Genomic DNA, 451,201 nt, shown 5'->3' on the forward strand with positions numbered 1-451,201 from the left:
AACGGCAACCGGCCGGTCCCTGACGAAGGAGCTAAGAGGGCGACGCCGACAGTGTGAACCCAATGGAGACGACCCACCGCGTCTTCGTCGGTGACTCTCGAGATCTCGCCGCGATCGACGACGCCTCCGTCGAACTCGTCGTCACGTCCCCGCCGTACCCAATGATCGAGATGTGGGACGAGCTCTTTACGGCGCTCGATCCGGCGATCGGCGACGCACTCGAGTCCGGCGACGGCCGCGCGGCGTTCGACGCGATGCACGCCCAGCTCGACCGCGTCTGGGCGGAGCTCGAGCGCGTACTCGTCGACGGCGGTATCGCGTGTATCAACGTCGGCGACGCGACGCGAACGGTCGACGGAAGCTTTCGCGTCTACCCGAATCACGCGCGCGTGCTCGAGGCGTTCGAGTCCCGCGGCTTCGATCCCCTGCCGGACGTGCTCTGGCGAAAGCCGGCCAACAGCGCGGCCAAATTCATGGGCAGCGGGATGATCCCGCCGAACGCCTACGTGACCCTCGAACACGAGTACGTCCTGCTCTTTCGGAAGGGCGGCGAGAGCCGCGGGTTCGAGCCGGGTGCCGACCGGCGCTACGAGGCCGCGTACTTCTGGGAGGAGCGCAACCGCTGGTTTTCGGACGTCTGGACGGAGGTCCAGGGCGAACTGCAGGCCCTCGGCGGCGGGAACGGCGGGGAGGACCTCCGCGACCGCTCGGCCGCCTACCCGCTCGAGATCCCCTATCGGCTGATCTGTATGTACTCGGCCTACGGCGACACCGTCCTCGACCCCTTCTGGGGGACCGGGACCACGACGCTCGCGGCCATGTGCGCCGGCCGTCACTCACTCGGCTCGGAACTCGAGGAGCCCTTCGTCGAACTGTTCGACGACCGCGTTCCCGACATCCCGGCGCTGTCGCGCTCGGTCGGCCGGACGCGCCTCGAGCGTCACCGCGAGTTCGTCAGCAGCCGGCGCGAGGCGGGGAAGGGGTTCGAGTACGAAGCCGACTACTACGACACGCCGGTCGTGACCAAGATGGAGCGCGGGATTCGACTGCGAGAAGTCGAGGCGATCGAGGCGCTCGAAGCCGCCGACGGCGACGAGTACGGCTATCGAGCCGATCACGTCCCGCTGAGCCGCGAGTGACGTCGCTCGCCGGGTTCGAGTGGCTACGTTTTTTGAAGCGTACCACGAACGGGCAGCTATGGCGCTCGACGAATACGCGACGGCAGTGACGGACCTCGAGCCGGCCGACGGCGAGATCGAAACGGCGGAACTGGTCGTCACCGACGACGTGCTGGTCAAGGCGTTCGCGCTCGGTCCCGACGCCGAGCTCGAAGCCCACGAGCACGCCGACAGTACGAACGTCTTTCACGTGCTCGAGGGGACGGTGACGGTCGTGCAGGGCGACGAGAGCGAGCGTATCGACGCTCCCGGCGTCGTCCACCACGAGCGCGGCGCGGTCCACGGCGCGCGAAACGAGACCGACGAGACGGTCGTGTTCACGGCGAGCCTCTGTCCGCTACCGTCGTGATCGCGAGCGGCGTGCCGCTACCGTCGTAACTTAGTCGCGGAGTGCGTAGGTCGAGTGTGAACGACGATATCGATCTCGACCGATTCGACTCGAGACGGTCGACGGTCTACGGAAACCGAGGGATGGTCGCGACGAGTCAGCCACTCGCCGCAGAGGCGGGCCTCTCGATCCTTCGCGACGGCGGCAACGCCTTCGACGCCGCCGTCGCGACGGCGGCCGCGCTCAACGTCGTGGAACCGACGTCGACCGGACTGGGCGGCGACGTGTTTGCGCTCTACCGGACCGCCGACGGCGAGGTCGGGGCGATGCGTTCGTGCGGTCCCGCGCCGGCCGACGCGACGATCGAGAACGTGACGCGCGCGCTCGAGGATACCGACGACGAGACGTTCGAGAGCTACTACCCCGAGTCGCGAGGCTACGCCGTCGATAGCGGGGCGGACGCCGACGACCTGGGGATGCCGTTCCTCGGCCCGCACGCCGTGACGGTTCCCGGCACGGCTCGCGGCTGGGAGGCGACGGTGCAGGAACTGGGCCGACGGTCGCTCTCCGAGGTCCTCGAGCCGGCGATCCACTACGCGACGGAGGGGTATCCCGTCTCGCCGATCATCGCCCACCACTGGGCGGGAGCGGAGCGACTGTTCACCGACGACCACGCGCGCGAGGCGTACCTCTTCGACGGCGAAAGCCCGGCCCCCGGCCAGACGGTCACGCTCCCGCGGCTGGGTGAGTCCCTGCAGCGGATCGCCGAGAACGGCGCGGACGAGGTGTACGAAGGCGATATCGCGGACGCGATCGTCGACGAGATTCAGTCCGCCGGCGGCTTTATGACTCACGAAGATCTCGCCGACTTTGAACCCGAGTTCGTCGACCCCGTCAGTACGATCTACAACGGCGCCGAGGTCTACGAACTGCCGCCGAACAACCAGGGGCTCGTCGCGCTCGAGGCGCTGAACATCGCCGAGGAGATCGGTGCCGGCGAGCACGCGTACGACTCCCCGGAACGGATCCACGCGTTCGCCGAGGCGACGAAACTCGCGTTCGTCGACGGCCACCGCTACATCACCGACCCCGAGTACGAGACGATCCCACCCCTCGAATCGAAATCGTACGCGCGCGAGCGTGCGACGGCGATCGGTGACAGTCCCATTCAGAATCCCGCGGTCGGCGTGCCGAACGCCAACGCCGAGGACGCCGACACCGTCTTGCTGACCGTCGGCGACGAGGAAGGGAACCTCGTCTCCTACATCAACTCCCGCTTCGCCGGCTTCGGCAGCGGCCTCGTCGCGGGCGAAACCGGCATCGCCCTGCAGAACCGCGGCGCGTCGTTCTCGCTCGAGGCGGCCCATCCGAACAGTCTCGAACCCGAGAAGCGGCCGTTCCACACGCTCGTTCCCACCGTCGCGAAACTCGACGAGGACGACTGGATGGCATTCGGCGTCATGGGCGGCTACATGCAGCCCCAGGGTCACGTCCAGGTGCTCTCGAATCTCGTCGACTACGGGATGACGCCGCAGGCGGCGCTCGACGCGCCGCGCTGGCGCTACCGAGAGAGCGGGTCACTCGGCATCGAGGAGCGCCTCCCGAACGCGGCCAAACTCGCACGGATGGGCCACGACGTCGGCGTCCTGCCGCCGGTCGTGTTCGGCGGCGCACAACTCGTTCGCCGCCGGGGCGAGACGCTCTCCGGTGCGACCGAGCCCCGAAAGGACGGTGTCGCGATCGGCTTCTGAGTTCGCACGGCGGATCCGGAACTCGAGCCTGGACCCGCGAGTAACACGAGATTTTTACCCACGCCGGTTCCATCGGAGGTATGAATCGCGGTCTCGAGGTCCCCGAGACGGCCCAGGTTCGAGTGCTCGCAGTCGGTTCCTCGTCCTGGCTGCAGACGGCGACGAGCGAACTCGAGGACGGTGATTTCACCGTCGACGGGCCGTTCGACAGCGGGTCCGAACTCGACGCGGAACGACTGGACGCGACGGATTGCGTCCTCACGGACGAACGCGAGGTTCTCACGTCGCTCGAGACGTCTCCGGTCGTCTACGCCATCGATTCGGCGGCCTCCAAGTCGATCGATCAGTTTCGGGCCGACGGTGCGACCGACGTGATCGTCAAATCGACGACGGGTGAGTCCGAGACGGAGCTTCTCAGCCACCGACTACGGCAGGCGGCGCAGTTCGCTGCCGCCCGCCGAACGGCCGCGCGACGGGAAACGTGGTATCAGGCGTTGCTCGAGCAGTCGTCGGATCTGGTCGTCGTCACGGACGCCGACGGGACGGTCACCTACGTCGGACCGTCGGTCGAAGGAGTCGGCGGCTACGATCCGGAGACGTTGCTCGGCGGTCACGTCACGGAGGTTGTACATCCCGAGGACACCTCGACGGTCCGTGCCGCGTTCGAGGAACTCCGCGAACGAGGCCCTGAAGCGACGACTTCCATCACGTACCGGTGTCAGCACGCCAACGGCTCCTGGTACGTTCACGAAGCCGACCTCACGAACCGGCTCGAGGACGACGTGGGCGGTATCGTCGCGTCGATCCGCGATATCACGGAGCACCACCAGGTCGAACAGGAACTGGACGACGCGCTCGAGCGCGTGACCGACGCGTTCTTCGCGCTCGATTCCGAGTGGCGGTTTACGTACGTCAACGATCGGGCCGCGGCCCTTCTCGATACCGAGCCAGCGGCGATCCTCGGGCGAAAGATACACGATCAGTTCTCGGAACTTCGGGGAACGGAGTTTCAACGGGCGGCGATCGATGCGATGGAGACGCAGGAATCGGTCACCCTCGAACGATACTACGAACCCACGGACGGCTGGTATAACGCACGAATCTATCCCTCCTCGTCCGGCATCTCAGTGTACTTCACGGACGTCAGCGATCGGATCGAACGCGAACGGGAACTTCGGGAGCGAACGGAGCGGCTGGAGACGCTCGTCCAGAACGTCCCCGTCGTGCTCTTCGTGCTCGACGCCGACGGAACGATTACGCTCGCGGAGGGACGCGGTCTCGAACGGATCGACCGTCCCTCCGACGACATCGTCGGCGAATCGGTGTTCGACGTCTTCGAGGAGTACCCCGACGTTCGCGCCGATAGCAGGGCTGCACTGGAGGGGGAGACGGTCCACTCGTCGGTTCGACTCGAGGGGAGGGTGTTCGAATCGTGGTACCGACCGATCGTCGACGACGGGTCCACCGACCGCGTCATCGGCATCGCCGTCGACGTCACCGAGCGCGCCCAGTATCAGGACGCACTGAACGCCCTGCACGAGGCGACGAGCCATCTGCTGACCGTCGAATCGAAACAGGCCGCCTGTGAGTACATGGTCGACGTCGCGGCGGACGTCCTCGACATCGAGAGCGTCGTCTACCGATTCGACGACCAGCACAACGAACTCCTGCCAGCCGCCTACTCCCAGCAGTTCGAGTCGACCTTCGGTCGGCCACCTCGCGTCCGCCCCGACCAGAGCTCCGTCTGGCAGACGTTCGTTAGCGGGACCCCCTCACGCCTCCACGACACGCGGGAAGCGGATCGATGCTGTGAGGCGGCCGTCACCGCTCGCAGTGGCCTCTACGTTCCGATCGGCGAACACGGGACGCTCGTCGCTCTCGATCCCGAACCGGCGCGGTACGACGACGACACGTTCGAACTCGCCCAACTGTTCGCGACGACGGCCGAGGCCGCCCTCGACCGAATCACCCGGACGCGCCGACTCCACGGTCGCGAACGGGAACTCCAGCAACAGAACATCCACCTCGAGCGGTTGAACGCCGCCAGTCAGGTCCGCCAGGACATCGAGCAGTTACTCCTGATGGCCGACTCCCAGAGCGAGATCGAACGCGGCATCTGTGATCGCCTCGCGGACCTCGAGGCCTGCTCGTTCGCCTGGATCGGCGAACCCGACCCGAGCGGCAATCAACTCGGCACACAGGCACAGGCCGGACGCGAGCGCGAGTATCTCGACGCCGTCTCGGTGACGACCGTCGACGACTCCGCAGCCGAGCCGACGGGCCGGTCGGCACGGACGCAAACCCCGACGTACGTCGAAAACGTCGCCGATTCGATTCGCGACGGGACGTGGCGCGTCGAAGCCCTCTCGCGAAGCTATCAGTCGGTCTACGCCGTGCCGCTCGTCTACGACGGGTTCCTCTACGGCGTCCTGTCGATCTACGGCGACGACCGCGACGCGTTCGACGACCCGCTTCGTGAGACCCTCGCGGAACTCGGCGAAACGATCGCGTACGCGATCGACGCGGTCAAACGGAAGGCTGCACTGCGCGACGACGACGTCTCGACCGCCGAGGTCGAACTCGAACTCACCGGCGAGTCGTTGCTGTGCCGACTCGCCGACCGATTGGGCACGCGCGTCGCGTTCGAGGGAGCGACGATACGCGAGGACGGACCACCGATCGTCTTCGCCGTGACCGATACCGCCGTCTCCCCCGATCAGACGGCCGATCTCGCGGAACTCGACGGGATACACAACGTCACGGTCATCGCCGAGACCGAGGACGAAACGCTGTTACAGCTCCAGTGTACGGAGCCGTTTTTCGGTACGGTCGTCGACGCCCACGGCGGAACGCTCCGGTCGTTCGTCACCGACGAGTCGACGACCCGCGCCATCGTCGACGTGCCGGAATCGATCGAAATCAGGGAGCTTCTGTCGGGACTCAACCGCCGCGGGTTCTCGGCCTCGATGGTCGCGCGCCGCGAACAGGCGACTGCGGATCGGTCGACGATCGACGCCGCCGCGCGCAACTCGCTCCTCGAGCAACTCACCGATCGGCAACAGGAGGTCGTCCAGACGGCGTATCACGGCGGCTTCTTCGAGTGGCCGCGCCAGACGAACGGCGAAGAGCTCGCGGACTCGCTCGACATCTCCTCGCCGGCCTTCCACAAGCACGTGAGAGCCGTCGAACAGAAGCTCTTCACCACGCTTTTCGACGAGACACTACTCCGGGGTTAACTGATTAACCCTTCTTTCGAAGGGGAGGCTATACAGTTAACGATCAGGCTCTTCAGTGCTACTCGTGAACTGGGATTTGTCTTCCCACAGACCGCACTGGGGGTGCGCAGAATTACATGACCGAGATGACTTCACGATCACCGTCCGTTCCAACGGAGGAACAGTACGCTGTGCAGTACGATAGACTCGACAACGAACCACTGAGCGTCGCCGTCGTCGATGCGGTTGCGACGTTCAGTAACGAAGACGTAACCGAGCTCGAGCCGCTTCACTACACGATCAACGCCGACGCGCTCGAACGGTTGTTCGAACCGCGAGCGGACAGACTCCGATCCGGTGGCTCAGTGACGTTCGAATACAACGACTGTCTCATAACCGTCGGCGCCGACGGAGAAATTCAGGTGAAATCGGCGTAGCTCGATCGACGCGCCGACCGTTCGATACGGGGGGCCGAAAATTGACCTCTCTCTGATTTCGGCTTTCCTTTCGTCTGTTTTTTCTACGCAATCGTCAGGACCGTCGGTACTGAGCAGTCCGAGCGCACAGTCGGCACGCCCGCTCTCAGGAGCACTCGTCCGCCAATCGATCGGCAGTTCGATTCACGCGTGGCTCACGACGTCGAAGCGAGACGGCTCCCGCCGATATCAGTCGCCGTGAGATTCCTCCGTCGAATCGCTGGTCGAACCGGAACGGTGGTCCGTCGCAGTCAGCTCGACAGCGCCCGTGCTATCGACCCGGATGAGATACCCCCGATAGGGAAACTCGACCGTCACCACGTCGTCGGTCGAGCGGAATCCGCTCGATTCGACCAATCGATCGAGCGCGTCGGGATCGACGACGTCGTGAAGCGGCGGCTCGAGGTCCGTCGGTGAAACGCCCTCGGACGATGCGACCTGCGTGAGTACTTTGTGACTCGGTGAGACCCCCGTCCCCATAGCATGCCATGCTATCGTGTGTCGCATAAAACTAGCGAAGCGCTCGCGAAAGAATTAGTTGCCGCGCGGGCGCCTCAATCGCAAGGCAGCGAGTCGCTCAAGCACCCGATACCCGGTGCGATCGACGGGACAGCGGGCGGTTTCGGGCTACAGTGCGATGACGGCTCGTCCAGGCGACGGCGTCGAGGCGGCCAGTACATTTAATCGGCGATGGTCGAATATCCATCCGGCGAGGGGAGGAATACTGTCGTTGCCGATGGTATCCGGTCGCTCGAGACGGCCGGACCTCGCCAGTGATCGAGATCGGTTTCCCGTCGACTGTTTCAGTCGACAGCCGATCACCGATCGACCTGTCCACTGACACACCACAGCGGATGGAGTACGTTGGCGCCGGCCGCTGGTCGGCGTTTTTCGAGTGAGTATCGATCCGTCGAGAAGTAGCGAGACTCGAGCAGCGTCGCCGGTAGGGTCCCTTCGGAACGCTAATACAACGTTACTGGAATGTCTGGCGCATGAGCGCACGACGATACTCTCACTTCAGACGGAAGACCTTCGAACTGTTCGAACCGGAGTTAGGCGACCGGATCGGGCACTACGTCGACTGGTTCATCATGTCCTTGATCGCCGTCAACGTCGCAGCGGTCATCCTCGAAACGGTCGACGCACTGGGGACCACGTACGCGACGGCGTTCTACTACTTCGAACTCTTTTCGGTCCTCGTATTCACGATCGAATACGTCTGTCGCGTGTGGTCGTCGGTCGACAACCCGCAGTTCGACGGCCCGATCACGGGTCGCCTCGAGTTCGCGTCGCGACCGCTACTGATCGTGGACCTCCTGGCGATTCTCCCGTTTTACCTGACGGTCGGCGGCGTACAGGCGGACTTGCGGTTCCTCCGTGCGCTGCGTTTGATCCGGCTCTTTCGGTTGCTCAAACTCGCACGCTACTCGACGGCGATGCAGTCGTTCGTCCTGGTGATCGAGGAGAAAAAGGAGAAGTTGGTGCTGGCCTTTTCGGCCAACCTGCTGTTGCTCGTGATCGCATCGAGCGCGATGTACTACATCGAGAACCCGTACCAGCCGGAGGCCTTCTCGTCGATCCCACGGTCGTTCTGGTGGGGCGTCGCAACGCTGACGACGGTCGGCTACGGTGACGTCCATCCGATCACTCCGCTGGGCCAGTTCGTCGGCTCGATCGTCGCGATGCTCGGTATCGGACTGTTCGCACTGCCGGCATCGATCCTCGCCTCCGGGTTCATCGAGCACGCGGAGGACGATACTGCGAAGCAGTACTGTCCTCACTGCGGGGAGAAACTCGAGTAGTCACTACGGGTATCTCGGTCGTTCGCTCGAGTTTATGAGGAACTAGGAGGAGGGCTCCGAACCTACGAGAGAGCAAAGCTCTCTCGAGCCTTCGTTTGCTCGCTGTGCTCACGGCTCCGCCGTTCGCATTTCCGAGGCGCTCCCTCTGGTCGCGCCTCGCCTCACTCACTCGCGAAGACCACCGGGTTCTCCGCCTCCCCGGGCATTTTCAGACTCGTCACTCACTGCGTTCGTGACTCGTCGTCGAAAAATGCCCGGGAAGAGGTTCGAACCTAAGGTTCCGGTACCCATATATAATACCCGCCCGTTGCTCGAAGTATGCCGGATCGCGACTACCGGACGGTGATCGAAACCCATCGCGAGCGTGCACGCTCTTCCGATGACATCAGCGATGAAGACGGCGAACTCCTTCTCGAGTTCAGCGACACGATGGATCTTCTCCGCTCCGAGTACGGCGATGCCCGACACAAGAAGTTGCTCGGCAATTGCGTCCGCCTCGCCGAAGAAGTCGGCGGCCTCGCTGACGCACTCGAGGACCGTGATGCCGCCGAAGAAATTGTCCGTTACATCAACCGAACGTACGAGAACGAAGAATCGAACCGGGACTATCGAATCGCCTTCCGTATGTTCGGTGAGCGCGTCACCGATGGCAACGGGAAGCCCGATAGCATCGATTGGGTCCCGAGTACCTACTCGAGTGATTACAATCCCGTCCCCGATCCGAACAAGATGCTTCGATGGGAAGAGGAAGTCCTGTCCATGATCGACGAGACACGTAACTCGCGTGATGCTGCGATCATTGCCGTCGCCTGGAACCTCGGGGCGCGCCCATTCGAATTTCAAGACATCACCATCGGAGACATCACCGACAGTAGATACGGTATGCAGGTCACCGTCGACGGTAAACGGGGCCAACGATCCCCGACGCTCATCCTCTCGGTCCCCTACCTCCAACGATGGCTCGACGATCATCCGGATCGCGATGACGGCGAGGCTCCCCTGTGGTGCAAGCTCAGCAAACCAGAGCCGATCAGCGACCGAATGTTCCGAAAGATCCTGGAAACGGCCGGCGATCGCGCCGGTATCACCCGTCCGGTCACGCTCTCGAACTTCCGCAAGAGTTGTGCGAGCTATCTCGCCAATGAGAACGTGAATCAGGCTAATCTCGAGTCTCATATGGGATGGAAACGCGGCAGCGACGTCGCCGGCCGATACATCGCCGTCTTCAGTGGCGAGAGTGAACGGGAGATCGCGAAGGCCTACGGTGCCGACGTCGAAGAGGACGAACCCGAACCGCTCGTTGGGGTGGAATGTCCTCGGTGTACTCGAGAGACACCGCGGCACAAAGATCGATGTATGTGGTGCGGTCAGTTGATGGACCCCGCTGCGCAGGACACCATCCGCGAGAACGAAAGCGAGGTCCGAAGTGCTGCCCTCCAACTTGTCCAGCAGGATCCCGAGACCGTCGACCGAATCGAACGATCGGAACGACTGATGGACCTTCTCGAGGATCGTCCGGAACTCGAGGAGGAGGTTTTTGAGCTTGCCGAAGAACTCACTGGCGACTAACTGCATCGTTCCACCTCCCGCTTCACTTCTTCAACATCTCGTTCAGTTCCGCCGTGTTGTAACAGAACGAGCGCGCAAGCTCGAGCGTACGGCGCCGGTCTCGAGGAGTGACTTCCCGACCTCGAGCCGACCGAACGGTGGGGCGGCGTGGACATCCAGGGAGAGAAGCGGCCAAAAGCGTCGACGGATGACCTGCAGCTCGCCTATGACTCACAAGAGGACGTCGATCTAGACGCCATCCTCGAGGGATGGCAGCCGGGGCGTACACCACAGGAGCGGCAGGCCCGCCATGAGAGTGGGCGTGCCGTCCTCGAGTGGATCCGAGAGCAGCCCGAAGCCGTCCGCGCCAGTCACGTCAAAGAAGCGCTGTACGACGACCACGCCCTCGAGGAACAGAGTGAGGCGACGTGGTGGGAGCAGACCGCGCGGCCAACTCTGAATCACGCCGCCGATCAGGGATATGTCGACAACTCCGGGCGGACCTACGAGTGGGCCGGCGACGAGTGACCCCACATGCCTAACAACTCAGATTGTAACGATATGTTTCATTAGAATTATATTGTGGGGTGTTGTCACACACCACATGGTTGGAAGAATTGTAGCCTTGATTGTCACAGCGTTATTCGCGGCATTTCTCGTATTTGGACCAGTAGTTGCCGAAACAACAGCAGCAGGCGTGTGCGGCCTGTTTGAATCGATCACATGCTGAATTTGAGAATCCAGTATCCTCGCAGAACGTCACTTCATAGCCTGCCTTGGGGAGGGGTGCGAAACATTAACAAGCACAGAGGTGGACTGACGGACTGACGGGACCATACTGGGTCATCCGTCATGTTCCACGAGGACGATCGCCGGGACGTATCGCGGCCCAACTGACACAGTCCGGCGGTCCTGTCCTCTCGTACCGCTCGGCGGCCTAAACGGCTGCTGTGACTACCGCGGGTAATTCCTGCTCGCACCAGAGGGGCGTCTGTCCCCTCCCCCACCCCGACTGCTTTCGGCGCTGATTGTAGTTTAAGTACGAACGGTACTCGTCAAGTATCGCGCCGGTCATCACGATTACCGATGGGTCGGCAAGTAGCGCAGCCGGCTATCGCCGACTATTAACGCCTTTCCAATAGGCTTGGATCACCCGACGTCGCCGGCTCGTGTGACGACCTTGATCACGGAACGTGGACACTCGTATAACACACTTTAAATCCGTCGTTGCAGTTGGATTTTGATTTAAGTAGTAGTTGGATGGATGTGGATTCTACCCCATCTGTTTTATAGGCCTCCAAAAGGTAGAGGATTGTGAGATGGAATGACTCATGATGACACTGAACACCATTTTGAGTATTTAGATGAATCAGCCTCGGTAGCAATTGTCCAAGCCGTCGCTACGCTGTCCGATAGTGATCCGATGGGCCTGCCTCCATTGGAGGAGACGATCCCGTGTGACGAACTCGAGACTCTTCTTGACTCTGGGAATGATGTTACAGTGACGTTTTCCTATGAAGAGATGTCAATCACTATCCACAGTGACGGTCAGTTCGTGATTCGCGATCGGAGATAGGTCAGTCAGGAAGGTCCTGCGACGCACAATGGTCGAGACACATCTCGACGAGATCGGGCGCCCCGCGGAACACGACCATCTTGGAGCGAGCGTCATATTCAACGATCTTCGCCTCTCGCAACTTCGGGAGATGGTTGTGATACAACCGAATCTTGTAGGTAGCGGTCGTCTCCTCTGAAATGTCGTCGACAGAACACTTGTGTTCCCACGCAGCAATCTGCTGGGCGATGGCGGTCAGCGAGGCTTGATTCTCGTCCTGTAGATAGTAAAGGATATACCGTCGCCGAATGTCGGAGAGGGCAGTCAAAATCTCGTCAAAACTGCGACCACCGTCAAATGCGATATTATTTAAAAATCTCTTCTCTTTGCATCGGCAGTGGCAGTCATCATTTGACATATGTTATCATAGAATCACGGACAATAAATATGTGAGGCATTGGCTAACAAATCTCCCTGTGCTTTTCTTCGGGTAAAGAGTGATTCGCGGCGCTCTCAAGGCACTTCTACCGGAAGGACGGCGTCGAACCCACCCCCTCATCACCAGTTCGGATAGTCACAGAATATAACTATCACCGAGTTACGGCCCGGCCGGTCGGAAGAGTCGCTCTCGAGTGGCCACAGCCGGCCTATCGAACGATCCGATACCCGACGCTATGCTAACATAGCGTGAGTCCGGCCCGGCTGGATCGGCCACTGACGCGCTCACGCGACCTCGTAGACCCACTCCACGGCCCACTTAGAATGTGCGAAATATTAACAACCATGGGCGTGGACTGCCGAATTGACGGAGCCCCGATGGCCATCCGTCACGCTCCAAAGGACGACCGCCGGACGGTATCGTGCCCAACTGACATAATCCGGCGGTCATGCCATCTCGTACCGTCGGCAGCCTGCGACGGCTGTTGTGAATACAGAGAACATCCCCACCATTGTTCGCCGTTGAGGGGTCTGTCATGTCCCCCTCACCCCACTCTGCTTTCGGCGCTATTTTGCCTGAGGACGGGCGAGTCCTATCAGATATTGCCAGCCATTAACATGGATCGGTGTGAAAGGTAACCTATGCCCCATTGTAGCGACTGTGACGCGTTCGTCACGCGTGACTTCATTCGGGTATTCGGTGTCAACGGCGAAGTCAACGGTTGCCCAAGTTGTATGACATACCGAAAACTGCACCAAGGGAGGGGGATACCGTCAGACTTCGCGTAACCTGTCCGATCAGGGCTATTACGTCTCTCCCAGAATACGGGGACACGCCAATCAGATCACACTGTCTTGAGTCAGTCGTCGGCCGTCGACGGCCGGGGCCACGGATCCGATCGCTCTCGGTCGCCTCGAGACTCCCCGATCGCCACGAGCGTCTGGTAGTGGCCGCCGGATCCATGATCGCCGCCGACGCCGTCGCCGTCACACCGCGGGCAGGGCGACAGCCCCCACCCGATCGCCGTCTCGAGGTCCCACTCTCGGAGGGTCGATCGGACCGCCGGACACCCACTCGAGACGTGAAAGACCCTGTTGCTGCTCTGACTGCCGGCGACCAACACCGTCTCGAGGTCGTCGACGTCGGTCATCGGTTCGGTGCCGCTCTCGCCGCATGTGGATTTACGTGTCATGAGTGGCTTCGTGGCCAACCGCTAGGTTTTAGTCTAGCGCCTTGCAAATGCAAGTGTGGCCTACGAGGGCGGCCACTGATTGCTGCCTCCTGGGACAGAGGCACCACCCACCATTCTGCTCTCAAATCTCCTGCGCGTAGATGGACGACTGCAGGTGACCGGTATCGACGGGGACGTCCCCTTTGTAACCGGCCTCGATGTCGAGAGCGATCAACTGGATTAGTTCGTCGCCGGAGTCGGCCTGCTCAGCAAGGCTATCGAGATTACCCATCGTCGCGTCGATGGCGTTTTGCAGCGCGGGCGTTCCTTGCATCCTCGAGGTCCCCATCTCGACGAACACCGCGTAAGAGGCGCTCGCACCCACAGCATAGCCCGTCGTAAACTCCCAGTCCTCGAACTCCTCCTCGAGCGCGGCGGCCAGTTTGTCGGCGCCCTCGACGTTTGCCCCCCAGCCGCCATTGCCACCGGAGAGTTTATCGAGAGCACCGAGGGCCTTTGTCAGGCCTTTCAGTGGACCCGGCATTAGGCCATACCTCCGGTTTCGTAGGGATAGTCGATCGTCGATACATCCACAGAGTGTGTTGCGATAGTCATGATGAGTTAGTATTCGCGGTACTCGTCTAGGTAGGCCGGTTTCTCGGTGTCCGATCGCGACGTCTGTGCGTTCGATCGGCTACCGGAGGGGGCCGTCTGTTCGGTGCCACGGTTCGCATAGCCGCCGGTCGGGATACTCGAGTCGCCGGTCTGGTCGCCGTCGCTCCGCTCTTGGTAGCTGTCGTGACCGGCGCTCGGAACGTCCAGATCCTTCTGACTTCGCTCGGTGAGGCGGGCGTTCTGCCGTTGCTTGCGCTGGTCGGCTTCGTTCGCTCGAGTGCGCTTGCGTTCGCTCCGCTGTCTCGCGTAGTAGCTCTCACCGTGTTCGGCCTTCTTCTGGCGATACTCGTCGTACGAGTGGCCGAAAGAGGTGGTCGCGTTCGCTTGATCGCCACCGGAACACTCACAGCCCGCTGCGTTCTGGCGACTCCCCTCGTCGCGGTCCTTGACGTCGGCTCTCGAGAGGTCGACGAATCCGCCGGCGTTGATCCGCATTCCGGGGACCTCGTCGTGCGTGAATCCTGCCTTTCGAGCGGTCGTACTGTGGAGTTCGACGCCCTGAGCGGCGACGAGTTTCTTCTTGTCCGTGAACGAGAGCGGCGAGAGGTCGGCAGTGACGCCGTTCGCTCGGAGTTGGTTGTCGAGAATGGCGTGAGCTTGGTCGTCGGGCTGTGCGGTCGTCTGTGGTGGGTTCGATTGCATGGTATCAGTCTCGCAGGGACGGTCGGAGGTACAGTTCGCTCTGCCAATGCCACATCCCTCAGATAATGAACAGCGGGCGTGGCCGTTGACGATCAGCCCCACGTGATCCAACGAGGGGGATTTCTGGACCGCGGCGTAGCGCTCACCCGACTGGGTTCGGCCTGACGTCGGGTCGATCTCGGGGTTATATCCCGGCGAGGTCTCGACTTCCCCGCCGTTCTCGAGCGTCTCGAGGGCATCAGCGTAGCCGGGGTAGAGATCCCGCTTCGACGTGTCGAGCCAGTACTCGCCGACAACGTGAGCGCCGTCAGTGTCGTCGACGACCGCGGCGTTCCGGAACTCGCCGACCACGTCAGGCGAGGCACCGGGAGACGAGACGCCGACGAACTGGCCGTTCGCGACGGGGTGATCGAGAACGATTGGGGCCTCGTCAGTCAGTCCCTCGAGTTCCTCTGGTGGGAGCAATTCGCTTCCGTGATCGTATTCGTAGACGTGGGGGGCGCGGGCGGGCACGCCGTTGACGACGAGGTACTCGATGCCGGCCTCGGTCTCATGCCGGACGTCGTCGCTGCGGAGGGACCCGGTGGCGTGGGTTCGGAGAGTGGAGGGCGCCATCGAATCACCACCAGACGTGATGCTCTGGCCCGTCGCCGGCGACGGGTTTCGATTGGACGGTGATGTTTCTCGAGACGTTAGCCCGGTCAGTGGCGGCCTCGAGGAGTTCGAACGCCGTCTCGAGGTCGACGCCTAACTCGTCGGCCACCTCTCCCGTCGTGATCGCCGGGTTCTCGTACTTGTGCCATTTCTGCTTGACTGCGCTTCGGGCATCGTCCGGAGTCGGTGCATCGTCGCTCGGGCGGTCGGGTTTTGCTGTCATAGTCTGAGTTGCGTATCGAAAATAGGCGGCTCGAGATCGACACCGGACGGAATACCCGCCCGGCGAAATGGGGTCCAGTGGACCCGCTGACCTTGCCTCCGTGCAATGTACCGCTTTGTGCTCGCGCCAGTGGCGGGCGGTCATCACACGCCGGGGTCAGTCTTCGGCCAGCGCGTCGATGATGTCCGCCGGGTCGTCGTTGCCGTCGACGCCGTCTTTCTCCGAGAGGGCGGCGACCACGCGCAGGTCATCGTCAGTGAGTTTCTCGAGGTGGGCTCGAGGGTACAACTCATCACCGGGATCGCAGAACGGACACGGGGCGTCGTCGCCACCGAGTGTGATCGGATCGAACTTATGCCCGAAGTTCTCGAGGGCGGTTTTGGTCGGGACGATTACGTCGCCCTTCTTGTGGCCAGCATGGTTCGAGCCGACCATGATGTACTTCTCGTCGGCGTAGTCGTCGTCTTCGAGCAGTTCGTCGAGGTCGTCGTCAGTGGTGTCGGATTCAGTCATCGTCCTCCTCGTAAATGTCCTTGATCGCCGAGGCCAGCGTCGTCCCCGACCGGTTGTACGTCCAGTCACACGCGATTTTGATGATCTCTCGCTGTGTCCCCCAGTCGTACTCGTCGAACTTCTCCAGGTCGTAGCCAAAGCCATCGAGCGAGGGGGAATCGCCGGCAATATCGTCTAGCCGACGCTCGAGTTCTCGGGGGGATTTACGAGTCATTCAACACTCCATTCGGCAGTGTCCGGGTCAATCTCGTGATCGACGTCGAACTCTAGTTCCTCGGTGTGCCACTCATCAGATTCGTCGCGCCACCTCCGGAACCCCGAGACCACATGTACGTCGCCGTTCTCGTCGACAACATGGTCTCGGACTACGACCTCGAGGTCGTCGGTGTCGTCGCCATCCTCGAGTTGGTCCAGGGACGCCTCGATCTCGCGCTTTGACTTACGAGTCATCGGCCCACCCCACAGCGAAGTCGAAACCAGTTGGGGCCTCGCCGGGCATCCGTTCGCGTCCCTCGTCTGACCTGTAAACGCCAGCAACGTCGTCCCACCTGTAGCGCTCAGTGCGCTCTGTCCGCGTCCCACCTGTCGCGTCGATTTCCACGACGACAAAATCGTCTCTGTGCCCCTCACCCTCGATTTGGGCGAGGGCGTGCTCGAGTTCTCGCTTCGATTTGCGAGTCATCGGCCATCACCCGCCCACCGATCACGGTACTCCTCGAGCGAGAGGTTCCCGCGAAGGAACTGACGCCAGTCCTCGACCTGATCGCCGGTCGGGGCGTCTAGATCGTCGAGGCTCGACTCTATCTCCCGGGCCGATCGGCGGCGAGTCATCGATCCACCCCACGGGCGTCCTCGAGCTGGTCGATCCGCTCGCTCAGTTCCTCGAGCGTTCGATCGTTGGTACACTGCCGGCGGACGTTGACCGCGTAGGCCAGCGCTCGAATCCATTTGATTCGGACCTTCTCGTTCTCGGCGTCGTAGACGCGACCGTTCTCGACTTTCCGTTTCGCTTCGTCGATCGCGACGTCGAGAACCTCGAGCATCGCGTCGTACTCGTCGACGTCGTTGGACGAGTCCCGCGCGCCCGCACTCGCGTCGGGGGTCATCGAGCGGGCACCCCGGGGGTAGCTGGCAATATTTGGGCGTCTCGGGTCGCCAGGAGGATAGTTTCCGTCATCACGTGATTGATTAGAATCGGTATAGGTGCGGTCTGTGAACGATCACTTCTTGGAGTCATCCTCATCGCCCCGGACACGAGCGGCGAACGCGGCGTCGGTAGCCGCCCCGCCACGGACGATGTGGGCCATATCCGAACAGGCCGGACAGGCGTAGACGACGTGGGCATCGTCCCCGAACACCGCCGTAAAACGTTCGCTGACGTGTGCCCCACAGTCCTCACAGGCCGGCATCGGCCTTCTCATCTCGATCGCGCTCTCGCTCGAGACGTTCGTGAGCGAAGCGTTCGACGTCGTCTGCGATCGACTCGGCGAGGATCACACGGGTTCGGTCGGCTGACATGGTCACTTGTCGGCCTCGAGAAGCCGCCTCACGACGGCGTCGTAGGTGTCCCCCGGACCACGTTTACGATTGTATAGTTCGTCGCGGACGTCGGGTTTGACCGGGACGTTCGTGTACTCTGTTCCGGACTTCTCGGAGTCGTGGCTTTGGCTCATAGTTTGGATTAGTCAAGGTCATCGGCCCACTCACGGCCGAGACGGATGGCGTTCTCGAGGATTTCGTCGTCGTTGCCACCGGCCTCCCCGGCCTCGCGGTATTTGTCGACGAGGATCTGTGCCGCACCCGACGAGTGAGCGAGGCCGGCCTCGGCGAGTCGATCGGAGAGGTTCACGACCGCCTCGAGCAACTCGTCGACGGTTCGGTCATCGGTCGGATCGACGTCGACGACACCGCACTCACAGACGACGTGAGGCCGAGCGGGATCGACGACGTCGCCCCGTTCGTCCGTTCGCGCCGGGACGGTCTCGTGCGATGCACTCGGATCGACGTCGCGATCAGGGAGGCCGGCGCTCGGATGGGACGGCGAGTAGTGACAGCGCCGGCCGAAACACCACCGGCAGATGCCGTCGGCGTCGGTGAGGGCTTCGAGGATGGTTTCAGCGTCGTCGGTCGTGTTAATGTCGAGATCGATGCTACTCGAGAAGGTGGTGACAGGTTCGGTCGACATGGAAAAGGGCAGACTCCCCCCGGATGTGATCCGGACGCGCCCTCGTTTTCGAGGACGGCCGCCGATCCCGACCACCGACAGTTGCCGGCGATATAGGGGGCGGGGTATCTACTCTGGTCTAGTTCAGACTGACATATAGAAGTTTCCACTTCATAACTCTCCCACTGGGGTAAGACCACTAAATCTTCTTTTTAACACTCATATTTTGATAGTTATCGGTGGATCCGCAGACCCATCTCCTTAGCCTTAGACGGACTGATGGGGCCACGAGATCGACCAGCCCCCCGATCGAGTGGTGACTACCCCTACGCCGTCTAAATATTAGTTGGGAAATAAATTAAATCTGTTAGGACCTATAGCGGAGTTCGTGAGTGACAACTCTCGGAAATCAGATACCTCTGCCATAACAGTAGCTCGTGATAGCGTTTCTTTACTCAGAACCAGGCGTTACTGGAACTCGCGGTTCGATAACTACGTATGCGAACTGATCACCGAAATTTCGATCAGGTAGAGATGACGTTCGTTGAGACGTGCTGAAGAGAAGGCGCAAGTAATCTTCAGTGCCAACTACTAACACGCTCCGTTGCGTATTCTGACATAGGAGGGTTTGACACGAATGAATGATACTGACGGTAACGAGAAAGAACCGACGACAGTCCACTTCATCGATGGAACAACGGAGGTGTATAACGTCGTTGTACGGCGATACGACTCGAATTGGCTCTACGCATTGCGCCCGGACACGGCAGCGAATCACTGCATACTAAATAGTGAGAACGTAATCCGCATTGAGTCCCAGACTGTTATCCAAGTTGACGAGGGCATCGGGTACTGTGATTTCGACTGGCGTGACAATGTCGAGACGTGGGTTGAGCAGGAAAACTGGATTGCCACGCCGAATGATGGCGATTGATCGTCGGTCGTCGATCGAAGATAAGGCGGCGAGTTCGGCGACCTCCACGTGAAAGACGAACAGGAATCCACATCACTCGTGAACACATTCTCTCTATTCAGCACGCCGCTCTTGACGGATGACGGATAACAAGCCGGTCGGCGCGCTACATCGTTCGTCTGTACTGAGCGCGAGTTTTACAGCCAGTTCTGAAAAAACCGTACTACTATCTACCGATAGCAGCTGCCGTGACGGTGCCATCGCTCATCGAAGGCATACAACCGGACCGGAGAGTGCGTCAGTCAGACGGAGAGGGGTGGGATTTCCAGTCCCACACCTCCGTTGAGGGCCTGTCGTGATCGTCACTCACTGTACGAGCAGCGGCGGTGGAGGGGCTGGGGTCACGAATCGCCAACGCCCACCTACTAGAGTCCCTATAGGGTTCAGTTGGCGATTCCTCCAGATCCACAAACCCGGTGGAAGGAAGCCCAGACTCACTGTACAGCGTCGCTCCGTGGGATCCGGCGCCTTCGGAAATGTGGACCGCGGACTCGCCGAACTCACTATCGGACAACCGCTCGAGCGTCTGGCGGACGTGCTCTTTCGAACAGCCGACCGCTTCAGCGATTTCTCGCACCGTCTTCGAACGCTTGCTCGAGCGAAGTTCCTCGACGATTTCCTCTTGGAGGTCGGTGAAAACCCACTCGACACCAGGCGTCTGGACGTCGGCGAATCCCGCGGGCATCGCATCGGTCCGAACGAACACCGTGGCGGTGACGTCGGGGTCGGACGGATCCCGCGCATACCGACCGGCGGCCTGAGCGATGTGGTTCTCCCGCACCGAGGCGAGGATCTCGTCAGCGGCGTCTGCATCCTTGCCCTCGAAGCCGCGGCCACGGGCCCGGTACTCCTCGCCGGCGTCGTCGACGGCAGTCTCGGCTTCGGCCTCGAGGTCGAGTTCGGCGAGGAGATCGAGGACGTAGTCGTCGCCCGGGTCCATACAACCGTTGACCAGACCGATGCGCTCGTTCTCGAAGTCGTTGCGCGACTTCTCCTCTCCGAAGTGCATCAACTCCGGCCGGTGGACACCGGCTTCCGCCATGAGCTCCTCGAGCCGGTCCTCAACCTGCGCGGTCGTGATCGCTGTGCGGAACTGCGGGCCGTACTCGTCGACGAGGTGCTCGAACAGCGCCTCGAGTTTGTCCTCGTTGAGCCACTCGAGGGCCTTGTCACCGGAGAGGGGACGGGTCGCGTCGCCGACCTGGACAACGCGGAGGCCGCGCTCGTAGCGGCGCCAGAGCTGGCGCTGCTCGGGCTCGAGGATCTGTGTAGTCTTGATCCACGGGAGCGTATTCGCCTGCCACAGCGGCACCGCGGGGTGAGCGTCCATCCCGATAACCGACCGCGCAGAACCGAAGTCGGGGACGACCCGGACCGAGCGGACGTCGTTCGACTCGTCGAGGACGATCGAGACCCACTCGCGGTTCCAGTCGTCGTCATCGCGAACAGTCGCCTCGAGGCGCGGCGGTTCGTGCATCGTCTTCCCGAACCGGCGCCCGTTCGCGCGGTCTTCGGCGCGGAAGATCGCCCGCGCCAGTGCCGGCGCGAGGGTGTGGGCGTCGGGGTTCTCGAAGTACCAGTCGTGATCGGGCTCTTCGTAGAGGACGTCCTCAAGGGCGTCGCGTTCCTTTGCGGCGTCGCCCTGATAGTCGTCGTGGCGGGACAGCTGGATGAACGCCTCCCAGGTAGTGACGGGGGCGTCGATCTCGTGGAGGTACGCGCCGACTGCCCGGCGGATGCGGTCGGTCGAGAGGTCGGTCTCGAAGTTCGGCTGTTCGTCAACGACGACGTTGTTGTGCATCCGCAGCCCGGGCGCGTACGCGAAGTTGTGCGTCGCGATGACGAGCGGCCAGTACTCGAGTTCTCCACCTGGTCCTTCGCGATACTCGTCCCACTGCTTGGTCGCCGTACAGTGGCCCTCTTCGGTACAGGGAAGGTGGATCCCCTGGTCGTTGTGCTCCTCGAGGTAGCGGTGGGCAGCACTGAAGGCCATGCCCTTCCCGTCGCACTGGGAATCGAGCCAGTCGCTCGCCGGCGTCCCGTCAATCGTGATCTCGTCGTCATGCTCACCGCCCGCGACCGGACAGGCCTCGTGGCGCCCGAGGAGAACGTGGTACTGGCCGCCGTGCTCTTCGGCGACGTCGACGGCCTCGTCACGGGCGTCACGCGTCTCGAGGAGGTGGACGACCGGGCGGTCGCCAGTGATGTCCTGGCGGGCACCCCAGCGTGTTGACGCGATCGTGTAGGACTTCCCGAGCGACGTCGGCGCATCGATAATCCAGTTGTCTTCGTACCGGATCACCTCGGCGATCGCGTCGAAGAGGTCTTCGCGAGCGTCGTCCGTCGACGGCCACTCAAGGCCGCGTTTTTTCGCCGCCCGCCGGCGTTCTGCGGGTGAGAGCGCATCGAGTTGTTCGATCGGGAGGGCCGAGACTGCCCCAGCATCGTCGCTGGCGGGGTCGAACTCCGGGATGTGCGCGCCGCGATCGCGAAGGGCGTCGACGGCATTCCAGAAGCCCTCGCTGGTCGGGTACTCGTCGACGTGCGAGATGATGCGCTCCTCGAGGGCGACGAGCTGGAGTGCGTCGAGGCCGTGCATCCCCTTCCGGTAAACCCAGCCGTCGTCGACCTGTGCGAGACGCGTCCCGCTATCGGAGTTCGCCCAACTCGGGTCGAGTGATTTCGTCCCGTCGGCGCGCTCGTGCGTGACCGTCGATCGAAGCCGGATGTCGTGGGGTCGGACGTGCTGTATAGCGTCGAGGACGTCCTGAATGTCAGTCGTCGTCTCGACGTTTACGATCTCGTCGCGGGATTTCTCAGGTTCGCGGGTGAGTTCATCGGGCGTCCCCTCAGCGACCGTTGCGTACTCGTCGGCGAGGTCATCGATGAGATCCTGCGCGTCGGTCGTCCGGCGTGGCGAGGCGGCGATGTGAGCGCCCGTCATTGCCGAGTAGCGCGCCGAGTCGTAGACTTCGATCTCGGCCTCTCCGAAACCGTCGACCGCCGGGAGCGCTGCCTCGATCGCCTTCACGCCGTCCGGGAGCGCGCCGCGAGCAAAGATGTGGACGCCGGTCCCCGACGTCGAGACGTCGGCGTATGACTCGGCGCGCTTGATGTGGTCGCGAACCGTCGGGTGGACCTCACGGGTCTCCGGGTCGCGAACGTTGTCGTAGTCGATGAGGACGAACGGGTCGTCAGAGTACTCGTCGGCGTCCGGGATATTGAACGCGAGGCCGTAGTCACGCCGGTCAGCGACCGCCGTTGACGCGGTCTCGAAGTTGGTCCAGACGTCAGGGTCCTGTGCCGAGACGAACTTATCGGGCCAGTCCGGGTTTGCGTACGGCGCTCGCGGAACCTTTCGCCCGTCGTCGGTCGGCTTCCACGTCAGCCATCGATCAACATCGAGTAGGTCGCTCGGGTAGACGTCGAGTTCGACGTCGAGAATTGCCTCGGGGTCGATCGAGTCGGCGTCGGGCTGGTCTGGTGAGCATGTATCCCGGCTTGGGCTTACGGGGTCTGAGTCGTCTTCACCTGTGTCTTCGCCGATTGGGATGCACTCGTCGCAGAGATAGCCGTTGCCGAACGACTCCGTCGCTTCGCCCCCGCAACGGAAGCATTCGGCCGTCACGGCGAACACCTCCTTTGAGAAGAAACGGTAGACCCCGCTCTCGGGGCCTTATTCTTGGGCACCGGAACGAATAGTTTTATGCCCGGGGAGGGCTCCGAACCCTCGATCTCCGCATGTCCCAGGTCCGAGGCTCGGCATGAGTCCTCGTGGGGACACGGAGGCTTCCAAGGCGAAACCGCACCGAATCTCTGAACCCTATGAGTGCGGCGCTATGTCCAGCTAAGCCACCCGGGCTCACTCTCAGATAGCGCGGTGTGTTTCTTTAACCTTCTCATTCGGCCCCGGCGTGTAACGCCGACCCACGGATTTATGGCACGGCCTTCCCAACTACCCGCGCATGAGCGTTCCCGGCATCGTCCAGTCTACTCTCAACGGCGAGGAAATCGCGGCGCGCGTCTCTCTCGGCGGCGAAGACGAACTCTTCATTACGCCCTCGAGCACGCTCGTCTACAGCTCCGAAGGCCTCCTGAGCGACGAATCGATCGACGAATACCCCCACGAGGCGGACCGCCTCACCCTCTCTGCGGGGCGACGCAAGACGAAGTTCACGCTCGAGTACCCCCTCGAGGGAACGAAATCGTTCAGCATCCCCAGCGGCAAGACCGACGCGGTCTTGCACCCGGTGCTGGCCGGCGTGCTGAACGGCAACGGGATCACCGATCCCGGCGAGACGGTCGTCCAGACCTACCGCTTCAGCGAACTGACGCTGATCATCACGAGCGACCGGCTCGTCAAACACATCGGCGCGGCGGTCTGGGACGGCGACTACGAGGAGTACCACTTCGGGGACGTCACGAACCTCGCGTTCGAGGACGGCAGCGTCGCCACGCAGATCGTGCTCACGGCCGACGGCCGACCGCAGCGGATCAAGGCCCCCAACGAGGAGGCGAACGACCTCCGCGAACGGCTCAAACGGGCCCTCTTCGAGTACCACGACGTCGGCTCGCTCGAGGAACTCAACGAGACGGTCGGCGGTGACGACGATGCCGACCCGACCCAGCGCAACGCGTCGGTGGACTTCGGTGAGGGAGTCGATCCCCTCAACGCCAATCCGCCGTCGCTGGACGATCACGACGACGTCGATGAGGCGGTCGGTGGGACGGCTGAACCGGCACAGACGACCGATCCGCTCGCAGACGAGCCGACCGTCGCTGGCCCGGAGACGAGCGGGTCTCAACCGGCGGCGGACTCGAGCGCGAGCGAGACGCAACCCTCTCAGGAACCCCAGCAAGCGTCCCGGCAACGACAGCAGACCGAGACGCAGTCGGCGACGCAAGCGCCGGCCCGGACCGATCCGGTCCCGACCCAGGAGTCCGAGCCGGCGTCCGACGAGACCGAAACCACGTTCGAAATGTCGACCGACACCGTAACCGAACGGGACCCCGATCTCGAGCGAACCGAACCGGCCGAGGTCGACGCGGAGCCGGCCGAGATCGAGACGGAGCCGAGCCGGGACGACGGCGGGCTCGGGGCTGGGTCGACGCCGCTGCTCGGCGCCGAACCCGACGGCGAGTCCGAACCCGACGACGTCACCGCCGAACTGCTCGAGCGCGTCGAGTCACTCGAGGGCGCCGTCGAGCGACAAACCGAGATAATCGAACGCCAGCAACAGACGATCGAGCAACTGATCGCCGAACTCCGCAAGCAACGCTAACGGCGGTTCAATCCTCTCGGCCGGTCACCTTCCGAATACACGACGAGCCGAAGGGTCCCAGTTCGCCGGCGTCGAGATCGATGAAGTAGCCCGTCGAGACGCCGGTCCCACAGCGCTGGCAGGAAAAGTCGCCCTCTTTCGTAATGACGTCCTGTTCGAACCGAACGTACTGCCGGCTCTTCGGTCGGATGATCCCGTCCTCGCGCTCGATGATGCCGCGGAGTTCCGCCTCGTCGAGAATCGTCCGCGCCACCGTCGGGTCGGTCGTCACCGTCTCGATCCGGTCGACGACCTCAGGCAGGGGCAGCGACTCGTGCTCGAGTCGCTCGAGCAGCGCCAACCCGAGCGCGACCCGGTCGTCGCTGGCGTCGACGGCTGTGTCGGGTCCGGTCTCGTCGCGATCCATCGATGAGTGCTGTCGGCTGCGAGCGAATAAACGTTGTGTCGTCCGCCATCGACGGCGACGGGTCCCACCCGTCGAGACACAAAAGTTTCAACACTCGAGGGGAAACTGGGACCGATGTCGCTGTCGTCGGTGAAACGCCGCGCGCTCGTCGGGACGGTCGTGATCGGTGCGATCGTCGCGATGGGCGTGCTCGTCTCGCCGTCGACGATACTCGGCGCCGTCGAGTCGGTCTCGGCGGACCCCTATCTGTTCGGACTCGTCGTCGGCGGTCTCTACCTCGTGCGACCGCTGCTCGTCCTGCCGACGACGCCGCTCGCCGTCGTCGTCGGCTACGGCTACGGCGTCGCGCTCGGGCTCCCGATCGCGCTCGTCGGTGTCGTGACGACCGTGATCCCCGTCTTTCTCGTCGCTCGCTGGCTCGCGGGGACCGAGACGAACACCGCGAGTGGGACGCACGCCGACTCCGCCGCGGAGTCGGCCGGCGGGACGTTCGAGTCCCTTCTCGAGCGGGCCGGTAGCGTCGGTACCCGGTATTACGATACTGCCGGACCGACCCGAGGCGTCGTCGTCTCTCGATTGGCGCCGATCCCCTCGGACGTCTCGACGTGTGCGGCGGCGGTCAGCGGCGTGCGACTCCGACAGTTCGTGGTCGGCACGGTCGTCGGTGAACTCCCGTGGACGGTCGCTGCCGTCGTCGTCGGCGCGTCGGCGGCGACCGTCACCACGGACGGCTTCGGCGAATTCGGTGCCACGCTCACCGTCGCCTGTCTCGGTGCTGCCGTGATACTGCTCGCGGGCCCCGCCTATCGCGTGGTTCGGATGCACAGGCGGGCGCGGAACGCCGGGCGGTCGGCAGAGAGCTAGCTCGAGGGCCCGCAGTTACGCTCCGTCTCCGTTCTCGACCAGCGAGTCGCTCAGTTCCTTCAGGTCGGACTCCAGTTGCCGGTAGGCGTCCGTCTCCTCCAGTTCGCTCGCCGACTGTTCGTCCTCGAGCGTCTCCATCTTGTTCGAGAGCGCGGCGAGTTCGCGACGACCGCCGTTGCTGAACTTGGCCTGCACGCGGAGGTTCTCGATGATTCGCGTCAGTTGGGTCCGCGTCACCGGTTTGGTGACGTAGTCGTCGATATCCAGTTCGACGATATCGAGTCCGGGGTCGACCGCCGTGACCATGATCACCCAGCAGTCGTGGCCGACAGCCCGAATCCGGTTGAGGACTTCGTCGCCGGTGATATCCGGCATGTGGCGGTCGAGCAGGACGACGTCGACCGCCGGACTCATCGCTTCGAGAGCCGATCGGCCGTCGTAGGCAGTTACCACCTCGTACTCCCCGTCGACCCACATCGCGTAGAGGTCGGCGAGTTCGCGCTCGTCGTCGACGACGAGGATCGTCGGTTGTGTAGACATACAGGTCGCTTGCTCGAAAGGAGAACGCGTCGGCTTGTATCAGTACCGGGCAACTCACACCCTGAGTCGGGTGCTGAGTCGCGATCACAGGAAGGGGTCCGAACAATCGATTATGGGACCGTGCTGGGGACAGACGTACTTGCAGTGGCGTTTGTACAGGGGGGCATCACAGTGAGGGCAGGTCGGTGCGCCACTCGAGTCGGCACCGAACCCGCCCGTCGGGTCCGCCCCGGCCCCGTCTCCATCGTCGTCGGCAGCCATACCTCACGATTCCGTCCCGAGCGTGCTAAGTGTTGCTGGTCCGCTCGGAACGGCGCACGGTTTTACGAGGCGCCGCTCGAGTGTCCCCTCCCTGTCTGATCGTTTAGTGTCTGGCGCGCTCGAGATCGACCGCTACCGATTCGCTCTCCCAAAAAAGATGACGCATCCGTGAGTCGACGTCGAACGCTGCGTGACTGTGTCCGTCAGCTCAACATTCCGACCAGCCACAGCCCTCGCACGTTTTGCAGCCTTCGGAGAAGTACAGCGTCATCGAGCCGCAGTCGGGACACTCCGGCGATTCGCCGGCGTCGATGAGGTCCTGCGTGGCGTCGTCCGCGTTGGAGCCACCCTGAGCGGCGGCCGCACCGCCGTCGGTCTGCGGGCCGTCGTACTCGACTTCCGTGTCCGCGTCGGCGGACTCCTCGAGCGTCTGCTGTTTGGGGTACGGCTTGTCGATCTCGTCGTCGAGATAGCGGCGCATCGCGGTGCCGATGGCGTCCGGAATCGACTGGATCTGCTCGCCCTTGTCCCAGGCGACCTTCGGACTGCGCGTGCCACAGAGTTCGTCGACGATCTCCTCGGGGTCGACGCCGGAGCGCAGCGAGGTCGAGATGACCTTCGCGAGCGCCTCGGTGAAGGAGTTCGTGAAGCCGCCCGAGTGGCCGATGTTCGCGAACAGTTCGAACGGCTGGCCGGTCTCGGGATCCTCGTTGATCGTCACGTAGACCTTGCCGTAGCCGGTGTCGATGCGCTGGCTCACGCCCTGCAGGGCGTCGGGTCGCTCGCGCTTCTCGGTGAAGTCGACGGTGACGTGGTCGTGATCGCCGGCGGTCAGCGAGCCGACGTCCTCCTCGAGCACGTCTCGAACCTCGTCGCTTCCGAGGAACGCCTCGAGGCCGCCGAAGATCTCGTCGATCTGTTCGACGAGCGCCTGCGCGGCTTCGGTCTCGTCGGCGAAGTCCGCGTTGTCGGCGCGCGTGGTCAGCACCTGCTTCGAGCGGGTGCCGTCGCGGTAGTAGGTGACGCCCTTGCCGCCGTTCTCGTAGACCCACTCGAAGACCTCCTTGGCGTCCTCGAGCGTGGAGTCGTTCGGCGCGTTGACCGTCTTCGAGATGGCGGAGTCGACGCCGTTCTGTGCGGCACACTGGACTGCAGCGTGCTGTTTCGCCGAGAGGTCGCTCGTGATGACGAACAGTTCGCCGATGGCGTCGGGAACCGTCGAGAGGCCCTCGACGCCCTCGAACTGGTTCGTGGCCATCTGCTCCTGAGCCTCCTTCTTGACGGCGTCGACGTCGATGTCGTTGTCCTCCAAGGTGCGCAGGAAGTAGTCGTCGAACTCGACGAGCATTTCGTCGCCCTGCACGTCGTCGGTGACGTTCTTGTAGTAAGCGACGTTGTAGATCGGCTCGCAGCCGCCCGTCGTGTTGCCGACCATCGAGGTCGTGCCGGTCGGCGCGATGGTCGTCACGTTGTGATTGCGGATGGGGAAGCCGTCCGCCCAGTCGTCGGCGTCCTCGCCGGTCTGGTGTTCGAACCACTCGCGGTACTCGGTCGGGTCGGCGTACTTCGAGTCGTCCCAGTCGTTGAACGAGCCGCGTTCGGTCGCGAGGTCGTGGCTCTTGGCCTTCGCGCCGTGGTTGATGTGGGTCATCAGCTGGCGGGCGACCTCGTTGCCCTCGTCGCTGCCGTACTTGATGCCGAGCTGGATGTACAGCTGTGCGAGGCCCATGACGCCGAGCCCGATCTTGCGCATGTTCCGGACCTTCTCCTCGATCTCCTCGACCGGGAAGTCCGACATCGTGACGACGTTCTCGAGGAATCGGGTACCGTACTCGATGCGCTCGTCGAACTCCGCGTAGTCGATGGCCTCCTCGAGGAAGGCGTCGACGGCTTCGGCCTGGGAGTCGTACTCGTCGCCGTGGTTCTCCGACCAGACGCGCCAGTCGGGCGCCTCCTGGTCGGCGAGCGTCGAGAGGTTGATGTGGCCGAGGTTGCAGGCTTCGTACTCCTCGAGCGGCTGCTCGCCACACGGGTTCGTCGCCAGAATCTGGTGGTCCTCCTGCTTTTCGACGTCGAAGGAGTGCTGTTTGTTCACCCGCTCGAGGTAAATGACACCGGGCTCCCCGTTCTCGTGGGCGCCCTCGACGATGCGTTCGAAGATGAGTTCCGCGGGGATCGAGAGCGGCTCGCCGACCTCGACGTGCTCGCCGAGGTCGTACCGGCTGTACATCTCCTTGGTCTCCTCGGTGGCGATGTGGGGCTCCTCGGTCCGCGGGTTGGTGAAGGTGTACTCCTCGCCGTTCTGGACGGCCTCCATGAAGTCGTCGGTGACGCCGACGGAGATGTTGAAGTTAGAGAGGTGACCCTCGACGGCGTTGCGCAGGTGTTTGGGGACGCGGCCGTCCTCGTCGATGAGGCTGCGAGCTTCCTCGAGCGCTTCGGAGAAGGTGGTGTAGGTGTAGTCGTCCGGATCGTTCAGCCGGAGCGTGTGCGCCAGCGAGACGTCCTTGTTTTTGGCGTGGATGAACTCGATGACGTCCGGGTGGGAGACGCGCATGATGCCCATCTGAGCGCCGCGGCGGGTCCCGCCCTGGGCGATCGTCTCACAGAGCTGGTCGTAGGTCCGCATGAACGTGATCGGACCCGAGGCGATGCCGCCGGTCGAGCCGACGCTGTCGCCGAAGGGACGGAGCTGCCAGAAGCCGTAGCCGACGCCGCCGCCGGACTGGAAGACCTCCGCGGCCTTCTTCGCAGTCTCGTGGATATCCGAAAGGTCGTCGTCGGGCGACATAACGAAACAGGCGGAGAGCTGCTGGAGTTCGTCGCCGGCGTTCATCAGCGTCGGCGAGTTCGGCATAAAGGAGAGCTCCGACATCCCTTCGATGAACGTTTCCGCGACGTCCTCGACGTGTGCGCGCACCTCGTCGGGGAGTTCGGGGACGATGGTGTCGTAGGCGAACTTGTTGACGTTGCGTTCGGTGAGAACGGTTTCCACGTCGTCCGCAGCCGTGGTTCCCTCGCCGAAGACTTCCGCGGCGAGTTCGTCCCGGCGCGGGTGGTCCGGCTTGAGCTGGTCGGGCGTGACCGTGATCTCGAGGTCGCGCTTCTCGGCCTCGTAGACGGCTTCGGCCAGCGCGATGTTCGTGCCGACGCGTTCGAAGAGATCCTCCTGGGTCTCGACGAGGTCGCCGTCGGCATCCTTCCGCAGGTAGCGTGCGGGGAGGATGTTGTGATAGGCGTTGTCGGTCATGCGCTCCTCGAGCGTGTTGCCGTCGGTGCGCTTGATCGGGAGTGTCAGTTCTTCCGCGGAGAGCTCCGATTCGCTCATGCGCGGGTCACCTCGTGACGATCGTGCCGCAAGGTGGCGATTCTGTCGTGGGTCCGGGTCCTGCATTTCATCGTTCGTGACGAAGGTTCGGTAGTCATCGATACATCTTAAAACTGGGTGTTGTTGTCCTGCTTTTCTTGTATTAGGACAACTGTGGTTGTATAGATGCCTCTGTACGCTATGGTTTCGTGTTCGACCACGACGTTCGAGACGGCCGTGATCGGTGCTGTCTGGGACTACAACGGCAACGCTCTTAACGATTTTCAGACCGGACTGAAAGTAGCGTTGAGTCGGACAGTTCGCCGCGCTATCTGGTGATTTCCAGTTTCGGACCGGTGATTATTCGCTCGAGCGGAATGGATCGCATCGATAGCAGTCAGGAATCGAATTCTGTCACGATATCCAGAAAGATTACGTCCCTGTAGTACGGGGAGTCGATATGGTCGAACCATTGACTTCATCAACCGTCCTGATCGCGCTCGCAGGACTGGCTGCCGTCGCGGTCGCCATCATTGCGATCCGTATCGCGATCAAACTGGCAATTCGAGTCGGAATCGTGTCCGCCGTCGTTCTCGCCGGCCTCTATACGGCCGGCGTCACGGACCTGTCGTTCATCCCGTTCTTCTAGCCTGTCCGAGAGCCGGGTTTCTCGGCTACTGATCCGCGACGTGTGCATCCCTTCTCCGGAGCGGTCCGGCGTATTCGGGACCTCGGCCAGCGTGCGACAGCACGCGCTACTGACGGAGAGAGCCGAGACGGACGCCGCTGGGAGCAAGAACGTTCAGTTATCCGCGACCGACTCGAGGAAGTTTTCGATCACGTCGTGACCGGGCGCCGTGAGCACGCTCTCCGGATGGAACTGCACGGCCTCGATCGGATACTCGCGGTGGCGCACGCCCATGACGAGCGTCTCGTCGTTCTGCGATTCCGCGGCGACGTCAGCGGAACGGATCGAAAATCGTCCCCGACGATTTTCATCATCACGAGAGACGGCGTCGCCGTCTCTCGAACGACGCCGTTCCGCGCTCCCGTGTTCGGCCGTCGCCGACACCTCGAAGCAGTCCGGAACCTCCGTCGCGACCAGCGAGTGGTACCGACCCGCCCGGAACCCTTGCTCGAGCCCCGCGAAGACGCCCGTCTCGTCGTGATCGACGGCGGAGGCCTTCCCGTGGATCGGGTCGGGCGCCCGGCCGACGGTGCCCCCGTACTCGTAGACGGCCGCCTCGAGACCCAGACAGACGCCGAGCGTCGGCACCTCCGGACTCAATTCCCGAAGAACCTGCATCGTGACGCCGACGTCGCGGTCGTTCTTCGGGTGCCCCGGCCCGGGGCTGATGATGATGGCGTCCGGATCGACCGCGCGCACGTCCTCGAGCGACGCGGTGTTCTTCAGCACCGCGGTCTCGGTGCCATCCTGCTGGCTGACGTACTCCACCAGGTTGTACGTGAAGGAGTCGTAGTTGTCGACGAACAGGACCGTCAGCGGCGCCGTCTCGCCGTCTCCGTTCGCGTCCGCCGCGCGCTCCTCGGCCGTCGAACTCATCGGCTCACCTCCGGGGTCTCGAGGGACTCGTCTGCCGGTCCGCTACCGTCCGTATCGGCGGATTCTTCGATCTCCTCGAGCGCAGCGAGCACGCCACCCATCTTCTTCTCGGTCTCCTCGTATTCGGCTTCGGGATCGCTGTCCGCGACCAGTCCCGCACCGGCGCGAACCGTGATGCGATCCCGATCGCCTTCGTCTTCGACTGTGGCCGTCCGGATCACGATCGCGAAGTCCGCGTCGCCACACCACGAGTAGTAGCCGACGCCGCCGCCGTAGAGGCCGCGCGGTTCGGCCTCGAGGTCGTCGATGATCTCCATCGCTCGGATCTTCGGGGCCCCCGAGAGGGTGCCGGCGGGGAAGGACGCGCGCGTCGCGTCGAAGGCATCGGGAGACTTCGTCTCCCGGCTTGCCGAACGTGGTTCGGCAACATCGGCGTCGCTCGCGAGGTCGCCCGTCACCGTCGACTCGATGTGCTGGACGTGGCTGTACTTGAGGACGTTCATGAACTCGTCGACGCGGACCGAACCGGCCTCGGCGACCCGGCGCACGTCGTTTCGGGCCAGATCGACCAGCATCGTGTGCTCGGCGCGCTCCTTCTCGTCGGCCAGCATCTCGCCCGCGAGCCGCCGATCCTCGACGGGTCCGGTTCCTCGGTCGCAGGTGCCGGCGATCGGATTGGACATGATCTCGCGTCCGCGCACGGACACCAGCGTCTCCGGACTCGCGCCGACGACCGTCAGGTCGTCGTGCTCGAGCAGGTACATGTACGGCGAGGGGTTCACGTCGCGCATCGCCTCGTAGAAGCCGAGCGGGTCGACGTCGCCGTACAGCTCTCGCGTTCTGGAGATAACGCCCTGGTAGATGTCGCCGTCGAGGACGTGCTCTTTGGCTCGGTCGACGCTCTCCTCGTAGGCGTCTTTGGGTCCGGCGATCTCGTTCTCCTCGACGAATCCGCCCGTCTCGGGCGGCTCGGCCCCGCGCAACGTCGCCGCGACCGCACTCGCCTCCTCGAGGAGCGCGTCGTAGACCGCGTCCGGATCGTCCTCGGCCTCGAGGATCGGCGTGCAGACCAGCGAAATCGTCCCGTCGCGCTCGTCGAACGCGAGCGTCTTCGTCGTCAGGACGAACTGGGCGTCCGGGAACCGCGACTCGGGCCGTTCGAGGCCGACCTCCTCGAGCCAGAGGTCGTAGACCGCGTCGTAGGCGAGGAAGCCGACGAGACCGCCGGTCAGGTGCTGGCGGTCGTGGTCGGGCGCGTTCGCGAACCGAACGTCCGGCATCGCCGCGCGGAGGGCGTCGACGGTATCGCCGTCGTCCGTCGTCTCGACGAGGTCGAGCGGCACGTCGTCCCGGAGCGCCTCGACGGTCGTGCCGTCCGGTTCGACCGTGACGACGGCGTCCGGATCGTAGCCGACGTAGGAGTAGCGGGCGTGGCGATCCGTCTGGGCCGAACTCGGCCGGAAGGCACCGTCCGGGTCGCTCGAGGCGGTCTTCTCCGCGCTCTCGAGCAGGAAGGCGTAGGGGGAGCGCTCGCGATCGCTCGAGGACGAGCGACCGGTGAGCGCGGCGTACGCTGCGAGCGGCGTCGTCTCGACGTCGAGCGTCGCGACGGCGCGGACGACCACTGGCTGCTCGTCGCGGTCACCCGCGTGCTCGCGGAAAGTTTCGCGGTCGAGGTCGAGCGTCGGCATCACGTCGGATGGGGGAGCTGAGTCATTCATACTGGAATCGGCTGGTCAGAGTTCCGCGGGTCGGCGGGCGTTCTTGGCTCGGTCGATGAACGATCGGACGGCGTCGGGATCCTTGACGCCACCGTTCGCCTCGACCCCGCTCGCGACGTCGACGGCGAACGGTTCGACCGTCCGCACCGCGTTCTCGACGTTGTCGGGGGTGAGCCCGCCGGCGAGGATTAGCGGGGACTCGAGGTCGGCGGCGGCCAGTCGGGTCCGGTCCCAGTCGTGCGTTTCGCCGGTGCCGCCACCGCCGTCTTCGCCCGGCGTGTCGACGATGAGGCCGTCGACCACGTCGTCGTAGGTCTCGGCGGTCGCCGCGTCGTCGGCGTCGACCGCGAGCAGGAGCTGCGAGTCGATTTTCACCCGGAGATATGAGAGGTCGCCCGGGCCGATGCTGCCGTGGATCTGGACCGCGTCGGATTCGATCGCCGCGGCCAGTTCGATCGCGTGCTCGGGTCCGGCGGGCATCGTCACGAGCACGGTCGTCACGAACGGCGGGGCAGCGGCGACGAGTTCCTTCGCTCGCTCGATCGTCACCTCCCGGGGTGTATCGACCGGCACGTCACAGATGATTCCGAGGGCGTCGGCCCCCGCTTCGACGGCCGTCCGGAGGTCGTCCTCGTTCGTCAGGCCGCAGATCTTGACGCGGGTCATCGCCGTACCTGCTTCGCCGTTCCCGAACGGAGTTGCTCGAGTTTCGTCGCCGCCGCGCCGGAGTCAATGGCCTCGCGTGCGGCGTCGGCACCGGCCTCGAGCGAGTCGGCTTCGCCGGCGACGTAGATCGCCGCGCCGGCGTTCGCGAGGATGACGTCCCGTTTCGCGCCCGTGACGTCGCCCTCGACGATGCCTCGCATGTCGGCCGCGTTCGCTTCCGGTGTGCTGCCAGAGATGTCCTGGATGTCGTGTTTCTCGAGACCGAGATCGGACGGCTCGAGCGGATATTCCTCGACGTCGGATCCGGTCACTTCCGCCGCGACGGTCTCGCCGTGGATGGCGATTTCGTCGGTGCCAGCGCCGTGGACGACCAGCGCGCGGTCGACGTCCATTCGCGCGAGGGCGTCCGCGAGGACGGGCACGAGGTCGGGGTCGTAGACGCCGACGACCTGTGCGTCCGCGCCGGCGGGGTTCGTCAGCGGTCCGAGGACGTTGAACACCGTCCGCATGCCGAGTTCCTTGCGCGGACCGATGACGGCCTTCATCGCGGGGTGAAACACCGGCGCGAGCATGAAGCCGATGCCGTCGCGTTCGATCGCCTCCTCGACGGCCGGCGGTTCGGCCTCGACGTCGACGCCGACTTCCTCGAGGACGTCCGCGCTGCCCGACGAGGAGGAGACGGAGTAGTTCCCGTGTTTGGCGACCGGAACGCCGGCGCCGGCGGTGACGATCGCGCTCGTCGTCGAGACGTTGATCGTGTCGTAGTCGTCTCCGCCCGTGCCGCAGGTGTCGACCAGCGGCTCTCGGTCCGGCGAGATGGTCCGGGCCGCCTCGCGCATGCCTTCGGCGAAGCCGGCGATTTCGGCTTCCGTCTCGCCTTTCGCGCGCAGCGCGGCGAGCAGCGCACCGATCTGTGCCTCCGTCGCGTCCTCGAAGACGGCCGTCGAGGCCGCTCGAGCGCCGTTCTGTGTGAGATCCTCCCCGTCAGTTACCCGTTCGACGTACTCCTGCATAGTGAACACCAATGTACGTAGTTGTCTTACAATGTCCAAATGAGTACATCAACTTAAGCGTATCGGCGGGGTGCGTGGGTGCGAGTCGCGTACGGCGGTCGATTCGAAACCTTCAATTACGGTGGTGGCCAATCAATGAGTGCAGACGAGATGGCGACGGAGGCCACGCAAGCGAAACCAGGCGGGTTGGTGGTCTAGTCTGGTTATGACACCTCCTTGACATGGAGGAGGCCGGCAGTTCAAATCTGCCCCAACCCATTTCCCTCACGCTGTTATCCTAACCAGCCGACGCCGTCGGGTTCTTTATCAGTAGTCGCATTGCGTGGGTGAATCACTTCGACTGGAAGTACACCTGCCAGGGTTGGTCTCGGGCGTTCATCTCGTGTGTCTGTTCTGTACACAACGGGATAACAGTCGTACTTGATGTACAGATCTTGTACATCTACTTCGCGGTTGTCTGTAGCGACACCAAGGACGAACTCTCGAGAGTCAGTCGATTCCCGCGTGGACCTCGGTGTACATCGAAGGTCGAACATCCGATCAGTGGCAGAAACTCCAGACGGGCGAACTTGATGAAGATCCCGACCCAGAGCTGGTTGATGCGGTAGAAGATCGATTGCGGGAGGAGGGCGTACTAGCCGGCGGTTCTGACGCGACGGAACAGGTGGACTTGTCCGGTGCCGTGTCGCCGCCATCGGCTAGTACGACAGGCTCAGTCTCTGTGGAAGACGTGATGGAAGTTCGGGAGAAACTGGAGTTATTGTTAGAGCAAGCCGAGTACACGGATGATCAGCGTGCTGAATTCGTCGCGAAAAAGGGAATCGAATGGATTGACGGGCTTGTTGAGTCGGCTATAGTAACAACTGAAACGATTTACACACTGATCGCACAGCCGTTGTGCGATCAGGTGTGCATTGACTTTCAATGGCTACTATAGTTAACAGTAGATAGTAGTACGCTTTCTTTATTCAGAATTGCTCGTGAAACTCGCGCTCAATACAGGGTGTGCAGTGGCTCTTCGCCTTGTGTTTTGTACAGTCCCATTTAAGTTCTCACTCCTATTTAGTCCGGTAAGACGGGTAACGAGGGGAATTCCACGTGGGATGGGTTTATAAGTGACTTAGGAGGACACCCGATAGTGATTACTCTTGTTCCCCAGAGGGGAGTAATGCGTCACCGATAAGGTTTCGATTGCCGCGTCGGAGGCGCTCCGAGACTGCCCGATAAGAGATGTCAAACTGTTCGCCAAGTTCTTCCTGTGTTGTTTGCCGCGGCTTCTCATAATAGCCATCTTGATAGGCAGCTATCAATGTCTCCCGTTGTTCTGGTGTTACTGACCGATGGTTTCCTTCTACTACCTCTGCAAGGTCATAGAGGCGATTCAGACTAATAGAGATTCCTTGTTCATCAAATATTCGTTGGAAGTCAGTAAAGGCATCTTGCTCTTGTGTTCGCACTTCAAAGCGCCAATGTTCGGATGTGCCGACTGCTTCAATAATGGTTGCATCCAGACGTCTAATACCTCTAATTAATTCTGCATTCGGTGACCATTTTGCCCGAAACAATGCTCCGTCCTCGACATGGTCTAATAGATGGACGTTTGCGACATTTGGTTCAGCTTCAGCAGCGTCCATAAATGCCTCTGGTTCACTCCCCCAAACCCAAAAGAACGGGAACGCTGATTCCTGCGTCGGAACGATTCGTTCGACTTCTATTCTTGTATTCGGTGCCTCTACAAGCGTGTCGCCAAATGGCAGCGCTTCCGGCGGAATTGTGAACTCAGCTATGATGCTCATGGTAGAGTCTACAACACGTTCTTACAAGGAATCCGGGGTTGGACGTCACATTGAATTGGTATCCAGATAATACCCTTTATTGATACTCTTCTGAATAACAGAAGTAACAAAGTGTCTATCATCACAAGGCCGTTCCTACTCATATATACCCCCCTCCACATGGAACCTTAGATGTTACCCGCATGAGGAGGATAACGAACTTGTTGACGCCCCATCATCGACTACAGAACGAAACTCGAAATAACACTACTACTGAAATACCACTATTGAGGTTTCTCCTATGAGTTGCCTCGATGTACCGGTTGACATTCTGCTCGTTGAGGACAATCCCAGGGACATTCGTCTCACACATGAGGCATTCAAGGAAGCAGACCTCGATACATCACTTCAGGCTGTCAGGGATGGGCACGAGGCACTTGAATTCCTCTTTCAACAGGGGGAATATGAAGCAGCCTCCTATCCAGACCTCGTCCTGTTAGATTTGAATCTACCGAGGAAAGATGGTCACCAAGTTCTCAAGGAGATTAGAGATGACTCTGAGCTATCCCCTCTTCCGGTACTCGTATTAACCAGTTCTGAAGCTGAAGAAGATATACGCGAAAGTTACGAGTTAGCAGCAAATGCGTATCTTACTAAACCGTCTAACCCTGATGAATTTGTCTCGTTGGCGCAGGCCGTTGCGAACTTTTGGCTGAAGTCCGTTCAGCTTCCACCAGTTTCAGCGTAGAAGCACTTGACAATAACCCGACGACTCAATATTGTATGACTGAGTATCGCAGATTTGGCATCTTCGCCACAGCTATCCGCTTGGCAAATTGGGGTGGCTGTAAGATTCTGGGCAACGACGTGCACGGAAAGAAGGGAAATGGATAACACGCCCTCCAAAAGGCTTCTCAACAGACGATGGGTACTTGCGACCAATCATCGATCCCGACTATAATGGGGCGAAACCGGATTTTGGGATATGGTTGTGGCAATCGAGACGATCGAGGCTGGTGAATCCTACCGGGCTGTGGCTACGGACACACCGAATGTGACACGACAGATACTCTCTACAATAATGGGCGATGATGGGCGGAAGGGCCGTATCTGTCGCAGGAATCGGATGATAAACAGGCTAGACTAAGCAAAGGGTCGCTCTTCTTTGCAGCGATTTCCGGTCAAAATACCGTGTTCAGTACAGAGAATGAGTTCAACAACCAACGAACTAGTTGCTCAAGCGGGCTTTATTCGACTCCGTGCTATACCACCAGATATGGTATCATTTGACGAAGAGCAGGCCGAAGCTGAGGCTCTCAACCGATTACAAGATCTCGGGTTGTCCCAGTACGAAGCCCAGACACTGATCAACCTCCTTCGGCTCGGTACAGGAACCACACAGGACATTACTCGCGTCAACGGTGTGCCCCGCACTCGCGTGTACGAAGCGACTGATCGGCTCCACGAACTGGGCTTCATCGACATCCAGCACACAACGCCACGGGAATTCACGGTGATCTCAGAGGAGACGATCATCCGGATGCTCAATGTGAGACGTAAAAACACGATTACCGAACTTGCGGAGTGTCTGGAGGTGATCGGGCCAGCCCAACCACAACGCGAACAGTTCGGCGTCTGGACGGTGACTGGACGGGAGGCGGTCGCGTCTCGTGTCGGCGAGTTCATCGCCAACGCAGACGAGCAAATCGTCTATATGACCGTCGATGAACTACTCACCGACGACCATCTCGATCAGCTCCAGGCCGCCGATGACCGTGGAGTAGACATTTATCTCGCGGGAATTTCAGACGATGTTCGAGACCAGATTCAGGAAACGGTACCGTCAGCCGAGCTGTTCGAAACCTTGTGGGAGTGGCGAGATACGCCCGCCGGGAGCCTGTTGATCATTGACGAAGAGACGGCACTCGTGAGTGCTCTCGTGGACGGTTCCGGCGGCGCTGATGAGATCGAAGAAACGGCAATCTGGGGCGCAGGTGATCGAAATAGCCTCGTCGTCGTTCTCCAAGCGATCTTCACGTGGCGACTCAATGGAGAGCAAGCAGCGTAAATACACATCGGCAGTCACTCAGAAAATTACAGTACATTTATGAGAATCATTAGCATAGGCTGGCTATGGGTGGAGACACTCAAGCAGGCGATGGGCGCGGGTCTGATTCAACCGCTATTCACTTCCACAGAGCGAGAATCGGCCAGAATTAGTCGTTGTTGATTGATCGGTCTTCTAGTCGTTGTTCTGCACGGGTACGTTCCTCTCGTAGTCTCTTCATTTCTTCCGAATTCTCACTATGGTAATCAAGCGCAACATGCACTATCCCCTCCGAGACATCAGCATATGCCCTTGAAATCACCTCTGGCGGCATATCGGAACGGAGGACTAGATCGTGGATTTGCAACACACGCACCTTCGCCCCCTCCAAAACCGGGACACCTCGGTCGTTTTTCGTGATCATCGAATCCCAGCGGCCTTGTTTAGATGCGAAGCAACAGCCTGTTCCTTTCGCTAATGGTATCCCCTGGGCCAACACCGGACGTGACAATAGATGATATCCGGGGGTTCTTCAGCCAAACAAGCCAGCCGTTGACACCAGTCTTCACTGAGGAAGTCGCTGAGGCGCTGGAGTGCCCCCGTCAAACCGCACGTCACTGTCTGGAGGACCTCGCTGAACAGGGAGAGATACAAACCAAACAAGGAGACGATTCGAACAGGATCTGGTGGAAGTCCGAGGAAAACCGCTCAGATGACCAGCAGCAAGACGAAGCGCAGTTCAGCGCCCTTGTGAGTGCTGTCAAAGATTACGCTATCTTCATGCTTGATCCTGAAGGGACGATCGTCACTTGGAACGAGGGGGCCGAGCAGATCAAAGGCTATTCGGAAGAGGAAATCGCTGGCGAACACTTCTCGACGTTCTATACCGAGGACGATATCGCCGACGACGTGCCCGATCAGAATCTCGAAATCGCTGCGGCAGAGGGCCGTATCGAAGACGAGGGGTGGCGGGTCCGCAAGGATGGCTCGACGTTCTGGGCAAACGTCACGATCACCGCTATCCGCGACAGCGAGGGCACGCTCCAAGGATTTACCAAGGTCACACGTGACATGACCGAGCGGCGCGAGTACGAACAGCAACTAGAGGAGCAGGCTGAACTGCTCGAACGGCAGCGAGACGAACTTGAGCAGGAACTCGATGATATCTTCGAGCGAATTGACGACGCATTCTATGCTCTTGACAACGAGTTACAGTTTGAATATGTGAATGAGCGCGCCGAGGCTTATCTCGGCAAGTCGGCAGGGGAACTTCTTGGACGAAAACCCTGGGAGGTGCTCAATGTCGATGAATCCAACCCGCTCTTCGAGAAGTTCGAGACGGCGATGGCCACTCAGGAACCGACGAGTTTCGAACGGAACTCTGACCCATTGGGAATCTGGGAGATGGTCCGGGTCTACCCCTCAGAATCCGGTCTCTCCGTGTATTTCCGTGATATAACAGATCGCAAGAAGCGCGAAGAGGAACTCGAACGGACGCATGAACTATTGGAGAAGGCCGAACGCATCGCGGACGTCGGCGGCTGGGAGATCAACACAGAGACTCGTAGGGTGTTCTGGACCGAGCATCTCTTCGAGATTTTGGGGATACCCGACGACGAAGAACCCCCACTAGACGAAGCCCTCAACGTCTACCACGAGGAGGACCGACCGATCATCGAGAACGCCGTCGAGGAGGCACTCGACTCCGGCGAGTCGTTCGACGTAGAGGTTCGATTCATAACACCCGATGGCGAGGTACGCTGGCTTCACGTCAAGGGTGATCCCGACGTAGATGACGGAGAAGTCGTCTTGCTTCGTGGCGCAGTCCAGGACATCACCGAGCGGAAAGAACAGGAACAGGAAATCCAGCACGTCCGAGACCAGATGGAGTTTGCCCTCAATGCTACCGATGCGATCGTCTGGGACTGGGACGTCGGGGACGATGAAGCCGCGTTCTATCCCTCGGCGGAGTCGCTCTATGGGACTACAGTCGAAACGTGGGAGGAGTTCATCGATGTAATTCACCCAGAAGATAGACAAAGAGCACAACAGAGTATCGAAAAGGTTCTCGAAACGGGCGAGCCGAAGCATGAAGAGATTCGGATCATTCGAGACGGGGAAGTACGGTGGATCGAAGCCCCTGGGCACCCTGTACAGGATGATGACGGTTCGACGCGAGTGGTTGGTGTCGCTCGTGATATTACTGAACGGAAAACGTACGAGCGCAAACTGAAGGAGTCGAACGAGCGCCTCGAACAGTTTGCCTATGCGGTCTCGCATGATCTCCAGGAACCTCTGCGCATGATCACCAGCTACCTCCAGTTGCTCGAAAAACGGTATAGTGACGCTTTCGACGAGGACGGCGAAGAGTTTCTTGAGTTCGCCGTGGACGGCGCTGTGCGCATGCGCGACATGATCGATGGACTCCTTGAGTACTCCCGTGTCGAGATGCGAGGCGATCCGTTTGCTCCCGTGGATCTGGATGCGGTGCTCGAGGACGTGCTTGCGGATCTCCAAGTACAGATTGATGAAAGCGACGCCGAGATCACCTCTGAGTCGCTCCCTCACGCTGAGGGTGATGCCAGCCAATTACGCCAGCTCTTTCAAAACTTGCTGTCGAATGCGATCAAGTACTCAGGCGACGAACCACCACGCATCCATATCACTGCCGAGCAGAGAGGGACAGAATGGACGATTTCAATCGAGGACCAGGGGATCGGAATCGACCCCGATGCGACTGACCGTATCTTCGAGGTCTTTCAGCGACTCCACACGCAAGACGAGCACGCTGGAACCGGTATCGGCTTGGCTCTCTGTCAGCGCATCGTCGAGCGTCACAGCGGCGAGATCTGGGTCGAATCGACCCCTGGCGAAGGGACCACATTTTCATTTACCCTGCCAGCAATCACTGACCGCGATCCATAATCCTCAGTACGAGCATTCGACCCGCGCCCGTACTGCTTGTGTCAAAGAAGGGAAACGTCGTGTCGTTCCCGGCCTCCTGCTAGAGGGGATACAGGATTCTCTGGTCAACTGGATCAAGATCAACCATGTACAGCGTGTCATAGAACGCTTCTCGTACCCGTCGAAGTGATAAATACTGAGTGTGTATGTATCACCGCAGTGATTCAACTACCAAGACCAATTAGAGTACTGTAAACTGAATACGGTAGGGTGAAAGGTTGTCAGAGGCACCCTTTACCGCAGTATAGGTGTCCTGATGATTAAGTAAAAGCCCTTGGTATCTATTCACAGTCAAGACCCAAATATTGATGAAACATTCATGTGATACATAAACACATGCCATTCGCGAACCATTACTCATGTTTCAGCCAATCACAGACGGATTCTCGTAATCAGTACAGATGACATACGTATCGAGAGAGAGAGAGTTGTGAAGACACCAATTGATGAGGGCAGAGTAAGATAGCTTGTTAGGTACCGATACAGGTTTTTATCCCTTGGCTCGTCGAAGAGCTATGAATCCAACGAGGCCTTCTACATCTTCTAAAGGAGCGCTATTACCAACATTAGCTGGATACGCAGCCTGCGTATGGGCATTCCTTTTTGGTGTTGTACATATATACTGGGCAATCGGTGGGACTGTCGGTTTGCAAGGTAATCCCATGACCGGAATGTTATTTCTCATAAACTTGGCCGCGATACCTCTTTGTTTCGTCGCTGCGGTCGTTGCATTGGGGCTTGTAAGATCTTGGACTCAATACCTGTCTCATTGGATGTGGCTCACCGCAACTTCCGGGGCAGGTCTCCTGCTGACTCTCCGAGGGGGAGTAGGTCTCCTTCAAACCATGCTTTCAGAAAATCACGTGCCACTGTTGCTCATGGCTTACGATTCGTGGTTCTTGCTTGGAGGAATCCTATTTGGAACGGTTTCAATAGCGAGATGGCGTGAATGACCTATCGTGACCTTCCTTCTCCTGAGCTATTGGCGAACGTTCGTAACCCGGTTAGTAAGCAGGCTAGACTACGCACAGGGCCGCTCTTCGTTGCAGCCAGTTCGGCAGAATACCGTGTTCAGTACAGGGCACAGGCTAAGCATCCAACCATATTCACCAAAATCATCTCACAATCATTATGGTATCAGAAGTTTAAGGATCAGCACAATGCCGAATGGGGAGCGTGAAAGAACGGTCGCCATGTGTCAATCCTGCGGTTCCGCCTATGCTGCTGAGTTCTGGACTGATGGGACGATTCAACCGATTGGAACAGGAACTGGCTGTGATTGTGGGTCAACGAAGTTTTAAGTCGTCAAAGATTCGGCAGACACTGGTCTCCAAGAGGAGAAAATCGATTAAGCATTGCTGTATTGCTCAATGCACAGACTATATGCAGCAAACGAACGAGGGCCGTTTCGAATAAAGATGGACGAAACAGCTGATCCGTTGAGCCTGCATGTCGCGGTGATGTTTCATGGGTAAGTCCCGAGAGCTACATGTTGCGCTTGCTGTTGCATTTAATCGTAAACGCCGACATCGAGTGTCTGTTGCAACTTCTACGGATCGATAGGATCTGTATCGGTTGATGCTGGAGTGAATGAACCACCACGCGACCGAAGGATAACGCTATTATCTCATGCGGCGATATACCTTGGGTCAAAATGAACAAGTACAAATGGAACGCACGGATAGCGGGAGCACTAATTATTGCCGGGTATGTCACCTACGGAATCCCGGATGTAGCTATTTTACAGCCTCTGTTCGGTACTTCGGATGTCCTGACCAGCATCTCGGAAAATGAAATCCAAGTGACAATGGCGGCTCTCATTATGGCGATAAATTGTGCTGCTGTTGTAGTCATCAGCTTGGCTCTGTATCCGGCATTGAAAGAATACAGTGAACCGATTGCTCTCAGCTACGTTGTAACCAGAGTCTTCGAATCCATCGTCATGGCTGTAGGTATCATATGCCTCCTATTGTTGGTACCATTAAGCCAAGAATACGTTCAAGCGAATGCTGCTGCTACGTCATCTCTTCAGGCAGTAGGAGTTCTGGCTATACAGGGCAATTTCCTGGCATATCATGTTGCTATGATTGGTCTTGCCGTAGGAAGCCTCCCATTCTGTTACTTGCTGTATCGGACAGAACTTGTCCCGAGAATCATCCCTGTCCTCGGCTTGATCGGCTACCCGGCGTTATTGGCCCTCATGGTGGTTGAGATATTCAATCCAGGTGTGGACCCGATGATATATGTACTCTATGTCCCTGGCGCGATATTCGAACTAGGACTCGCCGTGTGGCTCATCATGAGAGGCTTCAGTTCACCGGTAAGCGTTTCCAAGGATGAATCGCCAGTCGTACCCGAACCCCAAAATAGCACTCGATAAGCGCTATCTATTCAGCACGGCTCTCTCAACACCCCTATTATATGATAGAAGTATTCGCGTTAGGTTCACATGCCCACATACTGACTAGTTCATCGAAAAGTGGATAAAACCAATCCTTGGGAACAGTTCTATGACACCCTCCGCCAAGCTGTGAAAGCGGAAAGGCGCAATAGTGCCAAGGCGCTTTAACGCCAGTTAGCCGTCCATCCCGAACTCGTCCCGCCGAAGTTTGCGCTTCTCGGCTTCAGAACGCTTGTCGTAATGTTCTTCCATCGTGCGTACTGAAAGGTCCACTCGATCCGCCACCAACTCCTTTCGATGGCCTTCATCCAGCAGGTACGTTACACTGGATCGGCGTAGATCGTGTGGTGCGATAGAGCTTGGACAGCGTGCGGCGTGCAGCCGTGTTGTGGCTTCGCAATTAGTGATTTCTCGGTCATGTGGGCACTCACGCGTGTAGTCGCACGGGCGTGTGATCTGATTGATATGGTCTCGAACGTTGGAATGGCTCACCCTTCCTTGTTCGGTGGTGAATAGCGGAGTGCGGTCATAGTTGTCTGTGACATCGTGGCGTCGTCCTTCGATGTAATCATCGAGGATCGAACAGCACCAGAGAGCCAGGTTCACTTCTCTCTCGCTGTACTCCTTGTTCTTCAGTGGCGTCCCAGTTTCAGGGCGGTGATGCAGCTCGACATAGTGTTCTTTGGGGTGGAAATCCTTGAGATCGATTGCGCGAAGAGCGCCGAGACGCATTCCTGTATGCCAAAGGAAGGCGAACACGACATGTCTGAGGGAGGGGTACTCGTACTTTTCCAGATAGGACAGGATTTGCTGTGCAGTAATCGAGTCGATCTTTGTGTTGCGGCTAGCGTCGTCGGGCTGTGCGACGACCATCCCATCGGCGAGTCCGTTCGCGACGAGCCCGCGGCTCTGTAACCAGCGCGTGAACACACGCAGGACGGTCATCTGGTTGTACAGCGTGACTTCACCGACCTCCATCTGCCGGTCAAGTCGGAAGTATGCGAGGTCGAATCCATCAATGTCGTTCACGTACTCGATATCCTGGCTCTCGCACCACTGCCACCATTGTTTGAGGAGCGAGCGATGGTTGTACAGTGTAGCGCGTGCGACGTCGGGCTCTCGTTCTCTGAGGTAGCGTTGCGCGGCTTCTTTCGGAGTCAGCTTTCGTGTCATAGTGGTCGTGCGACCACGAGACTGTGAGTCCCACGGGGCGACGGCCTGGTCCAATTACCCACATGGGTCGGCCCTACTGAGTGCACACCCGCAATGGCGTGATCGCCACGGAGTCGCGATGGCCAGATGGTTGGTCAGCCCGCGATGGTGGATACCTCCTTTTAGGAGGCCGGCAGTGAGGGGTGCAGCGAGCGGAGCGAGCGAACCGCGAACGTTAGAAAAGGCGTGAAATGCGGTTTATTTCACGTCTTTTCGAGCAGTTCAAATCTGCCCCAACCCATTTTTGGCGACACAATGACGACGAGCGTAGCGAGGAGTCCGTGTCATCAAAATTGGTACGGGCAGATTTGAATCAGGAAGTGAAGCGAAGCGGAACGACCGTGGTTCAAATCTGCCTCGATCCATTTCTGACGGAACAATACCGACGAGCGGTGCGTGGCGCGTAGCGCCCCGATACTGCGAACGGCGAAGCCGTGAGCGAAGCGAGTCGCTCGTCGCTGAACAGTCGTTACGAGGGATTCGAATTAGACCGAGGTTCTGCGCCTGTGGCGCAGGTTCACGGACGTAGTTCAGATCTGCCCGCCTCGTTTCGACTACGCTGGTATTCTACTGAGACGACGTGGCCAGAATCGATAGTTCATCAGTCAGCCGAAAGCGCCGGTCCGCGCCCGTCGATGGCTCTCGAGACGCGATGGAGGAGCTGTTCGAGCCGCGGGCGCTCGAGTTCCCACCACGTCGGCGAGTGATGGTACTCCGCGAGGATCGCCTGGATCGCGTCGAGCTGTGCGATCGTAAAGCGAGTGTGGCCCGCGTCGAGCGTCTCGAACGCCTGGAACACCTCGACTGGCGGCGGATCGACGGTCGTCGGATCCGTCGCCGTGAGCTCTCGTTCGATACGATCGAGGAGGACGTGATGGAGCGTCCACTGTTCCTCGAGCGGCAGCGATAGCGTGACGGACTGGGTGTGTTCTGAATTCTCTGGCATGGCCACCGATCTCTCGTCGGCTGGATGTACTCTATACCGTGTGTAGTGTTAACTCTTACCATGAACGGGCTCGACGTCACTCCGATAGACGCTCAGTGGCATCACGGCCACGTCGAATCGCAACTCGTCGAGGCCCGTTCGGACCACTCCTCGTCGAGCGGACGATCCTCGCATCGGGCGGACGACCGCAAGCACTCGAGCGGCCAAAAGGATCGCTTCTTCACGGTGGGTGAGATCGTCGATCCGCGAGTGCGCCGTCTCGAGCCCGCCCCACCTCAATCATCGGCAATCACCGCATCCGGCCGGTACGTCTCGCTGATCGATTTCCACTTATCGGTGTGGAACCGCCAGTAGTTGATCGCGGCCGGAACGGTCGTCTCCGCGACGAACGCGAGGTAGAGTCCCCAGTAGCCCAGCCCGGTCGTCGCGCCGAGGTACGCCAGCGGGATGGAGCCACAGAACATCCCGACGAACTGGCTCGCGAACGGCACCTTCGTGTCGCCGCTGGCGTCGAGCGGCCCGGCAGCGGCACCCGCGACCCCCTGAAAGACGACCGCGACGCAGGCGGCGTACACGAGGCTGACCGCAATCGGAATCTCGGGGCTCGTCGGATCGTCCGCGAAGAGCACGACGATCTGTTCGGCGAACACCGCGATGAGAACCGCGCTCACGACGTAGGTCGCGACGGCGAAGCGAATGATGTCGCGGCCGTAGGCCTCGGCCGTCCACTCGTCGTTCTGGCCGAGCGCCTGGCCAACCAGACTGGAGGAGGCCAGCCCGAAGCCCCAGCCGGGCGTGTTCATCAGCCCCCAGATACGCCGCGCGATGACGAACGCGGCGACGGTGTTCTCGCCGAAGATATCGAGAATCCCCAGCATCGGAAACTCGGCGACGGTCCAGACGAGGTTCCGACCGCCGACGGGGAGTCCGATCGTCACGATGTCGCGAAGCGTGGCGGGATCGAGGTACGGTCCCAGCGGATCGACCTGTACCGGAAGGTCGCCGATGCCGGGGAGCCGACCGGCGGTGATCCCGAGCGCGAACGTGGCGGTGACGGCGACGTTCGCGAGCACCGTGCCGAGTGCGGCACCGGCGACGCCCCACCCCAGCCCGAAGATGAACAGGGTGTTCAGCCCGATGTTGATGATCGCGCCGCCGGCGCGGATCTGCATCGCGATGTAGGAGTCGTCCGCGCCGACGAGCGTCCGACTCCCGACGAGGTTGAGTCCCGCGAAGGGGATGCCGAGCGCGACGACCTGCAGGTACGTCGCGCCGTAGTCGATCGCCGATTCGTTGCTACTGAGCAGCGAGATGAGGTCGTGCGAGAAGACCCAGAAGCTCGCCGCCACCGGGAGGCTGATCGCGACGACCAGCACGGTACTCGAGCGAACGGCCAGCCCCAACTCGTCGTACGCCTCGGCTCCGAACCGCTGTGAGACCAGCGCGATGGTGCCGCCGGCGACGCCGCCGCCGATGGCGAAGGCGAGTCCCCAGAACGGCCCCGCGAAGCCGACGCCCGCGACGGCGGACGTCCCGACCGCGACGCCGACCATCGCGACGTCGACGGCGCTCTTGGACATCCGCGCGATACCGGTGACGATGCGAGGCCACGCGAGGGCGGTCGTCTGAACGGCGCGTTCGCGGTCGATCAGCCCGAGACGAGCGAGCGCAAGACCGATGTAGAGGATCGTTAGACGCAGTGGATTTGGAACCCGACTCACGGAATATCGGTCCATTATCGAACAGGTTCAAAGGGCTTCGCGACCCGGCAATCCGCAACGAAACGCATCGATTGATCGATTCGTTCGAGCAGCCGCTCGAACCGTGTCACACCCTCACACTGTCTGCGGCAACCGAACAGTAGAAAAGTCCGAATCGACTCGAGACTCCTATGGAAGTCCTCGGTCGGCTCGCGGCGTTGCTCGTCGTGCTCCTGCTCGGAACGGGACTGCGAGCCTCCGGTATCCTCGACGCCGGCCGAACCGCGACGCTGAACGCGGTCGCCTACTACCTCGCGCTGCCGGCGCTGATCTTCGTTTCGACCTACGATCAGGCGGTCGCCGAGTTGCTATCGGTCGCGCTGTTCGGCGGGCTGTTGGTCGTGCTGTTCGCGACGGCGGGGCTCGCGTGGCTCGTCCACCGCCATCGGCACTCGAACGGACAGCAAAGCGTCGCCGTCGTTCAGTCGTATCACTCGAATCTCGGCTACCTCGGCCTGCCGCTCGTCGCGGCGACGTTCGGCGCGGAGGTGACCGCGATCGCGAGCGTCGTGCTCGGCGTGGTCACGCTCGTCCAGCTCCCGCTGACGGTGCTCCTCCTCTCGACGTTCAACGGCGCCGACGCGGCGCTCGGCGACGAACTGCGAGGACTGGCGCGGAACCCCGTTCTGGCGTCGCTGATCGCGGGGCTCGCGATCGGCTCGAGCCCGGTCTCGGTTCCCGGACCCGCTGCGACCGGACTCGACGCCGTCGGCTCGTTCGCCCTGCCGCTCGCCTTGCTCTGCGTCGGCGCGTCGTTACAGATCGACCTGCCGGCGATCGATTTCGGCGCGACCAGCTCCGTGATCGCGCTGAAGATCGTCTGCATGCCGGCGCTCGCGTGGCTCGTCTTCGCCGCGTTGCCCGTCGACGCGGCGACGCTCACCGCGGTGGTCGTGATGTTCGGGACGCCGACCGCCGTCTCGACGTACGTCTTCGCGGCCGAACTCGGCGGCGACGAGGAGTTCGCGTCGCTGAACGTCTTCGCTACGACGCTCGTCTCGATGCTGACGCTGTTCGTGCTGATCACGGTGGTCGGCTGACTCGGTATCGCAGCGAGCGAAAGAGGCCGCGAGTCGCTACCCGCCGAAGAGCCGTTTGAGTCGTCCGAACAGTCCGGCGGACTCGCTCTCGTCCTGACCGTCGTCGCTCGAGTCGCCGTCGTCGCGCTGGATCGACCCGGCGAGCGGCCCGGCGTCGTCTCCGAGGTCGGCCCCGCCGGCACTCGATCCGCTGTGGCCCGACTGGGCCTGCGTCGTCTCGAGGTCGTCCATCGAAAGCTCGATCTCGTCGACGTCGGGCGTCGACTCCCGACCCTCGCCCGCTTCGGCGGCTCGGACGTCCGCGCCGGTGACGCTGCCGGTTTCGATGCGAGCGGCCAACTCCTCGATCGAGGCGTCTTCGTCGTCGGCACGGGCCGTCTCCGCCTGGAGTGAGGAAGCAGCCGAGTCGACCGAGGCCGCGGTGTCGATTTCGGCGTCCGTCTCGTCGCTCGAGTCGGCATCCGCGGCTTCGACCCCCGACCGCACGTCGGTGTCGTTGGGTTCGCCGGTGCTGTCGGCCTGTCCGTCGTCGTCCGACTCCGCATCGGTACCGTCTTCGACGGCCGCCTCGGCGTCGGTCGCCGCCTCCTCGGCTGCCGGGACCTCGTCCTCGTCGAACTCGACCGCCACGGACTCTTCAGTTTCGGTCGAATCGGTCGATTCCGTCGCGTTCGCTTTCGTCTCACCGAGCGAGTCGAGGATGTCGTCGACGCTCTGGTCGGAGACGACGCGCCGGGGGCCGCCGCTCGGCTCGAGAGCGTCGGCGGCGTCGCCGTCCGCGTCGTCGGCTGACTCGCTCGCGTCGGCACTCGAGTCAGCGGTGGCGGACCGCTGTGACTGTTCGTCGCTCATTGTGCAGGTCTGTCCGTGCCGGAACCATAACTGTTCCCCACGGGCTCGAGGCGACACCCGACTCGCGGTGTCGCGTTTTCGGCCACCTACTCGGCGAGGGACGGCTTCGAGAGAACCACGTTGAGCACCGCGCCGAACAGGATGAGCATGCCGGCGAAGTAGAGCCAGGTGACGAAGAGGAGGACGGCACCGACGGCGCCGTAGGCCTGATACTGCCCGGCGTTCGCCGCGTACAACTGGAAGCCGGCCTGAAGGATCGTCCACCCGACGGCGGCGAAGACGGCACCGGGAAGGATTTCGATCGCGCCGACCGGAATCGGCGGCAACACGTAGTAGATCGGCAGGAAGACGAGGACGAGGCCGACCAGCAGCGTGACCCAACTCAGCAGGCCGGCGAAGGGAACGACGTCGGCCGCGAGGCCGATCACCGTCCCGACGACGATCATGAGCGCCAGCGCTCCCGCGCCCGCGAGGATCACGGTGACGCCGTCTCTGAGCTGGTCGACGAGCGTGTCCTCGACGACCTCGTCGTAGACCTTGTCGAAGGCCAGACTGAGTCCGCGAAAGACCTTGAGCGCACCCCACGAAGCGACGCCGAGCGCGACGACCGTCGCCTCCGCGCGACCGGATTCGGTCGTCAGTGCTTCGACGACGAGGTCTTCGCCCGCTTCGGGAAGGAAGTCGCCCGCGACCAGAATCAGCCGTTCGGCGGCGTCTTCGCCGCCGAGGAACGAGCCGACGACGAGCGCGAGGATCACCAGCGGAATCAGCGAGACGAACGCGTAGTAGGCGAACCCGGCCGCGAGAAAGGAGATGTCGCGGTCGCTTGCCGTTCGATAGACCGACGTAGCCGTCTCGGAGACGTCCATACTGGAACCCGGCGGTCCAGCCCCAAAGCTCTGTCAATCTCCCTCAGATTCCGTACCGCGTGTATGTCGTCTCAGCTACCACTCGTGGCAGAAATTGTGTGACGCGTAGGCCTCGCCGTCGTCCGTGAGGTAGACGCCGACGCCGGCCCGGTCCCAGTCGGGGACCTCGTCCTCCTCGAGGATCGCCTGTCGGTGGGGCGTCGAGTTCATCCACTGGTCGACGAGTCCGGTCGCGAGCTCCTCCGCGGTCTCGTGGCGCTCGGTCTCTCCGGTATCGGGGTTCTCGACCGGGCGGTCGATGTAGGTCAACGCGATGTTTTCGCCGTACCCCTGACAGTAGTCGTCGACGTCGTTGAAGCGGCCCATCGGCTCCTCGCCGTCGGGGTTGACGTGATCGAAGTAGTCGCGCTGGGCCATGTCGTAGCTGTGGGCGCGTGAGACGGAGGCGACCGTGGCGTCCCACTCGAGCGGCTCGAGGCCGTGCTCGGCCCGCCGGTCGTTGACCTCGGCGTGGACGAAGTCCTCGACGGTCTCCGAATCGATCGTCTCGACGTCGGCTTCGTACGTCGATTCACCGGGGTCGTCCGGATCCGTAACGTCCGGATCGCGCTCGCCGGCCGGTGGCGGGTCGGAACTCGGCGACGGCTGCGTGCCGATGTCGACGCTGTCGGGGCCCTCGAACTCGTCGCCGCCGAGATCGTCGACGACCGTCGGGGCGAACAATACAGCGCCGAACGCGAGCGCGCCGACCAGCGCGACGGCGACGAACAATCGCAGAATCCCTCGAATCAGGGCACGATCGGTGGGATCGCTGTCGTTCGGATCGGTCGACGGACGCCGGTCTTCCATCGCCCGTACGGTCGTGAGGCCGGGATAAGACAGTCGTGGTCCATTGCAGCGACTGACACTCGAGTGTCAGCCCGTAGGTGGCGACTACTCGTCGCCGAAGAGCGTCTCGTGGAAGCCGATGACGAGTCCGGGCACGACCGCCATGAAGAGGTGTTCCTCGAGCGGGATCCCCGCGATATCGATCCCGGTCCGGAGCTTGATGTCGAAGACGCCGACGGCGAGGGTGTAGCGGTCCCAGAGGTAGGCGACGGGGTAGAGTGCGAGGATCGTGACGCCGGCCTTCCGGAGCGCGTTCGCCCGGTGGAGCAACAGCACGGCGACGCTCCCCCAGAACAGCTCCGTTGCGAGGTAGGTGTACCGACCGAGGACACTGATATCGAGTGCCATGGACCTAGTACGAGTGCGACTCCCAAAACGGTCGACCCTGCTGCCACCCGGCTAGAACGTGCGGTATGTTCAAAAGCCCGGCGACAGTATACCCAGATAGAACGATGAATATCGCTGATATCGCCACCAGGGACTACATCGAAGTCGACGTCGGGCAGCGTATGGGGAAGGTTCGTTCTACGTTCGAGAACGGTAACCCCAAGGGAATTATCGTCACGGACGACGGGGCGTACGAGGGCGTCATCAGCGAGCGGGAGGTCCTCCAGTCGCACGTCGAAGACGACGCGAAGGTGGCGGCGCTGATCAAACCGAGCCGGAACGACCCGGCACCCAAGGTCGACCGCGACGAAGACGTCCGGGAGACCGCACGGCTGCTGATCGAGAGCAACTCGAAGGTCGCACCCGTTTTCGAGAACGACGAACTCTGGGGGGTTATCACCGACGACGCTATCCTCGAGGCGGTGATCGACAACCTCGATGCGCTCTCCGTCGAAGACATCTACACGGACGATCCGGTCACGCTCCAGGAGGACGACGGGATCGGCAAGGCGATCAACCATCTGCGGGAGCACGGGATCTCGCGGCTGCCCGTTCTCAACGAGAACGGCTTCCTCACCGGGGTCGTCACCACTCACGACATCGCGGACTTCGTCATCCGGGAGAACCACACGACGACGACGGGCGACCGCGTCGGTGACACCCAGCGACTGCTCGACGTGCCCGTCTACGACATCATGAACAGCCCCGTCGAGACGACGACGCTCGACGTGACGGCCGAGGAGGCCGTCGAAACGATGCTCGAGAAGGACTACGCGGGCCTGATGGTCACCCCCGAGGACGACGACCGCGTCGTCATCGGCGTCATCACCAAGACCGACGTGCTGCGCGCGCTCACCTTCACCGAAGAGGAGCACATGGACGTCCAGATCACCAACATCTCGATGCTCGACACCATCACCCGGGAGTCGATCGTTCAGAGCATCGAGGAGGTCTCGGACAAGTACGCCGACATGCAGGTGATGCACGCCCACGTCCGGTTCCACGAGCACAACGAGAAGCTCCGGGGCACCCCGCTCGTCCAGTGCCAGATCCGGCTGCGAACCAACAAGGGTCAGGTCGCCGGCACCGGCGAGGGCTACGGCGCCGAGAACAGTTTCCGCGTCGCCATCGACAAACTCGAGCGCAACGTCTTAGAGGTCAAAGGCGTCACCAGCGACGAGGAGTACCGCGGACAGCTCCTGCGGAAGCTGAACGAGCTGTAACGCCGCGCCCACTGCCGCTTTTCGACACCGATTTCAGAACGTGCGGGCCGGGCCATCTTACAACCGCGCCGACTCGTCGCCGCCCTCGAGTCCGCGATCCGTAATTCGGAACTGGACGGACTCCCCGACGGCTTTCGAGCGGTGTTTCTCGAGCGTGGCCCGCCGGTTGCCGCCGCGGAAGCGCTCGAGACGGAGGACCACGCCGGTCCAGTGCTCTAAGGTATTTCCTCCGAGCGCGCGCGTGCGATCGGCGTCGGGGTCCGCGAAGACCTGATTCGTCAGGACGACCGCGAGGTCGTGTTTCCGGGCGAGCGAGAGCAGGTGCGTCACCTGTCGGGTGACGCTGCGAAGCGCCTCGCCGTCGTCGCTGTCGCCGGTGCGCTCGAGTCGGTAGAAGCCGGTCGCGCTGTCGAGGACGATCAGGTCCGCCCGTTCGGCGAACTCCTCGGCGTCGCGGACGGCTTCCGCCTGTTCCTCGAAATCGAGGGCGTCCTCGACGACGATTCGGGAGGCGACGGCCTCGACGTCGTCCTCGTCGACGTGCGCCGAGAGCAACTGCTGAAAGCGGTCGACGGAGACGCCTTCGGTGTCGATGTAGACTGCGGTCCCGTCGTCGACGGCCGTCTGGACGGCCGCCGAGAGCGCGAGGTTCGTCTTCCCTGCGGCCGGCGGGCCGTACACCTGCGTGACGGTCCCGCGTTCGAATCCCCCACCGAGTAACTCGTCGACCGGGGCACAGCCGGTCGGGATCGCCTCGTCGTTCACGGTTCGAGTTGGCAGGTTACGTGCAAAAAGCCCCCGGAATACGTCGGTGATCGGCCGAATCGCGATCTGCCGGCGATTTTCGATCGGACTCGAGCGGCCAGCAGCTCGCCCCCACCCTCTTCGGACCGATCGAACCACGAATCGGTTGGGGAGGACGTGGCAACCCTAGTCGCCACGAGACGCAGAAGACTCCACTTCCTTTGTTCTCTCGAGTCACAACTGGTCCGTCCGAAGGTGAACGGAACGCTCGAGTGTATCGATTACTGACAGCGACGACGATCGCTCTACAGTTACTGGCAACAGGGATTTCCACGTCCTCCCCAACCGATTCGTTCACTCCGTTCACTCATCCCTCGCACGGCAACGGACCGCGTCTCACTTCACGTTCGCCGCGATCCGGCGCGCGCCACCGCACGCCGGCTTATCGGGCCAAATTGACACACGTTTATTCCCGACGAGGGCGAAGTCGACACGTGATCGTCGTCGCCACGTCAGATTTCGAGGTGTACCACGGCGTCGTCAACGAACTCCGAGACCGCGGCTCCGAGTTCACGACCGTCGAACCCGACGCCGCGCTTCCCGAGCACACTGCGGTCGTCGTCACCGGGGCTGACCACGCCGACGAGTTCGAAGGCGTAACGACGATCGTCGCCGATCCGGACGATCCCCGACGCGCGGTCGACCAGGCGCTGACGGCGGTCCGCGGGGACGGGGGTCGAACCATCATCGGCGTCGATCCGGGCCGCAAACCCGGCATCGCGATCCTCGCGGGGGAGATGGTCGTTGCGGCCTTTCAGGTTCCCTTGTCCGATGCCGTCGACGTGATCCAGCGCGAGGCCGACGAGGCGACGTCGCCCGTCGTCCGCGTCGGCGACGGCTCCCGACTCGAGAGCGCGAAACTCGTCAACGACCTCGAGGACGTGACGGTCGAACTCGTCGACGAAACCGGGACGACGCCCTACCTCGGCACGGGCTCGAGAGGGATGGGCGACGTGCTGGCCGCGGTGAACATCGCGCGCCTCGAGGGCGAGGTGGTCGACACGCGCGAGATCGAACCGACCGCGGGCGAGTTACAGGTGATCAAAGATCGGTCGCGCGAACGGAGCGAGAACAATCGGGCGATCGACGAGTTACTGGCTCGACGGGTCGCCTCCGGCGAATTGACGGTCGACGAAGCGCTCGCCGAACACCGTGACGCGGACGACGATCCCGACCCGTCACCGGACGACGATCCCGGCTCATCGGGCGCCGACGACACGACCGACTGAGCGCTCGAGTACACCGGCGTCTCGCGGTCGAAGTGGTCGCGCTCCGGCGGCACCGCTCTCGGTGGCGGATACGCGCGGAGAAAATGAAACGCTGAAGTTGAATCGCCGAACTCTCGCGGTCAATTCCGACCGGCGCTAGTTCGTCGGGAGCAGTGCTCAGTGCTGCCCGAATCGGGCGAACAGTGCGGCGGCGAGCACTGCGACGAGCGCAACGACGACACCGAAGCCGGGCACCGAGTCATCCTCCTCTTTCTGCTCGTCGTCGTCAGAGTCGGATTCGGACGCTTCGATAGTGGACTTGTCATCGTCGTCGGTCTTCTTCTCGTCATCGTTCTCGTTCTCGGCCTTCTGGTCCTCGTCGTCGGTCTTCTTCTCGTCCTCGTCGCCCTCGTCGTCGACTGTGCCTTCGTCGACAGCCGTCGATTCGGCGGACGTGAACTGGACGTTCTCGTTCTCCTGGATGGTCATCTGGAACGCGAAGGCGTCGCCCTCGTCTTCGGCGATCGCGAGCGCGTTGTTCGACTGCAGGTTCGTCTGTGCGACCTCCTGGCTCTGTTCGATCTCAGCACTCGAGTGCTGGTGGACGTCGTTGAGCTGGTCGTTGTCGCCGTCGTAGTCGAACGTCGTACGGTCGGCGTCTTCGACGCTGTCACCGTTGACCATCGCGGTCGTCGTCGAGGTCTTGACCGCACCCTCGTACTGGTCCTTCGTGTCTTCGTAGTCGATGTCCTCGCCTTCCAGGAAGACGTTCAGCGCTTCGGCGGAGCCGATCTGCGCGTTGATGTTCTGCTGGAAGGTCAGCTGAACCGCTTCAGCCTCGCTGCCGTCCGTGGCGATCGCCTGGGCCGAGCTATCGAGGTTGATGTTCACCTGCTCGACGCTCTGGTACTGCGTGACGCTGGCCTCGGCGGTCTGGTTCACGTCGTCACCGTCGTCCTGTTTCTTCTCGGTGGAACTGTACTCCTCGTCGGCGTCCTGGGTCATGACTTCGGTAGCGCCGTCGGCGCTCGCGGTCGCGACGTGCATCCCTGCGGAGTCCATCAGGACGTTCATGGCTTCGGCGGTTCCGAGCTGTTCGTTCAGGTTCGTCTGCTCGGAGATCTGGACCGCCGTTGCCGACGAGTCCTCACCGACTGCGATCGCGATCGCACTGCCCTGTTCGATGCTGTTCACCTGCTCGACTTCCTGGGCCTGTTCGACGGTCGAGTCAGCGTCCTGGTCGACGCTCGGAGCGGTGTCGTCACCGCTGGATTTCTTGTGTGCGTCGTGTGCGTCCTTGTCTTCGTCGAGGTCAGCGCCGTAGACGTTCGTGGCGCTCGCGTAGCCTTCCTGAAGGTTGATGTTGGACTGCTCGGTCAGCTGAACCGCGGTGGCCGAGCTGTCGTTCTCGGCGAACGCGAACGCGGTGTTGTTCTGAATGATGTTCGCCTGGCCGACGGCCTGTGCCTGACTGACCGACGCTTCGGCCGTCTGGCTGACCGTCGTTTCGCCGTCGTCGCCGACGGCTCCCCAGCCGTTGTACTCCTGCCCGTTGTCGTTGCCCATGATGACGTAGACGTCGCCGACCTCTTCGAGCGTCGTCTCGTGGCTGACGCCGGCGGAGTTGTCCGCGCTCGCGTCACCGACCTGGGAGTTGGTGTTGTCCTGGCTCGCTTCCTGGATCGCCGTCGCCTCGCCGCCACCCATCGCGATGGCGACCGCCTCACCTTGCTCGTTGATGTTGACTTGGCCGACGTCCTGGTACTGGATCACTTCCGAGTCGCTATCCTGTTCGGCCGTAGCGACTCCGGGATCGTCCGATACGTGGGCGTCGATATACTCCTCGAGTGATTGTTCACCGAGATCCGCACCGAAGACGAGGTAGACGTCCTCCCCGTCCTCCATCGTGTGCACTGTCTGGTCCGAAGCGGTACCTCCGTTCGCGCCGACGGTGCCGGCCATCCCGACCATCGAGATAGCCACCATCGCGGCGACGAGAACTGCCGTAAGCTGTGATCGTCTGTTCATGGTTATTGTCGCATCAGCTTTGAAATTCCCTGTGAGGGTCTTTCGTCGCTGAATGTCTGCGACGCAAACCGGTCTTCCCCGAAGAACGTCTTTGTTATCTGTTGGTTGCTTGGAAGAAGAAGGTGACTAGAGATCGATTGCGACTTCATTATGTCCGCTAACTGGGTGTTATCTCGACGGACCGAGAGCCGGTCGATCGTGGGACGGATATCAGCGATAACACAGTGAAACCGCAGTACGTAATCGGTGTGAAACGATTCGATCTCGGATCGGTGCGAGTCGTGAGACCGTTTTGGACCGATTACTTCCAATGAATGTCAGTATCGAGAGACCGAATCGCCGGTGGGACTGCTGCTCTCCACCTCACCTCGCTTCGTCCGCCGCCGCCATCGAGCGTGCTCGTCTCGAGGTCCGATCGTGGCCAGTGCTCGAGGTCGATCGCCCCGCGCTTCGCTCCTCGTGGTGTTTCGCTGGACGCACTGCTCGGCGCGTCACGGTCCGTTCACCCCGCTGCGAGAACGCCGGACGGGGTGGTTCCTCCCGACCACTGATCGCCCGCGCGGGAGTCACTGCGTCACGGCTTTCCAGGCGTTCCGAACCGATCGTCGGGTCGTCAGCCACCAGCCGACCGCCCCGCCGACGCAGCCGACGAACGCCAGCCACCCGTCGGTGGCACCGCCGCTTACCAGGACTGCGGCGCTGCCGAGCAACGCGGCACCGGCGAACGCCGCCCTCGGTTCGCGCCCGGTGAGCCGTTCCGCGAGCAGGAGGTACCCGACCCCGAACCCGACGGACGCGAGCACGTCGACGAGATAGTGCACGCCGAGTGCGAGCCGCGAGAAGCCGACGAGTCCGATCAGTATCGCAGCCAGCCCGAGCCGTCGCCGACGCGTGAATCGGCCGCTCCAGAGCGCAAGCGCGCCCCACAGAATAGTTGCGGCCATCGTGTGACCGCTCGGGAACCCCTCTCCCTCTCGAGGGATCGCCTGCAGCGACGCCGGCGGACGCGGGAATCCGAGCGTCGCCTTCACCACGAACGTGAGCGCCAGGCCGCCGAGGACGACGGCCGAGACGAACGCGACCCGATCCGAAACGAGGCGATCGGATCTGCGCCGGACGGCCCCGTACATATCCGCCGTCACGAACAGCAGTAGTACGCCGACGACGACGAGTTCGTCACCGAACAGGGCTGCGAGTTCGAAGAGCCGGACGGTCCACTCCGGGAGGACGCTTCGTATCAGTTCGGTAGCGCCGACGGATCGATCCATAGCGAGGTGTGACAGCATCATTGCGGGCTAACCAACGGGCCGGGAGTCGACTCGTTACGTTCGTCGTCGTGCACCCTCTCGAGGAATAACCTTTCGACCGGCGACGGCTATCGCGGGGCTCGCCGCCGCGGAGCGACACCCTTCGACGGCGCGTTCCGCACGCTCGCCGAGGGCAGTGCGGTGTCGGTCACGCGGATTCGACCGTCGGCAGCACCCGATCGAGGACGTCCTCTTCGCTGAGTTCTCCCGCCAGGTACGCCTCCGCCCAGTCGGATTCGACGTGCCAGTAGGCCTCGTCGCTGTCGTCGTCCTCGTCGACTGCGGTGACGTCCATTCGATCGGACTCGAGGCCGCCTTCGACGATATCGATGTAGGCACCGATGAGCGTCCCTATCTCACTGGTGACTTCCTCCTCCGTCTCTCCGCCGACGTAGTATTCGACGGTGAACGTGTCGTCCACCATCTCCGTCGATATCACCTCGACGCCCCACTGTGACGCGATCGTCTCGAACAGTACGAGCAGCTCCGCCTCCGAGATGTCCTCGTCGATCGACTCGTCAGCGGGTCCCGTCTCGTCGATAGTAGCGGCCGGATCGGATTCGGCACCGTTCGATTCGGATTCGGCACCGTTCGGTTCGGACTCGGCACCGAGGTCGACGTACAGCATCCCGCTCCACAGTATCACTCCCCAGAGTGCAAGCGCGTAGAGCCCGGCGGCGAAGCCGGTTTGCACGCCGCCTCCGGAATCGATACCGGGGAGCCCCGACAGCCTTCCCGCGACGTTCCGATAGTTCGATTCCACGGCCCACACGGCGAGCAGCGGGAAGAGAACGACGACGATCGGGAGCACGACGAACACGTATCCGATCCCCACCACGGTATTCCGGAGCCGGTGTCCGGCTTTCATGCCCGGAAATCGGGCCACCCATCTCATGCTCTCCGGTGGTAGACGCCGTCATATTGTTAATGGTGAAGCCACCGTTCGATAATTTGCTATTAGCCGTGAATTATGCTGGCGGCGTCCTGGGTGGCCGACGCCTCGCAGACGGCCCGACGACTCACCACGCGAACGGCTCACCGACCCCTCACAGAGGGGCATCGGCTCACTACGCGGACGGCCCGACGACTCACCCCACAGACGGCCTCCCGACTCAGTACACGGACGACAGTCGACGGCGTCTCGATCCGCGGCGGATTCGTCGGACGGTTCCGTAACCACCGCCCATCGGCGCGTTGTCACATTCCGCGATCGCTGTACGCTGCTCATATATAGGGTGATCGAGGTGGAGGGACAGTCCGATGGTGACGCTCCTCACCCCGAGTGATCGTCCGGTCGAGGCCGGACACGGTGGTCCGCCGTCGACCAGTGACGAACTCGCAGGCCGGACCGGTACCGAACCCGAGACGCGACCCGCGGCAGCCGCGTGGGCGCTCGTGCCAGCGCCCACGGTCGGTTCCCGATCGCTCGAGACCGAAACAGCCGTCTCGAGCGGATAGCCATGGGATCGTCGAGCACAACACTCGGCAGCCTCGGTCGCCGCGCACTCCTCACCGGCATCCTCGTCGGCGCCGTGCTCGCGGTCGGTGCGCTCGCGGGACTCACGATCGGTGGCGGAAGCGACGGGGGCGGTCCGGCACTCGAGAGCGGGGTCGCCGCTCAGGACGACGTGTCCGAAGACGCGTACGAGGAACCGGTGCCCGAGGAGGGGGACCTGTACCACGAGGAGACCGCCGACGACGGGAGCTGGATCAGCTACGTCAACCCGCGCGACGAGTATCGCGATCCGTATCTCGATGACGGCTCGGGGAAGATTTGCGTGACGCTGGTCAACGAAGCCGGCGAGCCGGTCGTCGGCGAGAGCGTCCCGAACACGAGCGTCACGATTCCGACCGGCGAGCCGCTGGACTGGCACTCGGAGGCCGATCCGTTCGTCGTCGAGTTCCCGATGACCGACCACTACACCCGGCCGCTCGACGCCGACCAGTTCGGGACGAATCCGGACCTGCCACACGGGGACGGCACCCTCGACTCCCACTGCCTCGAGTGGCACGGGCTGCCGGAGGACGAGACCGTCGAGTACGGCGAGGCCGAACTCGAGGGCGCGCACGCGGACGATATCGAACTCGTCGGCTACGTACAACAGACCCACGAGGCCTGGGATGCGGACGTCGATCCGATAGCCGACGCCGAGTCCTACGACGCGACGGAGGGCGGGTGGACCTACCACCCCGACGGCTCGCACGGCCAGACCGTCGTCGTCTTGCAACTGAACGAAGAGCTGGCCGGCGAGCGGAGTCACAGCGATGGCGAGGACGACGGCGTGCTCTCCGATCGCAACGGCGTGATCGGCGTCGGGGCGATCGCCGCACTCGTCGCGCTGGCGGGGATCGGGGTCAGTCGATACCGCCGGTGAGAACCCGTGTCGCGGGCGCCGGTGCCGTCATCAGCGGACTGGTCGGTCGCCCCGATCGATCTCCGTCGTCAGACCGGGCGTAGTCGTCGCCTCGAGCGCCGTTAACGTTCCATTCAACCCGACGTCCGGCGATTCCGGCGGCTACTGTTTTCCCGAGTAAACTCTCCAATACCATACAGAAGCCCGACAGTATAGTTGTACGAATCCGTGTATTTGTTGTTTCACTGAAAAAACTATATCGGCCGGGTCGAGGATTGTTGGCGTGAACTGTCGCTCCGACGAGGTTGCAAATGAGTCAGTCACCATCATCAACAGGAGAACCACGTGAGCGTAGCACCACCGTCCCGCGAGCGGTCATTCACAAGAAAATCCTCGACGTCGCAGAGTCGCGGCCGACGGCCTCGATGGAAGCGATCGCGGACGACGTCAGCGGTGCCACCGTCGCGATCGTCGAACAGGTCCTCGAGGAGTACGGCGATCCGGGGACCGCCGACGGCGACGACTCGACCGGCGACACCGACGGCGACGAGCGAGAGGAGTCATTTGCAGCCGATTCGACGGACGCGGAGAGCGTCACAGCCGTCTCAGACGAAGCCGAATCAGCCATGAGTGAACACGATAGCCGATCCGACGCGCGTCTCGAACTGTCGCTCGAACCGGCGGACGTAACCGAAAAACAGCTCGAGACGCTCGAGGAGATCTACGATCGCCCGGACGCGACGCAGGCGGCGCTCGCGGACACGCTCGGTGTCAGCAGTGCGACGATCAGTCAGCGGGTCAACGCGATCGACGGGTTCAGCTGGTCGAACCGTCGCGAGTTCGTCGAGGTGCTTTTCGACGACGGGGCCTGGTTCGAGGAGACCGACGGAACGGTCGACGAGACCGACCGAACGGATTCGGAACCGGAGTCGGATCTCGTCGCCGACGGAACGACGACTGAGGAACCAGCGACGGACGGTCCCGAGACCGACGGCGAGGTCGCTCTCGAACGGACCGAATCGAACGCTGGAAGTGATACCGAGAGCGCCGAATCCGATGGTGAGCGCACCGCTGTGCAGACCGAGCCAGGTGGCGAGCGAACCGCTGTGCGGACCGAATCCGGTGGTGAGGGTACCATCGAGCGGACCGAGGCTGACGGTGAGAGCACGATCGAGCGGACCGAAGCTGACGGTGAGAATACCGTCGAACGGGACGAAGCCGACGGTGGAGACACCGTCGTGCGGGCCGAATCCGACGGTGAACGAGCCCCGAAATCCCACGCCGATGGCGGCGTCGACGCCCGCGCGCCGGTCCGGTCGACGGAGTCGGACACCGGCGAGATGTGTCTCGCTGCCAGCGAGTCGGTCGGGGAGCTCTCCGAACGACTCGAGGCGGTCACGCAGCGACTCGAGTCGCTGGAACGACGGCTCGCGGACGACGCCGCGTCGTCCGGCGGGGTGCTCTCCGACCCGGAGCTCGCGCACAAAGTCGTCCACGCGTGTCTCACCGCCGACCACATCTCCGAGGAGGAAGAGCTGCAGCTCCTGAAGGAACTGACGACGGCCGACGCCACCTAGCCGTGTCGTCATTCGGGCACTAGGACGGACTAGTACCGTTCTCGGCGTCGATCGATCGACGCACTACTAGTAAACACGGGTCTCGGTTGATCGACGGCCGATCGGTGTGATGGTCGATACTAGTACTAGGACGACGCTGCTCGAGAGACGCCGATCGGCGAGGCGATCGGGAACGGCTGTCGATCGGCCGAACTGTCCCGCCGCATCGCGGGAGGCGGTTCACGACTCCGCCTGTCGACTCCGCTCCCCCGCTCGATTTTGGGATGGGGAGGCCGACCGCCCTCGCGACCGGCCGTGGTGGATCGGTCGGTCAGCCGCGAAGGATCGGTCGGGAACCGCCTTCCACGGGGCTGTAGCGGACGTTCGTACTAGCGGCCGCGAGTACAGGGGACAGTTATTTACCGGCGTTCGAAGTGTGCGTCGCACATGCAAGCTGTTGTCTTATCAGCAGGAAAGGGCACCCGACTCCGCCCACTGACCGAGGACAAACCGAAGACCCTCGTCGAGGTCGACGGGCGTCCGATCATCGAGGACGTGTTCGACAATCTGCTTGAGGCCGGTGCCGACGAGCTGATCGTCGTCGTCGGCTACCTGAAAGAGAAGATCATCAATCGGTACGGGGATTCCTACAGGGGCGTCCCGATCACGTACGCCCACCAGCGCGAACAGCTCGGGCTCGCACACGCGATCCTGCAGGTCGAGTCGCTCATCGACGACGACTTCATGCTCATGCTCGGCGACAACGTCTTCCGGGGGAACCTCGCGGACGTCAGGAACCGCCAGCAGGAGGATCGCGCCGACGCGGCGTTCCTCGTCGAACAGGTCCCCTACGAGGAGGCCTCTCGGTACGGGGTCCTCGACACGAACGAGTACGGCGAGATCGTCGAGGTCGTCGAGAAGCCGGACGAGCCGCCGTCGAACCTCGTGATGACGGGGTTCTACACGTTCACGCCGGCGATCTTCCACGCCTGCCACCTCGTGCAGCCCTCGGATCGCGGGGAGTACGAACTCTCGGACGCGGTCGACCTGCTCATCCAGTCCGGTCGCACCATCGACGCGATTCGGATGGAGGGGTGGCGAGTCGACGTCGGCTACCCCGAGGATCGAGACCGCGCCGAGGAACGACTGCGGGACGAAACGGGTCGGCTCGCCGATCCGGGGGCGGAGACCGACCAGGCGTCGCAGTCCACGACCGACTGATCACCAATGACACACGTACTCGTCACTGGCGGTGCGGAATTCATCGGTTCACACAGTGCTATCGGACTTCTCGAGCACGGATACACCGTTCTCAAGGGGTATGAATCGCTTGCGGGAGTGTCCCCAGGCGACTCGCTCGCCGTTATGAAATTATTATCGGACTAAGAAAAACGATGAAAAAATACAACCCACGACATCTGAAACCTAGCTCTATAGATGGGATTCGAAAGCATGTTAAAAAACTAAATTCGCGGATCGACGGATATCTTGCTCCCCCAAAACAAAGCAGAATAGATACCTACAAAGCAATACTTTCTGGCATAAATTTTTCTAAGGCGCTACATTTTGGATCAGGGAGAGATAAAAGAGGGATAAGTACACAACTCGGATCGCGTGACAGCGAAGTTGTTTCAATCGATCCAGATATGAACGGTCTGGAACAAAATCAGATGGACATGAAAGTAAGAGGTGACGGACAACGACTCCCTTTTGAGGATAACTCGTTCGATTTGGTTTTCTCAGAATATGTTTTCGAGCATCTGCCGGACCCCCAATCGGCGTTGGAAGAGATTGATCGGGTATTACGACCTGAAGGATCATTCGTCGTCCTCGTTCCGAATCCTAGACACTACTACGCCCGAATTGCTGATATTACCCCGTTTTGGTTTCATAAGTTCTGGTTCAGACTACAGGGCATCGAATCCGCCGAAGACGATCGCTTCCCGACGCAGTTCGAATGGGGAACATATGCGGATGTGAAATCTTCTAAATTCGATTGGTCCCTAGAGCACTTCTATAGTTTCCCGGGCCCAACAGGATATACGAAAATATTACCGGTCCACTTTATATTCACGCTATTTGCTCGAGCAATGAGTGGACATCCTGAGTTCCATGTTTCTTATATTGCACATTATAGAAAAGGAATTGAGTCTGATGATCGTCCACTAAGGGAGGATGCCATGAATATTAGAATGTAAGTGGTTCCAAAATAGGATAGTTCAACAGAACTCTTCTTTTAGAGTAGAGATCGAGAAGTAATTCAGTCCGAGTACAGTGCACTATCGAGACAGTTCACTAGTGGTGTTACCACTTTTGGATAAATAATGAATACACCGGTTTCTGACAGACCATGTATGTTCTCTATCGCTTAACTTCTATCTGAAAGCGAGTATTCGCTCGCAGTCTTTATCCTATCACACATAGACGTACGCCGCAATGGCCGACAAACCGGATCCTGCTAAAGTCGCTGACACGGCAGTTACCTTCTGCAAGGAATACGATAACGGGGACGATGCCCTCAGGACTGTCCTCGCGGTCGACGCCGAACACGACAGCTGGACCTTCGACGAACTGCCGCTCGACTCGGGGACGTTCGGCGAACTCGTCTCGCGCGACATCGTGACGAAGGTCGACGGCGAATATCGGGTCTCCAGTCGGCGGGGCATACAAGCGGGGCTTGAGGACGAAGAAATTTCCGCAGACAGGTCTGTGTTTGACCGCGAGTTCTCGAGTCCGATCGCGTTCGATCCGCGTGCCGCTGTGGGGCTCGTCGCCGCGCTCGGCGTGCTGTTCGCGATGCGACTGTGGAACTATCGGTCGGTGTTTCGCGGCGACGAAGTCGTTTCGCCGGCGAACGATCCGTACTACTACCGTTACTGGACGGAAGCGCTGCTCGCAGAGTCATCGGGGGTCACGGACACGAGCGTGATCACGACCCTGCCTACGGGGGCGATTGAGCGACGCCCACTTTCGCACTCGACACACTGGTTTCTCGCCGAGTTGCTCGGCGGCGACCAGTGGGCCGCGGATACGGTCGCCGCGTGGCTGCCCGTCGTCGGGACGGTGCTCCTCGGCGTCGTCGTCTACTGGCTCGCCTTCGTCGCCACCGATGACGTTCGTATCGGTATCGCGTCAGTCGGCATTCTCGCGCTCACGCCCGTTCACGCCGTCTATACGCAGGTTGGTTTTCTTGAGCACCGCCTCCACCAGTACCTCTGGCTGGGTGTGACGCTATTGACGCTCGCCTGGTTGGCCGTCGACCTCCAGCGGCGAACGCTCGAGTCGACGTCGCGATCGGCGGTTACCGATCATCTGCGGAGCCCGTGGACGTGGCTCGCTGGCGTTGCGTTCGGGATCGCGCTCACCCTATCGATGTTCGCCTGGGGCGGCTCGATACTGATGCTCATGCCCGTCGCGGCGTACGTCGGGTTAAAGGTCACCGTCGACGTTCGAGCAGGTCACCCACCCGTACTGACAACCGTGCCGATTCTGGTCGGACTATGTGTGACTGGGTTGTTCGCCGCGTTTCTGCACTTTCATTGGGGCTGGCACGCTCGGTTTACCGCAATTGTTTCCCTGCTCGTCGTGTTCAGTGCCGTGACCGTCACTGGATTCGGAGAGCTGTGGCGACGGCTCGAATGGTCTGTCGGACTGTTCGTTGGACTCCAAGTGATTGTAGCCGGCGTCGGTCTCATTGCGTTTCGTTACGTACGTCCAGAGGATTGGATGAGGCTTCGAACCCGGGCCGACGACCTGTTTTTCAGAGAGGGGTTCGCAGAATCGAAGTCGCTATTTGCAGTAGATAACGCGATAATCTTCGGACCGTTGTCGCAGTTCGGACTCAGTTTTTATCTCGCTATCCTCGTTCTAGGTTGGGCCTGCTGGGTCGCGTACCGCCGCTACGAACCCGGCTGGCTGTTGCTTGCCGTCTACGTCGTCTTCTGGCTCGCGCTGGCGGCGATTCAGGGGCGCTTCGCGGCGCAATTAGCGGTTCCGCTCTCGGTGTTCGGCGGGATGGGGCTCGTCTGGCTGCTGTCCTGGGCCGATCTAGCCCGAGATCCGGTGCCGTTCCGCGAGCGCGGGGTGGGCGAGCGCGACGGCGGGTCGAGGGGCGCTCGAGGCACCGCGGCGGACGGCGGCGAACGCCGGCCGAGTTTCGTCGTTCCCGGGGACGCCAAGACGCTCGTCGCGCTGGTCTGGATCGTGCTGTTGGTCTGTGGCATGAGTCTGTTCTTCGTGCCGTCGATGCTCGGCCAGACGACACACAGCGACGCACAGTTCGAGGCTACAGCGGTCATCGACGACCACGCCGAGAACGTCGACCGGGAGTACCCCGAGACCTTCGTCCTCAGCGAGTGGGGCGACAACCGGATGTACAACTACTTCGTCAACGGGGAGTCGGAGCTCTACGTCTACGCGCAGGCCACTTTCGAGGAGTTCGTGACCGGTAGCGATCCGGACGGCTGGTACGAGGAGTTCGCGGAGAACGACGTCGGCTACGTCGTGACGACCGATTTGAGCGACGAGTACCCGGAGACGAGCACGCAGGCACAGCTCCACGACGATCGCGGTGCCGGCGGGGACGAGCACGAGCCGCTCGAGCACTACCAGGCGATCTACCTCGGCGACGATGCGACGGCGTTCGCCGTCGTCCCCGGAGCGACCATCGCGTCGACCGGCGAGCCGGGCGAGACCGTCGTTGTCGAGACCGAGGTGACGGTCTCGGGTGAGACGATCTCCTACGAGCGAGACGTGACGGTGAGCGAGGACGGCTCGCTCGAGGTGACGGTGCCCTACGCCGGCGAGTACGCGGTGGGCGACCGGACTGTCGACGTGACGACGGCAGCGGTCGAAAACGGCGAGACGGTTCAGGTCGAGTGATCGACCACTCGGGCACCGTGACCGTTCGGCCCGTGCGAGCGACCCGTTCCTCGCGATCGGTTCCGCACGCGTGACCGATCTGGAACGGCCGCCGCGCACTCCGACGGGCGGCGGAACGGGTGTGCATTCGGTTGGTTTTCGGCGGGTTATCGACGAATTTTCGGCGAGTTTCGGGTATTACGTCGATTTTTCGGCGGGTTCTCGAGGGAGTGTTCGCGTTCGACGACCTCGATATGGACACTAATTTAAATGTGGTGTCAGGTGTACAATTAACGTTCCGGGAACAAATGTTCATGAAATAACATAAAATACACTATGTAACCCCCGGTCGTGTCAGGTAATGAATGTTCACGGGATGGAAGTACCGCACGGTCAGCGTTTTCGGCGTGATCTCGCTGACCGTCGGCGCGGTGCTCGTCGCGAACCATCAGCTGTCTCAGGCGGCGTTTACGACGCACGTGCCGCTGTTCAATCGGCTCGAGGTAATCGTTCTGTCCGGCGAATCGCTGTACTGGGCCGTTCTGCTGAGCGTCCTCGCGGTCGGCGGGAGCCTCGTTCCGCTGTACAAACCCCAGCCGCGGCGCGTCCTCGACACGATCTTTCTCACCCAGCGGCGCGTGATCGTCGGCGGACTCGCGCTCGCCACGCTGGGCTACTTCAAGTGGTCGCACCGACTGCCGCGAGCGACGCTGGTCATGACGATCGGGGTTCTCATGCTCGCGGTCCCCGCGTGGTTCGTCTGGATCCACCGCCGCCCGGCCGGCGATCCCGGCCGGACGCTAGTGGTCGGCGACGACTTAGAGCAGATGGAGCGGATCACCCCCGCGATCGACGTGCCAGTACTAGGGTATCTGTACCCCTCCGTGCTCGGCGTCAGCGACGACTCCGTCTCCGTGCGGACCGTCGCGGACGGCGGCGTCGCCGCGGTCACTGACGGCCTCGAGGGCAGCGTTCAGGACGACCTCGAGGCACTGGAGCGCCTCGGGGGATTGTCGCGCCTCGAGAACGTGCTGCTGGCGTACGACGTCGACACGGTCGTGCTGGCGTTTCGCCACCCCGACCGGGCGGAGTTCTTCGGCGCGCTCGACGTCTGTCACAAGCTCGGGGTCGACGCGAAGCTCCACCGGGAGTACGCGGATAGCGTGTTGGTCGCGGAGGACGACATGGGCGGGATCGTCGACGTTGACCTCGAGCCGTGGGATCCGCTGGACCACCTGTACAAGCGACTGTTCGATATCGGGTTCGCGCTCGTAGGGTTGCTCGCGTTCGCGCCGGTGTTGATCGTGATCGCCGTCGCGATCAAACTGGACAGTCCCGGCCCGGCGTTGTACAGCCAGGACCGCACGGCCGGCTTCGGCGAGACGTTCCCCGTCTACAAGTTCCGGACGATGATCCCCGAGGGCGAGTCCGCGGTGCCGTCTTCGGACGAGGAGAACGACCGGATTACAGCCGTCGGGAAGCTGTTGCGGCGGACGCACCTCGACGAACTGCCCCAGCTGTGGTCGATCCTCGTCGGGGACATGAGCGTGGTCGGGCCGCGGGCCGCCTGGACGGAAGAGGAGGTGTTGCTCGAGGAGGACGCGCCGGCGTGGCGCAAGCGGTGGTTCGTGAAGCCCGGGTTGACCGGGCTGGCGCAAGTGAATGGCGCTAAAAGTACGGATCCGAGTGAGAAGTTGCGGTACGATCTGGAGTACATTCGGAAGCAATCGTTGTGGTTCGATCTGAAGATCGTTATTCGGCAGGTTTGGGGGGTTCTCGAGGATGTGTGGGTGATTTTATGGCGGTAGTGAAAAGCAGACGAACCGTCGTTCGGTAGTGAGATTCGGGTATCGTCTGCCGTTGTTGGAGGGCATTTCTCGTACTAGGACGACACATACGGTAGTGCAAATATTTCTCTTAGCCGAATTCAAACACCAGATAATTAACTGTATACCTGATCCCTACGCGTACGTGGATACCAAATGACGGACGATACTGACTCGATTCTCGTCGTAACACAGTACTTCCCACCGGAAACAGGGGCCTCTCAGACGAGATGGGACGAGTTATCTAAACGTTGGTCTGACGACGCTTCTGTGACCGTTCTCACATCGGCACCCGATTATCCGGAGGGAGAAATTTACGACGGTTACGATAACCGATGGCTGCGACGCGAACAACGAGATGGCGTCGACGTCATTTACACGAAAACGATCACCTCGCCCAGCGGAAACTTGATCCGACGCAGTCTGAAGTTCGTCTGGTTCATGCTTATCTCGATGATCGTTGGAATTCGATACACGTCTCCGACAGCAGTCGTCGCAACATCGCCACAGCCGCTCACTGGGGTTTCTGCCTGGGTAATTGCTCGTGTTCGTCGTGCGACGTTCGTATTCGAAGTCCGCGACCTGTGGCCCGAGTCGATCCTGGCAGTCAGCGACTTCGATAATCAGCTTGTGATCTGGGTTTTGAATCGAACGGTGACGTTTCTGTACCGACGGTCTGATCACCTCGTCGTCGTTTCGCAGGCGTTCATCGACCCGATCGTCGACTGTGGAGTTGATCGATCGAAAATCGCGTTTCACCCCAACGGGATCGACCTCGAGTTCTATCAAAGCGAAGACGGCGGCTCTCCAGTTCTGGACGAGTTTGACGACGAATTCACGATCTCGTACGTCGGGACGATCGGTCGGGCACACGGGTTAGCAGTCGTCCTCGAGGCCGCTCCGAAGTTAGACGACGTCCAGTTCGTGCTGGTTGGCGATGGGGCTGAACGCGAGGAACTCGAAGCCCGAGCGACCGATCTCGACAATGTCGTGTTCACCGGACGTCGACCGAAAGAGGAAGTGCCAGATATTCTCCGAGAGTCTGAAGTTGCACTCGTCCACCTGAAGCCACGTCAGGTCTTCGAGACGGTGATTCCGTCGAAGCTACTCGAGTCGATGGCGGCGGAACTTCCGGTTATTTTGGGAGTTCACGGAGAGGCCGAACGGATCCTCACGGAGGCAGAGGCCGGGATCGTTATCGAACCGGGTGACAGCGATGAGCTGGTTACGGCAGCTAGACAACTCCAGAGTAATACAGACGAACGACGGGAACTCGCTGTCTCTGGGCGGGAGTACGTCGTCGAGCACTTTAACTGGGAAACGATCTCCAATGAGTATTTAGCGACCATCACTAGGAATTCGGGTCGTTCGTAACGAATACGAGTTTTTAAGTCCGGTCGCAGAATTCACACACCTGACGAAAGACCAAGACGATGTCTTCTACCCTATGTTTCGTACTAGGAACGAGACCGGAGATAATTAAACTCTCTCCGGTTATTCGTGCCTGTCAACGACGGAATGTATCGTTCTCGATCATCCACACCGGTCAACACTACTCCGACGAACTCGATTCGGTATTCTTCGACCAACTCGCACTCCCGACACCGGAATATAATCTGGCGGTGGGATCGGGTGACCACGGAGAGCAAACCGGGAAGATGATCGTCGAGATCGAATCAGTTCTGGAGGAAGAACGTCCTGAAGTCGTACTCGTTCAGGGTGACACCAATTCGGTGCTCGCCGGAACGATTGCGGCGACCAAAATGGACGGAATCGACGTCGGTCACGTCGAGGCAGGACTCAGAAGTTTCGACCAAGACATGCCGGAGGAAGTTAATCGTCGGCTCGCGGATCACGCTGCCGATTATCTGTTTCCCCCGACCGAGACGTCGCAGGATCAGTTACTCGAAGAGGGACTTTCAGAAGAGTGGATCACGGTTACCGGAAATACGATCGTCGATGCCGTAATGCAGAATGTCGAAATCGCTCACGAACGAAGTGACGTTCGCTCTAGGCTGGGCGTAGAAGATCGATTCGCACTGCTGACAGCTCATCGTGCAGAGAACGTCGACGACAGAGAGCGGTTCGTTTCCTTACTCAATGGGGTAGCGACGGCCGCCGAAGAGGACGATCTTCCCGTCGTATACCCGATTCATCCTCGGGCGAAAAAGCAGATCGAGGCATTCGAAATCGACGTACCCGAATCCATCCAACTCGTGGAACCCCAGGAATTTCTCGACTTCCTCGTTTTGGAAGACGATGCTACGATCGTCTTCACCGATTCAGGAGGTGTTCAAGAGGAGAGCTGTATCTTGCAAACTCCCTGTGTGACTTTACGAGACAACACCGAACGACCGGAGACGGTGGAAGTTGGCGCGAATAAGATCGTTGGCGTAGAGGCAGCAGGGATCACGGATGGGACTCGAGAAATGCTTTCGATGAAATCAGATTGGGAGAACCCCTTCGGTGACGGAACGGCAGGAGAACGAATACTCGACACTCTCGGATACGAATGACAGACAACAAACCACGCATTTGTGTACACGGACTCGGATACGTTGGGCTTCCGACAGCAGCCATCCTCGCGAATTCCGGCTACGAAGTATACGGATTCGACGCGGATCCACAGCACCGTCAAAATCTCGAGAACAGGGATTTCACGTTCGAGGAGCCGGACCTCGAGCGGTTCGTGAGTCGAGCCCTCGACGATGATTTGTCGATCGTTGAGGATCCCCGGCCGGCGGAATTTCACATAATTTGCGTACCGACACCGTATGATACGGATCTCGATCGAACGGACCTCTCGTACGTAGAGGTTGCTGGAGAGACAGTCGCCGGATTATTACGTCCGGGTGACACTGCCATCCTCTCCTCAACGGTACCGCCAGGGACAACGGCTGAGAGGCTCCGAGAAATTATTGAACGAGGAGGGCTCTCGGTGTCAGAGGATATTGTACTTGGATACAGTCCGGAGACGGTGTTACCCGGAAATACGTTGAGAGAGCTTCGGGAGAACGACAGACTCGTCGGGACGGTTGGCGGTCAGCCTACGGACAAGATCGTCGCACTGTACGACTCGTTCGTTTCGGGGGATATCAGGACGACGGACGCCACTACAGCAGAATTCGTCAAACTTATTCAGAACGCCTACCGAGACGTGAACATCGCGTTCGCGAACGAGATAGCAAAGTTATCTCAGGAGTTCGGTATCGATTCTCGAGACTCGATAGCACTTGCAAACGAGCACCCGCGCGTGGAAATCCTGCGTCCGGGTCCGGGTGTAGGAGGGCACTGTATCCCGATCGATCCACTGTTTTTGAACCACGGAAACGATATTCCGATGCTGATTGAGACTGCTCGGACAGTTAACGACGAGATGGTTGCATTCGTCAGACAACTTCTCTCGGCTGCGCTTGGGGAGGTAGCGGGTTCAACGATAACAATACTCGGAGTCGCCTATAAAGGAGGTGTCGCAGATACGAGAGAAAGTCCAGCGTTCGCACTGGTTGATCGTCTCGTGGAGTCAGAGGTCGGGGACATTCGGCTCACTGATCCCTACGTGAAGGAGAAGATACAGAATATAGAGTTGTCGTCGCTGGAAGAGAGCCTCGACAGGAGCGATGCTGCCGTAATTGTGACCGATCACCCGGAGTACGGGGCACTCGACCCAGACACATTCGCGGATCGAATGAAGGGGCGCGTGATCGTCGACACACGAGCAATGTTGGACACGGACCGCTGGGAGGCCGCCGGTTTCGACGTGTATCAAGTGTAGTTCTCATGACCGACTATTTAACGCTCTTCGGCACTGCGATCAACAGGCGTCCCGAACAGCTTGCCGGGGTTTTTAAGCGATCACTCAAGGCGGAGTTGCTTCCTCGACTTCCCGTAGACATCAATCAACGATACGAACAGCGCGTTCCTGAGGATCCAACAGCAGTTGTTGGACCAATTCGGGAAAACACGGTACAACTCCAACAGAGTACGGTGTCGCAAAGCGGAATGTGCCGGGAGAAGGCAGCGGAATCTGCAAACGGAACCCTGACGTTTCTAAACGAGTCTGTAGAGTGCCCTGACGGCGAACACGTATCGTTATTGCCTGACAGGCTGGAGAACCAATCCCTGCATTGGAAACTGAAGTGCTGGGGATTCGAGCATTTGCAATGGGTCTGGCTTGGGTATTCGGAGCCGGAGTCGCTTCCCGACGAACAGCAGCGAGTTCACCGCCACTGGCTCAACGAGTGGATCGACGGCCATCCGGTCGCGGCAGAACCGGGCTATCTCCGGCAGGAGTGGATGCCGCATTCGGTCTGCCTACGTATCTGTAACTGGAGTCGGTACGAAGCGGCGTTCAGTGAACAATTGTCACCGGAATTCTCTCGAGACATCCGAAGATTCGTATACAAAAATGCGGCGTTCCTCTCGGACAACGTCGAATACGGTGTCGGTGGAAACCACCTGATCGAGAACGCGGTTGCCCTCGTGATTGCAGGCGTCTATCTCGACGAGGGTAGATGGCGCCAGCAGGGTCGGCGACTGTTTGAACGAGCGGCCTCGAATCAGTTCTTTGAAGATGGTGGCCACTTCGAGCGGTCCCCGATGTATCACGCAATCGTCTGTCAGCGGTATTTGACTGCGCACTCACTATTGGCCATGATTGGTGAGGCGTCGAATGAGATTTCTAAATGTGCTGCCGAAAGTGTACGCTTTCTGGAACGGTTACGGCCGCCGGACGGTCGGATTCCACTCCTAAACGACTCCGCGTTCGGTGAGGCGCTTGCTCTGGATAACTGTTTGACGTACGCTCAGGAAGTCGGAGTGATTGATTCCCCTGCTGAGGCAGAGACGGTGCGGATGGATGACTCCGGGTTCTACTGGCTCGGTGACGGGGATGACAGAATGCTCGTGGCGGCACACGAGATCGCAGTTCCACATATCCCCGCCCATGCCCACGCTCATCCCGGACAGATTTGCTTGTGGATCGATGGGCAGCGAGTGTTTACCGACACGGGGGTTTATGAGTACGCAGCGGGAGCTCGTCGCCAACGTTCTCGAAGTATTCGAAGCCACAACACGGTACAGGTAGGTAAGGATGAGCCAGTTCGAATGGCCTCGTCGTTCTGGCTCTGGGGTCGCCTCGATCCGACAGTGGTATTCAATGAGTCGACAGAAACAGTAGAGCTTTCTTATTCAGTAAATGGGATCGGTCGTCCGAGCTATAAGCACAATCGGAAGATCGAGCATGAGTCTGGCGTCTGGACAATAGCCGATCGGATCGACAGCGAGGATTCTCTAGTAATAAGTCGGTTGCATGTGCATCCGGAGTTCGACGCGCGGATGGTAGATAATCAGATTGAAGTTATGAATTCGACAGAGGAATCAGTGGTTTCGGTAGTACCGTTCGGACACGAAAAGGTTACCGTTGAGACAGCTCCGTATTATCCTGAGTACGGCAAAGAAATGTTACGGAATGTGATTATTATCTCCTCGTCAAGGTACGAAAAATTCGGGGCTCGTTTCCTATAGTCAGATAGATAATGATATTGGTTTGAATGATCTGATAGAGGTTCACAGCAACGACTTATAAATGGAAGTGAGTTTTTCTGCTTCTTGTTCCCAGTTATATTCTTCTACGACTTTCTTTCTTGCTTTTTCTCCCATATTATCGAGTCGCTCCCGATCTGAATTGAGATTTTGTATTATATCTGCCTGGATATTAACATTTGATTGACTCACAAATTGACCTGTCTCTTCTGTAATGAAAGAGCGCGTTCCAGTGGCGTCAGTCGCGAGTACAGGGGTTGAGGCATACATATACTCAAATATTTTTGTTGGAATAGCATGTTCAAAGCGTTTTTCATCCACCAAACAAAGACCAATATCTGAGGCTTCTAAATACGAAAAAATATCTTCGTATGGTACGTGTCCAAAAAGCTGGACATTGTTCTCGATATTGTGCTTCTCTATGAATTCTTTTGCACTTTCCTCGTTTTGTTTATTTGAAAATGTTCCAAGTAACCATAGTTTGACATCTTCATTACGATCAACGAGTTCACGTACGAGTTTGAGCATTGGTAGAAGACCACGCATTTGATCAAGGCTTCCTACGTAGACTAATGAAATGTCACTAGTTGGTAATTCTGGTGGGTCTCCTATTGCAATATCCTTTGTTCGAGGATAGTTATGAATTACTTCAACTCGTTCATGCCCGAGATCACGGAATTGTTGCGCGATTGACTCAGATGTTGTAATAACGGTATCTAGACGGTTTGCAAGCGCGGATTGAATAACTGGAAACGACTTAGCTATGGCCGGGCGAATCGGCGACGGAATCCAATCCCGAAATTCGAGAGCATTGTATCCATAATCTTCATGTGCATCGTAAATGACGCTTGCATCGGTTTGCCGCTGTAACAACACTCCGACGGGAAGCAATTCAGGGTCATGAAAATGATATATATCCGCATCTATTTTCCGTGCAAGTTTGTATGCGCGGGGTAAATGTGACCATCGATGAATACGGCTATTTTCTTGACCTAGTGAGCGAAAGCTAACTTCCGTATCAACATTCGTAGGTGGATCATGGACTACCATAGAAACGGCAAATCCGCCTTCTACTGCTGCTTTTATCTCTTTATGATAGACTCGCGAATTCAGTGCAGGATGAACTGTCGTAATCACACAGATTGATGGCATATATGTTCTGTAAGTTTGTAGGTTTTATTCGGCGAGATACCCAAGCTGTTTGAGTCTCTCTTTTTGTTCATCAGAAAGTTCGACAGAGGAAATAACTTTATCGGTATCTTTCACTTGTTCAAGATGATTTTCGATTACAGATTTCAATCTATTGAACTTTCCGTCTGATATTTGTTCCGGAATTTTTTGGTAGTTGTCATCTGTTCCATCAAAGATGACTCTAGTATTGTTTGTTCGAATGGAACACGCGGGAGCGGCTGGATCGACATCAGTTAGCCAATATTCGCCAAATACATGCTCTTTTTTGCCACCTTCAAGCACAGAGGTGCCTTTCCAACTATCAGGAGTAGCGATATTTGCAATGTCCGTTATCGTTGGTGGGAGGTCGATCAAACTCACGAGCCTATCATCAATTGTTGTTTGATTATCATTACTTGACGGAATGATGATGAGCGGAACATGAAGAAGTTCATCTCGCAGTTTCGATGCCTTTCGAGCAGATGGGCCAGCATGTAAGAAATCACCATCTTCTTTGAATTCTTCGCCGTGATCAGATGTTACGATCATAGCAGTATTATCTAGCAAGCCCCCATTTTCTAATTTCTTATATATATTTCCAATTTCCTTATCAACATAACGAATTTCACCATCATATAAATTTTTCAGTATTTCTATATCTTTATCAGATATGTCTTTAGGATTAGAAAGGATCTTATTATTTAGTTCAGATCTCTTTTTTACCCCTATGTGGTCTCCCATGATATGCTCATCTGGAGGATCATACGGAGAATGTACATCCATATAATGAATCCATAAAAAGAATGGTTCAGAAGGGTCATTTGAGATCCATCTCTCTATATTTTTATTCACTGATTTTGAATTAGGAAAATGATCTGTATTTGTAATCGACTCAAAATATCTCTTCGATTTCCGCAAGGTGTTGTATAAATGTCCTTTTTCGTCCACATATTTCTTTAATTCCTTCCCAATCTTTGTTGTATATGACGTATTATCTTGTGAATCGTCAAATTCATCAAATCCTCTGTCATATCCATAAGACGTTGATAAATACGGGTTTGAATGGAATCCTGCTGTGAGATAGCCTTCTTGTTTGAATTGCTCTGCTATTGGTGTGTGATTTTCTGTAAGCTCTGTAGTTGTTCCAAATTCTAGAGGATATCGGCTGGCAAGAATAGATTGAAAGGATGCTGATGTACGGGGGCCATTTGCATATGCCTTAGTATATTTTATGCCGGTTTGAGCTAGGTTATCAAGGAATGGAGTAGTATTTTTAGAAGAATTATAGCATCCCACGTGGTCCGCTCGTAGTGAATCAACAGTTATTAGTATGATGTTTTTTTGAGTCATATCCGACGTTTGTTTGTCCACCAGTATATATATTCGGATACTGGAAGTGCCTGTCGCTAGTAGTCTGTTTGGCTATTGTCTCTATCAATTTTTCAAATACTGGGAATGGAGTCAATAGTTCTTTTGGCACATCTTGATCTCTCGTTTCTCACTAATTGCCCCTATTCACGTATTTGTTCGTGTTGAGCGTCGCGAGTACGACATTAGCATGGTTGCGAAAGCGCGCTTTGGAAGGTAACGCCAACTACTGGTAGAACCTTACCCGCAGAGAGTAACTTGTCCACTGTAGAGTTATATCTTTGCTTGAAGGAACTGATCATCAGTCTTGCCTACGAGAAACCCGGTCTGATGAAAATACTTTAATTTGTAGTCAGTCAATATGGTGTGTGGCTAATAAGACGCACTCTTGGAGTCTACGACAGATCTTGTCATTTGAAGCAATTTTTATAGCGTTTCTCTTCTCAGGCGCTTATAAAACCCATCCTGTATTGACTTGGATTCCAGTCGATATTACAATAATATTGTTGGCTCTTTCAGGATCGATCGCCATTCTCCTTTGGTTTCGAGATGATTGGAAAATAAGTCCTATATTACAGATATTTATTATGATCTATTTGATATTTATACTATATGTGGTCCTATCAACCACTTGGTCAAATAGTAGTACCTATGCACAATTTAAATTATTAAGATTATTTACTGTAGTCCCTGGGTCGATTGGTGGAGCATTAATTATTGCCCAATCAAATGTCCGGTTTGCTCGCTTTCTTCGGCTTATTGTAACATTTGGGATTTTATTATCAACTCTAGTCATTTTTCAGTACATATCAGGAACGCTTAATGGAGGATTTTCCATTGGTGAGGGAGCGTATCTACTTCCAAGCCGGATAATGGGGATTGCTGGTCTAATATTCATCTACTGGTTGAGTAAAACTCAAAATTTCTATAAACGGATAGTACTTATTATTTTAACCAGCATTCATATACTGGGAATTTTCTTAAGCAGTTCCCGCGGCGCTCTAGTAGCTCTCTTCGCTGCTATTGGGTTGTTCGTACTATTGCAGATGTGGTACAACCGGTATCATATACAATTACCACATGAGGTTCGTGATCTGGGACTTACCGGACTTATTGGAGGAACTGGAGTAGCTATTGCTATTTCCGCAGGTGTGGTTGATTTGACTTCTTTCCGTATTGTTCGACGAACACTTCGTCTATTTTTACCCAATCAGACAGAAACTTCGTTATTAGCGCGGATAGAACACTACCAATTCTCGTTTGAACAATGGTTGCAATCTCCTCTTTTTGGCCATGGTATTGGATCCTATGGAGTTTTACGGACAGGAGAAGACATTATACTATATCCACATAATATCATCCTAGAAATACTAATAGAGCTAGGGCTTATTGGATTTGGTTTAATGAGTTCTCTGGTATTTATAGGGATAATTCGCATATACCGATATAAGCAGGCTGCGTCAGATTCGACTTACTCATTCTTAATTGCTTTTGCCTTCTTTTGGTTTGTATCTGCTCTTTTTTCGTTCGATATTACCGGGAATAGACATTTTCTGATGAGCGTTGCGTTACTATGTGTATCAAGTGAAATACTAGAAGTCAATGGAAAGACAGAATGATGGCAACATCTATAGTAGCAGTTAGAACTTTTTGTTCAGAGGGCACTGTCTAGTTAGGCCAGTTTGAGAGGTGAGCAGGTCATAGATTAGGTTTGGAATAATGCTCACAGACCTGCTCAGCGAGTGCTACGCGGCGGAATTTGACAAACCTTGGGAGCGGACGGCGAACACCCTGACGGGCGTCGCCGTCCGCCTCCACGCGACCAGATGTTCACTTTGAGAGACACAAACAATTCTCCGCTTGATCCCCGTCAAACGTTCTCATCAAGCGATCAGTCACTGGGTATATCGGCTGGCTGATAGCGCCCCAGACCCGCCGACGGCGAAGCCGTCGTGGGTCGCTATTGATGAAACCGCTGTCAGGATAAACGGGAACGGGTCTTGGGTATATACTGCAATAGACGTAGGCTCTATACTAATTCTCGATGTCGCAGTCTTTGGACGACGAGGAACTGATCCAGCAGCTGCATTCCTTCATTGACTGGCCGAGAAACACGATCTCTCCGTCACCGTGTTTCTCGTTGATGGCTACGGCCATCTGACTGCCCTCTCTCGATTAAGACTGAGCGGTCAACTCGACTACGTCAATCAAACTACGTCAAAAAATGGATTTACACCCTCAAAGCTTGAGTTGACCGCTTCCATAACTTCTAGGTTGACAGTTGAGCAAGCGTTGGAGAAGGCTTTGTCCAGTTCGCACACACTGCTATAACGTCCAGCAGCCGCATCAATCAGCAAATATATAGATCCAGCGGTTATCAATCTATACAATACCGGTTGAATTTACTCATTCAAAAATCGCCTTTTTAATATCCCTACTAACTCGTTTCAGTGTATCTATGATTCCTCTTTTACTTATTGAGCTAAAGAACCGTCCACGATATGTATAATGTTTCTGTTCTTCAGTAAATATTGTCCGCAGGTAAAAACGGATACTTGGAGAACTAGTGTCAATTCGAAGTGGGTAGCATTTATATGAAAAAACCCGCATTCCAGATTTTGAATTCAGTAGTTTTGCGATCTCTGCTAGGTTCTCAGGGTGACGACCATGTACAATTTTAACGTCTGATGTGAGGAACCCTGTGGAACCACCGTATCGAACCCGGCAGTTGTATTCGTTAGATAATGTAGCTATTTGGACATCACTGTGATAAAGCGCCTCTCGAAATGCTGGTTGGTTGAGTGCGCTCTCTGTTTTAGAAACATGCTCTTGATAGATTGATTTCCAATTCGTTAACAGATCGAAAACAGATTCATTTCGTTTAAGAACTAATACCCCTGTATTATAAAGGGGAAAAGATTCTGGGACGTTCTGAGCAGGATATCCTCTATCTTCTGAAGTTGTTCTGTTTCCTGGATTATGTGCTGCAGCAACATCAAACACATCCAATAAGCAAAATAGTTCAGAAATATCATCAGTGATGTATGTATCTGTATCGATAAAAAGTGTTCTTTCATAGCAAACCATTTCGGGTTGAAGAATGGAATCACCATAATCACCTCTTGTATCTTCTATTAGATGAATTTCATCAAAATATTCTATATCCATATAAACATCAGTGAATAATGAAATCTTGATATTTGGCATATGGTCTTTCAAACTCTTTGCAGACATAGTGGCCTCTCTAACGTATTCTTCGCCAGTAGCAATATACACGACACCTTTACTTGGTTTCATATCGGCTATTCCGAACTCCTCCTGTTGTGGTCTTAAACTCTTTCTCTTGTATCAGTTACTCCAAGATGTACTCGGTGGTTGCACCGTAAGGTCCAGAGAGATTTCTTCTAAACAGATCTCACCATTCTCTAAAGTCTTCCGTGAATTCGCTGGTAAAAGCATTAGCAAGAAGATCAAAAACCTGATTTCATGAATTACATTACTACTCACTATAGCTTACTATGATATTTGTGCTAGATGAAAGATTCATTTTTCCGAAGGACTAAAACTATTGGGACACGATAGCACAAAGACTGTAGTCTTTTATTGATCCATCTCTTATATACTATTACGATGATCGATATGGTGGAGTTCAGGGAGTTTGAACGTGATTATTCTTTATTCAATCTCAAAATAGATGGAGTCCCCATCTGGGAGCGACTTCGATTTAGCACCTACCAAGAAATCAAACAGCAATCTGGTACCGGACAAGCACACACTTCGGTAAATCTAGATAACAATGACCACGTCAAAGGTGCAAAAATTTGGCTTCGGAATTTGTTCCATCGGAATCCATTTCTAACATCGAAAAGCGACGTGATTTTCGTCGGACATCAACGGCGAAAGAAGAAATTAGACGGGTACTGGTGGGACATCTACTGTGATCCGATTCACGAAGAGGGATCGCTCAATAGCGTCCACTTCGAAAAACCGTACCTGTTAAAACATCGAACACCAGCGAAAACGGAGTCACTACGATATCTTGAATTCATAATCTACGGAGGGACAATCCAGCGTAAACTCGGCTTGCATAATATCACTCTCTCTCCCGAGGAAAAGGACTACCTTAATGACGTTCAAGAGGGGATCCATCAACGATTTAATACTGAAATCAAACTCTCAAATAAGGTACAACGTCTTTTGCGGAACAGACGATGCAGGCTCTGGTTGTACAAACGGTTGCTTGACAAAATAGACCCAGAAGTCGCTGTCGTCGTCGTCAGCTATGGAAAACATATGTTCATCGAAGCCTGTAAGCAGAAGGGCATTCCTGTTATCGAACTACAGCACGGCGTGATATACCCAGATCACCTTGGGTACTCATACAGTGGTGATCGGACAAAAACAACATTTCCTGATTACCTTCTAACTTGGGGTGAATTTTGGGGAAAAGATATTGAGTTCCCTATACCGGACAATCGCGTCATTCCTGTTGGGTATCCACATCTGGATCAATCCACGAACCAATATGAGAACGTTCGTCCTCGAGACCAAATCCTCTTCATCTCACAGGGGACGATCGGCAAGCAGCTCTCTAAATTCGCAATGGAACTTGATCAACATCCGGGGGTCGATTACAAGATTGTGTACAAACTCCATCCCGGTGAGTATGACCGATGGGAAACAGAGTATCCATGGTTGCTCGAGGCTGACTTCGAGATCATAGATAATTCGGATCGTCAGCTGTACAAACTGTTCGCCGAATCAAGCGTCCAAATTGGCGTCGGTTCTACAGCCGTCTATGAGGGATTAGCGTTTGGACTCGAGACATACGTTTACGACTGCCCAGGATCGTCAATACTGCAGCCACTAGTTGATGATGGTGCAGCTACTATTATCTCATCAGCGGACAAACTTGCCTCGATACTTGGAAGTGGCAGTTCGTCCTTTGATCGGGAATACTACTTTGCATCTGGGTCAACTGAACGCGCGTGCACCGAAATCGAACGTTTAGCTAACGAGGGGACACCATATAGAGTGCGAGAAACCGACTACCCCAACTAGCTGAGAAAGATTTCGACTATTGTCGTCACGATATTTCTATAAACTTTACATCTCTGTTCACATATAACCCAGATCTTTCAGACGTTCTTCCGTCTCCTGGGATGGACGCGTTGCAGATGCAGATGACTCATCTCGCCCTTTAACCTCCAACTTTGCAAACTCTTCGGCAATCCGTTCTAAATCAGATGCATTCGACGGATTGTCGAGCTCCGAAAAGTTTCCTTTTCGGATATCTTCGAGATCATAGAACTCTGCTAAGATTGGACCGGCGTCAATTACATCGGCTGTAGGCCGGTCGGGATATCCGGAGCCGTACGTAAAGATTGCTTTGATACCATCTAACTCGACGGCAACATTGTATCGTTCAGGCGTGATTCGCTCAGTTATCCGAGGCTCTGAATCGTCATTTTTGGTCTGTAGAGGCTCACCAGCACAGTGTTCCGGTACGTCTACACCTATTTCGTGGGCGATCGTCGGCAAGAAGTCGATCGTGTCGACGGCGTCAGGAACGGACCATTCAGCAGATGCTGGTGGTTTGATTGTCATGAATGGACGAATGTTCCGATCGTATAGTGAATTATGAGTGAAGAATCCTCGCTCACCGAACTCTTCGCCGTGATCGCCAGTGATGATGATCAATGCATCATTGAATAGGTCAACTGACTGGAGATAATCCACAAATCGGGAGACCTGTTCAGCAGTATACTCAATCGACTGCGAATGATAGCGTTCCATCTCAGCGGCTAGTTCAGGATCTACGTTGTGGTCGTCCTCGTACATACGGAAGTAATCGCCTGTCTCTCCACGGGCAGTATCGAATTGTTCGCGGTACTGAGATGGTTTGGAGAGATCCAAATTATCGTCTTCAAGTCGCTCGAGCGGCGGAAGATACGGATAGTGAGGATCGAAGACGTGCATGAAATAGAACAAGCTGTGATCTCTCACCTGCAGGTCAGCGTCAATCCACTCGATCACCTGAGAGATACTCTTGCGGGAATCGTGGGTTCTGGTTATCCAATCACTGTATCCCATCACATCTGCGTGATATCTGTGACATGCCCGGCCAAATCCAAACTCGGGAAGAAGACGTGTGTGACTGACTAGGCCAGAGCATTTGTACCCATTGTCAGTCAGCAGTTCAGAAATCGTTGTTCGATTAGGGTTGATTGGTCGTTCGTCACCTGCTGCTTTTCCGTGACCAACGTAACCATGATCCCCTGGATGTGTTCCTGTAACCATAGACGCGTGTGATGGTGGTGTCCAGTGTGCTTGTGTTCGTGGTTCAGTTGGCACTGCTGCATCTGGTCCGAGGGCATTCACAATCGGCTGTAGGGACTCGTGTTCAGAATACGGAAGCGTATCGATAGAGATCAAGAAGATTGGTGGTTGATGTTGTTCTGGACGAATAGCAGGTAGCCCTACGCGAGTACCGGTATCAGTATTGTTACCGATGGGAAACCGACCGAAAAGACCCTTTTCGGTTGTAGATCCGGTTGACGACACTTGCAGCGGTACACTATCCATTGACTCGGATACATCAATTACTTTCCATATATGTAATGGGTAATCATATGTGTCATCAATAGCTATTCGGTGATTCGTAGTTGGTGTAGAAATCGTCACTGAATGGCTGTTTTCGGCACCAACAACTGGCACTTCAATCGCATCTACATCCGACGTATCGATTTTCAGCTCAATATCTTGGTTAGCTTGTGTTTGAGCGATCATATATTCAGTGTTGTCGAAACAATAAGAGTTTAGATCCATATCAGATGAAATCCATACAGGCTTATTGACATTGTGAAGACTACGGAACGGATTAGCAAATACTGATGAAATTTTTTCCCCACCTTTTTCGGCAACTGCTGAGAACCCCTGCCTTCGCAACAACGAAAGTACAGCCTTGAATGTCTGGAGAGCCATTAACACTGGCCTGCTACTATCCGTGCCTACATTTCTGTTTTGACTGTCCGTTAGATTGAATACATTATGCATGTTTGATGTATGGTTGCTACACCTATACCTTGTAGTACCAATAGTAGTAAGATACCTCCCCCGGTATTTCCTCACCAATGACTGACGTGACTGCCGTAATACAGGCTCGAGTGGGTTCCACTCGCCTTCCTGGAAAAGTCATGTATCCACTCGATGGCCGACCAACACTTGAGCACGTCACAAAGCGCGTTGCCCAAGCTGACAGCGTGATCGATGTCGTGGTCGCAACTTCCACAGTGCCTCAGGATGACGTTATTGAACAGTGTGTACCGGAGTTCGGAGCCGAGGTCATACGCGGAAGCGAATCGAACGTGCTGAGTCGGTTCGACCAAGTCATCAATCAGTACGATCCCACGGTTATCGTTCGTGTGACCGGTGACTGTCCGCTTATCGATTCACAGACTATTGATACGGTCGTCGAACGTCTCGAGAGATCTAACGCCGACTACGCGACTAACACATTGGACCGTACCTTTCCGCGCGGTCTCGACGTCGAAGCGTTCACAGCAGAAGCGTTCAAAGAACTCTCCCAGAAGGCGACGAGATCCCACCACCGAGAACACGTTACCCCGTACTATCGGGAGAATCCTGACCAGTTCACGCTCGTCAACGTGACTTCCGAGCAGGTCTTTGACGAAGAGTGGATGCAAAATCGCTCGGATCTCCGATTGACTCTCGACGAGTCTGAAGACTACGAAGTCATTCGACGTATCTACGAAAACGTTCCGTACAAAGACACCCTTCCGGTTCGTGATGCAATTCGCTACGTCGACGACAACAATTTAATGACGATCAACGAGTCAGTTGAGCAGAAAGAGGTATAATGGACGTTACGATACGTGCAGACGGTAATTCGGAAATCGGATACGGACATCTCTTCCGCAGTAGTGCGATAGCAGAGGAATTGCTCAGGCGTGGTCACCGGGTGAGATACGCGACTACGACACCGGAGAGCGTTACATCAGTGTGTCCGACGACCGTGGATATTATTGAACTTCCCTCGCGAACTAATGCTGGACAAGTTGTTGACCAGTTAGGCAAAGAAGTCGATGTCATACTCATCGATTCGTACGCAGCAGATGCTGACTACCAGCGAGAAATTCGAGACGAGGTTCCAACCGTACTCGTTTCAGATGATACACGGTACCAGGTTTGTACGGACGTCGTTGTTAATGGAAATCTGTATGCACCGACACTCGAGTACGAAGTACTCGGTGACGAACCTGTCTGGTGTCTTGGTCCGGATTACCTCTTACTCCGACAGTCGATCACGGAGCAAGCTGTGCAGGACCCACCGTGGCGCGAACAGCCCGAGCGAACCCTCATAACGATGGGCGGAAGCGATTTGTGCGAACAGACGCCTAAAGCGATTAGGGCGTTCGATGGAATCGATATACGTGTCGATGCAATCGTCGGCCCGGGATTCTCCGAAAGACAGGAACGGGATATCCACCGCGCTGCTGAAGAAGTCTCCACTCCTGTTCGACCGATCCGCGATCCCGACGATCTGTCACAGCGGATGTTCCAGGCCGATTTCGCCGTGAGTACGGCGAGCACTACCACCTACGAACTTCTCGCACTTGGAACACCGATTGTGAGTCATCCAGTCGTAGACAATCAAGAACGTATCGCGTCGGCCCTCCACGACCGTGATATCGCAACCGTCCTCGAGCGTGAGGCTGGAGAAAGCGCCTTTCGGCGTGCGATCCAAGAGTATATGTCGAATGCTAGGCTCCGACGAGAGCGCCAGAAATTCGGTCGAGAACTCGTCGATGGTCGAGGTACAAAGCGGATTGCAGATGTTATTCAGGACATTGCCGACTCGTAATCCTTTCTGAAACGTGGTGTCTTTGCAGACACTCGACGGACAGCACCTCTCATTTGCTTCCGAGTGGACATTCGAGAGATCGAATTCATTTAGCAAAATCCAGTAAGATGATGAATACGTATTTTGCACCGGGCGTGTCTCGTTCATATGATGACTACCTGTGACGACTGTCGACTCCCAACCGAAGCCAAACAGGCCCACGATGGGGACGAAACACGCACGCTCTGCAAGCCCTGTGCAACACTCGTTGATAGCGATCGTTCGATCTACGTTTCGCCGCTCGAACACGACGATCTGGAACTCATTTTGGCATGGCGATCAAACCCTAAAGTGTACCGTCACTTCCGCTTACAGGACGGTCCTCTTGATTGGGATGAGCACGTTGCTTGGTTTGAGTCGAGAGGACCTGACCGCCACGACTTCGTTATTCACTACGACGGACGCCGGGTCGGAGTTGTTAGCATAGACGGAGAGAATGAAGTCGGAATCTATCTCGGCGATTTCTCTGCGCATAGCCATGGAGTGGCAACGATGGCCCTCAACTGGCTCTGTAACCGCTTCAATGAACGCACACCACTGACTGCGGAGATCCACGAGCAGAATGGCGCATCAAAACAGCTGTTTACCAGGTGTGGATTCCAACAAGAGAGTATCGACAACGAGTGGCTTCAGTATGTTTACGACCCATAATTGACGAGGTCATCCCACTGAATGCCGTCACCTTTCTGTATGTCGCGAGCAGCAGTTGCTCCGAGTATTTCGTCGTAGAATTTCGGATCAAGACCTGTCTCATGCTCACCGGGACGTAACACCTTCATATTCTCTGTCGTGAACTGCTCTCCAGCGTCAATGTCGGAGACGGCATGAATAGCGCGACGTGCCTTTTCATAGAGTTCCTCCTCGATCTCGAGGACATGTTTCTCACCGGTGCCGAGTGCAGTCTCAGTATCACGGATAGCCGAGACCATCTGATATAGCTCACCTGGTTCAAGCGCATATTCGTGATCTGGCCCTTCCATCGAATTATCGAGTGTAAAATGCTTTTCAACGACACTTGCACCTAGCGCGACGGCAGTAGTTGGTGCTGTAACAGGATCAAGCGTATGATCAGAAAGTCCTGAAAGGACGTCAAACTCTGCTTGGAGCGTTTCAACGACACCGACGTTAATTTCTGAGAGTGGAGTTGGATACGCAGCTACACACTGCAGCAAGACCAAATCTGACATACCTGCTTCTCGAAGTGCGTCTACGGATTCGGCAATCTCTTTGAGTTCGTGCGCTCCCGTAGACATAATCGTCGGCTTATTAGTTTCTGCAAGGTATTCAAGAAACGGAATATGACTACTTGTATAAGAGGCGACTTTCCACGCCGGAACATAGTCTTCCAGTTCCCGTGCAGATTGTTTATCAAATGGAGTAGACATGAATTGAATATCCTGATCGTGACAATAGTCGTGTAATTCGGGAATCCACTCGTAAGGCATCTCCATTGATTCGATAATTTCGTAGATACTACGGTCGTCCTCAATATATTCAACTTCACCACTTTTTTCTATATAAAGATTCTCTGCCCGAAATGTTTGGAATTTCACAGCATCCGCGCCGGCATCAGCAGCAACGTCAATAAGTTCTTTTGCCGTCTTGAGATCACCGTTGTGGTTCGAACCAGCTTCGGCTATAATATACGTTGGACAATTCCTACCGATTTGTCGACTTCCAAGTTTGAATCGGGACATAATATTGTGTACTTTTGGACTTGGTAACTACTACGGAAGGCTATTTAAAAAAGGTTTCATTGACTTTTCATAAGTTGAATCAAACAATTCAGGGACTGTGCTATAACTCGAAAAGTCATTTTGCATTTCTTGCTGCAGAAATCGGCGGATTTTATTGGGAACAGTCATATCTTGGGGAGCGATCGCTTGTCTGAAAGGGTTTGGGCTGTTGAACTTTGTCTGCAGGATACTTCGGACACCTTTCCCAAGAACTGACGCAGAAATTCTCCTAACAGTAGAAGCGGCTCTTGGACCAATTCGTCTCTCAGTGGCTTGGAACCCTCCCACGCCAAGGGTCGCATTGAATCCATTTCCTCGACCGTCTTCTCCAATAAGAACAGACGGAAGCCGCCGTCGTAGGAAGCTTAAGTGACCATGTAATCGGTATCCAACATGTAAGTCACATTCATCATAGAACGCTATGTTATCAGTGTCGTGACTCGCTAAAACAATCTCAAAACCGTGTTCTTCAGCTGACGTTCGCAGCTTTTTATCAGAGTCTGATAATGAACTGTGAAATGAACATGTCAATGTTGCATTCGGGAACTCATCAACGAGCATATCCATAAGAGCCTCTGCTTGATCAAAGTAATGTGAATTATGAGGCGTTGTCATAACTACGTGATCAATAGTTTCTGGAACACGCATTGATTCCCCCATATAGTCTTCATGATACCAAGCAAGGTCACCAACTAGTGTTACGTTATTGAAACCATGGCGCTCCAATATCTTCTTTGTATAGATATCACGTGTCGTTAGTTTTTCGAGAGAATCTTGTTTATTGAGATTCTGAATGAATGAGACTGTTTCAGGATGATAGGTATACGTAGAATTTCCTATCCTTCCACCGGGATAGTGTGACCAATTAGCTGCTAGAGGAATTATGGGGACATCAATGTCATTTAAGTTTTCTACAAGAGCGTACGTGTTAGGATGAATTGGCTCTCGAATCGCAAAAGCTGGTAATATAATCGCATCTGACTTATTTAGGTCATCAATAGTTGATGAGAAGTCCCGACTACGGAATGCAATGTTAAAATCGTCTTTCCCGGTTTCTTTTTTAATTAGGCTCTGCGTTTGCTCTTCAAGAAGTTTATCCCCTACATTGCCACTAGCATGCGGTGGAAATGTTGACAGAATCGTGTACATAACTCACTGTGTTAACCTGAAGTGGAATAAATGCTCCTACTTAAGATGATATTCGTAAAGTGTCTTGACAGCAGTCACAACATCCTTAATATCCTTTCTATCCATCTCGGCATGTAACGGGAGACTCACTAGTCCGTCGTACACTCGTTCCGTCTTGGGAAATGCACCCGGTGCGTATCCGAACTCTTCCTGGAAGAGCGGATGGTAATGCAACGGCACGTAATGCACTTGCACGCCAATGTTCTCGGCGTGCATCGCGTTCACGAACTCCGTCCGGTCGCAGCCAAACGCTTCGGTTACTTCAATCGCATAGAGATGGTACATCGGATCCGATTCAGTTGATTTAGGCGGTGTCCGGAGTCCCTTGATCTCGTTTAACGCTGAATCGTATTGCTCGATAATCTCATCACGTCGTTGCTTGAACGCCTCCAGTCGATCGAGTTGAGCGAGTCCAAGCGCCGCCTGCAAGTCTGTGACATTGTAGTTGTGGCCCACCCCTTCGGTCACCTGATACCACGGCTCGTCATCATGGTCTTCGAGGTCGTAATTCATGTCGAACGATCGCAGTCGACGAAGTCGGTCCGCCAGTTCGTCGTCGTCGGTCACGACCATGCCACCCTCACCCGTCGTGATGCTCTTCACTGGGTGAAAACTGAAAACGGCCATATCTCGTTGTGCCCCGATCGGTTCGCCACGCCACGAGCCGCCGAAAGCGTGACACGCGTCCCAAATCACCGTCAGATCGTGTTCGTTGGCAACCTTGAGTAGTCCATCAATATCGGCTGGGTGTCCTGCGTAGTGCATCGGGACGAGTCCAGCAGTCTCCTTGGTTACGTGCTCTCGAACTGCCTCAGGGTCCAGTGTGCGACGGTGGGGGTCGATATCTGCGAACACCGGCTCAGCATCATTATATGTCGCCGCATGAGCTGTCGATACGAACGTAAGTGGCGTCGTGATCACCTCATCCCCGGAACCAAACCCAGCCGCGTGGCCCGCCAAGTGCAACGCCGTGGTCCCCGAGGTCGTTGCTATCGCATGCTCGACGCCAACATGCTCTGCTACGCGTTCCTCGAACTCCTCTACGGTCGGACCACGGGTAATATAGTCGCTCTCGAGTGCTTCTAGTACGGCTTCCTTCTCGTGGTCGGTGATACTCTGAGCACCGTATCCCAAAACATCGTCCCGAATGGGTTCACCGCCGTAACGAGCCGGTAGTCCTTCTGTCACACTTAATCACCCCTGTTCTGTGTACGAAGCCAGTCCCGCAAGTGATCGACACCTTCCTCAAGAGAAACATCTGGTTCCCAGTCTAACAGTTCATTTGCCTTGCTAGGATCGCAACGGAGTTTTTGAACTTCGCTCTGAGGATGGTGATGCTCTACGTGACGAATGTCGGTTCCGTCAGTTGCAATCAACTCTGCGAGATCGTTGATAGAAATATCTGTGCCGGTACCGGCGTTGAATACCTCTCCGACCGCGTCATCGCTGAATGTTCCATCAACAATGAACCGAGCGCAGTCAGTTGCGTACAGCAAGTCCCTCGTTTGAGTTCCGTCACCGAAAATTTTCAGTGACTCCCCCTGCAGATCGCGGTTAGTAAAGATCGATACTACACCGCCTGCCATCCCGGTCTTCTGGTACGGGCCGTACGTGTTGAACGGACGTAGAAATGTGATCGGAAGGTCGTATCCGTGATAGTAGCCTTCCGCGACATTCTCCGCACCAATCTTCGATCCGGCGTACGGCGACGCAGGCTTGACAGGGTGACTCTCGTCGATACCGTCGCCAGAATCTACCATGTCGTAGACCATACACGTACCAACGAGTCCGAGACGAGTGTCCGTCCGGCGGCACGCTTCCAGAATGTTCTGGGTGCCAACGACGTTGGCATCGAAATGGGACTGTGGATCGTCAAGGCTTTCTTGGACATCGATCTCCGCCGCAAGATGGATACAGGCGTCGGTGTCTTCATGGAGAAGGTCATCAACTACCTCTTCGTCACATATGTCGCCAATCTCGAGCGTAAACTGGTCAGAAGTACTGAACTCTTCTACGTTACGACGAGATCCGTTCGAGAGATTGTCGAGACCGTGAACAACGTAGCCACGATCTAGTAGCTCCTTGACAACCCATCGACCGATGAAGCCAGCAGCGCCGGTTACTGCAACTGTCCCTCGAGTCATTGGATGATCCCTCCTTGAGACTCCGATTGTAGCAAGGCAACGATCTCTTCGCGCGTCAGTTTCTCCGCGTCCTTCGAAGAGTGCACGATCTCGTCTACTGGTTCAAACTCTTTGATTCCGTCGTGCGTGAGATACCCCTTCTCACTAGCCTGTTCGGGGGGCACAGCGTACAGCGAATCGTTCTCGATAGTTCTGGTAATTTCTCGTTCAGTCATGATCTCTTCGTGGAACGTTTCAGCCATCCGGCGGCCTGTCTGCTGGATTTCGATATCCTTGGGATCGTGGCTGAATTGGGGTGCGAGCGTTTCGATCATTGCCTCCGCGAGATCCTCAATTCGGATCGCATCCATCCGCTGAACGAACACTTCACCACCCTCAGTGTATTCCATTGCGCCGACGACCAGATCTGCAACGTCCTCGTACGTGAGGAAAAACCGCGTCATACGCGGATCCGTTAGCGTAACTGGTCCTCCCTGTTTGATCTGCTCTCGAAAGACAGGGATTACCGATTTCGAGGAGTTGATGACGTTTCCGAAACGGACAGATGCCAGTCGGATATCGTGCTCGCCGCTGTACTTGTTCGCTGCAGTCACGAGTTTCTCGCCGAGGAGTTTCGTCGTTCCCATGGTGTTCGCTGGATTGACCGCTTTATCGCTACTGGTGAACACGAACCGTTTGACGCCAGCGTCGATCGAAGCATCAATCAGGTTCTGCAGCCCCATCACGTTCGTTTTCACGGCCTCGAACGGATTGTATTCGCAAATATCCACATGCTTCATGGCTGCTGTATGAATGACGATATCGATCCCATCAACGGCTCTGGCGAGCCGATCCGTATCGCGGACGTTTCCAGCGAGGAACCGACATCGATCGTCGTTGAGTTCTGCTTTGAGCGCTGCTAGCCCTGGTTCACTCTGATCGAAAATTCGGATGACGTTCGGATCTCGGTCAAGTAACCGATGTGTGAGGAGTCGTCCTACGGATCCGGTACCGCCGGTGATGAGAACGTTCTTATCAGCAATCATTACGTCGGCCTCCGTCGGAGTGTGTGAAAGGAACCATACATTGCTATTATCTCTGGGACTGAATGGTATACAGTTCGGCATACTGTCCGGCCTTATTTACCAGTTCCTGATGCGACCCTTTCTCGATGATCTCACCGTTATCGACAGTGTAGATGCGATCCGCGTTCTCGACGGTCGACAGTCGGTGAGCAATCGCGATCATCGCGTAATCGCGGTCCATCTCTTCGATCGCGGCCTGTACCTCTTGCTCGAGGTTTGAGTCTAGATCACTAGTAGCCTCGTCTAATACTAGTAGATCGGCATCCTGTAACAGGGCTCGGGCGAGTGCAACACGCTGTTTTTGTCCACCCGATAACCTGACACCATCGTCACCGAGCATTGTCTCGTAGCCGTTTGGCAACTCGTCGAAGAACTCGTCAACCTTCGAAATCTCACAGGCGCGCTCCAGTTCGGTACGCGTTACGTCTCGATTGCCAATCGTGAGGTTATACTCGAGTGTATCGTTGAATATGAACGGATTCTGCCGAACGATAGCGATTCGTTCGCGCCAGTCATCGATATCCATCTCGTCGATCGGAACGCCGTTTGCTCGAATCTCGCCATCGTCGAGTTCGTACAATCTTGCAAGTACTGAGACGATCGTCGATTTACCGGCACCCGACTGTCCGACGAAGGCGACGAACTCGCCCTTGTCGACCTCGAAATCGATCCCAGACAAAACCTCTTCTTCTTGATCGTACGAGAAATGAACGTCGTCAAACTCGACATAATCGACGACATCAGGTACGTCACTGGTCGGGTCATTTGGCTCTTCTCGAGCCTCAAGTTCCTTGATGAATTCCTGTGTCCGAACGAGGTGCGGAAGATCGTTTTCAACCTTGTAGAGTAACTTGTTTACTTGGCTCACTTTCGGCCCAAGCTGGAACATCGCAAAGAGGAACACACCGAGTGCACCGATCGAGAGATCAGCGAACGTCAGTGCGAGATAGATAAGTACGAACACGGAAACAGCGACACCGAGATTGTAGAAGTTATTGATCGCAGCCTCGTTACGCCGGAGCGTAATCCGTGCGCTAGTGAACTGGTCAATCGCGTTGACAAAGTCCTGACGAAGCTCATCAGCAAGCCCGAAGATACGAACGTCACGGATCCCTTGGGTTCCCGCCTGTGCAGCTTCCTGTCGCCGTTCGTTGGCGTCAGCGACGAGATCACCGACTTCGTAGCCCGGTTCGACGACACGCCGAAGGAAGATCGTCAAAAACCCGAGTACACCTGCTGCAAAGAGTGTGAGCAATGGCGAGATGACAAGTGCGATCAGCAGATAAACGAGCGAGAGAAACAGTGACTCGAGTAATTGAACAACCCGTTGGATAACTCGACCCGCATAGGTGGTCTGTGTAACGATCGCATTTAGAATGTCGTCAGACCCCTCCTCGTCAAAGTATTCAACACGCGCGTCAAGCGCGTTGTCGTAGGCCCGAAGCTGTAGGTCACGAATGTAGTAGGTTCGCAGGGCTTCACGGAACCATGCAACCACAAAACTCGTCGTGTAGCGGACGGTCATCACGACGGCCACACCGACGACGACGTAGCCAAGTGTGAACGGAACGCCAAGGGTCGCGTAGGCCGTTACGAACGCACCCATCAGTCCGTCAGCCTCGGCTGTGGGGTCATCCAACTGCACGATCTCGATGACCGGTAAAATAAAGCTCAGTCCGACACCCTCGAGTATTGCCGCAGCAAGCCCCAGCACGACGATTAATGCTGTGAACTTCGGATTGAAGCGAGCGACGTCGAGGAGGGCATCTAGTTTTTCGCGCCGAGAGACGGAATCGGGTTTAGATGAGGACATGCGGTGACTGGTTAGGTAGTAATTTGGCAGAGTGTAATAACCTCGGCGGTCTGATGCGGTAGCAGAACTCTGTTACTGTATATGCACGGTATCATAGCCTAGTTACTATTCTATTTGTTGGCAAAAACTGGAGTACTACAGTCAGTCTCGCTATCACTACAGGATTGAATTGGCACTAGTAGAAATTGACATAGTACTAGTGGCTGTCCAGCAAGGCATTCTCAGTGCCTCGTAAAACAACTTACTGCTGACGAACGTCGGCATCACAATATAGAGAGTACAGCGAACCGCAGTTCACTACCTCATCAAAGCTTCCTCAATAACTCCCAAAACGGGCAATTCCAGCAGTTAGAGATCGCACTATTGATCCATCTCGAGTTCACTCACATCGAGCTCACCCTCGAGATACGCAAATCCACGATCTGTAATCCTGTAGTAGCCCCGCTTCTCGTCGATCTTCTCGAGCAATGCTGCGTCCGAAAGCATGTTCATACGCCGCGAAACGGTATTCTGGCTCCGATCTAACACCTCGAGTTCCTCGACAAGATTGTACCAGACGACGGTAGGGTGGAGCGAGATCCGATGGCCCGTGTCTGTCTCGAGTCTCCGCCCGAAGATACCGACCGTCCGCAACCGACACCTGATTATTGCGCCTCCCGAACGAAGCACCTTTACAGGACTCTCCGAAAGCCTGAAGTAATGTGGCCGTGAGGACGCTTACTGTCACGTATCTTCTCTATTCGATCTACCGGCACCTTCACAACGATCGTTCGCCGCGAGCGCTTCCGGTGATCGTCCCGGTGATCGGGTCGCAGTTCCCAATCTGATCGACATGCCTCTTGCCTGGTCGAAGGTCCGTACGAGTGGGCTCAGTTCGGACTGGCTAACGTCATGCTGATGGTCTAATACCGGGATTTCGGCAACGTAGAGCGGATCGCCACCAAAGCGGCGTGAGAACGCCATCGCGAGGTCCGTTGCAGTCACACGGCGGACCTCTCGGGAGTTAACTTGAGCCTCGAGTCACGGATTCCGTTCGAAAGTCGATACCATCTATTCGAGGCTCATAGCGAGCAGCCCTCCGTCGGACGACTGTACGCCCGTACTGCCAGTTCGGTGAGGCAGAGTCGGTGTATCCGCGACGTGGGTAATGCAGTTGAGCCGAGACGACCGCCGACGAGAACCTCCGTCGTCCCGAGCGTCGGCGACTGAATCGTAGCGGGCGAATAGCCGTGACAAAACAGACGCGGAACGTTCCACTGCACCGACTCGGCACAACGATACGCGTACGCGAACACAATGTCCGTCTCGTAGAGCGCCGCATAGCAGCCAATGCAGACCATGTTTCTGGGTACGGACCAACGGGATGACCCGCCAGGACCTGTTGTGGCGTCGCGATGACAACCGGACTGTCCTCGAAAGTGACCTCGTCAGCCGAGGGAGGCTAACAGGCATCATTATTATCGAACCGATTCAAATAACCGATATGTCTTGGCAGACGTTGAAGATCCCAAGACGCATGCTCTGATCATCAAACTATCGCGAATGCAAGGGTGTCGCGATCGAGGTTCGAAACAACGTCTACGTGGATGGAGCAAGGGGGCAGCGAAACCTCACAGAGTGAACTCTTGAGCACCGACGAAATACCGGTTCACTGTAAATATCTACGTCTCTTGATCATTGTTCTCTCGAGGATCACTAACGAGTTCGAACAGTCGTGTGCCGTCGTGAACACAGTTGATGTGTCCGGCAGCCTCAAGCACCTCAAGACGGTTGTAAATCGTATTTCTCGAAAAATCCGTCCAGTCGACGAGTGCACCTTTCGTTGCTCGTCCCTCCCGGAGCTTATCAAGAATTTGTTCATCTGCCGGTCTGAGATCTTCGGGCCCCATCGGTTTGCTGACCTGTGGAGTGGCCATATGCATATATCCCATCAGTACGCACTTAGAACTATACATGTGACTATTTGATCTGCATATGCAGTATGCACAATCACTAAGGGAGAAGAGAGCGTACTCGATAGTAGCACGGACTACCTCGGTAGATCCGAGGCCGGTGTTTCAGGCACCGACCCCGTGCTGGAGCAACCAGCGATGTCGAATACACCACCTACTACAGTAGATGTTTCGGACGGAGATCAGAACAATATCGTCCTCGAGCGATCGGGAAGCTATTACGGCTATCTCGGAAAAGACGGCGAGGGCTTCCATCATCACGTTGACGAGCGTACGAACACCATCTACGTGACACAGCGTCGCGCCGAGCGATTTCTTCCTGACGATGCAGGTCTGTACTGGTTCCGCATCCGAAGTCCGATCGACCACATCAAAAATCTCGAGCAGTACGATGACCGTGATATCGATCAGTGGATCGCCTACGTTGACTCGATCCGAGGTTGGACGGCCCGTCCGCTCGAGCTGCAGGCGATCCTCGACGAGGTTCTCAGAACGCGAGGTGGGCTCCGATGAGCGATGAGCGCCGAGTCACGATCTCGCTCGAACTCGAGCGCCCCGTTACGTCAGGTGATCTCGAGCGCGCCTACTGTGAACTACTCGAGCAGGTGGATCGATGAAGAGCAAGATCGTCGTCAAATGGACGCCCGTCCATGGCCGGTCGCGAAAACTCGTCTTCGAGCCTCGACCGGACGGCGACTGGGCGCGTCTCGAGTTCGAACTTCGCGAGTCACAGTGGCGCGAAGTCGGGTTCGAATCCGTAACGGAGGTTTCGGTCACCACTCCTGCTGACACAGACTCCGACCAGCCCGTCTCCGAAGAGGGTGACGCCGATGAGTAGCCTCGCTGGCGGGGACGTCGATATCCAGACGCTCGCTCGAGCGATCGACCAGCTTCGCGAGCAAAACGAGCGACTCACCGAGCGGGTCGACGAGCTCGAGTGCCACCTCGAACGGACCGAAGCCAACCTCGTGACACTCGAGAGCGAGAATCGGATACTCCAGGCGACGAACGACCAGCTTCGTGATCGTCTCGAGGAGTGTGAACGAGCGATCACTCGCATCGACGCACTCACGGATGCTGCGCGCAAGCGAACGGGCGTGAACAAACAGCGGATCGAAGAGATCCAGGCACGCGAACTCGAGAAAGGGGCTCACCTCCTCGCGGAGACGATCGACTGTTGCGAGATCGACATCGACGGCGATCGGCTCGAACAAATCACGAAAGACGACGGACGGACCTACTATCGCGTCCCCCAATCTGCGGATCCACTCGAACGCGGCGGAAACGTCACGCTCGCGCACGGCGACTTGCTCCCGATCCAGCAACTCGCCCGGATGGACGAAGAGATGCTCCGGTCAACATAAAATTCGCTGCCGACGCGACTCGCCGCAAAGTTGTGGAAAGCGCGTACCGACTCGACCGTTGGCGACAATCCGTGGGAGGCAGGCTGTAAGGGGATCAGGGAGTACGTCAAAGCGAGCGATCTGAAACACTGGATCCGTCGACAGGAACCCGGGACGAGCGAGACCTACGCAAAAAAACTCGTCTCACGGATGATCGACGCCATGCTCGAGTTGTCGAAGAACCGAGTCGCGATCCGCAAACGAACCCAGCGCAAGAACGGCCTCGAGTACACCGAACGGCGATTGATCCTGCCCAAGGATGCAGCGATTCCGGGTGAACGCACGGCGCCACCCTCAGCACAGCCGGGGACAGCCGACGTCCACAGCTAACCACCGAGCGGTTCGTACCGCTCCCGCGAGAGCGGGCCCATCTCACTGACGCAAGCCACACGCATCCCAGAACGCGGGTATGGTCACAGTTGGATAGCTGGTGGTGTATCCCTCGAACAGTCGTCGACAGTCTACACAATGGACGGGGGTGGAGTGGGTCTCCGAAGACGACAGGTGTCTCCGGAGGAGAGTCGCTGCGGGAGATCCACCCTCGTTTCCGCATCGTTTCACAACGTGTGGACTGAGCCGTCGGTCGCTGCAGTCGGGGTTGCTGAGATGGGGGCACTTGATCATCGAGATGTCCGCTGTGGTGGCGTCTCCGCAGTCGTGGGGCTGAAACCCCTCGAGTACGACCCGCTATCCACACTACCTCGAAGGCGTGTGGGGCGTACCGACCGACTGTCGCCGGTGCAGCGATCACCACGACCACCGGCGTTTCGCGGGCGCCACCTCGTTGGGGCTCTTTAAGCTAATCGCCCTTCCGTGAATGTGCCACACGGGCGTTGAAGGGGGCGCTAAAAGTCAGCACTGGTGACGATTGCGGCCACACAGTTGGTGACGCCCTCGCAAGTGACGGCCGCTGGGTTCGGAGGCGTGTTTGTCTTCGAAACACCGCCCCACTTCAGATGGAATCTGCGAGTTCGTCGATCGTTTTATCAGTCCCCGAGAGTGCCGTTTTGATATCTGATTCGAGCAGTCGGCGCTCGAAATTGAGTGCCCGATTGATCTCCTTGCGAATCTTCCGTTCTTGAGTGATATCCTCATCATCGCGCGCCTGATCCGCAAGTTGCTGGAGCTGTTGACGGTTCGCACGGAACTCTAACAGCAAGGCAAACCCACTCATGTCGCGGAACTCGTCGAGCCGTGGTAACCAATGAGTGATCGACTCGAAGTCCTCGTGTATCGTCGCCTCATCAACGTCGAATTCGGCTGCAATTTCCGTAACGACCTCCTCACGCGGCTCACCCCGGAGTATGAAGCGTTCCCAAATGCGGGTCCGTCGAGCACGGTCTGATGGTGTCATGATTGAACGCGAGTTGGTGTGTGTTAGCTATACACGCGATAGGGGAACATAGGTGTTACATTATGCTCTTAGTTATCGCCGATCAGTCCGCAGTGAGTGATGCTAGATAGGTTGACTCCGTCGTATAGGGATCGATTGCTTCGTGAATCAACTGTGGATCAAACGTCGTCTTCAGTTGCTTTACTCGCCCCTCCCGCCCGCGGGAGTCGATCCACGTCTCGACGAGGCCCATTGTCTCGAGGTCAGTAACCACATCCCGAATCGCCCGCTTGCCGAGGCGTAACTCGTCGGGAAGATCGGTGGTATGGAGGACCTCATAGACCTCGGCCGTCGTCACGGGTTGCTTGATCTCGGGACCCTCTGTCCAGCCAGTGAGACCCGTCAGAACCACAAAATGGTTGACCGGCAGGTCGAGCAGTTTCTCGATGGTCGCTTCCTGTTCGGTCGCCTCGAGATTCGCGTCGATACAGTCGTTGGTGAGCTGCTCGAGACCTTGTTCGGTCGCCGTCTCTCCCGCTTGGCGAAACAGCGTCAGCGCCTTCCGGGCATCCCCCCAACGTCGGGCCGCTTCGCGAACACCGAACGCCCGCACGTCGTCGGGCACCGCCCCTTCGCGGAACGCCCGCTCGAGGCGCGGCGCGACCACCGCATTCAACGCCTCAACCCCATACGGCGGGAAGAACACCGCTTCGTCGCTCATCGCGCTCTCGACGCGGCTATCCAGTCGCAGATCCACCTCGAGCAACTCGTTGCTCACCAACCAGACCGACAGCTGGATCCCACGTGAGAGTTTCCCCTCGCCACGCAGCAGACGATAGAAGAACTCGTTAGGATCGTAGTTCGTGTCGTGACAGACGTGGTCGATCTCGTCTAACAGGAGCACCGTCCAGTCGGGGTACCTCTCGAGTGCGTCCCAAATACCGTCGAAGACACCATCTAGACCCTCGTAGGCGCCTTTCTTCGCCCCCGTCAACTCGAACAGGATCTCGTTGGCGGCGCTGAATAGCGTACGACACTCCTTGAGATTCACGTACTCGACAGCGATTCGCTCGTGACGGGCAGCAAACTCCCGACAGAGCCGCCGAGTCGTGAGCGTTTTACCAGTACCTGGCGGCCCGTAGATCGAGACCGTCGGTGGAAGGTAGCCGTCGTGGATGCCATTTAAGATGGTCGCGAGCGCGCGTTCCTGGGACTCACGTGCGTGGATCTCGTCGGGTTCGGCGAGTGGGTCGAGCGCGCCCTTCTCTAGGAAGACGCTGTTGGTGGGCGCGGTGTCATCGAAGAGGTCGTCGTATTTCGTCATAAGCGTGATCGCACCGGCTTCCAGCGGAACTACGAGTATGTATGGGTACGATCGCTAAAGCGATTACGGACCTCGAAACCCGTACTCGAAAGTTAGACAACGATGACAAATCGAAACCGGACTGATCGAACGACTACCGAGCGAGTCTGTGAATCCTCGTGTCACCTACGGAAGCCATTTGACCGCCTACCACCCGTTTGGATGGCGTTCCATCACGTGGCTCAGACCGCACCTGAGCCACCGAAGGCAAGCTTCCCCGTGTGGGTACTCCGGTTTACGGGGTTCTCGTTGGTCGAGTGATCCCGGCGTTGCCACCGGTGATCGTCCCACTCGAGACACGGCACCGAACGGTGTCCGTCCCCACGCCTGTTCTGCCGTGGGGCCGCGGGCCGGGCCATCGGCCCATCTTCATCAACGTTGTCGGCAAGCAAATTCTCAGACGCCACGAGATCGGCGTGGCCCTCGAAACCACAGTCAGAACACTGGAACGCATCGCCCCGTCGGACTACTGTCCGTCCCCTACACCGGGGACACGTCGACGAGGAGCCACATTCCGCCACCTCGCGGACTCGGATACTGTATTCGCCGTCGAGGACCTCACGGAGTCGACGGCGGAACCGACCGTGAGCCCAGAATTGGTGGGTATTCTCGTTCACTTCGGCCGCCCAATGCGGAGCGAGGACGTCATCGAGGTCGCCGACGATCACCTCCGTTACGGTATGATTAGTGAGCCAGTCGGCGAGATCACGAACGAGTGCGTCCTGCAGGTGATTTCGATGTAGATTGCGTTTCCGGTAGAGAGTTCGGATCCGTTCGCTCGACCAATCCCCCTCCTCGAGACAACGTTGCAGGTCGGCGATCCGCTCCGTGGTACGGCGAAATTGGTGGAACGCGGGTCGCCCGTGGTATATGCGTTGATCGCCGGTTGTAGTGGTGACGGCGGCGAGATTGTTCGCGCCGATATCCAAGGCGGCTACCGCACCGCTGCCGCTCGGTGTGGTGGCCAGTGAGTCGTCCCGTCGAAGATGTGCATCCGAGACGGGTTGTCGTGCCCTGAACGCATCGGCGCTCTCGTCGTACACCAGTTCCAATCGACTCTGATCGCCCGTCCACCGAGGGTTCCCGCGGGCTTCTAGCCGTAGGCGCTCGTTGTACCCGAGGCCGTACGCATCCTTCAACTCCAATCCAACCGCGATCTCGAGGCGACTTCGATTGCCCCATTCCAGGGTGTAGTGGTCGTTACGAATGAGTGTCTGCAACTCGCGTTGATCGTCGTCTTTCCAGTATCCAGGTGGGGATGGCTCCTCGCCGGCTTCGAGGAGAGCAAAGAAACTCCGCCATGCCCCATCATTGCGGCGAATAAGTTGCTGGGCGGTCGCCGAGCCGAGGATCCCTTTGTACTGAACGCGATACTGGTCGGCGTCGACCGCCCAGACGTCTTGCTCCTGGAAGAAGGACTGGCGGCGGGCGTAGGTGAGTTCGTTCCAGAGCGCAGCAGACGCATCCAACACTTCGAGGAGTAACAACTTGTCTCGCGTCGACTGCGGTCGTACCTCGAAGGTATTGGTGCGCCGCATATTAACTCCTACGTGTCTAATAATCATAAAGGCTGCGATTCGGGTGGTGAACTGTTACGACCGTTGCCTCTCTAGTGGTAGATATGACCGATGAAGCCGATCGCGGTCGGCCACCTGCGGTGAGCGATGAGGAGTTACTCGACATCTTCTACGAGTCGGAATTACCCGTTCTCACTGTCGGCATGATTGAGGACGAGGTCTCTATCGGTCGGAAGGCCGTCCACCAACGTCTCCAACAGCTCCACGATGCTGGCCGGGTAGAGCGGTTAGAGGTCGGCGCCCGGGCAGTCGTCTGGTGGCCCAGCGAAGACAAGTAGCAAAGACATTCTCCGCAAATTCATCCCACTCACGGTCTCCGAGAGAGAATAGCCAAGACCGATATTTTCGAGTCCCAGCTCGCCGCCCTCACCGACCGCATCGAGCGACTCGAGGCCGAACTCCGGCGGAAGGACGAGCGGATCGCCGCTCTCGAGGCACGCTTCGACAGCCACGACGACCGCCTCGATAGCCACGCCGACCGCTTCGACGATCACACCCAACGTCTCGAGGACCACGAGACGACGCTCGAGGACTGCCAGACCAACAGTACAACCACGGCCAAGCAAACCAAAGCAGCCCTGAAGAAGGCGAACACCAACAAGACGCGGCTCCGCGAACTGCAGTCGCGCGAACTCGAGAAGGGAGCCCACCTCCGGGCCGCCACCGTCGACGAACACGAACTCGACGTCCGGGGCGATCGCCTCGAGCGGATCACGAAGGACGACGGCCGTCCGTACTTCCGCCTACCCGAACACACCGATCCCCTCGACCGAAACGACGTCTCGCTGGCGTACGGCGACCTGCTCCCGATCCAGCAGCTCGCGCGCATGGACGACGACATGCTCCGGTCGACCACGAACGCGCTCCCGACGAGATTAGCCGCGAAGCTGTGGAGAGCACGGACCGACTCGAGCGTCGGCGACGATCCCTGGAACACGGGCTGCAACAGCATCCGAGAGTACGTCAAGGCGAGCGAACTGAAACATTGGATCCGCAGACGGGAGCCAGGGACGAGCGAGGCCTACGCCAAGAAGTTGGTCTCGAGGACGATCGATGCCATGCTGGACCTCTCGAAGCATCGCGTAGCGGTCCGCAAACGGACCGAACGGAAGAACGGCCTCGAGTACACCGAACGAAGACTGATCGTGCCGCAGGACGCCGAGATTCCCGGCGAAACGACTCGCACCGACGAGGGGTCGCCGGAGACGGCTGACGTCCTCGGGTGACCGTGGACGGGACGTAGCTAACCGCCCTCGAGAGAGGTTCCCCTCTCACAACGAACCCTGAAACGCCTCGCGAAGCGGGTGGGTGATCGGTCGGGTAGCCGTCGGTCTTTTCCTCGAGCAGTCGTTCGGCAGTCTAGAGCGAGGACAGGTATGTATCCGTTCCCGACGACGACAGCTGTCTTCGGTCTCGTCGAACGGCACCCGTCCCGAAGCCGGAATCTCGCGCCCCTCGTCGAAACGCTCCGGGATCGTCGCCCGACCCGTTTCGGTGACGGCTCGCTCCCGGCCACCGCGCGGTTGGGTGGGACTGAAAGAAGCGGGGGCTTTCGAGGTGTGCGTCTCTTCGAGAGCCGTGCCGACTCCATCTCGACGATTAAACTACTCCCGGATCGTCACCGAGTATCTTCGCCATCCTGTCGCGACTCGCTCTCGACTCCCTCCGGCGGCTCCGGCGGTTCGAACGCCGCCACGAGCACCCGTCCGACTCGAGTCTCGAGCAACTCCTTCAAACTCGATCGCGACCGAAGCCCGAGCGTGGCAAGACCGGCGACGAGCAGCTGCGCGAGAAGAATCGGTTCCGAAGCCAACCCGCGACTCACGACCAGCGCTAACGAGGCGATCACCGCAGACAACACGACTGCACTCACCGCCCGGATCGGCCGCGCCCGGACGACCGAGACGAACCGCCTCACACAACTGACGACGGTCGAGGTCGTACTCCGTGCCTCGAGTTCGCTCCCCACCCGATCCACGGCTCGAATCACCGGTCCGACGGCCCGGGTCTCGCGGAGGTCGATGACGATGACCTCCGGATCGGGTTCAGAGGTGAGCCACTGGTAGGCGAACGACGACTCCAGGACGTCTCTCCCCTTCGTCCCGAAATCCACGAGCCGCGAATCCTCCCACCAACGACCGATCCGCGTCCCGATAGTCAACCCACCGGCGACCAGTGTGCTTCCCGCGATCAGTGCGATCAATCGTGAGTTCGTACGCGCGCGCTCGAGACGAATCCCACCGGCAGACTCGTCCGCTGCTCGAGCGCGAAGCCTCGAGAACCAATCAACTCCCAACTGCAGGATCGCGGATCCTCCGACTGCCGCTCGAATCCGGTTACGAGCGTCGCTCACCAGACCCACAACCATCGATCGATCCCGTGCAGAATCGAACATAGCTGACTAGTTACTCAACCTCGGACACCTCTCCCTGGACGTTCATCCCGTCGAAGTTGAGGACGATGGACGAACCGACGCCGAGGCGCTCGCCCCGGAACTCCACGCCGGTCTCGGTTTCCGTCGTCTGCAACTCGACGACGATCGTCACGTCCCGGTTCTGCGGATGCTCGCGCTCGTAGATGTTGCCGTCCTCGCTTTGTAAGACGACGGACGCCGGCTCGCTCTCCACGTCCTCGACGGTCGCGACCGTCTCGCCGCGCATCGTCTCGGTCATGCCCTCCTCGAGCCCGTCCGCGACGGCCGGTCGGACGTTCTCGAGTTCGACCGCTGCCCGCGTGGTGGAGGTCGCCTCGGCGTCCGAGAGCGTTTCGGCGTCGCCCCCGAGATCGGTCACCGTGCCGGTCGTGGTGTACGTCCCCATATCGAGCCGAATCTCGTTGCCGAGCATGAGCGGATTGCCGGCGACCTGGAATCGGTCTTGCTCCCGGCTATCGTCCTCGATGCGTTCGCCGTCGACTTCCGCCCGGATCGTCACGTCCGGCTGGCTGCTGTTTCCGCCGTCCGACGCCGACGGAGTGATCTGGACGTCCGTTACGGTGATGGAGTCCTCGGAGCCCTCGAACGTCGCGACGTCGCCCTCGTCGATCCGCTCGACGACGTAGTCGGGTTGATTCTCGAGTTCGATCGTCGCGTATCTCGTCTCCGATTCGCCGCTGTCCAGGGCCGCGACGACCGCGATGCCCGCGACGACCACGGCGAGCAACACGACGACGATGAGCGCGTCGATGACGTTGATAGCCCCGAAGAGGTTCCCGTCCTCGTCGATCAGCGGCATGGATCACTCGAGAGACGGCCGAATCGGCCGAACGACTGCGTCACTGGCGTTCCGCGCAGCTGGTGGTGAGTGATCGCGCTCGCCGCGAGTGACGGCGTACTCACCTGCGCGCTGCAACGTCTAAAAGACGAAATACCGCCGATCTCGGCCGGTTCGTTTCTCCCGCCGTCTATCGGCGGTCGCAAACGAGTGCCGGATCTCGGTGCGAGTCGGAGTCGGTGCATGCCACGGGCCACAATCTGGGACCACATAATTAGCAATTCCTTACGTGCCTGCAAGAAACATTCGCCGTTCGCTCCTCGCCGTCGGACTCTGATACCCACCGGGGCGAGTCCCGTCACTCAACATCGTATCGACGTATCGATTCCGATGCCGCCCTCCCGGAGCGTCATGACCGTCCGGGACTCCTCGCAGTCGGCACTCGGTCGCGTGATCGAGGCGGTGCTCCGCGCCGTCTCGGACTCCACGGTCGTCTCGTAGGTCCCCGGATCGGCCAGGACGACCTCGAGGTACCCCTCGGCCGGAATCGTTTCGGTTCGCTCGAGCACGGTCTCCTCGTCGTGGTCGATGTGAATCGTGGTCGACCGCTCGTCCGCCGTCCCGTTTCGGATGTAAAGCGAGTAGGATGCGGCCGTCTCCGACTCGTCGCCGATCGTGAGCCGCTCGACTGGCTCGTCTTCCGACGACTCCCGCTCCGACGTGTTCCCCTCGTCACTCCGCGCGTCGGTACCCTCGTCGGTCCACAGCGACGCATCGTCGGACTGATCGGCCCCGGGACCGGCGCTCCGACCGAAACAGCCGGCCGTAACGCTGGCACAGACCCCGGCACCGAGACTGATGATGTCGCGTCGATTCATACCACCGATCACACGACCGAGCCGCAAACAATTTTTTCACGGAAACCGGACGGTCACAGCCGCGGCAACGTCGTACGGCGGCGGTCGCGGCCTGCTCGGGACTCTCGAGACTCGAGAATCGGACCTAACTGCCGCAACAGTCTCGAAAGCGATCATCAATTCGAGTCGACATCGGTTCTGCTCGAATCTGTCACAGACCGGAGACCTGAACCTCCTGTTCGCCGTTCGAACGCGCTGTCGCTCCGGCTGACGATGATCTGGCGACCAGTGACGGATGGTGAGGAGACGCCGCGTAATAGTCAACTAACGCACCGTTTCACGCTGGTTCGTGGGACTCTCTCAGTTCGCGTCCGGAGCAAGGATCTTGAGCCGTGAGAACAGTGAACGGGGACTACTGAAGCGCGAATCAGCGACGTGCCGGATCGTGGCGATAGGATAATGATAACTGAACTCACACGAAGAGCGGCTATTCACTCGTACTAACCAAGGTCGTTGTTTCGCGCCTTTAATCCACTAATTTCCTCGAAACTGTTCTCCGGCTATAAGTGAGACACAGTGATGTACCTCAATCGGGCATCGCGTCACATGCATCCGACGAGGGCTTGCCATATCAGTGCCTTCGTCTCCCATCGGGAGTGAGTGTGACGAACGGTCCATGAAATCACGTGACTACCATGGAAATGAAACGAACGCTTGCGCTCACGCTTACAGTAGCAATGGTCGGCGGACTCATGTTTATGGGGTTCGCAGGAACAGCAGCGGCACAGGAAGCGGGCGTCAACGACGATGACGGTGGGTTCGACTTCGGCATCGATATCGGAGAAATCGACCAGGAGACTGGCGATGCCGAGGCAGGAACGAGTGTTTCCGTTGACCAGAACAACAACAACGCCCAGATAGGCGAGTCGGTTGCAGTCGCGGACAGCACTAGTGACGATGGCACTGCCTCATCGGCAGCTGATGCTACCTCTACGGTCACTCAATCTCAGGAAGTCGGTCAGTCTAACACTGCCGACGTAGACGCGGTCTCGTACGCTGAGTCCGGTGACAACAGTGTCGACGTTGGCGGAACGTTCGACTTCGACCTCGACTTCGATGACGGCGACGACGGCGATGACGGCGACAACGGTGACGAATAACCGCTCTCTGTAGCGGTTCTCTACGCCTTTGACTGATTTTTATTTGCGAATGATACATTGGTCCACAGCAGAGATATCTCCGTACACTACGCAGCCGTCACTGCTGTACCACCCGTGATTGGACACAGTGGCGTGGCAGTCCAGAGACCGCGGACCGCATAATCCCGAACCCACTCTATCGTGCGCTGGGTGGTCGCCCGTATCAGATGACTCGACTTCGATCCGGCAGCTACAGCAGCACGTCTTTCTCGCTCGGAGCAATACCTCGCCGTCGTTGCCGGCGATTTAGTGAGCGGTATGTACCGTCCGCAAGTTCCTTCGAGGCAGTCGTCCCGAGCGTCAGCTTCCGTAATCCACCGGGAGGATTCCACGTCTCTCGACGCCGAAGTTTTCGCCGTTCTGCGATCGCAACTGAAGGAGGGTTACAGCGATCTGACGACTGGCCATGCAGTGACGGTCAGTGTACGATCGGTTCTGCAGCCGTAGCCCCCTCGTTGACGGTGGAACTGTCTCGAGCGGTGGTGCCCCCCGTGCTCGCCACCGGATGAAAGCCGAACCCGGAGTGTTCTGGATTTCGTCACTGGGACTCGTCTCGAGCGCCACGAGTGCGTGCAGCGAACGGTCCCGCCGTCTTCACCGCGCCTTCCGTCGTATCGATCCATCGGTTTGGCGATCAGTAACTGATCCCGGACGGCGATCCCGGTATCGCTCGGCTCCGCAACGGGTCGTCTCCGTTGAAAGAGTCGACGATGCTCGCACCTGTGCGTGCGATTCGTCGAGGGTGGGCTCTCCACTTCCCACAGCAGTATCGCCTGAGAATCCGCTGCAGTGAGCGTATCCGTCCGTCGCCTCGACGACCCAGTCGGGCACAGTCCGATGCGTACGGCGCACCCGCGGGCGGTGTCGCTGACCGGGTGGGACGACGTGGCGGTACTGCGTCGTTGTGCGGACGATTCTAGACGCTGTAAATCCGGTTTGGCACCCCTGTAGGCCGACCATTGTCTCTCCGAGCGGCGTTCCGGGAGCTGTTGTACGGAGAAACGTTCGCCAACTCGTGAAAGTCGGGTGAACGACGAACCGGATAGTGGCAACGTACCGACGACAGAAAGAGACGCACGAGCGACTGACAGTCACTCGAATCGATCAATGGGACCGTTACAGCGTTCTAATCCGCTGATTCCCCCGAAACTGTTCTCCGGGTATAAGTGACAAGCAATAATGTGATCCGACTGGGCATTGCGTCACAACGCCAATCGGTGCGAAATGAGTCGTACCCTGCAGCCAGGTGCTGCACTAAGGGGGCACGTGTGATGCAAAGCGTCCGAATCAGTTCGATGTGACAAATCATGGAAATGAAACGAACACTTGCACTCACACTGACAGTAGCGATGGTCGGCGGACTCATGTTTATGGGATTCGCAGGAACAGCCGCAGCACAGGACGCGGGCACTAACGTCGGTGATATCGACTTCGGCATCGACATCGGCGAAATCGACCAGGAGACTGGCGACGCCACGGCGGTAACGGACGTTAACGTCGATCAGGATAACAACAACGAACAGGTCGGTGTCTCTAGCGCAACCGCCAACGCGGACGCGTACAGTGCCGGTTCGAACGACGATCCGAAGGACCACGGCAGTGCTTCGGCCTTCGCTGATGCTACTGCTGCGTCCTCGGTGAACCAGGATCAGACCGTCGTCCAGAACAACGATGCGGACGTGGATGCGGCCTCGTACGCTGAATCCGGCGACAACTCCGTCGACATCGGTAACGACTTCGACGTCGACGTCGGCTTCGGTGACGGCGACACGTAACCGCCATCCGTCGCAGTTCTATCCTTTTATTTCGGCGACGACAGGGAACCCGAGTAGCGGCTGGGCTCTCCCCATCGCCCGGGCGAAGCCCGACGGATCCCGCGTCCCGTAATCGGTAGTCAAACGTTCGTATCGGTGACCCGGGGCGCCCGGTTCCGACTCGTCTCTCGTCGATCCGCGCCGGTGTTCGCTGACCGACCGCCAGTATCCGTTCTCCACCGCCGATCCGACAGGAGCATCTCGCCCGCCGTGCGCCCGACTCGAGAGTCGGTTGTCATCGCTAGTGTCGATCCCATCCCGCTGTACTGTGGACCCGAGAGAAGTCCGCCGGTTTTGGTTGCCGTCACCGATGGAAGAAGCCCGATTGTTTTCGCGATCGGTTCATTCCCTGAGGTTGCCGTCCGACGCACCCGGTCCGTCACCGCTCGTGGAATCGACTGAATCTTACGCACTGACGGTTCCTCTCAGTTTCGGACGAGCGGCCAGTGGCACGCTGTAGGCCGACCATTGTGGCTCCGTCCAGTTACTGTTACGGAGGGAAACGTTCAGCAACGACTAGAGAGTGACAGTACGCCGACGGCAGGCGGACGCACACGAGCTGTTGAAAGTCACGTAAATCGGTCAAAGAGTACGTTACAGCGTTCTAATCCGTTAATTCTCTCGAAACTGTTCTCCGTCTATAAGTGCCAGGCAATAATGTGATTCGACTGGGCATTGCGTCACAGCACCAGGGGTGCGAAATGTGTCGTCTCTCTGCAGCCGTTTGCAGCACTCAGGCGATATGTATGATGCAACCGTCCGAATATACCAATGAACCGAACGCTTGCAATCACACTGACAGTAGCGATGATCGGCGGACTCATGTTTATCGGGTTCGCGGGAACAGCAGCGGCACAGGACGCGGGCATCAACGTCGGAGATATCGACCAGGAGACTGGTGACGCCACGGCGGTAACGCAGGTTTCAGTCGATCAAAATAACAACAACGCACAGGTCGGTGAGTCGGCCGCAGTCGCAACCTCCTACTCCGACTCCGACTCTGGCAGTGCGACGTCCGTCTCCGATGCGACGTCCTCGGTGACGCAAGGTCAGAGCGTCGGCCAGAGTAACAGCGCCAACGTGGACGCTGTCTCGTACGCTGAGTCCGGCGACAACACCATCGATATCGGACATCTGTTCGATATCGATCTCGATCTCGGTAACAACATCGCATAACCGCTCCCCGTAGCGGTTCCAGAACGATTCTATTTCGGGTCTTGCGTCGAGTCAGCGCAGCGGCTAGACTGAGATCGATCGAAAGCCGGTCAGACACCGTATCCGGTCCCGATGCTCGGAGAGCCGTGCCGGCACCCAGTACGTGCAACTCGGCAGTTTTTCTCTGATTCGTGTGGACCGATCGCCGGTACCAGACGTATCGAGTCGACGAGACCTGCAGTAACACCGTCCATCAGGTCACCAGCTGCTGACCTGCAGTGCTGGCGGTTTCCGAGATCGGTCTCTCCCGCGCACCGTCATGCATCGAGACGACACCCCGATCAGGCCGTGACTACCGACGAAACGATTCTAGGCGTTCAAAACGAGTCAGGTAGACGATCAGTTCGGCGATGGAACGACGGATCGCTCGCAGGAACGGAGCCGCCGAGACGGAGCTCCAGCCGTCGATCGTACTGGTCCGTAACTGGCGATAGCGAGTCTCGGTACCAGTCGCTCGAGGAGTGTCCCTCTCGCGGCCCACTGGTCCGTCGATGACGACCGTTCGAACGATGCGACCACGCCCCGGAAATACCGATGACAACGACCGAATTCCCGTGGGGAACGGTGACCCACACGACCGATCCCGAGACCGGCGACACGACCGTCGAAATAACCGTCGAGACCGAGGGGAGCACCTCACTCTCGGTGACGACGGCTCCCGACGCAGCGAGCGACCGGCTGGACGAGGTGGCCGACACTGAACCGGACACTGAGACGGCGACGTTCCCGTGGGGTGCAGTGATCCACGCGGTCGATCCCGACGCGGGGACCGCGGATCTCGAGGTACTCACCGATGCCGAGGCCGACGTCTCCGTCTCAGTAAGAGCAATCTCCGACGGCGAGACGCACTCGGAGTCGACGACAGTCGTCCAGTCGTCGGGTGAGACGGAAGCGAACGCGAGCGTCACGCGGTCCGTCGCGTCCGCGACGAGTTCGACCGCCAACTCGGTGGTCACTACCAGTTCGTCGAGCCACTCGCAGTCGACGAGTGGCTCGTCCGGAACGTCGATCGATATCGACGACGAAGACGACGACTGACGAGGAGTTGCCACCGAATTCCGTTGGAGAGCACGAACACCGAACAGTCACCACCGTCACTGTCGCCGGCTCCGCATCTCGAGCATTTCGATCGCGGCGGAGCCGGTAGTGCCGTCGAGATATCAGCGATCTACTCGCCGGTAGTACTATCTGACAAAGAAATTGCCCGGGAACGATGCAGCGAAGATTCCCGAACACGCCGTCGCCCGCAGTATCGAATTACACGTCAACCGATTCCGCTGGGGAGAGGTCCGGCATCGGCGGGGTCTCCGGCGTCACTGGCGTCACTGGATCGACGTCGAACTCGTCGGATACTCCGGACTCGTCCGGTAACTCGACCGTCTCCTCCTCAACTTCGGTGGTCTCCTGTTCGGAAATCTCGTTGAGTTCGTCTTCTTCGACGACGTCGGCGATCGATTCTTCCACTGCGTCGCCGGTCTCCTGTTCGACGACGGCGGACTGGGCCGCTGCTGTTCCGACGCCACCGCTCAACGCGAGCAGACCCGCTGCGATCGCGACGACGAATACTGTTCGGCTGACCGTTCCGTACCGCTGTCCTGTCCGTCTCATTAGTAGTCTCACGGGGCACGAACACGTCACCCGTATCGGACAATAAATCGACAGAACCGTTCGCCGGTCGAACGATCGATTTCGTTGCGGAAACCGATCCGAAAAGCGGCATCCGAGCGAGGGGTCTCTGGGGTGGCTACGGTCGTTCGAACCGTGCGAAAGTGATCGCCGAGCGGCCCACGGAACGAAGGGGATACGAGACGAATAGGCCGCAACTACCCGCTTCCCTCGAGGCAATCGACTCCGGCGATTCGGCCAGTTGAAGCCGCGAATAGCCGCCCGCTCTTCGACGTCGCTCAGCTACATCCGCGATCGCTGCTGGCCGTGATCTACCACGGGCGCCGAGCGGTCGTTTCAGCCGGTGGATCATCCCGCGTATCCACGAACTGGACATGCTACCCTGTAACCTAGTAGGTACTGTTCCACTCCACCCTCATCGCCTGGCGATGTCGGATCGACGATAGAGAACGAAGCCGTGTCCCGCGGAGCGATCACTCGATTTCGATGGTCCACTCCGCAACAGCGTCTACAGTAACGTAGCCGACACCGTCGGTGTGAACGGAGGTTACGCCACCAAACGCACCGATTGCATCGAACACCAACTCCGTCCCGTTCCAGACGAAGTCGTTGTTCTCGACTTCTTGTGGAACGATATCGACGCGAAAGAACGATTCGGCCTCGTACGCCGCTTTGACGGTCGTGTCGCCGTCGAACAGGATCGGACCAATCCAATCCGTCCCGGAATCGGTAATCGAGAGAGGCGGCTCTTCCGCCTCAGTTTCAGACACGCGCGATTGTCGGACGACCAGTTCCCACGGTCCATCGGCGTCGACGTAGAACACGTACGTTCCCTCCTCGATATAGGCGCCGGTCGATCCGTCGAACGATCCGGTTTGACTGAAAAGTGAATAGTCTTGCCCGTCTTCACTCGGAACGGCCCGCACGTCGAACGTCGACTCTCCCTCGTGGATCGCGTCGATAAGCGTCGGCCCTCCTTCGGTTTCGAACTCCTCAGTCACCGTTACGCCGTCGCCGACGAACTCGACCGGATCCGGTTCTTCGCTTTCGTCGTCACTATCGTCTTGTAGCATAGCGGTGGCTAGGGGCGTTCCGAGGACGATTCCACCACGCTCTAACAGCTTTCGGCGACGCATAGTTGTGCATCCCCGAATGTGGTATTTAGTTCGCTATGATCGCTAGGAGGGTACAATCGAATCCAAACTCCGCTCACGTCTGTTTACTCGGTGTATCGGCGACTAAATTATTTCCGGTGTTACCATTCTCTGACTAATGTGAACGTGGACGGAAAGAACCGTCGGTAATTGGTCTCCATTAATTAACACCGCGAATACAGAAAGTGCGTGAATTCGACACTAGGGCTGGGTCGTCGGGGCAGGGTGACGGTCAACTATCGAATAGCTGTTACAAAGCGTACGGCGGACCCGAAATTGACGCTTTCTTCGCTCCGTCTCTCGACGCGTAATCGGTGCTATCGAATTGTCAGGTTCCACTCACACGTGGGCAGTACATACAACTAAACAGCTCTTTCGTGCTATCTCATCGAGCGAATACATCCGGCCGTTCAAGACCCGCAACGATATCTTTCGTCAAATGATGGTCGTAGCGTCTGTGCAACTACATCGTGTACCGAGACAGAACGTTCAATCAGAACGCATTTTTGTGACTTCGGGCCGTTCATCTAGTGCCAGATCGAGGTGTACGTACTTGTCTTCGCCAATTTTGACCGTCAGTAGGTCAGGAGCGTCCCCGGAGCGAACGTGGACGTCGCTGACCGTCCCTTCCCGATAACCGAGTCCTGTCGAATTGTTCGAATCATCGACGTACGGCACCACGACGCGCTCTCCGAGAAGGTCGTGATTATCGTCGCGCTGCGCGTCTCGGAGCCGATATCGGACTGGAGACGTCGTCAAGGAGAGGCCGATTCGACCCATACAGAGGAAACAACAGTCGCTCAATCGTTCATAGTAGCAGCCACTTCGATATGCCGGAGCATGGAGTTTCCCCTCCGGGCCGCGTTCGAAAACCATAGTAATTTTCCTTCTTGGAGATCTATAAATATAACGTCCGTATAAGAGAGTAATCAATCTGGAAACCTATATGTTATGAGGGGTCATGGCGCTATATTTGTACATTTGGTAAACGGATATTCTGCCGAAAACGTGACTGAAAAAGTGGATCTCAATAGATTCGGCTGGATGTGTTTTCGACGCAAGTCCCCCGAAAGGTGGAGACGTCTCCCTACTCGATCAACGAACTCCGACGAGTAACTTCTGCGTCCATCGGACACGATCACTCGTTCGGACTACAAAAGATACGTATCACAGGTGCGACTATTCAGGCGTCCCAGCTAACGACAAGCGACCTCGTTCAGGTCGTGACGAATCCCGCCCCTTTCCGTTTGTTCTCCGACTCTCTCGACTCAGTGCGGTTATCTCGACTGTCGGTACGCATTCGGTGAGACGGAGTGAATTACCCATCGAGGAACGCAGAATATCGTATCGTTGAACTCATCTCATTTCTCGCAAACCATAATATTTCGATAACTTATTGCAGGATACCGAGCGCAGAGATGATCGAATAGTTGTTCAGTAAATGAAAGCTCAGAATCCACGCCACATCCGACAACACGGCGTACCGCGAAGCCGTGTTTTCTCAGCGTCTTTCGGAACAGTTTGAGGGTGAGTATGTTCACTCGCTCTGCCGTCATCTCAGTTCCTAATCCGTGCTCGTAATAACAACAATCGAACTCGGGTCGTAGCAGGAACGGCATCTCTCCTCTCAACAAAGCGACTCGATTGTGGAGTGATGCCAGGTTAGGAAAGGAAATGATAAAAATCCCGCCCGGCTTCAACACGCGGTAGATTTCTCGAAAGTAATGACTATCGTTTTTGATGTAATCAAACACCTCTCCGGAGTGGATGCTGTCGAAGGTCCCGTCTCTGAACGGAAGCCCTTCGTGGTCAATATCCAGAAGTACTGCATTCACACCTCGGTTTTGAGCCGATTTTACGCTACCTCTGGAAATATCGACTCCGAAAATGTCGAAAGCACCACACGACTTTCCGATTCGCATCGTGAGTTCTCCGTCTCCACATCCGACGTCCAAGATCCGGTCGAAGGTATAGTCGGAGTACACAGTAAGGAGCCTCGGTTCGCGATTTGTTTGAGCAATATATTCGTGTATTTTACCCATAGCTGACATGATTATGGGTGGCTATTCTCGACTCCAAGCTTAAACACGTACCTAAGGTTATCCACGTAATTCGCTGAATACGAGGCGAACGGTAATAAATATCCGATATTATACAAGCGTCTCGAATATTACAAATTAAACGTATTGTTGGGGGTGTGAAACGTATCTATTGTATTTCTGAATTAGTTCATTCGGCGAGATTTCGGTCGGTGAGTGTGAGAAGTGGAGAATATCGTGTCCCCCGTGACAGATATTGAACGTAGTGATAGAACGGTTAGCGACAGAAATAGTGACGATGATTCCGGTTAAACACGCTTTTGTTGTCAGCCGCTACGGTACTGTAGGCGATGTCACCGGTACGATCCGAACTTTTCGAACGAGCTGTGCTAATGGCATCAGCGGCGATTGCTCTACCGTTCCAGATAATTCGCTGCCCTTCTCTACATATCAGTTCGTCGCGGACGCTTCACTCACCCCGTCTCTCCCCGCGACGACTCGTTCCGACGCTATCCGCACGTACTCGTCGGACCCATATCCAGTATATTCCGACGTCGCGTTCGAGCGTAACGACGGCGACACCGACAACGGTCACGGCCGACCACTGATCGATGCTGCGATACAGTCCGACCGTCGGCAGCCGATACTCCATCAGTGGCCGCTGGACCGCAGAGGACTGAGAGGCTGGCTGGACTAACAGAGGCGCCTGTGTAGTCGTACGCTCGAGACGCTCCTCGCTTCGGATAGTCCGAACGGCGTCCGGGTATCTCTCCAATCGGTCGCGTGGCGGCTACGGTATCTGTTGTCACAGTAGCGCGGTAATCCATGGTGGCGTCCTACTATGGTGACGCTAACAAAGCAGATCCTCGGCTCGTCTCCTGTCGCCGTCATGACCTCCCTCGAGAACCTGCGCACAGCTGCCCGTTCGTCGCCAGCGTCGAACGCCGAGACGACTGTGCCACACGACCCGCCGTCGGTCACGAACGTCCTTTCGTTCGATCTGGAACACTGGTACACTGCGACCTTGATTCGGGACGAGGTCAGCGCGCCGACCGATCGACTCGAAGAATCCGTCCGCATCGTTCGGGAGCTACTATCCGCTCACGACGTACGGGCGACGTTTTTTGTCGTCGGCGAGGTCGCAGCCGAGTATCCGGAGGTCGTTCGAGCGCTCGCCGACGACGGCCACGAGATCGCGACGCACGGCCACACTCACACGCCGCTATTCGATCTCACCCCCGGCGAGTTCGAGGCCGAACTCGCCGATAGTGCTGACGCGATTGCCGACGCGATTGGGACCCGTCCAGCAGGGTTCCGTGCTCCGAACTTCTCGGTAACGTCGAAGACCCGATGGGCGTTCGACGTTCTCTCGAAGTCGGACCTCCGGTACGACTCGAGCGTCTTTCCGGTTCGAACGCCGATGTACGGCGTCTCGAGCGCGCCGGTTCGACCGTACTACGTCGATATCGACGACCCGTTTTCGACGGAGGGACGCGGTGAGGCCGGACTGCTCGAGTTTCCCCTGGCGACGTTTCATCCGACACTTCGAATGCCGATAGCGGGCGGGTTTTATGCGCGTCTGCAGCCGACGTGGCTGTTGAAACGCGGCATCCAAAATCTCAATCGGCGGGAGATCCCGGCGACGTTATACTTTCACCCGTGGGAGTTCAACCCGGCCGTCGCGACGACGGAAATCCCCGCTCACAAGCGGTTCGTCAGCTTTCGCGGAATCGAGACGTTAGGACGGAAACTCGAGGCGTTGCTCTCGACCCACGAGTTCGGCACGTTCGAGCAACTGCTGTAGCGAGTCGATCGTTAAACTCGGCCGACAGTTCGGATCTGCGGTCCCGCGATCGAGCGTTACCCCGCTGTTTTGATCAGCTCCATCGCGACGATCCCTCGACAACAGCCGCTCTCAATGCCGATCGTACGGGCCGATAATCGGCCCCGTCCGTTCGAGCGATGGCTGCTCTCGGTTGGCCGCGACGCCGCCGTCTCGAGCGAAGGCGCCAATCGGCTACTACGTCCCCGGGTCATCACGAGGAGTGCCGATGCGATTTCGATTACGCGACCGGGGATATGAGGCGGTATCGTGATCGGCGAGAACTCGTATAGTAAAACGTGAAAGTCAGTACGAGCATCTATTCGGAGAGACCGTAGTATTCGAATTGTACAGCCGACTCCCCTGAAACAGCTGATATTGACGGTTTGGAACGGAAATTCACCGCTACAGATACGACAACAAGACTGAGATTATCGATACGCTCACAGGGGCTGTCGCCACTGGCCGCACGAGACTCGCGCGTTCCGACTGAGTAGCTACCTAAAATATTGTATTTATTACTTCCACACAACATGGTGGTGGATTTGTTAGCTGTCTATCGGCCGGGCTTTCCGACCAATTTAATGAAGTATCCATTCTTTCGGCATATTACAAAAAAGATCTATAAGTAATCGTTTCTATCTGTTGACCGCGACAATGGCACGCGAACGAAGTTCCGGAGAACGAGAACGTATCGACGAAACGTCCCGAATCGGACGACGAGACTGGCTGAAGACGACTGGGGCAGGCGTCGGAGTAGCGCTCGGCGGACTGTCGTTAGGCACAAGTTCTGTTGCGGCGAACAACGACGGTGGACCCGTGGATCCCGAGAACTGGGAGCTCGCGTTCGAAGATCGATTCGAGAACGGTACCCTGGACTCCGATAGCTGGGGAATCGGTTTCGGATGGGGAACGACCGCCAGCAACGACGACGCGACGGTCGCCGACGAGGACGTCTACATCGAGAACGGCGAACTCGTCCTCGAGATCAATCACCACGGCGGCGGCGAGTTCACGCAAGGAGCGGTGAATACCGGATCTCCCGACGCGGTCGATTATCCTGTTTCGCGTCCCAACGAGGGCGTTCAGATCGGTCCGGGGATGTATATCGAGGCGCGGATGAAACCGGCCACCCGGAACGGAGTGCTTCCAGCGTTCTGGTCCAAGCCCGACAACGAGAACTGGCCTCCCGAGATCGACTTCGTCGAAGTCTTCCACTACGGGAACGCGAGCGACTCGGAGGTGGCCCACGGGGAACTTCACTACTCGGAGAGCGGCCAGTGTAACGACGAGAGCACCCACACGGCAGCGGGGATGGGATCCTACGACGCCGGCCACGACCTCAGCGAGGAGTGGCACGTCTATGGCTGCGAGTGGCAAGAGGACGAGATCCGCTTCTACTTCGACGGCGAGTTATACGATTCGACGGACGATTCGGACATCCTGAGCGCGTTCAACAACCAGGGCTGTCTTCCGCACTACATGATGTTCTCTAACCACGTCAACCGACTCGGAACGGCCGACGAGTCGACGACGTGGTCGGACGAAACGCGGGTCGACTGGTGCCGTGTCTGGGAACACGCGCCGGGATCCGGGTCGCCACCCGAAGACGAGGATGAGGAGCCGGACGAGACGGACGACGGATCCGAGGACGTACTGGTGGACGACTGCAGCAATCTCGAGACCTTGCATCCGTCCTCCGATAGCGACGCGCTGTTCGTCGACACGTCGAATAGCCAGCACTTCAAGCGGAACGACGGGAACTGTTCCGACGACGATGCTCGAATCGCTCGCTCGGGATCGACCGACGACGCGTCGATGATCTACGAGCCGGGAGGATCGATCTCCGACTTCCGTGTCGAAGCACACGATCACGTAGAGTACGGGGGATCGTTCGCGTTTTACGCTTCCACTGACGGCGGTGACTCCTGGACGGAGCTCTCGCCCGAACGGACCGAGTACTGTGACGTCCAAGCGGGATGGCGTCACCTCGAGTACGCCGCGCAGTCGGTGCCGTCCGGCACCGATCGACTGCGCATCGTCCTCAGCGGCGCCAGTGCCAACTGGACGGGGCAGGTCGGACACGTCGAAATCGAGTACGGTGAGGAATCCGAGACCGACCCTGATACCGGAGACGACTCGGAACCGGACGACGAGGACGATCACGACGAAGAGACCAGTGAACCGGACGGCGAGGACGACAACGATGAAGAGACCGGTGAACCGGACGACGAGGACGACAACGATGAAGAGACCGGTGAACCGGACGACGAGGACGACGAAGAAGGTGATGACGATCGAGAGGAGGAAACCGATGACGGGTCCGACGACGCCGACAGTGAGCCAGTAATCGAACACTCTCTGGTCCGCTGGAACACCAACGGTCGATGGAACCGCGCTCGCGTCAGTTGGATCGTCTCAGACAAAGGGAGGGACCTGAAATCCGTGACAACCGAACTGCTCGCCGACAGGGACGTCCTCGAGACGGAGACGTCGTCGGTTGACGGGTTGATCGAATCGGGCGAGCACAGGGTTCGCTCGGACGAGGACGTCTCCGCGGTTCGTATTACCGTTATCGACGAAGCGGGTACCGAAGAACGTACGATAGAGACGTACTGATACCAAATTCGGACGGGTTCCCACCAATTCCGTCCTTCTTCCGGAGGATAGCTCGGCGAGGTGATGCGCGTTCGCACCTCCCGATAACGTGCGCTACTGCCAGACGTTTACTCGATCGATTCGCATTTCCGCCGGAAAGGAGTCCGCGTTCGGTTCGTCTATAAAGTCCGCTCCGATCCCGAAGTTAAGGACGATCGATATCTCCACGTCGGAGACGTACGATCCGTCGTATCGAAACTGCTCCTCGCCGTCGATGAACCAAACGATTCGGTCGGTGCTCCAATCGACGGCGTACTCGTGGTAGTCGTCACTGAACCGTTCGTCGCAGACCTCCGCGTTTCGCTCTTGCTCTTCTCCATCCGAATCTTCGTAGTGGTATGTCAATACGGCGCACGGGTCACTTCCGAAAAACTCGAAGATATCTATCTCCGGGAATATCCGCTCCGGCTCGGTGGGCGTAAGCCAGAAGGCGGGCCAAAAACCCGGTTCGGTCGGCGGGATCTGTATGCTTGCCTCGAAGTAACCGGTTTCGAACGATTCCTGGGATGAAGCGACCCCGGTCGTGTACGAAAGTCCGTTCTGTGGCCGGTCCTCGCCCTCGAGAACGAGGGTTTCGTCGTTGACGTACGCGTTCTCCGCTGACACGTACGCGTCAAAGTTGTGGGTTCTGGCATCCCAGGGGAACTTGGTCTGCCACCGGTCGTGGTCGAGGCGGTCGCTCTCGAAGTCGTCCGAAAAGATACGGTTCAGCTCCGAGGTGTCGACCGGTCCGTCCGTTTCCGCTGGGTCGTCGCGATCCGGTTCCGGGGTGAGACAACCCGCAACGACGCTGCCGAGACAACAGGCACCGAGCCGTAGCAGGTCACGTCTGTCTACTCGTGATTCGTCTGGGCCCGATGCCGGCCGTTCGTTCATCACCATACGATTTCTCACCGCTGACCCTAATGAAACGAGTGTTGGAATTTGCTTACCAGTGCTTCTCTCCAATGTGTCTCGTACGGACCAATTGCGGCCGATACCCTGTGCCGGAACCGACGATAGTCAGAGACCGTCGGAACGGTTGCTAGCATCCGTGGAACGTATCGAACCCGACCTACTCTCGCAAGAACGCGATCGGTGGACCTGCCAGTCGTCTGGTCCGACCCGACGACGGACAGATCAGGTCAAGACTTTGATACCGGGCACGATTATCTGTTCCCTGAGGGTCGGGAACGCCACAGCGAGCAACACGTACACAAAAATTCCAAAGAGTAGCTGCGACAGTAGCAGGGGGACGCTGTAGACCGGGACGATCGCCTGACTAATCAGGAGTGCTCCCGCCATGAGGACCGACGTCAAAACGCACAACGAGAGGAGACGATACGGGACTCGAAAGGAGATAATAGTCGAGAGATAATATCCCTGGAGGAGCGTGTGGACGATCGCTGCAGTCGTCGTAGCGATCGCCGCCCCTATCAGTCCGATCGACAGCACGAGTACGACGTTCAAAACGATATTGAGGGCGATCGCAACCGACATCGCCCTGGCGGAGAGGTTCGGATAGTTCAACGCTTGCAACGCACCGCCCAGAACGTCGTTGACCGATTGAAAAACCTTCTCCACCATCAGGACGAACAGGACGAGCGACGCGGCGGCGTACTCGGGGCCGAACACGAGCTGAAGGATGTCGTTCCCGAGCACAACCGCGCCGAGCAGCGCAGGGATCGAAACGAACAGTGTGACGCCGACGGCTTGAGAGACGACGCGCTCGATCCGGTCAGTTGCGTTCTCGGCGTCCCACTGACTGAGCTGCGGAAAGAGGGTCGTCGAGATGGCGTTGCTCGCGAGGAGGACGAGCAACGTCACCTGCCACGCGATCTCGTACATCCCCACGTCCGCGTACGTCAGAAACAGTCCGATGATCGCAACGTCCATCCACTGGTAGACTTTCCCGCCCAGCGAAGAGACGAAATAGTACTTCGCGTACGAAAATAACGATACCGCGTAGTCTCGTGACGGCCGACCGACACTCGTTTCGACCTTGACGACCGACCAGCACAGTGCCACGACCTCGCCAATGATCAATCCGTAGACGAGTCCGATAACGCCGAAGTCGGCTAGTATCAACACTGCACTGACGACAACCCAGACGAAGTGACGTGAGAACTCGATTACCGCCGTTTCGCCGACCCGCAGCTCGCCGCGAAGCGTCTGAATGAATACGTCCGCTGCCTCACGAAGTACGAGCGCAAGGGCGAGATAACCTGCGAAATCGCCACCGAGGTACTGGTTGAGCGGATCGCGGACGGCGAGAATACCGCCGCTCATGAGCACGATCGCGATGAGCTTGATCAGTATCGCAGAACCGAGCGTTTCGGACGGATCGAGCCCCTGGCTCAGACGCTTCTCGAGCCCCCCGCGAATGCCGATGTCGGCGGCGATCGTCGTCAATCCCAACACCGTCTGAAACAGAAAGAAGATCCCTATCTGGGAGGGGCCGAGTTCTCGAGCGAAGAACGTGATACCGAGGAAGAACAGGACCGCCCCCGCCGACTTCGCGAAGAAGATTCTGAGTGCCGACTGGGAGAGATTCATCACCAGACCTACGATGTAATTCGGCTTATGTTCACGACTCGATTCGACGGCGAAGTACCGTATTTACCGGCGATTCGACCCGACGCTACCGCGGTAACGCGTCCGCTGTGATCGGTCTCATCTCTCCTCCGCCGGAGTTCGGACCGTAGCAACGGGTGCGTGATCAGTGACATCGGAGACCAGTGTACGGATCTTCCCGAGCGTATTCTTGTACTGATACCGGACATAATCGACGGCGTTCGGAGCGGTGTGTACCGGACCGAGCGACTCGAGTCGCTCGGGCTCGAACGACTCGTCCTCGAACCGTTCGATCGCGGCTGCGAGGAATGGCACCGAATGGACGTACTGTCGCCGCTGGACCTCCCGCCACGTCGGCGCGTCCGACGTATCGACCTCGTCGTAGACGACGATTTGCCCGGCGTCCAACGTTTCGGTCAACTGCTGTAACAGTATCCCCGCGGTATCCGCTCCGTCGAGAAATTCCCAGAAGCCGGCCGGACCGCCGCGGTAGGCCGTCGGATCACCGTGGTGAAAGCTGACGACGCCGTGTTCTGTCACAGTTAGAATCTCCCCTTTGATGACGTTGAACCCCTCACGGAAGACGATATCGGCGTTTGCTCCAACCATCTTCACGACGTCGTCCGGTAGCTCGTTGCCGAACCCGTCGGTCGGAGTCGGTGTACAGTACACGCGGGGAACCCGCTCGAGCCCGTCGATTTCGTCGATCGGTCGTGGTTTTCGGTACCCTGGTTCGCCGAGAAGTCGATCTATGAGCAGTTGTCCACCGGTGATCCGCGCCCAGTGTGGGCTCTCAACGGACCGTTTCAGCAGTTCGCCGGGAGTTCGATCGGGTTCATCATTTATTACCAGCAGCGTAATTTCGGCGTCGGTTTCATCGAGCATCCGTTCGATCGCTCTTGCGACCCACTCACTGATCGTTTCCCCGTCGAACAGCACACAGACTCGCATCGACTCGTCCTCAGTGTTTACATTCATCAGTGTTGGTATCGGTTACCGTGAGTTCGTCCAGCGTTCGAACGGTTACGTCGTTATTTCGGCTGGCAGTTCCCACGTTCTCGAGAAATGGGCCGACGAGCGACCACTGATCGTCGTTCGAAAGGTCCCAGAGATGGGTCCACAGGTGGACGTTCGATCCCGTTCGCACGGCGTCGAGCGCGCGCTCGAGATACCGACGATGAACTCGCTTTCGGACGGCTTTCGGCAGGATGCGAAAACCCGGATGGGGGTCGAGCTGTCCCATCGGGAGCGTCACCGCTGTCAGCGACGGCGAGTGCGTCGTCGAAACGCGCGTCAGACCACCGGTGTTTTCGGGATCCGCTCGCGGGGGATCCCGTGTAAAGTGCCATCCAAACCGCCGTACGATGTTTCTCTCCGACGGATAGGTGCCGTCGGGCATTCGAATCACGTCGATCCCGTGGTCGCACAGCACGTCGACCGGTGGCTCTCGGTGCATCGGCGGGACCAGCGTGGTCGGCCGCTCGAGGCCGGCCCGTTCGTGAGCAGTTCGAACGTTCGAGATCTCCCAGTCGACCGTCTCGGTCGACACCGTGTCGCAAGGGACGTGTGAGAACGTGTGTGTGCCGAGTTCGTGGTCGACGTCTGCATCGATGATATCTTCGACCAGGTCCGGCGCGTAGAACAGCGGGTCCGTCCGGACGTCCGTCCCGGGATCGGCGTCGAACCATCCCGCTTCGTGTGGGCTGAGACGGTGCCCGTCACACGACTCGAGCAGGAGATGGCCGACGATATCGAACGTGATTGGGATGTCGTAGCGGTCACAGACCTCGAGAACGGCCTGTAAGGTTTTCGACTCGCGCGTCCGTTGGCGATCGCTGAACGCGTCGAGGCGACGGGCGGGTGGCTCCATTACCCGTCCCCACCCGAGTTCGATTTCGATGCTCAGCGACAGAGAGTTCATGAGCGCCCGTACCGACCACAGAGATGCAATTAAATCCCCGCTGTCCGACCGGTCCGGTTTTGCCGCGTTACTCGACTCAACGACTAGTTGACATCCTTCCCGCGTTGAATGCGGGCGTCGCGTCCGTTTCAACGTACGGACCGAACCGTCTCGAGGTCACGCATCTGACTACGCATCGGCCCGATACTCGTAGATCTGCATCTCCCCGTTGTCGAAGAGCATCTCCGTCCGCTCGTCCTGAGCGATTCGTTCGCGCTCTCGTTCGGAGAGTTCACCGCCGGCTCCATCGTCGCTGACGGAGCGCTCTCTGATAACGATGTATCCGTCGTCAAACGCGGTGTCGTTACCGACTGCGGTCGGAATTGGATGCATCTCTATCTCGTAGTAATCGGGTGGCACGACCGACCTGAACAGCTGGGTCGTGTGCCTATCAGTGTAGACAGTGACCGAATCGCCGCCCGTTTCATCGATTCGATCGACAGCGACTCGCTGATCGAACCATTCGACCCCTTCGATCTCCTCGTCCGTGTACGCGAAGTCGGAGACGTCGTCGTCGAACGTGAAATCGGTGGGTTCCCCGACGAGTTGCGGAGCAGCCCCCACGTTGATGACGAAGACCGTCAACAGCAGCGCCGCGAGTGGCGACCAGCCGAGGGATCGCTGGACTCTCCGAGCGTTCGAGTGAAGAACACCGTATCCGAGGACGACGAACGGAGCCAGAACGACCATCGAGATCTGGAAGACCCGATCGGCGTCCAGGTTGTGGATTGCGACGACCGAAAATCCGAGGAAGCCGTACAGCGGGATGGCGAGACAGACGAGCGAACTGGCTGCAACCGAAGACGATCCGTTCCACAACTCGGCACGAGCTCGACTCGCCAATCCGATTCCGGCGAGAGCGATCATACCGGCGTAGAGAACCGTCGTCAGTCGCCCGAGGGTGGTTTGTTGCTGTTGAACGATGCCCGCCCCGGTGCCACCGGAGAGGTATTCGAACTCGAGTGCGACGAGGTGCGAGAGCTGTCGAGCCATCGATTCCGGGACCAGTGCCAGTACATCTATCAACGCGGGTGAGATAACCCAGTACCACCCGATCGTGATCGCAAACAGTATACCGACGAACGGGAGGGTGATCGTCCTGTCGGCCCGACGGTGATCGATGCCCGGTGCCAGTCGTAACAGTATCGCACAACCGGTCAGCGCGATAATGAAGATAAACGACGTCGCGTAGTGTGACATGACCATTCCGAGACCGAACAGTAGCGCAAAAACCGTCGCTCGAGGCCCCGAGCGGTCGCTCACTAGTACGAGTAACATGAGAACGACGAATAGTTCGGAGACGTGTTCTTTACCGGGCGTAAAGTAAAACGTCCCGTGATAAAACAGAAAAAAGAAACTGCCGAAGTACGCCGGTGCCGTTCCGAATGAGTCACGAACGAGATAGTAGATTCCCACGGGAAGCAACGCGACGATGAGTGAGTAGACGACTGTGAAGGTGACCGTGAGATCGATCCCCATGATGGTGGTAAAGACGGTCGGTGCGACAGTGACGAGTGGAACCGACGCAGACTCCCCCGCCAATTCGACGTTCCAGTATCCCGTCTCCTGAGACGTCGCTGCGAGATAGTAGTGTAACTGTACGTCCGCCCCGACCAGCGAAGGGGTAGCCAGGTTACGGTGAAGAAACGTCGCGAGAGCAACCGATCCGATCACGAGGGGGTAACGCCGACGTGAGAGTAGCGGGTAAGAAAGGACGGCGACACCGATCGCGATTACGAGCACGTACATGAGTTCGTTCCGTCGATAGACCGCCCACACGCGAGCGGCGACGACGGCAAGCACCGGGAGTGCGCCGAGCAAAACGGCAGTCAATACGTCACCGCGGGTGGCGGGTATCGACGGGAAACGGATCGATCGACGACCGCGAGTCGACAACAGCGTCAGTGCAATCACCGACACGCTCATTCCGCCCAGTAAGACGAATGGAGTCAGTGGCCGAACGAACTGGCCAACCGTCCACTGGAGGACTACTAGCAGGACGGAAACGAATACGAGGCCGAGTCCGATCGAATACAGAACGAACTCGCCGAACCCGTCAGATCGGTCGAACAGTTCGTAGAGCAATATGCCGGGTACGACTACCAGTAGTACCCCCCCGGTCACCGCCTGAAGGAAGCGGACGTGGACGTCGAAGGCCGCTCCGAGAACGCTCACCCAGTAGACGACCAGTAGAACGGCAACCGTGGTTCTGATAGTTCGCCCCGAGAGTGCGGTCGGTCCATCGGAACCGATGTCGTCGACGATACGGAACACTCGTGACGGAAATACGCTCGAGTCGTCAGCTTCGGTACCGTCTGTCATCGGAGAATCGGAGCCTCGAGTTCGCTCTCTTTCATTTCTGCGTTCTATCGATTCCCCCCGTTATGAATCTGGTTTCAGTGAGAACGATAATACACATTGGTGTGAACGATCCGCTCCGTCGAATGCGGTATCAACTATCGATTTACCGGATCTGTGCGGTCCCATCGATTCGTCGAGTCGACTGTTATCTGGTGTGTGACCGTTTATCCAGGGAACGGTCATCAGTGTATATGACCGCCACTGTCGGAAGCCATCGACATGAAGGTTGAACACGTTGAGCAGCCGGAACGATGGAATCAATTCGTCACCCGGCACTCAGGACCGGTATTCGATCTGTGGGAATGGGGACAACTCTGTGAACACTACGGGCACGAAACCACGTATCTCGGTGCGATCGAGAACGACGAACTCCTCGGTGTGGTTCCGCTCGTGTTTATGCGGAGTCGACTGTTTGGGGACAAACTCGTCTCGATGCCCTACAGTGAGTACGGATCGATCGTCCTCGCCGATCGTGCGCCCGCTGAGACAACGGCCCACTTACTCCGACGAATCCGTGAGATGGCAGACGAGTTGAACGTGGAGTTCGTCAGTCTCCGTGGCCGGGATATCGATACGACCGCTACACCCGCGTTTACACGAGAGCGTCGGTTCGTCACGTTTGAGATCCCGCTCGAAGACGGCGATCCCGACACCGTCTGGAATGCACTGGATAGCTCTCGTCGAGGACACATCCGGACCGCGAGGAAAAACGAGCTTACGATACGGAAAGCAACATCCGTCGACGACCTGCGTCGTTACTACGATCTCTTTCTCAACAACATGCAACACTTTGGAACACCACCGCACTCGTTCGGGTTCTTTGAACGGCTTTGGGAGGAGTTAGGAGACAATGTCGTCGTCGACCTCGTCGAATACGACGGGTCGCTCATCAACGGGCAGATCGTGCTCTTTTCCGAGGACACCGGTTTCCACTGGGGTTCCGTTTCTGACCACGAATATCGTGATCTTCAGGGAGGGAGTCTACTCCTGTGGAATTCGATCGAAGAGGCCACCCGTGATGGATACTCGACCTATTCGCTCGGCCGAACGCGAGAGGGAACCGGGGTCTACTCCTTCAAGAAAAGTTGGGGCGGAGAGAAGGTCTGGTTCGACGACTATCACTACTTCCCTGATGACGAGATCACGCTTCCGAATCCGGACGACGACAAATACGATCGTCTCAAAGACGTCTGGCAGAGACTGCCAAGGCGGGCAACGCGAGTGATCGGGCCGCCGATACGAAAGAATATCAGCCTGTGATTATCGCGCTTCGAGCACCCGCTCGTAGAGATCGACGTGTTTCGCCGCGATAGCATCCCACGACAGGGACACAGCCTGCTCGGCGCTTCGGTCGCCCATCCGCCGACGGCGTTCGTCGTCCTCGAGAAGCGTTACGATGGCATCGGCCAACTCCTGCGGATTTTCCGGCGGTACGGTCAGCCCACAATCGGCATCCTCGACTAGTCGCGGAAAATCGCCCGCATTCGTCGCGACGACCGGCTTCCCGAACGAGTACGCGGTCGAAAGCACGCCGCTATGTCCTTTTTCGCCGCCCTCGCGGTCCCGGTACGGAAGCGCCACGAGCGCCGCACGGGAGAAGTATTCTCCCACGCGTTCGTTCGGAATGAAGTAGTCGTGGATCTCGAAGTGGTCTTCGTATCGGTCGATAACCCGTCGTGACCGCTTCGAGAGTCGGCCGTCGCCGGCGATGGTCAGCGTCACGTCGGGAACGCGGCGCCGGACGATCGGAATCGCGTCGATGAGCGTGTCGACTCCCTTTTCAGGGATGACGTTGCCGAAAAACAGGATCGAGTTTCGTTCCACCGGTCGGTCGTCGTAATCGTAGGCGGTAAAGAGGTCGTTCGCCCCGTGTGGGACGACGTCGACGGGCGTCCCGGGGTGTAACCGCGTTGCCGTCGGCACCTGATTGTTTCCGTGGACGATTACCTGATCGAGTCGGAGGTCCGGAATTACTGACTCGATGACGTTCTCGACGGTTTCAACGGGCCGAGAAACGGCGAACCGTCGATCGTCGACCTCGTGGTACGTGACGACGAACGGGTAGTTCCTATCGACGCCGTACAGTTTCGAGAAGAACTTCACCTGTGGAAAGAGATCGGTCGGATCGTGGACGACGTCCGGATCGAGGCGATCGATCAGTTTGAGGTGTCGGTAGGAGTACAGCCCTCGCAGATTTCGTCGGACGGGGACGTTGAATCGGTAGAAATCGGGTAACGAGAGGTCCATCGATCGGAACGCGTCGACCGTTCGAACCGTCTCTTCGAAGACGTCGTCTGCAGACGTTTCGTCCGGCTTGAAGACGGTCACGTCCGCGTGCTGTGCGACAGCATTTGCGAGTTGGGCAGCATAATGTGGTAGACCTCCCTTGTTCTGTGAGAGAACGTACGCGATCTTCATGGTTCGTACGACCGGTGTCGGTGACTGTTAAACGGACAGTCAGTTCACGTGAACACCGCTACGTTAATCTCGAGGCTGGTCGACCTGCGAGCGACGTTCGCGGAGAAACCCGTTTTTGAACGTCTCCAACGACGCTTCGTCGGGGAGATGGCTGCCCGCGCGCCACGTTCGGTACGGTCACTGTGAGAGTGCGTTCCGCAGTGGTGTCACGAGCGTCGAACCGACCAAGAATACCGTACTCCCGACTAATCCGATCACTGGATACGGAGAGAGACCCATCTCCAACGACCGCACGTAGTACGTGATCGCCCGACGGTACTCCCTATCCCGATGAAAGTACACTCCTGCTGCGAAGTACATTCGTCTGTAAAAGACGGACAGAAACGGTCTCGCCTCGGGAACCCGGTCGAATGCGAAGGCGAGGTATCGTTTCCCCTGTTCCAGGTAGTACGACGGGTCGAGGCCGCCAGCGGACATGCTCTTCTCGTGGTACCGAACTCGAAACGTATCCCGACTGAAACAGACGCCGGCGGTCGACGCCTCGAGCGCGAAGAGATGGTCTTCCCATCGACCGAGCCGTTCTTCGAACCTGGCACCGACTTGCTCCGTGTCGACGACGACCGACGACATAATCTCGTTGAGGTCGCCGAGCAGCAGTTCGTACACGAAGTCGTCTCTCGTCATCTGCGGCGCATCGAGACAGAGGCCCGCACCGGTGGATCGCATTCGGGCGAGTTGACGCGACAGTTTGTCGTCGACCCAGATATCGTCCGCATCGAGAAAGGCGACGTATCTCGTGTTCGCTCGCTCGAGACCGATATTTCGGGCCGCGGCGGGACCCTGCTGCTTCCGATCTTCGACGACGATGATCTCCGTGGGTACCGACTGCCGGGAAGCGGATCGTTTCGCGGCCTCGAGCATCGTCTCCGGCGTATGTGCCGGACTATACGGGATGACGACGGATACGGTCGGTTTCGAGTGACTCCTCGGGGAGTCGTCGATCGACGCGGTCGTCCGGAGGCGTTTCGTCAATCCGTTCACCGCTGATCGAGCGACGGGTATTCGATCCATGACACTCGTCACTCGTCGCTCGACCAGCAGCCGTGTATCTTGAACACGAAAATGAGAACTGCGGTGAGGGAAGCGAAGATCCCGAACCAACCGAATGCCACGGAGCCGACGAATACCGTGGTCCACACGACCTCGCTTCCGTTCGACTGCATCAGAAACGTCGTACCGAGCCAGAGTCCGAGGATGACGCTCACGAATCCCGGTGTGGCGAGGCCGAGGAGTGGGCGCTGATACGCGGTCGTTTTCAGGATATTCCCGACGAGGGCCGCCCCGTGAGCGATCGGGTGCTGGCTGCTCGGGTTCTCCACATCGTAGGAGATACTGGTACCGATCTCTTCGATGCCGTAGCCGCACTTCCGTGCGTGATAGAGAATATCCGTGCTCGCGCTCATCTGGGTCTCGAGGTCGTGATCCTCGCTGAGCGAACGGATCGCTCGATCGCTATACGCACGAAACCCGCTCTGTGTGTCCGTGATGCGATTGTGCGGTCGAACGTAGCCGAGACTCGCGTTCGTCAAGAGGTTGATCGCCCAGACTCCGAAACGACGAACTGGTGAGATATCCGTGTTCGCCCCGTCGGCGAACCGGCTGCCGATTACGACGTCTACGGTAGGCGTTTCGAGCGTCTTTCGCAACGCCGGTATGTCCGACGGATCGTGCTGTCCGTCGCCGTCGATCGTAACGAGAGAGCTCGCACCGCGACGAGCAGCCTCGTCGAACGCCGTCTTGATCGCTGCCCCGTATCCCTGGTTGTAATCGTGTTGGATGACCGTTGCCCCGGCCTCGCGTGCTCGAGCTGCCGTTTCGTCGTCGCTTCCGTCGTCGATCACGAGTACACGGTCGGCGTAGGCGCGTACCTCCTCGATGACGGTTGCGATCGCTCCTGCTTCGTTGTAGGCCGGGATGGCGATGATATCTTTCGCCGGTCCATCAGTCGATCGTTCTGTCGCGATCTGCGTGGCGTTCGACGGGGTGGTCGTATCGGTACAATCGATCGATTCTCCGATCGTGCCATCGCGATCGGGGAACACGATTCGTGAGTATCCCTTCCGTCTGGCAACGAACGCGAGCACGTCTCGGAGCGCGTCCTCGTCGAGTTCGATATCGTAATCGAGATCGACGACCTGTGCGCCGATGGTTCGAGCGACTTTCGCCAGTTCGGGCGATCGGTCGCTCGAGAGCGCGACGAGAACGTCGTACCCTTGGGCCTTCGCGCGGTGTATCTGGTTGATCTCTTCGAGCGATTCGTCTGCTGCTGTCGTGACAACACCAGTTACTGTCCCGCCGTGAGGTTCGTGCTCTCGTCCCGTCCTCCACGCGTTATGGCTCTGATCACTCATGATATCTCTCGACACTCCCGATTGTTGGTTTGACCGCCGAATCCCTCTGCTCTACACTCGCTCGATGCCTCCGCGGACTCCAGTCGTTGCGACCGAAAGTGACGGGCGTTCTCACTCGAGATAGCAGGTGAGCGTACGCGTTCGATACTAGTAGGAAGGCAACATATGTAGACTCGACATCGTCACAGACGACGGTAGCCCCTAAAAGGAGATAATACCGTTTCATTCACACACCCAACCATTGTGTCAGACTAGACCCTATTATATCGAACAGAATCACGATAGTATTAGCGTGCGCGTCCCGGATTATTCGCGATGCGATACCCGTGCCGACGGTCAATTTCTCCGGGCAGGGTATCGATCAAAACACGTATTAAACGGACCTGTCCTCGGTGTAGGGTGCACAAACCCGACGTATCCCCTCGTGAAACTCGATTTCCGGTTTCCAGTCCGTCGCCGCTCGAATCTTCGAGATGTCCGCGCAGGTGTCGTGGACGTAGACGTCATCCGGAATCGGATTCTCGACGTACCTGGGTTCGACGTCGGTCCCCAATTCGTTGTTAATCAGTTCGACGACAGTGTTGAACGCGTACCGATCGCCGGTTCCGAGATTGTAAATGCCGTCTAGACGGTGATCCGCGGCCAGTTCGAGGCCGCGAACGATATCATCGACGTGGGTAAAGTCGCGCGTCTGCGTGCCATCACCGTACAGGTCCGGGGATCGGCCGTTCGCGATATCGTCGGCGAACTGCGAGACGATATTCGCGTACTCACCTTTGTGTTCTTCCGCCCCCCCGTATCCCTGATAAACCGAAAAGAAACGCATGCCTGCCACCTGCACGTCGTAGTGATTCGAAAAGTACTCGCCGTAGTGTTCGCGTGCGAGCTTCGACGCCTCGTAGCCCGTCTTCACCTCCACGGCCATGTCTTCCGTCGACGGCTCAGTCTGGCTTCCGTAAATCGAGGACGTTGAAGCGTACACGACCGTATCGCAACCGTTGTCTCGCGCCCGCTCGACGACATTAACGAACCCCTCGACGTTGACTCTCACGCCCCGCTGTACGTCCGCTTCGTGCATATCGTACGACGAAAGCGCGGCAAGGTGAAAAACGACGTCTACGTCCGACGGAAAGTCCGAGTCGAGCACGTCCGTTTCGACGAATTCGACGTCCGACGAGAGGTGAGCTGGCGTACCGAGATAGCAGTTGTCGACCGCAATAACCTCGTTATCGGTTGCCAGTTTATTGGCGAGGTTCGAGCCGATAAATCCGGCACCGCCCGTCACGAGGACACGTTGACCCTGCATGCGCCTTACGTCCCCCACTCGCGGCTAAAGTAACCACTTCCGTTGCAGACGGTAATCGGTATTTTAGCGCAATTAGGTGCGGTAATTAGCAACTGTATCCGACTTACAGGACCGCTTATCCATCGGCGACCGATCGCCACTCTGATGAATACGCGGATAGCTGCTTCGGCATCATCCGTACGGTTCTGCTGTGCGTTTGCGAGCGACATTACCTGTGAGACTCGGCGTGGTTCACGACGAGGTCGATGAATCGGTTCCCCTCGATGCATTCGAAGTCGATCCGGCCGTCTCTCTCCTGACGAGACGCTCCGCCCGGTCGAGGACGTCTCGAACGGCGAGGTTCGTCCTGCCGGCGACTGCCAACGCGTCGTCGTACTCCGCGCTCACGTCGTACACCTGATCGTCCGCGTCGCTGGCGATCTTCACGGTCACCTCGTAGATCTCTTCGTCGACCTCGAGCTCGACCGTCTCGAATTCCCGGTTCGCGATCCACCGGTGGGTTGCCCCCGCGTCTCGAACCCCGAGCGTCCCGGTCTCCTCGGCCAGCGCTCGAGCCACTCGCTCCCGATCCGCGGGCTTGCAGATCACCTTCACGAGATGGCCCGGTCGGGACTTCTTCATCGTGGCCGGCAGTATCGAGACGTCTCTCGCGCCCGCGTCCGAGAGCGTCTCCTGGAGCCCACCCAGGACCTCCGGCGTCGCGTCGTCGAGGTTCGTCTCGAGGACGGCGATATCGTCCTTCACCAGCTCGCCGCGACCGTCGCCGTCGCCGATCAGCGCCCGGAGGACGTTCGGGTGTGGATCGAGGTCGTAACCGCCGGCTCCGTAGCCGGAGGCCTCGAGGTCGAGCGACGGCAGCGACGCCACGCCGGCGGCGAAGTGGCCGAGGATCGCGGCCCCCGTCGGCGTCAGCAGTTCGGTCTCGACGGGACCGCCGCGGAGCGACCAGTCGGCGCGCTGGGCGATCTCCACGACCGCCGGCGTCGGGACGGGGTACTCCCCGTGGCTCATCGAGATGCTGCCACCGCCAGTCGTGAGCGGCGTCGTGACGATTTCGTCGGGCCCGAGATCGTGACACAACAGCACGGCCCCGACGATGTCCGCGATGGCGTCGTCGGCCCCGACCTCGTGGAAGTGAATCTCCTCGAGCGACTCCCCGTGGACGCTGGCTTCGGCCTCGCCGAGCAGTTCGAAGATCGCGAGCGCGTCGCGCTCGACCGCCGGGTCGAGTCCCATCTCCTCGACGATCTCGCGGACCTCGAGGTAGCTCCGGTGGGGGCCGTGGCCTTCGGCGTGAACGTGGTCGTGGCTCTCCTCGCTCGCGCGGCCGCGTTCGTGATCGACACCGTTCTCGTGGCCGTGTTCGTGGTCGTGACTGTGGCCGTGTTCGGCCGCGTGATCGTGGCTGTGTTCACTCCCATCGTGGCTGTGACTATGTCCGCCCGCGCGCTCGTGGCCGTGATCGTGGGTGCAGTCCTGCTCGTCACCGTCGACACCGTCCCGATCGGTCAGGTAGACGTCGACGGTCGTCGAGGAGATGCCGCACTTGACCGTCTCGTCGATTCGGTACGCCACCTCGAGGGCGTCGGTGACGGGCTCGAGGACGTCGGGGTCGGCACCGGCATCGAGCAAGGCGGCGAGGATCATGTCGCCGCTTGCGCCCATGCGGCCGTCGAACGCGAGGATGCTCATGGTTAGGAGGCAGGGTGGCACGGCCAAAAAGGCATCTGTTCGCCGCGAGGCACACGACCGTGTTCAAAGACGAGAGACGGTGTCGGTAGCACCAAAACCAACCGATGCCGGTACATCTATGTAGTTTCCAGCCCCAGGTACAAATGGTAGCATCTAGCATACCGTGCGGTGAAGGCTAGCAAAAAACCTATCCGCTCACGAAGCGGAGTCATTGACATCACCGTCTACCCCGAATCATGAATGAAGTTCAACTGGAGGTTGCGAAGGCGTACCCGAACGACTCGGGTCGTGGTATCGCCCGACTCGACCCGGACACGCTGTTGCATCTGAAGCTGAGTCCGGGCGACATCATCGAGATCGAAGGTGCAGACACCACCGCGGCGAAGGTGTGGCGCGCCGACCGGCAGGACTGGAACACGGATACGGTCCGGATCGACGGCTTCACCCGCCAGAACGCCGACGTGGGAATCGGCGAACGCGTGACGATCCGCAAGGCGGAGGCGACGAAGGCGGACAAACTCACCCTCGCACCCCCCGAAGAGGCGTCGGTTCAGTTCGGCTCCGACGCGGCGGGCATGGTGAAACGCCAGATCCTCAAGCGGCCGGTCGTCGGCCGCGACATCGTCCCGGTCATGTCCTCGACGAATCATCCATTCATGCGGTCGCCGGGCCAGGCGATTCCGCTCATCGCCGTCGAGACGGAGCCGGAGGGTGTCGTGCTGATCACCGAGGATACCGACGTCGAACTCCGCGAGGAGCCGATCAGCGGCTTCGAGAAGACCGGAGGCGGGATCACCTACGAGGACATCGGCGGTCTCCAGGGCGAAATCCAGCGCGTCCGGGAGATGGTCGAACTCCCGATGAAACACCCGCAGATCTTCAAGAAACTGGGGATCGAGCCGCCACAGGGTGTCCTGCTCCACGGGCCGCCGGGTACCGGGAAGACGCTGCTCGCGAAAGCGGTCGCCAACGAGACCTCCGCGAGCTTCTTCTCGATCGCGGGGCCGGAGATCATCTCGAAGTACTACGGCGAGTCCGAACAGCAACTCAGGGAGATCTTCGAGGACGCCAGCGAGGAGTCGCCGTCGATCATCTTCATCGACGAACTCGACTCGATCGCACCCAAACGGGAGGACGTCACCGGCGAGGTCGAACGCCGCGTCGTCGCCCAGTTGCTGACGATGATGGACGGCCTCGAGGCTCGAGGCCAGGTCATCGTCATCGCGGCGACCAACCGCGTCGATTCGGTCGACCCGGCGCTGCGCCGGCCCGGCCGATTCGACCGCGAGATCGAGATCGGCGTGCCGGACGAGGTGGGTCGCGAGGAGATCCTCCAGATCCACACGCGCGGCATGCCCCTCTCGGACGACGTCAGCCTCGGCCACCTGGCCGACGAGACCCACGGCTTCGTCGGCGCCGACATCGAGTCGCTGACGAAGGAGGCCGCGATGAAGGCCCTCCGCCGGTACTTACCGGAGATCGACCTCGACGAGGAGGACATCCCGCCGAGCCTGATCGATCGGATGATCGTCAAGCGGGAGGACTTCCGCGGCGCGCTCAACGAGGTCGAACCCTCGGCGATGCGCGAGGTGCTCGTCGAGTTACCGAAGATTTCGTGGGACGACGTCGGCGGTCTCCACGACGCCAAAGAACAGGTTCAGGAGTCCGTCGAGTGGCCGCTGAACAACCCCGAGCGGTTCGACCGGCTGGGGGTCGATCCGCCGGCCGGCGTCCTGCTCTACGGGCCGCCCGGCACCGGGAAGACGCTGATGGCGAAAGCGGTCGCCAACGAGACCAACGCGAACTTCATCTCGGTGCGCGGCCCGCAACTGCTCTCGAAGTGGGTCGGCGAATCGGAGAAGGCCATCCGGCAGACCTTCCGCAAGGCGCGACAGGTCTCGCCGACGGTGATCTTCTTCGACGAACTCGACGCGCTGGCACCGGGCCGGGGCGGCGAGACCGGATCGAACGTCTCCGAGCGGGTCGTCAACCAACTCCTCACCGAACTCGACGGCCTCGAGGAGATGGAGAACGTAATGGTCATCGGCGCAACCAACCGCCCGGACATGATCGACCCCGCACTCCTGCGCTCGGGTCGATTCGACCGGCTGGTCATGATCGGCCAACCCGACGTCGACGGCCGCGAACGCATCCTCGACATCCACACGGAGGATACGCCGCTCGCAGCCGACGTCACGCTCCGCGAGATCGCCGAGATCACGGACGGCTACGTCGGCAGCGACCTCGAGTCGATCGCTCGCGAGTCGGCCATCGAGGCCCTGCGCGAGGATCACGACGCCGACATCGTCGAGATGCGTCACTTCCGACAGGCCATGGAAAACGTCCGGCCGACGATCACCGACGACATCCTCGAGTACTACGAGCAGATCGAAGAGGAGTTCCAGGGCGGCGGCTCGGGCGGACCGGGTCCGTCGGGCCGTCGCGGCAGCCGCATCGGCTTCCAGTGAACTGACGCGCTCCCGAAGAACCCCAGCGGTCGCTCGATTTCGACGCGACGACACCAGGTTCGCGGTTCGGTACCGATGTCCCTTCGACCGACTATTGTCACTCGCCGATCAACTACCGAGTGAGACGTGGCCGTAACCGGATCTTAGAGACCGGAGAATCAGCTTACACCGCGGCGTACCGCGGACCGCCTCGGCTACCGATTGGCCGCTCTGCGTACCGAAACCGAAGGTGTTCGTTCAGGACGATCCTATCGCCGGTGAATCTCACGTAGCGTTGTCAAACGGTCTCGCCGTTATATGTGCTGGTCATCGGATATGTGATACGTACCCGCTCAGATCAATGTCGAAACCCTCCACTGCTCGCGACCCGGCCGACACGGAGCCGACCGACGACGAGCAGCGCGGCGACCGTGAGCCGTTCGACGAATGGGATAGCGGTGATCGCAGGTCGGAGACCGACGGGTGGGCGCTCGAGGACGTCGCTCCGTCTCTCGCGAAACCGATCCGCGTAACCGGGTTCTGGGGTGCGATCGTGCTGCCGGTTTTCTACGTGCCGTTGCTCGCGAACGGGCTGTCGACGGCCCTCGAGGCGTTGCTCTTTTGCGGACTGATCGCGCTGAACCTCGTCGCGCTGTACGTGGGTCACGCGCACCGCCGGTAGGGTCGAACGACCGGAGGCTCGTCTCCCGTCGGTTCGGATCGGTCACTCGCTCGAGCGCCACTGCTCGAAGTGATCGAACTCCTCGCGCAGGGCCTGACGCTTGACGAGGACGAAGCCGACCGCGATGAAGCCGAAGCCGACGACGGTCGTCACGTCGATGACTTCGCCCAGATAGAGCCAGCCGACGACCGCGGCGAAGATCGGGGCGACGTAGGAGACCATGTTGATCTCGACGGCCCCCAGGCGCTCGAGGAGGTCGAAGTACAGCAAGAAGCCCACCGCGCTCGCGACGATCGCGAGGTAGCCGAGCGCGCCGAGCGCTTCGGGGTGGGTCCACGTCGACGGCTCGATCGGTTCGCCGAGCCCGAGGCTGACGAGGTGCATGAGGATCGCGCCGCCGATCATCGACCAGGCCTCCATCGTCTCGATCGGAAGCGCGGCGTCGATGGTTCGCGTGAGGACGCTCCCCAGCGCGAACGCGGCCGCCGCACAGAAGACGAGCAGCGTCGCGACGACGTTGGCCGTCAGCACGTTCGAGGGGTCCGGTCGAGCGATGATGGCGACGCCGACCAGTCCGATGAGCAGGCCGGCGACGCCGACGGTCGAGAGCGCGTCCGAGGGGGCGAACACGCGTGCGAACCCCGTCGTCAGCACGGGCGAGAGACTCACGACGATCGCCGCTGCGGCCGCGGTCGTGTGTTGCTGGCCGACGAACAGGAACGCGTGATAGGCCGCGATCAACAGAACGGCGCCGGCGGCGACCAGTAGCCACTCGCTACGACCCCGTGGATGCCAGTCGTCGACGGCGAAGGCCGCGTACGCGAGCATGAACACCCCCGCGATGTCGTACCGGAGGGCCGCGAACAACACCGGCGGGAAGTGCTCGAGGCCTGCACTGATCGCGACGAACGCACTGCCCCAGATCGCTGCGAGGGCCAAAAAAAGTGCGAGGTTTCGGTATCGGCTCACAGGGAACGTCTCGCCAGTACGCTCCTACGTGTTTCGATTCGCCGTGGGGCACGCTGGACCGCGAGCGCCGACCCGGACTCGAGTGCGTGAAGAATCGCCGACCTCGAGGTCAGTAAGCCGCCGAAAACGGTGGTGATGCAGAGTCGCTAGAACAGCTCGGATCCGGCTTAGAGCGGTGGGAGTTCCCGAATCTCGGGCTCCTCTTCGGTCTGCTTGAACTGCTCTAACAGCGGCTTGATATCCTCGAACCCTTCGGCGAGTACGATGTCGCCGCTTCGCAGGTCGTACTCGATGATGTCGTAATCGGCGAGTCGCGGCAGGTGGTTGTGCACCAGCGAGACGTAGACCCGCTGTCTGGTTTCCTTGTCGATCTGCGCCGGGCGTACGTCGACCTCCCAGGCGGCAATCCCGGTGACGACGTCCTCGAGGTTCGCGTCTCGGTGCTCCACCAACTGGTAGAGCAGGAACCGACGCTCGGACTCGGCGAGGAGAGAACAGGCAGCTTCCATTCGGCTGGCGTTCGCGTCGTTCATACCTTACGAAGAGTCCGGGTGATATTACACCTGCTGCCAACACAGATTGGCTCCCCGATCCGGACGGTCGTCTCTCCGTAGGCGCCAATTTCGGGTACGACGGCCGTTTCAAGGGCTGGTACCACCAGATAATGATTCGTGTACGCTCCCCATTCGACCGCTCGATACTCACGAAAGCCGTCACGTCCAGGAATCCGGCTCGCCGGTCCGCTCGCTGGCCTCGCCGTGAAGGTGGCAGGCGACCGGATGGCCGCCGTTCCCGAGTCCCGGATGCTCCCGCTCGCAGACGCTCTCGTACGTCTCGCGCAGTCGTTCGGCGGCGGCGTCCCAGTCTTCGTCGGCCAGTTCCGCCAGCGCTTCCTCGAGAACCTCGTCGTGACGCGGCGGCAGGGCCTCGTCGAGCAATCGGTCCTTCACCGCCGCGACGAACTCGGGAACGTCTGCGGCGGGAATGCCGCCGTCACCGCGTTCGAACTGATCGTCGTCACCGACCGACTCGAGGGAGATGTCTCGGTCCTCGATCCGCTGCCGAACGGTCATGAGTTCGCGGTACGTATCCTGTTCGATCTCGAGGTCCGCCGGCGGGATCACCATCGGACACCGGGTCCGGAACCGACAGCCGCTCGGTGGATCCCGCGGCGACGGCACGTCACCGGCCAGCGTCTCTCGTTCGCGCTCGCGCTCCTGGGTCGACGCCCGCGGGACGCTCTCGAGTAGCGCCTGCGTGTAGGGGTGTTTCGGGTCGCTGAACAGGTCGTCGACGGGGCCGATCTCGACGATCTCCCCGAGGTACATCACGGCCACGCGGTCGCAGACGTGGCGAATCACGGAGAGGTCGTGGCTGATCAGCAGGTAGGTCAGATCGAACTCGTCTTGCAGGTCGTCGAGCAGGTTCAGTACCTGGGCCTGCACCGAGACGTCGAGCGCCGACGTCGGTTCATCCAGGACGATGAACTCCGGTTCCAGGGCCAGCGCGCGGGCGATCCCGATCCGCTGGCGCTGCCCGCCGGAGAACTCGTGGGGGTATCGATCCAGCTGGTCGGCCGAGAGGCCGACGCGCTCGAGGAGGTCGCGAACCCGCTGCTGGCGCTCGTCGCCGGTCCCGACCCCGTGAATGTCGAGCGGCTGTCTGACGATCTCGCCGATCGTCATCCGCGGATCGAGACTCGAGAACGGGTCTTGAAAGACGACCTGTGCCTCCCTGCGGAAGTCCGTGAGTTCGGTTCCGTCCAGTTCGTAGACGTCGTGACCGTCGAACTCGACGCCGCCGCCGGTCGGCTCCTGCAGTCGTAACAGGGTCTCCCCCGTCGTCGACTTGCCGCAGCCGGATTCGCCGACCAGTCCGAGCGTCTCCCCTTCGTAGATGTCGAAGCTGACACTGTCGACGGCGCGAACGGGGACGGGCTCTTCGCCCAGCAGTCGGTCGAGGATGGAGTCGTTCTCCCAGAAGTACTTCTCGAGGTCGTCGACGCGAACGAGCGGCCGATCGGCACTCATTGGTGCTCACCTCCGCTGGTCTCGGCGTGCGGAGCGGTCCGATCGTCCGGGTGCGTGTCATCGGTGCTGTCCGAGTCGACGTGCTTGTCTCCGGCCGGCCGCTCCGTCTCGCCGAAGTAGCCGTCGGGCAGCGCCTCCGTTTCGTCGTACTCCGTCTCGGCGAGGACGCACCGAGCCGTGTGGTGGTCGCTCCCCTGGGCCGGGTACTCGGGCGGATGCTCGAGACAGCGTTCCATCGCCTTCGGACACCGGTCCGCGAAGTGACACCGATCGCCCATCTCGTGATCCAGCAGGCTGGGAACGTTCCCCGGAATCGGCTCGAGTCGGCCGCCCGCGGCCTCGAGGTCGGGAACCGATCCGAGTAATCCGTCCGTGTAGGGGTGGACGTGGTCGTCGAACACGTCCTCGAGGGTGCCGCGTTCGACGATCTCGCCGGCGTACATGACGCCGACGCGATCGCACATCCGTGCGATGACGCCCAGGTTGTGCGTGATCAGGAGGATCGTCATGCCGGTTTCCCGCTGAAGTTCGTCGAGCAGGTCCAGAATCTGGGCCTGGATGGTCACGTCGAGCGCGGTGGTCGGCTCGTCGGCGACCAGCACGTCGGGCTCGCCCGCCAGCGCCTGGGCGATCATCGCCCGCTGAAGCATCCCGCCCGAGTACTCGTGGGGATACTCGTCGGCTCGTTCGACCGGATCGGGAATGCCGACCAGCTCGAGGAGTTCGACGGCTCGTTCGCGACTCTCGTCGCTGACGTATCGCTGGGACGGGACCACCGTCGAGAGGAGGTACGAAGCGAACGAGTACTCGGATGACTGCGTCCGTGCCCGCGTCGACCGAGGGTTCGCACTCGCTCGTCGCTGGACCTCGACCGCCTCCGCGAGCTGTTCGCCCACCGTGAGACTCGGGTTAAAACTGCTCTCGGGATCCTGGAAGATCATGCTGAAGGAGGTCCCGCGGAGCGCGCTCCGCGTCCGTTCGGGAACCTCGAGGAGGTCGACGAACTGGTCGTCGACCGCATCGGGATGATCGTCTCGAACGGCCTCGGCCAACTCGGCGTCGTTGAACCAGATCTCCCCGTCGGTGATCCGGCCCGGCGAGTCGACGAGGTCCATGAGCGACCGAGCGGTCACGCTCTTGCCGCTCCCGCTCTCGCCGACGATGCCGAAGACCTCGCCGCGTTCGATCCGCAAGTCGAGGTCGTCGACGGCGTTTACCTGCCCCTGTTCGGTGAAGAATCGAGTCGAGAGTCCGTTGACGCGAATGATATCGTCTGTCACGTTAGACACCTCCCTCTCCCTCGATGTTCGGGTCGAGGGCGTCCCGTAGCCAGTCGCCGAGCAGATTGATGCTGATCACGGCGAGCACGATCGCGACGCCGGGAATCGTCGAGATCCACCAGGCGCTGCGCAGGTAGTCCTGCCCCTGGCTGATCTCGTACCCCCACGAGAGCGTGGTCCCCGAGAAACCGAGGTACGACAGGGAGCTCTCGAGGAGGATGATCGCCGCGACCTGAATCGTCGCGAGCACGATGATCGGCGTGAGGCTGTTCGGAAGGACGTGTTTGCGGAGAATCGTCCAGTTGCTCGCGCCGAGACTCTTGGCCGCCTTGACGTACTCCTCGTTGCGGATCGAGAGCGCTTCGCCGCGAGCGACGCGGGCGAACCAGACCCAGTTGACGAGCGCGACGACGAGCGTCACGGTGCCCGGGAGGACGGCGTACTCGGGCATCCCGTCCGCGATCCCCGCCAGCACGATCGGATCCGGAATGTACTGGACGCTCCGGCCGAAGACGCCGATCAACGCGATCGCGAGCACGAGCGACGGGAACGCCAGCATGATATCGGCGATCCGCATCATGGAGTCGTCGGTCCGGCCGCCGAAGTAGCCCGCGACCAGTCCGAACGGAACGCCGACCGCCGCGGCCAGTCCGGTTCCGACCAGCCCGACCAGCAGCGACGTTCGGGCACCGTAAAGCACCCGCGAGTAGACGTCCTGTCCGAGGTTGTTCGTTCCGAGGACGTGCTCTCCCGTCGATTCGACCGTGTGGGGAACGCGCTCGCGGTCGCCGTTACTCTCCTCCCACGTGTGGGTTTCGTAGGTGGTTCCGATCGGCGGATAGGAGCTTCCCTCTTCGTCGAAGTGACCGGTCGTGCTCGGGTTGTGCGTCGCGAGGATCGGTGCGAACGTCGCGACCAGGATGATGACGATCGCGATCGAGAGCCCGATTTTCGCCATCAGACTCCGATCGAACTCCCGCTTGAGACTCGATTTGAGTCGGTCCGAAATCATTCGTCGACCACCCGCGGGTTGAGGGACGCGTACAGCGCGTCGACGACGATGTTGATGAGGACGAACCCGACGCCGACGAAGATGAGGATGCCCTGAATAACGGGCCAATCACCCGCGTACAGTGCCGATATCAGCCTCGTTCCGAGCCCGGGCCAGTCGAACACCTGCTCGGTGATGACCGCACCGCCGATCAGCGTCCCGAGCTGGAGGCCGAGCACCGTGATGATCGGGATCATCGTGTTACGCAACACGTGTTTGAACCGGATTAGAACGTTCGGTAATCCCTTCGCCTCGGTCGCCGTCACGTACGGTTTTCCGAGTTCGTCGATCATTCCGCTGCGAGTCAATCGTGTGATCAAGGCCGTGAAATACGTCCCCAGCGTGATCGCCGGGAGTGTGACGTGTTTGAACCACGTGATAATATCGTTGAAGTAGCCGGTCGTCACCAGCGCGACTATCGCGTCCGTGAAACTGACCGGTCGTTGGCTCACGGGAAAGAGCCCGAACTGTACCGACAGCACCAGTATTAACATGATCCCGAGCCAGAAGTTCGGCGTACTGATCCCGACCAGCGAGAACGTCGTCGCGCCGTAATCCGCCGGATCGTGACGCCGCGTGGCGCTGACCACGCCCAGCGGAATCGCGATCACGACCGCCACGACGGTCGCGGCGACCGCCAACTCGAGCGTCGCCGGAACGCGTTCGAGGACCATGACCGAGACGTCGCGACGCGACTGATAGGAGAACCCCAGATCTCCGACGAGAATTCCCTGGAGGTAGTCGAGATACTGAACGTAAATCGGTTCGTGTAAGCCCATCTCTTCGCGGATCCGGTCGCGGAGTTCGGGTGACGTCGAGGGATCGACGATCAGGTCGACGGGGTCACCCGGGGCGATCGCTCTGAGGCCGAACGTCACCGTGACGACGCCCCAGATGACGAACACACCCTGGAGAATTCGTTTAATAAGGAACTTGCCTGTAGACATCTGATACGTGTGCGTTTTGCTGCTGTAGTGAATGAATATTGGACTGCTACGTCACCGACCCGACGTAGCGATACTGTACCCTCGAATCGTTACCTGCTCATCTCGTCCAGGAAGATACTCTCGTCGGCACGGGGGTCCCAGTCGACGTCGGATCGGATCCCGTAGATGCTCTCCTCGCGGTGGAGGTAGACCCACGGTGCCGCCTCGTGCAGGTCGGCGTTGATCTCCTGGAGCAGTTCCTCGCGTTCGTCGGGCTCGGCGGTCTGCTGGCTCTCGAGGATTTTCTCCTCGATATCTTCGTCCTCGAAGTTGTACGCGGCCTGTCCGCTGACGAACCACGGAGCCAGTCCGTAGTCCGAGTCGTACGTCGGGTTCCCCCAGCCGATGAGGAAGAAGTCGGGAGACGTCGACGGATCCGCGTCGAGCGACGACTCGGTGAGGCTCTCGAAGTCGGTGATCTGGAAGTCACAGGAGACGTTGTCGAGTTCGTCGATCTGTTGGGCCGCAGTCTCCGCGACCTCGGTGTCGTTGAGGTAGCGTCCCTCGGGGGACTCGAGCGTGATCTCGACGTCCGCGTAGCCGCTTTCCTCGACGAGCGCTTCAGCCTCGTCGGGGTCGTGGGGGTACGGGTCGAGTTCGTCGTTGTAGCCGAAGATCCCTTCCGGAACCGGCTGCGAACTCGGTGCGCCGAACCCGTCGAGCACGTTGTTGATGATGGCGTCGACGTCGACGGCGTAGTTCATCGCCTGCCGGAACTCCTGGCTGTCGAACGGTTCGTCGTCGTTCGGCATGACCAGGAAGATGTTTCGAAGGCTGGTGACCGTCCGAATTTCGGCGTCGTCGGTCTCGTCGATGGTGGCGACGTCGGACGGCGGAACGTTGACGATCAGGTCGCTCTCGCCGGTCTCGAGTTCCGAGACGCGGGTGCTCGCCTGATCGGCGCCGCGGAACCGGACCTGTTCGATATCGGGAACCTCTCCCCAGTAGTCGTCGAACGTCGTGAGCGTGATCTCCTCGCCCGGCGTGTACTCTTCGACCTGGTACGGACCGGTGCCGTTCAACTCCTCGTTGGCCGGTTGTTCGTCCAGACCTTCCATCCACTCCTCGCTGGCGACGGTGGCGACGGTGGCGACGTTGAATTCGACGATCGACGGAACCGACTCGTGTTCGATCAGGACCGTCGTCTCGTCTTCGGCCTCGGCCCCGGTGACGCCGGGGTATCGGTCGGCCTGTTCGCTGACGATGCCGACCTCCTCGTCGACGGCCCGGTTGATCGTGTAGGCGATGTCGGACGCGGTCATGTCCTCGCCCTCGTGGAAGACGACGTCGTCGCGGATGGAGAGCTCCATCGTGTTATCGTCCGGATGATCCCACTCTTCGACGATCCGTGGCTCGAGTTCGCCGTCGGGCGTGATGTTCCACAGCGGCTCGTACACCTGATCGAGGACGTTGTACGTCGGCGAGTCGTTGTGACCGTTCGGATCGACGGTCGAAGCGAACTCGCCTTGCGTGACGACGAACTCGCCGTCGCCATCGCTACCTGAGTCGTCGATACAGCCTGCGATGGCCGCGAGACCGGCGATACTCGTCGCTGCACCAGTACGCCGGAGAAGCGTTCTACGATCGAGCGAATGATTGGCACCCTGCATACCCCATAGCAAACAAGGAGATTATTTATAAATACTGGTGTCTCGGGAGCCATATACGTCGATACGTACACTGGTGTATAATTTTGTACAGTGAATGGGAAGTATTAAAATCGCCTCGGTCTGTCGCACGGACCGATTTCTGGGATAAGTTTAAGAAACCTTCAACTCGTAGTACGGGTATGGCCGCTCACGGCCGGTCCGCACTGCGGGACCTGTTCGACGAGTCGCCCACACCCCACATCGCCCACCCGCCACGGACCCATCATCGTGACTTCTACGTCGCTACCGACGGGTCCTTCCGGCAAGCGGGCGGTGGACTGGGCGCCGTAATCGAAACACGCGACGGCACCCGTGTCGCCCGCGTCGCGACCACGGATACGCCGCCCGACAACAACGTCGCGGAGTATCGAGCGCTGCATCTCGGACTCGACGTACTGGCTGCCCGTGCGCCACGAGACGCCCGTGTCGGCGTCCTCATCGACCACGACGCACTCGCCAGCAACGTCAACAGCGCCATTCTCGCGACGAATCACCCCGACGGGAAAGCACCGCGTCCCATCTCCGTCCCGTCCGCCACCCGGTATCACTGGCGGGGCATTCAGGCGCGGCTCAACGGCTTCGGAGAGGTCCGGGCCGCGCGCATCGACAGCGACCAGAACCCCGCCCACCCCCTCGCGAACGCACCCGATCAGTATCGGCACGTCAATCGGGAACCCGACCGCTGCGTCCTCCCGGAGACGCCCGAACCGACCGCGACCGAGTTCCCGCCGCCGTCTCGAGCCAACCGCAACGGCGGCGGTCGAGCCTCGGACTGAGGGCTAACCCAACCGATCTCCATCCCCGAGGATCGCACACCTCGACGCCGCTCGAGCGGGGACCGAACCGATCCGGCTCCCCCGAGTGAGACTCGAACCGACCCGTCCAGCGGTCGGAACCGCCACCGTTATCTCGTCGTTCCGGCCATCACAGTGCATGAGCCTTCGCGTCGCGATCGCCGCGCCGTTCGTTCAGAACGGGAGCCGGCAGCTGCAGGAAAACGAACTCGTCGTCGCACTCTCGCTCGACCGCGACTGGTTCTCCCCCGACCAGTCCAAACGGCTGATCGACGTCGCGACGCGCGAGGGACTTCTCGAGCCGACCGACGACGGTCTCGAGGTCACGTTCGACCCCGCCGAGGTAACGGTCCCCGACGAGTTCGTTCCCGACGACGACCTCCTCAGGGAACGCTCCGCGTTCGAGCGCGTCCTCGATGCGCTCGTCGCGGAAGGAGTGGAGAAACACGAGGCCGTCGGCGCGATCAACACGCTGCAACGGGACCTCGGCGTGACGATCGAAACCGCCGCCGTCGTCTACGCCCGTCGGGAGGGGATCGACGTCTCCGACCTGGTCCCCGTCGCGCGGTCGGCGTTGCGAGACGAGTCGGAAGCCGAAGGGCGTTAATCCCCGGCCGCCCGAGCGAGTGGCATGGTCGAAGAGCGGATCACCGACGGCCGCCGGATCGCCGAACTGCTCGCCTCCGAACTCGACGGCCGCGAGGACGGCACGCTCGAGTCGACGCGCGTCACGAACGCGGATCGCGACGTCGAATCGACGGCCGACGGCGCGCGTGCGTACGACGTGGAGTTCGCGGCCGAGCGGCTCGCCCGGGTGTTCGTCCACGAGGAGCGGGCGCGTCTCGAGTTCGAGACCGGACAGGACGTCGCAGCCGAGACGGCCGACGACCTCGAGTTACGCGTGCGGCCGAAGGCGACGGAACCGCCGCGGACGCTCGTCTTCGTCGAGAGCGGCGCGGCGGTAAAGCGAGCGACGGACATCGTGCAGGCTGTGAGCCGGTCGCTGTAGCAGGGTTGCGCGCTCAGAATCAGCCGACACTCGCGGTCAAGCGAGAGACGGAGACGACGTTATCCGATCAGGTTGGGCATATCCTCGTCCCACAACAGGCGAATCCCTGCGTAGACGACGGCAAATGCGAAGCCGACCGTCACGGCGAGCGCTATTGCATCCATACGCCGACTTGTTTTTCACGCAACATATACGTTGTGTGTCAGTCACGAACGTCCCGACACCGCGAGTAGCCGAACGCGTCGAAAATCTGCAAACGCGAAAACGGGTGGACCGGTGTCGTCTCAGTAGTCGTCGGGCGAGATACGGTCGGAGTCGGCGTAGACGAACGCCGAGCCCTCCTCGAACGAGAGGTCGGTGATCGAACCGGCGTAGCGGAAGCGCTGGTAGCCGGTTTCGATCTCGCCGCTCACCGTTCGGTCCGACTCCACCGTCGCGTGCCGACTGGAGGCGTCCCAGGCGATCGTCTCGATCCGACCGTCGACGCTCACTTCGTAGGAAGCGGACGAGCCGTTACTGACGATCGTCAGAATGTGTGGCAGTTCGTCGCCGTACTCGCTGGGGTCGATCCGCTCGCCGTCGAGCGAGACGCGAGCCGAGCCGTGAATCGTGATCGACTCGAGATCGCCGCTGAAGCTGAACGCGTCGCGCCAGCCCTTGAGAGAGCCGGAGACGTGTCCGCCGTCGATCTCGGTGTCGTCGTTGATCGACGCGGCCTGATCGGTCGTCGGTTCGACGTCGCCGCCGACGACGAATTCGTACTTGGTCTTGCCCGAGGTGCCGACACCGTCGATCAGCAGCGTCCGATCGAGTTCGTCGCCGCCGTCCTCGTCATCGTGCCACGGCATGCCGCCCTTCCAGTCGTCGCCGGTTGCACCGGACCGCGGATAGCGACTGAGGTACGACTGCTGGTCGTTGACGATCGGTTCGGCCGGCCCCTCGACCGTGACGTCCACGAGCATCGTGTCGAACTCCCAGGCGTGGCGGCCGTCGACGACGCGACCCGCGGCGCGGGTGCCGTCGTCGCTGACCCACATGTAGTCGTCCTCGATCGTCGCGCCGTTGTACGTCGAGGGCTCGATCGGCCCGTTTTCGATCTCGAAGTAGTAGTCGGTCGGCTCGTCTTCGCCTTCGGCGACGAACTCGTAGGTGTGTTCGAACTCGTGTTCGTCCTCGTCGTCCTCTTCGGGTTCGTCGTCGGCGTCCTCCTCGTCGTGCCACGGCATGTTCCCCTTCCAGCCGTCGCCGGTTGCGCCGGAGAGCGGGTATCGGTCGAGGTTCGAATCGACGTCGTTGACGACCGCGTGGGCCGGCCCCTCGACGGTGGCGTCGATGATGTTCGTGTCGAACTCCCAGGCGTGGCGGCCGTCGACGACGCAGCCCGCGGCTCGCGTGCCGTCGTCGCTGATCCACATGTAGTCGTCCTCGACGGTCGCGCCGTTGTACGTCGAGGGCTCGATCGGCCCGTTTTCGATCTCGAAGTAGTAGTCGGTCGGCTCGTCCTCCCCTTCGGCGACGAACTCGTAGGTGTGCCGGAGGTCCTCGTGGTCCCCGCGGGGTTCGCTCGAGCCGCCCGAGCTACCCGACGCGGCCGCTTCGGCCGAGGTGGGGACGCCGTCGGGGACCGAGAGGTCGGGGGTGGAGCCCGCCCGAGACGTGTCGACGCTTCCTTGCGTTCCGCCGGAGATGTTCCCGCCGTCGAGGACGATCGTGCCGCTCTCGTGGGTGATCGCCGCGGCGCCGTACGATCCGGCGGCAAAGTTGCAATCCGTGGCGGTCATCGTCTGGTTGCCCCAGTGCCACAGCGGCCGACCGTGACTCTCGGAGTAGTTCCCCCAGCCACCGTAACTCGTCGAGTAGTCGGTGTCGTCGTTGTACGCGACGCAGTTCTCGAGCGTGTCCGACCCCGACCCCGTTCGGAACGTGGTGACGCCGTTGTTCTTCCCGTAACAGTCGGTCCAGTGGACGCTCCCGCCGTGGGCGGTGTTGGAACAGTAGAACCCGTTGTTCGGGTAGCCCTGGACGTTCATCCGCTCGAACTCGACGCGGCAGTTGGCGCTCCGGTGGTAGAAGACGGCACCGGGGCCGTGGACGAAGCTTTCGCCGCTCTTGTTCGCGCCGTCGCCGATGTAGACGTTCTCGAAGGTGACGGTCCCGCCGGTGTTCGTGATCGAGAAGATGAAACTGCTTCCCTGGTAGAGCCCCTTGACGCCGACGTTGCGGATCGTGGCCGCGCCTTCGACGATCATGGTGATGCTCCCGCCGCCGGTGACGTCGATGAGTTTGTTCTCCCACGTTTCGTTACCGATCCGAATCGTCTGTCCGCGCGCTCTGATGACGTCGTAATCGTCACCGCTCGCACTCGCGGTACCGACCGCTGCGGTCGCCGCCACCGTCGTCGCACCCGCAAGCTTCAGGTACGAACGACGGTCAAGCAACGTGTTATTATCTTCAATATCTCCGTTAAAGCCCCGTTTACCGCCATTTTCACCGTCATCCGGTTCTGCAAGATCGCGTGCCATACGATCCTGTAATTCTCCGTTTCCTATATAAGCTTTCTCCTTAAAATGAATAAAATAAGAAGAATATCATAGTATCGTGACTGGATATGAAATTATGATTGTATCTGATTCACTATTTTTTATATACCGGCGGCGTCTAACAGGGCGGACGCTTCTCGAGTCGTGACGGCCCGACGCAGGCGGTCGACTTCGGTGAGTGAAGTCGGTAGACGAAGGTGAACGCGTTGGACCGGTCGGCGACCGCGTCGTAGCTGTCTTCCTCCTCGGAATCGACGGCGAAGAGCGAGCGCTGACGGACAGTCTCTCGACTGGCTTCCTAAAACGGTAGTGAAGCCCCGAAACGAGGCGTCGTCCCCTACGCGACCGGAGAATCGCGCGCTTCGAGGATCGACGGCAGTTCCGCGGCGATGGTCGACTGGTCGACGTGATCGATGGCCCGCGGATCGGGCTCGGGGCCGTCCTCGAGGACCACCTGTACGGCGTCCAGTCCGGCGTCCGTTGCCCCGTGGATGTCGGCCCGAACCTCGTCGCCGACGTAGACGGCGTCCTCGGGGTCGACGTCCAGTTCGTCGACGATGGCCTCGAACGCGCGACGGTCCGGTTTTCCGGCCTCGAGTTCGCCCGTCACGAGCGCCGCGTCGAAGGCGCGTTCCCAGCCCAGCGTCGCGATTTTGTCCCGTTGGGCTCGGACCGGGCCGTTTGTGAGCAGTCCGACGCGGTACTCCCCTCGGAGGCCCTCGAGCATGGCTTCGACGCCCGGCAACGGCTCGAGCGACGCCGCGATCGTCTCGCGGTAGGCGTCGGCGACGGCGGCCGGGTCTACGTCCGTCTCCCGATCCTCGAGCAGGTCGGCGAAGATGGGCTCGCGCGTCTCGCGGGTGAGGTTTCGCCGGTGGGCCTCGAGGTAGGCGTCGCGGCTCAGGGCCGGCGCGCCGGCTTCGGCCGCGGCCTGCTGAAGGATCGTGGATCGGTCCTGCGTGGGCACGGCGAGCGTGTAATCGAGGTCGAAGACGACCGCCCGTGGCATGGAAGTCACGGGGTGCTCGAGGAGGTTGAAGCTATCCCTTCTGTGCGAGCAGCGAAAACGGGGCTGTCGTCACCGAAACCGATACCGTCGGCTGCGTCCGCCGGTCAGTCGTCGCTCGGCTGTGGCGTCGCGTCGGAGCGACCTTCGAGTCGCGGCACGACGACGGACTCGATCTTCCCGGAGTACTGCATGAACGTGGTGCCGAGAATGCTCATGAACAGGACGTAGCCGACGGCGAAGGCGTAGATATCGTTGGCGACGCCCTCCGCGAGTCCGGTGCCCGCCCCGGCGAGTGCGATACTCGCGATGATGAGCGAGAACTCGCCGCGGGTGGACATCCCGAGTCCGACCCGGAGCGATCGACGTTCGTCGAGGTCGTAGATCCGGCCACCGAGGTAGCCGCTGACGAACTTCGTCGGGGTCGTCGCCACTACCGCGACCGCGATGAGGCCGGCGACGCCGAAGAACAGCGACGGATCGGTGCCGAGACCGATCCAGAAGAAGAAGATCGCCGCGAAGGTGTCCCGGACCGGCTCGAGCAGATTCTCCAGGTCGTGGACGTGTTCCGTCGAGGAGAACGCCATGCCGACGAAGAAGGCGGCGACGGCCTCGCTGACGCCGATGGAGAGCGCTACACCCGAGATCAGCACCGTGATCCCGAGCGCCCGTAACACGATGAACTCGTGCGTGTCGGTCTCGAGGCTGCGCTGAAACCACTCCGTGCCGAAGTAGACCAGCACGAGGAGGACGAGGATGAAGCCGATCGAGACGCCGATCTGGCCGAGCGCCTCGGCGATATTCCCGCCGCCGAGAACCAGCGCAGTCGCGATCGCGAGGTAGACGGCGATAAAGAGGTCCTCGAAGACCAGCGTCCCGAGCATCGCGTCGGACTCGTTGTTGGCGATCCAGCCGAGATCGATCAGCGACTTCGTGATGATCGCGCTCGAGGAGATGTAGACGATTCCGGCGGTGAGGAAGGCCGGGAGGAACGACCCGAAGAGCGCCCACCCGAGGACCAGTCCGGTCCCGAAGTTGATCGCGAGGTCGACCGCTCCCGCCTTCCCGATCCGCTCTTTCGACGCGATGAGTCGGTCGAGGTTGAACTCCAGGCCGAGGAAGAACAGCAGGAGGACGATCCCGATCTCGGCGCCGGCGTGGATGAAGTCGGTTCCGGCGAGCGACAGCGCCGCGAGTTCGGCGAAGAGATCGGAGCCGAGGACCGTGATTTCGGATTCGAGGACGAGGTCGAAGCCGACGAACGCGGCTCCGTCCTCGAGAACGGTCGCGATACGCTCCGCGATCGACGGGAGCGCGCCGAGGACGTGTTCGCCGAGGAGCATACCGATCACGATATAGAACGGGATCACCGATTGGCCGATCCGGTTCGCGACGAGACCGGCCAGCGCGACGGCCGCGAAGAGGACGCCGACGTCGATCAGGGCGGTCGATTCAGCAGCGGCCACTCGCGGTCACCTCCGACAGAATACTCATCGACCGACTACGCTCCGTTATCGGCTCCGAGAAGGGTTTCGAACTCCGCACAGTCCTCGCGATCCCCGATGACGACGAGCGTATCGCCGACCTCGAGGACCGTCTCCGGTCCCGGCGACGAGATCAGGTCGCCGTCGCGCTGGATCGCGACGATCGAGACCCCCGTCCGTTCCCGAACCTGCGCGTCAGCGATGCTCAGACCGGCGATCTCGGCGGCATCGGTGACGTTGTACCACTCGAGGTAGGTCTCGTCGGAGAGCATCGTCTCGACCTGCTCGGTCTGGACGGGCTGGAAGTACGCACCCTCCAGAATCGTCCCGATCTTTCGAGCGAGTCGGTCGGACGCCTCGAACACCTTTTCGCTGTCGGCGTCCGCGTCCGCTTTCGTGTAGACTTCCCGTTTCCCCGTGTTGTGGGTCACGATGACGAGTCGCTCCCCGTTCTCGAGTTCGACCTCGTACTTCTTTCCGACGCCGGGGAGGTCGCTCTCGTAGATAGTCATACTCGAACCGTCGGAGGCGGCGATAATAAATGGCGTGACACGGGTCGTGACGACGAGCGGTGTCAGTCCGCGAGTCCCTCGATCAGAAACTCCGCGGAGGCGAGGTTCGTCGCCAGCGCGGTGTCGTGAACGTCACAGATCCGCAACAGCGCCGAGATGTCGGGTTCGTGGGGCTGGGCCCGAAGCGGATCCCGGAGGAAGACGATTCCGTCGAGGATCCCCTCGGCGACCTCCGAGCCGATCATCAGATCGCCGCCGAGCGGTCCGGACTCCTTGCGTTCGATCTCGAGGTCGGTCGCCTCCATCAGTCGCTTGCCGGTCGTCCCGGTCGCGATCAGGTCGTACTCGCGCAGTTGCCTCTCGTGAGTCCGTGCGAACTCGATCAGTTCCGACTTCTTCTCGTCGTGGGCGATGAGTGCGACGCGAGTCATACCCGACCATCGATTTGGACGGGGATAACGATACTCCCCCGAATCCGTCGGGTCGACCACACAGCCGCTCGCCTCGAGCGTCGGCCGAACGTTTTTCCTGCGTGCTCGCCCGATTGCTTCCCATGGCAAACACGGAACTCAGTGCCCACCACGTGGGGATCACCGTCAGCGACCTCGAGGAAACGCTGCCGTTCTATCGCGACGTGCTCGGTCTCGAGGTCGCCGACCGGTTCAGCGTCGGCGGCGACGCGTTTTCGGAGGCCGTCGGCGTCGAGGACGCTCGCGGCGAGTTCGCTCACCTCGAGGCGGACGGGATCCGGATCGAACTCGTCGAGTACGACCCCGAAGCGCGCGGTTCGCCGGCCGCGGGGCTCAACCAGCCCGGGGCGTCACACGTCGGCCTCTCCGTCGACGATCTCGACTCCTTCTACGCGGCCCTGCCCGACGACGTGTCGACGATCAGCGGGCCGCGAACGACGGAGACCGGGACCTCGATCGCGTTTCTTCGTGACCCGGAGAGTAATCTGATCGAAGTACTCGAAGCCTGATCCGGACGCCGCGCTCGCGGGGCTGCGATCGAATCGAGAGGATCGCGGTCCGAACGGACGGGTGGACGTCAGTCGCGGCCGACGCTAGGGACGAAGGGGCGAGGATTCGAGCGTCGACGACACCTGCTCGACGTCCTCGTCACAGCTCGTACAGCTGTTCTTCTCGGAGTCGATGTAGACGTTTCCGCACGTCGAGCAGTGAAAGAGATTTCCGGGCGCGTCCGGATTCGTCGGTCGCTGCTCGGCTGCCGACTCGTGCTCGGCGGCGTCGTCCGCCGTTGCGTTCCGTCCGGCGAACAGCGTCGAACGGATCCGATCTCGAAGACGACCGAGACGCGAGTTAGATTTTTCGTTGGTTCGAATAGCCATACTGTAGTCGACGATTATAGTACCGAAGTACCTGATGTCTAAAGTATTTGGAGGTAGCTCGCCTCGGGATCGCCCGGTCTCGAGTGGCAACTGGCTACTGCGCTCGAGTGAACCCGTATAACGCCTGAATTGGGCGTATCAGTTGCTGTATGTGGTGCCTGTTAACAGGAGAGCCCACTCCGAAACGGGAGAACCTACTCCGAACTATCAACGCTCTGACTCCCTCGGGGATAGCAACCTTTTCGACCACCGCAGAACCACTCGGAGGTATGAACTTCTTCGATCGGCTGCACGACCGCATTCGGACGGTTGACAGCGTCGTCAGCGTCGGTCTCGATCCCGACCCGTCGCGTATCCCAGACCACCTCCAGGACTACGACCTCCCACGCTGGGCGTTCAACCGGCGGATTATCGACGCGACGCACGAACACGCCGCGATCTACAAGCCAAACGCCGCATTCTACGAGGACCCCGACGGCTGGCGTGCACTCGAGGAGACCATCGCGTACGCGCACGGAAAAGGCGCCCCGGTCCTTCTGGACGCCAAACGAGCCGATATCGGGAATACGACCCGTCAGTACGCCCAGATGCTCGACACGGTGGACGCGATCACGGTCAACCCCTACATGGGTCGTGACTCCCTGCAGCCGTTCCTGGCGGACGAGGAGTCCGGCGTGTTCGTCCTCTGTCGGACGTCGAACCCCGGCGGTACCGACCTGCAGGACCTCGAACTCGAGACCGGCGAACCCCTGTACGAGCGAGTGGCCGCGCTGGCCGACCTGTGGAACGAGAACGACAACGTGGGCCTCGTCGTCGGCGCGACGAAACCCGAAGAACTCGAGGAGTTGCGCGAACGGGTTCCCGACCTTCCCTTCCTCGTCCCCGGCGTGGGTGCTCAGGGCGGCGACGCCGAGGCCGCGGTCGAGTTCGGTCTCGCGAACGGCGTCGGCCTGATCAACTCCTCGCGCGGGATCATCTTTGCGGGAGAAGACGACGGAGAACAGTTCGCGAACGCGAGCGGGCAGGCCGCAAAGCGACTGAAAAAGCGGCTCAATCGGTATCGCGACTGATCGCGGCTGCTACTCAGTCGGTGCTTTCCCCCGTCGTCCCGCCACAGTCGAGACCGACGACGCGTCCGGCGATCCGTCCCTCCACGGACCGACCGAGCAGTTCGACTTCGACGGGGTCGGTCGGCGGTCGCTCCTCGAGTAACGCCAGTCCCTCGACGACGGCGACGTCCATCGGACTCGAGTCGCGCGGGTGCTCGGCGACGAGCGTTCCGTCCCGCTCCTCGAGCCGAAGACAGAACTGCTCGCCGACACCGAGCGCTTCGTCGAGGAAGTTGCGGATGGACGTCACGGGAGCTCAGAACCGGTGGATGTCGACGTCGTCCGACTGGCGACTCGGATCCGCCTGTGCGGCGCACTCGACGCACAGCTCCTTCGGATCCTCGAAGTGAACGTCACACGCGAGCGTGCCGCAGTTCGCACACCGTTTCTGGGCCGGCCGTGACTCACAGATCTGACAGAGGCCACTGACGCTCATAGGAAATATAGCGCCTCGAGTGACTTGAAACCGAGGCTGGAACGATCCAGCGTCGCCGGAGCCGACGCCGGCGCGTTCACGAGTAGCGACCGATCCGTTCACTTCCAGGAGTAAGTCGTTGTAATTCGAAGATCGCCCCTTTCGGTATCGATGGAGTTTCGCTATTCGACACAGTCGTGATGTATGTTAACAATGTACGGGAAGGTTTTTGCCATGTGAGCAGCTACCGGACTACATGAGCCGTGACCGGGCTCTCCTCGAGCGAGCCCTGGACCGTGGTGAACAGGACGGTGGCAACGTCGAGTTCAAGGAACGACTGTCACGTGACGTTCACCTCGAGGGTGGGCGCCGAGAGAGTTTGGCCGCGCAACTGCGCCATCGGCTGCTCTCCGGAGACGGCGAGGCGACGTACGTCCTCGGCGTGACGGACGACGGCGGACTCGCCGGCATCGATCCCGACACCTTCTCCGAGACGATGGACGTCCTCTCCTTGCTGGCCGAAGAGGCCGACGCACACATCGACGACGTCCAGACGTGGGGTATCAACGACGGGCTGGTGGGCCTCGCCCAGGTGCAGGAGGGCGGCGTCCTCGAGACGGACGACGAACACGTCGTCGTCGGCACGGCGGGCCACGTCGACCACGGGAAGAGCACGCTGGTCGGCTCGCTCGTGACCGGCAAACCCGACGACGGCGACGGTGCGACGCGCGCCTATCTCGACGTGCAACCCCACGAAGTCGAGCGCGGACTCTCCGCGGACCTCTCCTACGCCGTCTACGGGTTCGAGGACGACGGTAGCCCGGTTCGGGTCGGCAACCCGAACCGGAAGGCGGACCGTGCAGCAGTCGTCGAGGAGGCCGACCGGCTCGTTTCCTTCGTCGACACCGTCGGCCACGAGCCGTGGCTCCGCACGACGATCCGCGGCCTCGTCGGGCAGAAACTCGACTACGGTCTGCTCGTCGTCGCCGCGGACGACGGTCCGACCCGTACCACGCGCGAACACCTCGGCGTCCTGCTCGCCACGGATCTCCCGACGATCGTCGCGATCACCAAGACCGACGCCGTCGACGACGAGCGCGTCGAGGAGGTCGAACGCGAGGTCGAACGCCTGCTGCGCGAGGTCGAGAAGTCGCCGCTGCGCGTCGCTCGCCACGGCATCGACGCCGCCATCGACGAGATCGGCGAACGGGTCGTCCCGATCGTCGAGACGAGCGCCATCACGATGGACGGCCTCGACACGCTGGACGAACTGTTCGACCGACTGCCGAAGACCTCCCAAGACACCGGCGAGTTCCGGATGTACGTCGATCGGAGCTACTCGGTGACCGGCGTCGGCGCGGTCGCCTCCGGGACGGTGATGTCCGGCGAGGTCGAGGCCGGCGACGAACTCCTTCTCGGACCGATGCCCGACGGCCGGTTCCAGGAGGTCGAGGTCCGCTCGATCGAGATGCACTACCACCGCGTCGACAAGGCCCAGGCCGGCCGCATCGTCGGCATCGCGCTGAAAGGCGTCAAGGAGAGCGCCATCGAGCGCGGAATGGTCCTCTTACCCCGCGACGCCGACCCCGATCCGGTTCGGGAGTTCGAGGCCGAAGTCATGGTGCTCAACCACCCGACTCGGATCGGCGACGGCTACGAACCCGTCGTCCACCTCGAGACGATCGGCGAGGCCGCCGCATTCCACCCCGACGACGGCCGCCTCCTGCCGGGCGATACCGGCGAAACCACGGTCCGATTCAAGTTCCGGCCGTACCTCGTCGAGGAGGGCCAGAAGTTCGTCTTTCGCGAGGGTCGGAGCAAGGGCGTCGGGACGGTGACCGAGGTCCACCCGATGGACTGATTGGTTCCGTTTTCACTCGGATTCGGCGCTCGAGATCGTCCCCACCCCGATCGGCGACGAGCCGGTGATCGTTCCGCCCAGCGTGACCGCGTCGGGTTCCATGAACAGCACCGTCTCGTCCGGCATCGAGACGTCCGTTCGAATCTGCCGGTCGAGAAAGTCCATGGACGCGGCTTCGGGGCCGTACTCGACGAGTCCGCGTTCCATCTCGCGGCGGGTGTTGAGACTCATGTAGAACTCACAGTTCGCGTGATCGGTGTGGTTCCCGAGGCGACGATACACTGCCTGACAAACGTCGACGGGATCGGTTCCGGTCGCGTTGACGATCGTGGTCGATTCGGCGGTCGACTCCTCATCGCTGCGTATCGACGCGACGATTGCTCGAAAGTTGAGCGCGCGGTCGGTCATCGAGTACGACGTCGAGCGCGAGCGGGTAAAATCGGCCGGTCGAGCCTCGAGCGGCCGCGGACCGGCAGTCGTTTCGCGAGACCGGTGATACCGGCGCTAAAATTCACGCCTGCGGGCGTTTCGTCCGAGAAGAAAGTACAGGACGAGTCCCAACAGCGGCGCGAGGAAGACGACGATCGCCCAGAGAAACGCGGGGTGGTCGCTGTTTTGCTCCGCGTCAGTGTACACCCACACGACCATTGCGAGAAAGATGACCGTGAAGACGATGAAGAAGAGAAAGGCGAACGCGGCACCACCTTGTTGTAGTACGACATTCTCGAGCATAGGATAATGCGGGAAAGCGACTACAAAATACTTTTTGGTACCCAATCGCGACCGCAAACTACCTCGAAAACGGGTTGTCGACGGCGTCGCCGGACGAATTCCCCGTCGAGTCGGTACACCCGCTCACGAAACCGGAGGATGCCAGGCGGGCCATCAACTCCTCGCGGGGAAACAGCCTCTCCGACTCCTCGTGGAGCGTTACCAGTGGCCGGGTGCACCGAAGCGGAACCTGCAGTGACAGCTACCTGTACCGACCGTCGTCGGTTCGTTCTCCGAGTCCCAACAGCGCCGCCCACTCGAGCAGACGGTGGACGCGAACGCCGTCATCGAGCCGATTTCGACCGACGTTGCTCCGACGGTCGGAAGCGGTCGACTGCTGATGAAATTCGGCAACGACCTCCTCGGTGGACAACGGCGTCTCGGCCCGCTCGAGTATCTCGAGTACCGAATCCACCCCGTAGACGCGGGCGCGAAATGCCCGCTGGAGTCGGTCTGAATCCGGCGACGCCCCGTCAATCACACCTTCAGCGCCCGAACACCGACGATAGCCCGCCGGGTCCGCCGTCACGAGTTCGAGCGCTCGCAGAAAGGTGAGCCAGGTCTCGGCCTCGCTTCGGGTCTCGAGGTGTGTCTCCGCTAAGAGATGCTGACAACAGTCGTCGACGGCTCCGGCCCTCGTGGGAACGGCCTCGAGAATCGGCCGGATAGCCTCGATATTGCTCGGCGGTTCGGGAACCGGTTTGAACTGCACGGTTACAGGTCGAACGACTCGACGAGCAGTTCCTCGTCGGTTTCACCGTGGACGTACGTCGGTCCGCCGATCACGTCGACCGTCACCTTCGCGGGCGCGAAGAGATCCGAGGGGACCTCCGAGAACTCCCACTCGAGGTCGTCGAAGATCTCGCCGAACGGCCGCCCGTGACCCTCTGCGGCCGTCGACGGCACCGAATCGAAGACGTCGGCGTCCTCGCGGACCGTGAGGTGGGCCGTCCCGCCGTAGGCGATGGCGTCGTTCGTGCGGGCGATCGCCGTCTGTTCGTCCTCCGCGACGGGGGCGACCGGCGCTCGGCCGGTCGCCGAAACGACGTCCAGCGGGTCGTAGCCCAGTTCCGAGAGGCGGAACGTCGCCAGTTCGGCCGTCCGGGCGGCGTTCGTCACGCTCCCGACCAGACTCGCGGTCGGATAGGCCAGCAGGAAAACGCCGCTGGTCTCGACCTCCGCGAGGTCCGCGACGTGTTCGGCCGCGGCTTCGGTCGGATCCTGATCGGTCTCGACGGCCAGCGCCGTCAGATCGAAGGCGTCCGTGTAGCCGACGCGGTGGAACTCCTCCTCCTCGGCGACGAGCGCTCGGGCGGGGCCGCTGCCCAGCCCCTCGAAGTCCTCGGTCATCACTTCCCAACCCGCCTTCTGCGAGCAGAGCAGCGACAGGGCCGGCTGATCGGTCGACAGTTCGACGAACGGGATCGGCGCGTCACCGATCTCGCCGAGTCGGTGACTCGGGGTCGCCATCCCCGCCGTCTGAATCTCCGTCAGCAACAGTCCGGCTTCGATTCCGCCGTCGAATTCGAGGCCGAAGTCGAGTACGGACGCCTCGTTCTCGAGATCGTAGCCGCCGATATTCAGCTCCTCGGCGTACTCGAGGGCCTCGTCGACCAACTCGATCGCCATCCGGTTGAGACTCTCCATAGCCACTGGTTCGCTCTCCGTCGTAAAACAGTTTGGTAGTTCGCGCTCCCGGCTATCGGAACCGCTGCCGGCGTCTCTCAGGCGGCGACCTCGTAGCCGGCCTCTTCGATCGTCCCGCTGATCGTCGCCTCGTCGACGGTCGCCTCGTCGTGTTCGACGCGAACCTCGTTCCCCTCGTGGTCCGCCGTCACGGACGAGACCCCCTCGATCGCTTCGAGCGCCTCGGTTACGTTCGCCTCACAGCCGTCACACGCCATGCCGGTGACCTCGAGTGTCGTTTGTTCCATACGTGTACATAGGCTCCCGTAACGAGTAGAACGTTCCGACTTCTTCTCCCCGCACGGGTTTCGACGGGTGGTTTGATATGTGACCGGGCTGTTCGTTTCGCCATGTACACCGTACTCGTCCCGATCGACGACCACGCGGAACGAGTGAACGCACAGGTCGAGGCCGTTCTCGATCTCCCGAACGCGGCGGACGACGTTACGGTCGAACTCCTGCACGTCCGAACGGAACTCGAGTTCGCCGACAGCGACGACGACGTGGAGATCGGGACGATCCGATCCGATATCGGGGCCGACGAGATCGACGACCTGGTCGAGACGGTCTCGCTGGCCGTCGACGAACTGGCGGACGCCGGCGTCGACACCACGGTACACACCGCGACCGGCAACCCCGCCGCGGCCATCGTCGACGTCGCCGACCGGTTCGGCGTCGACGAACTCGTCGTTGGCGCCCGCCGCCAGTCACCGGTCGGCAAAGTCCTGTTCGGCAGCGTCGCCCAGTCCGTCATCCTCGACACCGATCGCCCGGTCAAAGTCGTTCCCGCCTGAGACGACGTCTTCGCTCGCCGACTCGCTCGAGCACTGGATTGCCGACGTATGATCTTTGCCGTTACTCGTCTTTGTTCGTCGCCGGCCGACCCAGTTGTTCCTCGACGGCCTCGACTTTCTCCGACGCAGCCGTGTCTCGATTCCGTTTGTCGTCGATCTTCAACACGGTGCTGACCCGATCGTGGTCGACCGCCTCGTGGGCAGCCTGCGCGGCCGCGAAGAGTTCCCCGATGTCGTCCGTCTCGATTACCGTGCCCATCGGATTCGTCTCGTACTCGACGTCGTACGCCTCGAGCGCGTCGACGGCCTTCGCGATCTCGCCAGCCATGCTGTCCTCGGTCACCGGTGCGACGCTCAGTAGTCCGATTACCGTCATGAGTACGCCGACGACGCGAAGGCCCCTAAATTCGTTCCATGCGGATTTCGGGTCTCCGGTCCGTCGGCGTGTCGCGAGTCTCCGCGTTTCGGCGGCTCACGGCGTTCCGGAACTGTGGCTCTCGAGCGTGGAAAAACGGGGAGTAGAGATCAGGGACCGGAACGGACAGGAGCCGTGATCAGTTCGGCTGGCCGGGACGGCTCGTCTCCGTCGGCGGGTAGACGATAACGTCGCCGTTCGCGTAGACGTACACCTCGTGCTCGAGTGCGGTGAAGGCGACGTGGCCGCCCGAGCGTTCGGTGCCGTCAGCCTTCTTGCTGAACAGGCGGTCGAGGGCGTCCGGGTCGACGCTGTCGTAGAGGGAGAACTCGCCCTGGGAGACGTCGGTGTCCGCGATCGAGGCGATGGCGTGGACGATCGTCGTCGTAATCGTCGCCGTGCCGTCGCCGTCGTGGTGGAAGACGTAGCGATCGTTGGTCTGGTCGTACTGGAGGTCGTTTGCGTCGTCGGTGGTAGGGAGTTCAGTTTGCATTGCTAAATCACGAGTTCAATTGTCCATTGCCCCGTAGCAAGCCACGCTATAAAAGCCAATCGCAGGCGGTATTGGTTACTGATTTTGACCCAAAAGCCGTGATAACTGTCCGTGCAGTCGAATAGTGAGCTTAAACGATCATTCAGCTATTCGAATAGCTCTGTTCCCCTGCCAGTCCAATCACCTGTTACCGATCGTCAGGGGGACCATATCGAGCCCAGTGTCGAACGTCGTGCCGGTGTTTTCGGCCCTGTCACAGGCTGGTAGTGCTCTCGGGCCGATTCGAAATCTCGACGCTACGTCCCCGCTTGCGTGACTCACAGCGACGCAGTAATTGGTCGTTCACGGTCTCGATGGCCGCGTTCGTCCGTCGATTGCGTTCTCGAGGTGTCGGGTTGGGCTTGAGGATCGGTCGTCAGAGATTGGCGCTGGCTGGGATTTGAGCCGCGCCTGAGGACCTGTTCGCTTCGCTCGCAGAACCTCAGTCTGACTCGAATTCAGGGCGACTTCACGGTCCACGGGTGACGAGCGCACGCTACGCGGTGCTCGTCGAAGTTGTTCGCCATAGCAGTATGTTGGCTGGAATTTGAACCACGGTCAGACGTTCGCCTCGCTTCGCTCGGCGCTGCGACTGACCTAATTCAAATCCAGGGCGACTTTCTGAATTCAATACGTACTCGCAACACGCTATCGCGGTTGCTCGTGGATTTAAATTCAGAGAAGTGCGCTGGCTGGGATTTGAACAACGCGAAGACACTCCGGGTCGCTCACTCCGTTCGCTTCGCAGTCGTCGGCGCTTTGCGCCGACTGCTCGAGGGATCGGAGATCCCTCGCTGGCTGTGACTTCTCTCGTTCGAATCCAGAACAATTTTTGGGCGAACGGACTCCTCGCTTCGCTCGTCGTCGTTGTTTATCGAAAAATGCGCTGGCTGGGATTTGAACCCAGGTTGTGACCATGGCAAGGTCACGTGATACCACTACACTACCAGCGCCCTGCTGCACTCTATTCTACACCCGGAGGGATGTATAAGGGTTGCGAATCGACCCGGCATCGGCATGCCGGCACATAACGATGACCGACCGCCTGCTATCGGTTCTCGAGTCCACGCAGGCAACCCAACTAGCCCGTTATCCCCGAAACCAGTATATAATTATCACCGATCACGAGTGTGTCGCTGTAACACACGAATTCGAGGGTGTGAGCCGTTCACAGCCGGAATCGAATCCGCTATCCTTTTAAGACCTTGACCGCAACACATCGCTACAGTCTAGTGACGCGGCGCCGAAGCGTTTCGGCATGACCGTCAGCATACTCGTCCCGTCGTCGCTCACCCGTGAAGCCGAGGACAAACGCGAGGCAACTCGCAAACTCGGATACGTCGCCCGCGCGGCGACGATCTTCCGGGCCGATCGCCTCGTCGTCTACCCAGATCGGGAGGGCGAAACCGGGCGATTCGACGGCGGGTTCGTAAGCACCGTCTTGCGGTACGCCGCAACGCCGCCATACCTCCGCAACGAGGCATGGGGGATGCGGGACGAACTGGAGTATGCGGGCATCCTGCCGCCGCTCCGCGCCATGTCACAGACCGGCTCCGAATCTACCGGTTCGGGGTCGTCAAGACAAGGAATCGTGACCGAGGTCGGACCTGAAGGGCGCGTCCGGGTCAATTGCGGCTTGCAACACCCGATCTCCCTCAACGTTCCTCCAGCAATGGAGGTCGAGGAGGGGGAGCGCGTGACCGTCAGGATCTCTTCGCGACGACCGGTCCGGGCGAAACTCGTCGACGATCCCCTTCCGGGACTGTCGGTCGAGCGGACGGACCTCTCCGCAGCACTCGGCCGTGAGGACGCCGGCGTCTGCATCGCCGCCTCCCGATTCGGTGAAGAGCTCACCGTCGGGCGGCTCGAGACGCTGGCCGGACGCACCGAACGCGATGGGATGACCGTCGCGTTCGGGGCGCCCGAACGAGGGCTGCCGGATATCCTCGACATCGAGGCTTCCGCCGTCGCCCCCGCGGATGGAACGGGCGACGCGGACGACGGAGTCGAACCCACTGCCGATCCGGGGTTCGACCTCTGGCTAAATACGGTTCCGGACCAGGGAAGCGAGGTCGTGCGAACGGAGGAGGCTCTGTTCGCGACGCTCGCTCCCCTCTCACTGAGAGAGTGATAGAATGCCACAAGCAAACTCACCACGCAAAGGCTCACTCGGGTTCGGCCCACGACAGCGTGCGACCAGCGAGGTCCCACGCTTTAACTCGTGGCCGGACGACGACGGACAGCCAACGCTCCAGGGCTTCGCGGGCTACAAGGCCGGCATGACCCACGTCGTCATGGTCGACGATAAAGCGAATTCGCCGACCGAGGGGATGGAACAGACCGTTCCCGTGACGATCGTGGAGACGCCGCCGATGCGCGCGGTCGCACTGCGAGCGTACGAAGCAACGCCATACGGCATGAAGCCGGTCACCGAGGTTTGGACCGATGAGTTCGTTTCCGAACTCGATCGCGTCCTCGACGTCCCCGGTGATGATTACGACGCCGACGCCGCCGAAGACGAGCTTCGGGGCTACCTCGAAGAGGGACGCGTCGACGACGTTCGCGTCATCACGCACACGGTTCCGGGGGACGTTCCCTCGATGCCGAAGAAGAAACCGGACGTGATGGAAACGCGAGTCGGCGGCGGCTCCGTCGAGGACCGCGTCGACTTCGCGCTCGAAACCGTCGCAGACGGTGGCGAACACGTCATGAACGACGTGTTCCGCGCGGGCGAGTACGTCGACGCAAGCGGCGTCACCAAAGGGAAAGGGACCCAAGGCCCCGTCAAACGCTGGGGCGTCCAGAAACGCAAGGGCAAACACGCCCGGCAAGGCTGGCGCCGCCGCATCGGGAACCTCGGCCCCTGGAACCCGTCCCGCGTTCGGTCGACGGTCCCCCAGCAGGGGCAGACCGGCTACCACCAGCGGACGGAACTGAACAAGCGCCTCGTCGACATCGGCGACGGCGCAGACGCGACGGTCGACGGCGGCTTCGTCAACTACGGCGAAGTCGACGGGCCGCACGCGCTGATCAAGGGCTCGCTCCCCGGGCCGAACAAGCGTCTCGTACGCTTCCGCCCGGCGATCCGACCCGGAGACCAGCCGCGCCTCGATCCCGAGGTACGCTACGTCTCCACCGCATCTAACCAGGGATAACACATGGAAGCAACAGTACGAGACCTGGACGGCGACGACGCGGGCTCGATCGAGCTCCCGGCGGTCTTCGAGACCACGTACCGCCCGGACCTGATCGCCCGCGCCGTTCGCGTCGCCCAGGCAAACCGAAAACAGGCCTACGGTGCCGACGAGTTCGCTGGCATGCGCACGCCCGCGGAGTCGTTCGGTAGCGGTCGCGGGATGGCTCACGTTCCACGTCAGGACGGACGCGCACGACGCGTTCCCCAGGCGGTCAAAGGACGGAAGTCGCACCCGCCGAAGGCCGAGAAGGACCAGTCCGAATCGATCAACACGAAAGCGAAGAAACTCGCCGTTCGCAGCGCCATCGCGGCGACGACGGACGCCGACCTGGTCGCCGAACGCGGCCACCAGTTCGACGACGGCGCGGAGATTCCCGTCGTCGTCTCCGACGAGTTCGAAGACCTCCAGAAGACGCAGGAAGTCGTCTCGTTCCTCGAGGCCGCCGGCCTCGCGGACGACATCGAACGCGCCGACGAGGGTCGGAGCGTCCGATCCGGACAGGGGAAAGCCCGCGGCCGGAAGTACAAGACGCCCACGTCGATTCTGTTCGTCACCTCCAGTGAATCCGGCCCGTCCCGTGCGGCCCGGAACCTCGCTGGCGCCGACGTGACGACGGCTGCAGAGGTCAACGCCGAAGAGCTCGCACCCGGTGCACAGCCGGGTCGACTGACCGTCTGGACCGAGAGCGCACTCGAGGAGGTGGCCGACCGATGAGTTCGATCATCGAACACCCCCTCGTGACGGAGAAGGCGATGAACGACATGGACTTCGAGAACAAGCTCCAGTTCGTCGTCAACCCCGACGCGGCCAAACCCGAAATCCGGGAGGTCGTCGAGGAGCGCTTCGACATCACGGTCGACGACGTCAACACGCAAGTGACGATGAAAGGGAAAAAGAAAGCGATCATCAAGCTCTCCGAGGACGACGACGCGCAGGAAGTCGCCTCGCGAATCGGGGTGTTCTGAGAATGGGACGACGCATTCAAGGACAACGACGCGGTCGCGGTGGCCCGACGTTCCGCGCCCCGTCGCACCGATACAAGGCGAACCTCGAGCACAAGAAACAGGAAGACACTGACCTCGTTCGCGGGACGGTCGTGGATATCGAACACGACCCAGCGCGATCCGCGCCGATCGCGGCCATCGAGTTCGAGGACGGCGACCAGCGCCTCGTCCTTGCACCCGAAGGTATCGCCGTCGGCGAGGAGATTCAGGTCGGCGTCTCCGCGGAGATCAAGCCGGGCAATACGCTGCCCCTCGCTGAGATCCCCGAAGGGATTCCGGTCTGTAATATCGAGTCGAACCCAGGTGACGGTGGCCGCTTCGCCCGAGCCTCGGGGACCAACGCGGACCTGATCACCCACGACCGCAACGCTGCGGTCGTTCAGCTTCCGAGCGGCGAGGTCAAACGCCTCGATCCGCAGTGTCGAGCCACCGTCGGCGTCGTCGCCGGCGGGGGTCGAACTGAGAAGCCGATGGTCAAGGCAGGGAACAAGTATCACAAGATGAAGGCACGAGGCACGAAGTGGCCTCGCGTCCGCGGTGTCGCGATGAACGCCGTCGACCACCCGTTCGGTGGCGGCGGCCGACAGCACCCGGGCAAACCCAAGTCCGTCTCGCGGGATGCCCCGCCGGGACGGAAGGTGGGTGACATCTCCTCGCGTCGTACCGGCCGAGGTGGAAACAAATGAGTCAGGAGTACCGAACCGGCCGCGAAGGTGAGTTCACCTACCGCGGCTACACGCTCGAGGAGTTGCAGGATCTGGACATCGACGAAGTTGCAGAACTGCTGCCCGCTCGAAAGCGGCGAAGTATCGAACGCGGTCTCTCCGTCGAAAAGCAGAAGCTGCTCGAGGAAGCCCGCGAGAAAGAAGAGGAGCAGACGGCGAACGCGCCGATTCGAACGCACCTGCGGGATATGCCGATCCTGCCGGAGTTCGTTGGCCTGACCTTCGAGGTCTACAACGGACAGTCGTTCGAGCGCGTCCGCGTCGAGCCCGAGATGATCGGACACTATCTCGGCGAGTTCCAGCTGACCCGAACGTCCGTCGAGCACGGACAGGCGGGGATCGGTGCGACTCGCTCCTCGAAGTTCGTCCCACTGAAGTGATCATCGTATGGGAATCAACTACTCAGTCGACGCCGACCCGGACGCCACCGCGAAAGCGATGCTTCGGGAGCGTCACATGAGCCACAAGCACAGTAAAGAGGTCGCTCGCGAACTGAAGGGCCGAACCGTCGCAGACGCACAGGCCTTCCTTCAGGACGTCATCGACGAAGAGCAGTCCGTTCCGTTCAAGTCGCACAACACCGGTGCGGGTCACCGCTCCGACATCGACGGCTGGGACGCAGGAAAGTACCCCGAGAAGGTCTCGGGCGAGTTCCTCGACCTGCTCGAGAACGTCGCGGCGAACGCGGACCACCAGGGCTTCGACGGCGAATCGATGGAGATCGTCCACATCGCCGCCCACAAGGTCGGCGAATCGGTCGGTCGCAAGCCCCGCGCAATGGGGCGTGCCTCGGCCTGGAACACGCCGGAAGTGGACGTCGAAATCGTCGTCGAGGAAGTCGACGAAACAGCGGAGGACGATAACTAATGGCTGACGAACACCAATTTATCGAAAACGGCCTTCAGCGGTCCCAGATCGACGAGTTCTTCCAGGAAGAGCTCGGCCGCGCGGGCTACGGTGGTATGGACGTCGCCAAGACGCCGATGGGTACGCAGATCGTCCTCAAGGCCGAAAAGCCCGGGATGGTCATCGGCAAAGGCGGCGAGAACATCCGGAAGGTCACGACGGCGCTCGAGGAGAAGTTCAACCTCGAGGACCCGCAAATCGACGTGCAGGAGGTCGACGAACCCGACCTCAACGCACGCATCGTCGCGGACCGACTGGCCAACGCGCTCGAGCGCGGCTGGTACTTCCGGAAGGCCGGTCACACGACGATCGACCGGATCATGGAAGCCGGCGCGCTGGGCGCCGAGATCGTCCTCTCCGGGAAGGTCACGGGTGCACGCTCACGCGTGGAGAAGTTCAACCGTGGCTACATCAAACACAACGGCGAACCCGCCGAAGAGGTCGTCGACCACGGACAGGGCGTCGCAGTGATGAAACTCGGTACCATCGGGGTCAACGTCAAGATCATCCCGCCGGGTGCCGAGCTGCCCGACGACTTCGGTGTCCACGAAGATATGGACCCCGCAGAGGTCGTTCCCGACGCCGTCGAGGCCAACGAGGCCGAGGGTGTCGAGGAGCTCCTCGAGGGCGAACCCGACGAGGCCGAGGCCGCCGACGAGGGCGTCGAAGCGTCCGCCGAGGACGCCGTCGAGCCCGAGACCGATCTCGAGGAAGAGGACGTCGAAGAGGTCATCGAAGCGGAAGTCGAGGCCGACGAGGAAGATGTCGACGTCCCCGACGAGTCCCCGATCGAAGAGGACCTCGACGAACTCGAGGAAGACGTCGAGGCCGAAGCCGAAGAACTCGTCGCGGAGATGGACGAGGAAGAAGCGGACGAAGACGAGGGAGGTGACGCCTGATGGCGATCCTCCACGTCGAAGAAGTTCGCGACATGACGCCCGCCGAACGCGAAGCGGAACTCGAGGAGCTCGAGACGGAACTGCTGAACCAGAAGTCCGTCCTCGCCGCCGGTGGTGCCCCGGAGAATCCGGGTCGCATCGGCGAACTGGGCCGGACGATCGCCCGGGTCAAGACGATCCAGCAGGAAGAAGACGACCTCGAGAGCGAGACGTCGGAGACATCTCGAAACGAAGGCGGCGAAGCCGCCTGAGACGAAGCGTAATTCAACAATGGCACTGACACCCGAGACCCTACCGCGACACGAACTCAACGGACTGCCCGTCCGCGTCGTCGAGAGCGACGACGCCTCACGGGTCGGCCTCGAGGGCCGCGTCGTCATCGAGACGACGAACACCCTTTCGATAGAAGTTCGGAACGACGGCGAGTCTCGGGTGCTGATGGTGCCGAAGTCGGGCTCGACGTTCGAGTTCGCGATCACAGATGAAGCCGCCGACCTCGAGAAGGGGTCGGGGACTGCGTCCAAACTGGCCGATACTCAACCTGGGGCAGCCGAGCAATCGGATGGCCCGGACAGTGCTGGCGAGGATGTAGCCTACGTTACGGTCGATGGATCGCGGCTGCTCTCACGACCCGCCCGACGCACGGAAACGAATGGTGACTCACCATGGCAATAGGACTAGACGTTGAAACCCCTCCGGAACCCGAAAACCCGGAGGAATACGACTACGAGACGTGTCCGTTCTACGGCGACCTCCCCGTTCGAGGACAGATCCTCGAGGGACAGGTCGTCTCGACGGACATGGACAAGACCGTAGTCGTCGAGCGAGAGTACGACGTGACGGTTCCGAAGTACGACCGTCAAATGAAACGTCGCTCGCGCATTCCGGCACACGTGCCGGGCGTGCTCGAGACGCTCTCGGTCGGTGACACGGTCAAGATCGCAGAGACCCGACCACTGTCGAAGACGAAATCGCACGTGGTCGTCGAAGTAACCGAAGAAGCGACTGCAGAAGACGTCGCTGAACTCACTGGCGAAGCGGAGCCAGACCCACAGCTCTCGGCTGAAGACCTCAGTAACGAGAACGACGAGGGTGATGAGTGATGGAGGCACTGAAAGCCGACGTCACGCAGGGACTCAAGAAGGGGTCGCTGGTCACGTGTGCCGACAACACCGGCGCACGTGAGCTGAAGATCATCAGCGTCGCGGGCTACCACGGCACCAAGAACCGCCAGCCGAAGGCGGGGATCGGTGACAAAGTGACCGTTTCGGTCACCAAGGGTACCCCCGAGATGCGCCGCCAGGTCCTCGAGGCCGTCGTCGTCCGCCAGCGGAAGTCGATCCGCCGGCCCGACGGCACGCGCCTGAAGTTCGAGGACAACGCGGCGGTCATCATCGACGAGAACGAAGAGCCCCGCGGCACGGAGATCAAGGGGCCGATCGCCCGCGAAGTCGCAGAGCGCTTCGGAGCAATCGCCTCTACCGCAACGATGATCGTATAGAACTATGAGCGAACAACCAACCAAACAGCGAAACGAGACTGCGCGTGCGCCGCTGCACAAGCGGCAGAAGCAGCTCCACGCGACGCTGTCCGACGAACTCCGCGAGGAGTACGACACCCGTCGAACCCGCGTCAACGCGGGGGACACGGTCGAGGTCATGCGCGGAGACGACGCCGGCGAAGAAGGCGAAGTCCTCCGTGCGATCCTCGAGGATGGAACCATCCACGTCGAGGGTGTGACGGTCGAGACGGCAGACGGCGAAGAAGTGCCGCGGCCACTCGCCCCCTCGAACGTCCGTATCACGGACCTCGACCTCGAGGACGAGCGTCGTGAAGCACGCCTCGAAGGTGATAGCGAATGACGAAACACCAGAAACGACTGTCAGTACCGAAGTCCTGGCCGGTCGAGCGCAAGACGGAGACCTTCACGGTCAAAGCCGGCGCTGGACCACACGGTAAGGACGGCGTCCCGCTCGTCGTCTTGCTGCGGGACGTACTCGGCTACGTCGACTCGAAGAAAGAAGCACGATACGCCCTCTCCGAGGACGCGATCCTCGTCAACGGGGAACCGATCAACGACGAACAGCGCCCGATCGGCATGTTCGACATCGTTGCGTTCCCCGGCCGAGAGGAGTACTACCGCGTCTTCCCCGACGAAGGCGGTCGGCTCGCGCTGACCGAAATCGACGAGGACGCCGCCGGAAGCCGCCTCGGCAAGATCGAGGGCAAACAGCAGGTCCCCGGTGGGGACACGCAGCTGTCCCTCCACGATGGCACGAACGTCATCGTCGACGACGGCAACGAGTACAACTCGAGTGACTCGATCGTCGTCGACAACGAGGACAAGTCCATCGTCGCTCACTTCCCGTTCGAAGAGGGTGCGCTCGTGACGGCCGTCCGTGGCAACCACGGCGGCAAGATCGGCGAGATCGACGCGATCGACATCACGCCGGGCAGCGGCCCGAACACGATCGGTGTCGATACGGACGACGACGGCTTCGAAACCATTCAGGAGTACGTCGTCGTCATCGACGAGAACTTCACGGGCGACGCGGACGCGTCGGAAGACGCGACCGGTGAAACCGCGAGCACGGGTGATGACGAATGAGCGAAGCTGAAGCCGGCGAGTTCCACGAGATGCGCGAACCCCGCGTCGAGAAAGTCGTCGTCCACATGGGCGTCGGCCGCGGTGGCCGCGAACTCGGGAAAGCCGAAGACATCATCGAGGCGGTTACGAACCAGCAGAGCGTTCGAACCCAGGCCAAACGGACCGAACCCGACTTCGGTATCCGTCAGGGCGATCCGATCGGGACGAAGGTCACCCTTCGTGGCGAGGACGCCTACGACTTCCTCGAGAAGTCCCTGCCGCTCTCGGAACTCTCCGCGAAGCAGTTCGACGACACCGGCAACTTCAGCTTCGGTGTCGAGGAACACACGGAGTTCCCGAGCCAGGAGTACGACCCGAACGTCGGGATCTACGGGATGGACGTTACCGTCAACCTGGTCCGTCCGGGCTACCGCGTGGCCAAGCGCGACAAGGCCAACCGGTCGATCCCGTCGAACCACCGACTCACCCCCGAGGACGCCATCGCGTTCCTCGAGGCGAACTTCGACGTGAGCGTGGAGGAGGCAGACGATGAGTGAAAGTGAAACTGACGTAGAACGCGAGCGCACGGGCGAACACGCCGCAAAGCGCACGGGACAGGAAGCGGCCTGCCAGCGCTGCGGCCGCAAACAGGGGCTTGTCGGCAAGTACGACATCAACCTCTGTCGCCAGTGTTTCCGCGAGATCGCTCGTGACATGGGATTCAAGAAGTATCGATAACATGACCGGAAACGATCCACTCAGCAACGCGCTCTCGGGGCTCGACAACGCCGAGAGTGTGGGTCATCTTACCCACGAGGTAACGCCCGCCTCGAACGAGATCGGCAGCGTACTCGAGGTCTTCTACGACCGCGGGTACATCGACGGCTTCGAGTACGTCGACGACGGTAAAGCCGGTCAGTTCGAGGTCGAATTGAAAGGAGCGATCAACGAGTGTGGCCCCGTCAAGCCCCGCTACGCCGCAGGTGCCGAAGACTTCGAGAAGTGGGAGAAACGCTATCTCCCCGCTCGGGACTTCGGTGCGCTCGTCGTGACGACGAGCAGCGGTATCATGAGCCATTACGAGGCTCGTGAGCAGGGGATCGGCGGCCAGGTGATCGCATACGTCTACTAACCATGCGAGTCGAACTGGAAATCCCCGAAAACGTATCCGTCGAGATCGACCACCTCGACGTGACCGTCGACGGTCCAGAGGGTAACGTCACGCGACGTCTCTGGTACCCCGACGTGTCCGTCGAACTCGAAGACGACACTGTAGCGATCGAAAGCGACAACGAGGACGCGAAAACGAACGCGACCGTTGGCACCTTCGAGAGCCACATCCGCAACGCCTTCCACGGCGTGACCGAGGGCTGGGAGTACAAGATGGAAGTCTTCTACTCTCACTTCCCGATGCAGGTCCGCGTGGAGGGTGACGACGTCGTCATCGAGAACTTCCTCGGCGAAAAGGCACCGCGACGTACGACTATCCACGGTGAGACCGACGTCTCCGTCGACGACGAACGGCTCGTCCTCTTCGGTCCGAACAAGGAGGACGTCGGCCAGACGGCGGCGGACATCGAGCAGCTGACGCGCGTCAGCGGCAAGGACACCCGCGTCTTCCAGGACGGGGTCTACATCACCGAGAAACCCGCCAAAGGAGGTGCCTGATAGATGGCAGACGAAACCAACGCGGCCGAAGACGAGCCCCAGGAGCTCGAGGACATCAGCGGTGTCGGCGCGAGCAAGGCGGAAGCCCTGCGCGACGCCGGCTTCGAGTCCATCGAGGACGTCAAAGAGGCTGACCAGGACGACCTGGCCGAAGCCGAAGGTATCGGGAACGCACTCGCGGCCCGTATCAAAGCCGACGTCGGCGATCTCGAGGTCTCCGAGGAGACCGACGCCGAGATCGAAGACGAAGGCGTCGACGAAGAAGAGCCGGACGAAGACGTCGAGACCGAACTGCAGCCCCGCGGGCTGACCGAGAAGACGCCCGAACTCTCCGACGACGAGGAACGACTCCTCGGCCGACGGAAGAGCGAAGGGAAACCGCAGTTCAACCGACAGGACTACCACAAGAAAAAGCGGACGCCGGAATCCTGGCGCCGCCCGCGTGGACAGCTGTCGAAGCAGCGTCGCGGTGTCAAAGGCAAGGGCCCGAAGGTCCAGGCCGGCTTCCGCACGCCCGAAGCCGTGCGAGGGAAACACCCCAGCGGCTTCGACGAGGTCTACGTCGAGAACACGAACGACCTCGAGGGCGTCGACGGCGACCGCGAAGCGGTCCGAATCGCCTCCTCGGTCGGCGCGCGAAAGCGCGAGCGGATCGAAGAGGAAGCCGAGGAACAGGGCGTTCGCGTCCTGAACCCGACCTACGAAGAAGTCGAGGTGGAATCAAATGACTGATCTGAGCGCACAGAAGCGACTCGCAGCCGACGTCATGGACGTCGGTCAGAACCGCGTCTGGCTCGACCCCGACGCCCAGTCAGAGATTGCCGAAGCGATCACCCGTGACGAGATCCGCGAACTCGTCGACGAGGGTCGCATTCAGGCCGACGACGCCTCCGGTAACTCTCGCGGCCGCGCCCGTGAGCGCAACGAGAAGCGCGCGTACGGCCACCAGAAGGGCCCGGGCAAGCGCCGCGGCAAGAAGGGCGCACGCCAGAACGAGAAAGATGAATGGCAGAACAAGATTCGCGCACAGCGACGGAAGCTGCGTGAACTCCGCGACAAGGGCGAGCTGACGCCCACGCAGTACCGACAGCTCTACAATAAGGCTGGCGGTGGGGAGTTCCGGAGCGTCCAGTACCTGTTGAACTACATCGACGAAACCTACGGTGACCAATAATGGCGACAGGACCACGATACAAGGTACCGATGCGGCGTCGCCGTGAGGTCCGGACGGACTACCACCAGAGGTTGCGCCTGCTTAAATCGGGAAAGCCCCGCCTCGTCGCTCGCAAGAGCAACAAGCACACTACGGCGCAGCTGATCACTCCCGGACCTCAGGGAGACGAGACGCTCGCAAGCGCACACTCCAGCGATCTCGAGGAGTACGGCTGGGAAGCCCCGACAAGCAACATCTCCGCGGCCTATCTGACCGGCCTGCTGGCCGGTAAACGAGCCGTCGACGCCGGACTCGAGGAAGCGGTCCTCGACATCGGTCTGAACACGGCCACGCCCGGAAACAAGGTGTTCGCAGTGCAGGAGGGCGCGATCGACGCCGGTCTCGAGATTCCGCACAACGATAGCGTGCTCGCAGACTGGTCGCGTACCCGCGGCGAACACATCGCCGAGTACGCCGAACAGCTCGACGAGCCGCTGTACAGCGGGGAGTTCGACGCAGCGGATCTCCCAGAACACTTCGACGAGGTACGAGAGGCGATTCTCGAATGAGCAACTACAACGACAGCGGATGGGAACCCGTCACCCGTCTCGGTCGGAAGGTCCAAGAGGGCGAAATCGACGACATGGAGACCGCCCTCGCCTCGGGACTCCCACTGAAGGAACCCGAGATCGTCGATCAGCTCCTTCCGGGGCTGGACGACGAAGTGCTGGACATCAACATGGTCCAGCGGATGACCGACTCCGGACGACGCGTGAAGTTCCGGTGTGTCGTCGCGGTCGGTAACCGCGACGGCTACGTCGGCTACGCGGAAGGCCGAGACGATCAGGTCGGCTCCGCCATCCAGAAGGCGATCGGTATCGCGAAGCTGAACATCATCCAGGTGCCACGCGGCTCCGGTTCCTGGGAGGACCGTTCGGATCGGCCACACTCGCTGACCCGGAACACGACCGGCAAAGCCGGTTCCGTCGAGGTCGAGGTCATCCCCGCCCCCGAAGGGCTCGGACTGGCCGCGAGCGACACCGTCCGTCACGTCCTCGAACTGGCCGGCATCGAAAACGCCTGGACCAAGAGTCACGGCAACACCCGAACGACCGTGAACCTCGCGAAGGCGACGTTCAACGCACTCGAGAACGCTTCGCAGTCGCGCCAACCCCAGCAACACGGCCGAGAAGACGAAGCCGAGGTGGCTGATCAATGAAAGCGATCGTGCAGGTACGCGGTGAGGTAAACCGCAATACCGATATCCAGGACACCCTGGAGATGCTCAACATCCACAGCGTCAACCACTGTACGCTCGTCCCCGAGACGGACGCCTACCAGGGGATGATTTCGAAGGTCAACGACTACGTCGCCGTCGGCGAACCGGACGCCGACGTCCTCGAGACGCTGCTCGAAAAGCGAGCGGAGCCCCTCGAGGGCAAGCAGGCAGACGTCGACGAGGAGTGGCTCGCCGAGAACACCGACTACGACGAGTTCGGTGGACTCGCCGAGGCACTGCTCGACGAGGAGACGACGCTGCGCGAGCAGGGTCTGTCGCCGACGCTTCGACTTCACCCACCACGAGGTGGCCACGAGGGCATCAAGAAGCCGACTGCCGAAGGCGGCCAACTCGGAAAGCATACAACAACGCAGATTAACGACCTGCTAGAATCGATGCGATAACCATGACGAGTAAAAAACGACGCCAGCGCGGATCGCGCACGCACAGCGGCGGCTCCCACAAGAACCGACGTGGTGCGGGCCACCGCGGTGGCCGCGGCCGTGCCGGACGTAGCAAACACGAGTTCCACAACTACGAACCGAAGGGCAAACACGGCTTCAAACGACCGCAGGATATCCGCGAAGAGGTCGCGGAGATCGACGTCCAGAAACTCGACGAGGACGCGATCCTGTACGTCGCCGACGATCTCGCCGACGAGACCGACGGCGGCTACGCGATCGACGCTCGCGACGTCGTCGAGGACGGTCACGAGGTCGACAAAGTGAAAGTTCTCGGCTCGGGACAGGTTCGAAACCAGCTCGAGATCACGGCAGACGACTTCTCCCAGTCCGCTCAGGAGAAACTCGAGGCTGCCGGCGGCGAGGCCGTGCTCACGGAACGAGCACAGGAGGCTGCAGAAGCTGAGGACGCCGAAGCCGACGACGAACAGAACGAGGACTAACATATGGGATGGAAGGAAGCCGCCGAACCGGTCTTGACGCGGATGCCCGCAGTGCGCCGTCCGGAGGGACACGTTCCCTTCAAGCGCAAGCTGATGTGGACGGCCGGCATCCTCGTGTTGTACTTCTTCCTGACGAACATCGCCTTGCTCGGGTTGCAAGGCGGAGAGGCGAACGACATCTTCGGTGAGTTCCGCTCGGTGCTCGCCGGCGAGATGGGGTCGTTACTGCAGGTCGGTATCGGACCAATCGTCACCGCCAGCATCGTCTTGCAGTTGCTCGGCGGTGCGAACCTGCTCGGTCTCGACACGGACGACCCACGAGACCAGGTGCTCTATCAGGGGCTGCAGAAGCTACTCGTCATCATCATGACGGCGCTGACTGCGCTCCCGATGGTGTTCGCCGGTGGCTTCCTGCCAGCCCAGCAGTCGCTGACGCTCGGCGGACTCGAGTTCGGCGCGACGCAGGTCCAGATGCTGATGTTCACCCAGATCTTCATTGGCGGGATCCTCATCCTCTATATGGACGAGGTCGTCAGTAAGTGGGGGATCGGCAGCGGGATCGGGCTGTTCATCATCGCCAGCGTGAGCCAGCGACTCGTCACCGGGCTCATTCAACCCAGCGATGGCGGGTTCTTCTACGACTGGTACCGGATCTTCACCGGGCGGATCGAGACCGGCTCGCTCGTCTCCGGTGACGGGCTCTACACGCTCTTGTTCAACGAAGGCCAGATCGTCGCCCTGTTGACGACGCTGTTGATATTCGGAATCGTCGTCTACACGGAATCCGTGCGGGTCGAGATTCCGCTCAGTCACGCCCGCGTCAAGGGTGCTCGCGGTCGCTTCCCCGTGAAGCTCATCTACGCGAGCGTCCTGCCGATGATCCTCGTTCGCGCGCTGCAGGCGAACGTCCAGTTCATGGGTCAGATCCTCAACAGTCAGTGGGCCGGAATGCCCACGTGGCTCGGTGTCTATTCGGGCGAGGAACCCGTCAGTGGGTTCTTCTACTACACCTCGCCGATCTACTCGCCACAGGACTGGATGTGGTGGACCGGTGCCGTCACGCAGGACGCGTGGATGGTGTTGATCCGTATGTCGATCGACCTGACGTTCATGGTCGTCGGCGGTGCGGTCTTCGCCATCTTCTGGGTCGAGACCACCAATATGGGTCCCGAAGCCACCGCGAGGCAGATCCAGAACTCCGGGATGCAGATCCCCGGCTTCCGACAGAACGTCGGCGTCATCGAGAAGGTCATGGAGCGGTACATTCCGCAGGTGACCGTCATCGGTGGTGCACTCGTCGGCCTGCTGGCCGTCTGGGCGAACATGCTCGGGACGGTCGGTGGCGTCACGGGGACCGGGCTGCTGCTGGCCGTCTCCATCACGTACAAACTGTACGAGGAGATCGCCGAGGAGCAGATGATGGAGATGCATCCGATGATGCGCCAGATGTTCGGCCGAGAGTAACGAACTCTCCCTTCTCCGTTATTTTCGACAGTACAGAGACATCTGCATCGGTATCCCCGAGTCCACTACACGAGGTGGAGACGGTGACCGTCCGGACGTTTCTACGGGGTCGACGGCTATCTGCATCGCTCATCTGACGGTCTGAGGCCGTACGACACGCTCACTGCTGTTCGGAGACTCGTGACTGACGAAGGAAGATCACGCGGTACCGTCGACTCTGGAACGATTCGGTCCGCCCGTCTCAAGGACGGTGACCGGTCGATCCTCCCGCGGGATGATCCATCCGATACCCTCGACATGGCATATCTGCCCTTCAGCGCACCGTCTATCGATATCTGGGGACAAGATCGACCATCGAACAGATCGTCGACCGTTCCCATCCCCGTTGCCAACTCGAGAGGCTAGTAACGAGTACCCGAAGAATGCAACTGTCGACTCAGACGACCGGCAGCGACGGCCGTTCGAGCTAATCAACTGGTCACTCCAGAGAGCGAACGGTTCCGCCTAACTGGCTGAAGGCGTGGTGGCTATCAGAGGACGATGCTCTTCTTGCGGAGCATCGAGTGGATCGAGGCGTCGAGCCCCTCGCGACCGATTCCTGAATCCTTGTTGCCGCCGAACGGAACATCACCGAGTCCGTGGCTCGGCGCACCGTTGATACGGACGCCACCGGCGTCGATTCGGTTCGCCATCTCCATTGCGCGGCCGTGGTCCCCGCTGAAGACGGCGGCGTCGAGCGCGAGGTCGGAGCTGTTGGCGATATCGATGGCCTCCTCCTCGTCTTCGAAGGTGGTGACGACGGCGACGGGGCCGAACTGCTCTTCGTCGACGATGCGGGCGTCGCGAGGGACGTTTGCCAGGAGCGTCGGTTCGAAGAACTGGTCGCCGAGTTCGTCTGGAACGCCCTTGGGTGCGCGCCGTTCGCCCCCGCGGACGAGGTCTGCACCCTTGTCGATGGCGTCCTCGACGAGTTCCTCGACCCAGTCGGCCTGCGCTTCGCTGATGAGGGGTCCGACAGTGGTGCTCTCGTTGAAGAGATCGCCAGCCTGCCAGGCGTCCACCTGCTCGTCGATCAGGTCGACGAGGTCGTCGTGGACCGACTCGTGAGCGAGCACGCGAGACACGGCCGAGCAGCGCTGGCCGGCGTACTTGAACGAGCCCTTGGCACAGTTGCCCGCGACGTCGGTGAGATCGGCGTCGTCGAAGACGATCGCGGGCGCGTTGCCGCCCAGTTCCATGTGCAGGTTGACCATCCCGCTCTCGCGCGCGACGTGTTTCCCAGCGCCTGAGGAGCCCGTCATGGCGACGGCGTTGATGCGGTCATCGCCCGACAGGAGATCGCCGATCTCGCTGGCCTCGCCAGGAACGAAGTTGAAGGCACCGGCAGGGATGCCGTCGACGTCGCTGATGACGTCCGCGAGGATCGCGGCCGAGATCGGGGTCTTGCTCGCGGGTTTGAGCAGGACGCTGTTACCGGCGGCGAGTGCAGGGGCGACCTGCAGTACCGTCGTGGCCAGCGGGTAGTTATACGGCGTGATACAGAGCACCGCACCGATCGGCTCGTGTTTGACGATAGCCTGCCAGCCCTCGTGGCCCTCGGTCGACCCCTCGCGATATTCGCCCTTGCTGACGATGTTTCGGGCCTCCTCGGCCGCCCGATCGAACCGTTCGGCCGCACTCCCAACCTCGCCGCGGGCCGAGGAGATCGGTTTCCCAGCTTCTCGGACGATGGTGTCGGTGAGCGTCGCTTCGCGCTCGCGAAGCCCCTCGGCGATCGCCTCACACCACGTTGCGCGTTCGACGACCGTCGTCTCGCGCAGTTCGGGCTTGATCCGGTGGGCCGCCTCGAGCGCGGTCTGTACTTCGACCGGGCCCGCTATCGCCATCTCGGCGACGGTTCCGCCGTCAGCGAGGTCGGATACCGAGAGCGTGTGACCCGTGTCGACCCACTCTCCGTCGATATAGATCCGTCTGTGTTGTATCTCTGCGTTCATTTCCATGGTTCTACGTATTAGTTTTCGTATGAGTTATTCGGACGTCGTTTCTAGCTGTTCTTCTAGTACACTGATCAGGTCAGTATCCCCAAAGTAAGCCGGAACGCGTTTATGGAGGTCCTCAGGAGTGCTGTCCAGAATCGATTGCTGACCGGTCGAAGAGTGCCCGCCGGCAGTCTCGACGAGGTGTGCAATCGGATTGGCCTCATACTGGAGTCGGAGATCACCGCGTGGGCTGGACGAACGTTCGGGATATCCGAGCAGTCCACCATCGGCGAGAAGATGATCGACATCACCGACCATCGCTCCGGTATACCGAAGTTTGTACTCGTGGTTCAAATCCTTCCAGAACTCCTGAACCGGGTCCGACCACTCGTTCGTCGCTCCGGCGAACCCACAAATTCCGTTCTCCGTGGGGAACGCCAGCGGGTCGGAGTCGACGACCTCGCCATCGTCGATCACGTATCGGGTGACCTCGCCATCAGTGGCAGCCGTCATCGTTGTCAGCGGTCCGTACGTGAGGAAGGCACTGGCGACCAAATCGCGGCCGCTGGCTGGAAGCGGGGCTTCGTATACGCCCACGACCGTACCGACGATATTGTTCGAACGAAGGTTCGACGATCCATCGAGCGGATCGACGGCGACGCTGACTCCCTCACCAACGTGTTCGACGGTCTCGCGCTCCTCACTGGCAAATGCACCAACAGCGTCGATTGAGACGATCCGGTCGTGGATCCGGCGGTCAATTCCGAGGTCCGCGGCCGATTGGGCGTCGCCGCTGGGGTTTTCCGTCGTGGTTTTTCCGTGAGCCTGCCGTAACTCCTCGCGGATCGAGGGTGTTACCGCCACCAGGGCGTCCAAGATCGGCTGCACGTTAGTCATCGGTTCTTCCCTCTCCCGGTCTCGGCCGGCTTCGCGCTGTCACTCCGTGTCGTTGCACCTGCATCACGAGAACAGCCTCTTCAGACGGGCGAACAGTCCTTTTGACGGATCTCCGCCGAGCTGCTCGGGGGCAGATTCGCTCGAGGAGCCCGTACTGTCCTCCTGTGCCGCCGTGCTGTCAGTACCGGTCGTCCCGCCGGCCTCGATGACGCCTGCGTCGCCGGCTTCAGCGCCTTGGACTGCCTGATCGATCAGCCCTTCTGGATCGTTGACCGCATCTTTCACGGTTCCCTTGACGAGCGGCTTTCCGTCGAACCGATCACGGCTGACTGACGTGTCCGCGGCGATGACGACCGCCGCTGCAGCCTCGATATCGTCGGCGGTCAACTCGTTTTCGGCACCCATCGCACCTTGGACTTCGACCTTGATGTCGTGGCCCTGGGCTTCGGCGGTTGTCTCGAGGTTCTCTGCTGCCATCTGGCTGTGAGCGATACCGGTCGGACATGACGTGACTGCTACGAGTTTCATGGGTTGTTGTGGTTCTGAATCCGTTCGAGTACCTGTTCTCTGGTGGCCGCTTCGAGCGCTTCGGACGCCTGTTCGACCGCCTGGGCGGTACCGATCGACTGGACGGCCGCTTTCACTTCCGGCACGGTGACCGCGCTCATGCTCAGTTCGTCGAGTTCGAGCCCGAGGAGCAGTTCGGTCAGCTCGGGGTCGCCCGCCATCTCCCCGCACATACCGATCCACGCGTCGTTCTCGTGGGCCGCCTCGACAGCCCGTGCGATGGCCCGCAATACGCCCGGTCGGCGGGGGTCTCGGAGATCGGCAACGCGTTCGTTTTCGCGCGCCGCGGCCATCGTGTACTGAGTGAGATCGTTGGTCCCGATGCTGAGGAAATCCACTCGGTGGGCGAGTTCCGGAGCGGCGAAGACGGCACCGGGCGTCTCGATCATGACGCCGAGTTCGGGAACGGCGTAATCGACACCGTCCGCCTCGAGCGCGTCAGCGACCGCGTCGACCGTTTCGAGCGCACTGTCGAGCTCTTCGACCGTTGCGACGAGCGGGAACATGATCGAGAGCCGACCGTCACCATCGGCGGCTGATCGGAGCAGTGCCCGCAATTGCGTCTCGAAGAGCTCCGCGTCCGGACCGAGCGATCGACGGATCCCCCGTTCGCCCAAAAACGGGTTCTCCTCGTCGGGAAGATCGACGTAGGGAATCGGTTTGTCGCCGCCGACATCGAGCGTTCGGACGACCACGCGGCCGTCCGGGAACGTGTCGAGCGCTTCCACGTACGTCTCGTACTGTTCGTCCTCGTCGGGTGGCGCCTCGCGGTCGAGGAACAGAAACTCCGTGCGGTAGAGACCGACGCCGTCGGCACCCTGTGCCTTTGCGCCCTCGAGTTCGGCGGGTTGACCGACGTTTGCGGCGACCTCGACTGCGATGCCGTCAGTGGTCGTCGCCGGCTCTTCGTGGATCTCCACCTCGTGGGTGGCTCGCGCCGTCTCCTGGCGCTCGTCGCTTGGATCGACGATGAGCTCACCCTCCTCTCCGTCGACGACGACGGTCGTGCCCTCGTCAACGTCGTACAGTTCCTCGTCGACGCCCACCACGGCAGGGAGCGCCAGCGATCGTGCAAAGATCGCCGCGTGTGATGTACGACCGCCAGTAACAGTGGCGAATCCAGCGATATGATCGGAATCGAGTTGGGCAGTATCACTGGGTGTGAGGCGCTCGGCGAGTACGACCGCCCCCTCGGGCAGGTCGCCGAGGTCGATCCGCTCGCCACCGGTGAGCAGTCGGACCAGTCGATCGCGGACGTCGCGAAGGTCGTCGGCCCGCTCGGCCATCCGTCCCTCCATGCCCTCGAACTGTTCGATCGGGTCGGCAAACGCCCGCTGGACGGCGTGCTCGGCGGGCAGCCCGTCCTCGGTCGCACTCTCGACACCGCTCTCGATCTGGGGATCACCGAGGAACTGCAAATGGGCGTCGAATATTTCGGCCTCTTGCTCGCCGATGCGCTCTGCAGTCCGCTCGCGCTCGGCCTCCAGCTCCGAGCGGGCAGTTTCGCGAGCAGCCTCGAAGCGATCGCGTTCGGCTGCTGGATCGACGTCCACCCCGTGGGGGTCGGGAAGATCCGCGTCCGGACTGTACCAGACGACCGTCCCGACGCTCGAACGGGGCGTCGCACCGGTGCCGGTGAGAGTTCGTTCGGCCATCTGCTCAGTTGCTAGCGTCAGCGAGTTCGTCCTCGGGAGTGGTCAGCACCCGTTCGAGAGCGCCCAGCGTCGTCTCCTCGTCGGGACCGTCCGCGACGATCCGGACCGCCTCACCGCTTTCGACGCCGAGGCTCGTGACGGCGATCATGCTCCCTGCGGGGGTAAGGTCGTCCTCGTCGACGTGACCGATCTTGACGTCAGACTCGTGGTCGTTCACCGCCTCGACGAACTTGGCGGCTGGACGAGCGTGGAGGCCTGCTTCGGGCACGACGGTAACGGTGCGCTCGAGACTCATGCTACCGCCTCCGCGATCACGGCCTGTACGTCTCCGGGGGTCTCCGCATCGAAGAGGTCTTCCCGGACCTCGTCGTGCATGAGCGCCCGTGAGAGAGTGCTGAGAATCGTGAGGTGATCATCGGCGCCCGACTCGGGAACGAGGATCATGAAGATGAGTCGTGCTGGCTCGTCGTCCATCGATCCGAAGTCGACGCCGTCCTCCGAGCGTGTGAACGCTACTGACGGTTCGGCGACGGCATCGGTCTGGGCGTGTGGAATCCCAATCCCCATTCCGACGCCGGTCGTCGTCTCCTCTTCGCGTGCGAGCAGGGCCTCGAGAGCCACCTCGCGATTCTCGACGCGTTCCGCGTCGACGAGCAGGTCCAGCAGGTATTCGATACAGGCTCGCTTGTCAGCGGGCGGTGGATCCAGTGTGATGTGGTCGGTCGGGACGAGTGAGTCGATGCGAACTTGATTGAGTGTATCTGCCATAGTATACGTTTGATCTGTGTTCGTAAAGTTGAGTGGGATCAACTTCCAGTGTTTAGTCGTTAGTCTGTGTCGCCGCCTGTGCGCCCGTGTTAGCCCCGGTTTCGACATCGGCGACAGTCTTCTCGAAGTCGGGTTTGATGGCCGTCGCGACGGCCCCGGTCACGAGCGTCCCGAGTGCGATACAGCCGAGGAAGAGTAGCGCGTTGCTCGACAGCAGGAACACGAAGATACCGCCGTGGGGTGCGGGCATCGTGACACCGAACCACAGCGCGGTCGCTGCGGCGGTCGCACTACCGATCATACAACTGGGGATCACGCGCAGCGGGTCGGCCGCCGCATAGGGGATCGCCCCTTCGGTGATGAACGACAGGCCCAGCGGCACCGCGGCCTTCGCGTTCTCGTACATCTCGGCGGAGTACTTCTGCGGTGCGATGAAGTTCGATAATGCCATCCCCAGTGGCGGTGTCATGCCGGCGATCATCACGGCTGCCATCGGACCGTAGATTTGGTCCGCTACGAGCGCGACACCGAATACGTACGCAACCTTGTTGACGGGGCCGCCCATGTCGACTGCCATCATCGCACCGAGGATCGCACCCAGCACGAGGGCGTTGGCACCCTCCATCCCCTCGAGGAAGGTCGTCAACGCATCGTCGACGATTGCGATCGGCACGCCCAATCCGAGGATTACGACCGGGGCCAACAGCGCTGTCGTAAGAACCGGAATAATCAGTACCGGCATCATCGGTTCGATAGGGCTCGGAACCGACCAGTTCTTCATCCATCGGGCGACGTACCCTGCGAATAGGCCGGCTACCAGTGCACCGAGGAATCCGGCGACGGCACCGTCGGCGGCAAAGCCGACGATCGACCCCGCGGCTTCGATGATCTGTTCTTGTTGGATTGCCCACGAGAGGATGAAACCGGGTGCTAGTCCGGGTCTGTCCGCGATAGCGTAGGCAATGTACGCCCCCAAGATAGGGACCATCATTGTGAGGCCGAGCAGGCCGACCTCGGCCAGGTACCACGCGAGCGTTCCCTGCTCATCGAATACCGTTTCAGTGGTTGCAGCGGTGAACGGGAGCTCGGCGACCATGAATGCCACAGCGAGGAAAATCCCCCCGATCGTGACGAACGGGATCATGAACGACACACCGGTCATTACGTCCTCCTTGACGGTGGTGACGTGTGACCGAAGTGCGCTCTCTGCTTTGTCTGATCTTGCCATGCTTCGGGTAGAGTTCCCATCCATTATTCAAAGTAGTTTTCGAACACGATTATTTCTAACCGTATGTTCCGAATTATAAATCGAGGTGTTCACAGTGATCAGTAACATATCGTGTTAATAGTGGTAATATTGCGCTTAGATCGGTAAGGGGGTGTCTGCACGATCAAGGGAGACGATCAAAAATAAAACCAGATAAACAGCAGCTACGCACCCCAATCACAACCAGTCACACGGAAACGACTCATCGCGTCGAGACAGACACTCGTTTAGTCGTGTTCGCCACGTCGTCAAGCGGCGGAATATCTGTGCCCGGTACCGAGACGACTCGCGAGGCGACGGCCACTCCTGACTGTAGTGCTTCCTCATCCGTCGCACCACGGTTGAGCGCGGAGAGAACGCCTGCCAACAGGGAGTCCCCAGCACCGACCGTATCCACGACATCGGTATCTACCGCCGCCGCATGAAGGAGGCCGTCCGGTGTCGCCATGAGAGCACCGTCAGCACCGAGCGAAGCGACCACTCGGTTGTAGCCCATTTGGCGGAGTTGTTCGGCCGCCTCGTAACAGTCTTCCACGGAAGTGACCGGATGTCCTGTTGCCACAGCGAGTTCCTCGCGGTTCGGCTTGCACAATGCGTAGGACGCGTTCAGATCGCGGAGGACGTCTCCGCTGACGTCGACGACAGTCTTCCAGTCGCCGGTTTGTGCGATTCGATCGATCACAGTTGAACCGAGGCCCGGCGGAAGGCTACCCCCTATGACGACGATCTCTGGATTATTGCGTGCTATTGTGTCGAGGAGATCATCGCTCACGTTTCTGTCGACCGTCGGACCGGTATGATTAATCTTGAACTCAGCGTCGTCAGTCAATATTGTGGTGTTTAGGCGTGTTCGGCCCTCGATTTCGACGAAGTCGTTGGCGATTTCCTCATCACTCAAACTATCCCGAACGAATCGTCCGAGGAAGTCGCCGACGACACCGGTCGCGACCGTCGCCGTATCGAGTTCGACGAGATACTTCGAGACGTTGATTCCCTTTCCACCGGGGTCGACGCGCGCGGCATCGGTCCTTGCGACTCCGCCAGAATCGGGGAGATCGTCGACTTTGAGCGTGTGATCGACTGCGGGGTTGAGAGTGACGGTCAAAATCACTGTTCGATCCCCTCGACGATTTCCACGTCAGCGGTTTCGAGCGGTTCGCGCTGGTCGTTCGACAGTGTGGTATCGGTGATGAACACGTCTATATCCTCGAAATCAGCGAATTTTACGAAGCTCTGTTTGCCCAGTTTGGAGCCATCGGATACGAGTACGACACGTTCCGAGTTCTCGATCATGAGCGATTTTAACCGCGCTTCATCCTCATTAGGGGTCATCAATCCCTCGGATGGCTCGATTGCGTTAGTACCCAAAAACAGCAAGTCAAAATTCGTGCGCTCCATGAATCGCTCCGCACTGGGCCCGGTTAGCGCGCGGGTTTCGTGACGGAGTGACCCACCGGTGAGTTTCACGTCGTCGTTCCGTTTCCCTAGTTCCAAGGCTAAGACCGGAGAGTTAGTGACTGCGAGAAACGATCTCTCTCGAGGCACGTTTTTGGCGACCTGCATCGTCGTCGATCCCGAATCGAAAAACACTACCTGGTTCTCGGTGATCTCCTCGACGGCCCGCTCACCGATCGCCATCTTTCCGTTGAGGTTCTGCACCTCCTTCTGGCCGTAGGTCTGTTCCTCCCCGACAGTCGTCGCCGGCACCGCACCGCCATGAGAGCGTTCGATCAGTTGTCGCTCTTCGAGATTGGTGAGGTCGCGACGGATCGTCGCCTTCGAGCAGTTCATTTCCTCGGCGAGTTCGGCGACGGAACACTCGCCTCGTTTGGAGACCAGCTCGACAATCTCGCGTTTTCGCATTGCCGGTAACATAGATGTTTGTTCACGAACGGATAGTACGCCATTGTTCATATTCTTATCTGAGTGTGATCGTTTTTGACCGCCTTTTGTGTAACAACCGATGAGACGAGTTCGACGAGTGCGCGACCGACATCGTATTTCGACCACCAATCACGCCATTCGACGGAAGCCGAGTCTCGACATCGTCTCAATTGTCGAGCGCCTCGTTTGCGGTCGCCCCGTCGAAAACGATCGCCTCGAGGGCATCGAGGATTCGCTCGGGATCGTCTCGCTGCCAAACGTTGCGACCGACTGCGAGGCCACTCACTCCCGCGTTCATCGCTGTCTCCACTAATGACAGGAACTCGCCATCGTCGGTTTTGGAACCTCCGCTCAAGACGACGTTCGTGTCACCTGCCGCGTCCACCGCCTCGGCCATCGCGTCGCCGCTGCGCGGGTACTTCACTTTCGCGATGTCCGCACCGAGTTCGAGCGCGATCCGAGTGGCATACGAGATTACCTCGGGCTTTCGGTGTTCTTTCAGCGCCTGTCCACGCGGGTACGACCACATTGCCACTGGAACGTCGTGTTCGCGGGCCGACTCCTGGACCTCTCGGAACTCGTCGAACATCTCCGGTTCACGGTTGGTGCCTGGATATACCGTGTATCCTACTGCGTCAGCGCCGAGTTCGAGCGCGTACTCTACTGAACACGTCTGCGGTGAGTACGGTTCGCCCATCCAGAGGCTGCTGCTGCCATTGAGCTTCGCCAGCAGATTCACGTCATCGGCATAGGAGGGGTAGTACGCCTCTGCGAGCCCTTTTTGGACTGCGAATCCAGTCACGGCATCGTGAGTCGCCATCTCGAACACCGTCTCCGGGGCAAGTCGTTCGGGAACGTCTGCGAAAGCGGTCGGTCCGTGCTCTAACCCATGATCGTGCGCGAGGATGATCGACTTGCCGTCCCGTACAACCGGTGAGTCATTGAGTGATCGCATTCAACCAAAACTGAACACAGACAGGGGCAAAATATTACTGAAACCGATTATTTCCAATTGTATGTGCCTGAAACGTACGTCGGTCGAACACGGAAAACGACCGGCGATCATTCTTCGAGTCCGCCTACGTAAAACGAATCGAGTATACGGTACGGAACTGACTCGAGAACGACACCTCACTTACCCGGTACCGCTGTTATGGGGCTGCACGATGGTGATGGAAGCGTACAGATACGAAAACGACTCTATGATACTGTTGGATAAAACGGTTCACACACCGATCGCACTCGAGAAGCCGTCGCCGGTGGCGACAGGCTTCGAGACGCGATCGGGTGTTCACGGACGTTTGTCCGACAGTATACCTCCCCGGCCACCCGCGCGGCCCCGGCGGCTCGAAGCAGGTGGAAACGATCGATCTGAGCGCGTACACCGCAGCGGTCGCCACCTGGATGACCTCGGCCGCGACGCCGCCGGGCGTGCGGGAACCGAACACGCTCGCGATCGGCGAATTCGACGTGGACGACAAGCCGGTCCGAGCGATCGGGCGGGCTACGAGCGACGAGGTCGAAACCGGCGACGAAGTCGAACTGATCTCCGTCGACGAACTGCGCGAATCAAAGGAGTAGCATCCGCGAACCCGAGAGCCGGCGGTAGGACGTTATCGGTTCGACTCGATCTACCGTGGTCGGATCGTGGACGGCCGTCTCGAGAACCGAGATCACTTCAGGCTCCGATGCGGTCACGCTAAACAGGGTGGAGAACAGAAACGGACGCTCAGAGCGTTCGGAACGACGATCGGAAAACGGTGACGAGACGAGCGATTACTGGATGGAGTACCCTGCAGCGATGGTTAGCAGGAACACCATGAACACGGCGGTGAGCATCAGGTAGGTGATCGAACGCGGTTCCTCCCGCAGGTGCTGGAAGTAGCCGGCGATCAACAGCGACTTGACGACCGCCAGAAAGACCGTCGCTCCGATCGCGATCTGTTCTGGGATGTCGATGCTGAAGAAGACGAACTTGGCGGTCCCTAACACCAGCAGTACGACGTATATGAGGGCGTATGTCCGAACGTCAGCCATTGGTGTACAATGTGGAAGACGGCCACTTATACCTTCCTCATGCGACCGGCACCGGTAGTTCGACGACGGCCTGTAGCGCACCTGAACGCAGGGTTCGGCGAACACCTTCGGGCTCGTCGTCATCCAAAACGACACGTAGATGGGGCCACAGCCTAACGCTCGAGCAATGAGTAGACGTTCGGCCCTCCTTCGCCGGACCGGCATCGCCGGCGCGTTCGTGCTCGCCGCGCTCGCCGTCGGCGCTGGTATCGTCGCAGCGAGTAACGTCGCCGCCGGTCTCTCGGGGCAAAGCGGCGAAACGACGGTCCCGACGTGGCTGTATCTCGCGACGGGCGCCGGCGTCATCGGTGCGTCGGCGCTGATGACGATGCTCGTGACCGATCGCGAGGTCATCGATAGCTTTCACGACGATTCACTTGCGTTCGCGATGGCGCGTCTCCGAGCGGCCGGATCGCTGTTGCTCGGTACGATCGGCGTCGCTGCGCTCGTCTTCATCGTCGTCGTCGGATTCCTCGGCCCCCGACTCGGCAACTTCAGTGCGGCCGTCCTGTTGACGTTCGTCGGTGGCCGCGCGCTGTTGACGATCGTCGCGTACACCGTGGGCAGTCCGTGGCGCGCGGTCAACCCGTGGCGTCGGATCGCAACTGCGCTCCCGAACGGTTACGCCACCTATCCCGCGTGGCTCGGCTCCTGGCCCGCCGTCGGCACGCTCCTGGCGCTCATCTGGCTCGAGTTAGTCGCGCCGTTGAGCAGTTCTGCACGAGCCCTCGCGGTCGTCGTCCTCGCGTACTCCGCGTTCACGATCGCCGGTGCCGTCGCCTTCTCTCCCGAAACGTGGTTCCGGAACGGGGACCCGATCTCCGTCTGGTTCCGGCTCTACGGCGCGGTGGCGCCCATTCAGCGGACCGACGACGGACTCGAGTTTCGCTATCCCGGCTCGAGACTCGGCGACGACGACGTAGTCACCGACGTCTCACTGATCGCGTTCGTCCTCGTGCTCATCTGGGAGTTGACCTACAGCGGATTCGTCGTGACCGAGCCGGGGATCCGAACCGTCGAAGTGCTCGTCTCTATCGGTGTTCCAGCTCAGGTCGTCTATCTGGCGCTGTTGCTGGCCGGCTTCGCGCTCTTCTGGAAGATCTACTGGCTCGCGGCCGCCAGAACTCGCGCGCGTGCTGAGACGTACCTCTCACGGCGCTATCTCGCCCTCCGATTCGCACCGCCGCTGCTCGCCATCGCGGCCGGCTACCACTTCGCCCACTACGTCGGGTTCTCGATCTCGCTGTGGCCGTCGCTCGTCGATACGATGGCGTCCCCCCTGAACCCGCCCGAGAACCCGACACAGTACGCGCTGACGTCGTGGTTCGGCTACGTCGAGATCGCCGGAATCCTGATCGGTCACATTCTCGCCGTCTGGATCTCCCACGCCGTCTCGTTCGAACTGTTCCCGGGAAAGCTGCAAGCGATCCGGAGCCAGTATCCGTTCGTCGTCGTCATGATCTTCTTTACGATAGTGAGTCTGTATCTCGTCTCGATGCCGTCTATGGAACCCGCCTACGTGCCGGGCTGAGTCGTCTCGTGTCACCACCGCTCGTCGTCGATCGAACACCGACATACACATTATCGAACCGCCGTAAGCCACGACCAACGAATGCGCCTCGAGCACCACACGGACGTCGAGTTGTATCCGGAAGCCGTCACGGAGTACGAGTACGACGTGCCGGCGGACGAGACGACTGCGACGACCTGTCCCTACTGTGGGCGCCCGTTTCGCACCGAGCGGTACGCTACGTTCCACCTCGGCGTCTCACATTCCGACGAACTCACGGCGGACGAACGGACGGCGTTCGAGGACGAACGCGACGACGAGAAGCACGATCTCTTCACGTTCCACCTCAAAGCGGCCGTCACCGTCTTTCTGACCTATTTCATGTTCACCTTCCTCTACGCGCTCGTCTGGGCCGGCTGAACGAACGAGTTCGTTCTCCAGAATCTCTTTATCGGGTGACTACCCAGTTGGCGTATCATGGCGGTTCACCGTGCGGTCTCGAGTGCAGGGGCCGTCCGAACGCTCACCGTTGCAGTCGTCTGTCTGTTGCTAACGACGGCACTGCTCACACCGGCGTTGGCTGCCAGCAATGAACTCGAGCGTGACACCGCGGACAGTGGCGGAGCAGACCGTGAGTACACCGCGGACGATACTGCCGAGAATACGACCGCTCTCGAGATCGACGAGTCACTCGCGTCGGCCGACGGAACGATCGAGGTCGTCCTTCGCCTCGAGGAAGCGACCGTCCCCGCCGACGCGAGCGAGGCGGAGACTGAACGGCTCCTCGAAGAGCACGCCGAGGAGACACAGGAATCACTGGTCGAGTACGTCGCGAACACGCCCGGACTCAGCGTCGAGTCGGAGTTCTGGGTGACTAACGCCGTCCTCCTCGAGGTCGATATCGAGCGGGTTGACCTCGACAGCTTCGAAACCAGCGCGGGGTTCGAACCCGTCGAAGCCGTCCACGAGAACTTCGAACTCTCGGTTCCCGAGGAACCGGCGGTCGACGAGACGACGAGCACCGCGGAGACGCCGATCGGTGGCGACGAGCTCGCGGGCGTAACCCAGCCGACGACACCGGGTATCGCGCAACTGAACGCCCCCGGCGTCTGGGAGTCGTACGACACTCGCGGGGACGGCGTCAGGGTTGCAGTTCTCGACACCGGGATCGACGCCGATCACCCGGCGCTCGATCTCTACACGGAGGATCCGTCGGATCCGACCTACCCGGGCGGGTGGGCCGAGTTCGACGCGACGGGCGAGCGCGTCGAAGGATCGACGCCGTACGATTCCGGCACCCACGGCACCCACGTCAGTGGAACGGTCGCGGGCAACGCGGCGAGTGGCACACAGATCGGCGTCGCACCCGATGCGGAGTTGCTCCACGGACTCGTCCTGAACGGGACCAGCGGCTCGTTCGCACAGATCGTCGCCGGCATGGAGTGGGCGCTCGAGGAGGACGCGCACGTGATCAGCATGAGTCTCGGGACGTCCGGCACGCACGGTCAACTGATCGGTCCGGTACGAAACGCCGTAGATAGCGGTGCCATCGTCGTCGCGGCGATCGGTAACGACGGGGAAGAGACCTCTAACACGCCCGGAAACGTCTACGAGGCGATCAGCGCCGGTGCCGTCCACGCGAACGGAAACGCCGCCTCGTTCTCCGGTGGTGAAACGATCGACCGAAGCGAGTGGACCCACGCACCGGAGACGTGGCCGTCGTCGTACGTCGTCCCCAGCGTCGTGGCACACGGGGTCGCCGTTTTCAGCGCGGTCCCGGGCGGTGGCTATCGGGCCATGCCGGGCACGTCGATGGCGACGCCACACGTTTCGGGAACGGTCGCGCTGATGCTGTCGGCCGAACCCGACGCCGCTCCCGAGGAGATTTCGACGGCGCTCTACGAGACCGCCTGGAAACCGGACGGCGAGGACGAAGCCACGATGGATGCGCGCTACGGGCACGGGATCGTCGACGCCGAGGCTGCGACCGACGCACTCGTCGGCGCTCGCGAGGAAATAAATACGGCGACGGCGGACGGAGCGAGCGAGACGGGTTCCACATTACCCTACAGCGGCTTGTTCGCCGGTTCCGTCTCGGTCCTCGTGCTGCTCGTCGGTACCGGGGCACTGTTCGCTGCGCGTTCGCTCTCTCGAAAGACCGAGCGCTGAGACCGTCGGGTTCCGTCGGATCGGAGGGGCGATCCCGATCGCCTCGGCAGCTGGATACAGCAGAACGTGGTGGTTAGTGCTTCGTCCGGCGTTGTGTACCGATGCATCCGCCGGTGAGCGACGAGCACCCGGACTACGTACTGTCTGGTTCGAGTCGCGGCTCGCCACGCCGTCGGTGCTCGCCACCCGCTGAAGCGGTCGCAGGTAGTGGGAGAATGCAGTGTCTCGTTTGCTCGAGTCCGGCGAGGTGCCGGCGAATTCGCCCGGCGTGACGCCCGGTGTTTCTGACTGGCTGTCGCTCGAGGCGTACTGTGATTCCAAACCGCAAAAACGAACCCCGTGTAGCGGGAGGCCGCTACATCAGGTAGAACAGCGGGAACAGGAAGACCCAGACGATATCGACGAAGTGCCAGTAGAGTCCGAAGAACTCGACCGGCCGGTTGTCCTCGAGATAGGCGTCGACGCTGATGATCCGGTAGATCATGAAGACGGCGATGAGCAGCCCGAGGATCACGTGCAGAGCGTGTAACCCCGTCGTGACGAAGTAGACGGAGTACTCGATACCGTTCCACCACCAGTCGCCGTGGGAGAACTTCACGCTGTACTCGTAGGCCTTCACGCTCATGAACGCCAATCCGAGCAGGAGCGTCGCGCCCATCGCGCCGAGCAGCCCCTTCTTGTTCTGGCGCTCGGCGAACGCCAGTGCCAGGACGACCGTGAAACTCGAGGTGAGCAGGATGTAGGTGTTGAGCAGGCCGGGCCAGGAGGCGAACGGAACTTTCGTCCAGCTACCCCAGCCCATGTGCAAGCGCATGAAGATGAACGCGCCGATCGCGGCCCCGAAGACGACGACGTCCGACGCCAGGAACACCCAGACACCCATTTTGGTGTTTCCGACGCCCTCGAACGGCCAGCGCTCGGCGATGGCCATCTTGGGGGCGTTGAACTCTTCGACGCCGAACTTGAACAGCGAGGCCCCGAGGATCGTCGCTCCGAGCGCCGTGATGACCGGGTACATGATGTTCGGCTCTTCAACCGCGTGGCTGACGTTCTCGAGTCCGCGCTGCGTGGCGAAATCGATCATGTACGGCGTCAGACCGGTGAGTCCGAGGAAGAACACGAACATTCCGAGTCCGATACCGAGCGGCCAGATACTGGCGTGGTCGGCGTGTTCCTCTTCGTGACTCGTGTCGGCCGCCATCGCTTCACCGTGGCCGGTGGCGACGCCGCCGTCGGTGGCTGCCTTCGAGTCCTCGACGAACTCGAGACGGCCGCTCGCGTAGCTCGGACGGCCGTCCCAGTTTTCGAGCGGCGGGGGCGAGGGGATCGCCCACTCGGCGGTGCGGGAGAATTCCCAGGGGTTGTCGGGTGCGTCGGGGCCCGAGACCCAACTCTTCGCGAACGTGAAGAACATGAGCAGGAACGACGCGCCGAGGACGAACGCTCCGACGGTCGCCATCTGATGGTAGATCTGCACCCCTTCGCCGTAGTTGAAGACGCGGCGTGGCGTCTCCCAGGCGAGGAACATCGGGAAGTACAGCAGGTTGAACCCGATGAAGTAGACCGCGAAGTTGATCTTACCGAGGGTTTCGGAGTACATCTTTCCGCTGATCTTCGGCCACCAGTAGTAGAGGCCGGCGACCAGCGCGGTGACGCCCGAGACCATCACGTAGTGGAAGTGAGCGACGACCCAGTAGGTGCCGCGGAACTCGTAGTCCAGCACCACGGCGCCGAGGAAGACCCCCGTAATGCCCCCGAGGATGAACAGCACGAGTGCACCGAGACTGAACAGGAACGGTGTCGTGAACCGAACCCGCCCTTTGACCATCGTGTAGATCAGCGCGAAGACCATCAGGTCGAACGGCAGCGAGATCCCGATCGTCGTCGCCATGAACAGCGTCTTGATCTCGAGGTTGATCGTCGTCAGGAACATGTGGTGCATCCAGACCAGGAAGGACTGGACGGCCACGAGAACCATCGCGATGATGACCCACTTCCGACCGACGAGCCGTCGACCACAGAAGGTCTGGAACGTCTCGAACATGATCCCCAGCGCGGGGAAGAAGACGATGTACACCTCCGGATGGCCGAAGAACCAGAACAGGTGCGCCCACAGCAGGCCCGATCCCTGATCGGTTGCGAAGTACTGGGTCAGGAAGATGCGGTCGATCGACAGCAGTAGCAACGCCGCAAGCAGTGCGGCGAACGCGAACAGCATCATCCAGACGGTCAGCAGCCACGACCAGGTGAACATCGGCATGTTCCAGAGGCCGAGCCCCTCTGCGCGCGAGCGGTGAATGGTAACGAGGAAGTTCACCGTCCCGATCGTGATCGAGAAGACGAACAGCAACAACGCGACAACCGTCGCGTTGCTGCCGGTCGTCGCCTCCATCGCGGGCGTGTACGTCGGCACGTTCAGCGGTGCGTACATCGTCCACCCGCCGGCGAACGATCCGCCCTGGAAGAACGAAATCGCGACGAGGATGCCCGAGAACAGGTAGAACCAGTAACTCAGGGCGTTCAGCCGCGGGAACGCGAGGTCCTTCGCACCGATCTGTAACGGAACGAGATAGTTCGCGAAGCCGGTCGCGATCGGCGAGAGGAACCAGAAGACCATCAACAGTCCGTGCATAGAGACGGACTGGTTGAACTCGTTGCCCGAGAGAAGCCCCGTTCCACCCGCTTCCCACAGGTGTGCGCGGAACACCAGCGCGAGGACGCCGCCGAGTAGGAGGAAGAACAGGGACGTCGTCAGATAGAGAATCCCGACGTCCTTGTGGTTCGTCGTGACGAGCCACCGCTTGACGGACGTCATCGGAGGGAGATCACTCATCAGTTCTCACCTCCATCGTCACTGTCGTTCGCTTCTTCATCGTCGTCGTTTTCATCTTCTTCAGTTTCCTCTTCGTCCGACTCACCGAGCGTGTAGGTTTCGCTCGTCGGACTGGTAACGCTGATTTCGTCCTCGACCGTCTCGAACTCCTCGTTTTCGAACTCGATCGTCAGATTGTAGTCGCCGCCCTGCTCGATATCCTCGATGGAAATCGTGTTGTTTTCGAAGTCCTCGTCCGTGTACGAGTACTCGAGGTCTTCCTCGTACTCGTCGTTGTCCACGTGGACGAGTTCGAGTTCGAGTTCGAGTTCACCAGTCTCGTTGATGGGTTCTCCATCGGGGTCTTCGAATTCGATTTCGACGTTGAGTCGTTCGTCGAGCCAGCCCTCGAACTCGTCTTCGGGCAGTACCTGAACGGTGCCGTCCATCTGCGTGTGCTGGTCACCGCAGAGCTCGAAGCACTGGATTCTGTGCTCTGCATCGGCGTCGTCCGCGATGAACCACGTTTCGTCGTACTCGCCCGGGATCGCGTCCGCTTTCACGCGGAGATCGGGGACCCCGAAGCTATGCCAGACGTCGCCTGATGTCACCTGGATTGCAACCGGATGATCCTCAGGAACGGTCATCGTTCCTCTCTCTACAGCACCGTTCTCGTATTCGAAGGACCAGGCGAAGCCGTTACCGACGACTTCGATGTCGACCGGCTCTTCTTCGAAGTCCTCCTGTGGATCTTCGACGTACAGCAGCATTCCGTACGTCCAGATTACCAGCGAAATAACGATAATGGCGCTGATACCGAACGATAGGAATAGTTTCTTTCCACCCTCTCCACCTGTCGGTAACTCTCCGAGTGTGGGCAGCGAATCGTCGGCTTTCGCGTCGTCACTGTCGCGATACTTGTACGCGTTGTACAAGGTGTACGCGATGACGACGACACCGACGAGCGTTCCGAGTGCGAGAAACACCTGAAAGATGCTCTCGAACACGTCTACGCGCGTCTGCACCTGCATCGGAGTCGTAAGTGCGCTGAAGATTGTATTCACCTCGTTTGTATACCGCTTATATGTCGGACGATGATGGCCGGGGCCACTTATCTATTTGGAAACGGCCCGACTGAATCGGTCTCATACGCTGCTACCGCCAGTATTACTGCTCCGGGCAGTGACCCTTGCCATTAGTTCTCAGTCCCTCACCATCCGCTTCGGGGGAGAGACCTTTTTTCTATCGCTGTCGCTCGGAAATCGTGTCTTCAATCGGACAGCTATCCGCGGAATTTTCGCACGGAAGCGAACGTGTTCGGACCACCGCCGTCGTCGGAACTGCGACGACGACTCGACCCCCGTCGTACCACGGGGGAATACGCTCGCGCGCGGTTGGCACCCACCGCAGGATGCACGCGGACCGCGGCTTCAACGTCCGTTCTGCGGAACGTTCTATACCCTTCGTCCCGTTCGGTTACATATGCCAGAAGAAGTCCTTTTCAAATTCGAACAGCGGATGGACCGCACCGACATCGCTGACTACCTCCGATCCGTCGCTGACAGCCTCGAAAGCGGCAATTCGATCTCGCTCGAGGCGGGCGGCGAGTCGGTGACGATGAACCCGCCGACCCGTCCGACGTTCGAGATCAAAGCCGAGCGAGAAACCTCGAGTTCGGCGCCCGACGGCCCGGGCGAACTGGGACTCGAGTTCGAACTCGAGTGGGACGAAGACGAAGATGGAGACGGGGCCGGTGACGGCACGCTCTCGATCGAGTAGCCGCCAGACCGCCCTTCCAGCGCAAGTCAGTCGGTTTCTCGCTCGGCTTTCGAACGATTTTCACCGAGCCAGAGTCACACCTCGACGACCCAGATCCGAACGTCGGTCGGGAGGTCGTAGACCCGCTGGAAGATCGCGTCGAGACACTGGGCGATGCGGTTGGGATCCGCCTTCGCGCTGACGCGGACGTTGACCCCCTCGGCATCGTCCGGTCGACTGATCTCGTCGATCTTGAACGCCGGGAACTCGCCGAGGACGGTCTTGAGCGTCTCGAGTTCCGCATCGGTACAGTCGACGTTGATCGTCCCGTCACCGAACTGGATCCAGGGGAGACCGAGTTCCGGATCGAGGCCGCCGCCGTCACCGTTTTCGTCACTCTCGACGTCGTCGAACGTCGCGTCGTCGCTATCGGCCTCGAACACCTCCTCGTCAGCCTCGAGGGTCAGAAACCCGCTCCCTCGGTGTCGGTGAGCCGTGATGGCATCGACGTACAGTTTCCGCCGCTCCGCCGGTTCGGCCGCATCGAAACGCGTCATACCGTATTCGATGTGAGCGTTTCTTTAAGCCTTTATGTGACGCCGGTGAACGAGCGAGTATGGCACAGCCACGAATTCTGATCCTGGGGGCACCCGGGGCAGGCAAGGGGACCCAGAGTGCAAAGATCACCGAGGAGTTCGACGTCGAACACATCACCACCGGCGACGCGCTCCGAGCGAACAAGGACATGGACATCTCGGATATGGACACCGAGTACGACACGCCACGAGAGTACATGGACCAGGGCGAACTCGTCCCCGACGACGTGGTCAATGCCATCGTCGACGAAGCGCTGTCCCAGGCCGACGGCTTCGTCCTCGACGGCTATCCGCGAAACATCGAACAGGCCGAAGAACTCGAGGACATGACCGATCTGGACGTCGTGCTCTACCTCGACGTCGGCGAGGAGGAACTCGTCCACCGGCTTACGGGTCGGCGCATGGATCCCGAAACCGGCGAGATCTATCACGTCGAGTACAACCCGCCGGAGGACCCCGAGGTCGAGGAGCGACTCGAACAGCGCGACGACGACACCGAGGAGACGGTCAAGGAACGACTGCGCGTGTTCCGCGAGAACACCGAGCCGGTTATCGAGTACTACGAGGACGAGGGATCGCTCGAGCGCGTCAACGGTGAGCAGGCACCCGACGAGGTCTGGGAAGAAGTGAAGGCGACGATCGAAGACGCAGCGTAAGAAGCGTTGTAGCAGTTTTTAGTCACCTACGACGTCGACCTGATGTTCGGCGACGTTGAGGTAGGTGAGCTGTGGTGGAAGTGCGTCTGGATCCGGATAGATCGAGAGATCTGCGTCCTTGAGACGGTCGTCGTAGTCGAAGTCGATGCTTCCTTCACCACCCTTTAGGTAGACGGAGGAAGCGACTAGCGACCCATAGAAGTTCGGGTTCGAATGGATACAGATTTGTTCGTCACAGGAACTTTCACTCTCCCAATCCTCGTTAGCTCCGCCTGCATAAATTACACCCTCGAATCGGGAATTACCACCCGGTCCAAACTGAATCCGTGATTCAGAGGAGGCAACTAGCTGAATCACCGTTCCATCCTCGTTCTCTTCACACTCCATCTCGTTAGCAACACATGTGTTTCCACCGTTGCTGGCGTCGTAGTCACCCGTCATGTAGATGCTCAGATCGTTTCCACTGGCGTATTCGCTCACTGTGATCGTGTCGTCGTTTGCATCGATGTTACCATCGACTACGAGCGTTGCGTTACCATCCGAAAGGTTGAAATCGAGGTGTCCAGACTCGGTTATCCCTTCGGCAACGTAAATACCATCCCTGAGATCTTCGCGCTCGGTCACTGTTCCGAGGTCCGTTACGTTCTCACCTTCGTAATCCTCATTAGATGGATCCGTCTCGTTTACGTACTTCTCAATTTCGTCGTCCAGCGCTGGATACGTAGCTTTCTCTGTCAGATCTTCGTCGAGATCGTAGTTCCCCTCTATATCGGTTGCATAGATAGCACCGGTCCTGAACGCATCAGATACCTCCTGGAATCCGAACTCGGCTGTCACAGTCCCACTTTTTTCGTCGTGGATCTCGATACTTTGAACGGTCGTCGCACCACCCTGTTGTTCGAAGTAATCTTCCCAGCCACGATAGTATTTGCTCGTCACCTTGATCGTCACAGTATCGTTCTCAACGAGACTCGTATTTTGCATCGAGTTGGTGCTATGATGGGTTACAGTAATGTCGCCGGAATTAAGCTCTGCTTCGTCCCGGGTCTTCACGATTGGAAAGGAGAGTGTCTCGGATTCCGCATCGTACTGAATCGGCGGGGCAGAGACGACTCGAGTTTCAGAACCTGTTTCACGGAAGACACCACCCGACTGATACGCGATTTTGGTCCCGTCGTCGCCGGTGTACTCGATCGCACCGATCGAGATATTCTCGTCGACGTCACCGCCCTGGATCCGGATGTTTCCAGTATCACTCATGATGATGGCACCACTTTCTCCAACGTCCATATTCATCGAGCGTGGGACGTCCCCGTTCGTCGATGCCGACGCCATCTGCTGACTCAGTTCGACGAACGCACCTTCGACACGGTCGTGTTCGGACTCCTGTTCGACGTCACTGATCGCATCACTGGCAACGAGCAATACGCCGATGCTGCCAGCCGCAACCATCCCGATCAAGAGGACGATTCCCAGTACCGTCGATTGCCCTCTCCGTGACGGTGTCGTTGACCCGTCCCCGAACGGAACACTCATGCGATGAATCTGCACAATCAGTATAATAGTAATATCGGTAGATCAAATACTTCTGAATAGTTTATATTAGTTCACAGACGCTATTTTCCACGAGTAGAGCCATCATCGCAACAATGTCGAACCGAGAGCGGAAACTGTCATTTTCCTTAGCACTCGAGCCATCGCGTGATTGTGAGCCGATCACTCGGGCGCCAGCCGAAGATAAACACTTGTATACCGAACGTACCCTAGCCCAACACAGATGACGCGTACAGCGGAGAAGATCAACGACCTCGTCCGCGAAGATTCTTCGATGACGGACGCTCTCGAGGCCATCCGCGAGGCGGCCGATCGAAACGGCGGTGAGGTCGAGTGGGCCGACGTCCGCGAGGAGCTTACGAGCGGACAATGGGGCCGACTGATCGAAAAAGGAGTACTAGTCGACGGCGACGAAGGGTTCGAAATCGCCGATCGCGAGGCCTACGACGAGGCCCTCGACGGCGATGGCGACGCCGAGAGCTACGACAGCGACGTCGATATCGACGCCGAAGAATCCTCGTGGTCACAGTGGGACAAATTAGCTGGCATGGGCTCGCTCCTGTTGATGTTCGGCTACTGGATCGAGTCCGTCCGAGATACGGTTGGTGCAGCGCTCAACACGGCACTGGGCCCGCTCGACGCTGCACTACCGTTTTACGCGGTGATTCTTTCGGTTGCGCTGCTGACGGGGCTGTACTCGACGCTCCTGCAGGCGAACCTCATGAACCCCGAAATCATGGGGAAATACCAGGAGCGAATGAAGGCCATGCAGCAGAAACAGAAAGACGCCCAAGAGCGCAAGAAAGAGGCCGAAGAGCGCGGCGCCAGCGAGGCCGAAATCGAGCGTCTCGACGACGAACTCGAGGCGGTCCGCGAAGAGCAGATGGAGGCCATGGCGGAGAACCTCGGGATGTTCAAAGAGCAGTTGCGGCCGATGGTCTGGATCATGCTCTTTACCATCCCGTTGTTCCTCTGGATGTACTGGAAGATCCAGAGCGTGGGCATCGACGGAACCGTCGTCATGCCGCTGGTCGGCGAGACGGACTGGAACTCCGGACTACTCGGTCCGATGCAGGCCTGGATCGTCTGGTACTTCCTGTGCTCGATGGGCTTTACGCAACTGTTGCGCAAAGCGCTGAACATCGATATGACGCCGTCCGGGGCCTGAGACTCGACGGTCTATCGACTTCGATCGACCCGTTCCGAGCCGATTCAGTGACTGATCGTTCGCTCGACGCCGCCGTACTCGTCCTGTCGATCGATTCAAAACCCATTTTACCGGTCACCGCACAGTTCGACTATGTTACTCACCGTCTCCGGCCCGCCAGGGAGCGGGAAGAGCACGACTGCGGAGTTGCTCGCTGACTCGTTCGATCTCGATCACGTCAGCGGCGGCGACATCTTCCGGGAACTGGCCGACGAACGCGGATACACCCCGCTCGAGTTCAACAAACTCGCCGAAGAGAACGACCAGATCGACCGTGATCTGGACCGTCGGCTTCGCGAAATCGCCGTCGAAGAGGAGGATCTGGTCCTCGAGTCCAGACTCGCGGGCTGGCTGGCCGGCGATCAGGCCGATTTCCGTTTCTGGCTCGACGCGCCGGCACAGGTACGCGGCGAGCGGATCGCCGAACGTGAAGAGAAAGATCCCGACCGCGCCACCGAAGAGACGAAAGCGCGCGAAGCCAGCGAGGCGAAACGCTATCAGGAGTACTACGGGATCGACATTCAGGATCTGACGATCTACGATCTCTCGGTGAATACGGCTCGCTGGGAACCCGACGCAGTGCTCGATATGCTCGTCACCGCCGTCGGCGAATACGACGCCGCCGGTGACGAAGGGCAGGCACCAATCCCGATCGAGTACGAGTTCTAACTCCCATGGCTGATCGCCCTCGTCTCCGTGGCCCGCCCGACGACCGGTCACCCGTAGAACTGCTCACGTTCGGCGTCGTCAACCTCGACAAGCCGCCCGGCCCCTCCTCACACCAGGTGAGCGGCTGGTTGCGCGATTCCGTCGCCGAGACGCTCGCCGACCGCGGCGCCGACGCCACAGTCGAGCAAGCAGCCCACGCCGGGACCCTCGACCCCAAGGTGACCGGCTGTCTCCCCCTCATGCTCGGCGAGGCGACCCGACTGGCACAGGTCTTCCTCGAGGGATCGAAGGAGTACATCGCCGTCCTCGAGTGTCACGCACCGGTCCCGGCCGACGTCGAATCGGTCGTCGCCGAGTTCGAGGGCCCGATCTACCAGAAGCCACCGCGGAAGAGTGCGGTGTCGCGACGCCTGCGCGTCCGCGAGATATACGACCTCGAGGTGCTCGAGACCGACGAGCGGCAGGTCCTCTTGCGGATCCGCTGTGAGAGCGGTACCTACGTCCGCAAACTCTGTCACGATCTGGGGCTCGCGCTCGGAACGGGCGGACACATGGGCCACTTGCGTCGATCCGCGACCACCCCGTTCGACGACACCGACCTTCACAGCACGTCCGACTTCCTCGACGCGCTCGCGTTCTGGGTCGAGGACGACGACCCCGCCCCGCTCTTCGAGGTGGTCGATCCGGCCGAACGGATTCTCGAGGGGATCCCGTCGGTGACGATTGCCGAGAACGCGGCTCGGGAGGTGGCTAATGGGGCACCCGTCTACGCGCCAGGCGTACTCGAGGTCGACGACGGGATCGATACTGGTGGACTGGTCGCCTGTTACACGCCGAACGGGGCTGCCGTGTGTCTCGGCGAGTTCGTCGGCGAACCGGATGCTGAGGAAGGGGTCGTGGTCGACCTCGAGCGGGTGCTAGTTTAGCGGGTGACAGCCTGCGTTCGCTCGCGTGACTCGCTCGGAAATAGACTCGTAATCGGCACAAAGCGGTCAATATCTCCTGTCGTGTTTACGTGTTAACCTTCCACTCTTTGTTGCTATCATGATATTATACTACACAGTATGCCACGATCTACCACGCGGCGAAGCGTCCTCAGACGGTCGAGTGCACTCGCGGTAGTCGGAACCGGTGCACTCGCAGGCTGTGTCACCGAAGACGGCAACGGAGATCCGGACGAACAGACCCTCCGGATCGGTGCGTTCCAGCCGACGTCCGGCGACCTGGAATACTACGGTCAGACGGCCCTGCAGGGGTTCTACGGCGGTCTGGCCTACAAATACGACGACGTCGATCCGATCGACGGACTCACCGTCGGTGAGTATACGGTAGATCCCGACGACGGGCCGACCTACGAGATTATCGTCCAGGATACGGAGTTCAGCCCGGACACCGCACAGCGCGTCGCGGAGGATCTGGTCGTCGACGACGAAGTCGACGTGCTGTTCGGCGGAACGTCATCCGACAGTGCGCGACGGGTGATCGACACCGTCGTCGCACAGACTGACGTGCCCTACCTCTGTGGACCGGCGGCAGACGGGGACATTACGCTGTCAGACGAGTACTGTCACGAGCAGGTCTTCCGCGCGAGCGAACACACCGCGATGGACGCCCGATCCGGCGCCACGTACGTTGCCGAGGAGATGGACGTCGAGAACATCGCGATGTTCGGATCGGACAACTCGTTCGGCCGAGGTGGCGTCGAAAACTATCAGACGGTCTTCGAGGAGTACGACCACATCGAATTTCAGGAGCCGCGGTTCACCGAGGTCGGCTACGCCGAATTCGAGGGACTTCTGGACCAGGCCATCGACGACGGCGCTGACGCGGTTGCTGGCGTCTATACGCTCGCGACGCTTCCGAGTTTCATCCCGACCGCGATGGACTACGACGTCGACATCTTCGGCGGGTTCGCCGAAATGCTGACCGTCGGGGCGCTCGGGGGTGCCGTACAACAGGCCCTCGGGGCGGAGTCCACTGCCGAAGACATCGAGGACGCAGGGCTCGGGCCGTTCACGACGCGGTACCACTGGAATCAGTTCGACAACCCGATCAACGAACAGTTCATCGACATGAACATCGAGGCGTACGATCAGGTGCCGGATCTGTTCCACTCGGGGACGTTCACCCTCGCGTCAGCCCTCGTGCAGGCGATCGACGAATCCGGTTCGGTCGACACCGACGATATCATCGACACGATGACCGGGATGACCGTCGAAGACACCCCCAAGGGCGAAAACGGGTACGAATTCCGCGAGGCGAACAACCAGGCAGCATCGGAGATGGCGATCGCGTATCCGGTACCGACGAGCGACGAGTGGGAAGACACCTGGGATGCAAGCATTATGCCCGGCGAACCGATCCAGTTCATGTCGGCCGAGGAGTCGATGGTACCGGAAGACGAGATGAGCTGTAGCCTCCGATAGCACCAATGTTACTCTCGACGTCCGGATTGACGAAAACGTTCGGTGGCATCACTGCCGTCGATGGAGTCGATTTCAGCCTCGAGGAGGGAGAGCTCTGTTCGGTGATCGGTCCGAACGGGGCCGGCAAGACGACGTTTTTCAACCTGATCACGGGGGAACTCGAGCCGACGAGCGGGATGATCGAGTTCGATTCCTCCACGGCGGGGCGCACCGAGATCACGAACGCCGACCCGGCGACGACGGCGCGGTTGGGACTTCATCGATCGTACCAGATAACGAATGTCTTTCCAACGATCTCCGTGCTGGAGAACGTTAGAATAGCGGTACAGGCCCACAGCGGGACAGATTCGTGGCAGTTCTGGCGAAACGTCAACAGTTTCAACGATCACTTCGAGGAGGCCTACGGAATTCTGGAGCGAATCGGCCTCGCCGAAGACGCCGAGACCGACGCCCAGAACCTCAGTCACGGCGAAAAACGGAGCCTCGAGATCGGTATCGCACTCGCCGGGGAGCCGGACCTGTTACTGCTCGACGAGCCGACCGCCGGCGTCTCGAGCGAGGACATTAGCCGACTCACGACGCTCATCGACAACGTCGCCACGGATCACTCGATCATGCTGATCGAGCACAACATGGACATCGTGATGGACATCAGCGATCGCGTCATCGTTCTCGACAGCGGCGAACTGATCGCGGACGGCGTCCCAGCGGAGATTCGTGATAGCAAGCGGGTCCAGCAGGCCTATCTCGGCGGTTACGGGGACGACGCGACCGATACCGACGACGGTACCGAATCGGGGGTGGCGAGCGGATGAGTTTCCTCGAACTTGAGGACGTCCACACCTACTACGGTGAGAGCCACGTGTTACAGGGCGTCACCCTCGAGGTCGAAGAGCAGGAGATCGTCGCGCTGATCGGTCGCAACGGCGTCGGGAAGACGACGACGCTGCGCTCGATACTCCAGTTGACGCCGCCTCGAAAGGGGACGATCCGGTACAAGGGTGAGGACATCGTCGGCAAAAGCACCCACGAAGTCGGGAACGACGGGATCGGCTGGGTTCCCGAAGAACGGCGCATGTTCGGCTACCTCACCGTCGAAGAGAACATCCGGGTAGCGGTCAAACCCGGCGGCGACTTCGAGGGGCAACGCGATTACGTCTACTCACTGTTCCCCGCACTGGAAGACCTCCGGGACAAGGAGGCACGGAACCTCAGCGGGGGGCAACAGCAGATGCTCGCGATCGCACGCGGAATGGTCGGTGAGAACGACCTGTTGCTGGTCGACGAACCGAGCGAGGGACTGGCACCGATGATCGTCGAGCAGGTCGTCGACGCGCTCGAAACCGCCTCGGCGGAGACGACGATGATTCTCGTCGAGCAGAACTTCCCGCTGGCGATGGAGCTCGCGGACCGGTTCTATCTCATCGACCACGGGACGGTCGTCGAATCCGGTTCGACGGAGGGAGTTACCGCGGACGACGAACGGATCCAGAGGTACCTCAGCGCATGATCTGGAGTAGAGACGACGGAGAGCGGAAGTACTGGCGGACGACCACAGCGCTCGGGAGGGATCGTCGGCAATGACGGTGGAGTTGACTACAGAACTCCCGCTGGTAGTCGAGACGCTCGGCCGACTCTTCCAGCCGGATACGCTGGCACGAATCGTCATCGAGGGTCTCGGGAAAGCCGCCGTCTACTTCGTTCTCGCGGTCGGGCTGACGCTCGTCTTCGGACTGATGGGCGTGCTCAACTTCTCTCACGGTGCGATGGCGATGCTCGGTGCGTACATCGGGGGGCTAATTATTGTGCTGTCGGTCTCCGACGGAACGGGAACGATAACGCGGATCCTCCTGTTCTTCGTCGCTGCTGCCGTGGTGTTCGCCCTCCTCACCGCGTTCGGAGGCGCGCTCGAGTACTCGCTGATTCGGCCGATCTACGACCGGACGCCGATGTATCAGATTCTCCTGACGTTCGGGATCGCACTGATCTTAGAGGAGGTAACGCGCATCGTCGTCCTCTCTCAGGGTATTCAGCCGGAACCACCGTGGTCCGGCGCGATGGCGACGGCACCGGCCGTACTGACCGAGCGATACGATCTCCTGGGCGCCCCGATCCGGGGGCTGTACGCGTTCGAGATTGTCCTCGGCGTTCTCGCCGTCGTCGGCGTCTGGTTGTTCCTCAACAGAACGCTGTACGGGCTCTACATCCGGGCCGGTAGCGAGGATCCGGAGATGGTCGAAGCGCTGGGCGTCGACGTTCGCCGCGCGTTTACGATCGTGTTCGGTCTCGGAACGGGGCTCGCCGCCGTCGGCGGCGTGCTCCTGATGTGGGATCCGCTCTGGGGGCCGAGCGCGCTGCTCGCCATCGACGTGCTGTTGTACGCGTTCGTCGTGGTCATCATCGGCGGACTCGGCTCGTTCAAGGGGACCGTGGCCGCGTCACTTCTCGTCGGCATCACCGACTCGTTCACGACGTGGTTGTTCTCGACCGGGATCGTGACGTTCACCGGGCTCCCCGAACTGACGATATTCGGATTACTCGTAATCATGCTCATCATTCGTCCACAGGGACTGTACGGCGTAGCGGAGGTGGGTGGCCATTAGCCCCGCCGACCGCGAACCGACGGCGGACGGCGGGGTCGATGCGACCACCGAGGAGTCGACCGACCGGCGATCCGTGGGGGATCGGGCGGTCAGCGACGAACACTGGAGCCGGTCGTACGTTCGCGACCACATCGCCCACGTGCTGGTCGTCCTCGGCTTCGCACTGTATCCGATCCTTCTGGGCGTGCTCAACCGAACGCCGCTCGCGTCCGAGGCGTCCGCGTTCCTGCCGGGGCTGACGTTCATGATTATCGTCCTCTACATGGGGCTGTTCGCGATCAGCTTCGACTTCATCAGCGGCTACACCGGCTATCTCTCGTTCGGTCACGCCGCGTTCTACGGAACCGGCGCCTACTTCGTCGTCCTCGCTGCGAACGGGCTCGTCCTGGGCATCAGCGAGGGAACGCCGTTCATGATCACCATGTTCCTAGGTGCGACGCTGGCGTTCCTCGTGGCACTCGCGATCGGTGCCGTCTCGTTCCGCCTCACCGGGGTCTACTTCGCGATGATTACCCTTGGATTCGCCCAGGTGATGTACGAGTTCATCCGCCACTGGGGGTACGTCGGCACGAATCCCACGGAGGGGGCGACGATCCGCGGCTCGGCGGACCTCTCCATCGGCATTCCCTACATCGACTCGCTCAACTTCGCCGTAGGCCGGCTTGCCGGGGATAGCTTCGAGAACGTTCTCGGACTGGGCATCGACGTCTCGGCGACGATGACCTCCTACTACGCACTGGGCGTCGTCGTCCTCGTCTCCTACTTCGCGATGCAGCGGATTCTGCACTCGCCGTTCGGCAGGGTGATGATCGCGATCCGCGAAAACGAAGAGCGCGCGCGGGCGATCGGCTACAACGTATTCTGGTACAAGATGGGCGCGTTCGCGGCCAGCGCCTTCTTCGCCGGCATCGCGGGTGCCCTGTTCGCCGCGTACGCGGGTGGTGCCTCGCCGGACAATTCCTTTTACTTCCTCGTCACGGCGGACGCACTCATCATGGCGATCATCGGCGGGATCGGGACGCTTGCTGGCCCGTTTTTCGGCGCGCTGTTCCACGAGTGGCTCGAGGACATCCTCTCGACAGAGAGCGACGGCATCTCGACGTATCTCGAGCAACTCCTCCCGGACTCGGTGCTCACGGCGGAGGTCGCTGGGCTGTCGCTCAACGATTTCCTCGGAACCGTCTTCACCGGTCGGGCACCGCTGTACCTGGGGATTATCTTCGTGCTGTTCGTGCTCTTCGTCCCCAACGGACTGCTCGGATCGGTTCGCGACCGGCTGGGCGGTCCCGTCAGCAAGCGGCTCCCCGACGTCCTCGAGCGCTACCGTCGGTAAGTCGGGGACTCGACGGTATTCTCTTCGGGTTCGTATCGAGGCGTCGCTCTCGAGAGCGACGGTTTGGGAAGGGTGTTCCGTCTCACGTTCGACTCCAAAACGACACGCTTAAACAGCAGACGGTCGTCGATTTAGCTACGGGACCGTGGGGTAGTGGTATCCTCTGCGGATGGGGTCCGTAGGACCCGAGTTCAATTCTCGGCGGTCCCATACATTCTGCCGCGAACAAATACGTGAGCGGCAGTACTAGGGAAAGAGCCGTGAATTGAACACGCAAGTCGCAGCCGACGAGCGACCAACGAGAGCGAGTTGGATCGTCTTGCATCTGTTCAATTCCCGGCGGCCCCACTCGAAATCATCTACGTGTTCAACTCTTAGACGCTCGTACCCCCGAGCGTGCCGAAAATCCAATTCTCGGTTTCGGTATATTACCACGTAGCCGACAGACCGTCCGGAGGTGGTCGGCGTGACGATCGCGCCGTGGCCGTCGACCGACACCTCGACGACGTGCGAGCACTGCGGAGCGTACGTTTCGGATCGCTTCTGTCGCGTCTACGGCGACAACAGCGACCGCGCCCATCGCTGCGGAGAGTGTGACTCGTACTGCCGACTAACCCGCGGGTCCGCAGCTGGTGTCTATGTCGGTATTCCCGATCCGGAGACGGCCGCCGGTCGCCACGGAGGTGAGGCCGATGTCTGAACGCCTCGAGTGGTCGGACGGGTTCGAGCGGACGCCAGCCGGCGACCGCGAATCCTATCCACACGGGTTCCGCGTCTCTCGGACGCGAGCGTTCGAAAACATCCTCGAGGAGGTGGGGAAGATGAACGCTCGGAACGTACAGGTGAAAACGGCTGCACCACACACGCAGGCGGAGCCACATCGTCTGTACGCCGACCGTGACCCTGACGATCCGGGCATTGTGGTCTACTTCGAGCGTGACGGCCAGCAGTTCGCGGTTCCATGCGATCGGTGGGATAACCTGCGAGATAACGCGCAGTCAATCGCGAAGTATCTCAACGCGAAACGCGCTCTCGAGCGAAGAAGAAAGAGCATCATCCGGATTTGGGTGGCGATCGCGAGCGCTTTCAGCGCGTCGTCGAGGCCGAGGAGGCGATGCTCGATGCGTGAGTTCGTCCCTGCGAGTCAGCTTACGACGTCGACAGTCGGACGCCCATAGCCCATCCAGCCCATCAAGCGACCGACGAGCGGGTTCGCCGTGCCTTCGAGGATCGAGAGATTCGAACTGACGTCGGTAACGCCTCGAGCGCTACTGATCAGTCAAAACGACGAAAATCGCCACTGCCACATGGGCATTCCTTCCCCGATCCGATCGGGAGAAGCACTCCGTCTGGTAGTTCTCGCGAAGCTATTGGCTTTCCGCAACTTTCACAAATAGCGATAGTAGTTGGGCGATCTTGCAGTGATGTCATCGATTCGGGTAGAGAATGGGCAGATAATAGCTTAAATCGAACTAGGATGCAGCAATCGTTATACATACATCTATTGGGCGCTATATTCCAGCGTCCACACCGCACACTACAACCGGGAATGGAACGCGAGCGGGGTGATCGATGAGCCGCTCGAGTCAGTCTCGACTCGCCGCCTCGAGACAGGCTGGCGATCGATCCGAGACGGTCGTCCTCGAGGAACTCCCTGGAACCCGTTACGTCCCGGACTCGGAAGTTAACCACTACGACGCGATCGCCGAGGAACTCATCGAACCGAGCGCGGCGCTGCCGTTCGTCGGCATCGTCGTCCTTGAGTCCGGGACGCCGGTCGAGATTAAATCCGTCTCCGTCGTCTACGGGCAGGAACAACGACGGGGCCGGTTCCAGCCGCGTCGTGGTCAGCATGAGGCGCTTCTCGAGTCTGGAGGCGTCTACCTGTTCGCGATCTGTGCACCGCACGACCGCGACCTGATCGCCATGAAAGTCGTTCCTGCGACACAGGTTGACCATCTTATCGACGTCGTCACGAACGGCTGGCGATCAGCGGGTGAGGATCGGAGCGAGGAGTACGTCCAATTCAGTTGGGGTCGCGTCTTCGACCCCAGCGAGATTCTGGAGAATTTGCGATGAGTGTCGACCGCGACGATCGCGACCTCGAGGCGGAACTCGCGAGCGCGGGTGCGGGCCGCGTCGGTATCCCCGTCGACGCGATCTGCGTGGGCTGTGGGCGGATCCACGTCAAGCGCGCCGAACCGGGGGAGTTATGTCAACATCCCCAGGTCGATCCGATAACGCTCGAGTCTTCGGACCTCACGTCGTTTAAGCATATTTGTCATCTCTGCCAGCACGCAACGTGGTGGAACCCGGTGGCGGTTCTCTCGGGCCTGCTCGAGCGCGAGCGGGGTGAGTAGCGTGTCGCAGGTCGAGACGACGCCTCACGAGATCGAGGGCCGCTGGAAGTGGCCTGACTGGGGTCGCGGTCCGTACGACGTGCTGGCGTCGGTCGGTTCGAGCAGTGAGATCTGTGAAGATCAACGACGGTCACGGACAGGCCCTCGACCGATCAGGAATCGTATGCGAGGTGTTCGACGGCGGAGACCGGTCGGTAGCGGAGACAGACCAGCCCAGACAAACCGGCGAGCACCGCCCGATCACTAACTCTCCGGCGATGATTCTCCTGTCGTGAGGGTGCTATTCTACTGGTCGACTACTTGATGTCGTAACCGGCTACTACAGATAGAAACTGATCGCACGAGCCCCTCGAGAAGGTGCCGAAGCCGGCCAGCGGGGATCCTCGGCAAATAGATTCAAGCGCACGCACTTCCATGACTGCCTACAGGTATCGGATCCGATGCGCATCCCTCTCGAGCCACCGATCGATCGCGCTCTCAACCCCGTCGTCGGCGGACTGCTACTCGTCGGGCTGACGGTGCTCTGTTCGGCCGCCGTCGGGACGGTCCTCATCGGCTTCGAGAGCGACATCGAGGGGGAGAACGTGCCGGATGCAACGGTCGAAGCGAGCACGCTGGTCCGGGACGATACCGAGGGGTTCGTCACCCTCGAGGTGACGTCGATGACGCGCGCCGATCACGTGGACCTCACGGCGAGGACGATCGACGGAACGGCGACGATAGCAGACGGCACGGCGAACGGAACTGCAGACCTCGTTCAGCGTCGAGAAGCGGTCGCCGAGTCCGTGACGATCCGGAAAGCCGTCGATTCGGCCGAGGCACGCGACGTCGAAATTCGTATCGTCGCTGTAGCTCACGGCGACGACGCCGAGACACGCGTCTTCGATCGGACGGTGAGGCTCTAATGTTCGGGCTCGAGGAGCACGTCCCAGCGCAGGTGACGAAAACGACGCTGTACCACGTCGTCGGCTGGGGACTCCGACTCTACGTCTGTTCGCTCGTCGTCGTCAGCGGGTACAGTCTCCTCTGGGTTCTCGAATTGGCAGGGGTGGTCCCCGAAGCGTGGCTGTCGACGATCTGGATCGCGATCGCCGTGATGGGGTGTCTCTTCCTCGTGTTGCTCGTCCCGCTGTTCTATTCGGCTCGATCGTCCACCCGCTAGTCGCGATCGCGGTTGCAAGGCTCGCGGGACCCGAGAGCGTCGCGTCGGGACCAGTACACGGCTGGAGGAGGTCACCCGTACTCGAGTGCAACCTGTGTCGCTGGTACCGAGATTCATCCTCGGCTTCGCTGCGGCGCTCGGTTGGCGAGGACTGCATCCGGTTGGCGATGATCTCGTGAACCGTGGCCGGTTACGGTTTCGGATACTTTCGTTCGTCACCGTCGTGGCTACCGTCGGTAATCTCGTCACCGTCCCCCGTATTACTCTCGCGGTCCCCGACTACCTCGAACGATTCTCCCCCGCAGGAACACTGGGTTCCCGTTCCGATCGGTCGGATCGATCCGTCGGCCAGAATCCGCACTGCGAGGGCGCTCTGGCACTGGCGACAGATCGCTATCGACCGTCGACCCTCAACAGGCATGACCTGTCGTATTCTACTGTATTATTTCAACATTTTGCTGATGAAATGACTAATCAATCGTTTGAAAGCTGATCGAACGGATGGAAATAGCGGATACTGATTCGACGGAGCGTTCGATTATCGTCGTTCGAATCACCGGACCGGATTGATGCTTGTAACGAGTCCGTGGCTGCAGTGTCTACTACGGTCGTCGAGTGCCCGTCCCAGCTACCGCGACCGTCGGCTTTACGTCCCGGCCATCCCCACGGACGACTAATGACGGTCGTTCTCGCGGGGGTCGGCGCAGACAGCACGAATCTGGGCGCGCTCGCGCCGTTATACGACGACGGACGCTTCGAGTACGTCCCGATCCCCGAAAAGACCCGTGAGACGGACGAGACGGCGACGCTCGGCTCGTGGGACCTCCGGAGGACTGACGGAACTGCGGCGGACCTCACGACCCGGATCACCCCCCAGCCGATCGGCGACGCCGACCGTACCGTTACCGGTGACGACCTCGAGTCCTGGCCGTTCCATCACGACCCGAACTTCGAGGCCCTAACCTACGGCGAACATCGCACTAGCGGCTACGTGTCGAGACTGAGAGCGCTCGAACCGGGTGACGTCGTCGGTTTCTACGCCGGCTTGCGCCGCCCCGATGGCGACCGTGCCCATCGCTACCTGATCGGCTACTTCACGGTCGACCGCGTCGACGTCGTCACGCCCGAACAGCCTCGGGACGAACGCGAAGCGATCCTCGCGGCACATCCGGATAACGCCCACACCAAACGCGCCCGTAACGGCGACTGCTACCTCGAGAAACCGGTCGTGCTCGTCGACGGCCGCGAGCCCGGCGGCCTGTTCGAGCGGCATCCGGTCCGACTATCCGACTACTACGTCAAGCCGGGTAACGAACGGTCGCAGTACTATCTGCGAGAATCGATCTCGAACGAGTTCGGCGTCCGTGCTGGGGGTGAGAACATGATGTACAAGCCGGCCTACCGCTGCGGCGTCTCCGGCGATACGTTCCGTCGGCGCGTCGGCGTTCCCGGCGAACGAACCGCCGACGACGCGATGATCGGTACCGCATAGCAGCGCTACTGCGGATCGGCCGGAATATCGAGATCAGAGACGTACGGTTCCAGTACCTCGAAGTTCGAACCGGGGGTGATCACCTCGTTTGCGCGATCGTACTCGACGACGTCGTACTGATCGAGACGCGGCAAGTGGTTGTGGATCAACTGGACGGTGACCGCTTCCGTTCCCGTTTCGAACGTCGCCGTGGTTTCACGGTGCCATTCGGTGATCCGCTCGGCTGCCTCGGATACCGTCGTCCGGTCGGTGACCGACAGGTATCCGAGTAAATATTCGCGGACCTGGTCCGCGAGAAGCGAATAGATCGTTTCCCGCTCGAGGGTATCTCGTTGGAGCGACATTACAGCCAGCAAAATGACCCCATCTCGGACAACGATTGGGCCTAACTGGTTGGGTTCCCGACTATCGTATCCGAATCCCGGACGGTCAACGAACGGTGATTGTTTATTGTAATTATCACCCTTTTCGGTACCGGATTCCACAGCATGGTTCCGAACTGAAACATCGTGGGGCGACCGACCGACTCGATGTCGACCGTGATCCGATCCGGGACTAGCGGTATTGTGACCCCTCACTGGTTACTCGAGCCATCGACCGAACACAGACGCCAACCGGTCGGTTTCATGTAGTGATAGGTCATATCCCCAGCCTGTGACTGACGAGACGACGTCCCGCCACGACCGCGTCCGGCGCCATCCGACACCGGGGCCGGGGAACTCGCTCGCAGACTGGACGCGTGCTCGCAATCCGCTTCGAGTCGCGATCTCGTACGTCGTCGTCTGGCTCGTTCGGACGTCCCCGAGTCTACGACTCAAACGCTGGCTCCTCCGACGGCTCGGCGTCACCGTGGGTCCGGGGGTTTCCTGGGGACTGGAGGCCACGCCGGACGTCTTCTGGCCCGAACTGATTACGGTCGAAGCCGAGGCGATCGTGGGCTACGACGCAACGATCCTCTGTCACGAGTTTCTGCAGGACGAGTATCGGACGGGAGAGGTCCGAATCGGCGAGCGAGCGATGATCGGTGCCGGGGCCATCGTGCTTCCCGGCGTCCAGATCGGTGCGGATGCGCGCGTCGCGGCGAACTCGCTCGTGACGCGTGACGTGCCACCGGGCACGACGGTCGCGGGTATTCCCGCCGAGCCGATGGGATCACGCGGCGACGACGACGCGACGGGGAGCGATGACGGGAGCGGAGACGGCGACTGATATGGAGGGGACGAACTGAACGGACTGACAGCTATAGTAACAACTGAAACGATTTACACACTGATCGCACAGCCGTCGTGCGATCAGGTGTGCATTGACTTTCAGTGGCTACTATAGTTATCGTCGATCGCTGTCGACTCGCAGTCGAACCGGGCCATCGGGCTGTAACGTCGCACTCGGAGTGACAGATAGCGTCTCCGTGACCGGTTCGAACCGATACCGCGAGAGGAATACTGCGAGGGTCAGTCGGAGTTCCAGGAGCGCAAAGCGCATCCCAATGCAGTGGCGCGGTCCGCCGCCAAATGGGAAGTAGGCGTACTCCGGACGAGGCGGTTTCGACTCCGTTTCCTGTTTCGGCCCCTGTTCGGTCCGCGTTTCCCAGCGATCCGGACGGAACGTCTCCGGTTCGTCCCACCAGCGGGAGTCCCGATGGCACGTCCACGGCGATATTGCGAGAACGGTTCCGGCCGGGATCTGCGTTCCGAGCAGTTCGACCGGCCGGGCGGGCTCGCGGAAGAACACGTGAACCGGCGGATACAGCCGGAGCGTCTCGTCGACGACGCGATCGACTGCCGGGAACGCGTCGCGTGCGGCTGCACCGTCCGGATCGTCCGCGGGATCGCCGAACTCGTCGATTGCGTCGAGAACGCTCGCCTGTTCGGTGGGGCTGTCCGCGAGCGAGTAGAGCGCGTAGGTTAGTCCGAGTGCGGTCGTTTCGTGACCGGCAAACAGGAACGTGACGACGTTGTCGCGGAGCGTCTCGTCGTCCATACTGCCGTCGGCAGTCGCGGCGACGAGCATCGATAGGAGGTCCGTTCCGGAACCCTCACCGGCTTCGATGGCGGTTCGTCGGTCGTCGATGATCCGGTCGATAGTCCGGCGGAGATTTCCGAGGGCATTTCGGTAGCGGCGATTGGTCGGTGAGGGGATCCACTCCGGGAGAAACGCGCCGACGCGCCGGGAGTCGTATCTGGCGGCGATGGCATCGGCCGCCCGAGCGACGACGTCCCGATCCGAACCGGGATCGATCCCGAGAAGGGTGTCCGCGAGTACTGCGAGGGTTAACTCGCTCGAGGCCTCCGCGACGTCGACGACTTGCCCGTCCGTCCAGCCGTCGGCCATCGCCGCCGACGCTTCGATCATCGCGTCGGCGTAGCCGGTAATCCGGTCGCGGTAGAACGCGGGTTGCATCGTCGCTCGTTGGCGGTGCCAGTCGTCGCCTTCGGCGAGGAAGATTCCGTCGCCGAGGAGGCTTCCGACCCGTCGCCGCATCATCTCTCCCTTGCGGTATGTTTCGTCGTCGTCGACGAGGACGGTCTGCACGCCGTCGGGATGGGCGACGACGTAGCACTGGTCGGTGAACATCCGGTACGCCATCAGGTCGCGTCCGCGCGCTGCGTCGAAGAACCCGAGCGGATCGCTGGTTATCTGATGGAGATTGCCGATTACGGGGAGCGGTCTCGGTCGATCCGACTGGTCTCCGTCGATATCGATGGGACCCCCGCGGTCGTCTGAGGTGGGCGCTGCGTCGCTACTATCGCCAGCAGCCGCGGGAGCACGTGTATCCTCGGACATAGTAGCGAATCGGTCGACTGGACCCCTCGTCGTTGTCACGGATACGTCCGGTTATTTATAAAGTGGTCCCGTCGGTATCGGTATGCGCTCGTTCACGGTGACGATTCGGATGCCAGAGTGGGCGCAACATCCGATGCACCGACTGATCGACGACCACGAGGCCGTCCACCGGAGCGAGATGCTCGAGTGGAACGTCACGAGCGAGGACCGCATCGCGTTGATATTTCGCGTGCTTGCCGACCGAGACGTGTACGAGGGAGCGTTGCAGGAGACGACGTCGATCCGTGAGTACGAACTGGTCGACGGTCAGAGCGGTGAACTCTACCTCTACGTCAGGGACGCACCCTCCGAGAGCGACCGGACGTTGTACGAGGCGTTCGTGGAGACGGACCTCGTCGCCGTGCCACCGGTCACGTTCCTGTCGGGTCGTCGACTCACGCTACAGGTGCTGGGAAGCGCCGCTGACGTCGAAGTAGTAGTGGATGCACTCCCGGACGGCTTCGACGTCGAACTCGAGGCGGTGACCGCGATGCAGCCAACTGGCGGTCGCGTCGGACTCACCGGCCGGCAGCGAGAGGCGCTGGCGGCCGCCGAGCGAGTCGGCTACTACGAAATCCCGCGTGAGGGGTCCGTGAGTGATGTTGCAAACGAGTTGGATATCTCGACGAGTACCGCTGGCGATCACCTGCGGAAGGCGGAGGCGTCGCTCGCACGGAGCTATCTCGACGGCCGGTTCTGAAACGGGACGGACACCGGCCGCAGCGGTTGCGACGCGCTCGTTCACGACGAACTCGATCGAGGGTGTGAAAACGGTCGGCTCGAGCACTCGGAACGCAAAAGGGGCCGGTTTATAGCGACGACCAGGACTTCCGGGCGACGTTCCAGGAGGTGATGTCCGCGATCCAGCGGGCGGCGATCATCTTCTTCAGGTTCTTCGCGGGGAAGCCGCCGAAGGTGTCGACGGGGAGCATCTGCACGTCGTGGGCGACTGCCTTCTCGCCGACGGAGACGACGGTCCCTTTGTCGTTGTACTCCCAGGTCTTGAGCGGGCGGTTTTCGATGGCGCGCGAGATGTTCTCGCCGGCGACCTCCGCGGCCTGCCAGGCGGCCTGTGCCGTCGGCGGGGCGGGTCGGTCGCCCTGGTCGATGATCGCCGAGTCGCCGATGGCGAAGACGCGTTCGTCGGACGTCTGGAAGTTCGCTTCCGTGTTGACGCGGTTGTGTTCCTTCTCGAGGTCGGCGCCGCCCATCGCGTCGCGGCCCGTGATGCCGCCGGTCCAGACGAGCACGTCGTGGTCGAGGGGTTCGCCTTCGTCGAACTCGATGACGTCCTCTTTGGCCTCGGTGATCGGATCGTCCGTGTGGATCTGAACGCCGGCCTCCTCGAGGAGGTCGCGCAGGGCCTGCTGGACTTCCGGATCGTTACCGGGGAAGATCTCCTCGAGCGCTTCGACGAGGTGGATCTCGATCGGTGCGCGGTGGGCGTCGCGGAACTCCGCGATCTCGCCGGCGGTCTGGATACCCGAGAGACCGGCACCCCCGATGACGACCTGTGCGGGTTCGCCGCGGGTGGCGTTCTGACTGGCTTCCTTGACGGCCTCGTGGATCTCGAGGGCGTCGTCGAGGCTCTTCAGCGTCAGCGAGTGGTCCTCGAGGCCGGGAATGCCGTAGTAGGCGGTCTGGCTCCCGAGGCCGACGAGGACGTAGTCGTACTCGACGTCGTCGGTGTCGGCGAGTTCGACGACCTGTTCGTCGACGTCGAGACCGGTGACCTCGTCCCGGACGAACCGGGTCGACGGGTCGGCGATCTCCTCGACCGGGAACGTGATGTCCGATCGGACGTCGGGGTCGCGGATCACGCGGTGGGATTCGTGCAGGACGAGATGATAGTCGACGTCTGCGATCCAAGTTAGCCGCGCGTTGCCCCCGAGCTCCGATTGGAGCTTGTTGATCGCACCAGCACCGGCATAGCCAGCGCCGAGCACGACGACGTTCTCAGTCATATTCGACAATCTGATACACTACGATACAAAGGTGTTGGAACACGCATTGGCTTGTTGCGTGTTCTCAACCCGCAGTATAGGGTCTTCGGAAATTCGGGTTACTGATAGGCGCCGAATTCAGCATAATTCAAGGTGGAGCCTCCGACCTCAAGGAGCGAACGAAGTAAGCGAGTAGGTCGGAGAGGAAACCGACGAAGGACGACGCAACCGCACGACGGTGGCTATCCGACTCCCAAGCGTATAAATAACGTTAGGTAGTAATCTGAAATATGGAGGTGCGTCGAACCGCGCCGGTCAAACTCATCGTTTCCGATGAGCGCCGCGACGACCTCCACGAATCCGCCCGTCAGTTCCTCCACTGTGCGAATCGTGCCGCCGAGTTCTGTTGGGACGACGACGCCTACACGAACTGCGTTACGGCGAACTCGACTGCACGAGACGTGCTCTACAAGGAACTACGAGAGGAAACCGACCTCACTGCGAACCTCGTTCAAGAAGCCATCCGACGCGCCGTCCAAGCGACGAAAGGCTGCGTTAAGCGATGGAAGCAGGGCAAGCGGGTGAGCCAGCCGGAGTTCACATCATGGAGCATGGTCTACGATAAGCGGAGCGCGACGTTCTACCGCAATTATGTTTCCCTCTCGACCGTCAATGGACGTGTCGAGTGCGACTTTGAACTTCCGGCGGATAGTCCGACACCCTACGAGCGGCATGTTCTCTCGGAGGAGTACGAGTTCCGGGCGAGTACACTACAATACGATAAGGCGACCGACGAGTTCTACTTCCACATCACGACACGGAAGTACGATAGCGACGAATCCGAGGTTTCGGCAGATACCGAGTACCAAACAGTCCTTGGCATCGACCTCGGCGTCAACAGCCTCGCAGTAGCTTCGACCGGCACGTTCTGGCAGGGCGACGAGTACGACCACTGGTGCCGTGAGTTCGAGAAGCGACGTGGTGAGATGCAACAACGTGGGACGCAAGCCGCTCACAACGCGCTTCTTCGCCTGGGAAAGCAAGAAGAAGCGTGGCGAAAGCAGTACATCCACACCATCGCTAACGAGATCGTCACGGAAGCTGTCGAAAACGGTTGCGACGCGATTGTGTTCGAGGAGTTAACGGACATCCGCGAACGACTCCCGAACGCGAAGTGGCACCACGTCTGGGCGTTCCGACGATTGTACGAGTACGTTGAGTACAAGGCCCCGGAGCGGGGTGTCTCGGTCAAACAGGTTGCGCCAAATCATACATCTCAACGGTGTTCTCGGACGGATTGTGGGTTCACGCACCCAACCAACCGTGATGGTGAACAGTTCTGTTGCCAGAAGTGCGGGTACGAGGTGAACGCGGACTACAACGCGGCGAAGAATATTGGGCTACGCTACGCCCGGAAGCGGAAACACAGACTCCGCTCCTCGCCCAAGTCGGGGAGCGGAGACGCACCAGTAGACGTGCGTATAAATGGTGGGACGTTGAACGGTGAGAGTCACCAGCCTATTGCTGGCGACTGATCACTGGGAGTCCACATCAAAGCCCCACCCTCAACGAGTGAACCTCGTATGAGGTGAGCGAAGGAGGGTGGGGTAGTTTACAGAATACGGTTTCCGAACGCGCTCGCGGTCAGTTCGGCTCCGAGCGTCCCCGTCTCGTTCCCCTCGTCGAGAATCGGGTTCACTTCGACGACGTCCATCGATCGCAGGATTCCCTCGCTATCGTGGCGCTCGGAGACGGTCTCAAGCGCGGCGTGGGCTTCCCGGTAGGTGACGCCGCCGCGGACGGGCGTCCCGACGCCGGGCGCGGTCTTGGGGTCGAGCCAGTCGAGGTCGAGACTGACGTGGACGCCGTCGGTCCCGGTGGTCGCGACGTCGAGCGCGTCCTCGACGACGGCCGTCATGCCGCGTTCGTCGATGTCGGCCATCGTAAACGCGGTCATCTCGCTGTCTCGAACTAGCTCGCGTTCGCGCTCGTCGATGCTTCGGAGACCGACGTACGCGATCGACGCCTCCCGGACGCGCGGCGCGTGGGCCCACTCCATCTCCCCGAACGCGCCGTGACCGAGGGTCGCGGCGAGGGGCATTCCGTGGACGTTGCCGCTGGGTGAGGTCTCGGGCGTGTTCAGGTCGGCGTGAGCGTCGAACCAGATCGCACCGAGGTCGACGTCTCGAGCGGCCCCGTGCATCGACCCGATGGCGACGGAGTGGTCGCCGCCGAGGACGAGCGGGAACTCGCCGTCGGCGAGCGTCTCCGCGACCTGGTCCCCCAGGCGCGTACAGACGTCTTCGACCTCCCGGAGGAACTTCGCGGTTCCGCGAGTGGGCTGGTCGGCATCGGGATCGCGCTCTTCGGCTCTGGGAATCAGGAGATCGCCCGCGTCGACGGTGGTGACGCCCGTCCGCTCCAGCCGGTCGGCCAGTCCCGCATACCGGATTGCCGACGGCCCCATGTCGACGCCACGACGATCCGCGCCGTAATCCATCGGTGCACCGATGATTCTGACTGTCGTGCTCATACGCGTCGTTCGATTCCGTCCGATTTTATCGTGGCGATTGTGGTGGCGACAGATTTAGGGTTAGATGGGGCTAAATCTCGGACAGAATGATGCTGAGCGACGTGATGGAAGACTACCTCAAAGCGATCTATCAGCTCCAGCGCGAGACCGACGAGCGGATCAAGACGTCGGCTATCGCCGAGGAGTTAGACGTCACGTCGCCGACCGTCACCAGCATGCTCGACAAACTCGAGGAACGGAGCCTCGTCGACCGCGAGAAGTACCGCGGCGTTACGCTGACGGACGAGGGCGAGACCGTCGCCCTCGAGGTGGTCCGACACCACCGACTGCTCGAGGCCTACCTCACCGAACATCTCGACTACGACTGGGCGGAGGTCCACGAGGAGGCCGACCGGCTGGAACACCACATCAGCGAGGCCTTCGAGGCCCGCGTGGCGGACGCGCTCGGCCAGCCGACGGTCGATCCCCACGGCTCGCCGATCCCCAGCGCCGACCTCGAGCCGCCGGAGCGTCCCGACGGCAAATCCGTCATCGAGTTCGAGGAGGGCGATGTGGTCGTGGTGGAGGAGGTCGCCGACCGCGATGCGGAGGTTCTCTCCTATCTCGCAGACCACGGCGTCGAACCGGGTGTCGAGCTCGAAATCGTCGAGGTCGCTCCGTTCGGCATGGTCACCGCGCGCTCGAGCAACCACGAGAACCCGGTCTCGCTTCCCGAATCCGTCGCACACCACGTACGCGTCGCTCGAGGGGCGGAGATCGAACAATAGCGTGAAACGGCCCATATACGTACAAGAAACCGATCAACAAGTTTGTTTAGATTCAATCTAACGGAAATTGCGTGGAAAAGGTATAAGTTTAGATGCCTCTAATCAAGGTGTACTGATGAGCCGAGTTTGCGTTGCTGGAGGTCTCGATATGCGATGACGGGTCGATCGATACGCGATCTGCCCCGCTGGCTGTTAGCGATCAGTCCCCTCCTCGTTTTGGGAGCGATTTTCGGCGCGCTCTATCTCACGTCGCCGTTCGCCGATCTCGGGGGCGTCGACGAGGCCGGTACGCTCGACATGATCTGGATGCTGACGGTAATCGGGGCGATCGCCGGCATCATTCCGGTGCTGATCGGGATGCTCTGGTTTCCGTTCATCCGTGATCTCGATCCCCGCTACCTCCACGCCTTCATGGCGCTCGCCGCCGGTGTCCTCGTGTTCATCGCCGTCGAGATGAGCGAAGAAGTCTTCGCGTACAGTGCCGACGCCGAGCGCACTGTCCTCGCTGCCGTACTGGCCGTCGTCGGTGTCGCCGGGACGTTCCTCCTCATGCACGCCGTCAGCGAGTGGCGCCAGCGCAAGATGGCGGACCGCCGGAAAAGCGGCCTCGAGATCGCCTATCTGGTCGCGCTCGCGCTGGGCCTGCACAGCCTCGGCGAAGGGCTCGGCATCGGCGTCGCCTACGTCGCCGGGGACGCATCGCTGGTGATGTTGCTCGTGCTGGCGTTCGTGATGCACAACGTGATGGAAGGGCCGACCATCGTCGCCGCCGTCGCTCGCGACCGAGCGACGCCGCCCCTGTATCACTTCGTCGCGATGGGTCTCATCGCGGGGGGCACCGTTATTCTCGGTGGCTGGGTCGGCAGTTTCGCCCAGTCGAACCTGTTCGCCGTCCTGTTCTACGCCATCGCGATCGGGGCGATCCTCCAGGTACTCATCGAGGTCGCGGAGCTCATCCGGTTCGACGCCGAAGCCGTTCTCACCCGAACGAACGCGGCGACGTTCTCCTTCGGTTTCGTCCTCATGTTCTTCCTCGAGGACGTGCTCACCGACGTGGTCCTCGAGGGCTGGCTCGTCCCCGCCTAGTCCGGTCGACGCGAACGAAAACGGACTCTCCGTCGATAATCGAAACAAAACGCCTTACTATGCCCGGTTCAAACAGCAAAATCTGCGTGTATCAGCCCGGCTCACCCGTCGGGTTTAAGGAAGCCAATTACGAACATCATAGTATGTCATCCATCGAACTCACACCCAGCCAGAAGAAGATTCTCCGCGCATTGACAAATCTCCACAAGGAGTCCGAGTCCGCGATCAAGGGGGAGGACATCGCCGAACAGGTCGACCGGAACCCCGGAACGATCCGCAACCAGATGCAGAGTCTCAAAGCCCTGCAACTCGTCGAAGGTGTACCAGGCCCCAAAGGTGGCTACAAGCCGACTGCAGCAGCGTACGAGGCCCTCGAGATCCAGCAGATGGACGATCCGGCCTCCGTGCCGCTCGAGCACGAGGGCAACCCCGTCGAGGACGTCATCGTCGAAGAGATCGACCTCTCGAGCGTCCACCACCCCGAACTCTGCCGTGCCGAGATCCACATGCAGGGCTCGATGGGCGAGATTCACGAGGACGATTCGGTCGTCGTCGGTCCGACGCCGCTGTCGAAACTGGTCATCGAAGGCCGCGTCGACGGCAAGGACGACACTAACAACATTCTCATCCTCCGCATCGACGACATGGCCGCACCTGCCGAAGAGCCGGCACACTGAACCGCTCGCGGTTCTCGACGATCTCTCGTCTCGCGTTCTCTTACCCGACGGTGACCAGCGACCGCACTCTCGAGGGCGGTCCCGACACCGACTCGGTGCGTGAGAAAAATACTGCCGACTCGATCAGTTCTCGTCGGCGTCAACGTCCGCGTCTGCATCAGCATCAGCGTCCGCATCGGCATCGGTTGCAGCAGCCGCCGGAATGTCGTCGACGCTGGCGACCGCGTCGCCGTCCTCGACGGCCATGACGATCACGCCCATCGTGTTCCGTCCGACCTCGGAAACCTCGTCGACGCGGGTGCGGACGATCTGTCCGCGTTCGCTCATCATGACGAGCTGGTCGTCGTCGGAGACGGCCTTGACGGCCGTTACGGGACCGTTTCGATCGCCCGTCTTGATGTCGATCAGGCCCTTCCCGTAGCGCGACTGGGTGCGGTACTCGGAGAGGCGCGTTCGCTTGCCGTATCCGTTCCGCGTTACGGTCAACAGCGCCTGGCCGTCCTCCTCGTCGGTTGCGACGAGTCCGGCGACGGCGTCGTCGTCCTGCAGTTTGATCCCGTTAACACCGCGGGCGTTCCGCCCCATCGATCGGACTTCGCTCTCGTCGAACCGGATGGTCATTCCGCCCTCCGTCGCGACGACCAGATCCTGCGAGCCGTCGGTGACCTCGACGTCGACGAGTTCGTCGCCCTCCTCCAGATCGGCCGCGATGATCCCCGTCGTACGGATGTTCTCGAAGTCGTCGCCGGCGGTTCGCTTGACGTAGCCGTGGCGAGTCGCCATGGTCACGTACTCGTCGTCGCCGAAGGCGTCGGTGTCGACGATAGCCGTAATATCCTCACCGGGGTCGAGATCGAGGATGTTGACCGCCGACTTCCCGCGGGCGGTCCGTCCCATCTCGGGGATCTCGTAGGTCTTGAGCTGATAGACTTTGCCCTGATTGGTGAAACAGAGCAGGTAGTCGTGGGTGTTCGCCCGGAACACCGTCGTCACGCGGTCGTCGTCTTTGACGTCCGCGCCGATGATCCCCTTGCCGCCGCGTCCCTGGGGATCGAAGTTCTCGATGGGCATCCGCTTGACGTAGTCGTCTTCGGTCATGACGACGAATACCTCCTCCTCCGGGATGAGATCCTCGTGGGTGACCGTCCCCTGATCTTCGACGATCGAGGTCCGACGGTCGTCCGAATACTCGTCTTTGATCTCGCGGAGTTCGTCCTTGATGACCGCGAGCAGTTCCTGCTCGCTCTCGAGGATGGTCGTCAGGCGTTCGATCTCGACCTGGACCTCCTCGTACTCGTCTTCGATCTCGGCCGTCTCCATCGACGTGAGGCTGCCGAGTTGCATCCGGACGATGTGCTCGGACTGGGCCTCCGAGAAGTCGTACGCCTCTTGCAGGGCTTTCCTCGCGGCCGAACGGTCCTCGCTGTTACGGATCAGTTCGACGACGTCGTCGGCGTTCTCGACGGCCGTCAGCCGTCCCTCGAGGATGTGCGCCCGGTCCTCGGCTTCCTCGAGGTCGTACTCGCTGCGGCGGCGGACGACCTCGCGCCGGTGGGCGACGTACTCCTCTAAGGTCTCTCTGAGCGAGAGCACCTGGGGCTGGCCGTCGACCAGCGCGAGGTTGATGACGCCGAACGTCTTCTCTAAGTGATTCTCGAGCAGTCGGTTCTTGACGACCTCGACGTTCGCGCCGCGTTTACACTCGACGACGACGCGGACGCCGTCGCGGTCGGACTCGTCGCGCAGGTCCGAGACTCCCTCGATCTGGCCCTCGTTGACGTCTTCGGCGATGCGCTCGACCATCCGGGCCTTGTTAGCCTGGTAGGGGAGTTCGGTGATGACGATGCGCTCGCGATCCGACTTCCACTCTTCGACCTCGAACTCCGCACGAACGCGGATGCGCCCGCGCCCGGTCTTGTACGCCGAGTAGATGGCGTCCCGGCCCACGATGTTGGCACCGGTCGGGAAGTCCGGGCCCTTGACGTGGTCCATCAGGTCCTCCACCGTCGCATCGGGGTTGTCGATGAGTTCGATCGTCGCGTCGATCACCTCGCCGAGATTGTGCGGCGGGATGTTCGTCGACATCCCCACTGCGATCCCCGAAGACCCATTTACGAGGAGGTTCGGGAACGCCGCCGGGAGTACGTCGGGCTCTTGCAGACGGTCGTCGTAGTTCGCCGAGAAGTCGACCGTATCCTTGTCGATGTCCTCGAGGAGTTCCTCGGAGACGGGGGCCATCCGCGCCTCAGTGTATCGGGGCGCTGCGGCCGGATCGCCGTCCATGGAGCCGAAGTTCCCCTGGCCGTCCACGAGGGGGTAGCGCATCGAGAAGTCCTGAGCCATGCGGACCAGGGTGTCGTAGATCGCGCTGTCGCCGTGGGGGTGGTAGTCACCCATCGTCTCCCCGACGATCGAGGATGATTTCCGGTGGCTGCTGCCGGAGGAGACGCCCATCTCGTGCATCGCATAGAGGATGCGCCGGTGGACGGGTTTGAGGCCGTCCCGGACGTCCGGGAGGGCGCGACCCGCGATGACGGACATCGCGTAGTCGATGTAGCTCTGCTCCATCTCGTTTTCGATGCGGACGTTTTCGACCGCCCGTGCCTCTACGTCAGTCGGATCGGGTACGTCTGAACTCATGTAGTTACGTCACCTCGTCTCTCAGATGTCGATCCACTCCGCTTCCGGAGCGTGATCCTTGATGAACTGCTTGCGCGGTTCGACGGCGTCGCCCATCAGGACGGAGAACATCTTGTCCGCTGCGGCCGCGTCCTCGATCGTGATCTGTTTGAGGATGCGGTTGTCGGGGTTCATCGTCGTCTCCCAGAGCTGTTCGGGATTCATCTCACCGAGCCCCTTGAACCGCTGGACGCGAGTCGGGTTCCCGTCGCACTTCTCTTCGATGATCTCGTCGCGTTCGGCTTCGGTCATCGCGTCGTACGTTTCGCCGCGGTAGCGAACCCGGTACAGCGGCGGCTGGGTCGCGTAGACGTAGCCGCCCTCGAGCAGCGGACGCATGTGTCGGTAGAAGAACGTCAAGAGGAGCGTTCGGATGTGAGCGCCGTCGACGTCGGCGTCCGTCGCCATGATGATCTTCTTGTAACGGACGTCCTCGACGTCGAACTCGTCGCCGATCCCCGCGCCGATCGCGGTGATCATGTTCCGGATCTCGTCGTTCTCGAGGATCCGATCCAGACGATGTTTCTCGACGTTGAGAATCTTCCCCTTGATGGGGAGGATGGCCTGATAATCCGGATTTCGGGCCTGCTTCGCGCTGCCGCCCGCGGAGTCACCCTCCGCGATGAACAGTTCGGCCTCGTCGGGGTCTTTGGTCTGGCAGTCCGCCAGCTTTCCGGGCAGCGAGGTCGAGTCGAGGGCGGACTTGCGCCGCGTCAACTCCTCGGCCTTTCGGGCCGCTTTCCGGGCTTTCGCGGCCTCGACGGCTTTCATCACGATGGCCTGTGCGGTGTCGGGGTGTTCCTCGAAGTAGGTGCCCAGTCCCTCGTGCATCGCGCTTTCGACGATCCCTCGGACCTCCGAGTTGCCGAGCTTCGTCTTCGTCTGTCCCTCGAACTGGGGATCCGGATGTTTGATCGAGATCACCGCGGTGAGTCCCTCGCGGATGTCTTCGCCCGTGAGGTTCTCCTCGAGATCCGAGAGCAGGCCGTTGTCGCCCGCGTAGTCGTTGACCGTCCGCGTCAGCGCGGTTTTGAAGCCGGTGAGGTGCGTGCCGCCCTCCCGGGTGTTGATGTTGTTCGCGAAGGCGTGGATCGACCCCTGCAGTTCCTCGGTGGCCTGCATCGCGACCTCGATCTGGATGTTCTGCTCCTCGTCCTCGAAGTAGATGATGTCGTCGTGCATCGAGGAGCGCGTCTCGTTCAGGTACTCGACGAACTCGCGGATGCCGCCGTCGTACTCGTAGGTGTCCTCGACGAACTCGCCGTCGTCGGTCCGCTCGCGTTCGTCGCGCAGCGTGATGCGAACCCCCGAGTTGAGGAAGGCGAGTTCGCGAAGCCGATTCGAGAGCGTCGAGAACGAGAAGCCTTCGGCCTCGAAGATGCCGGTGTCGGCCCAGAACCGAACCTGCGTCCCGGTCTCTTCGTCCGGCTCCATGTCGCGAACGCGCTCCATGTCGCCGACGGGTTCGCCGCCCTCGAAGGCGTGTCGGAAGACGGCACCGTCGCGTTTGACCTCGGCCTCGAGGCGTTCGGAGAGCGCGTTGACCACGCTCACGCCGACGCCGTGGAGGCCGCCGGAGACCTGGTAGGACTTGTTGTCGAACTTCCCGCCCGCGTGGAGGACCGTCAAAATAACCTCGAGCGCCGGACGGTCGTACTCGTCGTGTGTGTCGACTGGGATCCCACGGCCGTCGTCCGCGACGCTCACCGAGTTATCGTCGTGAATCGTGACGGTGATGTCGTCGCAGTGACCAGCCAGTGCCTCGTCGATCGAGTTGTCCACCACTTCGTAGACCAGATGGTGGAGTCCTCGAGAATCGGTAGAGCCGATATACATCGCCGGCCGTTTTCGTACGGCCTCCAGGCCCTCGAGGACCTGAATCTGTCCGGCGCCGTACTCACTTTCCTGGGACATGTAAAACCTGCTTTCGGGTAGTGGTCGGGCCCTAATAAAAGTCACGTACGCGCGCGGGCGACGAACGATCAATACGTGATTGCCGGCATCCGCAACGTGTCCAACCGGGGATTACCAGCACCTGATACGCCGTCACCGGCGGGTTGGCGGTACGCACGGTCCTCGACGCGACGTCACGGAGTGTGAAACGGACGGGCGTAAGCGGTCTCGATTTCGTGCCCGCGCGTCTCGTCGACGGATCCGAACTCAGTAATCGCCGAGTACGCCCAGCCGACGGGCGCGCCTCGTCGCGAAACCGAACACGACGTACCCGAGACCCAGATAGCCGACCGCCGTCGCGACGAGGACGGCCAGCGCCGCGGGACCGAACTCCCAGAGCCGAACTCCCTCCGTCATCGCCAGTTGGAGCAGCGCGCTCCCCTGGACCAGCGGAAGGGCTGCCGTCCACGGCAGGTCGAACGCGGGCGCCGAGATCAGGCCGATGAACGCGAATCCGAGGAGGTTGACCACGCTCCCGATGCGCTTGTACAGCACGCCCAGCCCGCCCATCGCGAGGCCGAGCCCGAGCGCGGAGGCGATCGCCAGCGTCGCCACGGGAACGACGGTCACGAGGTGAACGTCGAGTCGCGTCCCGGTCATCAGGAGCATGACGACGAGGACGACCGACGACGTGAGAAACGTCCGGAACACGATCGCCACCGCCTTGGCGAGAACCACCGGCCCGAAGCCGAACGGCGTGATGTAGTGGCGCTCGAGCGTGCCCCAGCTGGCCTCGGCTCGCACGTCGTTGGTGATCCCCGAGTAGGCGCCGGTCGACAGCGTCCACAGGAAGTAGCCGACGATCAGCCCCTCGATACTGTCGCTGAACGCCTCGCCCGCGACGAGCCGACCGCCGTAGAACATCAGCCCGAAGAAGAAGACGGTCATGAACAGCATGAGCGCCGCGTTGATGGGATACCGGAGCCAGATCAGCAGGTCGCGGACGATCACGGCCCGCAAGAGGTGGGCGTAGCCGCCCGTCCGGAGCGGTCGCCGGGCGGCCGTCACCGAACGCCTCCGTCGTCGGTTTCGTCGGTACCGCGCTCGTCCTCCGCGCGAGTCATCTCGACGAACGCCTCCTCGAGGTCGGGCTGGACGGTCTCGACCGCGTCGAGTTCGAGTCCGTGACGTTCCATGGCGTCGGTCAGCCGGTAGAACGTCGCCGAGTCGGCCGCCACTTCGAACCGGGTCCGGTCGTCCAGTCGCTCGAGGTCGGTCACCTCGAAGCGCTCGCGGAGGTCGTCGAGTATCGGCTCGTCGACGCCCCGAACGGTGAGCCGGTAGCCCTGGGTCTCGAAGCCCGCGAGCAGGTTCGCGACGGTGTCGTGGCGATGATCCGCCCCTCGTTCACGATGATTACGCGGTCGCAGACGGCCTCGATGACGTCCATGTTGTGACTGGAGATCACCGGCGTCAGCCCGCGTTCGTCGGCGAGTCTGCGGAGTTCGTGCCGGAGCTTCAGCGAACTCTCGACGTCGAGTCCGAGCGTCGGCTCGTCGAGGAAGGCGACGGAGACGTTTCCGGCGAGGACGCTCGCCAGCGAGACCTTCTGTTTCATTCCCCGCGAGAGCTCTCGGACGGCGGTGTCGGCCCTGTCGGCGAGATCGAGGCGCTCGAGCAGTTCGTCGTGGCGGTCGGCGATCGCGTCGGGGTCCTGTCCGCGGATCGCCGCGAAGTAGCGCAGGTTCTCCCGGACGGTGAGCCGCCAGTAATCGTTTCACGCGCCTTCGAGCATCGCATCGACGTGCTCGTAGGCCGCCCTCGGTCGGTCGTAGACGTCGATTCCCCGAATCCGAACCGTACCCGAATTGGGGAGGATCAATCCGAGGATCGACTTGATCGTGGTCGTCTTCCCGGCGCCGTTGGGACCGAGCAGTCCGATCACTTCGCCGTGCTCGACGGTGAAGGTGACATCCTCGACGGCCGTCACGGCGTCCGCGCCGCTCCCGAAGGTCTTCGAGAGTCCGTCGACGGCGAGCGCCGGTTCGTCTCGCTCGTCCGGCGGCGGGTTGCTCGTCGCGTCAGTGTCGGCCGTATCGACTGCAGCGTCAGCGAGGGTATCGTCGCTCGCGGATTCGCGGACGACTTCCGACTCACTCGATTCGCTGCTCATGGCGGTGGTGATACACCGAGTAGTGCCGGCGAAACGAAGACGGTTCTGGTGGGCGTGATCTCGAGGGGTGACGAACGGCGTGACGGCTTCGTCGCGATACGGGTTCACTCCGAGGTCGTCAATCGACCGTAGAGGGTACTGGCTACGACCGCGAGGACGTAGAAGTAACAGAGCGTCACGAGGAAGTGCACCCAATCGGGCGCCCACTGCTCGTACAGCAGTCCGACCAGCCAGTGTACGGGATCCAGGAGCAATCCCAACAGTCGGTCCGAGACGACGACGGGGAGCCACGTCTCGAACCCCGGCGGCGTACTCCCCCCGACGATATTCCGCAGGAAGTACTGGACCTCGAAACCGACGAGTAGTCCGAATACGACGAGGGTCGAACGTGACGGTCGAAGTATCGAAGCGAGAGTCGACAGCCGCGTTCGCGTCTCCGAATCGCTATTCATTACGTGATTGTTCAGCAGAAGAAATATACGTCTTCTGGATGTCAGGATGGTCACTATGCGAGCGACGATTCTTTTTTAGCCGCCTCCCCGTACCGGGTCGCCAGTGGCTACCGAGATCGCCTCGAGTAGCGAGTCATGAGTGGTTCGTCCCTCCCCACGAAAGGTCGTGTGCGGACGGTACGGACTCCTGCGGAGGACGCTCCACCGCTCAGAAGCCGATCGCCTGCCCGTCTCGGCGGGGCTCCGAGCCGCCGATTACCGTCCCGTCCGAGTCGCGGTAGATGAACTGCGCGCCGCCGAAGTGGTGGGCGTCCGGTTCGAAGAACTCCGACTCGAGGACGATCTCGTGGCCCCGATCGTGCAGGTCCTCGACCGTCTCCTCGGGGAGTCGCGTCGTCTCGAGGGCGACCTCGCGACCTTCCTCGAATCGGAACCGCGGCACGTCGATGGCCGCCTGGGGATTCAGCCCGGAGTCGAACATGTTGACGAGCAACTGGAGGTGTCCCTGCGGCATGGTCGAGCCCCCCATCACGCCGAACGAGCCCCGGAACTCGCCGTCGTCTGCGAGTAGCGCGGAACGAAGTTCCGCGGACAGTCGAGCGGCGGAGCCGCGAGAAGACATCGCGGGGATGAGCGTGTGGTAGGGCCGCTTTCTGGGTTCGATCGCGTTCGCGTCGTCGGGGTCGAGGCTGAACGACGTCCCGTGGTTCTGAAGGGTAAAGCCGTCGACGACGAGTCCGCTGCCGAACGGCTGGTAGCCGCTGCCGAGCATCGAGACGGCGTTGCCGTCGCCGTCGACCACGGTGAGGTAGACCGTGTTCGCGGTGTCGCCGGCCTTCGGCTCGTAGTCGCCGATCGAGTGGCCGATGTCGGCCGCTCGCTCGCGAGCGTACGCCTCGTCGAGTTTGGACTCGAGCGGGATCTCCTCGTCCTTGATCCCCGAGGTACTCCTCTGCGTCCGCGAACGCGATCTTTATCGCCTCTATGAGTTTATGGAGCCGCTCCGGGTCGGTCGGTTCGACGGGCAGGTCGAGGTGTTCGACGATGTTCAGCGCCTCGAGGGCGACGACGCCGATCGTGTTGGGCGGGTGTTCGAGCACCTCGTACCCCTGTACTCGATGCTGATCGGGTCGTTCCAGTCGCTCTCGAACTCCTCGAGATCCTCGAGTTCCAGCAGGCCGCCGTGGTCCTGGACCTGATTGACGATCCGCTGGCCCAACGCGCCGCCGTACATCGTCTCGATCCCCTCGCTTGCGATGCGCTCGAGGGACTCGGCGAACTCCCGGTTGGTAAAGAGCGACTCGGGCGGCGGCGTCTCACCGTTCTCGAGGAACGTGTCCCGGAACGAGTCGAACTCGGCCACTCGCGGGGCGGCAGCCTCCCACTGGGACGCGATGTACTCGGTGATCGGCACGCCCTGTCGGGCGTGGTCGATCGCCGGCTGGAGCAGTTCGCCGAACTCGAGGGTGCCGTCGCGGTCGGCGAGTCGGTAGAGGCCGTCGACCGCGCCGGAACCGTGACCGACAGCGCTCCCTCCGACGGGACGATCGGATTCCCCTCGTCGTCGCTCTCGTCGGTCCGGTCGCGGTAGGTCGCTACGTCGGCGGCCCCGGCGCGTACCCCGTCCCGTTGAGGGCCTTGTACTCCCCGTCGAAGTGGGTGAGTGCGACGACGTCGCCGCCGAGACTGGTCATGTGGGGTTCGACGAAGGAGAGTTCGGCGGCGACGGCGACGGCCGCGTCGGCCGCGTTGCCGCCCTTCTGGAGGACTCGCGCGCCCGTCCCCGCGGCCAACGGGTGACTCGTCGCAACCATCCCGTTTCTGGCCATCACCGCCGACCGCCGGCCGATGAACTGCCAGGGATAGTCGAACTCGCCGGTCGAGGACGGACTGTACTCGTTTCGTTCGGTGGCACCGATCCCGTCGCCGGTCGGGGCGTTCGCCCCGATGACGCCCGTCGCCGCCGTCTCCGATCCAAATCGCTCGAGAAACGTCCGTCGGTTCGACACACGCGTGCTACCAGAAGGGGTTACTAAACGATTTTTGCGGGTCTCGTTATACGTTCCGACGTGATTTGTTGCGGCAACGGGAGTCGAAGCGGGCAATCGGTCGGTACCGACGCGCTCTCCCCGTTCGCCTATCGCTCGAGTTTCTGATGTCTCGACGTTCGCCTCGAGCCGACTGTCGATCGTACGTGATCATTTATTCTAACATCGGACATTTCAAGCTCATCCCTCAATCCGACTGCCACCGTTTTCGTCGATACACGAAACTGTTACACACAGTTGCCAAGGTCGGCCCGCCGACCGTCCTCGGAACCGGATCGTCATCGTCGAGTCCGCACGGGCTCGTCTCGATGGCCGTCTCGAGGCGGTCGGGCGGTGCCCCGCTTTTTCGAGTGAGTCAATACACATGGAGGAAACCAGTACGGCGGTCGATATTCCGATCAGTAAAGCGAAGGAAACAATTCACCAGTACGGGCTCGGCCTCCTGTTCGCGGCGAACATCTTCGGGGCCGGGTCCGTCTACATCCTGACGGAGGCGGGGATACTGTTCGGATTCGGGCTGCTGTGGGTGTTACCGCTCGGACTCGGCGTCGGCCTCGTGATGCACGAGATGTCGGCGCGGCTGGCCGCTGCGGACCGGCCACTGATGACCTACATCACGGACGTGATCGGCGAGGCAGCGGCGAAACCCCTCGCCCTCGGGATCGCGTTCATCATGCAGTTCTGGAGCGTCGCCAACTACGCGCTCGCGGGTGCGGCGCTCGTCTACCTCACGCCGCTGTCGAACCTGTACGTGGGGATCATCGTCTCCGCGGCGCTCGGGATCTCCCTCGTCGAACTCCGCGTCTACAGCCGCATCGAGGGCGTGATCGCGACGCTCGTGCTCGCGGTCTTCGCCTCCTACGCCGTCATCGTCGCGAACCTCGAGCCGTCGGCCGGGGCCGTCGCACTCGGGTTCGTCCCCGCAATCGTCCAGGAGTTCGAGTACATGACGATGATCATCGCCCTGCTAGGGACGACCGTCTACTATCCGAACTTCTTCATCCAGACGAGCATGCGCCACGAGAAGAACTGGGACGTCGTCTCGCGGTACCGGCGGGATCACACGGTCGGACTGGCCGCCGTGGTCGCGCTGAGCGCGACGGTGATCGTCGCGGCGGCGGTCTCTGTTCCCGACGCCGATCTTACGCTGACGGCTCCCGCCGAACCGCTCATCGACATGATCGGCCCGTGGGTGCTCGGCGTGTTCATCCTCGCGGTCGGCGCGGCGTCGTTCAGTAGTGCGACCGGAACGCTGTTCGCCGCCGGCTTCATGGTCCCGCAGTCGTACGGGCTCACGACCCGGTTCGGCGACCTGCGCTTCCGGCGAACCGTCCACGCCCTGATCGGTCTCTCGGTCGTCCTGGCGATTCCGATCCTCGCGTTCACCGACTTCACGCCGGTCAGTCTGGCGTTGTTGATGCCCGCCGTCAACGGCGTCGTCGGACTGCCGATCACCGCGCTCGCGCTGTTCGCGGGCGTACGGCACTACTTCGACCCCTCGCGAACCGAGCAGGCGGTCTTCCTCGCGGCCGTGGTCCTGATGTTCCTGACCTCGCTCGTGACCGCCCAGTCGCTCATCCGATCGATCCTCGAACTGCTGTGATCGCGCGATACGGACTGTTTCGATCGGATTACGTTCTCCGCTGCTGACGACGGATTCGCAATCGGAAGAGTCACAACTCCCGGCCTAATCGACCCGATAACGTCCGTAGATGCTCGGATTCCCGTTCGATCTCGCGCTGGTCCTGTTGCTCGTGTCGATCGCCTTCTTCGCCGGCATCGGCATCACGACGATCGGTCCCGGCGGGATCTTCGTCACGATCGCCCTCTACTCGCTGACGCCGCTGGCCTCGAGTCAGGTCGCCGGCACCGCCCACGCGACGTTCGTCGTCACCGGTCTCGTCGGCAGCGCCGCCTACCTCCACTCGGGCGAGATGGACACCGGTGAGAGTCGCGCTATCGCGCTCGTCCTGAGCGCCTCGAGCATCGTCGGCGCGCTCTTCGGCGCCTATATCAACGCGTTCGTCCCGCGATCCGTCTTCGGCGTCCTGCTCGGCGGCGTCTCGATGGCCGTCGGCGGGATCATCCTCTACCGGGAGCGCCGCGGCTTCAGCCCGCTCTACGACCTCGAGCCGCTCGAGCCAAGCGGGCAGGTCGCCCTCGGCGGGCTCGGCCTGTTCCTCGGCATCTGTAGCGGCCTGCTGGGAATCGGCGGGCCGGTGCTCGCCGTGCCGGCGCTGGTGCTGGTCGGCGTCCCCATGCTGCTGGCCGTCGCCGTCGCGCAGGTCCAGTCGATTTTCATCGCGGCCTTCGCGACCACGGGCTACGCGCTGCAGGGAAACGTGATCCTCCCGCTGGCGGTCGTCATCGGAACGCCGCTTTTACTGGGTGTGATCGTCGGCTGGAAGGTCGCTTACATGATCGATCCGGAGCGGCTGAAAGTCGCGCTGGGAGTCGTCCTCCTCGGCGTCGGCCCGTACCTCGCGCTGTGAGCCGGTCGACGCCGCGGTGACCCGGGTCGTCACTGCGGTCGAGTACAGCACTCAAGTCCCTGCGACTCGATAGCGAACGATACCGCCCCTATGTCATCGCGGATCCTCATCCCGTTCGACGACTCCGAGCCCGCACGCGACGCCCTCAAGTACGCCTTCGAACTGTTTCCGGACGGCGAGTTCGTCGCGCTGGCCGTCGTCGACACCACGACGCTGCCGTTCATCCCCAACGCTGCGACCGACGACGAGGCCCACGAACAACTCGAGGAGGTCTTCGGGAGCGTCGACGATCGGCTGACCGTGCCCGAAACGCTCGCCGCCGAGCGTGGGGTCCCCCTCGAGACGCGGACCCGAATCGGCTCGCCGGCACAGGAGATCATCGACTTCGCCGAAACGGCACCGATCGACCACGTCGTCATGGGAAGCCGCGGTCGCTCGGGCGTCAGGCGGATCCTGCTCGGCAGCGTCGCCGAGGTGGTCGTCAGACACTCTCCGGTGCCGGTGACGGTCGTCCGGTGAGCGAGAGTCCGGACTCGAGCAAGGGGAGACGATCGCTCCTCGAGCGGCCTTGCATGGACGGGCAGCACGTTCTTCGACTCGAGTCACCTACGGATAACGAGAGAGATGGGTGAACACGATCCGGACGCGAAACACGACGAGCGCGGGGGCGCCGACGCGATCGACCGCGACAGGATCGAGTACGATCCGAACCCGGACAAACGGGGCCTGTGGCTGTCGGCGATCATCGCCGTCCTCGGGGGGTGGATGGTGGTTCAAGCGGTCGCATTCGATCTCGCCGCGAGCCAGTTCTGGAACGCCGTCTTCGCCGGCGCGGCCCTGCTCGCCGTCGGGGCGTACAACTCCTATCGGCGCTCGAAGGCGGAGTTCGGCAGCGCCGGCCTCGCCGTTTTTGCCGCGCTCGTCGGGCTGTGGCTGGTCGCCGCGCCGTTCCTGATCGGTCCCGGCGAGGGGATCGTCGCGGCCCAGAGCGACGTCGGAGCGTGGAACGACGTCGTCGTCGGCCTGCTGACCCTCGGCCTCGGTCTCTACAGCGCCTCCAAGATCCGCGACCGACGACGGGACGCCGACGCTCGTCAGGCGGCGACCTTCGACCGGCGCGGTCACTGATCGCCCGACCGCCGGTTCGAAATCCGCTTCGGCCGACAGTCGGATCACGAGGGTCCGAGTTACCCCGAGCGAGTCCTCGAAGCGGTCTCGTTTCGGTCCGCGTTGCCGAGCGGAAACCACCCTGTATACGTTTCACAGCCCACGAGAGTGGAGCATGACGGCACAATCCACTTACCGCACGTGCTGGTAGTCACGCTCGAATGCTGCCATTCGTCGCGCTCGCGTTCGTCGTTATCACACTCGTGATCGTACTCGAGGTAATCTCGTATCAGTCTCTCAAACGGATTCCGGCGGTGGCAACGGAGGAGTTCCCCGAGATCGACCGAAATCTGTTGGACAAGTTCAGTAGCTTCGACTCGGAGTTGGGCTGGTGTCCACAGCCCAACCGGGAGAAACAGAAGGACACCGGCGACCACCTCCCCGGTGAGGAGGTTCGCAGCGTCGTCACCTACTCGACGGACGAGTACGCGAGTCGGGTCTGTCCTGCCAGGGAACGGAACGAAGACGCCGACGTCACCGTCTCGACGTACGGCGACTCCTACTGTTTCTGCCGGGAGGTCGACGACGACGAGACGTTCCAGAACTACCTCGCACAGGAACTGGACACCCACGTCGCCAACTACGGCGGCGGGAACTACGGGCTCGATCAGGCGCTGATGCGGATGAAACGCCAGTATCCCGAGGAGGAGACCGACTACGTCTTCGTGGTCGTCACCGCCTCCTCGATCGCCCGCATCCTCAGCGTCTGGAAGCACTACCAGGAGTTCGGGAACATCCTCGCGGTCAAACCCCGGTACGTCCTCGAGGACGGAGAACTCGAGCGAGTCGACAGCCCCGTCGACGAGAAGGAAGCGTTGCTCGATCTCGAGTCGAAGGCCGACTTCCTGCGGGAGTACGACTTCCACTACGACCACTGGTTCAAACCGCACTACGCGTCGTTCCCGTACACGCCCGATTTCGTCGACAAACCGGAGTATCTCCGGTACGCCGCGATTACGGGCGGGAAGGAACTCGAGCGACGCGTCGGCCGGTCGATCCCGGGAATCGACTTCGACGCGGCCCAGACGCAGTCGGCCTTGCGGATGGAACAGCCCCGGGTTCGGTACCACGAACGGCTGTTCGACACCCACGAGTACCTCTTCGACGCGCTCATCGAGGAGTTCGTCGAGTACGCCGACGAGCAGGACTTTACACCGGTGTTCGCGATGGTACAACAGCTCCGGTACGCGAAGTACGAGTCCGAACACGGTCCGATCTACGGCGACCTGGTCGATCGGCTGGGTGAGAAGTACGACGACCTCGAGACGGTCGACATGGCTCGCCACCTCGATCCCGACGACGGCGTGGAGTCGTTGTACGTCGAACGCGGAGAAGGGGGTCACTACAGCCCGGAGACGAACCGGGAAATCGCAGCGGTACTGGCCGAGATCGTCGACGACGACCGGTAGATCGGCGTCTCTCGAGAGCGGTACTCGAGTCGACTGATCGGGATCGGCGGGCGATGATCCGCGGACTCCCGACTCGGTATCGCCTGGGTACCGCTTGAAGCGGGGGCGAGGTCCATCTATACCATTGCAGGCAAAGGACGGAACCCGTGTGGATCAGTACCGACCCGTATGACCAACACGGAACAGCTTCACGGCGCTACCGCCGACCGAGCGATCGCGGACGGGGAAACGTACGTTCACGCCGAACACGGACGCGTCGAAATCACGGGGATCTGGCAGCAAACCCAGCGCATCCGGCGCATCGACGCGACGCGCAACGGAGACGAGCGAGACATGATCGTGGTTCGGTTTATCCCCGGTGAAGACGGGGAGTGGATCGACGGGCTCGCCGAACCGCTGGACGACTTTCTCGACGCGATCGACTGAATCCCGAGCGGTCAGTACGCGAACGACGCGTAGCGAACCGCGTCACGACATTCTGTTCGGCCCGATCCGACGGTACCTGAACCGACGTTCCTCACTGGTTCTCGGCCACCGGCAGCGTAAACGAGAACGTCGAGCCCGCACCCGGCTCGGCGTCGACCCAGATATCGCCGCCGTGACGTTCGATGATACGCTGGCAGAGCGCAAGGCCGATCCCCGTCCCGGAGTGTTCGCCGCGACTGTGGAGCCGCTGGAAGACCTCGAACACGCGCTCCTGATCCTCGGGATCGATGCCGATCCCCTCGTCGCGGACCGACACGATCCACTTTCGGTCCCGTCGCTCGGCCTCGACGTGAATGCGGGGCGGCTCGTCCCCGCTGTACGTGATCGCGTTCGTCAGGAGATTCTGGAACACCTGCCGCAACTGGCTCGCGTCACCCTCGACGCGGGGCAGTCGGTCGGTCGTGATCTCGGCGTTCGACTCCTCGATCTGGAGCTGTAGATCCGCCACGACGTCCTCGAACACCCCGTCGAGGTCGACGGGCTCGAGCGGGTCGCCGCGCGTCTCGACGCGAGAGTAGGCGAGCAGTCCCTCGATCATCTCGCGCATCCGGTCGGCGCCGTCGACCGCGTACGCGATGAACTCCTCGCCGTCCGAATCGAGATCGTCGGCGTAGCGCCGCTCGATGAGTCGGAGGTAACTCGAGACCATCCGGAGCGGTTCCTGCAGGTCGTGGCTGGCGGCGTAGGCGAAGTGCTCTAACCGTTCGTTGGACTCCTCGAGTCGCGAGATCGTCTCCTCGAGGCGTCGCTGGTACTCCGTGCGTTCGGTGATGTCGCTGAGCGTGATCACTGCACGCGTCACGTCACCCCGTGCGTCTCTGATCGGCATCCCCCTGACGCTGATAATTCGCCGCTCGCCGTCGGAGGCCTCGATTTCGAAGGTCCCGGGATCGGTCACCTCTTCGCCTCGAAGCACGCGAGCGATCGTCCACTCGTCGCGCTCGAGCGGCTCGCCCGTGTCGGCCCACCTGACCGGGAACTGATCGGAGTCGTCGAACGAGTCCGGGTCGAACACGTCGCCGCCCCAGATCTCCTTTGCGGCTTTGTTGGCTTCGACGAGTTCGCCGTGCCGATTCGCGACGACGACCCCGACGGGGAGGATCTCGAACAGGGACTGGAGCTGTTCCTTGTTCCGCTGGAGTTCCAGTTCGGTTCGCTTTCGCTCCGTGATGTCCGTCAGCGCGCCGGGGAACGTCTCGGGGGTGCCGTTCTCGTCACACTCGACGTGCCCGCGGGCGACGACCCACCGGAGTTCGCCGTCGGCGTTCCGGACCCGATACTCCTCCTCGTACTCCGCGCCCGACTCGATGGCGGCCTCGATTCGTCGCTGGACGCGCTCGCGATCCTCCTCGTGGATCGACGACGTGATTCGATCGATCGAGACGCCCTCGCGGGCCGCGTCCGGATCGACCCCGAACGTCTTGGCGAACGATCGTCCGGCGACGAACTGATCCTCGGGAATGTGCCACTCCCAGGTGCCGACCGCACCGGCCTCCGTCGCCGCCTCGAGTTGCGCTTTGGCGTCCTCCAGGTATCGCTCGCGCTCCTTTTGCTCGGTGATGTCGTGTGCCATCGTCATGCCGGCGAAGACCTCGCCGCGCTCGTCGGTGATCGGGACCGCGTGGATCATCCACTCCCGGTCGGCGTAGGTGAGTTCGATCGACCGTTCCTCTCCCTCGAGTACGGCCACAAACGCGGGCTCGAGCCGGTCGTTCGTCTCGTCCGGCCACGCGTCGTAGACGCTCCGTCCCTCGAGATCCTCGGGCTCGACCGGGATCCGATCGAACCCCTGGCCCGCTGCCAGCGTGTACTCGAAGTCGTGATTGAACAGGGTGACGATCCCGTTCGGGAAGTACTCCGCGAGGGTTCGGTAGCGCTGTTCGGACTCCTCGAGGGCCTGTTGACGCTCTTTCCGCTCGGTGATGTCGCGGAAGTAGACCGAAATTCCGGTTTTGGAGGGGTAGAGATTCGCCTCGACCCAGAAATCGAGCGTGTCGTAGTAGAGTTCGTAACTCGTCGGCTCCTGTGTCTCCAGTGCCGTGTGGAACGAATCCCAGACCTCGTCCAGATCGACGAGGTCGGGGAAGACGTCCCAGAGTTGCTCGCCGAGCAACTCCTCCTCGCTGTGTTGTAAGAGCTGTTCGGCCCGCTCGTTGACGTGGGTGAACCGGAACTCGTCGTCGACCGCGTAGAACGCGTCGGAGATTCGGCTGAGCATGCGCTGGAGTTCGGTCTCGAGCTCCTGTTCGTGCTCCCACCGATCGGTCATATCGCGAGTCACTTTCAGATAGCCCTTGTGGGTGCCGTCGTCGTCCAGTATTCGCGTGATCGTAATGTTCGCCCAGAACTGTGTGCCATCCCGTCGAACCCGCCACCCCTCGTCCTCGGTGGAGCCGTTCTCGGCCGCCGCCTCGAGATTCCCCTCGGGGACGTTCGCCGCTCGATCCGCGTCGGTGTAGAACGTCGAGATGTGTTCGCCGAGGATCTCCTCGCGGTCGTAGCCCTTGATCTGTTTCGCGCCCTCGTTCCAACTGATGATGTGCCCGTCCGGGTCCAGCCGAAAGATCGCGTACTCCTCGACAGCGTCGACCAGCGAGTGAAACTCCTCCTGGCTCTCCTGTAAGGCCCCTTCCGACCGTTTCCGATCGGTGATATCGTAGTAGATCTCGACCCGTCCGCCGGCGTACTCGCCCGACTCGATCGGTTTGCTCTGGTACTCGAGCCATCGCTCCTCGAGATCGTCGCTTTCGGCCCCGGAGACCCGACACTCGAGGCGGTCGACGTAGCTGTCCTCGTCGTACGTGGTCAGGACGGTCTCCGCGAACGAATCGGGTTCGGTGACCGTCTCCGCAAGGGTGTCTTCGATCACCGTCCGGCTGTCTCGACCGATGGTCGACCCGCGCTCGAGACCGAGAAAGTCCTCGACCGTCTCGTCGACCCAGGCGACGTCGAGCGCGTCGTCGAGCACGACGACGCCGATGTTGGCCTCGTCGAGAACGGTCGTCATCGACTCCAAGGACGTTTCCGCCGTCTCCTGCGGTGCCGATCGCTCCGCGTCGTTCGCGTGTAACTGCCGGGTCGCTCTGGACCGATCGCGGGCGACGCCGATGGTACCCCGAAACTCGTCGCCGTCCACGATCGGATTGATTCGAACGTCGCAGGGCAGCGTGTCTCCCTCGGCCGTTCGAACGTCGAGTTCGAAGGTCGAAGCGCCGCCGTCGTCCGTTCGCAGTCGATTCGAGATTTCGCGTTCGATAGCGTCGACGGCAGCGTCCTCGAGAAGGAGGGAGACGTGTTCGCCGACGAGTTCGTCGCGAGTGTAGCCCGTCGCCTCGACGAGTTCGTCGTTGACCGCGACGAAGGTCCCGTCGGTATCGAGTTGATAGAGTCCGTCGTCGATCGTCTCGACGAGCGTCCGATACCGAGTGAGCGCCACGTCGTCGTCGACTTCCCCCCAGAAGAGTCCGTCTGTGGCACCCGTTCGTGTACTCATAGTCGTTGGTGTGGCGTGAATAGTATAAAACCTCTGCACACAGAGATGCCCTGTCAGACAGTCTCCCGGTCGCTGCGACACTGCACCCAGCTCCGGAGTACTAAAAACCCGCGTCAGTGACCGGGGCATCGTTGACAGGCCTCCGTCCTGTAGACGCAGTGAAATGGAACCGCTGTATCTGGCCGTCGGTATCGTCGTACTCGTCGCCGTAATCGTCGACATTCTCTGGACGACGCTCTGGGTCGACGGGGGGTCCGGTCCGCTCTCGGGTCGACTGACCACCTGGACGTGGCGCAGCCTTCGGGCGGTCAGTAGCGATCATCCGCGAGCGTTGAGTATCGCCGGACCGCTCATCCTCGCGCTCACGCTCGCGATGTGGATCGGGCTGCTCTGGCTCGGCTGGACGTTTCTCTTCGCCAGCCACCCGTACGCTCTCGTCAGCACGCGAACCGGAGCCGTCGCCGACTGGCCGGGTCGGTTCTACTACGTCGCGTACACGATGTTCACGGACGGGAACGGCGATTACACGCCCGTCGGTGACGTCTGGGAGATCGCCAGCGCGTTCACGACGGCCTCGGGGATGGCGTTCGTCACGCTCGGCGTCTCCTACGTGCTCACCGTCCTCGGGGCCGTCTCCGAGAAACGCTCGTTTGCCAGCGACGTCACCGGCCTGGGCGAACGCAGCGAGGCGTTCGTCCGCGCGGGCTGGGCCGGTGATGCCGAGGAGTTCGAGGGGCTCGACCTCCCGCTCGAGTCGCTCTCGACCCAACTCTCCCTGCTCGCGGACCAGCACAAGGCCTACCCGATCCTCCACTACTACCACAGCGAACAGGGCTCGCGGGCCTCGGCCATGGCCGTCCCCATCTTCGACGAGGCGCTGACCATCTTCCGACACGGCGTCGCCGAGGAGGCACAGCCGAACCCTACGTTAGTCGAGAACGCCCGATCGAGCGTCGATAGCTACCTCGACACGCTCGGGACGGCGTTCATCGATCCCGCCGACGACGTTCCGCGAGCGCCGGATCTCGATCGACTCCGCGAGGACGACATTCCGATGGACGACGCCGAGTTCGACGAGGTGCTCGAGGAACTGACGGAGCGACGCCGGAAGCTGCTCGGTGTCGTCCGGGCCGACGCGTGGTACTGGCCGCCGCTCGAGGAGTAAAGGGGTTCGACGGTCGGATTAGCGACGGGATCTCCGCCTTCGTCCACTTTCACTCCGGTAACACACACCTTTTAGCCCCGCCGTTAGTATGGAGGGACAATGACGTCGTTTCAGTCGACACTCGAGGACGAGGCTGGGATCGCCGAGGAGTTGGCCGAGAGCCAGCAGGCGATTTCGATCGCCGAGTTCTTCGAGAAGAACAAGCACATGCTCGGCTTCGACAGCGGGGCTCGAGGTCTCGTCACGGCCGTCAAGGAGGCCGTCGACAACGCCCTCGACGCCGCCGAGGAGGCGGGCATTCTCCCGGATATCTACGTCGAAATCGAGGAGGCCGGCGACTACTATCGGTTGATCGTCGAGGACAACGGGCCGGGTCTCACGAAGGAAACGCTCCCGAAGGTCTTCGGGAAACTGCTGTACGGCTCGCGCTTTCACGCCCGCGAGCAGTCCCGCGGTCAGCAGGGGATCGGAATCTCTGCCGCAGTTCTCTACGCCCAACTTACCAGCGGGAAACCCGCCAAGATCACCAGTCGAACCCAGGGTGCGAGCGAAGCCGAGTACTTCGAACTCATCGTCGATACCGACGAGAACGAACCCGAGATCAGCGTCGAGGAGACGACCACGTGGGACCGCCCACACGGCACGCGCATCGTCCTCGAGATGGAGGCCAACATGCGCGCCCGCAGCCAGCTTCACGACTACATCAAGCACACCGCGGTCGTGAACCCCCACGCGCGCCTCGAACTGCGCGAACCGCAGGAACACTTCAAGTTCGAACGGGCGACGGACCAGTTGCCCGAGGAGACCGAGGAGATCCGCCCGCACCCGCACGGCGTCGAACTCGGCACCGTGATGAAGATGCTGTCGGCGACCGACTCCCAGACGGTCTCCGGCTTCTTACAGGAGGAGTTTACGCGCGTGGGCAAGAAGAGCGCCGAGTCGATCATCGACGAGTTCCGCGACCGCCACTACGGTCGCGAGATGCGCTGGCGACCGCCCGCGAGCCACGAGGATATCGACCTCCACGCGGCGATCACGGACGCGACGGTGAACAAGGGGTCCGACGCGACGGCCGCCTTCGCCGACGCTATCGTCGACGCGGTCGACGAGTACGACCGGATCGCCCACCACGAACTCCTCGCAGTCGTCGATTCGGCCGCCGACGACGTCGAGGCCGACCACGGAACGACCTTCGGCGACACCGTCCGCGAGAACGCGGTCGACGTCGTGTGGCGCGCGTTGATCGGCGCTTCCGAAGTCGACGAAACGGCGGACGAGGACGGGGACGAAGCGCTCGGCTTCGACGAGGAAGACGCCGACGCCGAGTCGCGACTCGTCGCCGACCTCTACGCCCTCGCCGACGACGCGACGAGTACCCGCAAGGACGACGAGGTGATCCACGCCTTCGCCGAGCGACTCGCGGCCAAGTTCGAGGACGAACACGAGGAGACGGACGAAGACGACGGCCCCGTCCGCCACCGGCTCACCCACACGCAACTCCAGTCGTTCGTCGACCGAGCCGCGGATCTGACCGAGGAGTACGACGACGTTAGCTTCGGGGACACGGCCCGCGAAAACGTCCTCGAGGCCGTCTGGGAGGTCATGGCGACCGTCCCGGACGATCCGCCGCTCGTCCGCGAGTTCACGGGCGACCGCGACGCCACCAGCAACCTCGTCGACGGGATGCGAGAGACCGACATCATGGCACCGCCGACGCGGTGTCTCGCCCCCATCTCCGAGGACCTGATCACGGCCGGCCTGGAGAAGGAGTTCAACGCGGACTTCTACTCCTCCGCGACCCGAGACGCCGAGGTCCACGGCGGCGATCCGTTCATCGTCGAGGCCGGTATCGCCTACGGCGGCGACCTCGAGGCGGAGGGGAGCGCTGACGTCATGCGCTTTGCCAACCGCGTCCCGCTGGTCTACCAGCGCGGCGCGTGTGCGACGACCGACGTGGTCAAATCGATCGGCTGGCGCAACTACGGTCTCGACCAGCCCGGCGGCTCCGGCCTGCCGAACGGCCCGGCCGTCATCATGGTCCACGTCGCCTCCACGAACGTTCCCTTCACCAGCGAATCGAAGGACGCCGTCGCGAACGTCCCCGAGATGGAAGACGAGATCGAACTCGCCATCCGGGAGGCCGCGCGCGAACTCAAGAGCTACCTGAACAAGCGCCGCTCGATGCAACAGCGCCGAAAGAAACAGAACGTCCTCGGCAAGATCCTCCCCGAGATGGCCACGAAGGTCGCGGAGGTGACCGACCGGGACGAACCCGACATCGACGACGCGATCGCCCGCATCATGAACAACGTGCTCGTCGAGCGATCGATCGAGGAAAACGGCACCGGCCAGGCCGTCTCGCTCACCGTCGAGAACAACTCGAGCACGAACGAATCGCTCGAGATCACCGACATCGTCTCGGTCGAACCGACCAGCCTCCCCGACGACGCGAACGTCGTCGAGATGGACGGCGAGTGGTTCGTCAAGTGGGAACCCGACGTCTCGAGCGGTGAGGACACCGCCCTCGAGTACGAGGTGGCCGACGACGCCGAGTTCGATCTCGACGTGAAGGGTGTCGAAAACGAGAAACTCACGGTGACAGACCAATGAGCGCAGACAACGACCAGCAGGCACGAGAACAGTTGATCGATCTCGCAGCACAGTTCTACGACCAGTTCGAACTGGGCGAGATCCCGCACATGTCCGTCCCGACGCGGACGAAGAACAACATCGAGTACGACGAGGACAGCGACGTCTGGGTCTACGGCGACCGGGAGTCGACGCGCTCGGCCAACTCCGTCCGCGGGGCCCGAAAGCTCCTGAAGGCCGTCTACACCATCGAGTTCCTCGCGGACCAACTCGAGCAGGATCGCTCCTCGACCCTGCGTGAACTCTACTACCTCTCGGAAAGCTGGGACAACAAGGAAGCCCAGTTCAACGACCAGGACGAATCGAACGGCCTGATCGAGGACTTAGAGATCGTTTCGGGGGTCACCCGCGAGGACTTCCACATGCGTCCGGAGGAGTCGGGCGCGAAGGTGATGGGCCCGCTTCGCATCCGCGAGCAGACCAACCGCGGCGACCGCGACATCCACTGTCAGCTCGACGTGGGACAGGGCGGCTACCAGATCCCGAACAACCCGGACACCATCGAGTTCCTTGACAACGACGCCGACTTCGTCCTCTGCGTCGAGACCGGTGGGATGCGCGACCGACTGGTCGAGAACGGGTTCGACGAGGAGTACGACGCCCTCATCGTCCACCTCGGGGGCCAGCCGGCGCGGGCGACGCGGCGACTGACCAAGCGACTCCACGACGAACTCGACCTCCCCGTCACGGTCTTCGCCGACGGTGACCCGTGGTCGTACCGCATCTACGGCTCCGTCGCCTACGGCTCGATCAAGTCGGCTCACCTGTCGGAGTACCTCGCGACTCCCGAAGCCCAGTACATCGGCATCCAGCCCGCCGACATCGTCGAGTACGAACTCCCGACCGATCCCCTCTCGGATTCGGACATCAACGCGCTCGAGAGCGAACTCGAGGACCCTCGCTTCCAGACCGATTACTGGGAGGAACAGATCGAGTTACAGCTCGAAATCGGGAAGAAGTCCGAACAGCAGTCGCTCGCGGCTCGGGGTCTCGACTTCGTGACGGACACCTATCTCCCGGAACGTCTCAGTGAGATGGGCGTGCTGTAGACGGCCGTCGAACCGACGTTTCGGGAGATGAACCGGAGCGTCTCACCGAGATGGGCGTCCTCTCGAAACTGATTCTCGACACCGACGACGGAGGTTCAGCCTCGTTCAGGCGTGATCCGGTTCGCGATCCGTTTCTGTTGATTCGACCGGCCGATTCGTCTCCGATCCGGATCGCGACTCGGCCGCCCGCCGTTCGCTCGTACCGGACGCCGGAGAGTCGGCGGTCGCACACCGCTTGCAGTAGTAGTTTCGCCCCTCGGAGACCGTCAGCGGGACGCCGAGCAGGCAGAACTCCTTTCGGTAGATTCGCTCGAGTCCGCGACCGACCGGATCCGCACACGCCGCACACGGTCTGTCGTAGGCGACGACGGTGTGTTCGTCGACCGATCGGACCCGGCCGTTGGCCGTCACCGAGTGGCGGTTCTCGAGTCGTCGCTGGACCGACGGCAGGGTGCTCACACCCATTGCCGCGAAGACGAACGCGAGGAGGAAAAGGGGGAAACCCGCCGCCGACGGTACGAACTGGAGGCCGATCACGGCGACGATCGCAGCCGCGAGCCAGCAGACGGCCGCCGTCACGCGCCAGAGGAGCGCCGATCCGGTGGCCTCGTCGGCGTCGCGACCCTCGACGTGGTCGGTTCGTAACACGATCCGCTCGGCGTCACCGAAGTACCGGTACGCGCCGTAGAGCGCGTTGCCGATCCCCATCGTGAACCAGACGGTGATCAGTGCGACCACCAGGTGTTCGTCCATGCTGCCGAACGACCGCCGTACCATGACGGCGCGATCGCCGAAGTCGTGCTCGAGTTCCCAGCCGTTCCGCGAGGCCTTCGCGATTCGGTGCTCGAGGACCTCGCGATCCGTCACGCCGCCGCTCGAGTTCTCGTTCGCGCTGGTACCGAGGCCCGCTCGTCCTCGTGTGGTCGACGTTTCGGCACTCGATCGGCCGGTCGAACTGCCGTTCGGCGTCCCGCAGTTCGGACAGTAGTTCACCGACGGCTCGAGACCGGTGCCGCAGTTCGAACAGTACGGCGGCCCACCCCCGTCTCGATCCGACCGACGATCGCTGCTCATAGGTGTGGAGTCGACAGCAGTGACAGTAACGCTTTGGTCCGGTCGGATAGCTAACCAGTTCTCACTCGCTCAGACGCACTCTATCGACCGAACCGGATCGGTGTACGCCAGCGATACCGCCGCGAGTGACAAGCCCGAACGGCGTCTCAGCCGATGAACCCGAGTCGGAGCGCCGCCCCCATCGCACCGAAGACGAGGACGAGCGCGAGGCTGACGACGTAGTAGACGTGCCAGGCTCGCGACGGGCGGAACGGCTCGGGCAGGTTCGTCTCGACGACGTACCAGTTCGCCGGATAGAAGAAGATCTCCGTGACCGCGAGGATCGCGGCGACGTAGAGCAACAGGGTCACCGGGACGTCACCGAGAGCGACGACCATCGCGCTGCTGACGACGACGACGCCGACGACGACGAGCTTTCGAACCCGCTCGCTGTCGATGCGCTCGTCCTCGAGCGCCATCGGGAGAATGTCCCCGGTCGCGCGGGCGGCACCGTCGAGGAGCGTGATGACCGTCGAGTACAGCGCCGCGAACGCACCGATCAGCATGGCGTAGTACGACCACTCCCCGAACGAGTCGCTCAGGATGTTTCCGATGGCAAAGGCGAGGTTGGCGTCCGTCGGCGGGTTCGGGTAGAGCACGTTCGTCGCCAGAATCACCATCGCCGCGATCAGGACGAAGCTGAAGACGTAGCCGACGTTGAAGTCGCGTCGGCCGGTCCGGATCCACGCGCGGATGTAGTCGTGGTTGGCGGGATCGTTCGGATCGAGCCCCTTCTCGCGGAGTTCACCGGCGCCTTCTCCCTTGGCCATGCTCCAGCTACCGATCAGGATACTCGTGCTGAAGCCGGTCGGTGCGAAGCCCGCCGCGGCGGCGAACAGCGCGATGAACGCCGGACCCGTGAGGTCCGGGACCGCGAACGCCGTGGCGGTGATTCGTTCCGGCGACGGCGGGCCGACGAGCACGCCGAGGAGGACGAGCACGCCCACCGCGATCGTAAAGCCGATCAGGGCCTTCTCGAGGACGGAGTATCGCGACGTGATCACCAGGGCACCGGCAGCGCCGACGAAGAGCACGTACGCCCAGGCGGCGGTGAGCCATCCGGGCGTGAGTGCGGCGACGAACGCGGCGGTACTCATCCCGACGCTGGCCGTGATGAACGTGTACATGACGGTGAACACGACGATCGTCAGCCAGAGGGCCCAGTTCTTCGGGCCGGGGAGGTCTCCGTACGCCTCGATCGGGTTCGCCCCGACCCCGTAGTTGTAGCGAATGCCGAGTTCCCAGGCGCCGTACTTGGCGGCGTAGATGAGGCCGAACATCCAGATCGCGACGAGCCCGAACGTTCCGCCGAGCGTCGGTGCGAGGACGATGTGGCTCCCGCCGATGCTGATCAGCGCCCAGAGCATCGACGGTCCGAAGTGATTCTCGAAGAATCCCCGCCAGTCGGACGACGGATAGGTGAGTTCGGGATCCGGCGTGCTGCTCTCGTCGGCCGCCTTATTGGACACGTCGGTCACCCGTTCGTGGACCCGACAGAGCCCGTCTCGATCGACTGTTCACGCGGTCGTATCCGGAACGTGTCGGAGTGGTACTAGTATGCACGGTGGATACGTGAGAATTGGTAACCGTCGACTTATGCTCACGGATTCGTCCCCGAATGTACACGAGCGGTCAGTTCTGTTCGTCGAGAACCACCGGGACACCTCGATTCGCGACGTCGACGACGAACGCGTCCGCGTCGATTTCGATCGCCTCGAAGGTGTCGTAGTGAACCGGCAGGACGAGATCCGGCCGGATTCGGTCGGCCAGGTCGGCGGCCTCGTGACGGTCCATCGTGAACGTGCCGCCGACCGGCGGGCAGAAGAGATCGATGTCCATCTCCTCGTGGAACGGGAGCACGTCGGTGTCGCCGGGCCAGAACGCCGAGACGCCGTCGACGGTGACGGCGAAGCCACAACCCTGCCCTTCGGGATGAAAGGGCGTTCCCGTCTCGTCGACGTGTGGACCCGCGGGATCGTTGTACGCAGGTGTCGTGAACAGATCCAGCGGTCCGAGGACGAACGACTCGTCGGCGCGGACGCGTTCGACCTCGAACGGCAGACTTTCGGGCTGTTCGACCTGCCGATCGATCTCGCGGGCGTCGATCGATTCGTGGACGACGACGATGGCGTCCTCGTGGGCCACCCGCCGGATCGAGTCGGGATCGTAGTGGTGGTCGTGGCTGACGAGGATCAGGTCGCCGTCCCGCGGCTCGAGGCCATCGAGGACGCCGTACGTCTCCGGGCCGGGATCCACGTAGATGACGGCACCCGTCTGGCCCTCGAGCCGAATCGTCGCGAGGCCGAACCAGTCGACGGTCACCGCGCCGAATCGAACGGTCATACGACTACCTTCACCCGAACGGGGCGAAAACGGTTCGGTTCGAGTCGGTCGGACTGATCGACTTGATGGCTGAATGATCGGAGCGTCGGAGCCGAACCCTCTCAGGGACGCCGAATCGAGTGCGACAGCGTCCCGACGCCTTCGACTTCGATCTCGACTTCGTCGCCGTCCTCGAGCGGTCCGACGCCTTCGGGGGTTCCAGTGGAGACCACGTCGCCCGGCTCGAGGGTCATGTACGTCGTGATTTCGGCGATGAGTTCCGGGATGGTGAAGATGAGTTGTTCGCGAGAGCCGTCCTGTTTCAGCTCGCCGTTGACGCGGGACCGGACGCTCGCGTCGTCGGGCACCTCGTCGGGCGTCGCGAGCAGCGGCCCGATCGGCGCGGAACCGTCGAACGCCTTCCCGCGGATCCAGTTCTGTTCCTGTTGCTGGTCGTCCCGATTCGAGACGTCGTTGAGGCAGGTGTAACCCTCGACGACGTCCATCGCCTCGGCTTCGGGGACGTGGCGACACTGTTCACCGATGACGACGGCGAGTTCGGCCTCGTGGTCGATCCGCTCTTTTCCCGCGGGGGCGGTGACGGTGTCGCCGTGACCGGCGAGCGCGTTCGGCGGCTTCAGGAAGATCGACGGCCGGTCCGGCACGTCGTTCCCCATCTCGGCGGCGTGGTCGGCGTAGTTGCGGCCGACGCAGACGATCTTCGACGGGTCACACGGTGGCAGGACGTCGATCGCGTCGTCCTCGAGACTGTAGCTCTCGTTCGCGAAGTGAACGTGGCCGCTCTCGAACTCGCCGCGTCGGACGGCACCGGCCGGGTCACGGAATCGAACGTATTTCATGCGAGAAGCGTCGTGGCGGGGCTTCAAAAACGTTGAGATGGCGGCGGACTGTGGTGAACGCTGGTGTGTGTATCGTGCGTGAAGTTCAGGTACGTCAGCGTGTGCCACCGTCGACTCGGAACGGAACGCTTTTTACTAGGCCTCGGCAATGACTGATTGCAGAGTAACACACGCTCCGTTGTTGAGACGGACGGAGTCCGTCGAGGCTCGGTGCGTGAACGAAGTGAACGCTCCGTTGGTGTAGTCCGGCCAATCATTTCGGCCTTTCGAGCCGATGACCAGGGTTCAAATCCCTGACGGAGCATTTTCCGACGAGCAAATTCGCGAGTCGTAACTGTGACCCGAACGGACCAGACGAAACGTTTCGAAAACAAATCAGGCCGTTATCGCTGATCTCCGTTCACTTACTCGAGACGTCGACACCAGTGCGGTCTCTCTGATCTGCCCCGAATATCGTCACGTTCTCCTCGCGGAAACCCACTGAAACCGACTCACCCGTCGGCGGTGGTGATACTGTCTGCTCGAGAACGATCTCGTCACCGGTCTCCAGTCGAACGACCACGTCGTAGCGGCGGCCGATATCGGTGACGCGCGTCACTGTCCCCGGCACCGACGACGCCGTGCCGTCGGGCCCGGTTGCGCTGGCAGCGTTCAGTGTGAGATCCTCCGGACGGACGTGACACGTGACGACAGAACCGGACGAAACGTCCGTTCTCGAGTCTGACAGCGCAAGTTCCTGTTCACCGAGTTCGAGCGTCAGCGGCTCCCGCCGGGCGACGGTCGCCGAGAGCGTGTTCGATCGACCGAGGAAGGACGCCACGAACGGCGACGGAGGAGACTCGTAGAGCGTGCGCGGCGTCCCGGTGCCGGCGACGCTCCCGTCGTCCATCACGACGAGTCGATCGGCCAGCGCCATCGCCTCCTCCTGATCGTGCGTGACGAACAGCGTCGTGACGCCGGTTTCCCGCTGAATGCGACCGATTTCGTCTCGCAGGCGTTCGCGAAGCGACCGATCGAGCGCCGACAGCGGTTCGTCGAGCACCAATACGTCCGGCCGTGGGGCGACCGCTCGAGCGAGTTCGACCCGGCGCCGTTGCCCGCCGCTCAGTTCCGACGGGTACGCATCGCGCTGCTCCGAGAGGTCGACCAACTCGAGGTACTCGCGTGCGACGTCGGCCCGCCGTTCCGGTTCGATACCGCGCGCTCCGAGACCGTACGCGACGTTCTCACGTACGGTCATGTGGGGGTAGAGCGTTGACTGCTGAAAGACCACGCTCACCCGTCGGGATTCGGGCGGCGCGTCGGTGACGTCCGTGCCGCGGAGGGTCACTTGCCCTGCCGTCGGGCGAACGTGACCGGCGACCGCCTGAACGATCGTCGTCTTGCCACAGCCGCTCGGGCCGAGCAGCGCGACGAGTTCGCCCTCCTCGACGCCGAACGAGACGTCGTCGACGGCCAGTTCGGTTCCGTATCGGTGGGTGAGCGACTCGAGTTCGAGCATCATCGATCGATCACCGTCGGAACCCGACCGAACCGCTGGACGGCCGCGAGAACGACGAGCGTGATCACGAACAGGGCGAGCCCCATCGGCACGATCGCATCGATCCCGCCGGTGATGAAGTCGACCCAGATGCGCGTCGGCATCGTGCGCGGGTTGTAGGCGACCATCATCGTCGCGCCGAACTCGCCGATCGCTCGGGCGAACGTCAGGCTGATTCCGGCGAGTATCGCGCCGCGGGCTAACGGCAGCGAGACGTTCCAGAACGTCTCGAGCGGCCCGTAGCCGAGCGATCGAGAGGCCTGTTCGAGACGTTCGTCGACGGCACCGAATCCGGCTCGAGCGGTGATGATGACGAACGGGGCGGCGACGAACGTCTGGGCGAGGACGATCCCCACCAGGCTGTCGGTGAGCGGGATGCCCGCAGCGGCCGCGGCGGAGCCGATCGGGGTAAATCGTCCGACGGCCGTGACGATCATCGCGCCGCCGACGACGGGCGGGACGACGAGCGGAAGGATCACCAGCGCTTCGACGAGGAGCTTTCCGGGGAACGACGTCCGAGCGAGGACGTACGCGAGCGGCACGCCGAGGATCGTCGCGATCGCCGTCGAAACCGGCGCGGTGAGCAGCGAGTTGCGAATCGCGGCCCGTGCCTCGGGCGTCGACAGCCCGGCGGCGACGGTCGCCGTCCCCGTTCGAGAGAGAAAGGTGACGAAGGGAAGCGCGAAGTACGCGACAACGAGTCCGCCGAGCGCTGCGGGGACGAGTAGCTCCGGCGTCCGACTCCGCCGACGGAGTCGAGTCGTTTCGGAGCGGCTCATACGTCGACCGCCTCCGGAACCGCACCGCTCGAGCGGGGGACGCTCGCTCCGACCGTCAACCCCGCGTCCTCGAGCAGGTCGGGTCGATCGACGAGGAACTGTACCAGTCGGTGGCCGGCGTCCGGTTCGTCGGCGTCGTCGGTGACCGTCGCGTTGTAGCAGATCGGACGGCCCTCGGCCGTGTAGCCGTCTTCGTCCGTCGTGAACGCGACCGTCGCGTAGTGATCGGCCAGCTCGGGGTCGGCGAAATTGTACTCGTCGGGGAACTCGAGGAACGGTATCCCGTGATCGACCGCCATATTGCGATAGACGATCGCACCGGCGCGCGACCCGCTCTCGACGCCGACCATGAGCTGTGGCTCTTCCGGTTCCTCGTAGACGATCTCCAGCAGCTCCTCGCGAAACCCGTCGAGACCGTGCTCGTTCGCCGCGAGTTCGAACGCCTGGACGGCGCGATAGCCCAGCGGATCGAGGTTCGGATCGCCGATCGCGAGGTCACCCTCGTCGGCTTCCCGAGCCAGTTCGTACCACGGCTCGCCGTTCTCGAGGCGGCGTCCGAACGCCGTCTCCTCGGTGTACCCGATTCCGACGCTGTTGGTTGCGAATTCGACGTCCCAGTCGGTGAATGCACCGTACAACCGATCCCGGAGCAGCGTGGCGTCGGCGCTCACGACGACGTCGGGGTGTTTGGTCCGGTCTTCGACCATCCGCATCACGGCGTTCGCGCCGTAGTACTCGCCGCGGACCTCGATTCCCGTTTCCTCCCTGAACGCTGGGCCGACGTGCTCCTCGACGGTACGTGCCAGACTGCCCGCTGCCAGCACGCGCACCGCGCTCGTAGAGCCGCCGAGACAGCCCGCGACACCGAGGCCGGAGAGGCTACCGGTCGTCGCGAGCACCGTGCGGCGACTCACACGAGTTCCGACGCGGTCGCCAGCGGTGTTCATACAGTGCTGTTCGCACTCGCCCACATATATAACCACCTTCGGTTCCTATTTTCCTGGAAGATAACCATAATTGGTTTCGTTCAGGGAGCCGTTCGATAGCGGAGCGTGCGACTGTGCCCCGTGCGTAACTGACCTCCGTTATGTTGTCGTCGAACGAACAATCCGCCGGAGCCCCGGAGAATCACCACGGTGACCCACAGTCACTGGGTAGCAAGAGAGTGTATCGACCGAACGCAGTGGACGCGTTTCGTCCTCGTTCGCGAGCCACACCCACTACGTCGAGATCGCCTCGAACGAGTCACCGCCACATCGACAGCCGTCTTTCCGTCCGATCGGTTGAACCGTGTCGTCGGAGAGTATCCACGCGGAGTAGACCGCCCCGCACTCACAGCATCGGGCAGCCACTTTCGATCGCTCGCTATCCTGTGACATGGGTGGGTCGAATTGCCGATCGAACGTCCTCGAACTGTTCCGCTCGTTCACTCAACGCAGCCGTATCCCGTTCCTGACTGTACCGAACGCAGTCTACAGCCGCTAACGTCGGAATATGCGTGTGATACAGCGAGAGATAGACCTGCTTCACCGTCTCTGCAGAGATCTCCCTGAGCGGCTCCTCGTACTCCCGAACTGCGATCTCGTCGGCCAGATCGGCCAGCGCCATCGGCGTGTCGTACTCCTGGAGACACCGAATCGCGTACCGACGACGGGGATGTGCGAGGCCCTCGAAGAGGGCAGTAGTGGCTTCGTGTGACTGTTTGGGGGAGTGCACAGGTGAACAAAGCGGTTCGTTTCCCAAGAGGAAGGGGGTTGTATAGACAACCTCGATGGGTGACGTGTGAATTCTCCGCCTCCGGAGCGTTACTCGTCGTCCGGATGACTGATCGTCAACGTGCTCGTGATGAGATTTTCGTGTGCAGCGTGAAATCGTTTCGAGAGCGCCTGCTGGGTGATGTCCATGCGGTCTGCCAGTTCGCTCATCGTCACCTTCTGCGGAACCTCGTAGTAGCCCGCCTCGAGTGCAGCCAGTAACGTCTCGCGCTGCGTCGGCGTGAGATCGTACTGGGCACTGGCCATCGGCTGTTCCTGTTCCTGGATCCGGTTGAGTTCGTACGAGATTCCGTTCTCGTCACAGTACGATCGAAATTCCGAGAGACTGCCTCGATCGTCGAATCGCATCCGAAGTTCCCAGTTGTTGTCCCGCCCGATCGCCTGCAGAATCGTCGCTCCGAGTTCGACGTAGGCGTAGACGATGCTTTCGACGTTCTGCGTCCACTCCCCGCGATACAGTCTGGCCCCCTCGACTTCGTCGATCGCAGCGATGTCCGTCACGGATTCGTCGGCGTGAAACGAGTCTTCGAACTCCGCGTGATCACCGCCGATAACCCAGAAATACGGCATAATTCGATCTTCCATCGTCGCCACGACCTGCTCGATCTCGACGACCATCTGCGGTGCCGCCGTGAGGGCGTGATACAGGGCAAAGTCGTCGGATTTGACGGAGAACTCCGCGATGACGCTCATGCGTTCAGTTCTCCGGCGAACGGGATAAACGAACCGTCCGACGGGATTCCTCGAGCCGCGACGAGCGCGCTCAGTGGTCGATTCCGGGTCGCTGAAACGTGGTCTCGTCGGACATCGGTTCCTCGAGTGCGGCGTCGATCTCCGGTGCGGCCAGCACGTCGTTTCGGTCGGGTTCGTCCGGCCGTTTGAAGTAGTACGTGTCCGCACAGCCAGCGACCATCTCCGAGAGCGGTCGCTCCTCCTCGTGAACGATCGAGACGAGGTCGCCCGTGACTGCGATCAGCGCTGCGTCGGCTGGCTTGTGCAGTTCGTCTCGAAGGTCATCGACAGTGCAGTCTGCTGGCAGCTGCAGGTGAACTCCGTCGACGGTCGCCCATCGCGTCTCCATGTCCAGTGGTTCGTGCGTTACACCCTATACCGTTGGGCCCGCAGCTTCAGGCCGGCTGCGCTGTGGGTTCGGCAATCGCGTACCGTCGCTCGCAGTTCAGACACTGGTAATCGCCCTCGATGTGCTCGTAGAGGCGTTCCCCGCAGTGTTGACATCGTCCGATGGGGTATCTCATCTAGCTTCGATACGGAACCGTACGGCGATAAGCATCCGGCTGTCCCACTGCCGACATTAAACGGTAATTCGGGGCTCCCGGACGGTCCATGCCATGGAATTACCCGTCGTCTCGGCCAACGATGGGTATGGACGACCACACCAGCGACCCGTCGGTTGCGCCACCCGCCGGGAGCGACACGCCGACGGGCTGGCTCGCCGCCGACGGGCGCTGGGAACACGCGACGCTCCGTCGAGCGACGGTCCACGGCGTCCGGCTGTTCAACGTCGGGGCGTACCACGAGAGCCACGACTGTTTCGAACTGGAGTGGTACAACTACGGCCGCGGAACTCCAGAAAGTGCGTTCCTCCACGGGATGGTTCAGGTCGCCGCCGGCGCGTACAAACGCGTCGACTTCCACGACGACGGCGGCATGCGATCGCTCTTTCGGACCGCGCTGCAGTACTTCCACGGCGTCCCTCGAGACTACTACGGCGTCGACCTCCTCGAGGTCAGGACGACGCTGACGAACGCCCTCGAGGAGCCCAGCCGGATCGACGACTGGCGGATTCCCATCGACGGCGAGCGACCGACGGCTCGAGCGGTCGATTTCGAGTACGTAGACGGGCTCGAAGAGTGACAGGTCGATGCCGGTCGATGATGGGTCACGCTGACAATGGCCGTACTGTACCGTGGTAGACGGCAACGAGTCTCCGTTCCTGAATTCTCGCGTACGTGAGAGACCGAATCGCCTTTTGCCACCGAGCCCGTCCATTCGACAATGAGAGTTGCACAGCTCGGGTCGGGAACGCCGGAGATCGCCGTTGTCGCGGGCGTCCACGGGGACGAGCCCTGCGGCGTCCGCGCCGTCACGCGGCTGCTCGACGAACGTCCGCCCGTCGAACGGCCGGTCAAGCTCGTCGTCGTCAACGAGGCCGCCCTCGAGCGGCAAGTGCGGTTCGTCGACGAAGATCTGAACCGCGCGTTCCCGGGCGACCCAGACGCAGAGACTCACGAAGGCCGGCTCGCACACGAACTCATCGAGGAACTCGAGGGCTGTTTAACGTTCTCGATGCACTCGACGCAGAGCCACGCGGAGCCGTTCGCGATCGTCAACGAACTCAGCGAGACGGCGACGGAACTGGTCCCACAGCTCCCGGTCGCCGCGATGGTCGAGACGAGTAACTTCGCGGAGGGACGGCTCTTCTCCGAGATCGAGACGATCGAAGTCGAGTGCGGACTCCAGGGCTCCGAGACGGCCGCCCAGAACGCCGATCGTCTCACGCGAGCGTTCCTGACGGCCGTCGGCGTGTTGCCCGGCGATACGGTGTCCCGCGATCTCCCGGTCTACCGGCTCACCGACGTTATTCGCAAGGAACGAGCCGATACCTACGAGGTCTTCGTCGAGAACTTCGCCGAAGTCGAACCCGGAGACCCCTTTGCTGCCGCCGACGGCGACACGCAGGTCGCACAGGAGCCGTTCTACCCGGTTCTCATGTCGCCGAACGGCTATCGCAACGTCTTCGGCTACGCCGCAGAGAAGATCGACGTGCTGTCACCGTCGCCGGCCGCGGATTGAGCGGTCCCGATTGCCGTACCGGTTCGAATCGCCGTCCGATTTTCGAGGCTACTGGGAGTACTTGCCCGGCATGTCGTTCGGTGGCCACGGGTCGAGTTCCTCGGCGGCCTCGAGCAACACGTCGACGTGCTCGGTATCGGCCAGCGACACCTCGTCGTCGGTCCAGTCGACGGAGATGATGTTTCGCTCCAGCAACTGGGGGAAATGCAGATGGATCAGTCGGACCTGTGCTCGGTCGACTTGCGCGTCGCTCACCGACTCGGTCGAAATGCGGTGTCGCCGTGCGGCGACCTGTTCCGAGAGCGCGTCGACGGATATCGATCCGTCGTGATCGACTAACTCGTGAAGAATGAGTTGACGGTCCGCACTTGCGAGTACTCGAAACGCATCCCGTTGATCCATCTCCACTACGGTATCCCACAGCCCTCACGGACATAGATGCGACACCTACACACCTTGGCTCACAGCGATCGGTGGCGAACGAAACGTGTCGAAAGGCCCGACCGTACCCACGTGAGCGCGCTCTCGAGCACGATTCGGTACTATTCACTGTACGGACATTTTTCGCCGTGGATACGTACGCTATCGGAGACAGTCACTGTGTTCAGGCAGTGCCTTCATCCGTCGTCGGATCGAATAACCGGGGTATGAGCGATTCGTCCTCGCATCCGAGGCGGCCCGCAGATCTGCTGTTGATCGAGGACAATCCGGGGGATGCACGGCTCGTCGAGGAAGCGCTTCGCGACTGTCCGAACGCGAATCGACTTCACATCGTCTCGGACGGAGACGAGGCACTGGATTTCCTCTACCGACGCGGCGATCACGGGACCGCGCCGAGGCCGGATCTGGTATTACTGGACTGGAACATTCCACGGACGAGCGGCGAGAACGTGCTGACGGAAGTGAAAGCTGACCCCGATCTCAAGCACATTCCCGTCACCGTCCTGACCGGCTCGAAAGACGACGGCGACGTCCGTCGATCCTACGAGAAACACGCGAACGCCTGTCTCCACAAGGCGGTCGAACCGGGTGAATTTATGGACACCATCGAGGTGTACACCGATTTCTGGCTCTCGGTTGCCAAACTGCCGACCGGCGAGGAGGGAAGCTAAGTCGGGACGCGAGCCGCTTCGAGCGACGCCGGGATGCAAGCTGCTTCGAGCGACGCCGGGATGCAAGCTGCTTCGAGACACCAGAGTGTCAGCCGTTTCAACCGCTCGCGGGATGCGCCGAGATCCCAGTGCGGCGACGCGGGCTCGCAGCGGCCGGCCGGTCGACCGCCACGCTGGCCGGCTGTCTCACGGAATCCGTCTCCGACACCTCGAACCCGGCCCCGACGGCTCGTTGTACCTGCTTACGTCGAACCGGCGTGGGCGTGCAGGCGGCGAGTTCCCGCTCGAGGACGTCGATCGAATCGTCAGGCTCGATCCGTCCTGACCCACGTCGGTTTCCGTCGCCACGGGGTCGATCACAACGGTAATGACGCAAGGTCTATCCCCCTTCGCCGACATACGACGACCATGGACTTCCCACCGAACCAGGGTCTCGATCAGGACGAAGTCGACGAACAGGTCGACGAACTCATCGACGAAAACGAGGTCGTTCTCTTCATGAAGGGGACCGAACTGATGCCCCAGTGTGGCTACTCCCGCAAGGCACTCGGCCTCATTTCCCAGTATCGCGACGAGGTCGAGGTCGTCGACGTCCTCGACTCGCTCGACGAGTACCGCACCGCGCTCAACCGCCACAGCGGGTGGGAGACGATCCCGCAGACGTACGTCGACGGAGAGTTCGTCGGCGGCTCGGACGTCCTCGAGGAGCTCGAAGAACGCGACGAACTGGCCGAAACGCTCGAGGCGGCGTAATCCGAACGCGGAGTTCGGCATTAAATTTATCCGGGCGAATCGGCCACGTATTCAATAGCAGGTCATATAAGTCACGCACTCGTACTAGGAACTCAGCGACTATCGCCGCAGACCATCCCACTATGTCAACAGAGGAATCCAGACACGTATATCGGCTGCACTCGACCCTCGAACTGCCCCTCGAAGACCTCCGCGAACACATCGATGAGGCCACGTATCCGGATGGCGTCACCGACGTAGAGATAACGCGGCGAAACAACACGCTCATCCTCAAGGCCGTCGCCGAGGACGAGTCGGTCAGCAAGTACACGCCGACCGCCCAACTGAAGGCCAGCGTCACCGAAAACCGGGTCTACGAGGAAGATCCGGACGAACGCCGACAGAAGTCCTTCAGCTGGGACGAAGAGGAGGAAGAGGAGATCGAATCCGAACTCGTCGAGTTCGCGGCGTTCAAAGGCGACCGCGAAACCGTCCTGCAGAACTCGCTGTTACAGTACCAGATGTTCCTCGTTCTCTGTGGGATCGCCGAAGCCGCCGAGAAGGGGACGCTGACCGCGATTTCGGAGCGCGACGGCGACCTCGAGGCGACCCGGATCGTCGAGGGCGAGCCTCGGCCGGCCGACATCGAAGTCGTCGAAGGGCCCGGCGAGAACGCCTCGGGACAGAGCGGTGTCAACTGGCGGGATAACAAGTTCATCAGCGACTGAGCGTAAAGACGAGATACAGATCGTCTCGGCTGTCCTCTGAGCGAATAGTTGTGACTCCCTCACTCGAGACACTTGTACGCCCAGAATCCCGGGGAGTAGGGTGTTGGAGGCCTAGGGGAAGACAGGCGTGTATCCCTTTCCAAAATGCCTGCGCTCGAAGGACAATAACAATACTGTGAGTACGGATGATGCCCATTAAAATAATTGATATGTCCCTCCCCCCTCAAAGCTCGAGACAATTCGGTGATGGGGATGCAATGTGTCGGTGGAAACAGATGCAATGCTGAGGTGCAGGGAAGTCCAGGCGAGACATGGAAGGTCCAGGTTCAAGCGATAGGACGGAAGTGACTACGCCCCCTGAGAAGATTCCGCCTACACCTCTCGAGCCTGAAGGAACTCAGGAGTAAGACGCTTTTTAAAATACGCGAGGATTATACGCTTACGGAAGCTCTGGCTCACCGATTTTAGAGATGGCTCAGGTTTGACGAAACATGGGGGTCCGTTGGCTTTGTTGAACCATTCTTTAGACCTGTTTTGGTATGAAACACACGCACACTACAGATGCATATTGACCGTCGTCTATGCTCTACACAGGACTGAACAGAACAGAAGTACCACGTCATTCAAAGATGACTGTGAACGATCTCACAGCGCAACTGGTGGGTCAAGATCAGGGACAGCGTCAATGATGGCTGACAACTGGGGTTGCAACTGATCGAACTGGGAGGTAGGTTCAACCAGTTGGCGTTCCTGATCGTATGTAACAAGCGATAGGTCTTCTAACTTCGGGATATGGATGTGGTACAGTGACAGCCGAATCTGCTTTGATTCTTCTTTGGAAATCTCTGTCAGCGGTGTGTGATGATTATGTTTGACGATTGCCTTCGTGAGATCGTTCACTGTTAGCGACCGCTGTTCAGTTGCAAGTACGGCAAGAACGATACGACGATGTCGGTCCTGACACAGTTCGAGAAGTGTATTGAACTCGGTAGCGGTCCCAACCATAAAGGGATAAAAAGTCCCCTTGCGGAAGAGGTGAAGGGCTGTATAGTACTACTTTGGCAGTAGAATCGAGACATTCTGTAGTTGACAAATTAGTCTTCCTCCTCATCTGGATGGCTGATCGTCAACGTACTCGTAATGAGATTGTTGTATGCAGCGCGAAATCGGTTTGAGAGTGTCTGCTGGGCAACCCCCATTTGTTCCGCCAATTCCTTCATTGTCACTGCCCGTGGGACCTCATAGTAGCCTGCTTCAAGCGCAGTTACCAGTGTCTCCCGTTGCGTTGGTGTGAGATCGTACTGGGCGCTCGCCATCGGCTGCTCCTGCTCTTGGGATCGATTGAGTTCAAATGAGATGTCGGTTTTATCACAGTATTCTTGAAATTCCGAGAGTGAGTCCCGATTATCGAATCGCATTCGTAATTCCCAATCTTCCGCTTTGCCGATTGCTTGCAAGAGTGTCGCCCCGAGTTTGACATATGCATAGATGATAGTCTCAACGTTTTCCGTCCACTCGGCACGATACAATCTCGCTCCCTCTACTTCGTCGATAACAGTGGTGTTTGTCACGGATGCATCGTCGTGAAACGCATCTTCAAACTCCGTGTGATCACCACCACTCACCCAGAAATACGGCATAATCCGATCTTCTACCGTCGCCACAACCTGCTCGATCTCGACAATCATCTGCGGAGCCGCTGTGAGTGCGTGGTTCAGTGCGAAATCATCGGATTTGACGGAAAACTCGGCAATAATGCTCATACCGCTGGTTAGTGGTCAAGCACAATAAGTCACAATCGAAATATCGCGTACCTGTGCTATCCACATAGAGTGTTCAGTCCATCACCTGTACTTACCGTGAGGGTGCTCAACCTATCATCTACTGAAAATTTCAACAGAGTCGATTTTTATCAATAGGCGGCCCACCAGCGACTCGAACCTGAGGCAATCCCCACCCCGATCGGTATCGCATGGGAATATGCGAACTCCGCAATGGTCTGTGCCAGATATGCTTCATCCAGCGGCCACGGTAGCAGTTTTGCTACATAAAAGTCGAACAGGAATCCGCATTCCTCGACTTCGTTAGGCAGATCCATTAGGGCCGCAGATCCCTCAACGACCACTTCTCGCGGAGCATCCCAGCCGAGCTTCCTGTAGCAATCTCCTCGTTTCAGTAGCTCGAGGAGATTTGCATCTCCATCAAAGTCCGAATTGTCCTTCTCGTGTTTGAGTTCCTGTTCGATAACATCCTTACTGGCCTCGAGTTCTGCAACCATCAAATTAGATACCATAGACATAGTCATTCTCGCTCATTTTCTCGAGCCACGAGTAGCGCGTCGTCTCGCTGGTTCGTACACTCCCTTCGAAACGAACGTCCAATTCTCCAATCAGTGGCCGTCTCGACCCGATAGAAGCCGTTTTGTACGTCTCGAGTGGTACCGGTCCACATGGACGATCCCGGAACCCTGACGACCATCGGTCGTATCGCCGTGGCGGTGTTCGTCATGATCGCACCGACGCTTCTTTTTCTGGGGCTGATGCGCGGATTGGAGCGGTTGCGGGACGATGCCGTCATCGATCGGTGGCTGTACGAACAGGGACGCGGCTCCGACGACGTGCTGGCGTCTGTCGCGACGGTCGACGGTGAAGCGTCCTCGAGCGTCCCGTGTTCGGCGTGTGGAGCGACGAACCCATCGCACGCGACGTACTGTCACGGCTGTTTTGACCGGTTGTCGTGACTGACGATGGGATCGACCTCGAATGCGGCACGGGCGTGCTATCGGAGACTTACCCGATGTAGGCTGGTGTTACTCCCGACCCCGTGGTCGTTTCTCGAGCGACGTCCCACGCCGGACTGCGTAGCGTCAGTCCGAGGGCGAACGAACCATCGACAGTTCGACCCCGTCGGGGTCGCGCTGGTGGACGGAGACGCTGAGCTCGCGATCGAGTTCCGAGTCGACGTCGACGACGAACCGAATCGTCTCACCGTCGACCGTGTTGATACTGAGGTGCGTCTCGCGACGCCTGTCGAACCCCACGTTTCCGAGGTCGGTCCGGTAACGGAACGCGTAGCCGACGAGAGCCAGCCCGCCGAGTGTCACGAGGGCGAACAGCGGTGCGAACGTACTCGTCGCAACGAGACCGAGGACGACGAGTATCACCAACGCGAGCACACCGGCCCCGACGAGGACCGGTTCGTGGGCCCGTGCGACGCCGGGTCGGTTACGAACGCGGTCGATCCCGACCGCGACGGCGATCGTTACGGCGGCGAGTCCACCCGTGACGACGCCTTGGAACGCACTCGCCGTCGTGGTCTCGACGACGCCGACAGCGAGGACGACCAGTGCGACCAGTCCGGCCACGAGGTGGGTCAGTCGGTTCGGGCCGTCCGGTGACCGATACGTCACTTTCGAGCGCTCCCGGCTTCGGATCGAACAGATGTAATCGTATCTGACGTCCACGAACTCGTTCGACGTCGAGACGCACAATAGCCGCCGGTCGGTCAGTCCGATCACCGTCCGGCTACCGATGGCGTCCTCCAAGAGCCGCCCGGAGTCGAGCGTTCGTACGGATTCCCCCTCGACGAGGTGGCTCTCGAATCGGTCTTCCACGGGTCTCATTCGGGTCGCTGGTACCCCAACGCGATACATAGTAAGCCACCCCTTTCTCCGGCGATGGCTCCGTAGATCCCGCTCGACGATCGTCTTCGGAACTGCTGTTACACGGTAATCCTCTCCGGCAGCGGTTCGCAGAGGACGGTCGAGCCGAGCCGCGCTCGGCCAGTACACGTTTACGCTGCCGAGACTATCCACGGCTATGGTACGTCGGGAAGCCGACCGAGCAGTCACCGTCCAGATCGGGGCGATACTGCTGCTCGCGATCGTCTTCTCCGCGCTCGCGCTCTATCAGGTCAACGCCGTTCCGGAGCAGAATCGAGGAGTCGAGTTCGACCACAACGAGCGCGTTCACACCGAGTTGCAGGACCTTCGCAACGCGATCCAGAACGTGGGTACCGAGGGCGGGACCCAGTCGACGTCCGTCACGCTCGGCACCCAATACCCGACCCGAACGGTCGCAACCAATCCGCCGGCACCGACGGGGACTCTCGAGACGACGGGAACGAAAACCATCCGCATCGAGAACGCGACGATCGCGGGTAACGATGCCGAGTACGACGGAACCCCGGACGACTTGCTCGGCGATCACGAGACGACGACGCTCGCGTACGCGCCGTCGTACCACGAGTACCGGACCGCGCCGACGACGCGGATCGAACACGGGTTCGCGTTCAACGACTTCGACGACGCACAGGTCTCGCTGACCGATCAGCCGCTGCTCTCGGATCGATCGATCACGCTCGTCCTGCTCGAGGGCGAATTCTCGAGATCGGCCAGCGGAACCGTCTCCCTCGATCCGACCGCGCTCAGCGGCCCGTCCGACGAGGTTCCGATCGAACCCGACGGGAACGAGACCATCACGATGACAATTCCGACCGACTCGCCGGGGGTGTGGAACGAGACGGTCGGGACGACGTTCGACGACGGCGAAGACGGCGCGAGAGTGGCTGGATACGACCGCATCGAGGGAAGCGGCACGCTCACGATCGAACTGGCGAACGACGAGTACGGTCTGCGAGTCGCTCGCGTCGGGATCGATGGCGCTGGGGAATCGAGCGACGAGTTTGCCGTTCGTCGAACGGAGTCGAACGTCGGCGGTACCACAGGGGTATACGAGACCGTCTGGGAAGACACCACCCCCACCGAAGTCGACGCTGACGATCCGCTCAGCCTCACGATGAACGCGGCAAACGAAGGAAGCGCTGTCGAGGGTGCGAGCGTCTCGTACGCAGTAAGCGACGACGACGGAGTCATCGACGCGTTCGATAACTCGGGAACGACGAACGCGTCCGGCCGGAACCGGACGACGCTCGAGTTCGACTCGAGTGCGGTTTCGAGCGACGGCTCCACGATCGACGTGTACGTTTCGAGCGGCGGGAGCAGCGACCGACGCGCCGTGCGCGTGAATCCGCCGACCCACGATTCGGAATCAGGGACGGACGGACTCAGGTGGTCGGTTACGGACGAGACGACGAACGACGTCGTCCACTACTCGGTGTCGTACGAGGTGACCGATCCGTCGTTCGAGTACGTCAAAGTCGAGTTCACAAACGAGGTCGACGACTCGGCGACCGACGAAGAGCGATCCGACTCTCGAGGCACAGTTGCGTACAGTCAGGGCGGTTCGGCGGGCGATACGTACTCGATTACGATCACCGCGTTCGATACGAACGGCGACGTGCTCGACGAGAGAACGGTCACCGACACGGCGGACGGCAGCACCCCCGATACGGGCGACGATCCGTCCTCACCGTCGTCACCGCAGTTGGACGGAAGCCGGGTCGACGACTGGAGTCAGCCGAACGACGACTCCGCCCGATACTTCGTTTCGTACGACGTCGACAACCGGGACGAGTTCGATCGAGTCGAGGCCAGTTTCAGAAACCGCAACAGCGGTGCGATCACCACCGAAACCGACTCGAGTCCCCGCGGACGGCTCGAGTTCTCGGGGAACCGAATCGACGACGAGTTCGAGATCGAACTCCGCGTCTACGATACCGACGGTGTGCTGGTCGATAGCCGGACGTACGACGATACCGCCGACGGCACGAACCCGAGCGGAAACGACGAGCTCGATCTGGCGACGAGTCCACAGTTCGACTCCCCGTCCGTTACCGACGGCGGAAATCCGGGGCAGTCCCAGTACACGGTCGAGTACGACACTGCGGAGTCGGCAGCGGTCGGCTCCGTCTGGGCGGAGTTCCGAAACCTCGATAACGCGTGGGCGACGGACGTACTCGAGCAATCGGATGCGGACGGTACGTTCGACCACGACCCCGGTGGCGGTACCGGCGGAGATGCGTACGAGATCACCCTCCTGCTCTTCGACTCGGACGGGGCGGTGGTAGATCGGTGGACCGACGACGATCCGTGAGACGGTCCCCGTCGGTCGTCAGCGATGTCCGAAATGTTTCACTCGCTTCGATGATCGACAGCTGACGAAATATCGAACGACAATATCATGTATCTCGGCCCGCATTCTCGATGCATGACTGCAGTCGGTATCGACGCCATCGAAATCTGGACCGGGAATCTCAAACTCGACTTACCCGGGACCTTTGCGCCCGAGAAGGGCGAGGACCCCGAGAAGTACACGAAGGGACTCGGTCTCAACGCCAGTTCGTTCCCCGACAGCTACGAAGACATCGTCACCATGGGTGCCAACGCCGCCCACCGGCTGATGGAACGCAAGGGCCTCGAGCCCGACGATATCGGTCGCATCGACGTCGCGACCGAGAGCGCCTTCGACAACTCGAAGCCGGTTTCGACGTACGTCGCTGGCTGTCTCGAGCAGGTCTACGGCGAGGACTTCCACCACGCGAACAAGGGCGAGCGGAAGTTCGCCTGTATCGCCGGGACTCAAAGCCTCGACGACGCGTTCAACTGGATCCAGGCCGGCCGAAACCGCGGTCGCTCGGCGCTGGTCATCGCCACCGACACGGCGCTGTACGCCCGCGGTGACGCCGGTGAGGCGACCCAGGGCGCGGGTGCCGTCGCGATGCTCATCAGCGAGGACCCCGACCTCGTCGAACTCTCGACCGAGCAGGGCTACGGTTCGGCCGACGAGACGGACTTCCTCAAACCAAACCAGCAGTTCCCGTCCGTCGACGGCAAACGCTCCGTGCAGGTGTACCTCGCCCGCATGCGCGAGGCACTGGAGGACTACGAGAGCGTCGCCGGCGAAACCCATCCGGACCAGTTCGCCTACATCCCGTTCCACACCCCGTTCCCGGGGATGGTCCGCAAGGCGGGGATGCTGGTCTACCGGCACATGATCCGCGACACCAGTATCGAGGACGAACTGGCCGACGAGATCGGTCGCCAGCCCCGCGCCGAAGCGTTCGACGACGACGAGGCGTTCCACGACGCGCTGCGGGAGTATATGGACGCCCTCAAGGACACCGACACCTATCAGGAGTGGTACGAGACGACGATCGATCCGACCCTCACCCTCTCCCGCGAGGTCGGCAACTGGTACACCGGCTCGGTCCACGTCGCCCGCGTGAGCGCGCTGAAACACGGCCTCGAGAACGGCCTCGATCTCGCGGGGAGTAAACTCCTCGTCGGCTCCTACGGCTCCGGTGCCCAGGCGGAGGGTCACGCGGAGACGATTCAGGAGGGCTGGGAGGACGAAATCGAGGCCCTGAACGTCGACGAACAGCTCGAGAACCGCTACGACATGAGTTGGGACGATTACGAAGAGATCCACGACGTCCACAACCACGACATGGACGTCGACGTCGAGGAGTTCACGGCTCCCGAGTCGGAGTTCGTCTTCGACGGCTGGGGGCGAATGGGCGAGCGGAAGTACCGGTACGTCGAGTAGCGTAGTGAGCGGTACTCTTTCAATCGACTAGCTGCTGTCTTCTCTGTCCTATCGTCTCAGATATCGTTTCGAAAGCCCGCAGCAGGCTCGCGGCCGCTGCGGTGGATATCCTCACTGCGTTCGGATAGAGCCACCGCAGCGACGCTCTTTCAGCGCGAGCCCGCTTCGCCCTTTCAGTCCGCCAGGATCGGCCATAACCCTGCCCTTCCCCGGTTCGCGCGGCTCTCGCAGCGCTCGAGCCGCACTCTCGGCCACGTGGCGCGCGCTGACGGTGCGCCCGAGCACTTGCGAGGGTGCGCCGGCGATGCCGTGCGAGGGACGAGTGAGCACAGCGAGCGAGTCGGCTGGGGAGGACGAGGCTATGGGTGGACTGAAAGGGGCCGGCGCGGTCGAGGATGGCAGGCGACGCAAGGACCGCAGCCGACCAGTGGGAGGCGAGGACCGCAGCGAGCCTCCCGACTCGACCGCGTCGGGGGCTTTCGAGGTTGTGTTGCCCGTTTCTATCTGTATACCATCATTTATCAGAAGATGATACCAAGACAAACCGACTGATAACGCCTCAGCCTATACTGATCGACGCGCCTCGAGGTACGATCCTCGAAACCCGTTCCTCGAGCGAAACGCACTACACCGTTGGCTGACTAGGTCGACCAACGATCACCTCGAGAGTAAAGATATGGACCCGTTCACGTTCCTCGGCGTCGACGTCCTGCTGTTCCTTCTCATCGGCGTACTCGCCGGCGCCCACTGTGTCGGAATGTGCGGCCCGCTCGTGACGGTCTACGCGAGCCGGATGGATGGCGCCGCGACCGACGGCGGGACGACCGCCTCGAGCGCCGGACGCGCGGGCCACCTCTCGACCTACGAGGTCCGCCAGCACGCGCTGTTCAACCTCGGGCGGACGGCGAGCTACACCCTCCTGGGTGCCTTCTTCGGCGCGCTCGGCGGGCTGTTGTTCGTCACGACGGCCGAACTCACGCCGGTCGTCGAGCTGATCCGCGGCGGGATCGGGCTCCTCGTCGGCGCGTTCGTCATCGCGACGGGCGTCTACTACGCGCTGGGGCGGACGACCGGTGGAATCTCGCTCCCCGGACTCGAGCAACTCACCGGCTGGCTCGCGGGACGCGTCGACCGGCTCGCGAACGGCCCCGGTATCGTCGGTCTCGGCGCGGTGCACGGGCTGCTCCCCTGTCCGATCCTCTACCCGGCCTTTCTCTACGCGTTCGCGACCGGGTCGCCGGTCAGCGGCGCGCTCGCGCTCGCCGCGCTCGGGATCGGGACGGTGCCGGCCGTCTTCGCCTACGGGACGATCATCGACTCGGTCGACGTGGCCCACCGACGACGGGTCCACCGACTGCTCGGGGTCGCGTTCGTCGCGCTGGGCTACGTGCTCTTCGCCCACGGGCTGATGAGCCTGGGAATCCACGTTCCTCACCTCGAACTGCCGTTTTACGACGGACTCGGCGCCCCCGGCGGCCACGAAGCCCACTGACGACACTCACGGAACTCACGACCATCCATGTCGAACCAACGCGCCTGCACGCTGTGTGAACTGCCCGTCGAGGAGAGCGGCGTCACCGCCGACGGCGAGGCGTTCTGCTGTGCCGGCTGTCGCGAGGTATACGACGCGCTCGGCGACATCGAGGCGGTGGAAGCCGACGACGTCCGCGACGCGCGGGACGAATCCGACGAGGACGAGACCCGAGTCGTTCCCGACGGTCACGAGACGACGTTCCTCGAGGTCGACGGGATGTACTGTGCGACCTGCGAGGCGTTCATCGAGTCGGTCGCCGGCGAGACCGACGGCGTGAGTTCGGTCAGTTCCAGTTACGTCACCGACACGGTGCGGATCGACCACGATCCCGCGGTCGCGTCCGTCGAGGACCTGAAAGCCGAGATCAGCCGCCTCGGCTACAGCGCCTACGACCGCGAGGACTCGATCAGCCGTCGCCGAGCCGACAACTGGGCGACGGGACGGATCGCGGTCGGCGTGCTCATGGGAATGACGGTGATGATGCAGTACCTGCTCATCATCTACCCCACCTACTTCGGCGGGCTGTTCTACGACGAGCGGACGACGGAGTTCTTCACGCAGGCGCTGGCGAGCGACCTCGCGACGCCGTTTTACGTCGTCATCGGTGCGCTCACCACTATCGTGCTCGCCGTGACTGGAAAGCCGATTCTGCAGGGGGCCTACGTCGCCGTGAAGACGCGCTCGCCGAACATGGACCTGCTCGTCGCGATCGCGGCCGTCAGCGCCTACCTCTACAGCACGCTTTCGATCGCCGTCGGCGGCCCTCACATCTACTACGACGTTACGGTCGCGATCGTCGTCATCGTCTCCGTCGGCGGCTACTACGAGTCCGAGATCAAGCGGAAGGCGACCGAGCGGCTCTCGGACCTGACGGCCGTCCAGGTCGACGAAGCCAAACGCCTCCTCGAGACCGGCGAGACGGAAGAGGTCGCCGTCGACGACCTCGAGCCGGACGACCGCGTGGTCGTCCGCGCGGGCGAGCGGATCCCGATCGACGGGACGGTCGTCGACGGCGAGGCCGCGGTCGACGAGGCGGTCGTCACCGGCGAGTCGCTTCCTGTCACCAAGATTGGCGGCGACGACGTTGTCGGCGGCTCGACGGTCTCGGACGGCTCACTTACGATCCGCGTCGGCGAGGACGCCACGAGCACCGTCGATCGCATCGGTGAACTCGTCTGGGACCTCCAGAGCGGGACCCACGGCATCCAGAAGCTTGCGGACAAGCTGGCGACGATCTTCGTCCCGCTCGTGCTCGTCCTTGCGACGGTCGTCACGGTCGTCTACCTCCTCCTATGGTTCGGTATCACCACCGCCCTCCTCGTCGGACTCACCGTCCTGATCGTCTCCTGTCCCTGCGCGCTCGGGCTGGCGACGCCGCTGGCCGTCGCCGCGGGGATCCGCGACGCCCTCGATCGATCGATCGTCGTCTTCGACGACAGCGTCTTCGAACGGCTGTGCGACGCCGACACCGTCGTCTTCGACAAGACCGGGACGCTGACCACCGGCGACATGACGGTCGTCGACGCCGACTGCGACGAGGACCTGCTCGAGCGGGCGGCGACGCTCGAGCACCAGTCGGCCCACCCGATCGGTGAGGCAATCGCCGCCGAACGGCCAGTCGCCGACGGCGGTGCCGTCGAGGGAGATGCGGTCGCGGCGACCGACTCCGAAACCGGTGCGGCCGATAGCGACGACGACGCCGCCGAACGCGTCGAGTTCTTCGAGAGCCACAGAAACGGCATCTTCGGCGTCGTCGACGGCGACGAGATCGTCGTCGGCCACCCGAACCTGTTCCGTGACCGCGGCTGGACGGTTCCGGACGCGATCGACCGACGGATCGCCGAGAGCCGCGAAACCGGCCGCGTTCCGGTCGCCGTCGGCCGAGACGGTATCGCGGAGGGCGTAATCATCGTCGGCGACGACCTGCGGGAGGGCTGGGCGGAGACGCTGACGGCGATCTCCGAAACCGGGACCGAGGTCGTCGTCCTCACCGGCGACGACGCGCGTGCAGCGACCCGCTTTCGCGAACACGACGCGGTCGACCGCGTGTTCGCGGGCGTCCCGCCGGAGGGGAAAGCCGAGACCGTCGAACGGCTCAAACGGAGGGGCCAGACCGTCATGATCGGCGACGGGACCAACGACGCGCCCGCGCTCGCGGCCGCCGACCTCGGCATCGCGCTCGGCGGCGGCACCGCGATGGCGGCCGACGCGGCGGACGTTGCCCTCGTCGACGACGACCTGTCGTCCGTCGACACGGTCTTCGACCTCGCTCGAGCGACCGACCGGCGCGTGAAGGGGAACATCGGGTGGGCGTTCTGTTACAACGGCATCGCGATCCCCCTCGCCGTGACGGGGCTGCTCAACCCGCTGTTCGCCGCGGTCGCGATGGGTGTGAGTAGCCTGCTGGTCGTCACGAACTCCTCCCGGTCGCTGCTCGACGACGAGGCGTGACCGAGTACGCCGAGCGGGAATCTTCCAGTGCAGTAATCTGTTAGGTGGCCGTATGGTGGGCTATGCCCGATCGATCCACCCGATCGGAGTGGCTCTCCGAACGGACCGGATTGACGCTGCTCGCGCTCGTCAGTGCTACTCTCGCGATGCTAATTCTCCTGCCGTATCTGCAGTACATCCTGCTCGGCATCGTGCTCGCGTACATCCTTATGCCCGCCCAGCGCCGCCTCGAGCCCGCCGTCGGCTCGATGACTGCAGCGCTCACGCTCGTCGTCGTCGCGATCCTCGCGATACTGCTCCCCATGATGTACGTCCTCGCGATCGCACTCAGAGAGGCCCTCCAGGTGCTCACGGCCGTCCAGGAGGGATCGATCGGGATGGCCGACATCGAACAGCGATTCGAGGGGACCGCCTATCCGATCGATCTCGGCGAGATGTACGGGACCTACCAGGAGCCGATCGGAACGGCGGTACAGGGGATCGCGACGAGCGGAATCGAGATCGTGAGCGGGTTGCCGGGGTTGCTCATCGGGCTCACCGTCACGGTGTTCGTCCTCTTCGCGCTGTTGCGGGACGGTGATCGACTCGTCGCGTGGATCCGCTACGTTCTCCCGATCGACGACGACATTCAGCGGGAGCTCCTCGCCGATCTGGATCAACTCATGTGGGCGTCGGTCGTCGGAAACGTGCTCGTCGCGGCGATTCAGGCGGTCGCTCTGGGCATCGGGCTGGTCGTCCTCGGGGTTCCGGCCGTCGTCTTGCTCACGGTCGCGACGTTCGTCCTCGCGCTGCTCCCGTTGGTCGGGGCGTTCGGCGTCTGGGTTCCCATCGCGATCTACCTGACCGTCACTGGCGATGTCGTCGGCGCGGCGGCGCTCGTCGTCTACGGCTCGATCGTCAGCGCCTCCGATACCTACCTGCGGCCGGCGCTCATCGGTCGGACGAGCGCCTTCAACTCCGCCATCATCGTCGTCGGTATCTTCGGCGGCATCGTCGTCTTCGGCGCGGTCGGACTGTTCGTCGGTCCCGTCGTGCTCGGCGGCGCGAAGGTCACGCTCGACGCCTTCGCTCGAGAGCGAGCCAGGGAGACGGCGTCGAAAGCGGAACTCGAGGACGGCGACGCGACCGAAGACCCGGCCGTCGACACCGAGCACGAAACCGGTATTCGAGAGGACGCGGACGAGGGGCCGGACGCCGAGAGCGACGGTGCTCGAGAGACACCGGTCGACACCGGCGATGAAACGAGTGCCGAGACCGATACTGCGACCGATCCGAGCACGGACGCCGACGTCGACCGCGAACGCGGCCGAACGTCCGGCACAGATGGCGATTCCGCGGCCGGTTCCGATTCCGACCGATAATTCGTCCGGCTCGAGCGACCGTCTCGGTCTTTTGTCAGTCGTTCTTCCAGTCGCCGGGCTCCTGTCCGTAGATTTCGCCTTTCGCCCTGCGCTCGGCCGGCCACAGTGCGAAGACGAATACGCCGGCGAAGAAGACGGCGAGCGCCGCTGCTACCGCGATCCCCGGAATGCCGGGCAGTTCGGCCGCTTCCGTCCACTGTTGTTCGGGCGTGAACAGGGTGACTTTGAACGCCCACGCGATTCCCGTCACGGCGAACAACAGTCCGTAGACGCGGCGAAGCCGTCGTGAGAGCGCTTCCGCGACCGAGACCTTGAACGTCGGATTGCGCAGATCGTCGCCCAACTCTTCGCGCCAGTTCGGATGCTCGACGCCGACCGGATCGAGCGCGTTCGCGAACACGTTCTCCTGGACGAATCGGACGCGAGCGCGCCAGTGGTCGTAGAACCGATACCGTCGAACCTCGAAGAACAGGAAGATACAGAGCGTGAAGACCCCGATCAGGAGGAGGAACGCGGGCATCTCAGGACTCGAGAAGACGAGCGAGAGCAACGCGGCGAGCAGGGCGATCGCCCAGTCGGTCGTGCGGTCGATCCGGTCCTGTGCGCCGTTCGCCTGACTGACCTCGCCGCGGTAGAAGTGCGGCAGGACGCCGAGAAAGGAGTCGGGATCGGTGGCGGCCTCGGCGCCGACCTCCTGATCTTCGCGCTCGAGCGGCGACTCCCGGCCTTCGGACTCGTCGTCGAACGGCGGCGTTCGGTCGTCGTCTCGAGTACCTGAACTGGCCATGCGGGTGGCCGACACCGCCGGCGGGGAAAGGTGACGAGGGCGCGTCTGCAGGGCCGTCGCCGCGACTCGAGCGTTCAGCCGTTCGTCGACAGCCTCGTTACCTCTCGAGGTAATCCATCGTTTTCGTCGACAGGGTCCCAGAATCGAAGAGGTGCGTTCATTACCCCGTGACCGCTACTGGCTGGTATCATGTCTCGAATCGAACCGCGCGGACCACGTCGGAGACGGACCGCGGCGTTCGATCGGGACCGCTACTAACTATGCACGGATCACACGCCACGGGGAGTCCGTACGCTCCCCACACGGACGCGGAACGCTCGCGGATGCTCGAGGCCGTCGGCGCCGAAACGGAGGCGGACCTCTTCGACATCCCGACGCCCGTCGAATTCGACGGGGAGTTCGGTATCGACGCGCGATCTGAGCGGGAGACGAGACGGCTGGTCCGGTCGATTCTGGGCCGCAACACCGATCTGACGGAACTGCTGGGCCGGGGCCACTACGGCTACTACGTCCCGTCGCTGGTCGACCACCTCGCGGACCGCTCGGAGTTTCTCACCTCCTACACGCAGTACCAGCCCGAGGTCTCCCAGGGGTTCCTGCAGGCCCTCTTCGAGTACCAGTCGCTGCTGGTCGAGCTAACGGGTCTCGAGGTCGCCAACTGCTCGATGTACGACGCCGCGACGGCGCTGGGCGAGGCCGCCACGCTGGCCGAGCGCGTTCGCGACACCAGCGGCCACCGCGTCCTCGTTCCCGACCTCCTGCTCGAGGGACGGCGCTCGACCCTCGAGAACTACGTCGCCGGAACCGACCTCGAAGTGGAGGAGTACCCCACCGACGACGGGAACGTCGACCTCGCAGCCCTCGAGGAGGCGATCGACGAGGAGAGCGTCATGGTGTACGCGGAGAACCCGACGGTCCGCGGAACGATCGAGGAGGGACTCGAGTCGGTCGGCGACCTCGCCGCGGACGACGACGCGCTGTTCGTCCTCGGCTCGGATCCGGTCGCGCTCGCCGTGCTGCAGCGGCCCGCGGACGTCGGTGCCGACGTCGTCGTCGGCGACGCGAGCGTCCTCGGCCTGCCCACGAGCTACGGAATGGGACTCGGCCTGTTCGCGACGACGGAGGAGTACCTCCGACAGGTACCCGGCCGACTGGTCGGCGCGAGCGAGGACGCGACCGACCGTCGGGCGTACACCCTCACGCTGCAGACCCGCGAACAGCACATCCGTCGAGAGCGCGCGACGAGTAACATCTGTACGAATCAGGCGTGGGTCGCGCTCCGAACGGCGATGCACGCCGCCTATCTGGGGCCGAACGGCATGGTCGACCTCGCCGAACGCGGAGTCACTCGCGCCCGGGACCTCGCGACGCGAGTCGACGACTTCGTCGGCGTCAAGGCGCCGGTCCACGACCGACACCACCTCCGCGAGTTCGTCGCCCACGTCGACCAGCCCGCTGGTGTGATCGCCGAGGACCTCGAGAGGCGCGGCTTCGCGGTTCACGTGGTCGGCGAACACGAGATCCAAATCTGCGTCGCCGGCGTTCCGGACGAACGGATCGATCCGTTCGTCGCGGCGTTCGAGGAGGTGACGCGATGAGCGATCGAACCGACGATACCGCTCCCGACCCTCGAGCGGAGCAGGTCCGCTACGATCAGGCTCGCTACGTCGAGAACGGCCAGTACGAACCGCTGCTCTCCGAGAAGGATCTGACGCGAGTCGAAATCGGTGCCGAAGGTGGCGGGACGGACGACGGCGACGGCGGCGACTCGCCGCTCCCGGACGACCTCACCCGCGACTCCCTCGAGTTACCCGAACTCTCCGAACCCGAACTGGCCCGCCACTACACGCGACTTTCGCAGATGATCTACGGGATCGACAGCGGTCCCTACCCGCTGGGCTCCTGTACGATGAAGTACAATCCGAAGTTCACCGAGGACGTCGCGGCCCTGCCGAAAGCGGCCGTCCACCCCGACCGGTCGGAACGGTCCCTGCAGGGGACCCTCGAGTTGCTCTACCGGCTCCAGGACTACCTCGGCCGAATCGGCGGGATGGACGCGGTGACCCTGCAGCCGCCCGCCGGCGCGGCCGGCGAGTTCGTCGGCATCCGCGTCGCCGCGGCCTACCACGAGCACAACGGCGAGGGCCACCGCGACGAGGTCATCGTGCCCGAGAGCGCCCACGGAACCAACTTTGCGACCGCCGCACTGGGGGGCTACGACGTCGTTTCGCTGCCGAGCGACGACGAGGGTCGGGTCGATCTCGAGGCGCTCGAGGCCGCCCTGAGCGAGAACACGGCCGCGCTCATGCTCACCAATCCGAACACGCTCGGACTGTTCGAGCGCGATATCGAGCGGATCGCCGAGATGGTCCACGACGTGGGCGGGTTGCTCTACTACGACGGAGCCAACCTGAACGCCCTGCTCGGACGCGCTCGCCCCGGCGATATGGGCTTCGACGTGATGCACTACAACGTCCACAAGACGTTCGCGACTCCCCACGGCGGCGGCGGTCCCGGTGCGGGTCCCGTCGGCGTCGTCGACGAACTGGCGCCGTTCCTGCCCGCGCCTCGAGTGCGCGGAGGGGACGAAAGCAAGAGCGGCGAGTCAACGTACGAGCTGTTCGACCCCGAGCACACCATCGGCAAAGTCCACGGCTATCAGGGCAACTGGCTCGTGTTGATCAAGGCGTTCGCCTACATCGCGCGGCTCGGCGACGCGGGCCTCGCGGACGCCAGCGCGAAGGCGGTGTTGAACGCGAACTACCTCGCGAGCCGGATCGAGTACGACGTCCCCTACGAGCCGTTCCACCACGAGTTCGTCGCCAGCGCGGGCGACCAGGACGCCGCCGACGTCGCCAAGCGGATGCTCGACTACGGCGTCCACCCGCCGACGACCAAGTGGCCCGAGATCGTCTCCGAGGCGCTGATGACCGAACCCACGGAGGTCGAGAGCGAGGCCACGCTCGATCGGCTCGCCGCCGCGTTCAACGCCGTCGCGGCGGAGGACGACGAGACGCTCGAGGCCGCCCCCGACCGCACCACGGCTCGCCGGATCGACCAGACCAGCGCCGCTCGAGAGCCGCGGCTCTCGTGGCAGGCGCTCGAGGACGAGTAGATCGGCACCTGAGACTCGGATCGCCGTTCGAACTCACCGTTCTCCGTCTCCTGAAACCTTTTTAGCTACCGCACGGAGGTGTGCCCATGGCCACCGAACTCCCCGACTCGGCGTACGACACCCGTCTCGAGCGTATTCGCGACGAAATCGCCGAAACGGACGCGGACGCAGGCGTCTGGTTCGGCGCGACGAGCATCGAGTACCTGACCGGCTTCGACCACATCCAGACGGAGCGCCCCGTCGTGCTGGCCGTGACCCGTGATCGCATCGAGATCACCGTGCCCCGACTCGAGGTCGAGCGCGTCGAGCCGAACCCGCGGATCGACGCGGTACACCACTACCGCGACTACCCGGGCGGCCGACCGATCGCGGTGGCGGTCGAGATGCTTTCGGGTCTCGACGCGGAGCGCGTCGCGGCCGACGCCGAGGGCGCACCCGGTACGATGGGCTACGAGGGGCCGCCGCTCACCGACCACGTCGACGTCGACACGCAGTCGTGGGTCCCGCGGCTGCGCTGGGAGAAGTCGGACACCGAGGTCGACCTGATCCGCGAGTCCGCGAAGTGGGCGAATCTGGGTCACCGGTATCTTGCGGAGTACACCGAACTCGGCGCGAACCCGGTGACGGTAAGCCAGCGCGCGTCGACGGACGCCTCGCGGGCGATGCTCGATACGCTGGGCGATCGCTACGTGGCGCGGACGCGCGGCGGCGGCCCGGTTCACGCGGGGTACATCACGGGGGAACAGACGCGACTCCCCCACGGTCACACCGCGAATCGCCGGCTCGGGGCCGGCGACGTCCTGATCACGGGTGCGACGGCGACCGTCGACGGCTACTACTCCGAGCTCGAGCGGACGATGTTCCTCGGCGAACCGAGCGACGAGCAGGTCCACTACTTCGAACTCATGCTCGAAGCACAAACGATCGCGATCGAGGCGCTCGGCCCGGGCGTTCCGATCGCCAACGTCGACCGAGCGGTTCAGGAGTACTTCGAGGAGCAGGGGGTCGCGGACCTCGCCCAGCACCACGTCGGGCACAACATCGGGCTCGACGGCCACGAACCGCCGTACATCGACCGCGGCTGGGGCACCCATTGCGAGAGCGAGTCCACGAGCTACGACGCCGAGGACGCGGTGATGCGACCCGGACACGTCTGGACGATCGAGCCGGGGCTCTACACCGACACGGACGGCTACCGCCACTCGGACACGATCGCCGTCACCGACGACGGCATCGAGTGGCTGACCTACTATCCGCGCGACCTCGAGTCGAACGTGATCTCGCTCGAGTAGTCACCGCCGCCCGTTTTCCGGGCGAGCTACCGCGACGGCGTCGTGACGCTCTCCTCTAAGTGCTCGAGCAGTGCTGAATGAAGCGAGCCGTTCGAGCCGAGCAGGGCCGCACGGTCGTCGGTATCGAAACTGAACGCGTAGGGGTCGCCCGTCTGATCGGTGATCGTCGCGCCGGCTTCGCGGGCGATCACGAGCCCGGCCGCGATGTCCCAGGGGTAGGTGTCGTGCTCCCAGACGGCGTCGGCGCTGCCGCTGGCGAGGTAACACAGGTTGAGCGCGGCCGAGCCGAGTCGCCGGACGCCGCGGGATTCCTGGTAGAAGTGCGAGAGGAAAGTGCCGTCGGGGTCGTACCCCGAGATGAGCATGCTCTCGTCGAGTTGGTCCCGGTCGGTGGTTTCGATCGGATCGCCGTCGCGCCACGCGCCCTCGCCGGCGATGGCGGTGAACAACTCGTCGGTCTCCGGAACGTAGACGACGCCCATCACCGGGTCCCCGTCGTCGACGAGGGCGATCGAGATCGAGTAGTTTGGGTTCCCGTGGGCGAAGTTGCCGGTGCCGTCGAGCGGATCGATCACCCAGGTGTAGTCGGTATCCTCGCCACGCTGACGGGTGCTCTCCTCCGAGAAGACCGCGTGCTCGGGGAACTCGTTGTGAACCACGGTCGTGATGATCCGGTCGGCCTGATGGTCGGCCTCCGTGACGATGTCGGATTTATCGCCCTTGACGGTGATCGACTCGACCTGACCGTGGAGTTCGCGGAGGGGCTCGCCGGCGGCTTCGGCGGCCTCTTTTGCGACCGTGAGTGCGTGCTCGAGGGTGTCTTCCGTCTCCGACGACGCCGACGCGGACGGCCGGCGTTCGCGGAGCTTCTCGGGTGGCACCTCCGCGTCGCGGAGATCCCAGCCGAGTTTCTTCGTGATCGCGGTGAAGAAGTGGTCGTCGTAGCTGGTTCGGACGACGTGTGCGAGCGTCTCCGCGCCCGTCACGACGATTTCGTCGTCCTCGGTCAGGATGGTGTGGGCACGCCCGCCGTCGACCAGGAGACTCGCCTGTTCCTGCGTGACGATGCGTAACTCGGTCTCGGGCGAGACGACGATTGGACGGACGCCGAGCTTGTGCGTGTGCAGCGGGACGAGCTGAAGCGTGTGGTTGTTCACGGGGTAGTGGACCGGCCCGTTGGCCGACAGCGAGATTCCGGTCGACCCCGTCGGCGTCGAGACGGCGATGCCGGTTCCCTCGAACTCGCCGACGTACTCGTCGTCCGCGTAGACGTCGAGTCGCGTCACCTTCCGGTTGATCGGATTCTCCGGCGGCACCTGCTGGATCATGACGTCGTTGATCCCGGTCGCCTCCACGCCGGGCCCGTGGACGTGCAGTTGCTGGCGGCTGTCGACCGAGGCTCGTCCGCGCAGCGTCTCGTCGAGTGCGTGTTCGAGATCCTCCGGTTCGACCCTGGCGAGAAAGGCGAGCGTACCCGTATTGACGCCGAGCAAGGGAACGTTCCGCGGCGCGAACGTCTTGATCCCCTCAAGGAAGGTCCCGTCCCCCCCGAACGTGACGCCGAGCGTCGCTCGGTTTTCGTCGTACACGTCGTCGATATCGTCGCCGACGGCGACGGTCGCGAGATCGATTCCATGCTCGTCGGTCCAGGCGGCGAGCGTCTCGAGGGGGTCGTCGCTGTCCGGGCTAACGATCGCGATGAGTTTGTCCGTCGTGGCGAGTCTCCGTCCTTGCATCCGTCTTATTACACCACCACTAGCCGCAGTCGTATAGTCCCCGTTACGTCGCTGTCGCGCATACGGAGACCTCTCTCGGCGGAACGCTTGTATCTCTCGGCGGAAACGTGCGCATATGGCTGTTATCGACGTCGCGCGGAAAACGGTCGTCACCGTCGAGCCGGAGGACACACTTGCCGACGTCGTCCGGACGATGCGGACGGAACAGGTCGGCTGCGTCGTCGTCGCAGCGGACGAACCGATCGGGCTCGTCTCCGATCGCGACCTCGCGCTCGAGGTCCTCGACGAGGGCGGGGCGACGAAGTCGACCCCGGTACGCGAGATCGTCTCCGGCGACTTGCTCACCGTCTCCGCTGGCACGGGCGTCTACGAACTCCTCGAGCAGCTGTCCAGCAAGGGCGTCCGACGGGTACCGGTCGTCGACGGCGGCGACCTCGTGGGTATCGTCTCGTTGAGCGACATCGTCGTCCTGCTCGGGATGGAACTGCAACTGGTCGCGAACACGATTCGGTCGGTGTCACCGGCCTACGAACGACTCGCGACGGATCGGCAGCGCTGAATCGACGTACAGAACAGGGGATTCGTCGTCGCTACGTCGCACTCGAGTCGACGGCCGTCCCGTTGTCGCCGATGCGGACGAAGCCGTAGTCGCAGTCCGGGCAGTGCCACTTGACCTTCTCGCCGAGGTGCAGCGTCGTGCTCGCAGCGCGGTAGAAGGTCCGCTCGCCGCCGCAGTCCGGACACTCGTGGTCGAGTTCCATAGCCATACGCGGGCGTTTGGCGCGACGCCTGTTTAACGTACCGATCGATCCCACTCGAATCCCACTCGAGTGCGAGCCCGTTCGAATCGTCACAGCGGCCGACCCGACAGCAGTTAAGTGCTCACCGTCCGTCGAATCGCGTATGACGATCTACACGGGTCGCGGCGACGACGGGCAGACCGATCTCCGGGATATGACCCGCGTCTCGAAGACCAGCGCGCGCATCGAGGCCTACGGGACCGTCGACGAACTCAACGCCCTGGTCGGAACGATTCGACCGACCGGCTACGACGACGTCGACGAGCAGTTGCGAACGGTCCAGAACCACCTCCACGTCGTGCAGGCGGACTTCGCGAACCCGGATCCCGGCGAGGACGACCCCGCCGTTCGCGCCGACCACGTCGAAACCATCGAGGACTGGATCGACGCGTACGACGACGAACTCGAGCCGCTGACCTCCTTTATCCTGCCGACGGGCAGCGAACACGGTGCGGCGCTCCACCACGCCAGAACCGTCTGCCGACGCGCCGAGCGCCGGGCCGTCGCCCTCGCGAGCGAGGAGCAGATCAACGAGCAAGCGGTCCAGTACCTGAATCGGCTCTCCGACGGCCTGTTCACCTTCGGTCGCGTCGTCAACAAGCGCGACGGCGAGCCGGAAGACTCGCCGCAGTACTGAGTCGTTCGATACCGCGCGACAGCGGTTGCATCCTAGGCGTCTGAACCGGGCTCGAGACCGACTCGCGTCTGGCCCAGCACGTCAGCATACCCCGACGCAGTGAGTTTCAACGCGGGCACGCCGGGGAACGTCAGCGTCTGGAGGGTGAGCAACGGCCGCTCGACCTCGCACCCGTCGTCGCGGAGTGCCTCCTCGAGCGCGTCGTAGCCCGCGACGACCGCCTCGAGGGGTGCGTCGGCCGCGACCGCCGCGACCGGCATCTCGAGGTCGGCGACGATCTCCCCGTCTCGGGCGACGGCGAACCCGCCACCCATCGTCGCGACCCGTTCACTGGCGACGGCGGCGTCGGCGGCGTCGGCCGCGACGGTCACCAGACCGAGCGTCTCCCACGTGAGCGTCGTCGCGACGGCGCCCTGCTCGAGACCGAAGCCGGTGAGGAACCCGGTGAATCCGCGGTCGTCGGTCGCAGGGTTGCGATCGAGCAGCGTCGCCGTGAGAACGTCCGCGTCGGGATCCGGACCGAGTCGATCGGCCTCGCCGTCCGTGGCCGTCCCGCCGACAACGGCGGGTTCGACGACAGTCTCGGTCGTCACGAGCCCCGGACCGACTTCCATCGCCCGAACGCTGCCGTCGGCTGCGGCCGCGAGCGGAGCGGTAAAATCGTCCGGCGCGGGATCGACCGAGACCGTGTCGTAGACGTAGTCGGGGTAGGGATCGGATCGGATTCCGACGGCCGGACTGCCGTCGGTAACGACGGGTTCGCCCTCCGTGAGTACCGTTTCGACGGTCATCGACTCGAGGTCGTCCACGACGACCAGGTCCGCGACCGCACCGGGTGCGACGACGCCGCGGTCCTCGAGACCGAAGTGGTCGGCCGGGTTGCGGGTCGCGGCGTCGATCGCGTCGGACGTCGGAACGCCGGCCTCGATCGCTCGACGGACGACGTCCGCCATCCCGAAGCCCTCGAACAGGTCCGCCGGCCAGACGCCGTCGGTCGAGAGCGAGACGCTGGCCCGGTCGACGTCAGGGACGGCTTCCGCGAGGGCCGCGAGATCGTCGCGGTTCGACCCGCAGCGCCCGACGACGTGGATCCCGTTCGCGGCCCGCTGGCGAACGCCCTCGGCGGCGATCGCCTCGTGGTCATTGTCGACGACGGTGGCGAACGCCCGGAGCGAGTCACCGCGACAGCCAGCGCCGTGGCCGACGATCTTCACGTTTCGCTCTCGAGCGCGCTCGTAGAGCCGTTCGACCGGCGCGTCCCGTCCGACGACGTGGATCCAGTCGATTTCCCCGACGCCGACGACGCGCTCGTGAGAGAGGAGATCGGCGAGGGCCTCGCGTTCCGCGTCGTCGCCCCGTGCGGGTTCGAAGGTATCGACGAACGGCTGTGGCGGGAGCGTGAGATAGGGCGTGATCGGGAGGTCGGCAGTCCGCTCGAGCAGCGTTTCGATACCGCGACTACCGAAGTGAAGCCCCATTCCCGAGGTCTCCGTGACGACGGCTGTCGTCCCGCTCGCGAGCATCGCCGGCACCGCCCGCTCGAGGATCACCTGTAGATCCGCGTGCGTGTGGGCGTCGATCAATCCCGGAAGAACGACGCGGTCCGAGGCGTCGACGACCGTCGTCTCGGGGCCGGTGACCGACGCTGCGTCCTCGAGCAGCGCCGCGATCCGATCGCCGACGACGGCGACGTCTCGCTCGAGGAGTTCGCGACGGTTCGACGCGTAGACGCGGCCGCCCTCGACGACCAGATCGGCGGTCGCGTCCTCGGACTCGAAGGCGACCGACTGGAGTTCGTTCATAGCGAGTGCTGTACAGCCAGCGTGGTATGTTATCCGGTCGACGGTCGGCGCGATTCCGGGCACGGTACGATCCTGTTGCCTACGAAAGGGCTATATCGGATGGGGTCCTCCCCTTGGTAGAGTACCACATGAACAAACACTTCGACGACAGCCGCTACTACCTCAGCCGCGCCGGCGAACACGCGAAACTCGGCCTCAGTGAGGCCGTCGAACCCTATGCAGTTCGTCTCCGTGAACTGGTCGGCCGCGAATCCGAACCGGAACCCGAGCCGACCCGTCTCGAGGCGGTTCGCGACGGTGTGGTCAATCTGGAGCGGAACGCAGCGGGACAGGCCCGTGAGGTCGTGGGGAGCGCTCGAGCGACGCTCTCGAGGACCGGTGCGGACGAACCAGCCGGCGACCGCTGAAAGGAAGTCTTAAGTCGAACGCCCGGATACGATTTCGTGCGGGTTGGTGATCTAGTCCGGTTATGATACCTCCTTCACACGGAGGAAGTCGGCAGTTCAAATCTGCCCCAACCCATCAAATTTCTTACTGGTTTTGAAGGATAGGATAGCGGAGCTGTCTTGCGATTTCCCTCTAAGAGGGGGTTTGGTTTCATGTAATCAGCACCTCTTTTCGTCCGAACCCGGTGACAGGGTACGGTTCGCTCAGAAGGACTCGCTCAAGGTCAGAGAATCTTTTCACTGTATCAACCGGATAGTCTCATTGTCTGTTGACTGCTGCCACCTTATCGAGGCTAACGAATCAGAAGCACCTTATCGGTAAGTACAGAGGGCATAAACATCGTTCGTAATCGGAGAATTAAATCCTGATACAGAGAGAGAGACACCACACCTTTTCCGGCTAACCGGCGAAGTACGAATCAACGAATGGAGGACCGGTTCAGTCGATGGCTTCTCCTCTCAGGGGATCGGATCAAAGTCGCTACTGGGATACTCTTCACTATGGCTGTGGTGGTGCTTATCCCTCTCTTCTCCCAGTTCGCCATCCGCAATCTCACGCCGTTGATCTATATCGCGAGCGCGTTGATCGGGGGGAATATCACACTCATCACCCTTGTGGTCGCGATCAACCAAGTAATTCTCTCCCAAGAGCTTGAGTCACCGGGGTCGCTCCGAGATGAGATCGACCAATCAGACGACTATCGGCAGGCTGCACTTGACCAGCCAGCACCACCGACCGATCCAGCCGACTTCCTGCAACAGCTCCTTCAACAGACCCGAGAACGCGCCAGTTCGCTCACGGAATTTTTTCCCGACTCGAGCAGTGAACCAGATACCCACCTTATCGATGAGCTACCGGAGGAATGTGCCCAGATTAGCGAGGAACTCGGGACAGGAGCGGATAAGCTCTCTTCGGTGATCGTTCCCCTCCTCGGTATCGAATACGCAACCTACATTCATGAATGTCATCAGCTTGAATCGGCATATGAGGAGGGTGAGCATGAAGAGCTGCTCTCCACGCTCGATGGCTTGAGCGCGGATTTGAAGAATCTCGACATTGCTCGACAGTACTTTACGACTGCGTTTATGAAGGAGGAACTCGCGGAGCTCTCTCGCTCGCTCCTGTATGTCGGTGTGCTGGCTATTTCTCTCCCAGTCGCGTTACTCATCCAGCTCGCTACCTTTCCCGCGGCTGCTGCCCCGATGCCAACGGTATTCGTTTTCACTTTCCTGACGGTTGTGGTTGGTCTCATCCCTCTTGCACTCCTGATAGCGTTTGTCCTCCGGGTAGCAACAGTGGCCCAGCATATCGCGTCAATCACTCCATTCATGACGTAACAACAACCGCGACTGGGATTGATTTTGTCGCCGTACTGGAGGACGAGTTAGTTGTATCACGCTTCCCAAGAGAGAAGGCATCCGTTGGATAATAGCACGGATTTCGATCAGTAAGCAGATATAGTGAACAGTTGTTTCAATCTATAAGGAATCTAATGAATTGGATGCTAACGGAGCCGGATTAACCGTTATTCATCTCAAAGACTTCGGCGCGAAGTTCTCGCTTCTCACCCTGTGTTCGTGCATCATAGTGCTTTTCCAGTGTTTTCGTGCTGACGTTCATTCGGTCGGAGAGGAGTTCTTTGCTATGACCTTCGTTTAACCACGCAGTGATGGCACTCCGGCGGAGTGCATGTGGTGGTACTGACGATGGACACCGCTGAGCTTGCTCCATTGCCGCTGCTTCGCAAGTCTCGAAATCCCGACCATGAGGACACTCCCCGGAGTAGTGACAGGGACGGGTGAGTGCATTGATATTCGCACGAAGGTTGGAGCTGACCGGACGGCCATGTTGAGTAGTGAACAACGGCTCACGTCCATGCTCGTCCGTCACATCGTCTCTGTGGATCTTGACGTAATCATCCAGCACTTCACAGACCCAACCGTGGAGATTCACTTCTCGCTCAGCTTTGGCCTTATTCTTGAGCGGCGTGCCCGTATCGGGTCGATGATGTACTTCAACGTACTTTTCATCAGTATAATAATCACGAAGATCGAGAGTTCGAATAGTGCCAAGACGGAAGCCGGTGTCCCATAGTACGGCGAATAGAGCGTGACGGAGAGTTGCGTACTCGAACTTCTCCAAGTATTCCAGAATCTCCTCGGCGATGTCCGGCTCAATCTTATCATTTCGTGCGTCATCGTCGGGATTGGGGAGAATCATATTTTCTGCTATATCCGAGTCTACCACTTCCATACTTCCTAACCAACGGACGAATACGCGGATCACAGAGAGATTGTTGGAAAGGGTGACTTCATTGATGTCAGCGTTCTCCCGTCGGTGAATCTTGAAGTCATGGATATGAAACCCATCAAGATCGGAAATGTCATCCAAACCGGCCTTATCGGACCACTCCACAAACTGGTTTAGAGCGTATTTGTGATTACGATGGGTCAATCTCGAGACTTCGGGTTTCCGTTCTCTGAGATACCGTTCAACTGCCTTACTGACCGTCATTTTCCGAGTCATGGTTGGGTGATCACCATGACGGGGTGGTCCGTGGAAGCCTCAATTGTAGCGGTAGGGAGGACCGTAGGCGGTGCGGCACGGAACCGCGAGCGCAGCGAGCGGTGCAGTTCAAATCTGCCCCAACCCATTTTTGACGACACAATGACGACGAGCGTAGCGAGGAGTCAGTGTCGTCAAAAATGGTCGGCAGTTTGAACCAGGGAGTGAAGCGAAGCGGAACGACCGTGGTTCAAATCTGTCCCAACCCACCCGTCGCCTTGTTCCTCGTAAAGTAGTGAATCGCAAGAGGACGGCGTGTCGCCGTTGTACCCCTCAAACGATTCACTGGGTCGCTTCCCAATTCCGTGTGAAACCGCGGTACGGCATCCCGATACTCATTCAATACAGTCGCATATCCTAGAATACTCGTCAACCAACAATATCTGTCGTATCCCAGTTTGCTGGTGGAACAATAATGAATTCACGTCTGAACTAGAGGTTCTACGGCAGGATCGGCTAAACTCTACAAGAGGCAGCGCAAACTAACGTGAACAAACACATCGAGCGGGAAGAAGAAATCAACTGCTCGGCGGCGGCGAACAAGGATGGATTCTCCAGAAGCAGTATTCAAATCTCCAGAACGGGTACGGAGATATGCGCAACCTGAGCGATTCCACTCGTAGAGCAAGGTGAGTCGAGAACGATCCCTCGGTAAGTTAGAACATCACCCAGTACGCGAGCGCGTATTCGGTAACCCGGTCAGCGAAAGTTCCGGTTGGGAGTCAGAGTTTTCGTCGTACCAGCTTAGTAGAGGACTTTAACAGCGTCGGAAGTTCTCGAGAATCGGCGCGAGGACCTCCGTTTGGGCGGAAGTGACAGTATTCGTCTCGGTGGCATAGTCGATGACGTCAGCGTCGTCCAGTTTCGGCAAGTGAACGTGGTGTAAGGTGGTGGCGATCTCGTCGATCGTATCTGCTGATATATCGTCGGGATCAGCCCCTCTCTCCAGTGATACGACCGGGGTAACAAGATCGTAGAGTGCTATCGGCGGTTCCTCTTCGGAAAGGGCATCGACGACGTATCGACGGCGTTGGTCGCTCAGGAGGGTAAAGATTGTATCAAGGGACTGGACCTCGGTTGAGAGTGATTGAGTCTTCTTTTCCATGGTGTGTCACTAAGGGATTCTCGGTGGACGTTACCTGACCCCTTCTCTGAGAAGTTGGTCAGGATCGCTGGTTTCCCGTACGAGCATTACTCTACCCATACATTTAAACGAGTTGGCAGTTCTATAGGAACACTACACCTCGTGTTCCTCTCGGAATAACACGCCAAAGACACTACCCGCGGCGACCCCTACAGACCGTATGGGAGAGGCCGAAGAAGCAATAGAGGCATTAGAGGAACTGGGATTGACTGAGTACCAAGCTCGGTGTTTCGTCGCGCTCGCACAGCTCCCTCACGGGACGGCCAAGGAGATCGGACAGGTGGCCGACATTCCCCGATCGCGGGTGTACGAGACGATGGACCGGCTTCGAGAGAAGGGACTGGTTGAGGTTCACGAGACGGAACCACGGATGTATCAAAGCGTTTCGGTCGATACTGCGATCCAGATTCTCCGCAAGGAGTACGAATCGTACTTCGATACCGCAGAACGGACGCTCAACCAGTTAGAGCCAACGTACAAGGAGGCTCAACAGGGGGTGTGGGCGATCAATACGTACGAGCAAGTCACCGGACGGATCGTCGATCTCATTACTGACGCCAACGACGAGATCGTGCTGATCGTGCTGGACGAAGACCTGTTGGACGAAAATAGCCTCAATGCGCTGGCAGAGGTCGGTGATCGCGGGGTCAATATTCACGTTGGAATGGTCTCCGAGGCGACCGATGAGCGTGTAGAGAACGCCGAGGTCGACGCAACCGTATTTACTACCGACCTGATCGAGTGGTTTACCGCCATGTCCGGCTCCCCCCGACTCGGACGACTTCTCATGGTTGATCAGGGACCGGTACTGGTGAGCGCCCTCCACGAGGAACAGCTGCCGGGGGTGCCGAACGAAACGGCGGTGTGGAGCGACGGTATTGATCACGGCTTCGCAACCTTTGCGGAACGGGTTTTCACCTACGAACTGAAAGATAACGTCCCAATGGAGTACGACGAGGATAGGTGATCGATAGACGAGCCATGTTCTCTATTAGCCCTTTTTCCAACTTCTTCCGGATTGTTTCATGATTAATACGGATGCCAATTCAATTGTTCACTCGAGTACTCACAGGTCGCACGGTTATTACCGGTTGAACGTGGCGGCCGAGCACGAAACCACTGCGATTCCAGATCTAAGACACCTATCGACGTGAAATGCGCGTCTTAGCCCACTATTGTAGCGAAATTAACGAAAATTGTGACGTCACAACCGCGGTGTTTCCCGTCGATTCACACCTCTCTCCGAAGGCCTCACTCCACGATTACTGACCCCGATCTCGAGATAGACCACCCGGATCGGAATCTTCGGTACTGTATCTGTTAATTGATATTTGTATCGATACCACAGTTCCATGACCAATGTATCGGATACGCTGCTGTACCGACTGGGACCCGACGCTCCTGGCCAGTAGCCTAAACGAGAGCAACTGTACCGCGGCGTGTGAACCGAATGCGTAGAAGCCAAACTCACGTTGCAGACGAGCACACTGACGCAGTGTGTAGACGAGAACAGCCACGGCCCCGCCAGAATCACCCCAAGTAGCCCCACAGCCGATAGAAGCGCAGGGGGACGACCTCGGTCGCTACCGGGACGAGAACGCTACTGATCTCGTGAGCGAGTCGATCGCCCTGCGGACGCTGAGGGTGCCCACAGGCGCGTCTCGTTCCCTCGAGTTAGACCGCGTTCGAATACGGAATTCCGTTCGATTGTCTCGCACGCAGCGTCGGCGACCGGGCGGAGACGCGTCGCGGTTCGCGTGCCTAGCATAGTATCGTCGGTCGACGGACCCGTCTCTCGGCTCGAGACGGCCTCATCAGGTGGTTTCACGCCTGCGATAGTCGGACGGAACGACAGTCCTGCAAAGTCTGCTGAACACTTACAAAATGTCGCGTGGTACGCTGGTGTATGGCGTACCAGCTACAGTGTGATAGCTGTACTCTCGACCGTGAATGTCCGGACTGGCCCGAAGCCAACAGCGCCGCCAGCGAGCACGAGTTCGAGTACCCCGACCACTGGGTGAGCATCTACGATCTGCAAGAGATGTAGCGGGACAGTCGACCGAAGTCCCGCAGTTCTCCTTTCCATACACTCTTGGTCACGTGCGCCTCAGTTGGGAGAAATGCAGTACTACGAGGACATCGAGGTCGGAGACACCCGGGAGTTCGGAGAGTACCACGTTACGGCCGACGAAATCGTCGAGTTCGCCGAGCGGTACGACCCGCAGCCGTTCCACACCGACGCCGACGCGGCGGCGGAGTCCGCGTTCGGTGAACTCGTCGCTTCCGGCTGGCACACCGCGTCGATGTGTATGCGGATGCTCGTCGACGGACCGATCGACGACCGCGCGAGCATGGGTGCCCGCGGCGTCGACGAACTGCGCTGGAAACGGCCCGTCAAACCGGGCGATACGCTCTCCGTTCGGACGGAGATACTGGACAAGCACGTCTCGGAGAGCGACCAGAAGCGGGGGTACGTCGACAGCCGCGTCGAAGGATACAACCAGGACGGTGACGTCGTCGTCTCCTTTATCGCCCTGGGGATGATCGAGCGACGAGGACCCGACCAGTAGACCGTCGGTCCCAGCTACTCCGTCAGTTCAGTCTCGAGGTGAGCGGCGAGGATCGCCGTCTGGACCGTCCGCAGGTCGGTCTCCTGAATCGTCGCCGCGGCCTGAAAGCGTTCGCGGAGCTCCGTGACGTGACGCGGTCCGGCCGCGAGGTGGACGAGCGTGAACGAATCGGGATCGACGTCCTTCGCCGTCTCGAACGCGGCCTGGTCGTAGCGCGTGGCGAACGATTCGAGGACGTCCGCGAGGAGTGCGTCTGTCGCGTCGGCACCGGGATCGCCAGCGGGAACGAAATCCGCCGTCTCGTCGAAGTACGTCTCGAGATCGACGACACCCGCCTCCTCGTACAACGACTCGGCGAGCGCGTCGACGGTTGGTTCCGACAGGTAGACGCCGAACAGTTTGTACCGATCGTCGTCAGTCATACTCCCTCCTTCGCGGTCGACGTACAAGTAGGGTCGCGAAGCGTCCCGCTCAGAAGCGCCGCTGCAGTTCCGACCGCTCCATCGGGGCGAGATCCAGTTGCTCCAGCAACTCGTCGCGTCGTGCTGGCTCGCCGTGACCGGCGACGTAGCCGTTGAGCCGCGCGACGACCGTCGAGTCGACAAACGCGTCGCCGTAGCGGGCCGCGAGTTCGTCGCCGACGACCGGCGTCGAGCGGAGTTCGTACTTCTGGTGGTAGTCCTCGGCGCGGACGAACGTCTCGAGCCGTTCGATATCGGTCGCGACCGACCGGCCCGCTCGCTCCTCGAGGACGCCTCGACGGCGCTCGGCAGCCGCCAACTGGTCATCGTCGGCCGCGAGGACGACGCTCCGATACTGGCGTTTGGGCGCCGTCGAGCCCCAGTCGTGATTCGTCCAGAAGGCCTCGAGCAGGTCGTCGTACTCCAGTTCCGCCGGGTCGTACTCGACCTGCACGACTTCGGTGTGGTCACCGAGCGAGTAGTAGCTGGGATCCGGGGTCGTGCCGCCGGCGTACCCGACGCGCGTTCGAACGACGCCCGCCATCGCACCGAAGCGGGCGTCGGGACCCCAGAAACAGCCCATGCCGAACGTCGCCGTCTTCGTCTCGTCCGCCGTCAGCGCGTTCGCGTCCTGCTCGAGCACTGCCGCGGTCGTCGACTCTCGACTCGAGTGGTCCATACCGTCCTCTCGCCCTGCAGACGGATGTCTCCGTCGCCGACGTCGTGGACCAGCGCTGCGGTGCGCAAACGGCCGGCGGGCCCGGATTCGACACCGCACGCTGTACGGTCGACTTACGGGGTCCGTTCGTCCGACGCCCGACGCGGTACTCAAAACTCGTAGTGGGCGATTTCCGCGGACTCGCAGGTCGGGCACGCGCCGGGTTCGTGGTCGAACTTCGTCCCGCAGTTCCGACATTCGTACAACTCCCCCTCATCGTCGATGAGCAGCCGGAGTCTCGTAACCACTCCCATCCCGTCGAATCGTTGGACCCAGACAGCTATTAATCGAACTGCCAGCATTGTGCGAAAGTTAATAGGATTAGTGATCCTCTCGATTGACGATGTATTCTGTATGAGAAACATAAGCTATAATACATATATTAAATACGTCTATTACTCTATATCGATACTTATTCGAGTCCAGTCGCTTTGGTTGCGACTCGAACGTGACCGAAATGCGAATTCGAGTCACACGGATCGAGAGATCGAATAGCGGAAAACGACTTTAAGGCCACAGAAACTGCATTTTATCAGCAGTATATCGGCATACCCATTTTACGCCGGTATCGAGTACCGATCGAATCGAACGAAAGTACCCACTGCCAGACGGGGAACTAATATTATCTATAATGGACTATTCTACATTACTCTAATTATTATTTCATATACTACTTCTATTTCATATATTATATTAATAGTATTAAAGGGCGGCATCACTGACCCCCCGAGGTCGACGGTACTCGAGCGACAGAAACTGCCTGCAGCGAGTCTAGATTCCGGCGCCATACTATCGACTCCGGGAGGGAGGAGTACCCTCGTGGAGCAGCGCGACGACGAGACAGTCGACGTACTTCTCGAAGGACGCGACGAAATCGGCGATTCGGTCGCGCCGATCGACGAGCGCCGTTACTCGAACTCACGACGCGACTCGATTCGCCTCGAAACGTCCGCTCGGGATGATCCATCGACGCGAAGCGGTCGGTGTCCGGCAGAACGTTACAACCGTATGTTTGTAATTAAGCTCGCGTTCAGACAGCAGGAACGTCGAAATGCGTATTCAAGACCGGTTCTCGGGGCTTTCGGAGTGTCTCGTGCTCGATGTCGCCGAGGAGACCCGTTTAGTCAGGCTGAACGCCGTGTCGAATCGCGAGGCGAGACACTCACTCCGAAAACAGGAGATTAACTTCGACCGTGTTCGCAGCCGAGAGCAACTGGTTGTGCAACTCCTCGTGCTCCCACTCGTTTTCGAGTCGGTGCTGCGGGCCGGCGACGGTAATCGCGCCGTGGACGCCACCGTCGTTATCGAGTATCGGCGCCCCGACGGCGCTGATACCGGGCAGATACTCCCCCCGATTGTACGCGACTCCCTCCTCGCGGATCGTCTCGAGCTCCGCCGCCAGCGTCTCCCAGTCCGTGATTGTTTTGTCGGTAAAGGCCGGGAGCCCCCAACTGTCGATGATTCGATCGATCTTCGGCTGATCGAAGTGTGCGAGCATCGCCTTGCCGCCGGCCGAACAGTGGAGGTACGTCGGCGTTCCGACGTCGATACGCGACGAGATCGACCGCTCGCCGTCGCAGGCCCGGATGACGGTTCCGAGTCCGTTCTGCTCGGTCGAACAGAGTATCCGCTCGCCGGTCCAGTCCGCGAGGTCTTCGACCGGCGTCTCGGACGCGTCGTACAGCGGTTCGGCGTGTTTGACGTGCTCGCCGAACGAGAGGAACCGAAGACTCAATCGGTACTCGTCGCCGTTCTGGACGACGTACCCCTTCGAGCGAAGCGTCGTCAGGTGGGCGTGGACCGTACTCTTCGGGAGTCCCGTTCGCTCGGTCAACTGGGTGACACCGGCACCCTCGGCCTGCCAGAGCGCCTCGAGGATGTCCAGCGTCTTGACGACCGATTGCACCCTATCGCCCTCGTCCGTGCCCTGAATTGTCATACCAATAGGTTGCCGGTAGAGTGACATAATTGTTCTGTTCTGTCGAACGCACACTCGTGTTCTGTACTCGAGACTGACCGTCTCGCACCGCCCAGCAATCGTATGCGGCACGATAACACTTATGTGGCACGTTCTGTCATATAGGCTATGGACTTTAGCGAACCGTCCGAAGCGGTGCAGATCAAACAGGCGCTCGACGACTTCGTCGACCAGGAAGTCAAACCGCTCGAGAACGAGTACGACCAGTTCCTCGGAGCGGATTACGAGAAACACATCGTCGACGAGAATCACCGGCAGGTGCCCGAGTACCGCGACATCGTCGAACAGATCCGGCAGAAGTCGGTCGAGGCGGGCTTCTACGGGATGACGATGCCGGAGGAGGCGGGCGGCGGCGACGTCGATATTCTCACGCGTGCGATCGTCGGCGAACACATGTCGAACCGGCCGCCCGGGTTCCACAGCGCCATCTTCGGCGGCGCCGGCGGGCCGACCCCCATTCTGTTGGCCTGCGACGAGGACCAGCGCGAGGAGTACTTAGCGCCGCTGATGGACGGCGAGATCACCACCTGTTTCGCGCTCACCGAACCGGGTCACGGCAGCGACGCCCACTACATGGACACCGGCGCCGAGAAAGATGGAGACGAGTGGGTCATCAACGGTCAGAAGTGCTACATCACGAACGGCCCGTACGCGGACTTCGCGATGGTCTTCGCGCGGACGAGCGGCGAGGACGGAGACCTGGAGGGCATCACCTGTTTCTTGGTCGACGCCGACAACCCCGGCTTCGAGGTGGGGACGATCCACCGCGCGATGGGGATGACGCCCGGAACGCACTCGGAACTCTACTTCAACGACTGCCGGGTCGGCGAGGATCAGGTGCTCGGCGAGGTCGGCAGGGGGTTCCAGTCGGCGATGAGCTGGATCGGCGGCGGCCGGATCAACATCGCCGCGGGCTCCGTCGGCACCGCCCAGTTCCTGCTCGACATATCCGTCGAGTACGCCCGCGACCGGAAGACCTTCGAGAAGCCGATCGGCCACCGGCAGGGCGTCTCCTTCCAGATCGCCGAACTGGCGACGGACATCGAACAGGTCCGTCAGCTCTACCGCTACGCGGCCTGGAAGATGGACAACGGCGAGCGCGCGCGAAAGGAGGAGTCGATGGCGAAGCTTCGGGGCGCACAACTCGCCAACGATGCGGCCGACATCGCGATGCAGGTCCACGGCGGCGCCGGCTTCATGAAAGAACTCCCGATCGAACGCAACTACCGCTCGGCGCGAGTGTTCCGCATCTTCGAGGGTACCGACGAGATCCAGAAGCGAACGATCGCCCGCGAGCTGATCTGAGCACGGACCAATGAGCAAACCGACGGACCCGACGACGGGACCATCCGCGACGGAGATCACGCGACTGGAGTTCGACATCGAGTGGCCGCCGAAACACGCCGCGGCCTACCTGCTCGAGACGCCGGCACCGATCCTCGTCGACGCCGGTGATCCCAGCGACCGGGCCGAGGAGACGATCCGCGAGGGATTGGCGGCGAGCGGCTACGAACCGGCGGACGTCGAGGCGGTCGTCGTCACCCATCCCCACAGCGACCACATCGGACAGGTGCCGTTGCTCCGCGAGGCGGGTGCGTCCGTCTACGCGCCCGCTCCCGTGCTCGAGCGACTCGAGCGCGACCCGACCGACCTGGCCGACGGCGTCCGCGAGATCGGCCGCTCCGCGGGCTACCGGGGCGAGGCGATCGAACGCGAGGTCGAACGCGCTCGGGATTCGTTGCAGCGCAACCGACGACTGCTCGCCCCCGACGAGGCCGTCGGCTTCGCGTTCGACGACTCGTTTTCGGTCGCGGGCCTCGAGTTCGATCCCATCCACACGCCCGGCCACCAGATCCACCACGCGAGCCTCGCGACGACGGTCGGCGACCAGCGCGTGCTCTTCAGCGGCGACGCGCTCGTCGAACCGTTCCGGCCCGGGGCAATTCACGTCGGAATCGACCATGGCGCGTACGAGGCCGTCGACGCGTTTCACGGCGCCATGGACCGGCTCGAAGCCCGCTCGTTCGATCGGATCTTTCCCGGACACGGGCCGATCTTCACGACGTACCGGCAGACCATCGAGTTCACGCGGAACGAACTCGAGTCGCTCACCGCCGACACCCTCGAGGCCGTGGTAGCCGTCGGGCCGGCAACGCCGATGGAGATCACCCGCCACCGCGTCGGCGAGGTTCGGTATCCGGCGCAGTTGCTCGACACGCTGGGAGCGCTCGGAACGCTGGAGGGACGAGGGCGCGTCTCCTCCGACAGCGCCGACGGCGTCCGCCGTTACTCGTTCGTGAAGGCCTCGCCGTGATCGAGGGGAAGGACGAGTCGGTCGGCGACCCCGCCGTAGGCGTCTCGAGCGCGCTCGAGGAGTTCCTCGGGCGGCGCTTCGATCGCGAACGTCGCGATCATCTCGTCCGTGACGCGGGCCGCCATCTCCTCCCATCGCTGTTCTCGCGAGAGGTCGTGGAGTTCCTCGCCGATCGACCGCCAGCCGTGGTGCTCGAGGACGTCGTGGTAGGTTCGGGTGCTGCCGTAGAAGGCGATTCGGCGGCGAACCGCCTCGCGGGAGCGGTCTCGTTCGGCTTCGGTCTCACCGGTGACGACGAACGGACTCGCCGAGAGCGCCACGTCGTCGAGGGACCGGTCGCCGCGGTCCGCACCCGCCGCGACCGTGGGGGCGATGACGTCTTTCGCGTACTCGGGCGTGTTGAACGGATGCATCGCCAACCCGTCGCAGAGCTCTCCCGCCAATCTGATGTTGTACTCGTTGACGCCGGCGACGTAGATCGGAACGTCGGGGTGGTCGATCGGTCCGGGATCGAAAGTGTCCGTCATCAGGGAAAACGAGTAGTGGTCGCCCTCGTAGTCGAGTTCGGCCTCACCCTGGAAGACGTCGAAGATGTGACGCAGCGATTCGACGACCTCGCGCAGTCGCGGGCCGGGTGACTCCCACGCCACGCTGAACCGCCGTTCGTTGTGTCCCTTCACCTGCGTGCCGAGCCCGAGGACGAATCGCCCGTCCGAGTATCGCGCGAGGTCCCAGGCGGTGTACGCGAGCGCCATCGGACTGCGGGTGAACGCGAGCGCGATGCGCGTTCCGTGCTGGATCCGCTCGGTCCGATCCGCGATGATCGGATGCGGCAAGAACGCGTCGTGGTCCGTTTCGGTCGTCCAGACGCCGTCGAAGCCGAGTTCCTCGGCGCGTTCGGCGGCGTCGCCGGTCTCGGTGGACAGACTCGGCACGTTCGCGTCGATGCGAAGTGTTGACATACGATGTGGTCGACGGTTCGGTCCTTGAATCTATCGACGAAACCGAACGTCGACGAGTCAGCGTACCGACTCAGATGACCCGGTTCTCGAGGTCTTCACCGCCCCGAAACCGATCGTAGTTCCGGACGAACACGTCGGCACACCGCTCCCAGTAGTGTGGAGTCGACCCCGCCATGTGTGGCGTCACGAGCACGTCGTCGCGATCCCACAGCGGCGACGCCTCGGGCAGCGGTTCCTCCTCGAAGACGTCCAACGCGGCGCCGCCGAGGTCGTCGGCCTCGAGGGCGTCCACGAGCGCCGACTGGTCGACGACCTCGCCGCGGGCGACGTTGACGAGCACGGCGTCGTCGGACAGCGTCGCCAGCGCGTCGGCGTCGATCAGTCCCCGCGTCTCCTCGGTGAGCGGACAGGCGAGCACGAGGTAATCGCTCTCGGCGAGGACGGTCTCGAGCCCGTCCGGACCGTAGACGGCGTCAACAGCCGCCGGCGCGTCCGTCGGATCGCGTTTCGTGCCGACGACGCGCGCGTCGAACGCGGTGCAGTAGTCCGCGATCTGCGACCCGATCGCGCCGACGCCGACGATGCCGACCGTGCGGTCGCCGAGTTCCCCGCCGGTGTACCGCTTCCACGTCCGGTCGCGTTGCTGGGCGATCGCACGGTCGAATCGGCGTTCGAAGTGGAGCAGATAGCCCATCACCTGCTGGCCGATCGGCCGCGCGTGGATGCCGGAGACCGTCGTCAGGGCGACGTCGCGGTCGGTGAGCGCGTCGTGATCGTAGGCGTCCGTACCAGCGCTGATCGCCTGCACCCAGCGCAGGTTCTCGGCCGCGTCCAGTACGTCCTCCGGCAGGCGTCCGGTCACGACGATTTCGGCGTCGACGACCGCCTCGAGAACGTCGTCTTCGTCGGCGTGCTCGAGGTCGATCTCGGGCCGGCGGTCGCGAATCTCGTCGACCAGTAGCGGACCGCCCCGCTGGAAAACGTACGGGGTTACCACGACGGTCATCGGCTGGTATCCTCGCGATCGGTTTCGCGTCGGATGCACTCGGTAACGCTCGGTGGGTGACGGTGTGGACGGGGTAACATACGCGTGCCAGTCGTTGCATCGACAGCGATAAAATAGTACGTGTCGGCGATCTCCGTCCGGGAAGCCGGTGACGGTTGCGAAGCTTTCATGACCGATCGCCCCCTATTGTCAGATAATGTCACTCACTCGGGGGACAGTCGTTCGCGTGCGGCCGTGGCTTCCCCCGGTCTCCGTGGCGCTCGCCGCGGGACTCGCCGCCGTGGGGGGCTCGTATCTGTCCGTCGGCCGTCGACCGGCGTTCGTCGCGGCGCCGGTCGACAGATTCGTCCTCGTCGTCAGCCCCGACGCGCTGGTGACCTTCGCGATCACCGAACTCGGCACGCTCGGGCACCAGGTGGCCTTCCTGACGGCCATCGCACTGACGTGCGTTCTCTTCGGACTGGCGGCCCTGCCCGGCGTTTTGATCCTCGGTGGCCGCGTGCCCGTCGCCGACGTGCTGGCTCTCCGGGGCGGCACGACCGCTGCCGGCGTGGTCACCGGGACGGTCCTGTCGGGTGCGGTCGCGTTCGGGCTAACGGGTTCGCCGGTATCGAGCGCCGGCACCGGCGCCGGTGCCGGACTCGTCTTGCTGGTAACGGCCGGAACGGCCAGACTCGAAGTGAGTGAAGGCGGGACCCTCGAGGCGCTCGGCCGACGGCGCGTCCTCGGCGCCGTCGGATCGGCGATCGGCCTGAGCGCACTCGGTCTCCTCGTCCGCGGCTCCGGCGAGGAGTCCGTCCCGTCCGGCCTCGACGTCCCCGAGGACGCCCGGCCCGAGGTCCGGGAGTTACTCACGCGGGCGAGAGATCAGTCGCTCGACGTCGAGGGGCTCGAGCCGCTTGTCAGCACGGACTTCTACGAGGTCGACATCAACAACGTGAACCCCGACGTCGACCGCGGGGAGTGGACGCTCTCGATCACGGGAGCCGTCGAGGAGGAGGTGGAGTACGACTTCGCGGACATCCAGGCCATGGACGTCGAGGACCGGTTCGTCACGTTACGCTGCGTCGGCGACCAGCTCAACGGCAGGCAGATGGACACCGCCCTCTGGAGCGGCGTGCCCGTCGAGGCACTCCTCGAGGCGGCGAACCCCGACGGCGACCGAGTCGTCATGCGCGGGGCCGATAGCTACTACAACGAGTTCCCGATCGAGGCGCTGTGGCCGGGGCTGTTGGCCTACCGAATGAACGGTCGACCGCTGCCGCGAGCACACGGCGCTCCGCTGCGCGCACTCGTCCCGGGACACTGGGGCGAGATCAACGTGAAGTGGCTGACCGAGATCGAGGTTCGCGACGAGGACACCATGGGCTACTGGGAGCACCGCGGCTGGCACGGCACCGGTCCGGTGGAGACGGTCGCCAAGCTCTGGCAGGTCAATCGCCACGGCGGCGGCCGCGTCGAGGTCGCCGGCCACGCCTACGCCGGCACCCGTGGGATCGATGCCGTCGAGGTGTCCACCGACGGCGGCGATACCTGGGTCGAAGCCGAGCTATCCGAGCCGCTCCCGGGTGAGGACGTCTGGCGACAGTGGCGTCACGAGTACGGGGCGACCGGGACCCACGACGTGATCGTCCGGGCTCGCGACGGGAGCGGGGACCTCCAGATCCCCGAGGAGGACGGCCCGAAGCCCGACGGTGCCACCGGCTGGGTGACGGAGACCGTCGGGCTGCAGTGAGCACGAGGGTGGTGTCCGCGAATGGACTCCTTCACCCGGCACGACACTGTCCGTCTCACAACGCTCCGTCAGCGGGTTTCGGGAGACCGAGACTGCCACCTTCTCCCCGACGAAACGATACCTCGCTCGGTGACCTCCCTATAGTAACAGCTTGTAATACCCGAGCGAAACCGTTACATAAATAGTGAAGATTTATATGGATGGACCATCCTGTTAGCAGTGTACGAGTGTGGATTGATCACGTATGACAAAGAAGACTATCAGCAGGCGTCGGGTGCTCGCGGGAACGGGTGTAGGAATCACTACAGCGATGGCTGGCTGCATAGGTGGCGGTGGTGGCAATGACGGTGACGTTCACTTCATCACGGACTACTACAACGACTCCTGGGCAGAGCTCTGGGGAGAGTTTGAGGAGGAGTTCGAGGACGAGACCGACGTCGGCATGAACATCGAGGAAGGCGGGATGTCCGGCACCCAGGAGGGTCGGCTCGCGCAGCTGATCCAGGCGGGCGACCCGCCGGACGCGAACACCTCCACGTTCGACCAGGTGGCCGACATCTGGGAAACCGACCAGCTCGAGACCGTCAACGACGTCGTCTCGTCGATCGAGGAGGTCAACGGGGAGATCAACACAGAAGCGTTCCTCGGGGAGGGAGACGAAATCTACCAGATCCCCCACGGCCTGTACGTCTCGAACTTCCAGTACCGGGCGGACGTCTACGAGGCGCTCGACCTGGAGGAGCCAGAGACCTTCCAGGACGTCCTCGACAACGCCGAGGCCATCGACGAGTCGGACGAATATCCCGATACGCGCGGGTACGGGCTGGCTGGAATGCCGACCGGCAAGAGCCAGGACGAGTTCCTGGTCCTCCTGGCGAGCGCGGGCGTTTCGGGCATCGGCCTCCGCTGGAAGGACCCGGACGCGCGAGACGAACTCGAGATACACTTCCCCGAAGAGGAGGTGACGACGGTACTGCAGTACATGAAGGACCTCTCCGAGTACTCGCCCGACCCGACCAGCATCGGCTGGGCGGAGTCGCTCAGCCAGTGGGTTCAGGGCCAGTACGCTCAGTGTTACCACCTCAACGCCTGGCCGGTCGGTGTCACCGCACTCACGGCTGAGGCCGAGGACAGCGACGCCCTGCGAGGGCTGGCCGAGGCCACTCAGGTCAGAGCGTACCCGACCTGGGACGAGATCGACAAGGACGAGAACTGGCTGAGCTCCCCGGCGCCCGACGGCTACCACATCTTCTCGGGCGGCGGGAACACGGAGGGCGCCAAGGAGTGGTTCGAGTGGCTCTACGCCGACAGCATGGAACGGACCGTGCAGTTCTACGAGGCGGACCCGGGCCGGTTCCTGCCGACCTACGCCGACGTGATCGACTCGGACGCGTTCCAGGGCCAGGGCATCTTCGAGGCCCACCCCCACCTGCTCGAGAAGCTCCGGTACTGCCAGGACGAAATCTGGGGCAACCACTACGGGAGCGTCGACGAGGCTAACATCTCCTCGCCCGAATCGCTGTACATGCAACGCCAGTGGTTCTACGGCGAAATGGTTAACAACGTAGTCACCGACTCGATGACCGTCGACGAAGCCTACGAGTGGGGATACGGACGACTCGAAGAGGAATTCGCGAACGCCCAAGAGCAGTTCGGATAGTCGGCTTCAGACGCGCCGACACCTAATTTGGCCGCGTTCAGCGCTGAACGAATTGTTTACCGATGACCGTGGGATTAACATACATGGATGTGGAGGATACCTAGATATGGCCGGTGAAACTGGAGAAACGATTCGACCCCGCAGGGAGTATATCCCGTGGGACGACTTGCCCGTGGAACGGGAGACCGTCATCGGCGTCGGTACCGTTCTCCCCGTCGTCGTACTGTACGTACTCATCGCGGTGTTCCCGATCGCCTTCGCGTTCTGGGCATCGCTACACGACATTCACACGCTCAATCCCGAGTGGGAGTGGGTCGGCCTCGCCAACTACTACGAGGTTTTGGAGATCGCCTCGTTCAGGGGCTCGCTGTGGCGCGGAATCGTCTACATGGTCGGTAGCACCATCATCCAGCTCATCGTCGGCCTCTGGATGGCGCTCGTGCTCAACCGCATCACCCGCGGCCAGAAGCTCCTCACTGCGGTGGTCTTTACCGCCTACCTGATCCCGACGATCATCGTCTCGCTGGTTGCGCTGCGGGTGTTCGACCCGGCCGGCGGCGTGTTCCAGATGATGGGCGCCGAGTGGTTCGGCATGTGGAGCGGCAACGAAGCCCCGCTGGGATCGCGGGACTGGGCCATGCCGCTGCTGATCCTCATCGGCAGCTGGAAGTTCGCCGTTTTCGTCACCATCTTCACGCTCGCGCAGCTGCGCGCGATTCCCGACCGGTTCTACGAGGCCGCGAAAGTGTGCGGCGCGAACCGATGGCAGATGTTTCGGGACATCACGCTGCCGCGTCTCATGGGGATCGTCCTGGTCGTCGTCCTGCTCCGGTCGATCTTCATGTTCAACAAGTTCGACATCATCTGGCAGCTCACGCAGGGCGGCCCCGGTAACGCCACGACCACGCTGCCCGTGCTGGCCTACAAGACCGTCTACACCAATCAGGCCTACGGGCTCGCCAACGCGATCGCCATCGTCATGTTCCTGTTCCTGCTGGCGTCGGCGATCGTCTACTTCAAGCTCTTCAATCCGAGCGAGGAGGTGGAGACGACAACATGAGTCAGAGCGAACCACCGGGAGGCGTATTCGGCCTCTCATACGACGGCGAAAGTACAGTCTTCGAGACGCTGAAGCTCGTCAGCACCGCGATCATCGTGCTCGTCGGCGCCTGGCCGATCTACTGGATGACCCAGCTCGCGTTCACCGAGTACGAGACCGTCGAGGGCACCGTCACGGTCTTCCCCACGCTCGACATATTCACGTTCGGTAACTTCTCCGTTCTGTTACGGCCGCAGATGTACACCTACATGTTCAACACGGTCGTGGTGTCCATCGGTACCATCGTGACGGTCGTCATCGTCTCGCTGATCGCCGGGTACGGCCTCGCGCGGCTGGACTTCCCTCATAAGGAGAACTTCGCACGAATCCTCTTGATCGGGTACCTCTTCAGTCCCATCGTCATCGGCATTCCGCTCTACCAGATCTGGCGGTCCATCGGGCTGCTCGGAACCCGCGTCGGGCTCATCATCGCACTGTCGGCCGTCTCGATGCCCTTCGCGGTGTGGTTGATGTGGAAGTACATCATGACGATTCCGGAGGCCCACGAGGAGGCCGCGTGGGTCGACGGCGCCTCGCGCTGGCGGGGCTTTCGCGACGTCGTCGTTCCCCAGTGCCGACCGGCGATCATCGCCGCGGCCCTGTTCGCCTTCGCGCTCGCCTGGAACGACTTCACGTTCGCGCAGATTCTCCTGCCGTCGACCGAGACCACGACGTTCGCGCCAGGTATCCTCCGGGCGATGGGGCAGGCCCAGTTCCTGCCGGACGCCTACCTGATGGCGATCTCGCTGGCCATGACGCTGCCACCGCTGATCTTCGCCTACTTCATGCAGAGCTACCTGCTGAAGGGATTCCAAGTCAGAGCCCTCTGAGAGCGCGCACAGACTTTTAGTCACTATCCACGAGACACAACAACATATGCCAGACATCAAGATTCAGAACCTGACCAAAGTGTACGAGGAATCGGGCAACAAAATCGTCGCAGTCGACGACGTGAACCTGACCATCGCGGACGGCGAGTTCGTGACGCTGGTGGGCCCGTCGGGCTGTGGCAAGACGACGACGCTTCGGTGTGTCGCGGGACTGAACGTGCCGACGAGCGGGAAGATCTACTTCGGCGACCGCGACGTGACGGACAAGCCGGTCCAGGAGCGTAACATCGCGTTGCTCTTCCAGGACATCGCGCTGTACCCGCACATGAGCGTCCAGGAGAACATGGCCTACGGCCTCAAGATCGTCGGGTTCTCGCGGGAAGAGCGCATCGCCCGCGTCACGGAGGCCGCGGAACTGCTCCAGATCACCGACCAGCTCGAGAAGATGCCCGCGGACCTCTCCGGCGGGCAGCAACAGCGCGTCGCGCTCGGCCGGTCGCTCGTTCGCGACCCGGAGGTCTTCCTGTTCGACGAACCCATGTCGGACCTGGACGCGAAGCTCAAGGCCGAGTTACGGCCGGTCATCGAGAAAGTGACCGACGAGATCGGCTGTCCGACGCTGTACGTGACCCACGACCAGGAGGAGGCGATGACGATGTCCGACCGGGTCGCGGTCATCAACGACGGCGAACTCGCACAGGTCGCCCCGCCGAAGGAGATTTACGACGAACCGAGCTCGCGGTTCGTCAGCCAGTTCATCGGCCAGCCGTCGACGCAGTTCTTCGACGGGAACGTCAGGGCCGTCAACGGGACCGCCGAGCTGGTGGTCGGCGACTACGAGTACCAGGTCGCCCGTGACGGCCTCGAGGGCTGGGACGGCGACGACGTCAGCGTCGGACTCCGGCCGCAGTACATCAGCGTCAGCGACGACCCCGAGGCCGGCATCCCGGCGACGCATCTGCTGGACGAGCCCCTGGGCGACGCGACGCACAGCTTCTTCGAGACCGAGTTCGGCGAGATCGTCGTCGTCACCGACCCGGACTTCGAGGGCAACGGCGAGGAGTACGGGCTCGTCTTCCAGACAGACAGCATTCAGCTGTACGACGCCGATACCGGCGTCCGGCTCGCCTGAGTTCCCGGTCAGTTCTCACGTTTTCCGCTCGCCCGAGCGGTCGCACTCGTGTCCACGTCGGCCGAGACCGCTCCGTCGCGATCCGTCGGCGCCGTCGAGCGAACGACGACCGTCCCGGCGGCGTGGTCGCCGAGACGACGGCCGTCGGTCACGAGGGCCGTCAGGAAGCCGATCACGAGCGGCGGGACGCCGATCAGATCGACGTACAGGAGGAGGTTCCGCACGGCGCTGGCACGGTACGTACACGGATGGCCGTCCGCCATGACGACCAGCAGGCCGCGATTGACCTTCCCCGGCGTCCGGCCGTAGCGCCACTCGAGGACGAACGAGTACGAGGCGAAAAGCGGCAGGAGCGCGAGCAGCGACAGGGCGACGGCGTACCCCCCGAGCGCCTCGTAGGTCTCGCTGAATACCGTACCCAACACGTAAATCAACGGGAATTCGATCAGGACGTAACAGACGAACAGGTCGATCGCTGCCGCACCGCCACGGGCGAGCAACACGTCGCGGTCGCCAGCGGTCTCCAGTGCCGGTGCTGGTTGCCGCTGGGTCGGCAGAAACCCGTCTAGCTTCCAGTCGATCACGGTGTCACCGCCCCGCCGTTCATGACGGAAACATTTACCGGGGTGTACCAAATACCTGCCCCTCCACCGTCGCCGGGGGTCGGCTTTCGGTCACTCCATCCTGACGTCCGATCGGAGCGTCGCGAGGAAGTAAATCAACATGAGGATGGTGATCCCGCCGAACACCTGTGCGTCGATCGATAGGTATCCGTCTACTCGAACCAGCAGGACGCTGGTAACTGCGAGCACGACGATGGCGCCGGCGGTTCGCCAGCGTTCACGGACTTTCTCGACGGCCACCGACTTCGAGGACTTCTCCACCGCGTCCGATGCCTCGCGGATATTTTCCAGACCGCCACCTTCCGAGGTCCGCCGCGTCGTATCTCCACTCATATGTAACGGTTGTTCCCGGCTGGACGTAAATAGCTGTGGGTACTAGTGACGTGGAGGAGACCGCGGCCGACAGTCTTCGGTGGACGGCGAGGACGGCTCGTCAGGGATCGAGTCGGTCTCGTCCGTCCGACCGTCACGAGGTCCGGACTCGACGCGTTCCTCCTCGTAGTCGTGGAACGACGTCATTCGCCGTTCGAGGTCGACACCTCTCTTCTCGCGAAGCGAGCGGACGCGGTACCGGTACGCCGGGTAGGGGAGGACCACCCAGCCGAGGATGATCGCGAGCACCCAGCCCAGCTCCAGCGAGACGCCGGCGAGGAACACCGCGGTCATGACCGCGCTCGCGACGGAGAGAACTGACGGAAGTCGACGGCCTACTCGGCCGGCAGTTCGCCGGCGTCCTGGAGGCCTTCGACGATGTCGTCGGCGACCTCCTCGGGACCGTGGTACGGGAACCGATCCCCGTCGCCGTCGGACGCGTTCTGCAACTCCATGACCGACATCGAGAAGTCGCCGGATTCGAACGTGGTCGCGGGGCCGTTCGGCAGCGCCGGCAGGAACTCCATCGGGTTCGAGACGGGGTAGTCCGCGCCCTCGAACGCGTCGATCAGCTGTGCTCGGATCTCCTCGGGATCTGGCTCGGACATGGTGCGATTCGTGATAACAAAGGCCACTCACATAATAGTTTACCGACGGAAACGCAGTCTTATTTCAACGAACGGCGTCTTCGAACTACCCGACTGCGCGTCGGTGTGGTCCCGCCGGTGATCGCATCTCCAGTATCGTCTCTCAGTTGTCACCAGTTACCGTGGCAGTCCACCACAACCTATTTGGCGGCCGTCGGAAAAACGGAGGCTATGGACGCACTTGCCGTGCAGAGGGATTACCGTGGCTGAGCCGATCGTCGCCGGCGTCGCCGAGAGCGACCTCGGCGAGACGCCCGATCGAAACTGGGTTGACAACGCCGGAATTGCGACGGTGCGAGCGCTCGAGGACGCCGGACTCGCGCTCTCGGACGTCGACGGCGTCGCCGTCGCCGGCGGCGACGACTACATGCCCGCCCTCGTGCTGGCGGAGTATCTCGGCCTCGAGGCGCCGTCGGTGCTCGAGGGCACCGAAATCGGCGGCTCCTCGTTCGAGCACTTCTGCGGGCACGTCGGCGACGCGATGGCTCGCGGACGGGCGGACGTCGTCGTGATCGCCTACGGTTCGACGCGGAAAACGGGGCCGGGACGGGACCGGTCGCTCGAGGTCACTCACCCCGTCGACGGCTTCCTCCGGCCGACGGGGCTGTTCCGGCCGCCGGGTGCGTACGCGATGGCCGCCAAACGGCACATGCACGAGTACGGGACGACCGAGGAGCAACTCGCCGAAATCGCGGTTTCGACTCGCGAGTGGGCCGCGATGAATCCCAAGGCCGAGCATCGGGAGCCGATCACGGTCGCTGACGTCCTCGAGTCGCGGCCGGTTGCCGAGCCGTTCAACCTGCTCGACTGCTGTCTCGTCTCCGACGGCGGCGGCGCGGTCGTGCTGGTCTCCGAGCCGAAAGCTCGCGAGCTTGGCGTTCCGGAGATTTCGGTCGCGGGCGTGGCCTCGACGAGTACCCACCGCCAGGACGTCAGCGAGATGCCGGACATGACGACGACCGGGGCTGCGGTGACCGGTCCGAAGGCGTTCGACGAGGCCGGGATTACGCCCGAGGACGTGGACGTCGCGCAGCTCTACGACTCGTTTACGTACACTGCGCTCGTGACCCTCGAGGATCTGGGCTTCTGCGAGAAAGGCGAGGGCGGATCGTTCGTCGAGGGCGGAACGACCGCACCGGGCGGCGAGTTGCCGATGAACACGCAGGGCGGCGGGCTCTCCTACTGCCATCCCGGCCACTTCGGCGTCTTCGTGTTAATCGAGGCGACGCGGCAGTTGCGGGGCGACTACACCGGTGACAGGCAGGTCGACGGCGCGGCGGTCGCGGTGGCGCACGGCACCGGTGGCGTGTTGTCCTCGAGTAGCACCGTCGTCTTACGGAGGGATGACGCATGACGGCGCCAGTCGAAGACCATCGCGAGGAGTGGGAGGGACCGGTTCCGGTTCCCTCTGGGGCGAATACGGCGTTCTGGGCGGCGACGCTCGAGGGCAATCTGCTGTACCAGCACTGCGGGGAGTGCGGGACCGCGCAGTTGTACCCGCGGGCCGTCTGTACCGGCTGCGGGGCCGTGGATCCGTCGTTCGAGTCGAGTGTGGGGGACGGGACAGTGTATACGTACACCGTGTGCCACGTGCCGGGCGAGCCGGGCTTCGGGGATCGGACGCCGTACGTCGTCGCGGCGGTGGAACTTACAGAGGGGCCGCGACTGCTTGCACTGGTGGACTGCGAGCCTGATGCTGTCGAGATCGGGACTGCCGTCGAGGTCACGTTCTGGCAAGTCACTGACGAGGCTGCACTCCCCGTGTTCGTTCCGCGGTGAGGGGAAATCGGCGGTCTTCTTCGCGGTTGTGGGCATCAGGTTTGGTGGTGACTCGAGCAAGCTAGATTGAGATGATTGTAACTCGAGGAAACTACTCACACTGGCAACTAGGAATCTCCACGCCCTCCCCAACCGATTCGCTCACTTCGTTCGCTCATCCCTCGCACGGTGTTCTCGTCCGTCCTCACTCTCGTTCGAACGGACGACAGCGCGCGCCACCGCAGATAGATGTCTCGGCACGCAGTACCGCGAAAAGAGACGAGGTGTGTCGAGACTTCACTCAGTCGTCGCCCAGCGTCGCCGTCGTCGAGCCCGTCAGCAGCGTCTCGCCGCGCTGGTTCGTCGCCTCGAGGTCGGCTTCGACGACGCCGTCATCGGATCGTCGGTCGACGATTTCGCCGGTCGCGACGATCGAGTCGCCGGGGAAGACCTGCGACTGGAAGCGGACGCCGAACGAGTCGATCGACTCGAGGCCGAACCAGTCCGTCACCACTCGAGAGGCGACGCCGGCCGTGAACATCCCCTGGCCGAAGACGCTCTCGTTGCCCGCCGCCCGAGCGTAGGGCTCGTCGTAGTGGATCGGGTTGAAGTCCCCGCTGGCACCCGCGTACTTGACGAAGTGCTTTCGCTCGAGGTCCTCGACGACGACCGTCGGTCCAGTGTCGCCGACCTCGATTTCGTCGATTTCGTGGACGGTGTCGACCGACTCGGCGGTCGGTACCTGTCCGCCGTTAGCTGTCGTTTCCGTTTCCTCGGTGGCATCGCCCGAGTCATCAGTGTCGTCGCTCCCCTTCCCGCCGTCCTCGACGGCACCGGACGTCTCGATAGCGGTCGCGCGGTCGGTGAGCACCAGATCACCGCTCTCGTCGCGGTACTCCGTCTCGTAGACGGCGAAGGTCATCGTGCCGGCGCGACCGCCCTCGCGCTGGAAGACCTTCGTGAGGGTGGCCGTCCCCGTCAGGACGTCGCCGACCTGCAGCGGGCGCTCGTACTCGTAGGCCTGCTCGCCGTGGAGCACGTACTCGGGCTGGAAGCCGAGATCGAAGCCGTATCCGTCGATATCGTCGGGTCGATATCGCGGAAACCGACTCACGCGGGGGTACGTCAGCGGTGCGGGAATGCGATCGAAGCCGCGTTCCCGGGCGGCATCCGCGTCGCGAAACACCGGGTTCGGCTCCGTGATCGAGCGCGCGAACTCCTCGACTTTCCCCGGTTCGATGCGGAACTCCTCGACGGTGACTCGAGAGTCGCCGACCATCGCCTCGAGATCGGCCATCGGCTTATTCGGCACGGGTGACACCTCGTGCGAGCGAGCACCGCGGTGATCCGTCCAGACGATCCGTCGTCCGCGACTGGTGTGGGCTCCCGGTCCGGTTTCGATCCATATTCAGAGGGGTTTCTCGACGGCTCCCATAATTGTATTCCTCACGGACGATATCGGCGTTCGTGTGACGAACCGACCGCTTAAGCGGGGATCACGACCTCACTCGAGCCCTGCTCCGGTCGAATGACTTATCTAACGGACTGTTGAAGCGTCGTATTGCACTATGTCAGCAATTGCCACGAGAGAGTCGATACGCTCCCGGACGACCGAGGGGGCCGGCAGATGACGACCAGCCAGTTCAGTCTCGAGGGACGGACGGCGATCGTCACCGGCTCCTCGAGCGGACTCGGCGAGGCGATGGTGAGGCGGTTCGCCGACGACGGCGCGAACGTGGTCGTCACGTCGCGAGAGCTGGAGAACGTCGGCCCCGTCGCACGCGAGATCAACGAGAGCGGGGCGGACGGACGAGCGATCGCTCTCGAGTGCGACGTCCGGGACCGCGAGTCGGTCGACGAACTGGTCGAGCGCACAGTCGAGGAGTTCGGCGGGCTCGATATCTTCGTCAACAACGCCGGGGCGAGCTTCCAGGCGCCGGTGGCGGAGATCAGCGAGAACGGCTGGAAGACCATCGTCGACATCAACTTACACGGCACGTTTCACGGCTGTCAGGCCGCGGGAGCGTACATGCGCGACCACGGCGGGGGCAAGATCATCAACATCGCGAGCGTCGCCGGCCAGCGCGGCTCGAGGCGGATGAGCCCCTACGGAGCCGCGAAAGCCGCCGTCATCAACTTCACGTCGTCGCTGGCCGCCGACTGGGCCGAAGACGACGTCTGGGTCAACTGTATCGCGCCCGGTCTGGTCGCGACGGAGGGCGTCAAGTCCCAGATGGGCGTCGAGGACGACGCCGAGGAGATCGATCGGACGGCCGCCGACCGAACGATCGGCACCCCTGAGGAGGTCGCCGACCTCGCGCAGTTCCTCGCCAGCCCGGCCTCCTCGTACATCGTCGGCGAGACGATGACGATCAAGGGAACGCCGCGGCTGGAGTGAGCCGCAGAGCCAGTACTCTGTTACCAAGACCCATACACTTTTCAGGGTTATCGACAAACCAGCTGTCACATGGAAGATCTCGAGCTCGTCCCAGCGGAGACGCTCCTCGAGCCGCCGTACGACGGGAACGTCGCCCGACTGCTCGACAGAGTGGTCGCCGAACGGCCGGATCGGGTCGCGATCGAACACGCCGGCGAGACGGTCACCTATCGCGAGTTCGCCAACCTCGTCGAACGGTACACCCGCGGCTTTCGAGCGCTCGGACTCGAGCCGGACGACCGCGTCTGCGTCTACATTCCGAACGGCATCGCGTTCTGTGCGGTCGTCTGGGCGTGCTGTCGTGGCGGTATCGTCGCGAGTCCGCTGAATCCGGCCTATCGACGGCGCGAAATCGGGTACCAGGTCGACCACGCGGACGCGGCCGCCGTCGTCGTCACGGGTGAGGCGAGCGAGCACGTCGCGAGTGCGGTCGCGGAGCTCGAGGCCGAAATCGTCAGCACGAGCGCCGACGGCGGGCACGAGTCGCTACCCCGACTCGCGAACAGCACTGACGAGAGCACCCGCGACGAAACGCTCGTCGAGCGACGCGACGACGACGTCCTGCTCCAGCCCTACACGTCGGGGACGACGGGCGACCCGAAAGGCGTCCTGCTCACCCATCGAAACTTCCGGGTGCAGATCGCACAGAGCGTCTCGAGTTACAGCGCGAGTCCCATCCAGGGCGACGGGCTGATAATCCTCCCGATGTACCACATCACGGGCCTGCTCCAGATGATGGCCTCGCTGTGTGCCGGGCGGACGCTCCACCTCATGCGACCCGATCAGTGGGATCCCGAACGGGTTCTCGAACTCGTCGGGAAGCACGATATCCCCGCGTTCGTCGGCGTCGCGACCATGTTCAACGATCTGCTCGAGGCCTACGATCCCGATGCGTACGACCTCGAGACGCTCCAACGCGCCGGACAGGGCGGCGACAAGTTGCCGAAACCGGTCCAGCGGGAGTTCGAGGAGACGTTCGACGTCTCGCTCTCGGAGGGGTACGGCCTCACGGAGACGACCGCGACGACCCACACCATTCGTTGGTCGACGCTCGGCAACCGGCCCGGCAGCGTGGGACAACCGACGGGTCACACGCGCTCGAAGATCGTCGATGAGACCGGCGAGGAGGTCGGCGTCGGAGAGGAGGGTGAAATCCTCATCGCCGGCCCACAGGTGATGAAGGGGTACTACGAGAACCCCGAGGCCAACGAGTCGGTGTTCACCGAAGACGTCCCCGCGAGCAGTGCGAGCGGGGAGTCGGAAGACTCGTCTTCCGGTAGGTTCTTCCGGAGCGGCGACATCGGCTCCCGCGACGCGGACAACTACTACTACATCAAGGGCCGGGAGAAGGAGATGATCCTCACCGCGGGGTACAACGTCTACCCCCGCGAGATCGAGAACGCGCTCTACGACCATCCGGCGGTGCTCGAGGCCGCGGTCTTCGGCGTGCCGGACGAGCGTCGGGGTGAGACCGTCGCCGCGGCCGTCGTTCCCAGCGAGGGCGCGACGATCAGCGAGGACGAGGTCGAGGCGTACGTGCTCGGCGAACTCGCACCCTACAAACACCCGCGATACGTCGAGGTCCGCGAGGAACTGCCAAAGACCGGCAGCGGGAAGATTCGCAAGACGGTGCTTCGCGAGGAGTTCACGGACGTATACGGAACCGAGTGATCCGTGCGGACGACTCGATAGAGTGTACTGGTGCGAACGTGACGGAGAACGCGACGCCGCTCGAGCGATCGGACGGTTACTGAACGCAACCTTGAACACGACGTGACGGAAAGGAGCGACTACCTTCGATGACGGACGACGCGACGACGGACGACGAACCGTACTCTTCCGGCGAGATTAGAACCATCGCCCTCGCGGTCATCGCCGGGATCTTCTTCGGCGGCGTGGCGACCGGCGTCGCCTTCCCGACGCTCCCCTTGCTCGACGAACGGCTCGTTATCAGCGCGGTCATGCTCAGCGTGATCCTCTCGGCCAACCGCATCGCGCGGCTGTTCATGAACACGCCGGCGGGGACGATCATCGACCGCGTCGGCGCGCGAACGCCGATGATCGCCGGCCTGTTTACGCAGGCGCTCGCTCCGTTCGGATACATCGTCGGGTTACACACTCCGTCGTACATCGTCGGAACGATCCCCTGGTTCGGAGAGGTATCGCTTCCGGGGCTCGTCTTCGTGTTCTCACGGCTGTTCTGGGGGATCGGCAGCGCGTTCGTCTTCATCGGCGCGTTCGCGACCATCACGTACGTGACGACGTCGTCCAACCGAGGCCGGTGGGTCGGCTACATGCGCGGCGGTCAGTCGCTCGGATTCCCGACGGGACTCGTCCTCGGCGGCGTCCTGACCGACGTCGCCAGCATGCAAACGGCGTTTTTCGCCGCCGGCGGCCTCGCGCTGACCGCCGGTATCGTCGCGACGGTCGTCCTCCCCGACGTTCACGGCGGCGCCGACACCAAGTCGGCAAAACTCCGCGAACTTCCGGCGCTGCTCTCGGGTCGCCCTACCGTCCTCATCATCGGGTTCGGCAACTTCACCGTCCGATTCCTGTGGGGCGGCATCATCCTCTCGACGCTCGCACGCTACGCCAGCGTCCACGAACTCGAGTTGAACGTCCTCGAGGCCGCCGGTATCAGCGGCGTCGTGATGGGCGTCGGCGTCCTCACGATGGGCGGCACGACGATCGTCACGGGCAGGGTCTCCGACATGGTCAGCGATCGAACGCTGCTCACGATCCCCGCGTTTCTGTCGATGACCGCCGGATTCCTGCTCATCGCGTACGTTCCGACGATCCAGGCGCTGTTCGTCGCGCTCGTGTTGATCGGTGCGGGAATGGGTGCGGCCGCACCGGCGATGCTCGCGATCCTTGGCGATCTCACACCGGGCGACGAACTGGGCCGGATGGGCGGCGTGTACAACGTGCTTGGCGATATCGGACTCAGCCTCGGCCCGCTGATCGCGATCCCCGCCGTCGACATCTGGTTCGGCTACCGGTTGACGTACGTGCTCTGTGCCGCGCTGGTCTGTAGCTGCCTGCTGATCGTTTCGCTCCCCCTGTTGCGGAATCCGGATGTCACGACCGGCACGGTGAAAGCCGACTGAACCGATCGAAACTATTATCGGATACCGTGTGGGTTGTGCGTTCATGGCACACCAAGCAGCAGCCGTCGTCGGCGGCGGCATCATGGGCGCCGGCATCGCACAGGTGCTCGCACGCAACGGCTACGACGTTCGCGTTCGCGAGATCAACGAGGAACTGGCCGCAGAGGCCGAGGAACGCGTCGTGGAGGGGAACTACGGTCTCGAGGACGCCGTCGAGGGCGGCTATCTCTCCGAGGAGGAGAAAGAAGAGACCCTCGAGCGACTGACGTTCACGACGGATCTCGAGGAGGCCACCGACGGCACCGAGTTCGTCATCGAAGCCGTGACTGAAAAGCTCTCGATCAAGGGCCAGGTCTTTCGCGACCTGGACGAGGTGACCGACGACCAGCCGCTGTTCTCGAACACGAGCGGCTTCTCCGTGACGTCGATCGCGAACGCCGTCTCGGACCCCTCGCGCGTGGCCGTGACGCACTTCTTCAACCCGGTCCCGATCATGTCGATGGTCGAGATCGTGAAAGCGCCGGAGACCGACGAGGCGGTCGTCGAACGCGCCGAGGAACTCGTCGACGAACTCGACAAGACGCGAGTCACCATCGACGACGATCCGGGCTCCTACGGGTTCCTCGCGAATCGGTGCCACGCGGCGATGCGTGCCGAAGCCCAGAAGATCGTCGACGAAGGGATCGCGACGGAGGAGCAGGTCGACAAAGCGCTCGAGGAGGGCTACAACCTCCCCGTCGGGCCGTTCTCGCTGCGCGGCATCGGCGAGGAGTGGGACTAGAGTCATCGCCTCAGTACGCCTTTTGATGGAGATACGCTCGAGCGAGAGCCGTACTACGCGACCGGAGCAATCCATCGGCGGTGGCGCGCGCTGTGTCGTGGTTCGTCGACGACGAACCGCGGCGCGAAGCCGTGCGAGGGATGAGCGAACGACTGGAAGGAGTAAGCGAATCGATTGGGAGGGCGTGGAAATCATCGGTGCCAGTTTGAGTAGTGTGTTCACCATTTCAGATACGTAGAAGCCAGTAATGATGGCTACTCATGCTGGCGGCTAGGAGTACCACATCCTCCCCAGCCGATTCGCTCGCTTACTCGCTCATCCCTCGCACGGTGTCGTCGCTCGGCCCTCGCTTTTGCTCGGGTCCGATCGACAGCGCGCGCCACCGCAAGGCGGGTTGATCGGCCCGGAGAAATCTGCAGGGCGCTCGTCGACCGCCTACTTGCCCTGGAACTCCGGTTCGCGGTCCTCGCCGAACGCGGCGGCGCCCTCCGCGTGGTCCTCGGTCTTCAGCAGGTCCGCGAAGAGTCGGGAGTCGTACTCGATTCCCTCCTCGAGTCCCGCGTGAACCGCCATATCGGCGGATTTCTTGATCGCCTGAATCGCGAGCGGTGCCTGGCCGGCGAGTTCCGTGACGAACTCGTCGACCTCGTCGTCGAACGCGTCCTCGTCGTAGACGCGGTTGATGATTCCTTCCTCGGCGGCGCGCTCGGCAGAGATGTGGTCGCCGAACATGGCCAGTTCCTTCGCGACGGACGGGCCGGCGAGTTTCGAGACGTACTGGACGCCGCCGGCACCGGGGAGGATGCCGAGGTTGACCTCCGGGAAGCCGAACGCGCTGCCCTCGCTCGCCAGTCGGAAGTCACACGCGAGCGCGGTCTCGAGGCCGCCACCCAGACAGTAGCCGTCGATCTTGGCGACGACGGGCACCGGGAACTCGCGGACGAAATCGTAGTGCGAACGCGCGGACGTGTCGCCCGCAGACTCGTCCGAGAAGCCGCCGATGTCCGCACCGGCACAGAAGGCCTTCTCGCCGGCGCCCTCGAGAACGACCGCCCGAAGCGCGATCCCCTCGCGCGCTTCGTTTTCGGCCTCGAGTTGCTGCAGTCCCGCGACGATGTCGTCTCTGAGCTGTCCGTTGAGCGCGTTGAGCGCGTCCGGCCGGTTCATCGTGAGCGTGCCGACGCCGGTTTCGCTGTCGAACTCCACTACGACCGTATCGAGGCTGTCGTCCATGCCCGATGGTCACTATCGATCACTAAATAAGTACGCGAATCGAGCTGACGAGCCGACCCGGAGACGGCCGCAGAACCGTGTACGGCTTGCCGGGTCACAAAACGTATCACCGCCGGGGTTCGTATGGGACTTCGTGTCACGGACGAATCGACCGGGCGCGGACGGCCCCCGGTCACGTGTTCATCGCCTCGAGTTCACCGTCGACTGGCCGCCGGGCCATACGGCGGCGTATCTCCTCCCCGGTGCGGAACCGATTCTGGTCGACGCCGGGATGACCGGCGAACGGGGGAGAAACGAACTGATCGACGGCCTCGAGGCCCACGGCTACGTCCCCGAAGATATCGAGCATCTCCTGCTTACTCACTCGCATACGGACCACGTCGGACAGGTCCGGACGCTGCTCGAGGCCGGCGACCCGACCGTTCACGCGCCGGCGGGCGTTCGAGAGCGCTTCGAACGAGGCCTCGAGACCGTCGAGGGGGCGACCAGACGGAACCTGACCGAAGCCGGCGTCGGCGAGCGGTATCTCGAGTCGGCGGTCGACCGACTCCTCGACGCCCACCGATCGCATCGCGACGCCCTGCCGCTCGAGGCGGTCGACGTCTGGTTCGACGGCGACGACCCGGTACGCGTCGGCGACCGCGAATTCGACCCCGTCTACACGCCCGGCCATCACGTGGCCCACCACTGTTACGGGACGACGCTCGGCGACGAACGGGTCGTCTTCGCCGGCGACATGGCCATCGAACCGTTTCGCGCGGCGGCGATCCACGTCAACTTCGACGATGGCGTCCGCGACGGGATCGCCGCCTACCTCGACGCGCTCGAGCGAATGCAGCGGTACGCCTTCGACCGCGTCTATCCCGGCCACGGCCCGGTTCACGAACGCTACGACGAGGTCGTCGAGCGGTCGATCGCGGACCTCGAGGATCGGATCGACCAGTGTGTCGACGCCCTCGAGGACCGTTCGAAGCCCGCCACTGTGACCCGAATCGCGGACGCCCAGACGGACAGTTTCAGCGAACGGGCGCGGGTCATGCCCGAACTCGTGGGCGCGCTCGAATGCCTCGAGCGCGAGGGGGAGGTTCGGTCGTGGCTCGAGGACGGGGTTCGATACTACGAGTCGGCGTAGGTGGGGCGGATACGACGAGTCGGCACAAGTGTGGAGGGCCGACGGTGGATCGGTCGCGGTCCGACCGAACCGAACGATTTTCAGGCTCGCCGTGGTAGTTGATCTATACCATGCACGACGCAGTCATCGTCGACGCGGTTCGAACGCCCTTCGGCAAGCGAGACGGCTCGTTCCGCGACACGCACCCGCAGGATCTGGCAGCGAAACCGCTCGAGGCGCTCCGAGCGCGCAACGACTTCGAGCCCGAGACGATCGAGGACGTGATCTACGGCTGTGTGACGCCGATCGACGAACAGGGGCTCAACATCGCCCGAATCGCGCCGATGGTCGCCGGCTGGGGAGATATCGTGCCCGGCGTCCAGCTCAACCGAATGTGCGGCTCCGGCCAGCAAGCGCTCAACTTCGCGGCGGCGAACGTCATGGCCGGCCAGCACGACGTGCTGGTCGCCGGCGGCGTCGAGCACATGACCCGCGTCCCGATGGGATCCGACGGGGCCGACGGCGTGGACGGCACGAGCGCCGTCACGGACACCTACTTCGAGCACTTCGACGAGCTGACCCACCAGGGAGAGGGGGCCGAACGCATCGCCGAGGAGTACGGCTTCTCCCGCGAGGAACTCGACGAGATCGCCGTCGACTCGCAGCGGCGGTGGGGCGAGGCCTGGGAGGACGGCCGGTACGACGATCAGGTGGTTCCCGTCGAAACGGAACTCGAGGGCGAGCCGATCACGGTCGAGCAGGACGAACACCCGCGGCCGGAGACCGACCTCGAGACGCTGTCGAACCTCCCGCTCTCCTTCCGCGAGGAGGGCAACGGCCGCCACCATCCCGGCAACTCTTCCGGGATCGTCGACGGTTCGTCGGCCCTGCTGGTCGCCAGCGAGGCGGCCGCCGAAGAACACGGCTGGGAACCCATGGCCCGGATCGTCCAGACGGAGGTCGTCGGCGTCGATCCCGTGACGATGCTCACCGGCCCGATTCCGGCGACCGAGCAGGTGCTCGAGAAGACCGATCTCGAACTCGAGGACATCGACCTCTTCGAGGTCAACGAGGCGTTCGCCGCGGTCGTCGCGGCCTGGCTCGAGGAGACCGGCGTTTCCTGGGAACAGGTCAACGTCAACGGCGGCGCCATCGCCCACGGCCACCCGCTGGGGGCGACCGGCGCGGCGCTTACGACGAAATTGGCGCACGAACTCGAGCGCACCGGGCAGGACCGCGCCCTCTCCACGATGTGCATCGGTTTCGGGCAGGGAATCGCGACGATCCTCGAGCGGGTCTGATCTGGCGGTCGTCGAAGTTTGGTCCCGATTTTCTGTGGTGATCGCTCGAGTGACTGAGAGCGTGACTGGCCCGTCCGTGATCGTCTACTCCAACGCTGCGAACTGACTCGGCCCTGATTGTCTACTCCGACGTTGCTATCGTGGCAACAGGGGATTACCACGCCCTCCCCAACCGATTCGCTCCTTGCAGTCGCTCATCCCTCACGCAGTTACGTCGGAGCCCCTCGCTATCGCTCGGTCCTCCGACAGCGCGCGCCACTGCAACTACCGAAACTGCAGCACGGTCGACTGAAAAAGTCGCTCGCGGCTCGAGTCCCCTACTCGTCCAGTTCGTCGATGCGCAGGTCCTCGTCGAACTGCAGCGCGTTCTCGATCTCCGTCTCGTCGACGTCCTCGAAGGCCCACCGGGCGATCGAGCGGCGGTGGACTTCGTCGGCCCCGTCGACGATCCGGAACGCGCGAACGTTCTCGTAGAAGTGCGCGATCGGGAGGTCCTTCCCGATCCCGTTGCCGCCCAGGCACTGGAGCGCGAGGTCGATCGTCTCGTTCGTCACGTTCGCGGTGAACATCTTCGACATCGCGACCTCGATGCGGGCGTCGCTACGGTCGAGTTCGCGCGCGGCGTGGCGGACCATACAGCGGGCGGCGTGCAGACGTGTTTCGGCGTCCGCGATCCGGTGGCGAAGGGCCTGTTTCTCCTCTAAGGTCGTGCCGAAGGCCTCGCGTTCGCTGAGGTAGGCCTTCGCGACGTCGAGCGAGCGCTCGGCCATCCCGGAGTAGCGCATACAGTGGGTGAGTCGGCCGCCGCCGAGTCGCATCTGGGCGATCTGGAACCCTTCGTTCTCCTCGCCGATCGTGTTCTCGACGGGGACGCGAACGTTGTCGAACTTCACTTCGGCGTGGCCGCCCTCGCGTTCGGTGATGCCGTGACCGCCGAGGTGGGGGACGTTACGGACGACTTCGACGCCGTCGGCGTCGGCCGGGACCATGATGATCGACGTCCCCGAGTAGGGGTGGGCGTCGAGGTCGGTCCGGACCATCGCCAGGTAGTAGTCCGCGTTCAGTCCGTCCGAGGTCCACCACTTGTGGGCGTTGATAACCCACTCGTCGCCGTCCTTGACGGCGGTGCTCTGGAGCATCTTCGGGTCCGAGCCGCCGCCCTGTTTGGGCTCGGTCATCGCGAACGCCGTCTGAATCTCGCCCTGGACGAGCGGTCGGAGCCACTCCTCTTTCTGGTCTTCCGTGCCGACCATCTCTAAGGTGTGCATATTCCCCTCCTGTGGGGCGTTCGCGCGGATGGCGAGCGCGCCGATGAGCGAGCGACCGACCTGTTCGAACGACGGCAGCATATCACTGAAATCGAGACCCTGCCCGCCGTACTCCTCGGGAACCTGGGGCGCGAACAGGTCGCGCTCTTTGGCTTGGTCCCAGAAGTCGTAGATCTCGTCCATCGTGATCTGCTCGCCCGTGGCGAGCGCTTCGCGCTCGCGCGGGATGACGACGTCGTCCATGAACGCCGCTACCCGACCGGCGACCTCCTTCGCTTTCTCGGAGTCGTGGTACTCCATACCGGGCTATTCACATACAACATTGTAAATGTACAACATAGCGGTCAGATACAACGTTGTGGCAGAAAGTCGTCGTCGGTGTCCCAGGGCGGTCCAATCGAACGCCTCGAGCGGAATTCGATCGCTCGATTCCCCCAGTCCGGGGCTCGAATACGGCGAAAACGGAACTTCACTGGTACCACTACTACATCAACTCGACTCGGGATACGTTTTAGTACCGTACTATGTTATGTGAGAACATGGAACTGGAAGATGTTCGCGGCGAGGCCAGAGCGGGGAATGCAGCGCGATTGCACGACGAGACGGCCCGCCACCACGGCCCGGCGACGGCCGTCGAGTACCACGCGACGACGCTGACGCACGAAGAACTCCGCGAGGAGAGCGCGCGGTTCGCCGGCGGACTGGCCGATCTCGGAATCGAGCCCGGCGACGTACTGCTCCAGTATCTCCCGAACTGTCCGGCGTATCTCGTCGGCGCGCTCGGGGCGTTCAAGGCCGGCGTCGTCGTCTCGCCGGTCAACCCGCAGTACCGCCGGCGAGAACTTACCTACCAGCTCGAGGATACCCAGGCGACGGCCGTCCTGACCCACGCGGCGCTGTTACCGCACCTGCGGGAAGCCCTCGAGGCGATCGACTGGGACCCCGTCGTGATCGGCGTGGGTAGTACCGACGAGGGCGTCCACATGTTCTCCGACGTTCGGGGTGAGGAGACGTTCGTCGAGCGCGCGGACGACGACCTCGCGCTCCTGCCGTACACCTCGGGGACGACCGGGAAGCCGAAGGGCGTCCGGCTCACCCACCGGAACTTTCGGGCCCAGATGTTCTCGGTGCTCTCGCAGCCGAGCGATCTCGCGGGCGAAGACGTCCGCAGCCTCGTCTGGCTCCCGCTGTACCACATCACCGGCTTTACGCACACCGCGTGGCAGCCCCTGCTCCGCGGCGGCAGCGTCTTCCTTCGAAGCGCCGCGAACTGGGACGCCGACGCGGCGATGGAACTCATCGAGGCGGAGGGGATCACCCACTACGTCGGCGTCACCGCGATGTACGTCGATATGGTCAACAGCGATGAGTTCGGCGAGTACGACCTAACCTGCCTCGAGTCCGCGGGCGAGGGTGGCGCGAAGATGTCCGTCGCGGTCCAGGAGGAGTTCGAGGCGGTCGCCGGCGTCGAGATGACCGAGGGATACGGCCTCACGGAGACCCACGGCGCGACGCACACCCAGGGGAGTTCGACGTTCGGCCTGCGCCACGGGACGATCGGCCAGCCCACCCGACAGACCGACTGCAAGATCGTCGACGGGTCGGGCCGGGAAGTCCCACCGGGCGAGGAGGGAGAACTCGTCGTACGCGGGCCACAGGTGATGGCGGGCTACCACGACATGCCGGATGCAACGGAGCAGGCTTTCACCGAACACGGTTACTTCCGGACCGGCGATATCGCCCGCAGGGACGCGGACAACTATTACGAGATCGTCGACCGGAAGAAGCACATGATCAACACCGCCGGCTACAACGTCTACCCCAGCGAACTCGAGGAACTCCTCGCGGAACATGAGGCCGTCGCCGAAGGTGCCGTCGTCGGGATTCCGGACGACCGACGCAACGAGGTGCCGAAGGCGTTCGTCGTCCCGGCCCCCGATATCGAAGCCGGCGTCGACGTCACCGAGGAGGCGATCAAAGACTACTTCCTCGAGCGGGTCGCCGCCTACAAACACCCGCGGGAAGTCGAGTTCATCGACGAACTCCCGCGAACCGCCAGCGGCAAGATCCAGAAGTTCAAACTCGAGGAACAGCATGAAGACGGCGACTGATCGACGACGACGAACCGACAGAGACGACTGATCGACGAGCGTCGGTTGTTCATCGCCGTCGAACGACCGCTCGAGTACCCTCCGAGTACGAGACTCGTCGAGGAAATGTGCACCTCAGGGACGGTACTCGCGCCGATCGTCTCGTTCGATCAGTCGGAACGCCATCGTTTTTCGGAGTGGTGCCACACGGACGAACTCCACGGGCTGAATTACGCCGTCGCGGAACCGGACCGGCTGGAGGTGTCCGATCCGTGACGGTCCATCACCCGTTCGACTTGTGAACAGCTGTTCAGTCAGACAGAACGGACAGAGAGATTGCAGTCCGCGCGTTAGCCCTCCACTTACCCACTCCCGGCACACTCTCTCCGAAACTGTTTGTTCGGTGCTATCGAACGGCTGATCGCGAGTGACAGCCTACGCGATCACGCTTCCAGCGAATGAGTAGGTCTGAGCCGAAAATCGGTGTTACAGCCATATGGATGTAACGGATAGCCATCGTCGAACGTTCTGGGGAGCCCCTCCAGTGAGTTATCCTTGTCTCGCCGGCGACGATTATCGATAGGGAAACAATCATAATTCCTATACTATAGTAAAACATCCCGATTTAATATATTAGGCCGCTCCCGATCCGACGCTGCGGTGTGAATCAGCAGTGGATTTCGGGTCACCTCCCAGTAGATTTCCGTCTGCCCTTGTAACCCGAATAGATGGGGCCTCAGCGGTAGTAATCCCTGTTCGGGACCGATCGACCGAAATCGTCTACTCGATGATTATTGATCGTCGTAAATCGTCAACTCACGCGCCCATATGCCGTTTTTCACCACAATACGTCGATATCAGTCAAGAAGACCTGGTGTGAGTGTTCGCCGATCGAAATAGTTTAGAAAATAAAAAGTCGAGACTATTATCTGGAATTTGAGTATTATTCAGATAAGGTAGAAAATGCATCGAACTTCGGGATCCGACCAATTATCGGACGAGAATCGAAGACGACGAGTTCGAACGAGCGTCGTCTCTGGATCGAAACAGTCGATACTGCGAGGAGGAATCAGCGTGGTCGACCGACGAGAGGCGTGCGCCGACGGCCCTTGACCTCGACTCTCACGCGTTCGCTCGAGCGGAACTCGCCGACGAGCTACAGCAGAAATCCGCCAACGAGCGCTAGAATGAACACGGCTGCGAGGACCGTGAGCGCCTCGTATCGGTAATCGCGTTCGTCGGCGACGTCCGGCGTGCCGAAGACGACCCCGAGGAGGCCGCCGACGGCGACGAGCAACACTGCCACGGCGTAGATCGAGTATAGGATGCCTGCCATGCTTTGGCATACGTTGCGGATTTACGTAAATCCCCTCCTGGAACGATCGCCGTAGCGATTGCATTGGACGGAATCGGCCGAGTACTCGAGCGGATCGATCCGAAGAAATGTGGAGAAGCGCGACGGGGTGCTCAATCGTCGCCAAGGACTCACCTCCGCTCGCGATCGGGTTCACCGCCGTCAGAGCGAGGCTCCGACGAGGATCGCGATCCTCCGGATCGCTCACTTCCGGACGACCTGCGGTCGTCCGACGTTCGCCTCGTTTCACTCGGCTCACCGCCGTCCGCGGCGGGCGTCCGAGTCGCCTCCTGCTCCCGCTGGCGCTCGTAGCGCGCCCGGAGCACGTTACCGTACATCGAGAGCACGAGGCCGACGAACAACACCAGAATGCCGACGTTGATGCCGATCGTTCGAAGGACGCTTCCCTCGTTGAACACCAGACTGTCGGAGACCGGGTAGCCGCCGTACTCGAGGCTCGCCATCATCACGCTGACAATGCCGACGACGACCAGGATGCCCATCACGTTCGTCGCCCACCGCCAGGACGATTTGAGGCGAAGCCGCTCGATGCCGGTCGTCTCGTACTCGTCGGCGTCGCCGTGGAAATTCGGCGTCCGCTCTTTCGGCAGGAACGCCTTCATCTCCACCGGGTAGAACGCCGGATGGAAGCCGTGTTCGAAGGTGTGAAACATCACGCCCATCAGCATGATGATCCCGAGCAGACCGTGGAAGGCGACGAAGGCCATCACGACCGACTGGGAGTTGTAGAAGTCGATCAACCAGGTCTTGCGCCAGATGAGCAGGCCCGAGATCATCAGCAGGATGAGTTCGACGGTGAAGATCCAGATGACACCCTTGCCGACGTAGGAGATGAGCGGGACCTCCTCGGCCTTGTAGCCCGCGAACTGGCGGGCCGCCGGGTGGCGCTCGTCCGCCCGACCCAGGGCGAACTTGACGTCCTGAACAAACGCCGCCAGATCCGTCCTGAGGTTCGGCAGGATCTCGGTAAAGTTGGATCGGCTACTCGAGCGAATGAGCATGTACGTCACCCAGAACCCGGTCAGTGCGATCAGCGTGAAGCCGGCGAGGCGGTGGATCGAGAGCACACCCTGGTTGCCGCCCATCAGTTCGACCAGCCACCACAACTCCGTGTTGAAGGCGATGGCGTAGCCCGTGAAGAACAGGATAAACACCGTCAGCGCCAGCAACGAGTGGAACATCGTGGTGGCGCGCGAGAACTTGCCGTGGTCGAGATTCGTCACGACGGATCACCTCCGCGGGAGGGCGCACCGTCCTCGCGTGACTGCTCGTCGGGCCCGTGCTGTCCCGTATCACCGTCGCGCTCGCACTGCCCCGTCCCGCCGTCCGTCGCCGCGGCCGTCTCCTGCGTTCGGGCCCTCGCATCGGGCGGTTGCATCCGCGCGGCCAGTCGCCTGAACGCCGCCCAGTGGACGAACACCATCACGAGGATGAAGATCCCCAGGACGACGTCCGCGAAGTGGACGATCGCTATCAGCGCCTCGAGAACGGGTTCCGTGTTTCCGACGATCCAGTCGGCGCCGACGCCGCCGCCTTCGACGGACGGCCGAACCCGTAGGACGTCCTCGAAGAGGGGTGCTCGTCCCGAGACGAGCGCGACGGCGCCGAACGCGAGGACGAGTCCGATCAGCGCGCTGAGCCAGAATGCGACGCGGTCCGAGAGGCCGCCGCCGTCGTCGCCGGCCCCGCTGCCGGATGCCGGATCGGGGTCAGCGTCCCCTCGTCGTTCGTCGGACGGGTCCCCGGCCTGCGCGTCGCGTCCCGTGGCAGCCGCTTCGGCGTCGCGATCGGTCCGGTCGACCGCATCGGTCGTTCGATCCGGATCCGTCGCGGCGTGGACATCGTCGCCCTCGTGGGAGTCGGGTGGTCGTTCGTCGCTCATGGTTACTGGAAGAGCTGGGCGTCTTCGGCCCCGAAGATGATCTCCATCGCCTCCTCGTTGAAGAACGGGCGACTGTCGCGTTGCTCGAGTTCGTCGGCGATCTCACCGGCGCCGCCGACGAGGATCGCGTCGGTGGCACACTCCTCGGCGCAGGCGGGTCCCTTCTGGGCCTCCTGGCGTGAGCGACAGCCGGTACACTTGTCCATGATGCCGCCGGTACCGAAGATCCGGGCCGTGCCGTCGTTGCTGTCCGGGAACTGCGGCGCGCCGAATGGACATCCCGAGAGGCAGTACTGACAGCCGACGCAGAGGTCTTCGGTCACCGTCACGAAGCCGTCGTCTTCCTTCTGGAGCGCGTCGGTCGGACAGACCGAGACGCAGGGGGCGTTCTCGCAGTGGTAACACTGCATCGGGAGGCTCGTCTCGCCGGGATTCTCGCCGGCCTCGAGCCGACCGGTCTTGTCGGCGTTTTCGCCCTGCGGCCCGGCGGTCCCTTCCGCCATGGTCGTGATGTCGATACGCTGGTTCTGGACCTCGCGGTCCCAGGTGCGCTTGCAGGCGACGACGCAGCCGCCGCAGTCGATGCAGGCTTCGACGTCGGGGAAGATCCGCATCCCGTCGCCGGTGCTCATCACGCCCTGGCTCATTACGTTGCCGGATGGGGTGTCCTGTGTCATAGTCGCTCACCGCCTTCCATCATGTCCCACTCGCGGACGTCGTACTGCTTCTGCGTCCCGAGGCCGAGTTCGTCCTGCGGGTAGTCGATGAACTGCATGTCGAGGTCGTCGACCACGTCCTGCGTGGCCTTCTGGACGTGGACGACGCCCGACTTCGTCTCCTGCATCTGCGTCTCGGCGTCGAATCCGCTCGGGGTGATGATGTTCGCGCTCTCGCCGATCGCCAGCGGTTCGGTGCCGTGAGGCCAGTTCGGGCTCCTGTCCTCGCCGTGGAAGATCCCGCCCCAGTGGTAGGGGAGGAAGATCTCCTCGTCGTTGACCCGGTTGGTCACGTTGGCCTTCACGAGGATTGCTCCCTTGTCGGCCGAGGTGACGACGACGTGGTCGTCGCCGCCGACGACGTCCAGGTGCTCCGCCAGTTCGGGGCTGATCTCCGCGTACATGTGCGGCTGGCGGTCGGCGGTGTACTTGTTGTTCCGCGTCTCCGCCCCGCCGCCCTGGTGTTCGACCTGTCGGCCGGAGGTCATGATCACGGTACGTCCGCTCTCGGCGTCGCTGCCGAGTTCGGTGTGCACCGCTGCTGTCGCCTGTTCCTGGACGCTCGCGTTGTTCTGGTCGAGCCGCCAGAAGTTGGTCTGCTCGCCGTTGGCCGGCCACTCCTCGACGAGATCCGGACGCGGGCTCTCGACGGGTTCCCGGTGGACCGGCACCGTATCGAGGAAGTTCCAGACGACCGCCCGCGCCGTCCCGCGTCCCGTCGGCGGGTCGGGCTGAGCGTAGTCGTACTCCTCGTAGGCCTCCGGATCGATATCCACCTCGTCGCCGTACTCTTCGTCGAGTGCGACGGCCGCGTCGTAGACCGACTGCTCCTCGTCGAGCGCCATCTCGACCGGCAGCGTCTGGGTCGACGCGTCGGACGGATCGTCCGGCAACATCGTCGCGTAGTTCGGATACGACGGCACGCCGTTGATCTCCTGGTCGTCCCACCACGGCGCCTCGAACGAGCCGGCGATCAGGTCGAGACCGTCCTCGCCGTCCTGGTCGTACGTCTCCTGGAGCGGGTACTCCTTTTCGATGTCCAGGTCCTCCCACTCGTCCGGCGTGGGAGCCCTGACCCCCCAGTTCTCGCGGAAGTCGTGCCCGCCGTCGCGGGGATCGGCCTCCTTCGTCCAGATGATCGGCGATCCGGGGTGGTCGTCGCCCCAGTAGGGCCACGGCAGCGACCAGTAGTCGCCGTCGACGGGCGTCCCGGTGTTTTCGGCCCGCAGATCCTCGGTGCTGAACGCCCAGTCGTACTCCGCGTGCTGCTGCAATTTCTCGGGCGACTGCTGGTACCCGATCGATCGCACACCGAGATTGATCTCGCGGAGTGCGTCCTCGTACGAGGTCCGGCCGTTGTGAATCTCGGGGCCGGTTCCCCAGTCGAAGTGCTCGCCGAAGCCCATATAATGGGCCAGTTCCTGGAAGATCTGGAGGTCCGGCTTGGAGTTGTGCGCCGGCGACGCGGCGGCCTCGCTCCACTGAACCGACCGGTGGGAGTTCGTCACCGAGCGCACGTGCTCGTACTGGCTCGAGGCCGGCAGCAGGAGGACGTCCGCGTCGTCGGGGAGCGTCCCGGCGACGGCCGGGAAGACGTCGACGACGACCAGCAGGTCGAGTTCCTCCATCGCCCGCTTCATCCGATCCATCTCGCTGATGGAGTTCGCCGAGTGCCCCCAGAAGAAGGCCATCTTCAGCGGCTCCGGTTGGTAGAGGTTCGACTCGAGCAGCCGATCCCCCTGCCCGAGCGCGGCCTCGTACCAGCGGGCGACCGTCAGCCCGATTTGGAACATCATCGACCGCTCCTCGACGTCGTCGATCGGCGCCTCCTCTTCCAGGCCCTCGTCTTCGTCTTCGGCGTCCGGCTCGTCACCTTCCTCGTCTCCCTGGCCACCTTCGCTCTCCTCTCCTTCGCCTCCTTCGTCCTCTTCTTCCTCCTCGACGTCGACACCCGCACCGCCCGCCTCGACTTCGGCCGGCGGCTCCATGCCGCTCCACATGTCATCCGGCATCATCTCGAACTTGTCGTACAGTTCCTCGAACGACGTACTCCCGCTGGTCCAGGGACTCTGGTCCCAGACGTCAGCCCAGTGTTCCCACGAACCCGGCGAGTCGACGCCGTAGTAGCCGGGCAGGATGCTCGCGTCGACCCCGAGGTCGGTCGCCCCCTGCACGTTCGCGTGTCCGCGCATGACCTGCAGGCCGCCGCCGGAGCGGGCGGCGCTCCCCGTCGCGAGGCTGAACAGCGCGTACGCGCGGATGTTCTGGGTGCCGTTGTTGTGCTGGGTACCACCCATCGCCCACTCGACTTGAACGTGAGGCGAGCTCTCGATAATCAGGTCGCCGATCTCCTCGAGATCGTCCTGATCGATCCAGGTGATATCGGAGACCGTCTCGAGGTCGTACCGATCGAGTTCGGCTTCGGCGTCCGGCCAGCCCATCACCCGGCCCTCGAGGAACTCGTCGTCGAGTTCGTCCTGCTCACGGACGTAGTTGAGCAGTCCGAAGACCAGCGCGACGTCCGTTCCGGGTCGCAACCGGTAGAAGTAGTCGGCGTGGGCCGACGTCTTCGTGTACCGGGGATCGATCGAGACGATCGTCCCGCCCCTGGCCTGTCCCTCGAGGATGTGTTGCATCGCGATGGGGTGGGACTCCGCGGGGTTCTGCCCGAGGATGATGAGCAGGTCGAAGTTCCGGTAGTCGTTGATCGTGTTCGTCATCGCGCCGAAGCCCCACGTGTTCGCCAGCCCCGTCACGGTCGGCGAGTGACAGATTCTCGCCTGGTGGTCGACGTTGTTCGTCCCCATGAACGCCGCGAACTTGCGGCTGGCGTAGGCCGCCTCGTTGGAGTGGTGGGCGCTGCCGAGAAGCATCGCGCTCTCGCGGCTGTACTCCTCGATCGTCTCCTCCCAGGTCTCGGTGATCTCCCGGTAGGCCTCGTCCCAGGTGACCCGTCGCCACTCGCCGTCTTCCTTTCGCATCGGATGTTTGAGCCGCTTAGGCGAGTGTTCGGTCTCGAGGATGCCCGCACCCTTCGAACAGAGCGAGCCGTTGTTGATCGGGTTCTCGAACCACGGCTCCTGGGCGACGAAGGAGTCCCCGTCCTTGACGGCCTTGAAGCCACAGCCGACGGCGCAGTAGTTACAGATCACCTTCGAGGTCTCGGCCCCCTCGGGGACGCCTTCGCCGTCCTCGTCCTGTGCGCCGCCGAGGACGTGTCCCGTCACGCCGCCGCCGAGGAAGAGTCCGCCGGCGAGCGCGCTCGCCTTCATGAACGACCGACGATCGAGGTCGATCGTGACCGGCTCACCCTCGACGCTCATGTCATCACGTCCGTTTCCGAGTGTGCCCCTTCCTGTCGCACCGATCGTATGCTATGACGACACATACCTAGACCCTTGCGATTGACCACTATGAATATTTCCTCAAGTAATACGCGAAGAGTTTGTGTCGTAACTAGGTTATTCTCGTATTATCCCTAATATACACCACATATTACCGATTTATTCCGTCAAAACTGTTGAATTTCCGTTCGACCGGACACAACGCTATTATCGTGGCACGGTATAGCATAACGGGATGAGAGTGGGGAGTTTCGCCTGTTCGTGTGCCGACACCTGTGACGTCGACCTCGAGGGCGTCCGAGAAGGGATCGAAGGCGTCGACGTCGCGGCGAGTTCACGGCTGCTCTGCGGGGACGGCGTCGCCGGGATGGAACAGGTGATCGACGAGTACGACCTTGATCAGTTGATCGTCACCTGTCCGGAGCCGACGGCCCAGCGGAAACTCGAGCGGGTCGCCGAGCAACGAGGATTGCACCCCGACGCCATTTCGTTCGTCGATCAGCGCGAGGGCGCGGGCTGGGTCCACGACGAGGCCGGCGCGACGGCCAAAACTGCTCGAATGGTCAACGCGCGGTACGCCGGCCTCGAGGCCGAGTCCGTCTCGCGGTCGGTCTCGAAGGAGGCCGGCGAGCGCGTCGCAGTCGTCGCCGATCCCGACACCGCGGCCGCCCTTTCCGACGACGCCGAGGTGACGCTGATCGCCGACGGGACGGAGTTCGTCGACGCCGCGGCGGAACTCGACGACGTCACGATCGAACGCGGGCGCGTCGTCGACGTGGCCGGACGATTCGGGGAGTTCACCGTCCACCTCGAGTCGCGCGTCACCGAGGACTGCATCTCCTGCATGAAGTGCGTCCACGAGGGGCCCGACGGGCAGGTCACTCGCTACCCGGTCGATATCGACCCCGACGCCCCCGACGGGGAGTGGACGGCCGTCTGCCCCACTGACGCGATCGAGATGGACGGCACGCGGCGCACCCTCGAGTTCGACCAGATCGTCTATCCGGCCGCGAGCCGCCGGACGCGCGGCGGTCGGATCGGCTTCTACACCGCGCCGATCGACGCGGCGACGATTTCGGCCGTCGAGCGTCTGCTCGGCGGCGTCGAGAAGCCGGATCACCTCGATCTGGAGATGGACGTCTGCGCGTCGGGTGCCTCGAGTCAGATGGGCTGTAACGAGTGCGTCGAGGCCTGTCCGCACGACGCGGTCGAACGCGACGGGATCGACTCGGTCGAGTTCGACAGGGCGGCCTGCCAGAACTGCGGGGCCTGTACCAGCGCCTGTCCGACGGGGGCGACGATGCTCCGCGAGCCCTCGAACGAGCGCATCGCTCGCGAGGTCGAGGCCCTGCTCCGGCCGACCGACGAGGAAGGTGGCCGACTCCTGAACCGGTCGGGTTCGGACCTCGACTCTCCCATCGTCGCGTTCGTCTGCTCTGAGCGGGCCGACGACGCGCTGGCCGAGTACGGGCGACTGGCGGCCGCGGGGAAAGCGGACGTCGAGTACCCGCCGATCCTCCCCGTGCGCGTGAACTGTACGGACACGGTCGGCGAGGCCCACGCCGTGCACGCCCTCGCGTGCGGTGCCGACGGCGTCGCCGTCGTCGGCTGCGGCGGCGACTGCCTGCACTCCGGTCCGGACCCGAAGGCCGACCTCGTCGACCGGCTGAACCGGGCCAGTCGGGACCTCGAACTGGGCGAGCGGTTCGCGTTCTTCGCGCCCGATCCGGACGACCACGAGGCGTTCGTAGAGGCCGTCTCGGCGTTCGCCGCGGACCTCGAGGAGTCGCCCTCGCCGATTCCCGCGGGCGAACACGAAGCGACGGGTGGGATCGACGCCGACCGAGAGAATCCGGCGTTCGACAGCCACGGCTGGACCCTCGAGAGCGTCCGCGCGATCCTCGAGCACGTCGACCCGGAGCGGAACGTCATCCGCGGCCTGAAGGACTTCGGCCGGATGGAAGTCGAGGAGGGCTGTACGCTCACGCCGACGTGTTCGAACCTCTGTCCGACCGACGCGATTCGGCGGACCGAGGGCGGTGCGACGCTCGAGTTCAATCACGAACAGTGCGTCAACTGCGGGCTCTGCGAGGAGGGCTGTATCGAGGACGTCATCACGATGCGCGACGGGCTCGATCGGTCCCTGTTACCGGAGAACCGAAGCGACGAGGGCGACGCGGACTCCGCCTGGATCGAGGTGTACGAGGGGGAGATGCGCGAGTGCAACAACTGCGGCACACCCTTCACGAGCGAGGGCTCCGCACGCAAGATCCAGTCGGAGGTCGGCGACGCCGTCGCCGGCCTCGTGCCGAACGCGCAGGGAGGTATCTTCGAGTACTGCGGCGACTGTCGCGCGCAACTGCTCTACGATCGCGGAAACGGCTGAACCACGGACACGACACCCACGACTCATGAGTCTGGACCAACACGCACTGTACGACGCACGACTCGAGCTAGTGAACTTCCTGATCGACGCGTTCGCGGACGTCCCGAGCGAGTCGTTCGTCGAGACGATCTGCTCGGCGGACGTCCTGTTGCCCGACGAGAGCGTCGGCGGGGAACTCGATCGCGGATTCGCGGCCCTCGAGACGTTCATCGAGGAGAGCCGATCCCGGGACGTAGCCGCCGTCCAGAACGACCTCGAGCGCGAGTTCACCCAACTGTTCATCGGGCCGCGACCGCCGATCCTTCCCCACGAGACCTACTACCGCGAGGATACGGACTTCCGGGGGGCCGGGCTCGCGAAGGTCGAGGCCAGTTACGGGGCCGCCGGCTGGTCGCCACCCGACGACTATCCGGAGGAGAACGACTACGTCGCCGTCGAACTCGCCTTCCTCCAATACCTGATCCGTCAGCAGCGGGCCGGCTACGAGGAGACCGTCGGCTACCAGCGAGTGTTCCACGAGGAGCACCTCTCCGAGTGGATCCCCGCCCTCGCGGACGACATCCGCGACCGGACCGACGAGCAGTTCTACGAGGCCGTCGCGTCGATCCTCAAGGGGGACGTCGCGTTCGAAGGAGAGATCGCGATGCAGATGGCCTGACCGTCGTGGACGTACGGGTCGCTCGAGGGTTCGAACCGGCGACGATCGGTGTTCGAGCGCTGAACGTTCATCGCTAACGCACACCAATTGTGTTGGTGACAGCGTTATACATCAGCCACCTGTGTCACAAGGCGATGCGCCGCATTCTCAACACCCGGACGAACACGGCTCACAAACCACGCGACGACAGAAGCGTTCGAACCACGAAGTGCGGCTCGCTCGTGACCGCGACGCACGACAGCACTCGAGTCGTCTCCGACGAAGAGATCCGAACCACCTGGGCAATCGACCGGTGTGGTCGCTGTTTCGAGGATGCATCTGGGTACTGACGCACCCGTTCGCGCGTCGGGTCCGTCTCGGATCGTCTGCGACCGATCCGACGAAAGCGGTGGACGTTACTCGTCTTCGTCGTCTCGGAACCCCTCGAGGACCTCGTCGCTGAACTCGATCTCGCCGTCGATCTCGCCGTCGTTGATGTCGTGTGGGGCCCGGTGATCCCAGACCTCTTTCCCACGCTTCGTGTCAAGTGTCGGGTTCGGTCGCCAGTTGGTGTGCGTCATAGATGTGTGTGCACCAGTGACACAGAAATATGTTTGCGGTGATTCGCGTACACGTCGCCGATCGTCCCGGAGCCGACGGCCCCGTGACTCACCAGGGCCGTGGATCGTCCGGGGTATTCGACTCCGAACCGGTCGTCTCCCCATCGGTCTCGAGAAACACCCGCGCGAACAGGTCGACGTGCAACGCGAGGACGTCCGCGGGTTCGAGTCCGTACGCGTCGGCCTGCTCCTCGAGAAACGACTCGAGGTCGTCGCTGGGCTGGTGGTGGATCTCGTGATCGTCGACGTCGAATTCGACCTCGGTCGCATCGGCGACGAGGTACTCGATCTCGAGGAGCGCCTGTTCGGCCTTGGTCTCGATAGCGTCCCGTTCGTCCAAGAGGCGATTGTCGCCCCACTGGGTCGCCGCCTCGCGGAACCGGTCGCTGATCTGGATGGTGAGCGTCACGGCGACTCACTCTGGTGGCCACTCCTCGGGTCTCGGTTCGGGTTCGCCGAGCGCGCCGAAAGTGGCGATCGCCAACCCGACGAAGGCGGCGATAACGAGGAGTCCCATCAGCCCGCCGATGCCGTGTCTGCCGACCCAGTCGCCGCCGGTGATCGACCCCATCTGGTTGTAGATCTGCAACCCGATCAGGAGGCTCCAGCCGAGGGCGAACAGCAGTCCCGCTGCTACCAGCGGATTATGCTCGATCGCAGTACGTATCCCCATGTGCGCGTTATCGATACCCACGGCAAAAATACCCTACACTACCGGTACTCGAGCGTGACGGTCGTCGGAATCGAGATTTCGAGTGTGCCGACCTCCACTCGATCGAAGCGTCACGACGAGTCCCCCTCGAGTCGCCAATCGGCTTTCTCGGCCGCCGTCTCGAGCGGGACAAACTCCCAGTCGGCCGCTTCGGTGATGGGTTCGTCCTCGCCCGCGATACCGACCACGACCATCCGATCGGCGTAGAACATCGAGTTGCGATCGATTTCGGCGAGTCGTTCGCCGGGGCCGGTCCCGGTCCCGTTGAAGAAGTCGACGTCGATCCCGTGGTCCCGTTGGAACTTCTGGACGACGTGGGCGGGCACGTCTCCGATGATGCCCACCCAATCGCTCCACTCGTACGCACTCGCGAAGACCGCCGCCGGGTGCTCGAGTCGCTTGATAGCGTCGTAGGTGATAGCCATCGTCATCTCGTCCGGGCCGCTCCCGTGGGGGCCAGAGGCCGTCTCTTCCGCTGGATCGCTCTCGTTACCCCCACCGGACCCCATCGGTCGCATCGACGCCGATCCGGGCGCCGACTCCGATTCGGGCGCGCTCGCCGCGGTGCTCGAGTTTCCGTCGCTCCCCTGCTTCGGAATCCCGACGGGAGTACTCTCGCCGGTCTGGGGGACGTGCGGTACAGGAGTTCGGTCCGGTTCGGCCGCGTCTGCACCCGCACTGTCGGATTCGTCTCGATCCGCGTTTTCTCCCGCGTGCGAACCGCTCGCGCTACCGGTCGCCCTCGCGGGTCGTGATTCGAGTTCCGCTTCCGTCTCGGCGGGTCCGTCGTCGCGCCACAACCAGTCACCTCGGTTTCCCGTTTCCTCGTCGTCGTCCGTCGCCGTCTCGAGGTCGTCCAGATCGATCCGGTCAGTCATCGTCGGTCACCTCGGCGGGATGGCGGTCGGAATCGTCGTCCAGCACGGACTCGGCGTCAGTCTCCGGAACCGGCGTCGCGTCGTCGACGACCGACTCGAGCCCCAGTCGTCGGAGCGTCTCTCGAGTCGGCCGTCCCTCGTCGCTCCAGCCGCGGTATCGGTAGTAGAATTCGAGTAACGCGTCGAAACGCTCCGGATCTAGGGCGGACCCCCCGGTCCCGGCACGTTCGTCGGCGTCGGTCTGGGGCTCGAGCAGCGCTTCGGGGAGCGAGTCGTCCGCCCGCGCGAACCCCTCGCGCACGTTGAACAGTCGAACCAGGGTCCAGATCCGTTCGCCGACGGTTGCCAGTTCGGCGCGGTCGTACTCGCGGCCGACCGCTGCGAGCCACTCGGCGCCGAGGTCGTGGGACAGCGCGTCCTCGAGGAAGTCGTCGGCGATCAGACTCCAGCAGACGGCCCGGCGGTTCTGTTCACCGGCGACGGCGGCGACTCGAGCGCGGTCGTTCGGCCAGGCGCGACCGAGGGCCTCGGACTCGACCGGACGCGCGCGGCGGTGGCAGGCCCCGCGGTCGCTGGTCGCGTACGCGAGGGCCATCGTCTCCGCACCGCGGGGGTCGTACGACGAACAGTCCATTCCCTTGACCGTCGGAACGAGATCCTCGCCGCCGAATTCGGCGGCTGCGGCCTCGATTCCGTCGGCCAACGTGTTACCCAGCGGTGTCTCTCGGGTCGCGATTTCGCGAATTACTGCTCGGGCCGCGTCTTCGTCGCCGAACGAGAGGTTGCGCTCGAGCAGCCCCTCCCGACTCGCCCGGATCGCCCAGGCGACGGCGTTGCCGGCGGTGATGACGTCGACCCCCAGCCGATCGCAGGTCGCGCCGAGGGTGGCCACGGCGTCGAAGTCGTCGATTCCCAGCCCCGCTCCCAGCATGATCGGTGTCGCGCCGCGGGGAACGCTCTCGCCGTCGTCGCTCTCGATCCGGAACCCTCCCGGGACGGCGTCGTCTTCGCGTTCGCGTTCGTCGGCCCGGTCGCGAACCGCCTCCACGCCGAGTTCCGACGCGCCGTCGAACCGCCCCGCCTGCCAGCCCCGCGTCGGTAACACGCCGACCTCGTTCGCGAAGTCGATCGTCTCGAGCGTCCCGCTCGCTGACTGCCAGCGTCCCGTCTCGCTCTCGGCGAATCGCCGTTCGTAGCGCTCCCGGAGGGCCTCGAGCCCCGTCGGTGCCGCGTCGTGCGCGACGACCGCCTTCAATCGCTTCGACCCCATCACCGCTCCGGCTCCCCCGCGGCCGGCGTGGTGGTCCCCGCCGTCGGCCGCGATGGTCGCGTACTGGACCGCGCGCTCGCCCGCGGGGCCGACGCAGGCGACCGCAGCGTCCGGAAACGCCTCGCAGGTTTCGACGGCGTCTACGCCCCAGAGATCGCCTGCAGGTTCGATCGACGCGTCGCCGTCCGCGACCGAGAGCACGACCGGCTCATCGGCTCTACCCGTGACGAGAACCCCGAGGTGGTTCCCCAGCGACCCCGCGAGCCGGTCGGGGAACGAACCGCCGCTGTAGGAGTCGAGAAACGTTCCGGTCAGCGGCGACTTCGTGACCGCCGCGTATCTGGCCTCACCCGGCGTCAGCCCCGACACCGGTCCCAGTAGAAAGAGGAGGACGTTCTCCGCCGAGAGCGGCTCCGTCCCCGCCTCGAGTTCCGTGTAGAGGTACCGCGCACCGAGTCCCTTCCCCCCGACGTATCGCTCGAGCCACGCCTCCGGAATCCGTTCGCTGGCGACGGACCGAGACGACAGGTCGATCCGGAGGAGATGTGTTGGATACTCCCGCGTCATTGGATAACACGTACGTATCGAACGTCCTTTAACAGTTCCCCATCGTGATGAAATATAGCGGTACACTCAGCATTCAGATATAGTGCTCGACGTCAAATATTCGCTTTGCGTAACTGGTTTGATCGACTAGTAGTTCGATTACTACTCCTCGATCTGGTACGTGTCACTGGGTAGTCGAATCTGCGCTGAAAGACGCGATCGCCTGCACAATTTCCTTGCGTGACGATCACGAACCACACGGTATGCGGATGGAACTCCGGGTCTGCAAACACTGTTACGACGGCACCCACGGGAACGACCAGAAGACGGCGATCACGCGCGACATGGTCGCGTGTGCCGAGCGCGTCCGCGAGTACAAGGACCTGATCGGTCTCGACTCGCTGTACGTCGCGAAAGTCGAGGAGGGCGACGTCGGCGGCGCGGAGGCGTTGCCGGCCATCGTCGCGCACATCGAGGACGATCAGGTGACGCTCGCGGACACGCAACTCGTGATGGAAGACGGGGAGGGCAACCTGCTCGTCTATCCCGAACCCGAGGACATCCTCGAGGTCCTGACACGGAACATCGACCAGATCGCAGAGCAGACGCGACAGGACGTGACGGTCGAACTCTCGGTAGAGAGCGCGGAGTTGCTAACCTGAATCCCAAATAAACGGCTTACACGTTTTTATTTCGGTACTGAGACGATACCTCATGAACTTTTGTACTATCCTGCAGAACAACGAATACATGCGAGCAGCCGTAATCGACGAACACGGAGAACCGCTCGAGATCGAAGACGTGGCGTATCCGGAGCCGGCACCGGATCAGGTCGTCGTCGAGACCGAAGCCTGCGGCGTCTGTCGCAGCGACTGGCACGCCTGGCAGGGCGACTGGAGCTGGATCGGGGCGGGCGTCCCCGAAGGGCAGATTCTCGGGCACGAACCGGCAGGGATCGTCTCCGCAGTCGGTGACGACGTCGAGACGCTCGCGGAGGGCGACCGGGTCGCCGTGCCGTTCCACCTCGGCGACGGCACCTGTCCCCACTGCCGCGAGGGGCGAGCGAACAACTGCGAGACGGTCCTCCCACTCGGGCTCTCGGAGTACTCCCAGGGAGCGTTCGCGGAGGCCTTCGCGGTCCGCGAAGCCGACTTCAACTGCGTCAAACTCCCCGACGAAGTCGGCTTCACCGAGATGGCCGGCCTCGGCTGCCGGTTCATGACGGCCTACCACGCGCTGGCCGACCGCGCCGACCTCCGACCCGGCGACTGGGTCGCCGTCCACGGCTGCGGCGGCGTCGGTCTCTCGGCGATCCACATCGCGCAGGCGCTGGGTGCCCACCCGATCGCGGTCGACGTACTCGACTCCAAACTCGAGCGGGCCGAGGAACTCGGTGCCGTCGAGACGGTCAACGGCGCCGACGTCGACAGCGCACCGCAGGAGATCAAGAAGCTCACCGACGGCGGCGCCGACGTCTCGATCGACGCGCTCGGAATCGCGGAGACCTGCCAGAACTCGGTCAACAGTCTCGGAACCCGCGGCAGTCACGTGCAGGTCGGCCTGACGACCGGCGAAGAGCAGGGCCAGATCGACCTCCCCGTCGACGTCATGACGATGCAGGAGATCGACTTCCACGGCTCCTTCGGCATGCCGCTGGTCCGCTACGAGGAACTGTTCCGACTGATCGCGAAGGGAACCCTCGAGCCCGGCAAGATCATCGGCGAGCGGCTTACGCTCGACGAACTGCCGGAGACGCTGGCCTCGATGGACGACTACGAGACGGTCGGCATTCCCGTCATCACCGAGTTCTGATCGGCGACGCGTCGCTGATCAGCGTTCGATTGTCGTCCGAAAATCCGTTTTTTGCCGCCGCTGCTGGAGCGTGAGTACATCGGCGTCGGATCGAGTCCCGACTCGCCTGTGACAGGGCCCGCAACCGCGGTTCGGCGGCGAGTCTGGGTCGAAAACCCGGGCGGGGGCGGGAGCCCGCCCCGGCGTGAGAGACATGAGCTAACTCGAAGCGGGGGCGAGTCCACTTCCGAGCGATCCGGGCACGGACACGCAATCGGCTGGTCAGCGCGTCGTAGTCTGTTGGAGCGTGTACCCGGCGGGGCCTTGCGTCCCCGCAACCAGTACATTGCAAGTGCAACCCATTGTTATGCAGCCACTTGCCCGCCAGTAGCGGGGACGAACTATCGACAGGCGGCGGATACCGACGTACAGTATCCGCCTTCGACGCGTTTGGCACTCCCTTCGGCCGCGATAGACGGGTGACAGGTCGAATTCGCTCGTCGAAACTCGCTCGAGCGACCGGTGGCTTGCCTGTGACGACCCCCAGAGGGATGGGACTGTAGCCCATCTGATGGGCCATGCGCGAAGATCAGGCTTCGTCCTCGCTTCGAATCGGTATCGTCGGACTCGGATACATCGGCACCACGGTCGGCGGACAGCTTCATCAGCACCCGGACGCGACCGTACGGGCCCTCTGTGATCTCGATACGGACCGACTCGCGGAGACGGGGACCGAGTTCGGGGTCTCGAGCGACGGGCAGTACACCGAGTACCTGACGATGCTCGAGGACGCGCCGCTGGACGCCGTGCTCGTCGGCACGCCGCACACCCTCCACTACGAGCAGGTCGTCGCCGCACTCGAGCGCGGCTATCACGTCTACTGCGACAAACCGCTCGCGACCGACCTCGAGCACGCCCGCGATCTCACCCGGCGCGCCGAACGGGGCGAGCAGACGCTGATGGTCGGCTACCAGCGCCACCTCCAGACGGCGTTTCGAACCGCCCGAGAGCGATTTCGAGACGGCTCGCCGAACTGGCTGACGGCCTCGATCACGCAGGACTGGATCGACGACTCGATGGGAACCTGGCGGCTCGACCCCGACCTCTCCGGCGGCGGCTTCCTCTACGACACCGGGAGCCACGTCCTCGACGGGGTGCTCTGGACGACCGGTCTCGAGCCGGAATCCGTCGCCGCGAGTATGGACTTTCACGACGAAGACGAACGGATCGACGAACGGGCACACCTCGACGTCCGATTCGAAAACGGTGCGACCGGCACCTTCTCGTTCAACGGCGACGCACCCTCGGTCCGCGAACACATCCATCTCTGGGACGACGAGGGGGCCGTCTACCTCGAGGGCCGCCAGTGGGGCTCTCGAACGGTCACGGAGATCGATTCCGGTGCGGGGGAGTACGACCCCTACATCGACTTTCGGACCGAACGGAACCGCGCCGAGGCCTTCGTCGAGAGCGTTCGGACGGGCGACGATCCGCCGGCGACGGCTCGAGACGCCCTCCGGGTGACCGCGCTGACGGAGGCGGCCTACGAGGCGGCTCGAACCGGAGAGCGAGTGTCGGTCTCGCTCGAGAACTGACGTCGGTAGTGCAGCGTATCGCCATCGCCGACGGCAGCAAACGGTGGCGATCGCGTCACCCACGTCTCGATAGATTCGGACGCGAGTGGAGCACGAAATCGGCCGCGAGAAGTGACCCGATAACACGATTGAACGACGACCCATAGGCGATTTACCGGTTGCTAATTCGGTTCCACGGGCTACGACACAACCCGACGCAGTCGTGCGGTTATGCGGTGTTTACTCCCGTACATGACGCCGCTGACAGGACGAAGCTGAGTCGACCGGAACCCGTCGTTCGGTCGCCGGTCGAAACCCGGGTAAGAAATGCATAGTCCGTCGCGGCTTTCCGTTACAAGCCGGATAACTACAACTGGTCCTCGCTTTCGATCGAGTATGATCAACTGCAGTAACTGCGAGACCGCCCAATTCCTGCAGATCACGCAGAGCCGCGTCTACTTCGAAGACGGGGAAATGATCAACGAGATCTCCGAGACCTACGAGTGTACGCTCTGTGGGGCGACCGGACAGTACATCTACGACGAGGACCACGACGAGGAAACCGTCACCGGCGACGTCGAACTCACGACGGAACGACCGAAGTTCGCCTGACGGCGCTCTCGGTAGCGGCGCCGCAGTCGTCAGCGACGTTCGACGGACGCCCTCCGTTTCGCTCGTTCTGTTCCGTCTCTCGATAGGTTGGGATCGAGTCCTCGAGTCGGCCCTTGGGCCCGTAACGTCCGGTTTGTCTCGGCTCACGCGGAGCCGTCGTCGCTCGGGGATCGATCCCGGTCCTGATCGTCGTCGACCGTGATCTCGTCGAGACCCTCGAACTCGCGGTTTTGTTCCCGTTCCTGGTGCCGACGGGTCCGTTTCTCTCGCTGACCGGCCTGTCTGTGCTGCCGACGGGTAACCGCCGTTTGCCGGCGTTCGATGTCCCACTGCTCGAAGAGGCCGTACTCGTTCATCGTCTCCATCCCGGCGATGGCCGCCGTCAGCTTGATCCCGACGAGCGGAATCTCCGCGACCGAGACGATCACGTCCGCGCGGAGGACGGCCCCGTCCCTGAGCAGGACGTCGAGGACGTCGACGAGGGTCTCTTCGTTCTTTTGCGGTCTCATGATTGGGACTGATCCGTCGATTCCGACTCACCGCCCAGTTCCGGTGCGAACGTGTACGGCGGCCACGGGCCCGTGAACCTGACCTCGATGCCGTCGTTCGCGGCCACGTCGTCGAGCACCGAGCCGACGGCTCCCTCGTCGTCCTCGTGAGCGAGCAGGGTGAGCCGGCAGAGCGTCTCGCCGTCGGACGCATCCCCGGCGACTTCGTCGGAGAGCGACGCGCTCGGCGACCGCTCGAGTTGGTGAACCTCTCGCGCGTGTTCGTCGAGTCGCGCCTGGAGGTCGCCGGTGATCGACTCGCGACGGGCCGCCCGCAGTTCCGTGAGTCGCTGGTCGAACTTCTTCTCGAGCAGGAACGCCGTCCCCTCCTCGGAGTCGCCGATCTGTGCGTCGAGTTCGGCCAGCCGTTCGTCGCGCTCGATCAGCGCCTCGTCGCTGATGGGATCGGTTTCGACGACCTCCACCCGGTACTCCCAGTGGTCCGCCAGACCCGACAGTGCGCGCTCGAGCGTGTCGGACTCCTCGCGGAGCCACTCGCGGACGCCCTCGTCGTCGTCCCGGAGGATCGTGTCGAACTGGAACGGGATCGGCGTCCCGAAGGCCTCGCCGGCCTCGTCGACGACCGTCTGGTGGCGGACGAGCCAGCGTCTGACCTGCGTGAGGTTCCCCGAGTCGTAGATGCCGTCGCAGGCGTGGACGACCGCGCCGATGCCGTCCTCGACCACGACCGAGACGGGTTCGCCGTCGACCCCGGTCGTCTCGAACGTCGTACGCTCGTCGTCATCGTCGACCTGTACGATGCAGTAGAGGTATCGTCCGTCGTCGATATCGGGAATGACGTCGTCGTCGACGGCCGTCTCGACGTCGTCACGGTCGCCGGTCTCGAGGGCGTCGAAGTCGTCGATCCCGTCGACGTCCTCGAGTTCCTCGAGCCGATCCGACGCGCGGTCGGAGCTCACTGCTCGTCACCCCCGAACACGGAGTAGCCGGGTTTGTTCGCGACGGTGTGATCGCCGTGGAGCTGTTCGATCGCGTCGTTGACCAGCCCGTCCAGATCGCCGCGGAGGTTGTCGACGCCGTCCTCGATCCCTTCGTCGTCTTTGAGCTGTTCGATCTCGGCCTCGATCGACGCGAGTTGCTGGCCGAGCCGTTCGATCTCCTCGTCGGAGAGGTTGCCCGACTCCATGCGTCGAACCGCTTCGCGCTCGAGGGCTTCGATCAGGATCTCGACGACCGTGATGACGAGGGTAACCAGCCCCTGACGGGCGTCCTCACCGTCGCCGACGTCGATCTGTTTCATGCGTCCTCGGCCTCCGCGTCCGCCGTTTCGGCGTCCTCGTTTTCGTCGCCCGCGTCGTCGTTACCGGACTCTCCGTCGGCGTCGCCGGACGCTGCTTCGCTCTCGTCCGCATCGTCACTGAGCAGGTCGAACCCGCCGCTCGTCGGCCGCTCCGGATCCGGCCGCGCGCCGACGTGTTCGGTCCCGCGGTCGGGCTGTTCGTAGCTCTCGGCTCCCTCGCCCGACTCTCCGTCCTCACCGTCCCCGGCGTCGTCCGAACCCTCCTCCCGCGTCTCGTCGGCATACCGTTCGTCGGCCGTGACGTTGACGCCGCGGGTCGGATCGACCGGCGCCTTCGGCCGGTCCATCTCCGCGAGTTCGGGTTCGTCGACTGCCGCGGCGACCCGGCGCATATCGGTTCCTTCGGGGAACTCGAGGCCGTACTTCGCCGCCGTCTCGAAGGAGGCGATGGCGGCTCGGACCTGCACGCCGAGCAGTTGCGTGTCGCCGATCGAGACGGCGATGTCCGCGTTGATGACGATTCCCTTGTCGAGCAGCATCTCGACGACCTCGGCGAGATCGGCCTTCTGCCGACTCGGCTGGAAGTCGTCAACCATGGGTCTCACCTCCGTAGCCGGTCGATTCCGCGTTCCCGCTCGAATCAGTCGTCTGGCTCACCCCGCGTCGTCCGGTCGTGTTCTGTGGTGGGTCACTCATTATTGTCTCTCCGTTGTTTCTCCCGTTCGATCTCGAACCGGCGGCCGTAGATGCGCTTCCGACTGGGCGCCGTCGAGAGTTTGACCTCCTGTGGCACCGTCGAGTAGCGAGCGCCGCCACCGAGGTCGCGCCGGTCGGTCGGGATCGTCGCCGCCGCGGTCGGGTTCCGCGAGTTCGTGCTCGTATCCTGGCGACGCATCTTCTCGCGGTTCATCTCGTACAACTGCTCGAACTTCTCGTGGGTCTCGAGCAGCGCCGAGCGGAAGGCGTCGATCCCCTTCATCGCCTGCTCCTGGATCGCGACCTGGTAGGCCTCGGGGTCCTCCGCGACGTTGATATCGCCGAGCGCCTCCTTCGCGTCGCCCGCGTCCATCTCGATCACGTCGTCCTCGTCGTCTCCGATCAAGTCGCCGTCGTCGTCGCCGTTGGTGACGTCCGAGATCGCGTCCTCGACCATCCCGGCGTCCTCCCCGTCTTCGAGTTCGCCGACCGCATCCTGGAGTTCGCGTTTCTCCTGCCACAGGTCGGTGAGATCGGTGGCGTCCCAGGCGTTCAGCAGATCGATCGCTCGAAACAGCTGCGTGAAGTTGACGAGGTCGCCCGCGCCCTGCTCTTCGTCCGCGAGTATCTCGGGTATTTCTCCGACCTCGATCGCCTCGAGCAGTTCGTCGCCGTCGACGGCGTCGGGAAGGTCGGTGAGATCGATCGCCTCGAGCAACTCCTCGGTCTCTCTCACGACGGTTACGAGGGTCTCGACGTCGCCGACCACTGACTCGATCGTACTGTCGTCGAGTTCGTCGACGTCCTCGACGCCGCCGAGCAACTCGTCGACGTTGGAGAGGGCGTCTTCCGCCTCGTCGAGGAGGGCGTCGAAGCTCTCGGCCCCGTCGGTCGTCTCGTCACTCATCGTCGCCCTCGCTCTCGGTCTCCGTGCTCGCGTCTTCGCCGGTCGACGGCTCGATCAGGACGGTGAGCACGCCGTTCTTGATCGTCGCTTCGGCCGTTCGGTCGCGCCAGGGAACCTCGATCCGATCGAGTTCGCTTCCCGAGACGGCGACGACGAGCGTCGAGTCGTCGAAGCCGACGGTAACGTCGTCCGGGTCGGTGCCGGCGACGTCGGCGGTGACGAGCAGTTCGTCGTCGTGACGTCGGGTCGTCAGGTGACCGTCCGACGAGGACGACCGCCGACGCCGCTTTCGGGACCGGCCCCTATCCTGATCGGAGTGGCGGTTCCGGTCGTCGGATCCCCCGCCGGTGAACGACGTCCGCTCGAACCGCGACTCGTCGGCGACGTCGTCGCCCGAACGGACCGAGATATCGTAATCGAGGACCGTCCGATCCGTTCGACGCCGTCCCGACGTCGATCCGCTATCGAGAGACTCGAGGGCGGACAGCAGGCTCGAGAGCCAGTGTGACCCCCCTTCGTCCGTGTCAGCGTTGTCGTCGCCGGGACCGGATCCGGTCGGCGAGGCGCCGACCCGCGACTCGTCCACGTCTCGTTCGTTCGACCGTCGATCGGCCGATTCCGAGTCGTCTGATCCGGACGGGTCTCCGTTCGACATCGGGTTCTCGTCCGAAGTTGGGTCCCCGTCGGCCGACGACGAGTCGTCGATCGGGACGTCCGTCGATTCGTCACCACCGACGGAATCGGCGTCCTCGTCGAGATCGTCGTGCTCGTCGGGCGATTCGTCACGTCGGTCGTTCGGATCGGAGTCGTCTACGGTCATTACGATTTTACCTCCACACGGCCGCTCGCGAGTCGTTCGTGGACGTCGCGAGCGATCTCGATCTCCGCCTCGAGTTCGTCCTTTCGGCGCTGATACTCCTCCTCTGATCGTTCGCCGAGTTCGTACAACAACTGATTCTCCTTGAGTTCGTCCTCGAGACCCTCGATATCGTACATCTCGCTGAGCGCCATCGTGTGCAGCGTGTCGACGATGCCGACGAACGGGCGAATCAGGAGGTCGTCGAGGATGAACATGGTTACTGTTGGGCTCCGATCTTGACGTCGACGAAACTGTACGGTGCGAACGGCCCCGTGTACCGGAACATGAGGTCGTCGTACTGTTCTTCGAGTTCGGCGACGGCGTCGTCGAACGCCTCGCGGTCCTCGCGCTCGACGAGGTACGAGCGATTGAGCACGAGCCGGTCGCTGAACAGGTCGTTCGGGACCGACTGGGCGGCGATGGACTCGAGTTCGTCCGCGACGGCCTCCTCGACCGCGTCGTCGTCGACGTCGGCGTCCTCCTCGCGGACGACCTTGAGACCGAGTTCGACTCGGTCCTCGACGTCGTTCAGTGCGCGCCGGAACGCCGGTCTGGCGCCGCGCAGAACGTTCTTCAGTGCTCGATCGCTCTCGAAGGCCATCCCGAACTGCATCGGGACGATCGCCCGACCGCCGTCGCGCTCCATGATCTCCCGGAGCACGTCGTCGTGTCGCTGGGCGTCCTCGTCGGTCTCCTCCGGATCGGTGGTGTCGATATCGGAGACGACGGCGTTGAGGCGGCGATGCGAGACCGTGTAGACGCGTTCGGCGCCCCCGACGGCGTCGGTCTCGAACTCGACGGGGTCGTCGTCCATCACGCCGTAGACGTATCGGTTGGTCATCGCTCGATCACCCGCGCATCGGGAGTCGACCCGACGGCTCTGCCGCTCGATGCTGCATCGGTGGTCGGTACCCGACGGCTGTCGCTCGGGGCTACTCGTGCCCGCAGGCGCGGGCCCGGTTCGTCACTGGGCTCGAGACGGATCGATCGAGATATCATGGGAGCGGGATTCGACTACCCGGGACGCGACCGAATCGCAACACGGATCGGCCGTCACCCGCGGGTACTCGAGGAACTCGTCATCTGAAAATCGACGCTCCGACGGGTTATCGTGGTGCTTGCAGGTGCAGCCCCCGACGGCGAACGAAGCAGTCGCGAGCGCGGTCCTCACTCGGTTCCAGCGTCGAATTCGGTGGACTGGCTTGCAGTCGCAGTCCAAGCCGTGTTACGAACACGCGGCAAACCGTCTCGTGTACCATGGCAGCATCATCAGGTCGACGGCCCGACTCATCGAGTCTCGCGGAAGTACTGGACCGTATCCTCGACAAGGGTGTCGTTATCGACGTCTGGGCGCGCGTCTCGGTCGTTGGTATCGAACTGCTGACGATCGAAGCCCGCGTCGTCGTGGCCTCGGTCGACACCTTCCTGCACTACGCGGAGGAGATCGCAAAAATTGAGCAAGCGACGGCGGAGGGCGACCTCGAAGAGCTGGAAGAGCTCGAGGTCGAGCCGCGTCCGGAATCGTCACCACAGTCCGCCGAATAACACTCCATGGCCGACGATTCTTCGCGCAAGCGCAAGGTCAGGGGGAGAAAAATCGCAAGCAGCCGCTCGAGCAAAGAGGGGCGGCGCGCGAAGAAAGAGCTCGCTCGCAAAACGTCGAGCGCGGGCAAAAAGAACGGCGACAGCCCCCTCACCGACCCCGAAGACGTCGTTCCCGAGCCGTTCGTCGAGACCGACGCCGTGGCCTCACTGCGAGGCCGAATCAACGGCTGGCTTCGGGCGGATCAGCCGGTCCACCTGATCGGCCCGACGGGCTGTGGGAAGACGGCGCTTGCGCTGTCGGCGGCCGCCGAACGCGGCCGGCCGGTCGTCTGGATCAACGGCGACGAGTCCGTCGACACGGCCGCTCTCGTCGGCGCCAACGCCGGCGGAGAGAGCTACAAGGAGAGCGACCAGTTCGTCGGCGGGGTGAGCAAAAAAACCGAGATCGTCCGGGAGCGATGGGTCGACAACCCGCTCTCGGTGGCCGTCCGGGAGGGCGCGACGCTCGTCTACAACGAGTTCTCGCGCAGCGATCCCTCCGCCCACAACGTCTTGCTCTCGGTGTTCGAGGAGGGGGTCCTCGAGCGACCGGGCAAGAAGGGCGCGGATCGATCGATCGACGTCCACCCCGAGTTCCGGGCGATTCTGACCTCGAACGACGTCGAGTACGCGGGTGTCCACCGGCAACAGGACGCGCTGCTCGACCGCTTCGTCGGCGTCCACATCGACTACTACGACGCGGAGACCGAACGCGAGATCGTCAACTCACACGTCGATCTCTCCGAGGAGGACGTCGAGACGATCGTCAACGCGACGCGAGCACTGCGCGACGAACTCGACATCGTCGTCGGCACGCGAGCGGCGATCACGGCCGCGAAGGGACTCACGGTCTTCGACGACGGCAGCGAGAACGGCGAGTTCAAAGACGAGTTGCTGACGGAGGTCTTTATGGACGTCCTGGCCCCGAAGATCGCCGGTGAAGGCCCCGACGACGTCACACAGCTCCGGTCACAGATCGCCGAAGCGCTCTGACCGGTCGACGACCCCGAAATCGAACCCACACCATCCGACAGCCAGACACAAAACCGACGATAGGTTCACCACACACCAATGGCCGAAGCCGACACAAAGCAATCGACGGATCAGTGCAAGGCGCTCACCGAGGACGGCGAGCGCTGTTCACGGCCGGCCCGAGACGACGGTTTTTGCTACCAACATGACGAGAGTGATCAAACCGTGAGCGACAGTCAGACAGCCGAAGCAGAGCAGGACGAACAGGACGAGCAAGCGCAATCCGAACAGGACGAGCAAGCGCAATCCGAACAGGACGCCGAGAGTCAGGAGCTCGGAGCGGCCGACATGACCGCCGACGAGAAGACGGACCCCGACGATGTCGACGCCGACGTCGAGACCGACCACGACGAAATCGCCGGCGTCCTCGCCGTTCGACGGACCGTCGAGTCGACGGCGGGCGAACTCATCGGCAGGGAGTTCGACGCCGTCAGCGAGATCTCCCCGACCGACGACGGCTGGCGCGCAGTCGTCGAGGTCGTCGAACGTCGCGCCGTTCCCGATACGCAGGATATCGTCGGGCGCTACGAGATCGAACTCACCGAGGATGCGACCGTCCACGGCTACCGACGTCTCGACCGTTACCGCCGCGGCGACACGGCGACGTTCGAGTAACGGACGGCCGCTCTACGGTGATTTCGAAAGCGCCCCGTCTGCGGCCACCGCGGCCGCCTGAGCCGCGGGTACCGCTCGAATCGTCACTGCACCCGGCCGATCGCTCACACCGTCGCTGTCCGGCCATCACCCACGCCGCCGAGGGATCCAGGTCGCAACGCTGAGGATCCCTCCCTCCGTGGGTACGGCCACCAACCCGTGTCTGGCCCACCCGTTCACGGCGTCGACGTCGGTCCGGAAACCCGGTGCGCCCACTACCACACCGACCGCGACGTCGTCGCCTTCAAATTCGACTGTTGCGAGCAGTACTATCCCTGTTATCGGTGTCACAAGGAGACGACGGACCACGAGGCGATCCCGTGGCCCCGCGAGCGCTTCGACGAGCACTCGGTGCTGTGTGGCGTCTGTGACACCGCACTCACCGTTCCCGAGTATCTCGAGGCCGGCCATCGCTGCCCGTCGTGTGACGCCGCGTTCAACCCCGGCTGTCGCGCCCACGCGGATCGCTACTTCGAGACGGACGGATCGACGGAGTAGCCGTCGGTGCGAGAATCGTCGTCCGCGAATTCGACACCGGTGATCTCGAACCGCGCACCGCCCGCAGTCCCCTCCGTCACGGCCCGATCCCAGCCGTGAGCGTCGACGATGTCGTTCACGATCGCGAGTCCGAGCCCGGTGCCCGTCTCCCCGGTCGAGTAGCCGCTCTCGAAGACCGTCTCCCGTTCGGCTTCGGGGATTCCTCTGCCGTCGTCTTCGACGTAGAAGCCGGTGGCGTTCTCGAGCGCACCGACCGTCACCGTGACGTCGTCACCGTGTTCGACGCAGTCGTCGACCCGCGGCCGACTGTTCGTGGAGCCGTGCTCCACACAGTTCCGAAACAGATTCTCCAGCAGTTGCCGGAGCCGAGACCGGTCCGCCCGGATCGTTCGGGTAGTGTCGGTGACGAGCGTCGCCTCGGCGGTCGCGACGGTCTCCCAGCAGGTCTCCGCCAGTTCCGAGAGGGGAACGGGTTCCGGATCGCTCACGGCGTCGCCCTGACGGGAGAGTGCCAGGACGTCGTCGATCAACGTTTCCATCCGCTCGAGCGCCGTCGCCACGTCTTCGAGGTGTTCGCTGTCAGTTTCTTCGCAGGCCAACTCGAGTCGGCCCTCGGCCACGTTCAACGGGTTCCGGAGGTCGTGGGTGACGATACTCGCGAACGCGTCGAGTCGGTCGTTCTGTCGCCTGAGAACGTCCTCGCGTTCGAGCTGTTCGATGACGCTCGCCGTGTGACTGACGAGTAGCTCCGCGAACTCGACGTCCTGTGCGTCGAAGGTGTTCGGTTCGGTACTCACCGCCTGAAAGACGCCGCGATCGCCGATCGGGACGCTGATCGCGGAGCGATACGACACCTTCGCTGGATCAGTTCCGTCGTCGTCCACGACCTCGTCGACGACGTAGGACTCGCCGCGCTGGAACGTTTTGCCGGCGAGACCCTGATCGATCCGCATCGGCCGACTACCGCCCGGTTTCGCGCCCGCTGAGACTGCGTAGGGGACGAGCCACTCGTCCTCACGCACCATGACGCTGCACATGTAGAACTCGAGGATGTCGGCCGCTGCAGTGACCGTCCGCTCGCAGACATCCGCTACCGTCTCCTCGGTCTGGAGCGTCGTCGCGACGTCGTGAAGGGCTTTCAGGGCGGATTGTCGCCGTTCTCTACCCGTATCGCGGCCGTCGACGGCGGCGACGATCCGGGTTGCCAGCGTCGCGTACTGCTCGCGACCCTCGGTTCGTTGGAGGTAGTCGGTGACGCCGGCGGAAATCGCGGCGCTAGCGACTGCCTCACTCCCGTTTTCGGTGAACAAAACGAACGGTAAGTCGGCATACGCCGCTCGAACGGCGTCGAGAAATCCGATCCCGTCCATTCCGGGCGTCTCGTACGCACTGACGATGCAATCGATCGCAGCGTCGGCGAGCCGGTCGAGTCCCTCGCTCGCACTCGACGCCGTTTCGACGACGAACCGGTCGTCTTCGCACTCGAGACGAGTCGCGGTTTCGGTCGGCCTCGTACCGACGTACAACACCCGAATCGAACCGCCCATGCTATTACCAGAACCCACTGCTGAGGACCATATAAATCTATTAACAAATAAGCGAGTAAACCGCGATTAGATCATCGATCTGCGTCGCTGATTCAGTTCCCAGGGCGGTTCTCACTACACCGTCCGTCCGAAAATCTAATCGGTGGGTGGGGCGCCGCCCGGATACCGGCTCCCCGAGTCCCAGCTATCGACGAGCGTGACCAGAACGAGTACGATCAGTCGTCTGCAGGCGCCGACGACGACGCTGCCGAATCGTCCTCGAGCGACGGGTCCGCGTCGCGTAGCGCGGCCTCGACCGGCGGTGTCAGTTCGTTCGTCACCGACCGACCGTCTTTCTCGCGAACGACCAGTCCGTTCTCCTCGAGCGCCGAGAGGTGGTGCGAGACGGTACTCGGATCGCGCTCGAGTTCGTCCGCGAGTCGGCCGTTGTTGACCGCGCCGAGTTCGGCGAGCGTCTCGAGGACGTCGCGTTTGGCCGGTTCCTCGAGGGCGGCGTGGAGTTCGACGGTGGCGACGGTGTCGCTCTCGTCCGTGGCTTCCGTCGGCGTCTCACCGTCGGCGAGGAAGTACCGCCGCTTGCCGTTGACCTTGGCCGTCGTCACCAGCCCCTCCTCCTCGAGGACGCGCACGTGGTGGCGAACCGTCGAGAGTGCGACGTCGCTCTCCTCGCTCACCTGCGAGAGATAACAGCCGGAATCGGCCTGGATGGTCTCGTAGACCGCCCGGCGACGGTCGTTCTCGAGCGGGTCGGAGTCGTCGTATCGGCTGTAGCCGAAGATCGGTGCGAGCTCCCAGGGGAGGATCGAACCGACGCGCCGGAGGTGTCGCAGTCCGCCGGCCTGGCTCAGCCACCTCGCGAGGAGACCACTCGCGCCACCCGCGGCGCCCGACGCTCCACCCGCGGCGCCCGACGCGCTGGCACCAGCACCAACACCGGCTCCCGCGCCGGCACTGGCACCGGCTCCTGCGCCGGCACCGCTCGCCGCAGCCCCGGACGCGGTGATCGCCCCGAGCAGGCCGACGAGCACGGCGTCGGTCGCCGTCGACGTGCCGCCCGAGGAGTTGCCGTCGTCCGAGTCGGCGGCGCTCGCACTCTCGCCGTCGGACTCGTCGCTCGAGTCACTCCCGACGTCGGCGCTCGCCTCGAGACCGACGTCGACTGTTTCGGGGAGCGCGCCGACCGTCTCGACGCCACCGGTCACGACGTCTGCGAGGAACACGACCGGGTCTGTGGTGACGTTCTCGGCAGTCTCCGCGACCCCGCCGGTAAGCGAGTCGATCGGTTCCGTGACTGCCTCCTCGAGTCGCTCAGTCGTTCCACCGGCCGTGTCCTCGAGGTCGTCGACCGTCTCGTTCGTCGTGTTTTCGAGACTATCGATCGTCTCGTCGGTCGCGTTCTCGAGATCGGCCGTCGTCCCGTTCGTCGATTCATCGAGGTCGTCTGCCGTCTCGTCGACCGTTGCTTCGAGGTCGGCGGTCGTGTTTTCGACCTCGTCAGTGGTGTCGTCCGTCGTGTTCTCGGATTCATCACCCGTCTCGTTCGTCGACACCTCGAGGACGTCAGTCGTGTTCTCGAGATCGCCATCCGTCTCGGTGGTGGACGCCTCGATCGAATCGCCGTCCGGTTCCAGATCCGTCGACCCGCTTGCCGGCGGTACCGCTGTCACAGCGCCGGCTATCCCGGCACCGACGAGCAGGACGGCGACGAGAGACACGAGCAGCCGACTCGCGACCGACGAACGGGTGCGCATGCTATTCACCTTCCCCTCGGACGCCAACCGTAATACGCTTTTTCCGTTCTCGTGACAGTCACGCTACCAGACCAGTCCGTGAGAGCGATCGAACGCGGTCGATCCAGCAAGCTATTTCCGCGTTCGAAGCCGGATTTCGGGTATGGATCCGGCGCTTGGCCCTCCCGAGGCGATGGCCGAGAAACGCGACGAACTGACGCCCATGATGGCTCAGTATCACGATCTCTGTGCCCGCTACGACGACGCGATCGTCCTCTTTCAGGTGGGGGACTTCTACGAGACGTTCTGCGGCGCCGCCGAGCGAACCGCGAGACTGCTCGAGATCGCGCTCACGAGCCGCGAGGACAGCACCGGCGAGTATCCGATGGCCGGCATCCCGATCGACAACGCCGAGTCGTACGTCGAGGAGTTGCTCGAGGCCGGCTACCGGGTCGCCGTGGCGGACCAGGTCGAAGAGCCGGGCGAGACACCGGGCGTCGTCGAACGGGCGGTCACGCGCGTGGTCACACCGGGAACGCTCACCGAAGACGAACTGCTCGCGAGCGACGACAACAACTTCGTCGCCGCAGTGGCTCGTGACGGCTCCGGCGCGGGGAGCGACGACCCCGAACTCGCGCTCGCCCTCCTCGACGTCTCGACCGGCGACTTCCTCGCGACGAGTTCGACCTCGAGCGAGGCCGTCGCGGACGAGGTAAGCCGATTCGACCCCTCGGAGGCCGTCGTCGGCCCGAACGCGCCGACCGATCTCTTCCCGGAAAGCTGTATGGTGACGCCGTACGACCCGTCAGCCTTCGACCGCGAGCGAGCGGGCGAGACCGTCTCGCGGTACTTCCGAAACCCCGACGCGCTGCTGGCCAGCGACGCCGAGATTCGCGCCTGTGGCGCACTGCTCGCCTACGCGGAGTACGTCCGCGGCGGCGCACACGAGGGCGAGCGAGATACGACGCTCGAGGACGAGGAAGCCGACGAAACGACGGATGGAGACGCCGCAGAAACCGACGATCCGGACCGCAACCGCCTCGAGTACATCACCCACCTCACGCGGTACGACCCCCGCGAGTACCTCCTGCTCGACGCGGTTGCCCTGCGAAGTCTCGAACTCTTCGAACCCCGAGCCGTCGACGGCCGCGAGGAGGCGACGCTCGTCGGCGTGCTGGACGAGACCGCGTGTGCACTGGGCGGCCGGAAGCTCCGCGACTGGATTCGACGGCCGCTGCTCGAGCCCGACCGAATCGAGGCGCGCCTCGACGCCGTCGAGGAGTTGACGGCCGACGTCCGGACGCGAGAGACGCTGCACGACCGGCTCCGGAACGTCTACGACCTCGAGCGGCTGATCGGTCGCATCTCCCGCGAGCGGGCGAACGCGCGCGATCTGCGCTCGCTTCGTGACACGCTGGCCGTCGTGCCCGAAATTCGCGACCGGATCGCCGACGCCGACTGTACGCGGCTGCGTGAACTCCACGAGAGCCTCGATCCGCTCGTGGACGTCCGCGAACTGATCGACGACGCGATCGTCTCCGACCCACCGATCGAGATCACCGAGGGCGACATCATCGCCGAGGGGTACGACGACGGGCTGGACGACCTGCGCGCGACCGCTCGAGACGGCAAACAGTGGATCGACGACCTCGAGGACGGCGAACGCGAGCGCACCGGGATCGACTCGTTGAAGGTCGGCTACAACTCGGTCCACGGCTACTACATCGAGGTGACGAACCCGAACCTGAATTCGGTCCCGGAGAACTACGAGCGCCGCCAGACCCTCAAAAACTCCGAGCGGTTCGTCACGCCGGAACTCAAGGAGCGCGAGGACCGGATCGTCGGCGCCGAGGAGCGCGCCGACGACCGCGAGTACGAACTCTTCCGTGCGGTCCGGCGCGAGATCGCAGAGGAGGTCGAACGCGTCCAGCAACTCGCCGACGCGCTGGCGACGCTCGACGCGCTCGTCTCGCTCGCGACCGTCGCCGCGCAGTACGATTACTGTCGCCCGGAGATCGTCGAGCGAGGGAGTCGGGACGGCCTCGAGATCGACATCGACGGCGGCCGTCACCCCGTCGTCGAACGCACCCAGGAGTCGTTCGTCCCGAACGACGCCCAGTTGACGGACGACCGGCGACTGGCGGTGATTACGGGGCCCAACATGTCGGGCAAGTCGACCTACATGCGACAGGTCGCCCAGATCGTCCTGCTCGCACAGGTCGGTAGCTTCGTCCCCGCGAAGTCGGCGCGACTCACTCCGGTCGACCGTATCTTCACCCGCGTCGGTGCCAGCGACGACATCGCGGGCGGCCGCTCGACGTTCATGGTCGAGATGGACGAACTCGCGACCATCCTGCGCGAGGCCGACGAGCACTCGCTGGTCCTGCTGGACGAAGTGGGTCGAGGCACGTCGACCGCGGACGGCCTCGCCATCGCGCAAGCGATCACCGAGCACCTCCACGACGCGGTCGGCGCGACGGCGCTCTTCGCGACGCACCACCATCCGCTGACGGAGGTAGCGGACGACCTCGAGGACGCCTTTACGCTCCACTTCGAGGTCGATCAGGAGGACGACGGGGTCGTCTTCCACCACGATATCGCACCCGATGCGGCGACGGGCTCCTACGGCGTGGAGGTCGCGACCGCTGCGGGAGTGCCCGAGGACGTGGTCGAGCGCTCTCGAGAACTGGTCGCGGCCGAGAACGAGACGATCGACGAGCGCGACGACAGTGGTTCCGAACGGCAGCCCACCGAGGCCGAAGAGTCAGTCGCGACTGCGACCGCAGACGGTGGAGATATCCCGACCGACGTCGCCGCCGAACTCCGCGCGCTCGACCTCGCGCATCTCACGCCCGTCGAGGCGCTGACGGAGTTGGATCGGCTAAAGCAACTGCTCGACGAGTGAGCAGGGACGAGCGTCGGCGGGGTCAAAAACGAATCCGCGCCGATCAGTTCTCGCGCTGGCCGACCTTCAGGAAGGCGAGAGCGGCCCCGAGCAGCGCGGTGTTCTTCAGGAAGTGGATCAGCTGCTGTTGTTGTTCTTCGGGGTCGTCGACGTTCCAGAAGTCGTGCATCATCGGCGTGACGCCGATGAGGAAGCTGGCGATCGCCGCACCGGCCGCCGCCGGAACTCGCCAGAGTGCGATGCCGATGCCGCCCATCAGGAGACCGCCGCTGATCGCGGGGACGGACAGTTGGGGAGCCGGTACGTCCTTGGATTCGGCGTAGGCGATTCGCCCCTCGAGATTCCGCAGATTGTCGAGGGCGTTGAACGCGAGGATGCCGCCGAACAGGAGTCGTCCGAGACGGAACAGGGTGCTTTCCGTAACTTCGGACCCGGTTCCGCTCGGGTCGGTTCCGACCGTCGATCCGCTGTCGCTTTGCTGTCGCTCCTGAGAGAGGAAACTCATGGTCTCTCCTCGCGTCCCGATCGGATTAGGTGACCGGGCGGCAAGTGCAGGCGCTCGTCGAGTTCACTCGCCGGTCGGCTCGAGCGAGACGAACTCGAGACCGTGGTCGGCCAGCAGCCCGTCCGCCCGGTCGGTCACCGAGGGCGCGACCAGAACCCCCCGGACGGACGCGTCGGCGTGGAGGTCTCGCTCCAGGGCGTCGACGTACCGCCGCAGTTGACTCACCGCGTCCGGCCCGACGCGACGACGTTTGAGTTCGACGACGACCGTCCGCCCCGCCGCGTCTTCGCCGTAGATGTCGATCGCGCCCGCTGCCGTGTCGCGTTCCGTCGCGAGCGGGGTGAATCCGGCCTCGAGCAGCGCGGGCTCCTCGAGAATCCGTTGGCGGAGATCCTCCTCGGTCCCTGAAAGGGCGAGTTCGTTCTCGTCGGAGCCGGAGAACGTCGAGACCTGCAGGACGCGCTGGAAGCGAACGAGCAGTCGCTCGTCGGGGGTCGATCGAACGCTCTCGAGGACGAGTTCGGGTTCGGCGTCGGTGTCGTCGTTCTCGTCGGAGCCAGCGTCACAGAAGACGTCGTGGTCGCAGCCCGGCGGCTGCCAGTTGACCGGCTGTTGACCCTCGTCGGTGTGGACCAGCGCCGCGCCGTCGGGTTTGAGCATCACGTGGCGGTCGCCCGCCTCGAGGGTGCTCGAGGCCCGCCCGTCGTAATCGACCGTACAGCAGCCGAAGACCGTCACGAGGGCCTCGCGCTCGAGTCCGTCGGCGATGGCCTCGCAGGCGGCCTCGAGGGCGGGTTGCTCGAGGGTCACCGCCTGTGAACGCCGCGTCGTCGGTGTACCGGAGGTCACTGTGACGGGATAGCCCGCGAGCGAATAAAAGGAATCCGGACCGCGTACCGGGGCGTGTGCGCGGACACACCGGTACTTCGGAATCCGGTGCAGATCGAAAACCGGCGTGGATCTCCCTGCAGAGGGAGCGTGGTAGTTGTCCGTCGGGTCGTTTCGGAAAGTACGAGGGTTTATTCGCGCTCGCCTCTGAAGCCGGCACGATGACACCCGACCCAACCCGACGCCGCGTGCTGCAGCTTTCCGGCGCCGGGGCGACCGCATCACTCGCCGGCTGTACCAGCATTTTTTCGGACTCCGAGCGCGAACTCAACGCGGATTCGGAACCCGATATCGATCCGGCAGCGGGAATCACCGCGATCGTACAGCCACCCGAAGACGCGCTTCAGGGCGTCCAACAGGAGGTATCCACCGAACTCGAGTCGGGCGAGATCAGCCGGGAGGAAGCACAACTCGAGATGCAGGAACGCCAGCAAGAGCTGTTCCTGTCGCGGTCGATCGAGTTCGAAGGGGAGCTGTCCGACACCAACGTCTCGATCGAGGCTGCGATCGGCGAGCACGGTGCGTTTTTGCTGACGGGTTCGGACGAAGGGTTGGTCGATCTGCTGCGCAACAACGACGTCGAAGCGTTGCTTCCCGGTGAGGAGTACGAAGCGGCACTTCAGGCGCAGTCGGGCGCCGACCCCGGTGCTGAGCCGGAGCCCGAACCCGACCCGGACGAAGACGCCGGCAACGCTGACGATGCTGACGACGGTGATGCGGATTCCAACGACAGCGATTCCGACGACGGATCGACCGACGACGAGGAAGACGAAGACGCCGACGACGGATCGGACGCCGACGAAGAACCGGGCGACGACACGGATACTGAGAACGAATCGGCGGACTGATCACTCGACGCCGAACGGACTCTCGCGCTCGGTCCAGTTCCAGCCCGGAATTCGCTCCTGAAAGCCGGCCGCGAGCGCGGCCTCGCAATCGTCGACGCCCGCGTTTTCGTCCCCGTCTCCGTGGACCCGCAGGTCGGCGTAGTGGAACGTCGCCTCGCCGAGGGTCCGAAGGGGCTGCGTGCCGGAAATCGTCGCGGCGAGTTCGCGACCGAGAATCTCGTCGACGACGAAACCGGGATAGTCGCCCTCGACGTCGAGACCCCGGAGAATCGCGACCATAGCGGCGACGTTGACGGCCAGATCGCCGTCGGCGAAGACGGCGTCGACTTCCTCGAGATACTGCGCTTCGGTCACGTGGTCGACGTCGGTGTCGAAGGTCTCGCCGAGGTCGTCGCGGACATCGTTGATGATCGGAACGACGGTCTCGACCCGTTCAGCGACCCAGTTTCGCTCCGTAACGACACGCTCCGGTGTCAGGTTCATGCTCCCCGTTTGCGCCGAACACCCCTGTGTTTTGCGAAGGCTTATATACGACGCAAAGAATAGCGTCGAATAAGCGGGTTCTCCCTGGAATCTTCCCGCACGAACCAGGACAACCGTTCTGGGAGCGTGTTTGTCACAGCACGGTACAACGCGATGATCCGGGATACTGGACTGCAGACGACCGACGTTGTTTCACCACGACGGCTCTCGACGACAGTGAGGCCGACGCGTAGCGACGTTCGCATCGTCCTCATCTCGAGGGCTGGTTCCCGACCGTCCGTATCCGGCTGGACACCTGCTCCCCGGCGGCGAGTTCACGCAAGCCACAATTGGCGATTATGAGTACTGTAGAGCAGCAACTCGACGATTTGAAAGCAGAGATCACGAGCGAGTTACCGAACGATATCTCGGTCTCCTCGGTGAAGTACGAAGGCCCCGAACTGGTGGTCTACACCCGCGATCCGAAGAAGTTCGCCCAACAGGGCGACCTCATTCGAAAACTCGCGAGCAAGCTACGCAAGCGGATCACCGTTCGTCCGGATCCGAGCGTCCTCTCGCGGCCCGACGAAGCCCGCGAGCAGATCATGAACGTCATCCCCGAAGAGGCGGGCGTCACGGATCTGGACTTCCACGCCGACACCGGCGAGGTCGTCATCGAGGCCGAGAAGCCCGGCATGGTGATCGGCCGCCACGGCTCGACGCTCCGTGATATCACGAAGAACGTCGGCTGGACCCCCGAAGTCGTTCGGACGCCGCCGATCGAATCCTCGACCGTCTCGAACGTTCGGAGCTTCCTGAAGCAGGAACGCGACGATCGACGGGACATTTTAGAGAAGGTCGGCCGACAGATTCACCGCGAGGAGATGTCGGACGACGAGTACGTCCGCATCACCACGCTCGGCTGCTGTCGCGAGGTCGGACGGGCCTCTTTCATCCTCTCGACCCCCGAAACTCGAATCCTCATCGACTGCGGTGACAAGCCCGGCGCGGAGGGCGAAGTGCCGTACCTCCACGCCCCCGAGGCGCTCGGCGCGGGGCCCCAGACCATCGACGCGGTCGTGCTCACTCACGCTCACCTCGACCACTCCGCGCTCATCCCGCTGCTGTTCAAGTACGGCTACGACGGCCCGATCTACTGTACCGAACCGACGCGGGATCTGATGGGGCTCCTGACGCTCGACTACCTCGACGTCGCGGCCAAGGAAGGCCGCGCCCCGCCGTACGAATCGGAGCAGGTTCGCGAAGCGATCAAACACTGCATCCCGCTCGAGTACGGCGACGTCACCGACATCGCGCCGGACGTCAAACTCACCTTCCACAACGCCGGTCATATTCTCGGCTCGGCCGTCTCCCACTTCCACATCGGCGACGGTCTCTACAACGTCGCCTTCTCCGGCGACATTCACTACGAGGACACCCGCCTGTTCAACGGCGCCGTCAACGACTTCCCGCGCGTGGAGACGCTCGTCCTCGAGTCGACCTACGGCGGTCGCAACGACTACCAGACCGATCAGGAAGACTCCGAGAAGAACCTCAAAGAGATCATCACGGAGACCTACGAGAAGGGTGGCAAAGTCGTCATCCCCGCGTTCGCGGTGGGTCGCTCGCAGGAGATCATGCTCGTCTTAGAGCAGGCGATGCGCAGCGGCGACATCCCCCGAATGCCGGTCCACCTCGACGGGATGATCTGGGAGGCGACCGCGATCCACACGACCTACCCCGAGTACCTGCGCGACGACCTCCGGGACCGCATCTTCCACGACGACGAGAACCCGTTCCTCGCCGAGGAGTTCAACCACATCGACGCCGGCGAGGAGGAGCGTCAGGACGTCGCCGACGGCGAACCCTGCATCATCCTCTCGACGTCCGGTATGGTCACCGGCGGTCCGATCATGTCCTGGCTCGGCCACCTCGGCCCCGACCCGGACTCGACGCTCGTCTTCGTCGGCTACCAGGCCCAGGGAACCCTCGGCCGCCGCATCCAGAACGGCTGGGACGAGATTCCGACCAGCGAGGTCGGTGCCATGGGCTCGAACAGCAACGGACGCGGCACCCTCTCGCTCAACATGAACGTCGAGACCGTCGACGGCTTCTCCGGCCACGCCGACCGCGCCGGCCTCGAGAACTTCGTCAAGACGATGAACCCCCGTCCCGAGAAGGTCCTCTGCGTTCACGGCGACGAGCGGTCCACCCAGGACCTCTCGTCGGCGCTGTACCACGACTACAACATGCGCACCTTCGCGCCGAAGAACCTCGAGACTTTCCGCTTCCTGTAAAGTCTCCGAAAACGCGAAGCGATTTTGAGCTCCCTCGGCGAGCGCTGGCGCGCTCGCCATCTCGAAACTCGCGCCGACGCTCCTCTCCGAGCAGTTCGATCCGTTCACCCTCGTACAGAAGGCGTCCGCATCCGTGATCATCTTCGTTGGCTGTGCGCTGATCCAGTTTAGCTACGTCTGAGACGGCTGCTCGAGACCGAGTCGACGAGCGAAATCGCGCCGACAAGAACGAGAAGCGGTCGGCCGCCGATCGCCTGCCGGTCAGGACAGTTGCTTCGAGACCCACTGCAGGTTCGTCGCGAGCGCAGCGAGCGCGATCGCGCCGATCGACATGAGGATCAGGAACGTCGAGACCACGCTCACCATCGGATCCAGCGACTGCCGTACTTCGGTCCAGGCGACGACCGGGATGGTCTCCGTACTGTGACTCGAGAGGAACAGCGCCATCACGAACTCCTGAAGGCTGACGATAAAGGCGAGCAGCGCGCCGACGAAGATCCCGTGTTTCACGTTCGGGAGCACGACGTGGACGAACGACTGGATCGGCCCGGCGCCGAGGTCGCGCGCGGCGTCGAGCAGTTGCCAGTCGAACCGGCTGAACACCGATCGCATCACGAAGTAGACGAGCGGCGTCGCCCACAGCGAGTGCGCGAGGACGATGCTCAGGTAGGAGGCCTCGAGGCCGACCCTGTTGAAGTAGACCAGCATCGTGATCCCGAGGATGATCGGCGGGATCAACAGCGGCAGGAGGACGAGCGGCGCGAGCAGCCGACCCGCGGAGCCGTCGTCCAGTTCCTGCCCGAAGGCGGCCGTCACGCCGAGCGTCGTCGCGACGACGGTCGTCCCGGCGCCGACGACGAGGCTGTTGTCGAACGCCTCGAGCCAGAGATCGTCGGCGAAGAACTCGCGGTACCAGACCAGCGAGTAGCTCTCGGGCGGGAACGCGAGTTGGCCCGACGCCGCGAACGAGGTGACGACGACGACGACCAGCGGCAACAGCATGAACGCTGCGATCGCCAGGTATCCCGCCCGGAACAGGGCGTTCTCGAGCGTCTCTCTATGCATACTCGAACTCACCTCCGAAGCGGCTGAGCGTCGCGTAGAGGACGGCCACACTCGCGAGCATCAGGACGAGCATGATCGCGGAGAACGCGGTCGCGAGCTCCCACTGGAGGTCGCCCAGCAGGCGCTGCTCGACCTCGATCGCGAACGTTCGGTCCCCGCCGGTGCCGAGCAACCCCGGCGCGGCGTAGGCACCGACGCTCCAGGCGAAGGAGATCACCGTCGCGACGATGATCCCGGGCATCGCCTGCGGGACGACGACCTCGAGGACCGAGCGCGGACGGCTCGCCCCGAGGTCGCGGGCGGCCTCGACGACGTCCCAGTCCATCGTCGACAGGACGCTGTAGATCGCCAGCACGGCGTACGGAAGCACGATGTAGACCTGCCCGACGATCACGCCCGTCGTCCCGGGGACGAACTGGATCGGATCGGCGATCAGGTTCAGCGACAGCAGCAGGTCGTTGACCGTGCCGCTCGGCGCGAGCAGCGGCCAGAACGCGTAGGTCTTGATGACGAGCGTCGTCAACAGCGGCAGGACGACCGAGAACAACAGCAGCGACTCGACCAGTCCGTCGGCTCGCCAGATCGCGTACGCGTAGAACAGCGCGACGACGACGGTGATCACCGTCACCGCCAGTCCCATCGCGAACGAGTAGGCGACGATATCCCGTAACAACCCGCTGGTGAGCACGTCGGCGTAGCCGGAAAGCGACCACGTGCCCTCGAGGTAGCGGAGGTCCGCCGACCCCTCCGCGACGCTGATCCGCAGGAGGATCAGGAACGGCGCGACGAAGATCAGCAGTTCGAACAGGGCCAGCGGAGCCATCAGCAACAGCGCCCGCTTCGAGCGCGACCCCTCGCGGATGGGCTCCCAGACGCGGCCGAGCGGTCCCGGAAGCGACGATTGCGTTCCGGACATCGTTACGGATCGACCCTCGAGCCGTCGTCGCGGAACGCGAGGACGTCCGTGCCGTCCCAGCCAATGCGAATGTCGTCGCCGACGTCGAACGCGCCGGAGTCGGAGACGGTCCGTTCGACGAACACCGGCGTGTCGTCGACCGAGACGGAGTACCTGACGGTGGAGCCGCGGTAGATGACGTTCTCGATCGTGCCGACGACCGCGTTCCGCGTGCTCCCGTCGGTCATCGCGGGTTGTGCGTGCTCGCCGTCGGTCGCGGTCGACTCGGACGCCGGATCGATCGCGAGCACCTCGGGACGAAGCGAGAGCGTCACCGATTCGCCTTCGGCGAGGGCGTCGCCATCGGCGTTTTCGTCACCGTCGTCCTTCACGTCGCCGTCACCGTCGGCCTTCACGCCGCCGTCGCCGTCGACCTTCACGCCGCCGTCGCCGTCGGTCGTCGGGAGAACCACCGTCCGTCCGAGTTCCGTCTCGACGTGCGCCGCGTCGGCGGTCGTCCGCGTCACCTCGCCCGAGACGAAGTTCGTGTCGCCGAGGAAGCCCTCGATGAACCGGTTTCGGGGATGCTCGTAGACCTCGTGCGGGTCGCCGATCTGGACGAGTTCGCCGTCGGCCATGATCCCGATCCGATCGGCGAGCGTGAACGCCTCGTCCTGATCGTGAGTGACGTGGACGAACGTCGTTTCGACGTCCTCGTGGATCTCCCGGAGTTCGATCTGCATGTCCTCGCTGAGCCGCTTGTCGAGGTTCGACAGCGGTTCGTCGAGCAGGAGGACGTCGGGTTCGACCGCGAGCGACCGCGCGAGGGCGACGCGCTGCTTCTGGCCGCCGCTCAGGTTCGTGGGGTCGTCGTCGACGTACTCGCCCATCTCGACGCGCTCGAGCATCTCCCGGGCCCGTTCGCGGCGCTCGGCTTTCGAGACGCCGTCCATCTTCAGTCCGAAGGCGACGTTCTCGAGGACCGTCTTGTGGGGAAACAGCGCCCAGTCCTGGAACACCGTCGCGGTGGCGCGGTCGTAGGCGGGACGATCGGTTACGTCCGCGTCGTCCACGCGTATCTCGCCGTCGGACGGCGTCTCGAGGCCGGCGAGCATTCTGAGCGTCGTGGACTTGCCGCTGCCGCTGGGACCGAGCAGGCAGAGCAGTTCGCCGTCGTCGATCGTCATCGAGACATCCTCGACGGCGAGCGTCTCTCCGTACCGTTTCTCCAGTCCGGAAATCGTAATGTGTGACATAAGTAGCGTAGCGCCGCGTCAGGAGTCCGTCTCCATCTCGGTGAACGCGCTGGAGAGGTCGTCGCTGTGCTCGGAGAGGAACTCCCAGTCGGGGAAGGCGATCTGTTCGGCTTCCTCGCTGTTGCCCGGCAGATCGTCGGCCAGATCGCCGGCGTACTCCGTGTTCTCGTTACAGAACAGGGACGGGAGCTCCTCGGACCACGTCGACTGGACCTCGGCGTCCATGAGGAAGTTGATGAACTCCTCTCCCTGCTCGCGTTTGTCGGTCCCCTCGACGACACACCAGTGGTTCAGGTAGCCGGTCGTCTGCTCCGGCATCGTGTGTGTCAGACCGTCGTAGTCGTCGATATCGTACGCCGTCTGCTCGTAGTACCACTGGGCGACGTCGATGATCTCGCTCTCGAACGCCTGCCAGATGTCCTCGCCGGAGCTCGCCCAGCTCTCGATCGGCCAGTCGGCGACGGTCTCGAGAACGTCGTCGTGTCGGTCCGCGTCGTGCATCTCGCCGGCGAGCGCTTCGTCGTCCATACCGACGGCGGCGGCGTACATCGGATACCACCAGAAGCCGGTGTCGACGCCGACGCCGTTGCTCTCCGCGACGGCCGACGACGAGAGGTCCGCCCACGAGTCGGGCTCGAAGTCGAGATCCTCCCGGTGGATGATCGTACAGGGGGCCCCGTCGATCGGCATCCCGTACTCCGTGTTCCGGAACTCCCGGTAGTGGTCGATGACCGCGTCGTAGTTGGGGACGTTCTCCGTCCTGATCTCGTGGAAGAGGTCGTCCTGTCGGCCCAGATAGTAGAAGTTGCCCTCCGTGACGGTGACGTCGAACGGCGGATCGTCGTCCGGCGCCGTCTGGATGTCCGTGAGGATGCCGTCCCAGCCGCGGTGGATTCGAACCTCCGCGTCGAACTCCTCCTCGTACATCGGGACGACTGACTCCTCGAATCGGTCGGCGTAGTTGCCGCTCCAGACGCTGACGTCCAACGTGTCGCTGCTGCTCGAGAGCAGTTCCGTACAGCCGGCGAGGGCGGTCGCCGAGCCGACCCCTGTCGCGGCGAGCAGTCGGCGACGCGACACGGAAGATGTGTCAGATGGAGTTGATACGTCGGTCTCGCTCGTCTCTGCAACCCGGTCCGGGTCTGCAGCCATTGGTACCCCGGGTCTACCCCGACGGTGACATAAAATCGTTGTGGACTTCGAAGAACGTCTCGGTTCGATCCCAGTCCGGCCCGTGATCCGCGACGGAGTCTCGGCGGGAGAGACGGTCGGTCGACTCACTCGTCGGTGCCGTCGGTGCCGCCCGACGGCTCGCCAGCGGTTTCGCCTTCGCCGGCGGCCGCCTCACCGTCGCCGTCGCGTTCGGTATCGCTCTCGACGCTCTCGGACGCGTCGACGTCGCTCCCATCGTCGGCCTCGACCGATTCGTCGTCCACCGACTCGGCCTCCCGATCCCAGACCCGGACCCGAAAGCCGACGTAGCCGGGAATCAGGCAGAGGTAGACGGCGACGACGGCCATGGTTACGGTCGACCGACCGAGAACCGCAACCGTCGCCAGCAGTCCGACACCGATCAGAAGCAGCGCCTCGAAGGAGCGGTTCGAGGCTTCCTCGAAGGGAGCCTCGAGAAACGGCTCGAGATCGACCACTCAGACCACCTCCTCGTAGAGGATCTGGGCCGTGACGAGCACGGGCACGATCTCGAGGCGACCGATCCACATCGCGAGGACGAGTGCGACCTTGAGCGACGAGGGAATGGTCGCGTCGACGATACCGCTACTGAGACCGACGTTCCCCTGGACGCTCGCGACTTCGAAGAGGACGTCCGCGGTCGCCTCGCCGGGGAGGACGAGCAACGCGACGACGCTCGTCGCGAACAGGAGGACGAACCAGAGTACCGCGATGATGGCGGCGGTATCGAACGCCGCCGAGGCGCCGCCGGCGGTATCCGCAGTCGACTCGCTGGGGTCGTAGACGTCCATCCCGTGTTCGGGCGCGTCGAGGAGGAGCCGTCGGACTCGAATGACTTTCACGCCGCCGGCGGTCGAACCGGCCGCGCCGCCGACGATCATCGATAGCGTGACGACGAGCAGTCCCGACGAGGCCCACGAATCGCCGAGCGCGCTGTCGGTCTGGAAGCCGGCGCTGGTCGTCCCCGAGACCGCCTGAAAGACGCCGTATCGAATCGCCTCGGTCGGCTCCGGATACGACGCCGAGACGACGAGCGAGCCGACGACGACGACCGTACTGACCCCGAGCGCACCGAACAGCCACGTCGTCTGGGCGTCGCCCCGGACCTTCTCGAGGTCGCCGCGAAAGAGGAAGAAGAGGAGGCTGAACGACACTGCGCCAACGATCATAACGGGGAGCAGTGCGAGTTCGACGACCGGATCGTCGTAGGAGCCGATGCTGTCGGCGGTGATCGTAAAGCCGCCGGTCGTCACGCCGGTCATCGCGTGGTTGAGCGCCGCCCACGGCCCCATCCCGACGAACCAGAGCCAGAGCGCGCTCGCGACGGTCAACAGGGCGAGCAGCCACCACAGCGCGGCGGCCGTCCCGGCGGTCGTCGATCGGATCGTCTCGGTCGGCGCCATGTTGCCGTGGATCGCCGAGAAGGAGTCGCTCTCCTCGCTGCTGACGAACGCCGACGCGAGGACGATCACGCCGATGCCGCCGACCCACTGGATCAGCGAGCGCCACCACTGCAGGGTTCGCGGCAACTCGCCCGGATCCGCGGCCATACTGAACCCGGTTCCCGTAACGCCGCTCATCCCCTCGAACACGGCGTCGATCGGCGTGAGGAAGGTCTCGAGCGACCCCGTCATCACCGGGACGGCGACCGGCGGCGGCTGAAGCCGAACCGTCCAGGCGACGAGCAACAGCGGCAGGGCGCTCAGGAGTCCGGCGACGAACCAGCCGACTGTGACGGTGATGACTCCCGAAGACATGCCGTCGACGTCCTCCGGGGCGTCGAAGAAGGACTCGAGGCCGAGGCCGATCCCCGCTGCTACCGCGGCGGTCAGCAGGAAGGCAGGGATCGCGTAGAACTCTCCCCACGCGATCGCGACGACGATCGAGAGCGCCGGCAGAAAGGCGTAGACCTTGACGAGCGTCCCGAAATCGTAAAGTGCGCGACGAAAGGTCTCGTCCATCGTGGCCAGGTGGCGGCGACGATCCGCTTGGGAACAGTACGAAAACCACGCGTAAGAGGGTTGGTCCGGGATACGCAGGGAGCGCCTCGAGTCGCGGCCGCTACGACGTTGCGTCAGTCGCCCGATCGCTCGCCCTCCCACCGCCCCTCGTGGACGAGTTCCTCGACTGCGAGCCGCTCGCGCCAGCCCTCCCGCTGGAGGACCGGTTCGTCCGGAAAGCCGTCCTCGGGGTAGCCCAGACAGAGGTGCGCGACCGGTTTGACGTGCGGCGGAATCCCCAGCACCTCTCGGACCTCGGAGGGATAGAGGACGCTCACCCAGCCGACGCCGACGCCTTCCGCACGGGCGGCCAGCCAGAGGTTCTGGACCGCGAGACAGGTGGAATAAACGTCCATCCGCTGCATCGAACTCCGGCCGAGCACGTGGGGCGCTCCGCGCGTCGGATCGCAGGTCACGCAGACGTTGATCGGCGACTCGCGGATCCCCTCGAGTTTCAGGTCGGCGAACTCGGACTTCGTGGGTTCCTGATACCCCTCTCGAGCGGCCGCGACGGCCCGATCGGCGATCTCGGCGATCGCCGCTTTCGTCTCGTCGTCCCGGACGACGATCAGATCCCACGGCTGGGAAAAGCCGACGCTCGGGGCGTGGTGGGCGGCCCGAATCAGCCGCTCGAGGGTGTCCTCGGGGATCGGATCCGCCCGAAACCGTCGAATGTCGCGCCGAGCGTAGATCGTCTTGTAGACCGCCTCTCGCTCGGCGTCCGTGAACGAAACCATTGATTCAGTAGATAAAGCTCGGTTGTATAAACGCGGTGATCGGTATCGAGCGACGACGGATACCGATCGAGTACCCGTATCGACTCGAGAACGTGGAAGGGATCACTCGCCCGCTTCGGGAGCCTCGGCCGGATCGACGACCTCGTCCGTCTCGGGATAGACGCCCACCTGATCGCAGAGATCACCCATGGGACAGGCGTCGGGATCCTCGAGACAGGCCGGCTTCCGCGCCGTGCAGTACTCGCGGCCGAACTGGATCGTCGCCGTGTGGGCGAAGCCGCACTTCGCGGCGGGGACGTCGCGCTCGAGGACGGCCCGAACGCCCTCGTGATCCGCGTCTGCCGGGGCGATCCCCAGCCGTCGATAGATCCGGTGAACGTGGGTATCGACGGGGAAGACGCCGCCGCGGCCGCCCGCAAAGAGGAGGACGCAGTCGGCGGTCTTCGGCCCGACGCCGCGCACCTCGAGGAGGGTGTCGCGAACCGTCGACGGCTCCTCGTCCTTGACGAAGGCGTCGAACGCGGCGGCGGAGCCGAACGCCTCGAGGACCCAGTCGGCGGTGTCGATGAGCGTCTCGGATTTCTGGTTGTAGAGCCCTGCGCCGCTGATCGTCTCGGCGAGTTCGGATCGTTCCGCGTTCGCGAGCGACTCCGCGAGATCGACACCGTCGGCTCGCGGCTGGCCGCTCGCACTGTCTGCGTCGCGTTGTGACGCACTGCCGCCGTACCGGTCGATTAACGCGTCGTGAGCCGGCTGACTCGCCTTGTCGCTGGTGTTCTGGCTCAGTATCGTGCGAACGAGGCAGGTGAAGGCGTCCTGCCCGCCGTACGTCTTCTCCCAGTACAGTTCGCCCAGTCGGTCGACGACCTCCTCCGCGCGGGTGTCCGCGGTCGCGGGGTCAAACTCGGCGGCGATGCCGCCACCCTCGGCGCCGCCGCTGATGTTCATTGACGGTTCGCGATCCGACTCGCGGCCAGGGTCGTCGCTCATACGTCCCGGTACGACCTCCGGAGCCAAAACGTCGCTGAAACGGCACCCGTTCGAACCGCTCGAGGGTCCGTCGGCAGCCGATCAAGGGCTTTTGTCGTCGCCGTAAAGCCTGCATACGGATTTGTCACCGCTCGATGCGATCGAAAGGCGATCCTGTACCACCTCCAACAGGACGCGATGCAACCGATCACGGGCATCGCGAACGAACTGAACGTGGCGGACAACGCGGTTCGAAACCGGATCGCCAAACTCGAGTCGGCGGGCGTCATCGACGGCTACACCGTCACCGTCGATTACGACCGCACCGGCGTCCAACACTACTATCTGTTTATCTGTACGACGCGCGTCGGCGATCGAGAGGCGCTGGCGGCGGACGTCCAGCGAATTCCGGCGTCGTCGAGGTGATCACCGTCACGACCGGCAAACAGACCGTCCACATCAAGGCCGCGGCGCCGACCAAGCGCGAAATCACCGCCTCGCGTACGAGTTGGACGAGCTCGGCCTCGAGAGCGTCCGCGAACACCTCATCTGGAGTCACACGCACCAGCCGTTCTCCGGGTTTCGATTCCCGGACGGCGGCTGACGATTCGATATCGTTCTCTCGTCCGCGTTTTCACCACCCCTCGGGTTGCGATATTTTCAACCCAACGATGTTCGTAGTGCCGTATTTATACGCCGAACGCGCCTGTACTGGCAGTGAACCGCGATGCCTTGGCGGAATAACGCTCGAACCGCGACGAAACACGTGCTGCTGATCGATCCGAACACTGACGACGCACGTCGATTTCGGGACGCGTTCGAGACCGTCGATACGGTGGCCCGTCTTCACGTGGTCGCTACCGGGGACGATGCCGTCGGGTTCGTTCGCCGAGACGGCGAGCACGCGGAGTCCCCGCGTCCGGATCTCGTCCTCCTCGATCCGGATCTCCCCGATTCAGGCGGGTACGAACTCCTCGCGACGCTCAAAGACGGATCCGAACCGCTGTCGACGCCGGTGATCGTTCTCTCGCGGTCGGAGTCCGACGACGATATCGTCAGATCGTACGACCTGCAGGCGAACGCCTACGTCCTCAAACCGGACGGAACAGACGAGTTCGAGCAGTTCGTCCGCCTGCTCGAGCGGTTCTGGCTCGGCTGCGTCCGACTCCCGACGGTGACCTGAACTCGCTACTCAGTCGACGCTGATCGTCACCGTCGCCTCGGCACCCTCCGCCAGCGCGGCGACGAGCTCGCGATCGAATCCCGCCGCGGCGAATTCGGCGTCGTTGACGATCGTTCGATCGTCGACGTACTCGCTCGTTCGGCCCACCGCACTTCGCTCGTTCGTGAACTCGAGGTCGGGATCGCCCCGTCCCGTCACCGAATCCGTACAGCCACCGGCGTCGATCATGACCGTGATCGTCGCGTCCGCATCCTGGCAGGCCGCGACGAATGCGGGATCGAAATCCGCAGGCGTGCGGTCGGCATCGATCGCGAGAATACAGTCTCCGGCCGGTGTGAGGAAGTCGTCGGTCGTAATTTCGAACGTGCTCGAGTGCTCGGCGGAGACGTGCTCGTGGCCGCGGGCGTGGATGACTTCGTCCATGCCCGGCAGTTCGTTGCGGGGCGGAAAACGGCCTCGAATGTCGCTCGCCATCTCGAACGCGTGACGCGACAGCGTTCGGGCGAACTTCGTTCCGTGTCGGGCCGAGTAGGCCACGTGCGGCGGCGCGCACTGTCGATCCGGCCCGAGCGTAAGTGAGGGGCGATCGACGCCACTGCGCGAGGTCGTCGCGAGTAACACGAGCGACTGCGTGGAAGACGCGAAGCGTCTTCCTGTGGACGAGTGAGCGACTGAAAGGAGCGAACGAGTCGGCTGGGGAGGGCGTGGAAATCACTGTTGCCAGCGTGAGGAGCGCTCGAGTTCATTACAATCGCTACGGGGGCGCTCGAATCCACCACAATCGCTACGGGGGCGACCTCGAGCCCACCACAATTGCTCCGAGAGCAACCTCGAGTCACGACCGCGTCCGATAGCCGGCACGGAACGCTCGGATCCCGGAGCCGATCAGCACCCCGAAGACGAGGAGGAAGAGGATCGGCACGATTCCGAGACGCCACTCTGCGGTCACGGATCCCGTCACGGCGCCAGCGAGTACCGACAGCGCGGCGCTCCCGACTGCGAGGACCGCCAGCCCGAGTCGAAGCGGCGATCCGGTCCGCCGAGAGAGCACGTACTGGGGCAATCCGATCCCGACGGCGAGGTAGATCGCCAGCCCGATGGGCGTGTGTCCGAGGATCGCGAAACTCCCGGTTACGATGCTGGCGACGCCAGCGAGGACGACGGCGAGGAGTACGGAGAGACCGAAGACCCTCGAGTCGTTCATGACGGACAGTTCTCTCAGGTGACAAAAGACGTTTCGATCGCTAACGGGGGACGCCGCTCAGACCAGACTGGCGCCGTCGAACTCGCCGCGACCGTACTCGACGTCGAGCAGGTCGAGGATCGTCGGCGTGATGTCGAAGAGGTCGGCGTCGCCGATCGTCGCGTCGGGGTGGTCGATGTACAGCGAGGTGTCGTCGAAGCTGTGCATGCCGTTTCGCGGCCCGGTAGTGAAGATCTCGGAGTCGGCCTTGAAGCCGGACTTGAGGTCGAAGCCCTTGTTCGGAATCGCGACCAGATCCGGTGCGATGTCGTCGTGGTCGCCGCGGAACGCTTCCTCCTTCTCGACGACGCGCTCGACGACCTTGTTGCCGTCCGGACCCTCGAGCGCCTCGATATCGGTCTTGAGCTGGTCGCGGACCTCGTCGTACTCGTCTTCGGGAACGGCACCGCGCGGTTCGCGGTTCTCGAGGTTGACGTAGAACCGGCCGGGGATGAACGAGTAGGCTTTGGTATCGTCGGAGATATCGCCCAGCTCCTCCGGTTCGTCCGTGCCGAAGGAGAGCCAGCCCTCCTCTCGGAGCCACTCGTTGAAGTGGACCTCGTAGTCGAGGCTGGTGAAGCCGTGATCGGAGGCGACGATCATGGTGACGTCCTCGGGCAGCGCCTCGCGAAGCCGGCCGATGTAGTCGTCGACCTTCTGGTAGAACTCGACGAACTCGTCGTGGTAGTCGCCGTCGCGCTCGTAGTCCTTGAACAGGAAGTGGTTGACCCGGTCGGTCGTCATGAAGACGCCGAAGAAGAGGTCCCAGTCGTCCTCCTCGATGTAGTGTTCGAACGCCTCGAAGCGAGCGTCGATCGTCTCGTGGGCGTCCTGAATGAACTCGCCCTTGTCGCCCTGATGGCCGAGTTTCGGATTGACGTCGATCCGGTAGTCGAGCGTCTCGAGGTAGTCACGGACGTCGTCCGGATAGGCGGCCTTCTCGAGGCCGGGCGAGAGGAAGCCCGAGACCATCCGCTGGACGTCGCGCTGGGGCGGGAAGGTGACGGGGACGTTCATCACGGTTGCCCGTCGGCCGTCCTCCTGAACGCGGTCCCAGACGCGGTCGGCCTGCACGTCTCGACCCATCGGGACGTAGGTGTCGTAGGTGCCGACCTCGCGGTCCTGAAAGCCGTAAACGCCCGTCTCGCCGGGGTTCATCCCGGTCGTCAGCGACGGCCAGCAGGCGCTGGATTCCGGCGGTACGATGCTCGAGATTTCGCCAGCCGTCCCCTCGTCGGCGATCGCAGCGAAATTTGGAAACAGTTCCTCGTTCTCCGATAGGAGACTGTACGGCACGCCGTCGACCCCAATAAATGCGACTCGGGGAGCTCCGTCGCCCCGCAATCGATCGAACAGACCCATGGACGGACGTAGTTCGACCGCATACAAGAAGGTTCGTTTCGAGACACTGTGTTGAGACGGTGTGGCACCGACTCACGCATCTACCGATGTCGACTGCGTTCCGAACGATCGCGACGGGGACCGGTATCGCCGGTGCTGCTCCAGCGACGTCCTCGTGAGGCCTCGAGCGGACGTTCGTACGAACTGATTCGAGCGGAGGTGGCTCGAGTGAGCGGTTCGAACGCGACTCGGCGTCGTCGACCGAGTCAGTCGTCCTGTCCGTCCCGATCGGTCGCCTCGAAGTTGGTGGGGACGACCGTCAGGTGTGCCATGCCGGCACCGGATTCGGCTGCGTCGTCTGCCGCGGAGGACGTTCGTGCGGACGGGTTAGTTGCTGCCATGACGAGTCTAGAGAGGACACTCACCCGGATAAAATTACCCATACTCATAATGCATGAGTCGAACGCGGGAATATAACTCCCGTAAATCCGGCGGCGACTGCGACAACGGAACGAGGTGGCTCAACGGCGGATTGCGGGACGTTCCGGACAGTGACGGAACGTGAACAGTACCGCAAAGCGATAGAGCGGACGGCGTATCACGCCGACGAGATGTGGGCGGGAGTACACACCGACAGGTCGGGAGAGCGGTCGCTGTGTCGTCTCGGAAAACCGGCGTCTGACGGGGCGTCAGACGGCTTCTAGAAGTTCTCTTCGTAGAGATCCTGGGCGTGCTCGATCGCGTCGTAGGCGGCCTGTTTGTCCTCCCAGCCCTGCGTTTCGACCTCCTTGCCCTCCTCCAAGTTCTTGTAGGTCGCGAAGAACTCGTCGATCTCGTCGAGTTGCTGCTGTGGGATGTCGTCGAGATCGTCGATGTGGTCGTAGCGCGGATCTCCGCTCGGAACGGCGATGACCTTGTCGTCCTGCTCGCCGTCGTCGTCCATCTTCATCAGCGCGACGGGTCGCGCTTCGATGATACAGCCGGGGAACGTCTGGTCCTCGACGAGCACGAGCACGTCGAAGGGGTCCTCGTCGTCGTAGTACGACTGCGGAATGAAGCCGTAGTCGCTCGGATAGTGGACGTTGCTGTGAAGGACGCGATCGAGGACGACTCCCGGAACGTCCTTGTCGTACTCGTACTTGTTGCGCTCGCCCTTGAGACACTCGACGACGGCATAGATCTCTTCTGGCGGATTCGGTCCAGTCTCGAGGTCTTCCCAGAGATTAACCATGTACCGGAGGCTTCACGGCCGATCAAAAAGTATTTTCGTAATCGATGTCACCTTACGTGTGAAGGTCATCAGATACCACCAAGACGTGATTCGATCGATTCCACCAGTATTCGGCGGCGTCGTACCCGATCTACCCTGGTATGATCGATGAATACCGAGAAATGGTTGACAAGTCTTAAATAGTCTGATGACATTTGCACAGGTATGTCAGAGGCACAATCAATCACCGGCGATCAGAGTATTGCACGCGAACTTACCGCGTTCCAGAACAACATCCTCGTCATCCTCGCGAAAGAACCGATGTACGGGCTGGCCATCAAACGCGAGCTCGAGGAGTACTACGGAACCGAAGTGAACCACGGTCGTCTCTACCCCAACCTCGACGAACTCGTCGAACTCGGTCTCGTCGAGAAGAGCGAACTGGACAAGCGAACGAACCAGTACTCGCTGACCGACGACGGCTACGACGCCGTCCTCGACGGCATCCAGTGGACGCTCTCGAAGGTCGTCACCGGTGACGATCGCGCGGACGAGATCAGCGAGATCGTCGAGAACAGCTACTGAACGCGCGACCCGACCAACTCCACCAGAATTTCTTATCGGACCCGCCGTTCAGGGACCGATACCCCGGCCGTCTCGTAGACGAGCGCGATCGATTCCTCGATCGCGTCTCGTTGCGCGTCCGACGGCCAGGCGTTTCGAACGAAGTACTCCGACCGAAACTCCCGTAGCTCCGCGCCCGTCAGGTCCTCGATGCGTTTCGCATAGTGGTTGCCGACGAAATCGGCGAGCAGCGAGGCGTTGTCCCCGTGGACGTCGCCGTGGTGTTCCCTGACGCGCTCGACGAGGTTCCGATTGTGCGCTTCGACCGCGTCCCAGTCGTCGGGGTCGGCCGTCCCCTCGAGGGGAACCTCGACGCCCCGCGAGATGTCGTCGATGCGATCGGTTCGGATGACGCCCTCTTCGTCGTCGTGCCACTCTTCGGGGTGGAGTACGAGCACGTCGTCGCCGTCGTCGTCGCGGATCCGAGACGTAAAGTCGTGTTCGTCGAGCAGTTGCTCGCGTCGCTCGGCGTGTGCCCGCGCTTCCCCCTCGTCGGAGACGGTCCGCTCGAGTCGTGTGAGCCGTTCTACCTCGTCGACGATTTCTGGAGGAAGGTCCTCACCGGCAGTCTCCTCCGCCGCAGTTCGGGCACCGTCGGTTTCACCGCCGGAGTCGGCAGGCGGTTCGTTCGAATCGGACATAGCCACCGATAGGCGCTCGAGGGTTTTTCCCTTGCTGGTCCGCGGTGACGTCGGTCCGGGATCAGCCCTGATCCAGCGCTTCGTTCGCGAGGTCGTCCGCGCGGTCGTTGACCTCCCGGGGGACGTGCTCTAAGGTCCACTCGTCGAACGCAGTAAGGAGTTCGCGGACGGTCACGCGCTTCTCGCGCAGTTCGGGGTTGTTGGTGTCGTACTCGCCCCGAACCTGCTTGACGATCAGTTCGGAGTCACCGCGCACGTGGATCTCGTCGTAGCCGTAGTCGCGGGCCGCCTCGAGGGCCGCGATCAGCGCCTCGTATTCGGCCTGATTGTTCGTCGCGGTACCGATCCGCTCACCGCCTTCGGCGACGATGCCGTCGCCGCTAACGATCACCCAGCCGGTGGCTGCAGGGCCGGGGTTTCCGCGACAGGCGCCGTCGAAGTAGACGTGTGCGCGACCGCCACCCTCGCGCAGGAGCGCCTCGATGTCCTGTGGATTCCCGCCCTGGATGACGACCTTGTCGTCGTACGCGACCGCCGTCGCGCCACCGCGGCTCGCTCGCCACCGCTCGTGATCCGTATTTCCGGATTCGACCGTCACACCCGCTTCCTCGAGTCGTTCTCGAGCCGTCTCGACGTCGCACTCGATGACCGGCATTCGTGGCTGTTGTCGTCGAGAGTCGGATAAAGTCTTTCCGGTTCCGAATCGTAAACCTCGAATCTGAAGCCCTGTATCGCTCTATTTCGGCACATTCGGCTGAGTGAGGCAAAACGCCTCCCGAGGATTTATATACTATGGTGATACTACTATAAAAGTGCGATGACACGGTCCACCCGCCAGCGGGAGCGAACGCGTGAGACGGACGAGACCGAGGATCAGGAAGGGGTGCGTGCGTGCCCTGAGTGTGAATCGGACAATCTCGTAAAGGACTCCGACAGGGGTGAGCTCATCTGTGAAGATTGTGGGCTCGTCGTGGAGGAAGAAAAGATCGATCCGGGTCCTGAGTGGCGTGCGTTCAACCATCAGGAACGTCAGGAGAAGTCCCGCGTCGGTGCGCCGACGACCCAGACGATGCACGACAAGGGGCTGACCACGACGATCGACTGGAAGGACAAAGACGCCTACGGCCGTTCTATCTCCTCGAAAAAGCGCAGTCAGATGCACCGCCTGCGCAAGTGGCAGGAACGCATCCGAACCAAAGACGCCGGGGAACGAAACCTGCAGTTCGCACTCAGCGAGATCGACCGAATGGCGTCCGCACTGGGTGTTCCGCGCTCGGTTCGCGAGGTCGCGTCCGTCATCTATCGACGCGCGCTCAAAGAAGACCTCATCCGCGGTCGATCGATCGAAGGCGTCGCGACGTCCGCACTGTACGCCGCCTGTCGGAAGGAAGGCATCCCGCGCAGTCTCGAGGAAATTTCGGAAGTTTCACGCGTCGAACGGAAAGAGATCGGTCGCACGTATCGGTACATCTCACAGGAACTCGGTCTCGAGATGCGCCCCGTCGACCCGAAAAAGTACGTCCCGCGCTTCTGTTCCGAACTCGAACTCTCCGAAGAGGTCCAGACCAAGGCCAACGAAATCATCGAGAAGACGGCCGAGGAAGGGTTGCTCTCGGGTAAATCACCGACCGGCTACGCCGCCGCCGCGATCTACGCTGCCTCGTTGCTCTGCAACGAGAAGAAGACCCAGCGCGAAGTCGCCGACGTGGCCCAGGTCACCGAGGTGACCATCCGGAACCGATATCAGGAACAGATCGAAGCGATGGGAATTCACGGCTAACTCGTCCGCTCACCGGTTTCTCATTTTTACGTGACGGCTCAGTATCCAGCGACTGCAACGTCGTCTGCCGGTTCGTGTCTCTACCCGTCAGTATTCGTCTCGTTGTCTCCGCCGGTATCGCCGTTTTCGCCCCCACCGTCACCGTCTTCGCCGTTTTCCGATTCGTTTCCGTTCTCGCCGTCCTCGACGACCTCGATCGCGATCTCGTCGGTCATCTCGTAGGCGTTGTGCTGGTCGTCACCGGTCTGTGCACAGAGTTCGTGCTCTCCCGGCTCGAGGTCGAGTTCGACCGTTTCTTCGCCCTCGCTTAGGTGGTGGTAGCCGTCTTCCTGCGGGATCACGCGTCCCGGATCGACGCAGCCTTCATCGACGATGACGTGCAGGTGTCCGACACCCTGGTCGGGCGGGTCCGCCTGGTCACCGCCGTCGTCATCGACCGCTTGAAGTTCGAAGTCCTCGACTTCCATCTCGACCTCGACGGGTGAGGTCACCTCGTCGCCATCGTCTGGACTAACGAGTTCGACTTCCCCTTCCGGGTTCTCGTGGTCGACGTCTTCGACCGCCTCCTCCTCGCCGTTTTCCTCCTCGGGCTCCTCGTCCTCGTCGTAATCCTCCACCAGGTCGCTACAGCCTGCGAGCGCCGCAATACCGGCTGTAACGCCCGCAGAGAGGTATCGTCGTCGTGTCGGTGTTCGTGTCATAGTATCTCGGTCGTTCGAACGCGTGCTGCGGCTCGAAATCGACTGATCACCCCCCGTTAGCCACCACGGTCGCTCCCCACTCGACGGGAACGGTAGCAGCCGGATGATCGCTACCGATAGCTTGCGCTCTCGCGGTCAAAAGGCCACGCCCTGCCCTCGCTACGGCTTCGAGATCGTCCATGGTCGACAGTAGCACGACTGCATTCGGCCGTACGAGAGCTAGGGGCCGCCGCGCGTGGTGCCGGCTCGAGCACCGTCTGCAGGAGAAGAACGAGCCGTCTCCGTGAACCGCGACCGACCGCTCGTGCTCTCGTGTGAGGACTGACTCTTCCTCGCTTTCTTCGTCATCGTCGTCGAGACCGGCTTGATCGACCGCTCGAGAACTACGTAGACAGGGACCGAGGCGTCGTCTGCGGGTGGGCTCGGAATCGACTACTCTTCCTTGCCGACGCTGATGACCTGCAACAGCGAGTAGACCGGGACGCCCTCGAGCTCCTCGAGCCCCTGTTTGTCCGCGAGCACGACGCAGGCGAGCGGTTCGCCGCCTTCGGCGCGGATGGCTTCGATGGTCTCGCGCATCGTCGTCCCGCTGGTGATGGTGTCGTCGACGATGTAACACTCGCGGTCGCGAATCCCCGCGAAGTTCCGGCTGAACGTCCCGCCGAGTTCGTCGATGTCACCCTCCTCCCACTGGTGTTTCGCGGGCGTGTAGGTCCCCAGATCCGTCTCGAGTTCGCGCGCGATCAGCGTCGCGATGGGGCCGCCGGCCTTCTCGATACCGATCGTCAGATCGACGTCCTCGCCGTGTTTGGCGAGCATGTCGGCCATCGCTTCCGCGATCGCCCCCATCCGTTTGCTGTCCCGACCGATCGCGGACCAGTCGACGTGAATGTCCTGCGGGCCGCCAGCGGGTTGGGCCGCTTCCGGTGCCGACTGCTCCGTCGGCTCCGTCGTCGCGCCGCTGCGTTCGACGAGCCAGCTCGCCGTCTCCCGGGAGACGTTCAGTTCGTCCGCGATCTCGCCCTTCGAAAGCCCGCGCGCCGCGAGCTCGGCCGCGCTCTCGATCAGGTCGTCGACGTTTTTCATATAGCTACGATTTCGACCGCCGTTTTTATAGTCGTGTCGTCGTGAATCGAGCATCGATTCCCGCCTCTCGGGCCCGCGATGGATTTCCCGAGCTCTCGGTCCGCGGTCGACGACAGTCGACCGGTACTGAAAACGATTATCTGCCTGCTCCCGTCTGTTGTACGCATGGAACGGTACGATCTCGTCTACCGGCTGTACGACGACTACGATACGGAGACGTTACGGGAGTATCAGGCGTTCGTCGACGTCTTTCCGGCGATCGACTCCCGCGTCGCACTGGAGCACTGGCAGGGCGCGAACGAGGAGCTCGAGCACCGCAAGGACGAGATCCGGTCCGGCTTCGCGGCCGGAGAGACGTTCGCGGAGGTCGCCTCGCGGGCCAATCGCGATCAGGCCTTCACGGCACTCGATCTCGACGCCAAGTACGGCCGTGCGGTGAACGTACTCGTCTTGGACGTCGACGAGACGCTGCGCTCGGCCGGCGGCACCGACAACGAAATCCCTCGCGACACGCTCCACGTCCTGACCGAGTTTCACGAGGCCGGGGTCCCGATCGTCATCTGTACGGGCCAGACCCTGGAGAACGTCAAGGGGTTCGCGATTCAGGGACTGGGCAGCGAGATCGTCCACTCGGGCGAACTCTCGATCGTCTACGAGGCCGGGACGGGGGTCTTCACGCCGGGCCACGGCGCGGACACGAAACAACTCCTCTACGAGGAACTGAACGAGGAGATCCGGGACGTCTTCGACGACGTTCGCTCGCGGGTACTCCCGGAGGCCCCCGAAGCCCTCCGGCGGGGCTGTCACCTGCAGGGCAACGAGTTCAACGTCACGATGAAGCCCAACTACGAGACCGGCTCCACGAAGGCCCGGGATACCATCGATACGGCGCTGGTCTACCTGATCGACCTGCTCGCCGACGCCGTCGGCACGGCGCTCGAGGGAAACGGCGACGGCAACGGCACCACCGTCCTCGACGACGAGACGGTCGTCGACTGGACGCGCGCGTTCTACGCCGACCAGGATCCAGAGATCAGAGCCGTCCTCGAGAGCGAAGGGGAGTATCCGGACCTCGACGCCGACGCCGTTCCGGACGCTCTCGCGGACGTCCTCGAGCGGATCGACGTCGCCTACTACGAGGCCGACGCGGCCGAGATCGGCAGCCTCGAACTGAACAAGGTCGTCGGCGTCGAGCGAGCGCTCGACGTGTTGGGCGTCGACGATCCGTTCGGCCTCGTGATGGGCGACTCCAAGAGCGACCTGCGCGTCATGCAGTGGGTCGACGAGAACGACGCGGGTATCGCGGCCGCTCCCGAACACGCCTCACAGGATACCCTGGAGCACGTCCTCGAGACGGACGAACTCGTCTTCGACCGCGGGAAGAGCGTCGATATTCTGCGCACGGTGTACGCGCTGAACAGGCTGGCCCGCCTCGATTGAGGGGCGGTTCCGGCTTCGATGCCGCCGGACTGACGAAAGCTGTCTCGCGCGCAGTTCGACACTGACGCCTCGTTGACGGTCATCGGCCGTGAGATGCTGTCTTAAAGGGCTGGAACACAAAGGCCTGCTCATCAATCGGATCCGCGCGCTACCGAGTAGTAGCACGATCCGAGCGGGAGTGTCACGGGCGAGCAGCTACCTCCGCTGACACCGGTGAGAGCCGTCGAGACACTCTCGCCACCCCAGTGAGTGGATCGGCGTGGTACTTATGAGACGATTCGAGTCCCGACACACCCACGATAGCCGCACTGTTCATCAACCGGACTCGAGCCTGCCGTACGGGGTGATCGACCGATGACGACGATCGCAGAGCTCACGCTGTCGACCGACGAGTTCGCGCTCGCGAAGACGCTCGATCGACTGCCGGAGTTGGAGATCAGAGTCGAAAGCGTCGTCGCCGAGGGACCGACTCGGACGATGCCGCTCGTCTGGTTCTCGGCCGTCGATCCCGAGGAACTCGAGACGGCACTCGAGGCGGACCCGACCGTCGACGACTACCAGTGTCTCCTCGAGGCGGCTGACGACGGGGAGTGGTTCTATCGACTCCAGTACGGCGAAGACGTCAGCTCCGTCTGCCACTCGGTCTACACCAACGGCGGCACCGTGCTCGACGCGCAGGTCACCGACGGACAGTGGACGCTCCGACTGCTCTTTCCCCACCGCGAGGAACTCTCGGAGACCGTCTCCGCCATCGAAGAACAGGGCGTCCACATCGACGTCCGCCGGATGGTCGAGGCCGGGCAGGACGACGACCTCGAGACGACGGCCGCGCTGACCGAGCCACAGCAGGAAGCGATCGCCGAAGCCTACCGCCAGGGCTACTACGACGTTCCCCGCGAAATCTCGCTCGAGGAACTGGCGAACGAACTCGACATCTCCCACCAGGCGCTCTCCGAGCGGCTTCGTCGCGCGAACCGCGTCCTCGCGAGCGAGCAACTGGAGGAGCCGACGGGCGAACTGGCGACCGACTGACGACTCGCCACTGTCTCCGAACGGCCGTCCCAGCACCTGACGGCTGGATTTTATACGCGCTCGTCACGGACGAACGGCTATGACGTTTCACGATCCTGGCGTCGACGATCCGCTTTCGTTGCACGGCGTCGTTCCGCCGACTGTCACCGCGTTTCACGACGACGAGACGGTCGACTACGAGCGGACGGCCGATCACGCTCGCTTCGTCGTCGACCGGGGCGTCCACGGCGTCTTTCCGCTCGGGACCAACGGCGAGTTCCCGCTGCTGACCGGCGAGGAACGGACGGGCGTCGTCGAGGCCGTCGTCGACGAAGTCGGCGGCGAGGTGCCGGTCATCGCCGGCGTCGGCGCGCCGAGCACCTACGAGACCGTCGCGCACGCCGAACACGCCGAATCCGTCGGCGTCGACGGTATCGTGGTCGTCACGCCCTACTACTATCCGCTCGATCACGAGGCCGCGCTCACGCACTACCGGCGCGTCGCCGAGGCCGTCTCCGCCCCGGTCTACATCTACCACATCCCGAGCAAGACGGGCAACGAACTCTCCCTCGAGACGCTCGCCGATCTCGCGGGGATCGAGAACGTCGCCGGCGTCAAGGACTCGAGCAAGGACGTGCCGTGGCTCGCACAGGCCATCGACGCCCATCCCGAACTCACCTTCCTCGCCGGCTCCGACTCGCTGCTGTTCACGGGCCTCGAGATCGGCTGTTCCGGTCTCGTCAGCGCCGTCGCGAACGCCTTCCCGGAACTCGTCGTCGACTGTTACGACGCCTACGACGAGGGCGACGAAGACCGCGCCCGCGAACTCCAGAGTCGCGTGTTCGACGTTCGCGACGCGTTCAAAGCCGGCGGCGCGTACATGTCCGGCGTCAAAACCGCCCTCCGGATGCGCGAGTTCGACGTCGGCCCGCTCCGCAGTCCGCTTCGACTCGCGGACGACGAGTCGGCGGCGACGATGCGCGAGCAACTCGAGACGCTCGAGTTGCTGTAGTTGCTGTCGGTACTGTAATCGCTATCGTGCTATCGGTGCTGTCGCTGCCGTCTCGACGGACGATACCGGGGACGATTCGCAATCTCGTCTCGAAAAATCGCTTCGAATCGACCGGTACGACTGCCCAGTCGGCCGGTTAGAGCAGAGATCGGGTTCGGACTCGTCCGGACAGGACGAGCGCCCGTCCCTCGTCGTCGATCGAGAGGTCCTCGATCGTCGCCCAGTCGTCACCGATGTCGCGGTTCGATTCGACGTGGTCGCGGAGTTCGTCCGCGTCCGCATCGCTCTCGCTCTCGTAGAGGTAGACCTCCTGTACGTCGGTCGTGTCGCCGTCGAACTCGTACGCGCTGGCCGATCCGACGAGTTCCAGTTCCCAGTCGTCGAGGCGGTCCTCGAACTCCTCTTCGAGCTCCTCGAGTTGCCAGTCCGACATGTCGTCGATATCGCCGTACTGATTCTCGATTGCGGATTCGATCGACCGGGGCTCGTGGAGTTCCCCTTCCGCGAGGTGTGCCGAGTCGAACTGCGCCAGCAGCGCTTCGCCGTCGTCCGTCTCGGACCAGCCACCCACCGACGTCGTCCGGACGTCGATCGCGACTTCGAGCGCCTCGAGCAGATCGAGGTACTGACCGCCGGCGGCCTCGACGACGTACTCCTCGCTGACTCCGAAGGCGTGGGTCTCGAACTCGTACAGATCGAACCCTTCGTACTCGCCCTCGCTGGAGAGTTCCTCGTCGTCGACGGCCTGATCCTCGGCCCAGTCCTCGAGATTGTCTTCGACGTCCGCGGGGTCGAACGCGCCGGCGACCGTGCCGATCTCGATCGACGTCTGCCGTTCTTCGTCGTACGTCTGCTCGCCGCCCCAGGCCGTTTCCGTGTAGCTGAACTCGTACTCCCACTCCACGCGCTGTGTGAGTTGCCAGTCGATATCCGTCGCGGCCACGCCGGCCCTGCTTCGCAGTCCCGACCCCTGCTCGAGCGGCCAGTAGAGAAGGAGGTCTTCCTCGTTGTCGAAAACCGCCTGCGGGACGACGGTGTTGAACTCGAACCCGGTCTGATCGGACTCCTCGAGTTCAGCGTCGTCGTACTCGTCGGATAGTTCGTCCTCGTCGAAGAGAGCGGAGAACGAGAGATCAGCGAGCCAGTTTTCGACTGCCGGTCCGGATGCACCGTCTCCGTCGCCGATGATCGGAACACTGCTCGTACAGCCGGCCAGTCCCGCACTGCTCATTGCCACGAAACCGATCCCACCATTTCGAAGAAGCGTTCGTCGTGAAATCTCCTCAGACATCACTCCTGCAGAGACAGTACGTATAGATAATATTTCCGGCTCGCTTGTATACTATACGAAGATACATGTTATTTATCGGTTCGTTACGGCCCGCTATTGAGGCAATAGCTGCTATCGCGCGAAAATAGCGGACCGCACGTTTCAGTTCGAACGGTGTCCGAGAGGACACTGCGGGTGTAATCGATAGGACCGCGGGTTCAGAGCGGTCGTTGCCGTCAACGGCCAGATCCGATCGTCACTGGTCGCTGTCAGTCGAACTTCGCCAGCGAGGCAGCGATGTTCGTCACGAACGAGGCCGTTCAGATCCACGGGGGTACGGCTCCGTCACCGAAGGCGAGGTCGAACGGCTGTCTCGCGACGCCAAGATCACGGAAATCTACGAGGGGAGGACCGAGATTCAGAAGACCGTAATCGCTCGGGAACTGCTCGGGAACGACTAGGATCGGCGGCCACCTCAGTCGAGACTTCGGGTCTCCGTCCGCTGTCCGTTCCAGCCGGACTGGTCTCGGACGAGGCGATCTCCCGGTACCCCGACCTCGGCGGCCGACGAGTCGCGCGGAGCGAACATATTTATATTCGAACGGTATCGTCGGATATACTGACAGTGACCGAAAAGACCGCCGAAGCACGCCGGAAACCGGCCAGCGAGTATCGGACCGATACGATGTCGCACACGCCCTGGCGATTTCCGGACGGACTCCACGAAGCGGGCCTGCTGATCGGCTCCATCCTCGTCCTGATCGGGCTCTTCCAGCTCGTAGTCGATCGCATACTCGTAAGCGGTCTCGTGATCACCGCCATCGGTGCGGTGAGTATCGGTCTCGTACTCTACACGAACCGGTCCGACGGAACCCGGCGGCAACTGCACATCGTCAACGTCGACGACGAACCGCTCCGATTCACGCTGGAGATTTGCGAGCGCGATGGTGACGAACGACTCGTTCGCCACGAGTACGAACTCCCCGCCGGAGAGTGCGCCGTCTACCCGGATTCGTACGAAAGAGGAACGGCGTACACGGTCGCTATCTCCTTCGAGGACGGGGAACGGATGCGAACGACCGCAACGCCGGTCCGAGCAACGGCCGACCCCGATGCATCTGCGGAGTTCGTCGTCGAAATCGATCGGACGAGTGTTCGAAGTCGACTCCGACAGACGCGCCGATGATCGACGCACCCGTTCGTCGGGCGCGGACCGAAGTCACTATTCTCCTGCCGAACCTATCGTGAGCCGTGACCGATTACGACGCCGTCGTCTACGACCTGGACGGAACGCTCGTCGACCTCGACGTCGACTGGGACGCCGTGGCTACAGACGTCCTCGAGGTTTACGAGAGCGCGGACGTCGAGCCGCCGAGCCGGGACCTGTGGGAACTGCTGGGAACGGCGAACGACGTCGGGTTGGCCGACGACGTCGAATCCGCAATCGCCGCACACGAGCGGACGGGTGCCGAGGCCGCACCGCGGCTGACGCACGCCGACGAACTCCTCGAGCAGGCGGTTCCCGTCGGCGTCTGCTCGCTCAACTGCGAGGCGGCGTGTCGGATCGCACTCGAGGCACACGGCCTGATCGACGCGGTCGACGCAGTCGTCGGCCGGGATACGGTCGAAACGCAAAAGCCACACCCGGATCCGTTGCTCGAGACCGTCCGGAAGCTCGACGCCGAGCCGGAGACGGCGCTGTTCGTCGGTGACTCCGCGCGGGATCGAGTGACGGCAGAACGAGCGGGGGTCGCATTCGAGTTCGTCGACGATAGTCCCGCCGGCGTGTGAGGGGGTGATCCGACTACGTCTCCTGGTTCTGCTTGCGTTTCGCGTACGCGAAGACGGCGACGGCCGTCAGAAACCAGATCGGGGCCCCGACGCGAATCGCGAACTCGGCTCGAGCGCCCCAGCTCGGCAGGTCGGCGTTCACCGAGAGCAAGGCGACGATCGGTGCACCGACGAGGATCGTGACGACGAACGTGACCTGCATCACCCACCCGTAGTCGACGCCCTCGGGTGTGGTCGTTTCGACGGGTTCTGGCACGACCGACAGTGTCGACCCAGCCCTCTTAATTTCTCCGTGTTCGACGCTACGGCGTCCGACCGCACGAACGCCGGAGACGTAGCGACACGTTCGGTCGCACGAACGCTGGTTTCGTGACGGCCTCGGATCGCCTCACGTGAGCGCCGACGAAGAACGGTGGCGTTTAATCGTCGGCGACGAACCTGTGGGTATGGCTACCGTGCGGGATGTCAGAGAGAAGGCAGGCGACGAACCGATCACGATGCTGACGGCCTACGACGCGCCGACGGCCGGAATCGTCGACGACGCCGGCGTCGACGTCATCCTCGTCGGCGACAGCGTCGGCAACGTGGTGCTCGGCCACGAGACGACGGTCCCCGTCTCCGTCGACGGGATCGCCCACCACGTCGGCGCGGTCTCACGCGCGACGGAAGACGCGCTGGTCGTGGCCGACATGCCGTTCCTCTCCTTCGGCGTCGACGAGAAGGACAGCCTCGAAAACGCCGGACGGATGCTCAAGGAGGAGGGCGCACAGGCCGTCAAACTCGAGAGCGGACCCCACACCGTCGATCTCACCGAAAAGATGGTCCAGTTGGGCATCCCGGTGATGGCTCATCTCGGACTCACGCCCCAGCACGTCAACCAGTACGGCGGCTACCCCCGCCAGGGGACCGATCAGGCGGCCGCCCAACGGATGCTCGACCTCGCGATCGAACACGAGGAGGCGGGTGCGTTCTCGCTGGTGCTCGAGCACGTGCCGGCGAATCTGGCGGCCGAGATCACCGACGCACTGGACATTCCCACGATCGGTATCGGTGCGGGACCGGACTGCGACGGCCAGGTGCTCGTCTTCGACGACGCCGTCGGCATCAGCGAGTGGACGCCTTCGTTCTCCGAGCAGTTCGGGAACGTCCGCGCGGAGATGGAGTCGGCCGTCGACGACTACGTCTCGGCGGTCGAGTCCGGCGAGTTCCCCGCAGACGAGCACAGCCACGAGGAGACCGACCTCGAGGACATCTACTGAGTCTCGCCGGGGAGCCGATGTCACCAGTTCGGCTTCGATCTCGACGCACTCGCCTCGTTCGTCCGCGAGTTCGAGACGCAGCCAGTATCAGCGATCGCTCCACGCGTTCCCCAACCCCGTCTCGTTCCGCTGGCGTCACTCCTCGGTGGTGTCGGTCTCGTACTCGTACACGATATCCAGAAACTCGTCGATCGCCGCGTTGAACGCCTCGGGCTGTTCCACCATCGCCAGGTGTGCGGCGTCCTCGAGGCCCGCGATCCAGGCGTCGTCGATCTCTTCGGCGAGATACTCGTGGTACCTCGGTGGCGTCAACCTGTCGTACTCGCCGTAGGCCGCGAGTACGGGGCAGTCGATCGCCGAAAGCTCGCCGCGGATATCGAACTCGTGACACGTCAGAAAGTCCCTGCGGGTGACGGCCCGTCCGGTCTCGCGGAGTTGTGCTATCGACTCCTCGCGGAGGTCCGATTCGGGGTCGTGAAAGAGGCGATCCGGCTCGTGAAGGAATTCGATAGCGCGCTCGAAGTCGTTCGCGAGCCAGTCGAGGAGGTCCTCGAGGACGCCGAGCCGCGCGCCAGTGCCCACCAGCACGGCCGCGTCGAGATCGAGTTCGCGTTCGACCAGGAGCTGCATGACGACGGCCCCACCGAGCGAGTTCCCTACCAGCACCCGACTGTCGGTGGCGTCGACGACGGCCAACACGTCGTCGGCGTACGCGGAGAGCGTCGAATAGCCGGGGCGGGCGTCGATATCGTCGGAGTCGCCGTGGCCGCTCAGATCGAGCGTGACGACGCGGTTTCGATCGGCGAGGCGGTGCTGAGCGGACCAGACGTCGCGCGACCCGCCGCTTCCGTGGACGAAGCAGATCGGCGGGCCGCCCCCGCCGCGATCAGCGACATCGTAGGCCGTCTCCCGGCCGTGGTGTGTTACCGTCTCCATACGTGTTCGAACGACGGGCGTGGGCTTAAATTCTCGAGAAGACTGGACACCGATAGCGACCGGCAGTCAGCCCGCCCCCTGTTCGAATCGTTACCGGGAAAACCGTCGACGCCGCGGGCCCGTGATCCGGCCGACTCGAACCCCCTCGCCTCGAGGATAACTGTCGCCGATTCGGTCCCAAATCTGGTGTGAACTACGAACAACGATCTTTCTTCGAAAACGGTGCCGTCTCCGCCTTCGCTGGCGAAAGATTTATATACTCTGAAAGCTTACCTTGGGTTAGTTGAAGCATGACACTCGAACAATTTACCCGGAACGAGGGACAGGTAGCACGCCGGTACCAGTACGACGACAGTGCGGTGGTGGCCGTCGACTTCGGGGCCCGCGAAACCGAGGCCTCCGTTGACCTCGTCGACGACACGGTTATCGTCGTCGTCGGCGACGAGCAGTACGAATTCGATCTTCCCGACGGTGCAGACGACGCGCACACGTTTATGAAAAACGGCGTCCTCACTGTCGAGATGGAGGGCGACCTATGAAACTCACCGTTAAACCACTGAAACAGAAGGACGCAGGACGTGGACTGGCCGCGATCGACCGCGTCTCGATGCGCGAACTCGATCTCGAGAACGGCGATTACATCGTCATCGACGGCAAGGGCGACAGCCAGGCCGTCGCGCGAGTCTGGCCCGGCTATCCCGAAGACGAGGGTCGCGGGATCGTCCGAATCGACGGCCGCCTGCGCCAGGAGGCCGACGTCGGCATCGACGACCGCGTCGAGATCGAACCCGCGGACGTCAACCCGGCCAAATCGGTCACGGTCGCACTTCCCCAGAATCTCCGTATTCGCGGGGATATCGGCCCGCTCGTGCGCGACAAGCTGAGCGGCCAGGCCGTCACCGAAGGGCAGACGGTACCGTTCTCGCTTTCGTTCGGCCCGATGGCCAGCTCCGGCCAGTCGGTGCCGCTGAAGATCGCGAGCACGTCTCCCTCGGGAACCGTCGTCATCACGGACTCGACGAGCATCGAGATCTCCGAGACGCCGGCCGAACAGGTCAGCTCCGGCGGTCCCGGCGCGTCCGCTGAGGGCGTTCCGAACGTCACCTACGAGGACATCGGCGGCCTGGACGACGAACTCGACCAGGTCCGCGAGATGATCGAACTGCCGATGCGACATCCCGAACTGTTCCAGCAGTTAGGGATCGAGCCGCCGAAGGGCGTCCTGCTGCACGGCCCGCCGGGCACCGGGAAGACCCTGATGGCCAAGGCCGTCGCCAACGAGATCGACGCCCACTTCGAGACGATCTCCGGCCCGGAGATCATGTCGAAGTACTACGGCGAGAGCGAGGAGAAGCTCCGCGAGGTCTTCGAAGAGGCCGAGGAGAACGCCCCCGCGATCGTCTTCATCGACGAACTCGACTCGATCGCCGCAAAGCGTGAAGACGCCGGCGGCGACGTCGAACGGCGCGTCGTCGCCCAGCTCCTCTCGCTGATGGACGGCCTCGAGGAACGGGGTCGCGTCACGGTCATCGCCGCGACGAACCGCGTCGACGACATCGACCCCGCGCTCCGTCGCGGCGGTCGGTTCGACCGCGAGATCGAGATCGGCGTCCCGGACAAGGACGGCCGCAAGGAGATCCTGCAGGTTCACACCCGCGGGATGCCGCTCGTGGACTCGGTCGACCTGGACCACTACGCGTCCAACACGCACGGCTTCGTCGGCGCCGACCTCGAGAGCCTCGCCCGCGAGAGCGCGATGAACGCGCTGCGTCGCATCCGTCCCGACCTCGACCTAGAGGAGGACGAGATCGACGCCGAGGTGCTCGAGTCGCTGCAGGTCACTCGAGGCGACTTCAAGGAGGCGCTCAAGGGCATCCAGCCCTCCGCGATGCGCGAGGTCTTCGTCGAAGTCCCCGACGTCACCTGGAACGACGTCGGCGGACTCGGCGACACCAAGGAACGGCTCCGCGAGACGATCCAGTGGCCGCTCGACTACCCGGAGGTCTTCGAGGCCATGGACATGGAGGCCGCCAAGGGCGTCATGATGTTCGGTCCGCCGGGGACCGGGAAGACGCTGCTCGCCAAGGCCGTCGCCAACGAGGCGGAGTCGAACTTCATCTCGATCAAGGGCCCCGAACTGCTGAACAAGTACGTCGGGGAGAGCGAGAAGGGCGTCCGCGAGATCTTCGAGAAGGCGCGGTCGAACGCACCGACCGTGATCTTCTTCGACGAGATCGACTCGATCGCCACCGAACGCGGGACGAACCAGAGCGACTCCGGCGTCGGCGAACGGGTCGTCAGCCAGCTCCTGACGGAGCTCGACGGGCTCGAGGAGCTCGAGGACGTCGTCGTCATCGCGACGACCAACCGTCCCGACCTGATCGACAAGGCCCTGCTCCGTCCGGGTCGCCTGGATCGTCACGTCCACGTGCCCGTCCCCGACGAGGAGGCTCGCAGGAAGATCTTCGAGGTCCACACCCGCAACAAGCCGCTGGCCGACGCGGTCGACCTCGAGTGGCTCGCCAGCGAGACGGAGGGCTACGTCGGTGCCGACATCGAAGCGGTCTGCCGCGAGGCCTCGATGGACGCCAGCCGCGAGTTCATCAACACCGTCGATCCCGAGGATATGGCCGACTCCGTCGGAAACGTCCGTATCAACACGGAACACTTCGAACACGCACTCGAGGAGGTCAACCCGAGCGTGACCCCCGAGACGCGCGAGCAGTACGAGGAGATCGAAGAGCAGTTCCAGCAGGCCGAACCGGCCCAGGAACAGGATCAGCTCGGCCGCACCTTTCAGTAAGGGCGGCCCTGAGCGATCGAGAGCGCACTGAAGCGCGCTCGGTCACCGCGTGCGGTTTTTTTGGACGTCTCTCGAGTCGACTGCGGAGCGACTGCTCCGTCTCCATCGACTCGAGACGGCCTCCGCGTTCTACGTGTCCGAGGGCGTTCTACGTGTCTCAGGCCGTTCTACGTGCCCGACGTGTTCGTCTTCCTCCGCGTCCGTTCAGTCGTCAGCGGCCGTCGGCTCCGGTACCTCGGTGTCGGTCGGCGACGGGCCAGTCAGTAGTCGAACCGAGAGTCCGGCACCGATCAACGCGAGTATCGAGAGCGTCCCGAAGAACACGCCCACCGTAGCGCGATCCAGCAGGACGCCGCCGAAAGCGATACTGAGCGAGCCGAGTCCGAACATCCCGAGGTAGGTGTAGCCGTAGGAGAGCCCGCGGCTCTCCGGCGGGGTGTAGACCGCGACGGCCTCCTGATAGAACGGTTCGATCGCGAACAGCGAGAAGCCGAGCACGACGCAGTAGAGGACGATCGCTGCGAGCCCCATCGCAGACACCGGGACGAACGCGACGGCGAGTATCGCGAGGCCGACGAAGACCGCGACCAACCCTCTCGCGACGGCCACGCGACTGGTCAGTTTCCCGGCGGCGTACTGTCCTGCCATCCCGGCGACGAGCAGTCCGACGTAGACGTAATCGCCGAGCGAGAGTTCCTCGAGACCGGCCGGCGGTTCGATTCCCTCCATCGCCGGCAGACCGCCCAGGAGTTCCGGCAGGTAGGTCAAGACGCCGCGGTAGTAGAGCCCGACGAACGTGACGACCGCGAAGACCAGCAGGAACGAACTGGCGAACAGCGTCCGCGAGTTCGAGACGAACGCGGAGCCGGCACGCGAGCCCGTGTCCCCGTCGGCGTTCGTATCGCTCTCGCTGTCGCCCTCGAGCCCCGCGGTCGGATCGAACTGCAGTCGAAGCCCGTAGAGCGTCGCGAGGAGTCCGGGAACGGCGAGCGCGACGGCGACGAGTCGCCACTCCAGGACGAGCAACAGGGTCGCGGTCGCGAACGGCCCCAGCGCGATGCCGACGTTGCCGGCGATGCCGTGCCAGGCGAAAACCGTCCCTCGATCCTCGACGCCGGTGCTGATGAGCGCGAGCCCCGCGGGATGGTAGATGCTGGCGAGTATCCCCCAGCACAGCAGGCTGGCCGCGACGGCGTAGATCGACGTCGCGACCGCGAGCGTGACGAACGACACGCTCGTGCCCGCGAGACAGAGCACCACGAGCCGCTTCGGGCCGTATCGATCGGCCAGCAAGCCGGCGGGCAACGCACCGAGGCCGAACGGCACGTAGCCGAGCGCGACGACGACGCCGACGACCGCGACGCTCACCTCGAACGCGTCGAGCCAGACGACGAGAAAGATCGGAATCGCCAGTTCGAACCAGTGGACGACCGCGTGTGCGAGCATCGTGAACGTCGCGATCGATCGATCGTTATCGGTGAGTTCCATATCGATTCAGTCCGCCGATACTGGGTGATTCCCGGCGAGCTATTTAGGGACGCGGAAACGGCCGGCTCTCACGGAGCGATCGTCGATAGAAACACGGTCGGACCGGCGGGAACGCGCGCTGGTTGTCTACGGCGAGACTTCGGCCGACGAGTCTTCGAGGTCCTCGAGAACCGCTTCGGCGTGGCCCTCCGGCGAGACGCCCTCGTAGACCGCCTCGACGTGGCCGTCCGGGCCGACGACGTACGTGTTGCGGAAGACGCCGTCGAAGGTGTTGCCGAACATCTGCTTCTCGCCGTAGGAGTCGTACAACGTCGCGACCTCGCCGAGTTCGTCCGAGAGGAGGTCGAACTCGAGGTCGTACTCCTCGGCGAAGGATGCGATGTCGTCGACCGGATCGTCGCTGATGCCGACGATGGTGACGTCGCGGTCGTCGAAGTCGGGTTTCGCGTCGTTGAACGCACGGGCCTCGGTGGTGCAGCCGTCGGTGTTCGCCCGCGGATAGAAGTAGACGACGAGCCATTCGCCCTCGAAGTCGGAGCGCCGGACGGTCTCGCCGTGCTGGTTGGGCAGTTCGAACTCGGGTGCTTCGTCGCCGACGTCGAGCATGGCCGTCTGTTAGCGACGGTCGATGTATGCGTTGTGGTTTGGGGACGGCTCGATTTCGGATCGAATTTCGCGCTCAGTACAGGGACCGGAACCGTGCTCAAATGAGTATCAGATGTCCCGTCGCTGAAACAGTCCCTGGCTGATAATCAGTAGCGCGAGGAACGCCGCGAGCAGAACTCCGACGTGGATCGACTCGAACGATCCATCGATGAGAACCCGAGTCGGGTCGTAGTAATGCGTCGGGCTGACGTATTGGATCCACTCGAAGTCGGTTCCGGCACCGACCACCGACTCTACGAGGAAGAGAGCGAATACGACTCCGACGGCCGCTCGCTCCGCGACAGCGGCCCGATCGACGAGGACCGAGAGAACGACACCGATCGCCGCACAGACGAGCAGGTACGGGATCGACAGTAGGTGAGCCAACGCGAGATGCACCGGATCGATCGTCTCGCCGATAGCCAACACGAGAACGTAGATCACGCCGCCGACGACGACGTTGAGTGTGACGATGGGGAACAGCAACGAAGCGAACTTCTCGGCGAGCAGTCGCGACCGGGAAACCGGGAACGAGAGCAGTAAATCCATCCGTTCGTCCTCAATGTCACTCGCAATGAGTCCCCCAGCCACGTACGCGAAGTACAGCCCCAATCCGAGCAACCAGACGAAATTAAAGATCTGGCCGCCGAGGAAGCCCTCGATCGAACCTAACGCCTCGATTCCGAACGCTTCGATCATCGCGGGCGGCATATCCTGGGCTATCGTCTCGAAATCAGTCCCCTCCAAGACGGTGAAATACCAGACGATAAAGGCGGCGTAGAGACTGACACCGGCAGTGAGTACCGCCGTTCCTCGAACGCGCTGGCTCGTCTCGTACCGGGTAGTTTCAAGCATCGGGCACCACCTCCTGACCGGATTCCGATTCCCCATTTGCCCCGTAGTAGTGCATGAAGACGTCTTCGAGCGGGGGTTCGCTGATCTCTATCTCACGGACGTCGTGGGTCGCGAGCTCGCGAAGCAGTGTGTTGTACTCGCCGGTGTAGATGAACTGGATCCCTTCGGCGAACGCGGTCACGTCGATAACGCCGTCGAGAGCCGCTAGCTTCGAACCGGCCTCTTCGGTCGTCTGGATTCGGACTCGCTTGCCACCTCGATCTAGCAACGTTTCGACATCCTCTAGCCCGACGAGCGTCCCCTCGCGGAGAATCCCGACTCGGTCACAGACACGACGGACCTCACTCAGCACGTGCGAAGAGAAGAAAATCGTCTTCCCTCGCTCACGCTCACCCCTGACGAACTCGTTGAACTCCTCCTGTTTGAGCGGATCGAGCCCGGCGGTCGGTTCGTCCATGATCACGAGTTCGGGATCGTGCATGAACGCCTGGACGATCCCGAGCATACGCTTGTTTCCGGTCGAATACTCACGGATCGGCCGTTCGACAGGGGGCGTGAACACGTCGAGGAGTTCGTCCTGCCGTTGGCCACCTTTGATCGACGCGTGGTAGTCGAGCACCTGCTGACCGGTTACCTCCTCGTCGAATCCGAGATGAGCCGGTAAGTATCCGATTCGTTGCTTCGCGTCGATGAGTGCATCCTCGTCACGGACGTCCGCGCCGAGTACTGTCGCCGTTCCGGACGTCGGTTCGAGCAATCCGAGAAGCGTTCGAATCGTGGTCGTCTTTCCGGCCCCGTTCGGGCCGAGAAAACCGAATATCTCACCCGTTTCCACGGTGAACGAGAGAGCGTCTGCGCCGAGAACGCTCCCGTAGTCTTTCGTCAGGTCTTTCACTTCGATCGTAGCCATACTATCGATAGGTTCTATGACCAGATATCTATTTTGGTTATAGAGTAATAACCGAGAACCGGTTTGGTTATAGGTTTTCGAGAACTAACTGGCATTCATGCGTAAATTCAGCGAGGAAGAACGAGACCGGATACGAGAGCAACTGATCCAGACCGGGCGTGAGCTGTTGCTGACGTACGGACCGGCGAAAACGACCGTGAAAGACATCACTGAACCGGTGGGAATTGCTAAACCCACGTTCTACCAATTTTTCGACGCGAAATCCGACCTCTATATCGAGATTTTCGAACGGGAGTTCGACGAGTACGTCGAGACCATGCAGTCGGAACTGGAGGGGGTCGAAGATCCGCGAGAACGACTCGAGCGGTTCTTCCGGTGCTACGCCGAATTTGGCGAAGAGAACGAATTTATCCAGCAAGTATTCCTCAGAGGCGACTATCGAGACGTCATCGGGAACTTGTCGTCCGAACAGATCGCGGAGATGGAACGGAAAGAGATGGAAGCGTTGATCCCCCCCATCGAAGACGTTCAGGCGCAGAGCGAGGGCCCAATAGCGGAGATGGATCCGGTAACTGTGTTGGGGATTATGGGTTCGTCGCTCGGTCTGTTAGTGCTTCATAAGGACGACTACGATGAATACGAGAATGTTTTCGACGAGATCGACGGCGGGGTCTACGATCACGTTCAGGAGGCGCTGATAGCAACGCTTGCGAGAGGTCTCACAGTCGCAGACTAACGGATCGAGAGTGGACGTCGTGGTGAAGAGTCTCGCTGCCGTGCGAATTTTGCGCGGGCAGTTCGCATCGACCCACGGACGTGTTCGAGACGGACTCGCCGGCAGGATTGCGTTCGAACAGTACCTGTTACTCGAGCGATTCGGCCGCTTCCTGCTCGAGCAACGGCGTCGCGTTCTGTTCGGGCAGGGTAACGATGTCGTCGGTCGAGAGCGAGTACTCGCGGTCGTCGACACCGAGAATCGAGCCGATGTCGCGGGTGATCTTGACGGTCACGCGCTCGACGTCGTCGGCATCGTTCGCCTCCGCTCCAGAAGCAGTACTGACATTGTCCGACGGTGTCGGTGCCGCCTCTGACGGCGAATCGGCGTCGTCGATCTCCGGCCCGTCGCCGCCCATGACGTCCGCGGGCGTCACGCCACTCGAGCCGTCGGACCCCTCGGTGGGCGTCTCGCTCCCGTCGGCCGCGGGAGGGGAGTCGACGTCGGCCGGTGGATCCTGCGGTGGCACCGGCGGCGCGTCCTCGGACGGTGCGTCGGGGTCCGTCGTGCCGGAATCGTCGATCGGATCGACAGTCGTCGGATCGGGGTCGACACCGGCGTCGGCTCCGGCCGCAGGATCGGATCCGTCGCTGGCACCGGTCCCAGCCTCGGTCTCGAGACCCTCGAGGACGTCGAGCACACGCGTTTTGTTCGAGGAGATTCGATCCACGAGGTCGTCGAAGAGGTCGGCCTCTTCCGCAGTGAGGCCGTCGTCGTCGGCCGGCATCCCGGCCGCGGCGAGGCTGGCCTGTTTGACGAGTTTGCCCATGCGACGCTCGTAGATGGCTTCGACGACGTCCTTGGCGGTCTCGATCTCGTCGGTGAGTCGGCCGACTTCGGGCGAGGAAAAGGGATCGTCGGCCTGCTCGGCGACGCGGTCGCGTTCGTCCTCGAGGTCGGCGATGTACTCGCCGACCTCCTGGTAGAACGAGGGGCGCAGATTCTGGAGGCTATCCTTCTGGCGCTCCTTGCTCTGGACCGAACGCAACTCGTCTAAATCCATTCTTTCTCCTTCTCGGCGCGGCCGCGTGCCATCAGGAACACGGCGACGTACTCTGGTAGTGACTGGTCACCCTCCGTGACCGTAAAACTATCCCCACCGAGTTCGACCTCGCCGCCCCGGGTCACGTCGACGCTGATCTCGTGGCCCCGAAACGTGTCGGGGACGGCGTCGTCTAGGGGGTCGAAGTCCTCGATCTCGTCCCGCTCGAGGCGAACCGTTTTCAGTCCGCTGCCGCCGTGCAGGCTCCCCGGCAGGCGGATGAGACGGTTCGTGTCGGTGGTTACCGGCTCGTCGATCGGCGCGTTGTCGCGCTCGACCGCCTGGGTGGCGAATCGCTCGGCCAGTTGGGAGACCGCGGTGTGGACGGTGACGTTGCCCGCCTCGAGTTGCTCGCGGTTGTTACGGGCGGCGTTGAGCGTCGCCGTCGCCTTCCCCTCGCCGATGCCGTCGAACGCCTGGAGACGCTCCAAGGCGTCCTCGTCGTCCATCTCGAGCAGTTCGTCGACGAACGCCATCAGGTGGTCGTGGGTTCGCGCGCCCCAGCCGCCGTCGATCTCGAGCGTCCGTCGCTCCGTCGGCGTCTTGCGGCCGAGTCCCGCGACGGTCTCGGTCTCGATCAGTTCCTCGTAGTCCATCCCGATGCCGCGAACGTAGTCGACGATCTCTCGGCGGTGCTCGCGATCGAGGTGGAGCACGTTCTCGTCGCGGACGTGGACGTGGTAGCCGCGGCCGCCCGAGAAGACGAACTCGAGGTCCTCGAAGCCGAAATCGTCCTCCAGGAACTCGAGTAACCGAAGGAGCGCGTCCTTACACTTGGCGAGCATCTCGGCGTAGGAGTCCTCGCCGAGCGTCACGCTCGGCAGGTGGTCCGCGTCCAGGTCGAAGACGAGGTCGGCGGACTGCCAGTCTTTCGCGCTCATCGAACTCGCGCCGGGGTCGCGGAACCGGCCCGCCGAGAAGTAGACGTGCTGTGGCCGTTTGCGGACGAGGAACTCCGAGAGATCGCCCAACTCGAGGAGCGACCGGTGGCGGACCATCGTCGTATCCGGGCCTTCGGTCCAGGGGATGTAGCCCCACTCGCGCTCGTTGGCCGCGGGCGGCGGCGTGATCTCCGTCCGCCGGTAGTGATCGCGAAATCGACCGCGAAGATAGGCCCTCGTTCGCTCCTCCATGCGTCTGGGGTAGTCGTGGGTGAGGTGGTATAATCCTGCCGAATGGTCGACTCCGAACGCACCTATTTCCGCGTCGTAGTCCTCGGTTGAAGTGAACCGATGATCGGATCACTGCACATGGGCTGGCGGCACGTCCTCTTCGCTAACTGGCCAGTCGATCCGGCCGCAGTCGAGACCCACCTCCCGAAAGCGCTGACACTCGATACGTACGACGGGCGGGCGTGGCTCTCGGTCGTTCCGTTTACGAACGTCGACGTACGGCCGCGGCTGCTCCCGTCCGGCGCAGGGCTCCCGCTCCCCGAACTCAATCTCCGGACTTACGTGACGTACGACGGCACGCCGGGCGTGTACTTCTTCAGTCTCGACGCCGACGGACTCCTCGCGGTTCTCGGCGCTCGACTCTTCCACCACCTCCCGTACTATTACGCTACCATCGATCTTCGCACGGTAAACGGTCGAATTCGATTCGCGAACCGTCGTCGTCATCCCGGAGCCCGGCCGGTTCAGTTCGACGCGACGTACGGACCGGTCGGCGACCGGTACGCTGCCGAACCGGACACGCTCGCCCGATTCCTCACGGCGCGATACCGCTACTACACCGAAGCGCCGGACGGGACGCTCCGCTACGCCACCATCGACCACGACCCGTGGCCACTGTACGATGCGGACGTCGAAATCGAGACCAACACGCTCTTTCGAGCGAACGGGTTCGCGACCCCGGATTCCGATCCCGTTCACTTCTACAGCCCCGGTGTCGAGACGATCGCTTCCGAGAGTATCCGTACAGGTGACTCGGAGAGAGCCGATTCGAACGCGAGATAGATCCGATGGAGCCCGGTTCCTCGTGTAACAGTTATCCGGTTGCACAGTGTACTCACGTGACAGACAGATGGTTCCGTCACTCGACGCGGTAATCGACGACGTCGATCTGGAGAACGAACTGCTCCAACTGCTCGTCTCGGAAGCGGTGCGCATGGCACTTGAAACGCCACTACGCGAGCCCATTCTCGAGGCCGTCGGCGAAACGACTGGTGACCCACTCGACGAACGACGCGACGGCGACGAACCGACTGCAGACGAGGAATCCGATACCGGGGGCAAGAGCGGGCTCACGATGGCCGTTCAGGGACTGGCAGTCTTCGTCGTGCTGTTCGTCGCGCTGTACGTCGCGCTCAGGTACCTACTCGGCGACGAAGAGGAGTGAGACGTGAGAAACCGACCGTACTGGTGCCCCGCACGGACGACGCATTCGGTGGCAGTAGTACGTTCGCCCCGCTCAGCTAGCGTCGGTCGATGAAACTCTTCGAGTTCGTTCGGCAGCGGCAGTGGATTCCGGTCACCGGCTATCTGATCTACATTTCGGCGCTCGCGGCGGGCTACTACTACAACCTCACTTTCGTTCAGTTGGGACTGATCGATCTCGGGACGCGACTCGCCGGAATGCGTTCTCGGGAGGTATCGATGGCGATGGCCGCGCTCGCACTCCTCACGCTCGTGGTCGCCGTGGCGAGCGGTGTCCTGATGGACCGCCGCGGCTGGAGCACCGACCTGTACGTGAAATTCAGGCTGCTCTTTTGCGTGCTGGCCGTCCAGTTGGTTCTTACCGTCGCCGCACCCGCCGTGAGCACGCCGGAGCAGTTCCTCCTCTGGGTGGTCGTCTGCTCGACGACGCTCGGACTCGGCATTCCGGTGACGTTCAGCTTCACGATCGACTTCGTCCCGGTCCGTGATCGCGGCTACGTCGCGGCGATCGTGGCGGGGCTCTCCTTTTTCGTCGCGGCGCTGTATCCGATCGAGTGGCGGATCGAAGAGTTTAGCACGGTCGTGGCCGTGGCGATGGCGCCAGCGCTCCTCGTGCTCGGCGTGCTCTCGGTCAGACGATTCGCGGTTGTAGACGTCCTGGCCCGTCAGCACGAGCAGTTCGGCACCGGACGGTTCTGTCGGCCGACACTGGCGGCGAGGATTGCCACGTCCTCCCCAGCCGATTCGCTCGTTCGCAGGCTCACTCGCTCATCCCTCGCACATAGTCGTCGATCGCCCCTCACTCTCGTTCGGGACGATCGACAGCGCGCGCCACCGCAGCGGCAGTGCGAGGCTCGAGACACGCGTCGGTAGCCGAGTCACACTCCCGAGCGGCCGTTCGGCTGAACGACTTTTACGACTCGCCCGCCAACCCCAGATAATGGCCGAATTCACGTCGGACGTCACGGTCGAAGACGTCGCGGTCCGGGACACGAACGTCTCGAGCGCCGTCGACGAGCCCGTTCGCGCGATGATCCTCGACATGCTCGCGGAGGGGGAACGCTCCGTCGCGGAGATCGACGACGACCTCGAGGCGCGGGGCTACGACCGGACCCGCAACACGGTGCGCCACCACGTCAACGAACTCCGGGACGCCGGTCTCGTCGAGGTCGCACGCCTCGAGGAGCGCAACGGCGGGACGACGAAGTACTACCGCGCGAACACGATCGTCCTCTCGTACGCGCTCCCCGACGGTGCGCGGGAGGACGTCGCGGAAATGGCCGCGTTCCTCGCACCGGAGGTGGCGGAGCTCGTGGCCGGCCTCGAGTCGGAGTACGGCGAGACGATCGACCGGATCGCCGACGAGATGGCGCCGTGCGAGCACTGCCGCGACCAGAAGTACGAGACGTATCTGCTGTTGACGGTTCTTCGCCGAGCGTTCATCGAGGGGGCCGCCCGAGGCGATACCGACGGATAGTCCGGGCTCGTCGAGCGTTCGTCTCAGCGCCGCCGCAGTCGCTCGATCCGTCGGCTACCGACGCATCAGTTCCGAGATCTTGTCGGTGATCCCGACGTCGGAGCCGAGTTTCAGGTAGTAGGCGTCGCCGCCGTCCTCGTAGTAGTCGTCGATGCGGCGTTTGATCTCGAACCCCAGGTGTTCGTAGAACTGGAGGGCGTTCTCGTTGCTCGTCCGGGCGTGGCACGTGATCGTATCGTGGTCTTCGGCGACGCGCGCGACGAGTTGTTTGCCGATCCCCTCACCGCGAAGGTCGGGCGAGACCGCCAGAAAGAGAATGTAGCCGTCGCGTCGAACGGCCGCGAACCCGATCAGTTCCCCCTCCCGAACGTAACAGTGGACCGTCGAGCGACGATACGCGTCGGAGAAGAAGTCGTGGCGCTGTTTGAGCACGCCTTCCTGCTGATTGATCTCCTCCTTGAGCTGCCAGGCTTCGTCGACGAAGTCGTCACTCCCCGGCGTGACGACGCAACTGTCGATATTGACGCTCACTATTGCACCCTACCAGCGTCGCCAATATAATTCCACCGGCAGTCAATCGTTCGAAATATCAGACGAGTGACCCGCTTCGAGAGCGCTCTCCGTCGATCGCTCGTCGAACGGTGCGTTCCGGCGGTGCCGTTCGCCACGAAACCGACGGGCATACCACCCCGGTCGTCGAACCCCTGGCCAACGACCGATGACACGAGCACAGGGCGGACGCTTCGAACTCCGGGATCACACGGCCGACGTCGCGGTCGCAGCGACCGGCGACACGCTCGAGGCCGTCTTCGCCGCGGTCGCCGACGGCCTCGCAGCCGCCTCGGCGGACGACGTTCCCGACGAGACGGGTGACCGGTTTTCGCTCTCCGTGAGCGCGGAGAACCGCGAGGCCCTGCTGTTCGATTACCTCGACGAACTGATCTACGAGCGGGACGTGCGCGCGGAACTTCCGGTCGACCACCGCGTCGAGCGAATCGTGGAGTCGGACGGGAACGACGTTGGGGGCGACGAGGACACGTGGACCCTTGAGGCCAGCACTCGCGGCGTCCCGCTCGACGAGATCGACGCGCGCGAGGTGAAGGCCGTGACCTACTCGGAGATGCGTCTGGAGCGAGTCGGCGACCCGGAATCCGACGGCGGCTGGGAGTCCTACGTCGTCTTCGACGTCTGAGCGCGTCGAAACAGTCCCGACCGGCGGCGACTGACGGTCTCGCGTCTCTCGATCGCTCGAGATCGGTTTCGAACGTCCGGTGACAGCGATTCCGACCGGCGACGGCGGCGGCAGAGACGAACTTCTTTCACCGTCCGGCGTCGAGATGTGCGTATGAGCGACACCACGTTCGACGCCGACGGCATCACGCTCGAGAAAGTGCGTGACTACGTCTGGGAGATTCCGCGGGAGGGTGACATGCGCGTCCCCGCGCGAGTGCTCGCGAGCGAAGCGCTCCTCGAGCAGATCGAGGACGACAAGACGCTCGAGCAGATCACAAACACGACCCACCTGCCCGGAATTACCAACTACGCGATCTGTATGCCCGACGGCCACCAGGGCTACGGCTTCCCCGTCGGCGGGGTCGGCGCACTGGACGCCGAAACCGGCTGTATTTCGCCGGGAGCGGTCGGCTACGACATCAACTGCTTGACGGGAGATACGGACGTACTTCTCGAGCACGGTCGTCGTCTTCCGATCGAAGACCTCGAGGACCGGTTCGAAGAAGAGAACGCGATGGTTGCCGGAGACGAACTCACCCCGTCACCGATCCGTCTGTTCACCGAACGGGAAAACGCGACGGTGTACAAAGTAGAAACGGAAACCGGCGATCGGATCACCGCAACTGCAGATCACCCCCTCCGAACGCCGAACGGAATGCGCCCGCTCGAGGATCTCACCGAAGGCGACGAGGTACTCCTGCAGCCGTTCCGCGGCCTCCCCGACGAAGAACCCGAGGAGTTCACGGTTCTCAGCGAGGACGACTTCGCCGACGAGAATCCACAACTCGTTCGGGCACTCGAGGAGCGTGATCTCCTGCCGTTGAAGTCGACCGACGACGCGTTCAATCGGTTCCTCAAACTCGTCGGATTCCACACCGGAGACGGTGCGATCGGAAGTGGCGGGCAGACGTGGTTCTACGGCGAACCTGTGGATCTCGATTCGATTCAAGACGACATCGAAGCGACCGGATTCACCCCATCGAAAATCTACGAGCGAGAGCGATCACACGAAATTGACGGCAAATCGTTCGAGACGACGGAGTACAGCGTCCGGTCGACCTCGAAAGCGTTCCAAAAAGTCCTTCTCGCACTCGGTGCACCCGACGGACGAAAGATCGAATCCGACTTTACGACACCGTGGTTCTTCGATCGGCTGACGAACTGGCAGAAAACGCTGTACGTCTCAGCCTATTTCGGTGCCGAAATGAACGTCCCTGCGGCCCAGCACGACAAGAACCTGTACTGTCCGAAAGTGTCGCAGACACGGGTCGCCGATATGGCAGACGCCGGTGAGGAATTCATGGCGGGTCTTGCCTCGTTCCTCGGTGATCTCGACATCGAAACGAACGAGATCGAACGTTTTGAGACGGACTCGAGTGCCGATAGAGAGACCATTCGGCTTCGACTCGGAATCAAAAACGACTCCGAGAACCTGATCCGGTTCTTTTCGACCGTCGGGTACCGCTACAACCACGAAAAGCGCCGAAAAGCGGCCAAAGCAGTCCAGTATCTCAAGACGAAAGAAGCAGTGATCGACCGTCGGGCGACGGTCGCTCGTGAGGCCAAAGCGATGGCCGATGGCGGAACGCCAGCGAGCGATATCAAGTCGGAATTCGAGATCAACGAACGATTCATCGAACGAAGTATCTGGGGGGGACGAAGCGGTCGACCGCGACCACCTTCAGAGTTTCCGGGATTCGACGATTACTGTGAAACAATCACGATTGGTGACGATTACACCGTTTCAGCTCAGATTCGTTCGGTCGATACGGTCGATGAAAAGCAGCCAGTGTACGACATCGGTGTTGCCCACGACGCACACAATTTCGTGGCCGACGGATTCGTCGTTTCCAACTGCGGCGTCCGGATGATGCGGACGAACCTGACGTACGACGAGCTGCAGGGCAACGAACGGGAGCTCGTCGACTCGCTATTTACCAACATCCCGTCAGGACTCGGCGGCGGCGGCATCGTCGAAGCCGGCGTCGACACGGTCGACGAAATCCTCGCCCGGGGCGTCGACTGGGCGCTCGAGAACGGCCACGCCGTCGAGGAGGACCTGCTCCACTGCGAGGACGAAGGGATGCGCGAGGGTGCGGACCCCGAGAAGGTGAGCCAGAAGGCCAAGGACCGCGGGAAGAACCAGATCGGCTCGCTCGGGTCGGGGAACCACTTCCTCGAGGTCCAGCGCGTGACCGACGTCTTCGATGGCGACGTGGGCGCGGCGTACGGCCTCGAGGAGGACCAGATCGTCGTGTTGATCCACTGCGGCTCGCGGGGGCTGGGCCACCAGACGTGTAACGACTATCTGCGCAAAATCGAAAAGCAACACCAGGGTCTCCTGGACCAACTCCCGGACAAGGAGCTGGCGGCCGCACCGGCCGGCTCGCAGCTCGCCGAGGACTACTACGGCGCGATGAACGCGGCGATCAACTTCGCGTGGGTCAACCGCCAGCTGATCATGCACCGGACGCGCCAGGTCTTCGAGCGCGTCTTCGACCGTTCCTGGCAGGAGATGGAGATGGACCTGCTGTACGACGTGGCGCACAACATCGCGAAGAAGGAGACCCATACGGTGACCGACGATGGTGAGCAGCGGGAACTCTACGTCCACCGCAAGGGTGCCACGCGCGCCTTCCCCGCAGGCCATCCCGAGGTCCCGGCGGCCTACCGGGAGGTCGGCCAGCCGGTCATCATTCCCGGCAGCATGGGTGCCGGAAGCTACGTTCTGCGGGGCGGCGAGAACTCGATGGATCTCACCTTCGGTTCGACGGCTCACGGGGCGGGGCGACTGATGAGTCGCACGCAGGCCAAAGACGAGTTCTGGGGCGGCGACGTCCAGCAGGAGCTCGAGGAACAGGACCAGATCTACGTCAAAGCGCAGTCGGGGTCGACGGTGGCCGAGGAGGCCCCCGGCGTCTACAAGGACGTCGACGAGGTCGTCCGCGTCTCCGACGAACTCGGTATCGGCGACAAGGTGGCGCGGACGTTCCCCGTATGTAACATCAAGGGGTGACAGCAACGCCGGACCGCTCTTCGTTCGATACGTACGGGAGCACTGCCTCCGTCTCGGGAGTTACTGCCCGAGGCCCGAGATTTGACGTCGAATACGACGCGGAGCACCTCATACGGGCCGCTGTAAGTCATTTTCGGAACGACCGTGAGCCGTCCTGCGGTCGCTCCGGTAAACAGTTACAGCTGACCGTATCACGAGTCGCGGAGAGAGTGGCGTGCGATCGAGCGAGCGATCGATAGATCGAGTTCGTCGAACGTATCGTCTTCCTCGAGCGTCTCGAGGACGGCCTCGACCGGTTCCGTGAACGTGAACACGAGGTGGACGCCGCTTTTGAACCCGCCGCTCGTCCGCTCGCTCTCGAGAACGCCGTACGTTCCCGCCTTGTTGATGTGGCTGTTGACGGTCTCCTGGGTATAGACGTCGCGGTCGGTGCGCTGGCAAATCTCTCGATACAGCGTGTAGACTGCCGGACTCGGGGCGGCCCCGTTATTCACGTCCGCGACGACTGCCGCGGCGTAGAGCGAGAGCTTCTTCTGGAGGGTCATTCCGCCGACCATCTCGAGCACGCGGTTCTTCACGACCGAATCGTTGGCCGCGTGGACGTGTTGTTCCGTGACGACCGTCTCCCCGTTCCGGTTCGCGATCTCACCCGCGTCGCGAAGCAGGTCGATCGCTCGCCGCGCGTCGCCCTCGTTTTTCGCCCCGTAGGCGGCCACCAGTTCGATGACGCCGTCCTCGAGCGCGCCCTCCTTGAACGCGTCGCGTCGACGGTTGAGGATCTCGATGAGTTCAGTCGCGTCGTAATCGGAGAAGTGGATGCCGGTCGGATTGTACGAACTGTCGGTTCTGCTGTCCAAGTTCTCGCGGAACTTGGGGTGGTTGGTGATCACGACCGTCGAGACGAGGGTATCCACGTGTTGTTCGGCCATCACTCGGCTCAGGCTATACAGCAATCGGGAGTACGCGGGCTCGTCTTCACCGACGCGGCCGGTGAGGGCGTCGATCTCATCGAGAATGAACACGAGCGCGTCGAAGTGACGGTCGACGATCTCGTAGAGGCGAACGTATTTCGCGTCCGTTGAAACGCCCTTCCGCGGGATGTCCCACGCGACGCCGGCCTTTTTCGCGGTCTGATGCCCGAGTTTCCAGACGGCGCGATCCAGCGAGTGCGACTCCATCGTCTTGAAGTTCACGGCGACGAAGTCGAAGGTGATCTCGTTCTGCGTGGCGCGTTCTCGCACCTTCTCGGCGACCGCTTTCACGGTGAGACTTTTCCCGGTGCCGCTCGGTCCGTACAGCAGGAGATCCGGAGGACGTTCGCCGTCGAGGGTATCGCGGAACGCACGCGCTTCGGCCGCCAGTTGTTCGTCGCGGCCGTAGATCCGGTTGTGATCGACGATCGTGTTCGAATCGACGAGTTGCTTGTTCTCGAAGACGGTCTTCCGTTCGCCATCGAGGATGCTATCGACGATAGACGACTCGGGGGACCGGGGCGTGCCATCGTCGTCCCCGTCTCCTCGAGCGGTCGATGGCTCCTGATCCATTATCGGCACTGCTCACGAAACTGCAATACCTCTTTCGAAATGAGTGGGCTGTGGTCGTAATGAAGGGTCCGTGGTCGAAATGATTCGGGAAGAAGCCGTGTCGGTCTCCGAAGTGCGGCGACTCCCGGCGAAATGAAGGCACCGTTGTCGAAATGAATCCCCGGTACCCACCGTCGCCGAAATGAAGACACTGTGAGCGAAATGAAAGTCGAAGCGGACCGTTGTCGAAATGAAGGCACCGTTGTCGATATGAAATTGGAAGGGCGCGAGTACGGACGAACGTCCTGGATCAGTCCCACACCGTGATCGAAATGAAACGGAGAAATGGAGGGATCGGTGACCGCCAACAGCGAACTAGGGAGCACCGTGACCGGCGCTCGAGTACCGTGATCGAGATGAAAAACACGGAACCTCGCGCCGAACCGGTGTTTCCGCCATCTACGATGGCTAACGGGCCAAAAATCGGATCCGGCGGCTAGATTTCATTTCGAACACGGTGTGTGAGGGTCACTCTCTAGACGCTGCTAGAAGGAATTTCATTTCGAATACAGTGTGAGGGACGACTCGGAACGGAGATGCTACGTCCCTCGAATCAATCCACGGAGCAGTCACGGAGCGTTCGGTACCGAGTTCGAATCCGTCGGATGATTTCTCCGAAACGGAGTCGCCTACTGAGACGGAGCCGTCCCGTACACGTCCACGTTACTTCAGCCGAAACGGATTGTCGTCGTTCGCTCCGTCGCCCTCGTCGTTCTCGCTCTCGTACGGCTTTCGCGCCGTAATCGTCACCGTCGCCTCGGGGTCGTCCTCGTCGGCCCACGGGCTGTCGTACGCCGAAATTTCGAGATCGGTCACGTCCCAGCCCTCCTCCTCGATGAGTTCCACGAGGCGGCGCTGGTCTTCGAGCATGTCCTCGTCCATACCGCCTCGTTCGAGGCTGATCCGGGTAGTTCTTGTGCCGACCGCTCGAGCGCTCCGAACCCGCTCGAACGACTGGGTCCTCTCGAGCGACGGCGACCGAGCGCACTATCGCTCGTCGTCGGTGCCGACGTCGATGGCCTCCTGCACGAGCGTCTGATGTGCGCGCCGGAGCCGTTCGGAGAGCGCCTGATGGGAGATCCCGAGTTCGTCCGACAGCGCCTCCATGTCCATATCGCGGGGGATCTGGTAGTAGCCGCGATCGAGGGCCGCGACGAGCGTCTCGTACTGAGCGTCGGTCAGGCCGTAGAGGCCGTGTCGATCGTCCTCGAGCTGGTGGATCTTCTGAATATCGACGGTCAGGCCGCGGTCGGAGGCGAACTCGTACGTGCTCGAGAGCGACTCGCGTTCCGGGAAGAGCACCCGGAACCGCCAGTGTCTTTCCTCGACGCTCGCGTCCAGAATCGTCGCCTGCTCTTCGGTCAGGAGGTGGATGATGACGGTGACGTCGTCCACCCAGTTCAGTCGGTAGAGCCGCTCGTCGTCCAGATCGGTGAGCAACTCGTACTCCTCGACGCTCGGGTCGTCCGCGAGCGCGTCGTGAAGCGTGGAAAGCGTCGATTCGTCGCCGTCGAACCAGACGTACGGCATGACGTAGTCGGGATCGTACGCGACGACGCGCTCGATCTCGACCCCGACGGCGTCCGTGGCCTCGAGCGTCTCCCGGAGGGCGAACTCCTCGGCGGGAATCGTCAGTTCTGCGATCGTACTCATGTCACTATCTACCACGTCCTTCCCCAATAGTAATCGATCCGAAACCGAGACTGGAATCGATCGCGTCTCGACTCGGGACGCCGAGACGCGACGCGGGAGTGCGACCGCTCCGACCGAGAACGCAACCTAAACCGGTTACGTACGGGTGGAAACACCCGGCGTGTTTAAGCGGATCCACCTGCAATCGGATGGTATGCTCACCGACGAGTTCGGGCGGGAGGTTACCGGGGTTCGGGTTTCTCTCACCGATCGGTGTAACTTCGACTGCGTCTACTGTCACAACGAGGGATTGGGCGACACCCGAGGACCGATGGATCCCCAGGACGACGAGATGTCGACCGACGACGTCGTCACGTTTCTCGAGGTCGCCGCGGAGTTCGACGTCGACGCGGTCAAGTTCACCGGCGGCGAACCGATGCTTCGGCAGGATCTCGAGGAAATCATCCGACGGACGCCTGACCAGATGGAGGTCTCGCTGACGACCAACGGCACCTTCCTTCCCGGACGGGCCGAGGACCTCGTCGACGCCGGCCTCGAGCGGGTCAACGTCTCCCAGGACGCGCTCGATCCGGAGGATTTCGCCGCCGTGACCAAGAGCGGGGCGTACGACAAGGTGCTCGAGGGCGTCGACGCGGCGCTCGAGGCCGGTCTCGATCCGGTCAAACTCAACATGGTCGTCTTCGAGCACACCGCGGGCTACGTGCCGGAGATGGTCGACCACGTCGCGGAAAACGAGGGGCTGCAGCTACAGTTGATCGAATACATGCCCGAGTTGACCGGCAAACCGGAGTGGAACATCGACATCCAGCGCGTCCACGACTGGCTCGCCGATCGAGCCGTCGAGATCGAACACCGCGAGATGCACGACCGGAAGCGATACTGGGTCGGTAGCAGCGACGCGGACGACGGAAACGGACGCTCACCGGACTCGCCCGGTATCGGCATGGTCGAGATCGTCGACCCCGTCGAGAACGCCACGTTCTGTGCGAACTGCCACCGGGTCCGCGTCACCCACGAGGGCTACCTGAAGGGCTGTCTCAACCGGAACGACGACCTGAAGCCGATGGGCGAGATGACCAAACCCGAGATCCGGGAGGCGTTCCGCGAGGTCGTCGCGAACCGGGTGCCCTACTACGGCGAATACATGGTCAAAAACGGCGACGACGAGTGGGAGCTCAACGACAAGTACGTCGGCGAGTACGCCGAGATCTGAGCCTCGATCGCTCCCGGCCGATTTTCCGGACGGTTCGCGCTCACCGGCCTCGCGAGAGACTCGTTCCACTTCTGGCGGCGGATCGGTCGCGGCCCCGACCGAGACCGACGATCAACAGGACCGCGGCGAGCAACAGAAACACGGCCGCTGCGGCCGGCTGACTGCCGCCAGCGACGACGTAGACCGCGTAGCCGACCGTCCCCGCGAGCAGCCCGATCAGGAGACTCGAGACGACGTGGACCGCCTCGAGTCGGACCGTCTGGGCCTCCCGACCGAGTTGGTCCCCGAGGGCGACGGCACTGTGGCCGAGATCCCACGCGACGACGACGGCGATCGTTCCGACGACGGTGGGTTCGACCGCCGTTCGATCGAGGCCAGCGACGACGATTCCGGCGAAGAGGATCACCGCGCCCGCGTCGAGGGCCGATCGACGCGACCGGACGAGCCCGATAGCGAAGACGACGGCACCGACGCCACCGAACGCGAGCGCGCTGGACGGTCCGACGACGGTCGAGAGGAGTCCGATCAGGACGGCGACGATCGCAGCGGTGCTCAGGACGAGGGTGGGCCGCCGCGTGATCCCCTCGCCGCGGTCGTCGACACGTCCGTCCTCGGTCATCGACGACCACCCGCGTGGCGTGCGAAGACGGTGTCCAACGACTCGTCGTCGGGCCAGTCGACGACCGGAACCCCCGCTCGCTGGAGGTCGATCGCTCGGACGCGGCGAGCGACGCGCGCCAGTTGCTGGCCGGCCGTGCGATCGGCCGTCGGATCCGGACTGACGACGGTCACCGGGTGGCCGTGGGCCTCGAGTTGCCGGGCGATTGTGACGGACGCGTTGTCACAGAGCGGCGTCAGGAAGACGATCTGACTATCGCTGGAGAGCCGGCGTCGAATCGTCCGCAGTTGGCCTCGCCAGCGACACTCGTCGTCCGGGGGGAGCGTCGCGAACTGGGGATGTGTCGCGAGCCGCTCCCGAAATCGCACTTCGTGATGGCGACCCGATGCCGGCGCGAGCCAGCACGGGTCGGTCGTCGACGAGTTGCCTCCGTCGCGGTCGACCGGTCCGATCGCGGCGAGACCGACCGTTTCGCCCGTCGCGAGCAGCGATGCACCGATCCGCCCCGCGGCGTCGACCGATCGATCGACGGCGTGGGCCGCGTCGGGCGTCGGCGCGCGGTAGGCCGCCAGCCGCGTGTCGACCAACACGACCACGCGGGCCGCCCGCTCCTCGTGGAACTCGAGGGTCGCGAGGTCGCCGGTCTTGGCGCGGCGGTTCCAGTCGATCCGGTTGAGCGGATCGCTCTTGCGGTACTCCCGGACGGAGTGAATCGTCGTCCCGGAGCCGCCCTCGGCGGTCCGTATTCGACCGGCGTAGGCCGCCGTCGCGTCCCGGAGCGGCACCGCCGTCGCGAGCGGACGCATCGAGGGCTCGCAGACGACCGTCGTGTCGGCGCCGACGACGTACTCGCGTTCCGTCGATCGCGAGAGATCGAGGGCGAGCACGAGCGCCGGATCGAACTCGTGCGTTCCTCTGCGGGCGGTCACCGTGTACTCGAGCGTCACCGACTCCCCCGGTCGCAACGCGGTTCCGAGCCGACTCGTCCCCTCCGTGACCGCCATCCCCGCGGGAACGCCGTCGACGAGTCGCAGGTCGGGGACGAACGCGCCGCTCTCGTTCGTGACCGTCAGGGTGACCGCGAGGTCGTCACCGGGGTCGGGATCGTCGTCGCTCAGCGTCCGCTCGAGGGAGAGATCGAGTTCCGGCGGCTCGAGGGCGCGGGCGAAGCCGGCGTACCCGACGCCGACGACGCCGGCGAGGACGACGGGCGGCGCCTCGGCGATCGCACCGATCCCGACGGCGAGCAGCGCGATGGCGCCGACGCCGGTCCAGTGGCCGGTCGGGCGACGCCGACGGGATTCGATGTCGTCGACGGGGTCGGTCGCCGTCCGGTGTTTCGACCGCGACTGGGTGCGCGGTCCGGTCGAGCGTTCGTAGACGGGTAGCGGCGGCGGATCTCGATCGCCGGTCGACCGGTCGGATTCGGCAGTCGAGTCGTCGGTCTCGTCGGCGAAATGCTCGGTACCGATCGCAACGATCGCGGCGACCGTGTGCTGGACGCCGCGCTGGAACCCGCTTTCGCTGGACCGTCCGACGATGGCCGTGAGCCGTTGCCGGATCGATCGCGAGGGGAGCCCCTCGGACTCCGCGAGGAACGCGGCTGCGGTTCGGTCGTCGGTCCAACTGCCGTCCTCGACGCGACGGATCGCCTCCTCGTCGGAGAGTCCCTCGAAGCGTGTCAGTGCGGCGACTGCGGCCGTCCTGAGCCTGGCGGTGAGCCGGTTGCTGTCGACGACGTAGCCCGACTTCATCCCGCGGAACTCCTCGACGGCATCGACGAGCGATCGGCCGGGAACCGAAACCTCGGTCCGTCGCTCGGGATCGGGCGTGCCGGCGTGGGTGTGGTCACCGTAGCCGCGCGAGAGACCGATGAGTCCGATCCCGAGCGCGAGGAGTGCGACGAAGACGATGGTCTCGCTGGCCAGATCGACCTCGAGTGCCCCGACGACGATGCCGATCGCCGCGAGGAAGGTGACGCCCCCGAGCAGGACCGCGATACGGGCGGTGTTCACCGGTCGTCACCTCGGAGTCGATGCTCCTCGACGGCCCGGGAATCGATGCGCTCGTCGCTCGAGTCCGCGGTCGCGGACTCGGCGTACTCGGCTTCGATCCGGCGAAGCACCTCGATCGCTCGGCTCTCTCGCTCCGAGGTCGTCGGTGCGTCCCCGTATCTGACGTCCTCGAACAGCCGAGTGAGTTCCTCGACGTCGGCGCGGTCCATCCCCGCGTCGGTGGCGGCGCGAGCGAACTCGCGCGGCGTGCTCGAGTCCGGCCGCTCGACGTCGAGCGGCCGGGTCATCTCCCGCCAGGCGCGATAGACGGCGTTGTCGAACTCGTCGGTCTCCTCGAGTCGGTCGGCCGCCGCTCCCGCGGCCGTGCCGACGGCCGCTGTCGTCTCGGTGTCGGCCTGCGAGTCGTCGGCGAGGGCAGCGTCGTACCGTTCCTCGTCGGAGCCGTCCGAATCTCGCGAGAGGAACAGTCCGACGAGGAAGATGCCCGTGATCATCGCCAGGAGGGCGAGTAACGGACCGCTCGAGATCGACGTGTCCTCCTCGCCGGATCCGGACGGGCCGTCTCCGCCGGTACCGCCTCCACCACCCGAGGGATCCGGCGGTTCCATCTCGCCCGCGGGGAACGGCATCACCGCTATCACGGCGTACACCATCACTGCCGTGATGAAGAGGACGACCAGGCCGATCGCGATCAGTTTGACCGCCTCGCGTCGGTGCGCGACGAGATACCAGACGAACGCGACCGTGAGGAGCACGAGCAACAGGACGATCAGGTACTCGAGAAACGGCGGGATACCCCCGTCAGGTGCGCCCTCCGCCGCCGGCTGGGCGATACCCTCTCCGTCACCGCCTCCGCTGCCGTCGCCCGTGCCGTCGCTCCCGGGTTCGAGCGGCGAGCGGACGGTCGCCGCCGCGAGCGCGATGGCGACGATCGCACAGGCTGCGGCGGCTAACCGACGGAGGGGCGTAGAGTCGATCACCAGTTACCGGCAGCTAACGGCCGTATGATAATAAATTGACCCATTGGGTCGATCGTTCGACCGCGATGCGGTTCGAGCGGCGCGTCGTCACTCGTTCCGTCGATCGATCGGCAGTTAGTCGGCCCGAGTGCGTTCGCCCTGGTCGCGGCCACCTTTCGTTGCGCTTAAGTACCCGTCGGGGGTAAATTCGGGTGCAATACGTGTAGGGGACCAGTCCCCGAGTCCGCGAGGGCGATGATAGAGACACGGTGTTGTGGTAGCCAAGCGGCCCAAGGCGCATGGTTGCTAACCATGTGGCGTCAAGCCTCCGGGGTTCAAATCCCCGCCACAACGTCGGCTATACTGGCGACTCGTCGTCAGTATTCAGTACGCTGGCGCGCTTGCGCCAGACGCTTGCAACGCGCGCAGACCAGACAGACATACACGACACATGAGCGAGGAAGAACCTCAAGAACAACAGGACGACGAAGACCTTCAGTACTTCGTCCGCATCGGTCAGACCGACCTCGATGGGACGAAGTCCGTCGAGCGCTCGCTCTCGGAGATGAACGGGATCGGTCGACGGACCGCCCGGCTCATCGCCGACGAAGCGGGTGTCGACCGGACAGCGACGTTCGGTCGACTCGATGACGACGTCATCGACGAGGTCGTCGAACAGGTAGAGAACTACGCTGACGAAGTTCCCGAGTGGCTGAACAACCGCCAGTCGGACTTCTACACCGGGGAAACGACCCACGAGATCGGCAACGATCTCCAGTTGACCCGGCAGCACGACATCAACCGGATGAAGATGATCGACTCCTACAAAGGCTCGCGCCACAAGCGCGGACAGAAGGTCCGCGGTCAGCGAACCAAGTCCACCGGTCGTACGGAGGGCACCATCGGAGTCAACGTCGAAGAGATCCGCGAAGAACAGGCGGAGGAAGCCGCCGCCGAGGAGGATGACGAATAATGCCGCTCGGAACCGACACCAAACAGTACGAGACGCCGAACCACCCGTATCAGGGTGAACGGATCGCCTCCGAGCACTCCCTGCTCGACCGCTACGGGCTCGCGAACAAAGAAGAGCTCTGGCGCGCACAGTCCGAGCTTCGCTCCTACCGGCGCGAGGCTCGAGAACTGCTCGGCCAGGCCCAGGACGACGAAGTCGTCATCCGCCGCTCCGAGGAGTTCCTCGGTCGGCTCAAACGCGTCGGCGTCCTCGACGAGGGCGACGAACTCGGTGACATCCTGTCACTCGAGATCGAGGACGTCCTCGAACGACGGCTCCAGACGGTTGCCTACCGGAAGGGACTGGCGAACACGCCACAGCAGGCGCGCCAGTTCATCATCCACGGGCACATCGTCGTCGGCGAACAGCGCCACTGCATCCCGTCGTACGTCGTCGACGTCGACGAGGAGGACCTCGTCGCGTTCGACGAGAACAGCCCACTCGCGGACGATCTCCACCCGGAACGAGCGGAGGGTCAATAACATGAGCCAGAACGACGATAAGTGGGGCGTAGCCCACGTGCACGCATCGTTCAACAACACCGTCATGACCGTGACCGACCTCACGGGCGCGGAGACGATCGCCAAGTCCTCCGGCGGGACGGCGGTCAAACAGAACCGCGACGAGGCGTCGCCGTACGCGGCCATGCAGATGGCCGAGTCCATCGCCGAGGAGGTCAAGGCGGCCGGCATCACGGGCCTGCACGTTCGGGTCCGCGGCCCCGGCGGCAACCTCCAGAAGTCTCCCGGTCCTGGCGCACAGGCGACGATCCGCGCGCTCGCCCGTGCCGGCATCGAGATCGGCCGCATCGAAGACGTCACGCCGATCCCGCACGACGGATCGCGCGCACCGAAAGGCAAGGGCGGCTACTAACCCATGACAGCAGAGTACGACGTCGAGTTCGTCGAAGACGGGGACCGCGAAGTTCGCTTCCTCGTCCGCGGCGTAACGCCTGCGTTCGCCAACGGGATCCGCCGCGCGATGGTCGCCGACGTCCCGACCATGGCGATCGACACCGTCCGGTTCGTCGAGAACTCGTCGGTCATGTTCGACGAGCAGCTCGCGCTCCGGCTCGGGCTCGTCCCGCTGACGACCCCGCCGGAAGGCGAGTTCGTCGAGGACGATACCGTCACGCTCTCGATCGACGTCGAAGGGCCGGCCACCGCCTACTCGGGCGACCTCGTCTCGAGCGACGATCTCGTCCAACCCGCGGACGAGAACGTGCCGATCATCGATCTCAAGGACGGTCAGCGCCTCGAAGCCGAGGCCGACGCCATGCTCGACCGCGGGAAAAACCACGCGAAACATCAGGGTGGCGCCGCCGTCGGCTACCGACACCTCCAGCGTGTCGCAGCCGTCGAGGACCTGCCGGAGTTCGAAGAGCAGGAGTCACAGATCGTCCGTGGCGTTGTCGAAGACGACGGCGAACTCGTTCCGACGAGCGAGTTCGACCACGATCTCTCGAACCGATACCCCGGCAAGCAGATCGAACTCGAGGACGTGCCGAACGCCTTCGTCTTCCACGTCGAGACGGACGGCTCGTTCACCGCTGACGAACTCGTCACGCGAGCCGTCGATTCGATCGAGGCGCGCGCGGCCGAACTCGAAGACGCAGTACAGCTGTAGACATGATCCACCGCCCCCACACCCACACGGACGAACGCCCGTTCGCCAGCGCCGTGAGCGACGAGACTGGCGCGGCTTCGTCCACTGGAATCGAAAGGGGTTTGAAGGGGCGACGGATAGACAGAAGTGCGAGCAGGGATAGCCAAGTCAGGCCAACGGCGCAGCGTTCAGGGCGCTGTCTCGTAGGAGTCCGCAGGTTCAAATCCTGCTCCCTGCATCCACTTCTCACCAGTCGATCGAAACCCGGTAGAGACGCGATCAGCCGAGATTCGCGTGTCCGGCGTTCCGATCGACGCGATATCGATTCCACTACCGCTCGAGGCCGCGAGCACTCGCTCGCCCTCGAGATTGCAGTATTTGGAGGAAACCAATGAGTAGCAAAACTAATCCGAGGCTCAACGATCTTATCGCCGAGCTGAAGTCGACGTCCCGCGAAGCGGACGCCGACGTCTGGCGAGACGTTGCGGATCGACTCGAGAAGCCCCGGCGCACCCACGCAGAGGTGAACCTGGGCCGCATCGAGCGATACGCACGCGAAGAAGAGACCGTCGTCGTTCCCGGCAAAGTGCTGGGCTCCGGCGCACTACAGAAGAACGTCACCGTGGCCGCCGTCAACTTCTCTTCGTCCGCAGAGACGAAGATCGATCAGGTCGGCGAGCCGGTACCGCTCGAGCAACTGCTCGAAGAGAACCCCGAAGGGTCCAACGTACGGGTGATTCGATGAGTATCGCGGAGTTCGACGCGGACGTCGTCGTCGACGCCCGTGACTGCATTCTCGGTCGCGTCGCCAGCGAGGTCGCACAGCGCGCACTCGACGGCGAACGCGTCGCGATCGTCAACGCCGAAGATGCCGTCATCACCGGCGACAAGGAGGACATCTTCGACAACTACCGCACGCGAGTCAACCTCGGCTCCGACCGCGGCCCCTACTACCCGAAGCGACCGGACACGATCTTCAAGCGGTCCGTTCGCGGGATGTTGCCGTACAAGAAGACGCGCGGTCGCGAGGCGCTCGAAAGCGTCCGCGTCTACGTCGGCAACCCCTACGAGGACGACGACGATCACGAGGCCGAGATCCTCGAGGAGACGTCGCTGGATCGCCTGTCGAACATCCGCTTCGTCCACCTGGGCGAAGTCGCCGATCAACTCGGTGCTAACGTCACATGGTAACGAACACGAGTGGGAAGAAGAAGACGGCCGTCGCCCGCGCGACCGTTCGCGAGGGCGAGGGTCGCGTCCGAATCAACTCCAAGCCAGTCGAACTGGTCGAACCGGAGATGTCCCGCCTCAAGATGCTCGAGCCGTTCCGCATCGCCGGCGAGGACCTGCGCAGCGAGATGGACATCGACGTTCGCGTCGAGGGCGGCGGCATCAGCGGTCAGGCAGACGCCGTCCGCACCGCCATCGCACGCGGCATCGTCCAGCACAGCAACGACGCCGAACTCCGCGACGCGTACTTGGAGTTCGACCGGTCGCTGCTGGTCAACGACGTTCGCCAGTCCGAACCGAAGAAGTGGGGCGGCCCGGGCGCTCGGGCTCGCTACCAGAAGTCCTACCGCTAAGGTGATTCAAACATGATGGTACCGGTCCGGTGTTTCAGCTGTGGCACTGTCGTCGGCGAACACTGGGAGGAGTTCGACGAGCGAGCAAACGAGGGCGACGAGGACCCCGAGAAGGTCCTCGACGAGCTCGGCGTCGACCGCTACTGCTGTCGGCGGATGCTCGTCAGTCACACCGACCTCGTCGACGTCGTCTCTCCATACCAGTAACATGCAACAGGAACGTCACAATCGCTACGAGAAAGCACGCATCCTCGGCGCACGAGCGCTGCAGGTGTCCTACGGTGCACCGGTGTTGATCGAGACGAATCAGACCGAACCGATCCTCATCGCCGCCGAAGAGTACGATGCCGGCGTCCTGCCGTTTACCGTCAAGCGGGGGTACGACCGGAAATGACGCTCATTACCGACGTTCGGCTCCGACGGATCCTCGACTCCCGGGGCAACCCGACGGTCGAGGCCGACGTCGTCACCGAGAGCGGCGGATTCGGTCGCGCTGCAGCACCCAGCGGTGCCAGCACGGGCGAGTACGAGGCCGTCGAGCGACCCGCCAACGAGGCGATCGCTGCGGCCCGCGAACGCGCCGTCCCCCGACTCGTCGGTGAGGCCTACGCGGGCAACCAGCGAGAAGTCGATTCGATCCTCCACGCGGCGGACGGAACGGACGACTTCTCGGAGATCGGCGCCAACAGCGCGGTCGCCATCTCGATGGCCGCCGCGAAAGCCGGCGCCGACGTGCTCGGCGCGCCGCTGTTCCAGCACCTCGGCGGTGCGTTCCGCGGCGAGAACTTCCCGATTCCGCTCGGCAACGTCGTCGGCGGCGGCGAACACGCCGCCGACGCGACCGACATTCAGGAGTTCCTCGTCGCCCCCGTCGGGGCACCGAGCGTCGAAGACGCGGTCTTCGCCAACGCCGCCGTGCACGACGCCGTCGCCGACCTGCTCGAGGAACGAGGCGTTCCGTCCGGCAAGGGAGACGAGGGCGCGTGGGCGCCGTCGATCGACGACGACGAGGCGTTCGAGATCGTCGACGAGGCGGTCTCACTGGTCGAGGACGACGTCGGCTTCGGTATCGGGTTCGGGCTCGACGTCGCGGCCGCCGAGATGTACGACGACGACTCGGAAACCTACGAGTACGAGTCCGCCGGCATCAGCCGCGACACGGACGAGCAGATCGCGTACATCGCCGATCTGGTCCGGGAGTACGATCTCGTCTACGTCGAGGATCCCCTCGACGAGAACGACTACGACGCCTTCGCCGACCTCACCGACGAGGTCGGCGATCGGACGCTGATCTGTGGTGACGACCTGTTCGTCACGAACACCGATCGGCTCGTCGAGGGCATCGATCGCGACGCGGCCAACAGTATCCTGATCAAGCCGAACCAGATCGGAACGCTGACCGACGCCTTCGACGCGATCGAACTCGCGACCCAGAACGGCTACGACTCCGTGATCTCTCATCGCTCGGGCGAAACCGAGGACACGACGATCGCACACCTCGCCGTCGCGACCGACGCACCCTACATCAAAACGGGTGCCGTCGGCGGCGAGCGAACCGCCAAGCTCAACGAGCTCATCAGAATCGCAGACGACGCGACATGACAGATAACGACGCAACCCAGGAAGGGCTCGACGCTGCCGAAGACGAGATCGACGAGGAGCCAGCCGAAGGGCCTGGCCCCGCCGCCGATCCCGAGGAAGACGTCGAGCCAGCCGACGAACAGTCCGCCGACGCCGAGGCCGAGGAGGCCGACGCCGACGCAGAACCAGCCACGGACGAGGACGTCGAAGACGAGGGGCCGACCCTCGACGACGACGTGATGTCCGACGAGGAGGCCGACCTCCTCATCCCCGTCGAGGACTACCTCGGTGCCGGTGTCCACATCGGTACCCAGCAGAAGACCAAGGACATGGAGCGGTTCATCCACCGCGTCCGGACCGACGGTCTCTACGTCCTCGACGTCTCGAAGACCGACGACCGCATCCGTACGGCCGCGGACTTCCTCGCCAACTACGACCCGGAACAGATTCTGGTTACCTCGAGTCGCCAGTACGGTCGCTTTCCGGCGGAGAAGTTCGCCGAGGCCGTGGGCGCTCGCGCCCGCACCGGCCGCTTCATCCCCGGTACGCTGACCAACCCCAAGTACGACGGCTACATCGAACCCGACGTCGTCGTCGTCACGGACCCGATCGGCGACGCCCAGGCCGTCAAGGAGGCTATCACGGTCGGCATCCCGGTCATCGCGATGTGTGACTCGAACAACCAGGTCAGCAATGTCGACCTGGTCGTCCCGACGAACAACAAGGGTCGCAAGGCCCTTTCGGTCGTCTACTGGCTGCTCGCCAACGAAGTCCTCGATCGACGCGGCGCCGAGCCGTCCTACTCGCTCGAGGACTTCGAGAGTATGGTCTAACGCGTTCGAATTCGGATACTGTTCGTTTTTCGGTGCTGATTTGGAGATGGCTAGCGACTGCGACGGCGGAACGCTGACAGTTGTTCTCGTCGGCACCCGCTCGTGAAGCGGCGCAGTTCGACACGCTCACGAACAACAGAGTTACGTAGGGACCGTTCCAACGACGGGTATGCTCGAATCACTGTTCGATTTCGAAGAAAAGACGATCCCGGTCCCGGTCGTGCTCGCGACGACGGCACTGATCGCGATTTTCGCGCTCGGGATTCCGTATCGGATCGTCGTCGGGTTCTGAGTCGGTTGCTTCGTCGCCGCCGATTGGGAGTCGCCCGTCCGATCGATCACGGGTGGACTGGACCGAACGGAGCGGTGAAGTACGTTGCAGTGGTGTCGGTTTCTAGAGACAGCGCTCGTAGACGCGACGGAGGCGCGTTCCCATCTCGTCGGTACTGTACCCGGTGATTTGAGCTCTCCCGTCCGATCGGGCACCGGTCTCGAGTACGGCGGCCAGCCGGTCGCGAAGAGCACTCTCGCCGGTTGCGATAGCGGAGTTCGAGACGTGGGTGAGTACTTCTCGAGCGAAGCCGACGTCGCGCGAGACGACCGGGGTGTTACAGGCGGCGGCTTCCTTGATCGTCATCGGTCCGCTCTCGAATCGCGACGTGATCAGGACGGCGTCGGCGGCGTTCAGATAGTACGGCACGTCCTCGTAGGGTTGGTTGGCGACGGTCCGGAGGCTGACCTCGCCCTCGAGTCCGTCGACGATGCGTCTCGCCAACGGGTAGTTCTTCTCCTCGCGCGACGGCGCGTAGGGGAAGAGGACGATCCGCTCGTCGGTCCTCCAGCCGACGTGCTCGCGGGCCTCAGATCGTGGAATCGGCCGGAACTGCTCCGTGTCGACGGGGAACGGAACGACGTGGCAGGACCGGTCGACGCGATCGGCCATCGCGTTCGAGGGGACGACGATCTGATCGGCACGAGCGCTGAACCGTTCGATGAGCGACGCGAAGGGGTTGTCGCGATACTCGCCGCCCCAGAGCGTACAGACGACCGGTAGCTCGGCCCGCGAGAGCGAGGACGCTGCGACGGCGAACGGAAGGGTGAGCCCGTAGTTGGCGTGGACGAGGTCGTAGTCGTCACCTGCCTCTCGGAGCACCTGCGGCAGGTATCTGGCGTAATCGACCGGCGTCCGTCGCTCGACGTCGTCCTCTCGCGCGCGGTGTTCACCGGGAACGGGGAGGGTCGTCACCTCGATATCAGCACACTCGAGGGCCGTCAGTTGACTCTGGTAGAAGCTGCGCCAATCGGTCGTGGTGAGACTCAGGACGCGCGTGGTCGTCGTCATCGGTTCGAAATTGGCTCGCCGTGCTCGCCTCCATCTGGCTCTGGCTTGCTCCACTCTTGCGTTCCCGGAATCGGCTCGCTGCCGTCCTCGAGAAGCTGACTGAGTACGTATTCGCTGACATCGATGGTCTCCTCGAGGAGGGTCTCGCGTCGGTCCGCCCACGTCTCGGCGGCGTCTGGATCGCGGTAGAGCCGCTCGATAGCCTCGATACCCTCGGCTTCGCGAGTCGTGTGGAACGACTGAACGAGTCCGTACTCCTCGAGTTCTCGGAACTTCCCCATCTCGTTCGACCCGGCGAACGGGCTTATTCGAACGGTCGGCGTCCCGAGGACGCCGGCCTCGAGTGTGGTCGTCGCGACCTCGCCGACGACGATGTCGGCGAACGCGAGCAAGTGGTGGAACGCCTCGGGCGGAACGGGGAGCGACTCGCTGCCGCCGGGTATCGGTCCATCACCCTCCACGGAGACGTACACCTGCCCGTCGGCCGCGAGCACGTCGACGATTTCGCGACGCCCCTCGGGGGAGATCCCCGCTTTACCGACGTCGTGATTGCCGTTCCACGCACCGAATCGGAGGACCGCGTACCGCTCATCGGGATCAACGCCGTTTCGTCGCAGAACCGACGGATCGGGTTCGAACCGATCCGGGTGGAGGTAGGCGAGTTCGTGGTAGCCGGAGTAGGTGACGTGATTGTCGCCGTACTCCTCCCGGAAACTTTCGGGAGTGTAGAGTGCGTCCGCGAACGGGAGGGTCAGTCGGTTACCGGTGTTGACCGCCGTCTCGGTATCGATGTACACGTGGCTCTCCGCGCCGACCAGCGTGGCGACGTGAGTTGCAGCGATACCGTGGCTGCTGACGATGTAGGCCGGGTCGATAGCGCGCGCCCGTCGGAGCAGTCGCACCTCGTACGACAGTTGTGTCAGTCCCAATCCGATCCAGCCGTCGGGCTCCCCGCAGAGCAGTTCGTGATCGATATCGTAAGCGTCGAGAAGGCGTCCAGCGACTCCTTTTTCGCGAGCGAACACGTGCACGTCGTGGTCCGCAGTCTCGAGTTCGCGGACGACGTGCTTGAAGAAGTGGACGTTCGCCGCGTGCTGGATCGTGATGATGATATCCATTCGTACTACTACAGATAAAATCACGCAGTTGACACGCATTACTATCGTCGTCTTAGAACCGTATCCGAGCTCGAAACCGCGATAATTGGTATCTAACTGATATCCACAACTGTTTCAATTGCGATGACAGTACGGGAAACTCGCCGTGGGCTGCCGCCTCGAGATGCATCGAAACTGTCGGGAACCGTCAACCTGAAGATGAGTTATGGCGATGATGGAACGGTTTCAGGCAGTTCAGCAACGAATTCGACCGCGTCGACGACTGACAAGACGACGAACTCGAGTCCGATTCGAGAATACGCCGACCCGGTTCCGATGCCCGCAGGCCGACGCTGGTCGTTACGACGACGCAATCGCGACCAGTTCGTCCACGAGTTGGGCTGCGTCACCGGCCGTCGACCCGAACACGAACGTCGTCGGTTCGATGCCGAACGCCCCCTCGTGGTAGGCCACGAGCGGAACCCCGCCCCGGTCCTCGAAGCGCGACCGGAGGTGGGCCCCGCGGTCCTCGTAGTCGGCGTCGAACTCGAGCGGTTCCTCCCCCAGTTCTCGGGCGGCCTCGAGAAGGCCCTCGTCGGTCGCGATGTTGGTCGCACCCTGAACGTCGGAATCGATCGCGTTGGCTGCGAGAATAGCCGTTGCGACGTGTTTCGACGCGCCGAATTCGGGATTCGCGGGAATTTCGATCCGGCGACCCATGGCGTAGATCCGGCCCGGAATCGCGGCGATGTCGGTCTCGTCCCGCGGATCCGGCAGACACATCCCGACGTTGGTGCCGACGTTCGGCACGTAGGTCGCCATCTCGGGGATCGTAGCGAGCGTTCGCGCGGCCGTCCGAACGTCGGCGAGCACGTCGCGTTCGGCCCGCACGTCGGGATCCAACCCGCGAACGCAGAGGTCACAGCCGAGTCCGCGGAGCGCGGGCATCTCCTCCTCGTGGAGTTCACAGATCGGTCCGCGGTCCTCGAGACTGCGGACGAGCGCGAGGAGTTCGGCCAGCGCGTCGTAGCCGTCCATCTCGCCGCTCGAGAGGCCGTCGGCGATCCGGTCAACTGTGGCGACGGTTTCGGGATGGTCGCGAAAGCGGTCGTCGCCGCCGCTCTCGCCGCCGACGTACTTGCTGACGGCGGCCTGCGTGACCCCGAGGTTGGCCGCGATCTCCTGTTGGGTCATGCCGCGGTCGGCGAGACGAGTCGCGAGCATGGCGCGTACCGTCGGGAGAAACCGGTCGACGACGAGTTCGCTCGGCAGGACGAGAGACATACGACCGCGTAGCGCGGACACCGGCTTAAATCCGGCTACCGCGGCCGAACGGCTCCCTCGTCGGTGACCGATTGGGACGACCGCGAGAAGATAGCTATTAACCGTCGTCGTGCGAACGGCCGGCCATGGCAGTCTCGAGCGCTCCCGGGAAGGTGTACTTGTTCGGGGAGCACGCGGTGGTCTACGGCGAGCCCGCGGTTCCGTGCGCCATCGAGGTACGGGCGCGGGTCGGCGTCGAGAAACGGGCGGACAGCAAACTGCGAATCCACGCCGAAGATCTCAGTCTGGACGGCTTTACCGTCGAGTACGGCGGGACGGCCGACGGACCGCCGGACGTGGACGTCCAGGAGTCGCTGCTCGACGCGGCGATGGGGTACGTCGACAGCGCGATCGAGCAGGTTCGGGACGTCACGGGCGAGGACCAGGTCGGCTTCGACGTCACGATCGAGAGCGACATCCCGCTCGGTGCGGGTCTGGGATCGTCGGCGGCCGTCGCCGTCGCCGCGATCGACGCCGGCACACGCGAACTCGGGACGACGCTCGAGACCGACGAACTCGCCGAGCGGGCCTACCAGACGGAGTACGAGGTGCAGGGCGGACAGGCCTCCAGAGCCGATACGTTCTGTTCGGCCACGGGCGGTGCCGTCCGCGTCGAGGGTGACGACTGTCGGTCGCTCGACGCACCCGACCTGCCGATCGTGGTCGGCTTCGACGGCGGGGCCGGCGACACCGGGAAACTCGTCGCCGGCGTTCGCAGCCTCCGCGAGGAGTACGAGTTCGCGGCCGACACGGTCGAATCGATCGGCGACATCGTCCGGAACGGCGAGCAGGCGCTCGCCGCGGACGACATCGAGGAGATCGGTCGACTGATGGATTTCAACCACGGTCTGCTGTCGGCGCTCGGCGTCTCCTCGCGCTCGCTCGATTCGATGGTCTGGGCGGCCCGCAACGCCGGGGCTCACGGCGCGAAGCTGACGGGGGCCGGCGGCGGCGGCTGTATCGTCGCGCTCGATCCGACCGACGAGACCGAGACGGCGCTGTCGTACACGCCGGGCTGTGAGGACACCTTCCGCGCCGAACTCGCCGAAACCGGGGTGGAACGACTCGAATGATCGTCCTGAAACTCGGCGGCAGCGTCATCACGGACAAGGACCGACCCGAAACGCTCGACGGCGAGGCGCTCGAGCGAGCGGCCGCTGCGGTCGCAGATGCGGTCGTAGAGGGGACCGAGAACCTCGTCATCGTCCACGGCGGCGGCAGTTTCGGCCACCACAACGCCAGCAAACGCGGCGTCTCCACGACCGCGGGAACGCACGACGCCGCCGCGGCGCTCGAGATCCACGGCGCGATGAAGACGCTGAACCAGTTCGTGCTGACGCGGCTGCTCGAGCGCGACGTTCACGCGATTCCAGTACACCCGTTCTCGGCGGGTCACCGCGACGAGGAAGGGCGTCTCGAACTCCCGACCGGGCAGGTCGAGACGCTGCTCGAGGAGGGGTTCGTCCCCGTGCTTCACGGCGATATGATCGCCCACGCGGGCGCCGGCGCGACCGTCGTCAGCGGCGACGAACTGGTCGCCGAACTGGCTCGCGACCTCGAGGCAGACCGGATCGGGCTCTGTTCGACGGTCCCGGGCGTCCTGGACGACGACGACGCGGTAATCGAGCGTATTTCGGCGTACGAGGACGTCGAGGCCGTTCTGGGTGCCAGCGACGCGACCGATGTGACCGGCGGGATGGCCGCGAAGGTACGGGCATTGCTCGATCTCGAGGCCGAGGCGTCGATCTTCGGCCTCGAGGAATTGGACTCGTTCCTCGGCGGGGAGCGTTCGGGAACGACGATCGAGTAATCTACTGTACGTACGGGGATCGTTCACCCGACGACCGCTACTGCGACGAGGCCGACAGCGATCCCTGCTAGCAGCGTAATCGCGACGGTGAGACCGACGCCGACGACTGGCGAGAGGGAAGTTACCAGGTCGCGTGTCACCGATCTCGGGGTCATAACTGTGGTATTGCAGTATCGAATCCCTCGCGATAAAAACGTACGTGTCGACTCAGCACTCGATTCGTGCTCCGTGTCCGCAGGTCTCCGATGCGAACGGGGGAACAATTCTAACGCCAGATACGTCGGATACGGGACAATCGACCAGTACTCACCCCATCGAGGTCGAGGAGGATGGGAGTGATTCGCGACGTGTTCGCCCCCATTCCCACGGTCGGTCCGCTCGAGGATTCAGTTCGCCGAATTACCGGTGGCTGGTGCGTTGGCCGGGCTACCGTTCGTTTGGTCGTCGCGGTCGGAGGCGACTAACCCACTGTGTTTTTAACACCCCGGCGTGTATGAGCCAGTAGCGAAACCCGCGGGCAAGTGCGTCCGCGACCGACGGCGGTGCCGTCGGTCGGTCGGCGGCGATAGTCGCCGCGGACGCATAGCGGGATGGCCGACGCGCTGCAAGAAGCCGGGGCCGCACGACCGGGAGTCCGCGGACCGTTTCGACGAGAGTCCACTACACGGCTTTCAGTACAACGAACCATGGAAATCGAAATCGCAACAATTGGCGGCTACGAAGAAGTCGGCCGGCAGATGACTGCCGTCCGCGCCGGTGAAGACGTCGTTATCTTCGACATGGGTCTGAACCTCTCGCAGGTGCTGATCCACGACAACGTCGAAACCGAACGGATGCACAGCCTCGACCTGATCGACATGGGCGCGATTCCGGACGACCGGATCATGTCCGATCTCGAGGGCGACGTGCAGGCGATCGTTCCGACCCACGGTCACTTGGACCACATCGGTGCCATCTCGAAACTGGCTCATCGATACAACGCCCCCGTCGTCGCGACGCCGTTTACGATCGAACTCGTCAAACAGCAGATCGAAGGCGAGCAGAAGTTCGGCGTCGAGAACGACCTAATCAAGATGGACGCCGGCGAGACGATGTCGATCGGCGACTCCGGCAACGTCGAACTCGAGTTCGTCAACGTCACCCACTCGATCATCGACGCGATCAACCCGGTCCTCCACACGCCCGAAGGGGCCATCGTCTACGGACTGGACAAACGGATGGACCACACGCCGGTCATCGGGGACCCGATCGACATGAAGCGCTTCCGCGAAATCGGGCGCGAGGGCAACGGCGTCCTCTGTTACATCGAGGACTGTACCAACGCGAACAAGAAGGGGCGAACCCCGAGCGAGAACGTCGCCCGCGAACACCTCCGCGACGTCCTCTACAGCATGGAGGACTACGACGGCGGGATCGTCGCGACCACGTTCTCGAGTCACATCTCGCGTGTGACCTCGCTGGTCGAGTTCGCCAAGGACATCGGCCGCCAGCCGGTTCTCCTCGGTCGCTCGATGGAGAAGTACTCCGGAACCGCCGAGCGACTCGACTTCGTCGACTTCCCGGACGATCTGGGGATGTTCGGTCACCGCAAGTCCGTCGACCGCACGTTCAAACGGATCATGAACGAGGGCAAGGAGAACTTCCTGCCGGTCGTCACCGGCCACCAGGGCGAGCCGCGCGCGATGCTCACCCGGATGGCCCGCGGCGAGACGCCGTACGAACTGGACGACGGCGACAAGGTCGTCTTCTCCGCCCGCGTCATTCCGGAGCCGACCAACGAGGGTCAGCGCTATCAGGCCGAGAAACTGCTCGGCATGCAGGGCGCCCGCATCTACGACGACATCCACGTCTCCGGCCACCTCAACCAGGAGGGCCACTACGAGATGCTCGACGCGCTCCAGCCCCAGAACATCATTCCCGCCCACCAGGATCTGAAAGGCTTCTCCGGATACGTCAACCTCTGTGAGAGCGAAGGCTACCAGATGGGTCGAGACGTTCACGTGACGCGCAACGGTAACCTCATCCAGCTTGTCGACTGATATGACGACCCCAGAGGCACGAGAAGAGGCGGTGCTCGAGGCGGTTCGGAAGCGCCGCGAGCAGGTCAACGAGGCCATCCCCGAGGAGTTACCGATCCAACGACCCGAACGGCTCTACGAGGCGTCGCGGTATCTGCTCGACGCCGGCGGAAAACGACTCCGCCCGACGGTGCTCCTCGCGACGGGGGAGGCCCTCGTCGACGCCGAGCCACTCAGCGAGGAGTACCGAGCGTTTCCCACGGTCGACGGCGACACGATCGATCTCATGGACGCCGCCGTCAGCGTCGAGGTCATCCAGTCGTTCACGCTGATCCACGACGATATCATGGACGACGACGACCTCCGACGCGGCGTTCCGGCCGTCCACAAGGAGTACGACCTCGAGACGGCGATCCTCGCCGGCGACACGCTCTACTCGAAGGCGTTCGAGATTATGCTCGAGACGGGTGCGGAACCCGATCGGACCGTCGACGCGCTCGGGATCCTCGCGACGACCTGTACGAAGATCTGTGAGGGCCAGTCGCTGGATGTCACCTTCGAGAATCGCACCGACGTCACTCCCGAGGAGTACCTCGAGATGGTCGAACAGAAGACGGCCGTGCTGTACGCGGCCTCGGCGTGTCTCCCCGCGATCTTGCTGGGAGCCGACGACGAGACCATCGACGCCCTCTACGGCTACGGACTCGACATCGGCCGCGCGTTCCAGATTCAGGACGACGTCCTCGATCTGACCGTCCCGAGCGAGAAACTCGGGAAGCAACGCGGCAGCGACCTCGTCGAGAACAAACAGACGCTGATCACCGTCCACGCCCGCGATCAGGGCGTCGACATCGAAGGGCTGGTCGATACGACCGACGTCGATGCGGTCACCGAGGCCGAGATCGACGATGCCGTCGCCGAACTCGAGGAGGCCGGCTCGATCAGCTACGCGAACGAGAAGGCTCGCGATCTCGTCGATCAGGGCAAGGCGCGACTCGAGGTCCTCCCGGACAACGAGGCCCGCGACCTGCTCTGTGATCTGGCGGACTACCTGATCGAACGCGGCTACTGATCGGCTTCTCGTCAGCTTTTCTCTCGGGATAGCGTGCTGACGTGCGTCTCGGATCGACTTCGTATCGTGAGTGTAACTGACCGACGAGCCGTCGGTACAGTGCGATACGGCTACACCGACTTGCAGGCCTTGAGAACCAGTTCCGGATTATCGACGAGTTCGTGAATCGTGTGCGCGCCTTTCCCGTGACCGCGTCCCTTCCGGGTCTGTTCGATAATCGAGAGAAACGCCAGTTCGCTGAGCAACTCGCGGACCCGTCGGATTCGAAGCGGATCCGCACCTTCCTGTTGGCAGAGCACTTCGTACGTCGAGTAAATATTCGACGTTGGAACCGCCGGGTCGTCCTCGGGAGCCTGTTGGGTGCGAAACGCGAGCGCCTGCAGGAGCAGTTTCGAGTGTGGCGGCTGTTTCGAAATGAGTTCTGCCAGCCGATTCTGCTTTTCTCGAGTGTGGGCCTGATTGACGTGTTCTTCGGTGACCGTTTCCAAGGCGTTCTCGTCGGCGATCTCGCCGGCGTACCGGAGGATGTCGATCGCCTTTCGTGCGTCGTCGTGTTCTTTCGCGGCCAGCGCCGCAACTCTCAGGATCACCGAGTCCTCGAGCACGCCGTCCTGAAACGCGTCTTTGCGTGACTCGAGGATCGCACGGAGTTGGTTCGCATCGTAGGGCGGGAAGACGTAGTCCCGCTCGCTCAGGCTGGATTTGACGCGCTCGTTCAGTTTCTCCTTGTATCGGATCTTTACTCCCCGTCCGCTTTGCCAAAAAGTAGGACTGATCTATAGAAGACTAGTGAGAGCTTCGTTCCTACTATCGTTCGAGGTGCCCACGTCTCTCATGATGATGAGATGTCAGAGCCGTCTCGAACCAAACCCAAAAAGCATAGCTTTTCGAGGACGGGATGAAGCTGACTAACAACTTTATCGTCAATGACACTACTAAGTATTCTACTGACACGCAATCCAAACATTCAAGAATTCTAATAATGAAAATTATGTATGGGGAACAGGTCGTCACGCGTACCTATACCGCTTCCATACGAAACCACTCACAGGTGCAAGACGACCTTGACGCCCTTGGGTTCGGCGCTTCAAAACTCTGGAACGTTGGACGGTGGGTTTGTGACCGTGTGTGGTCGGAAATCGGCCATATTCCCGGCCACAACGAACTCACCTCGTACCTGAAGTCGCACGAACGCTATGATGACCTGCATTCTCAGTCAAGTTCGTTCGAGACGGCAAAGCCGTCTCGTGATGCCAATGAGCTTCGCTCATTGAGCACAGCGAGTATTGCAAGAACTTGCTGAGGCGTTCAACGGATGGTACGTAAAACGACAAAACGGAGATCATCGAGCGAACCCACCAAAGTACCGCAAGCACGGCGACGAACACCCGCGTTCAACGGTTACGTTCAAAACCGCTGGCTTTAAACTTGACACCAAGTACAACAGAGTTCGATTCAGTAAAGGCTCAAACCTCAAAGGCTACTGGTCAGATTTCATCCTCTGCGAGTTCCAAACTCGCCCGAACGTTGACCTCTCTACGGTGGAAAATGTCCAACAAGTGAGAGTGGTTTGGAACGGGGACGAATGGGAACTGCACTTCGTTTGCAACGTCCAAATCGAAGTTTCTGAATTCCCCGGCAAAAAGACCGTGGGCATCGACCTCGGCATCAACAACTTCGCCGCGCTCGCCTACGAGGACGGCTACAGCGAGTTGTACCCGTTAAATTGTCTCAAGCAGGATGACTACTACTTCAGCAAGAGACTCGCCCGATGTGATGACTCTGATTCAGAGCAGGCCACTCGGCTGAACCAGAAGAAATCGAACCGTCGGACACACTACTTCCACACGCTCTCAAAACACATCGTCCAACGATGTGTCGAAAAAAGTGTTCGCACCATCGTCATTGGAGACCTTTCTGGTATCCGTGAAAATGAGGGGAACGGCGAATCAAAGAATTGGGGCAAGCACGGCAATCTCGACTTGCACTCATGGGCATTTGATCGGTTCACTGAGATGCTTGACTACAAAGCTGAAGCTGCAGGAATCACAGTGGAGCAGGTGTCAGAGCGCAACACATCAAAGTCGTGTTCGTGCTGCGGTTACACGCGGAAGGCAAACCGTGTTGAACGCGGATTATACGTGTGTGACGAGTGTGGTACGACGATGAACGCTGACGTCAACGGTGCTGAGAATATTCGACAGAAAGTATCTCCGAGTCTCGCCTGTGATGGGGGAGATAGGAGTAACGGCTGGTTGGCACAGCCATCAACGTACCTGTTCGATTCAGAGAGCGGCTGCTTTGCACCGCAAGAACAGGCCACGTTGTAAACCACAAGATCCCAACGCGGGAGTCCTCGTCCCGAAAGACGCTTCGCGTTTTCGGGTGTGAATCGAGATGGCTTCACCATCTCGTCACGCCCCTTCAGGGCGAGGAGGATGTCAAATCGGCACTCCGGGGAAGACCCAATTGGTTAAATCGATTCTGACGTACCATTCGCTGGATCGGTCAAGCGCACATCGCGGAGGTTTTGGGCTGGGACCGAATACGTCTCGGTAATGGACGACGAGTTACGAGAGCGCGTTGAGCGCGAGGCGGAGAAACACGCGCTGTTGAACGCGGTCAAACACGAGAGCGACGCCGACGTCGGCGCGATCATGGGGCCGCTGATGGGCGACAACCCGGACTTTCGCCAGCACGGCGACGAGATTCCGGGCATCGCCGGCGGCGTCATCGGTCGGGTCAACGACCTTTCCTACGAGGAAAAACGCGAGCGCCTCGAGGAACTCGCTCCCGAGGAACTCGCGGAGATCGAAGCCGAGGACGAGGAAGACGAACACGACCTGCCCGACCTCCCGCACGCAGACGATCACGACGAGATTCGGATGCGCGTCGCGCCGAACCCCAACGGCCCGTGGCACGTCGGTCACGCCCGAATGCCGGCCGTCATCGGCAGCTACAAGGAGCGCTACGACGGCTGGTTCTGCGTCCGATTCGACGACACCGATCCCGAGACGAAACGCCCCGATCTCGAGGCCTACGACGCAATCCTCGAGGATCTGGACTACCTCGGCTTCGAACCCGACGCGACCTACCGGGCGAGCGACCGCCTCGAGACCTACTACGACCACGCCCGCGAGTTGATCGAACTGGGCGGGGCCTACACCTGCTCGTGTTCGGGCGAAGAGTTCTCGGAGCTGAAGAACTCGGGCGAGCCGTGTCCGCACCGCGACAAGGACGTCGACACCGTGCTCTCCGAGTTCGAGGCCATGGTCGACGGCGAGTACAGCAGCGGCGAGATGGTCCTGCGGGTCAAGACCGACATCGAACACAAAAACCCCGCCCTGCGCGACTGGGTCGCGTTCCGGATGATCGACACGCCCCACCCGCGCGAGGAGGCCAGCGAGTACCGCTGCTGGCCGATGCTCGACTTCCAGTCGGGAGTCGACGACTACCTGCTCGAGATCAGCCACATCATCCGCGGCATCGACCTGCAGGACTCCGCCAAGCGCCAGCAGTTCGTCTACGACTACTTCGGCTGGGAGTATCCCGAAGTGGTCCACTGGGGCCACGTCCAGATCGACGCCTACGACGTGAAGATGAGCACCTCGACGATCGCGGAACTGATCGAGAAAGGCGAACTCGACGGCTGGGACGACCCGCGCGCGCCGACGCTCAAGAGCCTCCGACGTCGCGGGATTCGCGGCGAAGCCATCGTCGAGTCGATGGCCGGCCTCGGCACGTCGACCAGCGACGTCGACCTCGCGATGAGTACGATTTACGCGAACAACCGCGACCTGATCGACGAGGAGACGGACCGGCGGTTCTTCGTCCGCGAGGGTAACCAGGTTCCGCTGGGCGGAAGCCCGCCCGACGAGGCGAATCCGCCGCTCCATCCCAACCACGAGGAGCGCGGCGTCCGCGAGATTCCCGTCGGCGACTCCGTGATGCTCGAGTCGGACGACCTCCCACAGCGCGAAGACCGGATCTGGCTCAAGGGACTGGGCTGTTTCCAGTTCACGCGAGACGTGCTCCAGTACACGGGCGAGGACATCGACGTGGTCCGCGAGGGTGACGTCGACGTCGTTCACTGGGTGCCAGCGGACGAGAGCGTCGCCGTCCGGATGCGAACCCCCGACGGCGACGTCCGGGGCCACGCCGAACCCGCCGTCGGCGACCTCGCCACTGACGAGGTCGTGCAGTTCGAACGCGTCGGCTTCGCGAGAATCGATCGCCACGACGAGGACGAGACCGTCGTCTACTACGCGCACGACTGAGTTAGCTACTCCCCGTTCGGTACTCGAGTTCGGTTACTCTTCGGTTTTCTCGGCTTCCTCAGCCTCTTCGATTACCACGTCGTTCTCGGTTTCCGCAGTTCCGTCGGCGGTCCCGGCTTCTTCGACTGCGGCCGTTTCCGTAGTCGTCTCGACGGTTTCAGTCGTTTCGTCCGTCTCGGGTTTCCCGGTCATCTCGGGTTTCTCGGCTGTCTCGGATTCCTCGGCCGTCTCGGTTTCGACGTCTGTGACGCGCTCGATTTCGGTACTGCCGCACTCCGGACACTGCTCCTGGTTGCTGTAGATCTCGGTGTCGCAGTTCCGGCACCGATAGTCGGCACTCTCGTCTCGAGCGGACACCGCCTCCTGTTTGAATCGCTCGACCGTCTCGCCAAGCCGCTCGAACATTCCCATAGTCCCGAGATGGTTCCACAGACGGATAAATTCCGTCGATGGAAAAACGGATCCGAAACGCGGTTCTTACCGGCGGATTCCACCCGCTCGCATCGGCGGAGTATCCGTCCGACTGTTCGCGTTGGCGGGCTTGCATCTCGGCTGCTCGCTCCACGTCGATCCGTCACGAATCCCGTGTGTACGTGGCGCCCACGGTGGTCTTCCGACCGATAGTCGATCACTCCGCCTCGAGCGTCACGTCCCGCTCCGTCACGCGGCCGAACCGGACGGCGACGTCCGTCTCGAGGCGCTCGTAGCCGTCTTCCGAGATATCCAGCGTGTACTGACCGTGTGGGAGTTCGACGGTGAACTCGCCCGCCTCGGTCGTCGGTTCGATCATCGTCGAGCGATCGGTCTTGATCCGAACCATCGCGTTCGGGATCGGCTCGCCGTCGTCGTCGGTGACCGTACCGGAGAGCCAGCCGTCGCCGTGGATCGTTCGCGCTTCGGTGGGGAGTTCGACCAGCGATCGAACGCTCTCGTCCGCTTCGACGTAGACCTCGTCGTAGCCGTCGCCGTAGCCGTCGACGTCCGAGACGCGAACCTCCCACCAGCCCTCGGAAACGACGAACCCGCGCGTCCAGCGGTCCTCGTCCGGGACCCGACCGTCCGGAGCGATCACGCTGTGTTCCTCGCCGTTCCCGTAGACGGTCACTCGAGACTCGATCGTCGACCCGCCGCCCTCCTCGATCACGGCGACGTCGAGTTCTCCCTCGCCCGGCCCCCACTCGCGCTGGAGGTCGAAATCGGCGGTGACCGCCCCTTCCGACTCGACCTCGATCTCTCGAGAGTCGCGGACGTAGCCGTCGGCATCCACCGCGAGCGTGTACGTGCCGGGCTCGAGTGCCTGGTCGTACGAGCCGTTGCTCGCGCTTTGGGTATCGCGTTCGCCGTCGAACGTGACCGTAACGTCCTCGACGGGCAGTCCGCCGTACGTGAGCCGACCTTCGACTCGACCCGTCTCCGCGGGCTGAGACGCGGCTCCGACGACGTTCGTACTGCCTGCAGCGGCGAACAGCCCTGCAGTGACGAGACTCGAGCGCTGAATGAAGGTTCGTCGATCGGCGTGCATGGTGTACTGTGATGTGCAAGCAGTCATCCCGTCATATCTCTTCTGGAAACGCTCGTTTCCGCCGCCGAGAACGTCTCTAACCCGTGAACGAGTCGAGGAGGTTGGATAGTAACTCGTCAGCGTATCGACGACTCGAGTCCGACCCTACTCGCCGTTCTCGAGGAGGTCGTCCCCGGTTTCGACGATCGGATCGGCGACGACCCCGTCTCGTCGGCCCAGGACCCGCGCGTGGGCGGCACAGACCAGCCGGTTGTCGGTCCAGGGGATGTGGAGTTCGACGGCGGCGGGCCGGTCGCAATCGTCCTCGGTACACTCCATAGTGACCCGTACGACGGCAGCCGACTCAGTGTTTGCGCCGAGTGGACTCGAGGGACGGTCGGACGACGGCCGGTAGGGTACGAGCGGGGAGTGGACGACGAGCGAGCAACGCCCGACCGGCTCAGAACACGAAGACCGCGACGACGAACCCGAGCAGGATCGTGGTCGTCAACATCGCCTGAATCGCCGTCGAGGCGAGGGTGCCGACGGTCGCGTAGAGCGCGGAACGGGTGCTGTGGGCGGCGTCCCCCCGCCTGACGTACTCGAGGACGAACACCGTCCCGAACAGGCCGACGAGTAGCCCGAGGGGACCGACGACGAGCATCGAGACGACGGCGACGACGGCGGCGACGGAGGTGGTCGTCCACGACGCGCCGCCGGCTCGAGCCGCGAGCGAACCGGCGAAGAACTCGGCGAAGAGCGTCAGGAGGCCGAGGACGGTGAGGACGACGAGCGTGATCGTCCCCGGGTCGGCGAAGCCGGAGTGCCACCAGTAGAGGTACAGCCCCGACAGCGAGAGCAACCCGCCGGGAACGAGCGGCAGGAGGGTCCCGGCGACGCCGCCGACGAGCAAGGCGACTGCGAGGATCGTGATCGCGTCGACCATACCGTCCTCGACCACGGGACGGGCCAAAGGCGTATGGCATTCGGCACGGCCGCGGCGAGTTCGCGGCAAGTTCCGCCTCCAGTATCGTTACGTCGTCGCGACCGGACCACTGGTGTATGACGGAGACACGCGGGGCGATAATCGTCGGCGCGTCGTCGGGGATCGGCGAAGCGCTCGCACGGAAACTGGCCGACGAGGGCTACGAGATCGGACTGGCGGCTCGACGAACGGAACGGATGCGACGGATCGGGAGCGAACTCCCCACCAAATCGTACGTCGCGACGATGGACGTCACCGACACCGACGACGCCCGCGAGGGCTTCTTCGAACTCGCGGGCGCCATGCCGTCAGTCGATCTGGTCGTCGTCAGCGCCGGCGTGGCCGACGCGAACTACGACCTCGAGTGGGAGCGCGAACGCCGAACCGTCGACGTCAACGTCCGCGGCTTCGTCGCGATCGCGACGGCCGCGATGGAGTACTTCGAGGAGACGCCCGATCACGCGAGCGAGCGGGACGGTCACCTCGTCGGCATCTCCTCGGTCGCGGCCCACTTCGGCAACGGCGGCACGCAGGCGTACAACGCGTCGAAGGCGTTCGTCTCGACGTACCTCGAGGGGCTGCGCGAGCGCCAGACGGGCAGCGACGCCGACGTGACGATCACCACGATCGAACCGGGGTTCGTCGACACCGACCTCTCTTACGGCTCGTTCTGGGAGTGTTCGCCCGAGACGGCGGCCGCGGGGATCGCTCGAGCGATCCGCAAGGAGCGCGACCACGCCTACGTCACGCGGCGCTGGCGGCTGATCGCGTGGGCCTTCGATCTGTTGCCGGATCGGCTCGTTCGGCGGGTGCTCTGAGAGCGGGCGTCCGCGACCGGCGGCGTCCGTACTGATCACCGCGGATGGTTACGCATCGGGTCGTCACCTTCGCGAGCGAAGCGCCACTCGAGCCCGAAGCGAAGGCGGTCTGACCGCACCGATCGCCGATCTGTGCACGAAAAGCGATCTCGAGGAGTTCGACGGTCGCCGAGGATCTGAACATCTGAACGAAAACTCCAAATATTCATACGGCCTACCCAGTGGCATGAAGCCCACGCGGACGGATCGAGTCGGGATCGCGTTCGAACGCGCGCTCACTCGCTCACGAGTGCCGAAGTCGGAGAAACTGGAGGACGATCGTGCCGACCTTTACTGACGAGAAGCGAGAACGGGTTCGCCAATCGCTTCGAGACGCCGGGCGCGAGCGGTTCGCTCGTCAGGGGGTGCGCAAGACGACGATCACGGAACTCACCGAATCGGCGGGGATCGGTACCGGGACGTTTTACCAGTTCTACGATTCCAAGGAGGACCTCTACCTCGATATCCTCGAGCGATACGCCGAGGAACTGATCCCCCGGTTGCTGCGCGTTTCCTTCGAGACGCACGACGATCCGGAAACGGCGATCGCGACGCTGCTCGAGGAAACCCTCGACGAGCTCGAATCGAACCCGCTTCTCCGGAAGGTCATTCTCGAGGACGAGGTCACGTACCTGCGAAACCAGGTCTCGGACGACGAACTCTCGGAGAAGCGAGCGCAGTCGGTCGAAGTGTTCCTGCCGTACATCGAGCGCTGGTACGACGAGGGGAGAGTCGTGGGTGCGAATCCCGAGGCCGTCGCGCACGCGATCCGGGCGACCACCCGACTCGTCCAGCAGAAGGAACAGATCGGCGAAGATCGATACCCCGCCGTCCGAGATACCCTCATCGCCGCCGTCGCGGCGGGGTTGACGCGGGACTCAGATACGACGGAGACGGCAGATGACTGACCGGGATCGTCCCCGGACGAGCGGCCCCTACGTCGTCTCCCTGACGGATCCGGAAGCGACCGACCGCGCGCTCGTCGGCGGCAAGAGCGCGAATCTCGCTCGACTCACCGCTGCGGGGATGCCGGTTCCGTCGGGGTTCTGCGTGACGACCGTCGCCTACCGACGACTCGTCGACGACGAGGCGCTCCGAGACTCGATCGGCGAGCTCTCGGACCTCGACCCGACGGACACGGAAGCGATCGCGGCGGCCGGAGCGGCCGTTCGCGAACGAATCCGCGACCTTGAGGTGCCGGCGGAGGTCCGCGATGCGATCGAGAACGCCTACGACGAGCACGCGAGCGGGCCCGAGGACGCGTACGCCGTTCGCTCGAGCGCGACGGCGGAAGACCTCCCGGAGGCGTCGTTCGCCGGGCAGCAGGAGACGTTCCTCAACGTTCGCGGGATCGACGATCTCGTAGATCGGGTCCGCGCGTGCGTGGCGAGTCTGTTTACGGACCGCGCGATCGCGTACCGCGCCCGAAACGACATCTCACACGAAGAGGTCGCGCTCTCGGTCGCCGTGCAGCGGATGCTCGAGCCCGACACGTCCGGGATCCTCTTCACCGCCGATCCGACGACTGGGAACCGTCGAATCACGTCGATCGAGGCCGGCCTGGGCCTCGGCGAGGCGCTCGTCTCCGGCGCGGCGACCGCCGACTCAGTCCGATTCGACACTCGATCCGCCGATATCGTCGACTACGAGGTCAACGACCAGCGCGTCGCCGTCCGTTCGAATCCCGAAGGCGGAACCGAGACGATCGAGCTTCGACCGCGCGATCGAACGAAGCGCGTCCTCACCGACGAACAGGTTCGAACGCTAGCGGCGCTCGGCGAGGACGTCGAGGAACTGTTCGGACGCCCCCAGGACGTCGAGTGGTGTCTCGAGGACGGGGACGTCTATCTCGTGCAATCGCGACCGATCACGTCGCTGTTTCCCGTTCCGTCGCCCGAACCCGACGACGATCGCCTGCACGTCTACGTGAGTCTGGGACACGCCCAGGCGTTCGCGGAAGCGATGCCGCCGCTCGTTCGCGACATCTGGCTGTCGTACACGCAGACGACATTCGCCGAGTTCGGATTCGGGGCCGAAACGCAGTGGGCGGCCGAGGCGGGAGGTCGCGTCTACATGGACGTGACGACGTTCTTGCGGACCCCGGGCGTCCGAAACGGCGTTCCGAACTACATGGCGGGAACCAGCGAACCGATGGGCGACGCGCTCGAGGATCTCCTCGAGCGACGCGGCGATGCGTTTCGCGACGATCGGTCGGTGGTCGACACGGTCGCCGCCGCTCCGACGCTCGCCGGGTCGGCGTGGACGGCGACGAAGGCGTCCGTGCCGTTCGTCTCGTCGATGCTCGACGGCCTCCCCGGCGCGTTCGTCGGGGACCCCGCCCTGCCGGCGAACGAGGAAGCCAAGTGGACCGCCTGGGGAACGAACATCGCCGCGGCGGTCCGAGCCACCGACGACACCGCCGACCGCGTTCGCGCCGTCTTCGATTCCCTGGACGAAGCGATCGACTTCCCGCCCGCCGGCCCGCTCTTCGCGGCGTTGATAGCCGGTGAGGTGCTGGCGGGACTCTTCCCGGACGCTCCCGAAGACGTCAACGCCGTCGGCCGGGGTTTTCCCAATGAAGTGGTGACGCGCATCAACCTCGGGTTGGGGGATCTCGCGGACGTCGCTCGCGCTCACCCCGCGGTCGCCGATGCACTCCGACGGGACGCCTCCCTCGAGGAGATCGAATCGGTGGACGGCGGCGAGGTGTTCGCGGCTGCTCTCGAGGAGTTCCTGGCGGAATTCGGTCACCGGGCGACCGGCGAAATCGACGTCAGCCGTCCCCGATGGTGCGAAGACCCGTCCGGACTGATCGCGACGGTCAGAGCGAACCTCGAACACGGGGCGGCCGGCGAACACCGCGAGCACGTCCGACAGATGCAGCGCGAGGCGATCGCGTCGGCCAGGCGACTCGAGCACAGGGCCGATCGGGGCGCTCTCGGACCGATTCGGCGGCGACTGGTCCGTCGACTCGTTCGGACTTATCGCGGATACATCCAGACGCGCGAGTACCCGAAACAGGGGGCCGCGTACATGTTCGCGGCGTGGCGCGACGTGCTGCGTGAGGCCGGCGAAACGCTCGCCACTCAGGGAACGCTGGACGCCGCAGAAGACGTGTGGTTCCTCCGAGCGGACGAACTCCTCGCCGCGCTGGCCGGCGACCCGATCGAGGTCGACATCGGGGTTCGACGCGCCGAGTTCGAATGTTACGCGTCGATGGACGCACCGCCGGTGTTGACCAGCGAAGGCGAAGCGCCGAGCCCGAAGCGCGACCGCGAGGACGTCCCGGACGGTGCGCTCGTCGGGACCGGCGTCTCGGGCGGCGTCGTCGAAGGTCGCGCTCGAGTCGTTCGCGACCCCACCGAGGAGACGATCGAGAAGGGCGAGATCCTCGTCGCACCGTCGTCCGATCCCGGCTGGACGCCGCTGTTTCTGAACGCGTCGGGAATGGTCGTCGAAGTCGGCGGCCGAATGAGCCACGGCGCGCTCGTCGCACGCGAATACGGGCTGCCAGCGGTGGTGTCGGTCTCCGAGGCGACTCGACGTATCGAAACCGGACAGCGGATCCGCGTCGACGGAACGAACGGGACCGTCGAACTACTCGAGTGACCAATCATATTCGATATCTTGTAATATAGGATTGATATTACGTTCGGCGTCGGAATCGGAATCGCGTCGTGTTGAGAGGGGTCGTGTATACACTGTTACCGCTGATCGTCGCGGTCAGTTCGCACCTGTCGTCGACAATTCCACGAGAACCCGTCAAAAAGTAGCATTTTCGTGGAGTCGGTGCCGCGGATCTGCGCCCATCGAGCCCCTAGTTTTCGTTGCGGAACAGGTACATCGTGAGCGGCCCGAAGACGGCAACGAATACCACCGACATGAGCAGCACCGTCCCGATTTCGCCAGCCGTCGCGGACCCGTGCATCAGCCCCCGCATCGCGACGACGAGGTGGCTGAAGGGGTTGACGTCGACGAACGCCTCGAGCCAGCTGGGCAACGTTGACGGGTCGACGAAGATGTTGCTGACGAACGTGAGCGGGAACATGATCATCATGCTCACGCCCATGAGCGACTCGGGGCTGCGCATGACGAACCCGAGCGCAGTCCAGATCCACGAGAGGCTGAAGGCAAACACCAGCAAGAGCGCGACCGCCGCGAGCACGCCGACGGCGCCGCCGTCGGGCCGGAAGCCGAGCACCAGCCCGAGTCCGACGACGATCGTCGAGGCGATCATGTAGCGGACGGCGTCGCCGAGCAGCGCGCCGACGATGACCGAGGGCTGCCAGACCGGCAGGGTGCGGAACCGATCGAAGACGCCCTCGTCGATGTCGTCGTTCAGCGTGACGCCGGTGTAGATGGTGATGAACACGACCGTCATGGCGAGAATTCCCGGCAGGAGTTCCTGCAGGTACGCGCTCGTCGATCCCGCGAGCGCGCCGCCGAACAGGTAGGTAAACATCAGCAGGAACATGACGGGGAAGACGGTCACGTCGAACAGCTGCTCGGGGACGTGCTTGATCTTCAGCAGCGCCCGCCAGCCGAACGTGAGCGACGCGGACAGGGCGCTCGGCCGCGGCGGGCGCTGCCGGTCCGACACCACCGACCGGAGCGTTTCGACGTCGGGCTCGGCGGTCGCGGGCTCGTCGCTCATCGCGATCCCTCCTCGGCGTCCGCGACCGCGGGCGCAGTTGCCGTTTCGGACTCTCGATCCGGCCGATCGGTCAGCGAGAGGAACACCTCGTCGAGACTGGGCTGGCCCAGCGCGAACTCCGTCACCTCGATCTCGGCTCGAGAGAGCTCCACGAACGCGTGGGCGATGCGATCGGTCTCCTCGACGCGGGCCGACAGCGCCGCCGGATCGGCCTCGAGATCGACGGGGACGTTGAGGATCCGGGTCAGCGTCCGTCTGGCCTCCTCGCGCTGATCGGGATCGCGGACGCGGACGTCCAGGACGCCCGAACTGATCGACGCCTTGAGTTCGCTCGGCGTCCCCTCGGCGACGATGCGGCCGTCGTCTATGACGGCGATCCGATCGGCGAGTTGGTCGGCCTCCTCCAGATACTGCGTGGTCAGCACCACCGTCGTTCCGTTCGAGACGAGCGCGCGGATGATCTCCCACACTTGGGTGCGGTTTCGCGGGTCGAGGCCGGTGGTCGGCTCGTCGAGGAACAGCAACTCGGGCGTGACGACGATGCTCGCCGCGATGTCGAGGCGCCGGCGCATCCCGCCCGAGTAGGTCTTCACCTGTCGGGATCCCGCGTCGGTCAGCCCGAAGGCCTCGAGCAGTTCGGCCGTCCGCGCCCTGGCTCCCGACCGCGAGTAGCCCAGCAGTCGCGCAAGCAGGACGAGGTTCTCGCGGCCGGTGAGGTCCTCGTCGACCGACGCGAACTGGCCGGTCATGCTCACCCGTCCGCGAACGGCGTCGGCGTCGCGCACCACGTCGTCGCCGAACACGCGCGCCGTCCCGGAATCGGGACGCAACAGCGTCGCGAGCATCCGGATGGTGGTGGTCTTCCCGGCGCCGTTCGGGCCGAGCAGGCCGTAGACGCCGCCCGACGGGATCGCCAGGTCGATCCCGTCGACGGCCGTCGTCTCGCCGAAGCGTTTGACGAGTCCCTCGGTTTCGACCGCGAGGGCTGTTTCACCCTCATCGTCGACGCTCCCGACGGCTTCGCCTCCGGCAGTTCGGTCGGCGGTGCCGTTCTCCGACGTGGTGGCCGCGCGGTCCGATTCCGTCGCGAACGGCTCTGACAGACTCGAGAGCCCGACGAACGCGGCGGGACTCCTCGAGGATTCGTGTTCCGTCATCCGACGACCTCCGGGGTGACGGCTCGCGGCCGATCGGAAGCGGTGGGACGCACTGATCGTCTCTCGAACGTGATAGAATTACTCATCGACTCTCCCTCATTCTTTCATAGGCTCTCTGAGCGTATATACTCGCGCCACGGGCGGAGTGAAAGTGGACGAACGGGGTCTCGAGGTGGCCGATATCGTGCGTTACGTCGGCTCTCGACTCACTTTCACTCGCCGTCGACGGTGACTCTCGACGGCCGCCTGGCGGGGCATCGCGGCTCCACGTCGACGGGACGCCGCGACGCTGTGACACCGGATAGCGTCGGTCTGGCGTCTCGTCGAAACGCAGGGCCGAAGGCGCCGCGACGACTCCGAGAGGCGCCTTTATGCCGTTCAGGCGCGTTCTCTATGTACCCACGAACACGCTACCGACGGCCGGTATCGACGGAGAGACGCCCGCAGTCGGAGACGACCACCCATGACGAGCACTACACACAGCAGCCGAACAGGTAACGTGCGTTCGAACGACGGCACCGACATCGCCTACGAGCGATCCGGCGAGGGGTCCCCGCTGATCGTCGTCGGCGGCGCGCTCACCGACCGCTCTGCGGGCGCGCCGCTGGCCGCGCTGCTGGCGCCGCAGTTTGCCGTCTACACCTACGACCGCCGCGGACGAGGAGACAGCGGCGACGTGGAACCGTACGCGGTCGAACGCGAGATCGAGGACCTCGAGGCGCTCGTCGACGACGCCGGCGGCTCGGCGTCCGTCTTCGGGATGTCCTCCGGCGCGGTCCTCGCCCTCGAGGCCGCGGCTCACGGACTCGCCGTCGAGAAACTCGCGCTGTACGAGCCGCCGTTCCGGGTCGACGAGGACGGTCCCCGACCGCCGGCGGAGTTCGCGTCGCGACTCGAGGACCTCATCTCCGCCGATCGCCGGGGCGACGCGGTCGAGTACTTCCTGACGTCGGCGGTCGGGATGCCTGCCGACGCCGTCGCCGGTCTGCACTCCTCGCCGATGTGGTCGTCGTTCGAAGCCCTCGCGCCGACGCTCGCCTACGACACGGCCGTCGTCGGCGACGGGTCGCTGCCGACGGAACGGCTGGCGTCCGTCACGGCGCCGACGCTCGTGCTGGACGGCGCGGAGAGCCCCGAGTGGGCGCGAAACGCGACGCGAGCGGTCGCGGACGCCCTGCCGGACGCGCAGTACCGCTCGCTGGAAGGTCAGACGCACGACGTCGAACCGGAGGCGCTCGTCCCCGTGCTGGAGGAGTTCTTGGACCGGTAGATCGGCCCTTCGAGGGTGCACGCTCATCCGGCAGGGCTACCCACCCGCCGGTAGCACCGTCGTAGTCGCGGAGGGTGTTCGAGTCGCGGATTCGGCCGCCTCGGTTGCGAACGAAGGGTACTGCCGTCGACACCCGCCACGCGACGCGGTTGGAACTGTGCTTGGATCTCGTCTTCGTCGTCGCCATCGTCCAACTCGCTCACGGGCTCCACGACGATCTCTCGTGGACCGGTGTACTCGGGTTCGTCGCGCTGTTCGTTCCGGTCTGGAGGACGTGGGTTAGCTCGACGTTCTACGCGACGCGTTTCGGCACGGACGACGTCGAATACCGGATCCTGATGGCGGTACTCGGGTGAGTTCGACGCCAGTGAATGAGGGGGCCAACCGTTCGCCAACGCACCCGGCGAGCGAAGCGCGACGATAGCTCCCGTCTCCGGAACGAGGTGGTTCGCGTCCCGTCTTCACAGCGAGGGGGACGTCACCCACGTTCCCCGGCGGAACCACCCCGCCGAGATCGCCGTCGAGACGACGTACGACAACGCGATCGCGTACCAGACGCCGACGATACCCATCTCGAACCACACGAGGAACGCGTAACTCAACGGCAGACGGAACAGCCACAGTTCCTGGACGGACAGTACCATCGCGAGTTTCGTGTTACCGCTTCCGCGAAACGCTGCGAGCGTCACCTGGAAGACGCCGAGGAAGATTATCGCGGGGCCGACGATCCACACGTACGCGGCTCCCATCTCGACGATGGTCTCGGCGGAACCGTCGCTCGTTTCGCCGGCGAGAAAGACGCTGACGATGGATTCCGCGAACGGATAGGCGACCGCGACGACGAGTACGAAGACGACGACCACCATTCCCGCACTCAGGTACACCGCGTGTTTCGCACGCGTCACCTGATCGGCTCCGAGATTCTGCCCGACGGTCGTCTCCGTCCCCCTCGCGAGCCCGAGCGCCGGTAAGAACAGGAGCGCCGCGAGGTATTCGGCGATACCGTACGCCGCGACGGCGGCGTCGCCTTCGATCGCGATGATCGCCGTCAGAATCGCGATGCCGCTCGCGCGAAAGCCCATCTCGACCGCCGTCGGGACGCCGATCGTGACGATCTCTGCGAGCGTCGATCGCCCCAATCGGAGGGTCTCGAGCGTGACCTTGAGTCCGACCCGGCCGGAAAAGAGGAGGGAGAGGCCGAGCGCGGCGGCGATCGATCGAGAGAGAACGGTCGCTACGGCGGCCCCTTCGACGCCGGCGCCGGCGAATCCCGTCCACGCGTAGAGCGTCGCTTCCACCGAGTAGAGACCGACCCGGTCGAAGATCGGGTTGGCCGAAAAGCCGTGGATGAAGAACGGATCGACGAGGACGTTGACGAACACGCTGACTCCCATCAGTTTGAGCGGCGTTCTCGTATCGCCCCAGCCGCGGGAGACCGAGTCGAAAACGAAGAACCAGAACATGGGCACCAGACCGAGGAACGTGACGCGCGTGTACCGTACGGCGAGCGTGTGCGGTTCCGTGCCGGGGGTCGCGCCGACGAGTGCGAGCAACCACGGCGTGAGCACGTACCCGGTGATCGCGAGCGCGATCGAGACGGTCGTCACGAACGAGACGGTCCCGCCGGCTACCGTGTTCGCGTGAGTTATCCGGCCGGCTCCCTTGTTCTGTGCGACCAGGACAGTCCCCGCGGTCGTCAGCCCGAGCCCGATACTGATGACGAGAAAGATGACCGGCCACGAGTAGGACATCGCCGCGACCGCGTCGGTCCCGAGGTGACCGATCCAGTAGAGATCGACCAGGTAGTAGACGATATCGAGGGCCTGTGAGAGGACGATCGGCGCAGAGAGGAGGACCAGCGGTTTGAATAACCGGCCGTCGGTTACGTCGACCGACCGATCTCTCGAGACGGAACTCGACGTCTCTTCCTCGGTGGCCGCGTCCGTTCCGGTGACCGACTCGCTCCGAACCGATAGCTTCTCATCGTTCATTCGCCACCCCGATTCGATCGCGGCGGTCACGGAAGTCGCCCATTATCGGAGTAGCCCCCCTCCCAGTACCGTTTCGGCGAGTCTCCCTGGTACGAGCCGAGAGAGACCCGTTCGTTTCGGGTGACCCACGACGACGTGATCTACCCCGAACGTTTCGATCGCTTCGGTTATCGCTTCGTTCGGCGATCCGCGTGAGAGCACGGTGCGTACGTCTGTTCCGTACGTCTCGGCGAGTTTCCGGTGTTCCTCGAGTAACCGCTCCGCCTCCCGTTCCCGGCGATCCGCGTGCTCGTCGTCCCAAACTGCGGACTCGGTGACGGATTTCACGACGAACGACTCGAGGACGTAGAGAACGACGACCTCGTCCCCGCTGAATTCGACCGCCGCGTCGATGAGCGCTCGTCGCGACCGTTCCGAATCGTCGACCACTACGAGCACGGTCCGTCTGCGACTGTGGATACGGTCACCAGCCATGGTTCACCGTTCGAGACGATCGACGATGGATTCTCGTTCGGTGATCACCGAATTCGTTGCTGAGAGTCAGCTGTTCGTCGTTTCGTTACGACCCGTTCGGTCCGCCGAGACCGTCCTGAAGGGGCTGTTACGCTCGGACAGCGACCGAACTCACCCACCGAACGCAACAGCCTTGTTCGGTGTACGCCAACACTGCACATGCGAGAGTTCATCTTCACGATCGAGTACGAACGAGGGGCCGATCCCGTCATGGACGTCTTTATCGACCACCCGAGCGCACAGGCGCGAACGATTTCGTGCCACGTTTCCGCGAACGGGTTATGGCGGCTCGACCGAATCGCCGGCCCCGAGACGGCACTCGACCGGTTGGACGACATCTTCACCGATTCGGTTCACTGCAACGAGTGCATCGGCAGACGACACTGCCACACGAACTGGGAGTACGAGATCCTCGTGAGAACGCCGACGTGCCGACTGATCTACACCTATCAACCAGCTGGAAGCGATTGCTGGTCCATCCCCCATCTCGCGTCTTGTTACCTCGGCGACGGCTTGATCTGCGACGCCGAACGGCGGGAGAACCGATACGAGTGGCGATTCCTCGTGTGTGACGACGCTCCCGTCGGGGACCTCTACGACGGGCTTCGTGAAGAACTCCGAGACGACCTCGAACTCGGATTTCAGCAGGTCGGCCGGCCGTCCTACTGGACCGACGAAGCGATCACTATCGCAGAGCTCTCACACGAGCAGCGAGTCGCTATCGAAGCCGCCGTCGAGTACGGCTACTATCGGACGCCGCGCGACATTTCGCTAACCGACCTCGCCGACGAATTGGATATCCCGTTTTCGACGCTGCAGTACCGGCTGCAGCAGGCTGAAGGCTGGATCGTTCGTCGTTTCGCGACGCGATCGACGACGGGTCGGGTATAGCTGCGGAATGTCGGAAGGGAGCGGGGGTGCTGATCGCGCTGGGGTCGGCTATCACGATAGTTTCCACGTTTCCCGTTTCCGATCGTGATTCGAAAGCATTCGACCAGAGACTGAGGATCGAATCTCTCGACGGCGTCTCTCCGCGGACGATCTCGAAGCCGACGACGAGTGGGCCGACACGATCGGCGAACGTTCGGTGCGTGATTCGGCTGTGACTCGTGCCTTCGTTCCCGGTCGAGACCGGACCTCGACGTTCCATCGAGATCCCCGCGGGTGATCGGGCCGAACAGGATCGAGAAGGCCACTTTCAGGCACCTATGCGGTCATTCATGCATGTTTAACTAAAGAGTTAAATATACCAGCGGCGTATATTCAACCGGATGGTTGAACGACAGTCGAACGATCCGGACCTCGACGCGATCTTCGGGGCGCTGGCCCACCCGACCCGACGGGCGCTCATCGAGCAACTGGCCGGCGGTCCCGAGAGCGTCGGCGATCTAGCGGAGCCCCACGACATGTCCCTGGCGGCGGTGTCGAAGCACTTGCAGGTGCTCGAGGACGCGGGCCTCATCGAAGTCGAGCAGGACGGCCGCGTCCGCCGCTGTCACCTGGACGCCAGACCGCTTTCCGACGCCTTCGGCTGGCTGACCCGGTACCGCGTGTTCTGGGAGGATCGGTTCGACGCGCTCGCAGACCATCTGGAGGACGAAGACCAATGACAGACTACGAGACGGCCGACGAAACCGAGTTCGACCCGAGCGAGTACGACCTGACCATCGAGCGGACGTTCGACGCGCCGCGCGAACGCGTCTGGGAGGCGTGGACCGACCCCGAGCAGGTGGCCCAGTGGTGGGGTCCGAAGGGATTCACCGTACCCAACTGCGAGATGGACGTGCGACCGGGCGGCTCCTTCAGTATCGACATGGAAGCTCCGGACGGAACCATCTACCCGGACGAAGGCGTCTTTCACGAGGTCGACGAACCCGAGCGACTCGTCGTCACCAGTCGCGCCTTCGAGGATGAGGACGGCGAGTTCCAGCTCGAGGTTCGCCAGACCGTGACGTTCGCCGACCGCGACGGTGCGACGGAACTCACGCTGGAAGCGGAGGTCATCACGGCAACCCCCGAGGTGGCCGACGCGCTCGAGGGAATGGAACTGGGATGGAGCCAGAGCCTGGACAAGCTCGACACGTACGTCGGGCAGTCGGCGGGTGATTCGGAGTGACGCCCGTGACCGCGAGCATATCGACGTCGCTGGACGGATACGTCGCCGGGCCGAACGACAGTCCCGAGAACCCGCTGGGAGACGGCGGCGAGCGGCTCCACGAGTGGATCTACGACCTGGAGAGCTGGCGCGCGCAGCACGGCCTCGAAGGCGGCGAGACGAACGAGGACGACGAGATCGTCGCGGAGCTGAGCGAGAACGTGGGTGCGGTCGTGATGGGTCGGCGAATGTTCAGCAACGACGAGGGTCCGTGGGGAGACGATCCGTTCGAGGGACACTGGGGTGCGGACCCGCCCTTCGGCGTACCGGTGTTCGTCCTCACGCACCACGCCCGAGAGCCGCTCGAGATGGACGGCGGAACGACGTTCACCTTCGTGACCGACGGGCTCGAGAGCGCCGTGGAGCACGCGAAGGAAGCGGCGGGTGACGCGGACGTCTCGATCGCGGGCGGCGCGAACACCATCCAGCAGAGTCTCGAGGCGGGGCTGCTCGACGAGTTACAGATTCACCTCGTGCCCGTGCTGCTGGGCGATGGAATTCGCCTGTTCGAACGGTCGGATGGCGAGCACGTAGAACTGGAACGCACGAGGGTGGTCGAGTCGCCGGACGTCACCCACCTTCGGTACCGCGTCTCGAGGTGACCATATGAGTTCAACGACGCGAAGTAGACCGATAGAAACGCCACACGAGGTGCACGATATCCTCGCGCGGATCCTGGAGGAACCGTGACCGAAATCGAAACGGCCGAGTCGAGTCTGACGATCCGGCGAACGTTCGACGCGCCACTCGAGCGCGTCTACCGTGCCTTCACGGACTCGGACGAACTCGAGGCGTGGTACAACCCAGGTGACGGGACGACGAAGATAGACGTCCTCGAACTGGAGCCCGGTGGCGACCTTTCGCTCACCTTCGTAGACGGGAAGAGCCGAACCGACATCGAGGGGACGTTCGTGGAAGTAGTCGAGAACGAACGACTCGTCCACACCTGGCAGTACCCGGGGGAAGAAGAGAGCCGCGTCACCTACGAGTTCCGGGACGTCGACGACGGGACCGAGGTCGTCCTCACGCACGAGGAGATCGGTCCGTACCGTGATTACTCCGCCAGCGAGAACGTCGACGGGTACGCCGAGGGCTGGTCGCGTGCGCTCGAAAACCTGAGTGCGGTGATCCGCGAATGACGGAGACGCACGTCGGAAGCTGTCACTGCGGTGCGATCCGCTTCAAAGCGGACGTCGATCTGAGCGAGGGCACCAGCAAGTGCAACTGCTCGATCTGCGCCAAGACGAGATACTGGAAGGTCGTCGTCACCGCCGACGCGTTCCGGCTGCGACGGGGTGCGGACGCGCTGACGGACTATCGAGTCGGCAGTGACACCGTTCACCACCGCTTCTGCAGCCGTTGCGGCGTCAAACCGTTCGGACGGGGGTCGGTAGACGAACTCGGCGGCGACTTCTACGCCGTCAACGTCGCCTGCCTGGACGATGTCACGGACGAGGAGCTAGCGGAAGCGCCGGTCACCTACGAGGACGGCAGGCACGACGACTGGGAGTCGACGCCCGCTGAGACTCGCCATCTTTGATATCCGCCGAGTACCGTCAGCGCTTCGTCGACGGGCGCGTCAGGAAGGGGAGCGTGCTCCTCGACGGCTTCTTCGACGGGTTCTGGAGCGTTCAACGGGACCACGACGCGACCACCCTGCTCATCGAACCGTTCGAACCGCTGTCCGGCGGGACCCGAACTGCCCTCTCCGACGAGGGGACCCGGTTTCTCACCTTCGCCGCTGCGGAAGCCGATTCGCGAGAGATTCGGTTCGCCGATCCCTGCTGAATCCGCTTCGCCGCCTCTCGAGAGACGGGTCGATCCGAGTGACTTCAGACGCCGGGTTCGGGAACCGGACGTCGGAGCTGATCCCAGTTTCGATACCCCTCGACGAGCAGGTACGCGACGACGAGCGCTATCGCGAGTACCCCGTCGGCGATGGCGACCGACGTCCCGTCGATCGCTTCACTCCCAATGACGACGAGGAAGACCGCCATCGCGGCCTTGTGGAAGATCACCAGCTCCCAGATCCCCGGATACGCTCGAGGGCGATAGGCCAGGAGCAAAAATAGCCCGGCGAACACCAGGAAGCCGAACATGCGCCAACTCTCGACGACGATCGTCTCGGGGCCCGCAGCGCGGACGGCCGACACTGCTACGGCGAAGGCAGACAGCGCACTGAGCGCGGCGAGTATCAGAATCCCGGTCGCCACGTTCCGTCTCCACCGTGGCATCGCTTCCAACCCGCTCGTCGCGTGGGCAGTCACGGAGAAGATACGCGGCGGTGCTAAAAGCGGGTTTCGGTGGCTCTATTGCCTAATACCCGTCTTCCCGTCCGTCCGACGACCGTTCACCGCGGCACCGATGACGGCGGCGTCGACGGCGGAGTCGTCGTCGGAGACGACTGGGTTCGACGCACTCACTCGTCGGCGAACCGCCCTCGCTCCTCGAGCGCCGCATCGGATCCGTACCGATCGACCAGCGGACGGACGGCGTCGCCGAGCGCGCGCATGCACTGCCCCGTCGAGTGGTACTCGAGTCGCTCGGCGACGGTCGAGACGTCGCGGCCCTGGAGCGCGCGTAGCACGAGCAGCCGTTCCTCACGTTCGGTCAGGTCGATTTCGGGCGGATCCTCGACGAAGTAGCGGACGACGAGTCGACGGAACGGACCGGGATCGACGTCGAACAGTCCGGGGCCGTAGGCCGCGCCGGCGACGACGCGCCAGTCGTGATCGGATAGCTCGAGCGGCGGTGCCGCCGCGTCGTCGACTGATCGTAGCAGTCCGCGAGCCACGTCGGGATCGATATCCGACAGCGCGTCCGTACAGAGGGCCGAGAACCGCCGGGCGAACCACTCGGCGTGACGGTCGTGGAGGTCGGTTCCCGAATCGGCCGCCGGGGAGAGCATGAGCGCGGAGTACTCGCCGCTGGCGTCGTTGCGAGTCGTCGAGACGTGGACCGTACGGTAGCCGTTCTCGCGCCAGAACTCGAGCAGGCCGGGCGTCGCGCCGAACCCGGTGCCGAGCCAGTCGATCGCCTCACGGGACCGTCGGTCCCGTTCGCCCTCCGAGACGCGCCGCGTCTCGCTCGTGAACTCCTCGCGGATGCACTCGAGCAACTGCGACCCCAGTCCGCGGGACCGCACCGCGTGGTGGGTCGCGATGCGAACGACGCGAAGGCCCGCGGGTTCGCCCGCCGATTCGTCGCGCAACTGGCTCGTCAGCACGTCGGGGAGCATGTTCCCGCGGACGCGGCCGCCCTCGTACATCATCGCCTGCGTCTCCGGCGAGAGGTTCCCCTCGCGAGCCAGCAGGGCGACGCTGACGACGCGGCCGTTCCGACTCCCGTCGTGTGCTCCGGTACCGTCGCCGCTGTCGTGGACGAGCGCGCGGGCCTCGAGGTTCGGCGCGTCGAGCAGTCTCGCGAGGTCGTTGGGCTCTGTGCGGTAGTGGGCGAGCACGAGCAGGCCGAACGCCTCCCGGAGCAGGTGTTCGTCGGCGAGCAGGTCGTCCGGTTCGAGGGAGCGATACTCGACCGACCCGGGTGTCGCATCCTCGACCAGCGACTCGACCGGCGGCCGGGCGTCGAGGAGCAGCGCCCGAAACGCCCAGACTTCGACGGGGTCGCCCGCTGCGTACCGGATCGGCTCGAGAAGCGTGCGCTCGACCACCGCGTGATCGCTCTCCGCGAGCCGATCCCGGAACCGGACCGAAAAGCCGCGGCCGGCTCCCTCGTAGCCGTGAATCGTCGTCGTGAACGCGACCCGGTCGGCGTCGAGGAGCGACTCGAGCATCGAGACCGGCAGCGCGGCGGCCTCGTCGACGATGACGACGTCCGCGGTCGCGAGTCGGGTCACGGCGTCGGTCGGCTCGAGAAAGCGGATACGGCCGCCGACGGCGGTCTCGAGGCGCCGGGCGGAGTCGACCGTGGCGTCGGCGTCCGGGAGCGTCTCGCAGAGCTCCGCTGCCCGGTCGAAGATTTCGGCCGCGTTCCGGGATCGGGGTGCGGTGACGAGGATGTCCAGTCCGGCGGCAGCCATCGTACCCGCCGCGAGTCCCGCCGCACTCGATTTGCCGCGGCCGCGGTCGGCCTCGAGGACGACGGCTCGCGGCTGGTCGCGTTCGGTAGCTTCGATGCCCTCGAGCAGCGATTCGAACGCAGCCACCGCGTCGACCTGGTCGCCGGTGAGACAGGCCTCGTAGGTCTCGGCGGGGAATCGTGCGTTCGTCGGCGCCTCGAGCGACGATTTCTGTTCCTGGCTGCGTCGCGGTGCCGGGTTCGTCGATCCGTCGTCGACGATCGTCCTGTCCTCGAGGTCGACGATCCCGATTCCGCGATGCGCGCGAAGCGTTTCGACGAGTCCCCGTCTAAATCGCCCGGTGACGTCCGACAGCGAGAACGGAGGGACGGCGAGCGACTCGTCGAACTCGCCGCTGCGGTCCGGCCAGTCCTCGAGGGGCGGCGTGAGCAGGATCAGCAGGCCGCCGCCGTCGACCGCGCCGACGACTTTGCCGAGCGCGTTCGGCCGGAGTCCCTCGTGGGCGTCGAGGGCGACGACGTCTCGAGTCGTTCCGAGGAGTTCGCTCGCGTTGGCCTGCGGGAGGTGTTCACATCGGAAGCGGTCGTCGGGGCCGACGAGCGTGGTGGCGGTGATCGCGACCGGGAGGGTGTCGAGGGTCGACTCGAGGATATCGTAACCTCGTTCGCGATTGCCGGCGAGTACCAGCAACCGTCGCTCGTTCGTCCGGGTCGCTTCGTCGAACAGCGACTCGACGAGTTCGACGACATCCGCGTCCATGTGGTCGAATTGGGGGCTCGAGAGTAATAGGCATCGGAGTACAGCGCTCGAGACGTTCGGTGAAGCTGTAAATGGAAGAGCTGAGTCATGCCACGTCCTCCCCGACCGATTGCTGCTCGCGGGCCGGCGGCCCGTCTGCTCACGGCGGCAAAGCCGCCGTTCGCACGGTCTGCGGGACCTCCGGTCCCGCACTATTCGCGTTTCGAGGCCATCACTGCGTTCCGGCCTCGCTCCGCTCACCGCGGCCCAACGCGCGCCACCGCACCGTGGATTCCGCGCGTGGATTGGTCGGTACGGGTCACAGTCACGTCTGTCTAGACCCTGTCCAATCGGCCCGTGCGGACCCATCTCACAGCCCCGGTCGTTTGAACACGCTTTTAAGGGGGGCAACGCTACTGGCGTAGTACACCCTACGCGGGGTTGATGATGCTCCTAGCCTCACAGGACTTCCGCCGGAAGTGATCCGGCACGGGGTGAGACCACCCCGGACGGCAGGGGAGCGCGAGCCCACGTGTAGGAGAGGTGAACAACCAATGTCAGTCTACGTAACAACCGACATCCCGGCCGACCTCGCAGAGGATGCCCTCGAGGCACTCGAGGTCGCACGAGACACAGGACGCGTAAAGAAAGGAACGAACGAAACGACGAAAGCGATCGAGCGCGGCAACGCCGATCTCGTCTACGTCGCCGAAGACGTCTCCCCCGAGGAGATCGTCATGCACCTGCCCGAACTCGCCAACGAGAAGGGCATCCCCGTCGTCTTCATCGAGACGCAGGACGACGTCGGCCACGCCGCCGGCCTCGAGGTCGGCTCGGCCGCCGCGGCGATCGTCGACTCCGGAGAGGCGGGAGACGACGTCGAAGACATCGCCGACAAGGTCGAGGACCTCGACTGAGGTGATCAGAGATGAGTGCTGAAGAGGAAGAAAGCGGCTCTACGCCCGCCGAGGTCATCGAGATCGTCGGCAAGACCGGCATGCACGGCGAAGCCATGCAGGTCAAATGCCGAATCAAGGAGGGCGAGAATCAGGGACGAATCATCACCCGAAACTGCCTCGGGCCGGTCCGCGAGGGGGACGTACTGCAGCTTCGCGAGACCGCCCGCGAGGCCGACTCCATCGGAGGACAATAACCAATGGTCGAGAAACGCACTTGCGACTACACGGGCGAAGAGATCGAGCCCGGCACGGGCATCATGTACGTCCGCAAGGACGGCAGTGTGCTCCACTTCGTCGACTCGAAGGCGGAGAAAAACTACAAGCTCGGTCGCGAACCGCGCGACCTCGAGTGGACCGAAGACGGTCGCCGCAACAAGGGGCCAGCCGAGGCCGCCACGCCCGCTGCCGAGGAACCTGACCAGGACGAGGTCGCCGACGCCGCATCGGACGACGACCTCGAGACCGAAGCGGAAGCCGTCGACGAAGACGACGACCTCGAGACCGAAGCGGAAGCCGTCGACGAAGACGACGACTCCGAACCCGCCGGTGACGAGGACGTCGCCGAGGGCGAGGATGTCGAAGGCGAAGCCGAGGAAGCCGCGGAAGGCGACCTCGAGGACGTCGAGGGCGGACAGGAGGACAGCGACGAAGCGGAAGCCGAGGAGACCGAGGCCGAACAATGAGTGACCACGAGCGGACCTTCGTCATGGTCAAGCCCGACGCCTTCGCGCGTGGGCTCGTGGGCGAAGTCGTCTCCCGACTCGAGGACCGCGGTCTCAAACTCGTCGGGATCAAAGTGATCAACATGCCCGAGGAGCGGGCGCAAGAACACTACAGCGAACACGAGGACAAGCCGTTCTTCGACGATCTGATCGAGTTCATCACCGCCGGTCCCGTCGTCCCGATGGTCTGGGAGGGCCAGGACGCGACCCGACAGGTCCGTCAGATGATCGGCGAGACCGATCCGCTCGAGGCCGCCCCCGGAACGATCCGCGGCGACTACGCCCTGGACCTCGGCCGGAACGTCGTTCACGCCGCCGACCACGAGGACGAGGGCGCGAACGAACGCGAAATCTCGATCCACTTCGACGACGACGAACTGATCGACTACGATCAGCACGACGCCGAGTGGCTCTACGAGTAACGAACGCAACCGTATCGATCGGCGCCGTCTCGGCACGAGTACGCCGAACGCATCGGTCGACATTTTCGTTCTTCTCGCGTCTCGTGAGCGACGGCGACGAACTCGGTGAGTCGCCGAAACTATAGTAGCCACTGAAAGTCAATGCACACCTGATCGCACGACGGCTGTGCGATCAGTGTGTAAATCGTTTCAGTTGTTACTATAGCTGCCGCGATCTCCATTAATATACGCCAACCACTCCGTAATTACACCCGCGATTATATTACGGAGAATGCACATGTGTTTTTCTAGGTAGACGTAACATCTAATGTGACGGCTGCAGAAGGGACGGTTGGTGGTTTCGAATGGTAACACACGGTAGGTGGTTCGTGGATGCGTGAAACTGAGCGAGAGCCGGCGAAGATCACGGCCGAGGTGACGCCATCGCTCGATCTGATCTTCGACCTCCTCTCGAACCGCCGTCGTCGGTACGCGCTTTACTACATGCACGACCAGCCGGACGGCGTCGCGACGCTCGACGAGCTCGCGAACGCGATCGTCGCCCTTCAGGGGACCGACTCGAGCGAGGAGTCTGCAATAGCGAACGAGGCGTCGGCGACGGCGAGTGAGACCGATACGAGCGACGCGGCCGACTCCGACACGGACTGCGATCAGCGTCGACTGCAGGTGCGGACGGAACTGCAACACACCCACCTGCCGAAACTCGAGGATGCGGGCGTACTCGACCACGACCAGCGCAGCGAGACCGTTCGATACTGGAATCAGCCGTCGCTCGAAGAGTGGCTCGAGCACGCGAAACACAAGGAGCTCTCGTAACGCAGCGTCACGGCCGCGAGTCTCGGCAGACGTGGGATGGCTGATACGGTCTGCTGTAACGATTTACCGGAGCAACCGCAGGCCGGCTCGCGGTTGCTCCGGAAATGACTTACAACAGATCGTATGAAAGGTTTAACCCGTGACTCGTGGTGAGATCACTGGCGGCAGCGTATCACGCGAGGCGAACCACGTGAGGGGAGGCGGATCGGCTGTGCGGTGTGATACCGTTTCTCTCCTCAAAACTTAACAGGCGAGATGCAGATACA

At 62.2% G+C, this 451,201-nt stretch carries 446 protein-coding genes, 8 tRNA genes and 12 pseudogenes; 241 read left to right on the forward strand and 225 right to left on the reverse strand.

Annotated elements, in window-relative coordinates:
* Positions 1-62 precede the first annotated feature (62 nt).
* The 5 genes from ACSFC7_RS16760 (at position 63) to ACSFC7_RS16780 (ending at position 6,909) form a co-directional block, all read left to right on the forward strand.
* Positions 63-1,139 (forward strand): DNA-methyltransferase, encoded by a 1,077-nt coding sequence (locus ACSFC7_RS16760; RefSeq protein WP_436343966.1) that lies wholly within the window; start codon positions 63-65, stop codon positions 1,137-1,139.
* 58 nt (positions 1,140-1,197) lie between these two features.
* Positions 1,198-1,527 (forward strand): cupin domain-containing protein, encoded by a 330-nt coding sequence (locus ACSFC7_RS16765; RefSeq protein WP_436343967.1) that lies wholly within the window; start codon positions 1,198-1,200, stop codon positions 1,525-1,527.
* 56 nt (positions 1,528-1,583) lie between these two features.
* Positions 1,584-3,257: a gamma-glutamyltransferase family protein gene (locus ACSFC7_RS16770; RefSeq protein WP_436343968.1), complete on the forward strand. Its 1,674-nt coding sequence runs from the start codon at positions 1,584-1,586 to the stop codon at positions 3,255-3,257.
* 80 nt (positions 3,258-3,337) lie between these two features.
* Positions 3,338-6,493 carry a PAS domain S-box protein gene (locus ACSFC7_RS16775; RefSeq protein WP_436343969.1) on the forward strand — a complete coding sequence of 1,052 codons (3,156 nt, stop codon included), beginning with the start codon at positions 3,338-3,340 and terminating at the stop codon, positions 6,491-6,493.
* Positions 6,494-6,609: 116 nt separating this feature from the next.
* Complete coding sequence (locus ACSFC7_RS16780) at positions 6,610-6,909, forward strand: HalOD1 output domain-containing protein (RefSeq protein ID WP_436343970.1); 300 nt, start codon at positions 6,610-6,612, stop codon at positions 6,907-6,909.
* A 228-nt stretch (positions 6,910-7,137) separates the two neighbouring features.
* Here ACSFC7_RS16780 and ACSFC7_RS16785 read toward each other — a convergent pair whose 3' ends face one another.
* Complete coding sequence (locus ACSFC7_RS16785) at positions 7,138-7,428, reverse strand: HalOD1 output domain-containing protein (RefSeq protein ID WP_436343971.1); 291 nt, start codon at positions 7,426-7,428, stop codon at positions 7,138-7,140.
* A gap of 512 nt (positions 7,429-7,940) precedes the next feature.
* On the opposite strand from ACSFC7_RS16785, the gene ACSFC7_RS16790 reads away from it, so the two are divergent.
* The 4 genes from ACSFC7_RS16790 to ACSFC7_RS16805 all read left to right on the forward strand — a co-directional run bounded on the left by ACSFC7_RS16790 (position 7,941) and on the right by ACSFC7_RS16805 (position 11,874).
* On the forward strand, positions 7,941-8,750 hold the full coding sequence (locus ACSFC7_RS16790; protein ID WP_436343972.1) for an ion transporter: 810 nt from the start codon (positions 7,941-7,943) through the stop codon (positions 8,748-8,750).
* 318 nt (positions 8,751-9,068) lie between these two features.
* On the forward strand, positions 9,069-10,319 hold the full coding sequence (locus tag ACSFC7_RS16795; RefSeq protein WP_436343973.1) for a tyrosine-type recombinase/integrase: 1,251 nt from the start codon (positions 9,069-9,071) through the stop codon (positions 10,317-10,319).
* Between the two features lie 147 nt (positions 10,320-10,466).
* Complete coding sequence (locus ACSFC7_RS16800) at positions 10,467-10,826, forward strand: hypothetical protein (protein WP_436343974.1); 360 nt, start codon at positions 10,467-10,469, stop codon at positions 10,824-10,826.
* 796 nt (positions 10,827-11,622) lie between these two features.
* A complete protein-coding gene (locus ACSFC7_RS16805; RefSeq protein ID WP_436343975.1) occupies positions 11,623-11,874 on the forward strand; it encodes a HalOD1 output domain-containing protein in 252 nt (83 codons plus the stop codon).
* Position 11,875: 1 nt separating this feature from the next.
* On the opposite strand, the gene ACSFC7_RS16810 is transcribed toward ACSFC7_RS16805, so the two are convergent.
* The gene (locus tag ACSFC7_RS16810; RefSeq protein WP_436343976.1) at positions 11,876-12,271 is read right to left on the reverse strand and encodes a DUF7344 domain-containing protein; all 396 of its coding nucleotides are present in this window, start codon (positions 12,269-12,271) and stop codon (positions 11,876-11,878) included.
* 662 nt (positions 12,272-12,933) lie between these two features.
* Between ACSFC7_RS16810 and ACSFC7_RS16815 the strand changes: the two genes are divergently transcribed.
* Positions 12,934-13,080 carry a DUF7563 family protein gene (locus ACSFC7_RS16815; RefSeq protein WP_436343977.1) on the forward strand — a complete coding sequence of 49 codons (147 nt, stop codon included), beginning with the start codon at positions 12,934-12,936 and terminating at the stop codon, positions 13,078-13,080.
* 71 nt (positions 13,081-13,151) lie between these two features.
* Here ACSFC7_RS16815 and ACSFC7_RS16820 read toward each other — a convergent pair whose 3' ends face one another.
* The 6 genes from ACSFC7_RS16820 to ACSFC7_RS16845 all read right to left on the reverse strand — a co-directional run bounded on the left by ACSFC7_RS16820 (position 13,152) and on the right by ACSFC7_RS16845 (position 16,384).
* Positions 13,152-13,484: a hypothetical protein gene (locus ACSFC7_RS16820; protein WP_436343978.1), complete on the reverse strand. Its 333-nt coding sequence runs from the start codon at positions 13,482-13,484 to the stop codon at positions 13,152-13,154.
* A gap of 121 nt (positions 13,485-13,605) precedes the next feature.
* On the reverse strand, positions 13,606-14,007 hold the full coding sequence (locus ACSFC7_RS16825) for a hypothetical protein (RefSeq protein ID WP_436343979.1): 402 nt from the start codon (positions 14,005-14,007) through the stop codon (positions 13,606-13,608).
* A gap of 77 nt (positions 14,008-14,084) precedes the next feature.
* Positions 14,085-15,395: a DUF2213 domain-containing protein gene (locus ACSFC7_RS16830; protein WP_436343980.1), complete on the reverse strand. Its 1,311-nt coding sequence runs from the start codon at positions 15,393-15,395 to the stop codon at positions 14,085-14,087.
* Between the two features lie 4 nt (positions 15,396-15,399).
* A complete protein-coding gene (locus tag ACSFC7_RS16835; protein WP_436343981.1) occupies positions 15,400-15,657 on the reverse strand; it encodes a hypothetical protein in 258 nt (85 codons plus the stop codon).
* Positions 15,658-15,813: 156 nt separating this feature from the next.
* Positions 15,814-16,170, reverse strand: coding sequence for a hypothetical protein (locus ACSFC7_RS16840; RefSeq protein WP_436343982.1), 357 nt, complete (start codon positions 16,168-16,170; stop codon positions 15,814-15,816).
* Positions 16,163-16,384: a hypothetical protein gene (locus ACSFC7_RS16845; RefSeq protein ID WP_436343983.1), complete on the reverse strand. Its 222-nt coding sequence runs from the start codon at positions 16,382-16,384 to the stop codon at positions 16,163-16,165. The genes ACSFC7_RS16840 and ACSFC7_RS16845 overlap by 8 nt, the downstream gene beginning before the upstream one ends.
* 65 nt (positions 16,385-16,449) lie before the next feature.
* Here ACSFC7_RS16845 and ACSFC7_RS16850 point away from each other — a divergent pair, with 65 nt between their 5' ends.
* Positions 16,450-16,608, forward strand: a complete 159-nt coding sequence (locus ACSFC7_RS16850) for a hypothetical protein (protein WP_436343984.1) — start codon at positions 16,450-16,452, stop codon at positions 16,606-16,608.
* A gap of 1 nt (position 16,609) precedes the next feature.
* Here ACSFC7_RS16850 and ACSFC7_RS16855 read toward each other — a convergent pair whose 3' ends face one another.
* From ACSFC7_RS16855 to ACSFC7_RS16885, 7 genes are all read right to left on the reverse strand, one after another.
* Positions 16,610-16,852 carry a hypothetical protein gene (locus tag ACSFC7_RS16855; RefSeq protein WP_436343985.1) on the reverse strand — a complete coding sequence of 81 codons (243 nt, stop codon included), beginning with the start codon at positions 16,850-16,852 and terminating at the stop codon, positions 16,610-16,612.
* Complete coding sequence (locus ACSFC7_RS16860; protein WP_436343986.1) at positions 16,849-17,001, reverse strand: hypothetical protein; 153 nt, start codon at positions 16,999-17,001, stop codon at positions 16,849-16,851. The genes ACSFC7_RS16855 and ACSFC7_RS16860 overlap by 4 nt, the downstream gene beginning before the upstream one ends.
* Positions 16,998-17,276 (reverse strand): hypothetical protein, encoded by a 279-nt coding sequence (locus ACSFC7_RS16865; RefSeq protein WP_436343987.1) that lies wholly within the window; start codon positions 17,274-17,276, stop codon positions 16,998-17,000. The genes ACSFC7_RS16860 and ACSFC7_RS16865 overlap by 4 nt, the downstream gene beginning before the upstream one ends.
* 114 nt (positions 17,277-17,390) lie before the next feature.
* Complete coding sequence (locus ACSFC7_RS16870; RefSeq protein WP_436343988.1) at positions 17,391-17,579, reverse strand: DUF7563 family protein; 189 nt, start codon at positions 17,577-17,579, stop codon at positions 17,391-17,393.
* Entirely contained in the window at positions 17,566-17,688 is a 123-nt protein-coding gene (locus ACSFC7_RS16875; RefSeq protein WP_436343989.1) for a hypothetical protein, read from the reverse strand. Before ACSFC7_RS16875 ends, ACSFC7_RS16870 begins: the two co-directional genes overlap by 14 nt.
* A 2-nt stretch (positions 17,689-17,690) precedes the next feature.
* Positions 17,691-17,843 carry a hypothetical protein gene (locus ACSFC7_RS16880; RefSeq protein WP_436343990.1) on the reverse strand — a complete coding sequence of 51 codons (153 nt, stop codon included), beginning with the start codon at positions 17,841-17,843 and terminating at the stop codon, positions 17,691-17,693.
* Positions 17,844-17,851: 8 nt separating this feature from the next.
* Positions 17,852-18,355, reverse strand: a complete 504-nt coding sequence (locus ACSFC7_RS16885) for a hypothetical protein (protein ID WP_436343991.1) — start codon at positions 18,353-18,355, stop codon at positions 17,852-17,854.
* 616 nt (positions 18,356-18,971) lie between these two features.
* Between ACSFC7_RS16885 and ACSFC7_RS16890 the strand changes: the two genes are divergently transcribed.
* Positions 18,972-19,268: a hypothetical protein gene (locus ACSFC7_RS16890; RefSeq protein WP_436343992.1), complete on the forward strand. Its 297-nt coding sequence runs from the start codon at positions 18,972-18,974 to the stop codon at positions 19,266-19,268.
* 277 nt (positions 19,269-19,545) lie between these two features.
* On the opposite strand, the gene ACSFC7_RS16895 is transcribed toward ACSFC7_RS16890, so the two are convergent.
* Together ACSFC7_RS16895 and ACSFC7_RS16900 are read right to left on the reverse strand one after the other, a co-directional pair.
* A complete protein-coding gene (locus ACSFC7_RS16895) occupies positions 19,546-22,935 on the reverse strand; it encodes a hypothetical protein (RefSeq protein ID WP_436343993.1) in 3,390 nt (1,129 codons plus the stop codon).
* A gap of 79 nt (positions 22,936-23,014) precedes the next feature.
* Positions 23,015-23,169 (reverse strand) — tRNA-Met (locus tag ACSFC7_RS16900).
* Positions 23,170-23,272: 103 nt separating this feature from the next.
* Here ACSFC7_RS16900 and ACSFC7_RS16905 point away from each other — a divergent pair.
* Entirely contained in the window at positions 23,273-24,589 is a 1,317-nt protein-coding gene (locus ACSFC7_RS16905; protein WP_436343994.1) for a DUF7115 domain-containing protein, read from the forward strand.
* A gap of 7 nt (positions 24,590-24,596) precedes the next feature.
* Here ACSFC7_RS16905 and ACSFC7_RS16910 read toward each other — a convergent pair whose 3' ends face one another.
* On the reverse strand, positions 24,597-24,995 hold the full coding sequence (locus ACSFC7_RS16910; protein WP_436343995.1) for a DUF5830 family protein: 399 nt from the start codon (positions 24,993-24,995) through the stop codon (positions 24,597-24,599).
* Positions 24,996-25,109: 114 nt separating this feature from the next.
* Here ACSFC7_RS16910 and ACSFC7_RS16915 point away from each other — a divergent pair, with 114 nt between their 5' ends.
* Complete coding sequence (locus tag ACSFC7_RS16915; protein ID WP_436343996.1) at positions 25,110-25,859, forward strand: TVP38/TMEM64 family protein; 750 nt, start codon at positions 25,110-25,112, stop codon at positions 25,857-25,859.
* 15 nt (positions 25,860-25,874) lie between these two features.
* Here the strand turns inward: ACSFC7_RS16915 and ACSFC7_RS16920 are convergent, their stop codons facing one another.
* The 3 genes from ACSFC7_RS16920 to ACSFC7_RS16930 form a co-directional block, all read right to left on the reverse strand.
* Positions 25,875-26,399 (reverse strand): response regulator, encoded by a 525-nt coding sequence (locus ACSFC7_RS16920; RefSeq protein WP_436343997.1) that lies wholly within the window; start codon positions 26,397-26,399, stop codon positions 25,875-25,877.
* An 84-nt stretch (positions 26,400-26,483) separates the two neighbouring features.
* The gene (locus ACSFC7_RS16925; RefSeq protein ID WP_436343998.1) at positions 26,484-26,660 is read right to left on the reverse strand and encodes an HVO_2523 family zinc finger protein; all 177 of its coding nucleotides are present in this window, start codon (positions 26,658-26,660) and stop codon (positions 26,484-26,486) included.
* A 208-nt stretch (positions 26,661-26,868) separates the two neighbouring features.
* Positions 26,869-29,988, reverse strand: coding sequence for an adenosylcobalamin-dependent ribonucleoside-diphosphate reductase (locus tag ACSFC7_RS16930; protein ID WP_436343999.1), 3,120 nt, complete (start codon positions 29,986-29,988; stop codon positions 26,869-26,871).
* Between the two features lie 439 nt (positions 29,989-30,427).
* Here ACSFC7_RS16930 and ACSFC7_RS16935 point away from each other — a divergent pair, with 439 nt between their 5' ends.
* Positions 30,428-30,616, forward strand: a complete 189-nt coding sequence (locus tag ACSFC7_RS16935) for a hypothetical protein (RefSeq protein ID WP_436344000.1) — start codon at positions 30,428-30,430, stop codon at positions 30,614-30,616.
* Positions 30,617-30,769: 153 nt separating this feature from the next.
* Here the strand turns inward: ACSFC7_RS16935 and ACSFC7_RS16940 are convergent, their stop codons facing one another.
* Genes ACSFC7_RS16940 through trpD form a run of 4 tightly spaced genes read right to left on the reverse strand, consistent with a single transcriptional unit; the run spans position 30,770 to position 34,931 of the window.
* Entirely contained in the window at positions 30,770-31,531 is a 762-nt protein-coding gene (locus tag ACSFC7_RS16940) for a glutamine amidotransferase-related protein (protein ID WP_436344001.1), read from the reverse strand.
* Positions 31,528-33,252, reverse strand: a complete 1,725-nt coding sequence (gene trpE / locus ACSFC7_RS16945; RefSeq protein WP_436344002.1) for an anthranilate synthase component I — start codon at positions 33,250-33,252, stop codon at positions 31,528-31,530. The genes ACSFC7_RS16940 and trpE overlap by 4 nt, the downstream gene beginning before the upstream one ends.
* A gap of 15 nt (positions 33,253-33,267) precedes the next feature.
* Positions 33,268-33,918 (reverse strand): phosphoribosylanthranilate isomerase, encoded by a 651-nt coding sequence (locus tag ACSFC7_RS16950; RefSeq protein WP_436344003.1) that lies wholly within the window; start codon positions 33,916-33,918, stop codon positions 33,268-33,270.
* Positions 33,915-34,931 (reverse strand): anthranilate phosphoribosyltransferase, encoded by a 1,017-nt coding sequence (gene trpD / locus ACSFC7_RS16955; RefSeq protein ID WP_436344004.1) that lies wholly within the window; start codon positions 34,929-34,931, stop codon positions 33,915-33,917. The genes ACSFC7_RS16950 and trpD overlap by 4 nt, the downstream gene beginning before the upstream one ends.
* A 183-nt stretch (positions 34,932-35,114) precedes the next feature.
* Here trpD and ACSFC7_RS16960 point away from each other — a divergent pair.
* Positions 35,115-35,189: transfer RNA gene (locus ACSFC7_RS16960), tRNA-Val, on the forward strand.
* 256 nt (positions 35,190-35,445) lie between these two features.
* Positions 35,446-35,868, forward strand: coding sequence for a hypothetical protein (locus ACSFC7_RS16965; protein WP_436344005.1), 423 nt, complete (start codon positions 35,446-35,448; stop codon positions 35,866-35,868).
* A 205-nt stretch (positions 35,869-36,073) separates the two neighbouring features.
* Here ACSFC7_RS16965 and ACSFC7_RS16970 read toward each other — a convergent pair whose 3' ends face one another.
* Entirely contained in the window at positions 36,074-36,727 is a 654-nt protein-coding gene (locus ACSFC7_RS16970; protein ID WP_436344006.1) for a helix-turn-helix domain-containing protein, read from the reverse strand.
* A 280-nt stretch (positions 36,728-37,007) separates the two neighbouring features.
* On the opposite strand from ACSFC7_RS16970, the gene ACSFC7_RS16975 reads away from it, so the two are divergent.
* From ACSFC7_RS16975 to ACSFC7_RS16995, 5 genes are all read left to right on the forward strand, one after another.
* Positions 37,008-37,454 carry a response regulator gene (locus tag ACSFC7_RS16975; protein WP_436344007.1) on the forward strand — a complete coding sequence of 149 codons (447 nt, stop codon included), beginning with the start codon at positions 37,008-37,010 and terminating at the stop codon, positions 37,452-37,454.
* Between the two features lie 459 nt (positions 37,455-37,913).
* Positions 37,914-38,774 carry a TrmB family transcriptional regulator gene (locus tag ACSFC7_RS16980; RefSeq protein WP_436344008.1) on the forward strand — a complete coding sequence of 287 codons (861 nt, stop codon included), beginning with the start codon at positions 37,914-37,916 and terminating at the stop codon, positions 38,772-38,774.
* A gap of 483 nt (positions 38,775-39,257) precedes the next feature.
* On the forward strand, positions 39,258-41,678 hold the full coding sequence (locus ACSFC7_RS16985; protein ID WP_436344009.1) for a PAS domain-containing sensor histidine kinase: 2,421 nt from the start codon (positions 39,258-39,260) through the stop codon (positions 41,676-41,678).
* A gap of 554 nt (positions 41,679-42,232) precedes the next feature.
* Positions 42,233-42,670 (forward strand): DUF3995 domain-containing protein, encoded by a 438-nt coding sequence (locus tag ACSFC7_RS16990; protein WP_436344010.1) that lies wholly within the window; start codon positions 42,233-42,235, stop codon positions 42,668-42,670.
* Positions 42,671-43,371: 701 nt separating this feature from the next.
* The gene (locus tag ACSFC7_RS16995; protein ID WP_436344011.1) at positions 43,372-44,097 is read left to right on the forward strand and encodes a DUF4386 domain-containing protein; all 726 of its coding nucleotides are present in this window, start codon (positions 43,372-43,374) and stop codon (positions 44,095-44,097) included.
* 195 nt (positions 44,098-44,292) lie between these two features.
* Here the strand turns inward: ACSFC7_RS16995 and ACSFC7_RS17000 are convergent, their stop codons facing one another.
* From ACSFC7_RS17000 to ACSFC7_RS17010, 3 genes are all read right to left on the reverse strand, one after another.
* A complete protein-coding gene (locus ACSFC7_RS17000; RefSeq protein ID WP_436344012.1) occupies positions 44,293-45,291 on the reverse strand; it encodes a tyrosine-type recombinase/integrase in 999 nt (332 codons plus the stop codon).
* A 640-nt stretch (positions 45,292-45,931) separates the two neighbouring features.
* Positions 45,932-46,276 (reverse strand): DUF7853 family protein, encoded by a 345-nt coding sequence (locus ACSFC7_RS17005; RefSeq protein ID WP_436344013.1) that lies wholly within the window; start codon positions 46,274-46,276, stop codon positions 45,932-45,934.
* 275 nt (positions 46,277-46,551) lie between these two features.
* Complete coding sequence (locus ACSFC7_RS17010) at positions 46,552-47,997, reverse strand: MATE family efflux transporter (RefSeq protein ID WP_436344014.1); 1,446 nt, start codon at positions 47,995-47,997, stop codon at positions 46,552-46,554.
* A 170-nt stretch (positions 47,998-48,167) separates the two neighbouring features.
* Here ACSFC7_RS17010 and ACSFC7_RS17015 point away from each other — a divergent pair, with 170 nt between their 5' ends.
* Positions 48,168-49,076 carry an AEC family transporter gene (locus tag ACSFC7_RS17015; RefSeq protein WP_436344015.1) on the forward strand — a complete coding sequence of 303 codons (909 nt, stop codon included), beginning with the start codon at positions 48,168-48,170 and terminating at the stop codon, positions 49,074-49,076.
* A gap of 36 nt (positions 49,077-49,112) precedes the next feature.
* Here the strand turns inward: ACSFC7_RS17015 and ACSFC7_RS17020 are convergent, their stop codons facing one another.
* The 4 genes from ACSFC7_RS17020 to ACSFC7_RS17035 all read right to left on the reverse strand — a co-directional run bounded on the left by ACSFC7_RS17020 (position 49,113) and on the right by ACSFC7_RS17035 (position 52,033).
* Positions 49,113-49,928, reverse strand: a complete 816-nt coding sequence (locus tag ACSFC7_RS17020; RefSeq protein ID WP_436344016.1) for a hypothetical protein — start codon at positions 49,926-49,928, stop codon at positions 49,113-49,115.
* An 86-nt stretch (positions 49,929-50,014) separates the two neighbouring features.
* Entirely contained in the window at positions 50,015-50,797 is a 783-nt protein-coding gene (locus ACSFC7_RS17025) for a YihY/virulence factor BrkB family protein (RefSeq protein WP_436344017.1), read from the reverse strand.
* A gap of 75 nt (positions 50,798-50,872) precedes the next feature.
* Positions 50,873-51,646: a CAP domain-containing protein gene (locus tag ACSFC7_RS17030; RefSeq protein WP_436344018.1), complete on the reverse strand. Its 774-nt coding sequence runs from the start codon at positions 51,644-51,646 to the stop codon at positions 50,873-50,875.
* A gap of 84 nt (positions 51,647-51,730) precedes the next feature.
* Positions 51,731-52,033: a lycopene cyclase domain-containing protein gene (locus ACSFC7_RS17035; protein ID WP_436344019.1), complete on the reverse strand. Its 303-nt coding sequence runs from the start codon at positions 52,031-52,033 to the stop codon at positions 51,731-51,733.
* Between the two features lie 104 nt (positions 52,034-52,137).
* Between ACSFC7_RS17035 and ACSFC7_RS17040 the strand changes: the two genes are divergently transcribed.
* Entirely contained in the window at positions 52,138-53,295 is a 1,158-nt protein-coding gene (locus ACSFC7_RS17040) for a CBS domain-containing protein (RefSeq protein WP_436344020.1), read from the forward strand.
* Positions 53,296-53,352: 57 nt separating this feature from the next.
* Here ACSFC7_RS17040 and radB read toward each other — a convergent pair whose 3' ends face one another.
* Positions 53,353-54,060: a DNA repair and recombination protein RadB gene (gene radB, locus ACSFC7_RS17045; RefSeq protein ID WP_436344021.1), complete on the reverse strand. Its 708-nt coding sequence runs from the start codon at positions 54,058-54,060 to the stop codon at positions 53,353-53,355.
* A 473-nt stretch (positions 54,061-54,533) separates the two neighbouring features.
* Here radB and ACSFC7_RS17050 point away from each other — a divergent pair, with 473 nt between their 5' ends.
* Positions 54,534-55,328 (forward strand): hypothetical protein, encoded by a 795-nt coding sequence (locus tag ACSFC7_RS17050; RefSeq protein ID WP_436344022.1) that lies wholly within the window; start codon positions 54,534-54,536, stop codon positions 55,326-55,328.
* A 156-nt stretch (positions 55,329-55,484) separates the two neighbouring features.
* Here ACSFC7_RS17050 and ACSFC7_RS17055 read toward each other — a convergent pair whose 3' ends face one another.
* The 3 genes from ACSFC7_RS17055 to ACSFC7_RS17065 all read right to left on the reverse strand — a co-directional run bounded on the left by ACSFC7_RS17055 (position 55,485) and on the right by ACSFC7_RS17065 (position 59,510).
* Positions 55,485-57,335: a PGF-CTERM sorting domain-containing protein gene (locus tag ACSFC7_RS17055; protein ID WP_436344023.1), complete on the reverse strand. Its 1,851-nt coding sequence runs from the start codon at positions 57,333-57,335 to the stop codon at positions 55,485-55,487.
* A 566-nt stretch (positions 57,336-57,901) separates the two neighbouring features.
* On the reverse strand, positions 57,902-58,603 hold the full coding sequence (locus ACSFC7_RS17060; RefSeq protein ID WP_436344024.1) for a phosphatase PAP2 family protein: 702 nt from the start codon (positions 58,601-58,603) through the stop codon (positions 57,902-57,904).
* A gap of 187 nt (positions 58,604-58,790) precedes the next feature.
* Positions 58,791-59,510: a hypothetical protein gene (locus tag ACSFC7_RS17065; protein ID WP_436344025.1), complete on the reverse strand. Its 720-nt coding sequence runs from the start codon at positions 59,508-59,510 to the stop codon at positions 58,791-58,793.
* A 392-nt stretch (positions 59,511-59,902) separates the two neighbouring features.
* On the opposite strand from ACSFC7_RS17065, the gene ACSFC7_RS17070 reads away from it, so the two are divergent.
* The 11 genes from ACSFC7_RS17070 to ACSFC7_RS17120 all read left to right on the forward strand — a co-directional run bounded on the left by ACSFC7_RS17070 (position 59,903) and on the right by ACSFC7_RS17120 (position 74,764).
* Positions 59,903-60,100: a hypothetical protein gene (locus tag ACSFC7_RS17070; protein ID WP_436344026.1), complete on the forward strand. Its 198-nt coding sequence runs from the start codon at positions 59,903-59,905 to the stop codon at positions 60,098-60,100.
* Between the two features lie 2 nt (positions 60,101-60,102).
* Positions 60,103-61,017, forward strand: a complete 915-nt coding sequence (locus ACSFC7_RS17075) for a PGF-CTERM sorting domain-containing protein (RefSeq protein WP_436344027.1) — start codon at positions 60,103-60,105, stop codon at positions 61,015-61,017.
* Positions 61,018-61,307: 290 nt separating this feature from the next.
* Complete coding sequence (locus ACSFC7_RS17080; RefSeq protein ID WP_436344028.1) at positions 61,308-62,573, forward strand: winged helix-turn-helix transcriptional regulator; 1,266 nt, start codon at positions 61,308-61,310, stop codon at positions 62,571-62,573.
* Positions 62,574-62,999: 426 nt separating this feature from the next.
* Complete coding sequence (gene aglF, locus ACSFC7_RS17085) at positions 63,000-63,773, forward strand: UTP--glucose-1-phosphate uridylyltransferase AglF (RefSeq protein ID WP_436344029.1); 774 nt, start codon at positions 63,000-63,002, stop codon at positions 63,771-63,773.
* Between the two features lie 173 nt (positions 63,774-63,946).
* Positions 63,947-64,750, forward strand: coding sequence for a class I SAM-dependent methyltransferase (locus ACSFC7_RS17090; protein ID WP_436344030.1), 804 nt, complete (start codon positions 63,947-63,949; stop codon positions 64,748-64,750).
* Between the two features lie 238 nt (positions 64,751-64,988).
* Positions 64,989-67,433 (forward strand): MFS transporter, encoded by a 2,445-nt coding sequence (locus tag ACSFC7_RS17095; protein ID WP_436344031.1) that lies wholly within the window; start codon positions 64,989-64,991, stop codon positions 67,431-67,433.
* Between the two features lie 344 nt (positions 67,434-67,777).
* Positions 67,778-69,220 carry a sugar transferase gene (locus tag ACSFC7_RS17100; protein WP_436344032.1) on the forward strand — a complete coding sequence of 481 codons (1,443 nt, stop codon included), beginning with the start codon at positions 67,778-67,780 and terminating at the stop codon, positions 69,218-69,220.
* Between the two features lie 174 nt (positions 69,221-69,394).
* Entirely contained in the window at positions 69,395-70,612 is a 1,218-nt protein-coding gene (locus ACSFC7_RS17105; RefSeq protein WP_436344033.1) for a glycosyltransferase family 4 protein, read from the forward strand.
* A gap of 59 nt (positions 70,613-70,671) precedes the next feature.
* A complete protein-coding gene (gene wecB, locus ACSFC7_RS17110) occupies positions 70,672-71,754 on the forward strand; it encodes a non-hydrolyzing UDP-N-acetylglucosamine 2-epimerase (RefSeq protein WP_436344034.1) in 1,083 nt (360 codons plus the stop codon).
* On the forward strand, positions 71,751-73,013 hold the full coding sequence (locus ACSFC7_RS17115; RefSeq protein ID WP_436344035.1) for a nucleotide sugar dehydrogenase: 1,263 nt from the start codon (positions 71,751-71,753) through the stop codon (positions 73,011-73,013). Before wecB ends, ACSFC7_RS17115 begins: the two co-directional genes overlap by 4 nt.
* Before the next feature lie 5 nt (positions 73,014-73,018).
* Positions 73,019-74,764, forward strand: a complete 1,746-nt coding sequence (locus ACSFC7_RS17120) for a heparinase II/III domain-containing protein (protein ID WP_436344036.1) — start codon at positions 73,019-73,021, stop codon at positions 74,762-74,764.
* Positions 74,765-74,806: 42 nt separating this feature from the next.
* Here ACSFC7_RS17120 and ACSFC7_RS17125 read toward each other — a convergent pair whose 3' ends face one another.
* Together ACSFC7_RS17125 and ACSFC7_RS17130 are read right to left on the reverse strand one after the other, a co-directional pair.
* The gene (locus ACSFC7_RS17125; protein ID WP_436344037.1) at positions 74,807-75,919 is read right to left on the reverse strand and encodes a glycosyltransferase family 4 protein; all 1,113 of its coding nucleotides are present in this window, start codon (positions 75,917-75,919) and stop codon (positions 74,807-74,809) included.
* Positions 75,920-75,958: 39 nt separating this feature from the next.
* Positions 75,959-77,302: a sulfatase gene (locus ACSFC7_RS17130; RefSeq protein WP_436344038.1), complete on the reverse strand. Its 1,344-nt coding sequence runs from the start codon at positions 77,300-77,302 to the stop codon at positions 75,959-75,961.
* Between the two features lie 386 nt (positions 77,303-77,688).
* Here ACSFC7_RS17130 and ACSFC7_RS17135 point away from each other — a divergent pair, with 386 nt between their 5' ends.
* Together ACSFC7_RS17135 and ACSFC7_RS17140 are read left to right on the forward strand one after the other, a co-directional pair.
* The gene (locus ACSFC7_RS17135) at positions 77,689-78,939 is read left to right on the forward strand and encodes an O-antigen ligase family protein (RefSeq protein WP_436344039.1); all 1,251 of its coding nucleotides are present in this window, start codon (positions 77,689-77,691) and stop codon (positions 78,937-78,939) included.
* Between the two features lie 100 nt (positions 78,940-79,039).
* A pseudogene (locus ACSFC7_RS17140) lies at positions 79,040-79,685 on the forward strand (IS6 family transposase).
* Between the two features lie 41 nt (positions 79,686-79,726).
* On the opposite strand, the gene ACSFC7_RS17145 reads toward ACSFC7_RS17140, so the two are convergent.
* Positions 79,727-80,617: a hypothetical protein gene (locus ACSFC7_RS17145; RefSeq protein WP_436344040.1), complete on the reverse strand. Its 891-nt coding sequence runs from the start codon at positions 80,615-80,617 to the stop codon at positions 79,727-79,729.
* A 333-nt stretch (positions 80,618-80,950) separates the two neighbouring features.
* Between ACSFC7_RS17145 and ACSFC7_RS17150 the strand changes: the two genes are divergently transcribed.
* Positions 80,951-82,381 carry a hypothetical protein gene (locus ACSFC7_RS17150; protein WP_436344041.1) on the forward strand — a complete coding sequence of 477 codons (1,431 nt, stop codon included), beginning with the start codon at positions 80,951-80,953 and terminating at the stop codon, positions 82,379-82,381.
* A gap of 57 nt (positions 82,382-82,438) precedes the next feature.
* On the opposite strand, the gene ACSFC7_RS17155 is transcribed toward ACSFC7_RS17150, so the two are convergent.
* Positions 82,439-84,304, reverse strand: coding sequence for a sulfatase-like hydrolase/transferase (locus ACSFC7_RS17155; RefSeq protein ID WP_436344042.1), 1,866 nt, complete (start codon positions 84,302-84,304; stop codon positions 82,439-82,441).
* 149 nt (positions 84,305-84,453) lie between these two features.
* Here ACSFC7_RS17155 and ACSFC7_RS17160 point away from each other — a divergent pair, with 149 nt between their 5' ends.
* The 3 genes from ACSFC7_RS17160 (at position 84,454) to ACSFC7_RS17170 (ending at position 86,894) form a co-directional block, all read left to right on the forward strand.
* Positions 84,454-85,200 carry a cytidylyltransferase domain-containing protein gene (locus tag ACSFC7_RS17160; protein ID WP_436344043.1) on the forward strand — a complete coding sequence of 249 codons (747 nt, stop codon included), beginning with the start codon at positions 84,454-84,456 and terminating at the stop codon, positions 85,198-85,200.
* On the forward strand, positions 85,200-86,204 hold the full coding sequence (locus ACSFC7_RS17165) for a PseG/SpsG family protein (protein WP_436344044.1): 1,005 nt from the start codon (positions 85,200-85,202) through the stop codon (positions 86,202-86,204). The genes ACSFC7_RS17160 and ACSFC7_RS17165 overlap by 1 nt, the downstream gene beginning before the upstream one ends.
* A gap of 150 nt (positions 86,205-86,354) precedes the next feature.
* Positions 86,355-86,894 carry a GNAT family N-acetyltransferase gene (locus ACSFC7_RS17170; protein ID WP_436344045.1) on the forward strand — a complete coding sequence of 180 codons (540 nt, stop codon included), beginning with the start codon at positions 86,355-86,357 and terminating at the stop codon, positions 86,892-86,894.
* Here the strand turns inward: ACSFC7_RS17170 and ACSFC7_RS17175 are convergent.
* From ACSFC7_RS17175 to ACSFC7_RS17210, 8 genes are all read right to left on the reverse strand, one after another.
* Positions 86,882-87,940, reverse strand: coding sequence for an N-acetylneuraminate synthase family protein (locus ACSFC7_RS17175; protein ID WP_436344046.1), 1,059 nt, complete (start codon positions 87,938-87,940; stop codon positions 86,882-86,884). The two genes, ACSFC7_RS17170 and ACSFC7_RS17175, sit on opposite strands and share 13 nt — an antisense overlap.
* Positions 87,941-87,970: 30 nt before the next feature.
* On the reverse strand, positions 87,971-89,128 hold the full coding sequence (locus ACSFC7_RS17180; protein WP_436344047.1) for a polysaccharide pyruvyl transferase family protein: 1,158 nt from the start codon (positions 89,126-89,128) through the stop codon (positions 87,971-87,973).
* 36 nt (positions 89,129-89,164) lie between these two features.
* A complete protein-coding gene (locus tag ACSFC7_RS17185) occupies positions 89,165-90,355 on the reverse strand; it encodes a DegT/DnrJ/EryC1/StrS family aminotransferase (protein WP_436344048.1) in 1,191 nt (396 codons plus the stop codon).
* A gap of 2 nt (positions 90,356-90,357) precedes the next feature.
* The gene (locus ACSFC7_RS17190; RefSeq protein ID WP_436344049.1) at positions 90,358-91,311 is read right to left on the reverse strand and encodes a dTDP-glucose 4,6-dehydratase; all 954 of its coding nucleotides are present in this window, start codon (positions 91,309-91,311) and stop codon (positions 90,358-90,360) included.
* Positions 91,308-92,336, reverse strand: a complete 1,029-nt coding sequence (locus ACSFC7_RS17195) for an SDR family NAD(P)-dependent oxidoreductase (RefSeq protein ID WP_436344050.1) — start codon at positions 92,334-92,336, stop codon at positions 91,308-91,310. Before ACSFC7_RS17195 ends, ACSFC7_RS17190 begins: the two co-directional genes overlap by 4 nt.
* 46 nt (positions 92,337-92,382) lie before the next feature.
* Entirely contained in the window at positions 92,383-94,188 is a 1,806-nt protein-coding gene (locus ACSFC7_RS17200; RefSeq protein WP_436344051.1) for an ABC transporter ATP-binding protein, read from the reverse strand.
* Between the two features lie 360 nt (positions 94,189-94,548).
* Entirely contained in the window at positions 94,549-94,833 is a 285-nt protein-coding gene (locus ACSFC7_RS17205; protein ID WP_436347976.1) for a transcriptional regulator, read from the reverse strand.
* A 1,016-nt stretch (positions 94,834-95,849) separates the two neighbouring features.
* A complete protein-coding gene (locus ACSFC7_RS17210; RefSeq protein ID WP_436344052.1) occupies positions 95,850-96,104 on the reverse strand; it encodes an ArsR family transcriptional regulator in 255 nt (84 codons plus the stop codon).
* A gap of 174 nt (positions 96,105-96,278) precedes the next feature.
* Between ACSFC7_RS17210 and ACSFC7_RS17215 the strand changes: the two genes are divergently transcribed.
* From ACSFC7_RS17215 to ACSFC7_RS17225, 3 genes and pseudogenes are all read left to right on the forward strand, one after another.
* Positions 96,279-96,653 carry a hypothetical protein gene (locus ACSFC7_RS17215; protein WP_436344053.1) on the forward strand — a complete coding sequence of 125 codons (375 nt, stop codon included), beginning with the start codon at positions 96,279-96,281 and terminating at the stop codon, positions 96,651-96,653.
* 100 nt (positions 96,654-96,753) lie between these two features.
* Entirely contained in the window at positions 96,754-96,978 is a 225-nt protein-coding gene (locus tag ACSFC7_RS17220) for a hypothetical protein (protein ID WP_436344054.1), read from the forward strand.
* Positions 96,971-97,873, forward strand: a pseudogene (locus ACSFC7_RS17225) (hypothetical protein). Before ACSFC7_RS17220 ends, ACSFC7_RS17225 begins: the two are co-directional and overlap by 8 nt.
* A 622-nt stretch (positions 97,874-98,495) precedes the next feature.
* Here ACSFC7_RS17225 and ACSFC7_RS17230 read toward each other — a convergent pair.
* Positions 98,496-98,717, reverse strand: a complete 222-nt coding sequence (locus ACSFC7_RS17230) for a hypothetical protein (protein WP_436344055.1) — start codon at positions 98,715-98,717, stop codon at positions 98,496-98,498.
* A 30-nt stretch (positions 98,718-98,747) separates the two neighbouring features.
* On the opposite strand from ACSFC7_RS17230, the gene ACSFC7_RS17235 reads away from it, so the two are divergent.
* A complete protein-coding gene (locus ACSFC7_RS17235; RefSeq protein ID WP_436344056.1) occupies positions 98,748-98,888 on the forward strand; it encodes a hypothetical protein in 141 nt (46 codons plus the stop codon).
* 91 nt (positions 98,889-98,979) lie between these two features.
* Here the strand turns inward: ACSFC7_RS17235 and ACSFC7_RS17240 are convergent, their stop codons facing one another.
* Together ACSFC7_RS17240 and ACSFC7_RS17245 are read right to left on the reverse strand one after the other, a co-directional pair.
* Positions 98,980-100,200 (reverse strand): Cdc6/Cdc18 family protein, encoded by a 1,221-nt coding sequence (locus ACSFC7_RS17240; protein ID WP_436344057.1) that lies wholly within the window; start codon positions 100,198-100,200, stop codon positions 98,980-98,982.
* A 221-nt stretch (positions 100,201-100,421) separates the two neighbouring features.
* A complete protein-coding gene (locus tag ACSFC7_RS17245) occupies positions 100,422-101,777 on the reverse strand; it encodes an RNA-guided endonuclease InsQ/TnpB family protein (RefSeq protein ID WP_436344058.1) in 1,356 nt (451 codons plus the stop codon).
* Positions 101,778-101,860: 83 nt separating this feature from the next.
* On the opposite strand from ACSFC7_RS17245, the gene ACSFC7_RS17250 reads away from it, so the two are divergent.
* Positions 101,861-102,094: a winged helix-turn-helix transcriptional regulator gene (locus tag ACSFC7_RS17250; protein WP_436344059.1), complete on the forward strand. Its 234-nt coding sequence runs from the start codon at positions 101,861-101,863 to the stop codon at positions 102,092-102,094.
* A gap of 48 nt (positions 102,095-102,142) precedes the next feature.
* Positions 102,143-103,042 (forward strand): hypothetical protein, encoded by a 900-nt coding sequence (locus ACSFC7_RS17255; protein WP_436347977.1) that lies wholly within the window; start codon positions 102,143-102,145, stop codon positions 103,040-103,042.
* 392 nt (positions 103,043-103,434) lie between these two features.
* Here ACSFC7_RS17255 and ACSFC7_RS17260 read toward each other — a convergent pair whose 3' ends face one another.
* The 3 genes from ACSFC7_RS17260 to ACSFC7_RS17270 form a co-directional block, all read right to left on the reverse strand.
* On the reverse strand, positions 103,435-104,169 hold the full coding sequence (locus ACSFC7_RS17260; protein ID WP_436344060.1) for a hypothetical protein: 735 nt from the start codon (positions 104,167-104,169) through the stop codon (positions 103,435-103,437).
* Positions 104,170-104,221: 52 nt separating this feature from the next.
* A complete protein-coding gene (locus ACSFC7_RS17265) occupies positions 104,222-105,049 on the reverse strand; it encodes a DUF4330 domain-containing protein (RefSeq protein ID WP_436344061.1) in 828 nt (275 codons plus the stop codon).
* Between the two features lie 341 nt (positions 105,050-105,390).
* Positions 105,391-105,906, reverse strand: coding sequence for a hypothetical protein (locus ACSFC7_RS17270; protein WP_436344062.1), 516 nt, complete (start codon positions 105,904-105,906; stop codon positions 105,391-105,393).
* 674 nt (positions 105,907-106,580) lie between these two features.
* Between ACSFC7_RS17270 and ACSFC7_RS17275 the strand changes: the two genes are divergently transcribed.
* The 4 genes from ACSFC7_RS17275 to ACSFC7_RS17290 all read left to right on the forward strand — a co-directional run bounded on the left by ACSFC7_RS17275 (position 106,581) and on the right by ACSFC7_RS17290 (position 111,151).
* Complete coding sequence (locus tag ACSFC7_RS17275; RefSeq protein WP_436344063.1) at positions 106,581-107,045, forward strand: hypothetical protein; 465 nt, start codon at positions 106,581-106,583, stop codon at positions 107,043-107,045.
* Positions 107,046-108,391: 1,346 nt separating this feature from the next.
* Positions 108,392-108,859, forward strand: a complete 468-nt coding sequence (locus ACSFC7_RS17280) for a hypothetical protein (RefSeq protein ID WP_436344064.1) — start codon at positions 108,392-108,394, stop codon at positions 108,857-108,859.
* An 810-nt stretch (positions 108,860-109,669) separates the two neighbouring features.
* Positions 109,670-110,074, forward strand: a complete 405-nt coding sequence (locus ACSFC7_RS17285) for a hypothetical protein (RefSeq protein ID WP_436344065.1) — start codon at positions 109,670-109,672, stop codon at positions 110,072-110,074.
* A gap of 573 nt (positions 110,075-110,647) precedes the next feature.
* Complete coding sequence (locus tag ACSFC7_RS17290) at positions 110,648-111,151, forward strand: hypothetical protein (RefSeq protein WP_436344066.1); 504 nt, start codon at positions 110,648-110,650, stop codon at positions 111,149-111,151.
* Positions 111,152-111,370: 219 nt separating this feature from the next.
* Here the strand turns inward: ACSFC7_RS17290 and ACSFC7_RS17295 are convergent, their stop codons facing one another.
* The 3 genes from ACSFC7_RS17295 to ACSFC7_RS17305 form a co-directional block, all read right to left on the reverse strand.
* Entirely contained in the window at positions 111,371-111,721 is a 351-nt protein-coding gene (locus ACSFC7_RS17295) for a hypothetical protein (RefSeq protein ID WP_436344067.1), read from the reverse strand.
* A 491-nt stretch (positions 111,722-112,212) separates the two neighbouring features.
* A complete protein-coding gene (locus ACSFC7_RS17300; protein ID WP_436344068.1) occupies positions 112,213-112,812 on the reverse strand; it encodes a hypothetical protein in 600 nt (199 codons plus the stop codon).
* 1,442 nt (positions 112,813-114,254) lie between these two features.
* Positions 114,255-114,944: a class I SAM-dependent methyltransferase gene (locus ACSFC7_RS17305; protein WP_436344069.1), complete on the reverse strand. Its 690-nt coding sequence runs from the start codon at positions 114,942-114,944 to the stop codon at positions 114,255-114,257.
* 829 nt (positions 114,945-115,773) lie between these two features.
* Between ACSFC7_RS17305 and ACSFC7_RS17310 the strand changes: the two genes are divergently transcribed.
* On the forward strand, positions 115,774-116,736 hold the full coding sequence (locus ACSFC7_RS17310) for a polysaccharide deacetylase family protein (protein WP_436344070.1): 963 nt from the start codon (positions 115,774-115,776) through the stop codon (positions 116,734-116,736).
* 837 nt (positions 116,737-117,573) lie between these two features.
* Positions 117,574-119,373: a glycoside hydrolase family 16 protein gene (locus ACSFC7_RS17315; protein ID WP_436344071.1), complete on the forward strand. Its 1,800-nt coding sequence runs from the start codon at positions 117,574-117,576 to the stop codon at positions 119,371-119,373.
* A 93-nt stretch (positions 119,374-119,466) separates the two neighbouring features.
* On the opposite strand, the gene ACSFC7_RS17320 is transcribed toward ACSFC7_RS17315, so the two are convergent.
* From ACSFC7_RS17320 to ACSFC7_RS17340, 5 genes are all read right to left on the reverse strand, one after another.
* The gene (locus ACSFC7_RS17320) at positions 119,467-120,294 is read right to left on the reverse strand and encodes a glycoside hydrolase family 16 protein (protein ID WP_436344072.1); all 828 of its coding nucleotides are present in this window, start codon (positions 120,292-120,294) and stop codon (positions 119,467-119,469) included.
* Positions 120,295-120,531: 237 nt separating this feature from the next.
* Positions 120,532-121,947 carry an oligosaccharide flippase family protein gene (locus ACSFC7_RS17325; protein ID WP_436344073.1) on the reverse strand — a complete coding sequence of 472 codons (1,416 nt, stop codon included), beginning with the start codon at positions 121,945-121,947 and terminating at the stop codon, positions 120,532-120,534.
* A gap of 117 nt (positions 121,948-122,064) precedes the next feature.
* The gene (locus tag ACSFC7_RS17330; RefSeq protein ID WP_436344074.1) at positions 122,065-122,943 is read right to left on the reverse strand and encodes a hypothetical protein; all 879 of its coding nucleotides are present in this window, start codon (positions 122,941-122,943) and stop codon (positions 122,065-122,067) included.
* The gene (locus ACSFC7_RS17335) at positions 122,927-123,835 is read right to left on the reverse strand and encodes a polysaccharide deacetylase family protein (RefSeq protein WP_436344075.1); all 909 of its coding nucleotides are present in this window, start codon (positions 123,833-123,835) and stop codon (positions 122,927-122,929) included. The genes ACSFC7_RS17330 and ACSFC7_RS17335 overlap by 17 nt, the downstream gene beginning before the upstream one ends.
* 219 nt (positions 123,836-124,054) lie before the next feature.
* Positions 124,055-126,247 carry a DUF2206 domain-containing protein gene (locus ACSFC7_RS17340; RefSeq protein WP_436344076.1) on the reverse strand — a complete coding sequence of 731 codons (2,193 nt, stop codon included), beginning with the start codon at positions 126,245-126,247 and terminating at the stop codon, positions 124,055-124,057.
* Positions 126,248-126,805: 558 nt separating this feature from the next.
* Between ACSFC7_RS17340 and ACSFC7_RS17345 the strand changes: the two genes are divergently transcribed.
* The gene (locus ACSFC7_RS17345; protein ID WP_436344077.1) at positions 126,806-127,546 is read left to right on the forward strand and encodes a GNAT family N-acetyltransferase; all 741 of its coding nucleotides are present in this window, start codon (positions 126,806-126,808) and stop codon (positions 127,544-127,546) included.
* Here ACSFC7_RS17345 and ACSFC7_RS17350 read toward each other — a convergent pair whose 3' ends face one another.
* The 5 genes from ACSFC7_RS17350 to larC form a co-directional block, all read right to left on the reverse strand.
* Complete coding sequence (locus ACSFC7_RS17350) at positions 127,547-128,704, reverse strand: glycosyltransferase family 4 protein (RefSeq protein ID WP_436344078.1); 1,158 nt, start codon at positions 128,702-128,704, stop codon at positions 127,547-127,549.
* Between the two features lie 177 nt (positions 128,705-128,881).
* The gene (locus ACSFC7_RS17355; RefSeq protein WP_436344079.1) at positions 128,882-129,775 is read right to left on the reverse strand and encodes a glycosyltransferase family 2 protein; all 894 of its coding nucleotides are present in this window, start codon (positions 129,773-129,775) and stop codon (positions 128,882-128,884) included.
* 8 nt (positions 129,776-129,783) lie between these two features.
* Positions 129,784-131,115 carry a glycosyltransferase family 2 protein gene (locus ACSFC7_RS17360; RefSeq protein WP_436344080.1) on the reverse strand — a complete coding sequence of 444 codons (1,332 nt, stop codon included), beginning with the start codon at positions 131,113-131,115 and terminating at the stop codon, positions 129,784-129,786.
* Positions 131,116-131,488: 373 nt separating this feature from the next.
* On the reverse strand, positions 131,489-132,421 hold the full coding sequence (locus ACSFC7_RS17365) for an NAD-dependent epimerase/dehydratase family protein (RefSeq protein WP_436344081.1): 933 nt from the start codon (positions 132,419-132,421) through the stop codon (positions 131,489-131,491).
* A gap of 231 nt (positions 132,422-132,652) precedes the next feature.
* Positions 132,653-134,113, reverse strand: a complete 1,461-nt coding sequence (gene larC / locus ACSFC7_RS17370) for a nickel pincer cofactor biosynthesis protein LarC (protein WP_436344082.1) — start codon at positions 134,111-134,113, stop codon at positions 132,653-132,655.
* A gap of 236 nt (positions 134,114-134,349) precedes the next feature.
* Between larC and ACSFC7_RS17375 the strand changes: the two genes are divergently transcribed.
* Together ACSFC7_RS17375 and ACSFC7_RS17380 are read left to right on the forward strand one after the other, a co-directional pair.
* On the forward strand, positions 134,350-136,581 hold the full coding sequence (locus ACSFC7_RS17375; protein WP_436344083.1) for a CDC48 family AAA ATPase: 2,232 nt from the start codon (positions 134,350-134,352) through the stop codon (positions 136,579-136,581).
* A 340-nt stretch (positions 136,582-136,921) separates the two neighbouring features.
* Positions 136,922-137,242, forward strand: a complete 321-nt coding sequence (locus tag ACSFC7_RS17380; RefSeq protein WP_436344084.1) for a hypothetical protein — start codon at positions 136,922-136,924, stop codon at positions 137,240-137,242.
* Positions 137,243-137,284: 42 nt separating this feature from the next.
* Here ACSFC7_RS17380 and ACSFC7_RS17385 read toward each other — a convergent pair whose 3' ends face one another.
* The 7 genes from ACSFC7_RS17385 to ACSFC7_RS17415 form a co-directional block, all read right to left on the reverse strand.
* Positions 137,285-138,211: a DMT family transporter gene (locus ACSFC7_RS17385; RefSeq protein ID WP_436344085.1), complete on the reverse strand. Its 927-nt coding sequence runs from the start codon at positions 138,209-138,211 to the stop codon at positions 137,285-137,287.
* A 167-nt stretch (positions 138,212-138,378) separates the two neighbouring features.
* Complete coding sequence (locus ACSFC7_RS17390) at positions 138,379-138,744, reverse strand: DUF7344 domain-containing protein (RefSeq protein ID WP_436344086.1); 366 nt, start codon at positions 138,742-138,744, stop codon at positions 138,379-138,381.
* A 180-nt stretch (positions 138,745-138,924) separates the two neighbouring features.
* Complete coding sequence (locus ACSFC7_RS17395; RefSeq protein WP_436344087.1) at positions 138,925-140,241, reverse strand: ABC transporter ATP-binding protein; 1,317 nt, start codon at positions 140,239-140,241, stop codon at positions 138,925-138,927.
* Complete coding sequence (locus ACSFC7_RS17400) at positions 140,238-141,521, reverse strand: ABC transporter ATP-binding protein (protein ID WP_436344088.1); 1,284 nt, start codon at positions 141,519-141,521, stop codon at positions 140,238-140,240. Before ACSFC7_RS17400 ends, ACSFC7_RS17395 begins: the two co-directional genes overlap by 4 nt.
* A 1-nt stretch (position 141,522) precedes the next feature.
* Positions 141,523-142,533: an ABC transporter permease gene (locus ACSFC7_RS17405; RefSeq protein ID WP_436344089.1), complete on the reverse strand. Its 1,011-nt coding sequence runs from the start codon at positions 142,531-142,533 to the stop codon at positions 141,523-141,525.
* Entirely contained in the window at positions 142,530-143,519 is a 990-nt protein-coding gene (locus ACSFC7_RS17410; RefSeq protein ID WP_436344090.1) for an ABC transporter permease, read from the reverse strand. The genes ACSFC7_RS17405 and ACSFC7_RS17410 overlap by 4 nt, the downstream gene beginning before the upstream one ends.
* An 89-nt stretch (positions 143,520-143,608) precedes the next feature.
* Positions 143,609-145,168 (reverse strand): ABC transporter substrate-binding protein, encoded by a 1,560-nt coding sequence (locus ACSFC7_RS17415; protein WP_436344091.1) that lies wholly within the window; start codon positions 145,166-145,168, stop codon positions 143,609-143,611.
* Positions 145,169-145,347: 179 nt separating this feature from the next.
* On the opposite strand from ACSFC7_RS17415, the gene ACSFC7_RS17420 reads away from it, so the two are divergent.
* From ACSFC7_RS17420 to ACSFC7_RS17430, 3 genes are all read left to right on the forward strand, one after another.
* Positions 145,348-145,983 (forward strand): ribonuclease H, encoded by a 636-nt coding sequence (locus ACSFC7_RS17420; protein ID WP_436344092.1) that lies wholly within the window; start codon positions 145,348-145,350, stop codon positions 145,981-145,983.
* A gap of 157 nt (positions 145,984-146,140) precedes the next feature.
* Positions 146,141-146,608 (forward strand): DUF2240 family protein, encoded by a 468-nt coding sequence (locus tag ACSFC7_RS17425; RefSeq protein ID WP_436344093.1) that lies wholly within the window; start codon positions 146,141-146,143, stop codon positions 146,606-146,608.
* A gap of 24 nt (positions 146,609-146,632) precedes the next feature.
* Entirely contained in the window at positions 146,633-147,010 is a 378-nt protein-coding gene (locus tag ACSFC7_RS17430) for a hypothetical protein (protein ID WP_436344094.1), read from the forward strand.
* Positions 147,011-147,294: 284 nt separating this feature from the next.
* On the opposite strand, the gene ACSFC7_RS17435 is transcribed toward ACSFC7_RS17430, so the two are convergent.
* The 5 genes from ACSFC7_RS17435 to ACSFC7_RS17455 form a co-directional block, all read right to left on the reverse strand.
* Positions 147,295-149,532, reverse strand: a complete 2,238-nt coding sequence (locus tag ACSFC7_RS17435) for a hypothetical protein (protein ID WP_436344095.1) — start codon at positions 149,530-149,532, stop codon at positions 147,295-147,297.
* Between the two features lie 355 nt (positions 149,533-149,887).
* On the reverse strand, positions 149,888-150,559 hold the full coding sequence (locus ACSFC7_RS17440; protein ID WP_436344096.1) for an HAD family hydrolase: 672 nt from the start codon (positions 150,557-150,559) through the stop codon (positions 149,888-149,890).
* A 104-nt stretch (positions 150,560-150,663) separates the two neighbouring features.
* Positions 150,664-152,022 carry a cation:proton antiporter gene (locus ACSFC7_RS17445; RefSeq protein WP_436344097.1) on the reverse strand — a complete coding sequence of 453 codons (1,359 nt, stop codon included), beginning with the start codon at positions 152,020-152,022 and terminating at the stop codon, positions 150,664-150,666.
* A 35-nt stretch (positions 152,023-152,057) separates the two neighbouring features.
* The gene (locus ACSFC7_RS17450) at positions 152,058-152,552 is read right to left on the reverse strand and encodes a cation:proton antiporter regulatory subunit (protein ID WP_436344098.1); all 495 of its coding nucleotides are present in this window, start codon (positions 152,550-152,552) and stop codon (positions 152,058-152,060) included.
* 62 nt (positions 152,553-152,614) lie between these two features.
* Positions 152,615-152,983, reverse strand: a complete 369-nt coding sequence (locus ACSFC7_RS17455) for a methylglyoxal synthase (RefSeq protein ID WP_436344099.1) — start codon at positions 152,981-152,983, stop codon at positions 152,615-152,617.
* A 122-nt stretch (positions 152,984-153,105) separates the two neighbouring features.
* Here ACSFC7_RS17455 and ACSFC7_RS17460 point away from each other — a divergent pair, with 122 nt between their 5' ends.
* Entirely contained in the window at positions 153,106-153,531 is a 426-nt protein-coding gene (locus ACSFC7_RS17460) for a VOC family protein (protein WP_436344100.1), read from the forward strand.
* A gap of 84 nt (positions 153,532-153,615) precedes the next feature.
* On the opposite strand, the gene ACSFC7_RS17465 is transcribed toward ACSFC7_RS17460, so the two are convergent.
* Complete coding sequence (locus tag ACSFC7_RS17465) at positions 153,616-153,900, reverse strand: hypothetical protein (protein WP_436344101.1); 285 nt, start codon at positions 153,898-153,900, stop codon at positions 153,616-153,618.
* A gap of 269 nt (positions 153,901-154,169) precedes the next feature.
* On the opposite strand from ACSFC7_RS17465, the gene pyrF reads away from it, so the two are divergent.
* Positions 154,170-154,970, forward strand: coding sequence for an orotidine-5'-phosphate decarboxylase (pyrF, locus tag ACSFC7_RS17470; RefSeq protein WP_436344102.1), 801 nt, complete (start codon positions 154,170-154,172; stop codon positions 154,968-154,970).
* Positions 154,971-154,983: 13 nt separating this feature from the next.
* Here the strand turns inward: pyrF and ACSFC7_RS17475 are convergent, their stop codons facing one another.
* Together ACSFC7_RS17475 and ACSFC7_RS17480 are read right to left on the reverse strand one after the other, a co-directional pair.
* Positions 154,984-155,259, reverse strand: coding sequence for a hypothetical protein (locus tag ACSFC7_RS17475; RefSeq protein ID WP_436344103.1), 276 nt, complete (start codon positions 155,257-155,259; stop codon positions 154,984-154,986).
* 6 nt (positions 155,260-155,265) lie between these two features.
* Positions 155,266-155,445 carry a hypothetical protein gene (locus tag ACSFC7_RS17480; RefSeq protein WP_436344104.1) on the reverse strand — a complete coding sequence of 60 codons (180 nt, stop codon included), beginning with the start codon at positions 155,443-155,445 and terminating at the stop codon, positions 155,266-155,268.
* A gap of 235 nt (positions 155,446-155,680) precedes the next feature.
* Between ACSFC7_RS17480 and ACSFC7_RS17485 the strand changes: the two genes are divergently transcribed.
* On the forward strand, positions 155,681-157,285 hold the full coding sequence (locus ACSFC7_RS17485) for a GTPBP1 family GTP-binding protein (RefSeq protein WP_436344105.1): 1,605 nt from the start codon (positions 155,681-155,683) through the stop codon (positions 157,283-157,285).
* Between the two features lie 12 nt (positions 157,286-157,297).
* Here the strand turns inward: ACSFC7_RS17485 and ACSFC7_RS17490 are convergent, their stop codons facing one another.
* From ACSFC7_RS17490 to ACSFC7_RS17510, 5 genes are all read right to left on the reverse strand, one after another.
* Entirely contained in the window at positions 157,298-157,693 is a 396-nt protein-coding gene (locus ACSFC7_RS17490; protein ID WP_436344106.1) for a hypothetical protein, read from the reverse strand.
* Positions 157,694-157,789: 96 nt separating this feature from the next.
* The gene (locus tag ACSFC7_RS17495; protein ID WP_436344107.1) at positions 157,790-158,017 is read right to left on the reverse strand and encodes a PLDc N-terminal domain-containing protein; all 228 of its coding nucleotides are present in this window, start codon (positions 158,015-158,017) and stop codon (positions 157,790-157,792) included.
* Positions 158,018-158,258: 241 nt separating this feature from the next.
* Complete coding sequence (locus ACSFC7_RS17500; protein WP_436344108.1) at positions 158,259-158,768, reverse strand: hypothetical protein; 510 nt, start codon at positions 158,766-158,768, stop codon at positions 158,259-158,261.
* 2 nt (positions 158,769-158,770) lie between these two features.
* Positions 158,771-159,703, reverse strand: coding sequence for a methenyltetrahydromethanopterin cyclohydrolase (gene mch / locus ACSFC7_RS17505; protein WP_436344109.1), 933 nt, complete (start codon positions 159,701-159,703; stop codon positions 158,771-158,773).
* 77 nt (positions 159,704-159,780) lie between these two features.
* Positions 159,781-159,990, reverse strand: coding sequence for a heavy-metal-associated domain-containing protein (locus ACSFC7_RS17510; protein WP_436344110.1), 210 nt, complete (start codon positions 159,988-159,990; stop codon positions 159,781-159,783).
* A 102-nt stretch (positions 159,991-160,092) separates the two neighbouring features.
* Between ACSFC7_RS17510 and ACSFC7_RS17515 the strand changes: the two genes are divergently transcribed.
* Positions 160,093-160,536 carry a universal stress protein gene (locus ACSFC7_RS17515; protein WP_436344111.1) on the forward strand — a complete coding sequence of 148 codons (444 nt, stop codon included), beginning with the start codon at positions 160,093-160,095 and terminating at the stop codon, positions 160,534-160,536.
* Between the two features lie 61 nt (positions 160,537-160,597).
* Here the strand turns inward: ACSFC7_RS17515 and ACSFC7_RS17520 are convergent, their stop codons facing one another.
* The 3 genes from ACSFC7_RS17520 to ACSFC7_RS17530 form a co-directional block, all read right to left on the reverse strand.
* A complete protein-coding gene (locus tag ACSFC7_RS17520) occupies positions 160,598-160,912 on the reverse strand; it encodes an MTH1187 family thiamine-binding protein (RefSeq protein ID WP_436344112.1) in 315 nt (104 codons plus the stop codon).
* Between the two features lie 178 nt (positions 160,913-161,090).
* A complete protein-coding gene (locus tag ACSFC7_RS17525) occupies positions 161,091-161,444 on the reverse strand; it encodes a HalOD1 output domain-containing protein (RefSeq protein WP_436344113.1) in 354 nt (117 codons plus the stop codon).
* 921 nt (positions 161,445-162,365) lie between these two features.
* Positions 162,366-162,436: transfer RNA gene (locus tag ACSFC7_RS17530), tRNA-Gly, on the reverse strand.
* Positions 162,437-162,741: 305 nt separating this feature from the next.
* On the opposite strand from ACSFC7_RS17530, the gene ACSFC7_RS17535 reads away from it, so the two are divergent.
* The 25 genes from ACSFC7_RS17535 to secY are packed head-to-tail and all read left to right on the forward strand — an operon-like array spanning position 162,742 to position 177,269.
* The gene (locus ACSFC7_RS17535; protein ID WP_436344114.1) at positions 162,742-163,614 is read left to right on the forward strand and encodes a putative RNA uridine N3 methyltransferase; all 873 of its coding nucleotides are present in this window, start codon (positions 162,742-162,744) and stop codon (positions 163,612-163,614) included.
* A gap of 4 nt (positions 163,615-163,618) precedes the next feature.
* Positions 163,619-164,638, forward strand: a complete 1,020-nt coding sequence (locus ACSFC7_RS17540; RefSeq protein WP_436344115.1) for a 50S ribosomal protein L3 — start codon at positions 163,619-163,621, stop codon at positions 164,636-164,638.
* 3 nt (positions 164,639-164,641) lie between these two features.
* Entirely contained in the window at positions 164,642-165,394 is a 753-nt protein-coding gene (rpl4p, locus tag ACSFC7_RS17545; RefSeq protein ID WP_436344116.1) for a 50S ribosomal protein L4, read from the forward strand.
* On the forward strand, positions 165,391-165,645 hold the full coding sequence (locus tag ACSFC7_RS17550) for a 50S ribosomal protein L23 (protein WP_436344117.1): 255 nt from the start codon (positions 165,391-165,393) through the stop codon (positions 165,643-165,645). Before rpl4p ends, ACSFC7_RS17550 begins: the two co-directional genes overlap by 4 nt.
* A gap of 2 nt (positions 165,646-165,647) precedes the next feature.
* Positions 165,648-166,370: a 50S ribosomal protein L2 gene (locus ACSFC7_RS17555; protein WP_436344118.1), complete on the forward strand. Its 723-nt coding sequence runs from the start codon at positions 165,648-165,650 to the stop codon at positions 166,368-166,370.
* Positions 166,367-166,789, forward strand: coding sequence for a 30S ribosomal protein S19 (locus ACSFC7_RS17560; RefSeq protein WP_436344119.1), 423 nt, complete (start codon positions 166,367-166,369; stop codon positions 166,787-166,789). The genes ACSFC7_RS17555 and ACSFC7_RS17560 overlap by 4 nt, the downstream gene beginning before the upstream one ends.
* A gap of 7 nt (positions 166,790-166,796) precedes the next feature.
* Positions 166,797-167,276, forward strand: a complete 480-nt coding sequence (locus tag ACSFC7_RS17565; RefSeq protein ID WP_436344120.1) for a 50S ribosomal protein L22 — start codon at positions 166,797-166,799, stop codon at positions 167,274-167,276.
* Complete coding sequence (locus ACSFC7_RS17570) at positions 167,276-168,214, forward strand: 30S ribosomal protein S3 (RefSeq protein ID WP_436344121.1); 939 nt, start codon at positions 167,276-167,278, stop codon at positions 168,212-168,214. Before ACSFC7_RS17565 ends, ACSFC7_RS17570 begins: the two co-directional genes overlap by 1 nt.
* The gene (gene rpmC / locus ACSFC7_RS17575) at positions 168,214-168,465 is read left to right on the forward strand and encodes a 50S ribosomal protein L29 (RefSeq protein WP_436344122.1); all 252 of its coding nucleotides are present in this window, start codon (positions 168,214-168,216) and stop codon (positions 168,463-168,465) included. The genes ACSFC7_RS17570 and rpmC overlap by 1 nt, the downstream gene beginning before the upstream one ends.
* Before the next feature lie 19 nt (positions 168,466-168,484).
* Complete coding sequence (locus ACSFC7_RS17580; RefSeq protein ID WP_436344123.1) at positions 168,485-168,889, forward strand: ribonuclease P protein component 1; 405 nt, start codon at positions 168,485-168,487, stop codon at positions 168,887-168,889.
* Entirely contained in the window at positions 168,880-169,317 is a 438-nt protein-coding gene (locus ACSFC7_RS17585; RefSeq protein WP_436344124.1) for a 30S ribosomal protein S17, read from the forward strand. Before ACSFC7_RS17580 ends, ACSFC7_RS17585 begins: the two co-directional genes overlap by 10 nt.
* Positions 169,317-169,715, forward strand: a complete 399-nt coding sequence (locus ACSFC7_RS17590; protein WP_254524875.1) for a 50S ribosomal protein L14 — start codon at positions 169,317-169,319, stop codon at positions 169,713-169,715. Before ACSFC7_RS17585 ends, ACSFC7_RS17590 begins: the two co-directional genes overlap by 1 nt.
* 4 nt (positions 169,716-169,719) lie before the next feature.
* Positions 169,720-170,076 carry a 50S ribosomal protein L24 gene (gene rplX / locus ACSFC7_RS17595; protein WP_436344125.1) on the forward strand — a complete coding sequence of 119 codons (357 nt, stop codon included), beginning with the start codon at positions 169,720-169,722 and terminating at the stop codon, positions 170,074-170,076.
* A complete protein-coding gene (locus ACSFC7_RS17600) occupies positions 170,073-170,822 on the forward strand; it encodes a 30S ribosomal protein S4e (RefSeq protein WP_436344126.1) in 750 nt (249 codons plus the stop codon). The genes rplX and ACSFC7_RS17600 overlap by 4 nt, the downstream gene beginning before the upstream one ends.
* Positions 170,819-171,358, forward strand: coding sequence for a 50S ribosomal protein L5 (locus ACSFC7_RS17605; RefSeq protein WP_436344127.1), 540 nt, complete (start codon positions 170,819-170,821; stop codon positions 171,356-171,358). The genes ACSFC7_RS17600 and ACSFC7_RS17605 overlap by 4 nt, the downstream gene beginning before the upstream one ends.
* On the forward strand, positions 171,351-171,539 hold the full coding sequence (locus tag ACSFC7_RS17610) for a 30S ribosomal protein S14 (RefSeq protein WP_436344128.1): 189 nt from the start codon (positions 171,351-171,353) through the stop codon (positions 171,537-171,539). The genes ACSFC7_RS17605 and ACSFC7_RS17610 overlap by 8 nt, the downstream gene beginning before the upstream one ends.
* A gap of 1 nt (position 171,540) precedes the next feature.
* Positions 171,541-171,933, forward strand: a complete 393-nt coding sequence (locus tag ACSFC7_RS17615) for a 30S ribosomal protein S8 (protein ID WP_436344129.1) — start codon at positions 171,541-171,543, stop codon at positions 171,931-171,933.
* Positions 171,934-171,935: 2 nt separating this feature from the next.
* A complete protein-coding gene (locus tag ACSFC7_RS17620) occupies positions 171,936-172,469 on the forward strand; it encodes a 50S ribosomal protein L6 (protein WP_436344130.1) in 534 nt (177 codons plus the stop codon).
* A gap of 3 nt (positions 172,470-172,472) precedes the next feature.
* Complete coding sequence (locus ACSFC7_RS17625; protein WP_436344131.1) at positions 172,473-173,201, forward strand: 50S ribosomal protein L32e; 729 nt, start codon at positions 172,473-172,475, stop codon at positions 173,199-173,201.
* Positions 173,194-173,643, forward strand: coding sequence for a 50S ribosomal protein L19e (locus tag ACSFC7_RS17630; RefSeq protein ID WP_436344132.1), 450 nt, complete (start codon positions 173,194-173,196; stop codon positions 173,641-173,643). Before ACSFC7_RS17625 ends, ACSFC7_RS17630 begins: the two co-directional genes overlap by 8 nt.
* Positions 173,643-174,191, forward strand: a complete 549-nt coding sequence (locus ACSFC7_RS17635; protein WP_006088317.1) for a 50S ribosomal protein L18 — start codon at positions 173,643-173,645, stop codon at positions 174,189-174,191. The genes ACSFC7_RS17630 and ACSFC7_RS17635 overlap by 1 nt, the downstream gene beginning before the upstream one ends.
* Entirely contained in the window at positions 174,188-174,841 is a 654-nt protein-coding gene (locus tag ACSFC7_RS17640) for a 30S ribosomal protein S5 (protein ID WP_436344133.1), read from the forward strand. Before ACSFC7_RS17635 ends, ACSFC7_RS17640 begins: the two co-directional genes overlap by 4 nt.
* Positions 174,838-175,305: a 50S ribosomal protein L30 gene (locus ACSFC7_RS17645; protein ID WP_436344134.1), complete on the forward strand. Its 468-nt coding sequence runs from the start codon at positions 174,838-174,840 to the stop codon at positions 175,303-175,305. Before ACSFC7_RS17640 ends, ACSFC7_RS17645 begins: the two co-directional genes overlap by 4 nt.
* A 2-nt stretch (positions 175,306-175,307) precedes the next feature.
* Positions 175,308-175,805: an uL15m family ribosomal protein gene (locus ACSFC7_RS17650; protein ID WP_436344135.1), complete on the forward strand. Its 498-nt coding sequence runs from the start codon at positions 175,308-175,310 to the stop codon at positions 175,803-175,805.
* 3 nt (positions 175,806-175,808) lie between these two features.
* Positions 175,809-177,269: a preprotein translocase subunit SecY gene (gene secY / locus ACSFC7_RS17655; protein WP_436344136.1), complete on the forward strand. Its 1,461-nt coding sequence runs from the start codon at positions 175,809-175,811 to the stop codon at positions 177,267-177,269.
* Positions 177,270-177,799: 530 nt separating this feature from the next.
* Here the strand turns inward: secY and ACSFC7_RS17660 are convergent.
* The 11 genes and pseudogenes from ACSFC7_RS17660 to ACSFC7_RS17710 form a co-directional block, all read right to left on the reverse strand.
* Complete coding sequence (locus ACSFC7_RS17660) at positions 177,800-179,269, reverse strand: aldehyde dehydrogenase family protein (RefSeq protein WP_436344137.1); 1,470 nt, start codon at positions 179,267-179,269, stop codon at positions 177,800-177,802.
* A gap of 27 nt (positions 179,270-179,296) precedes the next feature.
* A complete protein-coding gene (locus ACSFC7_RS17665; RefSeq protein WP_436347979.1) occupies positions 179,297-179,725 on the reverse strand; it encodes a hypothetical protein in 429 nt (142 codons plus the stop codon).
* Positions 179,726-180,148: pseudogene (locus ACSFC7_RS17670) on the reverse strand (class 1 fructose-bisphosphatase); the annotation flags it as partial.
* 60 nt (positions 180,149-180,208) lie between these two features.
* Positions 180,209-180,673: a PTS fructose transporter subunit IIB gene (locus tag ACSFC7_RS17675; RefSeq protein WP_436344138.1), complete on the reverse strand. Its 465-nt coding sequence runs from the start codon at positions 180,671-180,673 to the stop codon at positions 180,209-180,211.
* Positions 180,670-182,367 carry a phosphoenolpyruvate--protein phosphotransferase gene (gene ptsP / locus ACSFC7_RS17680; protein WP_436344139.1) on the reverse strand — a complete coding sequence of 566 codons (1,698 nt, stop codon included), beginning with the start codon at positions 182,365-182,367 and terminating at the stop codon, positions 180,670-180,672. The genes ACSFC7_RS17675 and ptsP overlap by 4 nt, the downstream gene beginning before the upstream one ends.
* Positions 182,368-182,371: 4 nt before the next feature.
* Positions 182,372-182,662, reverse strand: coding sequence for an HPr family phosphocarrier protein (locus ACSFC7_RS17685; protein WP_436344140.1), 291 nt, complete (start codon positions 182,660-182,662; stop codon positions 182,372-182,374).
* Entirely contained in the window at positions 182,659-183,135 is a 477-nt protein-coding gene (locus ACSFC7_RS17690) for a PTS sugar transporter subunit IIA (protein ID WP_436344141.1), read from the reverse strand. Before ACSFC7_RS17690 ends, ACSFC7_RS17685 begins: the two co-directional genes overlap by 4 nt.
* A gap of 52 nt (positions 183,136-183,187) precedes the next feature.
* Positions 183,188-184,363 (reverse strand): PTS fructose transporter subunit IIC, encoded by a 1,176-nt coding sequence (locus ACSFC7_RS17695; RefSeq protein ID WP_436344142.1) that lies wholly within the window; start codon positions 184,361-184,363, stop codon positions 183,188-183,190.
* Between the two features lie 241 nt (positions 184,364-184,604).
* Positions 184,605-185,513 (reverse strand): 1-phosphofructokinase, encoded by a 909-nt coding sequence (pfkB, locus tag ACSFC7_RS17700; RefSeq protein ID WP_436344143.1) that lies wholly within the window; start codon positions 185,511-185,513, stop codon positions 184,605-184,607.
* Entirely contained in the window at positions 185,510-186,277 is a 768-nt protein-coding gene (glpR, locus tag ACSFC7_RS17705) for an HTH-type transcriptional regulator GlpR (RefSeq protein WP_436347981.1), read from the reverse strand. The genes pfkB and glpR overlap by 4 nt, the downstream gene beginning before the upstream one ends.
* 175 nt (positions 186,278-186,452) lie before the next feature.
* Positions 186,453-187,241 (reverse strand): class I fructose-bisphosphate aldolase, encoded by a 789-nt coding sequence (locus tag ACSFC7_RS17710; protein WP_436344144.1) that lies wholly within the window; start codon positions 187,239-187,241, stop codon positions 186,453-186,455.
* Between the two features lie 332 nt (positions 187,242-187,573).
* Here ACSFC7_RS17710 and ACSFC7_RS17715 point away from each other — a divergent pair.
* Positions 187,574-187,895, forward strand: a pseudogene (locus ACSFC7_RS17715) (nucleic acid-binding protein).
* Positions 187,896-188,062: 167 nt separating this feature from the next.
* Here ACSFC7_RS17715 and ACSFC7_RS17720 read toward each other — a convergent pair.
* Entirely contained in the window at positions 188,063-188,323 is a 261-nt protein-coding gene (locus ACSFC7_RS17720; protein WP_436344145.1) for a cytochrome C oxidase subunit IV family protein, read from the reverse strand.
* A gap of 166 nt (positions 188,324-188,489) precedes the next feature.
* On the opposite strand from ACSFC7_RS17720, the gene ACSFC7_RS17725 reads away from it, so the two are divergent.
* The 3 genes from ACSFC7_RS17725 (at position 188,490) to ACSFC7_RS17735 (ending at position 192,041) form a co-directional block, all read left to right on the forward strand.
* Positions 188,490-189,893 carry a hypothetical protein gene (locus tag ACSFC7_RS17725; RefSeq protein WP_436344146.1) on the forward strand — a complete coding sequence of 468 codons (1,404 nt, stop codon included), beginning with the start codon at positions 188,490-188,492 and terminating at the stop codon, positions 189,891-189,893.
* 81 nt (positions 189,894-189,974) lie between these two features.
* A complete protein-coding gene (locus tag ACSFC7_RS17730) occupies positions 189,975-190,292 on the forward strand; it encodes a DUF7410 domain-containing protein (protein WP_436344147.1) in 318 nt (105 codons plus the stop codon).
* Positions 190,293-190,349: 57 nt separating this feature from the next.
* Positions 190,350-192,041, forward strand: coding sequence for a S8 family serine peptidase (locus ACSFC7_RS17735; protein WP_436344148.1), 1,692 nt, complete (start codon positions 190,350-190,352; stop codon positions 192,039-192,041).
* Between the two features lie 355 nt (positions 192,042-192,396).
* Here the strand turns inward: ACSFC7_RS17735 and ACSFC7_RS17740 are convergent, their stop codons facing one another.
* Both ACSFC7_RS17740 and coxB read right to left on the reverse strand, forming a co-directional pair.
* Positions 192,397-194,874 carry a cbb3-type cytochrome c oxidase subunit I gene (locus ACSFC7_RS17740; RefSeq protein WP_436344149.1) on the reverse strand — a complete coding sequence of 826 codons (2,478 nt, stop codon included), beginning with the start codon at positions 194,872-194,874 and terminating at the stop codon, positions 192,397-192,399.
* Complete coding sequence (gene coxB, locus ACSFC7_RS17745; protein WP_436344150.1) at positions 194,874-195,884, reverse strand: cytochrome c oxidase subunit II; 1,011 nt, start codon at positions 195,882-195,884, stop codon at positions 194,874-194,876. Before coxB ends, ACSFC7_RS17740 begins: the two co-directional genes overlap by 1 nt.
* Positions 195,885-196,335: 451 nt before the next feature.
* Between coxB and ACSFC7_RS17750 the strand changes: the two genes are divergently transcribed.
* Complete coding sequence (locus tag ACSFC7_RS17750) at positions 196,336-196,632, forward strand: amphi-Trp domain-containing protein (protein WP_436344151.1); 297 nt, start codon at positions 196,336-196,338, stop codon at positions 196,630-196,632.
* A 74-nt stretch (positions 196,633-196,706) separates the two neighbouring features.
* Here the strand turns inward: ACSFC7_RS17750 and ACSFC7_RS17755 are convergent, their stop codons facing one another.
* Entirely contained in the window at positions 196,707-197,168 is a 462-nt protein-coding gene (locus ACSFC7_RS17755; RefSeq protein WP_436344152.1) for a hypothetical protein, read from the reverse strand.
* 59 nt (positions 197,169-197,227) lie between these two features.
* Between ACSFC7_RS17755 and ACSFC7_RS17760 the strand changes: the two genes are divergently transcribed.
* A complete protein-coding gene (locus ACSFC7_RS17760; protein WP_436344153.1) occupies positions 197,228-197,863 on the forward strand; it encodes an adenylate kinase in 636 nt (211 codons plus the stop codon).
* 18 nt (positions 197,864-197,881) lie between these two features.
* On the opposite strand, the gene ACSFC7_RS17765 is transcribed toward ACSFC7_RS17760, so the two are convergent.
* Complete coding sequence (locus ACSFC7_RS17765) at positions 197,882-199,399, reverse strand: DUF7289 family protein (protein WP_436344154.1); 1,518 nt, start codon at positions 199,397-199,399, stop codon at positions 197,882-197,884.
* Positions 199,400-199,640: 241 nt separating this feature from the next.
* Here ACSFC7_RS17765 and ACSFC7_RS17770 point away from each other — a divergent pair, with 241 nt between their 5' ends.
* The 15 genes from ACSFC7_RS17770 to ACSFC7_RS17840 all read left to right on the forward strand — a co-directional run bounded on the left by ACSFC7_RS17770 (position 199,641) and on the right by ACSFC7_RS17840 (position 211,177).
* Positions 199,641-200,585 (forward strand): DUF106 domain-containing protein, encoded by a 945-nt coding sequence (locus tag ACSFC7_RS17770; protein ID WP_436344155.1) that lies wholly within the window; start codon positions 199,641-199,643, stop codon positions 200,583-200,585.
* Between the two features lie 132 nt (positions 200,586-200,717).
* Positions 200,718-201,293 carry a (d)CMP kinase gene (cmk, locus tag ACSFC7_RS17775; protein ID WP_436344156.1) on the forward strand — a complete coding sequence of 192 codons (576 nt, stop codon included), beginning with the start codon at positions 200,718-200,720 and terminating at the stop codon, positions 201,291-201,293.
* 5 nt (positions 201,294-201,298) lie between these two features.
* On the forward strand, positions 201,299-202,219 hold the full coding sequence (locus ACSFC7_RS17780; RefSeq protein WP_436344157.1) for an RNA-guided pseudouridylation complex pseudouridine synthase subunit Cbf5: 921 nt from the start codon (positions 201,299-201,301) through the stop codon (positions 202,217-202,219).
* Positions 202,220-202,357: 138 nt separating this feature from the next.
* Positions 202,358-203,719, forward strand: a complete 1,362-nt coding sequence (locus ACSFC7_RS17785; protein WP_436344158.1) for an ABC transporter substrate-binding protein — start codon at positions 202,358-202,360, stop codon at positions 203,717-203,719.
* Positions 203,720-203,724: 5 nt separating this feature from the next.
* The gene (locus ACSFC7_RS17790; RefSeq protein WP_436344159.1) at positions 203,725-204,534 is read left to right on the forward strand and encodes an ABC transporter ATP-binding protein; all 810 of its coding nucleotides are present in this window, start codon (positions 203,725-203,727) and stop codon (positions 204,532-204,534) included.
* Complete coding sequence (locus tag ACSFC7_RS17795; RefSeq protein WP_436344160.1) at positions 204,531-205,229, forward strand: ABC transporter ATP-binding protein; 699 nt, start codon at positions 204,531-204,533, stop codon at positions 205,227-205,229. Before ACSFC7_RS17790 ends, ACSFC7_RS17795 begins: the two co-directional genes overlap by 4 nt.
* Positions 205,230-205,299: 70 nt before the next feature.
* Entirely contained in the window at positions 205,300-206,322 is a 1,023-nt protein-coding gene (locus tag ACSFC7_RS17800) for a branched-chain amino acid ABC transporter permease (protein WP_436344161.1), read from the forward strand.
* Between the two features lie 73 nt (positions 206,323-206,395).
* Positions 206,396-207,655, forward strand: a complete 1,260-nt coding sequence (locus ACSFC7_RS17805) for a branched-chain amino acid ABC transporter permease (protein WP_436347982.1) — start codon at positions 206,396-206,398, stop codon at positions 207,653-207,655.
* Positions 207,656-207,794: 139 nt separating this feature from the next.
* Positions 207,795-207,865: transfer RNA gene (locus tag ACSFC7_RS17810), tRNA-Pro, on the forward strand.
* A gap of 247 nt (positions 207,866-208,112) precedes the next feature.
* Positions 208,113-208,355 (forward strand): DUF7563 family protein, encoded by a 243-nt coding sequence (locus ACSFC7_RS17815; protein ID WP_436344162.1) that lies wholly within the window; start codon positions 208,113-208,115, stop codon positions 208,353-208,355.
* Entirely contained in the window at positions 208,348-208,833 is a 486-nt protein-coding gene (locus tag ACSFC7_RS17820) for a hypothetical protein (RefSeq protein ID WP_436344163.1), read from the forward strand. Before ACSFC7_RS17815 ends, ACSFC7_RS17820 begins: the two co-directional genes overlap by 8 nt.
* 394 nt (positions 208,834-209,227) lie before the next feature.
* Entirely contained in the window at positions 209,228-209,734 is a 507-nt protein-coding gene (locus ACSFC7_RS17825) for a hypothetical protein (RefSeq protein ID WP_436344164.1), read from the forward strand.
* A complete protein-coding gene (locus ACSFC7_RS17830) occupies positions 209,731-210,015 on the forward strand; it encodes a hypothetical protein (RefSeq protein ID WP_436344165.1) in 285 nt (94 codons plus the stop codon). The genes ACSFC7_RS17825 and ACSFC7_RS17830 overlap by 4 nt, the downstream gene beginning before the upstream one ends.
* Positions 210,016-210,455: 440 nt before the next feature.
* Complete coding sequence (locus tag ACSFC7_RS17835; protein WP_436344166.1) at positions 210,456-210,920, forward strand: type IV pilin; 465 nt, start codon at positions 210,456-210,458, stop codon at positions 210,918-210,920.
* Complete coding sequence (locus ACSFC7_RS17840; protein ID WP_436344167.1) at positions 210,920-211,177, forward strand: hypothetical protein; 258 nt, start codon at positions 210,920-210,922, stop codon at positions 211,175-211,177. The genes ACSFC7_RS17835 and ACSFC7_RS17840 overlap by 1 nt, the downstream gene beginning before the upstream one ends.
* Before the next feature lie 190 nt (positions 211,178-211,367).
* Here the strand turns inward: ACSFC7_RS17840 and ACSFC7_RS17845 are convergent, their stop codons facing one another.
* A complete protein-coding gene (locus tag ACSFC7_RS17845; RefSeq protein WP_436344168.1) occupies positions 211,368-211,598 on the reverse strand; it encodes a hypothetical protein in 231 nt (76 codons plus the stop codon).
* Positions 211,599-211,853: 255 nt separating this feature from the next.
* Here ACSFC7_RS17845 and ACSFC7_RS17850 point away from each other — a divergent pair, with 255 nt between their 5' ends.
* Positions 211,854-212,669, forward strand: a complete 816-nt coding sequence (locus ACSFC7_RS17850; protein ID WP_436344169.1) for a hypothetical protein — start codon at positions 211,854-211,856, stop codon at positions 212,667-212,669.
* Positions 212,670-212,674: 5 nt separating this feature from the next.
* Here the strand turns inward: ACSFC7_RS17850 and ACSFC7_RS17855 are convergent, their stop codons facing one another.
* On the reverse strand, positions 212,675-213,013 hold the full coding sequence (locus tag ACSFC7_RS17855; RefSeq protein WP_436344170.1) for a DUF7344 domain-containing protein: 339 nt from the start codon (positions 213,011-213,013) through the stop codon (positions 212,675-212,677).
* A 310-nt stretch (positions 213,014-213,323) separates the two neighbouring features.
* Here ACSFC7_RS17855 and ACSFC7_RS17860 point away from each other — a divergent pair, with 310 nt between their 5' ends.
* Complete coding sequence (locus ACSFC7_RS17860; RefSeq protein ID WP_436344171.1) at positions 213,324-213,878, forward strand: acyltransferase; 555 nt, start codon at positions 213,324-213,326, stop codon at positions 213,876-213,878.
* Between the two features lie 117 nt (positions 213,879-213,995).
* Here ACSFC7_RS17860 and ACSFC7_RS17865 read toward each other — a convergent pair whose 3' ends face one another.
* Positions 213,996-215,453 (reverse strand): cytochrome P450, encoded by a 1,458-nt coding sequence (locus tag ACSFC7_RS17865; RefSeq protein ID WP_436344172.1) that lies wholly within the window; start codon positions 215,451-215,453, stop codon positions 213,996-213,998.
* Positions 215,454-215,535: 82 nt separating this feature from the next.
* Between ACSFC7_RS17865 and ACSFC7_RS17870 the strand changes: the two genes are divergently transcribed.
* On the forward strand, positions 215,536-216,192 hold the full coding sequence (locus tag ACSFC7_RS17870) for a helix-turn-helix domain-containing protein (protein WP_436344173.1): 657 nt from the start codon (positions 215,536-215,538) through the stop codon (positions 216,190-216,192).
* A 109-nt stretch (positions 216,193-216,301) separates the two neighbouring features.
* On the opposite strand, the gene ACSFC7_RS17875 is transcribed toward ACSFC7_RS17870, so the two are convergent.
* The gene (locus tag ACSFC7_RS17875) at positions 216,302-217,456 is read right to left on the reverse strand and encodes an NAD(P)/FAD-dependent oxidoreductase (protein ID WP_436344174.1); all 1,155 of its coding nucleotides are present in this window, start codon (positions 217,454-217,456) and stop codon (positions 216,302-216,304) included.
* 269 nt (positions 217,457-217,725) lie between these two features.
* On the opposite strand from ACSFC7_RS17875, the gene ACSFC7_RS17880 reads away from it, so the two are divergent.
* Entirely contained in the window at positions 217,726-218,970 is a 1,245-nt protein-coding gene (locus ACSFC7_RS17880; RefSeq protein WP_436344175.1) for an RNA-guided endonuclease InsQ/TnpB family protein, read from the forward strand.
* Between the two features lie 77 nt (positions 218,971-219,047).
* Here ACSFC7_RS17880 and rocF read toward each other — a convergent pair whose 3' ends face one another.
* Positions 219,048-219,968 (reverse strand): arginase, encoded by a 921-nt coding sequence (rocF, locus tag ACSFC7_RS17885; protein WP_436344176.1) that lies wholly within the window; start codon positions 219,966-219,968, stop codon positions 219,048-219,050.
* Between the two features lie 86 nt (positions 219,969-220,054).
* Here rocF and ACSFC7_RS17890 point away from each other — a divergent pair, with 86 nt between their 5' ends.
* From ACSFC7_RS17890 to ACSFC7_RS17900, 3 genes are all read left to right on the forward strand, one after another.
* Positions 220,055-220,735 (forward strand): metal-dependent transcriptional regulator, encoded by a 681-nt coding sequence (locus ACSFC7_RS17890; RefSeq protein WP_436344177.1) that lies wholly within the window; start codon positions 220,055-220,057, stop codon positions 220,733-220,735.
* Between the two features lie 153 nt (positions 220,736-220,888).
* Complete coding sequence (locus ACSFC7_RS17895; RefSeq protein ID WP_436344178.1) at positions 220,889-221,821, forward strand: ZIP family metal transporter; 933 nt, start codon at positions 220,889-220,891, stop codon at positions 221,819-221,821.
* A gap of 143 nt (positions 221,822-221,964) precedes the next feature.
* Positions 221,965-222,498 (forward strand): Rrf2 family transcriptional regulator, encoded by a 534-nt coding sequence (locus ACSFC7_RS17900; RefSeq protein ID WP_436344179.1) that lies wholly within the window; start codon positions 221,965-221,967, stop codon positions 222,496-222,498.
* A gap of 123 nt (positions 222,499-222,621) precedes the next feature.
* Here ACSFC7_RS17900 and gyrA read toward each other — a convergent pair whose 3' ends face one another.
* The 8 genes and pseudogenes from gyrA to ACSFC7_RS17940 all read right to left on the reverse strand — a co-directional run.
* Positions 222,622-225,138 (reverse strand): DNA gyrase subunit A, encoded by a 2,517-nt coding sequence (gene gyrA / locus ACSFC7_RS17905; protein ID WP_436344180.1) that lies wholly within the window; start codon positions 225,136-225,138, stop codon positions 222,622-222,624.
* A gap of 21 nt (positions 225,139-225,159) precedes the next feature.
* Complete coding sequence (gene gyrB, locus ACSFC7_RS17910) at positions 225,160-227,091, reverse strand: DNA topoisomerase (ATP-hydrolyzing) subunit B (protein ID WP_436344181.1); 1,932 nt, start codon at positions 227,089-227,091, stop codon at positions 225,160-225,162.
* A 246-nt stretch (positions 227,092-227,337) separates the two neighbouring features.
* A complete protein-coding gene (locus ACSFC7_RS17915; RefSeq protein WP_436344182.1) occupies positions 227,338-228,138 on the reverse strand; it encodes an ABC transporter permease in 801 nt (266 codons plus the stop codon).
* Positions 228,135-229,243 (reverse strand): annotated as a pseudogene (locus tag ACSFC7_RS17920) (ABC transporter ATP-binding protein). The gene ACSFC7_RS17915 and the pseudogene ACSFC7_RS17920 overlap by 4 nt, the downstream one beginning before the upstream one ends.
* Positions 229,244-229,347: 104 nt before the next feature.
* Positions 229,348-229,695 (reverse strand): hypothetical protein, encoded by a 348-nt coding sequence (locus tag ACSFC7_RS17925; RefSeq protein ID WP_436344183.1) that lies wholly within the window; start codon positions 229,693-229,695, stop codon positions 229,348-229,350.
* 208 nt (positions 229,696-229,903) lie between these two features.
* A complete protein-coding gene (locus ACSFC7_RS17930) occupies positions 229,904-230,632 on the reverse strand; it encodes a gamma-glutamyltransferase (protein WP_436347983.1) in 729 nt (242 codons plus the stop codon).
* A gap of 55 nt (positions 230,633-230,687) precedes the next feature.
* A pseudogene (locus tag ACSFC7_RS17935) lies at positions 230,688-230,795 on the reverse strand (hypothetical protein); the annotation flags it as partial.
* Positions 230,744-231,175, reverse strand: a pseudogene (locus tag ACSFC7_RS17940) (gamma-glutamyltransferase); the annotation flags it as partial. The pseudogenes ACSFC7_RS17940 and ACSFC7_RS17935, both read right to left, overlap by 52 nt.
* Here ACSFC7_RS17940 and ACSFC7_RS17945 point away from each other — a divergent pair.
* The gene (locus tag ACSFC7_RS17945) at positions 231,122-231,286 is read left to right on the forward strand and encodes a hypothetical protein (protein ID WP_436344184.1); all 165 of its coding nucleotides are present in this window, start codon (positions 231,122-231,124) and stop codon (positions 231,284-231,286) included. The pseudogene ACSFC7_RS17940 and the gene ACSFC7_RS17945 sit on opposite strands and share 54 nt — an antisense overlap.
* Positions 231,287-231,290: 4 nt before the next feature.
* Here the strand turns inward: ACSFC7_RS17945 and ACSFC7_RS17950 are convergent, their stop codons facing one another.
* Positions 231,291-231,704 (reverse strand): gamma-glutamyltransferase, encoded by a 414-nt coding sequence (locus tag ACSFC7_RS17950; protein ID WP_436344185.1) that lies wholly within the window; start codon positions 231,702-231,704, stop codon positions 231,291-231,293.
* 403 nt (positions 231,705-232,107) lie between these two features.
* Between ACSFC7_RS17950 and ACSFC7_RS17955 the strand changes: the two genes are divergently transcribed.
* The 6 genes from ACSFC7_RS17955 (at position 232,108) to ACSFC7_RS17980 (ending at position 237,237) form a co-directional block, all read left to right on the forward strand.
* Positions 232,108-233,346, forward strand: a complete 1,239-nt coding sequence (locus tag ACSFC7_RS17955) for a divalent metal cation transporter (RefSeq protein ID WP_436344186.1) — start codon at positions 232,108-232,110, stop codon at positions 233,344-233,346.
* 109 nt (positions 233,347-233,455) lie between these two features.
* Positions 233,456-234,235, forward strand: coding sequence for a sulfite exporter TauE/SafE family protein (locus ACSFC7_RS17960; RefSeq protein ID WP_436344187.1), 780 nt, complete (start codon positions 233,456-233,458; stop codon positions 234,233-234,235).
* Between the two features lie 90 nt (positions 234,236-234,325).
* Complete coding sequence (locus tag ACSFC7_RS17965; RefSeq protein ID WP_436344188.1) at positions 234,326-234,754, forward strand: universal stress protein; 429 nt, start codon at positions 234,326-234,328, stop codon at positions 234,752-234,754.
* Between the two features lie 105 nt (positions 234,755-234,859).
* On the forward strand, positions 234,860-235,363 hold the full coding sequence (locus tag ACSFC7_RS17970) for an SPW repeat domain-containing protein (RefSeq protein WP_436344189.1): 504 nt from the start codon (positions 234,860-234,862) through the stop codon (positions 235,361-235,363).
* Between the two features lie 200 nt (positions 235,364-235,563).
* A complete protein-coding gene (locus ACSFC7_RS17975) occupies positions 235,564-236,811 on the forward strand; it encodes a hypothetical protein (protein ID WP_436344190.1) in 1,248 nt (415 codons plus the stop codon).
* Between the two features lie 168 nt (positions 236,812-236,979).
* Positions 236,980-237,237: a hypothetical protein gene (locus tag ACSFC7_RS17980; RefSeq protein WP_436344191.1), complete on the forward strand. Its 258-nt coding sequence runs from the start codon at positions 236,980-236,982 to the stop codon at positions 237,235-237,237.
* A gap of 91 nt (positions 237,238-237,328) precedes the next feature.
* On the opposite strand, the gene ACSFC7_RS17985 is transcribed toward ACSFC7_RS17980, so the two are convergent.
* Positions 237,329-240,790: a PAS domain S-box protein gene (locus ACSFC7_RS17985; protein ID WP_436344192.1), complete on the reverse strand. Its 3,462-nt coding sequence runs from the start codon at positions 240,788-240,790 to the stop codon at positions 237,329-237,331.
* A 163-nt stretch (positions 240,791-240,953) separates the two neighbouring features.
* Here ACSFC7_RS17985 and ACSFC7_RS17990 point away from each other — a divergent pair, with 163 nt between their 5' ends.
* From ACSFC7_RS17990 to ACSFC7_RS18000, 3 genes are all read left to right on the forward strand, one after another.
* Positions 240,954-241,955 carry a two pore domain potassium channel family protein gene (locus tag ACSFC7_RS17990; RefSeq protein ID WP_436344193.1) on the forward strand — a complete coding sequence of 334 codons (1,002 nt, stop codon included), beginning with the start codon at positions 240,954-240,956 and terminating at the stop codon, positions 241,953-241,955.
* Between the two features lie 99 nt (positions 241,956-242,054).
* On the forward strand, positions 242,055-244,565 hold the full coding sequence (locus ACSFC7_RS17995) for a DNA topoisomerase VI subunit B (protein ID WP_436344194.1): 2,511 nt from the start codon (positions 242,055-242,057) through the stop codon (positions 244,563-244,565).
* Entirely contained in the window at positions 244,562-245,653 is a 1,092-nt protein-coding gene (locus ACSFC7_RS18000; RefSeq protein ID WP_436344195.1) for a DNA topoisomerase IV subunit A, read from the forward strand. The genes ACSFC7_RS17995 and ACSFC7_RS18000 overlap by 4 nt, the downstream gene beginning before the upstream one ends.
* Positions 245,654-245,758: 105 nt before the next feature.
* Here the strand turns inward: ACSFC7_RS18000 and ACSFC7_RS18005 are convergent, their stop codons facing one another.
* The 4 genes from ACSFC7_RS18005 to ACSFC7_RS18020 all read right to left on the reverse strand — a co-directional run bounded on the left by ACSFC7_RS18005 (position 245,759) and on the right by ACSFC7_RS18020 (position 249,948).
* Positions 245,759-246,727, reverse strand: a complete 969-nt coding sequence (locus tag ACSFC7_RS18005; protein WP_436344196.1) for a zinc ribbon domain-containing protein — start codon at positions 246,725-246,727, stop codon at positions 245,759-245,761.
* Positions 246,728-246,873: 146 nt separating this feature from the next.
* Entirely contained in the window at positions 246,874-248,244 is a 1,371-nt protein-coding gene (locus ACSFC7_RS18010; RefSeq protein WP_436344197.1) for an Nramp family divalent metal transporter, read from the reverse strand.
* A gap of 154 nt (positions 248,245-248,398) precedes the next feature.
* Positions 248,399-249,109 (reverse strand): MBL fold metallo-hydrolase, encoded by a 711-nt coding sequence (locus ACSFC7_RS18015; protein ID WP_436344198.1) that lies wholly within the window; start codon positions 249,107-249,109, stop codon positions 248,399-248,401.
* A gap of 101 nt (positions 249,110-249,210) precedes the next feature.
* Complete coding sequence (locus tag ACSFC7_RS18020) at positions 249,211-249,948, reverse strand: fumarylacetoacetate hydrolase family protein (RefSeq protein ID WP_436344199.1); 738 nt, start codon at positions 249,946-249,948, stop codon at positions 249,211-249,213.
* Between the two features lie 229 nt (positions 249,949-250,177).
* Between ACSFC7_RS18020 and ACSFC7_RS18025 the strand changes: the two genes are divergently transcribed.
* Positions 250,178-250,252 (forward strand) — tRNA-Glu (locus ACSFC7_RS18025).
* Positions 250,253-250,348: 96 nt separating this feature from the next.
* On the opposite strand, the gene ACSFC7_RS18030 is transcribed toward ACSFC7_RS18025, so the two are convergent.
* The 6 genes from ACSFC7_RS18030 to ACSFC7_RS18055 all read right to left on the reverse strand — a co-directional run bounded on the left by ACSFC7_RS18030 (position 250,349) and on the right by ACSFC7_RS18055 (position 255,123).
* Positions 250,349-251,452, reverse strand: coding sequence for an ABC transporter ATP-binding protein (locus ACSFC7_RS18030; protein ID WP_436344200.1), 1,104 nt, complete (start codon positions 251,450-251,452; stop codon positions 250,349-250,351).
* Positions 251,449-252,267, reverse strand: a complete 819-nt coding sequence (locus tag ACSFC7_RS18035; protein WP_436344201.1) for an ABC transporter permease — start codon at positions 252,265-252,267, stop codon at positions 251,449-251,451. Before ACSFC7_RS18035 ends, ACSFC7_RS18030 begins: the two co-directional genes overlap by 4 nt.
* Complete coding sequence (locus ACSFC7_RS18040; protein ID WP_436344202.1) at positions 252,264-253,214, reverse strand: extracellular solute-binding protein; 951 nt, start codon at positions 253,212-253,214, stop codon at positions 252,264-252,266. Before ACSFC7_RS18040 ends, ACSFC7_RS18035 begins: the two co-directional genes overlap by 4 nt.
* Positions 253,215-253,632: 418 nt before the next feature.
* A complete protein-coding gene (locus ACSFC7_RS18045) occupies positions 253,633-253,983 on the reverse strand; it encodes a DUF7344 domain-containing protein (RefSeq protein WP_436344203.1) in 351 nt (116 codons plus the stop codon).
* A gap of 89 nt (positions 253,984-254,072) precedes the next feature.
* Complete coding sequence (locus ACSFC7_RS18050; RefSeq protein WP_436344204.1) at positions 254,073-254,735, reverse strand: bacterio-opsin activator domain-containing protein; 663 nt, start codon at positions 254,733-254,735, stop codon at positions 254,073-254,075.
* Positions 254,736-254,805: 70 nt separating this feature from the next.
* Positions 254,806-255,123, reverse strand: coding sequence for a hypothetical protein (locus ACSFC7_RS18055; protein ID WP_436344205.1), 318 nt, complete (start codon positions 255,121-255,123; stop codon positions 254,806-254,808).
* Between the two features lie 302 nt (positions 255,124-255,425).
* On the opposite strand from ACSFC7_RS18055, the gene ACSFC7_RS18060 reads away from it, so the two are divergent.
* Both ACSFC7_RS18060 and ACSFC7_RS18065 read left to right on the forward strand, forming a co-directional pair.
* A complete protein-coding gene (locus tag ACSFC7_RS18060; protein ID WP_436344206.1) occupies positions 255,426-255,917 on the forward strand; it encodes a DUF309 domain-containing protein in 492 nt (163 codons plus the stop codon).
* Positions 255,918-256,058: 141 nt separating this feature from the next.
* Positions 256,059-256,856: a succinylglutamate desuccinylase gene (locus ACSFC7_RS18065; RefSeq protein ID WP_436344207.1), complete on the forward strand. Its 798-nt coding sequence runs from the start codon at positions 256,059-256,061 to the stop codon at positions 256,854-256,856.
* Between the two features lie 48 nt (positions 256,857-256,904).
* On the opposite strand, the gene ACSFC7_RS18070 is transcribed toward ACSFC7_RS18065, so the two are convergent.
* Positions 256,905-257,258 (reverse strand): DUF7344 domain-containing protein, encoded by a 354-nt coding sequence (locus ACSFC7_RS18070; RefSeq protein WP_436347984.1) that lies wholly within the window; start codon positions 257,256-257,258, stop codon positions 256,905-256,907.
* A 245-nt stretch (positions 257,259-257,503) separates the two neighbouring features.
* Here ACSFC7_RS18070 and ACSFC7_RS18075 point away from each other — a divergent pair, with 245 nt between their 5' ends.
* The 4 genes from ACSFC7_RS18075 to ACSFC7_RS18090 all read left to right on the forward strand — a co-directional run bounded on the left by ACSFC7_RS18075 (position 257,504) and on the right by ACSFC7_RS18090 (position 259,428).
* The gene (locus tag ACSFC7_RS18075) at positions 257,504-257,968 is read left to right on the forward strand and encodes a response regulator (RefSeq protein ID WP_436344208.1); all 465 of its coding nucleotides are present in this window, start codon (positions 257,504-257,506) and stop codon (positions 257,966-257,968) included.
* An 85-nt stretch (positions 257,969-258,053) separates the two neighbouring features.
* Positions 258,054-258,293, forward strand: coding sequence for a hypothetical protein (locus ACSFC7_RS18080; protein WP_436348046.1), 240 nt, complete (start codon positions 258,054-258,056; stop codon positions 258,291-258,293).
* A gap of 83 nt (positions 258,294-258,376) precedes the next feature.
* A complete protein-coding gene (locus ACSFC7_RS18085; RefSeq protein WP_436344209.1) occupies positions 258,377-258,721 on the forward strand; it encodes a glutaredoxin family protein in 345 nt (114 codons plus the stop codon).
* 122 nt (positions 258,722-258,843) lie between these two features.
* The gene (locus ACSFC7_RS18090; RefSeq protein WP_436344210.1) at positions 258,844-259,428 is read left to right on the forward strand and encodes a DUF7110 family protein; all 585 of its coding nucleotides are present in this window, start codon (positions 258,844-258,846) and stop codon (positions 259,426-259,428) included.
* A 645-nt stretch (positions 259,429-260,073) separates the two neighbouring features.
* On the opposite strand, the gene ACSFC7_RS18095 is transcribed toward ACSFC7_RS18090, so the two are convergent.
* The 3 genes from ACSFC7_RS18095 to ACSFC7_RS18105 all read right to left on the reverse strand — a co-directional run bounded on the left by ACSFC7_RS18095 (position 260,074) and on the right by ACSFC7_RS18105 (position 261,706).
* Positions 260,074-260,433, reverse strand: coding sequence for a DUF7344 domain-containing protein (locus ACSFC7_RS18095; RefSeq protein ID WP_436344211.1), 360 nt, complete (start codon positions 260,431-260,433; stop codon positions 260,074-260,076).
* Positions 260,434-260,522: 89 nt separating this feature from the next.
* On the reverse strand, positions 260,523-261,191 hold the full coding sequence (locus tag ACSFC7_RS18100; RefSeq protein ID WP_436344212.1) for a bacterio-opsin activator domain-containing protein: 669 nt from the start codon (positions 261,189-261,191) through the stop codon (positions 260,523-260,525).
* 149 nt (positions 261,192-261,340) lie between these two features.
* Positions 261,341-261,706 carry a hypothetical protein gene (locus ACSFC7_RS18105; protein ID WP_436344213.1) on the reverse strand — a complete coding sequence of 122 codons (366 nt, stop codon included), beginning with the start codon at positions 261,704-261,706 and terminating at the stop codon, positions 261,341-261,343.
* 171 nt (positions 261,707-261,877) lie between these two features.
* On the opposite strand from ACSFC7_RS18105, the gene ACSFC7_RS18110 reads away from it, so the two are divergent.
* On the forward strand, positions 261,878-262,168 hold the full coding sequence (locus tag ACSFC7_RS18110; protein WP_436344214.1) for a zinc ribbon domain-containing protein: 291 nt from the start codon (positions 261,878-261,880) through the stop codon (positions 262,166-262,168).
* Positions 262,169-262,294: 126 nt separating this feature from the next.
* Here ACSFC7_RS18110 and ACSFC7_RS18115 read toward each other — a convergent pair whose 3' ends face one another.
* Complete coding sequence (locus ACSFC7_RS18115) at positions 262,295-263,050, reverse strand: hypothetical protein (RefSeq protein WP_436344215.1); 756 nt, start codon at positions 263,048-263,050, stop codon at positions 262,295-262,297.
* A gap of 196 nt (positions 263,051-263,246) precedes the next feature.
* Between ACSFC7_RS18115 and ACSFC7_RS18120 the strand changes: the two genes are divergently transcribed.
* The 5 genes from ACSFC7_RS18120 (at position 263,247) to ACSFC7_RS18140 (ending at position 272,219) form a co-directional block, all read left to right on the forward strand.
* Complete coding sequence (locus tag ACSFC7_RS18120; protein WP_436344216.1) at positions 263,247-265,421, forward strand: hypothetical protein; 2,175 nt, start codon at positions 263,247-263,249, stop codon at positions 265,419-265,421.
* Positions 265,422-265,535: 114 nt separating this feature from the next.
* Positions 265,536-266,873: a hydroxymethylglutaryl-CoA synthase gene (gene hmgB / locus ACSFC7_RS18125; protein ID WP_436344217.1), complete on the forward strand. Its 1,338-nt coding sequence runs from the start codon at positions 265,536-265,538 to the stop codon at positions 266,871-266,873.
* Positions 266,874-267,549: 676 nt separating this feature from the next.
* Positions 267,550-268,365, forward strand: coding sequence for a sulfite exporter TauE/SafE family protein (locus ACSFC7_RS18130; RefSeq protein WP_436344218.1), 816 nt, complete (start codon positions 267,550-267,552; stop codon positions 268,363-268,365).
* A 27-nt stretch (positions 268,366-268,392) separates the two neighbouring features.
* Positions 268,393-270,858, forward strand: a complete 2,466-nt coding sequence (locus tag ACSFC7_RS18135; RefSeq protein ID WP_436344219.1) for a heavy metal translocating P-type ATPase — start codon at positions 268,393-268,395, stop codon at positions 270,856-270,858.
* 62 nt (positions 270,859-270,920) lie between these two features.
* A complete protein-coding gene (locus ACSFC7_RS18140; RefSeq protein ID WP_436344220.1) occupies positions 270,921-272,219 on the forward strand; it encodes an AI-2E family transporter in 1,299 nt (432 codons plus the stop codon).
* A gap of 34 nt (positions 272,220-272,253) precedes the next feature.
* Here ACSFC7_RS18140 and ACSFC7_RS18145 read toward each other — a convergent pair whose 3' ends face one another.
* The gene (locus tag ACSFC7_RS18145) at positions 272,254-273,006 is read right to left on the reverse strand and encodes a DUF2270 domain-containing protein (protein ID WP_436344221.1); all 753 of its coding nucleotides are present in this window, start codon (positions 273,004-273,006) and stop codon (positions 272,254-272,256) included.
* A 260-nt stretch (positions 273,007-273,266) separates the two neighbouring features.
* On the opposite strand from ACSFC7_RS18145, the gene gcvPA reads away from it, so the two are divergent.
* The 3 genes from gcvPA (at position 273,267) to ACSFC7_RS18160 (ending at position 277,413) form a co-directional block, all read left to right on the forward strand.
* Positions 273,267-274,604, forward strand: coding sequence for an aminomethyl-transferring glycine dehydrogenase subunit GcvPA (gene gcvPA, locus ACSFC7_RS18150; RefSeq protein ID WP_436344222.1), 1,338 nt, complete (start codon positions 273,267-273,269; stop codon positions 274,602-274,604).
* Positions 274,601-276,121 (forward strand): aminomethyl-transferring glycine dehydrogenase subunit GcvPB, encoded by a 1,521-nt coding sequence (gcvPB, locus tag ACSFC7_RS18155; RefSeq protein WP_436344223.1) that lies wholly within the window; start codon positions 274,601-274,603, stop codon positions 276,119-276,121. The genes gcvPA and gcvPB overlap by 4 nt, the downstream gene beginning before the upstream one ends.
* A gap of 86 nt (positions 276,122-276,207) precedes the next feature.
* On the forward strand, positions 276,208-277,413 hold the full coding sequence (locus ACSFC7_RS18160; RefSeq protein ID WP_436344224.1) for a M24 family metallopeptidase: 1,206 nt from the start codon (positions 276,208-276,210) through the stop codon (positions 277,411-277,413).
* 26 nt (positions 277,414-277,439) lie between these two features.
* On the opposite strand, the gene ACSFC7_RS18165 is transcribed toward ACSFC7_RS18160, so the two are convergent.
* Positions 277,440-279,149 carry an inositol monophosphatase family protein gene (locus tag ACSFC7_RS18165; protein WP_436344225.1) on the reverse strand — a complete coding sequence of 570 codons (1,710 nt, stop codon included), beginning with the start codon at positions 279,147-279,149 and terminating at the stop codon, positions 277,440-277,442.
* A gap of 115 nt (positions 279,150-279,264) precedes the next feature.
* Between ACSFC7_RS18165 and ACSFC7_RS18170 the strand changes: the two genes are divergently transcribed.
* Positions 279,265-279,708, forward strand: a complete 444-nt coding sequence (locus tag ACSFC7_RS18170; protein WP_436344226.1) for a CBS domain-containing protein — start codon at positions 279,265-279,267, stop codon at positions 279,706-279,708.
* Between the two features lie 31 nt (positions 279,709-279,739).
* Here the strand turns inward: ACSFC7_RS18170 and ACSFC7_RS18175 are convergent, their stop codons facing one another.
* Positions 279,740-279,916, reverse strand: coding sequence for a DUF7838 family putative zinc beta-ribbon protein (locus tag ACSFC7_RS18175; protein WP_436344227.1), 177 nt, complete (start codon positions 279,914-279,916; stop codon positions 279,740-279,742).
* Positions 279,917-280,052: 136 nt separating this feature from the next.
* Between ACSFC7_RS18175 and ACSFC7_RS18180 the strand changes: the two genes are divergently transcribed.
* The gene (locus tag ACSFC7_RS18180; protein WP_436344228.1) at positions 280,053-280,586 is read left to right on the forward strand and encodes a cob(I)yrinic acid a,c-diamide adenosyltransferase; all 534 of its coding nucleotides are present in this window, start codon (positions 280,053-280,055) and stop codon (positions 280,584-280,586) included.
* A 32-nt stretch (positions 280,587-280,618) separates the two neighbouring features.
* Here the strand turns inward: ACSFC7_RS18180 and ACSFC7_RS18185 are convergent, their stop codons facing one another.
* Positions 280,619-282,388 (reverse strand): adenine deaminase C-terminal domain-containing protein, encoded by a 1,770-nt coding sequence (locus ACSFC7_RS18185; RefSeq protein WP_436344229.1) that lies wholly within the window; start codon positions 282,386-282,388, stop codon positions 280,619-280,621.
* A 128-nt stretch (positions 282,389-282,516) separates the two neighbouring features.
* Between ACSFC7_RS18185 and ACSFC7_RS18190 the strand changes: the two genes are divergently transcribed.
* The 3 genes from ACSFC7_RS18190 (at position 282,517) to ACSFC7_RS18200 (ending at position 284,172) form a co-directional block, all read left to right on the forward strand.
* A complete protein-coding gene (locus ACSFC7_RS18190) occupies positions 282,517-282,795 on the forward strand; it encodes a DUF7553 family protein (protein ID WP_436344230.1) in 279 nt (92 codons plus the stop codon).
* A gap of 40 nt (positions 282,796-282,835) precedes the next feature.
* Positions 282,836-282,910 (forward strand) — tRNA-Val (locus tag ACSFC7_RS18195).
* A gap of 350 nt (positions 282,911-283,260) precedes the next feature.
* Positions 283,261-284,172 carry a hypothetical protein gene (locus ACSFC7_RS18200; RefSeq protein WP_436344231.1) on the forward strand — a complete coding sequence of 304 codons (912 nt, stop codon included), beginning with the start codon at positions 283,261-283,263 and terminating at the stop codon, positions 284,170-284,172.
* 181 nt (positions 284,173-284,353) lie between these two features.
* Here ACSFC7_RS18200 and ACSFC7_RS18205 read toward each other — a convergent pair whose 3' ends face one another.
* Positions 284,354-285,361, reverse strand: coding sequence for a tyrosine-type recombinase/integrase (locus ACSFC7_RS18205; protein WP_436344232.1), 1,008 nt, complete (start codon positions 285,359-285,361; stop codon positions 284,354-284,356).
* 796 nt (positions 285,362-286,157) lie between these two features.
* Positions 286,158-286,505 (reverse strand): DUF7344 domain-containing protein, encoded by a 348-nt coding sequence (locus tag ACSFC7_RS18210; RefSeq protein WP_436344233.1) that lies wholly within the window; start codon positions 286,503-286,505, stop codon positions 286,158-286,160.
* A gap of 199 nt (positions 286,506-286,704) precedes the next feature.
* Between ACSFC7_RS18210 and ACSFC7_RS18215 the strand changes: the two genes are divergently transcribed.
* The 3 genes from ACSFC7_RS18215 to ACSFC7_RS18225 all read left to right on the forward strand — a co-directional run bounded on the left by ACSFC7_RS18215 (position 286,705) and on the right by ACSFC7_RS18225 (position 289,114).
* A complete protein-coding gene (locus ACSFC7_RS18215; protein WP_436344234.1) occupies positions 286,705-287,511 on the forward strand; it encodes a TrmB family transcriptional regulator in 807 nt (268 codons plus the stop codon).
* Between the two features lie 939 nt (positions 287,512-288,450).
* Positions 288,451-288,591: a hypothetical protein gene (locus tag ACSFC7_RS18220; protein WP_436344235.1), complete on the forward strand. Its 141-nt coding sequence runs from the start codon at positions 288,451-288,453 to the stop codon at positions 288,589-288,591.
* A 73-nt stretch (positions 288,592-288,664) separates the two neighbouring features.
* On the forward strand, positions 288,665-289,114 hold the full coding sequence (locus ACSFC7_RS18225; RefSeq protein ID WP_436344236.1) for a MaoC family dehydratase: 450 nt from the start codon (positions 288,665-288,667) through the stop codon (positions 289,112-289,114).
* 14 nt (positions 289,115-289,128) lie between these two features.
* On the opposite strand, the gene ACSFC7_RS18230 is transcribed toward ACSFC7_RS18225, so the two are convergent.
* The 3 genes from ACSFC7_RS18230 to ACSFC7_RS18240 form a co-directional block, all read right to left on the reverse strand.
* Positions 289,129-289,536 (reverse strand): hypothetical protein, encoded by a 408-nt coding sequence (locus tag ACSFC7_RS18230; protein WP_436344237.1) that lies wholly within the window; start codon positions 289,534-289,536, stop codon positions 289,129-289,131.
* Positions 289,537-289,585: 49 nt separating this feature from the next.
* Complete coding sequence (msrA, locus tag ACSFC7_RS18235) at positions 289,586-290,254, reverse strand: peptide-methionine (S)-S-oxide reductase MsrA (protein ID WP_436344238.1); 669 nt, start codon at positions 290,252-290,254, stop codon at positions 289,586-289,588.
* Positions 290,255-291,455: 1,201 nt separating this feature from the next.
* The gene (locus ACSFC7_RS18240; RefSeq protein ID WP_436344239.1) at positions 291,456-292,232 is read right to left on the reverse strand and encodes an IclR family transcriptional regulator; all 777 of its coding nucleotides are present in this window, start codon (positions 292,230-292,232) and stop codon (positions 291,456-291,458) included.
* A gap of 147 nt (positions 292,233-292,379) precedes the next feature.
* Here ACSFC7_RS18240 and ACSFC7_RS18245 point away from each other — a divergent pair, with 147 nt between their 5' ends.
* Together ACSFC7_RS18245 and ACSFC7_RS18250 are read left to right on the forward strand one after the other, a co-directional pair.
* A complete protein-coding gene (locus tag ACSFC7_RS18245; protein ID WP_436344240.1) occupies positions 292,380-293,576 on the forward strand; it encodes an acyl-CoA dehydrogenase family protein in 1,197 nt (398 codons plus the stop codon).
* 10 nt (positions 293,577-293,586) lie between these two features.
* Positions 293,587-294,585: an MBL fold metallo-hydrolase gene (locus tag ACSFC7_RS18250; RefSeq protein WP_436344241.1), complete on the forward strand. Its 999-nt coding sequence runs from the start codon at positions 293,587-293,589 to the stop codon at positions 294,583-294,585.
* On the opposite strand, the gene ACSFC7_RS18255 is transcribed toward ACSFC7_RS18250, so the two are convergent.
* Both ACSFC7_RS18255 and ACSFC7_RS18260 read right to left on the reverse strand, forming a co-directional pair.
* Positions 294,558-295,547, reverse strand: coding sequence for a TIGR03617 family F420-dependent LLM class oxidoreductase (locus tag ACSFC7_RS18255; RefSeq protein ID WP_436344242.1), 990 nt, complete (start codon positions 295,545-295,547; stop codon positions 294,558-294,560). The genes ACSFC7_RS18250 and ACSFC7_RS18255 overlap by 28 nt on opposite strands.
* A gap of 70 nt (positions 295,548-295,617) precedes the next feature.
* Positions 295,618-296,553, reverse strand: a complete 936-nt coding sequence (locus ACSFC7_RS18260; RefSeq protein ID WP_436344243.1) for a D-2-hydroxyacid dehydrogenase — start codon at positions 296,551-296,553, stop codon at positions 295,618-295,620.
* A 196-nt stretch (positions 296,554-296,749) separates the two neighbouring features.
* Between ACSFC7_RS18260 and ACSFC7_RS18265 the strand changes: the two genes are divergently transcribed.
* The 5 genes from ACSFC7_RS18265 to ACSFC7_RS18285 all read left to right on the forward strand — a co-directional run bounded on the left by ACSFC7_RS18265 (position 296,750) and on the right by ACSFC7_RS18285 (position 303,009).
* Complete coding sequence (locus tag ACSFC7_RS18265; protein WP_436344244.1) at positions 296,750-298,288, forward strand: molybdopterin-dependent oxidoreductase; 1,539 nt, start codon at positions 296,750-296,752, stop codon at positions 298,286-298,288.
* Positions 298,289-298,598: 310 nt separating this feature from the next.
* On the forward strand, positions 298,599-299,948 hold the full coding sequence (locus ACSFC7_RS18270) for an ABC transporter substrate-binding protein (RefSeq protein ID WP_436344245.1): 1,350 nt from the start codon (positions 298,599-298,601) through the stop codon (positions 299,946-299,948).
* Positions 299,949-300,054: 106 nt separating this feature from the next.
* Complete coding sequence (locus tag ACSFC7_RS18275) at positions 300,055-301,008, forward strand: carbohydrate ABC transporter permease (protein ID WP_436344246.1); 954 nt, start codon at positions 300,055-300,057, stop codon at positions 301,006-301,008.
* Positions 301,005-301,877, forward strand: coding sequence for a carbohydrate ABC transporter permease (locus ACSFC7_RS18280; RefSeq protein ID WP_436344247.1), 873 nt, complete (start codon positions 301,005-301,007; stop codon positions 301,875-301,877). Before ACSFC7_RS18275 ends, ACSFC7_RS18280 begins: the two co-directional genes overlap by 4 nt.
* A 46-nt stretch (positions 301,878-301,923) precedes the next feature.
* Positions 301,924-303,009 carry an ABC transporter ATP-binding protein gene (locus ACSFC7_RS18285; RefSeq protein ID WP_436344248.1) on the forward strand — a complete coding sequence of 362 codons (1,086 nt, stop codon included), beginning with the start codon at positions 301,924-301,926 and terminating at the stop codon, positions 303,007-303,009.
* An 8-nt stretch (positions 303,010-303,017) separates the two neighbouring features.
* Here ACSFC7_RS18285 and ACSFC7_RS18290 read toward each other — a convergent pair whose 3' ends face one another.
* From ACSFC7_RS18290 to ACSFC7_RS18305, 4 genes are all read right to left on the reverse strand, one after another.
* Complete coding sequence (locus ACSFC7_RS18290; RefSeq protein ID WP_436344249.1) at positions 303,018-303,593, reverse strand: RDD family protein; 576 nt, start codon at positions 303,591-303,593, stop codon at positions 303,018-303,020.
* 90 nt (positions 303,594-303,683) lie between these two features.
* On the reverse strand, positions 303,684-303,965 hold the full coding sequence (locus ACSFC7_RS18295; RefSeq protein ID WP_436344250.1) for a hypothetical protein: 282 nt from the start codon (positions 303,963-303,965) through the stop codon (positions 303,684-303,686).
* A gap of 42 nt (positions 303,966-304,007) precedes the next feature.
* On the reverse strand, positions 304,008-304,298 hold the full coding sequence (locus ACSFC7_RS18300) for a hypothetical protein (protein ID WP_436344251.1): 291 nt from the start codon (positions 304,296-304,298) through the stop codon (positions 304,008-304,010).
* Positions 304,299-304,339: 41 nt separating this feature from the next.
* Complete coding sequence (locus ACSFC7_RS18305; RefSeq protein ID WP_436344252.1) at positions 304,340-304,612, reverse strand: MTH865 family protein; 273 nt, start codon at positions 304,610-304,612, stop codon at positions 304,340-304,342.
* Between the two features lie 241 nt (positions 304,613-304,853).
* Here ACSFC7_RS18305 and ACSFC7_RS18310 point away from each other — a divergent pair, with 241 nt between their 5' ends.
* Positions 304,854-306,005, forward strand: coding sequence for an acetyl-CoA acetyltransferase (locus ACSFC7_RS18310; RefSeq protein WP_436344253.1), 1,152 nt, complete (start codon positions 304,854-304,856; stop codon positions 306,003-306,005).
* Positions 306,002-306,430 (forward strand): Zn-ribbon domain-containing OB-fold protein, encoded by a 429-nt coding sequence (locus ACSFC7_RS18315; RefSeq protein WP_436344254.1) that lies wholly within the window; start codon positions 306,002-306,004, stop codon positions 306,428-306,430. The genes ACSFC7_RS18310 and ACSFC7_RS18315 overlap by 4 nt, the downstream gene beginning before the upstream one ends.
* A gap of 280 nt (positions 306,431-306,710) precedes the next feature.
* Here ACSFC7_RS18315 and ACSFC7_RS18320 read toward each other — a convergent pair whose 3' ends face one another.
* Positions 306,711-307,721 (reverse strand): FAS1-like dehydratase domain-containing protein, encoded by a 1,011-nt coding sequence (locus tag ACSFC7_RS18320; RefSeq protein ID WP_436344255.1) that lies wholly within the window; start codon positions 307,719-307,721, stop codon positions 306,711-306,713.
* A gap of 315 nt (positions 307,722-308,036) precedes the next feature.
* Here ACSFC7_RS18320 and ACSFC7_RS18325 point away from each other — a divergent pair, with 315 nt between their 5' ends.
* The 4 genes from ACSFC7_RS18325 (at position 308,037) to ACSFC7_RS18340 (ending at position 312,734) form a co-directional block, all read left to right on the forward strand.
* A complete protein-coding gene (locus ACSFC7_RS18325; protein WP_436344256.1) occupies positions 308,037-308,807 on the forward strand; it encodes an SDR family NAD(P)-dependent oxidoreductase in 771 nt (256 codons plus the stop codon).
* A 69-nt stretch (positions 308,808-308,876) separates the two neighbouring features.
* Positions 308,877-310,517 (forward strand): class I adenylate-forming enzyme family protein, encoded by a 1,641-nt coding sequence (locus ACSFC7_RS18330; protein ID WP_436344257.1) that lies wholly within the window; start codon positions 308,877-308,879, stop codon positions 310,515-310,517.
* A 128-nt stretch (positions 310,518-310,645) separates the two neighbouring features.
* The gene (locus ACSFC7_RS18335) at positions 310,646-311,953 is read left to right on the forward strand and encodes an MFS transporter (protein ID WP_436344258.1); all 1,308 of its coding nucleotides are present in this window, start codon (positions 310,646-310,648) and stop codon (positions 311,951-311,953) included.
* A 43-nt stretch (positions 311,954-311,996) separates the two neighbouring features.
* Positions 311,997-312,734 carry a 3-hydroxyacyl-CoA dehydrogenase family protein gene (locus tag ACSFC7_RS18340; RefSeq protein ID WP_436344259.1) on the forward strand — a complete coding sequence of 246 codons (738 nt, stop codon included), beginning with the start codon at positions 311,997-311,999 and terminating at the stop codon, positions 312,732-312,734.
* Positions 312,735-313,169: 435 nt separating this feature from the next.
* Here ACSFC7_RS18340 and ACSFC7_RS18345 read toward each other — a convergent pair whose 3' ends face one another.
* Positions 313,170-313,967: an enoyl-CoA hydratase/isomerase family protein gene (locus ACSFC7_RS18345; protein ID WP_436344260.1), complete on the reverse strand. Its 798-nt coding sequence runs from the start codon at positions 313,965-313,967 to the stop codon at positions 313,170-313,172.
* Positions 313,968-314,100: 133 nt separating this feature from the next.
* On the opposite strand from ACSFC7_RS18345, the gene ACSFC7_RS18350 reads away from it, so the two are divergent.
* Positions 314,101-315,099: an MBL fold metallo-hydrolase gene (locus ACSFC7_RS18350; RefSeq protein WP_436344261.1), complete on the forward strand. Its 999-nt coding sequence runs from the start codon at positions 314,101-314,103 to the stop codon at positions 315,097-315,099.
* A gap of 110 nt (positions 315,100-315,209) precedes the next feature.
* Entirely contained in the window at positions 315,210-316,379 is a 1,170-nt protein-coding gene (locus ACSFC7_RS18355) for a thiolase family protein (protein ID WP_436344262.1), read from the forward strand.
* A gap of 317 nt (positions 316,380-316,696) precedes the next feature.
* On the opposite strand, the gene ACSFC7_RS18360 is transcribed toward ACSFC7_RS18355, so the two are convergent.
* A complete protein-coding gene (locus ACSFC7_RS18360) occupies positions 316,697-317,947 on the reverse strand; it encodes an acyl-CoA dehydrogenase family protein (RefSeq protein ID WP_436344263.1) in 1,251 nt (416 codons plus the stop codon).
* A 239-nt stretch (positions 317,948-318,186) separates the two neighbouring features.
* Here ACSFC7_RS18360 and ACSFC7_RS18365 point away from each other — a divergent pair, with 239 nt between their 5' ends.
* Positions 318,187-319,758, forward strand: coding sequence for a class I adenylate-forming enzyme family protein (locus ACSFC7_RS18365; protein ID WP_436344264.1), 1,572 nt, complete (start codon positions 318,187-318,189; stop codon positions 319,756-319,758).
* Between the two features lie 105 nt (positions 319,759-319,863).
* Positions 319,864-320,013, forward strand: coding sequence for a hypothetical protein (locus ACSFC7_RS18370; RefSeq protein ID WP_436344265.1), 150 nt, complete (start codon positions 319,864-319,866; stop codon positions 320,011-320,013).
* A gap of 880 nt (positions 320,014-320,893) precedes the next feature.
* Here the strand turns inward: ACSFC7_RS18370 and ACSFC7_RS18375 are convergent.
* From ACSFC7_RS18375 to ACSFC7_RS18395, 5 genes are all read right to left on the reverse strand, one after another.
* On the reverse strand, positions 320,894-321,073 hold the full coding sequence (locus tag ACSFC7_RS18375; protein ID WP_436344266.1) for a hypothetical protein: 180 nt from the start codon (positions 321,071-321,073) through the stop codon (positions 320,894-320,896).
* Between the two features lie 149 nt (positions 321,074-321,222).
* Positions 321,223-322,335: a cytochrome b/b6 domain-containing protein gene (locus tag ACSFC7_RS18380; protein ID WP_436344267.1), complete on the reverse strand. Its 1,113-nt coding sequence runs from the start codon at positions 322,333-322,335 to the stop codon at positions 321,223-321,225.
* The gene (locus ACSFC7_RS18385) at positions 322,332-322,994 is read right to left on the reverse strand and encodes a hypothetical protein (protein ID WP_436344268.1); all 663 of its coding nucleotides are present in this window, start codon (positions 322,992-322,994) and stop codon (positions 322,332-322,334) included. Before ACSFC7_RS18385 ends, ACSFC7_RS18380 begins: the two co-directional genes overlap by 4 nt.
* 2 nt (positions 322,995-322,996) lie before the next feature.
* A complete protein-coding gene (locus ACSFC7_RS18390) occupies positions 322,997-323,671 on the reverse strand; it encodes a 4Fe-4S dicluster domain-containing protein (protein WP_436344269.1) in 675 nt (224 codons plus the stop codon).
* Entirely contained in the window at positions 323,668-327,033 is a 3,366-nt protein-coding gene (locus ACSFC7_RS18395; protein WP_436344270.1) for a molybdopterin-dependent oxidoreductase, read from the reverse strand. The genes ACSFC7_RS18390 and ACSFC7_RS18395 overlap by 4 nt, the downstream gene beginning before the upstream one ends.
* Before the next feature lie 256 nt (positions 327,034-327,289).
* On the opposite strand from ACSFC7_RS18395, the gene ACSFC7_RS18400 reads away from it, so the two are divergent.
* The 3 genes from ACSFC7_RS18400 to ACSFC7_RS18410 all read left to right on the forward strand — a co-directional run bounded on the left by ACSFC7_RS18400 (position 327,290) and on the right by ACSFC7_RS18410 (position 330,427).
* Positions 327,290-329,440: a hydrogenase iron-sulfur subunit gene (locus ACSFC7_RS18400; protein ID WP_436344271.1), complete on the forward strand. Its 2,151-nt coding sequence runs from the start codon at positions 327,290-327,292 to the stop codon at positions 329,438-329,440.
* A gap of 25 nt (positions 329,441-329,465) precedes the next feature.
* On the forward strand, positions 329,466-330,098 hold the full coding sequence (locus ACSFC7_RS18405; protein WP_436344272.1) for a TorD/DmsD family molecular chaperone: 633 nt from the start codon (positions 329,466-329,468) through the stop codon (positions 330,096-330,098).
* Between the two features lie 95 nt (positions 330,099-330,193).
* A complete protein-coding gene (locus ACSFC7_RS18410; RefSeq protein ID WP_436344273.1) occupies positions 330,194-330,427 on the forward strand; it encodes a hypothetical protein in 234 nt (77 codons plus the stop codon).
* A 66-nt stretch (positions 330,428-330,493) separates the two neighbouring features.
* Here the strand turns inward: ACSFC7_RS18410 and ACSFC7_RS18415 are convergent, their stop codons facing one another.
* The 5 genes from ACSFC7_RS18415 to ACSFC7_RS18435 all read right to left on the reverse strand — a co-directional run bounded on the left by ACSFC7_RS18415 (position 330,494) and on the right by ACSFC7_RS18435 (position 334,124).
* Complete coding sequence (locus tag ACSFC7_RS18415) at positions 330,494-330,658, reverse strand: hypothetical protein (protein WP_436344274.1); 165 nt, start codon at positions 330,656-330,658, stop codon at positions 330,494-330,496.
* A gap of 88 nt (positions 330,659-330,746) precedes the next feature.
* Positions 330,747-331,106 carry a hypothetical protein gene (locus ACSFC7_RS18420; RefSeq protein ID WP_436344275.1) on the reverse strand — a complete coding sequence of 120 codons (360 nt, stop codon included), beginning with the start codon at positions 331,104-331,106 and terminating at the stop codon, positions 330,747-330,749.
* A 6-nt stretch (positions 331,107-331,112) separates the two neighbouring features.
* Positions 331,113-331,370, reverse strand: coding sequence for a hypothetical protein (locus ACSFC7_RS18425; protein ID WP_436344276.1), 258 nt, complete (start codon positions 331,368-331,370; stop codon positions 331,113-331,115).
* A 110-nt stretch (positions 331,371-331,480) separates the two neighbouring features.
* Positions 331,481-332,287 (reverse strand): DUF7124 domain-containing protein, encoded by an 807-nt coding sequence (locus ACSFC7_RS18430; protein ID WP_436344277.1) that lies wholly within the window; start codon positions 332,285-332,287, stop codon positions 331,481-331,483.
* Positions 332,280-334,124: an aldehyde ferredoxin oxidoreductase family protein gene (locus ACSFC7_RS18435; RefSeq protein WP_436344278.1), complete on the reverse strand. Its 1,845-nt coding sequence runs from the start codon at positions 334,122-334,124 to the stop codon at positions 332,280-332,282. Before ACSFC7_RS18435 ends, ACSFC7_RS18430 begins: the two co-directional genes overlap by 8 nt.
* A gap of 242 nt (positions 334,125-334,366) precedes the next feature.
* Between ACSFC7_RS18435 and ACSFC7_RS18440 the strand changes: the two genes are divergently transcribed.
* The 4 genes from ACSFC7_RS18440 (at position 334,367) to ACSFC7_RS18455 (ending at position 338,080) form a co-directional block, all read left to right on the forward strand.
* Positions 334,367-334,765 (forward strand): hypothetical protein, encoded by a 399-nt coding sequence (locus ACSFC7_RS18440; protein ID WP_436344279.1) that lies wholly within the window; start codon positions 334,367-334,369, stop codon positions 334,763-334,765.
* A gap of 88 nt (positions 334,766-334,853) precedes the next feature.
* A complete protein-coding gene (locus ACSFC7_RS18445; protein WP_436347986.1) occupies positions 334,854-335,915 on the forward strand; it encodes a zinc-dependent alcohol dehydrogenase family protein in 1,062 nt (353 codons plus the stop codon).
* Positions 335,916-336,472: 557 nt separating this feature from the next.
* Complete coding sequence (locus ACSFC7_RS18450) at positions 336,473-337,489, forward strand: Gfo/Idh/MocA family protein (protein WP_436344280.1); 1,017 nt, start codon at positions 336,473-336,475, stop codon at positions 337,487-337,489.
* A 375-nt stretch (positions 337,490-337,864) separates the two neighbouring features.
* Positions 337,865-338,080, forward strand: coding sequence for a hypothetical protein (locus tag ACSFC7_RS18455; protein WP_436344281.1), 216 nt, complete (start codon positions 337,865-337,867; stop codon positions 338,078-338,080).
* 143 nt (positions 338,081-338,223) lie between these two features.
* On the opposite strand, the gene gvpM is transcribed toward ACSFC7_RS18455, so the two are convergent.
* The 8 genes from gvpM to ACSFC7_RS18495 all read right to left on the reverse strand — a co-directional run bounded on the left by gvpM (position 338,224) and on the right by ACSFC7_RS18495 (position 343,192).
* Positions 338,224-338,589 (reverse strand): gas vesicle protein GvpM, encoded by a 366-nt coding sequence (gvpM, locus tag ACSFC7_RS18460; protein ID WP_436344282.1) that lies wholly within the window; start codon positions 338,587-338,589, stop codon positions 338,224-338,226.
* Complete coding sequence (gvpL, locus tag ACSFC7_RS18465; RefSeq protein ID WP_436344283.1) at positions 338,586-339,548, reverse strand: gas vesicle protein GvpL; 963 nt, start codon at positions 339,546-339,548, stop codon at positions 338,586-338,588. The genes gvpM and gvpL overlap by 4 nt, the downstream gene beginning before the upstream one ends.
* Positions 339,545-339,889: a gas vesicle protein K gene (locus ACSFC7_RS18470; RefSeq protein WP_436344284.1), complete on the reverse strand. Its 345-nt coding sequence runs from the start codon at positions 339,887-339,889 to the stop codon at positions 339,545-339,547. The genes gvpL and ACSFC7_RS18470 overlap by 4 nt, the downstream gene beginning before the upstream one ends.
* Positions 339,886-340,485: a gas vesicle protein GvpJ gene (gene gvpJ, locus ACSFC7_RS18475; RefSeq protein WP_436344285.1), complete on the reverse strand. Its 600-nt coding sequence runs from the start codon at positions 340,483-340,485 to the stop codon at positions 339,886-339,888. Before gvpJ ends, ACSFC7_RS18470 begins: the two co-directional genes overlap by 4 nt.
* Before the next feature lie 92 nt (positions 340,486-340,577).
* Complete coding sequence (locus ACSFC7_RS18480; RefSeq protein ID WP_436344286.1) at positions 340,578-341,492, reverse strand: hypothetical protein; 915 nt, start codon at positions 341,490-341,492, stop codon at positions 340,578-340,580.
* Entirely contained in the window at positions 341,485-342,312 is an 828-nt protein-coding gene (locus ACSFC7_RS18485; protein ID WP_436344287.1) for an Hsp20/alpha crystallin family protein, read from the reverse strand. Before ACSFC7_RS18485 ends, ACSFC7_RS18480 begins: the two co-directional genes overlap by 8 nt.
* Positions 342,312-342,566: a gas vesicle protein GvpF gene (gene gvpF / locus ACSFC7_RS18490; protein WP_436344288.1), complete on the reverse strand. Its 255-nt coding sequence runs from the start codon at positions 342,564-342,566 to the stop codon at positions 342,312-342,314. Before gvpF ends, ACSFC7_RS18485 begins: the two co-directional genes overlap by 1 nt.
* A gap of 2 nt (positions 342,567-342,568) precedes the next feature.
* Positions 342,569-343,192 (reverse strand): GvpL/GvpF family gas vesicle protein, encoded by a 624-nt coding sequence (locus ACSFC7_RS18495; protein ID WP_436344289.1) that lies wholly within the window; start codon positions 343,190-343,192, stop codon positions 342,569-342,571.
* A gap of 416 nt (positions 343,193-343,608) precedes the next feature.
* On the opposite strand from ACSFC7_RS18495, the gene gvpA reads away from it, so the two are divergent.
* The 4 genes from gvpA to ACSFC7_RS18515 all read left to right on the forward strand — a co-directional run bounded on the left by gvpA (position 343,609) and on the right by ACSFC7_RS18515 (position 346,119).
* On the forward strand, positions 343,609-343,896 hold the full coding sequence (gene gvpA / locus ACSFC7_RS18500; RefSeq protein WP_436344290.1) for a gas vesicle protein GvpA: 288 nt from the start codon (positions 343,609-343,611) through the stop codon (positions 343,894-343,896).
* Between the two features lie 6 nt (positions 343,897-343,902).
* Entirely contained in the window at positions 343,903-344,928 is a 1,026-nt protein-coding gene (gvpN, locus tag ACSFC7_RS18505) for a gas vesicle protein GvpN (RefSeq protein WP_436344291.1), read from the forward strand.
* Positions 344,929-345,006: 78 nt separating this feature from the next.
* The gene (gvpO, locus tag ACSFC7_RS18510; protein WP_436344292.1) at positions 345,007-345,582 is read left to right on the forward strand and encodes a gas vesicle protein GvpO, halophile-type; all 576 of its coding nucleotides are present in this window, start codon (positions 345,007-345,009) and stop codon (positions 345,580-345,582) included.
* A gap of 198 nt (positions 345,583-345,780) precedes the next feature.
* Positions 345,781-346,119, forward strand: a complete 339-nt coding sequence (locus ACSFC7_RS18515) for a CHY zinc finger protein (protein ID WP_436344293.1) — start codon at positions 345,781-345,783, stop codon at positions 346,117-346,119.
* Here the strand turns inward: ACSFC7_RS18515 and ACSFC7_RS18520 are convergent.
* A complete protein-coding gene (locus ACSFC7_RS18520) occupies positions 346,089-347,666 on the reverse strand; it encodes an ATP-binding protein (RefSeq protein WP_436344294.1) in 1,578 nt (525 codons plus the stop codon). The two genes, ACSFC7_RS18515 and ACSFC7_RS18520, sit on opposite strands and share 31 nt — an antisense overlap.
* A gap of 215 nt (positions 347,667-347,881) precedes the next feature.
* On the reverse strand, positions 347,882-349,417 hold the full coding sequence (locus ACSFC7_RS18525) for a helix-turn-helix domain-containing protein (protein ID WP_436344295.1): 1,536 nt from the start codon (positions 349,415-349,417) through the stop codon (positions 347,882-347,884).
* Positions 349,418-349,559: 142 nt separating this feature from the next.
* On the opposite strand from ACSFC7_RS18525, the gene mutS reads away from it, so the two are divergent.
* Positions 349,560-352,301 carry a DNA mismatch repair protein MutS gene (gene mutS / locus ACSFC7_RS18530; protein ID WP_436344296.1) on the forward strand — a complete coding sequence of 914 codons (2,742 nt, stop codon included), beginning with the start codon at positions 349,560-349,562 and terminating at the stop codon, positions 352,299-352,301.
* A gap of 43 nt (positions 352,302-352,344) precedes the next feature.
* Here mutS and ACSFC7_RS18535 read toward each other — a convergent pair whose 3' ends face one another.
* A complete protein-coding gene (locus tag ACSFC7_RS18535; protein ID WP_436344297.1) occupies positions 352,345-352,806 on the reverse strand; it encodes a DoxX family membrane protein in 462 nt (153 codons plus the stop codon).
* Positions 352,807-352,869: 63 nt separating this feature from the next.
* Positions 352,870-353,655 carry an endonuclease NucS gene (gene nucS, locus ACSFC7_RS18540; RefSeq protein WP_436344298.1) on the reverse strand — a complete coding sequence of 262 codons (786 nt, stop codon included), beginning with the start codon at positions 353,653-353,655 and terminating at the stop codon, positions 352,870-352,872.
* Positions 353,656-353,855: 200 nt separating this feature from the next.
* On the opposite strand from nucS, the gene ACSFC7_RS18545 reads away from it, so the two are divergent.
* Positions 353,856-354,542 (forward strand): hypothetical protein, encoded by a 687-nt coding sequence (locus ACSFC7_RS18545; RefSeq protein ID WP_436344299.1) that lies wholly within the window; start codon positions 353,856-353,858, stop codon positions 354,540-354,542.
* Here the strand turns inward: ACSFC7_RS18545 and ACSFC7_RS18550 are convergent, their stop codons facing one another.
* The gene (locus ACSFC7_RS18550) at positions 354,543-355,025 is read right to left on the reverse strand and encodes a hypothetical protein (RefSeq protein ID WP_436344300.1); all 483 of its coding nucleotides are present in this window, start codon (positions 355,023-355,025) and stop codon (positions 354,543-354,545) included.
* A gap of 338 nt (positions 355,026-355,363) precedes the next feature.
* On the opposite strand from ACSFC7_RS18550, the gene ACSFC7_RS18555 reads away from it, so the two are divergent.
* Positions 355,364-357,301 carry a beta-CASP ribonuclease aCPSF1 gene (locus ACSFC7_RS18555; RefSeq protein WP_436344301.1) on the forward strand — a complete coding sequence of 646 codons (1,938 nt, stop codon included), beginning with the start codon at positions 355,364-355,366 and terminating at the stop codon, positions 357,299-357,301.
* A gap of 261 nt (positions 357,302-357,562) precedes the next feature.
* Here the strand turns inward: ACSFC7_RS18555 and ACSFC7_RS18560 are convergent, their stop codons facing one another.
* The 8 genes from ACSFC7_RS18560 to ACSFC7_RS18595 form a co-directional block, all read right to left on the reverse strand.
* Positions 357,563-358,366: an ABC transporter permease gene (locus tag ACSFC7_RS18560; RefSeq protein ID WP_436344302.1), complete on the reverse strand. Its 804-nt coding sequence runs from the start codon at positions 358,364-358,366 to the stop codon at positions 357,563-357,565.
* Entirely contained in the window at positions 358,359-359,282 is a 924-nt protein-coding gene (locus ACSFC7_RS18565; protein ID WP_436344303.1) for an ABC transporter permease, read from the reverse strand. The genes ACSFC7_RS18560 and ACSFC7_RS18565 overlap by 8 nt, the downstream gene beginning before the upstream one ends.
* Positions 359,283-359,284: 2 nt before the next feature.
* Entirely contained in the window at positions 359,285-360,517 is a 1,233-nt protein-coding gene (locus ACSFC7_RS18570) for an ABC transporter ATP-binding protein (RefSeq protein ID WP_436344304.1), read from the reverse strand.
* An 18-nt stretch (positions 360,518-360,535) separates the two neighbouring features.
* The gene (locus ACSFC7_RS18575; RefSeq protein WP_436344305.1) at positions 360,536-361,669 is read right to left on the reverse strand and encodes an ABC transporter substrate-binding protein; all 1,134 of its coding nucleotides are present in this window, start codon (positions 361,667-361,669) and stop codon (positions 360,536-360,538) included.
* Positions 361,670-361,794: 125 nt separating this feature from the next.
* Positions 361,795-362,166, reverse strand: coding sequence for a hypothetical protein (locus tag ACSFC7_RS18580; RefSeq protein WP_436344306.1), 372 nt, complete (start codon positions 362,164-362,166; stop codon positions 361,795-361,797).
* A complete protein-coding gene (locus tag ACSFC7_RS18585) occupies positions 362,167-363,669 on the reverse strand; it encodes a TrkH family potassium uptake protein (protein WP_436344307.1) in 1,503 nt (500 codons plus the stop codon).
* A 113-nt stretch (positions 363,670-363,782) separates the two neighbouring features.
* Positions 363,783-364,445, reverse strand: coding sequence for a 5,6-dimethylbenzimidazole synthase (gene bluB / locus ACSFC7_RS18590; protein WP_436344308.1), 663 nt, complete (start codon positions 364,443-364,445; stop codon positions 363,783-363,785).
* Between the two features lie 102 nt (positions 364,446-364,547).
* Entirely contained in the window at positions 364,548-365,435 is an 888-nt protein-coding gene (locus ACSFC7_RS18595; RefSeq protein WP_436344309.1) for an endonuclease III domain-containing protein, read from the reverse strand.
* A 153-nt stretch (positions 365,436-365,588) separates the two neighbouring features.
* On the opposite strand from ACSFC7_RS18595, the gene ACSFC7_RS18600 reads away from it, so the two are divergent.
* Positions 365,589-365,840: an Lrp/AsnC family transcriptional regulator gene (locus tag ACSFC7_RS18600; protein WP_436347987.1), complete on the forward strand. Its 252-nt coding sequence runs from the start codon at positions 365,589-365,591 to the stop codon at positions 365,838-365,840.
* Positions 365,841-366,141: 301 nt separating this feature from the next.
* Positions 366,142-366,597, forward strand: coding sequence for a response regulator (locus ACSFC7_RS18605; RefSeq protein WP_436344310.1), 456 nt, complete (start codon positions 366,142-366,144; stop codon positions 366,595-366,597).
* Between the two features lie 9 nt (positions 366,598-366,606).
* Here the strand turns inward: ACSFC7_RS18605 and ACSFC7_RS18610 are convergent, their stop codons facing one another.
* From ACSFC7_RS18610 to ACSFC7_RS18630, 5 genes are all read right to left on the reverse strand, one after another.
* Entirely contained in the window at positions 366,607-367,020 is a 414-nt protein-coding gene (locus ACSFC7_RS18610; RefSeq protein ID WP_436344311.1) for a DUF371 domain-containing protein, read from the reverse strand.
* A 412-nt stretch (positions 367,021-367,432) separates the two neighbouring features.
* Positions 367,433-367,801 (reverse strand): hypothetical protein, encoded by a 369-nt coding sequence (locus ACSFC7_RS18615; RefSeq protein WP_436344312.1) that lies wholly within the window; start codon positions 367,799-367,801, stop codon positions 367,433-367,435.
* Between the two features lie 57 nt (positions 367,802-367,858).
* Entirely contained in the window at positions 367,859-369,202 is a 1,344-nt protein-coding gene (locus ACSFC7_RS18620) for an alkaline phosphatase family protein (protein WP_436344313.1), read from the reverse strand.
* 245 nt (positions 369,203-369,447) lie between these two features.
* The gene (locus ACSFC7_RS18625; protein ID WP_436344314.1) at positions 369,448-369,582 is read right to left on the reverse strand and encodes a hypothetical protein; all 135 of its coding nucleotides are present in this window, start codon (positions 369,580-369,582) and stop codon (positions 369,448-369,450) included.
* A gap of 299 nt (positions 369,583-369,881) precedes the next feature.
* Entirely contained in the window at positions 369,882-370,412 is a 531-nt protein-coding gene (locus ACSFC7_RS18630) for an inorganic diphosphatase (protein ID WP_436344315.1), read from the reverse strand.
* Positions 370,413-370,616: 204 nt separating this feature from the next.
* Here ACSFC7_RS18630 and ACSFC7_RS18635 point away from each other — a divergent pair, with 204 nt between their 5' ends.
* Positions 370,617-370,976, forward strand: a complete 360-nt coding sequence (locus tag ACSFC7_RS18635) for a PadR family transcriptional regulator (RefSeq protein WP_436344316.1) — start codon at positions 370,617-370,619, stop codon at positions 370,974-370,976.
* A gap of 32 nt (positions 370,977-371,008) precedes the next feature.
* On the opposite strand, the gene ACSFC7_RS18640 is transcribed toward ACSFC7_RS18635, so the two are convergent.
* Both ACSFC7_RS18640 and rnhA read right to left on the reverse strand, forming a co-directional pair.
* Positions 371,009-371,656: a DUF7108 family protein gene (locus tag ACSFC7_RS18640; RefSeq protein WP_436344317.1), complete on the reverse strand. Its 648-nt coding sequence runs from the start codon at positions 371,654-371,656 to the stop codon at positions 371,009-371,011.
* Positions 371,657-371,717: 61 nt separating this feature from the next.
* Complete coding sequence (rnhA, locus tag ACSFC7_RS18645) at positions 371,718-372,311, reverse strand: ribonuclease HI (RefSeq protein ID WP_436344318.1); 594 nt, start codon at positions 372,309-372,311, stop codon at positions 371,718-371,720.
* Positions 372,312-372,473: 162 nt separating this feature from the next.
* Here rnhA and ACSFC7_RS18650 point away from each other — a divergent pair, with 162 nt between their 5' ends.
* Positions 372,474-373,436, forward strand: coding sequence for a transcription initiation factor IIB (locus tag ACSFC7_RS18650; RefSeq protein ID WP_006108914.1), 963 nt, complete (start codon positions 372,474-372,476; stop codon positions 373,434-373,436).
* 80 nt (positions 373,437-373,516) lie between these two features.
* Here ACSFC7_RS18650 and ACSFC7_RS18655 read toward each other — a convergent pair whose 3' ends face one another.
* Both ACSFC7_RS18655 and gfcR read right to left on the reverse strand, forming a co-directional pair.
* Complete coding sequence (locus ACSFC7_RS18655) at positions 373,517-374,137, reverse strand: DUF4399 domain-containing protein (RefSeq protein WP_436344319.1); 621 nt, start codon at positions 374,135-374,137, stop codon at positions 373,517-373,519.
* Positions 374,138-374,569: 432 nt separating this feature from the next.
* Positions 374,570-375,223, reverse strand: a complete 654-nt coding sequence (gene gfcR, locus ACSFC7_RS18660) for a transcriptional regulator GfcR (protein WP_436344320.1) — start codon at positions 375,221-375,223, stop codon at positions 374,570-374,572.
* Between the two features lie 165 nt (positions 375,224-375,388).
* Here gfcR and ACSFC7_RS18665 point away from each other — a divergent pair, with 165 nt between their 5' ends.
* From ACSFC7_RS18665 to ACSFC7_RS18675, 3 genes are all read left to right on the forward strand, one after another.
* Positions 375,389-376,663 carry an HAD family hydrolase gene (locus ACSFC7_RS18665; RefSeq protein WP_436344321.1) on the forward strand — a complete coding sequence of 425 codons (1,275 nt, stop codon included), beginning with the start codon at positions 375,389-375,391 and terminating at the stop codon, positions 376,661-376,663.
* 354 nt (positions 376,664-377,017) lie between these two features.
* Positions 377,018-377,695 (forward strand): helix-turn-helix domain-containing protein, encoded by a 678-nt coding sequence (locus ACSFC7_RS18670; protein WP_436344322.1) that lies wholly within the window; start codon positions 377,018-377,020, stop codon positions 377,693-377,695.
* A 79-nt stretch (positions 377,696-377,774) separates the two neighbouring features.
* Entirely contained in the window at positions 377,775-378,686 is a 912-nt protein-coding gene (locus ACSFC7_RS18675; protein WP_436344323.1) for a dihydrodipicolinate synthase family protein, read from the forward strand.
* Between the two features lie 136 nt (positions 378,687-378,822).
* On the opposite strand, the gene ACSFC7_RS18680 is transcribed toward ACSFC7_RS18675, so the two are convergent.
* On the reverse strand, positions 378,823-379,917 hold the full coding sequence (locus tag ACSFC7_RS18680) for a hypothetical protein (RefSeq protein ID WP_436347988.1): 1,095 nt from the start codon (positions 379,915-379,917) through the stop codon (positions 378,823-378,825).
* A 315-nt stretch (positions 379,918-380,232) separates the two neighbouring features.
* Here ACSFC7_RS18680 and ACSFC7_RS18685 point away from each other — a divergent pair.
* The 3 genes and pseudogenes from ACSFC7_RS18685 to ACSFC7_RS18695 all read left to right on the forward strand — a co-directional run.
* A pseudogene (locus tag ACSFC7_RS18685) lies at positions 380,233-380,417 on the forward strand (acyl-CoA dehydrogenase family protein); the annotation flags it as partial.
* A 164-nt stretch (positions 380,418-380,581) separates the two neighbouring features.
* Positions 380,582-381,142, forward strand: coding sequence for a hypothetical protein (locus tag ACSFC7_RS18690; RefSeq protein ID WP_436344324.1), 561 nt, complete (start codon positions 380,582-380,584; stop codon positions 381,140-381,142).
* A gap of 65 nt (positions 381,143-381,207) precedes the next feature.
* A complete protein-coding gene (locus ACSFC7_RS18695) occupies positions 381,208-381,747 on the forward strand; it encodes an HAD family hydrolase (RefSeq protein WP_436344325.1) in 540 nt (179 codons plus the stop codon).
* Positions 381,748-381,760: 13 nt separating this feature from the next.
* Here the strand turns inward: ACSFC7_RS18695 and ACSFC7_RS18700 are convergent, their stop codons facing one another.
* Positions 381,761-382,003 (reverse strand): DUF5822 domain-containing protein, encoded by a 243-nt coding sequence (locus tag ACSFC7_RS18700; protein WP_436344326.1) that lies wholly within the window; start codon positions 382,001-382,003, stop codon positions 381,761-381,763.
* Between the two features lie 190 nt (positions 382,004-382,193).
* On the opposite strand from ACSFC7_RS18700, the gene panB reads away from it, so the two are divergent.
* Complete coding sequence (panB, locus tag ACSFC7_RS18705) at positions 382,194-383,006, forward strand: 3-methyl-2-oxobutanoate hydroxymethyltransferase (RefSeq protein WP_436344327.1); 813 nt, start codon at positions 382,194-382,196, stop codon at positions 383,004-383,006.
* A 135-nt stretch (positions 383,007-383,141) separates the two neighbouring features.
* Here the strand turns inward: panB and ACSFC7_RS18710 are convergent, their stop codons facing one another.
* A complete protein-coding gene (locus ACSFC7_RS18710; protein ID WP_436344328.1) occupies positions 383,142-383,942 on the reverse strand; it encodes an alpha/beta fold hydrolase in 801 nt (266 codons plus the stop codon).
* Between the two features lie 290 nt (positions 383,943-384,232).
* Here ACSFC7_RS18710 and ACSFC7_RS18715 point away from each other — a divergent pair, with 290 nt between their 5' ends.
* Both ACSFC7_RS18715 and ACSFC7_RS18720 read left to right on the forward strand, forming a co-directional pair.
* Positions 384,233-384,481 carry a DUF7127 family protein gene (locus ACSFC7_RS18715; protein ID WP_436344329.1) on the forward strand — a complete coding sequence of 83 codons (249 nt, stop codon included), beginning with the start codon at positions 384,233-384,235 and terminating at the stop codon, positions 384,479-384,481.
* Positions 384,478-386,745 carry a CDC48 family AAA ATPase gene (locus ACSFC7_RS18720; protein ID WP_436344330.1) on the forward strand — a complete coding sequence of 756 codons (2,268 nt, stop codon included), beginning with the start codon at positions 384,478-384,480 and terminating at the stop codon, positions 386,743-386,745. Before ACSFC7_RS18715 ends, ACSFC7_RS18720 begins: the two co-directional genes overlap by 4 nt.
* 204 nt (positions 386,746-386,949) lie before the next feature.
* On the opposite strand, the gene ACSFC7_RS18725 is transcribed toward ACSFC7_RS18720, so the two are convergent.
* The 4 genes from ACSFC7_RS18725 to ACSFC7_RS18740 all read right to left on the reverse strand — a co-directional run bounded on the left by ACSFC7_RS18725 (position 386,950) and on the right by ACSFC7_RS18740 (position 390,643).
* Positions 386,950-388,233, reverse strand: a complete 1,284-nt coding sequence (locus tag ACSFC7_RS18725) for an MFS transporter (RefSeq protein ID WP_436344331.1) — start codon at positions 388,231-388,233, stop codon at positions 386,950-386,952.
* 126 nt (positions 388,234-388,359) lie between these two features.
* A complete protein-coding gene (gene bcp / locus ACSFC7_RS18730; protein ID WP_436344332.1) occupies positions 388,360-388,839 on the reverse strand; it encodes a thioredoxin-dependent thiol peroxidase in 480 nt (159 codons plus the stop codon).
* Positions 388,840-388,947: 108 nt separating this feature from the next.
* The gene (locus tag ACSFC7_RS18735) at positions 388,948-389,733 is read right to left on the reverse strand and encodes an ABC transporter permease subunit (protein WP_436344333.1); all 786 of its coding nucleotides are present in this window, start codon (positions 389,731-389,733) and stop codon (positions 388,948-388,950) included.
* On the reverse strand, positions 389,726-390,643 hold the full coding sequence (locus tag ACSFC7_RS18740; protein ID WP_436344334.1) for an ATP-binding cassette domain-containing protein: 918 nt from the start codon (positions 390,641-390,643) through the stop codon (positions 389,726-389,728). Before ACSFC7_RS18740 ends, ACSFC7_RS18735 begins: the two co-directional genes overlap by 8 nt.
* Before the next feature lie 97 nt (positions 390,644-390,740).
* Between ACSFC7_RS18740 and ACSFC7_RS18745 the strand changes: the two genes are divergently transcribed.
* On the forward strand, positions 390,741-391,379 hold the full coding sequence (locus ACSFC7_RS18745) for a TetR/AcrR family transcriptional regulator (protein WP_436344335.1): 639 nt from the start codon (positions 390,741-390,743) through the stop codon (positions 391,377-391,379).
* 127 nt (positions 391,380-391,506) lie between these two features.
* Here the strand turns inward: ACSFC7_RS18745 and ACSFC7_RS18750 are convergent, their stop codons facing one another.
* Positions 391,507-392,421, reverse strand: coding sequence for a hypothetical protein (locus ACSFC7_RS18750; RefSeq protein ID WP_436344336.1), 915 nt, complete (start codon positions 392,419-392,421; stop codon positions 391,507-391,509).
* The gene (priS, locus tag ACSFC7_RS18755) at positions 392,412-393,593 is read right to left on the reverse strand and encodes a DNA primase small subunit PriS (RefSeq protein ID WP_436344337.1); all 1,182 of its coding nucleotides are present in this window, start codon (positions 393,591-393,593) and stop codon (positions 392,412-392,414) included. Before priS ends, ACSFC7_RS18750 begins: the two co-directional genes overlap by 10 nt.
* Before the next feature lie 99 nt (positions 393,594-393,692).
* Between priS and ACSFC7_RS18760 the strand changes: the two genes are divergently transcribed.
* The 4 genes from ACSFC7_RS18760 (at position 393,693) to ACSFC7_RS18775 (ending at position 396,312) form a co-directional block, all read left to right on the forward strand.
* The gene (locus ACSFC7_RS18760) at positions 393,693-394,415 is read left to right on the forward strand and encodes a YqjF family protein (protein WP_436344338.1); all 723 of its coding nucleotides are present in this window, start codon (positions 393,693-393,695) and stop codon (positions 394,413-394,415) included.
* A gap of 67 nt (positions 394,416-394,482) precedes the next feature.
* Complete coding sequence (locus ACSFC7_RS18765) at positions 394,483-394,797, forward strand: hypothetical protein (protein WP_436344339.1); 315 nt, start codon at positions 394,483-394,485, stop codon at positions 394,795-394,797.
* Positions 394,798-394,886: 89 nt separating this feature from the next.
* Positions 394,887-395,708, forward strand: coding sequence for a hypothetical protein (locus ACSFC7_RS18770; RefSeq protein WP_436344340.1), 822 nt, complete (start codon positions 394,887-394,889; stop codon positions 395,706-395,708).
* A gap of 67 nt (positions 395,709-395,775) precedes the next feature.
* Positions 395,776-396,312, forward strand: a complete 537-nt coding sequence (locus ACSFC7_RS18775; protein ID WP_436344341.1) for a winged helix-turn-helix domain-containing protein — start codon at positions 395,776-395,778, stop codon at positions 396,310-396,312.
* 54 nt (positions 396,313-396,366) lie between these two features.
* Here ACSFC7_RS18775 and ACSFC7_RS18780 read toward each other — a convergent pair whose 3' ends face one another.
* Positions 396,367-396,843, reverse strand: coding sequence for a GNAT family N-acetyltransferase (locus tag ACSFC7_RS18780; RefSeq protein WP_436344342.1), 477 nt, complete (start codon positions 396,841-396,843; stop codon positions 396,367-396,369).
* A 187-nt stretch (positions 396,844-397,030) separates the two neighbouring features.
* Between ACSFC7_RS18780 and ACSFC7_RS18785 the strand changes: the two genes are divergently transcribed.
* The 3 genes and pseudogenes from ACSFC7_RS18785 (at position 397,031) to ACSFC7_RS18795 (ending at position 400,561) form a co-directional block, all read left to right on the forward strand.
* The gene (locus ACSFC7_RS18785) at positions 397,031-397,504 is read left to right on the forward strand and encodes an archease (protein WP_436344343.1); all 474 of its coding nucleotides are present in this window, start codon (positions 397,031-397,033) and stop codon (positions 397,502-397,504) included.
* 153 nt (positions 397,505-397,657) lie between these two features.
* A pseudogene (locus ACSFC7_RS18790) lies at positions 397,658-397,972 on the forward strand (RtcB family protein); the annotation flags it as partial.
* Complete coding sequence (locus ACSFC7_RS18795) at positions 397,973-400,561, forward strand: RtcB family protein (RefSeq protein ID WP_436347989.1); 2,589 nt, start codon at positions 397,973-397,975, stop codon at positions 400,559-400,561.
* Positions 400,562-400,752: 191 nt separating this feature from the next.
* Here the strand turns inward: ACSFC7_RS18795 and ACSFC7_RS18800 are convergent, their stop codons facing one another.
* The 3 genes from ACSFC7_RS18800 to ACSFC7_RS18810 form a co-directional block, all read right to left on the reverse strand.
* Complete coding sequence (locus tag ACSFC7_RS18800; RefSeq protein WP_436344344.1) at positions 400,753-402,105, reverse strand: Cdc6/Cdc18 family protein; 1,353 nt, start codon at positions 402,103-402,105, stop codon at positions 400,753-400,755.
* 702 nt (positions 402,106-402,807) lie between these two features.
* Complete coding sequence (locus ACSFC7_RS18805) at positions 402,808-403,026, reverse strand: hypothetical protein (RefSeq protein ID WP_436344345.1); 219 nt, start codon at positions 403,024-403,026, stop codon at positions 402,808-402,810.
* Positions 403,027-403,131: 105 nt separating this feature from the next.
* Positions 403,132-403,797: a helix-turn-helix domain-containing protein gene (locus ACSFC7_RS18810; RefSeq protein WP_436344346.1), complete on the reverse strand. Its 666-nt coding sequence runs from the start codon at positions 403,795-403,797 to the stop codon at positions 403,132-403,134.
* A gap of 193 nt (positions 403,798-403,990) precedes the next feature.
* Here ACSFC7_RS18810 and moaA point away from each other — a divergent pair, with 193 nt between their 5' ends.
* Complete coding sequence (moaA, locus tag ACSFC7_RS18815) at positions 403,991-405,010, forward strand: GTP 3',8-cyclase MoaA (protein ID WP_436344347.1); 1,020 nt, start codon at positions 403,991-403,993, stop codon at positions 405,008-405,010.
* A gap of 40 nt (positions 405,011-405,050) precedes the next feature.
* Here moaA and ACSFC7_RS18820 read toward each other — a convergent pair whose 3' ends face one another.
* The 3 genes from ACSFC7_RS18820 to ACSFC7_RS18830 are packed head-to-tail and all read right to left on the reverse strand — an operon-like array spanning position 405,051 to position 408,624.
* Complete coding sequence (locus tag ACSFC7_RS18820) at positions 405,051-405,629, reverse strand: DUF7519 family protein (RefSeq protein WP_436344348.1); 579 nt, start codon at positions 405,627-405,629, stop codon at positions 405,051-405,053.
* Positions 405,626-407,644, reverse strand: coding sequence for a DUF7269 family protein (locus tag ACSFC7_RS18825; protein ID WP_436344349.1), 2,019 nt, complete (start codon positions 407,642-407,644; stop codon positions 405,626-405,628). Before ACSFC7_RS18825 ends, ACSFC7_RS18820 begins: the two co-directional genes overlap by 4 nt.
* Positions 407,641-408,624, reverse strand: coding sequence for a DUF4129 domain-containing protein (locus ACSFC7_RS18830; protein ID WP_436344350.1), 984 nt, complete (start codon positions 408,622-408,624; stop codon positions 407,641-407,643). The genes ACSFC7_RS18825 and ACSFC7_RS18830 overlap by 4 nt, the downstream gene beginning before the upstream one ends.
* Before the next feature lie 250 nt (positions 408,625-408,874).
* On the opposite strand from ACSFC7_RS18830, the gene ACSFC7_RS18835 reads away from it, so the two are divergent.
* The 14 genes from ACSFC7_RS18835 to ACSFC7_RS18900 all read left to right on the forward strand — a co-directional run bounded on the left by ACSFC7_RS18835 (position 408,875) and on the right by ACSFC7_RS18900 (position 415,509).
* A tRNA-Ser gene (locus ACSFC7_RS18835) sits at positions 408,875-408,957 on the forward strand.
* A gap of 97 nt (positions 408,958-409,054) precedes the next feature.
* Entirely contained in the window at positions 409,055-409,576 is a 522-nt protein-coding gene (locus ACSFC7_RS18840) for a 30S ribosomal protein S13 (protein ID WP_436344351.1), read from the forward strand.
* Positions 409,576-410,097: a 30S ribosomal protein S4 gene (locus ACSFC7_RS18845; RefSeq protein ID WP_436344352.1), complete on the forward strand. Its 522-nt coding sequence runs from the start codon at positions 409,576-409,578 to the stop codon at positions 410,095-410,097. Before ACSFC7_RS18840 ends, ACSFC7_RS18845 begins: the two co-directional genes overlap by 1 nt.
* 1 nt (position 410,098) lies before the next feature.
* Positions 410,099-410,488, forward strand: coding sequence for a 30S ribosomal protein S11 (locus tag ACSFC7_RS18850; protein WP_436344353.1), 390 nt, complete (start codon positions 410,099-410,101; stop codon positions 410,486-410,488).
* Between the two features lie 3 nt (positions 410,489-410,491).
* Positions 410,492-411,241 carry a DNA-directed RNA polymerase subunit D gene (locus tag ACSFC7_RS18855; protein ID WP_436344354.1) on the forward strand — a complete coding sequence of 250 codons (750 nt, stop codon included), beginning with the start codon at positions 410,492-410,494 and terminating at the stop codon, positions 411,239-411,241.
* A gap of 132 nt (positions 411,242-411,373) precedes the next feature.
* Positions 411,374-411,458 (forward strand) — tRNA-Leu (locus ACSFC7_RS18860).
* Between the two features lie 153 nt (positions 411,459-411,611).
* The gene (locus tag ACSFC7_RS18865; RefSeq protein WP_436344355.1) at positions 411,612-411,965 is read left to right on the forward strand and encodes a 50S ribosomal protein L18e; all 354 of its coding nucleotides are present in this window, start codon (positions 411,612-411,614) and stop codon (positions 411,963-411,965) included.
* Entirely contained in the window at positions 411,962-412,411 is a 450-nt protein-coding gene (locus tag ACSFC7_RS18870) for a 50S ribosomal protein L13 (protein WP_436344356.1), read from the forward strand. Before ACSFC7_RS18865 ends, ACSFC7_RS18870 begins: the two co-directional genes overlap by 4 nt.
* A complete protein-coding gene (locus tag ACSFC7_RS18875) occupies positions 412,405-412,803 on the forward strand; it encodes a 30S ribosomal protein S9 (RefSeq protein ID WP_436344357.1) in 399 nt (132 codons plus the stop codon). The genes ACSFC7_RS18870 and ACSFC7_RS18875 overlap by 7 nt, the downstream gene beginning before the upstream one ends.
* A gap of 12 nt (positions 412,804-412,815) precedes the next feature.
* Complete coding sequence (locus tag ACSFC7_RS18880; RefSeq protein ID WP_436344358.1) at positions 412,816-413,010, forward strand: DNA-directed RNA polymerase subunit N; 195 nt, start codon at positions 412,816-412,818, stop codon at positions 413,008-413,010.
* A 1-nt stretch (position 413,011) separates the two neighbouring features.
* Positions 413,012-413,197, forward strand: a complete 186-nt coding sequence (locus tag ACSFC7_RS18885) for a DNA-directed RNA polymerase subunit K (protein WP_436344359.1) — start codon at positions 413,012-413,014, stop codon at positions 413,195-413,197.
* A complete protein-coding gene (gene eno / locus ACSFC7_RS18890; RefSeq protein WP_436344360.1) occupies positions 413,194-414,405 on the forward strand; it encodes a phosphopyruvate hydratase in 1,212 nt (403 codons plus the stop codon). Before ACSFC7_RS18885 ends, eno begins: the two co-directional genes overlap by 4 nt.
* Entirely contained in the window at positions 414,402-415,217 is an 816-nt protein-coding gene (gene rpsB, locus ACSFC7_RS18895; protein WP_436344361.1) for a 30S ribosomal protein S2, read from the forward strand. Before eno ends, rpsB begins: the two co-directional genes overlap by 4 nt.
* A 169-nt stretch (positions 415,218-415,386) precedes the next feature.
* Positions 415,387-415,509, forward strand: coding sequence for a hypothetical protein (locus tag ACSFC7_RS18900; RefSeq protein ID WP_436344362.1), 123 nt, complete (start codon positions 415,387-415,389; stop codon positions 415,507-415,509).
* 102 nt (positions 415,510-415,611) lie between these two features.
* On the opposite strand, the gene ACSFC7_RS18905 is transcribed toward ACSFC7_RS18900, so the two are convergent.
* The 3 genes from ACSFC7_RS18905 to ACSFC7_RS18915 form a co-directional block, all read right to left on the reverse strand.
* Positions 415,612-416,559, reverse strand: a complete 948-nt coding sequence (locus ACSFC7_RS18905; RefSeq protein WP_436344363.1) for a glycosyltransferase family 4 protein — start codon at positions 416,557-416,559, stop codon at positions 415,612-415,614.
* A complete protein-coding gene (locus ACSFC7_RS18910) occupies positions 416,556-417,677 on the reverse strand; it encodes a DUF354 domain-containing protein (protein ID WP_436344364.1) in 1,122 nt (373 codons plus the stop codon). The genes ACSFC7_RS18905 and ACSFC7_RS18910 overlap by 4 nt, the downstream gene beginning before the upstream one ends.
* A gap of 339 nt (positions 417,678-418,016) precedes the next feature.
* Positions 418,017-418,940 (reverse strand): thiamine-phosphate synthase family protein, encoded by a 924-nt coding sequence (locus ACSFC7_RS18915; RefSeq protein WP_436344365.1) that lies wholly within the window; start codon positions 418,938-418,940, stop codon positions 418,017-418,019.
* A gap of 125 nt (positions 418,941-419,065) precedes the next feature.
* Here ACSFC7_RS18915 and mvk point away from each other — a divergent pair, with 125 nt between their 5' ends.
* The 4 genes from mvk to idsA3 all read left to right on the forward strand — a co-directional run bounded on the left by mvk (position 419,066) and on the right by idsA3 (position 423,879).
* A complete protein-coding gene (gene mvk, locus ACSFC7_RS18920; protein ID WP_436344366.1) occupies positions 419,066-420,052 on the forward strand; it encodes a mevalonate kinase in 987 nt (328 codons plus the stop codon).
* Positions 420,049-420,789, forward strand: coding sequence for an isopentenyl phosphate kinase (locus ACSFC7_RS18925; RefSeq protein WP_436344367.1), 741 nt, complete (start codon positions 420,049-420,051; stop codon positions 420,787-420,789). The genes mvk and ACSFC7_RS18925 overlap by 4 nt, the downstream gene beginning before the upstream one ends.
* Positions 420,790-421,475: 686 nt before the next feature.
* The gene (locus ACSFC7_RS18930; RefSeq protein WP_436344368.1) at positions 421,476-422,828 is read left to right on the forward strand and encodes an RNase J family beta-CASP ribonuclease; all 1,353 of its coding nucleotides are present in this window, start codon (positions 421,476-421,478) and stop codon (positions 422,826-422,828) included.
* 1 nt (position 422,829) lies between these two features.
* Complete coding sequence (gene idsA3, locus ACSFC7_RS18935; RefSeq protein WP_436344369.1) at positions 422,830-423,879, forward strand: geranylfarnesyl diphosphate synthase; 1,050 nt, start codon at positions 422,830-422,832, stop codon at positions 423,877-423,879.
* A 110-nt stretch (positions 423,880-423,989) separates the two neighbouring features.
* Here idsA3 and ACSFC7_RS18940 read toward each other — a convergent pair.
* Positions 423,990-424,619 (reverse strand): annotated as a pseudogene (locus tag ACSFC7_RS18940) (Cdc6/Cdc18 family protein); the annotation flags it as partial.
* Between the two features lie 251 nt (positions 424,620-424,870).
* Here ACSFC7_RS18940 and ACSFC7_RS18945 point away from each other — a divergent pair.
* Positions 424,871-426,209, forward strand: a pseudogene (locus ACSFC7_RS18945) (RNA-guided endonuclease InsQ/TnpB family protein).
* A 228-nt stretch (positions 426,210-426,437) separates the two neighbouring features.
* Positions 426,438-428,156, forward strand: a complete 1,719-nt coding sequence (locus ACSFC7_RS18950) for a glutamate--tRNA ligase (RefSeq protein ID WP_436344370.1) — start codon at positions 426,438-426,440, stop codon at positions 428,154-428,156.
* 33 nt (positions 428,157-428,189) lie between these two features.
* Here the strand turns inward: ACSFC7_RS18950 and ACSFC7_RS18955 are convergent, their stop codons facing one another.
* The 4 genes from ACSFC7_RS18955 to ACSFC7_RS18970 form a co-directional block, all read right to left on the reverse strand.
* A complete protein-coding gene (locus ACSFC7_RS18955) occupies positions 428,190-428,567 on the reverse strand; it encodes a hypothetical protein (RefSeq protein WP_436344371.1) in 378 nt (125 codons plus the stop codon).
* Between the two features lie 217 nt (positions 428,568-428,784).
* On the reverse strand, positions 428,785-429,705 hold the full coding sequence (locus ACSFC7_RS18960; RefSeq protein ID WP_436344372.1) for a carboxypeptidase regulatory-like domain-containing protein: 921 nt from the start codon (positions 429,703-429,705) through the stop codon (positions 428,785-428,787).
* Between the two features lie 117 nt (positions 429,706-429,822).
* A complete protein-coding gene (locus ACSFC7_RS18965) occupies positions 429,823-429,996 on the reverse strand; it encodes a hypothetical protein (protein ID WP_436344373.1) in 174 nt (57 codons plus the stop codon).
* Between the two features lie 121 nt (positions 429,997-430,117).
* A complete protein-coding gene (locus ACSFC7_RS18970) occupies positions 430,118-430,603 on the reverse strand; it encodes a DUF456 domain-containing protein (RefSeq protein WP_436344374.1) in 486 nt (161 codons plus the stop codon).
* Positions 430,604-430,719: 116 nt separating this feature from the next.
* Here ACSFC7_RS18970 and ACSFC7_RS18975 point away from each other — a divergent pair, with 116 nt between their 5' ends.
* The 3 genes from ACSFC7_RS18975 (at position 430,720) to ACSFC7_RS18985 (ending at position 435,108) form a co-directional block, all read left to right on the forward strand.
* Positions 430,720-431,460 carry an SDR family NAD(P)-dependent oxidoreductase gene (locus ACSFC7_RS18975; RefSeq protein ID WP_436344375.1) on the forward strand — a complete coding sequence of 247 codons (741 nt, stop codon included), beginning with the start codon at positions 430,720-430,722 and terminating at the stop codon, positions 431,458-431,460.
* Between the two features lie 320 nt (positions 431,461-431,780).
* Positions 431,781-432,407 carry a TetR/AcrR family transcriptional regulator gene (locus ACSFC7_RS18980; protein ID WP_436344376.1) on the forward strand — a complete coding sequence of 209 codons (627 nt, stop codon included), beginning with the start codon at positions 431,781-431,783 and terminating at the stop codon, positions 432,405-432,407.
* Positions 432,400-435,108: a PEP/pyruvate-binding domain-containing protein gene (locus tag ACSFC7_RS18985; RefSeq protein WP_436344377.1), complete on the forward strand. Its 2,709-nt coding sequence runs from the start codon at positions 432,400-432,402 to the stop codon at positions 435,106-435,108. Before ACSFC7_RS18980 ends, ACSFC7_RS18985 begins: the two co-directional genes overlap by 8 nt.
* Before the next feature lie 208 nt (positions 435,109-435,316).
* Here the strand turns inward: ACSFC7_RS18985 and ACSFC7_RS18990 are convergent, their stop codons facing one another.
* Positions 435,317-436,153, reverse strand: a complete 837-nt coding sequence (locus ACSFC7_RS18990) for an ABC transporter permease (protein WP_436344378.1) — start codon at positions 436,151-436,153, stop codon at positions 435,317-435,319.
* Positions 436,150-437,310, reverse strand: coding sequence for an ATP-binding cassette domain-containing protein (locus ACSFC7_RS18995; RefSeq protein ID WP_436344379.1), 1,161 nt, complete (start codon positions 437,308-437,310; stop codon positions 436,150-436,152). The genes ACSFC7_RS18990 and ACSFC7_RS18995 overlap by 4 nt, the downstream gene beginning before the upstream one ends.
* A 463-nt stretch (positions 437,311-437,773) precedes the next feature.
* On the opposite strand from ACSFC7_RS18995, the gene ACSFC7_RS19000 reads away from it, so the two are divergent.
* Together ACSFC7_RS19000 and ACSFC7_RS19005 are read left to right on the forward strand one after the other, a co-directional pair.
* The gene (locus ACSFC7_RS19000) at positions 437,774-438,580 is read left to right on the forward strand and encodes an alpha/beta fold hydrolase (RefSeq protein WP_436344380.1); all 807 of its coding nucleotides are present in this window, start codon (positions 437,774-437,776) and stop codon (positions 438,578-438,580) included.
* 104 nt (positions 438,581-438,684) lie between these two features.
* Positions 438,685-438,936 (forward strand): low temperature requirement protein A, encoded by a 252-nt coding sequence (locus ACSFC7_RS19005; protein ID WP_436344381.1) that lies wholly within the window; start codon positions 438,685-438,687, stop codon positions 438,934-438,936.
* A 105-nt stretch (positions 438,937-439,041) separates the two neighbouring features.
* Here the strand turns inward: ACSFC7_RS19005 and ACSFC7_RS19010 are convergent, their stop codons facing one another.
* Both ACSFC7_RS19010 and ACSFC7_RS19015 read right to left on the reverse strand, forming a co-directional pair.
* The gene (locus ACSFC7_RS19010; protein WP_436344382.1) at positions 439,042-440,571 is read right to left on the reverse strand and encodes an MATE family efflux transporter; all 1,530 of its coding nucleotides are present in this window, start codon (positions 440,569-440,571) and stop codon (positions 439,042-439,044) included.
* A 42-nt stretch (positions 440,572-440,613) separates the two neighbouring features.
* Positions 440,614-441,045: a universal stress protein gene (locus ACSFC7_RS19015; protein WP_436344383.1), complete on the reverse strand. Its 432-nt coding sequence runs from the start codon at positions 441,043-441,045 to the stop codon at positions 440,614-440,616.
* Positions 441,046-441,243: 198 nt separating this feature from the next.
* On the opposite strand from ACSFC7_RS19015, the gene ACSFC7_RS19020 reads away from it, so the two are divergent.
* The 7 genes from ACSFC7_RS19020 to ACSFC7_RS19050 all read left to right on the forward strand — a co-directional run bounded on the left by ACSFC7_RS19020 (position 441,244) and on the right by ACSFC7_RS19050 (position 445,027).
* Entirely contained in the window at positions 441,244-441,975 is a 732-nt protein-coding gene (locus tag ACSFC7_RS19020; RefSeq protein WP_436344384.1) for a helix-turn-helix domain-containing protein, read from the forward strand.
* 380 nt (positions 441,976-442,355) lie between these two features.
* Positions 442,356-442,694, forward strand: coding sequence for an ArsR/SmtB family transcription factor (locus ACSFC7_RS19025; protein ID WP_436344385.1), 339 nt, complete (start codon positions 442,356-442,358; stop codon positions 442,692-442,694).
* Entirely contained in the window at positions 442,691-443,200 is a 510-nt protein-coding gene (locus ACSFC7_RS19030) for an SRPBCC family protein (RefSeq protein WP_436344386.1), read from the forward strand. Before ACSFC7_RS19025 ends, ACSFC7_RS19030 begins: the two co-directional genes overlap by 4 nt.
* A gap of 5 nt (positions 443,201-443,205) precedes the next feature.
* Positions 443,206-443,841 carry a dihydrofolate reductase family protein gene (locus ACSFC7_RS19035; protein ID WP_436344387.1) on the forward strand — a complete coding sequence of 212 codons (636 nt, stop codon included), beginning with the start codon at positions 443,206-443,208 and terminating at the stop codon, positions 443,839-443,841.
* Positions 443,842-443,925: 84 nt separating this feature from the next.
* The gene (locus ACSFC7_RS19040) at positions 443,926-444,378 is read left to right on the forward strand and encodes an SRPBCC family protein (protein ID WP_436344388.1); all 453 of its coding nucleotides are present in this window, start codon (positions 443,926-443,928) and stop codon (positions 444,376-444,378) included.
* On the forward strand, positions 444,375-444,779 hold the full coding sequence (locus ACSFC7_RS19045; protein ID WP_436344389.1) for a GFA family protein: 405 nt from the start codon (positions 444,375-444,377) through the stop codon (positions 444,777-444,779). Before ACSFC7_RS19040 ends, ACSFC7_RS19045 begins: the two co-directional genes overlap by 4 nt.
* Positions 444,776-445,027 (forward strand): DNA glycosylase AlkZ-like family protein, encoded by a 252-nt coding sequence (locus ACSFC7_RS19050; protein ID WP_436344390.1) that lies wholly within the window; start codon positions 444,776-444,778, stop codon positions 445,025-445,027. The genes ACSFC7_RS19045 and ACSFC7_RS19050 overlap by 4 nt, the downstream gene beginning before the upstream one ends.
* A gap of 44 nt (positions 445,028-445,071) precedes the next feature.
* Here ACSFC7_RS19050 and ACSFC7_RS19055 read toward each other — a convergent pair whose 3' ends face one another.
* Positions 445,072-445,452, reverse strand: a complete 381-nt coding sequence (locus ACSFC7_RS19055; RefSeq protein ID WP_436344391.1) for a hypothetical protein — start codon at positions 445,450-445,452, stop codon at positions 445,072-445,074.
* A gap of 206 nt (positions 445,453-445,658) precedes the next feature.
* Positions 445,659-448,037, reverse strand: a complete 2,379-nt coding sequence (gene tmcA, locus ACSFC7_RS19060; protein WP_436344392.1) for a tRNA(Met) cytidine acetyltransferase TmcA — start codon at positions 448,035-448,037, stop codon at positions 445,659-445,661.
* A 533-nt stretch (positions 448,038-448,570) separates the two neighbouring features.
* Between tmcA and rpl7ae the strand changes: the two genes are divergently transcribed.
* The 5 genes and pseudogenes from rpl7ae (at position 448,571) to ACSFC7_RS19085 (ending at position 450,935) form a co-directional block, all read left to right on the forward strand.
* Complete coding sequence (rpl7ae, locus tag ACSFC7_RS19065) at positions 448,571-448,933, forward strand: 50S ribosomal protein L7Ae (protein WP_436344393.1); 363 nt, start codon at positions 448,571-448,573, stop codon at positions 448,931-448,933.
* Between the two features lie 11 nt (positions 448,934-448,944).
* Positions 448,945-449,169, forward strand: coding sequence for a 30S ribosomal protein S28e (locus ACSFC7_RS19070; protein ID WP_006064297.1), 225 nt, complete (start codon positions 448,945-448,947; stop codon positions 449,167-449,169).
* Between the two features lie 3 nt (positions 449,170-449,172).
* A pseudogene (locus ACSFC7_RS19075) lies at positions 449,173-449,574 on the forward strand (50S ribosomal protein L24e); the annotation flags it as partial.
* 80 nt (positions 449,575-449,654) lie between these two features.
* Positions 449,655-450,119 (forward strand): nucleoside-diphosphate kinase, encoded by a 465-nt coding sequence (gene ndk / locus ACSFC7_RS19080; protein WP_436344394.1) that lies wholly within the window; start codon positions 449,655-449,657, stop codon positions 450,117-450,119.
* Positions 450,120-450,491: 372 nt separating this feature from the next.
* Positions 450,492-450,935 carry a DUF7344 domain-containing protein gene (locus ACSFC7_RS19085; protein WP_436344395.1) on the forward strand — a complete coding sequence of 148 codons (444 nt, stop codon included), beginning with the start codon at positions 450,492-450,494 and terminating at the stop codon, positions 450,933-450,935.
* Positions 450,936-451,201 lie beyond the last annotated feature (266 nt).

Source organism: Natronorubrum halobium (genome assembly GCF_051351675.1).
Taxonomy (GTDB): domain Archaea; phylum Halobacteriota; class Halobacteria; order Halobacteriales; family Natrialbaceae; genus Natronorubrum.

Bases quoted from the DNA above. Each gene is read 5' to 3' on its own strand.
- ACSFC7_RS18060 (WP_436344206.1), top strand. From the start codon at position 255,426: ATGGACGACCACACCAGCGACCCGTCGGTTGCGCCACCCGCCGGGAGC.
- ACSFC7_RS18470 (WP_436344284.1), bottom strand. From the start codon at position 339,889: ATGAAACAGATCGACGTCGGCGACGGTGAGGACGCCCGTCAGGGGCTG.
- ACSFC7_RS17845 (WP_436344168.1), bottom strand. From the start codon at position 211,598: ATGCCTGTTGAGGGTCGACGGTCGATAGCGATCTGTCGCCAGTGCCAG.
- ACSFC7_RS17620 (WP_436344130.1), top strand. From the start codon at position 171,936: ATGCGAGTCGAACTGGAAATCCCCGAAAACGTATCCGTCGAGATCGAC.
- ACSFC7_RS17560 (WP_436344119.1), top strand. From the start codon at position 166,367: ATGAGTCAGGAGTACCGAACCGGCCGCGAAGGTGAGTTCACCTACCGC.
- ACSFC7_RS18855 (WP_436344354.1), top strand. From the start codon at position 410,492: ATGACAGCAGAGTACGACGTCGAGTTCGTCGAAGACGGGGACCGCGAA.
- gvpF (WP_436344288.1), bottom strand. From the start codon at position 342,566: ATGTTCATCCTCGACGACCTCCTGATTCGCCCGTTCGTCGGCATCGTC.
- ACSFC7_RS17995 (WP_436344194.1), top strand. From the start codon at position 242,055: ATGACGTCGTTTCAGTCGACACTCGAGGACGAGGCTGGGATCGCCGAG.
- ACSFC7_RS18285 (WP_436344248.1), top strand. From the start codon at position 301,924: ATGCCAGACATCAAGATTCAGAACCTGACCAAAGTGTACGAGGAATCG.
- ACSFC7_RS18095 (WP_436344211.1), bottom strand. From the start codon at position 260,433: ATGGTTGGGACCGCTACCGAGTTCAATACACTTCTCGAACTGTGTCAG.
- ACSFC7_RS17590 (WP_254524875.1), top strand. From the start codon at position 169,317: ATGGAGGCACTGAAAGCCGACGTCACGCAGGGACTCAAGAAGGGGTCG.
- ACSFC7_RS17215 (WP_436344053.1), top strand. From the start codon at position 96,279: ATGTCGAATACACCACCTACTACAGTAGATGTTTCGGACGGAGATCAG.
- ACSFC7_RS17790 (WP_436344159.1), top strand. From the start codon at position 203,725: ATGTTACTCTCGACGTCCGGATTGACGAAAACGTTCGGTGGCATCACT.
- gvpJ (WP_436344285.1), bottom strand. From the start codon at position 340,485: ATGGTTGACGACTTCCAGCCGAGTCGGCAGAAGGCCGATCTCGCCGAG.
- ACSFC7_RS16885 (WP_436343991.1), bottom strand. From the start codon at position 18,355: ATGTCGACCGAACCTGTCACCACCTTCTCGAGTAGCATCGATCTCGAC.
- ACSFC7_RS18955 (WP_436344371.1), bottom strand. From the start codon at position 428,567: ATGGGAATGTTCGAGCGGCTTGGCGAGACGGTCGAGCGATTCAAACAG.
- ACSFC7_RS18000 (WP_436344195.1), top strand. From the start codon at position 244,562: ATGAGCGCAGACAACGACCAGCAGGCACGAGAACAGTTGATCGATCTC.
- trpD (WP_436344004.1), bottom strand. From the start codon at position 34,931: ATGCAGGAGTACGTCGAACGGGTAACTGACGGGGAGGATCTCACACAG.
- ACSFC7_RS17850 (WP_436344169.1), top strand. From the start codon at position 211,854: ATGACGGTCGTTCTCGCGGGGGTCGGCGCAGACAGCACGAATCTGGGC.
- ACSFC7_RS18740 (WP_436344334.1), bottom strand. From the start codon at position 390,643: ATGGCTACGATCGAAGTGAAAGACCTGACGAAAGACTACGGGAGCGTT.
- ACSFC7_RS17080 (WP_436344028.1), top strand. From the start codon at position 61,308: ATGAGTCAGTCACCATCATCAACAGGAGAACCACGTGAGCGTAGCACC.
- ACSFC7_RS17865 (WP_436344172.1), bottom strand. From the start codon at position 215,453: ATGTCCGAGGATACACGTGCTCCCGCGGCTGCTGGCGATAGTAGCGAC.
- idsA3 (WP_436344369.1), top strand. From the start codon at position 422,830: ATGACGACCCCAGAGGCACGAGAAGAGGCGGTGCTCGAGGCGGTTCGG.
- ACSFC7_RS16785 (WP_436343971.1), bottom strand. From the start codon at position 7,428: ATGGGGACGGGGGTCTCACCGAGTCACAAAGTACTCACGCAGGTCGCA.
- ACSFC7_RS18360 (WP_436344263.1), bottom strand. From the start codon at position 317,947: ATGGAGTACCACGACTCCGAGAAAGCGAAGGAGGTCGCCGGTCGGGTA.
- ACSFC7_RS17375 (WP_436344083.1), top strand. From the start codon at position 134,350: ATGAATGAAGTTCAACTGGAGGTTGCGAAGGCGTACCCGAACGACTCG.
- ACSFC7_RS18415 (WP_436344274.1), bottom strand. From the start codon at position 330,658: ATGACGCACACCAACTGGCGACCGAACCCGACACTTGACACGAAGCGT.
- ACSFC7_RS16815 (WP_436343977.1), top strand. From the start codon at position 12,934: ATGCCCCATTGTAGCGACTGTGACGCGTTCGTCACGCGTGACTTCATT.
- ACSFC7_RS18720 (WP_436344330.1), top strand. From the start codon at position 384,478: ATGAAACTCACCGTTAAACCACTGAAACAGAAGGACGCAGGACGTGGA.
- ACSFC7_RS18100 (WP_436344212.1), bottom strand. From the start codon at position 261,191: ATGAGCATTATTGCCGAGTTTTCCGTCAAATCCGATGATTTCGCACTG.
- gyrB (WP_436344181.1), bottom strand. From the start codon at position 227,091: ATGTCCCAGGAAAGTGAGTACGGCGCCGGACAGATTCAGGTCCTCGAG.
- ACSFC7_RS18745 (WP_436344335.1), top strand. From the start codon at position 390,741: ATGCGTAAATTCAGCGAGGAAGAACGAGACCGGATACGAGAGCAACTG.
- ACSFC7_RS18620 (WP_436344313.1), bottom strand. From the start codon at position 369,202: ATGGGTCTGTTCGATCGATTGCGGGGCGACGGAGCTCCCCGAGTCGCA.
- ACSFC7_RS18200 (WP_436344231.1), top strand. From the start codon at position 283,261: ATGGAGGACCGGTTCAGTCGATGGCTTCTCCTCTCAGGGGATCGGATC.
- ACSFC7_RS17020 (WP_436344016.1), bottom strand. From the start codon at position 49,928: ATGAGCGACGAACAGTCACAGCGGTCCGCCACCGCTGACTCGAGTGCC.
- ACSFC7_RS16925 (WP_436343998.1), bottom strand. From the start codon at position 26,660: ATGGCTGCCGACGACGATGGAGACGGGGCCGGGGCGGACCCGACGGGC.
- ACSFC7_RS17625 (WP_436344131.1), top strand. From the start codon at position 172,473: ATGGCAGACGAAACCAACGCGGCCGAAGACGAGCCCCAGGAGCTCGAG.
- ACSFC7_RS18385 (WP_436344268.1), bottom strand. From the start codon at position 322,994: ATGAGCGACGAACGACCACCCGACTCCCACGAGGGCGACGATGTCCAC.
- mvk (WP_436344366.1), top strand. From the start codon at position 419,066: ATGGCAGTCTCGAGCGCTCCCGGGAAGGTGTACTTGTTCGGGGAGCAC.
- aglF (WP_436344029.1), top strand. From the start codon at position 63,000: ATGCAAGCTGTTGTCTTATCAGCAGGAAAGGGCACCCGACTCCGCCCA.
- ACSFC7_RS18930 (WP_436344368.1), top strand. From the start codon at position 421,476: ATGGAAATCGAAATCGCAACAATTGGCGGCTACGAAGAAGTCGGCCGG.
- ACSFC7_RS18670 (WP_436344322.1), top strand. From the start codon at position 377,018: ATGACGACGATCGCAGAGCTCACGCTGTCGACCGACGAGTTCGCGCTC.
- ACSFC7_RS18450 (WP_436344280.1), top strand. From the start codon at position 336,473: ATGCGCGAAGATCAGGCTTCGTCCTCGCTTCGAATCGGTATCGTCGGA.
- ACSFC7_RS18295 (WP_436344250.1), bottom strand. From the start codon at position 303,965: ATGAGTGGAGATACGACGCGGCGGACCTCGGAAGGTGGCGGTCTGGAA.
- ACSFC7_RS16935 (WP_436344000.1), top strand. From the start codon at position 30,428: ATGGTCGAACCATTGACTTCATCAACCGTCCTGATCGCGCTCGCAGGA.
- ACSFC7_RS19085 (WP_436344395.1), top strand. From the start codon at position 450,492: ATGCGTGAAACTGAGCGAGAGCCGGCGAAGATCACGGCCGAGGTGACG.
- ACSFC7_RS18255 (WP_436344242.1), bottom strand. From the start codon at position 295,547: ATGTCAACACTTCGCATCGACGCGAACGTGCCGAGTCTGTCCACCGAG.
- ACSFC7_RS18810 (WP_436344346.1), bottom strand. From the start codon at position 403,797: ATGAGTACGATCGCAGAACTGACGATTCCCGCCGAGGAGTTCGCCCTC.
- ACSFC7_RS18405 (WP_436344272.1), top strand. From the start codon at position 329,466: ATGAGTCTGGACCAACACGCACTGTACGACGCACGACTCGAGCTAGTG.
- ACSFC7_RS17765 (WP_436344154.1), bottom strand. From the start codon at position 199,399: ATGAGTGTTCCGTTCGGGGACGGGTCAACGACACCGTCACGGAGAGGG.
- ACSFC7_RS18710 (WP_436344328.1), bottom strand. From the start codon at position 383,942: ATGGAGACGGTAACACACCACGGCCGGGAGACGGCCTACGATGTCGCT.
- ACSFC7_RS18170 (WP_436344226.1), top strand. From the start codon at position 279,265: ATGGCTGTTATCGACGTCGCGCGGAAAACGGTCGTCACCGTCGAGCCG.
- ACSFC7_RS17170 (WP_436344045.1), top strand. From the start codon at position 86,355: ATGACTACCTGTGACGACTGTCGACTCCCAACCGAAGCCAAACAGGCC.
- ACSFC7_RS18120 (WP_436344216.1), top strand. From the start codon at position 263,247: ATGGTACGTCGGGAAGCCGACCGAGCAGTCACCGTCCAGATCGGGGCG.
- ACSFC7_RS17420 (WP_436344092.1), top strand. From the start codon at position 145,348: ATGGCCGCTCACGGCCGGTCCGCACTGCGGGACCTGTTCGACGAGTCG.
- ACSFC7_RS16870 (WP_436343988.1), bottom strand. From the start codon at position 17,579: ATGCCGGCCTGTGAGGACTGTGGGGCACACGTCAGCGAACGTTTTACG.
- ACSFC7_RS17000 (WP_436344012.1), bottom strand. From the start codon at position 45,291: ATGACACGAAAGCTGACTCCGAAAGAAGCCGCGCAACGCTACCTCAGA.
- ACSFC7_RS18270 (WP_436344245.1), top strand. From the start codon at position 298,599: ATGGCTGGCTGCATAGGTGGCGGTGGTGGCAATGACGGTGACGTTCAC.
- ACSFC7_RS17100 (WP_436344032.1), top strand. From the start codon at position 67,778: ATGTTCACGGGATGGAAGTACCGCACGGTCAGCGTTTTCGGCGTGATC.
- ACSFC7_RS17985 (WP_436344192.1), bottom strand. From the start codon at position 240,790: ATGAGTACACGAACGGGTGCCACAGACGGACTCTTCTGGGGGGAAGTC.
- pyrF (WP_436344102.1), top strand. From the start codon at position 154,170: ATGAACTTCTTCGATCGGCTGCACGACCGCATTCGGACGGTTGACAGC.
- ACSFC7_RS18750 (WP_436344336.1), bottom strand. From the start codon at position 392,421: ATGGATTTAGACGAGTTGCGTTCGGTCCAGAGCAAGGAGCGCCAGAAG.
- ACSFC7_RS17925 (WP_436344183.1), bottom strand. From the start codon at position 229,695: ATGAATAGCGATTCGGAGACGCGAACGCGGCTGTCGACTCTCGCTTCG.
- ACSFC7_RS17825 (WP_436344164.1), top strand. From the start codon at position 209,228: ATGAGCCGCTCGAGTCAGTCTCGACTCGCCGCCTCGAGACAGGCTGGC.
- ACSFC7_RS17675 (WP_436344138.1), bottom strand. From the start codon at position 180,673: ATGAAACTCGTAGCAGTCACGTCATGTCCGACCGGTATCGCTCACAGC.
- ACSFC7_RS18585 (WP_436344307.1), bottom strand. From the start codon at position 363,669: ATGGACGAGACCTTTCGTCGCGCACTTTACGATTTCGGGACGCTCGTC.
- ACSFC7_RS18985 (WP_436344377.1), top strand. From the start codon at position 432,400: ATGACTGACCGGGATCGTCCCCGGACGAGCGGCCCCTACGTCGTCTCC.
- ACSFC7_RS17415 (WP_436344091.1), bottom strand. From the start codon at position 145,168: ATGCAGGGTGCCAATCATTCGCTCGATCGTAGAACGCTTCTCCGGCGT.
- ACSFC7_RS18680 (WP_436347988.1), bottom strand. From the start codon at position 379,917: ATGAGCAGTGCGGGACTGGCCGGCTGTACGAGCAGTGTTCCGATCATC.
- ACSFC7_RS17005 (WP_436344013.1), bottom strand. From the start codon at position 46,276: ATGCCAGAGAATTCAGAACACACCCAGTCCGTCACGCTATCGCTGCCG.
- ACSFC7_RS17235 (WP_436344056.1), top strand. From the start codon at position 98,748: ATGAGTGATCGACTCGAAGTCCTCGTGTATCGTCGCCTCATCAACGTC.
- ACSFC7_RS18900 (WP_436344362.1), top strand. From the start codon at position 415,387: ATGCTCGAATCACTGTTCGATTTCGAAGAAAAGACGATCCCGGTCCCG.
- ACSFC7_RS17290 (WP_436344066.1), top strand. From the start codon at position 110,648: ATGACAACGACCGAATTCCCGTGGGGAACGGTGACCCACACGACCGAT.
- ACSFC7_RS16875 (WP_436343989.1), bottom strand. From the start codon at position 17,688: ATGTCAGCCGACCGAACCCGTGTGATCCTCGCCGAGTCGATCGCAGAC.
- ACSFC7_RS18435 (WP_436344278.1), bottom strand. From the start codon at position 334,124: ATGACGCGGGAGTATCCAACACATCTCCTCCGGATCGACCTGTCGTCT.
- ACSFC7_RS19025 (WP_436344385.1), top strand. From the start codon at position 442,356: ATGGTTGAACGACAGTCGAACGATCCGGACCTCGACGCGATCTTCGGG.
- ACSFC7_RS17095 (WP_436344031.1), top strand. From the start codon at position 64,989: ATGGCCGACAAACCGGATCCTGCTAAAGTCGCTGACACGGCAGTTACC.
- ACSFC7_RS17155 (WP_436344042.1), bottom strand. From the start codon at position 84,304: ATGGCTCTCCAGACATTCAAGGCTGTACTTTCGTTGTTGCGAAGGCAG.
- ACSFC7_RS17430 (WP_436344094.1), top strand. From the start codon at position 146,633: ATGGTCGAAGAGCGGATCACCGACGGCCGCCGGATCGCCGAACTGCTC.
- ACSFC7_RS18030 (WP_436344200.1), bottom strand. From the start codon at position 251,452: ATGATGCTCGAACTCGAGTCGCTCACCCACCGATACGGAACCGAACTG.
- ACSFC7_RS18035 (WP_436344201.1), bottom strand. From the start codon at position 252,267: ATGAGCCGCTCCGAAACGACTCGACTCCGTCGGCGGAGTCGGACGCCG.
- ACSFC7_RS18565 (WP_436344303.1), bottom strand. From the start codon at position 359,282: ATGTCCGGAACGCAATCGTCGCTTCCGGGACCGCTCGGCCGCGTCTGG.
- ACSFC7_RS18615 (WP_436344312.1), bottom strand. From the start codon at position 367,801: ATGAACGACTCGAGGGTCTTCGGTCTCTCCGTACTCCTCGCCGTCGTC.
- ACSFC7_RS18800 (WP_436344344.1), bottom strand. From the start codon at position 402,105: ATGGATCAGGAGCCATCGACCGCTCGAGGAGACGGGGACGACGATGGC.
- ACSFC7_RS17535 (WP_436344114.1), top strand. From the start codon at position 162,742: ATGACCGTCAGCATACTCGTCCCGTCGTCGCTCACCCGTGAAGCCGAG.
- ACSFC7_RS18220 (WP_436344235.1), top strand. From the start codon at position 288,451: ATGGCGTACCAGCTACAGTGTGATAGCTGTACTCTCGACCGTGAATGT.
- ACSFC7_RS17175 (WP_436344046.1), bottom strand. From the start codon at position 87,940: ATGTCCCGATTCAAACTTGGAAGTCGACAAATCGGTAGGAATTGTCCA.
- ACSFC7_RS18480 (WP_436344286.1), bottom strand. From the start codon at position 341,492: ATGAGTGACGAGACGACCGACGGGGCCGAGAGCTTCGACGCCCTCCTC.
- ACSFC7_RS16995 (WP_436344011.1), top strand. From the start codon at position 43,372: ATGAACAAGTACAAATGGAACGCACGGATAGCGGGAGCACTAATTATT.
- ACSFC7_RS16970 (WP_436344006.1), bottom strand. From the start codon at position 36,727: ATGAGCATCATAGCTGAGTTCACAATTCCGCCGGAAGCGCTGCCATTT.
- ACSFC7_RS16865 (WP_436343987.1), bottom strand. From the start codon at position 17,276: ATGACCCCCGACGCGAGTGCGGGCGCGCGGGACTCGTCCAACGACGTC.
- ACSFC7_RS19030 (WP_436344386.1), top strand. From the start codon at position 442,691: ATGACAGACTACGAGACGGCCGACGAAACCGAGTTCGACCCGAGCGAG.
- ACSFC7_RS18055 (WP_436344205.1), bottom strand. From the start codon at position 255,123: ATGGAGACGCGATGGGCGACCGTCGACGGAGTTCACCTGCAGCTGCCA.
- ACSFC7_RS17735 (WP_436344148.1), top strand. From the start codon at position 190,350: ATGGCGGTTCACCGTGCGGTCTCGAGTGCAGGGGCCGTCCGAACGCTC.
- secY (WP_436344136.1), top strand. From the start codon at position 175,809: ATGGGATGGAAGGAAGCCGCCGAACCGGTCTTGACGCGGATGCCCGCA.
- ACSFC7_RS18610 (WP_436344311.1), bottom strand. From the start codon at position 367,020: ATGGACGAAGTCATCCACGCCCGCGGCCACGAGCACGTCTCCGCCGAG.
- ACSFC7_RS18875 (WP_436344357.1), top strand. From the start codon at position 412,405: ATGGTAACGAACACGAGTGGGAAGAAGAAGACGGCCGTCGCCCGCGCG.
- ACSFC7_RS18135 (WP_436344219.1), top strand. From the start codon at position 268,393: ATGTCGAACCAACGCGCCTGCACGCTGTGTGAACTGCCCGTCGAGGAG.
- ACSFC7_RS17060 (WP_436344024.1), bottom strand. From the start codon at position 58,603: ATGGATCGATCCGTCGGCGCTACCGAACTGATACGAAGCGTCCTCCCG.
- gcvPA (WP_436344222.1), top strand. From the start codon at position 273,267: ATGCACGGATCACACGCCACGGGGAGTCCGTACGCTCCCCACACGGAC.
- ACSFC7_RS16845 (WP_436343983.1), bottom strand. From the start codon at position 16,384: ATGACTCGTAAATCCCCCCGAGAACTCGAGCGTCGGCTAGACGATATT.
- ACSFC7_RS17880 (WP_436344175.1), top strand. From the start codon at position 217,726: ATGGAGGTGCGTCGAACCGCGCCGGTCAAACTCATCGTTTCCGATGAG.
- ACSFC7_RS17710 (WP_436344144.1), bottom strand. From the start codon at position 187,241: ATGCGATCACTCAATGACTCACCGGTTGTACGGGACGGCAAGTCGATC.
- ACSFC7_RS18570 (WP_436344304.1), bottom strand. From the start codon at position 360,517: ATGTCACACATTACGATTTCCGGACTGGAGAAACGGTACGGAGAGACG.
- ACSFC7_RS18240 (WP_436344239.1), bottom strand. From the start codon at position 292,232: ATGACAATTCAGGGCACGGACGAGGGCGATAGGGTGCAATCGGTCGTC.
- ACSFC7_RS18090 (WP_436344210.1), top strand. From the start codon at position 258,844: ATGTCAACAGAGGAATCCAGACACGTATATCGGCTGCACTCGACCCTC.
- ACSFC7_RS18230 (WP_436344237.1), bottom strand. From the start codon at position 289,536: ATGACTGACGACGATCGGTACAAACTGTTCGGCGTCTACCTGTCGGAA.
- ACSFC7_RS16860 (WP_436343986.1), bottom strand. From the start codon at position 17,001: ATGACTCGCCGCCGATCGGCCCGGGAGATAGAGTCGAGCCTCGACGAT.
- ACSFC7_RS17640 (WP_436344133.1), top strand. From the start codon at position 174,188: ATGAGCAACTACAACGACAGCGGATGGGAACCCGTCACCCGTCTCGGT.
- ACSFC7_RS18425 (WP_436344276.1), bottom strand. From the start codon at position 331,370: ATGGGGATACGTACTGCGATCGAGCATAATCCGCTGGTAGCAGCGGGA.
- ACSFC7_RS16830 (WP_436343980.1), bottom strand. From the start codon at position 15,395: ATGGCGCCCTCCACTCTCCGAACCCACGCCACCGGGTCCCTCCGCAGC.
- ACSFC7_RS16915 (WP_436343996.1), top strand. From the start codon at position 25,110: ATGTCGCTGTCGTCGGTGAAACGCCGCGCGCTCGTCGGGACGGTCGTG.
- ACSFC7_RS18260 (WP_436344243.1), bottom strand. From the start codon at position 296,553: ATGACCGTCGTGGTAACCCCGTACGTTTTCCAGCGGGGCGGTCCGCTA.
- ACSFC7_RS17835 (WP_436344166.1), top strand. From the start codon at position 210,456: ATGCGCATCCCTCTCGAGCCACCGATCGATCGCGCTCTCAACCCCGTC.
- ACSFC7_RS18775 (WP_436344341.1), top strand. From the start codon at position 395,776: ATGGCCGAATTCACGTCGGACGTCACGGTCGAAGACGTCGCGGTCCGG.
- ACSFC7_RS17330 (WP_436344074.1), bottom strand. From the start codon at position 122,943: ATGAATGTAAACACTGAGGACGAGTCGATGCGAGTCTGTGTGCTGTTC.
- gcvPB (WP_436344223.1), top strand. From the start codon at position 274,601: ATGAGCGATCGAACCGACGATACCGCTCCCGACCCTCGAGCGGAGCAG.
- ACSFC7_RS18575 (WP_436344305.1), bottom strand. From the start codon at position 361,669: ATGGCTGCAGACCCGGACCGGGTTGCAGAGACGAGCGAGACCGACGTA.
- ACSFC7_RS18820 (WP_436344348.1), bottom strand. From the start codon at position 405,629: ATGACCGAGGACGGACGTGTCGACGACCGCGGCGAGGGGATCACGCGG.
- ACSFC7_RS17105 (WP_436344033.1), top strand. From the start codon at position 69,395: ATGACGGACGATACTGACTCGATTCTCGTCGTAACACAGTACTTCCCA.
- ACSFC7_RS16990 (WP_436344010.1), top strand. From the start codon at position 42,233: ATGAATCCAACGAGGCCTTCTACATCTTCTAAAGGAGCGCTATTACCA.
- ACSFC7_RS17440 (WP_436344096.1), bottom strand. From the start codon at position 150,559: ATGCCACGGGCGGTCGTCTTCGACCTCGATTACACGCTCGCCGTGCCC.
- ACSFC7_RS16820 (WP_436343978.1), bottom strand. From the start codon at position 13,484: ATGACACGTAAATCCACATGCGGCGAGAGCGGCACCGAACCGATGACC.
- ACSFC7_RS17195 (WP_436344050.1), bottom strand. From the start codon at position 92,336: ATGATTGCTGATAAGAACGTTCTCATCACCGGCGGTACCGGATCCGTA.
- ACSFC7_RS17955 (WP_436344186.1), top strand. From the start codon at position 232,108: ATGGAGGAAACCAGTACGGCGGTCGATATTCCGATCAGTAAAGCGAAG.
- gfcR (WP_436344320.1), bottom strand. From the start codon at position 375,223: ATGAAAAACGTCGACGACCTGATCGAGAGCGCGGCCGAGCTCGCGGCG.
- ACSFC7_RS19045 (WP_436344389.1), top strand. From the start codon at position 444,375: ATGACGGAGACGCACGTCGGAAGCTGTCACTGCGGTGCGATCCGCTTC.
- ACSFC7_RS17410 (WP_436344090.1), bottom strand. From the start codon at position 143,519: ATGTCTACAGGCAAGTTCCTTATTAAACGAATTCTCCAGGGTGTGTTC.
- ptsP (WP_436344139.1), bottom strand. From the start codon at position 182,367: ATGGCCGAACGAACTCTCACCGGCACCGGTGCGACGCCCCGTTCGAGC.
- ACSFC7_RS18205 (WP_436344232.1), bottom strand. From the start codon at position 285,361: ATGACTCGGAAAATGACGGTCAGTAAGGCAGTTGAACGGTATCTCAGA.
- ACSFC7_RS16835 (WP_436343981.1), bottom strand. From the start codon at position 15,657: ATGACAGCAAAACCCGACCGCCCGAGCGACGATGCACCGACTCCGGAC.
- ACSFC7_RS17210 (WP_436344052.1), bottom strand. From the start codon at position 96,104: ATGGCCACTCCACAGGTCAGCAAACCGATGGGGCCCGAAGATCTCAGA.
- ACSFC7_RS16805 (WP_436343975.1), top strand. From the start codon at position 11,623: ATGACTCATGATGACACTGAACACCATTTTGAGTATTTAGATGAATCA.
- ACSFC7_RS19010 (WP_436344382.1), bottom strand. From the start codon at position 440,571: ATGAACGATGAGAAGCTATCGGTTCGGAGCGAGTCGGTCACCGGAACG.
- ACSFC7_RS17635 (WP_006088317.1), top strand. From the start codon at position 173,643: ATGGCGACAGGACCACGATACAAGGTACCGATGCGGCGTCGCCGTGAG.
- ACSFC7_RS17875 (WP_436344174.1), bottom strand. From the start codon at position 217,456: ATGACTGAGAACGTCGTCGTGCTCGGCGCTGGCTATGCCGGTGCTGGT.
- larC (WP_436344082.1), bottom strand. From the start codon at position 134,113: ATGAGCATCCTCGCGTTCGACGGCCGCATGGGCGCAAGCGGCGACATG.
- ACSFC7_RS17165 (WP_436344044.1), top strand. From the start codon at position 85,200: ATGGACGTTACGATACGTGCAGACGGTAATTCGGAAATCGGATACGGA.
- wecB (WP_436344034.1), top strand. From the start codon at position 70,672: ATGTCTTCTACCCTATGTTTCGTACTAGGAACGAGACCGGAGATAATT.
- ACSFC7_RS18785 (WP_436344343.1), top strand. From the start codon at position 397,031: ATGACACGAGCACAGGGCGGACGCTTCGAACTCCGGGATCACACGGCC.
- ACSFC7_RS17740 (WP_436344149.1), bottom strand. From the start codon at position 194,874: ATGAGTGATCTCCCTCCGATGACGTCCGTCAAGCGGTGGCTCGTCACG.
- ACSFC7_RS18335 (WP_436344258.1), top strand. From the start codon at position 310,646: ATGACGGACGACGCGACGACGGACGACGAACCGTACTCTTCCGGCGAG.
- ACSFC7_RS17040 (WP_436344020.1), top strand. From the start codon at position 52,138: ATGAATATCGCTGATATCGCCACCAGGGACTACATCGAAGTCGACGTC.
- ACSFC7_RS18550 (WP_436344300.1), bottom strand. From the start codon at position 355,025: ATGAACCTGACACCGGAGCGTGTCGTTACGGAGCGAAACTGGGTCGCT.
- ACSFC7_RS18455 (WP_436344281.1), top strand. From the start codon at position 337,865: ATGATCAACTGCAGTAACTGCGAGACCGCCCAATTCCTGCAGATCACG.
- ACSFC7_RS18225 (WP_436344236.1), top strand. From the start codon at position 288,665: ATGCAGTACTACGAGGACATCGAGGTCGGAGACACCCGGGAGTTCGGA.
- ACSFC7_RS18395 (WP_436344270.1), bottom strand. From the start codon at position 327,033: ATGAGCGTCGAGGGTGAGCCGGTCACGATCGACCTCGATCGTCGGTCG.
- ACSFC7_RS17405 (WP_436344089.1), bottom strand. From the start codon at position 142,533: ATGATTTCGGACCGACTCAAATCGAGTCTCAAGCGGGAGTTCGATCGG.
- ACSFC7_RS17960 (WP_436344187.1), top strand. From the start codon at position 233,456: ATGCTCGGATTCCCGTTCGATCTCGCGCTGGTCCTGTTGCTCGTGTCG.
- ACSFC7_RS17340 (WP_436344076.1), bottom strand. From the start codon at position 126,247: ATGACAGACGGTACCGAAGCTGACGACTCGAGCGTATTTCCGTCACGA.
- ACSFC7_RS17820 (WP_436344163.1), top strand. From the start codon at position 208,348: ATGTCTGAACGCCTCGAGTGGTCGGACGGGTTCGAGCGGACGCCAGCC.
- ndk (WP_436344394.1), top strand. From the start codon at position 449,655: ATGAGTGACCACGAGCGGACCTTCGTCATGGTCAAGCCCGACGCCTTC.
- ACSFC7_RS18555 (WP_436344301.1), top strand. From the start codon at position 355,364: ATGAGTACTGTAGAGCAGCAACTCGACGATTTGAAAGCAGAGATCACG.
- ACSFC7_RS18245 (WP_436344240.1), top strand. From the start codon at position 292,380: ATGGACTTTAGCGAACCGTCCGAAGCGGTGCAGATCAAACAGGCGCTC.
- ACSFC7_RS17760 (WP_436344153.1), top strand. From the start codon at position 197,228: ATGGCACAGCCACGAATTCTGATCCTGGGGGCACCCGGGGCAGGCAAG.
- ACSFC7_RS17245 (WP_436344058.1), bottom strand. From the start codon at position 101,777: ATGCGGCGCACCAATACCTTCGAGGTACGACCGCAGTCGACGCGAGAC.
- ACSFC7_RS17630 (WP_436344132.1), top strand. From the start codon at position 173,194: ATGACTGATCTGAGCGCACAGAAGCGACTCGCAGCCGACGTCATGGAC.
- ACSFC7_RS17310 (WP_436344070.1), top strand. From the start codon at position 115,774: ATGGTGACGCTAACAAAGCAGATCCTCGGCTCGTCTCCTGTCGCCGTC.
- ACSFC7_RS18975 (WP_436344375.1), top strand. From the start codon at position 430,720: ATGACGGAGACACGCGGGGCGATAATCGTCGGCGCGTCGTCGGGGATC.
- ACSFC7_RS18880 (WP_436344358.1), top strand. From the start codon at position 412,816: ATGATGGTACCGGTCCGGTGTTTCAGCTGTGGCACTGTCGTCGGCGAA.
- ACSFC7_RS17980 (WP_436344191.1), top strand. From the start codon at position 236,980: ATGACCAACACGGAACAGCTTCACGGCGCTACCGCCGACCGAGCGATC.
- ACSFC7_RS18545 (WP_436344299.1), top strand. From the start codon at position 353,856: ATGACACCCGACCCAACCCGACGCCGCGTGCTGCAGCTTTCCGGCGCC.
- ACSFC7_RS18725 (WP_436344331.1), bottom strand. From the start codon at position 388,233: ATGGAACTCACCGATAACGATCGATCGATCGCGACGTTCACGATGCTC.
- ACSFC7_RS17270 (WP_436344062.1), bottom strand. From the start codon at position 105,906: ATGAATCGACGCGACATCATCAGTCTCGGTGCCGGGGTCTGTGCCAGC.
- ACSFC7_RS18925 (WP_436344367.1), top strand. From the start codon at position 420,049: ATGATCGTCCTGAAACTCGGCGGCAGCGTCATCACGGACAAGGACCGA.
- msrA (WP_436344238.1), bottom strand. From the start codon at position 290,254: ATGGACCACTCGAGTCGAGAGTCGACGACCGCGGCAGTGCTCGAGCAG.
- ACSFC7_RS16950 (WP_436344003.1), bottom strand. From the start codon at position 33,918: ATGACCCGCGTCAAGATCTGCGGCCTGACGAACGAGGACGACCTCCGG.
- hmgB (WP_436344217.1), top strand. From the start codon at position 265,536: ATGACTGCAGTCGGTATCGACGCCATCGAAATCTGGACCGGGAATCTC.
- ACSFC7_RS17390 (WP_436344086.1), bottom strand. From the start codon at position 138,744: ATGAACGACGCGAACGCCAGCCGAATGGAAGCTGCCTGTTCTCTCCTC.
- ACSFC7_RS16775 (WP_436343969.1), top strand. From the start codon at position 3,338: ATGAATCGCGGTCTCGAGGTCCCCGAGACGGCCCAGGTTCGAGTGCTC.
- gvpM (WP_436344282.1), bottom strand. From the start codon at position 338,589: ATGAGACCGCAAAAGAACGAAGAGACCCTCGTCGACGTCCTCGACGTC.
- ACSFC7_RS17870 (WP_436344173.1), top strand. From the start codon at position 215,536: ATGCGCTCGTTCACGGTGACGATTCGGATGCCAGAGTGGGCGCAACAT.
- ACSFC7_RS17550 (WP_436344117.1), top strand. From the start codon at position 165,391: ATGAGTTCGATCATCGAACACCCCCTCGTGACGGAGAAGGCGATGAAC.
- ACSFC7_RS17540 (WP_436344115.1), top strand. From the start codon at position 163,619: ATGCCACAAGCAAACTCACCACGCAAAGGCTCACTCGGGTTCGGCCCA.
- ACSFC7_RS18400 (WP_436344271.1), top strand. From the start codon at position 327,290: ATGAGAGTGGGGAGTTTCGCCTGTTCGTGTGCCGACACCTGTGACGTC.
- ACSFC7_RS18110 (WP_436344214.1), top strand. From the start codon at position 261,878: ATGGACGATCCCGGAACCCTGACGACCATCGGTCGTATCGCCGTGGCG.
- ACSFC7_RS18635 (WP_436344316.1), top strand. From the start codon at position 370,617: ATGTCAGAGGCACAATCAATCACCGGCGATCAGAGTATTGCACGCGAA.
- ACSFC7_RS17585 (WP_436344124.1), top strand. From the start codon at position 168,880: ATGGCAATAGGACTAGACGTTGAAACCCCTCCGGAACCCGAAAACCCG.
- ACSFC7_RS17785 (WP_436344158.1), top strand. From the start codon at position 202,358: ATGCCACGATCTACCACGCGGCGAAGCGTCCTCAGACGGTCGAGTGCA.
- bcp (WP_436344332.1), bottom strand. From the start codon at position 388,839: ATGCTCGACGTCGGCGACGAAGCACCCGAGTTCGAACTGCCCAACCAG.
- ACSFC7_RS19000 (WP_436344380.1), top strand. From the start codon at position 437,774: ATGACGAGCACTACACACAGCAGCCGAACAGGTAACGTGCGTTCGAAC.
- cmk (WP_436344156.1), top strand. From the start codon at position 200,718: ATGTTACTCACCGTCTCCGGCCCGCCAGGGAGCGGGAAGAGCACGACT.
- ACSFC7_RS17265 (WP_436344061.1), bottom strand. From the start codon at position 105,049: ATGCCGCTGATCGACGAGGACGGGAACCTCTTCGGGGCTATCAACGTC.
- ACSFC7_RS18560 (WP_436344302.1), bottom strand. From the start codon at position 358,366: ATGCATAGAGAGACGCTCGAGAACGCCCTGTTCCGGGCGGGATACCTG.
- eno (WP_436344360.1), top strand. From the start codon at position 413,194: ATGACGCTCATTACCGACGTTCGGCTCCGACGGATCCTCGACTCCCGG.
- ACSFC7_RS17890 (WP_436344177.1), top strand. From the start codon at position 220,055: ATGATGCTGAGCGACGTGATGGAAGACTACCTCAAAGCGATCTATCAG.
- ACSFC7_RS17200 (WP_436344051.1), bottom strand. From the start codon at position 94,188: ATGTCCTCATCTAAACCCGATTCCGTCTCTCGGCGCGAAAAACTAGAT.
- bluB (WP_436344308.1), bottom strand. From the start codon at position 364,445: ATGGTTTCGTTCACGGACGCCGAGCGAGAGGCGGTCTACAAGACGATC.
- ACSFC7_RS16780 (WP_436343970.1), top strand. From the start codon at position 6,610: ATGACCGAGATGACTTCACGATCACCGTCCGTTCCAACGGAGGAACAG.
- ACSFC7_RS17070 (WP_436344026.1), top strand. From the start codon at position 59,903: ATGGTGACGCTCCTCACCCCGAGTGATCGTCCGGTCGAGGCCGGACAC.
- ACSFC7_RS17720 (WP_436344145.1), bottom strand. From the start codon at position 188,323: ATGGCTGACGTTCGGACATACGCCCTCATATACGTCGTACTGCTGGTG.
- ACSFC7_RS17975 (WP_436344190.1), top strand. From the start codon at position 235,564: ATGCTGCCATTCGTCGCGCTCGCGTTCGTCGTTATCACACTCGTGATC.
- ACSFC7_RS18315 (WP_436344254.1), top strand. From the start codon at position 306,002: ATGACGGCGCCAGTCGAAGACCATCGCGAGGAGTGGGAGGGACCGGTT.
- ACSFC7_RS19020 (WP_436344384.1), top strand. From the start codon at position 441,244: ATGCGAGAGTTCATCTTCACGATCGAGTACGAACGAGGGGCCGATCCC.
- ACSFC7_RS17395 (WP_436344087.1), bottom strand. From the start codon at position 140,241: ATGAGTGCCGATCGGCCGCTCGTTCGCGTCGACGACCTCGAGAAGTAC.
- ACSFC7_RS18885 (WP_436344359.1), top strand. From the start codon at position 413,012: ATGCAACAGGAACGTCACAATCGCTACGAGAAAGCACGCATCCTCGGC.
- ACSFC7_RS18445 (WP_436347986.1), top strand. From the start codon at position 334,854: ATGCGAGCAGCCGTAATCGACGAACACGGAGAACCGCTCGAGATCGAA.
- ACSFC7_RS18905 (WP_436344363.1), bottom strand. From the start codon at position 416,559: ATGACGACGACCACGCGCGTCCTGAGTCTCACCACGACCGATTGGCGC.
- ACSFC7_RS18520 (WP_436344294.1), bottom strand. From the start codon at position 347,666: ATGGGCGGTTCGATTCGGGTGTTGTACGTCGGTACGAGGCCGACCGAA.
- ACSFC7_RS17120 (WP_436344036.1), top strand. From the start codon at position 73,019: ATGACCGACTATTTAACGCTCTTCGGCACTGCGATCAACAGGCGTCCC.
- moaA (WP_436344347.1), top strand. From the start codon at position 403,991: ATGCTCACCGACGAGTTCGGGCGGGAGGTTACCGGGGTTCGGGTTTCT.
- ACSFC7_RS18115 (WP_436344215.1), bottom strand. From the start codon at position 263,050: ATGAGACCCGTGGAAGACCGATTCGAGAGCCACCTCGTCGAGGGGGAA.
- ACSFC7_RS17685 (WP_436344140.1), bottom strand. From the start codon at position 182,662: ATGAGTCTCGAGCGCACCGTTACCGTCGTGCCCGAAGCAGGCCTCCAC.
- ACSFC7_RS18130 (WP_436344218.1), top strand. From the start codon at position 267,550: ATGGACCCGTTCACGTTCCTCGGCGTCGACGTCCTGCTGTTCCTTCTC.
- mutS (WP_436344296.1), top strand. From the start codon at position 349,560: ATGGATCCGGCGCTTGGCCCTCCCGAGGCGATGGCCGAGAAACGCGAC.
- rocF (WP_436344176.1), bottom strand. From the start codon at position 219,968: ATGAGCACGACAGTCAGAATCATCGGTGCACCGATGGATTACGGCGCG.
- gvpN (WP_436344291.1), top strand. From the start codon at position 343,903: ATGGCCGACGATTCTTCGCGCAAGCGCAAGGTCAGGGGGAGAAAAATC.
- gvpA (WP_436344290.1), top strand. From the start codon at position 343,609: ATGGCAGCATCATCAGGTCGACGGCCCGACTCATCGAGTCTCGCGGAA.
- ACSFC7_RS17090 (WP_436344030.1), top strand. From the start codon at position 63,947: ATGAAAAAATACAACCCACGACATCTGAAACCTAGCTCTATAGATGGG.
- ACSFC7_RS17795 (WP_436344160.1), top strand. From the start codon at position 204,531: ATGAGTTTCCTCGAACTTGAGGACGTCCACACCTACTACGGTGAGAGC.
- ACSFC7_RS17605 (WP_436344127.1), top strand. From the start codon at position 170,819: ATGAGCGAAGCTGAAGCCGGCGAGTTCCACGAGATGCGCGAACCCCGC.
- ACSFC7_RS17025 (WP_436344017.1), bottom strand. From the start codon at position 50,797: ATGGACGTCTCCGAGACGGCTACGTCGGTCTATCGAACGGCAAGCGAC.
- ACSFC7_RS18525 (WP_436344295.1), bottom strand. From the start codon at position 349,417: ATGCGCACCCGTTCGTCGGTCGCGAGTCGGCTGCTCGTGTCTCTCGTC.
- rpsB (WP_436344361.1), top strand. From the start codon at position 414,402: ATGACAGATAACGACGCAACCCAGGAAGGGCTCGACGCTGCCGAAGAC.
- ACSFC7_RS18210 (WP_436344233.1), bottom strand. From the start codon at position 286,505: ATGGAAAAGAAGACTCAATCACTCTCAACCGAGGTCCAGTCCCTTGAT.
- ACSFC7_RS18175 (WP_436344227.1), bottom strand. From the start codon at position 279,916: ATGGCTATGGAACTCGACCACGAGTGTCCGGACTGCGGCGGCGAGCGG.
- ACSFC7_RS17190 (WP_436344049.1), bottom strand. From the start codon at position 91,311: ATGACTCGAGGGACAGTTGCAGTAACCGGCGCTGCTGGCTTCATCGGT.
- ACSFC7_RS18250 (WP_436344241.1), top strand. From the start codon at position 293,587: ATGAGCAAACCGACGGACCCGACGACGGGACCATCCGCGACGGAGATC.
- ACSFC7_RS16855 (WP_436343985.1), bottom strand. From the start codon at position 16,852: ATGACTCGCAAATCGAAGCGAGAACTCGAGCACGCCCTCGCCCAAATC.
- ACSFC7_RS19070 (WP_006064297.1), top strand. From the start codon at position 448,945: ATGAGTGCTGAAGAGGAAGAAAGCGGCTCTACGCCCGCCGAGGTCATC.
- ACSFC7_RS17900 (WP_436344179.1), top strand. From the start codon at position 221,965: ATGTCATCCATCGAACTCACACCCAGCCAGAAGAAGATTCTCCGCGCA.
- ACSFC7_RS17425 (WP_436344093.1), top strand. From the start codon at position 146,141: ATGAGCCTTCGCGTCGCGATCGCCGCGCCGTTCGTTCAGAACGGGAGC.
- ACSFC7_RS18595 (WP_436344309.1), bottom strand. From the start codon at position 365,435: ATGAGCGACGACCCTGGCCGCGAGTCGGATCGCGAACCGTCAATGAAC.
- ACSFC7_RS17455 (WP_436344099.1), bottom strand. From the start codon at position 152,983: ATGACTCGCGTCGCACTCATCGCCCACGACGAGAAGAAGTCGGAACTG.
- ACSFC7_RS18735 (WP_436344333.1), bottom strand. From the start codon at position 389,733: ATGCTTGAAACTACCCGGTACGAGACGAGCCAGCGCGTTCGAGGAACG.
- tmcA (WP_436344392.1), bottom strand. From the start codon at position 448,037: ATGGACGCGGATGTCGTCGAACTCGTCGAGTCGCTGTTCGACGAAGCG.
- ACSFC7_RS17510 (WP_436344110.1), bottom strand. From the start codon at position 159,990: ATGGAACAAACGACACTCGAGGTCACCGGCATGGCGTGTGACGGCTGT.
- ACSFC7_RS17240 (WP_436344057.1), bottom strand. From the start codon at position 100,200: ATGACGAAATACGACGACCTCTTCGATGACACCGCGCCCACCAACAGC.
- ACSFC7_RS18300 (WP_436344251.1), bottom strand. From the start codon at position 304,298: ATGACCGCGGTGTTCCTCGCCGGCGTCTCGCTGGAGCTGGGCTGGGTG.
- ACSFC7_RS17320 (WP_436344072.1), bottom strand. From the start codon at position 120,294: ATGGTGATGAACGAACGGCCGGCATCGGGCCCAGACGAATCACGAGTA.
- ACSFC7_RS18085 (WP_436344209.1), top strand. From the start codon at position 258,377: ATGGACTTCCCACCGAACCAGGGTCTCGATCAGGACGAAGTCGACGAA.
- ACSFC7_RS18365 (WP_436344264.1), top strand. From the start codon at position 318,187: ATGGAACTGGAAGATGTTCGCGGCGAGGCCAGAGCGGGGAATGCAGCG.
- ACSFC7_RS18640 (WP_436344317.1), bottom strand. From the start codon at position 371,656: ATGTCCGATTCGAACGAACCGCCTGCCGACTCCGGCGGTGAAACCGAC.
- ACSFC7_RS17355 (WP_436344079.1), bottom strand. From the start codon at position 129,775: ATGGATCGAATACCCGTCGCTCGATCAGCGGTGAACGGATTGACGAAA.
- ACSFC7_RS17145 (WP_436344040.1), bottom strand. From the start codon at position 80,617: ATGAAACCAAGTAAAGGTGTCGTGTATATTGCTACTGGCGAAGAATAC.
- ACSFC7_RS17305 (WP_436344069.1), bottom strand. From the start codon at position 114,944: ATGTCAGCTATGGGTAAAATACACGAATATATTGCTCAAACAAATCGC.
- ACSFC7_RS17250 (WP_436344059.1), top strand. From the start codon at position 101,861: ATGACCGATGAAGCCGATCGCGGTCGGCCACCTGCGGTGAGCGATGAG.
- ACSFC7_RS17660 (WP_436344137.1), bottom strand. From the start codon at position 179,269: ATGGAAATGAACGCAGAGATACAACACAGACGGATCTATATCGACGGA.
- ACSFC7_RS17730 (WP_436344147.1), top strand. From the start codon at position 189,975: ATGCGCCTCGAGCACCACACGGACGTCGAGTTGTATCCGGAAGCCGTC.
- ACSFC7_RS18950 (WP_436344370.1), top strand. From the start codon at position 426,438: ATGGACGACGAGTTACGAGAGCGCGTTGAGCGCGAGGCGGAGAAACAC.
- ACSFC7_RS18440 (WP_436344279.1), top strand. From the start codon at position 334,367: ATGCGGATGGAACTCCGGGTCTGCAAACACTGTTACGACGGCACCCAC.
- ACSFC7_RS18305 (WP_436344252.1), bottom strand. From the start codon at position 304,612: ATGTCCGAGCCAGATCCCGAGGAGATCCGAGCACAGCTGATCGACGCG.
- gvpO (WP_436344292.1), top strand. From the start codon at position 345,007: ATGGCCGAAGCCGACACAAAGCAATCGACGGATCAGTGCAAGGCGCTC.
- ACSFC7_RS17755 (WP_436344152.1), bottom strand. From the start codon at position 197,168: ATGACGCGTTTCGATGCGGCCGAACCGGCGGAGCGGCGGAAACTGTAC.
- ACSFC7_RS17460 (WP_436344100.1), top strand. From the start codon at position 153,106: ATGGCAAACACGGAACTCAGTGCCCACCACGTGGGGATCACCGTCAGC.
- ACSFC7_RS17770 (WP_436344155.1), top strand. From the start codon at position 199,641: ATGACGCGTACAGCGGAGAAGATCAACGACCTCGTCCGCGAAGATTCT.
- ACSFC7_RS18345 (WP_436344260.1), bottom strand. From the start codon at position 313,967: ATGGACGACAGCCTCGATACGGTCGTAGTGGAGTTCGACAGCGAAACC.
- ACSFC7_RS17695 (WP_436344142.1), bottom strand. From the start codon at position 184,363: ATGGCAAGATCAGACAAAGCAGAGAGCGCACTTCGGTCACACGTCACC.
- ACSFC7_RS19015 (WP_436344383.1), bottom strand. From the start codon at position 441,045: ATGGCTGGTGACCGTATCCACAGTCGCAGACGGACCGTGCTCGTAGTG.
- ACSFC7_RS18715 (WP_436344329.1), top strand. From the start codon at position 384,233: ATGACACTCGAACAATTTACCCGGAACGAGGGACAGGTAGCACGCCGG.
- ACSFC7_RS18070 (WP_436347984.1), bottom strand. From the start codon at position 257,258: ATGGATCAACGGGATGCGTTTCGAGTACTCGCAAGTGCGGACCGTCAA.
- ACSFC7_RS18180 (WP_436344228.1), top strand. From the start codon at position 280,053: ATGACGATCTACACGGGTCGCGGCGACGACGGGCAGACCGATCTCCGG.
- ACSFC7_RS16825 (WP_436343979.1), bottom strand. From the start codon at position 14,007: ATGCCGGGTCCACTGAAAGGCCTGACAAAGGCCCTCGGTGCTCTCGAT.
- ACSFC7_RS18105 (WP_436344213.1), bottom strand. From the start codon at position 261,706: ATGGTTGCAGAACTCGAGGCCAGTAAGGATGTTATCGAACAGGAACTC.
- ACSFC7_RS17015 (WP_436344015.1), top strand. From the start codon at position 48,168: ATGGAAGTCCTCGGTCGGCTCGCGGCGTTGCTCGTCGTGCTCCTGCTC.
- ACSFC7_RS18190 (WP_436344230.1), top strand. From the start codon at position 282,517: ATGAACAAACACTTCGACGACAGCCGCTACTACCTCAGCCGCGCCGGC.
- priS (WP_436344337.1), bottom strand. From the start codon at position 393,593: ATGGAGGAGCGAACGAGGGCCTATCTTCGCGGTCGATTTCGCGATCAC.
- ACSFC7_RS18265 (WP_436344244.1), top strand. From the start codon at position 296,750: ATGTCACTCACTCGGGGGACAGTCGTTCGCGTGCGGCCGTGGCTTCCC.
- ACSFC7_RS17485 (WP_436344105.1), top strand. From the start codon at position 155,681: ATGAGCCGTGACCGGGCTCTCCTCGAGCGAGCCCTGGACCGTGGTGAA.
- ACSFC7_RS17610 (WP_436344128.1), top strand. From the start codon at position 171,351: ATGAGTGAAAGTGAAACTGACGTAGAACGCGAGCGCACGGGCGAACAC.
- ACSFC7_RS17130 (WP_436344038.1), bottom strand. From the start codon at position 77,302: ATGACTCAAAAAAACATCATACTAATAACTGTTGATTCACTACGAGCG.
- ACSFC7_RS17970 (WP_436344189.1), top strand. From the start codon at position 234,860: ATGGGTGAACACGATCCGGACGCGAAACACGACGAGCGCGGGGGCGCC.
- rpl7ae (WP_436344393.1), top strand. From the start codon at position 448,571: ATGTCAGTCTACGTAACAACCGACATCCCGGCCGACCTCGCAGAGGAT.
- rnhA (WP_436344318.1), bottom strand. From the start codon at position 372,311: ATGCCGGTCATCGAGTGCGACGTCGAGACGGCTCGAGAACGACTCGAG.
- ACSFC7_RS18760 (WP_436344338.1), top strand. From the start codon at position 393,693: ATGATCGGATCACTGCACATGGGCTGGCGGCACGTCCTCTTCGCTAAC.
- ACSFC7_RS18485 (WP_436344287.1), bottom strand. From the start codon at position 342,312: ATGACCGTAGACGACTCCGATCCGAACGACCGACGTGACGAATCGCCC.
- ACSFC7_RS18865 (WP_436344355.1), top strand. From the start codon at position 411,612: ATGAGTAGCAAAACTAATCCGAGGCTCAACGATCTTATCGCCGAGCTG.
- ACSFC7_RS17160 (WP_436344043.1), top strand. From the start codon at position 84,454: ATGACTGACGTGACTGCCGTAATACAGGCTCGAGTGGGTTCCACTCGC.
- ACSFC7_RS18770 (WP_436344340.1), top strand. From the start codon at position 394,887: ATGAAACTCTTCGAGTTCGTTCGGCAGCGGCAGTGGATTCCGGTCACC.
- ACSFC7_RS17490 (WP_436344106.1), bottom strand. From the start codon at position 157,693: ATGACCGACCGCGCGCTCAACTTTCGAGCAATCGTCGCGTCGATACGC.
- ACSFC7_RS17230 (WP_436344055.1), bottom strand. From the start codon at position 98,717: ATGAGTGGGTTTGCCTTGCTGTTAGAGTTCCGTGCGAACCGTCAACAG.
- ACSFC7_RS17525 (WP_436344113.1), bottom strand. From the start codon at position 161,444: ATGCAAACTGAACTCCCTACCACCGACGACGCAAACGACCTCCAGTAC.
- ACSFC7_RS17895 (WP_436344178.1), top strand. From the start codon at position 220,889: ATGACGGGTCGATCGATACGCGATCTGCCCCGCTGGCTGTTAGCGATC.
- ACSFC7_RS17800 (WP_436344161.1), top strand. From the start codon at position 205,300: ATGACGGTGGAGTTGACTACAGAACTCCCGCTGGTAGTCGAGACGCTC.
- ACSFC7_RS17450 (WP_436344098.1), bottom strand. From the start codon at position 152,552: ATGACTATCTACGAGAGCGACCTCCCCGGCGTCGGAAAGAAGTACGAG.
- ACSFC7_RS18630 (WP_436344315.1), bottom strand. From the start codon at position 370,412: ATGGTTAATCTCTGGGAAGACCTCGAGACTGGACCGAATCCGCCAGAA.
- ACSFC7_RS17990 (WP_436344193.1), top strand. From the start codon at position 240,954: ATGGAACCGCTGTATCTGGCCGTCGGTATCGTCGTACTCGTCGCCGTA.
- ACSFC7_RS17565 (WP_436344120.1), top strand. From the start codon at position 166,797: ATGGGAATCAACTACTCAGTCGACGCCGACCCGGACGCCACCGCGAAA.
- ACSFC7_RS17035 (WP_436344019.1), bottom strand. From the start codon at position 52,033: ATGGCACTCGATATCAGTGTCCTCGGTCGGTACACCTACCTCGCAACG.
- ACSFC7_RS16980 (WP_436344008.1), top strand. From the start codon at position 37,914: ATGAGTTCAACAACCAACGAACTAGTTGCTCAAGCGGGCTTTATTCGA.
- ACSFC7_RS18990 (WP_436344378.1), bottom strand. From the start codon at position 436,153: ATGAGCGACGAGCCCGCGACCGCCGAGCCCGACGTCGAAACGCTCCGG.
- ACSFC7_RS18655 (WP_436344319.1), bottom strand. From the start codon at position 374,137: ATGACACGAACACCGACACGACGACGATACCTCTCTGCGGGCGTTACA.
- ACSFC7_RS17855 (WP_436344170.1), bottom strand. From the start codon at position 213,013: ATGTCGCTCCAACGAGATACCCTCGAGCGGGAAACGATCTATTCGCTT.
- rplX (WP_436344125.1), top strand. From the start codon at position 169,720: ATGAGCGAACAACCAACCAAACAGCGAAACGAGACTGCGCGTGCGCCG.
- ACSFC7_RS17650 (WP_436344135.1), top strand. From the start codon at position 175,308: ATGACGAGTAAAAAACGACGCCAGCGCGGATCGCGCACGCACAGCGGC.
- ACSFC7_RS17495 (WP_436344107.1), bottom strand. From the start codon at position 158,017: ATGCTCGAGAATGTCGTACTACAACAAGGTGGTGCCGCGTTCGCCTTT.
- ACSFC7_RS17830 (WP_436344165.1), top strand. From the start codon at position 209,731: ATGAGTGTCGACCGCGACGATCGCGACCTCGAGGCGGAACTCGCGAGC.
- ACSFC7_RS16765 (WP_436343967.1), top strand. From the start codon at position 1,198: ATGGCGCTCGACGAATACGCGACGGCAGTGACGGACCTCGAGCCGGCC.
- ACSFC7_RS16795 (WP_436343973.1), top strand. From the start codon at position 9,069: ATGCCGGATCGCGACTACCGGACGGTGATCGAAACCCATCGCGAGCGT.
- ACSFC7_RS18625 (WP_436344314.1), bottom strand. From the start codon at position 369,582: ATGGCAGCAACTAACCCGTCCGCACGAACGTCCTCCGCGGCAGACGAC.
- ACSFC7_RS17065 (WP_436344025.1), bottom strand. From the start codon at position 59,510: ATGAAAGCCGGACACCGGCTCCGGAATACCGTGGTGGGGATCGGATAC.
- ACSFC7_RS18065 (WP_436344207.1), top strand. From the start codon at position 256,059: ATGAGAGTTGCACAGCTCGGGTCGGGAACGCCGGAGATCGCCGTTGTC.
- ACSFC7_RS18390 (WP_436344269.1), bottom strand. From the start codon at position 323,671: ATGACACAGGACACCCCATCCGGCAACGTAATGAGCCAGGGCGTGATG.
- ACSFC7_RS17840 (WP_436344167.1), top strand. From the start codon at position 210,920: ATGTTCGGGCTCGAGGAGCACGTCCCAGCGCAGGTGACGAAAACGACG.
- ACSFC7_RS17220 (WP_436344054.1), top strand. From the start codon at position 96,754: ATGAAGAGCAAGATCGTCGTCAAATGGACGCCCGTCCATGGCCGGTCG.
- ACSFC7_RS18430 (WP_436344277.1), bottom strand. From the start codon at position 332,287: ATGACTGACCGGATCGATCTGGACGACCTCGAGACGGCGACGGACGAC.
- ACSFC7_RS17115 (WP_436344035.1), top strand. From the start codon at position 71,751: ATGACAGACAACAAACCACGCATTTGTGTACACGGACTCGGATACGTT.
- ACSFC7_RS18840 (WP_436344351.1), top strand. From the start codon at position 409,055: ATGAGCGAGGAAGAACCTCAAGAACAACAGGACGACGAAGACCTTCAG.
- ACSFC7_RS18355 (WP_436344262.1), top strand. From the start codon at position 315,210: ATGCACGACGCAGTCATCGTCGACGCGGTTCGAACGCCCTTCGGCAAG.
- ACSFC7_RS18160 (WP_436344224.1), top strand. From the start codon at position 276,208: ATGGCCACCGAACTCCCCGACTCGGCGTACGACACCCGTCTCGAGCGT.
- ACSFC7_RS17615 (WP_436344129.1), top strand. From the start codon at position 171,541: ATGACCGGAAACGATCCACTCAGCAACGCGCTCTCGGGGCTCGACAAC.
- rpmC (WP_436344122.1), top strand. From the start codon at position 168,214: ATGGCGATCCTCCACGTCGAAGAAGTTCGCGACATGACGCCCGCCGAA.
- ACSFC7_RS17580 (WP_436344123.1), top strand. From the start codon at position 168,485: ATGGCACTGACACCCGAGACCCTACCGCGACACGAACTCAACGGACTG.
- ACSFC7_RS17150 (WP_436344041.1), top strand. From the start codon at position 80,951: ATGATCGATATGGTGGAGTTCAGGGAGTTTGAACGTGATTATTCTTTA.
- ACSFC7_RS17515 (WP_436344111.1), top strand. From the start codon at position 160,093: ATGTACACCGTACTCGTCCCGATCGACGACCACGCGGAACGAGTGAAC.
- ACSFC7_RS18005 (WP_436344196.1), bottom strand. From the start codon at position 246,727: ATGAGCAGCGATCGTCGGTCGGATCGAGACGGGGGTGGGCCGCCGTAC.
- ACSFC7_RS17520 (WP_436344112.1), bottom strand. From the start codon at position 160,912: ATGACGGTAATCGGACTACTGAGCGTCGCACCGGTGACCGAGGACAGC.
- ACSFC7_RS18330 (WP_436344257.1), top strand. From the start codon at position 308,877: ATGGAAGATCTCGAGCTCGTCCCAGCGGAGACGCTCCTCGAGCCGCCG.
- ACSFC7_RS16905 (WP_436343994.1), top strand. From the start codon at position 23,273: ATGAGCGTTCCCGGCATCGTCCAGTCTACTCTCAACGGCGAGGAAATC.
- ACSFC7_RS17690 (WP_436344141.1), bottom strand. From the start codon at position 183,135: ATGGCAGATACACTCAATCAAGTTCGCATCGACTCACTCGTCCCGACC.
- ACSFC7_RS18675 (WP_436344323.1), top strand. From the start codon at position 377,775: ATGACGTTTCACGATCCTGGCGTCGACGATCCGCTTTCGTTGCACGGC.
- ACSFC7_RS18140 (WP_436344220.1), top strand. From the start codon at position 270,921: ATGCCCGATCGATCCACCCGATCGGAGTGGCTCTCCGAACGGACCGGA.
- ACSFC7_RS18910 (WP_436344364.1), bottom strand. From the start codon at position 417,677: ATGGATATCATCATCACGATCCAGCACGCGGCGAACGTCCACTTCTTC.
- ACSFC7_RS17645 (WP_436344134.1), top strand. From the start codon at position 174,838: ATGAAAGCGATCGTGCAGGTACGCGGTGAGGTAAACCGCAATACCGAT.
- ACSFC7_RS16930 (WP_436343999.1), bottom strand. From the start codon at position 29,988: ATGAGCGAATCGGAGCTCTCCGCGGAAGAACTGACACTCCCGATCAAG.
- ACSFC7_RS18650 (WP_006108914.1), top strand. From the start codon at position 372,474: ATGACACGGTCCACCCGCCAGCGGGAGCGAACGCGTGAGACGGACGAG.
- ACSFC7_RS17600 (WP_436344126.1), top strand. From the start codon at position 170,073: ATGACGAAACACCAGAAACGACTGTCAGTACCGAAGTCCTGGCCGGTC.
- ACSFC7_RS17555 (WP_436344118.1), top strand. From the start codon at position 165,648: ATGGGACGACGCATTCAAGGACAACGACGCGGTCGCGGTGGCCCGACG.
- ACSFC7_RS18535 (WP_436344297.1), bottom strand. From the start codon at position 352,806: ATGAGTTTCCTCTCTCAGGAGCGACAGCAAAGCGACAGCGGATCGACG.
- ACSFC7_RS18960 (WP_436344372.1), bottom strand. From the start codon at position 429,705: ATGACTGCTTGCACATCACAGTACACCATGCACGCCGATCGACGAACC.
- ACSFC7_RS18845 (WP_436344352.1), top strand. From the start codon at position 409,576: ATGCCGCTCGGAACCGACACCAAACAGTACGAGACGCCGAACCACCCG.
- ACSFC7_RS18050 (WP_436344204.1), bottom strand. From the start codon at position 254,735: ATGAGCGTCATCGCGGAGTTCTCCGTCAAATCCGACGACTTTGCCCTG.
- ACSFC7_RS16940 (WP_436344001.1), bottom strand. From the start codon at position 31,531: ATGAGTTCGACGGCCGAGGAGCGCGCGGCGGACGCGAACGGAGACGGC.
- mch (WP_436344109.1), bottom strand. From the start codon at position 159,703: ATGGAGAGTCTCAACCGGATGGCGATCGAGTTGGTCGACGAGGCCCTC.
- ACSFC7_RS16890 (WP_436343992.1), top strand. From the start codon at position 18,972: ATGAATGATACTGACGGTAACGAGAAAGAACCGACGACAGTCCACTTC.
- panB (WP_436344327.1), top strand. From the start codon at position 382,194: ATGGCTACCGTGCGGGATGTCAGAGAGAAGGCAGGCGACGAACCGATC.
- ACSFC7_RS17030 (WP_436344018.1), bottom strand. From the start codon at position 51,646: ATGGAAGACCGGCGTCCGTCGACCGATCCGAACGACAGCGATCCCACC.
- ACSFC7_RS17335 (WP_436344075.1), bottom strand. From the start codon at position 123,835: ATGGAGCCACCCGCCCGTCGCCTCGACGCGTTCAGCGATCGCCAACGG.
- ACSFC7_RS17360 (WP_436344080.1), bottom strand. From the start codon at position 131,115: ATGAGTGATCAGAGCCATAACGCGTGGAGGACGGGACGAGAGCACGAA.
- ACSFC7_RS17480 (WP_436344104.1), bottom strand. From the start codon at position 155,445: ATGAGCGTCAGTGGCCTCTGTCAGATCTGTGAGTCACGGCCGGCCCAG.
- ACSFC7_RS17965 (WP_436344188.1), top strand. From the start codon at position 234,326: ATGTCATCGCGGATCCTCATCCCGTTCGACGACTCCGAGCCCGCACGC.
- ACSFC7_RS16790 (WP_436343972.1), top strand. From the start codon at position 7,941: ATGAGCGCACGACGATACTCTCACTTCAGACGGAAGACCTTCGAACTG.
- ACSFC7_RS17055 (WP_436344023.1), bottom strand. From the start codon at position 57,335: ATGAACAGACGATCACAGCTTACGGCAGTTCTCGTCGCCGCGATGGTG.
- ACSFC7_RS18965 (WP_436344373.1), bottom strand. From the start codon at position 429,996: ATGGAGTGTACCGAGGACGATTGCGACCGGCCCGCCGCCGTCGAACTC.
- ACSFC7_RS17380 (WP_436344084.1), top strand. From the start codon at position 136,922: ATGTCGAAACCCTCCACTGCTCGCGACCCGGCCGACACGGAGCCGACC.
- ACSFC7_RS18020 (WP_436344199.1), bottom strand. From the start codon at position 249,948: ATGAAATACGTTCGATTCCGTGACCCGGCCGGTGCCGTCCGACGCGGC.
- ACSFC7_RS17780 (WP_436344157.1), top strand. From the start codon at position 201,299: ATGGCTGATCGCCCTCGTCTCCGTGGCCCGCCCGACGACCGGTCACCC.
- ACSFC7_RS18805 (WP_436344345.1), bottom strand. From the start codon at position 403,026: ATGGACGAGGACATGCTCGAAGACCAGCGCCGCCTCGTGGAACTCATC.
- glpR (WP_436347981.1), bottom strand. From the start codon at position 186,277: ATGTTACCGGCAATGCGAAAACGCGAGATTGTCGAGCTGGTCTCCAAA.
- ACSFC7_RS18165 (WP_436344225.1), bottom strand. From the start codon at position 279,149: ATGCAAGGACGGAGACTCGCCACGACGGACAAACTCATCGCGATCGTT.
- ACSFC7_RS16975 (WP_436344007.1), top strand. From the start codon at position 37,008: ATGAGTTGCCTCGATGTACCGGTTGACATTCTGCTCGTTGAGGACAAT.
- ACSFC7_RS17725 (WP_436344146.1), top strand. From the start codon at position 188,490: ATGAGTAGACGTTCGGCCCTCCTTCGCCGGACCGGCATCGCCGGCGCG.
- ACSFC7_RS16910 (WP_436343995.1), bottom strand. From the start codon at position 24,995: ATGGATCGCGACGAGACCGGACCCGACACAGCCGTCGACGCCAGCGAC.
- ACSFC7_RS18370 (WP_436344265.1), top strand. From the start codon at position 319,864: ATGTGCACCTCAGGGACGGTACTCGCGCCGATCGTCTCGTTCGATCAG.
- ACSFC7_RS18325 (WP_436344256.1), top strand. From the start codon at position 308,037: ATGACGACCAGCCAGTTCAGTCTCGAGGGACGGACGGCGATCGTCACC.
- ACSFC7_RS16840 (WP_436343982.1), bottom strand. From the start codon at position 16,170: ATGACTGAATCCGACACCACTGACGACGACCTCGACGAACTGCTCGAA.
- ACSFC7_RS18375 (WP_436344266.1), bottom strand. From the start codon at position 321,073: ATGGCAGGCATCCTATACTCGATCTACGCCGTGGCAGTGTTGCTCGTC.
- ACSFC7_RS16810 (WP_436343976.1), bottom strand. From the start codon at position 12,271: ATGTCAAATGATGACTGCCACTGCCGATGCAAAGAGAAGAGATTTTTA.
- ACSFC7_RS18495 (WP_436344289.1), bottom strand. From the start codon at position 343,192: ATGACCAACCGATACGTCTACGGCGTGATGGACGACGACCCCGTCGAG.
- rpl4p (WP_436344116.1), top strand. From the start codon at position 164,642: ATGGAAGCAACAGTACGAGACCTGGACGGCGACGACGCGGGCTCGATC.
- ACSFC7_RS17750 (WP_436344151.1), top strand. From the start codon at position 196,336: ATGCCAGAAGAAGTCCTTTTCAAATTCGAACAGCGGATGGACCGCACC.
- ACSFC7_RS18075 (WP_436344208.1), top strand. From the start codon at position 257,504: ATGAGCGATTCGTCCTCGCATCCGAGGCGGCCCGCAGATCTGCTGTTG.
- ACSFC7_RS18970 (WP_436344374.1), bottom strand. From the start codon at position 430,603: ATGGTCGACGCGATCACGATCCTCGCAGTCGCCTTGCTCGTCGGCGGC.
- ACSFC7_RS16760 (WP_436343966.1), top strand. From the start codon at position 63: ATGGAGACGACCCACCGCGTCTTCGTCGGTGACTCTCGAGATCTCGCC.
- ACSFC7_RS17350 (WP_436344078.1), bottom strand. From the start codon at position 128,704: ATGAAGATCGCGTACGTTCTCTCACAGAACAAGGGAGGTCTACCACAT.
- ACSFC7_RS18665 (WP_436344321.1), top strand. From the start codon at position 375,389: ATGGAACGGTACGATCTCGTCTACCGGCTGTACGACGACTACGATACG.
- ACSFC7_RS17465 (WP_436344101.1), bottom strand. From the start codon at position 153,900: ATGGCTATTCGAACCAACGAAAAATCTAACTCGCGTCTCGGTCGTCTT.
- ACSFC7_RS16880 (WP_436343990.1), bottom strand. From the start codon at position 17,843: ATGAGCCAAAGCCACGACTCCGAGAAGTCCGGAACAGAGTACACGAAC.
- ACSFC7_RS18765 (WP_436344339.1), top strand. From the start codon at position 394,483: ATGGTTCCGTCACTCGACGCGGTAATCGACGACGTCGATCTGGAGAAC.
- ACSFC7_RS18340 (WP_436344259.1), top strand. From the start codon at position 311,997: ATGGCACACCAAGCAGCAGCCGTCGTCGGCGGCGGCATCATGGGCGCC.
- ACSFC7_RS18145 (WP_436344221.1), bottom strand. From the start codon at position 273,006: ATGGCCAGTTCAGGTACTCGAGACGACGACCGAACGCCGCCGTTCGAC.
- ACSFC7_RS18915 (WP_436344365.1), bottom strand. From the start codon at position 418,940: ATGTCTCTCGTCCTGCCGAGCGAACTCGTCGTCGACCGGTTTCTCCCG.
- trpE (WP_436344002.1), bottom strand. From the start codon at position 33,252: ATGAATGACTCAGCTCCCCCATCCGACGTGATGCCGACGCTCGACCTC.
- ACSFC7_RS17075 (WP_436344027.1), top strand. From the start codon at position 60,103: ATGGGATCGTCGAGCACAACACTCGGCAGCCTCGGTCGCCGCGCACTC.
- ACSFC7_RS18040 (WP_436344202.1), bottom strand. From the start codon at position 253,214: ATGAACACCGCTGGCGACCGCGTCGGAACTCGTGTGAGTCGCCGCACG.
- ACSFC7_RS18850 (WP_436344353.1), top strand. From the start codon at position 410,099: ATGAGCCAGAACGACGATAAGTGGGGCGTAGCCCACGTGCACGCATCG.
- ACSFC7_RS17280 (WP_436344064.1), top strand. From the start codon at position 108,392: ATGGAAATGAAACGAACACTTGCACTCACACTGACAGTAGCGATGGTC.
- ACSFC7_RS18275 (WP_436344246.1), top strand. From the start codon at position 300,055: ATGGCCGGTGAAACTGGAGAAACGATTCGACCCCGCAGGGAGTATATC.
- ACSFC7_RS17345 (WP_436344077.1), top strand. From the start codon at position 126,806: ATGGCAGACGAGTTGAACGTGGAGTTCGTCAGTCTCCGTGGCCGGGAT.
- ACSFC7_RS16920 (WP_436343997.1), bottom strand. From the start codon at position 26,399: ATGTCTACACAACCGACGATCCTCGTCGTCGACGACGAGCGCGAACTC.
- ACSFC7_RS17365 (WP_436344081.1), bottom strand. From the start codon at position 132,421: ATGCAGGGTCAACGTGTCCTCGTGACGGGCGGTGCCGGATTTATCGGC.
- ACSFC7_RS17325 (WP_436344073.1), bottom strand. From the start codon at position 121,947: ATGAATCTCTCCCAGTCGGCACTCAGAATCTTCTTCGCGAAGTCGGCG.
- ACSFC7_RS17295 (WP_436344067.1), bottom strand. From the start codon at position 111,721: ATGAGACGGACAGGACAGCGGTACGGAACGGTCAGCCGAACAGTATTC.
- ACSFC7_RS17300 (WP_436344068.1), bottom strand. From the start codon at position 112,812: ATGCTACAAGACGATAGTGACGACGAAAGCGAAGAACCGGATCCGGTC.
- ACSFC7_RS17180 (WP_436344047.1), bottom strand. From the start codon at position 89,128: ATGTACACGATTCTGTCAACATTTCCACCGCATGCTAGTGGCAATGTA.
- ACSFC7_RS17435 (WP_436344095.1), bottom strand. From the start codon at position 149,532: ATGGCACGCGATCTTGCAGAACCGGATGACGGTGAAAATGGCGGTAAA.
- gyrA (WP_436344180.1), bottom strand. From the start codon at position 225,138: ATGAGTTCAGACGTACCCGATCCGACTGACGTAGAGGCACGGGCGGTC.
- ACSFC7_RS17570 (WP_436344121.1), top strand. From the start codon at position 167,276: ATGGCTGACGAACACCAATTTATCGAAAACGGCCTTCAGCGGTCCCAG.
- ACSFC7_RS17285 (WP_436344065.1), top strand. From the start codon at position 109,670: ATGAACCGAACGCTTGCAATCACACTGACAGTAGCGATGATCGGCGGA.
- ACSFC7_RS18605 (WP_436344310.1), top strand. From the start codon at position 366,142: ATGCCTTGGCGGAATAACGCTCGAACCGCGACGAAACACGTGCTGCTG.
- ACSFC7_RS17275 (WP_436344063.1), top strand. From the start codon at position 106,581: ATGGAAATGAAACGAACGCTTGCGCTCACGCTTACAGTAGCAATGGTC.
- ACSFC7_RS18995 (WP_436344379.1), bottom strand. From the start codon at position 437,310: ATGACGGAACACGAATCCTCGAGGAGTCCCGCCGCGTTCGTCGGGCTC.
- coxB (WP_436344150.1), bottom strand. From the start codon at position 195,884: ATGCAGGTGCAGACGCGCGTAGACGTGTTCGAGAGCATCTTTCAGGTG.
- ACSFC7_RS18280 (WP_436344247.1), top strand. From the start codon at position 301,005: ATGAGTCAGAGCGAACCACCGGGAGGCGTATTCGGCCTCTCATACGAC.
- ACSFC7_RS18870 (WP_436344356.1), top strand. From the start codon at position 411,962: ATGAGTATCGCGGAGTTCGACGCGGACGTCGTCGTCGACGCCCGTGAC.
- ACSFC7_RS18185 (WP_436344229.1), bottom strand. From the start codon at position 282,388: ATGAACGAACTCCAGTCGGTCGCCTTCGAGTCCGAGGACGCGACCGCC.
- ACSFC7_RS18015 (WP_436344198.1), bottom strand. From the start codon at position 249,109: ATGACCGTTCGATTCGGCGCGGTGACCGTCGACTGGTTCGGCCTCGCG.
- ACSFC7_RS18215 (WP_436344234.1), top strand. From the start codon at position 286,705: ATGGGAGAGGCCGAAGAAGCAATAGAGGCATTAGAGGAACTGGGATTG.